General features: G+C 65.5%; 419 protein-coding genes, 4 tRNA genes, 1 other RNA gene and 11 pseudogenes (2 of these 435 only partly in view). 204 read left to right on the forward strand and 231 right to left on the reverse strand.

Annotated elements, in window-relative coordinates:
• From trbE to ACV959_RS13360, 14 genes are all read left to right on the forward strand, one after another.
• Positions 1–705, forward strand: partial view of a conjugal transfer protein TrbE gene (gene trbE, locus ACV959_RS13295; protein WP_475737060.1) — the final stretch only. 1,731 nt of this gene lie to the left of the window's left edge; 705 of the gene's 2,436 nt are visible here — the last part of the coding sequence; its start codon lies off the left edge, out of view; it ends in the stop codon at positions 703–705.
• Positions 702–1,436 carry a P-type conjugative transfer protein TrbJ gene (gene trbJ / locus ACV959_RS13300; RefSeq protein WP_475737061.1) on the forward strand — a complete coding sequence of 245 codons (735 nt, stop codon included), beginning with the start codon at positions 702–704 and terminating at the stop codon, positions 1,434–1,436. The genes trbE and trbJ overlap by 4 nt, the downstream gene beginning before the upstream one ends.
• A 14-nt stretch (positions 1,437–1,450) precedes the next feature.
• Positions 1,451–1,822, forward strand: coding sequence for a putative entry exclusion protein TrbK-alt (gene trbK-alt, locus ACV959_RS13305; RefSeq protein ID WP_475737062.1), 372 nt, complete (start codon positions 1,451–1,453; stop codon positions 1,820–1,822).
• 4 nt (positions 1,823–1,826) lie between these two features.
• Entirely contained in the window at positions 1,827–3,080 is a 1,254-nt protein-coding gene (trbL, locus tag ACV959_RS13310) for a P-type conjugative transfer protein TrbL (RefSeq protein WP_475737063.1), read from the forward strand.
• Positions 3,080–3,763 (forward strand): conjugal transfer protein TrbF, encoded by a 684-nt coding sequence (trbF, locus tag ACV959_RS13315; RefSeq protein ID WP_475737064.1) that lies wholly within the window; start codon positions 3,080–3,082, stop codon positions 3,761–3,763. Before trbL ends, trbF begins: the two co-directional genes overlap by 1 nt.
• Positions 3,760–4,755, forward strand: coding sequence for a P-type conjugative transfer protein TrbG (gene trbG, locus ACV959_RS13320; RefSeq protein WP_475737065.1), 996 nt, complete (start codon positions 3,760–3,762; stop codon positions 4,753–4,755). Before trbF ends, trbG begins: the two co-directional genes overlap by 4 nt.
• Entirely contained in the window at positions 4,752–5,951 is a 1,200-nt protein-coding gene (locus ACV959_RS13325; RefSeq protein ID WP_475737066.1) for a TraB/TrbI/VirB10 family type IV secretion system protein, read from the forward strand. Before trbG ends, ACV959_RS13325 begins: the two co-directional genes overlap by 4 nt.
• Positions 5,948–6,160 (forward strand): DUF2274 domain-containing protein, encoded by a 213-nt coding sequence (locus tag ACV959_RS13330; RefSeq protein WP_475737067.1) that lies wholly within the window; start codon positions 5,948–5,950, stop codon positions 6,158–6,160. The genes ACV959_RS13325 and ACV959_RS13330 overlap by 4 nt, the downstream gene beginning before the upstream one ends.
• Positions 6,161–6,302: 142 nt before the next feature.
• Entirely contained in the window at positions 6,303–7,697 is a 1,395-nt protein-coding gene (locus ACV959_RS13335; RefSeq protein ID WP_475737068.1) for a hypothetical protein, read from the forward strand.
• A 625-nt stretch (positions 7,698–8,322) separates the two neighbouring features.
• Positions 8,323–8,664, forward strand: coding sequence for a hypothetical protein (locus ACV959_RS13340; protein ID WP_475737069.1), 342 nt, complete (start codon positions 8,323–8,325; stop codon positions 8,662–8,664).
• A gap of 30 nt (positions 8,665–8,694) precedes the next feature.
• The gene (locus ACV959_RS13345) at positions 8,695–11,304 is read left to right on the forward strand and encodes a DUF3604 domain-containing protein (RefSeq protein ID WP_475737070.1); all 2,610 of its coding nucleotides are present in this window, start codon (positions 8,695–8,697) and stop codon (positions 11,302–11,304) included.
• A 125-nt stretch (positions 11,305–11,429) separates the two neighbouring features.
• Positions 11,430–12,446 carry a hypothetical protein gene (locus ACV959_RS13350; RefSeq protein ID WP_475737071.1) on the forward strand — a complete coding sequence of 339 codons (1,017 nt, stop codon included), beginning with the start codon at positions 11,430–11,432 and terminating at the stop codon, positions 12,444–12,446.
• Entirely contained in the window at positions 12,443–13,393 is a 951-nt protein-coding gene (locus ACV959_RS13355; protein ID WP_475737072.1) for a peptidyl-prolyl cis-trans isomerase, read from the forward strand. The genes ACV959_RS13350 and ACV959_RS13355 overlap by 4 nt, the downstream gene beginning before the upstream one ends.
• Positions 13,394–13,446: 53 nt before the next feature.
• Entirely contained in the window at positions 13,447–14,418 is a 972-nt protein-coding gene (locus tag ACV959_RS13360) for a HupE/UreJ family protein (protein ID WP_475737073.1), read from the forward strand.
• A 247-nt stretch (positions 14,419–14,665) separates the two neighbouring features.
• Here ACV959_RS13360 and ACV959_RS13365 read toward each other — a convergent pair.
• Positions 14,666–14,742, reverse strand: a tRNA-Arg gene (locus tag ACV959_RS13365).
• A gap of 414 nt (positions 14,743–15,156) precedes the next feature.
• On the opposite strand from ACV959_RS13365, the gene ACV959_RS13370 reads away from it, so the two are divergent.
• Positions 15,157–16,278 (forward strand): methyltransferase, encoded by a 1,122-nt coding sequence (locus tag ACV959_RS13370; RefSeq protein ID WP_475737074.1) that lies wholly within the window; start codon positions 15,157–15,159, stop codon positions 16,276–16,278.
• A 19-nt stretch (positions 16,279–16,297) separates the two neighbouring features.
• Here the strand turns inward: ACV959_RS13370 and ACV959_RS13375 are convergent, their stop codons facing one another.
• The gene (locus ACV959_RS13375; RefSeq protein ID WP_475737075.1) at positions 16,298–17,095 is read right to left on the reverse strand and encodes a sulfite exporter TauE/SafE family protein; all 798 of its coding nucleotides are present in this window, start codon (positions 17,093–17,095) and stop codon (positions 16,298–16,300) included.
• Between the two features lie 27 nt (positions 17,096–17,122).
• Complete coding sequence (gene pgi, locus ACV959_RS13380; protein ID WP_475737076.1) at positions 17,123–18,760, reverse strand: glucose-6-phosphate isomerase; 1,638 nt, start codon at positions 18,758–18,760, stop codon at positions 17,123–17,125.
• A 176-nt stretch (positions 18,761–18,936) separates the two neighbouring features.
• On the opposite strand from pgi, the gene ACV959_RS13385 reads away from it, so the two are divergent.
• On the forward strand, positions 18,937–19,980 hold the full coding sequence (locus ACV959_RS13385) for a hypothetical protein (RefSeq protein ID WP_475737077.1): 1,044 nt from the start codon (positions 18,937–18,939) through the stop codon (positions 19,978–19,980).
• Here ACV959_RS13385 and ACV959_RS13390 read toward each other — a convergent pair.
• Complete coding sequence (locus ACV959_RS13390) at positions 19,977–20,942, reverse strand: L-threonylcarbamoyladenylate synthase (protein ID WP_475737078.1); 966 nt, start codon at positions 20,940–20,942, stop codon at positions 19,977–19,979. The genes ACV959_RS13385 and ACV959_RS13390 overlap by 4 nt on opposite strands.
• Positions 20,939–21,691 carry a proteasome-type protease gene (locus ACV959_RS13395; protein WP_475737079.1) on the reverse strand — a complete coding sequence of 251 codons (753 nt, stop codon included), beginning with the start codon at positions 21,689–21,691 and terminating at the stop codon, positions 20,939–20,941. The genes ACV959_RS13390 and ACV959_RS13395 overlap by 4 nt, the downstream gene beginning before the upstream one ends.
• Positions 21,692–21,802: 111 nt before the next feature.
• Between ACV959_RS13395 and mtnA the strand changes: the two genes are divergently transcribed.
• Positions 21,803–22,897, forward strand: coding sequence for an S-methyl-5-thioribose-1-phosphate isomerase (mtnA, locus tag ACV959_RS13400; protein ID WP_475737080.1), 1,095 nt, complete (start codon positions 21,803–21,805; stop codon positions 22,895–22,897).
• 105 nt (positions 22,898–23,002) lie between these two features.
• On the opposite strand, the gene ACV959_RS13405 is transcribed toward mtnA, so the two are convergent.
• Positions 23,003–23,653 carry a class II aldolase/adducin family protein gene (locus ACV959_RS13405; RefSeq protein ID WP_475737081.1) on the reverse strand — a complete coding sequence of 217 codons (651 nt, stop codon included), beginning with the start codon at positions 23,651–23,653 and terminating at the stop codon, positions 23,003–23,005.
• 75 nt (positions 23,654–23,728) lie between these two features.
• Here ACV959_RS13405 and ACV959_RS13410 point away from each other — a divergent pair.
• Positions 23,729–23,804: transfer RNA gene (locus ACV959_RS13410), tRNA-Ile, on the forward strand.
• 142 nt (positions 23,805–23,946) lie between these two features.
• Here the strand turns inward: ACV959_RS13410 and ACV959_RS13415 are convergent.
• The 4 genes from ACV959_RS13415 to ACV959_RS13430 all read right to left on the reverse strand — a co-directional run bounded on the left by ACV959_RS13415 (position 23,947) and on the right by ACV959_RS13430 (position 26,197).
• Positions 23,947–24,471 carry a restriction endonuclease gene (locus ACV959_RS13415; RefSeq protein WP_475737082.1) on the reverse strand — a complete coding sequence of 175 codons (525 nt, stop codon included), beginning with the start codon at positions 24,469–24,471 and terminating at the stop codon, positions 23,947–23,949.
• 114 nt (positions 24,472–24,585) lie between these two features.
• On the reverse strand, positions 24,586–24,867 hold the full coding sequence (locus ACV959_RS13420; protein ID WP_475737083.1) for a DUF1488 family protein: 282 nt from the start codon (positions 24,865–24,867) through the stop codon (positions 24,586–24,588).
• A gap of 69 nt (positions 24,868–24,936) precedes the next feature.
• Complete coding sequence (locus ACV959_RS13425) at positions 24,937–25,335, reverse strand: ArsC/Spx/MgsR family protein (RefSeq protein ID WP_475737084.1); 399 nt, start codon at positions 25,333–25,335, stop codon at positions 24,937–24,939.
• A gap of 151 nt (positions 25,336–25,486) precedes the next feature.
• Positions 25,487–26,197: an SIMPL domain-containing protein gene (locus ACV959_RS13430; protein WP_475737085.1), complete on the reverse strand. Its 711-nt coding sequence runs from the start codon at positions 26,195–26,197 to the stop codon at positions 25,487–25,489.
• A 116-nt stretch (positions 26,198–26,313) separates the two neighbouring features.
• On the opposite strand from ACV959_RS13430, the gene ACV959_RS13435 reads away from it, so the two are divergent.
• The 5 genes from ACV959_RS13435 (at position 26,314) to ACV959_RS13455 (ending at position 31,060) form a co-directional block, all read left to right on the forward strand.
• Complete coding sequence (locus ACV959_RS13435) at positions 26,314–26,994, forward strand: glutathione S-transferase family protein (protein ID WP_475737086.1); 681 nt, start codon at positions 26,314–26,316, stop codon at positions 26,992–26,994.
• Positions 26,995–27,071: 77 nt separating this feature from the next.
• Positions 27,072–27,521 carry a hypothetical protein gene (locus ACV959_RS13440; RefSeq protein ID WP_475737087.1) on the forward strand — a complete coding sequence of 150 codons (450 nt, stop codon included), beginning with the start codon at positions 27,072–27,074 and terminating at the stop codon, positions 27,519–27,521.
• 63 nt (positions 27,522–27,584) lie between these two features.
• On the forward strand, positions 27,585–28,709 hold the full coding sequence (gene queG, locus ACV959_RS13445; protein WP_475737088.1) for a tRNA epoxyqueuosine(34) reductase QueG: 1,125 nt from the start codon (positions 27,585–27,587) through the stop codon (positions 28,707–28,709).
• Positions 28,710–28,807: 98 nt separating this feature from the next.
• On the forward strand, positions 28,808–30,040 hold the full coding sequence (locus ACV959_RS13450; RefSeq protein ID WP_475737089.1) for a hypothetical protein: 1,233 nt from the start codon (positions 28,808–28,810) through the stop codon (positions 30,038–30,040).
• Positions 30,041–30,052: 12 nt separating this feature from the next.
• Positions 30,053–31,060 carry a WD40 repeat domain-containing protein gene (locus ACV959_RS13455; protein ID WP_475737090.1) on the forward strand — a complete coding sequence of 336 codons (1,008 nt, stop codon included), beginning with the start codon at positions 30,053–30,055 and terminating at the stop codon, positions 31,058–31,060.
• A 34-nt stretch (positions 31,061–31,094) separates the two neighbouring features.
• Here the strand turns inward: ACV959_RS13455 and ACV959_RS13460 are convergent, their stop codons facing one another.
• From ACV959_RS13460 to ACV959_RS13470, 3 genes are all read right to left on the reverse strand, one after another.
• Positions 31,095–31,286: a hypothetical protein gene (locus tag ACV959_RS13460; protein WP_475737091.1), complete on the reverse strand. Its 192-nt coding sequence runs from the start codon at positions 31,284–31,286 to the stop codon at positions 31,095–31,097.
• A gap of 296 nt (positions 31,287–31,582) precedes the next feature.
• Positions 31,583–31,900, reverse strand: a complete 318-nt coding sequence (locus tag ACV959_RS13465) for a hypothetical protein (protein WP_475737092.1) — start codon at positions 31,898–31,900, stop codon at positions 31,583–31,585.
• A 221-nt stretch (positions 31,901–32,121) separates the two neighbouring features.
• Positions 32,122–33,009 carry an alpha/beta fold hydrolase gene (locus ACV959_RS13470; protein ID WP_475737093.1) on the reverse strand — a complete coding sequence of 296 codons (888 nt, stop codon included), beginning with the start codon at positions 33,007–33,009 and terminating at the stop codon, positions 32,122–32,124.
• A 171-nt stretch (positions 33,010–33,180) separates the two neighbouring features.
• On the opposite strand from ACV959_RS13470, the gene thiD reads away from it, so the two are divergent.
• Both thiD and ACV959_RS13480 read left to right on the forward strand, forming a co-directional pair.
• Positions 33,181–34,017, forward strand: a complete 837-nt coding sequence (thiD, locus tag ACV959_RS13475; RefSeq protein ID WP_475737094.1) for a bifunctional hydroxymethylpyrimidine kinase/phosphomethylpyrimidine kinase — start codon at positions 33,181–33,183, stop codon at positions 34,015–34,017.
• Between the two features lie 62 nt (positions 34,018–34,079).
• The gene (locus tag ACV959_RS13480; RefSeq protein ID WP_475737095.1) at positions 34,080–34,802 is read left to right on the forward strand and encodes a hypothetical protein; all 723 of its coding nucleotides are present in this window, start codon (positions 34,080–34,082) and stop codon (positions 34,800–34,802) included.
• Positions 34,803–34,814: 12 nt separating this feature from the next.
• On the opposite strand, the gene ACV959_RS13485 is transcribed toward ACV959_RS13480, so the two are convergent.
• Positions 34,815–35,264, reverse strand: a complete 450-nt coding sequence (locus ACV959_RS13485) for a GatB/YqeY domain-containing protein (protein ID WP_475739668.1) — start codon at positions 35,262–35,264, stop codon at positions 34,815–34,817.
• A gap of 184 nt (positions 35,265–35,448) precedes the next feature.
• Here ACV959_RS13485 and carA point away from each other — a divergent pair, with 184 nt between their 5' ends.
• Entirely contained in the window at positions 35,449–36,633 is a 1,185-nt protein-coding gene (gene carA / locus ACV959_RS13490; protein ID WP_475737096.1) for a glutamine-hydrolyzing carbamoyl-phosphate synthase small subunit, read from the forward strand.
• A 118-nt stretch (positions 36,634–36,751) separates the two neighbouring features.
• Here carA and ACV959_RS13495 read toward each other — a convergent pair whose 3' ends face one another.
• Complete coding sequence (locus tag ACV959_RS13495) at positions 36,752–37,360, reverse strand: hypothetical protein (protein WP_475737097.1); 609 nt, start codon at positions 37,358–37,360, stop codon at positions 36,752–36,754.
• Between the two features lie 91 nt (positions 37,361–37,451).
• Here ACV959_RS13495 and ACV959_RS13500 point away from each other — a divergent pair, with 91 nt between their 5' ends.
• The 3 genes from ACV959_RS13500 to ACV959_RS13510 are packed head-to-tail and all read left to right on the forward strand — an operon-like array spanning position 37,452 to position 39,162.
• Positions 37,452–38,033: a DUF2975 domain-containing protein gene (locus ACV959_RS13500; RefSeq protein WP_475737098.1), complete on the forward strand. Its 582-nt coding sequence runs from the start codon at positions 37,452–37,454 to the stop codon at positions 38,031–38,033.
• The gene (locus ACV959_RS13505) at positions 38,033–38,251 is read left to right on the forward strand and encodes a helix-turn-helix domain-containing protein (protein ID WP_475737099.1); all 219 of its coding nucleotides are present in this window, start codon (positions 38,033–38,035) and stop codon (positions 38,249–38,251) included. The genes ACV959_RS13500 and ACV959_RS13505 overlap by 1 nt, the downstream gene beginning before the upstream one ends.
• A 41-nt stretch (positions 38,252–38,292) precedes the next feature.
• Entirely contained in the window at positions 38,293–39,162 is an 870-nt protein-coding gene (locus ACV959_RS13510) for a hypothetical protein (RefSeq protein ID WP_475737100.1), read from the forward strand.
• Here the strand turns inward: ACV959_RS13510 and ACV959_RS13515 are convergent.
• The 3 genes from ACV959_RS13515 to ACV959_RS13525 all read right to left on the reverse strand — a co-directional run bounded on the left by ACV959_RS13515 (position 39,147) and on the right by ACV959_RS13525 (position 41,927).
• Entirely contained in the window at positions 39,147–40,775 is a 1,629-nt protein-coding gene (locus ACV959_RS13515; RefSeq protein ID WP_475737101.1) for a copper resistance D family protein, read from the reverse strand. The two genes, ACV959_RS13510 and ACV959_RS13515, sit on opposite strands and share 16 nt — an antisense overlap.
• Before the next feature lie 2 nt (positions 40,776–40,777).
• On the reverse strand, positions 40,778–41,134 hold the full coding sequence (locus ACV959_RS13520) for a copper resistance CopC family protein (protein WP_475737102.1): 357 nt from the start codon (positions 41,132–41,134) through the stop codon (positions 40,778–40,780).
• Between the two features lie 109 nt (positions 41,135–41,243).
• The gene (locus ACV959_RS13525) at positions 41,244–41,927 is read right to left on the reverse strand and encodes a GyrI-like domain-containing protein (protein WP_475737103.1); all 684 of its coding nucleotides are present in this window, start codon (positions 41,925–41,927) and stop codon (positions 41,244–41,246) included.
• A gap of 148 nt (positions 41,928–42,075) precedes the next feature.
• Here ACV959_RS13525 and dapF point away from each other — a divergent pair, with 148 nt between their 5' ends.
• On the forward strand, positions 42,076–42,936 hold the full coding sequence (dapF, locus tag ACV959_RS13530; protein WP_475739669.1) for a diaminopimelate epimerase: 861 nt from the start codon (positions 42,076–42,078) through the stop codon (positions 42,934–42,936).
• Positions 42,933–44,129: a MiaB/RimO family radical SAM methylthiotransferase gene (locus ACV959_RS13535; RefSeq protein ID WP_475737104.1), complete on the forward strand. Its 1,197-nt coding sequence runs from the start codon at positions 42,933–42,935 to the stop codon at positions 44,127–44,129. The genes dapF and ACV959_RS13535 overlap by 4 nt, the downstream gene beginning before the upstream one ends.
• Here the strand turns inward: ACV959_RS13535 and ACV959_RS13540 are convergent.
• Positions 44,096–44,611 carry a phospholipase D-like domain-containing protein gene (locus ACV959_RS13540; protein ID WP_475737105.1) on the reverse strand — a complete coding sequence of 172 codons (516 nt, stop codon included), beginning with the start codon at positions 44,609–44,611 and terminating at the stop codon, positions 44,096–44,098. The two genes, ACV959_RS13535 and ACV959_RS13540, sit on opposite strands and share 34 nt — an antisense overlap.
• Entirely contained in the window at positions 44,608–45,735 is a 1,128-nt protein-coding gene (locus tag ACV959_RS13545) for a PQQ-dependent sugar dehydrogenase (protein ID WP_475739670.1), read from the reverse strand. The genes ACV959_RS13540 and ACV959_RS13545 overlap by 4 nt, the downstream gene beginning before the upstream one ends.
• 324 nt (positions 45,736–46,059) lie before the next feature.
• On the opposite strand from ACV959_RS13545, the gene ACV959_RS13550 reads away from it, so the two are divergent.
• The gene (locus tag ACV959_RS13550; protein ID WP_475737106.1) at positions 46,060–46,767 is read left to right on the forward strand and encodes a TerC family protein; all 708 of its coding nucleotides are present in this window, start codon (positions 46,060–46,062) and stop codon (positions 46,765–46,767) included.
• 32 nt (positions 46,768–46,799) lie between these two features.
• Here ACV959_RS13550 and ACV959_RS13555 read toward each other — a convergent pair whose 3' ends face one another.
• Positions 46,800–47,669: a tetratricopeptide repeat protein gene (locus tag ACV959_RS13555; RefSeq protein WP_475737107.1), complete on the reverse strand. Its 870-nt coding sequence runs from the start codon at positions 47,667–47,669 to the stop codon at positions 46,800–46,802.
• Positions 47,670–47,789: 120 nt separating this feature from the next.
• A pseudogene (rpsU, locus tag ACV959_RS13560) lies at positions 47,790–48,008 on the reverse strand (30S ribosomal protein S21); the annotation flags it as partial.
• Positions 48,009–48,235: 227 nt separating this feature from the next.
• Between rpsU and ACV959_RS13565 the strand changes: the two are divergent.
• From ACV959_RS13565 to ACV959_RS13585, 5 genes are read left to right on the forward strand one after another with little or no spacing between them, the layout of a single operon-like run.
• The gene (locus ACV959_RS13565) at positions 48,236–48,439 is read left to right on the forward strand and encodes a hypothetical protein (RefSeq protein ID WP_475737108.1); all 204 of its coding nucleotides are present in this window, start codon (positions 48,236–48,238) and stop codon (positions 48,437–48,439) included.
• Positions 48,436–49,218 carry a metal ABC transporter ATP-binding protein gene (locus tag ACV959_RS13570; RefSeq protein WP_475737109.1) on the forward strand — a complete coding sequence of 261 codons (783 nt, stop codon included), beginning with the start codon at positions 48,436–48,438 and terminating at the stop codon, positions 49,216–49,218. Before ACV959_RS13565 ends, ACV959_RS13570 begins: the two co-directional genes overlap by 4 nt.
• Entirely contained in the window at positions 49,208–50,077 is an 870-nt protein-coding gene (locus ACV959_RS13575; RefSeq protein WP_475737110.1) for a metal ABC transporter permease, read from the forward strand. The genes ACV959_RS13570 and ACV959_RS13575 overlap by 11 nt, the downstream gene beginning before the upstream one ends.
• A 5-nt stretch (positions 50,078–50,082) precedes the next feature.
• Positions 50,083–50,958, forward strand: coding sequence for a metal ABC transporter substrate-binding protein (locus tag ACV959_RS13580; protein WP_475737111.1), 876 nt, complete (start codon positions 50,083–50,085; stop codon positions 50,956–50,958).
• 19 nt (positions 50,959–50,977) lie between these two features.
• Positions 50,978–52,120, forward strand: a complete 1,143-nt coding sequence (locus ACV959_RS13585; protein WP_475737112.1) for a CobW family GTP-binding protein — start codon at positions 50,978–50,980, stop codon at positions 52,118–52,120.
• Positions 52,121–52,156: 36 nt separating this feature from the next.
• Here the strand turns inward: ACV959_RS13585 and ACV959_RS13590 are convergent, their stop codons facing one another.
• Positions 52,157–52,672, reverse strand: a complete 516-nt coding sequence (locus ACV959_RS13590; protein WP_475737113.1) for a DUF6101 family protein — start codon at positions 52,670–52,672, stop codon at positions 52,157–52,159.
• Between the two features lie 220 nt (positions 52,673–52,892).
• Here ACV959_RS13590 and ACV959_RS13595 point away from each other — a divergent pair, with 220 nt between their 5' ends.
• The 4 genes from ACV959_RS13595 (at position 52,893) to lpxK (ending at position 56,384) form a co-directional block, all read left to right on the forward strand.
• Positions 52,893–53,717 (forward strand): inositol monophosphatase family protein, encoded by an 825-nt coding sequence (locus tag ACV959_RS13595; protein WP_475737114.1) that lies wholly within the window; start codon positions 52,893–52,895, stop codon positions 53,715–53,717.
• Positions 53,714–53,968: a DUF4170 domain-containing protein gene (locus ACV959_RS13600; RefSeq protein WP_475737115.1), complete on the forward strand. Its 255-nt coding sequence runs from the start codon at positions 53,714–53,716 to the stop codon at positions 53,966–53,968. Before ACV959_RS13595 ends, ACV959_RS13600 begins: the two co-directional genes overlap by 4 nt.
• A 136-nt stretch (positions 53,969–54,104) precedes the next feature.
• A complete protein-coding gene (locus tag ACV959_RS13605; protein WP_475737116.1) occupies positions 54,105–55,382 on the forward strand; it encodes a 3-deoxy-D-manno-octulosonic acid transferase in 1,278 nt (425 codons plus the stop codon).
• Between the two features lie 3 nt (positions 55,383–55,385).
• The gene (gene lpxK, locus ACV959_RS13610; protein ID WP_475737117.1) at positions 55,386–56,384 is read left to right on the forward strand and encodes a tetraacyldisaccharide 4'-kinase; all 999 of its coding nucleotides are present in this window, start codon (positions 55,386–55,388) and stop codon (positions 56,382–56,384) included.
• Here lpxK and ACV959_RS13615 read toward each other — a convergent pair.
• Positions 56,368–56,589 carry a DUF2093 domain-containing protein gene (locus ACV959_RS13615; RefSeq protein WP_475737118.1) on the reverse strand — a complete coding sequence of 74 codons (222 nt, stop codon included), beginning with the start codon at positions 56,587–56,589 and terminating at the stop codon, positions 56,368–56,370. The genes lpxK and ACV959_RS13615 overlap by 17 nt on opposite strands.
• Before the next feature lie 281 nt (positions 56,590–56,870).
• On the opposite strand from ACV959_RS13615, the gene ACV959_RS13620 reads away from it, so the two are divergent.
• Positions 56,871–57,944, forward strand: coding sequence for a DGQHR domain-containing protein (locus tag ACV959_RS13620; RefSeq protein WP_475737119.1), 1,074 nt, complete (start codon positions 56,871–56,873; stop codon positions 57,942–57,944).
• On the opposite strand, the gene ACV959_RS13625 is transcribed toward ACV959_RS13620, so the two are convergent.
• On the reverse strand, positions 57,903–59,885 hold the full coding sequence (locus ACV959_RS13625; protein WP_475737120.1) for a glycosyltransferase: 1,983 nt from the start codon (positions 59,883–59,885) through the stop codon (positions 57,903–57,905). The genes ACV959_RS13620 and ACV959_RS13625 overlap by 42 nt on opposite strands.
• 107 nt (positions 59,886–59,992) lie before the next feature.
• On the opposite strand from ACV959_RS13625, the gene ACV959_RS13630 reads away from it, so the two are divergent.
• Positions 59,993–60,847 carry a transporter substrate-binding domain-containing protein gene (locus ACV959_RS13630; protein ID WP_475737121.1) on the forward strand — a complete coding sequence of 285 codons (855 nt, stop codon included), beginning with the start codon at positions 59,993–59,995 and terminating at the stop codon, positions 60,845–60,847.
• A 49-nt stretch (positions 60,848–60,896) separates the two neighbouring features.
• Here ACV959_RS13630 and ACV959_RS13635 read toward each other — a convergent pair whose 3' ends face one another.
• On the reverse strand, positions 60,897–61,298 hold the full coding sequence (locus tag ACV959_RS13635; RefSeq protein WP_475737122.1) for an Hpt domain-containing protein: 402 nt from the start codon (positions 61,296–61,298) through the stop codon (positions 60,897–60,899).
• Positions 61,299–61,574: 276 nt separating this feature from the next.
• Between ACV959_RS13635 and ACV959_RS13640 the strand changes: the two genes are divergently transcribed.
• Entirely contained in the window at positions 61,575–69,698 is an 8,124-nt protein-coding gene (locus ACV959_RS13640) for an apolipoprotein A-IV repeat region-like domain-containing protein (RefSeq protein ID WP_475737123.1), read from the forward strand.
• Between the two features lie 19 nt (positions 69,699–69,717).
• Here ACV959_RS13640 and ACV959_RS13645 read toward each other — a convergent pair whose 3' ends face one another.
• On the reverse strand, positions 69,718–71,244 hold the full coding sequence (locus ACV959_RS13645) for an FAD-dependent oxidoreductase (RefSeq protein WP_475737124.1): 1,527 nt from the start codon (positions 71,242–71,244) through the stop codon (positions 69,718–69,720).
• A gap of 337 nt (positions 71,245–71,581) precedes the next feature.
• Here ACV959_RS13645 and ACV959_RS13650 point away from each other — a divergent pair, with 337 nt between their 5' ends.
• Positions 71,582–73,066, forward strand: coding sequence for an outer membrane beta-barrel protein (locus tag ACV959_RS13650; RefSeq protein ID WP_475737125.1), 1,485 nt, complete (start codon positions 71,582–71,584; stop codon positions 73,064–73,066).
• 75 nt (positions 73,067–73,141) lie between these two features.
• On the opposite strand, the gene ACV959_RS13655 is transcribed toward ACV959_RS13650, so the two are convergent.
• The 3 genes from ACV959_RS13655 to ACV959_RS13665 form a co-directional block, all read right to left on the reverse strand.
• Positions 73,142–73,390, reverse strand: a complete 249-nt coding sequence (locus ACV959_RS13655; RefSeq protein ID WP_475737126.1) for a hypothetical protein — start codon at positions 73,388–73,390, stop codon at positions 73,142–73,144.
• Positions 73,391–73,638: 248 nt separating this feature from the next.
• Positions 73,639–74,649 carry a hypothetical protein gene (locus ACV959_RS13660; protein ID WP_475737127.1) on the reverse strand — a complete coding sequence of 337 codons (1,011 nt, stop codon included), beginning with the start codon at positions 74,647–74,649 and terminating at the stop codon, positions 73,639–73,641.
• A gap of 39 nt (positions 74,650–74,688) precedes the next feature.
• On the reverse strand, positions 74,689–75,372 hold the full coding sequence (locus tag ACV959_RS13665) for an aldolase/citrate lyase family protein (protein WP_475737128.1): 684 nt from the start codon (positions 75,370–75,372) through the stop codon (positions 74,689–74,691).
• On the opposite strand from ACV959_RS13665, the gene ACV959_RS13670 reads away from it, so the two are divergent.
• The gene (locus tag ACV959_RS13670) at positions 75,330–76,772 is read left to right on the forward strand and encodes a DUF2336 domain-containing protein (protein WP_475737129.1); all 1,443 of its coding nucleotides are present in this window, start codon (positions 75,330–75,332) and stop codon (positions 76,770–76,772) included. The two genes, ACV959_RS13665 and ACV959_RS13670, sit on opposite strands and share 43 nt — an antisense overlap.
• A gap of 51 nt (positions 76,773–76,823) precedes the next feature.
• Here the strand turns inward: ACV959_RS13670 and ACV959_RS13675 are convergent, their stop codons facing one another.
• Both ACV959_RS13675 and ACV959_RS13680 read right to left on the reverse strand, forming a co-directional pair.
• Positions 76,824–77,117 carry a (2Fe-2S) ferredoxin domain-containing protein gene (locus tag ACV959_RS13675; RefSeq protein ID WP_475737130.1) on the reverse strand — a complete coding sequence of 98 codons (294 nt, stop codon included), beginning with the start codon at positions 77,115–77,117 and terminating at the stop codon, positions 76,824–76,826.
• A 14-nt stretch (positions 77,118–77,131) separates the two neighbouring features.
• On the reverse strand, positions 77,132–77,923 hold the full coding sequence (locus ACV959_RS13680) for an NAD kinase (protein ID WP_475737131.1): 792 nt from the start codon (positions 77,921–77,923) through the stop codon (positions 77,132–77,134).
• Positions 77,924–77,931: 8 nt separating this feature from the next.
• Here ACV959_RS13680 and ACV959_RS13685 point away from each other — a divergent pair, with 8 nt between their 5' ends.
• Complete coding sequence (locus ACV959_RS13685) at positions 77,932–78,294, forward strand: hypothetical protein (protein WP_475737132.1); 363 nt, start codon at positions 77,932–77,934, stop codon at positions 78,292–78,294.
• Here ACV959_RS13685 and ACV959_RS13690 read toward each other — a convergent pair.
• From ACV959_RS13690 to ispH, 5 genes are all read right to left on the reverse strand, one after another.
• Positions 78,291–79,208: an ROK family protein gene (locus ACV959_RS13690; RefSeq protein WP_475737133.1), complete on the reverse strand. Its 918-nt coding sequence runs from the start codon at positions 79,206–79,208 to the stop codon at positions 78,291–78,293. The genes ACV959_RS13685 and ACV959_RS13690 overlap by 4 nt on opposite strands.
• A complete protein-coding gene (locus tag ACV959_RS13695; protein WP_475737134.1) occupies positions 79,205–79,981 on the reverse strand; it encodes a pentapeptide repeat-containing protein in 777 nt (258 codons plus the stop codon). The genes ACV959_RS13690 and ACV959_RS13695 overlap by 4 nt, the downstream gene beginning before the upstream one ends.
• A 302-nt stretch (positions 79,982–80,283) precedes the next feature.
• Positions 80,284–80,757 (reverse strand): ribonuclease HI, encoded by a 474-nt coding sequence (gene rnhA, locus ACV959_RS13700; protein WP_475737135.1) that lies wholly within the window; start codon positions 80,755–80,757, stop codon positions 80,284–80,286.
• Entirely contained in the window at positions 80,754–81,719 is a 966-nt protein-coding gene (gene thrB, locus ACV959_RS13705) for a homoserine kinase (protein ID WP_475737136.1), read from the reverse strand. The genes rnhA and thrB overlap by 4 nt, the downstream gene beginning before the upstream one ends.
• Before the next feature lie 110 nt (positions 81,720–81,829).
• Positions 81,830–82,798 carry a 4-hydroxy-3-methylbut-2-enyl diphosphate reductase gene (ispH, locus tag ACV959_RS13710; protein WP_475737137.1) on the reverse strand — a complete coding sequence of 323 codons (969 nt, stop codon included), beginning with the start codon at positions 82,796–82,798 and terminating at the stop codon, positions 81,830–81,832.
• 256 nt (positions 82,799–83,054) lie between these two features.
• Between ispH and ACV959_RS13715 the strand changes: the two genes are divergently transcribed.
• Complete coding sequence (locus tag ACV959_RS13715) at positions 83,055–83,897, forward strand: DUF937 domain-containing protein (RefSeq protein ID WP_475737138.1); 843 nt, start codon at positions 83,055–83,057, stop codon at positions 83,895–83,897.
• Positions 83,898–83,904: 7 nt separating this feature from the next.
• On the opposite strand, the gene ACV959_RS13720 is transcribed toward ACV959_RS13715, so the two are convergent.
• Positions 83,905–84,069, reverse strand: coding sequence for a Flp family type IVb pilin (locus ACV959_RS13720; protein WP_475737139.1), 165 nt, complete (start codon positions 84,067–84,069; stop codon positions 83,905–83,907).
• A gap of 281 nt (positions 84,070–84,350) precedes the next feature.
• Here ACV959_RS13720 and ACV959_RS13725 point away from each other — a divergent pair, with 281 nt between their 5' ends.
• Positions 84,351–85,739 carry a glutamate--cysteine ligase gene (locus ACV959_RS13725; RefSeq protein ID WP_475737140.1) on the forward strand — a complete coding sequence of 463 codons (1,389 nt, stop codon included), beginning with the start codon at positions 84,351–84,353 and terminating at the stop codon, positions 85,737–85,739.
• Between the two features lie 53 nt (positions 85,740–85,792).
• Here ACV959_RS13725 and ACV959_RS13730 read toward each other — a convergent pair whose 3' ends face one another.
• Both ACV959_RS13730 and ACV959_RS13735 read right to left on the reverse strand, forming a co-directional pair.
• Entirely contained in the window at positions 85,793–86,098 is a 306-nt protein-coding gene (locus ACV959_RS13730; protein ID WP_475737141.1) for a hypothetical protein, read from the reverse strand.
• A gap of 243 nt (positions 86,099–86,341) precedes the next feature.
• Positions 86,342–87,094, reverse strand: a complete 753-nt coding sequence (locus ACV959_RS13735) for a 16S rRNA (uracil(1498)-N(3))-methyltransferase (RefSeq protein ID WP_475737142.1) — start codon at positions 87,092–87,094, stop codon at positions 86,342–86,344.
• Between the two features lie 150 nt (positions 87,095–87,244).
• Between ACV959_RS13735 and ACV959_RS13740 the strand changes: the two genes are divergently transcribed.
• On the forward strand, positions 87,245–87,700 hold the full coding sequence (locus tag ACV959_RS13740; RefSeq protein ID WP_475737143.1) for a hypothetical protein: 456 nt from the start codon (positions 87,245–87,247) through the stop codon (positions 87,698–87,700).
• Positions 87,697–88,647 (forward strand): 4-hydroxybenzoate octaprenyltransferase, encoded by a 951-nt coding sequence (ubiA, locus tag ACV959_RS13745; protein WP_475737144.1) that lies wholly within the window; start codon positions 87,697–87,699, stop codon positions 88,645–88,647. Before ACV959_RS13740 ends, ubiA begins: the two co-directional genes overlap by 4 nt.
• A gap of 27 nt (positions 88,648–88,674) precedes the next feature.
• Here the strand turns inward: ubiA and ACV959_RS13750 are convergent, their stop codons facing one another.
• The 7 genes and pseudogenes from ACV959_RS13750 to ACV959_RS13780 form a co-directional block, all read right to left on the reverse strand.
• Positions 88,675–89,202, reverse strand: a complete 528-nt coding sequence (locus ACV959_RS13750; protein WP_475737145.1) for a hypothetical protein — start codon at positions 89,200–89,202, stop codon at positions 88,675–88,677.
• Complete coding sequence (locus ACV959_RS13755; RefSeq protein WP_475737146.1) at positions 89,199–89,678, reverse strand: hypothetical protein; 480 nt, start codon at positions 89,676–89,678, stop codon at positions 89,199–89,201. Before ACV959_RS13755 ends, ACV959_RS13750 begins: the two co-directional genes overlap by 4 nt.
• A gap of 77 nt (positions 89,679–89,755) precedes the next feature.
• Positions 89,756–90,193, reverse strand: coding sequence for a hypothetical protein (locus ACV959_RS13760; protein WP_475737147.1), 438 nt, complete (start codon positions 90,191–90,193; stop codon positions 89,756–89,758).
• A 19-nt stretch (positions 90,194–90,212) separates the two neighbouring features.
• On the reverse strand, positions 90,213–90,422 hold the full coding sequence (locus tag ACV959_RS13765; protein ID WP_475737148.1) for a hypothetical protein: 210 nt from the start codon (positions 90,420–90,422) through the stop codon (positions 90,213–90,215).
• A 52-nt stretch (positions 90,423–90,474) separates the two neighbouring features.
• Positions 90,475–91,575, reverse strand: coding sequence for an ABC transporter permease (locus tag ACV959_RS13770; protein ID WP_475739671.1), 1,101 nt, complete (start codon positions 91,573–91,575; stop codon positions 90,475–90,477).
• A 74-nt stretch (positions 91,576–91,649) separates the two neighbouring features.
• Positions 91,650–92,584 (reverse strand): annotated as a pseudogene (locus ACV959_RS13775) (ABC transporter ATP-binding protein).
• A gap of 94 nt (positions 92,585–92,678) precedes the next feature.
• Complete coding sequence (locus tag ACV959_RS13780) at positions 92,679–93,668, reverse strand: HlyD family secretion protein (protein WP_475737149.1); 990 nt, start codon at positions 93,666–93,668, stop codon at positions 92,679–92,681.
• Positions 93,669–93,799: 131 nt separating this feature from the next.
• Here ACV959_RS13780 and ACV959_RS13785 point away from each other — a divergent pair, with 131 nt between their 5' ends.
• The gene (locus ACV959_RS13785) at positions 93,800–95,479 is read left to right on the forward strand and encodes an electron transfer flavoprotein-ubiquinone oxidoreductase (RefSeq protein ID WP_475737150.1); all 1,680 of its coding nucleotides are present in this window, start codon (positions 93,800–93,802) and stop codon (positions 95,477–95,479) included.
• Between the two features lie 96 nt (positions 95,480–95,575).
• Positions 95,576–96,370 (forward strand): YdcF family protein, encoded by a 795-nt coding sequence (locus tag ACV959_RS13790; RefSeq protein WP_475737151.1) that lies wholly within the window; start codon positions 95,576–95,578, stop codon positions 96,368–96,370.
• Between the two features lie 26 nt (positions 96,371–96,396).
• On the opposite strand, the gene ACV959_RS13795 is transcribed toward ACV959_RS13790, so the two are convergent.
• Together ACV959_RS13795 and ACV959_RS13800 are read right to left on the reverse strand one after the other, a co-directional pair.
• Positions 96,397–96,672 (reverse strand): hypothetical protein, encoded by a 276-nt coding sequence (locus tag ACV959_RS13795; protein ID WP_475737152.1) that lies wholly within the window; start codon positions 96,670–96,672, stop codon positions 96,397–96,399.
• An 88-nt stretch (positions 96,673–96,760) separates the two neighbouring features.
• Positions 96,761–97,576 carry a LuxR C-terminal-related transcriptional regulator gene (locus ACV959_RS13800; protein WP_475737153.1) on the reverse strand — a complete coding sequence of 272 codons (816 nt, stop codon included), beginning with the start codon at positions 97,574–97,576 and terminating at the stop codon, positions 96,761–96,763.
• A 793-nt stretch (positions 97,577–98,369) separates the two neighbouring features.
• Here ACV959_RS13800 and ACV959_RS13805 point away from each other — a divergent pair.
• Positions 98,370–98,768, forward strand: a complete 399-nt coding sequence (locus tag ACV959_RS13805) for a DUF1190 domain-containing protein (RefSeq protein ID WP_475737154.1) — start codon at positions 98,370–98,372, stop codon at positions 98,766–98,768.
• A 42-nt stretch (positions 98,769–98,810) separates the two neighbouring features.
• Here the strand turns inward: ACV959_RS13805 and ACV959_RS13810 are convergent, their stop codons facing one another.
• Both ACV959_RS13810 and ACV959_RS13815 read right to left on the reverse strand, forming a co-directional pair.
• The gene (locus tag ACV959_RS13810) at positions 98,811–99,701 is read right to left on the reverse strand and encodes a DUF3108 domain-containing protein (RefSeq protein ID WP_475737155.1); all 891 of its coding nucleotides are present in this window, start codon (positions 99,699–99,701) and stop codon (positions 98,811–98,813) included.
• Positions 99,698–100,114 carry a hypothetical protein gene (locus tag ACV959_RS13815; protein WP_475737156.1) on the reverse strand — a complete coding sequence of 139 codons (417 nt, stop codon included), beginning with the start codon at positions 100,112–100,114 and terminating at the stop codon, positions 99,698–99,700. Before ACV959_RS13815 ends, ACV959_RS13810 begins: the two co-directional genes overlap by 4 nt.
• 96 nt (positions 100,115–100,210) lie before the next feature.
• Here ACV959_RS13815 and sseA point away from each other — a divergent pair, with 96 nt between their 5' ends.
• The 3 genes from sseA to glnA all read left to right on the forward strand — a co-directional run bounded on the left by sseA (position 100,211) and on the right by glnA (position 103,103).
• Positions 100,211–101,065, forward strand: a complete 855-nt coding sequence (sseA, locus tag ACV959_RS13820) for a 3-mercaptopyruvate sulfurtransferase (RefSeq protein ID WP_475737157.1) — start codon at positions 100,211–100,213, stop codon at positions 101,063–101,065.
• Positions 101,066–101,253: 188 nt separating this feature from the next.
• Positions 101,254–101,592 (forward strand): P-II family nitrogen regulator, encoded by a 339-nt coding sequence (locus tag ACV959_RS13825; protein WP_016921979.1) that lies wholly within the window; start codon positions 101,254–101,256, stop codon positions 101,590–101,592.
• 101 nt (positions 101,593–101,693) lie between these two features.
• Positions 101,694–103,103, forward strand: coding sequence for a type I glutamate--ammonia ligase (gene glnA, locus ACV959_RS13830; RefSeq protein WP_475737158.1), 1,410 nt, complete (start codon positions 101,694–101,696; stop codon positions 103,101–103,103).
• 129 nt (positions 103,104–103,232) lie between these two features.
• Here glnA and ACV959_RS13835 read toward each other — a convergent pair whose 3' ends face one another.
• From ACV959_RS13835 to ACV959_RS13845, 3 genes and pseudogenes are all read right to left on the reverse strand, one after another.
• Positions 103,233–104,144, reverse strand: a complete 912-nt coding sequence (locus ACV959_RS13835; protein WP_475737159.1) for an outer membrane protein — start codon at positions 104,142–104,144, stop codon at positions 103,233–103,235.
• A gap of 250 nt (positions 104,145–104,394) precedes the next feature.
• Complete coding sequence (locus ACV959_RS13840) at positions 104,395–104,958, reverse strand: IS5 family transposase (RefSeq protein ID WP_475739598.1); 564 nt, start codon at positions 104,956–104,958, stop codon at positions 104,395–104,397.
• A 26-nt stretch (positions 104,959–104,984) separates the two neighbouring features.
• Positions 104,985–105,158 (reverse strand): annotated as a pseudogene (locus tag ACV959_RS13845) (transposase); the annotation flags it as partial.
• A gap of 171 nt (positions 105,159–105,329) precedes the next feature.
• Between ACV959_RS13845 and ACV959_RS13850 the strand changes: the two are divergent.
• From ACV959_RS13850 to ACV959_RS13865, 4 genes are all read left to right on the forward strand, one after another.
• Positions 105,330–106,187, forward strand: coding sequence for a hypothetical protein (locus tag ACV959_RS13850; protein ID WP_475737160.1), 858 nt, complete (start codon positions 105,330–105,332; stop codon positions 106,185–106,187).
• Positions 106,188–106,335: 148 nt separating this feature from the next.
• A complete protein-coding gene (locus tag ACV959_RS13855; protein ID WP_475737161.1) occupies positions 106,336–106,713 on the forward strand; it encodes a hypothetical protein in 378 nt (125 codons plus the stop codon).
• 88 nt (positions 106,714–106,801) lie between these two features.
• A complete protein-coding gene (gene gspG / locus ACV959_RS13860) occupies positions 106,802–107,302 on the forward strand; it encodes a type II secretion system major pseudopilin GspG (protein WP_475737162.1) in 501 nt (166 codons plus the stop codon).
• Between the two features lie 62 nt (positions 107,303–107,364).
• Positions 107,365–108,270 carry a type II secretion system protein GspK gene (locus ACV959_RS13865; RefSeq protein ID WP_475737163.1) on the forward strand — a complete coding sequence of 302 codons (906 nt, stop codon included), beginning with the start codon at positions 107,365–107,367 and terminating at the stop codon, positions 108,268–108,270.
• Between the two features lie 4 nt (positions 108,271–108,274).
• Here the strand turns inward: ACV959_RS13865 and gspD are convergent, their stop codons facing one another.
• On the reverse strand, positions 108,275–110,719 hold the full coding sequence (gene gspD, locus ACV959_RS13870; RefSeq protein WP_475737164.1) for a type II secretion system secretin GspD: 2,445 nt from the start codon (positions 110,717–110,719) through the stop codon (positions 108,275–108,277).
• A gap of 282 nt (positions 110,720–111,001) precedes the next feature.
• Here gspD and ACV959_RS13875 point away from each other — a divergent pair, with 282 nt between their 5' ends.
• Positions 111,002–111,676 carry a prepilin peptidase gene (locus ACV959_RS13875; RefSeq protein ID WP_475737165.1) on the forward strand — a complete coding sequence of 225 codons (675 nt, stop codon included), beginning with the start codon at positions 111,002–111,004 and terminating at the stop codon, positions 111,674–111,676.
• Between the two features lie 9 nt (positions 111,677–111,685).
• On the opposite strand, the gene ACV959_RS13880 is transcribed toward ACV959_RS13875, so the two are convergent.
• Genes ACV959_RS13880 through ACV959_RS13900 form a run of 5 tightly spaced genes read right to left on the reverse strand, consistent with a single transcriptional unit; the run spans position 111,686 to position 116,178 of the window.
• Entirely contained in the window at positions 111,686–112,339 is a 654-nt protein-coding gene (locus ACV959_RS13880) for a prepilin-type N-terminal cleavage/methylation domain-containing protein (protein ID WP_475737166.1), read from the reverse strand.
• Complete coding sequence (locus ACV959_RS13885) at positions 112,336–112,752, reverse strand: type II secretion system protein (protein WP_475737167.1); 417 nt, start codon at positions 112,750–112,752, stop codon at positions 112,336–112,338. Before ACV959_RS13885 ends, ACV959_RS13880 begins: the two co-directional genes overlap by 4 nt.
• Complete coding sequence (locus ACV959_RS13890; protein WP_475737168.1) at positions 112,737–113,201, reverse strand: GspH/FimT family pseudopilin; 465 nt, start codon at positions 113,199–113,201, stop codon at positions 112,737–112,739. Before ACV959_RS13890 ends, ACV959_RS13885 begins: the two co-directional genes overlap by 16 nt.
• Complete coding sequence (locus tag ACV959_RS13895; protein WP_475737169.1) at positions 113,198–114,418, reverse strand: type II secretion system F family protein; 1,221 nt, start codon at positions 114,416–114,418, stop codon at positions 113,198–113,200. Before ACV959_RS13895 ends, ACV959_RS13890 begins: the two co-directional genes overlap by 4 nt.
• A 5-nt stretch (positions 114,419–114,423) precedes the next feature.
• Positions 114,424–116,178 carry a GspE/PulE family protein gene (locus ACV959_RS13900; RefSeq protein WP_475737170.1) on the reverse strand — a complete coding sequence of 585 codons (1,755 nt, stop codon included), beginning with the start codon at positions 116,176–116,178 and terminating at the stop codon, positions 114,424–114,426.
• Between the two features lie 139 nt (positions 116,179–116,317).
• On the opposite strand from ACV959_RS13900, the gene ACV959_RS13905 reads away from it, so the two are divergent.
• The 5 genes from ACV959_RS13905 (at position 116,318) to ACV959_RS13925 (ending at position 119,961) form a co-directional block, all read left to right on the forward strand.
• The gene (locus ACV959_RS13905) at positions 116,318–117,007 is read left to right on the forward strand and encodes a DUF1190 domain-containing protein (protein WP_475737171.1); all 690 of its coding nucleotides are present in this window, start codon (positions 116,318–116,320) and stop codon (positions 117,005–117,007) included.
• 111 nt (positions 117,008–117,118) lie between these two features.
• Positions 117,119–118,249: a PilN domain-containing protein gene (locus ACV959_RS13910; protein ID WP_475737172.1), complete on the forward strand. Its 1,131-nt coding sequence runs from the start codon at positions 117,119–117,121 to the stop codon at positions 118,247–118,249.
• Positions 118,246–118,833 (forward strand): type II secretion system protein GspM, encoded by a 588-nt coding sequence (gene gspM / locus ACV959_RS13915; RefSeq protein WP_475737173.1) that lies wholly within the window; start codon positions 118,246–118,248, stop codon positions 118,831–118,833. The genes ACV959_RS13910 and gspM overlap by 4 nt, the downstream gene beginning before the upstream one ends.
• A complete protein-coding gene (locus ACV959_RS13920; protein ID WP_475737174.1) occupies positions 118,830–119,507 on the forward strand; it encodes a hypothetical protein in 678 nt (225 codons plus the stop codon). The genes gspM and ACV959_RS13920 overlap by 4 nt, the downstream gene beginning before the upstream one ends.
• Before the next feature lie 130 nt (positions 119,508–119,637).
• Complete coding sequence (locus ACV959_RS13925) at positions 119,638–119,961, forward strand: polyhydroxyalkanoic acid system family protein (RefSeq protein ID WP_475737175.1); 324 nt, start codon at positions 119,638–119,640, stop codon at positions 119,959–119,961.
• Between the two features lie 66 nt (positions 119,962–120,027).
• Here the strand turns inward: ACV959_RS13925 and ACV959_RS13930 are convergent, their stop codons facing one another.
• The 4 genes from ACV959_RS13930 to ACV959_RS13945 form a co-directional block, all read right to left on the reverse strand.
• Positions 120,028–120,642 (reverse strand): response regulator transcription factor, encoded by a 615-nt coding sequence (locus ACV959_RS13930; protein WP_475737176.1) that lies wholly within the window; start codon positions 120,640–120,642, stop codon positions 120,028–120,030.
• Between the two features lie 156 nt (positions 120,643–120,798).
• A complete protein-coding gene (locus tag ACV959_RS13935) occupies positions 120,799–121,710 on the reverse strand; it encodes a prephenate/arogenate dehydrogenase family protein (protein ID WP_475737177.1) in 912 nt (303 codons plus the stop codon).
• Positions 121,703–122,815: a histidinol-phosphate transaminase gene (hisC, locus tag ACV959_RS13940; RefSeq protein ID WP_475737178.1), complete on the reverse strand. Its 1,113-nt coding sequence runs from the start codon at positions 122,813–122,815 to the stop codon at positions 121,703–121,705. The genes ACV959_RS13935 and hisC overlap by 8 nt, the downstream gene beginning before the upstream one ends.
• 3 nt (positions 122,816–122,818) lie before the next feature.
• Entirely contained in the window at positions 122,819–123,697 is an 879-nt protein-coding gene (locus tag ACV959_RS13945) for a chorismate mutase (RefSeq protein ID WP_475737179.1), read from the reverse strand.
• A gap of 113 nt (positions 123,698–123,810) precedes the next feature.
• Between ACV959_RS13945 and ACV959_RS13950 the strand changes: the two genes are divergently transcribed.
• On the forward strand, positions 123,811–124,059 hold the full coding sequence (locus ACV959_RS13950; protein ID WP_475737180.1) for a hypothetical protein: 249 nt from the start codon (positions 123,811–123,813) through the stop codon (positions 124,057–124,059).
• Here the strand turns inward: ACV959_RS13950 and recN are convergent.
• Positions 124,056–125,732, reverse strand: a complete 1,677-nt coding sequence (gene recN, locus ACV959_RS13955) for a DNA repair protein RecN (protein WP_475737181.1) — start codon at positions 125,730–125,732, stop codon at positions 124,056–124,058. The genes ACV959_RS13950 and recN overlap by 4 nt on opposite strands.
• 164 nt (positions 125,733–125,896) lie before the next feature.
• Between recN and ACV959_RS13960 the strand changes: the two genes are divergently transcribed.
• On the forward strand, positions 125,897–126,787 hold the full coding sequence (locus ACV959_RS13960) for an alpha/beta hydrolase (protein WP_475737182.1): 891 nt from the start codon (positions 125,897–125,899) through the stop codon (positions 126,785–126,787).
• A gap of 2 nt (positions 126,788–126,789) precedes the next feature.
• On the opposite strand, the gene ACV959_RS13965 is transcribed toward ACV959_RS13960, so the two are convergent.
• Positions 126,790–127,680 carry an outer membrane protein assembly factor BamD gene (locus ACV959_RS13965; protein WP_475737183.1) on the reverse strand — a complete coding sequence of 297 codons (891 nt, stop codon included), beginning with the start codon at positions 127,678–127,680 and terminating at the stop codon, positions 126,790–126,792.
• A 251-nt stretch (positions 127,681–127,931) separates the two neighbouring features.
• On the opposite strand from ACV959_RS13965, the gene ACV959_RS13970 reads away from it, so the two are divergent.
• Entirely contained in the window at positions 127,932–130,019 is a 2,088-nt protein-coding gene (locus ACV959_RS13970) for a hypothetical protein (protein WP_475737184.1), read from the forward strand.
• Between the two features lie 181 nt (positions 130,020–130,200).
• Here the strand turns inward: ACV959_RS13970 and lpxC are convergent, their stop codons facing one another.
• From lpxC to rnpB, 19 genes are all read right to left on the reverse strand, one after another.
• Positions 130,201–131,112 carry a UDP-3-O-acyl-N-acetylglucosamine deacetylase gene (gene lpxC, locus ACV959_RS13975; RefSeq protein ID WP_475739672.1) on the reverse strand — a complete coding sequence of 304 codons (912 nt, stop codon included), beginning with the start codon at positions 131,110–131,112 and terminating at the stop codon, positions 130,201–130,203.
• A 209-nt stretch (positions 131,113–131,321) separates the two neighbouring features.
• Complete coding sequence (ftsZ, locus tag ACV959_RS13980) at positions 131,322–133,043, reverse strand: cell division protein FtsZ (protein ID WP_475737185.1); 1,722 nt, start codon at positions 133,041–133,043, stop codon at positions 131,322–131,324.
• 156 nt (positions 133,044–133,199) lie between these two features.
• The gene (gene ftsA, locus ACV959_RS13985) at positions 133,200–134,513 is read right to left on the reverse strand and encodes a cell division protein FtsA (RefSeq protein WP_475737186.1); all 1,314 of its coding nucleotides are present in this window, start codon (positions 134,511–134,513) and stop codon (positions 133,200–133,202) included.
• 4 nt (positions 134,514–134,517) lie between these two features.
• Positions 134,518–135,516 carry a cell division protein FtsQ/DivIB gene (locus ACV959_RS13990; protein ID WP_475737187.1) on the reverse strand — a complete coding sequence of 333 codons (999 nt, stop codon included), beginning with the start codon at positions 135,514–135,516 and terminating at the stop codon, positions 134,518–134,520.
• A complete protein-coding gene (locus tag ACV959_RS13995; RefSeq protein ID WP_475737188.1) occupies positions 135,483–136,406 on the reverse strand; it encodes a D-alanine--D-alanine ligase in 924 nt (307 codons plus the stop codon). The genes ACV959_RS13990 and ACV959_RS13995 overlap by 34 nt, the downstream gene beginning before the upstream one ends.
• A 130-nt stretch (positions 136,407–136,536) precedes the next feature.
• Positions 136,537–138,093, reverse strand: a complete 1,557-nt coding sequence (locus ACV959_RS14000) for a hypothetical protein (RefSeq protein WP_475737189.1) — start codon at positions 138,091–138,093, stop codon at positions 136,537–136,539.
• Position 138,094: 1 nt separating this feature from the next.
• A complete protein-coding gene (gene murB, locus ACV959_RS14005) occupies positions 138,095–139,015 on the reverse strand; it encodes a UDP-N-acetylmuramate dehydrogenase (protein ID WP_475737190.1) in 921 nt (306 codons plus the stop codon).
• A complete protein-coding gene (locus tag ACV959_RS14010; protein ID WP_475737191.1) occupies positions 139,012–139,569 on the reverse strand; it encodes a hypothetical protein in 558 nt (185 codons plus the stop codon). Before ACV959_RS14010 ends, murB begins: the two co-directional genes overlap by 4 nt.
• A gap of 72 nt (positions 139,570–139,641) precedes the next feature.
• Complete coding sequence (gene murC, locus ACV959_RS14015; RefSeq protein ID WP_475737192.1) at positions 139,642–141,051, reverse strand: UDP-N-acetylmuramate--L-alanine ligase; 1,410 nt, start codon at positions 141,049–141,051, stop codon at positions 139,642–139,644.
• Positions 141,052–141,066: 15 nt separating this feature from the next.
• Positions 141,067–142,167 carry an undecaprenyldiphospho-muramoylpentapeptide beta-N-acetylglucosaminyltransferase gene (gene murG / locus ACV959_RS14020; protein WP_475737193.1) on the reverse strand — a complete coding sequence of 367 codons (1,101 nt, stop codon included), beginning with the start codon at positions 142,165–142,167 and terminating at the stop codon, positions 141,067–141,069.
• Between the two features lies 1 nt (position 142,168).
• On the reverse strand, positions 142,169–143,329 hold the full coding sequence (locus ACV959_RS14025) for an FtsW/RodA/SpoVE family cell cycle protein (protein ID WP_475737194.1): 1,161 nt from the start codon (positions 143,327–143,329) through the stop codon (positions 142,169–142,171).
• Complete coding sequence (gene murD / locus ACV959_RS14030; protein ID WP_475737195.1) at positions 143,326–144,753, reverse strand: UDP-N-acetylmuramoyl-L-alanine--D-glutamate ligase; 1,428 nt, start codon at positions 144,751–144,753, stop codon at positions 143,326–143,328. The genes ACV959_RS14025 and murD overlap by 4 nt, the downstream gene beginning before the upstream one ends.
• Before the next feature lie 2 nt (positions 144,754–144,755).
• Entirely contained in the window at positions 144,756–145,838 is a 1,083-nt protein-coding gene (gene mraY, locus ACV959_RS14035) for a phospho-N-acetylmuramoyl-pentapeptide-transferase (RefSeq protein ID WP_475737196.1), read from the reverse strand.
• Between the two features lie 10 nt (positions 145,839–145,848).
• Entirely contained in the window at positions 145,849–147,270 is a 1,422-nt protein-coding gene (locus ACV959_RS14040) for a UDP-N-acetylmuramoylalanyl-D-glutamyl-2,6-diaminopimelate--D-alanyl-D-alanine ligase (RefSeq protein ID WP_475737197.1), read from the reverse strand.
• Positions 147,267–148,721, reverse strand: a complete 1,455-nt coding sequence (locus ACV959_RS14045) for a UDP-N-acetylmuramoyl-L-alanyl-D-glutamate--2,6-diaminopimelate ligase (protein WP_475737198.1) — start codon at positions 148,719–148,721, stop codon at positions 147,267–147,269. The genes ACV959_RS14040 and ACV959_RS14045 overlap by 4 nt, the downstream gene beginning before the upstream one ends.
• Complete coding sequence (locus tag ACV959_RS14050) at positions 148,721–150,499, reverse strand: peptidoglycan D,D-transpeptidase FtsI family protein (protein ID WP_475739673.1); 1,779 nt, start codon at positions 150,497–150,499, stop codon at positions 148,721–148,723. The genes ACV959_RS14045 and ACV959_RS14050 overlap by 1 nt, the downstream gene beginning before the upstream one ends.
• Positions 150,500–150,513: 14 nt before the next feature.
• Positions 150,514–150,987, reverse strand: a complete 474-nt coding sequence (gene ftsL, locus ACV959_RS14055; RefSeq protein ID WP_475737199.1) for a cell division protein FtsL — start codon at positions 150,985–150,987, stop codon at positions 150,514–150,516.
• On the reverse strand, positions 150,987–152,027 hold the full coding sequence (gene rsmH, locus ACV959_RS14060; RefSeq protein WP_475737200.1) for a 16S rRNA (cytosine(1402)-N(4))-methyltransferase RsmH: 1,041 nt from the start codon (positions 152,025–152,027) through the stop codon (positions 150,987–150,989). Before rsmH ends, ftsL begins: the two co-directional genes overlap by 1 nt.
• A 253-nt stretch (positions 152,028–152,280) precedes the next feature.
• Positions 152,281–152,661, reverse strand: an RNA gene (rnpB, locus tag ACV959_RS14065) — RNase P RNA component class A.
• Between the two features lie 174 nt (positions 152,662–152,835).
• On the opposite strand from rnpB, the gene smbP (ACV959_RS14070) reads away from it, so the two are divergent.
• The 5 genes from smbP (ACV959_RS14070) (at position 152,836) to ACV959_RS14090 (ending at position 156,876) form a co-directional block, all read left to right on the forward strand.
• Positions 152,836–153,201, forward strand: a complete 366-nt coding sequence (gene smbP, locus ACV959_RS14070; protein ID WP_475737201.1) for a small metal-binding protein SmbP — start codon at positions 152,836–152,838, stop codon at positions 153,199–153,201.
• 73 nt (positions 153,202–153,274) lie between these two features.
• Positions 153,275–153,631: a small metal-binding protein SmbP gene (gene smbP, locus ACV959_RS14075; protein ID WP_475737202.1), complete on the forward strand. Its 357-nt coding sequence runs from the start codon at positions 153,275–153,277 to the stop codon at positions 153,629–153,631.
• An 85-nt stretch (positions 153,632–153,716) separates the two neighbouring features.
• The gene (locus ACV959_RS14080; protein ID WP_475737203.1) at positions 153,717–155,960 is read left to right on the forward strand and encodes a primosomal protein N'; all 2,244 of its coding nucleotides are present in this window, start codon (positions 153,717–153,719) and stop codon (positions 155,958–155,960) included.
• Positions 155,961–156,155: 195 nt separating this feature from the next.
• On the forward strand, positions 156,156–156,452 hold the full coding sequence (locus ACV959_RS14085) for a YARHG domain-containing protein (RefSeq protein WP_475737204.1): 297 nt from the start codon (positions 156,156–156,158) through the stop codon (positions 156,450–156,452).
• Positions 156,453–156,501: 49 nt separating this feature from the next.
• Positions 156,502–156,876 (forward strand): hypothetical protein, encoded by a 375-nt coding sequence (locus ACV959_RS14090; protein ID WP_475737205.1) that lies wholly within the window; start codon positions 156,502–156,504, stop codon positions 156,874–156,876.
• An 88-nt stretch (positions 156,877–156,964) separates the two neighbouring features.
• Here the strand turns inward: ACV959_RS14090 and hrcA are convergent, their stop codons facing one another.
• The 4 genes from hrcA to ACV959_RS14110 all read right to left on the reverse strand — a co-directional run bounded on the left by hrcA (position 156,965) and on the right by ACV959_RS14110 (position 161,604).
• Positions 156,965–158,050 carry a heat-inducible transcriptional repressor HrcA gene (gene hrcA / locus ACV959_RS14095; RefSeq protein WP_475737206.1) on the reverse strand — a complete coding sequence of 362 codons (1,086 nt, stop codon included), beginning with the start codon at positions 158,048–158,050 and terminating at the stop codon, positions 156,965–156,967.
• Between the two features lie 112 nt (positions 158,051–158,162).
• Positions 158,163–158,936, reverse strand: a complete 774-nt coding sequence (locus ACV959_RS14100; RefSeq protein ID WP_475737207.1) for an outer membrane protein — start codon at positions 158,934–158,936, stop codon at positions 158,163–158,165.
• Between the two features lie 176 nt (positions 158,937–159,112).
• Positions 159,113–160,339 (reverse strand): glycosyltransferase, encoded by a 1,227-nt coding sequence (locus tag ACV959_RS14105; protein ID WP_475737208.1) that lies wholly within the window; start codon positions 160,337–160,339, stop codon positions 159,113–159,115.
• The gene (locus tag ACV959_RS14110; RefSeq protein ID WP_475737209.1) at positions 160,336–161,604 is read right to left on the reverse strand and encodes a glycosyltransferase; all 1,269 of its coding nucleotides are present in this window, start codon (positions 161,602–161,604) and stop codon (positions 160,336–160,338) included. The genes ACV959_RS14105 and ACV959_RS14110 overlap by 4 nt, the downstream gene beginning before the upstream one ends.
• Before the next feature lie 48 nt (positions 161,605–161,652).
• Between ACV959_RS14110 and ACV959_RS14115 the strand changes: the two genes are divergently transcribed.
• On the forward strand, positions 161,653–162,546 hold the full coding sequence (locus tag ACV959_RS14115; protein WP_475737210.1) for a hypothetical protein: 894 nt from the start codon (positions 161,653–161,655) through the stop codon (positions 162,544–162,546).
• Positions 162,547–162,566: 20 nt separating this feature from the next.
• Positions 162,567–163,724, forward strand: coding sequence for an LptF/LptG family permease (locus tag ACV959_RS14120; protein ID WP_475737211.1), 1,158 nt, complete (start codon positions 162,567–162,569; stop codon positions 163,722–163,724).
• Here ACV959_RS14120 and ACV959_RS14125 read toward each other — a convergent pair.
• From ACV959_RS14125 to glmU, 4 genes are all read right to left on the reverse strand, one after another.
• Complete coding sequence (locus ACV959_RS14125; RefSeq protein ID WP_475737212.1) at positions 163,703–164,464, reverse strand: ABC transporter ATP-binding protein; 762 nt, start codon at positions 164,462–164,464, stop codon at positions 163,703–163,705. The genes ACV959_RS14120 and ACV959_RS14125 overlap by 22 nt on opposite strands.
• Entirely contained in the window at positions 164,454–165,278 is an 825-nt protein-coding gene (locus ACV959_RS14130; RefSeq protein WP_475737213.1) for an ABC transporter permease, read from the reverse strand. The genes ACV959_RS14125 and ACV959_RS14130 overlap by 11 nt, the downstream gene beginning before the upstream one ends.
• A gap of 89 nt (positions 165,279–165,367) precedes the next feature.
• Complete coding sequence (glmS, locus tag ACV959_RS14135) at positions 165,368–167,197, reverse strand: glutamine--fructose-6-phosphate transaminase (isomerizing) (RefSeq protein WP_475737214.1); 1,830 nt, start codon at positions 167,195–167,197, stop codon at positions 165,368–165,370.
• 122 nt (positions 167,198–167,319) lie between these two features.
• Positions 167,320–168,687 (reverse strand): bifunctional UDP-N-acetylglucosamine diphosphorylase/glucosamine-1-phosphate N-acetyltransferase GlmU, encoded by a 1,368-nt coding sequence (gene glmU, locus ACV959_RS14140; RefSeq protein ID WP_475737215.1) that lies wholly within the window; start codon positions 168,685–168,687, stop codon positions 167,320–167,322.
• Positions 168,688–168,910: 223 nt separating this feature from the next.
• On the opposite strand from glmU, the gene ACV959_RS14145 reads away from it, so the two are divergent.
• From ACV959_RS14145 to ACV959_RS14190, 10 genes and pseudogenes are all read left to right on the forward strand, one after another.
• A complete protein-coding gene (locus ACV959_RS14145; RefSeq protein WP_475737216.1) occupies positions 168,911–170,446 on the forward strand; it encodes an OpgD/OpgG family glucan biosynthesis protein in 1,536 nt (511 codons plus the stop codon).
• Entirely contained in the window at positions 170,434–172,641 is a 2,208-nt protein-coding gene (gene mdoH / locus ACV959_RS14150) for a glucans biosynthesis glucosyltransferase MdoH (protein ID WP_475737217.1), read from the forward strand. The genes ACV959_RS14145 and mdoH overlap by 13 nt, the downstream gene beginning before the upstream one ends.
• A gap of 112 nt (positions 172,642–172,753) precedes the next feature.
• Positions 172,754–173,095, forward strand: coding sequence for a DUF952 domain-containing protein (locus tag ACV959_RS14155; RefSeq protein WP_475737218.1), 342 nt, complete (start codon positions 172,754–172,756; stop codon positions 173,093–173,095).
• Positions 173,092–174,162, forward strand: coding sequence for a quinone-dependent dihydroorotate dehydrogenase (locus ACV959_RS14160; RefSeq protein ID WP_475737219.1), 1,071 nt, complete (start codon positions 173,092–173,094; stop codon positions 174,160–174,162). The genes ACV959_RS14155 and ACV959_RS14160 overlap by 4 nt, the downstream gene beginning before the upstream one ends.
• On the forward strand, positions 174,159–174,533 hold the full coding sequence (locus ACV959_RS14165; RefSeq protein WP_475737220.1) for a YybH family protein: 375 nt from the start codon (positions 174,159–174,161) through the stop codon (positions 174,531–174,533). Before ACV959_RS14160 ends, ACV959_RS14165 begins: the two co-directional genes overlap by 4 nt.
• Positions 174,534–174,568: 35 nt before the next feature.
• The gene (locus ACV959_RS14170; protein ID WP_475737221.1) at positions 174,569–174,949 is read left to right on the forward strand and encodes a hypothetical protein; all 381 of its coding nucleotides are present in this window, start codon (positions 174,569–174,571) and stop codon (positions 174,947–174,949) included.
• 82 nt (positions 174,950–175,031) lie between these two features.
• Positions 175,032–175,577: a formaldehyde-activating enzyme gene (fae, locus tag ACV959_RS14175; RefSeq protein WP_475737222.1), complete on the forward strand. Its 546-nt coding sequence runs from the start codon at positions 175,032–175,034 to the stop codon at positions 175,575–175,577.
• Between the two features lie 191 nt (positions 175,578–175,768).
• A pseudogene (locus tag ACV959_RS14180) lies at positions 175,769–176,754 on the forward strand (IS481 family transposase).
• Between the two features lie 22 nt (positions 176,755–176,776).
• Positions 176,777–176,932 (forward strand): hypothetical protein, encoded by a 156-nt coding sequence (locus ACV959_RS14185; RefSeq protein WP_475737223.1) that lies wholly within the window; start codon positions 176,777–176,779, stop codon positions 176,930–176,932.
• Between the two features lie 236 nt (positions 176,933–177,168).
• Positions 177,169–177,957, forward strand: a complete 789-nt coding sequence (locus ACV959_RS14190; RefSeq protein ID WP_475737224.1) for a metallophosphoesterase family protein — start codon at positions 177,169–177,171, stop codon at positions 177,955–177,957.
• Here ACV959_RS14190 and ACV959_RS14195 read toward each other — a convergent pair.
• From ACV959_RS14195 to ACV959_RS14205, 3 genes and pseudogenes are all read right to left on the reverse strand, one after another.
• Complete coding sequence (locus tag ACV959_RS14195; RefSeq protein ID WP_475737225.1) at positions 177,954–178,130, reverse strand: hypothetical protein; 177 nt, start codon at positions 178,128–178,130, stop codon at positions 177,954–177,956. The genes ACV959_RS14190 and ACV959_RS14195 overlap by 4 nt on opposite strands.
• Before the next feature lie 65 nt (positions 178,131–178,195).
• The gene (locus tag ACV959_RS14200; RefSeq protein WP_475739674.1) at positions 178,196–178,465 is read right to left on the reverse strand and encodes a DUF1190 domain-containing protein; all 270 of its coding nucleotides are present in this window, start codon (positions 178,463–178,465) and stop codon (positions 178,196–178,198) included.
• A 183-nt stretch (positions 178,466–178,648) separates the two neighbouring features.
• Positions 178,649–178,906: pseudogene (locus tag ACV959_RS14205) on the reverse strand (IS5/IS1182 family transposase); the annotation flags it as partial.
• Between the two features lie 124 nt (positions 178,907–179,030).
• Between ACV959_RS14205 and modA the strand changes: the two are divergent.
• Both modA and ACV959_RS14215 read left to right on the forward strand, forming a co-directional pair.
• Complete coding sequence (modA, locus tag ACV959_RS14210) at positions 179,031–179,342, forward strand: molybdate ABC transporter substrate-binding protein (protein ID WP_475737226.1); 312 nt, start codon at positions 179,031–179,033, stop codon at positions 179,340–179,342.
• Positions 179,343–179,531: 189 nt separating this feature from the next.
• Entirely contained in the window at positions 179,532–182,027 is a 2,496-nt protein-coding gene (locus ACV959_RS14215; RefSeq protein WP_475737227.1) for an alginate export family protein, read from the forward strand.
• A 174-nt stretch (positions 182,028–182,201) separates the two neighbouring features.
• Here ACV959_RS14215 and ACV959_RS14220 read toward each other — a convergent pair whose 3' ends face one another.
• Together ACV959_RS14220 and ACV959_RS14225 are read right to left on the reverse strand one after the other, a co-directional pair.
• Entirely contained in the window at positions 182,202–182,996 is a 795-nt protein-coding gene (locus ACV959_RS14220) for a TOBE domain-containing protein (protein ID WP_475737228.1), read from the reverse strand.
• Positions 182,997–184,208: 1,212 nt separating this feature from the next.
• On the reverse strand, positions 184,209–184,433 hold the full coding sequence (locus ACV959_RS14225; RefSeq protein WP_475737229.1) for a hypothetical protein: 225 nt from the start codon (positions 184,431–184,433) through the stop codon (positions 184,209–184,211).
• Positions 184,434–184,546: 113 nt separating this feature from the next.
• Between ACV959_RS14225 and ACV959_RS14230 the strand changes: the two genes are divergently transcribed.
• Positions 184,547–187,618 carry a cation-translocating P-type ATPase gene (locus ACV959_RS14230; RefSeq protein ID WP_475737230.1) on the forward strand — a complete coding sequence of 1,024 codons (3,072 nt, stop codon included), beginning with the start codon at positions 184,547–184,549 and terminating at the stop codon, positions 187,616–187,618.
• The gene (metK, locus tag ACV959_RS14235) at positions 187,608–188,783 is read left to right on the forward strand and encodes a methionine adenosyltransferase (RefSeq protein ID WP_475737231.1); all 1,176 of its coding nucleotides are present in this window, start codon (positions 187,608–187,610) and stop codon (positions 188,781–188,783) included. The genes ACV959_RS14230 and metK overlap by 11 nt, the downstream gene beginning before the upstream one ends.
• 5 nt (positions 188,784–188,788) lie before the next feature.
• On the opposite strand, the gene ACV959_RS14240 is transcribed toward metK, so the two are convergent.
• Together ACV959_RS14240 and ACV959_RS14245 are read right to left on the reverse strand one after the other, a co-directional pair.
• A complete protein-coding gene (locus tag ACV959_RS14240) occupies positions 188,789–189,226 on the reverse strand; it encodes a hypothetical protein (protein ID WP_475737232.1) in 438 nt (145 codons plus the stop codon).
• A 2-nt stretch (positions 189,227–189,228) separates the two neighbouring features.
• Entirely contained in the window at positions 189,229–189,540 is a 312-nt protein-coding gene (locus ACV959_RS14245) for a DUF5132 domain-containing protein (protein ID WP_475737233.1), read from the reverse strand.
• A 285-nt stretch (positions 189,541–189,825) separates the two neighbouring features.
• Between ACV959_RS14245 and ACV959_RS14250 the strand changes: the two genes are divergently transcribed.
• Positions 189,826–190,815, forward strand: a complete 990-nt coding sequence (locus ACV959_RS14250; protein ID WP_475737234.1) for a magnesium transporter — start codon at positions 189,826–189,828, stop codon at positions 190,813–190,815.
• Positions 190,816–190,859: 44 nt separating this feature from the next.
• On the opposite strand, the gene ACV959_RS14255 is transcribed toward ACV959_RS14250, so the two are convergent.
• The 7 genes and pseudogenes from ACV959_RS14255 to ACV959_RS14285 all read right to left on the reverse strand — a co-directional run.
• Complete coding sequence (locus ACV959_RS14255; RefSeq protein WP_475737235.1) at positions 190,860–191,234, reverse strand: hypothetical protein; 375 nt, start codon at positions 191,232–191,234, stop codon at positions 190,860–190,862.
• A gap of 921 nt (positions 191,235–192,155) precedes the next feature.
• A complete protein-coding gene (locus tag ACV959_RS14260) occupies positions 192,156–192,806 on the reverse strand; it encodes a DUF992 domain-containing protein (RefSeq protein WP_475737236.1) in 651 nt (216 codons plus the stop codon).
• A 135-nt stretch (positions 192,807–192,941) separates the two neighbouring features.
• Positions 192,942–194,267, reverse strand: coding sequence for a nucleotide sugar dehydrogenase (locus ACV959_RS14265; RefSeq protein WP_475737237.1), 1,326 nt, complete (start codon positions 194,265–194,267; stop codon positions 192,942–192,944).
• A 568-nt stretch (positions 194,268–194,835) separates the two neighbouring features.
• Positions 194,836–195,674 (reverse strand): annotated as a pseudogene (gene istB / locus ACV959_RS14270) (IS21-like element helper ATPase IstB).
• Positions 195,671–197,170 (reverse strand): IS21 family transposase, encoded by a 1,500-nt coding sequence (istA, locus tag ACV959_RS14275; RefSeq protein WP_475737238.1) that lies wholly within the window; start codon positions 197,168–197,170, stop codon positions 195,671–195,673. The pseudogene istB and the gene istA overlap by 4 nt, the downstream one beginning before the upstream one ends.
• 291 nt (positions 197,171–197,461) lie before the next feature.
• On the reverse strand, positions 197,462–198,025 hold the full coding sequence (locus tag ACV959_RS14280) for an IS5 family transposase (RefSeq protein ID WP_475739598.1): 564 nt from the start codon (positions 198,023–198,025) through the stop codon (positions 197,462–197,464).
• Positions 198,026–198,051: 26 nt separating this feature from the next.
• A pseudogene (locus ACV959_RS14285) lies at positions 198,052–198,225 on the reverse strand (transposase); the annotation flags it as partial.
• Between the two features lie 72 nt (positions 198,226–198,297).
• Between ACV959_RS14285 and ACV959_RS14290 the strand changes: the two are divergent.
• The 10 genes and pseudogenes from ACV959_RS14290 to ACV959_RS14335 all read left to right on the forward strand — a co-directional run.
• Positions 198,298–198,426: a hypothetical protein gene (locus ACV959_RS14290; protein WP_475737239.1), complete on the forward strand. Its 129-nt coding sequence runs from the start codon at positions 198,298–198,300 to the stop codon at positions 198,424–198,426.
• 27 nt (positions 198,427–198,453) lie between these two features.
• Entirely contained in the window at positions 198,454–198,618 is a 165-nt protein-coding gene (locus ACV959_RS14295; protein WP_475737240.1) for a recombinase family protein, read from the forward strand.
• On the forward strand, positions 198,605–198,877 hold the full coding sequence (locus ACV959_RS14300; protein WP_475737241.1) for a hypothetical protein: 273 nt from the start codon (positions 198,605–198,607) through the stop codon (positions 198,875–198,877). The genes ACV959_RS14295 and ACV959_RS14300 overlap by 14 nt, the downstream gene beginning before the upstream one ends.
• A complete protein-coding gene (locus ACV959_RS14305) occupies positions 198,799–199,098 on the forward strand; it encodes a recombinase family protein (RefSeq protein WP_475737242.1) in 300 nt (99 codons plus the stop codon). Before ACV959_RS14300 ends, ACV959_RS14305 begins: the two co-directional genes overlap by 79 nt.
• A 108-nt stretch (positions 199,099–199,206) precedes the next feature.
• A complete protein-coding gene (locus ACV959_RS14310) occupies positions 199,207–200,037 on the forward strand; it encodes a hypothetical protein (RefSeq protein ID WP_475737243.1) in 831 nt (276 codons plus the stop codon).
• A 352-nt stretch (positions 200,038–200,389) separates the two neighbouring features.
• A pseudogene (locus tag ACV959_RS14315) lies at positions 200,390–201,730 on the forward strand (DNA modification methylase); the annotation flags it as partial.
• 197 nt (positions 201,731–201,927) lie between these two features.
• Positions 201,928–202,323, forward strand: coding sequence for a DUF5681 domain-containing protein (locus ACV959_RS14320; RefSeq protein WP_475737244.1), 396 nt, complete (start codon positions 201,928–201,930; stop codon positions 202,321–202,323).
• Positions 202,324–202,325: 2 nt separating this feature from the next.
• Positions 202,326–203,777: a phage terminase large subunit gene (gene terL / locus ACV959_RS14325; RefSeq protein ID WP_475737245.1), complete on the forward strand. Its 1,452-nt coding sequence runs from the start codon at positions 202,326–202,328 to the stop codon at positions 203,775–203,777.
• Positions 203,778–204,054: 277 nt separating this feature from the next.
• Entirely contained in the window at positions 204,055–204,312 is a 258-nt protein-coding gene (locus ACV959_RS14330) for a type II toxin-antitoxin system Phd/YefM family antitoxin (RefSeq protein WP_475737246.1), read from the forward strand.
• A gap of 193 nt (positions 204,313–204,505) precedes the next feature.
• A pseudogene (locus tag ACV959_RS14335) lies at positions 204,506–205,162 on the forward strand (IS256 family transposase); the annotation flags it as partial.
• A 970-nt stretch (positions 205,163–206,132) separates the two neighbouring features.
• Here ACV959_RS14335 and ACV959_RS14340 read toward each other — a convergent pair.
• A tRNA-Gln gene (locus tag ACV959_RS14340) sits at positions 206,133–206,206 on the reverse strand.
• A 287-nt stretch (positions 206,207–206,493) separates the two neighbouring features.
• On the opposite strand from ACV959_RS14340, the gene ACV959_RS14345 reads away from it, so the two are divergent.
• The 4 genes and pseudogenes from ACV959_RS14345 to ACV959_RS14360 all read left to right on the forward strand — a co-directional run bounded on the left by ACV959_RS14345 (position 206,494) and on the right by ACV959_RS14360 (position 210,686).
• Positions 206,494–207,531: a Ppx/GppA phosphatase family protein gene (locus tag ACV959_RS14345; RefSeq protein WP_475739676.1), complete on the forward strand. Its 1,038-nt coding sequence runs from the start codon at positions 206,494–206,496 to the stop codon at positions 207,529–207,531.
• A gap of 95 nt (positions 207,532–207,626) precedes the next feature.
• A complete protein-coding gene (locus tag ACV959_RS14350) occupies positions 207,627–208,853 on the forward strand; it encodes a divergent polysaccharide deacetylase family protein (protein ID WP_475737247.1) in 1,227 nt (408 codons plus the stop codon).
• Positions 208,850–209,356 carry an RNA pyrophosphohydrolase gene (locus ACV959_RS14355; protein ID WP_475737248.1) on the forward strand — a complete coding sequence of 169 codons (507 nt, stop codon included), beginning with the start codon at positions 208,850–208,852 and terminating at the stop codon, positions 209,354–209,356. The genes ACV959_RS14350 and ACV959_RS14355 overlap by 4 nt, the downstream gene beginning before the upstream one ends.
• Before the next feature lie 61 nt (positions 209,357–209,417).
• A pseudogene (locus ACV959_RS14360) lies at positions 209,418–210,686 on the forward strand (IS701 family transposase).
• Positions 210,687–211,035: 349 nt separating this feature from the next.
• Here ACV959_RS14360 and ACV959_RS14365 read toward each other — a convergent pair.
• Both ACV959_RS14365 and ACV959_RS14370 read right to left on the reverse strand, forming a co-directional pair.
• Positions 211,036–213,603, reverse strand: coding sequence for a YbcC family protein (locus ACV959_RS14365; RefSeq protein WP_475737249.1), 2,568 nt, complete (start codon positions 213,601–213,603; stop codon positions 211,036–211,038).
• A 19-nt stretch (positions 213,604–213,622) separates the two neighbouring features.
• On the reverse strand, positions 213,623–215,215 hold the full coding sequence (locus ACV959_RS14370) for an NADH-quinone oxidoreductase subunit L (protein ID WP_475737250.1): 1,593 nt from the start codon (positions 215,213–215,215) through the stop codon (positions 213,623–213,625).
• Positions 215,216–215,316: 101 nt separating this feature from the next.
• On the opposite strand from ACV959_RS14370, the gene ACV959_RS14375 reads away from it, so the two are divergent.
• A complete protein-coding gene (locus ACV959_RS14375) occupies positions 215,317–216,201 on the forward strand; it encodes a LysR family transcriptional regulator (RefSeq protein ID WP_475737251.1) in 885 nt (294 codons plus the stop codon).
• Between the two features lie 348 nt (positions 216,202–216,549).
• Here ACV959_RS14375 and ACV959_RS14380 read toward each other — a convergent pair whose 3' ends face one another.
• From ACV959_RS14380 to ACV959_RS14405, 6 genes are all read right to left on the reverse strand, one after another.
• Positions 216,550–217,644, reverse strand: a complete 1,095-nt coding sequence (locus tag ACV959_RS14380; protein ID WP_475737252.1) for a UDP-glucose--hexose-1-phosphate uridylyltransferase — start codon at positions 217,642–217,644, stop codon at positions 216,550–216,552.
• Positions 217,641–218,801, reverse strand: coding sequence for a galactokinase (locus ACV959_RS14385; RefSeq protein ID WP_475737253.1), 1,161 nt, complete (start codon positions 218,799–218,801; stop codon positions 217,641–217,643). The genes ACV959_RS14380 and ACV959_RS14385 overlap by 4 nt, the downstream gene beginning before the upstream one ends.
• Positions 218,798–220,786: a beta-galactosidase gene (locus tag ACV959_RS14390; RefSeq protein WP_475737254.1), complete on the reverse strand. Its 1,989-nt coding sequence runs from the start codon at positions 220,784–220,786 to the stop codon at positions 218,798–218,800. Before ACV959_RS14390 ends, ACV959_RS14385 begins: the two co-directional genes overlap by 4 nt.
• A 269-nt stretch (positions 220,787–221,055) precedes the next feature.
• Positions 221,056–221,271, reverse strand: coding sequence for a hypothetical protein (locus tag ACV959_RS14395; RefSeq protein WP_475737255.1), 216 nt, complete (start codon positions 221,269–221,271; stop codon positions 221,056–221,058).
• Positions 221,272–221,436: 165 nt separating this feature from the next.
• A complete protein-coding gene (locus ACV959_RS14400; RefSeq protein ID WP_475737235.1) occupies positions 221,437–221,811 on the reverse strand; it encodes a hypothetical protein in 375 nt (124 codons plus the stop codon).
• A gap of 60 nt (positions 221,812–221,871) precedes the next feature.
• Complete coding sequence (locus tag ACV959_RS14405) at positions 221,872–222,717, reverse strand: transposase family protein (RefSeq protein ID WP_475737257.1); 846 nt, start codon at positions 222,715–222,717, stop codon at positions 221,872–221,874.
• 222 nt (positions 222,718–222,939) lie between these two features.
• On the opposite strand from ACV959_RS14405, the gene ACV959_RS14410 reads away from it, so the two are divergent.
• Positions 222,940–224,562, forward strand: coding sequence for an ABC-F family ATP-binding cassette domain-containing protein (locus ACV959_RS14410; protein ID WP_475737258.1), 1,623 nt, complete (start codon positions 222,940–222,942; stop codon positions 224,560–224,562).
• A 34-nt stretch (positions 224,563–224,596) separates the two neighbouring features.
• On the opposite strand, the gene ACV959_RS14415 is transcribed toward ACV959_RS14410, so the two are convergent.
• The 3 genes from ACV959_RS14415 to ACV959_RS14425 form a co-directional block, all read right to left on the reverse strand.
• Positions 224,597–224,761, reverse strand: coding sequence for a hypothetical protein (locus tag ACV959_RS14415; RefSeq protein WP_475737259.1), 165 nt, complete (start codon positions 224,759–224,761; stop codon positions 224,597–224,599).
• Between the two features lie 47 nt (positions 224,762–224,808).
• Positions 224,809–225,033: a hypothetical protein gene (locus ACV959_RS14420; RefSeq protein WP_475737260.1), complete on the reverse strand. Its 225-nt coding sequence runs from the start codon at positions 225,031–225,033 to the stop codon at positions 224,809–224,811.
• 154 nt (positions 225,034–225,187) lie between these two features.
• Positions 225,188–225,526 carry a hypothetical protein gene (locus ACV959_RS14425; RefSeq protein ID WP_475737261.1) on the reverse strand — a complete coding sequence of 113 codons (339 nt, stop codon included), beginning with the start codon at positions 225,524–225,526 and terminating at the stop codon, positions 225,188–225,190.
• 234 nt (positions 225,527–225,760) lie between these two features.
• Between ACV959_RS14425 and ACV959_RS14430 the strand changes: the two genes are divergently transcribed.
• Together ACV959_RS14430 and ACV959_RS14435 are read left to right on the forward strand one after the other, a co-directional pair.
• Positions 225,761–226,069 carry a hypothetical protein gene (locus ACV959_RS14430; RefSeq protein WP_475737262.1) on the forward strand — a complete coding sequence of 103 codons (309 nt, stop codon included), beginning with the start codon at positions 225,761–225,763 and terminating at the stop codon, positions 226,067–226,069.
• 190 nt (positions 226,070–226,259) lie between these two features.
• Positions 226,260–227,324 (forward strand): calcium:cation antiporter, encoded by a 1,065-nt coding sequence (locus ACV959_RS14435; protein ID WP_475737263.1) that lies wholly within the window; start codon positions 226,260–226,262, stop codon positions 227,322–227,324.
• Between the two features lie 10 nt (positions 227,325–227,334).
• Here ACV959_RS14435 and ACV959_RS14440 read toward each other — a convergent pair whose 3' ends face one another.
• Positions 227,335–227,589 carry a hypothetical protein gene (locus tag ACV959_RS14440; protein WP_475737264.1) on the reverse strand — a complete coding sequence of 85 codons (255 nt, stop codon included), beginning with the start codon at positions 227,587–227,589 and terminating at the stop codon, positions 227,335–227,337.
• A 210-nt stretch (positions 227,590–227,799) separates the two neighbouring features.
• Here ACV959_RS14440 and ACV959_RS14445 point away from each other — a divergent pair, with 210 nt between their 5' ends.
• From ACV959_RS14445 to ACV959_RS14465, 5 genes are all read left to right on the forward strand, one after another.
• Positions 227,800–228,270 carry a peroxiredoxin family protein gene (locus tag ACV959_RS14445; RefSeq protein WP_475737265.1) on the forward strand — a complete coding sequence of 157 codons (471 nt, stop codon included), beginning with the start codon at positions 227,800–227,802 and terminating at the stop codon, positions 228,268–228,270.
• The gene (locus ACV959_RS14450) at positions 228,267–228,968 is read left to right on the forward strand and encodes an MOSC domain-containing protein (RefSeq protein WP_475737266.1); all 702 of its coding nucleotides are present in this window, start codon (positions 228,267–228,269) and stop codon (positions 228,966–228,968) included. Before ACV959_RS14445 ends, ACV959_RS14450 begins: the two co-directional genes overlap by 4 nt.
• Before the next feature lie 56 nt (positions 228,969–229,024).
• The gene (locus ACV959_RS14455; RefSeq protein ID WP_475737267.1) at positions 229,025–229,756 is read left to right on the forward strand and encodes a class I SAM-dependent methyltransferase; all 732 of its coding nucleotides are present in this window, start codon (positions 229,025–229,027) and stop codon (positions 229,754–229,756) included.
• A gap of 34 nt (positions 229,757–229,790) precedes the next feature.
• On the forward strand, positions 229,791–230,693 hold the full coding sequence (locus ACV959_RS14460) for a DMT family transporter (RefSeq protein ID WP_475737268.1): 903 nt from the start codon (positions 229,791–229,793) through the stop codon (positions 230,691–230,693).
• 353 nt (positions 230,694–231,046) lie between these two features.
• Positions 231,047–231,991: an IS630 family transposase gene (locus tag ACV959_RS14465; RefSeq protein ID WP_475737269.1), complete on the forward strand. Its 945-nt coding sequence runs from the start codon at positions 231,047–231,049 to the stop codon at positions 231,989–231,991.
• A gap of 138 nt (positions 231,992–232,129) precedes the next feature.
• Here ACV959_RS14465 and ACV959_RS14470 read toward each other — a convergent pair whose 3' ends face one another.
• Positions 232,130–233,503 carry an RsmB/NOP family class I SAM-dependent RNA methyltransferase gene (locus tag ACV959_RS14470; protein WP_475737270.1) on the reverse strand — a complete coding sequence of 458 codons (1,374 nt, stop codon included), beginning with the start codon at positions 233,501–233,503 and terminating at the stop codon, positions 232,130–232,132.
• A 130-nt stretch (positions 233,504–233,633) separates the two neighbouring features.
• Here ACV959_RS14470 and ACV959_RS14475 point away from each other — a divergent pair, with 130 nt between their 5' ends.
• Positions 233,634–233,846: a DUF1674 domain-containing protein gene (locus ACV959_RS14475; protein WP_475737271.1), complete on the forward strand. Its 213-nt coding sequence runs from the start codon at positions 233,634–233,636 to the stop codon at positions 233,844–233,846.
• On the opposite strand, the gene ACV959_RS14480 is transcribed toward ACV959_RS14475, so the two are convergent.
• On the reverse strand, positions 233,843–234,637 hold the full coding sequence (locus tag ACV959_RS14480) for a dienelactone hydrolase family protein (protein WP_475737272.1): 795 nt from the start codon (positions 234,635–234,637) through the stop codon (positions 233,843–233,845). The genes ACV959_RS14475 and ACV959_RS14480 overlap by 4 nt on opposite strands.
• A gap of 265 nt (positions 234,638–234,902) precedes the next feature.
• Between ACV959_RS14480 and ACV959_RS14485 the strand changes: the two genes are divergently transcribed.
• The 9 genes from ACV959_RS14485 (at position 234,903) to ACV959_RS14525 (ending at position 244,616) form a co-directional block, all read left to right on the forward strand.
• Complete coding sequence (locus tag ACV959_RS14485; RefSeq protein ID WP_475737273.1) at positions 234,903–236,822, forward strand: potassium transporter Kup; 1,920 nt, start codon at positions 234,903–234,905, stop codon at positions 236,820–236,822.
• Between the two features lie 190 nt (positions 236,823–237,012).
• Entirely contained in the window at positions 237,013–237,891 is an 879-nt protein-coding gene (gene trpA, locus ACV959_RS14490) for a tryptophan synthase subunit alpha (RefSeq protein ID WP_475737274.1), read from the forward strand.
• Positions 237,888–238,751 (forward strand): acetyl-CoA carboxylase, carboxyltransferase subunit beta, encoded by an 864-nt coding sequence (gene accD / locus ACV959_RS14495; protein WP_475737275.1) that lies wholly within the window; start codon positions 237,888–237,890, stop codon positions 238,749–238,751. Before trpA ends, accD begins: the two co-directional genes overlap by 4 nt.
• Positions 238,752–238,772: 21 nt before the next feature.
• Positions 238,773–240,092, forward strand: a complete 1,320-nt coding sequence (locus ACV959_RS14500; RefSeq protein ID WP_475737276.1) for a bifunctional folylpolyglutamate synthase/dihydrofolate synthase — start codon at positions 238,773–238,775, stop codon at positions 240,090–240,092.
• A gap of 159 nt (positions 240,093–240,251) precedes the next feature.
• Positions 240,252–241,370: a (5-formylfuran-3-yl)methyl phosphate synthase gene (locus ACV959_RS14505; protein WP_475737277.1), complete on the forward strand. Its 1,119-nt coding sequence runs from the start codon at positions 240,252–240,254 to the stop codon at positions 241,368–241,370.
• A 4-nt stretch (positions 241,371–241,374) separates the two neighbouring features.
• Positions 241,375–242,004 (forward strand): amino acid kinase family protein, encoded by a 630-nt coding sequence (locus ACV959_RS14510; RefSeq protein ID WP_475737278.1) that lies wholly within the window; start codon positions 241,375–241,377, stop codon positions 242,002–242,004.
• Positions 242,001–242,558 carry a flavoprotein gene (locus ACV959_RS14515; RefSeq protein ID WP_475737279.1) on the forward strand — a complete coding sequence of 186 codons (558 nt, stop codon included), beginning with the start codon at positions 242,001–242,003 and terminating at the stop codon, positions 242,556–242,558. Before ACV959_RS14510 ends, ACV959_RS14515 begins: the two co-directional genes overlap by 4 nt.
• Before the next feature lie 86 nt (positions 242,559–242,644).
• Positions 242,645–244,063: a DUF6513 domain-containing protein gene (locus ACV959_RS14520; RefSeq protein WP_475737280.1), complete on the forward strand. Its 1,419-nt coding sequence runs from the start codon at positions 242,645–242,647 to the stop codon at positions 244,061–244,063.
• Positions 244,047–244,616: a DUF447 domain-containing protein gene (locus ACV959_RS14525; protein WP_475737281.1), complete on the forward strand. Its 570-nt coding sequence runs from the start codon at positions 244,047–244,049 to the stop codon at positions 244,614–244,616. Before ACV959_RS14520 ends, ACV959_RS14525 begins: the two co-directional genes overlap by 17 nt.
• A gap of 4 nt (positions 244,617–244,620) precedes the next feature.
• On the opposite strand, the gene ACV959_RS14530 is transcribed toward ACV959_RS14525, so the two are convergent.
• Positions 244,621–245,388, reverse strand: coding sequence for a M15 family metallopeptidase (locus ACV959_RS14530; protein WP_475737282.1), 768 nt, complete (start codon positions 245,386–245,388; stop codon positions 244,621–244,623).
• Positions 245,389–245,557: 169 nt separating this feature from the next.
• Here ACV959_RS14530 and ACV959_RS14535 point away from each other — a divergent pair, with 169 nt between their 5' ends.
• Entirely contained in the window at positions 245,558–246,043 is a 486-nt protein-coding gene (locus ACV959_RS14535; protein ID WP_475737283.1) for a hypothetical protein, read from the forward strand.
• Between the two features lie 3 nt (positions 246,044–246,046).
• Here ACV959_RS14535 and ACV959_RS14540 read toward each other — a convergent pair whose 3' ends face one another.
• The 4 genes from ACV959_RS14540 to ACV959_RS14555 all read right to left on the reverse strand — a co-directional run bounded on the left by ACV959_RS14540 (position 246,047) and on the right by ACV959_RS14555 (position 250,330).
• The gene (locus ACV959_RS14540) at positions 246,047–247,597 is read right to left on the reverse strand and encodes a hypothetical protein (protein WP_475737284.1); all 1,551 of its coding nucleotides are present in this window, start codon (positions 247,595–247,597) and stop codon (positions 246,047–246,049) included.
• A gap of 56 nt (positions 247,598–247,653) precedes the next feature.
• Positions 247,654–248,685: a hydantoinase/oxoprolinase family protein gene (locus tag ACV959_RS14545; protein WP_475737285.1), complete on the reverse strand. Its 1,032-nt coding sequence runs from the start codon at positions 248,683–248,685 to the stop codon at positions 247,654–247,656.
• 70 nt (positions 248,686–248,755) lie between these two features.
• Positions 248,756–249,265, reverse strand: coding sequence for a formaldehyde-activating enzyme (fae, locus tag ACV959_RS14550; RefSeq protein ID WP_475737286.1), 510 nt, complete (start codon positions 249,263–249,265; stop codon positions 248,756–248,758).
• A 174-nt stretch (positions 249,266–249,439) separates the two neighbouring features.
• The gene (locus ACV959_RS14555; RefSeq protein WP_475737287.1) at positions 249,440–250,330 is read right to left on the reverse strand and encodes an NAD(P)-dependent methylenetetrahydromethanopterin dehydrogenase; all 891 of its coding nucleotides are present in this window, start codon (positions 250,328–250,330) and stop codon (positions 249,440–249,442) included.
• Positions 250,331–250,747: 417 nt separating this feature from the next.
• Between ACV959_RS14555 and rpmB the strand changes: the two genes are divergently transcribed.
• A complete protein-coding gene (gene rpmB / locus ACV959_RS14560) occupies positions 250,748–251,041 on the forward strand; it encodes a 50S ribosomal protein L28 (protein WP_475737288.1) in 294 nt (97 codons plus the stop codon).
• Between the two features lie 84 nt (positions 251,042–251,125).
• Here rpmB and thrS read toward each other — a convergent pair whose 3' ends face one another.
• The 18 genes and pseudogenes from thrS to ACV959_RS14650 form a co-directional block, all read right to left on the reverse strand.
• The gene (gene thrS, locus ACV959_RS14565; RefSeq protein ID WP_475737289.1) at positions 251,126–253,057 is read right to left on the reverse strand and encodes a threonine--tRNA ligase; all 1,932 of its coding nucleotides are present in this window, start codon (positions 253,055–253,057) and stop codon (positions 251,126–251,128) included.
• Between the two features lie 151 nt (positions 253,058–253,208).
• A complete protein-coding gene (locus ACV959_RS14570; RefSeq protein ID WP_475737290.1) occupies positions 253,209–253,412 on the reverse strand; it encodes a hypothetical protein in 204 nt (67 codons plus the stop codon).
• A 111-nt stretch (positions 253,413–253,523) separates the two neighbouring features.
• Positions 253,524–253,898, reverse strand: a complete 375-nt coding sequence (locus ACV959_RS14575) for a hypothetical protein (protein ID WP_475737291.1) — start codon at positions 253,896–253,898, stop codon at positions 253,524–253,526.
• Between the two features lie 1,071 nt (positions 253,899–254,969).
• Positions 254,970–255,182 (reverse strand): annotated as a pseudogene (locus ACV959_RS14580) (transposase); the annotation flags it as partial.
• 87 nt (positions 255,183–255,269) lie between these two features.
• Entirely contained in the window at positions 255,270–256,376 is a 1,107-nt protein-coding gene (locus ACV959_RS14585; protein WP_475737292.1) for a hypothetical protein, read from the reverse strand.
• Positions 256,373–256,930 carry a hypothetical protein gene (locus ACV959_RS14590; RefSeq protein ID WP_475737293.1) on the reverse strand — a complete coding sequence of 186 codons (558 nt, stop codon included), beginning with the start codon at positions 256,928–256,930 and terminating at the stop codon, positions 256,373–256,375. The genes ACV959_RS14585 and ACV959_RS14590 overlap by 4 nt, the downstream gene beginning before the upstream one ends.
• On the reverse strand, positions 256,923–257,318 hold the full coding sequence (locus ACV959_RS14595) for a hypothetical protein (RefSeq protein WP_475737294.1): 396 nt from the start codon (positions 257,316–257,318) through the stop codon (positions 256,923–256,925). The genes ACV959_RS14590 and ACV959_RS14595 overlap by 8 nt, the downstream gene beginning before the upstream one ends.
• 135 nt (positions 257,319–257,453) lie before the next feature.
• Entirely contained in the window at positions 257,454–258,986 is a 1,533-nt protein-coding gene (gene tnpC / locus ACV959_RS14600) for an IS66 family transposase (RefSeq protein WP_475736307.1), read from the reverse strand.
• Positions 258,987–259,055: 69 nt separating this feature from the next.
• Positions 259,056–259,412, reverse strand: coding sequence for an IS66 family insertion sequence element accessory protein TnpB (gene tnpB / locus ACV959_RS14605; RefSeq protein ID WP_475736306.1), 357 nt, complete (start codon positions 259,410–259,412; stop codon positions 259,056–259,058).
• Positions 259,409–259,861: an IS66-like element accessory protein TnpA gene (gene tnpA, locus ACV959_RS14610; RefSeq protein ID WP_475736305.1), complete on the reverse strand. Its 453-nt coding sequence runs from the start codon at positions 259,859–259,861 to the stop codon at positions 259,409–259,411. Before tnpA (ACV959_RS14610) ends, tnpB begins: the two co-directional genes overlap by 4 nt.
• Before the next feature lie 282 nt (positions 259,862–260,143).
• A complete protein-coding gene (locus tag ACV959_RS14615) occupies positions 260,144–263,461 on the reverse strand; it encodes a DUF499 domain-containing protein (RefSeq protein WP_475737295.1) in 3,318 nt (1,105 codons plus the stop codon).
• Positions 263,446–263,940, reverse strand: coding sequence for a hypothetical protein (locus ACV959_RS14620; RefSeq protein ID WP_475737296.1), 495 nt, complete (start codon positions 263,938–263,940; stop codon positions 263,446–263,448). The genes ACV959_RS14615 and ACV959_RS14620 overlap by 16 nt, the downstream gene beginning before the upstream one ends.
• Before the next feature lie 3 nt (positions 263,941–263,943).
• The gene (locus tag ACV959_RS14625; RefSeq protein WP_475737297.1) at positions 263,944–264,411 is read right to left on the reverse strand and encodes an AAA family ATPase; all 468 of its coding nucleotides are present in this window, start codon (positions 264,409–264,411) and stop codon (positions 263,944–263,946) included.
• A gap of 368 nt (positions 264,412–264,779) precedes the next feature.
• Positions 264,780–265,310 carry a hypothetical protein gene (locus ACV959_RS14630; protein ID WP_475737298.1) on the reverse strand — a complete coding sequence of 177 codons (531 nt, stop codon included), beginning with the start codon at positions 265,308–265,310 and terminating at the stop codon, positions 264,780–264,782.
• 9 nt (positions 265,311–265,319) lie between these two features.
• Positions 265,320–268,211 carry a DUF1156 domain-containing protein gene (locus ACV959_RS14635; protein ID WP_475739677.1) on the reverse strand — a complete coding sequence of 964 codons (2,892 nt, stop codon included), beginning with the start codon at positions 268,209–268,211 and terminating at the stop codon, positions 265,320–265,322.
• On the reverse strand, positions 268,211–268,792 hold the full coding sequence (locus ACV959_RS14640; RefSeq protein ID WP_475737299.1) for a hypothetical protein: 582 nt from the start codon (positions 268,790–268,792) through the stop codon (positions 268,211–268,213). Before ACV959_RS14640 ends, ACV959_RS14635 begins: the two co-directional genes overlap by 1 nt.
• A gap of 13 nt (positions 268,793–268,805) precedes the next feature.
• The gene (locus ACV959_RS14645) at positions 268,806–272,309 is read right to left on the reverse strand and encodes a protein NO VEIN domain-containing protein (protein WP_475737300.1); all 3,504 of its coding nucleotides are present in this window, start codon (positions 272,307–272,309) and stop codon (positions 268,806–268,808) included.
• Positions 272,310–272,464: 155 nt separating this feature from the next.
• Positions 272,465–273,277: a hypothetical protein gene (locus ACV959_RS14650; protein ID WP_475737301.1), complete on the reverse strand. Its 813-nt coding sequence runs from the start codon at positions 273,275–273,277 to the stop codon at positions 272,465–272,467.
• 321 nt (positions 273,278–273,598) lie between these two features.
• Here ACV959_RS14650 and ACV959_RS14655 point away from each other — a divergent pair, with 321 nt between their 5' ends.
• From ACV959_RS14655 to ACV959_RS14685, 7 genes are all read left to right on the forward strand, one after another.
• Positions 273,599–274,915, forward strand: coding sequence for an RNA-dependent RNA polymerase family protein (locus ACV959_RS14655; protein ID WP_475737302.1), 1,317 nt, complete (start codon positions 273,599–273,601; stop codon positions 274,913–274,915).
• A gap of 180 nt (positions 274,916–275,095) precedes the next feature.
• Positions 275,096–275,629 (forward strand): hypothetical protein, encoded by a 534-nt coding sequence (locus tag ACV959_RS14660; RefSeq protein WP_475737303.1) that lies wholly within the window; start codon positions 275,096–275,098, stop codon positions 275,627–275,629.
• Between the two features lie 134 nt (positions 275,630–275,763).
• Positions 275,764–275,967, forward strand: coding sequence for a helix-turn-helix domain-containing protein (locus ACV959_RS14665; RefSeq protein WP_475737304.1), 204 nt, complete (start codon positions 275,764–275,766; stop codon positions 275,965–275,967).
• Positions 275,968–276,125: 158 nt separating this feature from the next.
• On the forward strand, positions 276,126–277,865 hold the full coding sequence (locus tag ACV959_RS14670; RefSeq protein ID WP_475737305.1) for a tyrosine-type recombinase/integrase: 1,740 nt from the start codon (positions 276,126–276,128) through the stop codon (positions 277,863–277,865).
• Positions 277,866–277,969: 104 nt separating this feature from the next.
• Positions 277,970–278,932 (forward strand): hypothetical protein, encoded by a 963-nt coding sequence (locus ACV959_RS14675; RefSeq protein ID WP_475737306.1) that lies wholly within the window; start codon positions 277,970–277,972, stop codon positions 278,930–278,932.
• Positions 278,933–279,397: 465 nt separating this feature from the next.
• Complete coding sequence (locus ACV959_RS14680) at positions 279,398–279,949, forward strand: hypothetical protein (RefSeq protein WP_475737307.1); 552 nt, start codon at positions 279,398–279,400, stop codon at positions 279,947–279,949.
• Between the two features lie 2 nt (positions 279,950–279,951).
• A complete protein-coding gene (locus tag ACV959_RS14685) occupies positions 279,952–281,553 on the forward strand; it encodes a recombinase family protein (RefSeq protein WP_475737308.1) in 1,602 nt (533 codons plus the stop codon).
• On the opposite strand, the gene ACV959_RS14690 is transcribed toward ACV959_RS14685, so the two are convergent.
• Positions 281,524–281,600 (reverse strand) — tRNA-Arg (locus ACV959_RS14690). The two genes, ACV959_RS14685 and ACV959_RS14690, sit on opposite strands and share 30 nt — an antisense overlap.
• A gap of 166 nt (positions 281,601–281,766) precedes the next feature.
• Here ACV959_RS14690 and ACV959_RS14695 point away from each other — a divergent pair.
• From ACV959_RS14695 to ACV959_RS14705, 3 genes are read left to right on the forward strand one after another with little or no spacing between them, the layout of a single operon-like run.
• Positions 281,767–282,534, forward strand: coding sequence for an alpha/beta fold hydrolase (locus tag ACV959_RS14695; protein ID WP_475737309.1), 768 nt, complete (start codon positions 281,767–281,769; stop codon positions 282,532–282,534).
• 50 nt (positions 282,535–282,584) lie between these two features.
• Positions 282,585–283,421, forward strand: a complete 837-nt coding sequence (cysE, locus tag ACV959_RS14700; protein ID WP_475737310.1) for a serine O-acetyltransferase — start codon at positions 282,585–282,587, stop codon at positions 283,419–283,421.
• A gap of 1 nt (position 283,422) precedes the next feature.
• Positions 283,423–284,016: a hypothetical protein gene (locus ACV959_RS14705; RefSeq protein WP_475737311.1), complete on the forward strand. Its 594-nt coding sequence runs from the start codon at positions 283,423–283,425 to the stop codon at positions 284,014–284,016.
• 57 nt (positions 284,017–284,073) lie between these two features.
• Here ACV959_RS14705 and parC read toward each other — a convergent pair whose 3' ends face one another.
• On the reverse strand, positions 284,074–286,335 hold the full coding sequence (gene parC / locus ACV959_RS14710) for a DNA topoisomerase IV subunit A (protein WP_475737312.1): 2,262 nt from the start codon (positions 286,333–286,335) through the stop codon (positions 284,074–284,076).
• Positions 286,336–286,580: 245 nt separating this feature from the next.
• Between parC and ACV959_RS14715 the strand changes: the two genes are divergently transcribed.
• A complete protein-coding gene (locus ACV959_RS14715) occupies positions 286,581–286,838 on the forward strand; it encodes a hypothetical protein (RefSeq protein WP_475737313.1) in 258 nt (85 codons plus the stop codon).
• Here the strand turns inward: ACV959_RS14715 and recO are convergent.
• From recO to ACV959_RS14750, 7 genes are all read right to left on the reverse strand, one after another.
• The gene (gene recO / locus ACV959_RS14720; protein WP_475737314.1) at positions 286,802–287,563 is read right to left on the reverse strand and encodes a DNA repair protein RecO; all 762 of its coding nucleotides are present in this window, start codon (positions 287,561–287,563) and stop codon (positions 286,802–286,804) included. The two genes, ACV959_RS14715 and recO, sit on opposite strands and share 37 nt — an antisense overlap.
• Before the next feature lie 55 nt (positions 287,564–287,618).
• Positions 287,619–287,846: a DUF1737 domain-containing protein gene (locus ACV959_RS14725; protein ID WP_475737315.1), complete on the reverse strand. Its 228-nt coding sequence runs from the start codon at positions 287,844–287,846 to the stop codon at positions 287,619–287,621.
• 30 nt (positions 287,847–287,876) lie between these two features.
• On the reverse strand, positions 287,877–288,800 hold the full coding sequence (gene era / locus ACV959_RS14730; protein WP_475737316.1) for a GTPase Era: 924 nt from the start codon (positions 288,798–288,800) through the stop codon (positions 287,877–287,879).
• Between the two features lie 55 nt (positions 288,801–288,855).
• Positions 288,856–289,545, reverse strand: a complete 690-nt coding sequence (gene rnc, locus ACV959_RS14735; protein ID WP_475737317.1) for a ribonuclease III — start codon at positions 289,543–289,545, stop codon at positions 288,856–288,858.
• A gap of 7 nt (positions 289,546–289,552) precedes the next feature.
• Positions 289,553–290,323: a signal peptidase I gene (gene lepB / locus ACV959_RS14740; RefSeq protein WP_475739678.1), complete on the reverse strand. Its 771-nt coding sequence runs from the start codon at positions 290,321–290,323 to the stop codon at positions 289,553–289,555.
• Between the two features lie 69 nt (positions 290,324–290,392).
• Positions 290,393–290,791, reverse strand: coding sequence for a holo-ACP synthase (gene acpS, locus ACV959_RS14745; RefSeq protein WP_475737318.1), 399 nt, complete (start codon positions 290,789–290,791; stop codon positions 290,393–290,395).
• On the reverse strand, positions 290,788–291,543 hold the full coding sequence (locus ACV959_RS14750; RefSeq protein WP_475737319.1) for a pyridoxine 5'-phosphate synthase: 756 nt from the start codon (positions 291,541–291,543) through the stop codon (positions 290,788–290,790). Before ACV959_RS14750 ends, acpS begins: the two co-directional genes overlap by 4 nt.
• A gap of 149 nt (positions 291,544–291,692) precedes the next feature.
• Between ACV959_RS14750 and ACV959_RS14755 the strand changes: the two genes are divergently transcribed.
• Complete coding sequence (locus ACV959_RS14755; protein WP_475737320.1) at positions 291,693–291,818, forward strand: hypothetical protein; 126 nt, start codon at positions 291,693–291,695, stop codon at positions 291,816–291,818.
• A 36-nt stretch (positions 291,819–291,854) separates the two neighbouring features.
• On the opposite strand, the gene ACV959_RS14760 is transcribed toward ACV959_RS14755, so the two are convergent.
• Both ACV959_RS14760 and rpoZ read right to left on the reverse strand, forming a co-directional pair.
• Positions 291,855–294,065, reverse strand: a complete 2,211-nt coding sequence (locus tag ACV959_RS14760; RefSeq protein ID WP_475737321.1) for a RelA/SpoT family protein — start codon at positions 294,063–294,065, stop codon at positions 291,855–291,857.
• A 143-nt stretch (positions 294,066–294,208) separates the two neighbouring features.
• A complete protein-coding gene (gene rpoZ, locus ACV959_RS14765) occupies positions 294,209–294,592 on the reverse strand; it encodes a DNA-directed RNA polymerase subunit omega (RefSeq protein WP_475737322.1) in 384 nt (127 codons plus the stop codon).
• 470 nt (positions 294,593–295,062) lie between these two features.
• Between rpoZ and ACV959_RS14770 the strand changes: the two genes are divergently transcribed.
• Positions 295,063–295,683 carry a LabA-like NYN domain-containing protein gene (locus ACV959_RS14770; protein WP_475737323.1) on the forward strand — a complete coding sequence of 207 codons (621 nt, stop codon included), beginning with the start codon at positions 295,063–295,065 and terminating at the stop codon, positions 295,681–295,683.
• A gap of 205 nt (positions 295,684–295,888) precedes the next feature.
• Here the strand turns inward: ACV959_RS14770 and ACV959_RS14775 are convergent, their stop codons facing one another.
• The gene (locus tag ACV959_RS14775; protein WP_475737324.1) at positions 295,889–296,290 is read right to left on the reverse strand and encodes a DUF3775 domain-containing protein; all 402 of its coding nucleotides are present in this window, start codon (positions 296,288–296,290) and stop codon (positions 295,889–295,891) included.
• A gap of 286 nt (positions 296,291–296,576) precedes the next feature.
• Between ACV959_RS14775 and ACV959_RS14780 the strand changes: the two genes are divergently transcribed.
• The gene (locus ACV959_RS14780) at positions 296,577–296,777 is read left to right on the forward strand and encodes a hypothetical protein (RefSeq protein ID WP_475737325.1); all 201 of its coding nucleotides are present in this window, start codon (positions 296,577–296,579) and stop codon (positions 296,775–296,777) included.
• Positions 296,778–296,870: 93 nt separating this feature from the next.
• On the opposite strand, the gene ACV959_RS14785 is transcribed toward ACV959_RS14780, so the two are convergent.
• Positions 296,871–297,767, reverse strand: a complete 897-nt coding sequence (locus ACV959_RS14785) for a radical SAM protein (protein ID WP_475737326.1) — start codon at positions 297,765–297,767, stop codon at positions 296,871–296,873.
• Between the two features lie 225 nt (positions 297,768–297,992).
• On the opposite strand from ACV959_RS14785, the gene ACV959_RS14790 reads away from it, so the two are divergent.
• Both ACV959_RS14790 and ACV959_RS14795 read left to right on the forward strand, forming a co-directional pair.
• A complete protein-coding gene (locus ACV959_RS14790) occupies positions 297,993–299,156 on the forward strand; it encodes a tetratricopeptide repeat protein (protein ID WP_475737327.1) in 1,164 nt (387 codons plus the stop codon).
• A gap of 84 nt (positions 299,157–299,240) precedes the next feature.
• Complete coding sequence (locus ACV959_RS14795; RefSeq protein ID WP_475737328.1) at positions 299,241–301,271, forward strand: hypothetical protein; 2,031 nt, start codon at positions 299,241–299,243, stop codon at positions 301,269–301,271.
• Positions 301,272–301,352: 81 nt separating this feature from the next.
• Here the strand turns inward: ACV959_RS14795 and ACV959_RS14800 are convergent.
• The 3 genes from ACV959_RS14800 to dapA all read right to left on the reverse strand — a co-directional run bounded on the left by ACV959_RS14800 (position 301,353) and on the right by dapA (position 304,186).
• Positions 301,353–302,371, reverse strand: a protein-coding gene (locus tag ACV959_RS14800; protein WP_475739679.1) for an IS630 family transposase whose coding sequence is annotated in 2 segments (ribosomal slippage) — positions 301,353–301,936 and positions 301,936–302,371 — 1,020 coding nt in all. Because the reading frame shifts where the segments join, the coding sequence is not laid out codon by codon here.
• A 435-nt stretch (positions 302,372–302,806) separates the two neighbouring features.
• Positions 302,807–303,283 carry an SsrA-binding protein SmpB gene (smpB, locus tag ACV959_RS14805; RefSeq protein WP_475737329.1) on the reverse strand — a complete coding sequence of 159 codons (477 nt, stop codon included), beginning with the start codon at positions 303,281–303,283 and terminating at the stop codon, positions 302,807–302,809.
• A 9-nt stretch (positions 303,284–303,292) separates the two neighbouring features.
• On the reverse strand, positions 303,293–304,186 hold the full coding sequence (dapA, locus tag ACV959_RS14810) for a 4-hydroxy-tetrahydrodipicolinate synthase (RefSeq protein ID WP_475737330.1): 894 nt from the start codon (positions 304,184–304,186) through the stop codon (positions 303,293–303,295).
• 209 nt (positions 304,187–304,395) lie between these two features.
• Here dapA and ACV959_RS14815 point away from each other — a divergent pair, with 209 nt between their 5' ends.
• The gene (locus ACV959_RS14815) at positions 304,396–306,666 is read left to right on the forward strand and encodes a lytic transglycosylase domain-containing protein (RefSeq protein WP_475737331.1); all 2,271 of its coding nucleotides are present in this window, start codon (positions 304,396–304,398) and stop codon (positions 306,664–306,666) included.
• Between the two features lie 3 nt (positions 306,667–306,669).
• On the opposite strand, the gene ACV959_RS14820 is transcribed toward ACV959_RS14815, so the two are convergent.
• The 10 genes from ACV959_RS14820 to ACV959_RS14865 form a co-directional block, all read right to left on the reverse strand.
• Positions 306,670–307,749, reverse strand: coding sequence for a hypothetical protein (locus tag ACV959_RS14820; protein WP_475737332.1), 1,080 nt, complete (start codon positions 307,747–307,749; stop codon positions 306,670–306,672).
• Positions 307,746–307,901, reverse strand: a complete 156-nt coding sequence (gene ccoS / locus ACV959_RS14825) for a cbb3-type cytochrome oxidase assembly protein CcoS (RefSeq protein WP_475737333.1) — start codon at positions 307,899–307,901, stop codon at positions 307,746–307,748. The genes ACV959_RS14820 and ccoS overlap by 4 nt, the downstream gene beginning before the upstream one ends.
• Entirely contained in the window at positions 307,898–310,135 is a 2,238-nt protein-coding gene (locus ACV959_RS14830; RefSeq protein WP_475737334.1) for a heavy metal translocating P-type ATPase, read from the reverse strand. The genes ccoS and ACV959_RS14830 overlap by 4 nt, the downstream gene beginning before the upstream one ends.
• An 18-nt stretch (positions 310,136–310,153) precedes the next feature.
• Complete coding sequence (locus ACV959_RS14835) at positions 310,154–310,711, reverse strand: FixH family protein (protein ID WP_475737335.1); 558 nt, start codon at positions 310,709–310,711, stop codon at positions 310,154–310,156.
• A gap of 9 nt (positions 310,712–310,720) precedes the next feature.
• Complete coding sequence (gene ccoG / locus ACV959_RS14840) at positions 310,721–312,169, reverse strand: cytochrome c oxidase accessory protein CcoG (RefSeq protein ID WP_475737336.1); 1,449 nt, start codon at positions 312,167–312,169, stop codon at positions 310,721–310,723.
• A gap of 60 nt (positions 312,170–312,229) precedes the next feature.
• Positions 312,230–313,120, reverse strand: coding sequence for a cytochrome-c oxidase, cbb3-type subunit III (ccoP, locus tag ACV959_RS14845; RefSeq protein WP_475737337.1), 891 nt, complete (start codon positions 313,118–313,120; stop codon positions 312,230–312,232).
• Positions 313,113–313,301 (reverse strand): cbb3-type cytochrome c oxidase subunit 3, encoded by a 189-nt coding sequence (locus ACV959_RS14850; RefSeq protein WP_475737338.1) that lies wholly within the window; start codon positions 313,299–313,301, stop codon positions 313,113–313,115. The genes ccoP and ACV959_RS14850 overlap by 8 nt, the downstream gene beginning before the upstream one ends.
• Before the next feature lie 4 nt (positions 313,302–313,305).
• On the reverse strand, positions 313,306–314,058 hold the full coding sequence (gene ccoO / locus ACV959_RS14855; protein WP_475737339.1) for a cytochrome-c oxidase, cbb3-type subunit II: 753 nt from the start codon (positions 314,056–314,058) through the stop codon (positions 313,306–313,308).
• Between the two features lie 10 nt (positions 314,059–314,068).
• Complete coding sequence (ccoN, locus tag ACV959_RS14860) at positions 314,069–315,724, reverse strand: cytochrome-c oxidase, cbb3-type subunit I (protein ID WP_475737340.1); 1,656 nt, start codon at positions 315,722–315,724, stop codon at positions 314,069–314,071.
• Positions 315,725–316,061: 337 nt separating this feature from the next.
• Complete coding sequence (locus ACV959_RS14865; RefSeq protein WP_475737341.1) at positions 316,062–316,463, reverse strand: SH3 domain-containing protein; 402 nt, start codon at positions 316,461–316,463, stop codon at positions 316,062–316,064.
• A gap of 220 nt (positions 316,464–316,683) precedes the next feature.
• Here ACV959_RS14865 and ACV959_RS14870 point away from each other — a divergent pair, with 220 nt between their 5' ends.
• The 3 genes from ACV959_RS14870 to ACV959_RS14880 are packed head-to-tail and all read left to right on the forward strand — an operon-like array spanning position 316,684 to position 329,863.
• A complete protein-coding gene (locus ACV959_RS14870; RefSeq protein ID WP_475737342.1) occupies positions 316,684–321,798 on the forward strand; it encodes a hypothetical protein in 5,115 nt (1,704 codons plus the stop codon).
• Positions 321,799–321,800: 2 nt separating this feature from the next.
• The gene (locus tag ACV959_RS14875) at positions 321,801–327,647 is read left to right on the forward strand and encodes an alpha-2-macroglobulin family protein (RefSeq protein ID WP_475737343.1); all 5,847 of its coding nucleotides are present in this window, start codon (positions 321,801–321,803) and stop codon (positions 327,645–327,647) included.
• Positions 327,644–329,863, forward strand: a complete 2,220-nt coding sequence (locus ACV959_RS14880; RefSeq protein ID WP_475737344.1) for a transglycosylase domain-containing protein — start codon at positions 327,644–327,646, stop codon at positions 329,861–329,863. Before ACV959_RS14875 ends, ACV959_RS14880 begins: the two co-directional genes overlap by 4 nt.
• Positions 329,864–329,887: 24 nt before the next feature.
• Here the strand turns inward: ACV959_RS14880 and dapE are convergent, their stop codons facing one another.
• From dapE to ACV959_RS14925, 9 genes are all read right to left on the reverse strand, one after another.
• Positions 329,888–331,048, reverse strand: coding sequence for a succinyl-diaminopimelate desuccinylase (gene dapE / locus ACV959_RS14885; RefSeq protein WP_475737345.1), 1,161 nt, complete (start codon positions 331,046–331,048; stop codon positions 329,888–329,890).
• Positions 331,041–331,517 (reverse strand): hypothetical protein, encoded by a 477-nt coding sequence (locus ACV959_RS14890; protein ID WP_475737346.1) that lies wholly within the window; start codon positions 331,515–331,517, stop codon positions 331,041–331,043. The genes dapE and ACV959_RS14890 overlap by 8 nt, the downstream gene beginning before the upstream one ends.
• Complete coding sequence (dapD, locus tag ACV959_RS14895) at positions 331,517–332,371, reverse strand: 2,3,4,5-tetrahydropyridine-2,6-dicarboxylate N-succinyltransferase (RefSeq protein WP_475737347.1); 855 nt, start codon at positions 332,369–332,371, stop codon at positions 331,517–331,519. Before dapD ends, ACV959_RS14890 begins: the two co-directional genes overlap by 1 nt.
• A 107-nt stretch (positions 332,372–332,478) precedes the next feature.
• Positions 332,479–333,597, reverse strand: a complete 1,119-nt coding sequence (locus ACV959_RS14900) for a right-handed parallel beta-helix repeat-containing protein (protein WP_475737348.1) — start codon at positions 333,595–333,597, stop codon at positions 332,479–332,481.
• Between the two features lie 128 nt (positions 333,598–333,725).
• Entirely contained in the window at positions 333,726–334,157 is a 432-nt protein-coding gene (gene tnpA / locus ACV959_RS14905; RefSeq protein ID WP_475737349.1) for an IS200/IS605 family transposase, read from the reverse strand.
• A 118-nt stretch (positions 334,158–334,275) separates the two neighbouring features.
• Complete coding sequence (locus ACV959_RS14910; RefSeq protein ID WP_475737350.1) at positions 334,276–334,470, reverse strand: hypothetical protein; 195 nt, start codon at positions 334,468–334,470, stop codon at positions 334,276–334,278.
• Between the two features lie 494 nt (positions 334,471–334,964).
• Positions 334,965–335,507, reverse strand: coding sequence for a xanthine phosphoribosyltransferase (gene gpt, locus ACV959_RS14915; protein ID WP_475737351.1), 543 nt, complete (start codon positions 335,505–335,507; stop codon positions 334,965–334,967).
• On the reverse strand, positions 335,504–336,259 hold the full coding sequence (locus tag ACV959_RS14920) for a competence/damage-inducible protein A (protein ID WP_475737353.1): 756 nt from the start codon (positions 336,257–336,259) through the stop codon (positions 335,504–335,506). Before ACV959_RS14920 ends, gpt begins: the two co-directional genes overlap by 4 nt.
• Before the next feature lie 92 nt (positions 336,260–336,351).
• Complete coding sequence (locus ACV959_RS14925) at positions 336,352–337,467, reverse strand: OpgC family protein (RefSeq protein WP_475737354.1); 1,116 nt, start codon at positions 337,465–337,467, stop codon at positions 336,352–336,354.
• Between the two features lie 184 nt (positions 337,468–337,651).
• Between ACV959_RS14925 and map the strand changes: the two genes are divergently transcribed.
• The 4 genes from map to ACV959_RS14945 all read left to right on the forward strand — a co-directional run bounded on the left by map (position 337,652) and on the right by ACV959_RS14945 (position 341,771).
• The gene (map, locus tag ACV959_RS14930; RefSeq protein WP_475737355.1) at positions 337,652–338,491 is read left to right on the forward strand and encodes a type I methionyl aminopeptidase; all 840 of its coding nucleotides are present in this window, start codon (positions 337,652–337,654) and stop codon (positions 338,489–338,491) included.
• Complete coding sequence (gene radC / locus ACV959_RS14935) at positions 338,488–339,228, forward strand: RadC family protein (protein WP_475737356.1); 741 nt, start codon at positions 338,488–338,490, stop codon at positions 339,226–339,228. The genes map and radC overlap by 4 nt, the downstream gene beginning before the upstream one ends.
• Positions 339,229–339,259: 31 nt before the next feature.
• Positions 339,260–340,663, forward strand: a complete 1,404-nt coding sequence (locus tag ACV959_RS14940; RefSeq protein WP_475737357.1) for an MDR family MFS transporter — start codon at positions 339,260–339,262, stop codon at positions 340,661–340,663.
• A 79-nt stretch (positions 340,664–340,742) separates the two neighbouring features.
• The gene (locus ACV959_RS14945) at positions 340,743–341,771 is read left to right on the forward strand and encodes an adenosine deaminase (RefSeq protein ID WP_475737358.1); all 1,029 of its coding nucleotides are present in this window, start codon (positions 340,743–340,745) and stop codon (positions 341,769–341,771) included.
• Positions 341,772–341,780: 9 nt separating this feature from the next.
• On the opposite strand, the gene ACV959_RS14950 is transcribed toward ACV959_RS14945, so the two are convergent.
• The 7 genes from ACV959_RS14950 to ACV959_RS14980 form a co-directional block, all read right to left on the reverse strand.
• Positions 341,781–342,482, reverse strand: coding sequence for an RlmE family RNA methyltransferase (locus ACV959_RS14950; protein WP_475737359.1), 702 nt, complete (start codon positions 342,480–342,482; stop codon positions 341,781–341,783).
• On the reverse strand, positions 342,479–344,578 hold the full coding sequence (locus ACV959_RS14955; protein WP_475737360.1) for an ABC transporter ATP-binding protein/permease: 2,100 nt from the start codon (positions 344,576–344,578) through the stop codon (positions 342,479–342,481). The genes ACV959_RS14950 and ACV959_RS14955 overlap by 4 nt, the downstream gene beginning before the upstream one ends.
• Before the next feature lie 88 nt (positions 344,579–344,666).
• Entirely contained in the window at positions 344,667–345,002 is a 336-nt protein-coding gene (locus tag ACV959_RS14960) for an integration host factor subunit alpha (RefSeq protein ID WP_475739680.1), read from the reverse strand.
• A gap of 212 nt (positions 345,003–345,214) precedes the next feature.
• Positions 345,215–346,039 carry a carbon-nitrogen hydrolase family protein gene (locus ACV959_RS14965; protein WP_475737361.1) on the reverse strand — a complete coding sequence of 275 codons (825 nt, stop codon included), beginning with the start codon at positions 346,037–346,039 and terminating at the stop codon, positions 345,215–345,217.
• A gap of 108 nt (positions 346,040–346,147) precedes the next feature.
• Positions 346,148–346,762 (reverse strand): TetR/AcrR family transcriptional regulator, encoded by a 615-nt coding sequence (locus ACV959_RS14970; protein ID WP_475737362.1) that lies wholly within the window; start codon positions 346,760–346,762, stop codon positions 346,148–346,150.
• A complete protein-coding gene (locus ACV959_RS14975; RefSeq protein ID WP_475739681.1) occupies positions 346,759–349,884 on the reverse strand; it encodes an efflux RND transporter permease subunit in 3,126 nt (1,041 codons plus the stop codon). The genes ACV959_RS14970 and ACV959_RS14975 overlap by 4 nt, the downstream gene beginning before the upstream one ends.
• 10 nt (positions 349,885–349,894) lie before the next feature.
• Complete coding sequence (locus tag ACV959_RS14980; protein ID WP_475737364.1) at positions 349,895–350,989, reverse strand: efflux RND transporter periplasmic adaptor subunit; 1,095 nt, start codon at positions 350,987–350,989, stop codon at positions 349,895–349,897.
• A 318-nt stretch (positions 350,990–351,307) separates the two neighbouring features.
• Here ACV959_RS14980 and dnaK point away from each other — a divergent pair, with 318 nt between their 5' ends.
• The 16 genes from dnaK (at position 351,308) to ACV959_RS15060 (ending at position 365,315) form a co-directional block, all read left to right on the forward strand.
• On the forward strand, positions 351,308–353,203 hold the full coding sequence (gene dnaK / locus ACV959_RS14985; protein ID WP_475737365.1) for a molecular chaperone DnaK: 1,896 nt from the start codon (positions 351,308–351,310) through the stop codon (positions 353,201–353,203).
• Positions 353,204–353,310: 107 nt separating this feature from the next.
• Positions 353,311–353,601 carry a nucleotidyltransferase family protein gene (locus tag ACV959_RS14990; RefSeq protein WP_475737366.1) on the forward strand — a complete coding sequence of 97 codons (291 nt, stop codon included), beginning with the start codon at positions 353,311–353,313 and terminating at the stop codon, positions 353,599–353,601.
• Positions 353,598–353,960: a HepT-like ribonuclease domain-containing protein gene (locus ACV959_RS14995; protein ID WP_475737367.1), complete on the forward strand. Its 363-nt coding sequence runs from the start codon at positions 353,598–353,600 to the stop codon at positions 353,958–353,960. The genes ACV959_RS14990 and ACV959_RS14995 overlap by 4 nt, the downstream gene beginning before the upstream one ends.
• Before the next feature lie 12 nt (positions 353,961–353,972).
• Positions 353,973–355,094 (forward strand): molecular chaperone DnaJ, encoded by a 1,122-nt coding sequence (gene dnaJ, locus ACV959_RS15000; protein ID WP_475737368.1) that lies wholly within the window; start codon positions 353,973–353,975, stop codon positions 355,092–355,094.
• 25 nt (positions 355,095–355,119) lie between these two features.
• On the forward strand, positions 355,120–355,386 hold the full coding sequence (locus ACV959_RS15005; RefSeq protein WP_475737369.1) for an HNH endonuclease: 267 nt from the start codon (positions 355,120–355,122) through the stop codon (positions 355,384–355,386).
• 114 nt (positions 355,387–355,500) lie between these two features.
• Positions 355,501–356,112 (forward strand): class I SAM-dependent methyltransferase, encoded by a 612-nt coding sequence (locus ACV959_RS15010; protein ID WP_475737370.1) that lies wholly within the window; start codon positions 355,501–355,503, stop codon positions 356,110–356,112.
• On the forward strand, positions 356,109–356,801 hold the full coding sequence (pyrF, locus tag ACV959_RS15015) for an orotidine-5'-phosphate decarboxylase (protein ID WP_475737371.1): 693 nt from the start codon (positions 356,109–356,111) through the stop codon (positions 356,799–356,801). The genes ACV959_RS15010 and pyrF overlap by 4 nt, the downstream gene beginning before the upstream one ends.
• 5 nt (positions 356,802–356,806) lie before the next feature.
• Entirely contained in the window at positions 356,807–357,022 is a 216-nt protein-coding gene (locus tag ACV959_RS15020) for a ChaB family protein (protein WP_475737372.1), read from the forward strand.
• Positions 357,023–357,113: 91 nt separating this feature from the next.
• A complete protein-coding gene (locus tag ACV959_RS15025; protein WP_475737373.1) occupies positions 357,114–358,271 on the forward strand; it encodes a glycosyltransferase in 1,158 nt (385 codons plus the stop codon).
• An 83-nt stretch (positions 358,272–358,354) separates the two neighbouring features.
• Entirely contained in the window at positions 358,355–359,233 is an 879-nt protein-coding gene (hpnC, locus tag ACV959_RS15030) for a squalene synthase HpnC (protein WP_475737374.1), read from the forward strand.
• On the forward strand, positions 359,230–360,096 hold the full coding sequence (gene hpnD / locus ACV959_RS15035) for a presqualene diphosphate synthase HpnD (RefSeq protein WP_475737375.1): 867 nt from the start codon (positions 359,230–359,232) through the stop codon (positions 360,094–360,096). Before hpnC ends, hpnD begins: the two co-directional genes overlap by 4 nt.
• Complete coding sequence (gene hpnE / locus ACV959_RS15040; protein ID WP_475737376.1) at positions 360,093–361,334, forward strand: hydroxysqualene dehydroxylase HpnE; 1,242 nt, start codon at positions 360,093–360,095, stop codon at positions 361,332–361,334. Before hpnD ends, hpnE begins: the two co-directional genes overlap by 4 nt.
• Before the next feature lie 36 nt (positions 361,335–361,370).
• Positions 361,371–362,132: an alpha/beta fold hydrolase gene (locus ACV959_RS15045; protein WP_475737377.1), complete on the forward strand. Its 762-nt coding sequence runs from the start codon at positions 361,371–361,373 to the stop codon at positions 362,130–362,132.
• A gap of 136 nt (positions 362,133–362,268) precedes the next feature.
• Positions 362,269–362,577, forward strand: a complete 309-nt coding sequence (locus ACV959_RS15050) for a helix-turn-helix domain-containing protein (protein WP_475737378.1) — start codon at positions 362,269–362,271, stop codon at positions 362,575–362,577.
• Positions 362,578–362,594: 17 nt separating this feature from the next.
• Positions 362,595–364,568, forward strand: a complete 1,974-nt coding sequence (gene shc / locus ACV959_RS15055; protein WP_475737379.1) for a squalene--hopene cyclase — start codon at positions 362,595–362,597, stop codon at positions 364,566–364,568.
• Between the two features lie 15 nt (positions 364,569–364,583).
• Positions 364,584–365,315 carry a phosphorylase gene (locus ACV959_RS15060; protein ID WP_475737380.1) on the forward strand — a complete coding sequence of 244 codons (732 nt, stop codon included), beginning with the start codon at positions 364,584–364,586 and terminating at the stop codon, positions 365,313–365,315.
• Here the strand turns inward: ACV959_RS15060 and hpnH are convergent.
• Positions 365,256–366,407 (reverse strand): adenosyl-hopene transferase HpnH, encoded by a 1,152-nt coding sequence (gene hpnH / locus ACV959_RS15065; RefSeq protein ID WP_475737381.1) that lies wholly within the window; start codon positions 366,405–366,407, stop codon positions 365,256–365,258. The two genes, ACV959_RS15060 and hpnH, sit on opposite strands and share 60 nt — an antisense overlap.
• Before the next feature lie 271 nt (positions 366,408–366,678).
• On the opposite strand from hpnH, the gene ACV959_RS15070 reads away from it, so the two are divergent.
• Positions 366,679–368,877 carry a hypothetical protein gene (locus tag ACV959_RS15070; protein WP_475737382.1) on the forward strand — a complete coding sequence of 733 codons (2,199 nt, stop codon included), beginning with the start codon at positions 366,679–366,681 and terminating at the stop codon, positions 368,875–368,877.
• Positions 368,878–368,880: 3 nt separating this feature from the next.
• On the opposite strand, the gene ACV959_RS15075 is transcribed toward ACV959_RS15070, so the two are convergent.
• Together ACV959_RS15075 and ACV959_RS15080 are read right to left on the reverse strand one after the other, a co-directional pair.
• Positions 368,881–369,654, reverse strand: a complete 774-nt coding sequence (locus ACV959_RS15075) for a hypothetical protein (RefSeq protein WP_475737383.1) — start codon at positions 369,652–369,654, stop codon at positions 368,881–368,883.
• Between the two features lie 53 nt (positions 369,655–369,707).
• On the reverse strand, positions 369,708–370,697 hold the full coding sequence (locus tag ACV959_RS15080; RefSeq protein ID WP_475737384.1) for a hypothetical protein: 990 nt from the start codon (positions 370,695–370,697) through the stop codon (positions 369,708–369,710).
• Between the two features lie 95 nt (positions 370,698–370,792).
• Here ACV959_RS15080 and ACV959_RS15085 point away from each other — a divergent pair, with 95 nt between their 5' ends.
• The gene (locus tag ACV959_RS15085; RefSeq protein ID WP_475737385.1) at positions 370,793–371,692 is read left to right on the forward strand and encodes a 50S ribosomal protein L11 methyltransferase; all 900 of its coding nucleotides are present in this window, start codon (positions 370,793–370,795) and stop codon (positions 371,690–371,692) included.
• Positions 371,693–371,694: 2 nt separating this feature from the next.
• Here the strand turns inward: ACV959_RS15085 and ACV959_RS15090 are convergent, their stop codons facing one another.
• Positions 371,695–372,381 (reverse strand): tRNA1(Val) (adenine(37)-N6)-methyltransferase, encoded by a 687-nt coding sequence (locus ACV959_RS15090; RefSeq protein ID WP_475737386.1) that lies wholly within the window; start codon positions 372,379–372,381, stop codon positions 371,695–371,697.
• A gap of 250 nt (positions 372,382–372,631) precedes the next feature.
• On the opposite strand from ACV959_RS15090, the gene ACV959_RS15095 reads away from it, so the two are divergent.
• Together ACV959_RS15095 and ACV959_RS15100 are read left to right on the forward strand one after the other, a co-directional pair.
• Positions 372,632–372,877: a hypothetical protein gene (locus ACV959_RS15095; protein WP_475737387.1), complete on the forward strand. Its 246-nt coding sequence runs from the start codon at positions 372,632–372,634 to the stop codon at positions 372,875–372,877.
• 145 nt (positions 372,878–373,022) lie between these two features.
• Positions 373,023–374,033 (forward strand): polyprenyl synthetase family protein, encoded by a 1,011-nt coding sequence (locus tag ACV959_RS15100; protein WP_475737388.1) that lies wholly within the window; start codon positions 373,023–373,025, stop codon positions 374,031–374,033.
• 66 nt (positions 374,034–374,099) lie between these two features.
• On the opposite strand, the gene ACV959_RS15105 is transcribed toward ACV959_RS15100, so the two are convergent.
• Positions 374,100–374,378 carry a PsiF family protein gene (locus ACV959_RS15105; protein WP_475737389.1) on the reverse strand — a complete coding sequence of 93 codons (279 nt, stop codon included), beginning with the start codon at positions 374,376–374,378 and terminating at the stop codon, positions 374,100–374,102.
• A gap of 153 nt (positions 374,379–374,531) precedes the next feature.
• On the reverse strand, positions 374,532–374,708 hold the full coding sequence (locus ACV959_RS15110; protein WP_475737390.1) for a hypothetical protein: 177 nt from the start codon (positions 374,706–374,708) through the stop codon (positions 374,532–374,534).
• Positions 374,709–374,842: 134 nt separating this feature from the next.
• Here ACV959_RS15110 and ACV959_RS15115 point away from each other — a divergent pair, with 134 nt between their 5' ends.
• A complete protein-coding gene (locus ACV959_RS15115; RefSeq protein WP_475737391.1) occupies positions 374,843–376,981 on the forward strand; it encodes a S9 family peptidase in 2,139 nt (712 codons plus the stop codon).
• Positions 376,982–377,027: 46 nt separating this feature from the next.
• Positions 377,028–378,326 (forward strand): O-acetylhomoserine aminocarboxypropyltransferase/cysteine synthase family protein, encoded by a 1,299-nt coding sequence (locus ACV959_RS15120; protein WP_475737392.1) that lies wholly within the window; start codon positions 377,028–377,030, stop codon positions 378,324–378,326.
• A 97-nt stretch (positions 378,327–378,423) separates the two neighbouring features.
• Here the strand turns inward: ACV959_RS15120 and cobU are convergent, their stop codons facing one another.
• Both cobU and ACV959_RS15130 read right to left on the reverse strand, forming a co-directional pair.
• On the reverse strand, positions 378,424–378,939 hold the full coding sequence (cobU, locus tag ACV959_RS15125; RefSeq protein WP_475737393.1) for a bifunctional adenosylcobinamide kinase/adenosylcobinamide-phosphate guanylyltransferase: 516 nt from the start codon (positions 378,937–378,939) through the stop codon (positions 378,424–378,426).
• Complete coding sequence (locus tag ACV959_RS15130; protein WP_475737394.1) at positions 378,936–380,045, reverse strand: cobalt-precorrin-5B (C(1))-methyltransferase; 1,110 nt, start codon at positions 380,043–380,045, stop codon at positions 378,936–378,938. The genes cobU and ACV959_RS15130 overlap by 4 nt, the downstream gene beginning before the upstream one ends.
• 90 nt (positions 380,046–380,135) lie before the next feature.
• On the opposite strand from ACV959_RS15130, the gene ACV959_RS15135 reads away from it, so the two are divergent.
• From ACV959_RS15135 to ACV959_RS15150, 4 genes are all read left to right on the forward strand, one after another.
• Positions 380,136–380,693 carry a YbhB/YbcL family Raf kinase inhibitor-like protein gene (locus tag ACV959_RS15135; RefSeq protein ID WP_475737395.1) on the forward strand — a complete coding sequence of 186 codons (558 nt, stop codon included), beginning with the start codon at positions 380,136–380,138 and terminating at the stop codon, positions 380,691–380,693.
• Positions 380,690–381,649 carry an adenosylcobinamide-phosphate synthase CbiB gene (gene cbiB, locus ACV959_RS15140; RefSeq protein ID WP_475737396.1) on the forward strand — a complete coding sequence of 320 codons (960 nt, stop codon included), beginning with the start codon at positions 380,690–380,692 and terminating at the stop codon, positions 381,647–381,649. The genes ACV959_RS15135 and cbiB overlap by 4 nt, the downstream gene beginning before the upstream one ends.
• Before the next feature lie 167 nt (positions 381,650–381,816).
• Positions 381,817–383,073 carry a polyhydroxyalkanoate depolymerase gene (locus tag ACV959_RS15145; RefSeq protein WP_475739682.1) on the forward strand — a complete coding sequence of 419 codons (1,257 nt, stop codon included), beginning with the start codon at positions 381,817–381,819 and terminating at the stop codon, positions 383,071–383,073.
• Between the two features lie 210 nt (positions 383,074–383,283).
• Complete coding sequence (locus tag ACV959_RS15150; protein WP_475737397.1) at positions 383,284–384,144, forward strand: class I SAM-dependent methyltransferase; 861 nt, start codon at positions 383,284–383,286, stop codon at positions 384,142–384,144.
• 10 nt (positions 384,145–384,154) lie between these two features.
• Here ACV959_RS15150 and ACV959_RS15155 read toward each other — a convergent pair whose 3' ends face one another.
• Positions 384,155–385,231, reverse strand: a complete 1,077-nt coding sequence (locus ACV959_RS15155) for a WcbI family polysaccharide biosynthesis putative acetyltransferase (protein ID WP_475737398.1) — start codon at positions 385,229–385,231, stop codon at positions 384,155–384,157.
• A gap of 141 nt (positions 385,232–385,372) precedes the next feature.
• Between ACV959_RS15155 and ACV959_RS15160 the strand changes: the two genes are divergently transcribed.
• From ACV959_RS15160 to ACV959_RS15180, 5 genes are all read left to right on the forward strand, one after another.
• Positions 385,373–386,437 (forward strand): GSCFA domain-containing protein, encoded by a 1,065-nt coding sequence (locus tag ACV959_RS15160; RefSeq protein ID WP_475737399.1) that lies wholly within the window; start codon positions 385,373–385,375, stop codon positions 386,435–386,437.
• A 28-nt stretch (positions 386,438–386,465) separates the two neighbouring features.
• Positions 386,466–386,894 carry an anthrone oxygenase family protein gene (locus ACV959_RS15165; RefSeq protein ID WP_475737400.1) on the forward strand — a complete coding sequence of 143 codons (429 nt, stop codon included), beginning with the start codon at positions 386,466–386,468 and terminating at the stop codon, positions 386,892–386,894.
• A 32-nt stretch (positions 386,895–386,926) separates the two neighbouring features.
• Positions 386,927–388,339 (forward strand): dihydrolipoyl dehydrogenase, encoded by a 1,413-nt coding sequence (gene lpdA, locus ACV959_RS15170; protein ID WP_475737401.1) that lies wholly within the window; start codon positions 386,927–386,929, stop codon positions 388,337–388,339.
• 88 nt (positions 388,340–388,427) lie between these two features.
• Positions 388,428–388,829: an META domain-containing protein gene (locus ACV959_RS15175; protein WP_475737402.1), complete on the forward strand. Its 402-nt coding sequence runs from the start codon at positions 388,428–388,430 to the stop codon at positions 388,827–388,829.
• Between the two features lie 27 nt (positions 388,830–388,856).
• Positions 388,857–389,465 (forward strand): hypothetical protein, encoded by a 609-nt coding sequence (locus ACV959_RS15180; protein ID WP_475737403.1) that lies wholly within the window; start codon positions 388,857–388,859, stop codon positions 389,463–389,465.
• Positions 389,466–389,467: 2 nt separating this feature from the next.
• On the opposite strand, the gene ACV959_RS15185 is transcribed toward ACV959_RS15180, so the two are convergent.
• The 3 genes from ACV959_RS15185 to ACV959_RS15195 form a co-directional block, all read right to left on the reverse strand.
• Positions 389,468–389,596, reverse strand: a complete 129-nt coding sequence (locus ACV959_RS15185; protein WP_475737404.1) for a hypothetical protein — start codon at positions 389,594–389,596, stop codon at positions 389,468–389,470.
• A gap of 166 nt (positions 389,597–389,762) precedes the next feature.
• Positions 389,763–389,906 carry a hypothetical protein gene (locus tag ACV959_RS15190; protein ID WP_475737405.1) on the reverse strand — a complete coding sequence of 48 codons (144 nt, stop codon included), beginning with the start codon at positions 389,904–389,906 and terminating at the stop codon, positions 389,763–389,765.
• A 158-nt stretch (positions 389,907–390,064) separates the two neighbouring features.
• Positions 390,065–390,670 carry a L,D-transpeptidase gene (locus ACV959_RS15195; protein ID WP_475737406.1) on the reverse strand — a complete coding sequence of 202 codons (606 nt, stop codon included), beginning with the start codon at positions 390,668–390,670 and terminating at the stop codon, positions 390,065–390,067.
• Between the two features lie 304 nt (positions 390,671–390,974).
• Between ACV959_RS15195 and ACV959_RS15200 the strand changes: the two genes are divergently transcribed.
• Positions 390,975–391,859, forward strand: coding sequence for a histone deacetylase family protein (locus ACV959_RS15200; protein WP_475739683.1), 885 nt, complete (start codon positions 390,975–390,977; stop codon positions 391,857–391,859).
• A 115-nt stretch (positions 391,860–391,974) separates the two neighbouring features.
• Here the strand turns inward: ACV959_RS15200 and ACV959_RS15205 are convergent, their stop codons facing one another.
• The 5 genes from ACV959_RS15205 to ACV959_RS15225 form a co-directional block, all read right to left on the reverse strand.
• A complete protein-coding gene (locus tag ACV959_RS15205; RefSeq protein WP_475737407.1) occupies positions 391,975–393,492 on the reverse strand; it encodes a hypothetical protein in 1,518 nt (505 codons plus the stop codon).
• A 274-nt stretch (positions 393,493–393,766) separates the two neighbouring features.
• On the reverse strand, positions 393,767–393,892 hold the full coding sequence (gene ykgO / locus ACV959_RS15210; protein WP_281800499.1) for a type B 50S ribosomal protein L36: 126 nt from the start codon (positions 393,890–393,892) through the stop codon (positions 393,767–393,769).
• A 104-nt stretch (positions 393,893–393,996) separates the two neighbouring features.
• Positions 393,997–396,240 carry a TonB-dependent receptor gene (locus ACV959_RS15215; RefSeq protein WP_475737408.1) on the reverse strand — a complete coding sequence of 748 codons (2,244 nt, stop codon included), beginning with the start codon at positions 396,238–396,240 and terminating at the stop codon, positions 393,997–393,999.
• A 173-nt stretch (positions 396,241–396,413) separates the two neighbouring features.
• Positions 396,414–397,142 (reverse strand): 7-cyano-7-deazaguanine synthase QueC, encoded by a 729-nt coding sequence (gene queC, locus ACV959_RS15220; RefSeq protein ID WP_475739684.1) that lies wholly within the window; start codon positions 397,140–397,142, stop codon positions 396,414–396,416.
• Between the two features lie 58 nt (positions 397,143–397,200).
• Positions 397,201–398,742 carry a sensor histidine kinase gene (locus ACV959_RS15225; protein WP_475737409.1) on the reverse strand — a complete coding sequence of 514 codons (1,542 nt, stop codon included), beginning with the start codon at positions 398,740–398,742 and terminating at the stop codon, positions 397,201–397,203.
• 142 nt (positions 398,743–398,884) lie between these two features.
• Between ACV959_RS15225 and ACV959_RS15230 the strand changes: the two genes are divergently transcribed.
• From ACV959_RS15230 to kdsA, 3 genes are read left to right on the forward strand one after another with little or no spacing between them, the layout of a single operon-like run.
• On the forward strand, positions 398,885–399,496 hold the full coding sequence (locus tag ACV959_RS15230; RefSeq protein ID WP_475737410.1) for a glutathione S-transferase family protein: 612 nt from the start codon (positions 398,885–398,887) through the stop codon (positions 399,494–399,496).
• Positions 399,496–400,128, forward strand: a complete 633-nt coding sequence (locus ACV959_RS15235) for a uracil-DNA glycosylase family protein (RefSeq protein ID WP_475737412.1) — start codon at positions 399,496–399,498, stop codon at positions 400,126–400,128. The genes ACV959_RS15230 and ACV959_RS15235 overlap by 1 nt, the downstream gene beginning before the upstream one ends.
• A gap of 14 nt (positions 400,129–400,142) precedes the next feature.
• Positions 400,143–400,985 (forward strand): 3-deoxy-8-phosphooctulonate synthase, encoded by an 843-nt coding sequence (gene kdsA, locus ACV959_RS15240; RefSeq protein WP_475737413.1) that lies wholly within the window; start codon positions 400,143–400,145, stop codon positions 400,983–400,985.
• 59 nt (positions 400,986–401,044) lie between these two features.
• On the opposite strand, the gene ACV959_RS15245 is transcribed toward kdsA, so the two are convergent.
• The 3 genes from ACV959_RS15245 to ACV959_RS15255 form a co-directional block, all read right to left on the reverse strand.
• Positions 401,045–402,874 carry a patatin-like phospholipase family protein gene (locus tag ACV959_RS15245; protein WP_475737414.1) on the reverse strand — a complete coding sequence of 610 codons (1,830 nt, stop codon included), beginning with the start codon at positions 402,872–402,874 and terminating at the stop codon, positions 401,045–401,047.
• 97 nt (positions 402,875–402,971) lie between these two features.
• The gene (gene queF / locus ACV959_RS15250; protein WP_475737415.1) at positions 402,972–403,433 is read right to left on the reverse strand and encodes a preQ(1) synthase; all 462 of its coding nucleotides are present in this window, start codon (positions 403,431–403,433) and stop codon (positions 402,972–402,974) included.
• A gap of 44 nt (positions 403,434–403,477) precedes the next feature.
• Positions 403,478–404,242: a hypothetical protein gene (locus ACV959_RS15255; RefSeq protein ID WP_475737416.1), complete on the reverse strand. Its 765-nt coding sequence runs from the start codon at positions 404,240–404,242 to the stop codon at positions 403,478–403,480.
• 301 nt (positions 404,243–404,543) lie between these two features.
• Here ACV959_RS15255 and eno point away from each other — a divergent pair, with 301 nt between their 5' ends.
• Entirely contained in the window at positions 404,544–405,827 is a 1,284-nt protein-coding gene (gene eno, locus ACV959_RS15260; RefSeq protein ID WP_475737417.1) for a phosphopyruvate hydratase, read from the forward strand.
• Between the two features lie 80 nt (positions 405,828–405,907).
• A complete protein-coding gene (locus ACV959_RS15265) occupies positions 405,908–408,619 on the forward strand; it encodes a valine--tRNA ligase (protein WP_475739685.1) in 2,712 nt (903 codons plus the stop codon).
• A gap of 42 nt (positions 408,620–408,661) precedes the next feature.
• Here the strand turns inward: ACV959_RS15265 and ACV959_RS15270 are convergent, their stop codons facing one another.
• Positions 408,662–409,225: a hypothetical protein gene (locus ACV959_RS15270; RefSeq protein WP_475737418.1), complete on the reverse strand. Its 564-nt coding sequence runs from the start codon at positions 409,223–409,225 to the stop codon at positions 408,662–408,664.
• Positions 409,226–409,425: 200 nt separating this feature from the next.
• On the opposite strand from ACV959_RS15270, the gene polA reads away from it, so the two are divergent.
• Positions 409,426–412,428: a DNA polymerase I gene (gene polA / locus ACV959_RS15275; RefSeq protein ID WP_475737419.1), complete on the forward strand. Its 3,003-nt coding sequence runs from the start codon at positions 409,426–409,428 to the stop codon at positions 412,426–412,428.
• Between the two features lie 37 nt (positions 412,429–412,465).
• Here the strand turns inward: polA and cysN are convergent, their stop codons facing one another.
• From cysN to ACV959_RS15310, 7 genes are read right to left on the reverse strand one after another with little or no spacing between them, the layout of a single operon-like run.
• Positions 412,466–414,094, reverse strand: coding sequence for a sulfate adenylyltransferase subunit CysN (gene cysN, locus ACV959_RS15280; RefSeq protein WP_475737420.1), 1,629 nt, complete (start codon positions 414,092–414,094; stop codon positions 412,466–412,468).
• Between the two features lies 1 nt (position 414,095).
• Positions 414,096–415,013: a sulfate adenylyltransferase subunit CysD gene (gene cysD, locus ACV959_RS15285; protein WP_475737421.1), complete on the reverse strand. Its 918-nt coding sequence runs from the start codon at positions 415,011–415,013 to the stop codon at positions 414,096–414,098.
• Positions 415,010–415,771, reverse strand: coding sequence for a phosphoadenylyl-sulfate reductase (locus tag ACV959_RS15290; RefSeq protein ID WP_475737422.1), 762 nt, complete (start codon positions 415,769–415,771; stop codon positions 415,010–415,012). Before ACV959_RS15290 ends, cysD begins: the two co-directional genes overlap by 4 nt.
• Positions 415,768–416,274, reverse strand: coding sequence for a DUF934 domain-containing protein (locus ACV959_RS15295; RefSeq protein ID WP_475737423.1), 507 nt, complete (start codon positions 416,272–416,274; stop codon positions 415,768–415,770). The genes ACV959_RS15290 and ACV959_RS15295 overlap by 4 nt, the downstream gene beginning before the upstream one ends.
• Positions 416,258–417,979 carry a nitrite/sulfite reductase gene (locus tag ACV959_RS15300; protein WP_475737424.1) on the reverse strand — a complete coding sequence of 574 codons (1,722 nt, stop codon included), beginning with the start codon at positions 417,977–417,979 and terminating at the stop codon, positions 416,258–416,260. Before ACV959_RS15300 ends, ACV959_RS15295 begins: the two co-directional genes overlap by 17 nt.
• Complete coding sequence (locus tag ACV959_RS15305; protein WP_475737425.1) at positions 417,980–418,294, reverse strand: DUF2849 domain-containing protein; 315 nt, start codon at positions 418,292–418,294, stop codon at positions 417,980–417,982.
• Complete coding sequence (locus ACV959_RS15310) at positions 418,294–418,665, reverse strand: 2Fe-2S iron-sulfur cluster-binding protein (protein WP_475737426.1); 372 nt, start codon at positions 418,663–418,665, stop codon at positions 418,294–418,296. Before ACV959_RS15310 ends, ACV959_RS15305 begins: the two co-directional genes overlap by 1 nt.
• Positions 418,666–418,930: 265 nt before the next feature.
• On the opposite strand from ACV959_RS15310, the gene ACV959_RS15315 reads away from it, so the two are divergent.
• The 3 genes from ACV959_RS15315 to ACV959_RS15325 are packed head-to-tail and all read left to right on the forward strand — an operon-like array spanning position 418,931 to position 421,594.
• Positions 418,931–419,782 (forward strand): P-loop NTPase family protein, encoded by an 852-nt coding sequence (locus tag ACV959_RS15315; RefSeq protein ID WP_475737427.1) that lies wholly within the window; start codon positions 418,931–418,933, stop codon positions 419,780–419,782.
• 36 nt (positions 419,783–419,818) lie between these two features.
• Entirely contained in the window at positions 419,819–420,532 is a 714-nt protein-coding gene (locus ACV959_RS15320) for a hypothetical protein (RefSeq protein WP_475737428.1), read from the forward strand.
• A gap of 12 nt (positions 420,533–420,544) precedes the next feature.
• On the forward strand, positions 420,545–421,594 hold the full coding sequence (locus ACV959_RS15325) for an NADP(H)-dependent aldo-keto reductase (RefSeq protein ID WP_475737429.1): 1,050 nt from the start codon (positions 420,545–420,547) through the stop codon (positions 421,592–421,594).
• Positions 421,595–421,604: 10 nt separating this feature from the next.
• Here ACV959_RS15325 and ACV959_RS15330 read toward each other — a convergent pair whose 3' ends face one another.
• Positions 421,605–422,237: a YqgE/AlgH family protein gene (locus ACV959_RS15330; protein WP_475737430.1), complete on the reverse strand. Its 633-nt coding sequence runs from the start codon at positions 422,235–422,237 to the stop codon at positions 421,605–421,607.
• A 95-nt stretch (positions 422,238–422,332) separates the two neighbouring features.
• Here ACV959_RS15330 and ACV959_RS15335 point away from each other — a divergent pair, with 95 nt between their 5' ends.
• Positions 422,333–423,148, forward strand: coding sequence for a protein-disulfide reductase DsbD domain-containing protein (locus tag ACV959_RS15335; RefSeq protein WP_475737431.1), 816 nt, complete (start codon positions 422,333–422,335; stop codon positions 423,146–423,148).
• 24 nt (positions 423,149–423,172) lie between these two features.
• A complete protein-coding gene (locus ACV959_RS15340) occupies positions 423,173–423,988 on the forward strand; it encodes a sugar phosphate isomerase/epimerase family protein (RefSeq protein WP_475737432.1) in 816 nt (271 codons plus the stop codon).
• Positions 423,989–424,010: 22 nt separating this feature from the next.
• On the opposite strand, the gene ACV959_RS15345 is transcribed toward ACV959_RS15340, so the two are convergent.
• From ACV959_RS15345 to ACV959_RS15375, 7 genes are read right to left on the reverse strand one after another with little or no spacing between them, the layout of a single operon-like run.
• Positions 424,011–425,315: a glycosyltransferase family 2 protein gene (locus ACV959_RS15345; RefSeq protein WP_475739687.1), complete on the reverse strand. Its 1,305-nt coding sequence runs from the start codon at positions 425,313–425,315 to the stop codon at positions 424,011–424,013.
• A 7-nt stretch (positions 425,316–425,322) separates the two neighbouring features.
• A complete protein-coding gene (locus ACV959_RS15350; RefSeq protein WP_475737433.1) occupies positions 425,323–426,483 on the reverse strand; it encodes a glycosyltransferase in 1,161 nt (386 codons plus the stop codon).
• Positions 426,480–427,271 carry an SDR family NAD(P)-dependent oxidoreductase gene (locus ACV959_RS15355; RefSeq protein ID WP_475737434.1) on the reverse strand — a complete coding sequence of 264 codons (792 nt, stop codon included), beginning with the start codon at positions 427,269–427,271 and terminating at the stop codon, positions 426,480–426,482. The genes ACV959_RS15350 and ACV959_RS15355 overlap by 4 nt, the downstream gene beginning before the upstream one ends.
• Positions 427,268–427,669 (reverse strand): MaoC family dehydratase, encoded by a 402-nt coding sequence (locus tag ACV959_RS15360; protein ID WP_475737435.1) that lies wholly within the window; start codon positions 427,667–427,669, stop codon positions 427,268–427,270. Before ACV959_RS15360 ends, ACV959_RS15355 begins: the two co-directional genes overlap by 4 nt.
• Entirely contained in the window at positions 427,666–428,061 is a 396-nt protein-coding gene (locus tag ACV959_RS15365) for a hypothetical protein (protein ID WP_475737436.1), read from the reverse strand. Before ACV959_RS15365 ends, ACV959_RS15360 begins: the two co-directional genes overlap by 4 nt.
• On the reverse strand, positions 428,051–429,286 hold the full coding sequence (locus ACV959_RS15370; protein WP_475737437.1) for a beta-ketoacyl-[acyl-carrier-protein] synthase family protein: 1,236 nt from the start codon (positions 429,284–429,286) through the stop codon (positions 428,051–428,053). The genes ACV959_RS15365 and ACV959_RS15370 overlap by 11 nt, the downstream gene beginning before the upstream one ends.
• Entirely contained in the window at positions 429,287–429,562 is a 276-nt protein-coding gene (locus ACV959_RS15375) for an acyl carrier protein (protein WP_475737438.1), read from the reverse strand. It lies immediately after the preceding gene.
• Between the two features lie 233 nt (positions 429,563–429,795).
• On the opposite strand from ACV959_RS15375, the gene ACV959_RS15380 reads away from it, so the two are divergent.
• Together ACV959_RS15380 and ACV959_RS15385 are read left to right on the forward strand one after the other, a co-directional pair.
• Positions 429,796–431,661, forward strand: coding sequence for a methylmalonyl-CoA mutase family protein (locus ACV959_RS15380; RefSeq protein ID WP_475737439.1), 1,866 nt, complete (start codon positions 429,796–429,798; stop codon positions 431,659–431,661).
• Entirely contained in the window at positions 431,658–432,074 is a 417-nt protein-coding gene (locus ACV959_RS15385; RefSeq protein ID WP_475737440.1) for a hypothetical protein, read from the forward strand. Before ACV959_RS15380 ends, ACV959_RS15385 begins: the two co-directional genes overlap by 4 nt.
• Positions 432,075–432,107: 33 nt before the next feature.
• On the opposite strand, the gene ACV959_RS15390 is transcribed toward ACV959_RS15385, so the two are convergent.
• The 4 genes from ACV959_RS15390 to ACV959_RS15405 form a co-directional block, all read right to left on the reverse strand.
• Positions 432,108–433,424, reverse strand: coding sequence for a L,D-transpeptidase family protein (locus ACV959_RS15390; protein ID WP_475737441.1), 1,317 nt, complete (start codon positions 433,422–433,424; stop codon positions 432,108–432,110).
• A 161-nt stretch (positions 433,425–433,585) separates the two neighbouring features.
• Complete coding sequence (locus ACV959_RS15395; protein WP_475737442.1) at positions 433,586–434,164, reverse strand: LemA family protein; 579 nt, start codon at positions 434,162–434,164, stop codon at positions 433,586–433,588.
• Positions 434,165–434,260: 96 nt separating this feature from the next.
• Entirely contained in the window at positions 434,261–434,998 is a 738-nt protein-coding gene (locus ACV959_RS15400; protein ID WP_475737443.1) for an arginyltransferase, read from the reverse strand.
• 66 nt (positions 434,999–435,064) lie between these two features.
• Positions 435,065–435,529 (reverse strand): RDD family protein, encoded by a 465-nt coding sequence (locus tag ACV959_RS15405; RefSeq protein WP_475737444.1) that lies wholly within the window; start codon positions 435,527–435,529, stop codon positions 435,065–435,067.
• A 161-nt stretch (positions 435,530–435,690) separates the two neighbouring features.
• Between ACV959_RS15405 and ACV959_RS15410 the strand changes: the two genes are divergently transcribed.
• The 4 genes from ACV959_RS15410 to ACV959_RS15425 all read left to right on the forward strand — a co-directional run bounded on the left by ACV959_RS15410 (position 435,691) and on the right by ACV959_RS15425 (position 441,822).
• Complete coding sequence (locus ACV959_RS15410; protein ID WP_475737445.1) at positions 435,691–438,225, forward strand: DUF2235 domain-containing protein; 2,535 nt, start codon at positions 435,691–435,693, stop codon at positions 438,223–438,225.
• A gap of 101 nt (positions 438,226–438,326) precedes the next feature.
• Entirely contained in the window at positions 438,327–438,569 is a 243-nt protein-coding gene (locus tag ACV959_RS15415) for a DUF2312 domain-containing protein (RefSeq protein WP_475737446.1), read from the forward strand.
• Between the two features lie 96 nt (positions 438,570–438,665).
• Positions 438,666–440,348, forward strand: a complete 1,683-nt coding sequence (locus ACV959_RS15420; RefSeq protein ID WP_475737447.1) for an outer membrane beta-barrel protein — start codon at positions 438,666–438,668, stop codon at positions 440,346–440,348.
• Between the two features lie 37 nt (positions 440,349–440,385).
• Positions 440,386–441,822 (forward strand): lipopolysaccharide biosynthesis protein, encoded by a 1,437-nt coding sequence (locus tag ACV959_RS15425; RefSeq protein WP_475737448.1) that lies wholly within the window; start codon positions 440,386–440,388, stop codon positions 441,820–441,822.
• A gap of 3 nt (positions 441,823–441,825) precedes the next feature.
• Here ACV959_RS15425 and ACV959_RS15430 read toward each other — a convergent pair whose 3' ends face one another.
• Both ACV959_RS15430 and ACV959_RS15435 read right to left on the reverse strand, forming a co-directional pair.
• The gene (locus ACV959_RS15430) at positions 441,826–442,692 is read right to left on the reverse strand and encodes a glycosyltransferase family 2 protein (protein ID WP_475737449.1); all 867 of its coding nucleotides are present in this window, start codon (positions 442,690–442,692) and stop codon (positions 441,826–441,828) included.
• Positions 442,689–443,960 carry a glycosyltransferase family 4 protein gene (locus tag ACV959_RS15435; protein WP_475737450.1) on the reverse strand — a complete coding sequence of 424 codons (1,272 nt, stop codon included), beginning with the start codon at positions 443,958–443,960 and terminating at the stop codon, positions 442,689–442,691. The genes ACV959_RS15430 and ACV959_RS15435 overlap by 4 nt, the downstream gene beginning before the upstream one ends.
• 178 nt (positions 443,961–444,138) lie before the next feature.
• Here ACV959_RS15435 and mgtA point away from each other — a divergent pair, with 178 nt between their 5' ends.
• Complete coding sequence (mgtA, locus tag ACV959_RS15440) at positions 444,139–446,748, forward strand: magnesium-translocating P-type ATPase (RefSeq protein WP_475737451.1); 2,610 nt, start codon at positions 444,139–444,141, stop codon at positions 446,746–446,748.
• Positions 446,745–448,247, forward strand: coding sequence for a bifunctional aminoglycoside phosphotransferase/ATP-binding protein (locus tag ACV959_RS15445; RefSeq protein WP_475737452.1), 1,503 nt, complete (start codon positions 446,745–446,747; stop codon positions 448,245–448,247). Before mgtA ends, ACV959_RS15445 begins: the two co-directional genes overlap by 4 nt.
• A 5-nt stretch (positions 448,248–448,252) precedes the next feature.
• Here ACV959_RS15445 and ACV959_RS15450 read toward each other — a convergent pair whose 3' ends face one another.
• On the reverse strand, positions 448,253–449,236 hold the full coding sequence (locus tag ACV959_RS15450; protein ID WP_475739688.1) for a zinc-dependent alcohol dehydrogenase family protein: 984 nt from the start codon (positions 449,234–449,236) through the stop codon (positions 448,253–448,255).
• The gene (locus tag ACV959_RS15455) at positions 449,236–449,673 is read right to left on the reverse strand and encodes a GNAT family N-acetyltransferase (RefSeq protein ID WP_475737453.1); all 438 of its coding nucleotides are present in this window, start codon (positions 449,671–449,673) and stop codon (positions 449,236–449,238) included. The genes ACV959_RS15450 and ACV959_RS15455 overlap by 1 nt, the downstream gene beginning before the upstream one ends.
• 91 nt (positions 449,674–449,764) lie before the next feature.
• On the opposite strand from ACV959_RS15455, the gene ACV959_RS15460 reads away from it, so the two are divergent.
• Together ACV959_RS15460 and secA are read left to right on the forward strand one after the other, a co-directional pair.
• Positions 449,765–450,649 (forward strand): polysaccharide deacetylase family protein, encoded by an 885-nt coding sequence (locus tag ACV959_RS15460; RefSeq protein ID WP_475737454.1) that lies wholly within the window; start codon positions 449,765–449,767, stop codon positions 450,647–450,649.
• 221 nt (positions 450,650–450,870) lie between these two features.
• A protein-coding gene (gene secA / locus ACV959_RS15465) for a preprotein translocase subunit SecA (RefSeq protein ID WP_475737455.1) crosses the window boundary here: on the forward strand, positions 450,871–452,620 show its 5' portion. The gene runs 1,070 nt beyond the window's last position; only the first 1,750 of its 2,820 coding nucleotides appear in the window; the start codon lies at positions 450,871–450,873; its stop codon lies off the right edge, out of view.

A 452,620-nucleotide genomic window follows, 5' to 3' on the forward strand; every position in this document is an offset into this window, starting at 1 on the left:
CGCGCGCTCAAGTCGTTTTGCCTGGGCGGGCCGCACGGGCGGCTGCTCGATTCCGACGCGGAGGTTTTGGGCGCCGCGGACGTCCAGTGTTTCGAGACGGAGGGGCTGATCGGCTCCGCCGCCGCGCCCGCCGTCCTCTCCTATCTTTTCCATCGCATCGAAGGCCGGCTCGACGGCGCACCCGCGCTCCTCGTCATCGACGAAGGCTGGCTCGCCCTCGACGATCCCGGCTTCGCCGCCCAATTGCGCGAATGGCTCAAGACGCTACGCAAAAAGAACGCCTCCGTTGTCTTCGCCACCCAGTCGCTCGCCGATATCGAGACGAGCCCAATCGCGCCCGCGATCGTCGAGAGCTGCCCGACGCGGATTTTTCTCCCCAACGAGCGCGCGATCGAACCGCAGATCCTGTCGATCTATCGCCGCTTCGGTCTCAACGACCGACAGATCGAGATCATCGCCCGGGCGACGCCCAAGCGCGACTATTACTGCCAGTCCCGGCGCGGCAACCGCCTCTTCGAATTGGGCCTCGGTCCCGTAGCGCTGGCCGTTTGCGCCGCGTCTTCGAAGACCGACCAAAAACTCATCGCCGAGATTTCAGCGGGAGCCGGGCGCGATGGGTTCGCGCGCGCCTGGCTGTCCGGGCGCGGCCTCGCCTGGGCCGCCGAACTTCTGCCTACCCCAACCGATCTGGAGACATCGTCATGACCCGCATTCGTCGCCTCGCAGCCGCGAGCGCCTTCGCTCTGTCGCTGGCTTTCCTCAGCGATCCTGTCTCGGCGCAATTCGTTGTGTTCGATCCGACCAATTACGCCCAGAACGTCCTGACCGCGGCGAACACGCTGCAGCAGATCAACAATCAGGTCACGAGCCTCCAGAACGAGGCGCGGATATTGATTAATCAGGGAAGGAACCTTGCGAACCTTCCCTACTCCTCGCTGCAGACGATCCAGCAGTCGATCTCACAAACGCAACAGCTGCTCCGCGAGGCCCAGCGCATCGCCTATGACGTGCAGCAGATCGATCAGGCCTTCTCGACGCAATATGGACCCATCAACGCGTCAGTGAGTTCCGCGGGCCTTGTCGACGGCGCGCGGCAGCGCTGGCAAAACTCCTTGTCAGCTTTGCAAGACGCCATGCGCGTTCAGGCCGGCATCGTTCAATCGATCGACACCGCCCGTTCCGAAGCCGGCGCGCTCATCTCGTCGAGCCAGTCCGCGCTCGGCGCGCTTCAGGCGTCACAGGCGGGCAATCAACTCTTGGCGCTCCAAAGCAAACAGCTCGCGGATGTGACGGCGCTCCTCGCCTCGCAAGGGCGCGCCCAGTCGCTCGAACTCGCACGCAACGCCGAAGCCCAGGAACAGGCGCGCGAGCAGATGCGTCGCTTCGTGACGCCCGGGCAAAACTATCAGCCCGGCAATGTCGCCATGTTCCATTGAGCGGGGGCGGCGTCATGAACTGGAGAGAATGGCTCGCGCCCGAGAATGTTGGCTTTGTCGCCGTTGGGATCGTCATCGGCGCGATCGCGCTCATCGGCGTCGAATCCGCCTGCGACGCCGATGCCGCGGCGCGAACGAAACCGGCGTCGCTCTTGCCGAGCGGCGCGCCATCGAGAGAACCTGCCATCGATCCCGAGATTTTGCGCTGCGCCCAGCTTCCCATTGAAGAGGCGGACGATCCCGCCTGCAAGGTTCTCTGGGCGAAGGAGCGAAAGCGGTTTCTTGGGAATGGGGAGTCGGCGCAACCCGCCGAGCATCTCATAGATATGTTCCCGTCACATCGCTCGCCCGCCGACGGCGCCTCGCCAAAGCCGAAGAGCGAGTAGCGCCATGGGCGGAACCGGCGTCATCGATCGCTTCCTCGAGACCTTCACCCGCTACATCGACTCCGGCTTCGGCCTGCTCGGCGGCGAGGTGGGGTTTGTGGCGACGACGCTTGTCGTCATCGACGTCACCCTCGCGGCGCTCTTCTGGAGCATGGGCGAGGGCGAAGACATCATCGCCCGCTTGGTGAAGAAGACCCTGTTCGTCGGCGTCTTCGCTTACCTCATCGGCAATTGGAACAATCTCGCCCGCATCGTCTTCGAGAGCTTCTCGGGCCTCGGCCTCAAGGCCGCCGGCGCGGGGCTCTCAGCCGCCGACTTCCTGCGGCCCGGCCGCGTCGCCCAGGTCGGGATCGACGCCGGCCGACCGCTGCTCGATTCCCTCTCGCAGCTTCTCGGCTATGTCTCCTTCTTCGAGAACGTCATCCAGATCGCCATTCTCCTAATCGCCTGGCTCATCGTTCTCCTGAGCTTCTTCATTCTGGCGATCCAGCTCTTCGTCACGCTGATCGAATTCAAGCTGACGACGCTTGTCGGCTTCGTCCTCATTCCCTTCGGACTCTTCGGCAAGACCGCCTTTCTCGCCGAACGCGTGCTCGGCAATGTCGTCTCGTCCGGTGTGAAGGTCCTGGTCCTCGCCGTCATTGTCGGCATCGGCTCGACGCTTTTCGCGCAATTCACGCAAGGGTTCTCGGGTCAGCCGACCGTCGACGACGCCATGGCGCTCGTCCTCGCCGCCCTCTCGCTTCTCGGTCTCGGAATCTTTGGCCCCGGCATCGCCAATGGGATCGTCTCCGGCGGGCCGCAGCTTGGCGTGGGCGCGGTCGTCGGAACCGGGCTCGTCGCGGGCGGCGCGGCGGTCGCCGGCTATGGCGCCCTGCGTCTGGCGGGCGGGACGGTCTCGGGCCTCGCCGGAAGGAGCGAGACGCAGGCCGCGGCGACATTGCCGCCCTCGCGCGGACCGCAACCGCCCGGCGGCGGCGCGCCCCCTTCTGCGCCCCCCGGCGGTCCTGGCGGCGGCTCTGCGGGTTCGACTGCGCGGCCATTCGCTTCGGCCGGCGCCGCGTCGGCCCCTCCGGCTGATGGCGGCGTCTCTTCAGGCCCCGGAGCCTCTCAAGTCGCCTCCGGCGAACCCGCCTGGGCGAAGCGCCTCAAGCGCTCCCAATCCGTCTCGCACGGCGTCTCGATCGCCGCCCATGCCCTTCGCTCCGGCGACGCCCATGGCGGCGGCGCCTCCGTCAATCTGTCCGAGGCCCGATAATGTTCAAACGAAGCTCCGTCCGCTACGGGCGCACGCCCGAACCCGAAACGCCCTACCAGAAAGCCGCGCAGGTCTGGGACGAGCGCATTGGCTCGGCCCGCGTGCAGGCCAAGAACTGGCGGCTCATCGCCTTTGGCAATCTCTTCCTCGCGGGCGGTCTCGCCAGCGCCCTCGTCTGGCAGAATGCGCGCGGTTCGGTCGTGCCCTGGGTCGTGCAGATCGACAAATTCGGCGAGGCGCAGGCCGTCGCGCCCGCCGTCGCCGATTCTCGGCCGACCGATCCGCAAATCGCATGGCATCTCGCGCGCTTCGTGGAGCACGTCCGTTCGATCCCGGCCGATCCGATCGTCGTGCGCCAGAACTGGCTCAAGGCCTACGACTTCGTGACCGACAAGGGCGCGCTGGCGCTGAACGACTATGCCCGGGCGAACGACCCCTTCGCCAAGATCGGACAGGTCCAGATTGCAATCGACGTCGCGAGCGTCATTCGCGCTTCGGACGATTCCTTCCGCGTCGCCTGGACCGAGCGCCGCTACGAGAACGCCAGCCTCTCTTCCACCGAACGCTGGACCGCCATTCTCACCATCATCGTTCAGCCGCCCCGCGACGCCGAGCGCCTGCGCAAGAATCCGCTCGGTCTTTTCATTCACGCCATCAACTGGTCGAAGGAGCTTGGCCAATGACGCCATTTTCGCTTCGGGCTTTCATGAGCCTGCTTTTCTCGTCTTCCCTGCTCACCGCCTGCTCGACCTTCAAGCCGCCCGAGATCGCCTATGACGATCTGCCCGTCCCGGCGAGCCTGCAGAGCGATCCGCCCGGCCCGGTCAGGATCGTCGAAGTCCCGAAAATCCTGCCGCTCCCCGGCCAGCTCAAATCCCTCGCACGCGGCAAGGGAGAGCGCCCCGAGCCCTTTGATCCAAAGGCGCGCATCGAACAGGCCAACGCCGCCGCGCGCATGGAGCCGCGCCGCGCCGGCTATATCAACGCCGTCCAGATCTATCCCTTCACCGAAGGCGCGCTCTATCAGGTCTATGCCGCTCCCGGCGAGATCACCGACATCGCGCTTCAAGACGGCGAGCAGCTCGTCGGCTCCGGCCCCGTCGCCGCCGGCGACACGGTGCGTTGGATCATCGGCGATACGGAGAGCGGCGCGGGCCCCGCCCGCAAGACGCACATCATGGTCAAGCCGACGCGCGCCGATCTGATGACCAATCTCGTCATCAACACCGACCGGCGCACCTACCATCTCGAGCTACGATCGACCGAAAAGACCTATATGGCCTCGGTTTCCTGGCAATATCCGCAGGACGAGCTCATCGCGCTGCGCCGCCAGAACGTCGCGGCCGAGGCCGCAGCGCCGGTCGATGTCGGCCTCGATCTCGCCCGGCTCAATTTCCGCTATGCGATCGAGGGCGACGCCGCGCCCTGGCGGCCGCTGCGCGCCTTCGACGACGGCCGCAAGGTCTATATCGAATTCCCGCGCGGCGTCTCCCAGGGCGAGATGCCGCCGCTCTTCGTCACCGGCGCCTCGGGCGACAGCCAGCTCGTCAACTACCGGGTGCGCGGCAATCACATGATCGTCGACCGGCTCTTCGCCGCCGCCGAACTGCGCTTTGGTTCCGACGACCAGAAAATTGTCCGCATCGTGCGCAGCGACGGAAGGTCCGCCATATGAGCGGGCCGGAGCACGAGAAGAAGCTGGCGGAGGAGCTGCGGCTGCGACCCGAGCGCCCGCCGGTGACGCGCCTGTCGCGCCGCGTGCTGATCGCGCTCGCAGGCGTCTCCTCCGCCGCGCTTCTCGGCTTGACCATCTGGGCGTTGCAGGGGCGCTCGCGCTCCGGCCCCGCGCCGGAGCTCATCAATACGGAAGCGAAGGCCACTCCCGACGGCCTTGCGTCCTTGCCGCGCGACTATTCGGGCCTGCCGAAGAATGTCCCCAAGCTCGGCCCGCCGCTCCCGGGCGATCTCGGCCGTCCGATCCTCGCGGCCCAGGGACAACTGCCGCCGACTGGTCCCGATCCCGAACAGCAGCGCATCGGCCAGGAGCGCGAGGCGGCGCGGACGGCGAAACTCTTTGCAACGACGAACATGCGCGAGCGGCCGTCGAATGCAGAGGGCGCTCAAAGATCGACGGTTGATTCGAGCGTCCACGCATCGGCGCCTCCAACCGAGCCGGCCCCGATCGATCCCGCCGACGTCCAGAACATGCAGGATCGCAAGCTCGCTTTCGTCAATGCGCCAGCCGATCGGCGCACGGTCAGCCCGGATCGTCTTACCGCGCCCGCGTCGCGCTATGTCCTGCAGGCGGGCGCCGTCATTCCTGCCGCGCTCCTCACCGGCATCCGCTCCGACCTTCCCGGCCAGATCACCGCGCAAGTCACCGAGAACGTCTATGACAGCGCTACCGGGCGCTTTCTGCTTATCCCACAGGGCGCCAAGCTCGTCGGCGTCTACGACTCTCAGATCGCCTTTGGGCAATCGCGCGTGCTCCTCGTCTGGAATCGTCTCATTCTCCCCGATGGGCGCTCAATCGTTCTCGAGCGCCAGCCCGGCGCTGACGCCGCCGGCTATTCCGGGCTTGAGGATGGCGTCGACCATCACTGGTTCCGCCTCGCCGGCGCCGCAGCGCTGTCAACCATTCTCGGCGTCGGGACGCAGCTTGGAACAACCGGGGAAGAAAACGCCCTCATTCAGGCGCTCCGTCGCGGCGGCGCGCAAAGCCTGAACCAAACCGGCCAGCAAGTCGTAGGACGGAATCTCAATATTCAGCCGACGCTCACCATTCGGCCGGGCTTTCCGGTGAGGGTGATCGTCACGCGCGACCTGCTGCTCGAACGCGCCGAACCGACGGCAATTCGGAGCAATCAATGACTAAGCTGAAGTTATCCAAAATTGAGGACGAAAAGCCGGTCAAGATCACTGTCACACTCTCGGCGACCCTCCACCGCAACCTCGTCGCTTACGCGGAAATCCTCGCCCGCGATTCCGGAAAAGCCGTTGAGCCCGCCATACTAATCCCTCCGATGCTCGAGCGATTTATTGCCAGCGACAGGGGTTTTGGAAAGGCGCGTCGCACGTAACGATCCAACACGGCGGCGAATTCCGCGCCGATTAGGGGAAAATCTGCCAATGGAACGAATTGCGGCCCGTTGAATTTTGGCTTTCAGGGACGACCGGCGAGTTGCCTCCGCCTCATTGCAAAATGCATTTCCGGAGACGAACATGTTCAAAACTATCCTGCTGCGGTTAGGCTTGGCCGTCACCCTTTTAGTTGCCGTCGGCAGCCTATGGCTGAAAAAGCAAAGCGACATCACGCGGCTTGAAGCTGAATGGAGGTCCCTGACGCGTATGACGCATCTGATCACGGAACGCCCCGTCCCGTATTCCTGGGCCATGGGCGTCTATGTCTCTAGCAAGGGCCTGAACCGATTCCTCACGGCGGCGAAGGATGTGCGCGTTTCCTTCGACCCCACGACGGTGCCCGACGAAGACACGATCCTCACAGTCAAGGCTCTCAACATTGAGGTGAAGCCGGGATTCGCTTCCGGGGCAATTCAAATTCAGGCTGTTTCTAAGAAAGGAAATCTCGTTGCCTTTCTGGACGGCGAAGCCGCGCTGATCTTCAAAGAATTCATTTTTGATTCAACCGGACGTCCCTTCGCCCGATTTGCAATCCAGCCGCTCAACCTACTGCCTCGGTTGCTATGGAAAACCTTCAACGTCAGCGCCGGCAAATATGCCAGTGAAGTGCTCGCCTCCGGCGTCTCCACGACATTGTCCAACGCCATGATCTTCGACATCCCCCTGCCCGATAAGCCTACCGTCGAACTTTCCATACCAAACAAGAGATTCCGAATCCCGGTGCGCGCGCCTGAAAATGAAAACTGGGTTGACCTTGTCGCCAATTTCGACTCCGGCAAGCTGTCCGAGGAACTTTCTTTCGCCCATCCCATCTTCATCGATGGTGGCATGTGGATTGTCGCTGGAGAGCGGCCCCAAGGCCAGCAGCCGAGCGAGACCATCGATCACGGCGATAGGAACGAGACACGAATGGAGCAAGAAATCGCCACCATGCGGGCGGTTGTCGCAAACATCCAACCACCTGCCGCCGGGGCTGGAGATGTCGCGATCTGGCTGCAGGGACCACAACTCGCCGGACTCATCAATAAGTTGGGCACCCTTCCGCCCGAGCGCCGGCGGATCACGATCGATTCCGACGGCTACGGCGGGCGACTCGCCGAGGACAAATGGAACGACCGAATCCTCGGCGATGGCGGTGCTTATGTCGCGCTCAACAAGCCCCATGCGGTTACGGCGTCCGTTGCGATCAGTAATATCGGCGCTCAGTGGCGGCCGTCCGAAGGATTGGCGCTTGCTTCGCAAATCGCCGCACATTCTGAGACGGATATTATGTGCTTCGATGCCGGCATCGAGAAAAAGGCCGCCCCGGTTCTCCAGCGGAAGCGCACCGCCGAAGGCTTTCGGGCAGCCTACTGTTTTGGCAGTTGGGGGGCGCTCGCCACTTGCGATTTCCATCCGGAGCCTTCCTCGAAGGCATGTCCGAGAAAGCCAAAAAAGTCAGATGGATACATGCAGCAGCAACGCTCTCGCAGATGACGATTCAGTATTATTGCGAATGAGGAGTCAGGCTTATTGCGAAAACGAGTCAACGGTAGTTCGAATCGACAACCGCCGAAGAGAATGGCGCACCAAAGCAGATAAAAGAGAGAACTTTTCGCGGTGGACAGTCTTTCTACAAAGACCTTTTAAATCAGTCGTATAGAAAAATCGAACTATCTCGACCGCGCGATTATTTTCGGCCGCGGCGGTAACTGGTTCCCATGAAACGGATTGTGCCTCGGAAAATCCTGGTCCGCTTTAACCGCGTAAGCAGCCGTCAACCGCTTCGGATGGGACTTCCCCTTTGCACCGATATTGTTGAAAAACTCCGGAAAATGGCACCCGTCAAAATTGAGGCAAAACACGTTTCAGTCGAGTGTCGCCGCTCAGTGCCATTATCAAGAACCAGCGGTAGCCCGTAGTCAAGTTGACGCCATGTCAGGTAGGCCCCCGGCTCCTTTTCCGATAGGTGCGCCAGCGGCTTCGAAAAATTTCGACCAGCCTCCCGAAAAGACTTTTTCAACAGTATCCGCCATGAGCCGCCATTGGCAAAGGTCTGCTTATGCGGTTTGGTAGGTGAAATTCGCAATGTCTGAAACTGCTAAGACTTGGGCAGCCTACGATGAGAACTGTTTTGATATTTGCTGCCCTCGGCGAATTTGCCACTGGCGTCGCCCTATTAATCGCGCCCTCGATTATCGTGCAATTGCTTCTCGGTCAGAATCTGATCGGCGTAGCGATCCAAATTGCGCGCGTAGCGGGAATCGCCCTGGTTGCGCTGGCGATCGCCTGCTGGCCCGGTCCCGCGCAGGCGGGGATGTTGGCTTACAGCGCCGGCGTGACAGTATTCCTCGGTTACGCAGGTTACACATCCGGCACAACGGGGGTATTGCTGTGGCCCGCAGTCTGCCTGCATGGCGCACTGACCGCGGCTCTTATATGGTCCTTGGCCAAAGGACTCTGAAATAGCAATTTGTTGCGCTGGGAGCGGACAATGAAACGAGCATCGGCCCGGTATTGTGTAGCGGCGATCGTCTCGGCCGGATGCGGCTTCTACTTTAGCGCACCGCCGGCCTTCGCCGAGGGAAGCCCTGAGCGCAACGCCTATTTCGGCGAGACGCATATTCACACAAGCTGGTCGGTCGACGCGTGGGTCATGGGCAACCGTATCACCGGCCCCAACGAGGCGCTGAAATACGCCCAAGGCCAGCCCATCAAGCACCCGATGGGCTATGACATAAAGATTGATACGCCGCTGGATTTCATGGGCGTGACAGACCACTCTGAATATGTCGGCGTTACCAAGGAGGCCAACACCCCTGGATCGTATGTAAGCAAGCTGCCGCAGGCGCAGCCTATGATCATGAAAGATCCGAATAGCTCGGCCGAGCAAAACCAGGTCTTCTCTTACCTGCTTAAGCTTGCTTCGAGCCCGCCCGTGAAGGCGTTCATGGATCCAAAGGTTACTTCCACAGTGTGGAAGGACAACGTCAGGATCGCCGACGAAAATAATCAGCCCGGCAAATTTACCGCGTTCTGCTCCTATGAGTGGACGTCGATGCCAGGGCAGCGCAATCTACACCGTAATGTCTTCTTCCGGGCCTGCGACAAGGTGCCGGACTATCCGTTCAGCGCGCTCGATTCCAAACGCCCGACGGACCTATGGGAGTGGATGGACGCGCAGCGCAAGGCAGGCAACGAGCTGCTCGCAATCTCCCACAACGCCAATGTGAGCGACGGCTGGATGTATCCGGTCGACGTCGATAATACCACGGGAAGGCCGATCGACGCCGCGTGGGCCGCGGCGCGCGACCGCAACGAACGCCTAGTCGAGATAAAGCAAGGCAAGGGACAGTCGGAGACGCATCCCCTGCTATCCCCCAATGACGAGTTCGCCAGCTATGAGCTGTATCAGACCCTCCTCGGCCAACCTGCCGACATGGGGCGCATCGACCATATTACCGGCAGCTTCGCACGTCAGGCGTTGAAGGACGGCATCGCGATGCAGGATGTGCGCGGCTACAACCCTTACAAGTTTGGCATGGCTGGCGGGTCCGACTCGCACAATACCGGCAGCCCCTACCGCCAGGACAACTTCTTCGGGCTTCACGCCGACGCCGATGGTTCCGTCGAGCGGCGACTTGCTGGCGTCCTTATCGGCGGTACCATGGACGTTCGCCTGGAAAATCCCGGCGGCCTGACGGGCGTATGGGCGGAGGAGAACACGCGCGCCTCCATTTGGGACGCGATGTACCGCAAGGAGACCTTCGGCGTCAGCGGCCCGCACATCAAGGTACGCTTTTTCGGCGGGTGGGGCTTCGACAAGGACCTCGTGAACGCCAGCGACTGGGTGAAGCAATCCTACAAAGGTGGCGTGCCTATGGGCTCGGACCTGACGCCCATGCCGCCTAATGGAAAGGGGACGGCCCCGAACTTCGTCGTGTCGGCGGTGAAGGACCCAACCTCGGCCAATATCGATCGAATTCAGATCATCAAGGGCTGGACGCAGAACGGTCAGAGCTTCGAGAGGATTTACGACGTCGCCTGGTCCGGCGACCGCGAGCGCGACAAGTGGACAGGCCGCGTGCCGGCGATCCAAAGCACCGTGGACATCGAGAAGGCGACCTACACGAATAGTGTGGGCTCGACTGAACTGAAGACAGTGTGGAGCGATCCGGAATTCGATGCGAGCCTGCACGCGTTCTACTATGCGCGAGTACTGGAGATCCCCACGCCGCGCTGGACATTGATCCAGGCCGTGAAATCTGGTCTGCCTCCGCCGGACGTCGTGCCCCTCACTGGCCAGGAGCGCGCCTGGACCTCGCCTATTTGGTATACGCCGTCGGCGGAGGCCCGCAAGGATGCTCAGGCGGGCACGACCGTCGCCGATCTCAAGAAAAAGGGTGCGTCGGCGCTCAATGGCGCGCAGCTGAAAGCGCTCATTACAGGCAAAGCGCACTGGCTACGGAACAACGTGACCGGCGAGCAATTCTGGCAAAGCTTCACGGCCGAGGGCCAGACCACGGTTTTCCGCGTCGGAAACGACGCCACGATGCCGAGCGGCTATGGCAATGTGGCGCGCGATGGCTATCAAGGCACGACGAGCCCCTATAAGATCGAGGGCGGCCAGCTCATCACTTTCGTCTCGCAAGACCCGTACGCGTTCACCTTCTATAAGCTGGGCGACACTTACTACGCCGCGCGCAGCAATGAGTTTGGCTATGCCAACTATGAGATCGTTCCTGATCCGAAGTTCGCGCTCAATCCCCTCGACGAGGTGATCAATCACATTGCGACCACGCTTGGGCTAACTGAGCAGCAACGGCAGCAAGCTCTCCCCATCCTCAAGCAGCAACTCATGGAGCTGGCGGCGCTAAAGAAGGATGCCTCACTCAGCCCTGTGCAAAAAGCCGAACGTCTGCGCGACGCCGCCAACGCCATTGAAGAAAAGTTGAAGCCTTTGCTCAATTCGGAGCAGCAGGAGAAGTTTCAGACGCTCCGCGAGCAGCTTCGTAGACGGCTGATAGAAAAAGTGGCGGACAAGGCGGCTGAGGATGTCGAAGCTGACGTCAAGGCCTGGTTCACCGGGAAAAGCGCCAAATAGTGGCCCAGTCGCGGGAAAGAAACATGAAGCGGGCGATAAGACGATGGCTTATCGCCCTACTGCTCTTATGCACGTCCCCAGCGGCGACAGCCTGTCAGCTTTGCCTTGGGGCTTTTCGATCCTCGGTGGCGCAGCAGCTCGTCGAAGTCCAGAACGTGTTGCTGGCGCAGCCGACCGGGAACGGCCGCGACTACAAGGTCCTCGCGATCATCAAGGGGGAATGGCCGACGGATGGGATCATCCCCGCCGACGCCATTCAGCTCGATTTTGTCGCCGCCCCGACTGAGACGCTGCTGCTTGCTCGAGACGAAACATGGTCGACGTGGCTCGGCGTGGGCGCCGCCGCTGTAGAAAATGCAAATTGGCTCCGAGAAATCGCGGGCGGGAAGCGCCCGTCAGCCATGGACGCGGGCGATTGGCAAGGCCGCGTCGCTCTGATGCTTCCCTACCTTGAGCACCGCGAGCCGCTGGTCGCGAAGATAGCCTACGGCGAAGTTGCCGCCGCGCCTTATGCCGCCCTCCTGGGGGCGCAACCGCGCCTCTCTGCGCCTGCAATTCGACGTTGGCTTGCCGATCCGGCGCTTGCGGCAAGGCGGCCTCTTTACCTGTTGTTGCTCGGTATCGCCGGCGACGCGCAGGACACCGCCGCACTCGAACAACAACTAGAAGCCTCGTGGACGACGAGCGATGCGACAAATCTGGGCTCTATGATCGCCGCGAATCTGCAACTACGTGGGCCGTCCCGTATGGCCTGGGTCGACGCGAAATATATGAGCGACCGCGCGCGCTCCACGCGGGAACTGGAAGGGGCGCTATTGGCCCTCAGCGTGCTCGGAAACGCCAATGACGCCATTCCGCGCGAGCGCATCATCCAGTCTTATCTCTTGTTCATTCGCGAGCATCAGGAGCTTGCCGGTTTCGTGGCGTGGGATTTGGCGGCTTGGCGATATTGGGGCGCAGAGCCGCTCTATCGCGCGATCGTCCAATCGCATGTTCGACAGAATTTTGCCTCCGGCGTCGCCATCTCGAAATATCTGGCGCAAAGCCCGGCGGCGAACACGACCGATTCAGATGCATCGAAGGCGAGCGCTCCGGCTCAGACGAGCGTGGAGCAGTCTGTCTCTCCAGTGGCGCGCCAATGACAGTCAGCAAGCATCCGCTCATTTCTCTTATGCAACGCCTGTCGTGCGAACCGCTTATCCATTTCCTATTGCTGGGCGCAATTCTCTTTGGGGCCTATGGCGTTCTGCAGCGAAAGCATGACGACTCGGAACGGCCAAAGCAGATTGAGTTGACCGTTGGCGATCTCTCCCAACTGGTTCAGCTGTTCCGCTCGCAGTGGCGGCGCGATCCCACTCCGGAGGAATTACGTCTGCTCGTTGAAGAGAAAGCGCGTGAAGAGATCCTCTATCGAGAAGCCCTCGCGCTCGGCCTCGACAAGGAGGACACAATCGTCAAGCGCCGCATGGCGCAAAAGATGCAGTTTCTCGCCGAGGACGTCGCCGCCGCCCGCGAGCCGACAGTTGAGGAGCTCAAGACATGGTACGAGGCCAACCATGGCGAGTTCGCCTTTCCGCCGCGCGTGAGCTTTCGACATCTCTACTTTTCACCTGATCGGCGCGGGGCTCGCGCGCATGACGATGCAGCGGCCGCATTGACGAAACTGGCTGGGCAAGCCGAGGATTCAAAGGTCGCGGCGACGCTCGCCGATGCGTTCATGTTCCAGGACTACTACCGCGACCGCACCCCCGAGTTCCTGGGGAAAGAGTTCGGCCCGAATTTCGCACTGAATGTCGCGAAGTTGACGCCGGGTTCCTGGCAAGGACCCGTCGAGTCTGGCTTTGGATGGCATCTGGTATTCGTTGACACGCTGATCCCTGGGCGAGTCCCTGCGTTCGAGGAGATTGAGGCCGAGGTGAAGAAAGCGTGGCTCGCCGAGCAAAAGGTGCAGGCCTGGCAGAAAGCCTATCGGGACATTCGTGAAAAATACACCGTACTACTACCCGCGCCGCCTGATGAAGCGCCAACAAGCGGCGACGCCGCAAAAGGCAAGCAGTCTTCCGCCACGCCGCGCGAGGGTGGCTCGTGACGCTAGGGCGACACACTGTCGGGCGGCCCCGACTCTTAAGCCTGCTCGTCGCCTTGCTGTTCTTGCCGCTTGCCGCGTCAGCGCATGAGTCGCGCCCGGCCTATCTCGCCATCACTGAGACGGCGCCCGGACAATTCGGCGTCTTGTGGCGCACGCCGATGCTCGCCGGCATGCGCCTGCCGGTAGCCCTCAAGCTTCCGGACAGGGCGAGGAACCTGCGGGACATCATCGTCAGCGAACTCGCTGACTCGCTTATCGAACGTCGCTGGATCGACGCGGGACCGAGCGGATTGGCCGGCGAGCGCATCGAGTTCCCCGGCCTGCAACTGACGATTACCGACGTGCTTGTGAGGGTGGAGACTCTCGACGGCGCGGCCTCGACCACAATGGTGCGGCCGAACCGCCCGTGGATTGAGATCGCAAGCGCGGTCGGATGGACGGCGGTGGCAAGCGCCTACGTCATGCACGGAATCGGGCACATCCTTTTTGGATATGATCATCTGCTGTTCGTGCTGGCGCTCATCCTGATCGTGCGCGACCGTCAGGCGTTGTTGTTGACCATTACCGCCTTCACGCTCGCGCATTCGATAACGCTTAGCTTGGCGACGCTCGGAATGGCCAGTGTGCCCGGTCCGCCGGTCGAGGCCATGATCGCGCTCAGCATCTTGCTGCTGGCCTGCGAGGTCGTTCGCTTGCAGCATGGCCATGTGAGCATGACCGCGCAGAAGCCATGGCTCGTGGCGTTCGTTTTTGGGCTCCTGCACGGATTTGGGTTTGCCGGCGCGCTGACAGAGATCGGCCTGCCTCGAAGCGACATCCCTCTTGCGCTGCTCACGTTCAACTTCGGCGTTGAGATCGGACAGCTCATCTTTATCGCCGTCATTTTTGGTTTGTTGGAAGCCGCAAGACAATTCAGGCCCCCGCCGATTCTTGCACGCCGTGCGCATTTTGCTATGACCTATGCGATAGGAGCCTTGGCCGCCTTCTGGTTCATTGAAAGGTTGGCGGGGTTCGCGACCTCATGACGAGTGGGGATATCCCGACGTTCGACACGTCGCGCGGTTTCACGTTTCCACGGTCTCATGTCTGCTTTGGGTCAAATGAGCCGTTCGCCCAGAGGCCGCTTCGGGTTAAAGTCGGGCCCGCGGCCCTACAGCCCGAAGGTCCGCTATATCCACGAAAGTGACCGGCGAAGGCAACCGAGAAAAAGTTCTCTCTTTTGTTCAGCGTGCTGAATAGAGAAAACAAATAAAATCAGTTCATTGAGACATTTGGCGCGCCCGACACGATTCGAACGTGTGGCCTCCACCTTCGGAGGGTGGCGCTCTATCCAGCTGAGCTACGGGCGCATCGATATGAAGATAGTTTCCGAGATCGAACACGGTCAATCCCGAATTCAACGATCGAATAGGCGCAAACGACCCAAGCCCTTAGCCGTGCCGATCATCGCCACTCGTACGCTACAACCTCCTTTCAGCTTGCTTCCGTGATGCTTCCGCGACCTCGGGAGCGGATTTCCTGCCTCCTTCGAGCTTCGCCAAGCATGTGTTTACACTCGATTTTTTACACACCTAAATTCAGCAAAAAGGCCTTGCCTCTGCCTTCGGAGGGCAACACTCTATCCAGCTGAGCTACGGGCGCGTGTCTTGGAGAGTCGCCTTCTTTCTACCTCATGGCGCGGATGCGCGCAACGGCGGGGCGCTTCGCGGGCGCGCGGGCGCGTGCTATCGGGGCGAAAACGACAAAAAAAGGGGGGGATCGACATGGCGGCGTTCTATGAAGCTTGGCTCGATCGTCTGCGCGCGCGGCGGGACCGGCTTATCGCCGATCCCCGTTTCCAGCGCTGGTCGCTCGCCAATCCCCTCACCCGGCCCATCGCCCGCCGGCGGGCGCGGGCGGCGCTCGATCTCACGGCGGGCTTCGTCTACTCCCAGGTGCTTTTCGCCTGCGCGCGGCTGAAATTGTTCGATATTCTCTTGGGCGGACCGATGACGGCCGCCGAGCTTGCCGCGCGCCTGTCCCTCTCCGAGGACGCGGCGCGGCGCCTTCTCGACGCCGCCGCCTCCCTCGACCTCGCGGAGCGGCGCGGCGGCGGGCGCTACGGGCTCGGCCAGCTTGGCGCGGCCTTCGCCGGCAACCGCGCGGCGCTCTCGCTCGTCGAGCACCAGACGATGCTCTACGCCGATCTTGCGGACCCGGTGGCGCTGCTGCGCGGCGAAAAGCGGGCCGCGCTCGCGGACTATTGGCCCTATTCCGACCTCGAACGGCCCAAGGCGCTACAGCCCGAGCAGGTCGCGCCCTACAGCGCGCTGATGGCGGCGTCGCAGCCCATGGTGGCGCAGGAGGCGCTCGACGCCTATGACGTCTCGCGGCACAAGAGGCTGATGGACGTCGGCGGCGGCGAAGGCGTTTTTCTCTGCGCGGCGGCGGAACGCGCGCCCGATCTGCAACTGACGCTCGTCGATCTTCCCGCCGTGGCGGCGCTCGCCCGCGCGCGTTTCGACGCCGCCGGGATCATGTCGCGCGCGCTGATCCACGGCGGCGACTTCCTGCGCGAGGATCTGCCGAAAGGCGCCGACCTCGTCACCCTCATCCGCATCGTGCACGATCAGGACGACGAGCGGGCGCTCGCGCTGCTGCAAAACATCCGACGCGCGGTTGAGCCGGGCGCGACGCTGCTCGTCATCGAAGCCATGTCGGGCGTCAAGGGCGCCGAGCCGCTCGACGCCTATTACGGTTTCTACACGCTCGCCATGGGCCGCGGCGAACCGCGCCGCGTCGAGGAGATCGAGGCGCTGCTGCGGCGGGCGGGCTTCGGCGAATTCAGGCTCCTCGCCAATGCGCTGCCGACGCTGACGAGCGTGCTGGCGGCGAAGGCGGCGTGACGGGCGCGCTTCAGGCGGCTCAAGAGCTCGCCTGACCGTGCCGCCACACCTTCGCAGCGGAAACGACGAGAAGCCCCGCCAATAACGGCGGCAAAATATTGCTCGGGACGACAGTGAGCAGCTGGCCGCCCAAGAACGTTCCGGCGACGGAGCCAAGCGCCATGAAGAGAACGAAGCCGCGGCTTTGCCCCAGCACAGCAAAGCTGCGGTCGCGGCTGTAGCGGGCGAAGCCTGCGATCATCGTCGGCAGGCTGACAGCAAGAGAGAGACTGCCCGCGAGTTTGATCTCCACGCCGAACAGCAGAACAAGGGTTGGAATCAGTAGTTCGCCGCCCGCGACGCCGAGAAGCGACGCGACGACCCCAATAATGAAACCCGCCGTCGCTCCAGCCAAGATCTGGAACCAGCCGCTCGCCAGGACGGCGCCGCCTGCGCGCCAGCCGTGACCGAACAGCAATACGGCGGCGACGCCGACAAGCAGCGCCGCGATCACACGATACAGCGTCGCTGATCTGAGACCTGTCGCCCAACCCGCCCCGAGCCACGCGCCGAAGAGACTGCCGGCCAGGATGTTGAGAATAATCGGCCAATGGGAGACGACCTCGCTCAGGGGAACCGCCGCCGCCCGAAAAGGCAAGGCCGACGCGACAACGACAAGACTTGTCGCCTTGTTGACAATGACGGCTTCCAGGGCGGGAAACCGGAAAGCGCCAATCAAGAGCGGCAAACGAAATTCAGCGCCGCCCAGACCTATGAGGCCCCCGAGCGTTCCGATTACAGCTCCGCCGCCGAACGCCGCCGCTCGATTATGCCGCACGCCCGCTCCTGTTCCTGGCCGCGGCGATCACCCCCGGCCCCTCCGCCACGCGATCAACCCCGCCGTCGAGCCATCGAGCCCCGCCGTCGAGGCGTCCGCGTCTTCGACGATCGGTCCGAGCCTGTTTGCAAGCTCCTTGCCGAGCTCCACGCCCCATTGGTCGAAGGGATTGATGTCCCAGATCACGGACTGCACGAAAACCTTGTGCTCGTAGAGCGCAACGAGACGCCCGAGCGTGCGCGGATCGAGACGCCGGTAGAGGAACACGCTCGACGGCCGGTCGCCCGGGAAAACCTTGTGCGGCGCGAGCGTCTCCACCTCTTCCGCGCTCATGCCGGACGCGCGCAATTGCGCCCTGGCCTCCTCCAGCGTGCGCCCGCGCATGAAAGCCTCGGCCTGCGCGAGACAGTTTGAAAACAGCAGCGTGTGATGATGCGCATCCGCCGCCGTCGGCTCGGCGGCGACGAGGAAGTCGATGGGCGTGACGTCGGTTCCCTGATGCAGCAACTGGAAGAAAGCGTGCTGTCCATTGGTGCCGGGTTCGCCAAAGATGACCGGGCCGGTTTCATAGGCGACATGGCCGCCGTCGCGCGTCACGGACTTGCCGTTCGACTCCATGTCCAGCTGCTGGAGATAGGCGGGAAAACGCGCGAGGCGCTGATCGTAGGGGATCACCGCATGAGCGCGGCGATCGAGAATATTGCGGTGCCAGACGCCAAGGAGGCCCATCAGCGCGGGAATATTCTTGTCGAGCGGCGCAGAACGGAAATGCGAGTCGATGTCGTTTCCGCCCTGCAGGAAATCGGTGAAATTCTCGGGCCCCACGGAAATCGCGAGCGCAAGGCCGATCGACGACCACAGCGAATAACGCCCGCCGACCCAGTCCCAGAAACCGAAAACGCGCGCCGCGTCGACGCCGAAGGCCGCAACCTTGTCCAGCTTTGTCGAAACGGCCGCGAAATGACTGGCCACCGCGTCCTCTCCGAGCGCCGCGACGACGCGGGCGCGCGCGCTCGCTGCGTTGGCCATCGTCTCCTGCGTCGTAAAGGTCTTCGACGACACGATGAAGAGCGTGCGCGACAGATCAAGCGTCGCGAGCGTGTCAGCAAGATCGGCGCCGTCGACGTTGGAGACGAAATGCGCGCGCGGTCCCTCGCCTGCATAGGGCGACAGCGCGCGCGCCGCCATGGCGGGGCCGAGGTCGGAGCCGCCGATGCCGATGTTGACGACGTCCGTGAACGCAAGCCCGGTCGCGCCTTTCGCGTCGCCGCTGCGAATGGCGCGCGCGAAGGCGAAAACCTTTTCGCGTTCCCCCTCGATCTTTTCGCGCACGTCTTCGCCGCCGACCAAAAGGGGGCGGGAGGAGAGATCGCGCAGGGCCATGTGCATGGCGGCGCGTTTCTCCGTGTTGTTCACCGTCTCGCCCGAAAACAGCGCGTCGCGCCGCTCCTCGAGTCGACGGACCTTCGCGAGCGCCAGCAGCAGGTCGAGGGTCTCACGCGTGATCTTGTGCTTGGAGTAATCGAATAGGAAATCGTCGAGACGCACGCTGAACGTCGCGAAACGCGAGGCGTCCTGCTCGAAGAGCGCGAGCGTTCGCACGTCCGTGAGCGTCTGAGCGTGGGACTTCAGGGCAAGAAAGGCGGCGGCGACGGCGTGCGACATTCTGCGTGTCTCGCGTTTGAGGCGGACGAATCGATCCGCCGAATAACGGGTTTGCTTAGCGTAAACAGGCGACGGTTGCAGCGCCGCCGCCGAATGACGAAAAATTTGCTGTATTGTGACAGAGGGATGTGAAACCCATATCGGTTCAATGACGGTTTTCTGACGGAAGGACGACGATGAACCCGATCCCTCTCCTCGACGTGCGCGACGGCGGACCCGTGGCCCATGCGCGGGCGCGGATCGACGCCGCAGCCGCCCTGCGCGACGCCTGCCTTGGCGCGGTCGCGCCCCTGAGCCGTTTCTGCCTCTCCCCGATCGACCGCATGGCGTCGAACTGGCTTCGAAAATCGGCCTCCGCCTATCGGGCCGAACTTGAACACGTTGTCTCGATTCTCGGCTTTCCCGGCGCGATGACGCTCAATATGTCCTATCTCTTCGCCTGCACCACGCAGGCCTACGAGGGGCCGGACGGGCTTCCGCACATCCGCCGCACGCTCGACTGGCCGTTCAAGGGCCTGGGCGCGGCTGTGGAAATGGCCTGGCAGTCGGGACCGGCCGGCGACTATTACAACGCCACTTGGCCGGGCGCCGTTGGCGTGCTCAGCGCCATGGCGCCGGGGCGGTTCTGCGCCGTCATCAATCAGGCGCCCATGCGGCGGCGCACGACGGGCGCTTTGGGCTTCCCCTACGACGCGGCGGTCAATCTGCGCAATGCGCTCGCCAGCGAAGGCGGCTGGCCGCCGGATCATCTGCTGCGCTACGCCTTCGAGACCTGCGAGACATTCGGCGAGGCGGTGGCGCTCATCGCCCGCGAACCTCTCGCGCGACCGACGCTTTTCACGCTCGCGGGCGCAAAGCGCGGGGAGATGGCGCTGATCGAGCGTACGGAGCGCGAGGCGCGCGTCTATCGCGGTCCCGTGATCGTCGCCAATGACTGGCAGGAGCCACAGCCTGGCTGGCAGGCGCGCATGAGCGTCGCGAACAACGAGACGCGCAAGGCCGCCATGCGCGCGGTCGCGCCTGACGCGCCGCGCTTCTCATGGGTCACGCCGCCCGTGCTGAACCGCCTGACGCGCCTCGCCGTCGAAATGTCCGCCGCCGGCGCCGGCGACTTCGTGGCGCGGGGCTATGAGTGCGCCTCGCTCATCGCGGGCGACCCGCGCCCGGCGACGCAGGATTTTCACTTGCGGGCCGCGACGCCGACGGCGCTCGCGGCCTAACTGAGCTTCGGCGCGGCGGCGCGGCGCAGCCGATCGTTGATCGCCTCGCCGAGGCCGCGCTCGGGAAGATGCGCCACCGCAACCTTCTCGACGCCGCGCGCGTCGAGTTCGCGCAAGCAGGCAAAAAGATTGGCCGCCGCCTCGACGAGGTCGCCCTTGGGCGAGAGATCGAGAACGACCGTTCCCGGCGCCGCGCGCCCCGCGAGCCGCCCGCCGAAATCGAGCGCTCCCTCCCCCGCCAGAATTTCATGCGCCTCGAGCCGCAGCCTGGCTTTCGGAGCGTAATGCGAGGCGGTCATGCCGGGCGCCGTCACCTCCGCCCGCGCGGGGGCCGCGAGCCGAGCGCCGAGCGCCTTCTCGATCCTCTCGCGCGGCACGGCGCCCGGCCGCAACAGCGTGGGCGCGGCGTCGCAAAAGGAGACGATGGCGGACTCGAGCCCTGCCTTCGTGCGCCCGCCGTCGAGGATCATATCCACGCGGCCAGAGAGATCCTCCGCCACATGCGCCGCCGTCACCGGGCTGACGTGGCCGGAGCGATTGGCCGAGGGCGCGGCGACCGGGCGGCCGAGCGCCTTGATCAGCGCCCGCGCGACCGGATGATCGGGAACGCGCAAGGCGACGCTGGGCAAGCCCGCCCGCGCAAGCTCGCAGACCGAACCGCCCGGCGCGGCGGGCGCGACGATGGTGAGCGGCCCGGGCCAGAAGGCCTCCGCGAGCCGGATCGCCGCCTCCGGCAGCACGGCCTCGCGCCGCGCGGCGGCGAGATCGGCGACGTGGGCGATCAGCGGGTTGAATGAAGGCCGCCCCTTGGCGTCGTAGATGCGCGCAACGGCCCAGGCGCTGGCGGCGTCGGCTCCGAGCCCGTAGACCGTCTCGGTGGGAAAAGCGACGAGCCCGCCCTCGCTTAAGATTTCCGACGCGCGGGCGATGGACGCCGCGTCGGCGGGCGCGAGAATGGTCACGGCTCGCGGCCGCGATAGGGCGGCGCGGGGATCGCCATATGCGCCGCGCGCAGGGCCTTCGACCAGCGCTCGCGCAGGTCGCGGAAATATTCGTCGTTCACGTCGATGCGCGTGGAGACTTCGAGTTGCAGCGCGTCCCGGCGCAGAAGCGCGATGTCGATCGGCAACCCGACCGAAAGATTGGACTTGATCGTCGAATCCATCGAAATCAATCCGATTTTCAGCGCCTCGTAGAGATCGCTGTCGTAATTGATCGCGCGGTCGAGTATCGGCTTGCCGTATTTGTGCTCGCCGATCTGAAGATAGTTCGTATCCGGCGTGCATTCGATGCTGTTGCCGGCCGTATAGATCATGAACAGGCGCGGCGCGCCGCCCTTGATCTGCCCGCCGAGCAGCAGCGACACGTCGAAGCTCACGCCGTTCGATTGCTCGACGGAATTATACGCCTCCATGCGCGACCGGCGCACCGCGCGGCCGACGAGTTGCGCGGCCTGCAACATCGTGCCCGCCGTCATCGCGCTCTCGACCTCGCCCGTCTCCGGATTCTCGAAACCTTCCGCGAGGAAGTTCACCACGCCCTGCGTCACGGAGAGATTGCCCGCCGTGGCGAGCATCAGCACGCGGTCGCCGGGCTTCTCGAAAATATGCAGCTTGCGGAAGGTGGCGATGTTGTCGAGACCGGCGTTGGTGCGCGTGTCTGCGATGAGCACGATCCCGTCGCGCACCAGAATGCCGCAGCAATAGGTCATGGAAGCTCCCCGGCGCGGCGCCCTTCTCTCCGCCGGAGCGCCCGCTCCCCGTTTACAAGTTCCGGGCCAGAGGGCACAAGGTCCGAAAGATGCCTCGCAGGCGGGCCGATCATGCGGATAAACGGGCGCGATTTCAGAACGATCTGGCTCGACGGCGACGGAAGGACCGTTCGCGTCATCGATCAGACCCGCCTGCCCCATCGATTTGAGGCGCGCGCGTTGACGAGCGGCGACGCGGCCGCCCGCGCCATCAGCGACATGATCGTGCGCGGGGCGCCGCTGATCGGCGTGACGGGCGCCTACGGGCTCGCCCTCGCGGCGACGGAAGACCCAAGCGACTCGGGGCTCGCAGCCGCCCATGCGAAACTCCTCGCCACGCGTCCCACCGCGATCAATCTGCGTTGGGCGCTCGACCGCGTGAGCCTCCTGCTGCGCGATGTCCCGCCGCCGGCGCGCGCGGCGCGCGCTTTCGCAGAGGCGGCGAAGATCGCCGATGAGGACGTCGCCTGCTGCGCGGCGATCGGCGATCATGGCGCGGCGCTCATTCGCGCGGCCGCCGAGCGGAACCCCGGCCGCCCCGTCAACATTCTCACGCATTGCAACGCCGGCTGGCTCGCCACCGTCGATTGGGGGACGGCGCTGGCGCCGATCTACAAGGCGGCGCGGGCGGGCGTCGATCTCCATGTGTGGGTCGACGAGACTCGCCCGCGCAATCAGGGCGCGAGCCTCACTGCGTTCGAACTGCTCTCGGAAGGCCTGCCGCATACGGTCATCGCCGACAACGCCGGCGGGCATCTGATGCAGCACGGGATGGTCGATCTCTGCATCGTCGGCACGGACCGCACGACGCGCACGGGCGACGTGTGCAACAAGATCGGCACCTACCTCAAGGCGCTCGCCGCCCATGACAATGGCGTGCCCTTCTATGTCGCCCTGCCCAGCTCGACCATCGACTGGCGCATCAGTGACGGCGTCGCGAATATCCCGATCGAGGAGCGCGACGCGCGCGAGGTGACGCATATTTCGGGGCGCGCGCCCGACGGCGGCGTGACGGAAGTGCTGCTGACGCCCGAAGGCTCGCCCGCCCGCAACTGGGCCTTCGACGTGACGCCCGCGAGATTTGTGACGGGGCTGATTACCGAGCGCGGGGTTTGCGATGCATCGGAGGCGGGGTTGCAGGGTTTGTTTCCCGACGCGCTCGCGTGAGCAACCCTTTCACGGGGAAGCATCGGACGGATCACCCAAGATCGCCCTTGGCTGAACGCCAGGCGTCGCGCCGCCGATCCGTCTCGCGAGATCGCCGCTGGCCGGTTAAGCCCGTCGCGGCCCGTAATTCCTGAACCGCTCCACCGTCCGCCAGATTTCCTCGTTCGGCAGGACGACCGGCTCGCCCGCCATCGCGCCCAGATAATAAACTTGCGCCAGCGCCTCCAGCTCCACCGCGCGCCACAGCGCCTTGCGCATGTCCTCTCCGGTGACGATGGCGCCGTGATTGGCGAGCAGCGCGGCGTCGCGGTCCTTCAGCCCCTCGACAACGAGCGCCGACAGTTCAGGCGTGCCGTAGGACGCGTAGCCGACGCAGGGCACGGTGGGGCCGCCGAAGGCCGCGATCATGTAATGCACGGCGGGGATCTCTCGCCGCAGCGTCGCGAGCGTCGTGGCGTAGGTCGAATGCATGTGCGCGACCGCGTTCACGTCCGGCCGCGCGCGATAGATGTCCAGATGGAAGCGCCATTCGCTCGACGGCGGCAGCGGCCCCTCATAGGCGCCCTCCGCGCCGGCGAGCGGCATGCGCGCGATCATCCCCGGCGCCAGCTCCCGCGCGGGAACGCCGCTCGGCGTGACGAGAATCGCGCCGCCGTCGCGCAGCGAAAGATTGCCGGCCGAGCCGTGGTTGAGCCCGAGCCGCTCGAGCTCCAGCGCTCCGTTCACGATCGCCGCCCGTTTTTCTGCGTCCGCCATCCCCGACCGTCCTTTCGCGCAATATTGCCCGGCGGGCCATTTGCTGTATAGGACTGGGCGTCCCCGCGGCGACAGGGGCCGGTAGCTCAATGGTTAGAGCCGACCGCTCATAACGGTCTGGTTGGGGGTTCGAGTCCCTCCCGGCCTACCAAGTTGAAAACATTGGCGCTTCTTGGCGATTTTGGGCCCGAAAATCAGTCCCGTTTTTTGGGCCGCGCCCCAGTAATTCCCCCCAGAAACAGCGGGCGGCGGCGGCGCCGTCACGACGGCGTCGCTGATCCGGCGCGGCGCCGTCAGCGGCGCAGAAGCCTGTCTATGCGCCGCAATTCCGAGTGATGAAGCAGTAAAACATCGTTCGAGGCGGCGAGCCTTTCCGCCGCGCGCGTGTAATCGCTGGTCGTGACGACGACGCCGCGTTGCGCGCCCTCGTGCGCGATCGCCGCGACAATCTCCTGAACCGCGCGATTGCCGACGGGTTTGGCGTATTTTTTGCATTGCACCACGATGCGCGCGCCGCGTTTGTCGGCGACGATGTCGACGCCCTGGTCGCCGCTCGCCCGCGTCACCCGGGCGTCCCACTTCGCTTCGCGCAGAACGGCTGCGCAGTAATGCTCGAATTCTTCCGGCGTCATATCGTCGCGAAACCGCGCGCTCGCAAGTTCATCGTAAACGAGCACCGAGAGATGCAGAACGCCGAAAAAGGCGAAGGCCATGAAAGCGACGCCCGCGCCGCGCGGCCAGAAAAAACCGGCGAGCGCAGTGAAGACGGCGATCCAGACCAACCATTTCCCAATGCCGGCGCTCTCGCCGCGTCCCATGCCCTTCCTTCGCGCGCTCGTCGCTGACGCCGGCGTCCCGCCGCTTTCGCAATAATGTCCCGCGAAGATGAAAAAAGCGCTTTCCCCGCGCCCCGAACGCGGACCGCGACCACCCTATTCGATGAATTTCATCACGTCCGAAAGCGTTATCGCCACGACGCCATCGGCGGCGACGCGGCCCTGGCGATATTTTTCGCTGGCGACGGCTTCCAGCGCGTCGCGATCCTGGTCGAATTGCGCGCGCAACTCTTCCTCGCCGGGATTTGGCGCGTCTGGTTCGAGCGCGTCGTCGGAAACGAAGACGCGCACGGTTTGCTGCGACCCGGCGACGCGCATGAGGAAGGAAAAGCCCTGCGCCTCGCGCAGGACGTCGGAATCGATTTTCTCCAGCGGCATGAGCGCGCCTTATGGTTTCGCCCCCGAGCGAACAACTCCGCGAAACGCTGTCATGTTCCGCGCCGCAAATCAGGCCGCGTCCATGGCGCAGAGGTCCGAGACCTCCTCGGTCTGCGGCGTCAGTCCGATCCAGCGGTCAATCGCGGCCGCGTCGAAACCGCATTCGCAATGGTCGCCGACGCGCATGAGGGGGCGCCGGATGAGGCCGGGGTCGAGGATCATCATCACGATCGCCTGCTGCGGATTGAGCGCGTCGGGATCGACCTCACCGGATTTCACGCGCGGGGACGCCATGTTGAACCATTCGCGAACCGGCTTCTCCGCAAAATAGGGGCGCAGGCTCGAAACGCTCCAGGGCTCGCGCAGGAGGTCGCGGGCGTCCACCTGATGGCCCGAGGAGAGAAGCAGCGCCTTCTGCGTCGCGTTGCTGGCGCAGCCGGGCTTTTCGTAAAAGATGACCTTCGCCATGGGCGGCCTCTTCGCGTGCAAGGGCGATGGATGGATTCTATCGCCTCATTGCATTTTACAACGGAATTGTGCAATGCAGCGCCCGAATCGCGTGCATTGGGGGAGGCGTTCCGCTGGAATTTCTTGCAGATTGCCCCCGCACGGTCAGCCGCTAGCGAGACAGCGCCCAAGTGATCGAGACTCGCTCCGATAGGCGCTCCAGCCCCGGCCGCAGCGGGACAGAGCCGACGTTGGGCGCCGCCGCGGCGCGCGCCTCGAAAGCGACAGGGACCGGCCCCGGGGCGTCGAGCGGCCGGATCTCGATGACGCGGGCGAGGCGCAACCCCGCCGCTTCGGCGTAAATCCGCGCGCGCCGCTCCGCATCCTTCACCGCCGCAGCGCGCAGGGCGTCGCGTTTCTCGGTCAGGTTCGAGTGGTCGTAGTCGACGCCGTCGAGGCTGTTGGCGCCCTTGTCGATCACCCGCCCGACGACGTCGCTGGCCTTCTCCACAGGCTTCACACGAACGGCGAGACTATTGCTCGCGCGGTAGAGCTGCTGCGCGCCCTTCGCCCTGCCCTTGGCGTCGCGGTCCTCGGCCGTGAAGGGCGCGAGCGTCACCGCCTGGGTCTGAATGTCCGCGTCCACGACGCCAAGCGCCTTGAGCTCGGCGAAGATGGCCTCGACCGCGCGCGCATTCTCCGCCGCCGCGGCGGCGGCCGTCGGGCGCTCCGTCACCACCCCGAAACGCAGGGTCGCGCGGTCGGGCGCCACATCCTCAAAGGCCTCGCCGACGACCGAAATATGCGACAGCGAGTCAATGAGCGATTCGGCGCGCGCAGAGCCGGCGAAAAAGAGGGAGAGTGCGAGAAAAAGACGAATCATGGCATATCCTTGGGCGAATGGCCGCGCGAGCCGCAAAAGCGCCGGCTTGCGGCATTAGTCGAGTTCGATCATACAGGAACCCCGCGCGGCCGTCCCGCGCCCCGCGACAAGGCATCATGCCCGCTCTTTACCATTACCCGCTCTGCCCTCATTCGCGCTTCGTCCGGCTCATTCTCGCGGAATATGGAATCGCCGCCGAGCTTATCGAGGAACGCGCCGCGGACCGGCGCCCGGATTTTCTCGCGCTCGATCCGGCCGGGCGGACGCCGGTCTTGATCGACGACGACGGCACAGTGGTCCAGAGCGCGGCGATCGCGGAATATATCGACGAAGTCTATGGTCCCTCGCGCAGCGTTCAGCGGCTGATGCCCGCCGAGAAGCGTCCGCGGGTCGAAACCCGCCGTCTCGTCGACTGGTTCAACGTCAAATTCTTCGAGGAGGTGACGAACTGGCTCGTCACCGAGAAAGTCTACAAGCGCTTTTCCCCGCAGGGCGGCGCGCCCGACATGGACGTTGTCCGCGTCGCGCGCGCCAACATCCGCCATCACATGCGGTACATCGGCTATCTGACCGCGACGCGGAACTGGCTCGCGGGCGACCGTCTCACCTACGCCGACTTCGCCGCGGCGGCGCATCTCTCCTGCGCGGACTATCTGGGCGACGTTCCCTGGGACGAGGACGAAGCCGCGAAACACTGGTATCAGCGCATCAAATCGCGCCCGGCCTTCCGCCCCCTGCTCGCAGACCGCGCGCCGGGCATGACGCCCGGCCCCTACTACGCCCAGCTCGATTTCTGAGCGCCCGCGAACAAGTTACCGGACTTTAACCTTGAATCGGCACGCTGTAAGCGCGTCTCCAATCGGCGAGGGCCGTCATGAAGCGTCTTGCAGGGTTCTGGACCGGGCGGATCGCGCCGATCGCGTCGCGAGTCGCCGACGCCGCGGCGGACTATGCGACGTCCCGGGCGGCGCTCACGGCGCTGGCTCTGCTCCTTCTCGCTTTCTCCGGGATCGGCCGGATGGAGACAGCCTACAAACAGTCCGTCGTCAAGGAGGGCCGCTATAGCCTCGCCGAGACGCCGCTGCGCCCCTGGCGCGCGCCGGATTTGCGGGTGGGCTGGAAGAAAAAGGACGCTTACGTCGCGACGGCGGATCATATCGTTCTGGCGACGCTGTCGGTCGCCCGCTTCTCCTCCCTCCTCTGCCTGTTGCTGACGCCGGCCGCATGGCTGGCGGGCCAGTGGCGGCGCCAGTCGACGCGCGGCGGCGCGCCCGCCTTCAGCGCGCGGCCCGCCGCGCCGCCGTCGCCCATGGCCGAAGCCTGATCCGGATTTTCTTCTTCCGCGCCACGTCCGGGGGCGCTGACGCCGCTATATGATGCGCGTCGAATGACTCTCGAGAACGCCATCCGCGCAAAGGCGCTTTCCCTCGGTTTCGACGCCTGCCGCTTCGCCGCCGCAACGGTACAGCCGCAGCTCGCCGGGCGGCTTCGGGAGTGGCTGGACGCCGGCGCCCATGGCGACATGATCTGGATGGCGGAAACGGCGGAGCGGCGCGCGTCTCCCCAGGCGCTCTGGCCGTCGGCAAGGAGCGTCGTCATGCTCGGCATGAACTACGGGCCGTCCGCCGACCCGCTCGCCGGGCTTGAGCGCCGCAGCGCTGGAACCATCTCCGTCTACGCGAGAAACCGCGACTACCACGACATCGTCAAGGGGAAGCTCAAGCAGCTCGCGGCCTTCGCGCTGAAGCGCGCCGGCGGCGGCGCGGTCAAGGTCTTCGTCGACACCGCGCCGGTGATGGAGAAGCCGCTCGCTCAGGCGGCGGGGCTCGGCTGGCAGGGCAAACACACAAATCTCGTCTCGCGGGAGTTCGGATCGTGGCTGTTTCTCGGCGCGATCTTCACCGATCTCGCGCTTGCGCCGGACGAGGCCGAACGCGACCATTGCGGCTCCTGCCGCAACTGCCTCGACGCCTGTCCGACGCAGGCTTTTGCCGCCCCCTACCGCCTCGACGCGCGGCGTTGCGTCTCCTACCTCACCATCGAGCACAAGGGGCCGATTCCCCGCCCCTTCCGGGAAGCGATCGGCAATCGCATCTACGGTTGCGACGATTGTCTCGCCGTCTGCCCCTGGAACAAATTCGCCCGGATCACGCGAGAGGCGAAACTCGCAGCGCGCGGGGATCTCGAAAGCCCGGCGCTCGCCGAACTCGCGCAACTGGACGACGCGGGCTTTCGCGCCCTTTTTTCCGGCTCGCCGATCAAGCGAATCGGCCGCGCGCGGTTCCTGCGCAACGTTCTCGTCGCGATCGGCAACAGCGGCGCGCCGGAACTCGCGGCGGAAGCGGAACGGCTGCTCTCCGACGATGATTCGCTCGTGCGCGGCGCCGCCGTCTGGGCTGTGGCGCGGCTCGATCCGCAACGCCTCGTTGCGCTGCGCCATCTGGCCCTCTCGGAAAGCGACCCGGCGGTACGGGAGGAGTGGGCAAAAGAGACACACTCGGCGAAAAAATAATGTCAACTCGCGATAAGTGCGCCGCAGCACGCTTGCCCTTCCGCATTTCGATCTAATGTGACGGGAAGAAACGCTTTCTCCTTCTGGCGCCGCTGGCGATGATCACCTTTTCGAGACGCCCTGCCGACGATCCCGCGGAGGAGGCCGCACGCCTCCTGCTGAGGCTCGGCGTCTTTCTGCTCTTCGTGATTTCGTTGCTCGCGCCCATCCTTGCGCGGCAGACGGTCTATATCCTGCTGCCGGTCGGCGCGGCGCTGCTGCTCCTTTCCGCGAGTCTGTCTCCGCATCCGCGCGCAGGCGGATCGCTGCGGGCGCTGCTCGCCTCGCCGCCGGTCTGGGCCGCGCTGCTCCTTGGCGGCTGGGCCGGCGTCTCGCTGCTGTGGACGCCCTTCGAGGGGCCGGCCGAGCGCTTCGCCAAGGTGGCCGCGACCATGGCGCTGGTCGCCGCCGCGACGGGCTTTCTGCCTCTGCGCACCAAGACCTCCAACCTCAACCTTCTCCCGATCGGCGTAGGCGTCGCGACCGTCGCGCTCGCCGCGATCACGGTGCTGATGGCGCCGAAATATACGATCGAGGACATTCTCGACGTCGGTCCGCTCGGACGCGCCGGCCTCGGCCTTGCGCTTCTGGTCTGGCCGGCGATGGGCGCGCTCGCGGTGCGCGGCCGCTGGATCATGGCGGCGGCGCTCGGCGGCGCGACGCTGATCGCCTGCCAACTCGCGGCGGCGCCCAACGCCGTGCCGGCGCTCATCGGCGGAGCCCTCGTCTTCGCGGCGGCGTTCGGCCGGCCCCGCGCAGCCTCCGTGGCGCTCGCAGGCGCGATGGCGGCGATCGTGCTCCTCGCGCCCCTCGCCGCCTTCCTCACGCATCTGGTCTGGCCGGAGCATCCGCCCGCCTTTTTCAAACATCTCGCCTTTTGGGGCCAGATGATCTCGAACGACGGGATGCGCACGCTCCTCGGCCATGGCTTCGGCGCGGCGACCTGGGGCGTTTTGGGCGGCTATCTCACGCCCGCGACGCCGCGCAGCCTGATTTTCCAGATCTGGTTCGATCTCGGGGCGGTGGGCGCGGGCGCGCTCGCGCTGGCGCTCGCCCGCGCGAGCCTCGAGGTCGGGCAGGCGCGCCCCGCCCTCGCGCCTTTCCTGCTCGGCGGGATCTGGGCCGGCTTCATGATCTGCCTCCTCGGACCCGCCGCCGAACAATTGTGGTGGCTGACGCTCGCCGGGCTCGACGCCATCGCCTTCACTCTGGTAATGCGCGGCCAGTTCCGCAAGCGCCGCCCCGTGCTGCCGATCCGTCTCGGCCCGGTCCCAGCGGACGAAACCGCCTGACGTGAGATTTCCTTGGCTGATCCTCAGACGCTGACCTCCTCCGTGGAGCCGCGCGCCTTCGGCGAAGCGGTCGTCTCCGGCGCCTTCCTCGGCGATGCGCCCGCTTTCGCGCTCGCGGACGGCGCGGTCGTTCTCGGCGACGCCAAGGACGCCCGCCGCGTCGCGGCCCATCCCGACGCCGCCATTCTCGTCGCCGCGAGCGACGGGAGGCGACTCGCCACCGGCGGAGACGACGGCCGCGTCGTCGCGACTGGCGCCGACGGCGCGATGGAAACCATCGCCGACGAAAAAGGCAAATGGATCGACGCGCTGGCGCTGCACGAGGGCGCAATCGCCTGGTCGGCCGGCCGCAACGCGCGCGTGCGTTCCGCCAAGGGCGAGACCAAGTCCCTCGACCTGCCCTCGACGTGCCGCGGCCTCGCCTTCTTCCCCAAGGGCTACCGGCTCGCCGCCGCGCACTACAACGGCGCGACCCTGTGGTTCCCCAACGCCGGCAAGCCAGAGCCGTTGAGCTGGAACGGCTCGCATCTCGACGCCACGGTCTCGCCGGACGGCCGTTTCCTCGTCACCTCGATGCAGGAGAATACGCTGCATGGCTGGCGCATCGCCGACGCCAGGCACATGCGCATGTCCGGCTATCCCGGCAAGACGCGAAGCCTTTCCTGGTCGCGCGACGGCAAATGGCTCGCGACCTCGGGCTCTGACGCCTGCATCATCTGGCCCTTTTCCGGCAAGGACGGCCCGATGGGCCAGCCGCCGCGCGAATGCGGCGTGCGCGTGAACGTGCCGGTGACGCGGGTCGCCTTTCATCCCGGCGCGCCGGTCGTCGCCATCGGTTACGACGACGGACTTGTGATGCTCGCGCGAATCTCCGACGGGTCGGAAATCCTCGTGCGCCGTCCCGCCGAGGATCCGAAGAACGCCCGCATCTCCGCGCTTGCCTGGGACGCGAGAGGCGCGCGGCTGCTGTTTGGCGCGGAAAGCGGCGAGGCGGGGCTGCTGACGCTGCCCAGGGGCTGAGAATCAACCGCCTCGCAAGCTGAAAGCGGCCCCCTCAGAAGACGTCTTCGTCCGGGTCATAGTCCCGGGCGACGCCCTTGAAGCGCCGGCTGCGCGCCATCGCGAATATGGCGAAGGCGAGCAAGCCGACCGCGCCGCCGCGCGTGCAGGCGACGACGTCGAACGCCTCGAAAGCTTCGGCGCCGATGCGGCGTCTGTAGATGTCCTCCACCGCGCCCGTCGGCATGCGATCGATCCCGGGGATCTCTCTTGCAAGGGCCGCGTCGAACGGGCCATGACACAGGACGGCAAGTAAAGCTGCACGGAGAAGCAGCGGCGATAAAGCTTTTTGGGGATGCGTTACGGTAAACATCTAAAGCTCTATCTGTGTTCTGGTCTAAGTCTGACGCAGAGACTGGAGACCATCAGTTAAAAAATACTTAACAAATTTGTCTTTCGAAGAAAATGTCGTGACGAACCATATGGTTGTCGCCGGCGCGCCGTCGCGCGGCGGCTATGTCTCCCAGGATCGCCGGCGCCTCTTCAAACATCCTCGGTCGGACTGAAGGGGCCGATTCGCTCCAGATCCCTCAGCAATCCGCAAAGCAAGCGCACGGCCGCCGCGTTGCCGGCCAGTTCAGATTCGAAGGCGATTCGGACCGCGCGCGCCTTCAGGCCCAGCGCGTTCGGCGAAGAGGCCGGCAGGTCGACCATCTGGAGGATCAACGCCCACAATCGCTCTTGCGCGTCGTCCTCCGCGTCGTCGTCTTCCGCAGCTATGGCCGCGGCGCGTTGCGAGAGAATTTCGTCGAAAGCCTCGGCGGCAACACACCATTCGAAGCGTCGCTCGATGTCGGGCACGACTCCTCCAAATACATTTGGAAAACCCATGGCGGCGGTCTTGGCGATCGACCGCCCTCGCGCAACGATATTGATGTAGAATTTTATAAATTGCGAGCTTGGCAGTTTTTATGAAAGCTAAGACTGGAGTTATCATTTTCAACTTGGCGCAAAACAAGTAATTCTCTCGCCATCTGCGTCGTCGATTACTGCCAAGAGGAAGACTGGTCGCCTGCGCCGCCTCAAAGCGCATTCGCCGGATTGGGATGTAGATAGCCGCTGACGCAGCGCAGGGCCGCATTGTCGATCAGCGATTGTTGCCAGGACGTGAGACCTGCGAACATGTGCCCGCCGTTATAAGGGAAAAACTGGAACGGCGCCGCCAGTTGAAACAGCCGCGTGATCAGCAGTTGCGACTGTGTGAGGGGAACGGTGACATCCGTCGTCCCGTGAACGACGCAGGTCGGCGCCGTGCGGGCGTTCAGATAAAAAATCGGAGAGGCGTTTCGATAGAGGCTTGGCGCCTGCGCATAGGAACGCGCGCCGAACAAGGCGAGCGGAGCGATTTGCGGAGACATGTCCGGGCGCGTGAGATCGACTGGACCGAACATGTCGACGACAGCCGACGCCTTCGGCGATTGCAACGGGAGATAAGGGGAGCGATCGCCGGCGACGTTCGTCGCGAGCGAGCCGAGAAACAAGGCGAGATGGGCGCCCGCCGAACTGCCGACGACGCCGATGCGGGTCGGATCGATCCGCAAAATGCCCGCATATTGGCGCAGCCAGCGCATCGCGAGCTGAACGTCCTGCAATTGCGCGTTCCACTGCGTCGTGCGATCGGCGTAGCTAGCGAGCCGATAGTTGATCGATACGACATGGAAGCCCGCCATTGCGTAAAGGCGCGCATAGTAGCCGTCAAAATAGGATTTGTCTCCGGCCTGCCAGCCGCCGCCGTGGATCATGACGACGGCCGGATTGACGCCCTTGTTAAGGAGGTACAAATCGGCCTTCTCCTGAGCGGTGAGGCCGTATTGCACATCGCGGAACACCGTCCAGTTCGGCGCCGCCCGCGCCGCGCCGCTGAGGAAAACCAAACATAAGACGACGCCTAGAAGACGAATAATTCGCACGGCTCCCTCCGTCGGGGTTCGCGCCGAGCAAACCACTCGAAGGAGACTAAAATTGAATTAAGCGACGTCCTTCCGAAATCGCGGTTAACGAATGCTTGCGACGACGGCGGAACAGGTAAGATCCTCCACAGACGCCGGTTGATGCGTTGCAGCGGCAAAGGAGCGGAAAGAATGCCGAGAATCCCCCGGCTGCTCGCCATCGCCGGCTCCGACCCCTCCGGCGGCGCTGGCGCGCAGGCCGACCTGAAGACTTTCTCCGCCTTTGGCTGCTACGGCATGGCGGCGATTACCGCGCTCACCGCGCAGAACACGTGCGGCGTCGCCGCGGTCTGGCCTGTCGCGCCGGACGTCGTCGCGGCGCAGGTGGCGGCGGTCGTCTCCGACATCCCGCCGGACGCCGTCAAGATCGGCATGGTCGCGACGCCCGTCGCCGCGCAGGCTATCGCCGGCGCGCTGGGGCCTGAGCCGCGCAATGTCGTGCTCGACCCCGTGCTCGTTCCAACGCAGGGCGTGAGCCTCGCCTCGGCGGGGCTCGAGCGCGCGCTGATCGCGACGCTCCTTCCTTTGGCGCGCCTCGCGACGCCCAACGTCTTCGAGGCGGCGGCGCTCACGGAAACCGAGCCCGCGCGCTCGGTCGACGACTTGGCCGCGCAGGGCCGGATGCTGATCGAGGCGGGCGCCCGCGCCGTGCTGGTGAAGGGCGGCGATCTTTCAGGCGAACCGGTCGACGTCCTTCTCGCCGAGGGCGAGACCCGGCTGTTTCGCGGGCGGCGAATCGAGACCCGCCACACCCATGGCACGGGCTGCGCGCTCTCCTCCGCAATCGCCGCCGGCCTCGCCAAAGGCGATTCGCTCATTGACGCTGTCGCAACGGCGAAAGCTTGGCTGGAAGGGGCGCTCGAAGCGGGGAACGCGCTGGCGCTCGGCGAGGGCCGCGGCCCGCCCGACCATCTCTACGCCCTGCGCGGAGGAGCCGCCGCAGTCCAGGCGCCGCAGAAGCTGGCATGAGCAAAATTCATGTTATTCTATATATACTTACGCTCATGTTTTCACAGCCGGAAAGACCCACGATGACATTGGCAAGATCGATGCCCGCCCTCCTGACCCCGAACCGCGACGGGCTCTTTTACGCTGCGATGGCCGTGGCGATGGCCGCGACGGTTTTCGTCGGCTTCGCGCCGACCTTCTTCCTCAAGGTCTTTTCGGACGCGCCGCCGCTAGACCCGCTGCTGCATCTGCATGGCGCGGCTTTCGCGGGCTGGTATGCGCTGTTTTTCACTCAGGCCGCGCTGATCGCGAACGGGCGGCCCGACCTCCATCGCAGGCTGGGCCTCGCGGGGTTTTCCCTTGCGGCCGTCATGGTTCCGCTCGGCGTGGCGGCGGCGATTCACGCCATTCGCACGAACCACACGCCGCCGGGCCTCGATCCGCGGTCCTTTCTCGTCCTGCCCTTCTTCGGCATCGCCGTCTTCGCGACGCTTGCGGTCGCGGGCTTTCTCATGCGCAGCCGTCCCGAGACGCACAAGCGGCTCATGCTGCTCGCAAGCGTCGCAATGCTCGACGCGCCGATCGCCCGCATCCCCGGCGTCTTTGCGCTGGGCGGGCCGCTGGCCTCCTTCGGTCTTCAGGATCTGTTCGTGATCGCCGGCGTCGCCTACGACTTTGCGTCGCGCCGGCGCATTCATCCCGCCTATCTCGTCGGCGGCTTTTTCATTCTGGCGATGCAGCCTCTGCGCATCGTGGTCTCGACGACGTCCTGGTGGCTCGCCTTCGGGGATTGGCTGAAGGGCTGACGCCCTTCGGTCTCATCCGTTCAGCGCCGCCTTCACCACGGCGCTCGCCTTCGCGAAATCCATGCGCCCCGCGTATTTCGCCTTCAACGCGGCGACGACCTTGCCCATGTCCTTGATCGAGGCGGCGCCGACCTCGGAGATGGCGGCTGTCACGGCTTGCGCCACCTCGGCCTCAGAGAGCTGTTGCGGCAGATAGGCGGAAATCACGGCTATTTCGCCCTTCTCCTTCTCGGCGAGGTCGGCGCGGCCGGCCTTCTCATAGATGTCGAGCGACTCCTGGCGGCTCTTGATCATCTTCTGGAGCAAAGCGAGAATATCTTCCTCGGTCAGAGTCTTGCCCGCGCCGCGCGCCTCGATGTCCTTGTCCTTCAGGGCGGCGTTGATCATGCGCAGGGCGTCCACTTTCGCGCTGTCGCGGGCCTTCATGGCGTCCTTGAGGTCCTGATTGATCTTATCGCGCATGTGACTTGGGGTTTCCATTTTGGGGACGAATGGATTACATCCGTCCTTCAGAGTTTCTCGCGCCATGGCCGGGCTGGTCCCGGCAAGCGAGCCGACGCCGTCCCCGACGGCTCGGCGCGGTTATGACGCGCGGCGAGGCGCCTGTCATAACGGCTTGCCCCGCCCGAACGCAAATGGACGGTCGATGACCCAAGACAATGGCTGGACGAAGCCGGCGCACACCGGCGTGCTGGTGCTCGCGAGCGGCGAAGTGATCGAGGGCTATGGCCTCGGCGCGGTCGGCGAGGCGGCGGGCGAAGTCTGCTTCAACACCGCCATGACGGGCTATCAGGAAATCCTGACCGACCCCTCCTACGCCGCGCAGATCGTCACCTTCACTTTCCCGCATATCGGCAATGTGGGCGTGAACGAGGACGACGTCGAGACGGTCGACCTCGCGACGAGCGCGGGGGCGGTCGGCGCCATCTTCGGCCAGCCGGTGACCGACCCCTCTAATTTCCGCGCCGAATCGACCTTGACCGACTGGCTCGCGAGGCGCGGGATCGTCGCCCTGTGCGGGATCGACACGCGCGCGCTGACGGTCCTCATCCGCGAGCGCGGCATGCCGAACGCAGTCGTCGCTCATTCGCCCGACGGCAAGTTCGACATCGCGGCGCTGAAGGCCAGGGCGGCGGCGTGGCCTGGGATCGACGGCATGGACCTCGTGCCAAGCGTCGGCGCCAAGGCGCGCTACGACTGGAAGGAAACCACCTGGCGGCTCGGCGTCGGCTATGGTGAGCGTGTCGCGCAACCAAAGTTCCGCGTCGTGGCCATCGATTACGGCGTCAAGCGCAACATTCTGCGTCTCCTCGCCGATCAGGGCTGCGAGGTCATTGTCGCCCCCGCCACGGCGACGAGCGCCGAGATTCTGGCGCTCAAGCCCGATGGCGTGTTCCTATCCAATGGCCCCGGCGATCCGGCCGAGACCGCCAAATACGCCGCGCCCGTGATCCGCGACCTGCTCGAAAAGAAGGTGCCGACCTTCGGCATTTGCCTCGGCCATCAGATGATGGCGCTCGCCGTCGGCGCGAAGACCCGAAAGATGCCGCAGGGACATCACGGCGCGAACCATCCGGTGAAGGACTTTACCACCGGCAAGGTCGAGATCGTGTCGATGAATCATGGCTTCGCGGTCGACCGCGACAGCCTGCCGGGGAACGCCGTCGAAACACATCGTTCGCTCTTCGACGGCTCCAATTGCGGGATCGCGCTCACCGACCGACCGGCGTTCTCGGTGCAGCATCACCCGGAAGCCTCCCCCGGCCCTCAGGACAGCCATTATCTCTTCCGGCGCTTCGTCGAAATGATGGAGAAGGCGAAGGCGGCGTAACGGATACGCCGCCTGGGTCGTCGCCAACCGATGGCCAGGATGCGCGAAGCGACGGCGACGAGGCGATTCTGAGCCCTGGCGTGACCGGAGGTCAATGCGCTGCGCGCGATGAGCGGCTTTATCTCGCGGACTCCGCGCGATTCGTGAATTTCTCGCAAGGCGGCACGAGCGCGTCGAGCGGCTTTTCCGCCGTGACCGCCGCGCGCAGATCGACGTCCCTCAGCAGCGTGAGATAGGCGCCGCCCTGTTGCGTGCGCAGGTAAGAGGTCGTCAGCAACGGCCCGTCCGGAAACGCGCCGCGCCGGCAGGCGTCGGCGGCCACGCCGAATGAGCCGCGCGTCGCGCCCGGATTGCGCGCCTTCTCTTCCAGAAAAGCCTTCTGACGGGCGCGAATTTCCGCATAATCCGCCGGGTCGACCCGGTAGACGTAAAGGCGCGTCCCGGCGTTCTTCTCATGGGTCAGCGGCGCGACGTCCTCCGGGGCCGCCGTCTCCTTCAAAACGATTTTCGCCTCATGGGGCTCCTCCCCTTCCCGCCGCCAGCCGACGGTGAGCGTCACGCCGCCCGGCCGCGGTTCGAACGCGTCGGGAAGCCGCACCGCCGCGCGCAGCGCGGCTGGGTCAACGGCGGCGGCGTCGAAATTGCGCAGCGCCCACATCGTGGAAACCGGCACATGGCTGCACGCGCCGAGCGCGGACAGGAGCAGGATCAAAAACCGATGAAACATGACGTTCCTCATGAATAGGACTTATTTTTTAATGTTTGACATTAATTTTTTTATGTGTCAATCGTAACTCATCGAACACAGGAGGATCGGCATGACGATGAACTCGCTTTCCACCTCGCCAGTCGCGGAAGACGTGCAATTGGCGACGCTTCGCGCCCGCATCGGCTGGCTCTGCCAGGCGTTGCGGGCGTCGGCGGCGGCCTATTGCGTCTGGATGCTCTACGCCATCGCCGCTTTCTGGAGCGACGAGGCGCGCGTGGCCTCGCGCTTCGGCGCTGGGCTCGGCGTCGACGTCAGCGAGGCGACGGGAATGCAGCGGCTTGGGGCCTTCGGCGTCAGCTTCGCGATCTGGCTCCTGTTGGCCGCGGCCTCCTACAGCGCCTGGCGGCTGTTTTCCGGCTATCTGGACGGGCGCATTTTTGCGTCGGACGCAGCGACCTGGCTGCGCCGTCTCGCGCTATTCGGCCTCATGGCCGCCCTCGTCGACATTGCGGCGCGGCCGCTCATGTCGCTCATCCTCACGGCGCACAAGGGCGCGGGCGGGCATATCGTGTCCGTCTATTTCCGTCCCGAGGATCTCTCCACCGTGCTTCTGCTCGCGACTTTGCTCGCGCTCGCCCATATCCAGAAAACGGCGACCGACATCGCGGACGAAAACGCGCAGTTCGTCTGATGCCCATCGTCGTCAACCTCGACGTGATGCTCGCGCGGCGCAAGATGCGCTCGCGCGACCTCGCCCAGCTGATCGGGATCGCCGAGCAGAACGTGAGCCTTCTGAAATCGGGTAAGGTTAAGGGCGTGCGTTTCGACACACTGGAAAAAATCTGCGAGGCGCTGGATTGCCAGCCCGGCGATATATTGGAATATCGCCGGGAAGAACCGACGAAATAACAAACGCCAGTTCGGCTTTACAATAGGCGGGAGGAGTTCGGATGGCCGCGACGCGCATTGCGAAATTCGTCGCGCTGCTCGCGCTTGCGCTCGCCCTCGCGCTCGGCGTTTCCTTCACCATCCGGCCGCAGTTGCGCGCCGCGCTGCTTGCCGAACTCAACGACCCCGTCGCCCTGCCCGCGCTGGAAACCGATGGACGCATCCATTTCGAGACAAGGGCGCGCGCCTGCGCCGACGCCGTGGCGGCGGTTCTCCCCGCGGCCATCGCCAAAGTCGAGGCCGAACACGGCCGGCCCTTTTCGAAAGCGCCCATCGTCGGCGTCTATGACAATTTCAACGCCTACGCCCGCGCCAACGGGCTCGGCGACGGCGCGGTCGCCGGCGTTTCGCGCGCAGGCCGGGCGATGCTCTCGCCCACGCTCTGCAAGGAAGAAAACGATCGCCTGACCGGCGTGCTGACGCATGAACTGTCCCACGTCCATCTGTTCGGCTGGCGTCCGCGCAGGGCGCCGCGCCCGCCGCAATGGTTCACGGAGGGCCTCGCCGTCATGGCGTCGGACGGCGGTGCGGCGGAGAGCGTTTCGGACGCGCAGGCGGAACAGGCCATCCGCGACGGCTATGGCGTCATTCTGGACGCGACGCCCTGGTCGAACTTCATGGCGATCCCTTTCGCCGCCGAACCGCCCTGCGACGCCGGTTGCGATCCCCGCTCCTTTCGACAGCGCCTTGCTTACCGGCAGGCGGCCGTCTTCGTCGCCTGGCTGCGCAAGCGGGACGCCGCGGGGTTCTCCCGGCTGATGCGAAGCCTCGAAGCCGGCGAGAAGTTCGACGACGCCTTTCGCGCGGCCTTCGGCGGCGCGCCCTGGGAGCTCTGGAAAGATTTCGCGGAAAGCCTTCAGGCCTCCCGGTAAAAAACCAGCATCAATCCCGCGAGAATGAAGGCGACGGGCCACACGAAACCCGCGATCCTCTTCGCCCCGCCGTCGAGGCGCAACTCCAGCCAGCGCGACCAGCCCGCCGCGACGCCGACGAGGGCCAGCGGCGTGTGGGTGATCTCGATCAGCGTCTCTTCCTTGAGATTGGCGAGCGCGTGGGAATGAGTGAGAAGAAAGGCCGCCGCCGTCGCTGTGCTGATCGGGAAGACGTAGGGCGCCCACCACGCCTTGACGCGCCCAAGCCGCACCCGCCACTCGAAGAGGCCGAAGGCGACGATAAGTAGGGTCAGCAGCCTGTGCTGCGCGATCTCGGGATCTCTCAAGCTCTCGATCAGCCCGAGGCGGCCTAGCGGCCAGACCATTTCATCGGCGCGCAAAAACAGGAAGCCCGCGAGCCCCAGGAACGCCAGCGGCCAGTGGCGCATGTAAGGCGCAAGACGGCGGTTCGCGCGCTCGAGCAGCGCCATCACGCCCATGGCGGCGACGAAAAGGCCCGCCCAATGATGATTATATTCCGACCAGGCGATGTCGGCGGGCGAGCGCGGCGGCTGGGCGCCGGGCGGGAGGTATTTCAGCGCCTCCGGCGGCAGCGCCGCCGAGACCGTCGCAAAATCCGGGCTGTCGAGCCGCACGGGGAGGCGCGGTTCGAGGCGGTCGACGATTTCGGTCAGACTCGCCCGGTCGTTCGGCAAGTCGCGCGCCGGCGGAAGCGAGGCGAGCGAGGCCGCGCAAAACAATACGGTGAGGCCGATTCCTATTTCCGCCTCGGCGAAGCGCCGGGTGCGCAGGAGCGGTCCAGCCGGCTCCTCCCTCATCTGGCGAACGGCGAGGAAATTCATCGCGCCGAGGAACAGAAGCCCCAGCAGCAAGACGATCTTGGCGCTGAGCATGACGCCATAGGAAGTCCCGTAAAACGCCGACGGCGTTCCGACGTAATAGACCGCCATGAGCGCGCCGCCCGCGAGAAGCGAGGCGACGGCGCCGACAGACATCGTCGAGAATCGCCGAGCCGCCGCGGCACGGGCCGCTGGTTCGGCCAGCTCCGTCAGCGCCATGAGGAAAAAGGGAATGCCCCCAATCCAGACGGCGGCGCCGAGCATATGCAGGAATTCCGAGGCGGACAGCGCAACGGCCCCCTCGAACTGGCTGACGGCGTGCGTCGACCCCGCCTGAACGCCCAGAAGCAGCGCCGACAGAATGGGCGCGGCCGCGCGGATGGCCCGGCCGCCGGATTGCGCCCGGCGCGCCGCAACCGCAATCGCCGCGGCGATGGCCGCCGCCATCAGATCGACCGCGACCGCGCGCGCGCCCGCCGCCTCGCGGACCGGAATTTCCAGCGTGCCCACCAGCATCGCGGTCAGCGAAGCGGCCGCGAGCGTTTCCGCGGCCGCAAGCGCGATGGCGGCGGAGGCGATCAGGCGCAGCGCGCGGCGGGCGAGCGTCTCTCCCGCCGCGCCCAGCGCGTCGCCGAGCGGCCAGACGAGCGCCAGCAGGAAGGCGAGCCCGCCGATTGCGACCGATTGCGCCGCGAGGATGAAACCGCGCAGCACGACGCTCAGAAATCCGTATATGTCGACAAAAAGCTGCATGGTCAGCGGACCACGACGAAGGGGATGTCGCCCTGCGTGATATGGCCGTCGGGGCTCAGCGTCTGCCAATGCAGACGATATCGCCCCGGCGTCAGGCCGCGTGCGGTCGCTTTCAGCGTATCAGGAGAGGACGCATCGGTCATCGGCAGCGTCGCGGCATCCCCGTCGATCTTGAACAGCCTGAGATGAGAGCGTCCCGCGTCGATCCGACTGTTGAAGCGGATTTCGATGGCGAGTTCCTCGCCCGTCACGGTTTGATCCGGACGCGGCGAGGACGCGATCACGATGGCGTGCGCCTCCGCCGCGCCGCTGAAAAGGACCAGCCAGACGAAAGCCGGCGCAAGTCGAATAAGCTTCATGTCGGACGCCCCCGAGGACGGACGCCTTTTCAGGCGTAGAACGCGCCCGAATATCCGATTTCGACGCGATGAAGCAATGTCGCCGCGGCGCCGCGCGCGTTTGCTGCGATCACTTGAGAAAAACGTAGATGTCCACCTCCACCTCAGCATCCTCGCCTTTGAAATCGGTGAGATACTCCTCGATGATCAGGTCTTTCGTGTCGAGCCCCTTCTCGTCGAGATAGGCGGCGATCGCCTCATAGGTGGCGTCGATTTCGTCATAAGCGCCACGATGCTGGAATTTCAGCGCCCTGCCGGCGGGCGACGCGCCGATCTCGACGCCGTCGGAGAGCTTGGGCTTGCCTTCCGGCGCGGCGGCGAGCGGCGCCATGGCCTCGAAGGAGAAGCCCGCGTCGTCGGTCTTGGTGAAGACGGCGATCGGCCGGCCGTTCACCGCCAGCCCGGCTCTGGCGACCGCGCCGTTGAGCTTCTTCAGCGCCTCGGAGACGGTCTTCGAGGCGTCCTCCCACTTGCCCTGCCCTTTCAGAACGGCGGCGGGGCGCGCGTCGACGGTCACCGTCTCGCTCATGACGGCGGCGGCCGGGCTTTCCGGCGCGGCGGGCTTCGCTTCCGTCTTCTCGTCTGGTTTGGCGGCCTGCGGGACGGCGGGCGCGCTCGCGGCGGGCCGGGACGGCGCCTCGTCGTCGATCTCGGCGGGCCGGAACATCCAGCGTTCGGCGAGGATCGCCGCCGTCGCGACGAGCAGCGTGAAAATCGCCAGCGCCCGCCAGTGCGTTCGCAGGGTGTCGATCAAGCCCGGTTCCTCGTCCATGCGTCGATGCGTCCTCTATCCGCGAATCGCCGCCCTCTTTTGCGCCGCAATTGCGACAGGCGTCGGGCGGCGCAAAAGTAGCGCTCAGGCGGCGGCGTCTCTATATACGAGCGCGTCAATGGAAAGACACATGGCCCATCCGCTCGCGAACCGTCCGATCCTGCGCATGAACGGCGCCGGCAATGAAATCCTGGTCCTCGATTTGCGCGGCCTCGATCACGTCGTCGCGCCGCAGGAGGCCCGCGCCATCGCCCGGGCGCCGGGGCTGCGCTTTGACCAGCTCATGGCCGTGCACGACCCGCGCGCGCCGGGCGACGACGCCTATCTGCGCATCTACAACGTCGACGGCTCGCGCTCCGGCGCCTGCGGCAACGGCACGCGCTGCGTCGCCTTTGCGCTCGCACGCGAGGGCAAGGCGCGCCTCTCCCTCGAAAGCGACGCCGGCCGGCTCGAAACCGTCCGCGAGGCGGAAACCCGCTTCACCGTGGACATGGGCCGCCCGAAGCTCGACTGGCGCGACATTCCGCTCGCGCGCGCGGCCGAAACGCGCGCCGTGGCGCTGGAGCCCGCCGTCGACGGGGCGCCCGCGCAGTTTTCGGCGGTGAGCATGGGCAATCCGCACGCCGTCTTTTTCGTCGCCGACGCCATGGCCGTTCCTCTCGAAACGCTGGGGCCGAAAATCGAAAGCCATCCGCTGTTTCCCGAGCGCGTCAACGTCTCCTTCGCGCAGGCGATCGCGCGGGACGATTTTCTTCTGCGCGTGTGGGAACGCGGCGCGGGCGCGACGAAAGCCTGCGGCTCCGCCGCCTGCGCAACCCTTGTCGCGGCGACGCGCGCGGGTTTCTCCGACCGGCGCGCGCGCCTGCGCCTGCCGGGCGGCGACCTGCATATCGCCTGGCGCGACGACGATCATGTGATGATGACGGGACCGGTCGAGTTCGAATTCGAAACGCGGCTCGCGCCCGAGCTTTTTGAAAGCGCCGAGGCGTGAACGCCGGGGAAAAGGTCGAGGTCGTCACCTTCGGCTGCCGGCTGAACCTGGTCGACAGCGAAGAGTTGGCGCGTAAAAACCACGGCGGCGGCGGCGAGACGATCATCGTAAACACCTGCGCCGTGACAGGCGAGGCGACGCGGCAGGCGCGGCAGGCCATCCGCCGTCTGCATCGCGAGCGGCCCGAAGCGCGCATTGTCGTCGCCGGCTGCGCGGCGCGCATCGACCCGCAAGGCTTCGCCGCCATGGACGGCGTGACGCAGGTTGTTTCGGAACAGCCGTCGAATCGCGCCCGCGCGGCGGAGGAAGGGACACGCGCCTTCCTCGCGGTGCAGAACGGCTGCGATCACGATTGCACCTTCTGCGTCATCCCCGCCGGCCGCGGCGCCTCGCGCTCGGTTGCGCCTCATGATGTCGTCTCGCAGGCGCGCCTTCTCGTTGCGCGCGGCAAGCAGGAGATCGTGCTCACCGGCGTCGATCTGACGAGCTACGACGCCGACGGACTGAAACTCGGCGGCCTCGTCCGGCTGTTGCTCCGGGAGCTTCCCGAGCTGGCGCGCCTGCGCCTCTCGTCCATCGACTGCGTCGAGGCCGACGACGATCTGCTGATCGCTTTCGCGGAGGAGGAACGCCTCTGTCCGCATCTGCATCTGTCCCTGCAGGCGGGCGACGATCTGATCCTCAAGCGCATGAAGCGGCGGCATTTGCGGGCCGACGCCATTCGCATCTGCGCGGCGTTGCGCGCGGCGCGGCCCGAGATCGTCTTCGGCGCCGACGTCATCGCGGGCTTTCCGACGGAGACGGAAGAGATGTTCGCGCGCACGCTGGCGCTCGTCGACGACTGCGGCCTCACCCATCTTCACGTCTTCCCCTTTTCGCCGCGGCCGGGAACGCCCGCCGCGCGTATGCCGCAGGTTCCGCGCGACATCGCCAGGGATCGCGCCGCGCGTCTGCGCGCGGCGGGAGAAGCGGCGCTCGCGCGGCACCTCGACGCACAGATGGGCAAGACGCTGCGCCTGCTGACCGAACGCGGGGGCTCCGCGCGCGCGATGGACTTCACGCTCGCGCGTGCGCCGGGCCTCGACGCCGGACAAATCATCGAGGCGCGCGTGACGGGACACGACGGACGCGCGCTGGAAGTCGCCTTGCGTCCGGCGCCTCAGCGCGCCCACATGGCGTCGAACGCCTCCTGAAATCGGGCGACGGCGGCGGCGCATCTCAGAGCGACGAGAGAATTGTCCTGCTTGCGCAAGCCCGAATGGGTGAAGTTGCCGGCGCCCTCGCGAACCAGTTCGCCATCGACCGCATAGGCCTTGAGATGCATGAACGGCTGCGGATCGCCCTTGTAGCGGATTTCGACATTCGGCTGCGCGGCAAGGCGATCATAGGCTTCCGCCAGACGCCGCGGCATGCGCGCGTCGCGTCCGTCGCGATAGAGACGAATCTTCACGCCGCGCTGCGCCGCCACGCTCAGCGCCTCGACGATGGGAACGCTCGTGAGCACATAGGCCGCCATGTCGATCGTGCGCGTCGCGCGGCCGATCAGTTCGACGTCGATTGCTTCGAGATCGACTCGCGGCGCGTAGGCGTGGCGCTCGATGACGCAAGGCTCCGCGCCCGCCGCCGGCGCAAGCGCGACGAATGCGAGAGCGAACGCCAGACGTTTTCGCGTCACTTGCCGCGATAGGCGATGCGATAGACCGCGCCGTTCTGGTCGTCCGTCACGAGCAGCGACCCGTCGGCGAGTTCCGCAACGCCTGCAGGCCGTCCCGCATAACCGCCGTCACCGAGGTTCCATCCTTCAGCGAATGGCGTCGACACGCCCCCTTCGCCGCCGGGGCCGAGCTTCGTGAACATCACGCGGGCGCCGACAGGAACCGTCCGGTTCCAGGAGCCGTGCTGCGCCGAGAAGATCCCGCCGCGAAATTCCTCGGGAAACATCTTGCCGCGGTAGAAGGTCATGCCGAGATCGGCGGCGTGGGCGACCTCCTCCACCTGGGGGAAGACGACGTCTTCCGGCGGCGTGCGCGCGGCGTATTCATGCGTGCGCACATGGCCGCCGCCATACCAGGGAAAACCGAAGTTGAGCCCGGGCCGGTCGGCGCGGTTGATCTCGCCGGGCGGAATGTCGTCGCCCATGTTGTCGACCTGATTGTCGGTGAACCACAAGCGGCCCTGATCGTCGAAATCCATGCCGACCGAATTGCGAATGCCTGTCGCGAAGACTTCACGGCCTGTGCCGTCTGGATTCATGCGAATGACGCCGCCGATCCCAGTCTCGGCGTAGAGCGTCGCCTTTTCCTTCGGCGCGACATTGTGCGGCTGGCCGAGCGAAATATAGAGCTTGCCGTCCGGCCCCACGATGCAAACGCGCGTCGTGTGGTTGCTGCTTTCCTCGGCGCGCGGAATGAGATCGCCCGCCTTGACGACGACCTGCGCCTTGGAGGCAGCGTCGCGCCACGTATTCTCAGCGTCGTCGAAACGCGTTACGCGGTTGCGTTCGACGAGAAACAGCGCGCCGTCCTTCGAGAGGCACACGCCGTGGGGCACGCTGAAGCCCATCGTCGGCGCGAAGGGCTCGACGGCGGCGGCCTCGTCGCCGCCCGGAATGATCACGGAAGGCCGCTGATCGCCCGCGCCGACGAAAATCGCCTTGCCCTGCGCGCCCACTGCGAGCGTGCGCGCGCCCGGGACCATTGCGTAGAGAGAAATCGTGAAGCCTTCCGGCAGTTTGATGCGCGAGAGAGTCGCCTCGATCTCCGCCTTGTCCGGCTGGCGGGCGGGCCGTGAGCGAACCATGTCGACGACGCCGAAGCCGGCCGCGAGAGCGGCGGCGAGAATGATGACGAGCCGAAAAAACTTGACGTTACGCATGAGCGAACCTGGGAAGGACGACGTTCCATTTAATATAGTTCGCGGCGGCGCAGCGGCAAACGCGGCCCTTTCCGCCGCGCGTCTCCCGCGCCGAAAAACTCGGGTCCGCGCGTTCGGGTCACGACGGTGCGCAGCCTTTTTCATGGCGAAAGAAAAGTCCGCGCCGGCGAGCGGGTCAGCTTCCGCCCACCCCGAAAACAGGCTATTCAGCGCGTCGTCCGCCGTCGGCGGCAATCGGGAACGGGTCATATGGGCTTTGAACTCACCGACGGCTGGGAAGTTCTCGAAATTATCTGGATCAACATCCTGCTTTCCGGCGACAACGCCATTCTGATCGCGCTCGCCTGCCGTCAACTTCCCGTCAAGCAAAGGCGCTGGGGCGTGTTTCTCGGCGCGCTGGGCGGCGTCGTCCTGCGCGTTCTGTTCACCCTGCTCATCGTGCAAATGATGGGCATCCCCTATCTCAAGGCGTTCGGGTCGCTCCTTCTCCTCATCGTCGCCGTCAAGCTGTTGATCGACGAGACCGAACCTTCCGACGTCAAGGCGCGACCCAATCTGATGGGCGCCGTGATGTCGATCATCATGGCGGACGCCGTGATGTCGCTCGACAATGTGCTGGCCATCGCGGCGGCGGCGCACGGCTCGACCGCGCTGATCGTTTTCGGACTCGCGCTCTCCGTCCCCATCGTCATGTTCGGAGCCGGTTTTCTGCTGCAGGTTCTGGAGCGGTTCCCTGTGCTGGTCTGGGCGGGCGCCGGGCTCCTCGGCTGGGTTGCGGGCGACATGGCGGCCGCCGACCCTGCAGTGCCGGAGCGCATTCACGGCGTCGACCACGGGTCGCTCGAGCGGACGCTGTCGATCGCGGGCGCGGCGATCGTGCTCGCCGTGGCCTTCGCGGTGCAGGTCTATCGCCAGTGGCGGGAAGACAAACGCGATCGAGAAAAGCGTGGAGAATAGCGACCGATCCAGCACCCCTTCGGCGTCGGTCGTCAGCCCCTCATCCCCTGCTTGGCGATCGGCTGCTGCGGATCGAGTTGCAGCGCGCGTTGGTAGGATTCCTGCGCCTTGGTCCGGTTGCCGTTCTTATCATAAGCAAGGCCCAGCCAGGCCCAGGCGATCGCGCTCTTGCTGTCGACGTTGAGGGCGGCGTTGAAGTCCTCAATCGCCTTGTCGTATTTGCCGAGCGCGACGAGGCTCTCGCCGCGCGCCTGATAGGGCGCCGCCGCGAAGGGATCGCGGTCGATGGCGTTGTCGAAGTCCGTCACGGCGCGGGCGTCGTCGCCGCGCTTCTGGTGAATGAGGCCGCGCGCGTGGAACGCCTGCGCGTTTTCGGGATTGAGCCGGATCGCCGTATCGAGATCGGAGAGCGCCTGATCGAGATGGCCTTGCGCCCGCAGCAGATTGGCGCGGCCGATGTAAGCCGGGGCGTGATTGGGGCTGACTTGGATGGCGCGATCGAAATCCGCGCGGGCGGCGTCGTTCTGTCCCGCCTGCCGATTCGCCAGGGCGCGATTGGTGTAAGCGGCGGCGTTGTTGGGATCGAGTTTGACCGCCTGCGAAAAATCGGCGATCGCTTCCTGGAAGCGGCCGATCCGCGCATAGGCCACGCCGCGGGTGTTGTAGGCTTCTGCGCTCGCGGGATTGCGGCGGATGACTTCCGACAGCGAATCGATATTGGCCGAGGCGGCCTTGGGGTCGGTGTCCGCAATCTCAGCAATGCCGCGCCCCGGCGGGCGTATGCCGCTCGCCGTCTCACAGCCCGCGAGGACCAACGCGACGAGCGCCGCGCCGCCCAGAAGAGGGATCCGCGAGGGGATGATAGACAAGCGCCGCGACGTCGCCAAAAGGCGGAAGCTCATGCCTGGCGTTCCTCTCGACCGACTCTTCTCGAAATAAAAGCTGGTTTTATGCCGAGGGGCTGGTCAGAACGCCCCTCGAAGAGCAGGAATACAGCAGGACGAAACTCAGCGGCCCGTCGACTTGGCCTTGACCGGGAGCAAGCCTTCGCGCTGCAGTTTCTTGCGCGCGAGTTTGCGGGCGCGGCGAACGGCTTCCGCCTTCTCGCGGGCGCGTTTCTCGGACGGCTTCTCGTAATGACCGCGCAGCTTCATTTCGCGGAAAATGCCCTCACGCTGCATCTTCTTCTTCAGCGCCTTCAGAGCCTGATCGACATTGTTGTCGCGAACGAGAACTTGCACGAAACCATCCTGCTTTCTGGCGGGCGGCTCGAAGGATCGTCGATCCGCCGAACCTGTCCGAATAGGGAATAGGTCGCCGGGCGCTGACGGAGCGCCTGACCCGCGAGCCGGGGAGATAGCAGAGTCGCGCGGCCCTGTCCATGCCTCCCGACGCCCGAAATCTCGCCAAACCGCGAAAGCGGACTCCGGCGCTTGTTCTTCCATCGAGTTATATTATAACGTGACTTATGAGCGACGCGACTTCCCGCTGCCATCGCCACGATCACGCCGGCGACGAGTCGCACGGCCATTTTCACGGCGGCGCCGCGCTCGTCCCGCCGTCCGCCGGCGACCGCCCGTCGCTGATTGAGACCTCCGCCGGTGCCCGGCTTCTGGCCGTTTCGATTTTGCTCGCCGCGCTCTGGGCCGGCGTCTACTGGGCGGTCCATTGAAACTGGAAGCTGCGCGCCACGCCGAGCCGCCGAGGCCGATCCGGCTCGTCAATCTGACGCTTGGCTACGACCGGCGCCCAGCCGTCCACCATCTGGAAGGCGAAATCGCGCCTGGCGACGCTTTGGCCGTCTGCGGACCCAATGGGGCCGGGAAATCGACGCTTCTCAAGGCGCTGGCGGGGCTCCTGCGGCCACTTGGCGGGCGCATCGAGGGCGCCGGCGCGCGGGACGTCGCCTATCTGCCGCAACTCGTCGAGGTCGACCGCAGTTTTCCCATCAACGTCCGCGACTTCGTCGCCATGGGCGCGATGTCGCGCGTCGGCCTTTTCGGACGCCTCGACGCCTCGGAGCGCCGGCGCGCATCGGCCGCGATCGCGCGCGTCGGACTCGCGGGGATGGAAGACCGCGCCATCGACACGCTCTCCGGCGGACAGATGCAGCGCGTACTCTTCGCGCGGCTCATCGTGCAGGACCGGCGCGTCATCCTGCTGGACGAACCCTTCGGCGCCATCGACGAAGCGACGACGGCCGATCTGCTGTCGCTCATTGCGCAATGGCGGGCGGAGGGCCGCACAGTGGTCGCGGTTCTGCACGAACTCGATCTCGCCCGGAAAGCCTTTCCGCGGACGCTGCTGCTCGCGCGCGAATGCATCGCCTGGGGGCCGACCGGCGACGCGCTCAGCGCCGAAAACCTCTCCCGCGCGCGCGCCATGTCCGAGGCCTACGACCGCGAGGCGCGCGAATGCCTGCGGGACGAAGAAACCGAACATGCTCGCTGACGTCTTCATCTCGCCTTTCGTCGACTATGAATTCATGCGCCGCGCCCTCGTGGGTTCCGTCGCGCTCGCGCTGTCGGGAGCGCCGCTCGGCGTCTTTCTCATCCTGCGGCGCATGTCGCTCGCGGGCGACGCGCTCTCCCATGCGGTGTTGCCGGGCGCGGCGATCGGCTATCTGGTCGCCGGACTGTCACTGCCGGCCATGACCTTCGGAGGCCTCGTCGCCGGACTCGTCGTCGCCGTCGCGACGAGCGCCGCGTCGCGCTTCACCACGCTGCGGGAAGACGCCTCGCTGGCCGCCTTCTATCTCGTTTCGCTCGCGCTCGGCGTCACGCTCGTGTCGCTGCGCGGCTCCAGCGTCGACCTGCTGCATGTGCTGTTCGGCTCCGTTTTCGGGTTGGACGACGCGGCGCTTTACATGCTCGCGGGGGTTTCAACGCTCACCCTCGCCGTCCTCGCCGTGTTTTACCGCGCGCTGGCGATGGACACGCTCGATCCCCTCTTCCTGCGCCAGACCAGCGCGCTCGGCGAGGCGATTCCCTACCTTTTTCTGTGCCTCGTCGTGCTCAATCTCGTCGCCGGATTCCAGGCGCTCGGCACGCTGATGGCCGTGGGGCTCATCATGCTGCCCGCCGCCGCCGCGCGGCTCTGGACGCATGATCTCGGCGCCGCCCTGCCGCTCTCGGCGGGCGTCGCCATCGTCTGCGCCTATGTCGGTCTTGTTTTCTCGAACGAAACCGGGGCGCCGACGGGGCCGGCGATCATTCTGGCCGCCGGGCTCGTGTATTTCGCCTCCCTCATATTCGGCCGCGCCGGCGGCGTTCTGCGCCTAAAACGGCCGCGCCGTCATCTCGAAGGGTGAGTTTCATGCCGACACGCAGACATTTTCTGGCGTTTCTCGGGGCCGCGCTCGCCGCGCCCGCCGCTGCGCAGAACGGGAAGCTTCCCGTCGTCGCAAGCTTTTCCATAATCGGCGATTTTGTTCAGGAAGTCGGCGCCGACCGCGTCGCTTTGTCGACCATCGTGGGGCCGGACGGGGATGCGCATGTCTATCAGCCGACGCCCGCCGACGGCCGGAGTATTGCGCAGGCGAAGCTCATTTTCGTCAACGGCCTCGGCTTCGAGGGCTGGCTCGAGCGCCTCGTCCGGGCGTCGAAGAGCAAGGGAACCGTCGTCACGCTGGGCAAGGGCGTCGCGGCGCGCGCGGGCGAGGAAGGCTCGGACCCGCACGCCTGGCAGGACGTCGCCAACGCCAAGATTTACGTCAAGGAAATCCGGGACGCGCTGATCGCCGCGGACCCTCTGGGCTCGGAAAGCTACAACGCCCGCGCCAACGCCTATCTCGCGAGGCTCGACGAGCTCGACGCGGAGATCGTCAAGACCCTCGGCGCGATCCCCAAAGAACGCCGCCGCGTCGTCTCCACCCATGACGCCTTCGGCTATTTCTCGGCCCGCTACGGCGTGGAGTTCATCGCCCCGCAGGGCGTCTCAACCGAGGCCGAAGCGAGCGCCCGGGACATCGCCCGCATCATCGATTCCGTGAAACAGCACAAGGTCGCCGCGGTGTTTCTGGAAAATATCTCCGATCCGCGCCTCGCCACGCGCATTGCGGCCGAGACGGGCGCGCGCGTCGGCGGGACGCTGTTTTCCGACGCCCTGTCGTCGCCCGGCGAAGGCGGCGCGAATTATATCGACATGATGCGCCACAATGTTGGAGAATTGGCCAAAGCTCTGGCGCCGTGAGCGCTATCGGAGAGAGATTGTGACCGACAAAATTCCCGTGACCATCATCACCGGCTATCTCGGCGCCGGAAAGACGACGCTCCTCAACCGCATCCTGACCGAACAGCACGGCCGCCGCTACGCCGTGATCGTGAATGAATTCGGCGAGATCGGCATCGACAACGACCTCGTCGTGGGTGCGGACGAGGAAGTTTTCGAGATGAACAACGGCTGCATCTGCTGCACCGTGCGCGGCGATCTCATCCGCATTATCGAAGGGCTGATGCGCCGGCGCGGCAAGTTCGACGCCATCATCGTCGAGACGACGGGCCTCGCCGATCCGGCGCCCGTCGCGCAAACCTTCTTCGTCGACGCGGACGTGAAGGACGCGGCGACGCTCGACGCCATCGTGACCGTCGCCGACGCCAAATGGCTGAGCGACCGCCTGAAGGACGCGCCGGAGGCCAAGACCCAGATCGCCTTCGCAGACGTGGTCATCCTCAACAAAACCGATCTGGCGACGCCGGACGAACTCGAGGAAGTCGAAGCGCGCATTCGCGGCATCAACCCCTACGCCACGCTGCATCGCGCCGTGAAGGCGAATGTGCCGCTCGACGCCGTGCTGGCGCGCAACGCCTTCGATCTGGACCGCATTCTCGAGATGGAGCCGGATTTCCTGACGGTCGAGGAACATGATCACGACCATCATGGCCATGCGCATCAAGACCATGACCACGACTGCGGCCCCGGCTGCGACAATCCGGAGCATCGCCATCACGAACATGCGCATGATCATCATGAATGCGGACCGGAATGCGGGCACGATCATCACCACCATGATCGCCACGACCATGACGGCCACGGCCATCTCAAGGCCATCCACGATGCGGAGATGCAGTCGATCTCGCTGCGTCATCCGGGCGAAGTAGACCCTGAGCGTTTCGTGCCCTGGCTGAACGAGCTCGTTCAGAAGGAAGGACCGGACATTCTGCGCTGCAAGGGCATCGTCGCCTTCAAGAACGAGCCGCGCCGCTTCGTCTTCCAGGGCGTTCACATGATTCTGGACGGCGATCTCCAGCGGGAGTGGAAAGAGGGCGAGAAGCGCGAATCCCGTCTCGTCTTCATCGGCCGCAAGCTGAAAGAGGACATGATCCGCCAAGGCTTCGATCAGGTCGTCAGCTGAGGCGGCCCGCTCGCAGCAGCGATCCGCGAGGCGCGCTCACTCGTAGCAGACGATTTCCCGCTCGCCGGCGAAGACGTCCGCCATGCGGCGCCCGTCGCCGGTCTTTCGGCGCGCGAGGAACTGGGGGCGGCGCTGGCGCACGGCGGCGTTGCCGCGGCGCGGCGCGGCGGCCTCGCCGGCGCCGGCCCGAACGAGCTGGCCGTCCGTCACCGTCAGGCGGGGCAGACCGAACCACGATGCCCAGAATTTCCAGTCGGCGAGCGCCTCGGCGCTGTCCTGCGTCCGGCCGAGGACCACTTCGAGATCGCGGTCGCGGTGGTCGAGCGACAGGCGATAGAGCGGCGCGCCGTCGGCGCCCTCGCGCACGTCGAGCACGACGCCGCGATAGGCGGAGACCGGAACCGCGATCGTCATCTCCATGCCGCCGAAGCGGCGCATGATGACGATCTTGCCGGGCGTGACGCGCACGCGGCGCGCGCCGCCGTCGGCGCGCCAGTCGCGCTGAACGAGAAGGGCTTCCTCGGTCTTGCGCGCATTGCCGGCTTCGAACATGGGCCCCTCCAGGGTTGAACTCTCTTGCTGGCGCGACTCTGCGCGAGGGGCGACGCCCATGTCGCTAACAAGGGTGGTAAATACGACATAAACCATTGCTTTAAAGGTCAAAAACGCCTTCCACGGTGAAGCCGGGCAAAACAGGATTGTTCAAATTGTCGGCAATTCGCTTTTTCGACCGTCTTGCGGGCGGGCGACGCCTCCCCTACTGGTTTCCGTGATGCCCCTCAGCCTGTCCGAACGATCCGATTTCCTCTCGCGCCTCGAAGCCGTCGCGCGCGAGGCAGGTGAAATCGCCCTCTCCTACTTCCGTCCCGGCCAGTGCACGGCCGCAGCCGTCTCCTACAAGGGCGGGGGCTCGCCCGTGACCGAGGCGGACTTCGCCGTGGACCGCTTCGTCTTCGAGGAAATGCGGCGGCTCGCGCCCGCCGCCGGCTGGCTCTCGGAGGAGACCGCCGACACGGACGACCGCCTCTCGCGCGACGCCCTCGTCGTCGTCGACCCGATCGACGGCACCCACGCCTTCACCCGCGGCGACGACCGCTGGGCCGTGTCGATCGCGCTGGTCGAGAGCGGGCGGCCGACCGTCGGCGTCATTCACGCGCCGGCGCGCGACGAAACCTTCACCGGCGCGCTCGGACAGGGCGCCTTTCTCAACGGCCAGCGCCTCGAGGCCCACGCCCGCTCCGGCATTGCGGGCGCCATGGTGGTCGCGCCGCGCCCGCTCCACGCCCACATCGGCCAGTTGCCGCAAAATCTGGTGCTCGCGCCCCGCATGCCGTCGCTCGCGCTGCGCCTCGTCGACATCGCCGCCGGGCGTTACGACCTCGTGATCTCCTCGCCCAACGCCCGCGACTGGGACATCGCCGCGGCCGACGTCATTCTGGATGAATCCGGGGCCGCGCTCGCCGAGGTGGACGACGGGCCGCTGGTCTATAATCGCACCTCTTCCAGGCGCGGCATGCTCGTCGCCGCGCCGAAAGCGCTTCTCGACGAGACAATTGAAATAGCCCGCACCGTTTCGAAAGGAATCAGCTGGTCATGACGAAGCAGGCGACGCCCGCAAGGAAGGAAAAGCAGCTCCTCCACCTCGTTTTCGGCGGCGAACTCGAGTCGCTCGACGGGGTGACCTTCCGCGACCCGACGAAGCTCGACATCGTGGGCATTTATCCCGACAACGACAGCGCCCTCGCCGCCTGGAAAGCGAAGGCTCAGGCGACGGTGGACAATGCGCACATGCGCTATTTCGTCGTGCACCTCCATCGCCTCCTCGACCCCGACCACGACGCCTTGTGAGTCCTGGCGCTTTCCAAAAATCGCCGGGTTTCGGAAGAATAAGCATGTATTGCTGCGGGCGCGGCGGGAGCGCGTTCGCCGGGTGTGGCGCCGCCTTGGGGCAGAAGAGCGGCTGCGTTCAAAAGATCAAGGAAACATGCCGCTTTTGAAGCTCTACCGGCTGGCGACGACCGTCGCGACCCCCTTCGCGGGCGCCATGCTGAACTGGCGTGCGTCGCAGGGCAAGGAAGACCTGTCACGACTGGACGAGAGACTGGGGATCGCCTCGCGCGCGCGCCCCGAGGGACGGCTCGTCTGGCTCCATGGCGCAAGCCTCGGAGAAAGCGTCTCGCTGCTGCCGCTGATCGAGCGATTCATCCGCCGCGGCGCCGAGGTGCTGGTGACGAGCGGGACGGTCTCCTCTGCGCGCGTGCTGGCGCCGCGCCTGCCGGCGGGGTCGTTCCATCAATATGCGCCGCTCGACGCGCCGAAATTCGTCGAGCGATTTCTCGATCACTGGCGGCCGGACATCGCGATCTTCGCGGAATCCGAGCTGTGGCCCAATATGGTCGCCGCCGTGCGCGCGCGCGGCATGCCGCTCGTGCTCGCCAATGCGCGGATTTCGCGAAAGTCCGCGGAGCGCTGGGGCAGCCTGCCCGGCGCGGCGCGGACGGTCTTTGGCGCCATCGACCTCTGCCTCGCGCAGGACTCGGACAACGCCGCCCGCTTTCTGGCGCTCGGCGCGCCCTGCGTGCGCGTCGCCGGCAATCTGAAATATGACGTGCCGCCGCCGCCGGTCGACGCCGCGCGGCTCGCGGAATTCAACGGCGCGGTCGGCGCGCGGCCGATCTGGGCCGCCGTCTCGACGCACGCGGGCGAGGAAGAGATCGTGCTCGACGCGCACGCCGAACTCGCCAAACAGATCCCCGGCCTTCTCACCATCATTGCGCCGCGTCATCGCGAGCGCGGCGCGGACATCGCCGAGCTGGCCCGCGCCCGCGGCTTTTCCGCGGCGCTGCGCACGCGCGATGGCGAGCCCGGACGGGATGCGGAAATCTACGTCGCCGACACCATCGGCGAACTGGGACTTTTTTTCCGCGGCTCCGGCATCGTCTTCATGGGCAAGTCGCTCATCCCCGGCGGCGGGCAAAATCCCATCGAACCCGCCAAACTGGGCTGCGCCGTCCTCTACGGCCCCCATATCGACAATTTCAATGAGGTTTACAACGAGCTCGCGGCGGCCAAAGCGGCCGCCCGCGTGACGGACGCCGCATCGCTGGCGCGGGCCGTGCGCTACCTTCTGTCCGAGCCTGCGCGCATGCGGCGCATGGGGCGCGCTGGCGCCGAAGCCGTCGACAGGCTTGGCGGCGCCTCGCGCGGCATCATGACGGCGGTGGAGCCCTTTCTGGCGCAAATCGCCATTGCGGAGCGTTAAGGATTGCCGCGCGCGCCCGCGTTCTGGCGCGCGGACGGCGTTGCGTCCCGGCTGCTGGCGCCGCTCGGCGCGCTTTATGGCGCGTTCGCGCGACAAAGGCTGTCGGCGCAGGGCCTGCGCGCCGACCTTCCGACGATCGTCGTCGGCGGCCTGACGGCGGGCGGCGACGGCAAGACGCCGCTCGTTATCTCGCTTGCCGGCATGCTGACCGCGCGCGGCGAGCGCCCCGCCCTGCTGACCCGCGGCTTTGGGAAACGCGGCGGCCGCGCCGCGCCCTTTGTATTCGACCCCATGCGCGACGACGCGGCGACCGCCGGCGACGAGGCCGTTCTGCTCGCGCGCCACGGGCTCACGGTCGTCGGCGCCGACCGCGCTGCCGGCGCGGCGCTGGCGCGGGACGAGGGCGCAAGCCTCCTCATTCTCGATGACGGTTTTCACAGCCGGCGCCTCGCGGGCGATCTGGCGTTTCTCGTCGTCGACTCGGATTTCGGGGCCGGCGCCGGCCGCTGCCTTCCGGCGGGTCCGTTGCGCGCGCCGCTCGACGCCCAGTTCGCGGCCGCCGACGCGCTGATCGTCGTTGGCGACGGCGCGCCGGGCAAGGCCCTCGCGCTGCGGGCGGGCAAGCCCGTCTTCGAGGCGCGGCTCGCGCCGGACGCCGACGCGGCCCGCGCCTTGGCGGGCGCACGCGTCGTCGCCTTCGCCGGGATCGGCCGGCCGGACAAGTTCTTCCGCACGTTACGCGACATCGGCGCCGACGCCGTCGCGACGAAGAGCTTTCCGGATCATCATCGCTTCGGCGCGCGCGACATTGCGGAGTTGACGGCGCTTGGCCGCCGCTACGGCGCGCGACTCGTCACGACCGAGAAGGACGCCGCGCGCTTGAGCGCGAGCGGCCTCGACGCGACGGCCGTGCCGGTCGCCCTCCAATTCCGCGACCGCGACGGCGTCGCGGCGACGCTGGCCGCCACGCTGGCGCGGGCTCGGCTCAGTCGGGCTTCTTGAGGCCGAGCTTCATCAGCTTGGCGTGCGGCCCGCTGTAGGGCTCCTGCAAATCGACGTTCCAGTAGCGCAGGTCTTCGAGCGGGATCGGCTCGCCGGTCACCGCGCAACGGACATACGCGCCGGGTTTGCGAACGCGATATTCGCCGTCGAGATATTCAATCTCGGCCTCTCCGGCCGGCTGCGGAGTGCGTTCGTAGCGGTTCATGCGAAATCTTCTGTTGAAGCGCCGCGTGAGCGGCTGTCCGGTAAGACGCCGAAACGTCGCAATGATTGACCTCATGGGCGATGCGCCTCCGGCCCCGCGGACCGTTTCGTAACCTTCATACAACTCCCCGGCCGTCGACGGAAGGCCATTGCGCGCGGGAAACGGCCCCGTCTTGTTCTCGTCGCCATTCCCGCTTAACATTTGATTCGAGTGCCGATTTTGATTCGTCGAGTCAGCGATCGCGAACGCTGTCAAGTTCGCGCTTTCGAGGGATCACAGACATGGATCGGGACACGATAGGCGAACTCGCCGACTCCGCCCCCCTCCCGGGCGACGCCGCCGAACTGACCAGCTCTCCGCCCGAAGCCGCCAAAACCACAACGATCTGCGAAAAAGCGCTCGTCGTCACGCAGGGCAAACACCGCTTCTACTCGCTCGTCCTTCCGAGCACGCTGCTCGGCGAAACCTGCATGGTCGAGCCCCGCGTCGAAAATCCGATCGACGGCTTTCAGCGCCTGCTCGACGAGCGCCGGGCGAAATCCATCGCCCGCTATGTCGACGCGGGTTTCGGCACGGTGCCGGGGGCCGTGGTGCTCTCCGCGCAGGCGCGGGCGCATCTGCACTTCGACAAGGAGGCGGGCGCCGTCAGCTTTCGCAAGGATCCGAAAGCCTTCCTGATCATCGACGGCCAGCATCGCGTCTACGGCTTCAAGCTCGCGAAAACTTCGGTGAACGTGCCGGTCGTCATTTACAACAAATTGACCCGCGCGCAGGAATGCCGCCTCTTCATGGACATCAACACCAAGCAGCGGCCCGTGCCGAACGAACTGCTCCTCGACATCCGCCGCCTCTCCGAAGTGGAGACGGAAGCGGAGGCGTTGATGCACGACGTGTTCGACCTCTTCACGACGCGCGAGGACAGCGCGCTCGCGGGCTTCCTGAGCCCCGCCGAACGCAAGAAGGGCATGATCTCGCGCGTCACCTTCAACGCGGCGCTGCGCGCCATCCGGGGCGCTTTCGCCGGCGCGCCCGCAGAGGAGGTTTACAGCGTCCTCAACGCCTATCTGCGCGCCTGCCGCCATGGGCTCGGGCTGCACGCGATCGACGAGAACATCGCCAATCCGGTGCTGTTCAAAGCGCTGATGCTGCTCTTCACCAATGTCGCGGAACGCGTTGCGGACCGGCATGGCGGAAAATATACGGTCGGCAATTTCGAGGATGTGCTGATCCCCTTCTTCCGGCGTCTGAAGAAAACCGATCTGCCGCGCGCCGGCATGACCCACATCGTCCTGCACGAGCACTACAGCAAGGCGCTAAGCGCCGGCTTCCTGCTCAAACAATGGCTCTTCGCCTGAGGCGCGAGACGCGGACATTTCCGGATGGCCGCGCAGGGTCAGACCATGCTCGGTCTTGTCCCAATGGAACGGCCGTCGCCACAGTTCGAAAAAGGCCCGCCAGCAGGCGATGCTGAGCATCAGCAGCCACGCCGGCAGATAAAGCAGCGCGTATCGGTGAACGAAGAGCCTGCGCCGGTAGAGGCCGACGACAAGCGGGGCGAACAGCGCGGCGGTCCCCGACAGGGCGAGAAAGCACCAGAGCGTGCTGCAGGCGATTTCGAAAACCGTCTGCGGCGTCAGCAGCGCGCCGAAGAGCGCGTCATAGAACAGCCGGCTCATCAGCAGCGGCCCCGTCAGAGGCCCGAGAACGCCGCCTGCGAACATGGCGAGCGTCGCCAGCGCGCGCCGCCAGCCGAGATCGGCGACGAGCCGCGCAGGATGGCGGCAATGCACCAAAGCTGTCTGCATCCACCCCTTGAACCACCGCGTGCGCTGTTTCACGAGCGCGCGAAAAACGGCGGGCGCTTCCTCAAAGGTTTCGGAGTCGAAGGTCCGCACGCCATAGCCCGCGCGCGCGAGGCGCAGGCCGAGATCGGCGTCCTCGGTGACGTTGTAGGCGTCCCAGAATCCGATTTCGCGGAGCGCCTCAAGGCGGAAATGGTTCGACGTGCCGCCGAGGAAGATCGGCAGCGCCATCGCCGAGAGCCCCTTGTTGTAGACGTCGAAGAGCGCCGCATATTCCAGCGCGAACATGCCCGTCATCCAGTTGAGGCCGCCATTGTCGATGACGAGACTCGCCTGCAGGCAGGCGACGTCTTGCGGCAGCCGCGCGAAACGCGCCGCCGCGCGCCGCAGCTGCCGCGGGTCCGGCAAATCCTCCGCGTCGAAGACGGCGACGAGCGCGCCGCGGGCGAGCGGCATGGCGATGTTGAGCGCGCGCGGCTTCGTGCGCGGAGCGCCTTCGGGCGCCACGACGATCTCGTGCGGCGCGCGGGGCGGATGCGCGCGCAGCGCCGCCGCCGTCGCCTCGTCGTCGCGCTCGACGACGAATTTGATGTCGAGCTTGGCGCGGGGATAGTCCAAGCGGTCGATAGCCCGGGAAAGTTGCCGCGCCACCGCAGCCTCCTTGTAGAGCGCGACGACGACCGTATAGACGGGCAGCCGCACGTCCTCGAGCCAGCCGCCGCGGGCCTGCGGCTCGAAACTCGCGGCGCAGGCGAAGAGCCGCAGGAAGACGCTCGCGAGAAAGGCGACGGCGAGAAGAAAGGCGGCGGCGAACGCAGGCGCCTGAAGCGGCGCGAAGAGGCTCCCCACAAGGGACGCGAAGACGAGCGTCGCAATCGCGAGCGGCCGCCGCCGCAGAGAGCCGCGCACGCAGAGGTCGCGATCGGCGCGCTCGGCGGAAAAACGCGCGGCGCGGGCGGCGGCGAGCGGATTGGCGCGGCGCAGCGCCGCGACGAAAGTCGATCGCGTCGCGACGGCGAAAAGCGGACGGCCCTTCGCATTGCGCGCGGCGCTCATCAATTGGCGGATTTCCGCGCCTGCGGGCGCGAACAGCCAGCGGACGCCGGCTCCCTCCTCGCGCAGCCGCGCATAGCCGCGCCCCGCCGAGGCCAGCGCTTGGGGGGCAAGTTCGAAGCCGCCGTCGAGAAAGGCGACGCGCAAATGATCGGCGAGCGCGCGGTAGAAGACGTCTTCGGCGACGATCCCTTCGGCGAGAAGCGCGGCGTCGGCCGAAACCCCCTGCCGCCGCGCCAGAGTGGCCGCGTAACGCAGCGCCTCCATCGGCACGCCGTACTCCTCAAGGAACCCGATTTCGACCGGGATCGCCCGCGCCTCGGCGCCTTGTGTCCGGGAATGACGGCGCGTCTCCGGCGGCCGACGACGGGGGGCGCGGCCATGGTCCGGCCCAGAAGGGACGGAAGCGACGGAAAAACTGTCGACCGGCGCCGTGCTCATGAACTAAAACTCGAAACATGAAAACTGGCTTGACCTCGACTATGCGCCCCGGTCCCGGCCGTTTGCAACAATTTTATCGGTTTTTTCAACCGCCGATCGGAGGGCGCATGCGCCGACTGCGCCCGAGCGTGCTAACCGCGATGGCCGCGGCGTTTCTTTCAGCCGCCGCGGCAAGCGCCGCGCCCACTGCGCCGCAACCTGTCTCTCCGCCCTCCTTCTTCGATCCCCATCGCCCTCTGCAAAAGCCGGATCTCTCGGGAATCAAGCAAATCCGTTTCCTGACGGAGGACGACTTTCCGCCGTTCAACTTCCTTCTCGGAGACGGGCAGCTCGCCGGTTTCAACGTCGACCTCGCGCGCGCGATCTGCGCCGAGCTCGATCTCCCCTGTACGATCCAGCGACGCAGCTGGGATCTGCTCATCCCCGCACTCGACGACAACAGCGGCGACGCCGTCATCGCGTCGCTCGCGATCAATGACGAAACCCGTAAACGGGTCGATTTCAGCGCGCCCTATTTCCTCACGCCCGGCCGCTTCGCCATGCTCGTGGACACGACGCTCAAATCCTCGTCGCCGGAGACGATCGGCGACCGCAAGATCGCCGTCGTCGCGGGCTCGCGGCACGAGGCCTTTCTGAAAGCGCTTTATCCGCAGGCCGCGCTCGTTCCCTACGAGACGCCGGCGCTAGCCCGCAACGCGCTGAAAAACGGCAAGGTCGCCGCCCATTTCGGAGACGCGATCAGCCTTTCCTTCTGGCTCAACGGCTCGGAGGCCGGGGGCTGTTGCGCCTTCAAGGATGGACCTTACACAGACCCGCGCTTTTTCGGGGAGGGCGTCGGCGTGGCCGTGAAGAAGGGCAACAATGCGCTGCGCCGCGCCCTCGATTACGCCCTCGCGCGCCTCGACCGCCGCGGCGTCTTCGGGGAAATCTACCTCAAATATTTCCCCGTCGGCCCTTTTTAGCAGGCTGACGCGCGCCGCCACGCTTCGGCAACCCGCGCGCCGTTTCCCTTCACGCTTTTTCGAAGAGTTCGGCTATCGCGCCGCGGACCCGCTCGATTTCCGCAATCAGTCGCGCGCATAGCGCGTCGGCCGCGGGATCGCCCGCGCGTACCGCCGCCTCATAGGCCTCGGCGGCTGCGCCGGTCGCGAAGGCCCCGACGGCGCGGGACGAGCCCTTGAGGGTGTGGGCGAGGTCGACGCGCGAGGCCTCGTCGCCGCGCGCCCTGGGCTCGGCCAAACGGGCGGCGAACTGCGCGGCCTGCCGCGCGAACATCGTCAGAAGCTCGGTCTCGAGCGAGTGATCCCCGAAGGTCTGGCGCGAAAGATGCACCAGATCGAGGACAGGCGCAGGCGCGCGCTGCTCCAGTTCGAGACAGGCGCCGTTATGGTTAATCTCGGCGGGTATGGCCATGATCGTCGCTCCAAACCTCCGCGCCCGGCGTTTCCCGCTTCAAAAACGCCACGCTTACAAAGCTATGTGGCGTGTCCGCGGCCGCCTTCCAAGGGCGCTTGGAGCAAGCCTCGCGCCCACTCCTGAAGTCCGCGTTAACGAAGTTTCGGATTACGGCCCGACCCCATGTTTCAATTACATGTGATGGGCTGTAATGTTTGGTTAATCTTTTGAGCGCCCGTCCCGCGGTGCGCAGTGTGGAGCGGCGCGCCTCGCCGCCGCTCGGAGAGTCTGGCGATGTCGAAATCGGGAAAGATTCAGGACGCGGCGTCGGCCGCTCTGTCGGCGATCGAGGAGGCGCTCGATCTCGGCGCTCCTCCGGCGGCGGAGGCCGGGAGTCCCAAAGAGGGACAGGCGACGGCCCAGGCTGAGCCCGCCGCGCCGGATCCGGTCTCGCCCGAGGATCGCACGAGCGGCTCGCCCGCCGCGCGAAAGAGCGAAACGCCCAAGCCTTCGCCGCTCGTCGGCCCGCCGCTCGCGCCGGCCAACGACGACCGCCGCACCGTGGGCGAATTGCGGGCGGCCCTCCAAATCCAGCCGAACCGCTCGATCATGGCGATGACTTTCGCCTCCATCGCGCTCTGGGCCGTGTGCTGGACTCTGTACGTCTATTTCCACCAGGGCGACATCCTCGAAGCCGATGGCGCGCTCCTCGCGCCCAAGCCCCTGCTGACCATCGCGGCGCTCGTCGGACCGACGATCTTTCTCTTCATCACCGGCCTGATGGCGCGCCGCGCCCATGAAATGCGGCTCATCGCCAATTCGATGACCGAAGTCGCGATCCGTCTGATCGAACCCGAGACCATTGCGACGGAACAGGTCGTGTCGCTCTCGCAGGCCATCCGCCGCGAGGCCGCCTCCATGGGCGACGGCATCGAGCGGGCGCTGGCGCGCGCCGGCGAACTCGAAGTGATCGTGCGCACCGAGGTCGCGAATCTCGAGCGCTCCTATTCCGAGAACGAACGCCGCATCCGGCTGCTGATCGACGAACTCACGCGCGAACGCGAGGCGATCGTCGTCAATGCGGACAACGCCCGCACCGCCCTGTTCGGCGCGCGCGACGCGCTCTCGCAGGAACTCGCGGCGACCTCCGCCCATCTCGCGGAAGCGGTGAGCGATGCGGGTTCGCGCGTCACCTCCTCGCTCGGCTCCAAGGGCGAGGAGATCAGGCTGGCGCTCGAGAAGGCCGGCGACAGCTTCGAGACGACGCTCGCCTCGCACGGCGACAAGGTGATCGGCGTGCTGACCCAGACCGGAGACGCCGTCGCTCAGAAGATCGCCGTCGCGAGCGAGGACGTGAGCCGCCGCTTCACCGACGGCGTCGAGGAAGTCGGCCAGAAGCTGCAAACCGCGAGCGAGGCGCTCGCGGTCGAGTTCGGCGTGCGCGGCGCGACCATTCTGAACCGTTTCGAGGAACTGGGATCTAATTTCACCCAGTCGATCGGCGAACAGGGCGATCGTATCGTCGTCCGTCTCGCCGAGACCGGAGGCGTCATTCACGAAACCATCGCGACCCATGGCGGCGCGCTCGACAAATCCCTCGCCGAAACGACCGAACGTTTGGCGACGCGCGTCGGCGAGCAGGTCGAAAACGCCCGCGCCGCTTTCGAGTCGGCGGAGGCGCGCATTCTCGGCCTGATGGAAAACGCGACCCGCAAATCGCACGAGGAATTCGAGCAGCGCGGCAAGGCGATGCACGAAACGCTCGCGCGCAGTCTGAGCGAAAGCGCGGCGTCCCTCGTCGAGCAGGCGGATTCGCTGCAACAGCGTTTCGCCGCCGCCGCGGGCGACGCGGTCACCGCCATCGGCGCGCATGGCGACCGCGTCAACGAGACGCTCGCCGACCGTCTGCAAAATTTCGAGACCATGGTGCTCAAACGCGGCGAGGAAATCGCCGAGCGGGTCGCCGAACGCGGCGGGCAGATCGAGGCGACGCTGAGCGAGCGTCTCGCCGCCTTCGAGGACGCCGTGGTGCGCAACAGCGCCGACGCGGCGCTGCGCGTGGCGGAGCATGGCGACCGCGTCAGTGCGGCGTTGAGCGACGGGCTCGCGGCCTTCGAGGAGACCTTCACGCGCCAGGGCGAGGAAATGACCGCCCGCGTTTCCCAGCACGCCGAGCGCGCGTCCTCGACGCTGTCCGAGCGCCTCGCCGCCTTCGAGGACGTCTTCGCCACGCGCGGCGAGGAACTGGCCGCGCGCGTCACGGAGCACGGCTACCGTGCGACGAATACGCTGACCTCGCGTCTCTCGGAATTCCAGGACGCGATGGCCCGCAGCGCCGCAGACGCGGCGTCCCGCGTCTCGGAACACAGCGATCGCGCGACGGCCGCCCTGACCGGACACATCGCCGTCCTCACCGACACGATCGCGCAGCGCAGCGACGAGCTCGGCGCCCGCGTCTCGGAGCACAGCGGCCGCGCGACGACGACGCTCACGGAAAGGCTCGCCGCTTTCCAAAGCGCGCTCGAAACGCAAACCGAGCTGGTCGCGGCGCGCGTGTCGGAGAACGGCAGTCGCGCCGTCAGCGAGATTTCGCGTCAGGTCGCCTCTTTCGAGGCGGCCGTCGCGCATCATGGCGAGGAGATCGCCGCCCGCGTTTCCGAACACGGCGAACGGGCGACGTCCATTCTTTCCGAGCAGCTCGCCAGTTTCGAACAGACCGTCGCCCAGCGCGGCGAAGAACTGACCGCGCGCGTCGTGGAGCATAGCGACCGCACGGCGGAAACCCTCACGGAGCAGCTCGCCGCCTTCCAGAACGCGATCGTTTCGCAGACCGACGACGTCGCAGCCCGCGTGGCGGAGACCGGCGCCCGCGCGACGGACGAGCTGACGCGGCATGTTGCGGCTTTCGAAACCGCCGTGGCCGCGCGCGGCGAGGAAATCGCGACGCGCGTCACCGAACATGGCGACCGCGCGCTCGCTAATCTCTCGGTTGGTCTCGCCACGCTCGAAGACGCGATCTTGCGTCAGAGCGAAACGGTCACGAGCCGCGTCGCGGAATATGGCGAACGCGCGAATTCGGAAGTTTCGCGCCGGCTCGAAGCCTTCGAAGGCGCCGTTGCGCGCCAAGGCGCCGATCTCGCCGCGCGCGTCGCCGAACACGGGGAACGCGCGACCGCCGTTCTCGCGGATCGTCTCGCAGCCTTCCAGGAAGGTCTGACGAAAAGCGGGGCCGACGCCGCCGCGCGCGTCGCGACCGAAAGTGAACGCGCCGCGGCGCTCGTGGCTGACCGCCTCGCCGCCTTCGAGCAAACCGTCGCGACGCAGGGCGAGGAATTGTCGACCCGCGTCGTCGAACATGGCGAGCGCGCGACCGCCCTGCTCACGGAACGCCTCGCGGCCTTCGAGGAAACGCTCACGAAGAACAGCGCGGGCGCCGCCGCGCGCGTCACGACCGAGAGCGCGCGCGCCGCCGCGCTGGTGACGCAGCAGCTTGCCGCCTTCGAGCAAACCGTCGCGACGCAGGGCGCTGAGCTCTCGACCCGCGTCGCCGAACATGGCGAACGCGCGACATCGGTTCTGACCGAAGGCCTCGCCGCCTTCGAGGAGCGCGTTTCGCAGCAGGGCGCGGAAGTCGCCGCGCGTCTTGTCTCCGAGAGCGAACGCGCCGCAGCCCTCGTGGCCGACCGGCTCGCCGCCTTCGAGGAAACCGTCGCGTCGCACAGCGATGAGCTTGCCGCCCGCGTCGCCGAGCATGGCGAGCGCGCGACGGAGACTCTCACGCAACGGCTTGCGGCCTTCGAGGAAAATCTGACGAAGAACAGCGCCGACGCCGCCGCGCGCGTTGCGACGGAAGGCGAGCGCGCCGCCGCGCTGGTGACGCAGCAGCTCGCCGCCTTCGAGCAAACCGTCGCGTCGCATGGCGAGGAGCTGACCGCCCGCGTCTCGGAACATGGCGAGCGCGCCCGGTCGACGCTGACCGAACGGCTCGCAGCCTTCGAGGAGACCGTCGCCCGCAGCAGCGAAGATGTCGCCGCCCTCGTCGCGTCGCATGGCGAACGCGCCACGTCGGAGCTGACGCGCCAGATTTCGTCCTTCGAGGAAGCGGTCGCGCGCCAGAGCGAGGAAGTCGCATCGCGCGTCTCTGAACACGGAGACCGCGCCCTCTCCAATCTCGCCACGGGTCTCGCCTCTCTCGAGGACGCCATTCTTCGGCAAAGCGAGACCGTCGTGGCCCGCGTCGCCGAACACGGCGAAAAGGCGACAAGCGCCGTCACACAAGGGCTTGCGGCTTTCGCAGACGCCGTCGCGCGGCACAGCGGCGACGCCGCCGCGCGGGTCGCCGCCAAGAGCGAGGAAGTCAGCGCCGCCTTCGCGCAGGGTCTCGCCGCCTTCGAGGATACGTTCCTGCGCCAGGGCGACGAAGTCGCGCAGCGCGTCATTGACCACACTTCGACCACCGGCGACGAACTGCTCGCGCGCCTGCAAGCATTCGAGACCGCCGTACGGCAGGCGAACGCGGAAACCCAGAAGCGCATTGCGCAGGAAACCAACCGCATCGCCGGCACGCTGACGAATGGCGTCGGGGCCTTTGAGTCCTCGGTGAAGCGTCACAGCGAGAACGTCGCGTCGATCGTCGCCGATCATGCGCGGCGCGTCGACGAATTGCTCGGCGAGCGGATGACGGCGCTCGAGAATGCCGGCATGCTCGTCGCCCAGACCATGGAGACGACGCGCGAACGCGCCTTGCAGGAATTCGAGGCCCATGGCGCCGCGTTGCGCGAAAACCTTCAGCGCAGCGTGGAGGATGCGACCTCGGCCCTCGCCCAGAACGCCGAGACCATGCACGAGCGTTTCGCGACGACGGCGAGCGACGCGGTCGTCGCCATCGCCACGCAGGGCGAGCGGCTCAACGAACTGCTCGCGGAGCGCCTCGTGGCCTTCGAGACCTCCGTGCTCTCTCAGGGTAAGGAAGTCGTGTCGTCGCTCGCCGATCACGGCGAACGCATCGCCTCGACGCTCGGCCAGCAGCTCGGTCAATTCGAAAGCGCGCTGCTGCGAGATGGCGGCGCAATCGCGGATCGCGTGGCGCAACACGCCGCGCGGCTGACAACCGACGTCGCCCAGCGGCTCGACGTCATCGAACAAGTCATCGGCCGCCGCGGCGGCGAGCTGGTCCAGCATCTCGCCGAGCAGACCGAAAACGCCGATGCGCGGATCGGCGCGCAAGCGGAACGTTTCGTCGCGAGCATCGACGACCGCATCAACGCCATCGACCACTCCATCGCGGCGCAGGGCGGCGCCCTCGTCGAGCGCATCGCCGCGCAGGCCGATCATTTCGCCGCGCGCATCGGCGACAATTCGCGCCACTTCGCGGACGAAATCGACGCGCGGCTCAGCGCGCTCGATGACGCCGTGACGATGCGCGGCGGCGCGCTCGTCGACCGCCTCGCGGCGAAAGTCGACGACCACGCCGCGCGACTGGGCGACGCCGCGAGACTGCTGAACCAGGAGATCGACGCCAAGCTCGCGACGATCGACGAAACCATGAAGGCCGAGGGTGGCGCGCTCGTCCAAAGCCTCGCGGCGCAGGCCGACGACATCGCGTCCCGCATCGCCGGCGCCTCAACCCAGCTTTCGTCGGAAATCGAGGCGAAGCTCGCGGCGCTCGACCAAACCGTGACCGCGCAGGGCGGCGCGCTCGTCAACAGGCTCGCGGCGCAGACCAACCAGATCGCGGCGCGCATCAGCCAGAATACGAAACAGCTTTCCGAAGAGATCGACGCCAAGCTCGGCGCCATCGACCAGACGATGGCCGCGCAAGGCGGCGCCTTTGTGGAAAAACTCGCCGAACAGGTCGATCAGTTCGCCGCGCGCATCGGAGACAATTCGCGCCACTTCGCGCATGAGATTGACACGCGTCTTGAATCCATCGACGAAGCCATTTCGGTGCGCGGCGGCAAGCTCGTCAGCGAACTCGACGCCACGGCCGTCTCGGCCTTCTCGCGGCTCGGCGAGCAGGTGACCAAGCTCGCGACGGACGTGAACGAAAAGCTCGCCTCCATCGACGACGCCATCGGGACGAAGGGAGAAGCGCTGGTCGAGAAGCTCGGCGCCCGGGCGCAGGACCTCGCCGCCGTCATGTCGAACAAGATCGAGGCGTTCGAGAGCGTCAGCGACGCGCGCACGAGGGAAGCCGCCGAACGCATCGACGCGCTCATCAAATCCATGGACGCGGGGCTCGGCGCCGGCGGCCAGAAACTCCAGGAGTCGCTCGCCAAACATGCGCTCGAGATCGCGCGCGTGATGGGCGACGGCGGCCGCGAGGTCGTCGAGAAGCTCGACGAAAAGCTAAAGGACGTCGACTCGGTGCTGCTCACGCGCTCCACCGAACTTGCGCAGACGCTCGCCTCCAAGGCGACGGAGATCAACCACACGCTCGGCGGGCGCGCCAAGGAGCTCGCCGACACGCTCGACGGGCGCATCGACCTGTTCGAGAAGAATGTCGTGGAGCGTCTCGGGGCCGTGTCGTCCGAGATCGACGCCCGCGGCCGCGGGGTCGTCGACACGATCAGCGCGCGCCTCGAGGACATCAACCAGACGCTGGCGACCGCGCGCCGCGAACTCGACACGACGCTTCATGCGCGCACCGGCGATCTCGGCCAGGCGCTCACCGAGCGCGTGGCGGAGATCAGCGGCGCGCTGGACGAGCGTCTCACGCAGATCCAGACCGCGCTCGACGGACGGCTGGCGCAAATCCAGACGACGCTGGGCGATCGCGGCGGGGAGGTGACGAAGGAGCTGACGAGCGTCGGCGAGCTCATCGCCAAGACGATCGAGACGCGCGGCGCAGCGATCGTGCGCCATCTCGGCGACAAGCGCGAGGAGCTGGCGCAGGCGATCGACGAGTCGACAGCCTCGCTCGCGGAAGCGCTCGAAGCCGGCGCGCAATCGTCGATCGGCGCGCTCGTCGCGATGAACGAGAAGATCCGCGCCGAGCTGCCGACGCTGCTCGACAAGCTCGGCCAGACGAACACGTCGCTGCACGCCATCATCGACAAGACGGGCGGAAATCTCGTCAATCTCGAACGCGAACTGGGCACGCGCCTCACCGAGTTCCAGGACGCGATCCGCGACGTTTCGGGACAGGTCCGGCAGATCAGCGACGTCGCCGGCGGCACGGTCAGCAATGCGCAAGCCATCGTAGACGCGCTCGGCGAGCGGCAGCAGGCGCTCGCGCAGAGCGCGGAAAAGCTGGCGCAGAGCCAGCAGGCGCTCGACACGGCCTTCGACGCGCGCCGCCGCACGCTCGAAAATCTCGTTTCGCTCGTCGAGAACAAACGTTCGGAGGTCGAGGAGGTTCTCGAGAGCTTCGCGCGGAAGATGGCGGATACGTTTGACGCCATCGAGACGCGCTCGCAACAGATCGGCGGCGCGCTCTCGGAAACCACGGAAGCGACGGCCAAGCTCGTCGAGGCGCGCTTCTCGCACATCCGCTCCGCGGCCGAAGGTCAGCGCGCGGAGACGGAGGAGGCGCTGCGCGCCGCCTTCGTGCAGGCGAACGAGGAAATCGGCCGCCTCTTCTCCGAGGCGACGGCGCGCTTCCAGTCGACGGCGGAGCAAATCCGCGGGCTCTCCCGAGAAATTCACCGAGAACTGGAGGAAACCCGCGAGGAAGTTCGCCGCGGAGCCACTGAATTGCCGCGCGAGACGGCGGAACAGGCGGCAGCGCTGCGTCGCGTCGTCGGCGATCAGGTGAAGGCGCTCAACGAGCTCACCGACATCGTCGCGCGTTCAGGACGCGTCTATGACGTCGCCGAGCAGGCGCCGCCCGTCGCGCGCCGCGCTTTCGAGCCTGCGCCGCGCGCCGAGCCGGCGAAGCCGCGCATGGCGCCGCCGCTGCAGCCGGCGCCCCCGCCCGCGCCGCGCGTCGCCGAACCGCCGCGCGAAACGCAGCAAGGCGGCTGGCTGAGCGATCTCCTCGCCCGCGCCTCGCTGGACGAGACGCCGGCGCCGCGGCCCGGTCCGGGACCGCAACCCGCTCCGCAGGCGCCGCCGCGCAACGCGCGCGCGGCCAACGCCGGCGGGCTAGACAGCCTGACGCTGGACATCGCCCGCATGGTGGACAACGCCGCGGTCGCGGAACTCTGGCGGCGCTACCAGCGCGGCGAGAAGGGCGGACTCTTCGGGCGGCGCCTTTACACGGCGCAGGGTCACCAGACCTTCGAGGAAATCCGTCGCCGCTATCGCGTCGATCAGGAATTCCGCGCGACGGTCGACCACTATGTCCGCCACTTCGAGGAATTGCTGGTGGAGACGAGCCGCGGAGACCGCGACGGCTCCAAGTCGCTGGACCTGCTCACCGGCGACGCCGGCAAGGTTTACACCATGCTCGGCCACGCGGCGGGACGCTTCGACTGAAGCGCCCCGCCCTGAGGGCTCAGGGAAGCGCGCCGATCGCCTTTTCGAAGGCGGCTTCGGCGCGCAGGCTGTCAAGATCGCGCCCGAGCGTCGCGACCGCGAGTTTGCGGTCGCCCTTGAAGTAGGTCACCGCGCAATCGCCCGACGCCGGATCGCCCGAGACGTCCGCACGGTCCCATGACGGCGCGTGGCCAACATACGAGATCGTCTGGTCGTAGTGCTGGCTCCAGAAAAAGGGCGCCGCGTCGAAGCGCTCGTTCCGGCCCAGCATGTTGCGCGCGGCGGTCTGCCCCTGCCGTTCCGCGACCGCCCAATGTTCGACGCGGATCAGTTCGCCCGTGATGCGGTCGGGCCAGCGGGCGATGTCGCCCGCCGCGAAGACCTCCGGCGCGCTGGTCCGCAAATATTCATCGACCACCACGCCCTTGTCGACGGCAAGGCCCGCCGACTCCGCGAGCGAAAGATTGGGCCGTACGCCGACCCCGATCACGACAATATCCGCGGCGACGGTTCCCCCGCTTTTCAGGGCGAGGGCGCCCTCCCCGATCTCGGCCGCCATATCTTCGAGATGGAAGACGACGCCATGCGCCTCATGCAGCTTGCGGACATGCGCGCCGAGTTGGGGACCGAGTATGCGCGCCATGGGAATCGCCTCGGGGGCGATAACGTGAACGTCGAGGCCGCGGGCGCGCAACGCCGCCGCGACCTCGAGCCCGATGAAACTCGCCCCGATGACGGCCGCGCGTTTCACGCCGGCCGCGGCCGCCGCAATGCGGTCCGCGTCCGCGAGACTGCGCAGATAAAACACATTCGGCCGGTCCGCGCCGGGGATCGGAAGACGGACGGGATCCGCGCCCGTCGCGAGAAGGAGGGTCTCGAACGAAACGGCGGCCCCGTCGTCGAGCGTCAGACGCTTCGCGCCCACGTCGAGCGACTCGACCTTGCAGCCCAGGCGCAACAAAACGCCATGGTCGCGATACCAGGAGGGATCCCGGAGCGGCAGCCATTCGGGCTGGGCGGTTCCGGCGAGATAATCCTTCGATAGATTGGGGCGGTCGTAGGGCTCGGCGGCGTCGGCGCCGATCATCTCGATCACGCCCTCGTAGCCCTCGGCGCGCAGCGTATGGGCCGCCGCGAAACCCGCGGCGCCCGCGCCGACGATCAGCACGCGGGAGGGCTGGGAAATCGGCGTTCTGGAAGCGGCCTCCCGGATACGCTCGCGCGCGTAGATTTTTCCGTCCGCCGTCTCGACGCGCCAGTGCGGCAGGCCGTCGAAGGCCGGCGCCCGCAGCGCCGAGCCGTCGCGCAGGCTGAAACAGGCGTGATGCCAGGGACAACGTATGGTTTCGCCGACGACGAGCCCCTCCGCCAGCGGCGCGTGATAATGCGAGCAATAGGCGCCGACGACGAAAACCTCGTCTCCCTTGCGAACCATGATCGCGGCCTTTCCGCCGACATGACCGGCAAGGGGGCTACCCTCGGCGACGTCGGCCGCCGCAATTCCCAGCGCGAAATCTGGTCCGCTGGATGTCTGTTCCCCGGACATGGGCCTCTCCCCTCCGGCGGCCGTCTGTCGTGCAGCCGCTTGAAAGGAAGGTGGGACGGCGGCGCGCCTCGGCAAGGCGAATCATTTGGGAACCGAGCGTCGCGCTCCAGCGCCGCTCGAAATCGGCCTTTGGAGCTGGAAGGTTAACAGATCGTGAAATTCAACTGTTTCGGCGACGGCCAAATTGTGACATTCCGGCCACATTCAGAAACACAAATCTTCGACAAAGGCGATTTTGCCTAGGCAATAGGCATTTGCGCGGCACTTAAGCTTGAAGCTCTGCGTGGCTCGCGTTGATATCGGACCAGGTTTCGTCTCCCAGACCGGAGTTCCTGGCATGAAGTGGTACTACCTCCCTGTCGTGACCGCAGCGTCGCTCGCCGCCGGCATGGCCTATGCGGCCGATCTCGGCAAGAAGAAAGCGCCCGCCGTGCCGCCTCCGCCTCCGGCCTGGCTCGATACGCTGAGCGTCGACGGCTACGTCGAGGGCGGCGTTGCGGTGAACTTCAATCAGCCCTTCAACAAGCTGAACTGGGGACACCTCTACACCGACCGCGCGAACTGGCCGACCTTCAACGGCGCTGTCCTGACCGTTCAGCGCCCGCTCGACCCGGAAGCAAAGGGATACGACTTCGGCTTCAAGGTCCAGGCGCAGATCGGCGAGGATATGCGCTATAATCATATCATCGGAACGTCCGAATACTGGATCCATGACCGCACCCAGTTCGGCTTCCTTGAAGCCAATGCGCAGGCGCACCTGCCCTGGCAAAGCTATATCTCCGAAGGCGGCGTCGACGTGAAGGTGGGCATGTTCCCGACCTACAACGGCGCCGAGGTGATGTATTCCAAGGACAATCTGTTCTACTCGCACTCCTACATCTTCAACTTCGGGCCCTTCCTTCACACCGGCGCGATGGTCGCGACCCACGTTCGCGATTGGCTCGACATTTATACGGGCGTCACGACCGGCGTGAACACCTTCATCGGCTGGCCGGGCGACAACAACGCCTCGGCGTCCTTCCACGGCGGCTTCGGCCTCAACCTGCTCGACGGCAACCTCACCACCATGGCGATCGTCCACCATGGCCCCGAAAACCCTATGCAGCGAGGCAATCCGTTCCTGCCGTTCTCACCCTTCCCGGCCGACCCGAACTGGCCGGCGCTCACCTGGCCGAACACCAATCTGGCCTGCGCCTGTAACGCGAACACGGCGAACCGGACCTACATCAACCTGACGACCACGTGGAAGGCCACGGAAAATCTCACGTTCATCACGGATATGGCGTACAATCGCGAAAGCGGCTGGAACCCGATCTCCACGACCGGCCTCGACGCGAACACGATCGCGGCGCTCGATGGAACGTTCGGCACCAATTTCGCCGGCGCGCCGCTGAAGCCGCAGGGCGCGGACTCCTACGCCATCGCGCAATACGCCTCGTACAAGATCAACGACCTCTTCAAGGTTAACGGCCGTATCGAATATTACCGCGACAACAAGAACTTCTTCGTCGCCGGCTTCCCGGGCTACTTCGATCTGGCGAACCTGATCCACGGCTTCCCGTGCTACTCCTGCCAGTTCGCGCCCAACGCTCCCGGTGTGATCGGCCTGTCGGGCACGAGCTATCTGGCGCTGACCGCCGGCGTGACGATCACCCCGGAAATCCCGAAGCTGCCGGTCATTTCGGGCCTGATCTTGCGTCCGGAGTTCCGCTGGGACACGACCGTCAATGGCGCGAACGCCTTCTTCGACCGGAGCGGCAACCGCGTGAATTCGCAGGGCATGTTCAATATGGATGTGATCATCCCCTTCTCCCTGCTCTGAGCGGCCTCGGGACGATCATCCAACAGAAAGGCCGGCGACCGCGCGTCGCCGGCTTTTTTGCGTCCGCGACCCCGATCAGCAGCGGCCGCTCCAATGGCGGATGCCGCGGGTCGCCTCCGTCGGGCTGTTCGTCGTGAAGCAGCTGTGGCTTTCGACGGCGGGCGCCTCCTCCGCGGCTGACGGAGCGACGGCATAGAAGTCGCGCGCCTGATGATGCGCGCCGCCCTGCCTGAGGCCGTTGTCGCGCGCTTCAGCCGCGCCGAGCGCCGCAAAGGAAAAGAGGGCGGCCAGAAAGATGCGAGCGCGGAATCGCAATGACGACATGAGAAGCTCCCCTGAGAAATCTGATGATTGAGGAGCCCTTCGGCTCTCAAGTTAGGCAGTGATTGCCTATACGGCAATCACTATGCCGTTTTTATAGACAGATTTGTGCCACAGAGAAAGAACCAGCCAAGACCACAAATTCAAACCACGCTGGATCCAAAGATTCTCGCCGCGATGAGGCCAGAAATATTCCAGAAACGCTTCAGAAACAATGCGACAGAAGCAAATCAATTTAAAAACAATAGGTTTTATTGAGGCGGCTCTTCCGGGGGGCTTTCGTCCCTCACGATTATTTCTACGTCGGCGTCCTTCGTCGACTGGACTCGAAATGTGTTCTGGTACGTTTTTCCGTCATGCCGCGCGATGGCGACATATTCGCCCTCGGCCAAGACGAGCGAGGGAAAGGCGCCGATCAATTCGCGGATCACGTCGCCGCCCGGAGTCAGAACGGAAAAGCTGGTGTTAGCCAGCGCCTCCCCGCCCGGCGCCTTCACGAGCTTAAGGGTAATGGTGGCGGCGTGGTGCTTCAGCGTCGCCTCAATCAGCTTGCCCGCAGGCACCTTGAGATCCGCCGTGACGACCGAGTTGGTGGCGTTGTTGCCGCCCTGAGCGCCCTGCGTCGTGTCGAGCAGGGTCGAAACGACGTGATACAAGCCCTCGGGCAGACAGATCGCCTCGTCGGCCTTGGCGTTGGCCAATATCAGCTTCGCCTCCGAATTCCCGCGCTCCGGCACATAGATGGAGATCGACAGGCGCTGTGGCGGGATTTTCGCCTCCCCGAGCATGTCGACGAGCTTCAGCCCTCCGGCGTTGAGGGGCACGCGCTCGGAAACGCTGCGGCCTTCGACGACCACGCGGCGCGTGACGCCTGCAAGGCCGTAGGCGGCATGAACGACATAAACGCCGTCAGGCAGCGGCAGCGTCGGCGTCGCCTCCTCCGATTGCGCGACAAGCTTGTGCGAGCCGTCGGGCTGGGCGGCCTCTTCGAAGATTCGCCAGACGATGCCGGAACGGACGGGCTGCATGTCGCCGGCGGCAAGCGTCGCGCTGAGCCGCAGCGTCGACATGCCGTCGGCATTGGCTGGCGGCGGAGCGGGCGCTGCAGGGGCGGTTTGGGCCGGGGGCGGCGCGGCGGGGCGCTCGCCGCTGCTGGACGGCGGATGGTGGCCCCGGCGCGCCTGAGCGGGCGCGAGCGCGCTCGCGAGCGCGACCGCGACGAAGAAGAGGCGGCTGGCGCCGCGAGGGAATTTCTGCGTCATGTCGCCCGTTCTATGGCGCCGAAGTTGGCCTTTTGTCGATCAAGACGCGCGGAAGATCGCCTCGATGGGGCCGATCTCTTCCGGGCGCCGGGTCAGCATGCCCGCAAAACCCTCGCGCCGCGCCGCGGCGCAGGCGGCGTCGATCCCCGCCTCGCTGCGCCGCGGCGCGGACTCGAGGGCGGGAACCCCCGCCGCGGCTGCGCCGAGAAGAAGCAGCGCGCGCGCAAGCGCCCCAGCCTGCGGGCCGCCCGGCAATGGCGTCGCGTCGAGCGCCAGGGCCGCGAGCCGCGGCGACGCCCCCGCATAGCCGCCAAGCGCGAAAACGCCCGCCGGCGTCTGCGCCGCGAGCGCGACAATGCGTGTCGCGCCCTCGGGAACGCCCGCCAGCGCTTCCCGCGCCGCCAGCTTGACCGACAGGCGCTGTACGTCGGCGCGACCTTCGCAGGCTTCGAGAAAGACGCCCGTCGGCAGGTCGTCCGTCAGAGCGTCCAGATCCGCCTCGACAGCCGCGCTTCCCGCCGACGCGATTTGCACGAAGAGCGCCGGGCCGCCGGGACAGCGCGTTGCGGCCCCGAGGAGGGCGCGCGCCTGCGCCCGGGCCGCTTGCCGGGCCGGGCCCTCCTCAGCCGCGCCGAGGTGAAGGAGCAGCGCGGACGCGCCGCTCGCGAGGGCGGCGGAAAATGCAGCGGGCGCGCCGGCGTCGACGATCAGGACGCCGCGCATGTCACAAATTCAGTTACGCGCATCGCCCCCTCTTTAAGCAGGCATTTACCATAAATCGCCATCATACCTTCACTGTAATTCGCGGCGTGACGAAGAGGGTCAGGCGTCCAATGATCGTGCGGAATTTCCTGTCATGGGCGCAAACGGCCAATGCGGCGCAACGCGCGGAGGGCGCCGGCGCGCTGGCGCGCGCCTATCTCTACTCCGATCTCGAGCCTCAGGCGCGCCGCGAAACCGAAATCGCCCTCATGTCGTTGCTCGACGACCCGTCGCCGCTGGTGCGTCGCGCCCTCGCCGACAATTTCGCCTCCGCCGCCGACGCGCCGCACGCCATCGTCTCGGCGCTCGCGAGCGACCAGTCCGACATCGCCGCGCCGGTGCTGTCGCGCTCGCCGCTGCTCACCGATGCCGAACTCATCGACTGCGCCGCCATCGGCGACGCCTTCGCGCAGAGCGCCAACGCGCTGCGCGCCCGCGTGCCGGCCGGCGTCTGCGCCGCGCTCGCGGAGGTCGGCGCGCGGGAAGCCGCGATCTCGCTCGCTGTCAATCCGGGCGCCGATCTGCCGGAATTTTCCATGCGCCGCATGATCGAGCGCTTCGGCGACGATGGCGAAATGCGCGAGGCGCTATTGTCGCGTCCCTGGCTGCCAGCGACTGTGAAGAACGAACTGGTGACCGCCGCCGCCGCCGCGCTCGGCGCCTTCGTCGTCGACTGCGGATGGCTGTCGAGCGAACGCGTGGACCGGCTTGCGCGCGAGGAGCGCGACAAGGCCAATGTCATCATCGTGGCGGAGACCGTCGAACGCGATGGCCGGCACGGCGTGCGCGACCTCGTCGCGCATCTGCGCGCCTCGCAGCAGTTGACGGCGAGTCTCGTGCTGCGGGCCCTGCTTTCCGGCAATCGCGACCTGTTTGAGGCCGCGCTCGTCGAACTGTCCGGCCTGCGCGAGGACAAGGTGGCCGGGTTCTTGCGCGATTTCCGCGGCGCCGGCTTCGCCGCGCTGTACGCGCGCGCCGGACTCCCCGAGAAATTCCTGCCCGCGTTCCGGGCCGCGCTGGAGGCCCAGCGCGAATATGGCTCTGCGCATGGCGGAGAGGCGCGGCTCTCGCTCGTGATGATCGAGCGGGTGCTCACCGCCTGCGAAGAGATCAACCGCGGCGAACTCGACAGGCTGATGGCGCTCCTGCGCCGTTTCGAGATGGAGGCGGCGCTCGAGGAGGCGCGCGTCGAGGCCGCCCGACTCGCGGCGGAAGCAGAGGCCGCCCGCATCCTCGAAAGCACGCCCGCGCCGGACATCGTCGCACCCGCCGCCTTCAACGACGACGCGGCTGATCTCGCCCCGCCGGTCGAAATCGACGTCGCAGCCCTCGAGGCGGAGTTGATGCCGGAAGCGGCCTGAAAGCGGCGGGAAACCGGGCGGCGCGCCTTGTCTTCTCCGTCTCGCCGCAGGTCATTCCCGCGAACCGGCCGTCTCCAACACGAAGCGCTCCAGCTCTTCCGGCGAGCGATAGCGGATCCATTTCCCTGTCGGATAGGCGACGGCGACCGGCCCATGCTGGCATTGGCCGAGGCAGCCGGACTGCGACAGGCGAACCCCCGCGCGCTGCGGCGCCGGAAGCGCGTTCACGGCCGCCTTGGCGCGCGCGAGCGCGTCCTTCGCGCCGTGGTCCTCGCAGGCGGGCCGGCCGTCGCGCTTGTTCGTGCAGACGAAAACATGAAGCCGAAAAGGTTCGATCTCGGACAAGGCCTCGAGGCTCCTCAATAGCCGAACTGCTCGCGCAAAATCCGCTCCTCCAGCGAGTGGCCGGGGTCGTGCAGCAGCACGAGATTGGCGCTGTGGTCCATCTCGATGTCGACGAAAGCGAGGTCGCGGAACTCGTCATGGTCGGCGACGACGGAAACCGGCCGCTTCGCCGATTCCAGCACCTCAATCCTGACCTTCGCCGCATCGGGCAACAGGGCGCCGCGCCAGCGGCGGGGACGGAAGGCGGAAATCGGCGTGAGCGCCATCAGCGGCGCGTCTAGCGGCAGAATCGGACCGTTCGCCGACAGATTATAGGCCGTGGAGCCCGCCGGCGTGGACACCAGCACGCCGTCGGTGATGAGTTCGGGAAGCCGCTCCTGCCCGTTGACGAGAATGCGAAGCTTGGCGATCTGCGAGGTCTGGCGCAGCAGCGACACCTCGTTGATGGCGTGTGCGGAAAATTCGTCGCCATGCACATTGGTGGCGTGCATCAGCAGCGGATGAATGATCGACGGCTTGGCGTCGGCGATGCGCTTGCGCAGTCCCGTCTCGCGATACTGGTTCATCAAAAAGCCGACGGATCCGCGGTTCATGCCATAGATCGGCTTGCCGGAATCCATGTAGCGGTGAAGCGTGCGCAGCATCAGCCCGTCGCCGCCGAGCGCGACGATGCAATCGGCCTCCTCCGGCGGGACGTCGCCATATTTTTCCGCCAGCCGGCGGCGCGACTCCTCCGCCTCTGGCGTGCCGGAGGAAAGAAAGGCGAGCTTCTTGACCGTATTGGCGGCGTCACCGGATGCGCCCATCGCGACGGATGTCCCTGCTGCGCCGGCGCGACGAAGGGCGCGGCTTCGAGCGACTCGCATACACCGCCGCGCCGCCGTCGAAAACGGGGCGGCGAAAAAAACGCCAAATGAACGCAATTTTAATTGAATTGGAAAATCTTGTTAAATTCAGTCGATTTATCACTGCGGATGATCAATCCGAGGAGGGGTCCGGAGCCCTGGTCGGCATGTCGAAAATCGCCTTCATCGCGAGTTTTCTCGCGGCCTTCATCACGATGGACGAACAGTTTTTCAACGGAGACACAACCCGGGCCGCCTGGCGCGGGATCAATTACACGGCCCAGGCCGCGCAAACGCAGATTGAGCGCTGGGTGCGACCCATCCGGCGCTAGCTCTCGTCGCGCCAAAGCCAGGCGGCGCCGCGCACGCCGCTCGAATCCCCGTGAACATTGCGCAGAATCAGAGTGTCCAGCGCGTCCGAGAAGGCATGGCGGGCGACATGCTCCGTCAGCCCTTCGTAAATATAGTCGACGTTCGACACGCCCCCGCCCAGAACGATGACATCCGGATCGAGAATATCGACCGCCATGGCGAGCGCCCGCGCCAGCCGGTCCCGATAGGCATCGAGCGAGGCGCGCGCGGCCGCCTCCCCCGCTTGCGCGCGGGCGGCGATATCCCGGCCTGTCGCGACGGCGCCGACGCGGGCGCGGTAATCATGCGCCAGCCCCGGCCCGGATAGAAAGGTCTCGATGCAGCCGTCGTGGCCGCAAAAGCAGCGGCGGCCGGGATATTCGTCGCGCGTCATCCATGGCAGCGGCGCATGCCCCCACTCGCCGCCGATATGATTGCGGCCCGAGAGGATTTTTCCGTCGACGACGATCCCGCCCCCGACGCCGGTGCCGAGGATGACGCCGAAAACCACGCGGGCGCCCTGTCCCGCGCCGTCGACGGCTTCCGAGAGCGCGAAGCAATTGGCGTCGTTCTCGACGCGGACGGGCCGGCCCAGCGCCCGCGCGAGATCCCGATCGAGCGGCTTCCCGTTGACGACCTGCGTGTTGGAGCCTTTCGCCAGACCCGTATGGGTCGAGATCGAGCCCGGCGCGCCAACCCCCACCATGCCGCGCCGGTCGGTCTCCATCTCGATGTCGCGCACGAGTGCGGCGATGGCGCGCACGATTTCCGAATAATCCTCCGCTGGCGTCGCAACGCGGCGGCGGGCGAGAACCTCGCCGCACGGGTCCAGCGCGATCGCCTCGATTTTCGTGCCCCCGAGGTCGACGCCGATGCGGATGGACTCGAAGCTCATTTGCGTCGCGCGCGGTCGAGATGCTGCGCTTGTCGCAGGGCGTCCTCGGCCGCGCCGTCGATCTGGGCGGAATCGACATCGAAATCCTTCGTCGCCGCTCCGGCGAGAAGGACGCCGGAGAGATCGGCGCCCGAGGCGTCCGCATTCACGAGATTAGCGCCGGTGAAATCAGCGCCGGCGGCGTGCGCGAAACGCAGATCGGCGCTCATGAGATTGGCCTTGCGCAATTGCGCGCCCTCGAGAATCGCGGACCGCAGCACCGCGCGCATCAAGCCCATCGACTGATTCTTCATATCCGCCGACAGATCCGCGCCGTTGAATTTCGCGCCGCGCAGGGAGGCGCCCGTGAGGTCGCCCGCGACCCGCGCGCCGGAAAAATCGGCGCCGTCGCCGCGCACGCGCTGCATTTGGGACGCGAACGCATGGGCGCCCTGGAGCGACGCGCCGGTCAGATCGGCTTCGAGCAGCCAGGCCTGATCGAGGATCGCGCCGTCGAGCTTGGCGCCCGAAAGGCGCGCCTTGTTGAGCCGCGCCGCGCGGAAGTTCGCGCGGGAGAGATCGAGCCCCGAAAGATCGAGGCCGTTCAGGCTCTTGCCGGAAAAGTCGGTCTTGCCGGCCTTCACCGCCGCCTCGACCTCCGCACGGGTCATTTCCGACTGGGAATAGGCGGCCTGCGACAGGTCGACGCCCTGAAGCATGTCCTGTGCGCGAAGGGGCGCGGGAGAAAGAAGGAGCGCCGCCAGAGCGGCCCGCGCAAAGACCCGCATGTTCATGCCTCTCGCGTTGCGGCGCCGGCCGGCGCCCTTGCTTGTTGAATCCATTTTTTTCCGCTCGACGCGGCGGGGCGCACGATTTCTCGTCGCGTCGCCGACGTTGCGCGTTTCGTTTCGATCATAATGGAAGACGCCGGGCGCGTGCAGTTTTTCCTGGCGCCGGCGGCCGCACCTCGAAACGGACCGGATCCTCCGGCCTTGCGCGCGTCGGCGGACGCAAAATGGGGCGCGGCGAAAACCGCGCCCCTAGGGATAGAGAAGAGAGTCCTGGGTCTGATCAAAGACATAGGCGCCCGCCCGCCTTAAACAAGGGGCGCCCCCGCCGCCTTTCCGCGGCGCGCCTGAAACGGCGCCATGCCCGCGCGCGCCAAAGCGTCCGCGCGCTCGTTCATCTCGTCGCCGGAATGGCCCCTGACCCAGTGCCACGTCACATCGTGGCGTTCCTCGGCCGCCTCCAGCCGCCGCCACAGCTCGACGTTCTTCACCGGCTTGCGGTCGGCGGTCTTCCAGCCGCGCGCTTTCCAGCCCTTGAGCCACGAGGTCACGCCGCCGCGCACATATTGCGAGTCGGTGTAGAGGTCGACCGCGCAGGGCCGCGTCAGCGCTTCGAGCGCCATGATCGCGGCCGTCAACTCCATGCGGTTGTTTGTGGTGAGCGCTTCGCCGCCGGAGAGTTCCTTCTCGCGGTCGCCGAAGCGCAGGATCGCGCCCCAGCCGCCGGGGCCGGGATTTCCCGAACAAGCCCCGTCCGTCCAGATCGACACGCGTTTCGTCACAGGCTCAGGCCATAGGCGCGCGCATCGGCGACCCCGCGGTGGAAGCGCAGTTTGGCGAGATATTCGCGCGGGTCCTTCGGGCGCACTAGCGCGCCCTTCGGCACGTTCAGCCAGTCCACGTATCGGGTGAGCAGAAAGCGGATCGCAGCGCCGCGCGCGAGCAGCGGAAAGGCCTCGATCTCGGCGCGCGAGAGCGGGCGCAAGCCGCGATAGGCGTCGAGCAACGCCATGCCTTTCTCCGGCTGGTAGCAATGGCTGTCGTCGAAACACCAGGCGTTGAGGCAGATCGCAAGATCATAGGCGAAGGCGTCGGTGCAGGCGAAGTAGAAGTCGATCAGCCCCGAGATCCGGTCGCCAATGAAAAAGACGTTGTCGGGAAAGAGATCCGCATGGATCACGCCGCCGGGCAGCTCGTCCGGCCAGTTGCGCTCCAGGTGCGCGAGTTCCGATTCGACCGTTTCGCCCAGTCCCTCGGCGACGTCGTCGGCGCGCGCGGCGGCCGGCGCGAAGAGGGGACGCCAGCCAGAGACCGACAGCGCATTGGCGCGGCGCATCGGAAAGCCCGCACCCGCGAGATGAAGCTGCGCCAGCGCCGCGCCGAGCGCCGCGCAATGGACCGGCTCGGGGTGATGGACCGAATAGCCCTCGAGAAAGGTGACGATCACCGCGGGACGGCCCGCGAGCCGGCCCAGCGCCTGCCCCGCCCGGTTCTTCACCGGTTGGGGGCATGTGACGCCCTGCCGCGAGAGATGCTCCATCAGCCCCAGAAAAAAGGGAAGATCGGCCTCCGCGACGCGCTTTTCGTAAAGCGTGAGGATGAAGCTCCCCGCGCCCGTGTGGAGAAAATAATTGGAATTCTCGACGCCCTCGGCGATGCCCTTGCAGGACAGGAGTTCGCCGAGGTCATAGGTCGCGAGGAAGGCGATCAGCTCGGCGTCGTCGACCTGCGTGTATACGGCCATTGCTCAGTGACATCCCTGCGAGACGACCGCATCGGACGAAAGGGGTGGATCGGGCGCCTATAGCATCCGACGCGGCGGCTGGCGAGGCGCGGCCCGAGGCGGCCGCGTCCTCACGCCATCGCCCGCAATTCCTTGGGCAGCGGGAAGGAGACGCTCTCGTCCGCGGTGGAAACGGTCTCGACCGTCACCTCATAGCGTTCGGCGAAAGCGTCCATGATTTCCTCCACAAGCACCTCCGGGGCCGAGGCGCCCGCCGTAATGCCAAGCGAAGAAATATTGCCGAAGATCGTCCAGTCGATCTCGCCCTTCCCCTGCACGAGCTGGGCGGGCGCGCCGGCGCGCTCCGCGACTTCGCGCAGGCGCTGCGAATTGGAGGAATTTGGCGAACCCACGACGATCACCGCGTCGACATGCGGAGCGACTTCCTTCACCGCCGCCTGACGATTCGTCGTCGCGTAGCAGATGTCTTCCTTGTGCGGGCCGACGATGGCCGGGAAGCGCTTCGTCAGCGCGGCGACGATCTCCTGCGAATCGTCGAGCGAGAGCGTCGTCTGCGTAACATAGGCGAGATTGGCCTCGTCGTCGAAGCTCAGATCTCTGATGTCGTCGATGGATTCGACGAGGATCACTGCGCCCTCCGGCAGCTGGCCCATGGTGCCGACGACCTCGGGATGCCCGGAATGCCCCACGAGCAGCACGCGGCGGCCGCGCTTCCAGTGGATTTCGGCCTCGCGGTGCACCTTTGTCACGAGCGGACAGGTCGCGTCGATCGCAAGCAGATTGCGCTCCTGCGCATCGGCCGAGACGGATTTGGCGACGCCATGCGCAGAGAAGATCACCGGCGCGTCCGTGTTCGGGATTTCGTCCAGCTCCTCGACGAAGACCGCGCCCTTGGCTTTTAGGGATTCGACAACGTAGCGGTTGTGCACGATCTCGTGGCGCACATAGACCGGCGGGCCATATTTCGCGATGGCGCGCTCCACAGCATCGATGGCGCGAACCACGCCGGCGCAGAAACCGCGCGGAGAACACAGGAGAATCTTGAGCGGCGGCTTGATGCGGCCAGGCTGAGCGTTCATTTGGGCGCCTTCGGCAAAGGGGCGGCGCGAGCGCGCCGGCGACTGCTGGGCGATCCGCCGGGCGCACGACCGTCGAGGGCGTCCGCCGTTATCTGGCGTCGGTTGGCGGAAGTGATGTCGCGGCCGCCGGAGTCTGTCAAGCCGCCGGCGGCCGCGCGACGGACGGGCTATCGGTTCCGACGACATTCGGTTAGCATGGTTCCCTAAAGAGGCGGGAGACGAACGCCCCTCGAAAACTGGTCCCGGGAGGAAGCGCATGTCGGATATGGACTCTATCCTATCGTCGGCTCTGGGCGGGCAGCTCGTCGCCACTCTGGCGCAGCGCTTCGGCCTTTCGGAGGAGCAGATCGAAAGCGCGATCAAGGCGCTCGCCCCGGCGCTCGCCATCGGCCTCAACCGCGCGGCGGAGGAGCCGGAGGCGTTCCAGAAGACCCTGGGCGCGCTCGCGCAGACCGAACGTTACGCCTTCTTCGACGAGCCGGACGCCGCGCATGGCGACGAGGCGATGGAATTGGGGCGCGACCTGCTTTCCGATCTTTTCGGTTCGCCGGCGGCGACGGGTCAGGTGCTTCAGGCCGCCGCGCGCGAATCCGGCGTGCGCCCCGACATTCTCGCCCAGCTCCTGCCCGTTCTCGCCTCGATCCTGCTCAGCGGCCTCACCAAATCGATCAATGAGAAGGGGCTCGGCGGCATCTTGGGCCAGCTCGCGAACTCCGGCGCGCTCGGCGACATTCTCGGACAGGTGCTCGGCGGCGGCGGAGCCCCCGCGCCGCAGCCGGCGCCCGCGCCCCGCGGGGGCGCGGCGGGCGGCGGACTGGGCGGCCTTCTCGGCGGACTCCTCGGCTCGCTGCTCGGCGGGCGCCGCGCGCCTCCGGGCGGCGGCCCTTCCGAACGCGGCGGACCGCTCGACGCGGACGCGGGACTGGGCGGCGGCGCCCCGTCCTCCCTGCCCTCTGGAATGGATCAGGCCTCGATTCAGGCGGCGATAGAAGAGATCAAGAAGACGCTGCAGGTCGGGCAGAATGCCGCAAATCGCCCGGCCGGTCAGGCGCCGAGCGATCTCGAAAGCATTCTCGGGCAAATACTCGGCAAGCGCTGACGAAGCGTTAGAAGTTTCCGACGAGCTTTCCGAAGTAGAGGGTGGACAGCTTGGTCCCGATGGCGGTCGAACCTGCGATGATGACGATCGACACCATGATGGCGATCGTCGCATATTCGAGGGCCGTTGCGCCTCTCTCGTCCCGGAAGAATTTGCGCATCGACCTGAGCATCGGCCCTCCATGGCTGGAAATGTAAGCCGCAAACCTGTCAAAAGTTTTAATAGCCGCGCCTGCGTTCGAGGGATCTGGAAGGGGGGTCGCCGCGGCGATGGCGCGGCGGGCGCCCGCCGCACTTGCGCCGGCGCCGCTTTTCCGGCAATCCATCGGCGCTGAACGCAGGAAACCCAGCGCTCTCTCGCGCTCCGGCTCGTGACGCGCCGCCGTCTCTTTCCCCGCTCGCTGCGGCCGCCCTGGCCGCGTCGATCGCTTCTTATGGAAAATTCTGTCTAAACATGGCTCGCGACGTAACTGACTCGACGCCGATCGCGTCCCGGGACGCGCTCGTGGAGACGCTGGCGACGGGTTGCAAGACCTCCGGCGCGCCGCTGCGGATTGGCACGGAACATGAAAAAATCGCCTTTTACGCAGACGCCCATGCGCCGGTCCCTTACCATTGCGTCGGCGACCGCTGCGGCGTCGGCGCGCTGCTGGAGGGCCTGCGCGAGGCGACCGGCTGGGAGCCGATTCTGGATCGCGACGCGCTCATCGGCCTCGCCCAGACCGATGGCGGCGCGGCCATTTCGATCGAGCCTGGCGGGCAATTCGAACTCTCCGGCGCGCCGCTTCCCGACATTCACGCCACGGCGGCGGAGCTCGACGCGCATCTCTCCGCGGTAGGCGCCGTCGCCCGTCCGCTCGGCGTGGCGTTTCTCGATCTCGGCTGCAGCCCGAAGTGGTCGCGCGCCGAGACGCCGATCATGCCCAAGCAGCGCTACAAAATTATGGCCGCCTATATGCCGAAGGTCGGATCGCGCGGCCTCGACATGATGTTTCGCACGGCGACGATCCAGGCCAATCTCGATTTCGTCAGCGAAGCGGACATGGTCGAAAAGCTTCGCGTCGGCCTCGCCCTGCAGCCGGTCGTCACCGCCCTTTTCGCCAACTCGCCCTTCCTCGACGGCGCGCCGACGGGGCGGCTGTCGCAGCGCTCCTACATCTGGCTCGACACGGACCCGGATCGCACCGGCATGTTGCCGTTCGTCTTCGAGGACGGGTTCGGCTTCGAGCGTTATGTCGACTATGCGCTCGACGTGCCGATGTATTTCGTCAAGCGCGGCGACGTCTATCACGACGTGGCGGGGGCGAGTTTCCGCGACCTCCTGGACGGACGCCTCCCGCAAATGCCCGGAGAACGCGCCACGATGTCGGATTGGGCGAACCACCTCTCGACGATCTTCCCCGAGGTGCGCCTCAAGAGCTATCTCGAAATGCGCGGCGCCGACGGCGGACCGCGCGCGCATATGACGGCGCTGCCGGCGCTTTTCGCGGGCCTTTTCTATGATGGAGCCGCGCTGGACCAGGCTCGCCAGCTCACGAAGAGCTGGTCGGCCGACGCGCGCCAGAAGCTGCGGGAAGACGTGCCGGCGCGCGCGCTCGACGCCATGATCGACGGCCGCAGGGTTCGCGACGTGGCGCGCGACGTTCTCGATCTCGCGATCGGCGGCCTGAAGCGGCGCGCGCAGAAGAACGCGCGGGGCGAAGACGAGACCATCTATCTCGCGCCGCTCGAACAGATCGTCGAGGAAGGCCGCACCCTCGCCCAGCGGCGCCTCGACCTTTACGAAGGCCCCTGGGGCCGCTCGGTCGAGGGCGCCTTCACGGATTGCGTCATCCCGCTCTGAACAAAAAAATCCCGCCGAAACCGGCGGGATTTTTTCATCGCCCTGCGCCGCGCTCAGCGCGGGAACAGCTCGTTCAGGCCAAAAGGCGCCATCGGCTGGAGGTGCGACGTGCGCTGCACCCCGTCCGCCGTCGGGGCGTAGCCCATCGGCGCGACGGGCGCGCGCGTCAGATCCACGCGAACGTGGCGGCCGATCTTCACGCAACCGGTCGACCCCGCGACAGCGACGTAATCCGCGCCGTAACGGGCGCACTGATTCGAGGTCTCCGCCGACGCGGGGCTTGCCGAGAGCGACGCAGCGAGCGCCATGGCGGCCGGCAGGCCGAGAGGCGCAAAGGGGCGGAAATCGGCAAACTTCATGTGGCGGTCAGCCTCTGTTCCGATCGCGACGCCCGTCGCGGACGCCGCAATCTCAGCCCAATTCTGGAAGGCAGCGGACGCTTCGACGCCGCAAACTCAGCGGCGCGTCCCTCCCTGCCGACACTAGAGCCAAACATCGTGGCAGCATCGTGTCGCGACCGTCGGATCAGCCGGCCGCGAAACCATGAAACGACAGGACAATTTATTTTTAGTGAACGCAGAAAGGTTTGGTTAAGCCGGAGTTCACAAGGAGTTACCGCCCCAGTCGCCGATGGTCGCCTGGACGATGGCGAGCGCCGCCACGGCGGCCGTGTCCGCGCGCAGCACGCGGGGTCCAAGCGATATTCTGACGACGTTCGGGAGCCGCCCGATCGCGGCGCGCTCCTCGTCGTCGAAGCCGCCCTCCGGGCCGACCAGCACGCTCGTCCCCGCTCCCGATCGGCCCCGCAGCGCCGCGATGGGATCGGCGATTGGCGCATCCTCGTCGCAGAACACGAGGAGACGCTCCGCCGGAAAGGACGAGAGAAATTCCGGCAGATCCACCGCCTCGGGCGCCTCCGGCACGGCGAGAACGCCGCATTGCTCCGCGGCCTCGACGACGTTGGCGCGCAGTCGCGCCGAATTGACGCGGCGCACCTGCGTGCGGCGGGTGATGACGGGAACGAGTCGGCCTGCGCCCATTTCCGTCGCCTTCTGCGCCATATAATCGAGGCGCGCCTGCTTGAGCGGCGCGAAACAGTAATCAAGGTCTGCGCGCGGCGTTTGGTCGCGCAACCGCCGCTCGACGCTAAGCCGCGCGAATCGCCGCGTCGTTTCCGTGAGGTGGGCGAGAAATTCGCCGTCACGCCCGTTGAAGACGATGATTGCGTCGCCCTCGCGCAGACGCAGGACGTTCAGAAGATAATTCACTGCCTCCGGCGGCGGCGCCAGGAGGGCGCCGGGAGCGAGCGCGTCCTCCACGAAGAGACGTTGCGCGGAAAAATCGTAATGTGACAAGAGGGCGACCCGTGTGGCGCGGCGAAGCCCCGCCGCCTTCCGGCCGCCATGAAGCAGCCGCTTTGTTCGCAGACAGGTTGGCCAAAACTTGCGTGGGGGGCAAGCCTGCTGCTAACACGAAGATCCTTTCGAGAGCGGATCGTAAGAGTCATGAAGATCAGCGCCGTCTCCTCCTCGCGCATCGTCGCGGGCCTTGCGCTGCTGGCGTTCGTCGCTGGCGCAGGCGCGGCGCGCGCCCAGTCGTGCCAGGAGGATTTCCAGAAGCTGACCCAGCGGCGCATGGCGCAAATCCAGGTTCTCAATAGCCTCGGCAAGGCCGGCAAGGGCAAGATGGACCCGAACGCCGCCTGCCCGGCCGCGAAAAAGCTCGTCGGCATCGAGAACGAGATGCTGGGCTACATGACCAAGAACAAGGACTGGTGCAACATTCCGGACAATGTCGTCGACAGCTTCAAACAGGCTGGCGCAAAGACGAAGGCGTTCGCCAATCAGGCTTGCACGGTCGCGGCGAAGATGAAGCAGATGATGCAGCAACAGCGCGAACAGGCCGCCAATGGCGGGGGGATGGGCGCGCCGCCGCCCAAGCTGCCCTCTGGCCCGCTGTGAGCCTCTTGCGCGGCGGCGGCGAGGACGCCGCTCTACCGGACGCCGTAACGAGCCATCCGCTGTGGCGATACGCGCCATCGGGCGTGCGGCCGTATATTCAGCTTGCACGGCTCGACCGGCCAGTTGGCTGGTGGCTTCTGTTGCTTCCTTGCTGGGAATCGAGCGCGCTCGCCTCCGCCGCGCTGCACCGCGGACCGAACTTCTGGCATCTGACGCTCTTCTTCGTCGGCGCCGTCGTGATGCGCGGCGCGGGCTCGACCTACAACGACTATGTCGACCGCGAGATCGACGCCAAGGTGGCGCGCACGCGCGGCCGTCCCCTTGCGAGCGGCCGCGTTTCCCCGCGCGCTGCGCTTTGGTTCATCGTGGCGCAATGTCTCGTCGGCCTCGCCGTGCTGCTCTCCTTCAACGGCTACACGATCGCGCTCGGCTTTCTCTCGCCCCTGATCGTGCTCGTCTATCCTTTCGCAAAACGCTTCACCTCCTGGCCGCAGGCGATCCTCGGCTTCGCCTTCGCCTATGGCGCGATGCTCGGCTGGACGGCGCAGACGGGCGCGCTCGATCCGCCCGCCATGCTGCTCTACGCCAGCTGCATTCTCTGGACGATTGGCTTCGACACGATCTACGCGCTGCAGGACGTTCGCGACGACGCCATCGCCGGCGTCCGCTCGACCGCGCGGTTGTTCGGCGCGCGGGTCAAACAGGCGGTGGGCGGTCTTTACGCGGGGTCTTTCCTCTTCGCGGCGCTCGCAGCCTACGCCATCGGCGGCGGCGCCTTTTCCTGGCTCGGCGTCGTGGCCTATGGCGTCCATCTCGCCTGGCAGACGATCCTGACGGCGGAGAATGCCCCGCCGGGAACGGCGCTGATGCTGTTCCGCTCGAATCGCGACGCGGGACTGCTGCTTTTCAGCGGATTCTTCCTGCAGAGCTTACTAACTCAGATGTAACCAAGTATACCTGTATCTGCCCCGGAATTATTCGGCTTCTCTGCGCCTATTCACGACCGCAATAACCCTCGCCAACACACTCGCTTTGTTCCATTCAGTCATAAGCGCAAATACAGAGGGCGCCATGGCTATTTTAGCTTCCAATGGGATAATGGAATCAATTCTATCTGCTATAAAATCTAATCTCCGAGCAAGTTCCTCGTAGAGAAGTTTTATAGTTACGTATCGATTAAACAGGTATAGTTCTGCATAAGGATAGTAATCCTGTCTCTCGATTGATAAAAAATCAAGTTCTGAAGGAGAAAGCCTTTCAACCGGCTGCGCATCGGTCTCAAGCGCTATATTTCTGTACCTTTTCGCAGCACTTCGAAATGCTGAAGCAGTTTTCTTGAGGCGTTCGATTTCGTTGACACGCGCCCCCCCTTCCGACGACCCCTCTATATCTGCCAATACGCCAAAGAGGTCCGACGCAGCCTTCAGCGACTGCTTACCCACCTCACTCGTCGCCACTTCAAGATTGGGAAACGCGATCCCAGAATTAGCAAAGAAGGTCATAGCCTGAACCCCTTTATCGAATCAACATAATTTACAAAATCTGCGGAGTGCAAATGCGCAACACTATCCCAATGCTTCCGAAACGGCTCTTGACGCATCACTTCTCGCAAATCTTCATCTAGCATCTTGACGACTGACTGCGGTAGAGCGAGCACGCTCCGTAATGCAAAGCACGCTGAATAGTAACTTATTAGCGATCCCATGTAAATCTTTTTGCGACTTTCTTTATCCTCATCGGTGTCCCCTACAAAATATATGTCCATGAACTTATATTGCAGATCTCGACCTTGAATCACCATCTGATTAAATAACTGAGCCTGTGCATTAGCCGTTGAGAGCTTGAGACTATCCGACGCTGTTTTAAGACTTGCAGCCGCAATCATTATGCTCTTATAAGTAAAAAAGAAACCAACAATAACAACACCTATCTGTGCTATTGAAATAATATTTGAAGTAGAGATCGGCTCAAGAGCCATAGAATTACCTCCGCTGTGTCTGATTTTGCTTGAACGCTATACAATTTTTTTCCATGATCGATTGACGACAGCAACTGCTAAAACCGCCGCCCCGGCGGCGCCGGATGGCAGGCCAGCACGGCGATCTCGTCGCCATTGTCATATTTCATTTCGCCGCGATTGACGTCGAGCGTGTTGCGCACGTGCTGCTCAGAGCACTTCTTTGCGCCATCCTCCATGCAGAGCCGATCCGTGCCGAAGGTGATGAGGTTCTTGTCGACCTTCACGAGATAGACGACCTTTTCCTTGCGGCCGTATTTGTCGGGTCCGGAGATGTAGGAGTCGCCCTCCTTGTATTCCTCCGCGACGCCCTCGCTCCACATGATCTGAAGAAACTGTCGGTCGGTGTCGACGTCGACCATCGCCGTCTGGTTCGAGCGCTCGCAATCGAGGTGAATCTCCGAGGCGACGGCAGGCGCGCCAAATGGCGAGGCGGCAAGAACGCCAATGGCGGCGAGGGCGAGCGTTCTGGCCATGACCATGTTCTTCCGTCCCTTATTTGCCGTCGAGCTCTCTCTTGACGTCGAGACAGGAGTCGAGCTGGCTCCTGTTCATCTCCCAATAGGAGGCGTTGCACAAAGCCTGATAGCGGCTGCTGTTGAAAAAGGACCACAGATTGTAGCTCCCGAGCAGCAGCGCGAGGATGGCCGCCACCTTGAGGATATTGTTGAAGCGCGTCACCGGATCGGCGTCGGGCTCGGACATGACTGCCTCCATTTGCCTCAATGTTAGGCGCGTGGCGCGCCGCGTCAACGATTCAGTCCAGAGTCTGACGGAAACGCATAACCGCAATGCTCATGGCGACAAGCGCAAACAGCGCCAAAGCGCCGGCGTCGGCCGCCAGATCGCCGAAACCCGACCCTTTCAGCATCACCGCGCGCACGATGCGCAAGAAATGGGTGAGCGGCAGCCCCTCGCCGAGATATTGCGCCCAGACCGGCATGCCGTAAAAGGGAAAGAGAAATCCCGACAGAAGCATGCTCGGCAGGAAGAAGAAAAAGGTCATCTGGAGCGCCTGAAGCTGGTTCACGGCGATCGTCGACAGCGTGTAACCCATCGACAGATTGGCGACGATGAAGAGCAGCGTCAGCGGGCCGAGCACGATCAGCGAGCCGGCGATCGGCACGTGAAAGAGCAGCGAGGCGACGATCAGGATGGTCGCCATCTGCACCGCTCCCACGACGACATAGGGCGCGATCTTGCCGAGCATGATCTCGACGGGCTTCACCGGCATGGCGAGCAGCGCCTCCATCGTGCCGCGCTCGACTTCGCGCGTGACGGAAAGCGCCGTGTACATCAACATCGTCATCGTGAGAATGGTGCCGATCAGTCCCGGCACGATATTGCGCCGCGTCTCGCCCGCCGGATTGTAGCGGCGCTGGATCTGAAGATCGAAGGGCGGCGCGTTCTGCGCGCGCGCGGCGAGCGGCCCTGCAAGGTCGCGAGCCAGGGCCTGCGCCGCCGCGCCGAGAGCCGCCGCAACGGCGCCGGCGGTCGCGGTCGGATCGGTGGCGTCCGCCACGATGAGCGCCGAGGGCCGCTCGCCCCGCACCAGACGGCGCGAAAAGTCCGGCGGAATCTGAATGACGAACTGCGCCCTGTTGGAGAGGATCAGGCGGTCCGCGTCCTCTTCGCCTCGCGCGGCATATTTGATGTCGAAATAATCCGTGGCGCGTAACGCGCCGACGAGGGCGCGGGCGAGCGGCCCGTCGTCGGAGACGAGCACGGCGGTCGGCAGATGCTTGGGATCGGTGTTGATAGCGTAGCCGAAGAGCAGGAGCTGGATCAGCGGAATGCCGATGATCATCGCGAAGGTCGCCCGGTCGCGCCACAGCTGAATGAATTCCTTCACGAACATGGCGACGAGACGCTGCCATGACTGGGCCAGCGGGCCGCGCCGGCGGGGCTTGTGCGGGTCTGCGCGCCCTGCGCTCACGGCGCGCTCCGACGGTTGCGGGTCATCAGGTCGATGAAAACGTCCTCGAGAGTGGCTTCATCGCGCCGCCAGCGATGCGCGCCATTCGCGAAGCGTCGCGCGACCGCCTCCATCTCCGCCGCGTCGCGGCCGCCGACGTGCAGCGCCGCGCCGAAACGCGCGACCATGTCGACGCCGGGCGCGTGCTTCAGTTCGGCCGACAGCGCGTCGAGCCCCTCGCCCGTCACCACCCAGGTGGAGAGATTCGCATTCGCGACGATGGTGTCGATCGCGCCCGAAACCAGCAGCCTTCCGTCGAGAATATAAGCGATCTCATGGCAGCGCTCGGCCTCGTCCATGTAATGCGTCGAGACGAGGACGGTGAGGCCTTCCGTCGCAAGCTGATGGATCTCGTCCCAGAAATCGCGCCGCGCCTTCGGATCGACGCCGGCGGTCGGCTCGTCGAGCAGCAGCAGCGACGGGCCAGGGAGGATGCAGGCGCCGAGCGCGAGCCGCTGTTTCCAGCCGCCGGACAATTCCCCGGCGAGTTGGTCCGCGCACGCGGCCAGTCCGAGCCGGTCCAGCGCCGCCCGCGCGACGTCCTCGGGCGCCTCAAGCCCGTAGATGCGGGCGACGAATTCGAGATTCTCCCGAATGGTGAGGTCGCGATAGAGCGAAAAGCCCTGCGTCATATAACCGACATGGCGCTTGATCTCCGCCTGTTGCCTGCGGATGTCGTAGCCGAGGCAGCGGCCTTCGCCGGAGTCGGGCGTGAGCAGGCCGCAGAGCATGCGGATCGTCGTCGTCTTGCCGCTGCCGTTGGGTCCGAGAAAGCCCTGGATATGTCCGCGCGCGACGGTGAGGGTGAAATCGTCGACGACCTTCTTGCCGCCGAAGGACTTGTGAGGCCTTTGACGTCGATCGCGATGTCGGGCGCGGCTTGGTCGGACATGAAACGCGCGCCGCTCACCCGTCGCGGCCGGGCGCGAGCGCCCGTCTCGACAAGGACGCGCGCAGGCGCGGCGAACAAGCGTCGAGCGGGCGGGTCACTTCGCCGCCCCCGCTTCCGGAAGCAGCTTCACCGAAACCGGCAGTCCGAGCGGCAATTCCCGCGCCTTTCCCTCGAGCCGCGCCTCCGCCTTGAAGACGAGCTTCGCGCGCTCGGCGTCGCTGAAGATTACCGGCGGCGTATATTCCTCGCGGCTCGCCACGTAGGAAATGCGGCCGTAGAGATCGTCGGCGCAGCCGTCGCAGTTCACCTTCACCTCCCTTCCCAGCTTCACGAGCGTCATTTTCGGTTCCGACGCATAGAAGCGCACCTTGCGGTTCTCGGGCGGCAGCAGCGCGACCACCGGTTGGCCGGCGTTGACCATTTCGCCGGGGCGAAAATAGATGTCCTGCACGACGCCCGACGCCGGCGCCCGGACGCTTTGCCGCGCGATCCGCACATCGAGCAGGGCGAGTTGCGCCCGCGCCTGCTTCAACGCCGCCTCGGCGGCCTCGATCTCCTGGGTGCGGCTCGGCATCCGGGCCGCAGCGACCTGCTTTTCGGCCTCGTCGAGCGACGCCCTGTCCCGCGAGAGCGTCATCGCGGCGCGATCGAGGGTCGCCTTCGACGCGTCGCCCTTGGCGTAGAGGGCCTTCTGGCGTTTGTAGTCCCCCTCGGCGTAGACAAGGGACGCGCGGGCGCGCTCCACCGCGGCTTCGAGGACGGCGATCTGCTGGGGCCTGTTCATCGCCGCGCGGGCGTTGGCGAGTTGCGCCTCCATCTGCGCGATGCGCGCGGCGCCCTCCTCGCGTTGCCGGTCCAAGAGCGGGGTCGCCATGACGAAGATGAGGTCGCCCTTCTCGACGACGCTTCCGGACTCAACGGCGAGCCTCTCGACCCGCTCGCCTTCCGTCGGGCCGATGTAGAGCGTCTCGCCCTCCACATAGCCAAGGAAGCTCGCAGACGCCCCATTGTCGCGCGTCATCCGCCAGACGGCGACGCCGCCGACGAGGACAAGGACCGCCGCGATCGCGAATGCGCGTCTCATCGTCCGCCGCTGCCTCCTGCTCGCGCGCCAGCGTCTCCGCCCCGCGCGCCAATCTCCTTTTGGCGCGCCGCCCACAAAAAGGCTACAGTGGATTGACGCAGTCGCGAAAAGGACGCGAAAAGGGATCGGAAATGTCTGAAGAGATTACGGAATTGCCCGAGCGCGAAGGCATGGACTACGACGTGGTGATCGTGGGCGCCGGCCCCGCCGGCCTCGCCGCCGCGATTCGCCTCAAACAGGTTGCGCCCGATCTTTCCGTCGTCGTCATCGAAAAAGGCTCCGAGCCCGGCGCGCATATTCTCTCCGGCGCGGTCATCGACCCGATCGGCCTCGACCGGCTGCTGCCCGACTGGCGCAACCGCGACGACGCGCCGCTGAAGACGCAGGTGCACGACGACCGCTTCCTCGTGCTCTCCGAGACGGGCGGCTTCCGCCTCCCCAACGCCCTGATGCCGAAACTGATGAACAATCACGGCAATTTCATCGGCTCGCTGGGCAATGTCGTGCGTTTCCTCGCTGCGGAGGCCGAGGGCCTCGGCGTCGAGATTTATCCGGGCTTCGCAGGCGCCGAAATTCTCTACGGCGACAAGGGAGAAGTGCTCGGCATCGCAACGGGCGACATGGGCGTCGGCCGCGACGGTCAACCCAAGGACAGCTTCACCCGCGGCATGGAGTTGCGCGGCAAATACACGCTCTTCGCCGAAGGCGCGCGCGGCTCGCTGACCAAGGAGCTCATCGTCAAATACGATCTCGCGAAGAACAGCGACGTGCAGAAGTTCGGCATCGGCTTCAAGGAGCTGTGGCGCATCCCCAAGGAAAAGCACAAGCCCGGCCTCGTGCAGCATTCCTTCGGCTGGCCGCTGCAATCGGACACCGGCGGCGGCTCCTTCCTCTATCACTTCGAGGACGGGCTCGTGTCGATCGGCTTCGTGGTGCATCTCAACTACCCGAATCCGACGCTCTCGCCCTTCGACGAGTTCCAGCGCTTCAAATGTCATCCGATGATCGCGCCGACGCTGGAAGGCGGGGAGCGGATCGCCTATGGCGCCCGCGCGCTCACCGAGGGCGGCTGGCAGAGCGTGCCGAAGCTCGTTTTCCCCGGCGGCGCGCTGGTCGGCTGCGCGGCGGGCTTCATGAACGTGCCGCGCATCAAGGGTTCGCACAACGCGATCCTCTCCGGCATTCTCGCCGCCGACCATGTCGCCGCGGCGCTTGGCGAGGGCCGCGCCTATGACGAGGTGACGGCCTATGACGGCGCCTGGCGCACGTCCGAGATTGGCCGCGACCTGAAGCCGGTTCGCAACGTCAAGCCGCTCTGGTCGAAATACGGCACCTATCTCGGCGCGGCGCTCGGCGGGCTCGACATGTGGACGAATTCGCTTTTCGGCTTCTCCTTCTTCGGCACGCAGTCGCATGGCAAGCCGGACTACGCCTGTCTGAAGCCGCTCTCGGAAGTGACGCCGATCGTCTATCCGAAGCTCACGCAGAAGCCGGCTTTCGACAAGCTCTCCTCGGTCTTCGTCTCGAACACGAACCACGAGGAAGACCAGCCGGTGCATCTGCGCCTGACCGACCCGTCGATCCCGATCGAGAGGAACCTGCCGATCTATGGCGAACCCGCGCGGCTCTATTGCCCGGCGGGCGTCTATGAGGTCGTCTATGGCGACGAGGAGACGAAGAGCGATCCCCGCTTCGTGATCAACGCGCAGAACTGCGTGCACTGCAAGACCTGCGACATCAAAGACCCCGCCCAGAACATCACCTGGGTTCCGCCGGAAGGCGGCGGCGGGCCGAACTATCCGAACATGTGACGTCTCGGCGCGCGGCGGACGGACGACGACAAGCGATCCGGGAGAAGCTCATCCCGGACCGCTCGCGCCAATGCGCGCCTTTGACGGAGGCCCGACATGTTTTTCATTCTGTCCAAGATTTTTGAAACCGTCGCAATGCCCACGCATTTCGCGCTTTTTGCGGGCGCGCTGGGCGTGGCGCTCTGCTTCACGCGTTTCAGGCGGACGGGGCGCATCCTCGCCAACGGCGCCGTCGTCCTGCTGCTGCTGATGGGTTTCGGGCCCTTTGCGCATCTGCTCGCGGCGCCGCTCGAGTCGCGCTTCCCCCTCCCTCCCGACGACGGGCCGGCGCCGGACGGCATCATCGTGCTCGGCGGCTCGGTCGACGAGAACATGAGCGGGCTGCGCAATCGCGTGGCGATCGCGGACGCCGCCGAACGGCTGACGGCGCCGATCATGCTCCGGCGGCAATATCCGAACGCCCGCATCGTCTTCACGGGGGGCACAGCGTCATTGCGCGGCTCGGCCTATACGGAAGCCGGGGCTGTGCGGCGGTTCTGGCGCGAGGTCGGCCTGGATCATGGCGACGTGCTCTATGAGGACAAGTCGCGCAACACCTACGAAAACGCAGTTTTCACCCGGGAACTGGCGCAGCCGAAGCCCGGGGAGCGCTGGCTGCTCGTCACTTCGGCGATGCACATGCCGCGCTCGGTCGGAATTTTCCGCAAGGCGGGATTTCCCGTCGTCGCCTATCCGGTGGATTTCCGCACGACAGGCGATCTCTGGAGCTGGGGCGTCCCGCGACGCGCCTCTAAAAGTTTCGCTCTCATGGAACTGGCGACGCATGAATGGGTCGGTCTCGCAGCCTATTGGCTGACCGGCAAGACCGACGCCTTATTCCCGGCGCCGTGAGCGCCGGACAGGCGTCCCGCCCCGAGTCAGAGGCGATCCCTGAACAGCGCGCAGCTCGCCGCCAGGCGCGGCGCGAGCATGGACGCGAAGACGAGCGGAACGCAAGCCAACAGGATGAGCAGGCGCGTCTTCATTGTGCAGGGAGCCAGAATTATGCCGGCGACGCCCGGCGCGCTGACGAGACATCCATAGACCTTCAGCCCCCAGCGCGGGGTCCAGCCATACGGCGCCGGCGCGAGACAAAGCGTCAAAACGAACGGCGCCGCGATCGCGATCATGACGCTGGCCCGAACGCCGCCCATCGGTCCTGTCCCTGCGAGTTTGCGGGGATCCCTTCCCCGAGACGGCTCCGCGCCGCGCGGGCGGCGCGCGATCGAAGGCGTTTGCCGCTTACTCGATCCGGCGGCGTCCGCGGGTCGTGGTCGTCGGCTCGATGTTTCGGCCCCCGCCCGAACCAGCCGGCCAGGTTCCGTGCTTCATTTCGAGAAACAGGGCGATGGCCTGCGCGCGGTTGCGCACCTCGAGCTTCTCGAAAAGATTTCGCAGATGGAATTTGATCGTGTTGATCGAGACGCCGAAATCCTTGGCGAGTTGGCTGTTGGTGTGCCCCGAGCCCAACGCGGACAACAGGCTTCTCTCGCGCAGCGTCAGGTTTTCCAGCGGATCGCTGCGCATCTTGCGGATGTCGACGAAGGGAAAAACCATGTCTCCCGCCGCCACGGCGGCCAGCACGTCGAGGAGGCGTTCCGGCGGGGCGCGCTTGGAAACGAAGCCGGCGCCGCCGAGTTGTAGCGTCTCCGCCGGCGCGGCGGGATCGTTGGTGCCGCTGTAAACGACGATCTTGGGCGCCGAAACCTGACGCGACAGGGCGCGCAGGACGTCGCGGGCGTGAAGCGTCGGCAATTGCCAGCCAATCACCGCGATCGCGAATTTCTGCTGGCGCGCGGCCTCGAGAAACTCTTCGCCATCCGTGACCTTCAGAACCAGATTGAAGCGCTTGTCGTCAGATAGAAGCTTTTCGAGTCCGGCGAGGATCAGCGGGCTCTTGTCAGCGATCGCGACGTCGATGTGCTCGCCGCCCGCCGTCTGTTCGGCGCGTTCGTCGCCGTCGCCGCGCGGACGCCCCCGGCCCGGCTCAGCGGCGGCGCTCGCTCGGATACGCTCCCCGCGATCATCTTCAAGCCCCATCAATGAGGTAGGCGCCATTATCCCCTCCAGGCCGTCACGGAAAAACGCAAGGGCCGAAAATCTTTACAGCGCCGCTCTCAGCGTCTTCTGAAAGGACGCATTCGATCGAGGCGGCGCATGTTATCCACCTGCCCATTGGGGGTGGGAGTCGGAGACAGAATACTCGCGGCATGCGGCGACGCAAGCCCTGCACGGCGCACTGGCGGTGGACAAGGCGACCGACAAAAATTAAGGCGCGCCCCGCTGGCTACTGGCCAGCGCGGCGCGCCTGGAAAGCTGCTAAATTCGCTGGATTAGTCGGTGAAGACCCAACGCGCAGCAAAATAGGCGACGGCGCCGATCACGATGATCGCGATCATGCCCATCGGCGTCGCGGCGTAGCTGGTCAGTTCGAGAATAGCGCCCATAGTCTCCTCCTTCTATCACACTTTTACTGTCGGTTAACCGTTTAGCCGACAAGCTGCCATGAGGTCCGTCGACAGAGACGGAATTCAGTCACGTTTCGTTTTTGGATCGCATCCGCCGACATGTTCCCATCGCGTGTCACGCGAACCTCGAAAGGGAGGGCGCACGTCTGCCTCGTCAGTTCGGCCCTGTCCGCTCCGGTGAGCCATATTGCTCCGCAGCTTTACGTCTGCGGTTTCCGATATGCAGAGTACGAGTTATTGTAGTCGCTGACCCTTGTCAAGCGAAAGGCCTCCCCTAGGCGGCGACGAGATGTCGCGTTGACGACGGGCTCTGGCGGAGATGGGGCTTGCCCGGCTGCGACCGCCGCGCCTATTGTCCGCGTCATTCAACGAAGCGAGCGGTCATGGCCAACTTCCCATTGAAAACAGTCATCGCCATCGTTGCGCTGGCCGCCGCCGGCTCCGCGATTTTCTTCTGGAAACGAACGGTTCCGGCCTGCGCCGGAGACGGAAAATACATGGCCACGCTGAGCGATTGCCAAGCCTGGGGCGTCGACGCGAGCGTCTGCAAGGCCGCGGTGGAAAAGGCGCGCGCCGTCGCCGCGCGCGCGGCTCCCAAGACCGAGACCATGTTCCAGTGCGAGCTTCGTTTCACCGATTGCTTCGAAAATCCGGCGGGCGGGTTCTCGCCGCGGCCGTCCTTCTGCCTGCGCAAGGACGGCGAGCCGACGGAAGTGCGTTATCTTGAATATGAGGCCGATCGCCGAAACCGAAAGAAAACGAAGGAAGTGCGGATCGATTAGCCGGCTTGTCGCGCGCATGGCTTTCTGCGGGCGACGAGCCCGCTAGCGCCCGGACGCCGCATGTCTCGAGGCGATCTGGAATTCCGACGCGTCGACGACGAGTTGTCCGGCGCCGGTGCGAATGTCGATGTGGATGGGAACGACGACATGCGCATCCGGCAGCGGCGCGAGCCAGACGTTGATGTCGCGATTTTCCGCCATGTAGCGGGTCGACTTGCTGTCCGGACGATGTCCCGCGATCGGCGTGTAGCGCGCCGAGCAGACGGCGACGGGACCTTCGTAGCCTTTCGTCTGAGCCGTATGCGCGCCCGCGTAGGCGAGCGCCACGTCGAAGCGCGTGACGCCGTCGAAAACCGAAATGGTGCGGTTGCACGCCGCAGGCCCGGTGAGATCCTGCCCCGGCGGCACGCTCATGATCAGCGCGCTGACGGGATCGACGATCCGCTTCTTGTTGCCTTCGGTCACCGGGACGCGCGCATCGGCGTCCCAGGGCTCGGGCTTCACTTCCACGGCGCGCACCGCGTTGCTCGCAAGCGACATGCGGACGGTGCGCGTCTCGTCGGCGTTCGTCGTGGTGTTGGCGTAAGCCGTCGGCGACGGCCCGACGGGCGTGAGGCCGCCGCTCGCCGTGGCCGCGCCCCTCGTCGTATTGACGAGATTGGCGAGGCCTGTCGTTTTCATCGAAATGTCGACGCGATAATTCTGCGGCTCCACCACGCCGGACGCAAAGGCGCTGCCGATCGACAGCCCCATGAGGCTCAGGGAGTAATGCGCCCGCAAGGTCTCCGCCCGGACCTCTCCGGCGGCGAGACAGGACAGCGCGAGAAGGAGCCGCGCGGCCCGGTTCGTCCAATGCGGTCTGTCAAAGATCGGGTTCATCTTCCCCGTTTCTCGATTCTGCAGAACGCCGCGCGTCGAGGAAGCGTCGGTCACGCGGATTCCTGCCAGTGTCCGTCGGCGTAGATGCGCCAGGCGCGCAGCCCCGCCTTGGCGACGACCATCCGGCCGGCTTTCGCTTCGGCGACAAGGTGTCTGAAGACGAGCGGGTTACGCCATGAAAACGGCTTTTCCGGGTCGCAGACCGCATGGTACTCGTCGCTGTCGGGATCGTCCATGAGCAGCGTTCCGACGCGATCCGGACGCATGGTGGCGGGAAGGCCGCGATCTTCCTTCCATTGGCAGTGATAGTCGCGACAGACCTGCGGCCGGGTCTGGTAAATCCCGCAACCGCCGGCGCCGGCGCAATGCGCGCACAGCGTTCCGGCCTTTTTCGTCGTCTCCTCGATTTCAAGCACCTTGCAGCAGAAGTGGCAGGGGCCGCAGGCTTTGCCGGGGATGTCGAGCATGAGGTCGGAGCCGCGAGACAGTGAGAATCGAATCGGCGTATTGTGACCGCCGCCGCGCCGGATGCAAGCAGCGGCGACCGTATCACGAGTCAGGCCATGCCGCGTAAAATCGACCCCTCGACCCTTTTCGTCTCCACTCAGTGGCTCGCGGAGAATCTCGCCTCGCCGGACGTTCTCGCCTTCGACGCGTCCTGGCACATGCCGGCGGCGAACCGCGATCCGCGCGCCGAATATCTCGCCGGGCACATCCCCGGCGCCGTATTTTTCGACATCGACGGGGTCGCCGACCATTCGACCGATCTGCCGCATATGCTGCCCTCCTCCGAGGTCTTCGCCGCGGAGATGCGCCGGCTCGGCTTCGGCGACGGAATGCATGCCGTCGTGTACGACAGCGTGGGTCTTTTCTCGGCGCCCCGCCTGTGGTGGACGCTCACCGTCTTCGGCGTCGAAAAGGTCTCCATTCTCTCCGGCGGCTTGCCGGCGTGGAAGGCCGAGGGCCGCCCGCTCGAGACAGCCGAGCCTGCGCGCGCGGCCCGCGACTTCACGCCCCGTTTCGACCCCGAACTCGTCGCCGGCGCGGCGCGGGTGAAGGCGGCGCTGGAGAGCGGCGCGGTTCAGGTGATCGACGCGCGCTCCGCCGAGCGCTTCCAGGGCCGCGCGCCGGAGCCCCGGCCCGGTCTGCGCTCGGGCCACATGCCAGGCGCGCGCAACCTGCCCTTCCCGTCCGTCGTTCAGGACGGACGCATGAAGGACAGGGCGGGGATCGAGGCCGCCTTCGCGGCGGCGGGGGTCGACCCCGGCAAGCCGACGATCGCGAGTTGCGGGTCCGGCATGACAGCCTGCATCCTGAGCCTCGCCTTCGCCGCCGCAGGCCGCGGAGCCGCGCCAGTTTATGACGGTTCCTGGTCGGAATGGGGCGGACGCGCCGATCTGCCCGTCGTCGTCGACTGACGGGGACGCTCAGCCCTTAGGCAATCGCTGCACAAAAAATTTGCATATGGCGCTGTTTGCGGGCGTTAGGCCGGGATCCGGCGCCAAAACAATGGCCATGGCGCCAAAATCGCTCAGATGGTAGAAGCTCGCCGGCGCTTCGCGAGGCAAGGCGTCGGCGGGCCGAGGCGCAGCGCGGGGAAAATGCGATGAAAAAGGTCGAGGCGATCATCAAGCCCTTCAAACTCGATGAAGTGAAGGAAGCGCTGCAGGCGGCGGGGCTGCAGGGCATCACCGTCACCGAGGCGAAGGGCTTCGGCCGCCAGAAAGGGCACACCGAACTCTATCGGGGCGCCGAGTATGTCGTTGATTTCCTGCCGAAAGTGAAGATCGAGATCGTTCTCGCGGACGAGGCCGTGGATCGTGCGGTCGAGGCGATCCGCACGGCCGCCCAGACGGGCCGGATCGGCGATGGCAAGATTTTTGTTTCCAACATCGAAGGCGCGATCCGAATCCGCACGGGGGAAACCGGCGCGGACGCGATTTAGCCATTCGAGCCCCGCCCATGAGCTTTCTCGAAAGACTGTTTCGCCGCTCCGCAGCGCCGCCAACGCACACAACCAATGACCAAGCAAAGGCAAAGACCGATATGACAACGGCCAAGGACGTAATCAAGCAGATCAAGGACAACGACGTTAAATTCGTCGACTTCCGATTCACCGATCCGCGCGGCAAGTGGCAGCACGTCACTTTCGACGTCGCCATCGTCGACGAGGATGCGCTTACGGAAGGCATCGCTTTCGACGGCTCCTCGATCGCCGGCTGGAAGGCAATCAACGAGTCCGACATGACGCTGATTCCGGACCTCGAGACCGTCACGATGGATCCATTCTTCGCCGCCGCGACGATGGTCATCGTCTGCGACGTCGTGGAGCCCACCACCGGCCAGCCCTATCCCCGCGACCCCCGCTCGATCGCCAAGAAGGCGATGGCCCACATCAAGACCCTCGGCATCGGCGACGTCGCCTATTTCGGCCCCGAGGCCGAATTCTTCGTCTTCGACGACGTGCGCTTCTCGGCCGACCCCTACAACACCGGTTTCCAGCTCGACTCGTCCGAGCTGCCGTCGAACTCGGACACCGCCTATGAAGGCGGCAACCTCGGCCACCGCGTGCGCACCAAGGGCGGCTATTTCCCTGTTCCGCCGGTCGACTCGGCCCAGGACATGCGCTCGGAGATGCTCTCCGCCATGGCGGCCATGGGCGTCAAGACCGAGAAACATCACCACGAGGTCGCTTCAGCCCAGCACGAGCTCGGCCTCAAGTTCGACACGCTGGTTCGCGTCGCCGACCATCTGCAGGCCTACAAATACTGCATCCATCAGGTCGCGCATTCCTACGGCAAGACGGCGACCTTCATGCCCAAGCCGGTCTTCGGCGACAACGGCTCGGGCATGCATGTTCACCAGTCGATCTGGAACGAGGGCAAGCCGGTCTTCGCGGGCGACAAATACGCCGGCCTCTCGCAGGAATGCCTGTGGTACATCGGCGGCATCATCAAGCACGCCAAGTCGCTGAACGCCTTCACCAACCCCTCGACCAACTCCTACAAGCGCCTGGTTCCGGGCTATGAGGCGCCGGTGCTGCTCGCCTATTCGTCGCGCAACCGCTCGGCCTCCTGCCGCATCCCCTTCGTGAACAGCCCGAAGGCGAAGCGCATCGAGGTCCGCTTCCCCGATCCGACGGCGAACCCCTATCTGGCCTTCGCCGCCATGCTGATGGCCGGCCTCGACGGCATCAAGAACAAGATCGATCCGGGCGCGCCGGCGGACAAGGATCTCTACGACCTCCCGCCCGAAGAGCTGAAGGCGATCCCGACGGTCTGCGGCTCGCTGCGCGAGGCGCTCGACTCGTTGAAGGCCGATCACGCTTATCTGCTGGACGGCGGCGTGTTCACCGAGGACTTCATCCAGTCGTGGATCGACCTCAAATATTCGGAGCTGATGCGTTACGAGATGACGCCTCATCCGGTCGAGTTCGATCTCTATTATTCGTATTGATCCGACGGATCGAAAAGACGGAGGGCGGCCCGCGCGGCCGCCCTTCTCTTTTGCCGCCTCGCGCGGCGAACAAAAAAGCCCGGCCATGCGGCCGGGCTTCGACGCGGCGTCGGGCGAGAACCGAACGCGTCAGTATTTCGCGAGGATCGGCGCGGAGCCGCCCCAATTGAAGTGGTAGTTCACGCCCGCGCGGACGATGTGGCCGGTCACGCGGCTGGAGCCGTTCGTCACATTCGCATAGCCGACCGAGCCCGGGACGGCGAAGACGGTGAAGTTGAGACCTGACACTGGCCCGACATTCGCGGAGATCGTGCCGATATCGTAATAGAGATATTCCGCCTTGGCGCTCCAATTGGGCATGAACATCCATTCCAGACCGCCGCCGGCCGTCCAGCCTGTCGAGGTCGTGCTGGTCGATCCCGCGCCGAAGCCGGTTCCGAAGAAGCCGAAGTCGTCGTAGGAGACCTGCGAAATCGTCAGCGACGTCCCGCCGTAAGCGAAGCCGCCCGTTCCGTACAGCAGCAGCGTCGGCGTGAACAGCCAGCCGAGGCGGCCGCGCGCCGTGCCAACGTAATCCAGGCGGCTGTTGATCCGCGTCGCCGTGGCGGCGGCGCTGCCCGTGAACGGATTGAAGACCGCGCCGAAGGCCTGCGCCTGACCGCCGCCGCCCGCGACGCCCTGAATATCGGCCTCGACGCCGACGAGGAACGAAGATCCGAACTGAAAATTATAGCCGATCTGTCCGCCGCCGATGAAGCCGCCGCCCGTATTGGTCGAAACGGCGCCCGTCGCGCTGGCGGCGAAAGGAGCGGCCGGGAACCACAACGGATCGTCGACCAGTCCGGCGGCGCCGAAGCGCGCGACATGGCTTTCGCCCCAGGTTCCGCCCGCATTCACGCCCGCATAGACGCCCGTCCAGGAAAACACCGGCGGCGGAACATAAGCCGGCGGCGCCTTCATCGACGGAAGATCGGCGGCGAAGCTCGATGCGGTTGTACTGACAAATATAGCAACCGATGCAGCGCACTTCCTGACGTGCATTTGGAAACTCCTTCTGGCATTTGTTAAATACTTTAAAACGGCTAAGACTTGGAAGGACGCTCGCCGAACCGGCTGCATTTTTGCCATGAAACGCCCATCCGGAAAATAGACAACTATGTCTATGCCTTAGAAAAATCCATCATGTGACAAAATTACAACGAAACGCCTGGCTTGGGCGTTGCCCGGAAACAACACTTCATCGACAAATAAAGTCTAAGCTCTGTAAATAATGAATATCTAGGCTCAGGACTCATTGATTGAGGAAGAAAGTGACGGCTGCTGCGATGCAGATCGCGGAGAAGAAGGTGTGGGCGCAACGGTCGTAGCGGGTTGCGATGCGCCGCCAGTCCTTGAGTTTGGCGAACAGGTTCTCGACTTTGTGGCGCTGACGATAGAGCGCCTTGTCGTAGTCGAGCGGCGTTTTGCGATTGCGCCGTGGCGGAATGCAGGGTTCGGTTCCGCGCGCTTTGAGCGCGTCGCGGAAGGCGTCGCTGTCATAGCCCTTGTCGGCGATCAGCGTTTTGGCCTTCGGTAGGGCGTCGCACATCAGCCGGGCGCCTTTGTGATCGCTCATCTGGCCTTCAGTCAGCATCATGACGAGTGGTTTGCCGGCGCCGTCGCAGACGACATGGAGTTTGGAGTTCAGCCCGCCCTTCGTGCGCCCGATACAGCGGGAAAGAACCCCTTTTTTAACAGGCTTGCCGCCGTGCGATGCGCTTTCAGATGCGTCGAGTCGATCATGATGCGTTCGGGGCTTGGGCTTTCGCCGGCAAGCGCGGCGAAGATGCGATCGAAGACGCCGAGCCGGCTCCAGCGGATGAAGCGGTTATAAAGCGTCTTGTGCGGCCCGTAGCCTTTGGGCGCGTCCTTCCACTGCAGGCCGTGCTTGATCACGTAGACAATGCCGCTGACGACGCGCCGGTCGTCGACGCGCGGAACCCCATGCGCCAGAGGAAAGAATGGCGAAATCCGCGCCATCTGGCGCTGGCTCAGTAAAAACAGATCGCTCATCATCAAGGCCTCCGAATCGGAACCCCTTGTGAATCACAACTCAATCAAATTTAATAGGTCCTGAGCCTAGTTGCAGACGCAAAATTTCTTTGATAGACATCCTCGCCGCCTCGACAATTAATTTCAGCTTTGCCGTTTGACCAGTTGGGGCGCAATACTCCTTGAGGAGGGGCAATGATCCGCAAAATGTTATTCGCAGGCGCCGCCGCCTGCCTGTTCTCGACGGGCGCGCACGCCGCCAACGCCGCCTGCCCGGCTGTTACCCTCACCCAGCTTCAGAACGCGCTCAAGCTCGCCATTCAGCAAACGGGCAATGGCGGCGGCCTCGCGCTCGGCCTCAACATGTGGGCGACGGTTGTCGCGCCGGACGGCCGCGTCTGCCTCGTCGCCAATTCCAGCGGCGACGCGATCCAGGGCCAGTGGCTCGCGAGCCGCGTCATCTCCGCGCAGAAGGCGTTCACGGCCGCGACGCTGAGCCTCGGCCCGACGCCGAATTCGGGTTCGGGCACGGGCCTCGCCACGGGCAAGCTCGCGCTTTCGACCGCAAATCTCTACTCGGCTGTGCAGCCGGGCGGCAGCCTCTATGGCCTGCAGCACAGCAATCCCGTCGCCGCGGCCGGCGCTTATGGCGACAGAATCAGCGCCGGCGGCGTCTTTAGCGGCCCGATCGACACGGGACTTTACGGCACGGCCTCCGACCCGATGATCGGCCAGGTGATCGGCGGCGTCAACGTGTTCGGCGGCGGCCTCGGCCTCTATACGGCCGGCGGCAACAAGGTCGGCGGCGTGGGCGTTTCCGGCGACACCTCCTGCGCGGACCATCTCATCGGCTGGCGCCTGCGCAAGAATCTCGGCCTCGACCATCTGAAAACGGTCGGCGGCGTCGGCGCGCCGCCGAACCGCCCCGACAACATCGTCTTCGACATTTCCGGCGGCGGGAGCGCCAGCGGCTGGGGCCATGCTTCTTGCCTCGGCGTGAGCAATGCGGCGGCGCAGGCGGTTGCGAACGCCCTGCCGCCCGTGACGCCGTAAGGATCGCCAGACGACACGAAGTCGGGCCGGGCCGCCTTTCGGGCGTCCCGGCCCTTTTTTTCATTCTATCGCCCCATTTGCGTCGCCAGAAAAACAGCCGTACACACATGCGGGAGGGGCGCGTCGCCGCGATCTCCGGGAGTTGTCGATGGCGCAGGTCGAACGTGTCTTGTCCCACATGCTGCTGAGCGCTGCGCTCGCGGCGGCCGGGCCGCCGGCGCGCGCCGACATTAGCGTGAATCCCGAGGCGCTGATGCATTATTCCCATTGCGTCAGCCACGCGAAGGACCGCGCCAAGGTCTTCCTGCTCGATCGGGGCACGATGTATCGCTGCGGCGACGAAATCGCCGTCGCCTACTTCAATTACCTCGGCCGGCGGAAGGCTCCGGAGAAACGCGTCGTCGAGGCGGAGGGCGTGTTCATTTACCGGATGATCTCCGGCGTCGGGAAATGCTGGAATCAGATCGAGGATCCCGTCGGCAATCCGACGTCGATCTACGGCTGCGACATCTACGTCGAATTGTGAGCGCCGGTTGCGGCCGGAAAAACCGTCGCGTAAACTTGTTTTTCATCAGGGCATTCCGCCTGAAGAGGCGGCAAAACAGGGAATTAGGATGCGCCAGGACACTGCTCGAAACGCCCGTGACCTTCTCGACGCGACCCCGACTCCCGGCGGACGCCGCAAACGCCTTGCGCGCGCGTTGCGCAAGCGCGCGGGCTTCACGCTCGTCGAAATGCTCGTCGTGCTCGCGATCATCGGCTCCATCGTCGGTCTCGTCGGACCGCGCGTCCTGAACTACCTGTCCGAGTCGAAGGTAAAGACGGCGCAAATCCAGATGGAAAATCTGGCGAGCGCGCTCGACCTCTTCTATCTCGACGCCGGGCGCTATCCCTCCACCGAAGAGGGCCTCAACGCGCTGGTCGTGCGGCCGGCGGGGGTCACCTCCTGGAACGGCCCTTACCTCAAGACCTCCTCCGTTCCGAAAGACCCTTGGGGCCACGCCTATCTCTATCGCTCGCCCGGCCAGAACGCCCCTTATGACGTCGGCTCGCTCGGGCCGGAGGGCCGCGAGGGCGGATCGGCGTCGCTGACCCGCAGCCCGCAGCAGAAGTGATCGCGAGGCGGAGCGACGCGAGGCCGGCGCGACGCTCGAAGCGGCGCGCCGGTTTTGCTTTATTGGCCGTCATCTGGGGAACCGGGATCATTTCCCTTCTCGTCGTCTCCTTCATGACGACGGGGCGTCTGCGGCTCCAAACGGCGCACAACATCGCCAGCGCGACGGAAGCGGCCTTCAAGGCCGATGGCGTCGTCAGCCTCGTGACCATGACGCTTCTCGCTGAACGCGACGCCTCGGCGGCGCGGCCGGAGAACGCGGCCGTCTATGACGGCGCGCCCCGCTTCTGCGTCTTCGACGGCGCGGCGGTCGCCTTCGGCGTCGAGGAGGAAGGCGGCAAGGTCGACCTTAACGCGGCGCCGCCGGAGCTGATTCAGCAAATGCTCGTTGGCCTCGGCGCCGATCCGCGCGTCGCGGAGACGGTCACGAAAGCAATCGTCGCCTATCGCTCCCCTCCCGCCGAAATGGGGCAAATCGCCATGGCGCCTGTCTCCGACAAGCCGTTCCAGCCGAAACAGGCGCCGTTCGAGACCGTTCTCGAACTCGATCAGGTGAGCGGGGTCGACCCCGCGCTGTTCCGCGCGCTTCTTCCCTTCGTCACGGTGCATTCGCGCAGCCCGACCGTGGACGCGCGCTCGACCCCGCCGGGGCTCTTCGCGGCGCTCGCCCAATTTCCGATCGAGGAAGTGCGGGCGCTGACCGCCGCCCCCTTCCCCAATCGGATCAACCGCAACGATCCGCGCTTTCCCGCGACCCTGCGGCAGATGGGCGAGCGCGGCGCCTTCCTGATCCATGTCGAAGCGCTGCTCGCGACCGGACAAATGGCGTCGAAGGATGTCATCATCGACTTCCAGGGCGCCGGCGACCAGCCGTTCAAAGTGAAGGAAATCCGGCGTGGACAGTCGCGCTATGTCGACGATTTGCGCGCGATGATCGCCTCCAACGGCGCCGGCGTCGCCGACTGCTGAGGCGTCAACGGGTTTCGCGATCCGCGCGCCAGGGGCTCTTGGACCAGGGATCGAACACCGTGCGCCGCGTGGACTGCTCGATGTCGTGCGGCCGGCCGACGGCGCGCGTCGAAATGTCGAGCAGCTTGCGCTTGTATTCCTCGGTGATCTCCCGGCCTTCGCTGAGCGAGCGCACGACATGCGGCGTGATCATGATCACGAGCTCCGTCTTCTCGATCTGGTCGCCCTTTTCCTTGAAGAGATTGCCGAACACCGGCACGTCGCCGGCGACGGGGATCTGATTGGCGCCTAGGCCGCGTTGATCCTTCACGAGGCCGCCGAGCATGAGCGACTCGCTGTCGTTGACGACGACCTGCGTCTTCACGCGGCGCTGCTGGATCGTCGGCGTCGTGCTGCCGGGCGGCGTGTTGGGGTCGACGTTGGAGACTTCCTGTTCGAGCTCGAGCATTACGCGGCCGCTCTCGCTGATATGCGGCGTGATTTTCAGAATGACGCCGGTATTGGTGTAATTGACCGAGTTGAAGGTGTTGCCGATCGCCGAGACGCTTGTCAGCGTCTGCACCGGGATCTGGTCGCCGACCTGGAGCATGGCCTCGCGGTTGTCGAGCACGGTCAGCGACGGCGTCGAAATGACGTTCACTTCCGAGACCTGGTTCAGCGCGCTCAGCGTCACCTGCTGGTTCAGCGACCGGAAGGCGTAGGCGAAGCCGGGGAACGCCGCGCCGACGCTAGCGCCGAGGAGGTTCGCGCCGAGCAGATTGTTGGGCGCGGGCGTCTGTCCCGGCAGCGCGCTGAAGCCGAACAGGTTGGAATGGTTCTGCATGAACCAGCGCACGCCGAAGCGCAGCGTGTCGTTGAGCTTCACCTCCGCGATCGTCGCCTCCAGGAACACCTGGTTCGGAAGAACGTCCAGCCCTTCGATGACCTGGCGCAGGCGGCGATAATCGTCGGGCGTCGCCATGACGACGAGCGCATTCTTGGCAGGATCGACGCCGATCCGGTAGCGGTCGTTGTCCATGCTCACGGCGGGCGTCGGTCCCGCGCCCTGCCCCTGCTGCTGGCCGCCCGGAACGCTGAAGCCGCTGGGCGAACTTGGCGTGCCGGAACCGAGCGGGCCGCCGCTCCCGCCGCCCATGCCCCCGCCCATGCCGCCGCCGAGGCCCCCGCCCGCGCCGCCGCTGAGGCCGCTTCCCATGCCGCCGCTCATGCCGCCGCCGCCCATGCCCCCGCCGCCGAGACCGCCGCCGCCCGTCGGGCCAGACGCCGAGAGCGCGCCGAGCGGGCTCGACGCCCCGCCGCCGCTCATCAGGCCGCCGCTCGACGACATCGACGACTGACCGAACCGCGGCGAAACGCCAGAGTCGGCGGCTCCGCCCTTGGCGCCGAAGATCGAGCCGAGCACGATCATCAGTTCCTGGGCCGGCCGGTTCTGCACCCGGTAGGTGAAGAACTGTTTCTCGCTATGCTCGGCGCGCGCGTCGAGTTTCTGGATCCAGGCCCGCGCGCGAGTGAGATATTGCGGCTGCGAGGTGATGACGAGGATCGACGACAGGCGCTTGTTGCCAATGAAGCGGACCATGCCGCTCATCGGTCCTTCCTTGTCGGAGCCGAAAATGTTCTTCAGATCGTCGGCGAGCATGTCGGCGTCGCCGCTGCGCACCGGCACGAGCGCGAAGGACATGCCGCGCATCGTGTCGATGTCGAACATGTTGATCGCGTCCTGGAGCGTCGCGAGATCCTGCGGCGTGCCGCTCAGCGTCAGCGTGTTGCGCCCGTCGTCCGCGCGCACGATCGTTCCGCGCGCCGCGATCGGCTCCAGCACGCGCTTCATCTCGGAGGCGGAGACATAGCGCAATTGCACGACCCGCGCGCCTTCCCCAAGCGGGCTGGACTCGGGCGATACGGGGTCGGCCGAGATCATCTCCCCGGAGGTCGCCGCCTGATCCGACGGCACGATCTTGTAGATGCCGCCGGACTTCACCACGGAGGCGCCCGATACGCGAAGGGCGGATTGAAACAGATCGAGCGCCGCGGACTTGCGCACGGGGTTCGCCGTGTGCACGGTCACCTTGCCGTCGAGTTTTGGATCGACGACGAAATCGGCCCCGAGGATGTCGCCGATGACGATCTTGGCGGCTTGCGAGATCGGAAGATTGACGAGATTGAGCGTGACGCCATCCTCGCCCGCGGGCGCAGTCGAGGAGGAACGCGCGCGGCCCGAGCCGATCAGCTTGCCGGTTCCGGTCGCGACAAGCGTCTTGCCAGGAGCGGCGCGCGACAGCGAGACGCCGTCGGAGCGGCCTCCGCTCCCGTCGCCGCGCGACGGCCGGCTCATCGGCTCTATGTTCCATTCGGCGATCGGCGGGCCGCTCGAAAGCGTCGAGGATTCGCATGCCGCGAGGCCGGCGACGGCGGCGGTCAGCGCAAACTCTCGAAGGATACGACGCAAGTCGGCTCAACCTATAGGTTCAGTCGTGGCCCAGAAGAAAGCTCACGCCGGATTTAACACGATCAAGGAGGCTTCGCCACGTAATGACTATGCGCTCGAATATCCTGCCTTTGGAGTAGTTTGATTCACTTCGTTAAGCAAGAAAGCGGCGGCGATTGGGCGAGCGCCGACGGCCAAACATGCGTAAGCATGGTTAATAGGAGCCCGGAAACAGGGCGACATGAGGGCGGAAGCGCGCTCGAAAAAGCTGTGCGCTTCCCGGGTTGTGCGGAATAATGCGACATGGTGCGGACCGAGGGAGGAACGGATGGCGGCCTCGCGATGATCCTTCGGGCGGCGCGCCCCTTGGCGGCCTGCGCGCGGCGGCGGCGGGCGCTCGCGCCGCTCGCGCGGGACATCCTCGCCGGCCGCGGAGACGGCCGCGCGCTCGCCCCTGCCGCCTGGGCCGCGATCTTCGCCCTTGCGCGGCTTCTGCTCCAGGGCGCGGACGCTGGACCCGTTCTCGTCCCGAGCCTCGCCCTCTTCGCGGGTCTTTGCCTCATCGCGGTCTTCGACGCCCGTTATTTCGTCATCCCCGACGGTCCAATCGCCTTTCTGGCGGCGACGGGGCTCGCAACCGTCGTCTTGACGGCGCCGCAGGAGGCCGCCTCCCGTCTCGCGGCGGGCGCGATCGCCTTCGCCGCGCTGCGCGCGGTCGCCTTCGCCTATGAAACGCTGCGCGGCGCGGCCGGCGTCGGCGAGGGAGACGCTAAGCTCTATGGCGTCGCCGGGCTGTGGATCGGCCTCTCGGGGCTGCCAGGCTGCCTGCTCTACGCCGTGCTGTCCGCGCTCCTCTCCGCCGCGCTGGCGATGCGTCAGGGCGCCCTCTCCCACGCGCGCGAGCCGATCCCTTTCGGGCCGCATCTCGCGCTCGGCCTTTGGCTGGTCTGGTCGATCGGCCCGCTGGAGTTCGGCTGACGCCGCGTCTTACTGCTGCCGGATCGCCACCGTCGCCTGCGCCTCGATCACGCGCCCCAGACGGTTCGCCCCGATCCGGATCGACACGAGCGAGGGAAGCGCCGTCGCGTTCTTCCAGATCGGGCTCCAGACAGCGGGCTTGCCCTGCTCCTGCACGCCGAAAAACGACAGCTCGATGGATGCGAGGCCTTCCAGAACCACCGTCCTTTTCATTTCCGCGCGCGTCGGCGCGAAGCCTTCCTTGGGGCGAAACACGCGCGTCCAAACGGCGAGCGCCGCCGTCCCGTCGGTCCCGGGGTCGGCGCCGATTTCCGTGAGGATCAGGCCGCCCCATTGCGCGCCGCCCTCGCTTAAGGAGACGAAACGGCAGGCGTCCGGCGCGCCCTGAAAGACCAGCCGCTGCTGTTGTTGCTGACCCTCGAGAGCGTTCTGCGGCGTGAAATTCTGCTGGTCGAGCGAAAACAGGTAGCCGCGCGCGACGAGCCCCGACACGCCGCGCACGGCGCTTTCCACCTCGTCGAGCGCCTCGCTCGCACGGGTCGTCTCCCACGCCCGCCGGCCGAGGGTGACGCCGCCCATGATTGACCCCGTGATCAGCGAAATCAGGCTGATCGCCAGCAGCATTTCGAGCAGGGTAAAGCCGTCGGGCGCGCGTCGCTTCATTGTCCCTGCTGCTGTTGCTGGTCGATCGCCTTGATCTTGACGGTGGAGAGAATGAACCGTTCGCCGTAGCCGGTGGGCCGGAGGACTTCGAGCCGCGCGTGATAGCTCATGGCGATGGGGATATTGTTGGGGCCCGTGACGCTCTTTCCCGCCGAGACGGAAAGCTTCCAATAGAGTCCATCGGGATAGCGTCCGCTCGTCTCGCCGAAGGGAATGGGACCGTCGACGCCCAGCGAGTCGAGATGCGAGGCGCCCTGCCGCGTGGCGCGCAGCAGAAAATCCGCCCGCGCTTCGTTGCGCGCCCCTCCGCTCACGCCGTTGAGCAACTGCGCGAGCGCCATGGTGAGAATAGCGAAGGCCGCGAGCGCCTCGATCAGGGAAAAGCCGCGTTTCGACGTCAGCCCAACCGACATTTGGCCTCGCCTGTCAGCCAGTTGACGCCGATCGCGGCGCGCGCCTCGGGAACCGCCAGCGTCAGGTCGCCGCCCGTCGATGTGCCGTCGGGAAAAAAGGCGATGGCTCCCCTGCGATCGGACAGGCGTTGCGTGCTCGCGATGTCCATCGAAATCAGCGCGTCGGCCGGCAGCGCGCCGTCGGCGCCTACGGGCGAGGAGAAGCTCTTGCGGTCGAGGTCGATGACGACGGACTGCTCGGAATTGGTGGCGATGGCGCGGGAGCGCGTGGCGCGCAATGTCGCGCAGAGCGCGCGCGTCGCGCTCTCGACCCGCAGCTTGCCGGACGGCGGCCGCAGCAACTGGCCCGACATGCCGACGACCATGGCGACGAGCGCGAGCACGACGAGCGACTCGAGCATGGTGAAGCCGGCCCGGCGTCGCAGCCGGCGCGGAAAACGCCGCATCATTTCCCCGCGAGATCGTTGATGCCGAGCACGGCGTCCATCACCGTCATGATGAGTCCGCCGACGACGCCGGCGATGGCGATGGTCAGCACGGGCGTGAGCAGGCCCATGGCCCGCTCGATCGAGCGCTGCGTCTGCCGCTCGAACATGGAGGCGATGCGCAGCAGCATATCGTCGAGCTGGCCCGTCTCCTCTCCGATCGAAATCATTTGCGGCGCGACCGGCGGGATAAAGGGCACGGCGCCGAGCGCGCCGCTCAGATGCGAGCCGCCGCGAACGGATTCGATCACGGCTTCAAGTTCGTGATTGAAGAAGGCGTTGACGACGGCCGCGCGCGCGCTCTCCAGCCCCTGCAAGAGCGGCACGCCCGCTTTCAGCATCGCGCCGAGCGTGCGCGCGAAGCGCGCAGTGGCGAATTGCGCGAGCAGCGGCCCGACCACCGGCAGCCGCAGGTAAAAACGCGCGATGGCGATTTTCCACGTCGGCCGCGTCTGCGCCATCCGCCGCACGAGAAACAGGCCAGCGACGAGGGCGCCGACGACGACGCCAATGGTTCCCGAATTCGCCTCGACGTCGAGAATGAACTGGAGGCCCGAGGGCATGGCCTTGCCGTTGTCGGCGAATATCGGCGCGATGCTGGGCACGAGCGTGCCGAGCACGACGCCCGTCGAAATGATCGCTAGCGTGATGAGCAACGCGGGATAGATGAGCGCGCTCTGGATGCGCGCGCGCAATTCGAGCTGCCGCTCCAGCATGTCGGCGAGATCGTTCATCGCGGGACCGACCTTGCCGACGGTTTCGCCTTCGCGCACGACATTGACGTATTCCGGACTGAAGACGTCCGGCCGCCGCGACATGGCGTCGGAGAGGGAGGAGCCGTCGACGATATGCGCCAGCAGCTCCTGCGCGATCGACTGAAGCGCGGGACTCGCGCTTTGCGCTGCAAGGATGCGCAGACTCTGATCAAGCGGCACATTCGCTTGTTCGAGCGTCGCGAATTCGCGCGTGAAGGAAGCGATCTGCGCGGCGTTGGGGCCGCGCTTGCCGAAGGAAAGCTGTTTGAACAGACCGCTCGAAGCGGCGCCCGCCGCGCGCGTTTCAAACGGCGTGAGGCCGCGGCGGAACAGCGCCTCTTCCGCCTCGCCGCTGTCGCGCGCCTCGATTTCGCCTTCCAGCAGGTCGCCGGCGCCGCTGTAGGCGCGATATTTGAATGTCGGCATCGTCCTCAATCCATTCGCGTGACGCGCGCGACTTCCTCGATCGACGTCTCGCCGCGCCAGGCCTTGCCCATGCCGCAGTGATACATGGTCGTCATTCCGTTCTCGCGCGCGGCGGCCTCGAGCGTCGCGTCGGGCGCGTTCTCGCAGACGAGCCGCTGCATGCGCTCGTTCATGATGAGCAGCTCGGCGATCGTCGAGCGCCCCGAATAACCGAGATTGCGGCACTGGGGGCAGCCTCTCGGAGAGGATAGCCGGTCCGGCCCCTGCGCGAAGGATTCGGCGGAAAATTGCGCGCGCACCTGCTCGCGCGTCTCGAGCGGCCCCGCACAATGCGGGCACAGGCGGCGCACGAGGCGCTGGGCGAGCACCGCCTTCACCGTAGAGGCGATGAGATAGCTTTCGACGCCCATGTCAATGAGACGGGTGATCGACGCGGCGGCGCTGTTCGTGTGCAGCGTCGAGAAGACGAGATGGCCCGTCAGCGACGCCTGAATGGCGATCTTCGCCGTCTCCGCGTCGCGAATTTCGCCGATCATGATGACGTCGGGATCCTGACGCAAAATGGCGCGCAGCGTATTGGGGAAGTCGAGGCCGATCGCGGGCTGCACCTGCACCTGATTGACGCCGGGAAGCTGATATTCGATGGGGTCCTCGACCGTGAACACTTTTACGTCGGGCGTCGTCAGCTCCTTGAGCGCGGTATAGAGCGTCGTCGTCTTGCCGCTGCCGGTCGGGCCGGTGACGAGCACGATGCCATTCGGATTTTTCATCACCTTGCGCAGTTGCGCAGTCGTGTCCGGCTCGAAACCCAGACGATCGAAGTCGAGCGCGATCTGGCTGCGGTCGAGAATGCGCAGCACGATGCTTTCGCCATGCGCCGTCGGCAGGGTCGACACGCGGAAATCGATGTCAACGCCGCGGATCGCGAGCTTGATGCGGCCGTCCTGCGGCAGCCGGCGCTCGGCGATGTCGAGCTTCGCCATGATCTTGATGCGCGAGGCGATCGCCGCCTTCAGGCCAGGCGGCAGGGTTTCCGCCGTGCGCAGCGCGCCGTCGATGCGGTAGCGCACCTGCACCGCTTCGAGCGAGGGCTCGATGTGAATGTCCGACGCGCGCGCCTCGATCGCGTCGGCGACGATCTGATTCACGCGGCGCACCACCGGCGCCTCGTTGGCGATGTCGCGCAGGCGTTGCAGATCGAATTCGCTTGCCTCGCTCGCGCGAATGTCGTTGTCGACGAGCGAAATCCCGTCTTGCTTGGCGCCATAGAGCGACGACCACAACTTTTCGAACTGCGCCGGCGTCGCGAGCCGCAGTTCGATCTCGAGGCCCGTGGAATAGGCGAGCGCCTCCACCGGTTCGAGGTCGAGCGGATCGGTGACCGCGAGAAGCAGGCGTCCGTCCTCCGCGCGCAGGGGCAAGAGGCCGTTGGCGCGGATGAATTTTTCCGGAACGACGTCGCGCAGCGGCGCCTCCAGCGGCGTCTCGTTCGATTCAAGTTGGGGAATCCTCAGGAATTTGCCGAGATGCGCGCAGAGATCGGCCTCCGAGACGAGGCCGAGCTTGGTCAGCACGTGATCGAAACGCTCGCCGCTTTGACGGGCGGCGCGCTGCGAACGCTGGAGCGCAAGCTCGTCGATCGCTTTCTCGCCGAGCAGGAAGGCGCCGAAGGCCTCGGCGAAGGCCGCGCTGTGGGCGTCGACGCGCCGGGGCGCGCCTGCGTGCGCGGCCGGTTCAAGGTAATGGGCCGGGGCCTCCATATTCCGCCTTTCGCTCTGCGCCGCGCCGGCCGGACAGGGGCGCGCGGGATTAACTTACCATGAAAGGCGACTTGGACTCTGGAATGACATATTTCAAGGCAAATAGAATGATTGTCCCGAGCGGGAGTCGAGCGCCTCGATGTCGAACGCACAAGTCTCCGCCGCCGCCACCGCCCGCGCGAGCGGCCTCGCCCTGACGATCGCCCTGCAATTCCTCGGTTTGGCCGGGGACGCCGCCGCGGCGACGCCGGGCAAGATCTATTTCTTCGCAACCCGCGAGGCATGCGCCGCATCCGGCGCCTTCACGCGCCAGGAATGCGTCGCCGCCTTCCTGAACGCTTCGGCGGAGCTTCAGGATCGCGCGCCGCGCTTCGCCTCCAGCGGGGAGTGCCGGGCGCGGTTTCAGCTTTGCGAGATCCGCCGCCTCGATCCGCAGGACGGCGAGGCGATGGCCTACGCCGAGACCCAGGCCGTCGCCTATATCCCCCTGGCGCTCGGCGTCGAGATGATTCTGACCGGCCGGGGAGTCGAGGCGGCCCCGACCCTCGCGGTGGAGACGTCCGCAAATATGTTTCCCAAATTCCCGGTGTCCGAGCGTTACGCGGCGCGCCCGTCGCCGCGGGAGGAAACGACGGCGATGGCAGGCCAGAGCGCAATCCTCCCGGCGGATCGTTTCCAGCCCTTCCCCAAGAGCGCGCCCATCGACGTCCGGGCGACTTTCGCGCCCTTCGCGCTCGGCGCTCTCGACGACGCCGCCAGCAGCGAGGCTGCTCGGGAATCCCCGGCGGAGCGGCGCGCGCGGCTCAAGAGCGCGCCTTTCGTCGAGTAGCCGAGCCGTCATTGCCAGCGCCGGGGCGCGGGGCTAGTCTGTCTTCGCCTTTAGGCGGTCGCAGTCGCGCATTATCGCGCCGACATCGCTAAACCTTCTCATCGAGGTCTCTTGTCCTTCTCCAGCGAGTTTTGGACGCGGGATGTGCTCGGCGGATCGCTCAAGACGGCGGCCGAGCGCTTTTTCGCGTGGTACCGCAAGGAGTTCTTCGCGGTGATCCCGCCGCAGACCGCCGCGTGGCTCACCGACCGCGGCGACCGTGAGCTGATCCTGCGCGCCGGCGAGCGCGACTTGTGGCTCGTCGACAACCGCGGGGCGCCGGCCTGGGCGCTGTCGGCGGACGAAATCGCGTCATCGTCGCTCGAAGAAGCTCTGGCGAACCATGGCGTTGCGCGCAAGACGGCAAAGATCGGGCTCGAAATCGACGGCTCGGCGTTTTTTGTCCGCCGGTTCGACATTCCGAGCGTCGCCGCATCAAATCTGGGCCGGCTTCTCATCGCGGACGTCGAACGCAAGACCCCTTTCCGCCTCTCGGACATCGTCTACGGCCACACAGTCGCGAAGCACGCCTCCGCGCCCGACAAATTGACCGTCAGCCTGTGGATCCTGCGCCGCGACCTCATTGCGCGCGCCATCGAGAATTCCGCCCTGTCGGAGGACGATCTCGCCTTCGTGCGCCCCTGCGGGCTGAGCGCCGCGGCGGGACCCGCCCCGGTCATCGCGCTCTCGGAGAAGAGCGAGACCTCTCATCTCTTCCGCAATGTCGCGATCGGCCTGTGCGTCGCGACCGCCGTTCTCGCGACGATCGGCGTCGGCGCGACGCTCTGGCGCCAGTCGGCGGTCAGCGAGGAGCTCGACGCCAAGATACAGGAGATGTCCGCCCGCGCCGCGAAGGTGCGGCAGATCGCCGATCGCGCGGCGGCGGAGAGCCGGCTGCTGTCGGTCTTGCGCAACGCGCGGCGGACCGGCCCGCTCTTCGCCGACATCTGGGAAGAGACGGCGAAAATTCTGCCCGACGGCGCCTTCGTCACCGATCTGCGCCTCTCGGAGCCGAAGGCGAATGAACGCGTGATCGAAATCGTCGGATTCGCCGACTCCGCTGTGGGCCTGCCTGCGCTTTTCGAGAAATCGCCGCTTTTCGCCAACGCTGGGCTATCGGCGGCGATCACGCCGGACCCGAGGGAGAAACGCGAGGGATTCTCCCTGCAGGCGAAGATCGAGGAACCGGCGGCGAAAAAATGACCTGGGACGAAATCCGACATCACCCCATGGGCCGGCGCGCGATTTTCATCGGCGTCCACCTGATCTTTGCGTTGCTGTTTTTCCTCGTCGTCGTGGAGCCGATCCGCGCGGTCGTCGCCGATGGGGCGGCGGCGATCGCCGAGCGCCGGCAGACTCTCGCGCGGTATCAGGCGGTCGCCGCGCATGAAGAGCAGATCACCGAATATGCGCGACAGGTCGCCGACATCAACGCGCGCGGCGAGCTTTTCGACGGCGACGGGGAAGGCATTGTCAACGCCAACATTCAGGCGCGGCTGAAAGCGCTCGCCGAACAGTCCAAGGTCACCGTCCGCTCGATCCAGATCCTTCCCGAGAAAGTCTTTCATGGCGTGACCCTCGTCGGGGCGCGCATCGATGTCGCCGGCAGTTACAACGACCTGCTGTCGCTGGCGCGCGCGCTCGAGGGAGAACCGCCGCTGCTCATCATCACAGCCGCGACGCTGCGCGGCCAGTCGATGCTTTGGGGCGTTCAGGCCGAGGGCGATCAGGAACTCGAAGCGCAGTTCGACGTTTTTGGCGGGGCGCCGAAAAAGGGCCGCCAATGAGGCTCCTCGACGATCTGAAGACCCGGCTCCAGCTCTCCGCCTTTGCGGCGCAGGCCCGTTTGTCGCCGCTCATGGCGATGATTCTGGGCGCGCTGGCGACAGCGACGGCGATCGCCGGCCTCTTCGCCGCCTATGCGCTGATCGCCCCGCAGGGAGAGGGCCCCGAAACAGGAGTTCCGGACTGGAAAGCGCCCACGCTGAACATCGTCGAACTCGACCCGCCGAAGCCGGACAGCGCCTATGAGCAGGCGTTGTCGCGCCCGATCTTCGCCAAAAATCGGAAGCCGACCGTGAAGACCGCGTCGCACGCGACGGACGCCGATAAAGTCGACGCCGGCCCGCCGTCGGGCCTCACCGTCGGCGCGATCGTCCGCAACAAGGGCGTCACCCAGGCCTTCATCGTCTCCCCCGACTCGCCCGAGGGCGACTGGAAGAAGGTCGGGGACATGGTCGACTCCTGGACGATCAGTTCGATCGCGCCCACCGAACTCGTTCTGACGAGCGGAGAACGGGCGGCGAAGGTGAAACTCTTCGAGCAGCCCCAGCCGGATCAGCCGCCCGCCCCGGCGCAGCCGGTCGGCTCGGCCCCGCCGCCTCCTGGGGGGCCGCCGCCTGGCGCGTCGCTGCCGGCCGACAACGCCCCGCCTCCGCCGGGCGGCGCCGGGCCTCCCTAGCGCCGCCCCCGTCCGGCCGCAGTGGAGAAAGGCCGCGGCTATCGCGCCTTGCGCGGCGCACTTGTGCAACCTCATGGTATCCTTGCGCAGGATTAGCCCCTAGGTCAGAGGTCGCCAGCGGAGGAACGCAATGTCCAGTAGGATCACCGTCACGGTTCCGCACAATCTCGGCGTCGAAACGGCCAGAACACGTCTCGCCGAACGTCTGGAGAAGCTGCGGCGCGACTATGTCGACAAGGTCGCCCATTCCGAAGTGCAATGGGCGGGCGACGTGGCGTCGATCCGCGTCGCCGCGCTCGGTCAGGTCGCGACGGCGCAGCTCACCGTTCTGAGCGACATGGTGAGGGTCGAGGTGCAATTGCCCTGGCTGCTCGCGACCCTCTCCGGCAAAGTGCAGGAAGCTATCTCGCGCAATGCCAACGACGTCCTGCGCATCGAGGCGAAAAAACCTTAGGCGCGCATCGCCATGTTAGAGTCTGCCCCACCCCGCCGGCGAGGGTGAACGCAGGCCGCGCGCGTGTCAGGACGTCGTCGCGCCGTCGCGATCGACCCAGATCCGGACCAGGCCGGCGAGCGTGCGCACCCCGAGTTTCGTCATCGCATTCGACCGGTGCGTCTCCACGGTGCGCGGACTAATGCCGAGCAGCGCGGCGACCTTCTTGTTTTGGGCGCCTTTCAGAATGGCGTCCACAACCTGGATTTCACGCGAACTCAGCGTCTCGAACTTCCTGCGCAGTTCGTCGGCTCTGGCGTTGCGCTCCGACATCGTGCGGTCGGCGTCGCCCGCGCCGCGCAGGGCCGCGACGAGAGCGCCCCTGTCGACCGGCTTCACGAGGAAATCGGCGGCGCCGGCCTTCATGGCGCGCACGGCGACGCCGACATCCGCCAAAGCGGAGACGACAATCGTCGGCAAGGGTTTTTCGCCCGCTCTGATCCGCCGAACAGTATCGATGGCGCAGGGACGCTGCAAATCGACGATGACGCAGCCGGTCCTGGGCTCGCCCGTCTCGTTCAGAAAAGCCGACGCATCGGGGTGGCTCCTGACGTCGAAGCCCTCGCTGGACAACATCGCCGTCAGCGACCCAGGCTCCGCGCCGTCCTCGGCGATCAGGTGAACAATCGGCTCGAATGGCATTGAGCGACCTAGAGCGATGCAGTGAATGACAACTGATTTAGCACACTTGAGCGCGTCAGTTGAAGCTCAAATTATCCAGCAAGTTAAAGCGTTGTTGCCGCAAAGTTTCAGGAACAGCGACATCTTCCGCCAAGCTATTAGAAAGTCAAATGAATATTATCGGCGGCCGAAGTCCGGCCGAGCTGTGTCTTGGCCTTGTTCGATGATCGATTTCCGAATGGCTCGGGTGCGGGTGAAGAAATCGAAGAGACCCTGGCCGTCGCCGCGGCGGATCATGCGCTGCAATGCGCTCAGGTCCTCGTTGAAACGGCCGAGCATTTCGAGAACGGCTTCCCGGTTGTTCAGAAAGATGTCGCGCCACATGGTCGGATCGGACGCCGCGATGCGCGTGAAATCGCGAAAGCCGGAGGCGGAGAATTTGATGACCTCGGACCGCGTCTGCTCGCCGAAATCGTCCGCCGTGCCGACGATGTTGTAGGCGATGAGATGCGGCAGGTGGCTCGTGAGCGCGAGCACCTTGTCGTGATGTTCGGCGCTCATCGTCTCGACCCTGGCGCCGATGCGCGCCCAGAACGCCGCGAGTCTGGCCACCGCCCCCGCGTCCGCCCCTTCCGGCGGCGTGAGAATGCACCAGCGGTTCTGGAAGAGCGTCGCAAAGCCTGCGTCCGGACCCGAAAATTCCGTTCCGGCGATGGGATGCGCCGGAATGAAATGCGCGCCTTCCGGCACATGCGGGGCGACCTGCGCGACAACGGCGCCCTTGACCGAACCCACGTCCGACAAAATGGCGCCCGGCGCGAGATGCGGCGCGATCCGCTCCGCGACGGCGCCGCAAACGCCGACCGGCGTGCAGATGACGACGAGACCGGCGCCATCGAGCGCCAGCGCCGGATCGCCGGTCGCCTCATCGGCGATGCCGAGTTCGCGCACGCGCGCCATGACCGGGGCCGAGGCGTCGAGGATCGCGATCTCGCGCGCGGCTCCGAACTCGCGGGCGGCGCGGGCGATCGACGAGCCGATGAGGCCCGCGCCGATCAGCGCGACGCGACCGAAAACCGGCTCAGCCATTCGCCGCCGCTTTCGCGTCCTGCATGAAATCAGCGAGCGCGGCGACGACGCGTTCGTTGGCGTCCTGCGTTCCGACGGTCAGGCGCAGGAATTCGCCCATCCCATACGCGCCGATGGCGCGCAGCACGAGGCCGCGGGAGGTGAGGAAACGATCGGCGTCGGCGGCGGTGCGGCCCGGCGCGTCGGGAAAGCGGATCGCGACGAAATTCGCGACGCTCGGCAGAACCTCGAGACCGAGCGCGGAAATCTCGCGGGTGAGCCAAGGCAGCCATCGGGCGTTGTGCGCAACCGCAGCCTCGATGTGCGCAACGTCCCCCACCGCCGCGATCCCGGCGGCCGAAGCGGCGCTCGACACGTTGAAGGGCGAGCGGATGCGGTTGAGCGCGTCGATGACATGCGCGGCGCCGTAGCCCCAGCCCAGACGCAGGCCCGCGAGGCCGTATATCTTCGAGAAGGTGCGCGTCATCACGACATTCTCATGTGCGTCGACGAGCGCGACGCCCGCCTCGTAATCGGCGTTCGTCACATATTCCGCATAGGCCGCGTCGAGCACGAGCAGCGTTTGCGTCGGCAGGCTCTTCGCAAGTCGCGCGACCTCGGAGGCCGGCAGATAGCTGCCCGTCGGGTTATTCGGGTTTGCGAGAAAGACGATCTTCGTCTTGTCCGTCACGCGGTCGAGCATCGCGTCGACGCTCGCCGTGTAATTCGTCTCCGGCGCCACGACGGGAACGCCGCCCGCGGCGAGCGTGACGATCCTATATTCGAGAAAGCCGTATTGGCTGTAGAGGCCCTCGTCCCCCGGACCAATATAGGCGAGCGCCAGCAGCTCCAGAATATTGTCGGAGCCCGCGCCCATGACGATGCGCGCCGGATCGAGTCCATAGCGCGCGCCGACGGCTTCGCGCAGCGCGCGCGAGGAGCCGTCTGGATAAATCGCGATCTCATGCGCCATGTCCCGAAGCGCCTCGACGGCGGCGGGCGAAGGCCCGAGCGGATTTTCATTCGCCGACAGCTTGAACACGCGGCCGGCGCCCGGCGCGGCGCTCTTGCCGGGAACATAGGCGTCGATGTCCAGCACGCCGGGGCGGGGAACGGGGCGCGTCATCGATCAGCTCCTTGGCGCAAACACGCCGCTGCGCGCTTCGTTGAGTTCATATCGGCTCGCGTGGCTGCCGATCGGCTCGACCGCCGCGCCGTCCGCGCCGGCCGAGGCCAGCTCCTGCGCGAAGCGCGCGGCTTCGATCCGGCCGGGCGCGGCGACCAACAGGGACAGGCCGCCGGCGTGCGGGGCGCTCGCGAGAATTTCGCCCTCCAGCGCCGAGACGACCGCCGGAATGGCGTGCGACCACCGCGGCAGGCCGATGGCGTAAAGCATGATGTCGCGCGACGCCGCGTCCGCCGCGGGCCGCGCCACGATGAACACGGGCAGGCCGGCCGGGTGATCCGGCCGCTCGACGAAGGGCAGGCGCGCGATGATCTTGGGCGCCGTCTCGCCCACGAGCCGCACCCACCAGGCGCCGTCAGCCAACGCGCCGGCCGCGCGCAACATGCCGAGATCGCCGCTGGAGGCGGCGACCGCCTCGATGACGGCCCCTGCCCCGTGATGCGGCACGTAAGGCACAGTGAATCCGAAATGGAAGCGCGCGCTGTCGCGCATCTGCGCGTCGCCGCCAGAATCGTCGGCGTGCACGGAATAATTCGCCTGGACGTAGGTGAAGGTCGAAACGATCACGCGCCAGACGCCCTCGACCGCGTCGACGGGCAGGAGACCGCGATGCCGCTCGACGAGCGCGCGCATCATCTGCGCCTCGCGGTCGGGCCGAAAGGCGCATCCTCCGCCCTGCGCGCGCTTGACCGCGATCAGGCGGTCGATGATCTCGCCGCGCGCCATCAATAATTTGTGCATTTCGAGATCGATGCGGTCGATCTCGCCGCGAAGTTCGGCAAGCTGGTCGGCGGCGGGAGTCAGCGCGGAGATTTCTTGCATGGCGTTTCTCTTAGGCCAGCGGGCGGCGAGAGTGAAGGGGGCGCGCGGCGCCTCGCTTCCCCCCGTCCGAGCCCGGAAAACGCAATTTTCAGGGTTCGGTCCAGGGCTTTCCAATGCGCGTTTCCAAAGCCTATCGCCCGCCGCCCCCGGATTTGCAGCGTCTCCGGCGGTGGTTTCCCGTTCCGGCGGCGAACGCGTCCGCCAATCCGAAGACGCAAATGCCGAAACCCGGCCCGCCGCCAGAGCCGACGCGCGGGAACGGCCGCATCATGTTCCTGCTGCAAAATCTGACGATCGTCACACGCCCCGACGGCGGGAAGAAACGCGACTGGCCTTACGGGTTCTTGCTGCGGCGGGATTAACCCGCCGCCTCCAGCAGCCGCGCGGCGGCCGCGCGCGCCTCGTCGGTGACGGCGGCGCCGGAGAGCATCCGGGCGATCTCCTCGCGCCGCTCGGCGTCCGCGAGCACGGCGACGCTGGTCGCGACGCGCCTGTCCTTGCCCCGCGCCGTCGCGCCCTTGCTGATGCGCAGGTGACGGCCCGCGCGCGCGGCGACCTGCGGCGCATGCGTGACGGCCAGAACCTGCGCGCGTTTCGCGAGCCGCGCCAGACGCTGGCCGATCGCGTCCGCGACGGCGCCGCCGACGCCGGTGTCGATCTCGTCGAAAACCAGCGTCGGGGCCGAGCCGCGGTCCGCGAGCACGACTTTCAGCGCGAGCATGAAACGCGCGAGTTCGCCGCCCGAAGCGACCTTGGTGAGCGGACCAGGCCGCGAGCCCGGATTGGTCTGAACCCAGAATTCGACGCGGTCGATCCCTTCCGGCCCGCCGTTTTCAGGGTCGCTCGTCACCTGCGTGGAGAAATGCGCGCCTTCGAGCTTCAGGGGCTTCAATTCTGCGTCGACGAGGGCGTCGAGCCTCTTCGCCGCCTTCTTGCGCGCCTCGGAGAGCGCGCGGGCGGCCCCGTCATAGGCGGCCTTCGCGGCGTCCAGTTCCCGCCCCAGAGTCACGAGCCGCGCTTCCGAGGCGTCGAGCGCGGCGATGTCGCCGGCGAATTTTTCTGCGAGCCTCGGCAGGTCTGGCACGGTCACGTGATATTTGCGCGCCGCGCCGCGCAGCGCGAACAGCCGCTCCTCGACGCGCTCCAGTTCGGCCGGGTCGAAGCGCGTTTCGGCGAGCGCCTGCTCCAGCGCCTGTTCGGCGAGCGAGAGCGCGTCCACGGCCTGGGCGAGCGCCCTTGCCGGCGGCTCCAGAATCTGCGGGGCTTGCGTCAATCGCCGTTCCAGCCGCCGCGCGGCCTGAGCGATTTCCGCCGCCGGCGCCCGCTCGTCCGCGAAGGCGGCGAGCGCGTCGCGGATATCGCCCGCGACCTTCTCCGCCCGCTGCATGAAGAGGCGGCTCTCGGCGAGCGCCTCCTCCTCGCCCGGCTCCGGCGCGAGCTTCGTCAGCTCCTCATGCGCATGGCGCAGATAATCGGCGTCGGCGCGCGCTTTCGCGATTCGCGCTTCCTCCTCCGCCAGCGCGCGGCGCGCGCCCTGCCAGGCCGCGTGTTTCGCGCGCACGTCGATCGTCTGCGCGAGCAGGGCGCCATGCGCGTCGACCAGCGCGCGATGGGCGCCCGGATCGACCAGCGCGCGGTCGTCGTGCTGGCAATGGATTTCCACGAGTTCGCGGCCGATGGCGCGCAAGGCCTGCGCGGTCGCCGGCTGATCGTTGACGAAGGCGCGCGTGCGGCCGTCCGCCGCCTGCACGCGGCGCAACACCATTTCGTCCTCGCTCGACAGACCAAATTCGCGCGCGGCGAGATGGGCCGGATGATCCGCCGGCAGATCGAAAACCGCCGTCACCTGCCCCTGCTCGCAGCCGGCCCGCACCAGCGCGGCGTCGCCGCGCCCGCCGAGCGCGAGCACGAAAGCGTCGAGGAGAATCGACTTGCCGGCGCCCGTCTCGCCGGTGAGCGTGGTGAGCCCTCGCCCGAAGTCGAGATCGAGCGCGTCGATCAGCACGATGTCGCGAATGGACAGACGAACCAGCATACGCGTTACTTTACCGCTCCGGCGCGCGCGCCGCATGCAACGCCGCCGCGGCGGCGCCGTTATCCTGTGGACGGAAACGCGCGGCGAAAATGCGCGTGGCGGGTTTTCGCAAGGCGCGCGCCCCGAGCTTCGAAGCGGCGATTCGCCGCAATGGGGAGGTTGGCATGGCCGATGACGAAATCAATGAGATTCGCGCGCTTCTCGGCGCAAAGCCGCGCCCCGTGGGCTGGAGCGAGCGCCGCGCGCGCATCGAAGAAGTGGGCGCTGTCTGGCCGGCCGCGGCCGACATTGCGCTGACCCCGGCCGACATCGGCGGACTCGCCGCGGAATGGTCGCTCGCGCCGGGCTCCGATCCGCCGCGAGTCGTCCTGTTCTTCCACGGCGGCGGCTATTGCTCCGGCTCGATCGTCAGTCATCGGCGCATGGTCACGGAGGCCGGGCGGGCCGCCGGCGCGCGAACGCTCGCGGTCGCCTTCCGGCTGGCGCCCGAGCACCCCTTCCCCGCCGCCTATGACGACGCGCTCGCGGCCTGGCGCTTTCTGCGGGCGCAGGGAATCGGCGCCGAGAATATCGCTGTCGGGGGCGACAGCGCCGGCGGCGGCCTCTCGCTCGCGCTGGCGATGCGATTGCGGGACACGGGCGAAACGCCGCCCGGCTGCCTGCGGCTTTGTTCGCCCTGGACCGATCTGACCATGTCGGGCGAAACCCTCGCCACGAAGGACGCCGTCGATCCGCTGATCCATGAGCCCTATCTGGACGAACTGGCGCGCGCCTATGTTCCGCTGGGCGTCGATCGGAAGGATCCGCGCGTTTCGCCGCTTTTCGCAGATTTGCGCGGCCTGCCGCCGACGCTCGTGCAGGTCGGCTCGGCGGAAACGCTGCTCGCGGACTCGACGCGGTTGGCCGCCGCCGCCGGCGCCGCGGACGTTCCCGTCACGCTGGAAATATGGCCACAGATGATCCACGCTTGGATGATGTGGAATGCGCGGCTCGCCGACGGCCGCCGCGCGCTGGCGCTGGCCGGCCGGTTCATCCGCGCCCACACGGGCGGCTGACGTCAGATCGCGTGCAGGGTTTTGCCGATCTTGGAGAGCCAGGAGTCGGTGTATTCGTGCGGCTCCAGTCCGCCCGTCTTCAGCAGGGCGTGCGCATCCTTGTACCACTGCGAGTCGGGGAAGTTGTGGCCAAGGATCGCCGCCGCCGTCTGCGCCTCGTTGGCGACGCCCATCGCCATATAGGCTTCGGTGAGGCGGTAGAGCGCTTCCTCGGTGTGGCGGGTTGTCTGATATTTGCCGAGCACGTCGTGGAAGCGGTTGATCGCGGCCGGGTAATTCTTGCGCGTGAGATAGAAGCGGCCGACCGTCATCTCCTTCGCCGCGAGTTGATCGCGCGCAACGCTCATCTTGTAGCGCGCGTCCGCGACATATTCCGACTTGGGATATTTCTGGACGAGTTGTGAGAAAATCTCGAGCGCCTTCTCGGCCGACGTCTGGTCGCGCATCACGTCCGGCACCTGATTGTAGTAGGACATGCCCGCGAGATAGTACACGTAAGGCGTATCCGCCGAATTGGGATAAAGCCCGATGTAACGCTGCGCCGACTGTATGGCGTCGTCGTAGGCGGGCTTCTCATATTGGGAGAAGACTGTCATCAACAGGCCCTTACGCGACCATTCCGACGACGGATAATTCTTTTCCAGCTCGCCGAACTTTTTGGCGGCTCCCTCATAGTCTTTCGTGTTCAGGCGCGCGAGGCCTTGATTGTAAAGATCCTCCGCCGGAATGTCGGGGGTAATCTCCGTCTTGTATTTTTCCCCGCCGCCGAAGAGGCCGAAACCGCTCGTGATCGAGTCCATGATGTCGGCCCGCGCGGGCGCGGCCGAGAGGACGAGCGCGGCGGCAACGGCGAGCGCGGCCGGAGAACGAAACGAAACGGCAAAAACCAACATATTGAAGCGCCCCTTGCGGCATCGAGCGACAGCCCCGCCGCGCTCGCAAGCCTCTTAGCCTAAACCGCCAAGCTGCGCCACCATCGGGCGCGACCGCATCGCGGCGCTGGCGGCGCGCGGCGACGGATTTTGGGGACAGAGGAAATGACCTTCTTCTGGCGAGATTATGGCGAGGCGGGCGGGCGAGAGCTTTACGGCTCGGAGAACTCATGAGAGTGTTGCGGAGTTAACTGACGAATTTGAGCTTGACGATGACTTGGACGGTTTGGGCGGCCATTGGCTTCGTAATCGGTTGTTTGTTCCAGCTGGTCTTCCAGAAAAAGACAGTGGACGATAAAAAATTGAAACGTCCATGGCTAGAGATGCTTTGGAAACCGCGAACCGCTCCGGCTCAAAACCAACCGAGCGCGCGCGTCAAAACGACTGCGGCCAAGGCTGCTCTCGTTGTCGTGACGGTTATCCTCGCGGTCATTGCTCTAAACCACGATGCAATGTTCGCGAGCCTTCCCGGATGGAACCGGCCCTGCTGCCCGCTACCGGAGCCAGATCGCTTCCTTGACTTTGAGGAATGGCTTGTCAAATCCCGATTCGTTTGGGCCTTGTTATGGGCGATTGCAGGATGGCTGGCGGCGGAACATCGCGCAAAAATTTCGCACCGCCTGGATCAACTCTACACGGCTTTTCTGGGAGGGGACCATCCTTCGCCATGGGCGCTTCAGAGCGGCTTGGCGGTGCTCGCGCTTTTTGGCGTTGTCCTGGCGTTTCGTCCCGCTTTACTTGAAAAAATCCAATCGGTTCGTGCTGGCGATCTGGAGGCGAAATTTGATTCCGCGTCTTCCAAACTGAAGGAATTCCCAAAAATCAAATTGAATTTATATTTCATGAAAGAGACTTTGACGATTTGGGACAAATTCGGTTTTTTTCCCGCTGATCCAAACAGCGGGGGATCTGATCTGGGCAGCGTTGGCGATTGCGCCTCTAAAACTAAAGAAAATGCCCGTAAATTTTGTCGCATCGGCAACAAAACCAAATGGGCGGACGAAGATGCGACATCTTTTGATGCACGTTTATCTATCTATTATGTAAATAATTATTGCTTTAATAAAATTTTAATTACAGAAATTTTGATGCGCAAGTACATAAGACCATTGATAAGCAGCCTCACGGAACTAAAAAAGCTAGACGAACCAGCTTTTGAGCGCATGCGTTATGATCAAGACGTGAAGCGGGCCGTCGCGGCGGCGACATCGGCCGTAAATGCCAACGGCATCGACTGCGTCAGCGCCCGCAACACTCTCAGGGCGATCAAAGATATTCAGAACAGCGTCGATAACAGAATAAAAGTTATAAAAAATTATTCTCAGGAACTGCCTGCCTGCAATAAATGTGAATCTACAGAAGAAAAGCCAGGCGTTAAATGCGATCCTCAAAAAACAACAGCCTCTGACCCACTAGAGGAAGATGTCAAATTATTAGTTGATGAAGACAGAAAAGCAAAAAAATGCTGTAATGAAAAAGAAAAATATTACCCATGGGAAGCTTATATTGTCGCATTGGTCAGCGATCTCGTCGCCTTCGCCGGAAATCAAGCGGATAAGGCGCACTTTCTCGACCGGATAAAGGACAGGTATCCACTCAACCAAAATTGCGCTTCTTACAATCAGAGCACGCCACTACCGGGATCCATAAATTTTCATGGATATTTGGTCGACGCAATGCTGCATAGCGAGGATTATGCTTTTTCGGTCGAGCGCATTCAGAACGAGTTGGATCAGGTCGATGCCGCGATCCACTGTCTGATCGAGTCGGATTGGCTAAAGGATCTCGACAAGACCAAGCACAGGTGGAACGAGATCGAGCGCATCTACCGCCGCAATCTCATTGTCGATCTTCCATTATACATGGAACTATATGTTTCCGCCGTAGTATCTGGGCGAAAACTTTCCGCGCCGCAAATCGAAAAATGGAAACTAATTTATGCCCGGTCGAGGAAATTCGTTCGCTTTTTCAATGGCTACGGAGAGGACATGAAGGGGGAAGGCGCGAACGCGGAAGTGAAATGGCTCGAGGCGAAAACGGAAATCGAAAAGGAGCCTTATCTTTTGCAGGAAACCGCCATGTGGGCCGCCTTGAGCGCAATATTTATTTCCGCATATGCTGGCGAGTCGGTCGGAGCCGCCCAATGTTCGGAAGCCAGGACCTTGATCGCGCTGGCTAAATCCGAAAGCCGTTTCAAGGCGATTAAAGACTCCGGAGACAAGTCGGATTACGACGTGCAGAGAATGAAAGCCTTGAATGAGCAAGCTGAGGCCGCCATCGAGCAAATGTGCGGCCCCTGAGGCCGCACATTGTCATCTCGGCGTGCTCATCGCCCAGACGAGCGCTGACTGCAGCGTCGCCGCCGAGGCAACGGCCAAGCCGATCAAATATCGAACAGCCAGACGGAGCATCTTTTTTCTCCCAGCGATGCATCACCGCCTTTTAGGGTAGGGCATCCTTCCCGATCTGACAATGCCCAGATCACAGCGCGGCGGATCTGACCGTAGCGCGGGGAACCGTCTCCAATCCGCCGCGCTCCAAAGCCCCTGCCCGCATCGCCTCCGTCACGAGCGCCACGTTGAGCGCGTGGCCGCCCCTGTAGGACCGGAAGGCGCCAACGATCGGGGCGCCGGCGAGGGCGAGGTCGCCCACGACGTCGAGCATCTTGTGCCGGACGAATTCATCCGGGAAGCGCAGGCCGAGCGGATTGAGCACCGTCGCGCCGTCGAGCACCACCGTATTGTCGAGCGTAGCCCCGAGCGCGAGGCCCGCGCGCCACAGCCGCTCCGCGTCGCGCAGGAAGCCGAAGCTGCGGGCCGGCGCCAGTTCGCGGCGGAAAGACTCCGGGGTGACGTCCAGCGCGAGACGCTGGCGGCCGATCAGGCCCTCGTAGGAAATCTCGACGTCTAGGGCGAGGCCGGATCGAGCGGGCGTCAGCTCCGCCCAGCTTGCGCCATCGGCGACGCGCACCGGCGCGACGACGCGCAGACAGGCGCGCGGCGCGCCGAGTTCGACGATGCCCGCCTCGTCGATCGCCGCGACGAAGGCGCGGGACGAACCGTCCATGGCGGGGATTTCCGCGCCATCCACCTCGATCAGGACGTTGTCGACGCAAAGACCCGCAAGCGCCGCCAACAGATGTTCGACGGTCGACACGCTCGCCCCCGCGCCCGAGAGGCGCGTGCGCAGCTGCGTCGCGTCGACGCCGCGCCAGTCCGCGCGAAGGTCGGCGCCGCCGAGGTTGAAAACGATCCCCGCATCCGCCGCGGCGGGCAAAAGCGTCAAGCGCGCTGGCAAATCGCTATGGGCGCCGCGGCCCGAAACCGTGACGGGGCGCGCGATGGTCGTCTGCGCGGCGCGGGAAGCCTCGGGGGCGCGGGACTTCGGGCGAATGAGGAACTCCTCCCGACAAGTGACGGCGTGCGCGGCCGGAGCCGACCGGCGGCGGGATTAACGGATGCTAGCCCAAAAGGCCGGCGTCGCTCCAGTAACGGATTCTTACAGAATGTTACAACCGGCAAAATTTCTCTGCAGGCCAGCAACTTGGCGAAAAAACGAAGGCCCGCGCGGGGCGGGCCTTCGGAGGACGCGGACAAGAGCGGTCAGTGATTGGACTGACGCCGCAGGAAAGCCGGGATTTCCAGATGGTCCTCTTCGGCCGGACGCGGCGCGGGGGCGCGACGACCGTGCGGATCGAGCGGCGCATGGGCCGGCGCCTGCGGGGCCGGCGCCGTCGGACGCTTGGCGTATTCCGCATGCGAAGGCGTCGGCTGCGGCGCGGCCGGCGCGCGGGGCGGCATGGGCGCCGGCTGCGCGTGAGGCGCCGGCGCGGTCGGCGCATGCATCGCGTCTTCCTGACGGCTCGCGCCGAAGGAGGCGAGTCGTTCGAAAATCGACTTCCGGCGCGGATCGTGGGCCGCCTCGTTGCGCTGCTGGCGAATCTGGTCCTGGATCGGCCGCGGGAAGTCCTCGATGCTCGGCATGCGCGGGGCGCGCGGCAGTTCGGGAGCCGGCGGCACGTAGGGCGCTGGCGCCGGTTCGGCCACTCTGCGCGGCGCGGGCTCGGGCGCCGGCTCGGCGTAGGTCGGACGCGAGGCGACCGGTTCGAGGTAAACGCCATGGGTCGCCACCGGCGCGGGCGCGACGGGCGCAGGCTCGGGGTAGTAGGGCGCCGGCGCCGGCTCCCGCATTTCGGGCTGGTAGGGCGCGGGGGCGGGACGCTCCGGCATGGCGAAGGTCGGCGCCTGCGTCTCCACGACCGGCGCGGGCTGGGGCTTCGACTGCTGCATCTGGAGACGCATGCGCTCGGCGGCCTCGGCCATGCGCGACTGGCTGGTCGGGTCGTCGGCGGTGATCGCCGCGAGGTCGATGCCCGTCGCCACGACCGACACGCGGATGACGCCCTCGAGCGACGAGTCGAAGGTCGCGCCGAGGATGATGTTGGCGTCCTCGTCCACCTCCTGACGAATGCGGCTCGCCGCCTCGTCGACTTCATAGAGCGTGAGGTCGTGACCGCCGGTGATGGAAATCAGCAGGCCGCGCGCGCCCTTCATCGACACTTCGTCGAGCAGCGGATTGGCGATCGCGGCTTCCGCCGCCAGATTGGCGCGGCGCTCGCCGGTCGCCTCGCCCGTGCCCATCATTGCCTTGCCCATGCCGCGCATGATCGAGCGCACGTCCGCGAAGTCGAGGTTGATGAGCCCTTCCTTCACCATCAGGTCGGTGATGGACGCGACGCCCGAGTAGAGCACCTGATCCGCCATGGCGAAGGCGTCGGCGAAGGTTGTCTTCTCCGTGGCGATGCGGAAGAGGTTCTGGTTGGGAATGACGATCAGCGTGTCGACGCATTTCTGGAGTTCGGAAATTCCGGACTCCGCGATGCGCAGGCGGCGCTGGCCCTCGAAATGGAACGGCTTGGTGACGACGCCGACGGTCAGAATGCCCATCTCGCGCGCGATCTGCGCGATGACCGGCGCAGCGCCGGTGCCGGTGCCGCCGCCCATGCCGGCGGTGACGAAGCACATATGCGCGCCCTGGAGAATCTCACGAATGTCGTCGCGCGCCTCCTCGGCCGCGGCGCGGCCGACTTCCGGCTGCGCGCCGGCGCCGAGGCCCTGCGTCACTTCGAGGCCCATCTGGATGCGGCGCTCCGCGGGCGAGGAGGCCAGCGCCTGAGCGTCGGTGTTCGCAACGAGGAAATCGACTCCGGAGAGTCCCGACGAGATCATGTTGTTGACGGCGTTGCAGCCGCCGCCGCCGACGCCGCAGACCATGATCCGGGGCTTCAATTCCCGCAGTTCGGGAGCTTTCAGGTTGATCGTCATTTGCCAGGCCTCTCGAAATTTACACTGCTCATCGGCGTCGGTTGTCCCAATCCTTGGACGCCCCGTCGCCGACCGCGTCGTCCTCGGTTATTTCTTCAAGAGGCCCGCCTCTCCAGGCCGGATCGCCTCAGTTGAGAGAATCACTTGCTCCCGATTCTAGAAGCTTTCCTTTAACCATCTACCTACTCGCGTCATGTAGCCGTCGGTTCCCGTCGCCGCCCGCTCGCCGCGATGGGGCTCGAAATATTCGCGGCCCGCGACCTGCGGATAGACGAGCAGACCGGCCGCCGCCGCGAAAGCGGGGCTGCGCGCGGGATCGGGAAGGCCTTCGACGCCGATGGGGCGCCCGACGCGCACCTGGCCGCCGAGAATGCGACGCGCGCATTCGGCCGCGCCGGTGAGCTGGCTGGCGCCGCCCGTGAGAACGATGCGGCGGCTCGGGCTCGCCGGATAACCGGCGCGCGCCATGCGGTCGCGCAGGAATTCGAACGTCTCCTCGATGCGGGGGCGGATGATCCGCACAAGATGCGACTTCGGCGCATGGGCCTTGTGGGGGCCGCGTTCGCCGACGTGATCGAAGGAAACGGTTTCGCGCTCGTCCGACGACGATGCGATGGCGGAGCCGTGGAAGGTCTTCAGACGCTCGGCGTCGGCGAGGCGCGCGTCGAGGCCGCGGGCGATGTCCATGGTGACGTGATTGCCGCCCAGCGTCACCGCATCGAGATGAACCATCTCGCCACGCGCGAAAACCGCGAGCGAGGTCGAGCCGGCGCCCATGTCGACGACGATGACGCCCATCTCCGCTTCGTCGGGCTCGAGCACGGAGAGGCCCGCCGCGTAAGGGGCCGCCGCCATGCCTTCGACGCCCAGATGGCCGCGTTCCGCCGCGAGGATGAGATTGCGCGCCGCCGCCTGATCGCAGGTCGCGACATGCAGATCGACGCCGAGTTCGTCGCCGATCATGTCCTTGGGTTCGCGAATGCCGCTGACGCCGTCGAGCGAGAAGCCCGTGGGCAGCGAATGAATCGCGACGCGGCCGCGATGCAGATGATGAGCGGCGGAGGCCTCTAGCACGCGATGGATGTCGGCCGGGGCCACCTCGCGGCCGCCGATCGCGCGCTTCGCCGCGAAATGCTCCGACGCCATGCGTCCGCCGGACGCCGTGACGATGACGCGATCGACCTGCATGCCCGCCATGCGTTCGGCGGCGTCGACCGTGTGGCGGATGGCGCGCTCGGCCTCGTCCATGTCGACGACGAGCCCGTGCTTGACGCCCATCGAACGCTGGTGGCCGATGCCGACAACGCGGATGCGATGCGTGCGCCAGTCTCCCGGCGCCGCGCCGCCCGCAGGGCTGAGGCGCGCGATGAGGCAGGCGATCTTGGACGTGCCGACGTCGAGTGCGGCGAGCGTCGCTGAACGGCGCGGCGACAGCGGTTTCAGACGCGGCGGAACAAGCTGGGCCTTCATGACTCTAACCACCACTCTTCTTGGTCTTGCGCGATTGCGCCGCTTCGCGCGCGGCGGCGGCTTCTTCGGTGAGGCGCACGGTCACGCGATCCCGCGCGCGCATGTCGATCGTCATCACGTCCTTGTCGAGGATGCGAGACTCTCGCTGCAATCGGGCGAGCGCCTCCATCGCGCGGGCGGGTTCTTCCTCGGGGAGCTTCACCGTGACGCCATTGGTCATCTCGATGTCCCAGCGCCGGCCGGCGACGAGGACGCCCGCCTTGATGCGCTGGGCGAGGTCGCCAGCGAGTTGTAGCAGGACCAGATATTCGGGCAGACGCTTCTGCGCGCCCTCGCCGACGACGAACGGCAAGCCGAGATAGCGCTCGTCGCGCAATTCGTCGATGGCGACGCCGTCTTCGGAGATCACCGAGACGCGGCCGTCGCGCTGCCACAGCGCATGAGGCGCGCGCTCCTCGATCGCGATGACGAGCCGGTTGGGGTAGAGCTTCATCACCCGCGCCGACTTCACCAGCGGCACGGCCATGAGCCTCTCGCGAACGGCGCTGGCGTCGAGAAAGGGGAGCGAATTTCTGGGACCGACCCCCGACGCCTCCAGGAGCTCCTTCTCGGTCAGCCGGGACTGGCCGGCGATCGTCACGGCGGAAATGTCGAAGCCGATGGCGCGGGCGGCGATGTCCAACGGCTGGCCCTCGCGCGCGACGATTTCGTCGTAGCCGCCGTTCTCGAGGAGCCCGGCGAGGCCGACGCCGCCGAAAAGCAGCAGCACCGCGACGAAGCCGACGCCAGGCCGCGCCAGAAAGGCGTAGCGGTCAAGAGCCGAAACTTCTGCGGCCCGGCGGCGCGGCGCGGGTCGGGAAGCATTAGGGTTAACCGCCGCGGCGTTCGAGAAAGGCGCGCCGGCGACGGCGGGACGCGGATGCGCTAGTGAAAAATGAACAAGCGGAAGGGAAGCCGTCGCCGACTCCTTCAACGATCGCAGGATGCGTCCTCCACCATCCATTTGACTAGCTCGCCGAACGAAAAACCTGCGTAAGCCGCCATTTCTGGCACGAGCGAGGTCTCCGTCATTCCCGGCTGCGTGTTGACTTCCAGGACGACGAGCTCGCCCGTGCCACCGGGCCGATCGTCGAATCGGAAGTCGGCGCGGCTTACGCCGCGACAGCCGAGCGCTCTGTGAGCCTCGATGGCTAAATGTTGAACCTCTTGGTAAATATTCTCTTTAAGATTCGCCGGAAGAACGTGGGTCGAGCCGCCTTTCGCGTATTTTGCGTGATAGTCGTACCAGCCGCCGTCCGCGGCGAGGATTTCGATCACGTCGAGCGCCCTGTCGCCCATGACCGCGCAGGTGAGCTCCCGGCCAGCGATGAACTGCTCGGCCAGCATCGCTTCTCCATGCGCCCAGTCCGGAGCGGCGAGCGCAGCGGGGGGCGGCGCGTCGGCGTTGGTGACGATGAAGACGCCGAAGGAGGAGCCCTCCGAGACCGGCTTCAGGACATAGGGAACGGGGAGGACGTGCGCCCTCGCCGCCTCCAGCCGATGCACCACGCGCCCCTTGGGCACGGGAACGCCCGCGGCCGCCATGACGACCTTGGCGACGTCCTTCTTCATGGCGACGGACGAGGCGAGCACGCCCGAATGGGTGTAGGGAATGCGCAGAAGCTCCAGCACCCCCTGAATGCAGCCGTCCTCCCCGAACTTGCCATGCAGCGCGTTGAAGGCGACGTCCGGCCGCAGCGCGGCGAGCACGCTGGCGGCGTCATGGCCCACATCCACGGGAGTGACGCGATAGCCCTGCTCCTCCAGCGCCCTGGCGCAGGCCCGGCCCGAGCGCAAGGAAATTTCGCGTTCGGCGGAAAGCCCGCCCATGAGCACGGCGACGTGTCTGGTCATGACAATCTCTTAATCTGCGGACGGGGCCGGCAGCCCCAAGAGGCGCCGGGAACGCGGCGGCACGCCGGACCGCGGAAAGCGAATCTCCGGAGCCCCACGCTAAGTTGCAGCCGGCGCCCGCGCAACGGCGTCACCGGGACTTCCTGGTCCAGATTTCGATCTCCTGCGCCTGGCCAGCCTTCTCGTAGCCGTCGAGCGCGTCCGCGGACTCGGGCTGTTTCAGAACCCATTCGCGCGTTTCCCGATCTTCGACCACGATGACGTCCGGCCGGCCGGCGCGCACGTCCTCCACGAAGCCCGCGAGGTCGCGGCGGCGGTAATCCTCGAGGCGCGGGCGCCACGACAGATCCGTCGCGTCGCGCAGCAGCCACGCGGCGAGGCTCGCCGTCCACAGCGCATTGGGCCGGCCGACCCAGACGCCGCCGAGCTGGCGGGTGACCGGATGGCCATAGTCGAGCTGGCGCGCCATGGCGATTAGACGCGGATGCGGCGGCGCCACGCGGGCGATTTCCGCGCGAAGTCCGGGATGCTCCTCCACGTCGCCAAGCACTTTGACCGCCCCGAACAGCGCGGGCGCCGCGATAAATGCCGGCAGGAAGACATATTTGAACAAGGCCCCTTCCCGCGCGGCGCGCGCCCGCGGATGACCGTCGAGCGCGAAAAGCCACCAGGCGAGCAGCGCCAGAACGAGCCCGGGATAGGCGTGATTGCTCCAGCCCTTTCCCTGAATGAAGAAGCCGGCGAGAAAGCCGATCGACGCGAAGGCGCACACGCGCGCGGCCGAGGGGGCGACGAACCCCGGCGCGACCGGCGGATGCGCGAAGCCGCGCGCTGACGCGATCGCCAGCGCCGCGAGCAGCGCGACATGAAACGGCGCGAGCGAAAAGAAGGCGAGATGTTCGAATGTGTCCCGCGCCGGCTGATAGACGTCGGCGATCACGGGCAGCGCATAGCGCGCGTAGGCCGGAAAGAACAGCAGGGTCGCGGCGCCATAGACGGCGCAGGCGCCCGCCGCCACGGCCATTTCGGCGGTCAGTAGCAAACGCGGGGAACGCTCGCGAAACGCCAGCGCCAGCGCCGGCAGGGCGACGGCGAGCGCGAAAAACGGCTTGAAGCAGAAAGCCGCGCCAGCGCCGATGCCGGCGAGGACGCGCAGCCGCAACGGAACGCGCCCGCCTTCGGCCGCGGCCGCGAGCGCCGCCAGCATGGGCGCGAGGGCGAGGAGCGCCAAATGTTCCCGCTCCGCGAAGACCATCTCCGGCGCGACGAGCAACAGGAAAACGGCGGCGTTGAGCAGCAGCCCATAGTCCTCGCGCGAGCGCCGCGCCCCGAAGCGGAAGATCGCCGCGCTCGCCGCGAGCGAACAGAGCGCGGCGGCGAAGGTCAGCCCCGCAACAACGGACTCAGGCGTCAAATGATGCGCCCGCGCCAACGCAACGGCGGGCGCCAGCGCAAGAAAGGCGGCCGGCGGGTTGGGATCGGTGACGTCGACATAGGGAACCGCGCCGTCCAGATATTTCCCGGCGAAGGTGATGAACCAGGACACGTCGCAATCGAGATGTCCCGCCGCCTGTTGCGCGACCGCAAGGAGGACGAGCGCGAGCGTCGTCCAGGAACTTGCGAGCGAGGCGGAAAGCCGCGCGGACGGACGATCGATCGAAGCGCTTCGCGATGCGATGGAGCTCATGTCAGGGGACGCCGATCCGTTTGATTTCCCATTGCAGCTCGACGCCGCTCGTTTCCTTGACGCGGCGGCGCACCTCCTCCCCAAGCCCCTCGATGTCGGCGGCGGTCGCGCGACCGCGGTTGATGAGGAAATTGCAGTGCATCTCGCTCACCTGCGCGTCGCCCATCGCGAGCCCGCGGCAGCCCGCCGCGTCGATCAGCCGCCACGCCTTGTGGCCCTCGGGATTCTTGAACGTGGAGCCGCCGGTCTTTTCCTTGATCGGCTGCGAGGCTTCGCGCGCCTGCGTGATGCGATCCATTTCGGCGAGGATTGCTTTCGGATCGCCCGGACGCCCCTGAAACAGGCCCTGTGTGAAGATCACGTCGCCCGGCGCCGAGCAGTGGCGGTAGCTGTAGCCCATGTCCGAATTGGAGTAGACGTGGATATTGCCGGCGCGGTCGACGCCGCGCGCCTCGATCAGCGTGTCTTTGGTTTCGCCGCCATGCGCGCCGGCGTTCATCCGCAGCGCCCCGCCGATGCAGCCGGGAATGCCGCGGAAGAAAGCGAGGCCGTCGATGCCGGTGTCGGCCGCCGCCCGCGCCGCCTTGACGTCCGGCGCGGCTGCGCCGATGCGCAACCGGCTGCCCGCCTCGATGAAAATATCGCCGAACCCTTTGGCGGAAAGACGAATGACGACGCCGGCGACGCCGCCGTCGCGCACGATCAGGTTCGAGCCCAGTCCGATGACCGTCACCGGAATCTCACGCGGCAGCCGCGACAGGAAGTAGGCCAGATCCGCTTCGTCGGCCGGCATGAAGAACGCCTGCGCGGGCCCGCCGACGCGAAACCAAGTATAGGGAGCGAGCGGCTCGTTCGCCGTGAGACGTCCGCGCAGGTCGGGCGCCCGCACGCGCAGGGAGGGCGTCAAATCAGGAAAGGTCATAGGCGCCTGTATATTTCACGATCCGCGTAGATTTCGATCGGGGCCTCGGGAATCTCGTCGAACGACATGCGATAGGCGACGCGCGGCGCATTCGATCCCCGCGCCGGCGGCTCGAGACGCTCGGGGCCGCTCCTGCGGCTCCAGATTTCCCGCATCAGCGCCACGCTTCTGGGCTGAAGGGAGACGTGGGTCGCGCCCTGCTTCGCCCGGCTCGTGTAGCCGATATCGTCGGCGTGCTCGAAATGGTTCATCTCGAAAAGCTTGCGCAAGCCCATCAGAAAACCCGGATCGGAGTAAACGACGCCGTCCTTTTCGGCGTCCCACGCCTGGGCGGCCAAGACGCATCGTATCTCCATCCGATCAGGATCCGCTCTCTCGTTGTCCTCGATGTAGGCGTCGACGTCGGAGATGACCTCGACCTCGCCCCTCGAATTGGTCTCGAACGCCATTACCTCAAAAGCGATGTAATCGATTTCGACCGATTTGGAGACCTTCGTCCACCAGCCGTTGCCGCTGGTGCAGATCCGGATAGGCGACGGAGGAGAACAGCTCATGCCGGCGGCGCCTCGCTCGACTCCGGAAACGTGTCGCGCGCCGACGAAACAACGAGTCCCGCGCGAAACGTTTCACGACTGACCGCCCGCTGCCAATTGTTCGGGCAATGCATACGCCCATTGTGTGATATTGCCGGCCCCAAGGCAAACTACGAAATCGCCGGGACTCACAATTTCCCGCACCATTGCGGGCAATACTTCGGGCGACGGAAGGCTTACCGCGCGACGGTGGCCGTGCGCGCGGATGGCGGAAACGAGCGCATCCCGGTCCACGCCCGCAATCGGCTGCTCGCCCGCCGCGTAAACGTCCGCGACGATAACCACGTCCGCATCGTTGAAGCAGGTCGCGAAAGCGTCGAAGAGCGATTGCAGGCGCGAGAAGCGATGCGGCTGCATGACCGCGACGACCTTGCCTTTCGTCGAGGCGCGGGCCGCGCGCAGCACCGCGCCGATCTCCACCGGATGATGTCCGTAGTCATCGAAAACCTGCACGCCGTTCCATTCGCCCGTGCGTGTGAAACGCCGTTTGACGCCGCCGAAGCCGGCGAGGGCCTTGCGGATCTGGTCTGGCGACAATCCGAGTTGATAGGCCACGGCAATGGCCGCCGTGGCGTTCAGCGCGTTGTGATGGCCCGGCATCGGGAGCACGAGATTGTCCAGATAGGTCGCCTGAGCCGTCTTGCGGTCGCGCAACAGGACGTTGAAGCGGCAAATTCCGCCTTCGAGATTCACGTCCAGCAGGCGCACATCCGCCTGTGGATTCTCGCCGTAAGTGATGACGCGGCGATCCTCGATCCTGCCGACCAGCTCCTGCACGGTCGGATGGTCGAGACACATCACCGCGAAGCCGTAAAACGGAAGATTTTCGATGAAATTTCGAAAAGCCTCCTTGATCGCGTCGAAGGTGTGGAAATGATCGAGATGTTCGGGATCGATATTGGTGACGATCGCGACGTCCGCCGGAAGCTTCAGGAAAGTGCCGTCGCTCTCGTCCGCCTCCACCACCATCCATTCGCCGGCGCCGAGGCGGGCGTTGGTGCCATAGGCGTTGATGATGCCGCCGTTGATGACCGTCGGATCGAGACCGCCGGCGTCGAGCAGCGTCGCGACGAGAGACGTCGTCGTGGTCTTGCCATGCGTGCCCGCGATGGCGACGCATTGCTTGAGGCGCATCAGTTCCGCGAGCATTTCCGCGCGGCGCACGACCGGCAGACGTTTCTCGCGCGCGGCGACGAGTTCCGGATTGTCGCGCTTGATCGCCGTCGAGACGACGACGACGGCGGCCTCGCCCAGATTTTTGGCGTCATGGCCGACGTGGACCGTCGCGCCTTTTTCCGAGAGGCGCTTGACGTTCGCGTTCTCCGTGGCGTCGGACCCCTGCACCTTGTAGCCGAGATTGAGCAGCACCTCGGCGATGCCCGACATGCCGATGCCGCCGATGCCGACGAAGTGGATGGGGCCGAGATCGCGCGGCAGTTTCATTCCAATGTGTCTCCGTTAGGACGCGCGGCCTTGCGCCACGCTCAGTATCAGATCGGCGAGCCGTTCGGCCGCGTCCGCGACGCCGACGCGCCTTCCGGCTTCGGCCCGCTGCGCCAGCTGCTGCGGCGCCTCGATGAGCTGCGCGAGACGCGCGGCGAGGAAAGCGGGCGTGAACGCGCTCTGCCTCACCGACTCGGCCGCCCCCGCCCTTTCGATGAAGGCCGCGTTCGCCGCCTGATCGCCGTCGAGCGATTGCGGCAGCGGCACGAGAAGCGCGGGCCGCCCGACGACGGCAAGCTCGGAAACCGTCGACGCGCCCGACCGCGAGATCACGAAATGCGCCTGCGCGATGCGCAACGGAAGATCCTTGAAGAAAGGCGCGATCTCGACGTCGACGCCCGCGTTCCGGTAAATCGCCTCGACGCGCGAAATGTCTTCCGCGCGCGTCTGTTGCGTCAGGCGAAGGCGCGAACGCAGATGCTCGGGCAGCGCGGCGATCGCCTCCGGCACGATGTCCGCCATCACGCGCGCGCCCTGAGAGCCGCCCGTCACAAGCAGGCGAAAGACGCCGTCCGAGAAGTCGGGATAGGGAATCTTCGCCGCATCGAGGACGGCGGGCCGCACCGGATTGCCCGTGACGACGACCTTCCCGCGCAGCGGCGGCGGCGCATCGAGATCGGGCAGACCCGCGGCGATCTTGTCGACATGGCCGGAGAGGAAGCGGTTCGCCTTCCCCATGATGGCGTTCGACTCGTGCAGCACGCTCGGAATTTTCAGAAAGGCTGCGGCGAGCAGCGGCGGCACGGTGGGATAGCCGCCGAAGCCGATGATCGCGCGCGGCCGGATCGCGCGCAACAAGGCCGCCGCCTGCGCCGCGCCATAGGCCAGCTGCGCCACCGCCTGCGCCTTGGCGATGAATGAGCCGCCGCGCGGGGTGGCGGAGGGAATGCAATGCATGGCGCGCGCCGGAAAACTTCCGCCATAGGCCAGCGCGCGCTCGTCGGTGACGAGTTCGACCGGAACGCCGTGCGCCGTCAGCGCATGGGCGAGCGCTTCGGCCGGGAAGAGATGGCCGCCGGTGCCGCCGGCGGCGAGAAGAATTGGCTGATCGCTCATGTCACGCGGCCGCCGGAAGGGGTTCGCCGCTCGCGGCGACCTGGGTGAGAACGCGCGTGCGCGGCCGCTTGCGCGTGACCGCGAGCAGGAACCCCATGCCGAGCGAGAGCGAGATGAGCGACGAGCCGCCGTAGGAGACGAACGGCAGCGTCATGCCCTTCGCGGGCATGAGATGGACGTTCACCGCCATATTGATACAGCTTTGAAGCCCGAACAGCATGACGAGACCCGCCGTCGCGAAGCGGCAGAAAGGATCCTCGTTGCGCGCGGCGGAGAAGAGACCGCGCACGACGATGAAGGCGAAGACGCTCGCGAGCGCGATGCAGACGATCACGCCGAATTCCTCGCCGATCACCGCGAAAATGAAGTCCGTATGCGAGTCCGGCAGAATGCGTTTCACAGTGCCTTCGCCGGGCCCCTTGCCGAACCACGAACCGGCGATGAAACTTTCGAGCGCCGTCTCCGACTGGAAGTTGGAGGGCACGCCCGCGACCGGCGGCGGCGGCTCGAGAAAAGCCTCGATGCGCGCATGGACGTGCGGCACGAACTTATAAGCGAGCAGCGCCGAAAACACCGCGACGCCGCCGAGGCCGATCACCCAGACCACATGCAGGCCCGCCATGAAGAACAGCGCGCCCCAGACGATCGAGATGAGCATGGTCTGGCCGAAGTCCGGCTGCAACACCAGCGGACCGACGGCAAGCGGAAAGAGCAGCAGCGCGATCCAGTTGCCCGGCACGTCCTTGCGCCGCGCGCCCTCCGAAAAAGCCCAGGCGACGACGACGACGAAGGCCGGCTTGAGAAATTCCGACGGCTGAATGCCGAAGATCCACCGCTTGGCGCCCTTCACTTCCTGCCCGAAGAACAGGGTCGCGACGACGAGCGCGAGCGAGACAAGAAAGACGACGAGCGCCATGCGGCGCACATGACGCGGGGAGAGGAAGGAGGTTCCGATCATCACCGCCAGCGCCGGCAGGAGATAGGCGACCTGGCGGTTGACGAAGTGGAACGTGGGCAGATGCAGGCGCTCGGCCACGGGCGGACTGCCCGCCATGGCGAAGACGAGTCCGGCGACGATCAGCAGACCGATGGCGGCGAGGAGCCAGCGATCGACGGTCCAGGCCCAATCGGAGAGCGGGGTTCGCTCGGCGCGCGAAATCATGTGCGTCCTCCTCTGCGGGAAGCGATTATGGCGGGCAGCCCGGCCACGAGCCCGCGGAAAGCGTCGCCGCGCGCCTCGAAATTCGCGAACTGGTCGTAAGACGCGCAGACCGGCGACAGCAGCACGACCGGCTCGCGCGCGCCGCCGTCGAGCGCGTCGAGCGCGGCTCTGGCCGTCGCGACATCGAGAGTCTCGCAACGCTCATAGGGCAACGCGCCCTCCAGCGTGCGCGCGAATTCGTCGCTCGCGTGGCCGATGAGATAGGCCTTGCGGATGCGCGGAAAATAGCCCCGCAGCGGCTCGATCCCGCCCTCCTTCGCCTTGCCGCCGACGATCCAGTAGATGTCGGCGAAGCTTGCGAGCGCCTTCTCGGCCGCATCGGCGTTCGTCGCCTTGGAGTCGTTGACGAAGAGCGCGCGCTCGATCCGGCCGACCTCCTCCATGCGGTGCGGAAGGCCCGGATAGCTCAGGAGTCCCCTGGCGATTTCCTCGTTCTCGAGTCCGCACTCCCACGCCGCCGCCGCAGCGAAAGCGGCGTTTTGCGCATTATGCGCGCCCCGCAGCGCCCGCGCGCCCTTCACCGATCCGAGAAATTCGACCTCCTCCGGCCCGTGTCCCCGCTCCCGGAAATAGACGTCGCCGCTCTCGACATAGAATCCCCAATCGAGCGCCCGCGCGCCGGAGACGGGCGCGACGCGCTGGCCATCGCGCGCATTGGCGGAAAGCCGCGCGCCGATCGCATGCGTGTAAGCGTCGTCGACGCCCACCAGCGCAACCTCGGCGCCGGCGACGAGCCGCTCTTTCACCGCCGCGTAATTCTCCATCGTGCCGTGACGGTCGATATGGTCCGGTGTGAGATTGATGAGCGCGCCAACCGTGGGATTGATCGACGGCGTCAGGTCGATCTGGAAGGACGAACATTCGATGACATGAATGCGATCCTCCGCCGGAGGCTCGAGGTCGAGGATCGGCACGCCGATATTGCCGCCGAGCTGCACGTCGCGGCCGGCCTCGCGCAGAATATGCGCGATCAGCGCCGTCGTCGTCGACTTGCCGTTGGTGCCGGTGATGGCGACGAAGGGCGAACCGCCCGTACGCGCGGCGCGCTCGCGGCAGAACAATTCAATGTCGCCGATGATTTCGACGCCCGCCGCGCGCGCGAGCGGGACGGTCCAGTGCGGCGCGGGATGCGTGAGCGGCACGCCCGGCGTGAGCACGAGCGCCGCGAAGCGCGACCAGTCGGCATGATGCAAATCTTCGAGCGGCACGCCCTGCGCGACCGCCTTCAGCCGTCCAGCTTCGCCGTCGTCCCAGGCGTGCACCTGCGCACCGCCGGCGATCAGCGCCCCCGCCGTGGAGAGGCCGGAGCCGCCTAGCCCAAACAGCGCGACGCGTTTGTCCTTGAAAGTCGTTACGGGCGTCATCGTCACCTCAACTTGAGGGTCGAAAGACCTGTGAGCGCCAGAACGAAGGCGATGATCCAGAAGCGGATGACGATCTGCGGCTCCTTCCAGCCCTTTTGCTCGAAGTGATGATGGATGGGCGCCATCAGGAAAATGCGCTTGCCGGTAAGTTTGTAATAGGCGACCTGAATGATGACCGAGGAGCCTTCGAGGACGAAGAGGCCGCCGACGATCGCGAGAACGAATTCCTGCTTGACGGCCACGGCGACGGTGCCCAGCAATCCGCCGAGCGCGAGCGAGCCCGTGTCGCCCATGAAAATCTGCGCCGGCGGCGCATTGAACCACAGGAACCCGAGTCCCGCGCCGATGAAAGCCGAGCAGACGATGGTGAGTTCGCCGACGCCGGCGACATAATTCACGCCGAGATAATTCGAAAAGATCGAATTGCCGACGAGATAGGCGAAAATCGCGAATGTTCCCACCGCGATCATCGAGGGCACGATCGCGAGCCCGTCGAGTCCGTCCGTGAGGTTCACGCAATTGCCGGCGGCGACGATGACAAAGGCGCCGAAGACGATGAAGAACGCGCCCAAAGAGCCTACATAACCCTTGACCATGGGAATAGCGAGCTTCGACATATTGTCGCCGCCGACCTTCATCAGCAGCCAGCAGGCGACGCCGGCGATGAGAAACTCCAGGGCAAGACGCGCCTTGCCGGAAAAGCCCGCGTGCGACTGCTTCGTGACCTTGAGATAGTCGTCGTAAAAGCCGATCGCGCCGAACGAGGCCGTGACGAACAGAACGATCCACACATAATAGTTGCGCAGATTGGCCCACAGGAGCGTCGCGGCGATGAGGCCCGAAAGGATCATGAGCCCGCCCATCGTCGGCGTGCCCTTCTTGGTCACGAGATGGGACGCCGGGCCGTCTTCGCGGATCGGCTGGCCCTTGCCCTGCTTGATGCGCAGCGCCGCGATGATGCCGGGGCCGAAGAAAAAGACGAAGAACAGCGCCGTCGCGGCCGCACAGGCGGCGCGGAAGGTGATGTAGCGGAAGATATTGAGCGGACTGTAGAGGTAGGACAGGTCCGCGAGCAGCGTCAGCATAGCGCCTTCCTTAGCTGGCCTTTTCGGGCAACGCGAATTTGGCTTTCGCGGCCGCGACGATGCGCGACATTTTCGATCCGTTCGAGCCTTTGACCATGAGCACGTCGCCGGGCCGGATCGCGGCGAGGATCGCCTCTTCCAGCTCGAGCGACGTCGCTCGATGCGCGCCGCGCATCCCGTCTGGCGCGGCGTAGTAGAGGCGCGACATCAACGGGCCGGCCGTGAAAAGAAGGTCGACCTTCGCGCGAGAGAGATCGTCCGCCAGGCCCGCGTGCAGCTCGGCGCCCTGCGGCCCCAACTCCAGCATGTCGCCGAGCGCCGCGATCCGACGCCCGCCCGCGCCAGGCGCCGTCGCGGCGAGCAGATCGAAGGCCGCGCGCATCGAGGTCGGATTGGCGTTGTAGCTCTCGTCGATCAGGGTGAACTCGCCCGAGCCGACCACGAGACGTTCCCGCTGACCGCGCCCCGAGGGCGGCGCGAACTCGGCCAAGGTCGCGGCGGCCTTCGCCACGTCGAGATCGAAGACGAGTGCGATCAAGAGAGCGGCCAGCGAGTTGAGCGCGATGTGCTTGCCGGGCGCCCCGATGCGATAGGTCAGACGCTTGTCGAGGATCTGCGCCTCGACTTCACAGCCGTCGTCTATCTGCCTGTAGGACAGAAGCTGCGCCTGCGCGTCCTGCGATTCGCCGAAAGTAAATATGTGCGCCGCCGTTTGCGCGGCCGCCGCAGCAAGCCGCTCGTAATGATCGTCGTCCCGGCTGACGATGGCGACGCCGCCGTCGAGTCCGGAGAAAATCTCCGCCTTGGCGTCGGCGATTCCCTCGACGGACTGGAAATGCTCCAGATGCACCGCAGCGACTTTCGTGACGACGGCGACGTGAGGCCGGACCTGCGCGACCAGACCGGCGATTTCGCCCGCGTGGTTCATGCCGAGTTCGAACACGCCGAAACGCGACGACGCCGGCATGCGCGCGAGCGTGAGCGGCACGCCCCATTGATTGTTGTAGGATGCGACGGAGGCGTGCGCGTCGCCGAATTTCGACAGCATCAGCCGCGTCATGTCCTTCGTCGACGTTTTGCCGACCGAGCCGGTGATCGCCGCGATGAAGGCGCTGCTGCGGTCGCGCGCGCGCATGCCGAGAAGCTCCAGCGATCGCTGCACATCCTTTACGACGAAGAGCGGCCCGGCTCCGGCGAGTTCCGCCGCATGGGCTTCGTCGATCACCGCCGCTGCGGCGCCCTTCTCGAAAGCTGCGCGCACGAATTCATGGCCGTCGCGCGCCTCGCCCTTGATGGCGACGAAGAGATCGCCCGCCTCGAGCGTGCGCGTGTCGATCGAGACGCCCGTGACCTCGCGCGCCAGCGGGCCGCTGACGCGGGCCTGCAAGGCGCCGACGAGCGCCAGTCCCGACCAGAGAGGCTCCTGCTTCATGAACCGTGCTCCTGCAAAGCTTTCGCCACCGCTTCGTGATCGGAAAAGGGCAATATGCGATCCCCGACGATCTGGCCAGTTTCATGACCCTTGCCGGCGACGACGAGCGCGTCGCCGTCGCGAAGATCCGCGACGGCCTTCGAAATGGCTTCGCCGCGATCCGCGATTTCGATGACCCGCGCGGCCTCCGCCCGACCCGCGCCCGCGATGACGGCGGCGCGGATCGCGGCCGCGTCCTCGCTGCGCGGATTGTCGTCTGTGACGATCACGACGTCGGCCATGCGCGCGGCGATCTCTCCCATGAGCGGGCGCTTGCCTTTGTCGCGGTCGCCGCCGCAACCGAAGACGACGATGAGGCGCGATTTCGTGAGCGGACGCAACGTCGCGAGAACCTTTTCCAGCGCGTCAGGCTTGTGCGCGTAATCGACGAAGACCGGCGCGCCGCCGCGCGCGCCGACGAGTTCGAGTCGCCCCGGCGCGCCCTGGAGATTGCCGAGCGCGGCGAACACCCGGGCCGGATCGTCGCCCGCCGCGATGGCGAGGCCGGCCGCGACAAGCGCATTGGAAGCCTGAAACGCGCCGGCCAGCGGCAAGTCCACCTCGTAGCGAACGCCTGCATGTTCGATCGCGAGACGCGTCGCAAGCGCATGTGCGCGCATTTCTTTCAGCGTGATCGCCTCGCCTTTCGCGCCGACGCCGAAGAGCGTGAGCCCACGAGCCGCGCAGCCTTGCGCCACGCGCGCGGCGACGTTGCTGTCGGCGTCAATCACCGCGGTTTGTCCGGGCTGAAGCAGCGTGTCGAAGAGACGCATCTTCGCCGCGAAATATTCCTCCATGTCGCGATGGTGGTCGAGATGATCGCGCGAGAAATTGGTGAAGGCGGCGGCCGCGAGGCGCACGCCGTCGAGACGGCGCTGATCGATGCCGAGAGACGACGCCTCCATCGCGAGATGCGTCACGCCGCGCGCCGCGAGTTCGTCGAGCGACTTGTGCAGTTCGACCGGGCCCGGCGTCGTGAGCGCGCCGTAATGGGCGCCTTTTGAGTCGACAACGCCAACGGTTCCCAGCGACGCGGCCTCATGACCCAGCGCCGCCCAGATCTGGCGCAGGAAGGCGACGACGGAGGTCTTGCCGCTCGTGCCCGTGACGGCGACGATCGTTTTCGGCTGGCGCGGATAGAAGCGCGCGGCGGCCCGCGCGAGCGCGGCGCGCACATCGTCGACGACGACGAGCGGCAACGGACACTCGGCCTCGCGTTGCGCGACGACGACGCTCGCGCCGCGCGCCTTCGCGTCATTCACGAAAGACAGTCCATCGCCCGCATGGCCGGGAATAGCGAAAAAGACGAAGCCCGGGCCAACCGCGCGGCTGTCGGCGGAAAGTCCCGCGACGTCGAGCGTCGCGAGCGCTGGATCGAGATCGTTTGTCGCGAGAAGCTCGACGAGACGCATCAGTGTCCATGGCCTCCGGCTGCCGGAACATTAGCCATGCCATATCCGAGTTTCGCAAGCAGCGGGAAGGGCAGATGCGGCGGCTCGAAACGCGGCGCGAGGCCGAGGATCGGACCGACGCGCTCGATGATCTCGCCCGTTACATAGCCGGAATTGTAGGCCGCCGTCGCGTAGCCGCCGGTTTCCGGAAGCCCCTGCGGCTCGTCCATGATGGTGAGGAAAAGATACTTCGGCTTGTCAGACGGCGCGACGGCCATGAAGGTCGTGAACAGTCGGTTCTTAGAGTAATGGCCGCCGATCACCTTTTCGGCCGTGCCGGTCTTGCCGCCGACGAAATAGCCGGCGATGTCGACCTTTTTCGCGGTGCCGATCTCAGCGTTGAGGCGCATCAGATAGCGCATCGCTTCGCTCGTCTCGGGCTTGATCACCTGCACGGCGTCTTTCATCGCCTCTTCCGGGCTGCGCTTCAGGAAGGTCGGCGTCATGAGATAGCCGCCGTTCATCAGCGCGCCGACCGCCATCATCGCCTGCAACGGCGCCACGGCGAGACCGTGGCCGAAGGCGATCGTCATGGTGTTCAGCTCGCTCCAGTTCTTTGGGTAGAGCGGCTCGGCGCTTTCAGGCAATTCCGTGCGCATGCGCGTCAGCTGGCCCATCTTGCGCAGAAAGGCCTTGTGCTTCTCGACGCCCTGCCCCATCGCCATGCGCGCCGTGCCGACGTTCGACGAATAAGTGAAGACTTCCGGCACGGTCAGCGCGCGGTTCTGCGCATGGTAGTCGTGAATCTTGAAGCGGCCGAAGGAGAGCGCGCCGCGCGCGTCGAGGCGCGAGTTGAGATTCACCTTGCCCGAGTCGAGCGCCATGGCGATGGTCAGCGCCTTGAAAGTCGAGCCCATCTCATAGACGCCGACGTTCATGCGGTTAATGTGCAGCGGGTCGAGCGCGTCGGTCGGCTTGTTCGGATCGTAGTCGGGCAGAGACGCCATGGCGATGATTTCGCCCGTATTGACGTCCATGATCGCCGCCGCGCCGGCCTTGGCCTTGAAGTGTTCGACGCCCTTCGCGAGTTCGTCGCGCAGCGCATGCGTCGCGCGAATGTCGAGCGAGAGCGTCACCGGCTGCAGATCGTCGGGCGTCGCGCCGAAGCCGAGATTGTGGAGATCCGCGAGGCCCTGCCCGTCGATGTATTTCTCGATGCCGGCGATGCCCTGGTTGTCGATGTTCGCATAGCCGAGCACATGCGCGCCGATCGGGCCGTTGGGATAGACGCGCTTGTTCTCCGCGATGAGGCCGACGCCGGGAAGTCCCAGATGAAACACCTCGTCGCGCTGGTGCGGCGTGACTTCGCGCTTCACCCAGACGAAGCCTTTTTTGGAGCCGAGGCGTTCGCGCAACTCCTTTGAGTCGACGTCCGGCAGAACGGCCGTGAGCAGTTCGGTCGCTTCGTCCTTGTCGATGAGACGGCGCGGCTCGGCGAAAACGGACATCACTTTCACGTCGCTTGCGAGCACTTCGCCGTTGCGGTCGAGAATATCGGGGCGCGAGGCGGCGACGGCCTCCGCGGCGGCGCGACGAATCGTCGCCGGCTCGGGCCTGAAGCCGAGATAGACGAGCTTGGCGCAAATGACGCCGTAAAGCGCGAGGAAACCCAACGCCGCGAGTCGCATGCGCGGCGCGCTGGAGGCGAGGCTCGTCGTGAAGGCGGCGCGGACCATGCCCGCATATTTCGACGGCCTCTTCGTCGGACGGGCCGGCGGCGTTTCGAGCATGTCCGGCATGTGCTGACGCTCTGTCATGGCTTCTTCTGCTCGCGGCTCGGGCTCTGCTGGCTGGCGCTCGGCGCCTTGGTCGTCACGACCTTGGGGGTTGCGGTTCTCGTTTTCGGCGCGTCCGCTTTCGGCGTTGTGGGCGTCGCTGGCGCCGCCGCCGGGGTCGCCGGCAGGCTCAGGCCGATTTCGGTGAGCTTGGCGCCGATGGAGTCGCTGCGCGCCTTCTGCGGCAGCGCCGTTGCGGGCACGAGTTGCGTCACCTGAAGCGGCTTCAAGTCGGGCAAATATTTGTCGGCGAGCGGCTGAAGACGCTCGGGCCGGGTCATATAGGCCCATTCCGCCCGCAATACGGCGATGGCGTCGCGCTCCTGCTTGATCTCGATTTTCGTCTTGGCGATCTGCTCGTAGCGATAGGCCGTCTGATATTTGATCGAATAGGCGTAAACCGCCGAGCCGACAAGCGCCAGAATCGCGACGATGTTGAGAAGCCGGAGCATTACGGTTTTCCTTTGTCGCGGACGGGCAGACGCGCGAGACGCGCGAGGCGCTCGCCCGGCGGCAGCGCCGGCGCGGCGGTGCGCGTAGCGTGACGAAGCTTGGCGGAGCGCGCGCGCGGATTTGCCGCCGTCTCCTCGCGCGAGGGCGCGATCGGCTGGCGCCCCTCGCAGACGAAGCTCGAAGGCGGCGGCGCGGCTTCGCCCGGCAGGCGGCGCGAACCGGTTTCGCCGCGCCCCGAGCGCTCCGCGAGAAACTGCTTCACGATGCGGTCTTCGAGCGAATGGAAGGTGACGACCGCAAGTCGCCCGCCTTCCGCGAGCACGCGCTCGGCCGCCGCGAGGCCGTCGAGCAATTCGCCCAATTCGTCGTTCACGGCGATGCGCAGCGCCTGGAAGCTCTTGGTCGCGGGATGAATGTCGCCCGGCCGCCCCGGCGCGACGCGCGCGATCATTTCCGCGAGCGGCTTGGTCGAGGTGAAAGGCGCGAGCTTGCGGTCGTGAACGATGGCGCGCGCGATGCGGCGCGCCGCGCGTTCCTCGCCGTAAAAATAGAGGATGTCGGCGAGCGTCTCCTCGTCCGCCTCATTGACGATGTCGGCGGCGGAAAGGCCCCTGCCCTCCATGCGCATGTCGAGCGGGCCGTCGCCGCGAAAGGAGAAGCCGCGTTCGATCTCGTCGAATTGCATGGACGAGACGCCGATGTCGAGGACGACGCCGTCGAGCGGCGCAAAGCCCTGCGCGCGCGCCGCGTCTTCGAGCTGCGAGAAGCGCGCTTCGACGAGCGTCAGCCGTCCGCGCGCCTGCGAGACCAGGTCGGCCCCCGCGGCGATCGCCATCGGGTCGCGGTCGAGCGCCAGAACCCTTGTGTCGGCGGCGGCGAGCAGGGCGCGCGTATAGCCGCCCGCCCCGAACGTGCCGTCGAGATAGCGGCCGCCGTTGCGCGGCCGCAGCGCCTCGACGGCCTCGCGCAGCAGAACGGGCACATGCCGGACCGGACCGCCATCCGCCGGGATTTGATCCGCGCCGCGGTCCTTCCCCATCACGCTCGCCCTCGCATTCGCCGCCGCCGTTCGTCCCCTCCGCCGGACGCGGCCCGCCGGGCCGGCGAACAACCGGCTCGCGGTCTCGAAGCGTCGCGGCGAAATCTCTGGGCGGGCCATCGTTTCTTCAGGGCGTCGGCGAAGCGGCGGCGGGCCGCAGCGCCTCCTCCGGCGCCAAACAGCATTAAGCTTTGTTAGTGTTAAGGGAGGGTTTACGCCGCACGCCCCGGCGTCCCGATTCGGGCCAAAAAACGGCGCCAGCCGGCCTGTAAGCCGGGTTCTGTATGGCCGCGCCGGTTGCCCGACGCGACGTGACGGCCATTCCTCTGGGACGGTCGTCGCCGACCGCCTCGAGCAACCAACCCGGGCGACGTCCCGGAGACGGGTTGAAGACTTTCGCCTTCGGTCGCCCCTATTCGGTTTTGCTCCCGGCGGGGCTTGCCATGCCCTCGGCGTTGCCGTCGAGGCGGTGCGCTCTTACCGCACCCTTTCACCCTTGCCGGGCGCAAAGCCCGGCGGTTTGCTTTCTGTGGCGCTTTCCCTGGGGTCGCCCCCGCCGGACGTTATCCGGCGCCGTGTCTCCGTGGAGCCCGGACTTTCCTCTGCGTGACGCAGCGGCCGTCCGGCCGACTGGCTCTCAAAGGGATAGGGAGCGCGCGGCGGAAGGTCAAGGCGCGGCGTTTTGCTGCATTTCGGCGGGAGCTCCGACACTGGGAAAACGCCTGACGCGATCCATCTACTTTCTTGCGCGGCGGCTCCTGTCGCCCGGCGCAGAAAACGACACGACAATAATACGGGGGAGAAAAATATGATCGACCGAAGAACCGGCCTGGCGGCGCTGGGACTAGGACTCACCCTGCTCGCCGCGCCGCGCGCGGCGATGGCCGAACACCGCCATGTCGATGCGGCGGTCCGGGAGACGAGGGAGGCGATCCACGAGGGGCGGCAGCATATGTTCTCGTCCTTCGTCGAGCACACCCATAATGCGCTCGATCACGCTCGGGAGGCGGTCGCCGCCGGTTTCGATCCCCGCGGCCATGTGAGCATGGCGGTCAAGCACCTGCGCGACGCCATCAAGGTCGCCAAGCGGACGCATCACGTCCATCGGCTCGAGGCGGGCATACGGCACGCGGAACGCGCGCTCATCCATCTCAAGGTCGCGGCCAATCACTAAGGTCGCGGCCAATCACTGAAGCCGTCGCGCCGTCCAATCGTTTTTAATCAACGGAGCTATAGGGAGTCAGGATATGATGTCACGTAGAGCCCTCGCCGCCGCTTTCGCTCTGGCTTTCGCTTTCGCCGCGGTCCCGCGGGCGTCCTTCGCCGCGAGCGAACACGTCCAGCAGGCGATCGAGGAGACGGAGGAGGCGATTCGGGAGGGCAAGCAATACAACGCCTCTTCCTTCGCCGAACATGCGCACAACGCCCTCGACCATGCGCAGGCGGAAGCCGGAGACGCGAAGCCGACCGGCGACCTCAAGGAGGCGATCAAACATTTGCGCCAGGGCATCAAGACCGCCAAGCGCACGCACCTCCACAGCCGCATCGATCGCGGCGTCCGCCATGCCGAGCAGGCGCTAAGCCATCTCAAGGCCATTCCCTGATCCATCGGGGCCGGGCGGGGTTGCAGAGCCCCGCCTGCGCCGCATGCGCCCTTCCGGCGCGGCGGCGGATGCGATAAGGCGGGGCATGACCGCGCCCCCCGGAGAGTCGAAGCAAACGCAGGTCGTCGACGTCCTCGCGCCGGTCGCCGTCGATACGACATATTCCTATCTCGCGCCGTCCGCGCTCGGACTTGCGCCCGGCGACAGCGTCAAGATTCCGCTGGGAACGCGGGAGGCCTATGGCGTCGTCTGGTCGGTCGACGAAAGCCCCGCGCCGCGCGGCAATCTCAAGGCCGTTATCTCGCGGCTGGACCGGCCGCCGCTGTCGCAAAAATTGCGCGACTTCCTGGACTGGCTCGCTCGCTACACGCTGACGCCGCGCGGCATGGCGCTGCGCCTCGCGACTCGGGCGGCGGAAGAAGCGGCGGCGGAGTCGCCGCGCACGGTTTACCGCGCCACGGGCGCCAGGCCCGAACGGCTCACCCCGACGCGGGCGCGCGTTCTGGAGGCGGCCGAAGGCGGCATGGCCTTCTCGAAAAAAGCGCTCGCCGAAGCGGCCGCCTGTTCCCCGGGCGTCATAGACGCGCTCGTCGACGACGGCGCGCTCGAAGCCCTCGCCGCGCCGCCCGAACCCGTCGCGCGCGCCCTTGATCCCGACTTCGCGGCGCCCGCCCTCGAACCCGCGCAGCGCGAGGCCGCGGAGGCGCTGACGAAAGCCGTGCAGACGCATGTCTACAAGCCCTTTCTGCTCGAGGGCGTCACGGGTTCGGGAAAAACGGAAGTCTATTTCGAAGCCGTCGCCGCCGCACTGAAGGAAGGCGGACAGGCGCTCGTCATGATGCCGGAGATCGCGCTTACCGCGCAGTTTCTCGAACGCTTCGCCGCGCGTTTCGGCGAAAGGCCGGCGGAATGGCATTCGGGCGTTTCGCCCCGCAAGCGGGCGCGCATCTGGTGCGCCGCCGCGACCGGCGAACTCGACGTCGTCGCCGGGGCGCGTTCGGCGCTTTTCCTCCCATTTCGCGACCTGCGCCTCATCGTCGTCGACGAAGAACACGAAGGCGCCTACAAGCAGGACGACGGCGCCCTCTATCACGCGCGCGACATGGCCGTCGTCCGCGCGCGCTTCGAGAACGCGACGATCGTCCTCGCCTCCGCGACGCCGTCGATCGAAACGCGCGTCAACGCCGAGCGTGGTCGCTACAGCCATTTGCGGCTCCACGCGCGCGCGGGAGCGCGGCCAATGCCTGTGCTCGATGCGATCGACATGCGCGTAGAAGGGCCGCAGCGCGGACGCTGGATCGCGCCGCGCCTCGCGCTCGCCATCGGCGAAACCATCGCGCGCGGCGAACAGGCGCTGTTGTTTCTCAACCGTCGCGGCTATGCGCCGCTAACCCTGTGCCGCGTCTGCGGCCATCGCTTCCGATGCGAGAATTGCGACGCGTGGCTGGTGGAGCACCGCTTTCGACGCGCCCTCGTGTGCCATCATTGCGGCCACACCGAGCGGCGCCCCGACACATGTCCGGAATGCGGCGCCGAGGACGCGCTCGCGGCCTGCGGGCCGGGCGTGGAGCGTCTGGCGGAAGAAGCCGCGTCGCTGTTTCCCGACGCGCGCATTCTCGTGCTCTCGTCGGATTTTCCGGGCGGGGCCGAGCGCCTGCGGCGCGAACTCGAGGAGATCGCCAGAGGCGCCTTCGACATCGTCATCGGCACGCAGCTCGTCGCCAAGGGACACAATTTTCCGCATCTCACGCTGGTCGGCGTGATCGACGCCGACCTCGGGCTCGGAAGCGGCGACCCCCGCGCCGCGGAGCGAACTTTTCAACTGCTCAATCAGGTGACGGGACGCGCGGGACGCGCCGACAAGCCGGGACGCGCGCTGATCCAGACCTTCCAGCCGGAACATCCCGTGATCGCCGCCCTGCTCTCGGGCGACGCGGAACGATTCTACGCGCAGGAAATCGCCGTGCGCGAGCGCGCCGGCCTTCCGCCTTTCGGCCGCCTCGCGGCCTTGATTGTCTCCGGCAAGGACGCGGCGGCCGCCGAAACCCACGCCCGCGCCCTGGCGCGCGTCGCGCATGAATTGCCGCCCTCGCCGCGCTATCGCGTCGCCGCGCTCGGCGGATTGCCGGAGCCCGACGAGATCCTGACGCTCGGTCCCGCCGAAGCGCCCATCGCGCTCATTCGCGGGCGTTATCGTTACCGCCTGCTCGTGAAGGCGCCGCGCGGCGCCGACGTGCAGAGCTTCCTGCGCGATCTCATGGCGACCGCGCCGAAAGCGCGCGGCGGCGTGCGCGTGCAGATCGACGTTGATCCGCAAAATTTCATGTGACCTGCGCGACGGCGCCTCCTTTTGTACACAACGCGGCGAACCTTCGCGCCCTTTCGGCTCTTCCGAAAAACGCTCGAATTGCAACGCGGCTTTTCACCGCATTCACATCTGTCGCGTGCGACACAGCTAATGTGCGTGAGACGAAGCATCGTTTACACTTTTCTTTCATTTCGCGCATGAAAAAAGGGAGCGAAAATGAAAAGACTTTGGTTCTCTTGCGCGCGCGCAAGTCTTGCTGCGGTTGTCTCGGGAACGGCCCTCGTCGCGGCGATAGCGCCGGCAAAAGCGCAACATCCTTCAGAAATGTCGTGTGACGAGCTTTGGTACGAGCGCAACAAGATCTATGCGCGCAACGGCTATTGCTTCAAGACGCCCCGCGCCCGCGCTGAGTTCGGGCCCGGCTGCTTCCCGCCCTACGGCGAGTTGCGCGGGTGGGAGCGCCGCCGCGTGAATGAAATCCAGATGTGGGAAAGCCGCAACGGTTGCAACTGAGCCGCCGGGACACATCTGCTTTTTCAACGCCGAAACGGAAAGGATCGACATGAACGCTTCCGCAAAAACAATGATCGCCTCGCTGGTCGCGGCCGCGGCGCTCGCCGGCAATCCGCTGACCGCCTCGGCCATGCCGGCCGCCCCGAAAGACGCCGTCGCGCAATCGAATGACGCGGCCGGACTGGAGCAGGCCCACGCCGTGTGGGTCTGCCGTCACGGCAGATGCTGGTGGAGCCATTCCGGGCATCGTCACGGCGGCTACGGGTGGGGCGGCGGTTACGGTTGGGGCCATCACGGCGGCTGGGGACATGGCGGCTGGGGTCATGGCGGCTGGGGTCATGGCGGCTGGGGTCATGGCGGACACCATGGCTGGGGCTGGCACGGCGGCGGGCATCACGGCGGCCATTGGGGCGGCCACTGGTAATCACGTCGAGGTTCCGTTAATTGGCGGATCGAGGCTGCGGCCTCGACCCGTCTTTTTTTTGCCGGGTTTGCAGCCTGACCCGTCCGTCTCACGCGCCGCCGACGACGCGCGCGACGACTTTCGCCGTGTAGTCCACCATGGGCACGATGCGCGCATAATTGATGCGCGTGGGGCCGATCACGCCGAGCGCGCCGATGATGCGCCGCTCGCTGTCGCGCAGCGGCGCGGCGATCATCGACGAGCCGGAGAGCGAGAACAGCCTGTTCTCCGAGCCGATGAAGATGCGCACGCCTTCGCCCTGTTCGGCGCGCTCAAGCAGATCGATCACTTCCGTCTTGGTTTCGAGATCGGCGAAGAGAAGACGCACGCGTTCGAGATCGGCGGCGGCGGTGAGGTCCTCGAGAAGATGCGCCTGTCCGCGCACGATGAGCTGACGATTTTCGCTCGGCGCGCCCGCCCAGCTCGCGAGCCCCGCTTGGACGAGCCGCGCCGTCAATTCGTCGAGCTCCATCTGCGCGGCGCGGCGCGACGCCTCTATGCCCTCCCGCGCCTCCGCCAGCGTGCGCCCCGTGATGCGGGCGTTGAGATAGTTCGCCGCCTCCACCAGCGCGGAGGCCGGCAAATCGCGCGAGACGGGAATGACGCGATTCTCGACCGTCCCGTCGTCGGCGACGAGAATGGCGAGCGCCCGCTCGGGCTCGAGCCGGACGAAATCGATCTGCTTGAGCCGCACGTTTTCCTTGGTCGCCACCACCACGCCCGCGACGCGCGTCAGGCCCGACAGCAGGCTCGTCGCCTCGGCCAGCACGCCTTCGAGGTCGTGCTCTTTCGACGCGGCCTCGACCTCGGCGGCGATGCGGGCGCGCTCAGCCTCCTCGAGGTCGCCGATCTGCAGCATCGAATCGACGAAGAACCGCAGGCCCAGCTCCGTGGGCAGGCGCCCGGCGCTCGTATGCGGCGCATAGATGAGGCCAAGCTCCTCCAGATCCTGCATGACGTTGCGAACAGACGCCGGCGAGAGCGTCATCGGCAGGAGCCGCGACAGTTGCCGCGACCCGACCGGTTCGCCGGAGGCCAGATAGCTGTCGACGAGTTGTCGGAAAATTTCCCGGGACCGGTCGGTCAGCTGCGAAAGGCTCGAAGCAGGCGGGATGATCGGCGAGGGTCGGATCATGCGCGCGAGAATAGCGCATCCGCGCGGCGCGTCGAGACCATGCGGCGGAAATGAAAAAGCCCGGCCGCCAGGGCCGGGCTCGCGAGATTCTGTGAACCGCTGGCGGACTGCCTCAAATCCCCAGTTCCGGCCAGCCGATCAGCGCGCCGAAATTCTTGATCTGGTAGTTGATGCCAACGCGCGCGATATGGGTGTCTAAGCCACGGCCCTCGAACACGCGATAGACGCCGGGGAATCCGATGCCGGAGCCGCGCGGGCCGTTCAGGCGCGAGTAAAGGTATTCGGCCTTGATGGAGAGATTGTTCCACAGGGCGTATTCCACGCCCGCGCCGACAGTCCAGCCGGCCTGCCAGGTGGAGGCGGACGTCGGGAAGACGAATGCGCCCAGAGTCTCATTGCCGTTGGCGCGCACCTGGCCATAGGCGAGGCCGCCGGTGACGTATGGCAGGACGCGGCCGAAAGCGTAGCCCAACCGGGCGCGCTCCGCGCCGAACCAGTTAAGACGGCTTCTCATCGGGCCGCCCCAGGCGCTGGCATTATTGCTGCTCACGTCGGCGTAGTTGAATTCCGACTCATAGCCCAGCACGACATTATTTGCGAACTGCCACGTGTAGCCGCTCTGGACGCCGACCAGAAAGCCGCTCGTGCCGCTCGACGACGCGACATTGTTCCAGCCGCCCGGGAAGCCGACCGTCCAGATCGACGAGGCATAGGCCGCGGAGCCGCCGCCATAGGATCCGCTAACGCCCACGTGCCAGCCGCTCCAGTCCCAAACCGGGGCGGGCGGCGGCGGCGGAGCCTTGTAGCTCGGGAGGTCGGCGGCGTTTGCGGCGCCGATCGCCAGAACCGACGCGACAGCGCCAATCACCGAAGCCTTGAAAGTCATAACATGGGTCTCCAACGGCGAGGCCGCCCGGTCACCGGCGCAGCAACTTCATGCCGGAAAGTAACATTTGGGAATATACGAAGAAATTATCGCCACGCGCGGAACGGCTAATTTATCGGCAGCGTTGCGGATGCGTCACACTGGGTCGCAACCATCTGTTTTTCAATAAGAATATCTTAACCATGGCGATCAAGGAGCGGGGCCGCGAGATTTTCCAGATGGCGTCGATAGGCGCAGAGCGAAAAGCGCGATTCATAGAAGGCCCGCGTCGCGCTCGCCGCCCGTTCCGATTCGCTTCTCGGCGGCCGCGCGGCCGCTTCGGCGAGAGCCCGGGCGAAGTCCCCGGCGGTCTCGGCGATCGTGACGCCTTCGAGACGAAAAGCCGATTCGTCCATCCCCCTAAGCGCCTGCGGCGTGGCGACGAGAGGAAGGCCGCTCGACATGGCTTCGACCGTCTTGATGGACAGACCCGTGCCCCCGATGGTCGGCAGCAGGACGAGCTTCGCGCCGGCGTAGATCGCGCCGGGATCGTCGACCCGGCCCAGAAACCATTCCCTGTAGGCGGCGTATTCCGCGGGCGCGCGGGCGCGCACGCCCGAGTCGACATTGCCCGCGATCGTCACCGCGACGCCCGGCGCCTTCGGGGCGACCTCGCGCAGAAACCAGATGACGCTCTCGACATTGGCCGTGTTGTTGCTGGACACGATCACGATGTCGCCGCCGCCCGGCCCCCTCGGCGCGGCGGGCGTCGCAGGATAGAGCAGCGCGTGGGTCTTCTCCGGAAGGAGCGCGCGGAAATCCTCCGCCTCCTGCGCATTGAGATGCAGCAGCAGGTCAGCCCCCCGCATGGCCTCGAGTTCCTGCGCCAGCATCGCGTCATAACTCACGCGCGGCGGCAGCCAGGGCATGCGGGCGTTGATGAGGACGAACTGGCGGGCCTGGAGATCGTGCGTGTCGAGCATGATCGGCGCCCGCCCCCGCGCGAGCCGCCGTGCGACCGGCATCAGGAAGAAATGATTGCAGTGGACGAGGTCAAAATCCCGCCGGGCGAGATCGGGCGAGAGAACCGCGCGCTCGGCCATGCCGAGGCGGATCGCGGCCTGGTCCCCGTGGACGTATGGCCAGAGCGTTCCAACCAGAAACCGCGGGTCCAGCATCGCGTGAAACGGCGCGCCGCCAAAAAAGCGCGGTCCCCCGTCCAGTTCCGGGGTCGCTTCGGAGAAAGACTTCCAGATCCAGTCGCGTCCCGGAACGAAACCGGGATCGGAGCTGATCGCGAGCGGGAAAACCTCCGCGCCGAGCGCGCGATAGGCCTCGATCTGGCCCAGCACCACCCGATAGGTGCCGCAGGAATGCCAGGCTGGATGCACGAGCGCGACCCGACGCCCCGCGAGCGCGCTCATGCGGGCGCCAGAAGCGAGACGGCCGCCGCGCCGAGCGTGCGCGCATAGGCCTGCGGGCTGAAGGCCTCTTCATAAAGGCGCCGGGTGTCGCTCCCTGGCGGCGGCGTGTCGCCCCTGTCGCAGCGCGCCTGCCCCGCCCGCCAGAACTGGGCGAATTGCGCGGCGTCCTGCGCCAGCGCGACGTTCGAGAGCGCGCGCGGATCGACCTGCATGCCCCGGAAGGCGAGCGGCATGGCGACCAGAGGCGCGCCGCAGGCGAGCGCCTCCACCGCCTTTATCGAGAGGCCGTGGCCTTCGATGGTGGGCAGCAGCACCAGTCCGGCCCGCTCGTAGACGGCGCCGATATTGTCGACGCGGCCCCGGAACAGGTCGCGATGCGCCTCGTAGAGAGCGGCGTCGCGGCGTTTCACGCCCGCGTCGATATTGCCGTAGATGGCGACCCTGGCCCCGCCGGCGCGCGGGCGAACCTCTTCCAGAAACCAGCGAAGGCTCTTGTAATTCGCGTAATTGTCGCTTGCGACGATGACGACCTCGAAGCCCCTCGCCCGCGGAACGTCCGGCACGGCCGGATAGATGAGGGTGTGGCGGGCCTCCGGCAGCAGCTCCCGGAAATCCCGATATTCCTCTTCGTTGAGATGCGAGCAGAGGTCGGCGCGCCGCATCCAGTCGAGCTCGACTTTCAGCATGTCGTCGTAGGTCGCGTATGGGGGGATGAAGAAGCCGCCCTGATTGCGCAGCGCGAACTGGCGCGCCTGAATGTCCTGAGTCTCCAGAATGACCGGAACGCGCCGGCCGCGGGCGAGCGTCTCCACGAAGGGCATGGCGAAGAAATGATTTGCGTGGACGAAGTCGATCCTTTCCCGCTCGAAGCCGTCCGGCAAGGGCGCGCGCTTCGCCAATTCGATCAGCCAGGAGGCCTGATCGGCATGGATCAGGCGCCAGTAGCCGTTGGCGAGGAACGCCGGCGAGAGCAGCGCCGAGGTCGGCGGACCGGAGAAATAGCGCGCGTCCGCGCGCAGATCCCGCGTCGCGTCGAGATAGGCCTCCCAGCGCGGCCCCGACGGCGCGGCCGGCCCGAGCGCGTCCATCATCGCGACCGAGACGGCCCTGGCGCCGAGCGCGCGATAGGCGGCGATCTGGCTGACGTTGACCTGATAGCTGCCGCAGCTGTGCCAGGCGGCGTGAACGACGGCGACCGTCTTGCCGGCGAGCGGCTTGGCCGCGGGAGCCGTGGAGCCCGCCGGGGCCTCGGAAAGCTCCTCCAACGGACCGCCCCCTTGCTTTTGCCCAAACTTTACAAGTACACCCCCTATATGAGCCTTCGTCTCCTGAATCCACCCCTTCGCGCGCCGGACGCCGAAGCGGGCGCCGCCGCCGAGAGCAAACGCTACGGCATCGCCATTGTCGGAAACGACAAGATCATCGACTGGCTGCTGCCTTTCCTCGAGAGCTACCGCGACACCAATTCGTCGCTGCCGATCTATCTCATTCCTTACGACGACAATGTCGGGATGACGCGCCGCGCGGCCGACCTCTACGGCGCGACCTATGTGGCGGAGGAGCCGGTCGAGATCGACAGGCTCTCGCAAGATCTTTACCCCGGCATTTTTAACAGCAATCGCCGGCGGCTGCGTAAATTGCAGGCGCTCGCCCTGCCCCTCGACGAAGTCGCCTATGTCGATGTCGACGTCATTCTTTTCCGGGATTTCACGCCGGTTTTCGGCAAGCTCGAGGCGGGGAAGACCGAATTCATCGTCGCCTCGCCAAGTTTCGAATATGTCTACAACGACCGGCGCGACCGCTATCCCTTCCTGAAGGACGCGCTGCTCTTCAACGACGGCTTCTGGGTCACTTCGAACAAATATCTGAAGCTCTCGGACTTCATCGACACCATGAAGTCCGACTCCGCGATCTTCCACGACGTGCGCAAGCGCGGCCAGCTCTTCGCCCAGCCGCTGGTGAATTTCGTCACGCACCGGCGGGGATTGAAGATTTCGCTGCTGCCGAACGTGGTGGAAAACGCCTCGCATGAAAGTTTCTACAAGGCGAACGGGGTGACGTTCAAAGACGGCAAGCCGCTCGATTACGAAGGCAAGGAAATCTATTTCGCCCATTGGGCCGGCGCGACCATGCTGCCGTCGCGCGGCGTCTTCGACCCCGCATGGACGGAATATTCGCGCGCCGCCTGGGCGCGCTTCAAGAAGTGACGCGGCGCGACCGATAAGCCATGCCGCGCCTGCTGTTCTCCTATCTTTTCAAACGCGTGGGCTTCAATGTCCTCGTCGTGCAGTTCGCGCTGTCGGTTCCGGTCGTTCTCTCCTATCTGCTCTATCAGCTGCCGCCCGCCGCCGTGCGCGGCGGCCTCGTGCTGCCCGCGCTGGTTGGCGTGACGCCGACCGTCGCCTATGTCACGCTGCCCATGGCCGTCGGCGTGGCGACCGCGCTCGAATTCTCGCGCATGGCGAGCGAGGGCATGATCGCCGTCCTTTATGCGTTGCGGCTTTCCGCATGGTCTATTTGCCGGCCGGCGCTGTCGCTCGCGGCCGGCGTCGTCATTCTCGGCTACGTCCTCGCGAATTTCATCGCGCCGCATTATTCGAGCAACATGCAGGACGTGCTCAACGTCGTGCGCAATTCGCTCAACCACCGCATGCTCGACGCGGCGCATTTCTACACATTCTCCAACGGCGTGAAGACGCTCTACATCGAGCGCTGGGTCACGCCCGACATCGCCGCAAATCTGTTCGTGCGGCAGATCTCCATCGAGAAGATGCAGGAAGAAACGATCACCGCCGCACGCGCGGAGTTCCGCCGCAACGAATCCGGCGTGATCGTCGCGCTATCGAACGGCAGCATTCAGACGCGCTCGCTCACGAGCAATGAGGTGCGCATCGCCAATTTCGACGAATACGCTATGGCGTTGCCGATGCAGGGCAGCGGCTCCCTGCCTGATCGCGGCTGGAGGGGCGTTTACGAGCTTTCCGCCGGCGAGTTCCTGGCCAATCGCGAGACCGCGAAAGCCGATCCGCGTCAGCTCGGGGAATGGACGGCCGAGGCGGCCAAGCGCTTTGGCGTGCCGTTGCTTGCGATCGCGCACACACTGCTCGCCATGGCGCTCGTCCTGACCTTCGGCAACATCACCGGCCGTCGCGGCGCCGCCGGCGGGCTGACCATCATCGCCATCCCCGCCGCGCATATCGCTTTTCTAGTGGCGCTCGAATCGCTCCTGCGATTCAATCCGTGGTTTTCGCTGCTGCTCGCGGCGCTGGCCGCCGCGGAGATCGGCGTCTCGATGAGGCTGATCGCGCGCCTCAACTACAGCCCGAAGCCGGTCCCCTTCGCGCCCGCCGCCGACCCGCAGGCTTACGCCGCGCCGGTGGCCTGAGGGATTTCGGCCCTCATGGCCTCCCGATAATCCGCGATGATTTTCGCGGGATCGCCGATCTCGCGCACCACGCCGTCCTCGAGCCACAACACGCGATCGCAGAGGTTCTCGAGAAAATCGAGATCGTGAGAAACCATCAGAATTGTGCCCTTGCGGCTGAAGTCCGCGATATATTTCTCGCATTTGCGTTGGAAGATCTCGTCGCCGACGGAAAGCGCCTCGTCGACGATGAGCACGTCCGCGTCGGCGTGCGCGCAGATGGCGAAAGCTACGCGCGCGATCATGCCCATGGAGTAGGTGCGCATCGGCTGTTCGAAGAAGGGGCCGATCTCGGCGAAGGCGGCGATATCCTCGATGCGCTCGTCCACTTCCTTGCGCGTCAGACCCAGAATGGCCGCGCCGATGCGCGCATTCTCGCGCCCCGTGAGCAGGCCGTCGAAGCCCGAACCCAGCGCCAGGATCGGCGCGATGCGCCCGGCGACATGGAACTCGCCCTTGGTTGGATAGGTGATGCCGCAGAGAATTTGCAGCAGCGTCGTCTTGCCCGCGCCATTGCGCCCGACGATGCCGACGCGTTCTCCCTTCTCGACGGTGAAGTTCACGTCGCGCAGAACCCATTTCTCCTTGTAGAATTTCCTCCACAAGCCGAAAAGCACCTGCTTCAGCTGGTCGTTCTGATGCGCATAGAGCTGAAACGCCTTGCCGACGCCTGTGCAGCGGATGGAGGGCTCAGATGACATCGACGATGACCGCCTTGTAGCGCATGAAGAACCTGTAACCGCCGAGGAACGCCGCATAGGAGACGGCGACGACGACGAGATAGCCGAAAACGTTGGGGATGCGCCCGTCGAGGGCGATATCGCGCAGCATCTCGATGTAATCCCCGACGATATTCAGGCGCAGCGCGATCGCCACCGTGGGCGACATCTGGGCAATCTGGTCGAGCCGGTAGAAGATCGGCGTCGCGAACATCAGCACGGGCACGATCGAGGCCATGATATGGGCGACGTCGCGCGTAAAGGCGCCAAGCGCCATCAGGAACCAGACGACGCCGAGCATGAAGAGAAAGAAGGGCGCGACAAGCAGCGGCGCCAGGACGATGGTGAGCGGAATCGTTCCAGCCGTCAGCAGGCGGAAGACGACATAGACGCCGAAGGCCACGCCCGCATAGGTGAATCCCCGGATGGTCGCCGTCCAGGCGATCGTCTCGCTCGGGAAGATGGAGCGCTTGACGAAATTCACGTGCTCATGGAGCAGCACGGGCGCGCGATAGGCGAGTTCGCTGAACAGGTTGAAGATGATCAGCCCGATGAAGATGCCGCTCGCATAATCCGTCACGGTCATGCCGGCGGAAAGCTGCGGCACGGTGATCGAGAACAGCGCCGTATAGGTCAGCAGCATGACGAGCGGCGACAGCACGGCCCAGGCGGGACCGAGCAGCGAGCCGCGAAAGCGGGAGATGAACTCGCGCCGCACCACGGCGCGAATGAGCTCCCGATGCCGCCACGCCCGTTCGAAGGGGGCGACATAGGCGGGGGGAATCGATGCGGGCAACAGGCGGGCGGTCCTCTCAGCAAAAACTGCGCCGTGGCGGCGATCGTCCTCGCATAGACCAGTTCGGCCCGCCTGCTGTCAATGGAGCGCTACTCCACCGTCACGCTCTTGGCGAGATTTCGCGGCTGGTCGACGTCTTTGCCCATGAAGGTCGCGACGTGATAGGCCAGAAGCTGGATCGCGACCGCATAGACGATGGCTGCGAAGGGTCCGGCGATCGCCTCGGGCATTTCGACATAGCCGGCGAGTTCCGCCGCGGCTTCCTTTTGCGCCCGGGGCGAACCGATCAGGATCAGATGTCCGCCGCGCGCCGCAACCTCCTGCAAATTCGAGACGGTCTTCTCGAGACTCGCGTCGGGCGGCGCGAGCACGATGACCGGCATGGCGTAGTCGATGAGCGCGATCGGGCCGTGCTTCAATTCGCCCGCGGCATAGCCTTCCGCGTGAATGTAGGACAGCTCCTTGAGCTTAAGCGCGCCTTCCATCGCCAGCGGGAAAATGGGGCCGCGGCCGAGATAAAGCACGCTCGACGCGCGGGCGACGTCGCGCGCAACCGGTTCGATCAGCGCCTCGCGGTTCAGCACGTCCGCCATCTGGCCCGGCGTGGCGATGAGCTCCGCGACGAGTTCGCGCTCGCGCTCGCGCGTCAGAACGCCGCGCGCCCGGCCCAGCGCCAGCGCCAGACAGGCGAAAACCGCGAGCTGGCAGGTGAAGGCCTTGGTGGAGGCGACGCCGATCTCCGGCCCGGCGAGGGTCTTGGCGACGATGTCGCTTTCGCGGGCGATGGTCGAGGTCTCGACGTTGACGATGGAGAGAATGTGCTGGCCGCGCTCGCGCGCGTAACGGAGGGCCGCGAGCGTGTCCGCCGTCTCGCCCGATTGCGAGACGACGATCATCAGACCGTCGTCGGGCAGCGGCGGGTCGCGATAGCGAAACTCGGACGCGATGTCGATTTCGACCGAGAGCTTGGCGAAGCGCTCCAGCCAGTAGCGCGCGACGAGGCCCGAATAATAGGCCGTGCCGCAGGCCGAGATGGTGACGCGCGACAGCGATTTGGGGTCGAAGGTCAACTCGAAGGGCAGGCGCACGACGCCTTCGGCGAGGTCGAGATAATGCGCGAGCGTTCGGCCCACGACCTCCGGCTGCTCATGAATTTCCTTCGCCATGAAGTGGCGGTAATTGCCCTTGTCGACGAGGAAGCTCCCCGTCTGCAACGGCTGCCGGCGGCGCTCGACGACGCGGTCCTCCGCGTTGTGGAACACGGTCGCGTCCCGACGCAGAACGACCCAGTCGCCTTCGTCGAGATAGGCGATGGAATGCGCGAAGGGCGCAAGCGCCAGCGCGTCCGAACCGAGAAAGACGCCGTCGTCGCCCCAGCCTACCGCCAGCGGCGAGCCGCGGCGCGCGCCGATGAGAAGATCGGGCCGTCCCTCGAAGAGAAAAGCCAAAGCGAAGGCGCCCTTGAGGCGCTTGAGCGCCCCGGCGACCGCGTCCTCCGGAGTCGCGCCGCTCTTCAGCGCCTCCGCGACGAGATGCGCGACGACTTCCGAATCGGTCTCGGAGGCGAAGACATGTCCTTTGGCGGAGAGTTCCTCGCGCAGTTCGCGGAAGTTCTCGATGATGCCGTTATGGACGACGGCGACCTGGTCGCTCGCATGCGGATGGGCGTTGGTCTCGTTGGGCTTGCCATGGGTCGCCCAGCGCGTGTGGCCGATGCCGATCGCGCCCCGCAAGGGCGCGCCCGCGAGTTTTTCCTCGAGATTTCTGAGCTTGCCGCTCGCGCGCTGACGGGTGAGTTTCCCGTCCTCGAGCGTCGCGACGCCGGCGGAGTCATAACCGCGATATTCGAGACGCTTGAGCGCGTCGACGAGCTTGCCCGCCACCGGGCCGTCGCCAAGAATTCCCACAATGCCGCACATGTCGACCTCCCGATGCCACAATAGCAAGAGCGCCGCCAGGAACGGCTTGGCGCCGCGGACAGAAGAGGATCAAGGTTAAGTGGCAAGAAAGATTGCTGGAGCGTCGCAAGGGGGCCGCGACGCTATTTCTTTTCCTTCTTCGCAGCCTGCGCCGCACGGAAGGCCGCCGCCCAGCCGGGCTTTTCAGCCTGCCGGCCGCGCGCGACGGCGAGCGCGTCCGGCGCGACGTCCCCGGTCACGACCGAACCCGACCCCACGTAGGCGCCCGCGCCGATCCTGACCGGCGCGACCAGCGCCGAGTTCGAGCCGATGAAGGCGTTTTCGCCGATCTCTGTGCGGTATTTGAAGAAACCGTCGTAATTGCAGGTGATCGTGCCCGCGCCGATATTGGCGTTGGCCCCGATTTCGGCGTCGCCGATATAGGTGAGGTGGTTGACCTTCGCGCCTCTGGCGACATTGGCGTTTTTGATCTCGACGAAATTGCCGACCTTGGCCTTTTCCGCGAGCCGCGCCCCCGGCCGCAGACGCGCGAAGGGGCCGATGGCCGCGCCAGCGCCCACCGAGGCGCCTTCGAGATGCGAGAAGGCGTGGATCACCGCCCCGTCGCCCACCGAAACGCCCGGCCCGAAGACAACGTTGGGCTCGATCAGCACGTCGCGTCCGAAAGCCGTGTCCGCACAGAGGAACACGGTTTCCGGCGCGATCATGGTCACGCCCGAGGCCATGGCGGCGCGGCGCAGGCGCGTTTGCGCCACCGCCTCCGCCTGCGCAAGCTGAACGCGGTCGTTGACGCCGAGCACCTCGCTCTCGTCCGCCACCACGACCCGCGCCTCGCCCAAGTCGGCGCGGGCGAGTTCAACGACGTCGGTCAGATAATATTCGCCCTTGGCGTTGGCGTTGCCGATCCGCTCCAGCAGCGCGAGCGCCCGACGGCCGTCGATCGCCATCAGCCCGGCGTTGCAAAGCTTGACCGCGCGCTCGGCCTCAGTCGCGTCTTTCTCTTCCCGGATCGAAACGAGACGCCCTGCCCCATCCTGAAGCAGACGCCCGTAGCCGAACGGATCGGCGGCGACGAATCCAAGCGCCGCGACGGCCGCGCCCTCGGCGAGAGCGGCGCGCAGGCCCAGCACGGTTGCGCCCGTGACGAGCGGCGTGTCGGCGAAGAGCACGAGAAGATCGTCGCAGCCAACGGCGATGGCCTCCCGCGCGGCGAGCACGGCGTGGGCGGTGCCGAGGCGCTCCGCCTGCACGAAGACCCGGGCGTGCGGCGTGAGCCGCAGCGCCTCGGCGCGCACGTCGTCGCGCCCCGGTCCGATCACCACGGCGACGTTCTCGACCCCCGCGGCGGCGACGCTCGCGAGGACATGCGCGAGCATGGAGCGCCCCGCGACCTGATGCAGAACCTTGGGCACATCGGATTTCATCCGCGTGCCCTCCCCGGCGGCGAGAACGACAGCAAGGGCGGAACGTGTCACAGACGGATTATTCATCAATAGAATCAGTCTTTTTCGTTCGACGTCAGGACGCGGGCGGAAGCCCGCGCCGCGCAGCCGGAGGCCCGGCTGTTTCGGCGAATAGGTAACTTGGACGCGGTTGCGAGGCAAACTTGGCGGGCAAGACGCGCTGGAAGAATCCCGTTCCGAGCGTCCCCTTTCTTGTGTAGATAGGCTTTGTGACGCGCACGGCGCGCTTCGCCCTTGCCTTTGGAACCTTATGTTTGAACGTAGAGACGTCTTGAAAGCGGCCCTCGGCGCCATTGTCGCGGGCGTCGCGCCGGCCGATGCGCGCGCCCAGGGCCCCCAGCCGCCAGCGCCGCCGCCGGCTCCTTTCACAGGAGATATGATCGTCGAATTGGCGAAGGCCCTCGCGGCCAAGCCCTATGTCGCGCCGCCCGCCGATTTGCGCGAGCCCTTCGCGAGCCTGACCTACGAGCAATTCGTCGGGATCAAGACGAAGCCGGGCGCGGCGCTCTGGGCCGGCGAAAACAAGGGATTCTCGATCGAGCCCCTGCATCGCGGCAACATCTTCACCGCGGCGGTCGATCTCTTCATCGTCGAAAACGGCGTCGCCGCGCGGGTCGCCTACGACCAGAACCGCTTCGACTATGGCGGACTGAAAATTCCGGAAAAACTCCCCGACATAGGCTATTCCGGCTTTCGCGTGCTCCACGCCCACCCGGGCGGCGGCGAGGCGGAGCTCGCGATTTTTCAGGGCGCGAGCTTCTATCGCGCGGTCGCCGCGGGACAGAATCCGGGCGTCGCCGCCCGCGGCCTGTCGATTCGCACCGCCGATCCCCGCGGCGAGGAGTTTCCGGCCTTCCGCAGCTTCTGGATCGAGAAGCCGCAGCTTGGCTCGAACGCCCTCGTGATCCACGCGCTGCTCGATTCGCCCAGCGTCGCCGGCGTCTATCATTTCACGCTGCATCCGGGCGAAGCCACCATCATCGACACCGAACTGACGCTGTTCCCGCGCACCGGCGTCGATCATTACGGCCTCGCCGGCTTCGCGGCGGCCTCCCTCTACACGCCGCTCGACACGAAGCGCCGGGCGGAGGATCTGCGGCCCGCGGTCACCGCGATCAACGGGATCCAGATGCTGACTGGCGCCGGCGAATGGCTCTGGCGGCCTGTCTCCAATCGCGAAGAGCTGCAGTTCTCCTCCTTCGTCGACGTCAATCCCAAGGGCTTCGGCGCGCTGGTGCGCGACCGGGACATCGACAGCTATCAGGACGACGTCCAGCATTGGGAGCGGCGCCCTTCGCTCTGGATCGAGCCGCTCGGCGACTGGGGCGAGGGCGCCCTGCAACTCGTCGAGATACCGTCCGAGTCCGAGAATAACGAAAACATCGTCGCTTATTGGCGCCCGAAGGCGGCGCTGTTCGGCGGCGCCCAGGCGACTTTCGCCTACCGGCAATTCTGGTGCTGGGATCCGCCGAGCCGGCCGCCGCTGGCGATCGCCTCTCAGTCGCGCTCGGGCCGCGCGCCCGGCTCGAAACTTCGCCGTTTTGTGGTCGTTTTTTCCGGCGACGTTCTGGCCGATCAAGAAAAGGCGGCGCGTCTTTCCGCCGCCTTGACCACCTCTCCGGGATCGGCCACGAACATCCGCACGCTCCCCAATCCGCTGGCGAAGACGTGCCGCGTCGTGTTCGACGTCGATCCCGCCGGAGAGAACTTCTGCGAATTGCGACTTGTCCTGCGCGCGGACGAGCAGCCGATCAGCGAAACCTGGCTCTACCGATGGACCCCCTGAAAATTGCGCCGATCGAACCGTCCGAGCCGGCGACAATCCTGAAAGATCCCGCCGCCGCGCCGCCGACGCCGGTCGAGAGCCGCCTCTCGATGCCGGCGCAAAATCTCTTCAAGTTCGATTCGCGCCAGATCCGCAAACGCATGGCGCCCGACCTGTGGCGCACGCCATGGCTCGCCCGCCTCGTCACTTTTGGCGGCGGCCTGGCGCTGACGGTCTACGGCGGCTACCAGATGTATCGGGTTATCGACGTCGGCGGCGTCACGACCCTCAAATGGGCGCTGCTCGCGCTTTTCATTCTCAACTTCTCGTGGATCGCGTTAAGCTTTGCGAGCGCCGTGGTGGGCTTCGCCGCCCTGCTCTCCAATCGCCCATCGCCGCCGTTGCCGGCGACGCTGCGCGAAAAGACCGCGGTCGTCATGCCGATCTACAACGAGGCCCCGAGCAGGGTCTTCGCTGCGCTACAGGCGATCTACGAGGACGTGCAGGCGACGGGCCTCGGCGAGCATTTCGACTGGTTTTTCCTCTCCGACACGACGAATCCCGACATCTGGATCGCGGAGGAGCGCGCCTTCATCGCGATCCGGCGCCGCCTTGGCCCCAGCGCGCGCATTTTCTATCGTCGCAGAGAGAAAAACGTCGGGCGCAAGGCCGGCAACATCGAGGACTTCGTCTCGCGCTGGGGCGGCTCTTACGCGCATATGGTCGTGCTCGACGCGGACAGTCTGATGACCGGCCCGACCATCGCAAAACTCGCGGCCGCCATGGAGGCCGATCCGGACTCCGGCATCATCCAGACGCTGCCGCTTATCATCAACCGCAATACGCTCTTCGCTCGCGTCCAGCAATTCGCGGCGCGCATCTACGGCCCCGTCATCGCCGTGGGCCTGTCCTGCTGGATGGGCCGCGACGGCAATTACTGGGGCCACAACGCCATCATCCGCACGGAAGCCTTCGCGCGCCATTGCGGCCTTCCGGACCTGCGTGGCCGTCCGCCTTTCGGCGGACATATCCTGTCGCACGACTTCGTCGAGGCGGCGCTGATCCGACGCGCCGGCTATGCGGTCTACATGATGCCGACGATCGGCGGCTCCTACGAGGAAAGCCCGCCCTCGCTCATCGATCTGTCGATACGCGACCGGCGCTGGTGCCAGGGCAACCTCCAGCATTCGCGCGTGCTGTTCGCGCGCGGCCTGAGCTGGGCGTCGCGCCAGCACTTCCTTACCGGCATCTTCGGCTATCTCACCTCGCCGCTGTGGCTGCTGCAACTGCTCGTCGGCATCGTGATCGTCTTCCAGGCGAGCTACTTCAAGCCGGAATATTTCACGAGCGACTTCGCGCTGTTCCCCACCTTCCCGCGGTTCGACGCCGAGCGCTCGCTCGATCTCTTCGCGCTCACCATGGGAATTCTCCTCGCGCCCAAGCTCTTCGGCCTTCTCGTCGCGATTTACGAGCCCGAGACGCGCAAAGGCTCCGGCGGCGCCGTCATGCTGCTGATCTCGACGCTCTTCGAGGTCGTGCTTTCCGCGCTTCTCGCGCCGATCATGATGCTGATCCAGACCGGCCATGTGCTCAATATCATCTTCGGCTTCGACACCGGCTGGGATCCGCAGCGGCGCGACGACGGCTCGGTGCCCTTCATCGACATCGTGAAGCGGCATCGCTCGCATGTCGCGCTCGGCGCGCTCTCGCTCGTCGCGGGCCTCATGATCTCGCCCTCGCTGGTCGCCTGGATGTCGCCGACGATCGCCGGCCTCATCCTCGCCATTCCGATTTCCTGGCTCACCAGCCAGCGCTGGCTCGGGCTCGTCTTCCGCCGCGCGGGCGTGCTGGTGACGCCGGAGGAAACGACGACGCCCCCGATCGCCAAACGGGGCAAGGCGCTTTCCAAGGCGCTCGCCCGCGGGGACGAGGACGAGATCAACGGACTGTCTGCGATCCACGCCGATCCCGAGCTGCGCGCGCTGCACGAGGCCTGGCTGCCGGCCCGCAAGCCCCGTCAGCGCGGGGTCGTCACCGCCGACCGCGCCGTCGCCGAAGCCAAGATCGCCGACGCCGAGACGATCGAAGACATCGTGCAATGGCTCAACCGCGGCGAACGTCTCGTGGCGCTCTCCGACCGCGCGTTGATCGGCATGATCGCGAGATTGCCGCGGAAGGCGGACAAGAAGGCCGAAAGCGCGCGGGCGGCGGAGTAACCGCTTTTCGTACCCGCGCAAAGACCGATCTCGCTATTCGCCGCGCCGGAGACGGGCGGCGTCTGATCCGAGCGGCGCGACGTGGGGAAAGGTTGCAAGGGAGCGACAATCCTTGACCACCATCTACAAAATCATCTCCGCCGCAGAATGGCGCGCGGCGGAAGCGGAAGGCGTCTTTCGCGGCGCGGCCGTCGATCTCGCGGACGGCTACATTCATTTCTCGTCCGCTGATCAGGTTGCGGAGACGGCGGCCAAACATTTCGCCGGACAGGGCGGCCTGCTGCTCGTCTCGATCGACGCGGACAGACTTGGCGATGCGCTGAAATGGGAGGTCTCGCGCGGCGGCGCGCTGTTCCCGCATCTCTATGCGACGCTCGATCCTTCCGCCGTCGCGCGCGTGTCGCCCTTGCCGCTCGGCCCCGGCGGCCGGCATGATTTCACGGGCCTTGTATGATTGACTCCTTTGGCCTCGCGCTTCCCTTCCTGCGCCTTCTCGACGCGGAAAGCGCCCATCGCGCGACGATTACGGCGCTGAAGGCTCTGCCGCCGCGCGCGCCTCGAGAAAGCGACCCGCGCCTCGCCGTCTCCGCCTTCGGCCTCGATTTCCCCAATCCGATCGGCCTCGCGGCGGGTTTCGACAAGAACGCCGAGGTTCCCGACGCCATGCTCGGCCTCGGCTTCGGCTTCGTCGAAGTCGGCACGCTGACGCCCCGCGCGCAGCCAGGCAATCCGCGCCCGCGGGCCTTCCGGCTCGTCGAGGATCGCGCCGTCGTCAATCGCTACGGCTTCAACAACGAGGGCCATGCGCCGGCGCTGGCGCGGCTGGCGCGCCGCGCGCAACGGGGAATCGTCGGCGTCAATGTCGGCGCCAACAAGGACGCCGCCGACCGCGTCGCCGATTACGTCGCGGGCGTCAAAACATTCGCCGGCGTCGCGAGCTATTTCACGATCAACGTCAGTTCGCCCAATACCCCCGGCCTGCGGGATTTGCAGGAGCCCGAGGCGCTCTCCGAGCTACTCGCCCGCGTGATCGAGGCGCGCGACGCGGCGTCCGCGCGCTGCCCCGTGCTGCTGAAAATCGCCCCTGACCTTACGCTCGGTCAGCTCGACGCCATCGTGCGCGTCGCGCGGGAGCGGCGCGTGGACGGCATGATCGTCTCCAACACCACGGTCTCTCGCCCTGCGACGCTGCGCTCGCCGCTCGCCAATGAAACCGGCGGCCTGTCCGGCGCGCCGCTCTTTACGCTCTCGACCGACATGCTCGCGCAGACTTTCCTGCGCGCGGAGGGCCAGTTCCCGCTCGTCGGCGTCGGCGGGATCGACGGCCCGGAGACGGCGCTGAGAAAAATCGAAGCGGGGGCGACGCTGGTTCAGCTCTATTCCGCGCTCGTTTACGAAGGGCCGGCGCTCGCGACGCGCATCGCGCGCGGGATCGTCGATGCGCTGGAAAAAGGCAAACTGCCACTTTCCGCCCTCGTCGGACGGGAAGCCGCAAACATCGCGAGAGAGCACGGAGCATGAACGAAGACGAACGCGCCATCCGCCAATTTGTCGAGGACTGGTTCGCGGCGAGCCGGAATGGCGACGTCGACGCGATCCTGAGGCTTCTGGACGAAGACGCCGTCTTCATGTCGCCGGGCGCCGAGCCTTTCGGCGCGCAGGCCTTCCGGGCGGCCGCCGCGCAGATGAGAAACATGCAGCTCGACATGCAGAGCGACATTCAGGAAATCAAAATCCTGGGCGACTGGGCCTTTTTTCGCGGCCGCCTGCAAGTGACAGTCACGCCGCCGGGCGGCAAGGCGATCCGCCGCGCCGGCCATGCGCTGACGATCCTGCGCAAAACCGCGGACGGCCGGTGGGTTCTCGCGCGAGACGCGAATATGCTCGCGTGACCGCCCGCCTCGCGGCGCGCTTTCGGGAGGGGACCATGAATATGCGCCCGACGACACTGGCCGCCTTCGTCCTCGCCTGCGTCGCCGCCGCGCCGGCGCGCGCTGGCGTTTCCTGCTCGCCGCAGGCCTCGGGCGTCGCCGGCGTCATCGCGAACCAGAACGACGTCATCGCGGCCGTCAACTGCCTCGGCCGGCAGATCGCCGATCTGCGAAACGGCGCAGGAGCGGGCGATCGCGCGCAGGCCGCCCGCATCGACGAACTGGCGCGGCAGATCACGATGCTGCAATTCGCCATCGACGGCCTCGCGCGCCGGATTTCCCTGCTCGAAGCCGCCGCCATCGACATTCGCCGCACGGTCTACCCATTCGAGCATTCCATCTATCCGCCGCCGAATCCGCCCACGCCGCGGCAGTGACGGCGCGAATTTCGGCGCCGCGGCTTCCTTGTGCGGGCGCGCAATGCTATCCCGCGCACATTCAACGCCAAGAGGAAACATCATGAGCGAACATATCTGGCTGCGCACCGGCGAAGCGACGGTTCTGGCGGCCGACGGCCAATATACGGACGCGATGCCGGAAGTGCTGATCGGCAATGTGAAGGGGCCGGTCGGCCACGCCTTCGCCGCCATGACGGGACAGGTCGCCGGCCATCCGCGCATGTTCGTCATCCGCGACCTCAACCAGCAGGTTCGTCCGGCGACGATGATGACGACCAAGATGACGGTGAAGTCGGAGGACTATGTCGAGCTGCTGGGCGGCGTTGTTCAGGCGGCCACGGCCGACGCCATCGTCGACTGCGTCGCGGAAGGAATCATTCCGAAGGATCAGGTCGACGACTTGTGCATGATCATCATGGTCTGGCTCGATCCGCGCTGCGCCAAGCATCTCAAGAAGCTCGACAAGAAAGACCTCTATCGCACCAATTACGAGGCGACGAAGCTCGCCATTTCGCGCGCGATGAAGGGCGAGCCGACGATCGACGAGCTGATCGCCAACCGCAAGACGATCTCCCATTACGCGCTCGAAGGCGTGTTCGACGAATAACGAAGAAAGCGGCGGCGCAACGCGCCGCCGCCCGTCACGAGTGAAACAAGCGCGCGCAGCCCGCCAACGAGGCCGCGCCCTGCGTTCGACTGTCGGAGCAACTACGGCTTTTTCTCCGACGGGACACATCGGCGATGTTTGATCCGGGGATTTGATGGCGCAATCTTTTCCAGCGACTGGAGGGATGCGCTATGGGCCAGGTTCTCCACGGGAGCGCCCGCAGGCGGTGCGTCGAGCGATACAACATAGTCAAGAAAGCCTGAGAGCGCTCGCCAAGCGGTATGGCGTCAACCAGAAGACGATCGCCAAATGGAAGAAGCGGTCGTCGGTTTCCGACGCGCGCACGGGGCCGAAAGAGCCCAGATCCACGGTCCTGACGGTCGAAGAGGAGGCGATCATCGTCGCCTTCCGCCGTCACACGCTGCTGCCTCTGGACGACTGCCTCTATGCCCTTCAGGCGACGATCCTTAGCCTGACGCACTCGTCGCTGCATCGCTGCCTTCAGCGCCACGGCGTCTCAAAGTTGCCGAACGTCAAAGGCGAGGTCTCCGCCAAGCGGAAATTCAAGGCCTATCCGATTGGTTATTTTCATATCGACATCGCCGAAGTCCGCACGGCCGAGGGCAAGCTCTACATGTTCGTGGCGATCGACCGCACGTCGAAATTCGCCTTCGTCGAGCTGCATGAGAGAGCAACGATGCGGATCGCCGCCGACTTTCTGTTCGCGCCGATCAAAGCCGTTCCCTACAGAATCGACACCGTGCTCACCGATAATGGAACGCGCTTCACCGACCCCGGCGGCGAGACCTGGACTCCTACGGAGATCAAGCAGATGTTGGCGGAGGGACGGCCTTTCCGAGCCCATGCGTTCGAGTTCGCCTGCGCCCGCGCCGATATCGACCATCGCCTGACCAAGCCCAAACATCCTTGGACGAATGGTCAGGTCGAGCGCATGAACCGCACGATCAAGGACGCGACCGTCAAGCGCTACTTCTATGAAACGCACGCAGAGTGGCGAACGCATCTCGCCGACTTCGTCGCCGCATACAATTTCGCGCGCCGTTTGAAGACGCTCAAAGGCCTCACGCCTTACGAATTCATCTGCAAACTCTGGACGACGGAGCCAGAGAGATTCATACTCGACCCCCTCCACCAAATGCCGGGACTAAACATCTAGGTCACGGATCATCCAGAAGCCGTTGCCCTCGGACGATCCGAAGCAGCGCAAGCCTGACATTTCCAAGGCGCGGGAGACGCTCGGCTGGGAGCCCGCCTGCGCGCTGCGCGACGGTCTCGTGAAGACGATTGTCTATTTCGACCAGCTTCTGCGCATGAACGAGCGGCTCGAGGCATAGATGGCGTTGCGCAACGCCCGCCGCCAAAACCGGCGGCGGACGGGACGGAGGAACTGAGGCGGGCGCGTCAGGGCGAGAGAGCGGCGGGATTCATCATGAATGCGCCCGGCTGGGGGGGGGATCCTCCGATCGCCCTCGTCCACGCTGATCGTATGCCCTAAATTGCGAGTTCGGATTTTGGGCGCGCGAGGCCGTCGGTCGGGGCGCGCGCCCTGAACAAGCCAGGCGGCGGTGCGATGTCTTTCCCTTTTTGGGGCGCGTTTCGAAAGAACTCTGGTCGACCGCGGGCCGCGCCGGCGCCGGCCGCCGGAACGCGGATCTATGCGATCGGCGACATACATGGTCGCCTCGATCTCCTCGACGTCATCCTGCGCCGGCTGGAGGACGATTTGCGGGAGAAGCCTCCCGAGGGCGAGGCCGTGATTGTCTTTCTGGGCGATTATGTCGACCGCGGGCTCCAGTCGGCCGGAGTCGTCGAACGCCTGACCAGCGGCGCCTTCCCCGCGCGCGTCGTCGCGCTGCGGGGCAATCATGAAGCGACCCTGCTCGATTTCCTTGAGAATCCGGACGTTCTGGACGACTGGCGCCGCTATGGCGGGCTGGAAACTCTCGTTTCCTACAGGGTCGACGTCAAGGAAGCGATGCGCGGCCGCGACTTCGCGCGGGCGCGCGACGCCTTCGCCGAGGCGCTTCCCGCGCGTCATCGCGCGTTTCTGGAAAAGACGCAGCTCTCCTGGGAGTCGGGCGACTATTTCTTCTGCCACGCGGGCGCGCGGCCACATGTGCCGCTGGCCGAGCAGAGCGAGCGCGATCTGCTCTGGATACGCGAGGAATTCAATTCCTTTCAGGGATCCTTCGAAAAGCTGATCGTCCACGGCCACACGCCGGCGCCCAAGGCGGAAGTCCTGCCCAACAGGATCAACATCGACACCGGCGCCTATGCGACGGGCGTCCTCACCTGCCTCGTGCTGGAGGGATCTGAGCGACGCTTCATATCGACGGGCGCCATGGGCGCGAAGAGTTAACGGCGGCGGGCGGGGATAGGATAACAGCCCGTCGAGGCGTCGCCGTTGGCGCCGGGATCGAGCGCGGCGGCGCAGTCGAAATTGGGATCGACCGGCGGCGGGGGCGGAACGGGCCCTCCCGCAGGGGGCGTATCGACGCCGAAACGGGCGCCCTCCGGTCCGGCGGCCGTCATTGGCCGGGCCCGCCATTCGTCCCGCGCACGGCGCGCGATTTCGGGGTTAATCTGGGCGTTTCTTTTCAGGATGGAGCGCGGACGAAAACCGACGCCGCCCCGGGCGATCGCGTCGGAAAGACCGTCATGTCGCGGTCGCCGCCGACGACGATCTGGAAGCCGTCCTGGCGCGGGCTGAAGTGAAAGCCCGATTTTTTGCCGGCCCATCCGTCGGCCCCGGAAGAGCCGAGGCTGCAGCGTCCGGTCCCGAAGGCTTTCTCGCAGGCCTCCCGTGCCGGAAACCGCGGGGCCTTCTCGTAGAATTCCGCTTGCGCATGGCCGCCGCATTCGCGCAGAGCTCAGGGAGGAATTTACCCGCGGAAACGCAGGCGGTTTCCGCGCCATAGACATATTGCCCGCGTCCCGGCTCCGCGCGCGCCGCGCCGAGACAGAAGATCGCGAGCACGGCGGAGAGAGGCGGAGCCGAGCGCTCAGCCGGTCGCCTTCGGGCGTCAGGAGTCGCCCCTGAAGAACGCGGCTCACTCGGGGCTTGTTTGATTTTCTGACTTTTCCGGCTGGGCGAAGGCGCGGAGGAGGAAGGCGCACAAAAGCGCGAGCCATTTGAGCAGGCGCCGGAAGTTGTAACCGGCTGCGGCGAGGACGGCGCTGGCGGCGTCGCCGGTCGTATGGGCGAGGAAGTTGCGGCCCATTCTGTGGTCGGCTTTGAAATGTCCGATGACCGGTTCGACGGCGGAGCGTCGCCGCAAACCGCGCTTGACGGCCGCGAGCGTGATCCGCCCTGGCCGGTCGGCGCGCAGCTCGATCTTATGCAAAGCGGCGACGCGTTCGGCGAGGCGGTCGGCTTTCGTCGGGCAGGCGTCGACGAACAGCGCGTTGCGGTTCTCCATCGGCGCATGGCCGATGCTTTTTCAACAGCCTGTTAGGGCGGCCCTCGAAAAGCTCGGACTTTGGTCCGTTGTCGCTCCCAATCTCGCCTTCACGGCCAATGTGAGCGCGGCCCTGATGTTCGTCGCAAGGGGAGAGGCGCCGCTCGGCATCGTCTATCTCAGCGATGCGAAGGCCGAACCCAACGTGAAAATCGTTGCGGCCTTTCCGCCGAGTTGTCGCCCGCCGATCGTTTATCCCGTCGCTTTGACGGCAGCGAGCCAAGCCACGGCGCCTGCTCCAGTTCGCGCACGGTTTTCGCCTGCATCTGGTCAAGTCAAACGATAATATCGCTATTTTCTATTGACTAAGTGGACTAAATCAAGTTTTATCCCTCCTCGAAATCCAATCCAGTCCTATAATGGAATCCTGTCCTATAATGGAAGGCCATCCGAAACAGATCAGGATTCTTCTTAAAATCATTTACTTGCGAACACGGAGCTTGGGTGTGCGCGTCGGCGGCAAGAAGGGAAAGTCATGAAATCCTTGGTTGCAAAGGCTTGGATGGGACCTGCGACGGCCGCCCTGTTGCTAGGAACGCCACAGCTGGCGACGGCCGACGACCATATGGTCGGGGCTGCGTCCTCGGCGTCCAGCGGGGTTGGGGCGGCGAGGGGGAAGGCCCGGGTTTCGGGGGGCGGGGCTGCGGGGTCGGGGGAAGGGGAGGAGAAGAAGAGCTATTACGTTCCGACGCGGGGCTATCGTCTGGAGCCTCAGTCCGACATTCCGCCCTATGTGCGCAATCTCGGCAAGACCTACAAACAGTTCGAGGGGATCGACTGGCTCAACGTCGGCCTTGATTCGCGTTTGCGCTTCGAATATCGCCAGAACGACTATCGTCCCTGGACCGACGCCTCGTCGGGGTCGCCGGTCTCACAGCGCAAATATTTCCCCAATTCGCTCTGGCTGTCGCGCACGCGCGTCTATCTCGGCGTGCAGGATATTCTCGATCCGTTTCGCGCCGTCGTCGAGTTCCAGGACTCGCGCGCCTTCAACAGCATCTACGAATATCAGGGGCAGGAGATCAACGAGGCCGATCTGATCTCCGCCTATGGCGAACTCTATTTCAAGGACGCCTTCGGCAAGGATCCGCGCGGCAACGACCGCCCGCTGACGCTGCGCGCCGGCCGCTTCCATCTCGAGCTGCTCGACCGCCGCCTGATCGCCGAAAACGAATTCCGCAACACCACGAACAATTTCGACGGCTTCCGCATCAAGATCGGCAAAAAGGATAACGACTGGGACATCGACAGCTTCCTGATGCGGCCGGTGATCCGCTACCCTTATCAGTTCGACCGGCCGGACTGGCAGAACTGGATTTACGGCAGCGTGTTCAGCATCCGCCGCTGGTCGGAATACGCCACGGCGCAGCCCTATTTCCTCGGCCGCACGGCCTATGGCGATCCCTATAATCCCTCCGCTTCGGCCAGGCTGCATCGCGAGACCTACGCGCCCGGCCTGCGCGTCTACGGCGCACTCGGCAATTTCGACTATGATCTCGACGTCAACAAGCAGTTCGGCCAGACGGGCGAATTCCGCGCGCTGGGCAATGCGCAGAACGCCGTGCAGACGACGACGGCGCTCGACGCCATCGCCTATGGAATCGAGGCGGGCTACACCTTCTCGGATCATCCCTGGAAGCCGCGCGTCAGCGCCGTCTATACTTACGGCTCGGGCAACAAGAGCCCCTTCGACAGCGTCAGCCAGAACTTCGACATCTTCTACGGCTTCAACCAGCCGTTCTCGCGCAACGACTATATGGCGTGGAACAACATGAAAGCGCCCAAGGCGCGCCTCGAATTCACGCCGGCGAAAGATCTGCGCATCGATGCGGCCTTCAGCGCCTATTGGCTGGCGAGCGCGGCGAACGCCTGGGAACGCGCCAATCTCTATGCGCCGCTCGGCAATCGCGGGACGTTCATGGGCGCGGAGTTCGACATTCGCGCCCGCTACAAGCTCAGCCAGTTCATCAATCTGACGGCGAGCTACGCACGCTTCTGGCCGGGCTCCTTCACCTCGAGCTTCGCGCCGCCGGTCGCGCTGCAGCCCTATTTCCCGCAGTCTTTCCCCGGCCAGACGGGAACGACCAACGGCCTCACCGCGAAGCCGTCGGACTTCTTCTATCTCGAAGCGAGCGTGAACGCCTTCGGCGACGGCAAGCCGATTGCGAAGGATCCGGCCGCGCAGCTCTGGGAGGCGGCGGGACCGGAGGCGAAGCCGGCCAAGGCGCCGGGCTGGCGCGACGTCTATGTGGGCCTCAACGGCGGCGGCGCGTGGTCGAGCCCGGCCGCGAGCGTCTCCGCCTATCCGACGAGCCTCGCCGCCGCGAGCGCGCCGATCGCCGCCGCGGCGGCGCAGGTCGAGCCGGGCGCGCGTCTCGCCGGCTTCGTCGGCGGCTTCCAGCTCGGGACGAACTGGAAGTTCGACAACGCCATCGTCGCCGGCCTCGAGACCGATCTCCATGCGGTCTCCGGCAACACCGACGCGAAGTGGCAGGCGACGCTGGTTCCGGCCGGCGGCGCTGTCTTCGCGACCTATGCGCAGCGCACGGCGACGCTGAACTATCTCGGCACGCTGCGCGGGCGGCTGGGCTGGTTGGCGACGCCGACCATCCAAATCTACGGCACGGGCGGCATGGCCTATGGCGGCGCGCTCTCCAGCGCGGCGTCGTTCGCCCGCCGCGCCGGCGGAGCCAGCATCACCAACGCCACCGCCACCTTCGCCGACTCGCTCATCGGCTGGACCGCGGGCGGCGGCGTCGAATGGGCCGTCACGCCCAACTGGTCGGTCAAGGCGGAATATCTCCACTACGACCTCGGCGCCGTCGCCGCCAACGCCGTCGCCGTCCAGCCCAACGGCTTCTACCAATACGCAATCTCCACAAAGACCGCCTTCAACGGAAATCTCCTCCACGCCGGAATCAACCGACATTTCGACATGTTCGCCGAAGACCCCGCGACAAGGCAGGATTGAGACGGCGCCCGCAAATGCGGCCGACCGCAGACGCCCAACCGAGCGATCTCCTGCGAATTTAGAAGACGCCTGCGAGCCCGGCGCGTTGGAGACGTCAGGCGTCTTGCCGTGAAAAATTTCTGGATTGGAGAAGAGAGAAAGGCGGCGAAGGCTTCTTGATCGGACGCGCCGGATTCAGTCGGCCGCGAGAATCACATTCTGCGGATCGAAGCTCGCCGCGACGTCGCTTCCCTCGATAATTCCTATCGTCTCGACGTCCGTCCGGGGCACGACCGCCGTCATCGTTTTGCCAAGGCCGATATCGATCAGCAACTCGCAATTGCGCTCGGCGTCGGTGCGGCGCGTGACGACTCCGACGAATTGATTCTTGACCTTGCTTCGTCCGCGCGGCGGCGGGCTCACCTCGACGAAAGAGGACTTGACCAGAGCGATGGCTTTGCGGCCGGGCGAAAGATCGAGCTCGTCGGCGGCTTCGTTCGTGATGACAGCGTGGAGGCTGTGTTCGCCAGAGATGTGCAGCATGACGTCGACGTCCACCGGCCATTTTTTGATCGCGGCGACTTCCGCCCGAAACACGTTGCGCGCTGAAATTTTGATCGCGACGCCCCACAGGAGAACGTCCTCCTGCCCGTCGAGCCCCTCCTCCGCAATCATTGAAGAAAAGCTGGACAGTCGATCCTCGAGCTTGTGAAAGGTGGCGATTAGCTTCCGGCCTTCGGGCGTGACTTCGGCGCCGCCGCCGCTTTTTCCGCCGGCCTTGGTCACGAAGGCCGGACTTGGGAGCAGATTGTTGATCGCGTTCACGGCGTCCCACGCCGCCTTGTAGCTGAAGCCAACCGCTTTCGCCGCCTTCGAGATGCTTCCATATTCGGCGACCGCTTCCAGCACCTTTATGCGATCGCGACCGACGAGGAGTTTCCCGTCGCTGCGCAGGGCGAGAAGGGCGTCGATCTTTCTGGCCGTCGTCATCGGTTTCTGGGCCCGTTCCGGCGGTTCCGCGCAAGGCGTTTTCGGGTCTATTCGCCCTTGCGCAAACTCCGAAGGTCCGCACCACCACGCCCCCGATCGTGCGACCACAGGGAGCCAAAGGGAGTCCGACCAAACAGAACAATCCGTTGGTCGCTTATAGTCGCTTGCCGCCCCCCGCACAACACGAGCCTGCGGCCTTGTCTGTAAGGCGACGTCGAGGATCCGCGTCGCAGCGTCTGAAGCCCGCGATCGCGCCCCGGATTTGCCGGAGGCCCCAACCCTTGAGAGGATGGGGTCATGGAAGCGAAGAAGAAGAAATCCAACAGATTTTCACGTGAAGTTCGCCGACCGGGGGTCCGGAGAGCGCGGCAGCGCGAGCAACAGGCCGAAAACGGCGCCGAGGGGTCCGGTCACAGATAAGGCGAGCAGCGCGATCCGCGCTCCCTTTTTGCGCCAAGGGCCGGGAAAAGATCGAAGGACCCCGCGCCAAGTCCCGCGCCTTCGAGATATCCCGTGATCAGTCCGATGATCATCGTGAACAGCCTTGGCGCCGCAGCGTCTCCGGTAGCTGTGCGGACGCCCGGACAGAGATAGCCGATCGCGTAGAGGCAGGCATCTCGACAATCATTGCGCGACGGTTCTCGGTCGGATTTGGCCCTGCGCTACGGTCCGCTACGATTGCGTCGCACGGCCGCCAACAGCGCTCCAACTATGACAACGACTGCTTCCAACGAACGCATGCGACTGCCGCCAAGAAGGAACACGGATTCTCTCGGGGCGAGCAGGCGTCGCGCGGCGGCCAGCGCGTCGGAGGGGGAGTTGAGTGCGCCGATCAGCGGTCGAGCGGCGCGTCTCCCCCCTTGGTCCGGTCAAGCGCGAAAACGCTCTCGCGGCGCGCACGCTTGAGCCCGTGAGGGGAGATCGCGCACGTCGGGGGAAACGCGCATCGCCTGCCTCCCGCTCTCCGGCGCGCTCGACCCTTCGACGGCGACAAACGATCCGATTGTCGCGTTTTCAAAGTTGTCGGCCGTCGAACCTCGTCCGACGAGAAAATCGAGATACCCAACAAAGAGCAGGTCCAACATCTGGCGGCTCCAAAATCTCTAACGCCCAATCATTGAAATAGGCGCGCGATGCGTCCGAGGAAGCGATCGCGCCGCCAATATTTATCGAGGGTAAACGATTGTAGAACGCAAGGTCGCCGCGACGTCGTCACATGTCGTCGCGCCAGTCATCGTTCGATCCGGCCGATGACTTTTCCTTCAATAGGCGCTGGGCTGTCGCAGCCACGCCAAGCCAGATGTCATACCCTTCGCTGTCACCGTGTCGCTTCCGCTGGGAGGCGTAGTCGCGGGCGTTCGCCGGCGCTTCGTCCCGATGCCTGCGCACGAGCGCCCGCGCATGAATTTCGATGGCTTCTTCGAGGGATATTTTCATGTACACATCATATCCATCCGCGCAGGCGGGCGCTAGCCGCCCGCGACGGGAAGAAAGCGCGGATCGCGCGCATCGGCGCCGTCCTGTCATGAAAGCATAATAGAATTTTCGGAGTGAACCCCGCGAACCCCGCCGGCCATAGGTCGCCGACCGATCTCGATGACGCGCCCGAGGCGCAAGATTTCGCGCGCGCGACGGCCCGCGCGCGAATTGTCCACGACGTTGTCCCAGGCCGGGTGCGGCTGCGGCACCAAGGTCTCGTGGCGGACAGCGTGGCGGCGGCCCGGGCCGAAAAGGCGTTGCTTCGCCTGCCGGGCGTCGACCGCGTGAAGACGAGTGTGCTGACCGGGTCGGCGCTGATTGGTTTTCAACCGCCGGCGACGGCGCAAAACCTGGCCGCGGCTCTCGACGCCGCCTTGGCGGGCTTGGAGGCGTGCGCGCCGGCGCCCGAGACGTCGACGCCCGCCTTGGCGGACGGTCCCGGCGCCGACGTCGTTCCGCACGCCGCGCCGATCGACATTGTGGCAGCGCAACTGAGAACGCGGCTGGTCGACGGATTGACGGCGCGGGAAGCGGCGGCGAGGCTTGCCAAATGGGGCAGGAACGAATTGCGGCGCGCCGAGCCGCGCTCCGCAATGGCGATTTTTGCCGAGCAGATGACGAGCCTGCCGATCGCTCTCCTCGCGGCTTCGGCGGCGATGTCCCTTGCAACGGGCGGCCTGGCCGACGCCGTCATGATCGCGGCTGTCGTGCTGGTCAACGCCGGCATCGCGACCGCGACCGAGCGCGACGCCGATCGCGTCATCATGGACCTGATGGTCGAGGCGCCGCCGCCGGCGACCGTCGTTCGAGACGGCGCGCGCAAATTGATCGATGGCGCGGAATTGACGGTGGGCGACATTCTCCTGATCGAGCGAGGCGCCCTGATTCCGGCTGACGCGCGCCTGATCGAGAGCGACGAGCTGAGCGTCAACGAGTCGCCGCTCACCGGCGAGGCGCATCCGGCGGCGAAGGACGCGCGCGCGGTTTTGCCCGCGGAAACGGTCGTTTCCGACCGCCGCAACATGGTCTTCCGGGGCACGGCGGTCACCGGAGGCTCCGGCGCGGCGGTGGTCACGGCCGTTGGGCCGCGCACCGAGATCGGCCGCGTTCAGGAACTGCTCGGCGCCGTGCGTCCGCCGGAAACGCCGATCCAGCGCGAACTTGGCGAGGTCGGGCGCGAACTCGTGATCGTCAACGGGCTCATCTGCGCGAGCGTCTTCGCGCTTGGCCTGCTGCGCGGCCACCCGCTCATTCAGACGCTTCGCGGCGCCATCTCGCTCGCCGTCGCCGCCATTCCCGAGGGTCTCCCCGCGGTCGCCACGACGACTCTCGCGATCGGCGTTCAGGATATGCGCAAGCGCAAAGTGCTGGTGCGCAAGATCGACGCGGTCGAAACGCTCGGGGCGGTCGAGGTCGTCGGCCTCGACAAGACAGGAACGCTCACCGAGAATCGCATGGCTGCGGTCGCCGTTCACGTGGATGGCGCGACGTTTGGCTTGCGTGACGGGCGGCTATGGCGCGACGGCGCCGAGGCAGACGGCGCGAAGCGCGATCAGGCGCGCCGTCTCTTCGAGATCGCGGCGTTGTGCAGCGATGCGGTCGCGACGCGCGGCGACGGCGGATTCGCGATCGACGGCACGCCGACCGAGACCGCGCTGCTTGCGGCCGCCATATCGCTCGGCGTCGATCCGGTCGAGCTGCGGCTTTCGGCGCGCGTCTTGGCGAGCGCGGCCCGCGGCGACGGGCGCAAGCGCATGAGCGCGTTGCGCGAGACGGCCGATGGCGCGCGCCTCCTGTGCGTGAAGGGCGATCCCGTCGAAGTGCTGGCGCGCTGCGGGCGGCGCTGGACGTCCGAAGGCGCGGCGCCGCTCAACGACGACGCGCGGTCGCGCATTCTGAGAGCCAACGAGCGCATGGCGGGCGACGCGCTGCGTGTGCTGGGCGTTGCGTTTCGCGAAGGCGGCGGCGATCCGCGAGACGAGCGCGATCTCGTCTGGCTTGGGCTCGCCGGCATGGCGAATCCGATCCGCGCCAGCGTGCGGCCCGCGTTGAAGCAACTGCACCGGGCGGGCGTACGTACGGTAATGATCACGGGAGATCAGAGCGCGACCGCCTTTGCGATCGCGCGCAGTCTCGACCTCGCTGACGGCGGAGAACTGCGCGTGCTCGAGGCGGGGCAGATCGCCGACATGTCCCCCGAACTGCTCGAGGCGCTGGCGGCGCAGCCGCATGTCTTCGCCCGCGTCAGCCCGGTCGACAAGCTGAACATCGTCAAGGCGCTTCAGGCCAAGGGCCGCATCGTCGCCATGACCGGCGACGGCGTCAACGACGGGCCGGCGCTGCGCGCCGCGGACGTCGGCGTCGCGATGGGCGGCGAGGGCGCTGACGTCGCGCGTCACGCAGCCGACATCGTGCTCGCGAGCGACGATATGGACGGCGTCGTGGAGGCGATCCGTCTCGGCCGGGCGACCTATGCGAATATACGCAGGGTTCTGCGCTATCTTGTCTCAACCAACGCCTCGGAGACCTTTGTCATGCTCGGCGCCGCCCTGTTCGACGCCAGCGAACCGCTGACGCCGATGCAGTTACTCTGGCTCAATCTGGCCACAGACGCGCTGCCCGCGCTCGCGCTCGGACTCGAGCCGCCGGAGTCCGACGTTCTGGACCACCCCCCGCATGATCCGTCGGCCCCCATCATGGGCGCGCGCGATTTCCGCCGCGTCCTGCGCGAAGGCGCCGTCATGGGGAGCGCGGCGCTCGCCGGCTATTATGCCGCCGGCGGTCCCGCCGGGGGCGCGCGCGCCGGCGCGGTCGCCTTTCACGGCCTGACGGTCAGCCAATTGCTGCACAGCATCGCCTGCCGGTCCGAGACCCGGGGCGTTCTCGCCGAACTCGGCCGCCCCCCAAATGCGCGCCTCTATGGCGGGCTGGCCATGTCGCTGTTGTTCCAGGGCGCGGCTCAGGCGCTGCGGCCTGCGCGGCGCCTTTTGGGCCTGGCCCCGCTTGGCCCCGGCGATTTGCTGCGTATCGGCGGCGTCGCCGTCGGCAGTTTGCTCGCCAACGATTTCCTCGGTTACCTTCTCGACCGCCGCGCGGCCCGCGCTCGCGAGGCGCGCCGCAATGGAGCGCCCCATGTCGCCTGACATGATTTTCACTTCCGAGTCGACGACGTCGGGCCATCCCGACAAGCTCTGTGACCAGATCAGCGACGCGGCGATCGACGCCCTGCTGCGCGAGGACGAAAGCGCGAGAGCGGTCGTGGAATGCGCGCTTGCGACAGGCGTCGTGTTTCTCGCAGCGAGATGCGCCGCCGACGCCCGGGTTGATTTGCCCTCGCTCGCCCGGAAAGTCATCCAGGAAGCCGGCTACGCCTCGGAGGGCTTCGACGCACGCAGTTGCTCGATCCTCACGAGCCTCGCCGAGCTGCCGCTCCACGAGCGGGAGGCGGAGCCCGCTCCGGGCGACGAGGAGGCGATTTCGCGTCGGGCCGCGCGCGAGCAAGCGAATGTTTTCGGATACGCGTGCCGGGACACGGCGGCGCTCATGCCGGCCCCAATCATGTCCGCGCACAGAATCGCCAAATCGCTCGACGCCGAGCGGCGCAACGGATTTACCGCCCTCTCCCCCGACGCCAAGACGCAAGTGTCGGTCGAATATCGAGACGGACGTCCCGTCCGCGTGCACAGCCTCTCGCTCACTGTTGCGCTCGACAGCTCCGCAGAAGCGGACGCGCCGGAGCGGCTGCGCGCGCTCGCCCTTGGAGCGCTCGATCGAGGCGACGTCCGTCCGGACGAACGCACGCGCGTCGTCATCAACGCGGGGGGAGCCTTCGAAATTGGAGGACCGGCGCGCCACGCGGGCCTAACGGGACGCAAGACAGGCATCGACTCCTATGGCGAATTCTCGCGCATGAGCGGGTCTGCGCTCTCCGGCAAGGATCCCTCGCGCATCGACCGCGCTGGCGCCTACGCCGCGCGTTACGCCGCCAAGAATATCGTCGCCGCCGGCCTCGCTGACCGATGCGAGGTGCATGTCGCCTATGCGATCGGCCAGGCGGAGCCGCTCAGTCTTTCCGTCGAGACCTTCGGCTCCGGCAGGTTTGGCGACGACGTCATCGCCAAACGGCTTGCGGCCGCTTTCGACTTTCGGCCAGCCGCGATCGTCGCCCGTTTTCGCCTGCGGACGCGCCCGCGGGCGGCCGGGCCGGCTGGTTTTTATCTGCCGCTCGCAACTTACGGCCATTTCGGCCGCGACGATCTCGATCTCCCGTGGGAGGCGACGGACCTCGTCGAAGCGTTGCGCGGCTAACCCAGCTATTCGCCTTCGTCCATCCCGCTCTCGCCCCAGAAACCGCCAAGCTGGCTCGCATACCAGAGAAGCGTCAAGGCGGGAGGGAGGACTTTTTCTCGCGACATCTGCCAGAGCGCGGCGCCCGCTAGCGCGAGGACGACGAGCAGCCTGGGATCGACGGCGGCAGTCGACGCCCGCGCGGGTTGGGGCGCCGGATCGCGGAGAATGAACAAGCCCGCGTTTTGCGCGGCGGCGCTCACTTTTTCAAGCGGGCCGCCGTGCCGGATGAGGATGCTGCCCGTCAGCGGCGTAGTCTCCACCTGCAAGACGCCAGGCAGCGACGACAATCCGCTTGCGACGGAAGAGAAGAAAGCCGCGTCGCCGCGGCGCCCGGGAACGCGCAGGCGCGCCCGGCCAGGGATCGCGTGCGCGACTTCGGCCTCGGGAAGCTTCGCGACCATCGTCAGGCCGTTTCGCCGTCGGGCGGCGGCGGGGCGGCCGCGGCTTTCGCCTCCGGCTCGGCGGACTTCGCGGCGGCGGCCGCCTCCGCATCCTTTTTGGCCTGCGCCATGGCCGCGGCGAAAATATCGGCGACCGCCTCCGCCTTGGCTTCCGCAAACAGGTCCTCCGCCGCCTCCGCGAGTTCGGCCCCGTGCGTCCGCGCCTGGTGATAGGCGAGGATCGCGGCTTTGAGCGCCGCCTTCGCCGCGGGCCGCGCCCGCTTCCCCTCGCGCGTCAGCAGCAAAGCCGCGGCGGCGCCGGTGAGAGCGCCCAATGCAAATCCCCAAGGCTTCATGGATCATTTTCCCGGTCGGAAGGGTCGGCGGCGCGGTCTGACGGCCGCCGGCGCCGAGGTCGGCGAACTCTGGAGCCTGACCGCTCCGGGCGCCGCCCGACGCCGAAAGACGCCGCACCGTCCGATGCGATTGCGAAGCTTATATGACAATAGCCGCAATCCGAAGCGCGACAATTCGACCGCCCGGAGCGTCATAATTCTGTTGGACGAGCCCTGGTTTCTGCAACGGGCGAGCAAGACGAGACCGCATGACGGCGAGACAACATGAACGACCCAATTCCGGCCCATGAACCAAGATCGCAGACGGTCGCGGACTACCTCGTATCGTCCGTGCCCGTCGCCGCCGACTGGGAGACGGCGGGACGGTTTCGCGCGCGCTTCATTGGCCAACGCTACGAGGACGCCTCGCATGTCTTTCTGCTCGCCCCCGATTGTCGACTCGTCGGGATCGTGGCGATACGCGACCTTCTGGCGACGGACGAAGCAACGCCGTTGACAGCGATCGCGCGGGCCCCCGAACTCTATCGCGTATCGCTCGACATCGACCGGGAAGCGGCGGCGAGCCAGGCGATCCACGCCGGACTTTCCATCCTCGCCGTCTGCGATGACAAGGGCCGTCTGCTTGGCGCTGTCCCGGCCCGGGCGCTGATGACCATCCTGCGCGACGAGCATATCGAGGATCTTCATCACATGGCGGGCATTCTCCACAAATCGGAAGCCGCTCAGGACGCGCTCACCGCACCGCCGCACCGGCGCGCGCTCTATCGATTGCCATGGCTCCTTGTCGGCATGGCGGGGATGGCTCTTTCGACGGCGCTGATCTCGCGTTTCGAGGCTGCTCTCAGCGCCCACATCGCGGTGGCCTTCTTTATCCCGGCGATCGTGTATCTCGCCGACTCGGTCGGCACGCAGTCGGAAGTCGTCGTGGTGCGAGGCCTGTCTCTCACCGATTCCGCTTTGCTCCCGCTGTTTTTCGGCGAACTCGGCACCGGCGCTCTGCTTGGTTCGATGCTTGGATGCTTGGCTTTTCCGTTCGTCTGGTTCGCCTTTTCGAATCTCGGCCTCGCCGCCACGGTGGCGGTCGCCCTCGCCGTCGCGAGCACCATCGCCACGGCCTTCGGCTTCATGATGCCCTGGCTCTTCGCACGTCTGGGCTACGACGCCGCCCTCGGCTCCGGACCCGTCGCCACCGTCGTGCAGGACAGTTTTTCATTGCTGACCTATTTCGTGGCGGCGTCGCTGCTCGTCTTTTGAACGTCGCGTCTTCAGGGAGGATAACGAGGCGCCTGCCGGCGCCGTCACGAACTCTCGCCGACGGCTATTTCCGCAAGGCGCGCGCGCAAGGAATCCAGTTTTTGCAGGTTTATGCCGAGCGCGCCGCGAAGAACATCGCCCCTCAGGCCTTCGATCAGCGCGGAAATCAGGGCGCCGAGAGCCGATTTTTCCTTCGCCGGCAAGCGATCGATCGTCGCGCGGAGGCGTTCCCGCGCGGCCGGAAGCGCATAGGCGTCCTCCAGCACGGAGGCGTCGCCATTCAACCAGTCCCCGAGTTTCTCCTTGAGCCTGACGTAGGCGATTGTCGTGCGTTCGCCGAGAATGCCTCTGCGTCCGACCTCCGCAACCATGCTGACCGCCGTGACCGCCAGAGCGCCGATCGTCGCTGCTCCGCTCATTTCGCCTCCCCCAGGCCGCAAACATCGTCGTCCGGGCCACGATTCGTTGTCACAGGAATTTAATCGGCCACGAATTTCAAATCGGAATGACAAAACCTGACGATGGAGAGAAACAGCGAGACCAGCGCCATTCGCGGCCGATTGCGACACGCGAGGTCATCTTACGAAATCGCGCGGCATTCCGCCTGGATTACGATCGAAAAACGTCCGCAGCGGCGGATCGTCTGCTCCAGTTCACCCGACAGGAAATTTGTCAGCGCGCCGGCTTACGGAAGGGAGAACCATTGCCGTCCGCCCGACAAACGATCAAAATCCAGATAATCATCGACTGCGGATTTCACTTTTTTGTCGATTTGACGACAACCGAGGCCCCAGAGCGGCAGGCCGCCTCGATATTTTCAATGCCTGATTACGCAAAGCGTCCATCTCGAAAAGCTCTCTCCGTCATCCGCTCCGGCGCGCCAATAACACCAAAGCTGTCGGTTAACACGAACGCTAACGTCCTCCGGGCGCCAGTCCACGACTGGCGCAACGCCTTCTCAGGCCCCATCACCCATTTCCTGCCCAGGCTCCGGTCGCGGCCTTCGAATCCTTATGGTCGGCGCGTCAGGTCTGGCGATTAAGCCGCGCGCCGCATTCTCGAAATCGTCGCGATCGCGGAAATTCAGACTTTCCCAGCGCGCGGCGGTTCGCCGCGTGCGTCGCTCCCGTAACGGGATTCGCCGCGGTCTACGACAGAGAGGGATGTATCCCCGATAAACTCGCGTTGGCCGAGCCAAAGAGCAGGATCGCGCACTTCCGTCACGAGCGCATATGCTTCATGGATTGCTCCCACGCTTTGTGAAAGCACGCGTAGTCGCCGCTCAAACCGCCACCGCGCCCGCGCCTTGAACTTTGCCATTTTGACGCAGGCCGCGGACGTTATGGCCCAACGTAGGTGAGTCGAAGTCCGGCGACGCCGGCGGCGACATTCAGGCCGGTCTGCGCTTGCACGCTCAGAGGCTGCAGTACGATCGTATTTCGAGAGCCGCCGACGAGCGCGTTGGCGCCGGCTCCGACGCCGACCGACGCATTTGCTCCGACGCCGCCGAAATTGCCTTGCAACGCGCCCGGAGCAAGTCCATCCGTGGGGCCGAGCACGGTCCAGACCATCTGGCTTCGACCCTTAATCCCCAGATCCAGCCCGAGGCGGGTTATTCTGCCCGAATAGCGCTGCCGCGGCGCGTTCCCCACGGGGTCGAAGACGCAAGACAAGCTTTGGCGCGATCCCACGATGAGGCCTATGTTGCCTCGACCCGCGCAAGTGAGCGTGCCCGCGACAATTCCATTTTCCTGGGCTCGCACAGTGGGCGCATGCGTGAGGCCGACTGAGCACGTCAAAAACAAAAAAGTCGCAGAAGTCGCTGCTTTCCGCATAACCGCCCCCGATTTCATCTCTTTTCCAACTCCGCTAGCGTAAGCATGAAACACTTGGCCGAACAATCGGAAAAAAGATCGGTTCGGCCAGCTTCCGTTTTCCGGCGACCAAGGGAGCCGCCTATGGCGCGAGTGCTGCAAAAGGGCGGGCATCATCGCAACGCCGCCTCCCCTTCCACGGCGTCTTCGCCATAGCCTCCACAGCCGCCGACACGATTGTCGGCTGGCCGTCCAAGCGCACGAACGCCATCGAGCCTGGCGTTCATGAACTAGATTCCACGACGCATCCTTTTACGCTTTAACAACCCGTTCGCTCCTGAAGCCGAGCCTTTCCATCACATTTCGGGTGTCCACGACGAGTTGAGCGGAATTCCGGATCGCCTGGTAATCGATATTGTCGTGATCTGTGCAAATCAGCACGGCGTTATAGCGCGCGTAAACGCTTTCGCTTTCGACGACGCTGCGACGGCCTGCCAACTCGGCATGTTCACGTGTGTTCGGAATTTCGGGAACGTAAGGATCGTAGAAATCGACAACCACGCCTCTGCTTTCGAGCAGCTCGATCAGCTTGAGCGCCGGGCTTTCACGAATATCCGAGATATTCTTTTTGTAGGCGAGGCCCACGATCAAAACCTTTGACGATCCCAACGAGACTGACTGATGGCGGTCTAGCGCCTTCTCGAGCTTGCTGATGACAAATCGAGGCATCGAGACATTGATCTCGCCAGCTAGCTCGATGAATCTCGTCGACAAGTCATATTCGCGAGCTTTCCAGGTGAGATAGAAAGGGTCGATCGGGATGCAATGACCGCCCAGCCCCGGGCCAGGGTAAAACGGCATGAAGCCGAAGGGTTTGGTTTTTGCAGCCTCTATCACTTCCCAGATATCTATTCCCATTGCATCGTAAACGACCTTCAGTTCGTTGACCAATGCAATGTTTACGGCGCGGAAGATGTTTTCGGTAAGTTTCACCGCTTCAGCGGTGGCGGGCGAAGAGACGACGACCGTTTTGTTCACCACCGCAGAATAGAGATCGCGCACAAGGAGACTCGCCGCTTCGCCATCGCCGGCAACGACCTTTGGCGTCGTCGTCGTCGTGAAGTCGGCGTTGCCGGGATCTTCGCGCTCCGGCGAGAAGCCAAGATAAAAATCCGAACCCGATTTCAAACCGCCAGACTCGAGAATGGGCTTGACCACCTCCTCGGTCGTTCCCGGCCATGTGGTCGACTCCAGTACGACGATTTGGCCACGACGCAGGCGCTTCGAAATTTCGCGGGCCGAGTTTTCTACGAAACATAGATCGGGTTCTCTATGCCGAGTGAGCGGCGTGGGCACGCAAATGGCGATTGCGTCACACCCCGCCAACTTCGAGAAATCGGTTGTCGCCGACAGCTTTCCGTCCCGAACGAGTTGGCCGAGCTCGTCGCTTCTTACGGCGCCGATGTAGGACTTGCCCGCGTGGACGGCGAATTTCTTTTCTTCGTCCACGTCGAAACCGATCGTGTTGAAGCCGCCTCGAGCGAAGGCAGCTGCGAGCGGCAGCCCGACGTAGCCAAGCCCGATCACTCCGACAATCGCTGAGCGGTCTCTAATACGCTGAGCAAGGGTTGCATGCATGACTATTACGTTCCTCAGAGGCAAGTTTTGAGCTAGGGAAAGTCAGCCGGTCAGTTTGCTGCTTGGAGAAAAGGCAAGACCATTCGACCCGGAGCCATTGCGGTCCTTGTATTGCACGAGGGCCATTCTCCTGTTCCAAAATCAATCACAAGAGTCGAGAAACGCGCGACGCACGAATCCAGATCACGATTTCCGAACGCTCGAACCAATCGCAATGTTCCAAAGCTCAAGGTATAGCTTGGAGCCTTCAAGCGATCATTGTCTTGGACGATGAGACCCTCTGCCTGTGGCAATCGAATCGAGTTTTCGAATGTCTTCGCAGTTGATCGACAGCCATATAAGTTCGAGAAATTTGGCGGCCGCTGGCAGTCGCTGTGCTCTTCTTTGCACCCGCATTTCATGCACGTTATTGGAATTGAAAGATAAAACGCTTTTGCCTGTCAACGGCGGCGCGATTTCCGGCCGTCGGGGCGGGGTAAAACCAGGCCAGTTGGGGCGAGATCGCCGGCATGCAAAGGGGCCCGATCGGGCTCCTTTGCATGCCGGCGGCGAAAATTTATTCGTGGGGCTATGCCGGGGAGATTTCGCCAGTCTCGGGGCGACGACCGGCTCCTCGGATGAGGCGGCTTCTTTGCGCCGCCGCACTTTTGATTGCTTGAGCCGATAGCTCTCGCCGTTCATCTCCAGAATATGGACATGATGCGTCAGGCGGCCGAGCGGCGCGCCGGCGAGACGCTGATTGCCGAACACGCTGGTCCATTCGTCGAAAGGCAGATTGGAGGCGACGATCGTCGATCCGCGTTCGTGGCGGCGGCTGAAGACCTCGAATAGCAGCTCGGCGCCGGTCTGCGACAGCGGGACATAGCCGAGTTCATCGACAATCAGCAGCTTTGCGGCGTCAAGCTGCGCCTGGAGCCTCAGGAGGCGTTTCTCGTCGCGCGCCTCCATGAGCTGATGGACAAGCGCCGCCGCCGTTGTGAAGACGACGGAGAAGCCTCTCTGGCAGGCGGCGAGCCCCAGCGCCAGAGCGACATGCGTCTTGCCCGCGCCGCTGTTGCCCAAGGCGATGATATTGTCGCGCGCGATGACATATTCGCAGCGGGCGAGTTCGAGCGTGAGCGGCTTGTTGAGCGAAGGAATGGCCGCAAAGTCGAATGTGTCGAAGCTCTTCACCGCCGGAAAGCGCGCGGCGCGAATGCGCCGCTCGACCGTCCGCCGCTCGCGATCGATGAGTTGGAGTTCGACGAGGCGCAGCAAATAGCGGATGCGATCCTGCCCGTCGCGCGCCGCCTCAGCTGCGACCTTATCATATTCCCGCAAGACCGTCGGCAGTTTGAGTTGACGCAGATGATGCGTGAGCAGCACCCGTGGCGGCGCAGGCGTCTCGGCGGAAGCTGTCGTGGTCATGCCGCCTCCTTAGAGAGGAGCGCGAGATAATCGGCGGGCTGCGTCGTCGCGACAGTCGTCGCGGGCAAATAGGGATAGGCCGAAAGATCGAGACGCGCCGGCCTGTTCTCAGTACGTGCGATGGCGAGTTGCTTGACGGCGTCGAAGCGGATGGCGCCGAGCCGGATCGCCTCCAGCGCCGCGGCGACGACGACGGTCTCGGCGAAAACCTCGGTCAGCCGCAGAACCTGGATGAACTCGCGTTTGCCGCGCTTGCCCATGCGCGCCTCCAGGAGCTGGCGCAGTCGAGAAAGCGCCTCCGGCATAATCCAGCCCTGCAAGGGCGCCGCCTGATCCAGGGCGCCGGGCTTCTGCTCGAGCAAAGCGAGGTAATGGCGCGGCTCGAAAACAAAGTCGCCGTAGCCGTAGCTGCGTTCATGGCGGGCGATCTCAACGCGTTCGCAGAAAATGACAACTTCGTTGACGAAGCCCTTCACCAGAACGTCGCGATAGCCGTAGCGCGTCGGAACCGAATAATCATTCGTGCGATAGCGCACCAGCGCCTGCGACGAGACCCTTGTCGCGACCTTGTGACAGGCTTCAAACGGCGTCGCCGGAAGCTCCCGGAGAACCGCCTTGTCGGCGGCGAGCCGCTCCAAGATCGTCCGCTCATGGCGTCCCGCGCGCTCCATCTGGCGAGCGAGACACCGCTCGGCCAGCCGCGCGTTCAGCGTATCGATGGAAGGCGCATGCGGGATCGGCGTCAGGTAATTGAGCCGCATGAACTTCACCAAGCCCTCGACCTTCCCCTTGTCGTTGCCCTTGCCGGGACGCCCGAAGCGATCATCGAACAGCAAATGACTGACGAATTCGGTGAAAGCCTGCGTGCGTTTGCGCGCGCCATCGCCGAGAATCTTCGCCACGGCGAGCTTGAGATTATCGTAGAGAATCGACAGCGGAACGCCCCCGAAAAAGGCGAAGGCCGACACATGCCCATCGAGAAAGGCCTCCGTCGTCTCCGCCGCATAGGCCTTGAGGAAGCAGGCGTCCGAGTGCGGCAGGTCGAAGCAGAACACATGCAGCTTCATCTGCACGCCGCCGATGACGGCGACGCATTCGCCGAAATCGACTTGCGCGTGGCCAGGCGGATGCGCCAGCGGAATGAAGACTTCCCGCGATCGTGAGCGCGCCAGCCGCACATAATCCTTCACGACCGTGTAGCCGCCCAAAAAGCCGTGCTCGTCTCGCAGGCGCTCGAAAATGCGCTTGGCCGTATGCCTCTGCTTTGGTGGCGCCGACCTGTCCGCCTCCAGGATCGTGTCGATCATCGGGACAAGCGGCCCGAGCTTTGGCCGCTCCGGTGGCTTTGTGCGGACATAGCCCGGCGGCGCCGAATAGCGGCGCATCTTCGCCACCGTATCGCGGCTCAAGCCGAAAACCCGCGCCGCTTCGCGCCGACTGTTCCCCTCTGTGAAAACAAACTTCCAAACCGCTGCGTAGAGCTCCACAGCAAACATCCCCGCCGCCCCTTCCGAATCGAAATCGGAAGAAGGTTCAGCTCAAAACTGGCCGGGTTTTACGCCGCCACGCGGCAGCGCCATGCGCCGCTCAATGGCCGATTATTGCGCCGCCGCGTACAACACGGAGCCATTCCGCGAGCCATCCCGCGATCACCATCGTCGGCGCCAAAAAAACGTTGTTTGACAATTTCCTACGTGACGATGCCACGCCACTACCGCGTCGCCCGAAAGCCATCTCCAACCGTCGCTTGCGATCCAAGTATATTTAGATTGAACTAGGCTCAGGACTCATTGATTGAGGAAGAAAGTGACGGCTGCTGCGATGCAGATCGCGGAGAAGAAGGTGTGGGCGCAACGGTCGTAGCGGGTTGCGATGCGCCGCCAGTCCTTGAGTTTGGCGAACAGGTTCTCGACTTTGTGGCGCTGACGATAGAGCGCCTTGTCGTAGTCGAGCGGCGTTTTGCGATTGCGCCGTGGCGGAATGCAGGGTTCGGTTCCGCGCGCTTTGAGCGCGTCGCGGAAGGCGTCGCTGTCATAGCCCTTGTCGGCGATCAGCGTTTTGGCCTTCGGTAGGGCGTCGCACATCAGCCGGGCGCCTTTGTGATCGCTCATCTGGCCTTCAGTCAGCATCATGACGAGTGGTTTGCCGGCGCCGTCGCAGACGACATGGAGTTTGGAGTTCAGCCCGCCCTTCGTGCGCCCGATACAGCGGGAAAGAACCCCTTTTTTAACAGGCTTGCCGCCGTGCGATGCGCTTTCAGATGCGTCGAGTCGATCATGATGCGTTCGGGGCTTGGGCTTTCGCCGGCAAGCGCGGCGAAGATGCGATCGAAGACGCCGAGCCGGCTCCAGCGGATGAAGCGGTTATAAAGCGTCTTGTGCGGCCCGTAGCCTTTGGGCGCGTCCTTCCACTGCAGGCCGTGCTTGATCACGTAGACAATGCCGCTGACGACGCGCCGGTCGTCGACGCGCGGAACCCCATGCGCCAGAGGAAAGAATGGCGAAATCCGCGCCATCTGGCGCTGGCTCAGTAAAAACAGATCGCTCATCATCAAGGCCTCCGAATCGGAACCCCTTGTGAATCACAACTCAATCAAATTTAATAGGTCCTGAGCCTAAACACTATGAAGAAGGCACCGAAGCCCGCCACCGCCGATCCTGCCCGCCGCCAGGCGGTGATCTATGCTCGGGTCTCCTCCAAGGAGCAGGAGAAGGAAATCTTCTCGATCCCGGCCCAGTTGAAACGGCTCTAGGAAAATGCCGCCGCCAACGGCTTCACGGTGGCGCAGGAATATGTGGACGTGGAAACGGCCAAGCAGACCGGCCGCGCCGCCTTCGGCGAGATGGTCGCCTATCTCAAGGCGCATCCTTCGGTGCGCGTGATGCTGGTCGAGAAGACCGACCGGCTCTACTGCAACCTCAAGGATTGGGGTGACGGTCGATGAACTCGACGCGGAACTGCACTTCCCGAAAGAGGGTGCGGTGCTGTCGCGCGAGTCGCGTTCCTCGGAAAAGTTCATGCACGGCATCAAGGTGCTGATGGCGAAGAACTACATCGACAACCTGTCCGAGGAAGCGCGCAAGGGCATGCAGGAGAAGGCCGAACAGGGCATCTGGCCGACCAAGTGCCCGCCGGCTATCGCAACATTACCGGCCCGGAAGGCAAGAAAATCATCGCCACCGATCCGGCGATCGCGCCGCTGATCGTCAAGCTGTTCGATTGGTACGCGCGCGGCGACATTTCGCTGAAGGAAGCGGCGCGCAAAGCGCACGCGGCGGGCCTCGTATACCCTAAGAGCGGCGGAAAGGTGCCGGTGAGCACCATCCACACCATCCTGCGCAATCGCCTTTACACCGGCTGGTTCGAATGGAACGGCAAGTTGATAAAGGGCCGGCACGAGGCGCTGATCCCCGTCGAGCTATAGGAGCGGGTGCAGGGCGTGCTCGATGGCCGCTTCGCCAAGAAGGCCAAGCGCGGCAAGCACGTCTTCGCCTTCTCGGGCCTGATCGCGTGCGCATAATACGGCTGCGCGGTGGTCGGTGAGATCAAGAAGCAGCGCTACGTCTATTGCCATTGCACCGGCTATGCAGATAAGTGCGCTGGCAACCCGGCCTCGTGCCGGCGCAAGCATGTGCGCGAGGAGGCGATCGAAGCGCAGTTCACCGAACTGCTCGGACGGTTGGGGTTCGACGACGAGGTGCTCGAATGGGTGCGCGAGGCGCTGCACGCCATTCACGCCGACGAACGCCGCGAGCACAAGGAGGCGATCCGGCGCCATCAGGCCGAATTCAGGCGGCTCGATGAGCGCATTCATGCAATGTACGTGGACAAGCTCGATGGCCTCGTCGATGCGGCGTTCTTCGAGCGCATGTCGAACCAATGGCGCGAGGAGCAGAACCGCTGCCTGCGGGAGATTGAGCGGCTGCAAGCGGCCGACCGCTCCTATATTGGCGAGGGCGTGCAGCTTCTCGAACTCGCCCGAAACGCGCAAAGGCTTTTCGCAAAGCAGGAACCGCGCGAAAAACGCCGCCTGCTCAATTTCTTGCTATCGAACTGCGCCTGGGAGGACGGCGAAGTGGTCGCGACCTTCCGCCAACCATTTGACCTGTTGGCGGAAACGGCCGTGTTCGCGTCGCGCGCTGCGGCTGGTGAGACGGCCAAACGGCCAAAACTGAGATTTGGCTGTGGACGCAGTCTCCTGCGAACCCGTCTCCGCCTGATTTCCCTGGAAACAGGCAATTTATCAGGGAAAATCCCTGTCCGCCGCCGCAGCTGCATGGCCTGGCGCGGCGAAAAACCCGCAAATCCGGCCGCTTCAGGCGGGTCAGGAAGAAAATTCCCTAAGCGCCGGAACAAGGAATAACAGGGAATCTTGCGACGACCGATGAGACCGCTCCGCCAGCAGAGCGCGAGTCATATTGGCGTCCCTGCAAGTACAAGCGCCCTGGCAAGACGACGGCGCGCAAGAGCCTGTCAATAAAAACGCTGGACAAGCCTCTGGAAAAAGAATAGCTTACCGAGTGTTCGCCGCTTCCTTTTCGGAGGAGCGGTCGTTCTACTGCAGGCATTCGACCAGGAGGGTCGGACCGAGCGTGTGGCTGACATCGGGGTCTGAGGACCGCGATGTAAGGCAGGCGCGCCAGGTCCGGGCCTCGTGGCGACCGCCTCTTCCGAAACCGGATGCAACGTCTCCGGTTCGACGAAGAGGTGGTCCCATGCCTGACGAAAACCTCCCCCGCCACACGAAGGTGGCGCCGCCCGAGGGGGTGACGCCGCAGCTGAAGACGAAGTCCCGCCAGCGCCGCGAGCGCCAGCGGCGGTTGAGCACGGCCGAGCTGCATGCGCCGGTCGCCCGCAACGACCTGCTGCCGAAGCTCGAAATCATCCACGCCCCGATCGAAAAGGTCCGGCCGGCGACCCGACGCGTCCGCAAGAAGGACGCCGCCCAGACGGCGCGGGTGCTCTCAAGCATCCGGAAGTTTGGCGTGGTGGCGCCGATCCTGGTCGACGAGTCCTTTCACATCGTCCACGGCCACGCCGTTTACGACGCCGTGCGCGAGGCGGGCCTTTCCGAAATCCCGGTCGTCTGCATCACGCATCTTTCCCGGGCCGAGACGCGCCTCCTGTCGATGGCGCTCAACCGGCTGGCGGAGACCGGCCGCTGGGACGAGGACAATCTGCAGCTCGAAATCGAGGAGCTGATCGAGCTTGGCGAAGATGTGGTGGTCGCCGGCTTCGAGCCGGCCGAGATCGACGCCTTGCTGTTGGCCGACGACGATGAAGCGGCCGCGGATGACGACGCCGACGCCTGCGCGCCGGGTTCCGTCGCGGTCTCGCAACCGGGCGACCTGTGGCTCCTCGGCCGCCACCGTCTCCTGCAGGGCGACGCGCGCCCTCCCGAAAGCTACGCGCGGCTGACGCCGCCGGGCGAACTGGCGCGGATCGTCCTGACGGACGTACCGTTCAACGTCCCGATCGCCGGCCATGTGACCTCGCAGGCGCAGCATCGTGAGTTTGCGATGGCCGCCGGCGAGATGAGCCGCGAGGCGTTCGAGGCCTTCAACCGCGGCTGGATGAAGGCGTCGGCGGCGCATGTCGTCGACGGCGGCCTGATCGCCACCTTCATCGACTGGCGCTCTGTCGAGATCATTCTGGCCTGCGGTCGCGAACTGAAGCTCGATCTGCTGAATGTGGTCGTCTGTGCGAAAACGAACGGCGGCCAGGGCAGTTTCTGGCGTTCCCAGCATGAGCTGCTGCCCGTCTTCAAGAAGGGGACGGCGGCGCATGTCAACAATGTCGAGCTCGGCCGGTTCGGCCGCTGGCGCTCCAACCTGTGGACCTGTCCCGGCGCCTCGTCGCTCGGCTCGCAGGCGCGCGATGGCCTGGCGGCGCACCCCACTGTCAAGCCGCGCGCGCTGCTCGAAGACGCGCTGCTCGACGTCAGCAACCGCGACGAGATCGTGCTCGACCCCTTCGCCGGCTCGGGTTCGACGCTGCTCGCCGCCGAGAGCGTCGGACGCATCTGCCGGGCGATCGAAATCGACGGCCTCTATTGCGACGTCGCGATCCGCCGCTGGCAGGCGATGACCGGCGAGGAGGCGCTGCTGGCCGAGACCGGCGAGCCGTTCGACGCGGTCGCGGCGCGTCGCCCGGAAGAGGCGGAAGGGGCCGGCGCCACGCCTGGCGCGCGACGATGCGGGCGTGGCTTCCAACGCGCAAGAGCGCGCAAGCGCGAATGGACAGGAGGCGTGCGATGGCCGCCGGTAAGCCCAGTAAAAAGCCGACCGGCGACTACCCGGTCGGCTACGCCAGGCCGCCGAAAGCGACCCGGTTCCAGCCGGGGCAGTCCGGCAACCCCTCGGGGCGTCCGCGCGGCCGCCCGTCGCACGACGAGATCGTGCTTCAGGAAGCGGCGCGCATCGTCAAAATGAAGGTTGGCGACAAGGTCACGCACATCGACCGCGACCGCGCCCTGGTGCGCAAACTGTTCGAACGCGGCTTTGCGGGCGACATGCGGGCGATACAGCTTCTCATCATGCTCCTTGCCCGCGCGCAGACCAGGGTCGACGTCGAGGGCGGACCGGAGGGGCCGCTGACCGAGGAGGAGCTTGCCCTCCTCGAGATGATGTCGAAAAGGTCGGGCGGCTAGCAATGCTCAGCCCCGACGACTTCCAACGCAGCCAGCGCGAGATCCTGCGCGCCCATGCGCGAGGGCATTTCTTCGGCTTCTACCGCTTGATGTTTCCGAGGCTGGCGCCGGAGGCGGAATTCTCCCGCGCCCTCCACTTCCGGGCGCTCGCTTGCACGCTCGAGCGGGTGGCGAATGGCGAGATCCGGCGGCTGCTGATCGCCATCCCGCCCCGGCACGGCAAGAGCCTGCTGGCCTCCGTCGCCCTCCCCGCCTGGATCCTCGGCCGCGACCCGACCCGCAAGATCATCTGCGCCTCCTATGGCGATCAGCTGTCGCGCGACTTCTCGAATCGCTTCCGCGACCTCATGTGGTCGCCGGCCTACCAGGCGGTGTTCCCACAGGCCGTTATTGCGGCCAATGGCGCCTCCCTGTCAGAAGTGCGGACGACGCAGAAGGGCTACTGGCTCGCCACGACGGTGCAGGGGCCGGTCACCGGCAAGGGCGCGCATGTCATCGTCGTCGACGACCCGTTCAAGGCGGCCGAGGCCGCCTCCGAAGCGACACGCAACGCCGTCTACGACTGGTTCAAGGGCTCGCTGATGACGCGCTTCGACAAACCGGCCGAGGGGGCGATGGTCGTGGTGATGCGGAGGCTTCATCAGGACGATCTCATCGGCCAGCTGCTGGACGAAGGCGGATGGGACTATCTGGCGATGCCCGGCGAATGCCTGGAGCGCGCCGTCTTTGATCTCGGCGGCGGCGAGGCCTGGACGCTGAACCCCGGCGACCTTCTCTATCCCGAACGCTTCGATCGCGCCGCGCTCGACCAGCTCCTCCTCGATCTGCGCGAAGTTCAATACAACGCCCAGATCCTGCAACGGCCGTCGCCGCCTGGCGGCATGCTGTTCAAGCTGAAGCATTTTCAGCGCTACCAGACCCTGCCCGGCTATTTCGAGACCATCGTCCAGAGCTGGGACCCGGCGGTCGTCGATACGGAGACCGCGGCGTTCTCGGTGTGCACGACCTGGGGCGTCTACGGGCGCAAGCTCTACCTCATCGACGTGCTGCGCAAGCGCCTCGACTTCCACAAGATCGAGCCCGCCATCCTGCACATGCGGGAGAAATACAAGGCGCGCTGCGTCATCCTGGAAACGGCCGGCGTCGGCGCAGCGATCGGCACCTCGCTGCTGAAGCGCGAAGGCGCCCGGCAATGGCTATGCCCCCATGCGCCCAAGCTCGGCAAGGTCGAGCGCGCCCTCGCCCAGACGCCCAAAGTCGAGCGCAAGCGGGTCTATCTGCCTGTCGCGGCGCCGTGGCTCGAAACCTTCGAGGCCGAGGTCGCCGGCTTCCCGGCCTCCAAATACTGCGACCAGGTCGACTCCATGGTGCAGTTTCTGCACCTGCTCGATCACCGCAATCGCTGGACCATCGATCTGACGGCGATGAACGAACATCGGGAGCAGCCGTTTTGAGCCGCGCGCGCCTGTCTCGCGCGCATGGCGTGGCGCCGCGGAGGCTTGCGGCCTTCTGTGGCGCCGGCGGCGTCCCTGTGCCGCCTCGTCTGGCCGTGGGGTGGAGCGTCGTCGCGCTCGGTCTTGCCCAAGTCACGGCGTCGCCGGGAACCGGCGAGACCGCCGCCTCGCCCCACAAGCCCTTGTCGCGGGCGCCGCCGCGAATCGGGCGGCCGTCCCAATCCAGAACCCACCCAAGTCTAAACCTCGAAGACAAATCCGGCCTCGGAGAAGAGAGATGAAAACCCTGAAGATCCTCGGCATCCTGCAAGCAAAAGCCCATCTGTCGGAACTCGTGCGCAACGCCGCCCAGGGCGCATGCAGCATCGTCACGGACAACCGCAAACCGGTCGCGATGATCGGACCGCTGCCGAAGACGCCGCTCGAGTCCGAGAATTCGCCGCAGCCGAGCGCCAAATCGAGGCCGCTCTCCGACGCCGCTGCGTTCCGCCGCGCCCTGCTCGCCGCGCGGCGCCCCATCGATCTCGACTTCTGACGAAACAGAGGAGAAACAGCATGACCAGCTGGGTTGGGGTCGTGTCCCCGGTGATGGTGTAGCTGGATGGGAGCAAGCGGCCCGCGACGCGCGCTTTTCATAGCGCCGTAGCGAGCGGGCGGCTTGCGGTGGTCATCGACAATTCGCCGATAGGATCGGGTTGCGACACTCAAACGCAACCGAGGAACCGCCGATGACCGATGAGATGATGAACCTGCGCGCGCTCGTGGAGAAGGCCCCCGACGCGGATATTTTGCGCGAGATGATTGGTTTTGCCGCCGAGCGGCTGATGGAGATCGAGATCGGCGCCCTGACCGGGGCCGGCTATGGCGAGAAGAACCCCGAGCGGCTCGCTCAGCGCAACGGCTATCGCGAGCGGACCTGGGAGACGCGCGCCGGCGCCGTGGGGCTGCGCATCCCCAAGCTATGCAAGGGCAGCTATTTTCCCGGCTTTCTGGAGCCGCGGCGGATGGCCGAAAAGGCGCTGACCGCTGTCATCCAGGAGGCCTATATCCAGGGCGTTTCAACGCGCTCGGTCGATGATCTCGTCAAGGCCATGGGCATGAGCGGCGTCTCCAAGAGCCAGGTCTCGCGCCTGTGCGAGGAGATCGACGAGCGCGTCAAAGCCTTCCTCGAGCGGCCGATCGAAGGCGACTGGCCCTATCTTTGGATCGACGCGACCTATGTGAAGGCGCGGCAGAATGGCCGCATCGTCTCTCTGGCGGCGATCATCGCCGTGGGCGTCGACGCCGACGGCCGGCGCGAAGCGCTCGGCATGGACATCGGTCCCTCGGAGGCCGAGACATTCTGGACCGAGTTCCTGCGCAAGCTGCGTCGCCGGGGGCTGCGCGCCGGTCACGCTGGCGGCGCCCAGACGGGCGCCGTTGAAGCGCCTCTCGCGCCATCGCCGGGCCGCAATCTGTGACGCCATCGCCGATTTGATGCGCGGCGCGGAGCCGACGCCCTTTGCTATTGAGGGTCCAGCGCGGGCAGGCGTTCGCGCGCGGCTTTGTCTGGACGGCTGGCCATGGGGGCAGGCGGATGCGGCGGCGGCCGACGTTGTGCAAGCCGCGCTGAACGAAGTCGGCGCGGAGCGTCCGACCTGGCAGCAAGGGCAACCGGAATGGACGCAAGCAGCCGTCTTGCCGGTCCAGCGCGAGCGCTGCGCGCGCTGCGGGAAGTCGCTTCCAGACGATGCGCACGGATCGAGGAAATATTGTTCGGCGGTCTGCGCGGCGGCGGCGAAGGTCGAAAGGCGAACGGAATTTGAGAGAGCGCACGAATATGCAAGGCAAAAGCATGGCTCGCGGCTTGGTCTGAAAAGCAGTCGTCCCGTGAATGCGCGGGATGCGACCGCGCTTTTCGGCCAAAATATCAAGACGCAAAATATTGCTCGCGCAAATGCTTCTACGATGTTCAACGATTTGATGGACGAAAGATGCGCATTTTGTGCGAATCCGTTCGAGACGACGCGGACGGATAAGAAATATTGCAGCGTTGCTTGCCGCCGGCGCGCCAATTACGAGGAACGGGAGGGCTGGCGCGCGCTGCGACGCAGCGATCTGAAATGCGTCGATTGCGGGGCGCCGATCGCCGGAGCGAAGCGACTGGGAACGACGCTCTGCGCCACATGCCGGCGCGCCCATCGGCTGGCGAATTGCAAGGCCAATCGTGAGCGCACGAAGGCGGGCACGAACGGCCGGCGGGGGCGGAATCAATTCAGCCGGCCGCGCGAAGGATAGGGCGTCCCCAAACGGTGACACGATCGTGACAGCCTGCCGAGAGGCCTGTGACATTAACTAGTAACTAATTGATTTTATTGGCTGGGGGACCTGGATTCGAACCAAGATTAACGGAGTCAGAGTCCGCTGTTCTACCGTTGAACTATCCCCCAACGGGCGGCGAACGCGCCGTTTCGGGTCGTCATCTAGAGACAGCCGCGCGCGCTGTCAACATCCCCGAGAGAGCTGAAGCGCAGCATGGCTCCCGCGCGGGACGGAACGAGAAACGCCTTGCGGGCGGGCTGGCAATCCTGCATTTAAGGCGATTACGCGAGTGGGGTCGCTTGGGCGGCGTAAGCGCGACTGAACCGATTTTCGCGGGAGCATAACCTTGGCAGGGACCGATCGGCCCGCGCATACAGGGCCGGGTCTGGAGGCGACGGACGCGGCAATCCGCGCCTTGCGCGCCCAAACCGGCGCGCCGGCGGCGGAGGCGCAGTGGGCGCGTCACACCTATGCCGCGCTCGATCTCGGCACAAATAATTGCCGCCTGCTGATCGCGCGGCCGGAGCGCCGTCCGCGGCGGCGCAATGCGGATTTTCTCCGCGTGGTCGACGCCTTCTCGCGCATCGTGCGTCTCGGCGAGGGCCTGGGCCGCGCCGGCCGCATCAGCGAGGCGGCCATCGAACGCACAATCGCGGCGCTGGAAATCTGCCGGGACAAAATGGAGGCGCGCGGCGTCACCCGCGCGCGGCTCGTCGCGACGCAGGCCTGCCGCGGCGCCGCCAATGGCGACGAATTCGTGGCGCGCGTGCGGGAGCGCACCGGCTTGCAGCTCGACATCATCGACCGCGAAACCGAGGCCCGTTTCGCCGCCCGCGGCTGCGGGTCGCTCGCCGACCCGCACGCCGAGAGCGTGCTGCTGTTCGACATCGGCGGCGGCTCGACCGAGCTGGTCTGGCTGACCCGCTCGCCCGAGTCCAGCGAGGCGCGGGAGCTGCACAGCTGGACGTCGCTCGAACTCGGCGTCGTGACCCTCGCCGAACATTTCGGCGGACGCGTGGTGGACGCGGCGACCTTCGCTGCGATGAAGAATTACGCCCGCGAGGCGCTGGCCCATTTCGTCGAGGAAACGGCGGAGGTGCGCCGCTGCGCGCGTTTCCATCTGCTCGGCACCTCCGGCACCGTGACGACCCTCGCGGGGGTGCATCTGGGGCTCGAACGCTACGACCGCTGGCGCGTCGACGGACTGTGGATGACCGACTCGGAGGCGACGCGCGCGATCGAACGCCTGCGCAGCATGGATTTCGAGCAGCGCGTGGCGAATGGCTGCATCGGTCCGCAGCGCGCCGATCTGGTGCTGGCCGGCTGCGCGATTTTCGAGGCGATTCGCGAGATGTTTCCCGCGACGCGAACCCGCATCGCCGACCGCGGGCTGCGCGAGGGCATGCTGCTCGAGCTGATGGAGGCCGACGGCCTTCTGGGGCGCGCCGGCTAGCCTGGTTTCGGCTCGACGCGCCGGCCCTCTGCCGTCACAATGTCGCGACTGTGATTCGCGACGTTTTTCGCGCCCCACCGCCAGCGGCTGACTCCATGACAGACGACTTGAACGCCCCCCTCGGACGCGACAGACCGCCGCCGGCCGGCCCGACCGCCGCCGCGCCGCTCCGTCTGCCGGTCCTCGCGGCGGCCGGCGCTGTCGCGGCGGGAACCGTCGCGCTTTACCTCGCGCCGCGTGATCCCTTCGGCGGCGAGCCTTACGCCGTGGCCCGGATCGAGCCCGTGAAGCCGCCGGAGCCGGCGCCCGCCCCGCCGCCGCAGACGGTCGCGAGCGCCGAACAGGGCGCCTCAGCCGCGCAGACGCCGGACGCAGCCGCGGAGCTGGAACAACTCTCGGGCGTGAAGGTCACGCGCCACGGCGGCGAGGGCGGAACCGCTCGCATCATCCGCATCGAGCCGCCCTCTGGCGTCAAGTTGACCCCGGCTCCCGACCGGCGTGTGGTCGAGAAAGGCCGCTACGGCCTTCTCCCCAGAATCGGGCAGGACGGTGCGCGGCCGATGGACGTCTATGCGCGGCCCTTCGTCACCTCGACGGCGCTGCCCCCCGGCGCGCCGCGCATCGCCCTCGTCGTCGGCGGCGTGGGACTCAATGCGCAATATTCCGGCGCGGCGATCGACCAGCTGCCCGAGGGCGTGACGCTCGCCTTCGCGCCCTACGGCGCGGACCTCGACCGGCTCGCGGCGCAGGCCCGCGCCCGCGGACACGAGGCGTTGTTGCAGGCTCCGATGGAGCCCTTCGACTATCCGCAGAACAATCCCGGGCCGCATACGCTCGTCACCGGCGCGCAGGATGGCGGAATCGACGATCTGCACTGGCTGATGAGCCGTTTCACGGGCTACGCCGGGGTCATGAACCATCTCGGCGGACGCTTCATGGCGGACGAATCGGCGCTTTACGGCGCGCTGGGAGAGATCGCCCAGCGCGGGCTTTTCTTCCTCGACGACGGCGCCTCGCCGCAGTCGCTGACCTCGACCATCGCGCCAAAGCTCTCGCTGCCCTATGCGAAGATCGACGTCGTCATCGACCAGCGCGGCACGCCGCAATCCATGGACGCGGCGCTGGCGCAACTCGAGACTCTCGCCCGCGACAGGGGCTCCGCCATCGGCTTCGCCAACGCCACGCCGGCCGCGATCACGCGCCTCGCCCGCTTCGCGCGCGATCTGGAGCGGCGCGGGATCGCGCTGGCGCCCGCGTCCGCGGTCCTCGCGCCGCACGGCGCGTCGAGCAGCGCGGCCATGGACGCGGAGCGCGCCCGATGACCCCGCCCGACAGCCGTTACCGCCCCTGTGTGGGCATCGCGCTCATCAACCGCCAAGGCCTCGTCTTTATCGGCCGCCGCAAGGGCAAGGGCGTCTTCGATCAGGTCGCGGAGCCGTACCTCTGGCAGATGCCGCAAGGGGGGATCGACGAGGGCGAGACGCCTTTTCAGGCGGCGCTGCGCGAACTTTACGAAGAGACGAACGTGACAAGCGTCGAATTTGTCGCCGAGGCGCCGCTCTGGCTCTCCTACGATCTGCCGCCCGGCGCCAACAAGCGCTGGAGCGGCAAATATATCGGCCAGACGCAGCGCTGGTTCGCCCTGCGGTTCCTGGGCCGCGACAGCGAGATCGACATTTATTCGCCCGGAGGCGGCGGGCACAAGCCGGAATTCGACGACTGGCGCTGGGAAAAGCTCGCGCGCCTGCCCGATCTGATCGTGCCATTCAAGCGGCGGGTTTATCTGGACGTGGCGGAGGCGTTCAGGGAGTTTGCGGCGGAGTGAGCGGATTGCGACCTAGCATTACAGTTGCATTATATTTGGAGTTCTGACTCGATGGGACGCCATGATTCGGCAAGGGGATCATGGGATGTCGGGAGCTTCGATCGAAACGACGCTGGAGTTGTGGGCGTCGTCTCTGCGTGACGTGAAGCGTCGGATGCGGCCTCTGTTCACGCAGGAGCGCGTGGCGCGATTGGCGGAGCGCTTTCTGGACGGGTTGCTGGGCGAAGAGCGGCGCAAGACGGGCTGGATGCGCGCCGAAGCGGCGGGCGATCCGGGACCGTGGCGGCGGCAGGCAATTCTGGGTCGCGCGCGCTGGAGCGCGGATGGGCTGCGCGACATTGTGCGCGATTATGCGCTCGAAGCCTTGGCGGACGAAGATGCGGTTCTCCTTGTCGACGAGACGGGGTTTCTGAAGCAGGGTAAGGCCTCCTGCGGCGTCGCACGGCAATATACAGGCTCAGCGGGGAAGATCGCGAATTGCCAGATCGGCGTTTTCGCGTGCTGCGCCACAGAGCGCGGCCATGCGTTCATCGACCGCGAGCTTTATCCGCCCAAGAGCTGGACCGAGGATAAAGCGCGCATGGCCAAGGCGCATATTCCGCAGGAGATCGTCGACAGCGCGTCTGGCGGCTTTGCGACCAAGCCGGCGCTGGCGCTCGCTATGATCGAAAGAGCGATCAAAGCGAAGGTCCCATTCTCCTTCGTAGCGGCCGACACAGTCTAGGGCGTCGGCGATATCGAAATGGCCTTGCGGCGCGCTGGCAAAGGCTACGTGCTGGGCGTCAAATCCAACGAGCCGTTCCACTCCTGGGGCAAGTCGAAATTGATTTCGGGCGCAGCCAAAGAAATTGCGGACGGCTTGCCGGCCTCCGCCTGGCGCCGGCTCTCGACGGGCGCGGGGACGAAGGGCGAGCGCCTGCGCGACTGGGCCTATCTCGAACTCGCCGACCTCGACGCGGGCGATTACAACGATGCGCTTGCGGGCGTTTCCTGGACGCGGGGACTTCTGATCCGTCGCAAAATCGCCGACGGCGATCTTGCCTTTTTCACGACATGGGCCCCGAGCGGAACCTCAATCGAAAGGTTGACGAAAATCGAAGGCCGTCGTTGGGCGATCGAAGATAGCTTTGAAACCGCCAAGAACGAACTCGGCCTCGACCACAACGAGACGCGCTCCTGGCGCGGATGGCGCCGTCATGTTTCGCTCGTCATGCTGGCCTTCGCCATGATGGCTGCGATCCGCGCTCACGCCAATGCCGTTGCGCCGCCCCCAAAAACAATCCGCCGCACAAAGACAAGCGCGCGTCGCTTGTCGTCGAAGATTCCCTGATCCATTGGTCGATGCAGGAAATCCGCCGCTTGGCGACGCCCTTGGCGAGAAAACGCATTCGACCCGAGTTTATCATTGCTTGGTCGCTCTGGAGACGAGCCCATCAGGCCCAAGCAAGACGCTCCCACATCAAAATCCAACTGTAATGCTAGGGAGCGCTAATAAAATCACTTTGGCGCAGGCCTATAACGCCCCCGATCGGGCTGCGCAGCCAACTTTTGCGCAATAAGCGCGGACGAAAATGGGCGGCGCCGTTCGTTCGAGTAACGGCCCGATTGCCCTCTTCTCGCCGTGCATTGTCGCGATCGCGGCGCGACGGCCGTTTAAGGTGTGCGGGCGCGCCACCGGGTCAAACCGCCACGGTTGAGACGCTCGGTCGCGCCTCGACCCAAGCGCCCGGCCCGCGGCGGAGGAGGATCTTCCCCTCCGCGCGCAAGGCATGGAGATGCAGCCAACCATTCTCGACGAGGGCGCGCACATTGGCGTTTTTCTCAAGGACGCCGTCCATCGCCGCCTCGGGCGCTTCGATGAACACATTTAGCCGCAGCGGCTCATGCACGAAGCGTTTCCCGTCGTGGACCGACTGCAAGGGAAGGCCCGTGCGCAAATCGCCGCCATTGCCTTCCAGGACGCCGATCTGGCCGACAACATTGTGCAACGTCTTGTTGCCGGCGCCGAAGACCCTGTTGTTCGTCGTCGAACCAAAATATTGCAGGTTGATCCAGCTCGCAACGACCATGGGCGCCGTCATGATCAGCTCCAGCGCCTTGCCGTCGACGTCCTTTTCATAGTCGTAGCTGTGCAGGAAGGCGCGGCCGCCGAGATCGACCCCGGCCGTGCGGGCGCGGCGCGCAGCGATGAAGGCCGCGTTGCCCGCAAGCCCCCACTCGGGACGCACCTGCGACCAGTCTCGGCTGCGCGCCAGAACCTTCCGGCGCGTCGCCGAGCCCTTCTCGACGCCGAGCAGCGCCGCACGTTCGAGGCGCGCCATTTCGCCCGCAGCGGCGAGGCGCTCTTTCAGGGCCGCGATCTCGGCGCGATGTGATGATGGCGCTGCGCCCTCGTCGAAGATCTTCACGTCGTCCGTGGTCGTGTCGTGCAAGGCGCCAAGGAACCACGTGTCATCCGGGATGACGATGCTCTTCGCCCGTAAACCGCTGCGCACGCCCGCGTCGTTCAGCACGGCGGCGGCCACGCGCGCATTGGCCTCCCCGGTGTGGCCGCCGCAGGCGCCGCAGTCGAGCCCCGAGCCATGCGGATTGTTGACGGTCGTCGAGCCATGGCCGGCGAGGAGAACGAGTCGCGCGAAGCCCTCCGTCATCGACATCGCCTTCAACACGGCCTCCGCCATGGCCAGACGCTGGTCGGGAGAAAGTCCCGTGGCGCGGTCGCCGATCATGAGCGGCTCCAGCCTCGGCCCGATGCGGGGGAGCACGTCCGGGTCGAGCCCGTCGAGATTCGGATCCGGCGCCGGCCGCGTCAGCCCGAAGGAGTCGGAGAGGAGCTTAACCGCGAAGCTTAGTCCCACCGTTTCCACATAGGCGAAAGACGAGACTGCGGAGAGCTTGAACGCTTTCCAGGCTTTCGCGGCCCGTCGGCGCAGCAGCCGCAATTCGAGGATCCGCGCCTCTTCCGCTGACGAAATATCGTCGACCGCCTCGCAGATGGTGAAGGCAGGCCGAAGCAGAACGGGGCATTGCGCGCCGCCGCGCCTATGACCGATTGGGACATATTCAATCGGGAAGCCGAAGAAGCCCGCGAAGCCAAACGTCTCCGCCTCCGGCCAAACAGTCTCAAGGGCGCGGCGAAAGATCTCCGAACGCACATCGATGCAAAAGGCCGCCTGGAGCGCCGGGCGCGACGCGCCGTCGCGCTGCGGGAGAACCCCGATATGCGACGACAGACGCGCATAAAGCTTCTTCTGGAAGGCGAGTTCATAGGCTTCGTGAAGGATCAGATCAACGGCGAGATCCGGATCGTCGTTGAGACGATGGTCGAGCGGCGTCGACGCGGCTTCCGTAATCGCCCTGGACCAGGCGCTGTGGAAGGCGATGTCGGTTCGCGCACGAAATAGCCCGTATCCATAGGCGACGCGAATCGCGAGCAGTTCGACGAGGGTTTCGTTCCTTTCGCCGTTGAGTTCGGAGTTCCACACGAGATAGCGCGCATAGGCCGCCCAGCCGCCAATGTCGAGCAGCGTGCGATACAGATAGTCCTCGATGGCGCGCGAAGGAATCCACAACTTCTCGACAACGGTCTCGATGGTTTCAATCGGGTCGTCCGGCAGCGAACGGATCGTTTCGCGGAAATTCGCAACGCCCATGGCTTCGGCGTTGAGGTCATAGCGCGCCGTACGACGCCATGCGGCGTAGGGAGGAAGATCGCGCTGCGGCATGCGCCAACTGGCCTGCCCTTCGTCAAAATAGGCCGCGCACCATTTCGAAATTTCCTCGATCATGAAGCCGACGAGCGAGGACTGGCGATCGCCGTCAGATAGCGCGTCGAGAACTTCAGCGACGGTCGAGACGACGGCGGGCGGGCGCGACCTCGCCGTCGCGTCCTTCATGGCGGCGCGCCTGAGCGCATCGACGCTCGCTGGGCGGTCGACGTACTGCGGCGCGCGGGCGAGCGCCGCCGCGAGTGCGTCGTCGTCGATGTCGCCGGCGGCGATGGCGTCGCGATAGAAGCCGCGCGGCATCAGCATGTCGACCTTTGCGACGCGCTTCAAGGTCGCGGCGGTCGCGCCGAAAGGCTGACCGGCGAAGCCGAGGAAAGGATTGACGGCGACGAAATGCTTGAGAGGCCACAGCGGCGCGATCTTCCCGCAAGCCGCTGCGATGGCGGCTTCGATCTCACGCCTTCTCTCCTGCGCCGAGCCGGCGGCGTGTTCGGATGGAATTCTGACGGGCGCGTTCATTCCTAAAATCCTTTCTTGATCAGTGGGAGGGAGCCGCCGCGCGGCGGGGCCAGGCTTTAAGCATCGCGCGGTTGGCCAGCGTGTTGAGGTAAAGTCCTTGCGAGAGATGAACGTAGACGGCCTGCCAGAAGGGCGAGGTCGCATGGCGGGACATGACGCTCTGGAAGAGGGTCACCGCGCCGAACGAGACGATGACAACGAGGACGAGGCCGAGGTCTTCTGGCCCGCGCAAAGGCGCGACGCTGGGCAGGCTCCCCTCGAAGAGCCGCTCGACGCCGGCATGCAGCGAGAAGAAGGAAACGGCGACGACAGCCGACATGCCGATCGCCCTGCCCAGCACGTAGGGCTTCGTTCTCTCGTCGAGCGCATTGGCGATGAGATGCGCGAGGCTCATGAGAAGGATCGTCGCGAGCGTCGCGGCGCCGGGATTGTCGATGATTCCCGCGTTGAACATGCCGCCGACGGCGAAAGCGACAGGCAGCGATGCGGCGAGCGCCAGCGCGAAGCGCGCCGGATGCGGCTGGCCCCCGGGGCTTGGCGCCCAGGAGGCGCGCGCAAGATCGATCACGCTGCCCGAACTGAGGAAAGCGTGGGCCTTATAGAGCGAATGTGCGAGGATATGCAGTAGCGCAGCGGCAAAGGCGCCGAGCCCGCATTCGAGCATCATGAATCCCATTTGCGCGATCGTCGAATAGGCGAGCGCGACCTTCACCGAGGTCTGGGTGAGCATGACGATGGAGCCGAAAAGCGCCGTCGCGCCGCCCACGAGCGAGAGCATGTGAAGCGCGCTTTCGGACGGCGCGACAATTTCGGCTAGTCGCAACACCAGAAAACCGCCGGCGTTAATGACGCCCGCGTGCAGAAGCGCGGAGACAGGGGTCGGCGTCTCCATCACTTCCACGAGCCAGCCGTGGGAGGGAAGCTGCGCCGATTTCAGCAAGGCCGCGCAGACGATCAGGAGCGCCGGAAGCGCCAACGACCCCGACGCGCCCGCGGAGGCGGCGGCCTTGGCGGCGGCGAATAGCTCAGGGAAGGCGAGCGTCCCAAAGCGCCCCCACAGGCTCAGCGCGGCAAGGATCAGACAGAGGTCGCCGAGCCGGCTGGCGACGAACTTCTTTTTCGCGGCAAGTTGCGCGGCCGGACGCTCCGGGTAGAAGAGCAGCAGCGTATTCAGGCCGACACTGGTCGCGATCCAGGCGACGATCAAAAGGGCGAGGTTTCCTGCCGAAATGAGGGTCAGCACGGCGGCGAGAGTGAAGGCGAGCCTTCTGAAGAACGTTCCCTGCTTACGGTCGCCATCGAGATAGTTGCGGCTGTAGAGCAGGACGACGACGCCGACGAAGGCGACGAGCGTCGACATGGCTGCGGACAGCGCATCGAAGTAGACGCCAACGCCAACGCCTGCAACGCCCAGGGAACCGGTCCATACCGGGCCGTAAAGCATCACGGCGACATCGACAGTCGCCGCAACGGCGAAAGCGAAGGCGCCGGCGGCGAGGCCGGCGGCGGCCATCCTCCGAGGATAGGCGTCGGCAATATGGTTTGGCGTCAGGCTCACCGCAACGAGCGCGCCGGGCGCGAGAAGGGACCACCAGGCTAGAGGGTGCATCATTGCATGTCTCCAGTTCTCGATGGAGGCGAAGGCTAGAGCGGCTTCATAAGTTTGAAAAATTCAAATATTGAAACTTTTCATTCTATATAACAGAATGATCCATGGCCTTTTTGAACTATCACCACCTGCGCTATTTTTGGGCGATCGCCAATGAGGGTAGCCTCACGCGCGCGGCGCGGCGCCTGAACGTATCGCCGTCATCCCTGTCGGTGCAGCTCAAAGCCCTGGAGGAGCAGCTCGGTCAACTCTTGTTCGAGCGTCATGGGCGGTCACTGCAACTCACCGAGGCGGGGCAGATCGCGCTCGGCTACGCCAACGCCCTATTTAAAATGGGCGACGAATTTCTCAGCACGCTGGAAGGGCTCGGACCCGCGGCGCGTCAGACGCTACGCGTTGGCGCCGTTTCCACCCTTTCCCGCAACTTCCAGATTGAACTGTTGCGGCCTTTGCTCGGGCGCAACGATGCGGAAGTCGTCATCCAGTCGGGCGCCTTTCTCGACCTTCTCTCTCGGCTTCGTGATCACAGGCTGGATATAGTTCTCTCCAATCAGCCTGCGATGCACGATCAGGACGAGGATTGGCAGAGCACGCTCATCGCCGAACAGTCCGTGAGCCTGATCGGAGCCCCGAACTTGATGAAGCGGAAATTTCGCTTCCCAAAGGACCTCGCCAAGATAGCGGTCGCCACGCCGGAACGCGGCAGCGGAATCCGAAACGCCTTTGACAAACTGCTGGAGGCGGAAGACGTCCGGCCAAATTTCGTTGCTGAAGTCGACGACATGGCGATGCTGCGGCTCATTGCACGAGAGGGCTTTTGCCTCGTTCTCGTCCCGCCGGTGGTCGTGCTCGACGAACTCGCCAAGGGATCCCTCGTCGAGCACTGCACTTTTCCCCAGATCAAAGAGGCATTTTACGCAATCACGCGCCGGCGGCAATTCCCAAGCCCGCTTCTGAAGAAGCTCAATCTGCATAGGCGAGAACTTTGACGGCGAGAGTTGTGCGCGATCAGCCAACGGATTCCTGAAGGGATCGGCATGTTCCAAAGATCGTATCCCATGACGTGGCGTAGCTGAGCGCAGTCATCACGGTCGCCGCGATGGGCGGCGCAATCTGCACGATACGATTGGCGGGCCTGAATTCCGCAAGTTCTCTGGCGCCTCCCGCGCAAAGCATCCGTCGCAGTCATTTTGGGTTCCCTGGCCTCTCGCTGGTCACGACGACGACGTCAAAACGGATTGGCTTCAGGCGCAACAGCGCCGTTTTTGTCGCGCGGACGCGCAATCCGAGAAAACCGCCCATAGCGGCTGCAGCCAGGGGCGAAGACAATTTCGCTATCAAACTCTGGGATCGGACGCCTGGAAACCGGGATGCGATCCTTTTGCGTCCGCGCGGAATTCCGAGAGGCTCTCAGGACTCGCCCTCAACTGCGCGGCTGCGGACTCCGGCGTGATGTCTCGTTGCGGGGACGCCAGCATTTCATATCCGACCATGAATTTGCGGATCGTCGCCGATCTGAGTAACGGCGGATAGAAATGCGCATGGAAATGCCAATGGGGATAGGCGCGCCCGTCGATCGGGGACGGATGCAGCCCCATCGTATAGGGAAAAGGCGCGTCGAAAAGCCGGTCGTAACGCGTCGTCAGACGCTTGAGTATGTCGGCGAGCGCGTTTGCTTCTCCGCGCGTGATTTCATCGAGGCGGCCGAAATGGCGCCGTGCGATCACCATTGTCTCGAAGGGCCAGACCGCCCAGAAAGGCGTCACCGCGGCAAAGCAGTCGTTCTCGCAGACGAGACGCAAACCTGCGGCGCGCTCATGGCCCAGGTAGTCGCACAACAGGCAAGACCCATGCTCCGCCATATAGGCCTCTTGCGCAAGGTCCTCCTTCGCCGGCATGTCCGGGATGGAGGAACTCGCCCAAATTTGACAATGCGGATGCGGGTTGCTCGCGCCCATCATGGCGCCGCGGTTTTCGAATATCTGAACATAGCTGACGTCATCGCGCGCGCAAAACGCGGCATATTCGTCACGCCAGACCGCGATGACGCGCGCAATGTCCTCGGTCCCCATGCGCGAGAGGGAAAGATCGTGCCGAGGCGAAAAGCAAAGGACGCGGCAAAAACCGGTTTCGGGGCGGGCCACGAACAGTCCGTCATCGTCGATCTGGCCTCCGCTCCCGTTGGAGCGAAGCGCCGCGAAATCATTGTCGAAAACGAAAACGTTTTCGTAGGCGGGGTTTCGTTCCCCATTCGCCCTCGTCTCTCCCGGACACAAATAGCATCCGGCCTCGTGCGCCGGCGGCGCCTCGGCTGGCGCGCATTCGATCTGCCCCCGCCAGGGACGTTGCGTGCGATTAGGCGATACAAGCACCCATTCGCCAGTCAGCGGATTGAGGCGACGGTGCGGCGCGTCGGACAGAAAGCTCCTCATGCCAGGGGAACCAAATCGACGCCGTCAGACGGCGTGCAGCAAAAGACCTGCGGCGTCAGCCCGGTCTCTTGCCGATACGCCGCGACGATGAAGTCAATGAACTCGTCGATCGCCGGGCGGGCGACGAGATTGACCGTGCAACCGCCAAAGCCCCCGCCAGTCATTCTCGCCCCGAAAACGCCCGCGCGGGATTGTGCGAGCGCGGTCATGACGTCAGCTTCGGGACAGCTAACTTCATAATCGTCCCGAAGGCTTGCGTGCGAGTCGTTCATCAGCTTGCCGACGCGCGCCAGATCGCCCGCTTTGAGCGCCTCCGCTGCGGCGATCGTGCGCGCGTTTTCGGTGACGACGTGACGCGCGCGGCGTAAAATGTCGTCCGGTAGCTCCGCGGCGTGACGGCTCAGCATTTCGGGCCCGACATCGCGCAGCGCGGATACGCCGGCGAGCCGCTCCGAGAGGATTTCGACAGCGCGCTCGCATTCCTCTCGGCGACGATTATAGGCGCTGGTCGCCAATGCGTGACTGACCATCGTGTTGCAGATCACGATACCTGCCTCAGGCGGGATCGAGACGGGGCGCATGGCGAGCGTACGGCAGTCGATGAGCAGCGCGTGACCGGCGACTCCGCAGCATGAAATGAGCTGATCCATGACGCCGCAGCGCGCGCCAACGAAATTGTTCTCCGCGAACTGACATAGCCGCGCGAGATCCGTCCGCTCGATCGCGCTTGCCGCGAGACGGCACAGCGCGAAGCCGATGACGACTTCGAGCGCCGCGGAGGCAGAGAGTCCGGCGCCCATCGGCAGATCGCCCTGCACCAGAACATTCGCGCCATCCAGAGTCCGGCCGGACGCGCGCAAGGCGAGAGCGACGCCCTGGACATAGTCGGTCCAGGCGCGCCGGGGCGAGGCGCCAAGATCGTCGATGTCGAATTCGTATGTTTCATCCAATGCGAGGGAGTGCAGCACGACGCGTTTGTCGCGTCGTTTGCCGCAGGCGGCATAGGTCGCGAGATCTATCGCAGCGGGAAGCACGAAGCCGTCATTGTAGTCCGTGTGTTCGCCAATCAGATTGACGCGCCCCGGCGCGCGGAAAATCTGTGGAGCGCCGCCAAACCGATCCGTAAATTGCGCCATAAGCTCGGCGGTATCGATCATGGCAGATCGCGCATCGTGGCGCACAGGCGACGGTCGACGAGGGCGACGCCGCATGGCGGAAGGCGGCGTTCGCCCAAAAGCAGCGGGGCGCCGCGAATAATCATCGAGATATCGACTGTCTCGGCGCCATAGTTGAACACGTATCGCATCGCGCCATTGTCGCGCATCCGTACGTCTTCCGGCAAATCGATTATTTCAAGCCCGGCTTCGAGGGCGAGATGACGCAACGCTTGCCCGAGGAGCGTCTCATTCGGCAAGCCGGCGAGATAATAGAACCTGTCGCGTCGCGTGAGCGCGGGCCCGCCGTCGGCGGCGTCCACGATCGTTTCCGCGCGATCGCCGGGCGCCAGGATTTCCCGCCAGCGATGAAAGCAGCCGTCGAACGGAGGATCGACGGCGATCGACGCGCCGGGCTGGAGCGTTTCGACGCGCCGCACCGTGACGTCGACGAGAGATCCGAACGGGCCGGGCGGAAGCTCTGCGGGAATTTGGAAGTCCGGGGTCTTCGAGCCGGTGCGCGGGCCGAACAGGACGATCGCGCCGCTCGCCGCCAGCCCCGCTGCAAATGCGTCGTTCCCCGAGAACAGCGCCGGCGCGACGATCAGTTTTCTGTGGCGCACGGCCTCAAGCGTCGGCGGGACGACGTCGATATTCAGGCCGAGACGGCGAAGGCTGGCGTAAAAGTCCATCACGACGTCGAAGTAGGAAAAATCCCGCCCTTGCGGCTGGATTTTCCAGGCGAAGGCGCTTTCGTAATCGAAGATCAGCGCAACGTCGGCCCGCGCTGTTTCGACCTTCGCATCGATCTGCGCCAGTTCGCCGGCGACCGCGGCCGCGACGTGAAACGCCTCGTTCGGCTCCGAGTTGGGCAAGAGCAGACCCTCGTGCATCTGCTCCTGCGCGAAGGGCGCCTGCCGCCAGCGAAAATAGCTGACGACTTCAGCGCCTGCGGCGAAGGCCTCGAACGTCCAGAGACGGACGGCGCCCTTTGCCGGGAGCGGATTCCACGGCGCCCAGTTCACCGCGCCGGGCTGCTGCTCCATCACCCACCAGCGGCCGCGTCCGCAAGCGCGGTAAAGGTCGTGATGGAACGCCTGAAAATCCGGATCGCCAACCCGCATGTAGCGGCGCTTGTAAACGTCATCATGCGCGCTGCGCAGGAGAAAACCTAAGGGATAGCTGTCCCAGGCGACGATATCGAGATCACGACCGAGCGCGTAGTGATCGAAGGCCGTGAAGGCGCCCATGCAATTGTGCAGAATGTCGCGTCCGGGCGAATGGCGCCGGATGATCTCCGTCTGCCGCCTGTTGAACGACACGAGCCGATCCGACGAGAATCGCTGGAAATCCAGCAAATGGGACGGATTGGCTTCCGTGACCGTCAGGTTCGGAAGCTCGACCTCCTCGAACCGCGCAAGCTCCATCGACCAAAAGACATTACCCCATGCGCGATTGAGGGCGGCGATGTCGCCATATTTCTTCTCGCACCAGCGCCGGAAGGAGTCGCGGGCGGCGGGCGAGTAGCTCTCGACCGTATCGTGACAGCCATATTCATTGTCGGTCTGCCAAGCGGCAACCCCCGGATGTTCGCCGAAAGCGCGGGCGAGAACGCCGACGATGCGCTCGCATGCCTCGATGTAGGGCTCGTAGCTGAAACAATAGTGGCGCCGCGAGCCGAACCGGCGGGGACGCCCCAGGCTGTCGAGCGCGAGCATGTCGGGCATTTTGTCGACGAGCCATTTCGGCGGCGTCGCCGTTGGCGTGCCGAGAACGATTCTCAACCCGGCGCCGTGCAATGTGTCGATCGCGCGTTTGAGCCAGTCGAGATCGTATCGGCCCTCGGCAGGCTCGAGCCGCGACCAGGCGAATTCGCCGATGCGCACATAGGCGAGGCCAATTTCCCGCATTCGGCGTGCGTCTTCCGCCCAGACGGTCTCCGGCCAATGCTCTGGATAGTAGCAAACTCCGAGTCTTTGCTGCGTCACCGGGCGATTCCTGAAAGATGCGCGCAGGCGCAGCGCAAGACGGGACGTTGCGGCGCCGGCCGGCTCCCGCTGCGCAGGTTCACCGCCGCCGCCATCATACGCGCCTTAGCGCCCCTCGGGTCTTGACCGTCGCCAGGATCGCGAGACCGCCCAGAAGCAGCAGCGCCTGACCGGACCCGCCCGCGGCCTCGCCGCGCGCCAAGCCATGTATCAGAAGCGCGATTCCAATCATGTAAATGAACACCGCAGCGCTTCCCGCATCAGCGTCTTCAGGTCGCAGACCGGGAGTCCGGCGAGCGCGGCAGGGCGAGGAGCAGGCCAAAAAGGGCGCCGAGGGGGCCGGTCACGGCTAATGCGAGGAGCGCGATCCGCGCGTCCTTTTCCGCGCCAAGGGCCGGGAAAAGATCGAAGGACGCGGCGCCAAGCCCCGCGCCGTCAAGATAGCCCATGATCAGGCCGATGATCATCGTGAACAGCCTTGGCATCGCAGCGTCTCCGGGAGCTGTGCGGACGCACGGATAGAGACTTCCGGTCGCAGACAGTCGTGCAACTTGACGACAGTTGCGTGACGGTTCTCGATCGGGTTTGGTCGCTTGCATCGGTTCGTTGCGATTGCCCCGCGCGGGCCCAAACGGCGCCTGCCGGCGCCGTCACGAACTCTCTCCGACGGCTATTTCCGCAAGGCGCGCGCGCAAGGAATCCAGTTTTTGCAGGTTTATGCCGAGCGCGCCGCGAAGAACATCGCCCCTCAGGCCTTCGATCAGCGCGGAAATCAGGGCGCCGAGAGCCGATTTTTCCTTCGCCGGCAAGCGATCGATCGTCGCGCGGAGGCGTTCCCGCGCGGCCGGAAGCGCATAGGCGTCCTCCAGCACGGAGGCGTCGCCATTCAACCAGTCCCCGAGTTTCTCCTTGAGCCTGACGTAGGCGATTGTCGTGCGTTCGCCGAGAATGCCTCTGCGTCCGACCTCCGCAACCATGCTGACCGCCGTGACCGCCAGAGCGCCGATCGTCGCCGCTCCGCTCATTTCGCCTCCCCCCGGGCCGCAAACATCGTCGTCCAGGCCACGATTCGTTGTCACAGGGATTTAGGTGTGTAGTCCCGGAGTGAGCTGGGTGGGTTCATTTCTGAACCGCTCCGGCTCGTCCGCCCATATTTTGCAGACGTATTCATGCGGCGTGAGGCCGCGAAGCGCCTTCAGCCGCTTGGCGAAGTTGTCGGCTGCGACGAAGGCGGAGAGGCGCTCGATCCCGTTTTCCCGGCAGCGCAGGCCGAACATATGCGTCGGGTAGCGGGCTGTCGGTCCATTTCGGTTCTTGGGCGGATAAGCGAACTGGACGCCAGTGTCGGTCAGAACCGTGTGGATCTTATAGGGGATCGCCTCGATCAACGCGTTCAGAAAGGCGGTCGCCGTCAGCCGATTGGCGTCTCGTCCGAGCTTGGCGAAAGCAATTTTCGCTGTGCGATCGATCGCCACAAAAAGATAGAGTTTTCCCTCTTCGGTTCTCACTTCGGCAATGTCGATGTGGAAGAAGCCGATCGGATAGGCCTTGAATTTCTTCCGGTCGGGCTTGTCGCCTTCGACGTCGGACAACCGGCTGATCCCATGCCTTTGCAAACAGCGGCGCAGCGACGAGCGCGTCAGATGCGGGATCGTCGCCTGTAACTCGTAAAGGCAATCGTCCAACGGCAAAAGAGCGTGTTTGCGGAAGGCGACGATGATCGCCTCCTCCTCCAGCGTCAGCGCCTTCGAGCCCGAAGCTTTCGGCCCCATCGGGGCGCCGGCTGGCGTGGCGCGCTTCTTCCACTTCGCAACCGTCTTCGGGTTAACGCCATCGCGGCTCGCGAGCGCCCTTATGCTCTCTTGACGATGTTGTATCGCTCGACGCACCGCCTCTGTCGCGCCGGCGCTCCCGTGACGTATCTGGCCCATAAAAAATCCCGGTCGACAGCCGCAATCTGCGCCATCATATCCCGGGACTAAACGCCCTCGCCCGTCGCCTATGCGTCGCTCCTGAATGGTTGCCGCCGTAAAGCGTCTGGCCACGGAACGCAGCGCCGCCCTTGACGGATGATAATTCTCCCGCGCGCCCCTTCCGCTCGCCAGTCGTATGGCTTAAGCCCGCGGCAACCGCACTTCCAGCCCGCCACGGACATGATTCGTCTCGAAAGCATCAGCAAGCAGAATGGCTCACAGATTCTCTTCATCGAGGCCTCGGCGGCTCTCCTGAAAGGTGAGAAGGCCGGCCTCGTCGGGCCGAACGGCGCGGGCAAGACGACGCTGTTTCGGATGATCACGGGTCAGGAAGCGCCCGACGAAGGCCAAATCTCCGTCGATCGCGGCGTCACCATCGGCTACTTCAGCCAGGATGTCGGCGAGATGACAGGCCGCAGCGCCGTCGCCGAGGTCATGGACGGCGCGGGACCGGTTAGCGAGGTGGCGGCCGAAATGCGGGAACTCGAAGCCGCCATGGCGGACCCCGGCCGATCCGACGACATGGACGAGATCATCGCGCGCTACGGCGAGGCGCAGGGACGTTTCGAGGAACTCGACGGTTATGCGCTGGAAGGGCGCGCGCGCGAAGTGCTCGCGGGCCTGAACTTCACCCCGGAGATGATGGACGGCGACGTCGGCGCGCTTTCCGGCGGCTGGAAAATGCGCGTGGCGCTCGCCCGCATTCTCCTCATGCGCCCCGACGCGATGCTGCTCGACGAGCCGAGCAACCATCTCGACATCGAAAGCCTCATCTGGCTCGAAGCCTTTTTGAAGAGTTACGACGGCGCGCTTCTCATGACCTCGCACGACCGCGAGTTCATGAACCGAGTCGTGTCGAAAGTGATCGAGATCGACGGCGGCGCGTTGTCGACCTATTCCGGAGATTACGAGTTCTACGAAGAGCAGCGCGCCCTCAACGAGAAGCAGCAACAGGCGCAGTTCGAGCGCCAGCAGGCGATGCTCGCCAAGGAGATCAAGTTCATCGAGCGCTTCAAGGCGCGCGCGTCGCACGCCGCGCAGGTTCAGAGCCGCGTGAAGAAGCTTGAAAAGATCGAGAAGGTCGAGCCTCCCAGGCGACGCCAGACAATTCTTTTCGACTTTCCGCCCGCCCCGCGCTCCGGCGACGACGTGGCGTCGCTCAGGGACGTTCACAAGAGCTACGGAAGCCGGCGCATCTACGAAGGTCTGGATTTCGCGGTGCGCCGCAGGGAACGCTGGTGCGTCATGGGCGTGAACGGCGCGGGCAAATCCACGCTGCTGAAGCTCGTCGCCGGCGCCGCGCAGCCGGACGACGGTTCCGTGACAATCGGCGCCAGCGTGAAAATGGGCTATTTCGCGCAACACGCCATGGAGCTGCTCGACGGCGATCAGACCGTTTTCGAGTCGCTCGAAGCCGCATTTCCGCGGGCGGGACAGGGCTCGCTGCGAACGCTCGCCGGATGCTTCGGTTTCTCCGGCGACGACGTTGAAAAGAAATGCCGCTTTCTCTCGGGCGGCGAAAAGGCGCGGCTCGTGATGGCGCAGATGCTTTACGACCCGCCGAACTTTCTCGTGCTGGACGAGCCGACCAACCATCTCGATCTCGCGACGAAGGAAATGCTCATCGCGGCGCTCGCGAATTACGAAGGCGCGATGCTTTTCGTGTCCCACGACCGGCGCTTTCTCGCGGCGCTGTCCAATCGCGTTCTGGAGCTGACGCCCGAGGGCGTCCGCCGCTATGAAGGCGGTTATGCGGAATATGTCGCCCGCACGGGCCATGAGGCGCCCGGCCTGCACGGCTGAACGGGGCGTGCGACGCCCGGCGCGCGCGCGGGGCTCACTCGCGCGCATATTCCTCGCATTGCGTTTTCGAAAAGGCGCCGACGCTCATACAAGCGTCGAACCGGCTTTGGCCGAATTCCGCGACCGCGAGAACGGCCAGGATCAAGGCGGCGGCGCCATAAAGGGCGATCAGGATCAGATTCTTTCGTCCGACTCGCATCTCGAAAACCCGGGCTAAGAGAGACGACAGGTTCGACGCGGATGCGATTACAGCCCCGGTTTTGTTTTTTCGTATCGCTTCTTGTCGGCTTCCATCACCCGCGCGAGCGCGCCGCAGGCCGAGGGCTCGTCAGCATGCTGTGACGCGCAAAGCTGATAGGCGGCCAACGATTGCTCATAGGAATCGACCGCATATTCTTCGTTCGCAGCCTGTTTCGAACCGGGAACGCTGTTGCAGCCCGCCGCAGCGCCGAGGAGAATCAGAAGAAGCATGTAACGCATCGTTTGCCCCGAAGACCCGCGTCTTTGTCGTCAATTTAACCCAACCGGCCAGGACAGGTAACGACCTTCGGGGCGAACGCCAAACCGGGCGCGCGGGGACGCGCGCCCCTCTTTCGCTATCGGAGTTGCGTTTATCGAACCCGACTCACGAGCCCCGCCCGCAAGCGCCCGCACCGCGCCTGTCGCAAGGCGTGTGGCCGACTTCGTTCTCCGGCACGCCCTCGCCGCGCAGAGCGGCGCGCTTGATGGGGCAGCCGGCGCAGGAGCAATTGGAAATCGACGCGAGAGCCGTGGCGACGCCGGCGCGGACGACGGCCTGGCCGCTCTGATCCCGCACGCGGATGAAGGTTCCCGCCTGCGCCTTCGTGCGCAAGGCCAGGGCTTCCACATGACGCCAGATCAGACTCTCGTCCGGCACGTCGATCGTCTCGACGGCGCGCGGCGCTTCGCCCGTTCGCAGGATTTCGAAGGTGAACGCAGCCATGGTTCCGAAGCGCCTCTCCATCGCGAATTCGATTTTTAGAACGCCTTTACCCGCGGAAGTCGACAAAATTGTTTCCGGCGGCGCAACATAACTTGGCCTTTTGCAGGCGGCTTCATTCGAATTGATGACGAAACGGCGCCCGCTGCCGGAGCGCGCGAAATTCAGCCGCAGTTCAGGCGACGTCTCGGATCATGATAAGATTATCGCTACGCACCGACGAAGGAGTCCCTGACCGTGAGAAACCTTTTCATAGCTTTAACCTTCGCGTCAGCGATCGCATTGGCCGGCGCGAGCGCGCAGGCGCAAGCGCCATCCGACGCGCAAGGCGAAGCGGCGACGCCTCCCCCCGCCCCCGATTGCGCCGCCAGGGCGGCCGAGAAAAAACTCGCGGGCGCGGCGCTGAACAGCTTCATGAAAAAATGCGCGCGCGACGCCGCGGCGAAAAGCTGCGACGTCGCCGCCGCGGAGAAGAAGCTCACCGGCGCGGCGAAGACGAGCTTCGTCAGAAAATGCGTGAAGGACGCGGCATCCGCAGCGCAGTAAACCTTTCGCGGCGCTCCGGTCGTCCCGCGTCCGGGGCTCTGCGGCGCGCAGGCGGCCGAAGGGGAAGACCGCGGGAGAAATTGCCGACGCGCGGCTGAACGCCGGCGCGGGGCGAATGGGTTGATCGGCGCGGGCTGAGCCGTCACAGATAAAAGCGCAAGTGATTCGCTCCCGCAAAAGGACCAGCGCTTTGGCCGCAATCGATCGTCAGGAAATCATTGGTTTCGCAATCTCGGCGAGTCTCGTCGGATTCGCCGGCGGCGTCCATTTCGCGCACGCCGGCCCCATTCTTGGCTTCCTCTCGGCGGCGATCGCGCTCGCCGCCGTCGCGCATACGATCGGCGAGGCGACGGATCAGCTCGGCAATCACCTGAGCCCCTCGGCGACCGGACTCGTGCAGTCGGCGGTCGGGAGTCTGCCGGAGCTTTTCGTCTGCATTTTCTCCCTTCAGGCGGGGCTCGTGGCGGTCGTGCAGGCGTCGCTGATCGGATCGATTCTCGCAAATGTGCTGCTGGTGCTCGGCCTGGCTTTCATGGTCGGCGGCTGGCGGCACGGGGTTCTGCATTTCGAGAACCAGACTGCGCGGATGATCGCGACGCTGCTTCTTCTCGCCGTCTCGGCGCTCGTGCTGCCGACGCTCGCCAACGAACTGCATCTGCCGGCCGGCGCGCATGAGCAGCCGCTCGCGGTCGTCTGCGCGGTCGTGCTTCTCTTCGTATTCGCCGTGCTCACCAAGGCCATGCTCTCGCAAGGGCAAAGGACGGTGCCGGCGGAGGCGCACGCCCGCGCGCGCGCCTGGTCGCTTTCCGCCGCGGTCGCCGTCCTTGTCGCCTGCGCCGGCGCCGCCGTGCTCGTGTCCGAATGGTTCGTCGAGGCGCTGGAGCCGGCGATCGACGCCGCGGGGATCAGCCAGACCTTTGCCGGCCTCGTGATCGTCGCGATTGCAGGCAACGCCATCGAGAATATTGTGGGGATCCGGCTCGCGGCCGAGGGCAAATCCGATCTCGCGATCAGCGTGGTGCTCACCAGCGCGCTTCAGGTGGCGGTAGTGATCGTGCCGGCCCTGATTCTCATCAGCTTCGGCATGGGCGGCGCGCCCTTCACGCTCGCCATTCCGCCGATCCTCGCCGCCGCGCTCTTCCTGTCGGTGCTCGTCGTGACGGTGGTGACGGTCGACGGGCGCGCCGACATGGTCGACGGCTCGGCGCTCGTCGGTCTTTATGTCATGGTCGCGACGATTTTCTGGTGGGGATGACGCACGGCGCTCACCAATAGCGCCAATAGGGACCCCACCCGGGCCGGCCATAGAGCAGCAGATCGTCGCGCCGGGCGCGGCGATCGGCCGAGCGGTCGAGATCGACGTCGAGCAGGCATTTGGCGAAAGCGTCCGTGCCGCGCCGGAACCCATAGGAGCGGCAGCGTGCTTCGTCTGCGGCGCGTTGTTGTGCAGGCGACGTTGTCTCGCAGGCGCCCAGCATCAGGCCCAGCGCCGTCACGGCGCACGTAGTCGCAATCCGCATCTCGCGATCCTCTCCATCGGACGAAGGCGATGTTGCGACATTCGAGCAAAAAAATGTTTACTTCGCGGCGGCGCGTCCATCGACGCCCGGCCCCTTTGGCGGTGGCTCCTTCCGTCGCCGTCGGCGCGACTCCGCTGGTCCTTTCTTGCCGCGCGGCGCCTCTGCATACATCTAACCAGACTTCCAGCTCGCAAGGGAGGGAACGCCGCCATGACGCCGCCGCTCGCGCCGGAACTGTCTGTTTCGCGCTGGTTCAACACGCCCGCGCCGATTACGCTTGAAAGCCTCCGGGGGCGCGTGGTGCTGCTTCACGCCTTCCAGATGCTCTGCCCCGGCTGCGTGGCCCATGGCACGCCCCAGGCGCAGCGCGCGCATGGTCTGTTCCGCAACACGGATCTCGTCGTCATTGGCCTGCACACTGTCTTCGAGCATCACGCCGCCATGACGCCCGTCTCGCTGGAGGCCTTCATCCACGAATATCGGCTGAGCTTCCCCATCGGCGTCGACGAGGCGTCCGAGGACGGGCCGATCCCGAAGACGATGCGCCGCTATGAAATGCGCGGCACGCCGACGAGCGTCGTCATCGGCCGCGACGGAACGATCCGGCATCACGGCTTCGGACAGGAGGAGGATATGGCGATCGGCGCCATCCTCGGCACGCTGCTGGCGGAACGGCCGTGACGCCGCCGGCGGCGATCCCGCACGTTCTCGCCGGCGGACTCGCGCCGCTGGGAGAGGGCGGCCGAATGAGCGGCATCGACAAGCGCCTCTTTCCCGGTCCGTGGCGCATCGGCAGGGAGGGACTGGCGGGCGACGCGCAGGCGGACCGGAAGCATCACGGCGGGCCGGAGAAGGCGCTGCATCACTACGCCCTGGACCATTACCGCCTGTGGCGCGCGGAAATCGGCGACGCCCCGGCGCTGGCGGCGCCCGGCGCCTTCGGCGAGAACCTCTCGACGCTCGGCTGGACCGAGGAAAACGTCTGCCTCGGCGACGTCGTTCGCTTCGGCTCGGCGCTGCTTCAGGTGAGCCAGGGCCGCCAGCCCTGCTTCAAGCTGGCGCTCCGGTTCGGGGTTCGGGACATGGCCGTTCGCGTGCAAAGGAGCGGCCGCACCGGCTGGTATTATCGCGTGCTGGAGGAAGGCGCGGCGCGGGAGGGCGACGCGCTGGCGCTGATCGACCGCCCCTGCCCCGACTGGCCGCTCGCGCGCCTCGGCCGCCTCCTCTACCGCGACACGCGCGATCGCGGCGGTCTCGCCGCCATGACCGCGCTGCCGCATCTGACCGACAGCTGGCGAACGCTCGCGCGGCGGCGGCTCGAAAGCGGCAAGGTCGAGAACTGGAGCGCGCGGCTATACGGGCGTCTGCCGCGGGCGTAATTGCCTCGCGACGGCGAGCCCCATAACCTGTGGCGCGAAACGATCCGGGAAACGCCATGTCCGCAAGATGCGAAAACCTGCAAGACAATCTTTTCACGGGCAAGATCGGCGCAGAATACGAGTTCCTGCGTCTCATGTGCCCGAACCACGCGCTGCTCGCCAAACGCCTCGGCGAGACGATAGCCGCCTTCCGCCCGGGCGAACCGCTCAAGGGTTTCGAGATCGGCTGCGGTACGGGGATCAGCACGCTGGCGCTTCTCGCCGCGCGCGACGATCTCTCGCTCACGGCGATCGACGCCGCCCCCGCCATGCTGGATCAGGCGCGCGAACATCTGGCCGATCTTGTGAAGGCCGGCCGCGTGACATTCCGGGAGGCCGATGCGATCGAGGCGCTGGAGGCTCTGCCGGACGCAAGCCTCGACGTCGTCGCCTCCAATTACGCGATTCACAATTTTCTTGACGGCTACCGCGACCGCGCGCTCGCCGAAATCCATCGCGCGCTGAAGCCCGGCGGGCTCTTCGTCAACGGCGACCGCTACGCCATGGACGACCGCGCCGCCCATCTCGCCGAGACGCAGGAGACAGTGCGCCGCTGGTTCAAGCTGTTCCGCGAGATCGACCGTCTCGATCTGCTCGAGGACTGGGTCGTGCATTTCTACAGCGACGAGTCGCCCGACCACATCATGTATTTCACGCCGTCGATGAAGAAACTCGAAGCGCTCGGCTTTGCCGTCGCGGTCGACTATCGAGACGGCGTCGATACGCTGGTGAGGGCCGTGAAAGCCTGATTGCAAAGTCGCGCGGGCGGGTTATAGCGCAGCGATGGATCTCGCGCTTCTCGCTCTCTTCGCCGCGCTGCTGACCGCCGTCTGCCAGTCCGTCACCGATCTCGGCACCAAGGCGGCGACGCGCCATGCGGACGACCGCGCCATTCTCGCTGCGCAATGGGGCGCGGGGGCGCTGATGCTGACGCTCGCCTGTCTCGTGGCTTACCCCGACCTCGCCCGCGCGCCGGTCGACACGCTCGCCGGGCTGACGAAGCCGGGCTTCTGGAGCCTTCTCGCCTGGTCCGGCGCGCTCAATGTCGTCGCCTATTTCTTTTACATCCGCGGCTTCCGCCTCTCGGACGCCTCGCTCGTGGCGCCGCTCGTGTTGCTGACGCCGGTGCTGATGCTCGTCACCTCGCCGATCATGACCGGCGAGCAGGCGCCGCCGATGGGCATGCTCGGCGTGACGCTGACCGTGCTCGGCGTCGGCCTGCTCGACGCCAGCCAGGAGGCCGGCAGGCGCTTCAATTTCGCGGTCTTCGCGAAAGACGCCGGCGCGCGCTACATGCTCGCCACGGCGGCGATCTGGAGCATTACCGCCAATCTCGACAAGCTCGGCGTGCGGGCCTCGACGCCGCTCGTCTGGATCGCGGCGGTGACGATCGTCATCGCGCTCTGCGCCGCCGTCTATTGGGCCGCCGGCCCGCGCGCCGAGACGAGCGTCAAATCGCTGCGCTACGCGCTCGGCGCCGGCGCCGCCATGGCCTTCGGCAACACGGCGCAGATGTGGGCGCTTACGATCTTGTTCACGCCCTATGTCATCGCGATCAAGAGATTGTCGGCGCTCTTCACCGTGCTCGCGAGTTCGCATGTGCTGAAGGAAGAGACCGGCGGGCGATTGCTCGGCGCGGCGGTGATGCTGGCCGGCGCGGCGATGATCGTGCTGGCGCGGGGGTAACCGGTTCCCTATTTTAGCGTTGCGCGCAAGTTCGGAGAATAAGTGGCTATTGGAGTATCCGCCGATTCGGATTCATCGAGAGCTCTTCGCACCTGACTAGAAATTTCGGCCCGGTACGCCTCTAACTTGGGAACAAGCGTGTAAATGTCAGTGGTATCTATTAGAATCGTGCGCATCTGATTTATGTCGAAAGGAATGCGATCAGAGGACCGCGCAATTTGTACAATTGGCAGTCGCATCATATGCCGCAAAGCTAGAGCATTCCCCGAGTGATCTGAATCGTTTTGTTTTTTGGGATTCCCATCGGGCTTTGAATGCGGGAGTGTGTGTGGCTCTGATTTGGGAGGCGCAGGATGTCTCGCGGCTATTCCTTTGATCTGCGTGAGCGTGCGATTGCGTTGGTCGAGGGCGGGATGTCGCGACGGGCGGCGGCCCGGCAATTGATGATTTCGCCTTCGTCCTCGATCAAGTGGTTTCAGCGGTTTTCGGCAACCGGCAGTTTTGCGGAAAAGCCGGGCAAGAAGGCGCGCCCCTCGCCGCTGGACGACCATGCGGACTGGTTGTTGGCTTTGGTCGCCGGCGAACCGGACCTGACGCTGGCCGGGATCGAGGCTCGGCTTCTGGAAGAGCGCCAGTTCAAGACGACGGACAGCTCGATTTCGCGATTTTTCCAACGCCATGGCGTGACCTATAAAAAAACGCTTCATGCCAGCGAGCAGCATCGGGAAGACGTCGTCAAGGCGCGCGACGACTGGAAAAAGATGCAGCCGACGCTTGATCAAAAGCGGCTGGTTTTTGTCGATGAGACCGGGACGAACACGCAGATGACGCGGTTGCGCGGCCGCTGTGCGAAAGGCAAGCGGCTTGTCGATTATGCGCCCCATGGCCACTGGAAAACGACGACCTTCGTGGCCGGCCTGCGCAGCGACGCCATCACGGCGCCGCTCGTCGTCGATCGCCCGATGAATGGCGCGATCTTTCTGGCGTGGCTGGAGCAGCAGCTCTCGCCGACACTGGCCGAGGGCGATGTCGTCATCATGGATAATCTGCCGGCCCACAAGGTTGCAGGCGTGCGGCCCATCATCGAAAAGGCCGGAGCCAGATTGCTTTATCTGCCGCCATATTCGCCCGATCTCAACCCGATCGAAATGATGTTCGCCAAGCTCAAAGCCTTGTTACGAAAGGCCAAGGAGAGAACTATCGACAAATTATGGGACCGCATCGGCGCCGTTCTCGACGAGTTCTCCTCAAGAAAATGCGCAAATTACTTCGCCCATGACGGATATGCGTCATGTTAAACGGGGAATGCTCCAAAAGCGAGAATCGGGTTTTTGCGCTCATGAAGAACCAACACAGGACGCGGACACGATCCCTGATCGCCTGAAATGCAGTGACTTTGCTTCACTCTCGGCGCTTCCACTAAAGCGTCGAGACGCCTACGCCCCCCGCACCAGCCGCGCGGCAAAAAACCCGTCGATCCCCGCAAGGCGCAGGTCTTCGTTCGGCCAGAAACAGGGCAGCGTTCTCAGGTCGCCGTCGCGGTTGATGAATTCGGCCGGGATCCCCTCCTCCGACCGGATCGGCTCGCGTCGGAAGTCGGGGTTGCGGCGCAGGAAGGCGGCGATCTGCTGCTCGCCCTCCTCCGGCTCCAGCGAGCAGGTGCAATAGACGATGCGGCCGCCCGCTTTCGTCAGCAGCGCGGCGCGGGCGAGCATTTTGGCCTGAAGCGCGGCGAGCGTTTCGATGTCGCCGGGCTTCTTCGTCCAGGGCACGTCCGGGTGGCGGCGCGCGGTGCCGGTGGCGGAACAGGGCGCGTCGATGAGAATCGCGTCGAAAGGTTGCGCCTGATAGCCGGTCGCGTCCGCCACCGCGATGCTCGCGCGCAGATCGAGGCGGGAGAGATTGGCCGACAAAAGCTTCAGCCGCTCGGCGGAGCGGTCCAGCGCCACGACATTGGCGCGCGCGAGCGCGAGCTGCGCGGTCTTGCCGCCGGGCGCCGCGCACATGTCGAGCACGCGCTCCTCGGGCTTCGCGGCCAAAAGCCGCGCGGGCAGCGCGGCGGCGGCGTCCTGCACCCACCATTCGCCCTCGCGATAGCCGGGCAGCTCCGTCACCGGCGCGCGGGTCCTGAGCCGCACCGAGCCCGTGGGCAGCACGACGCCGTCGAGCTTCTCCGCCCAATCCTCCGGGTCCGACTTCACCGAAAGGTCGAGCGGCGGCTCCAGCATGTGCATGGCGCCGATGGCGCGCCCGGTTTCCTCGCCATAGGCCTTGCGCCAGCGCTGCGCGAGCCAGGGCGGCGCGTCGTAGTCGCCGCTCGCGGCGATCTCCAGAAATTCGTCGCGCCGGCGAAGAAGGTTGCGCAAAACGCCGTTCACCATGCCGGAATAGGGTGCGGTCTTGGCCTCGAGCTTGGTCGCGCGAACGGCGAGGTCGATCGCGGCGTGATCGGCCGCGTCGAGAAAAAGGAGCTGCGCTGCGGCCGCGATCAACGTGTATTCGAGCCGCCCGGCCTGTCGCGGCAGGCCTTTTTCGAGCAATTCGGCGAGCGCATGGCGGATGACGCCGAGCCGGCGCAGCGACGCCGTGGCGATGGAGCGCGCGAGCGCCACATCGCGCGGATCGAGCCCCGTGAGGCGGTTGGGCACCGCCTGCGGAGAAAAGCATTCGTCGAGCCGATGGCCGCCCTGAACGACGTCGCAGATGACGGCGGCGGCGGCGAGACGCGACGGGAGCCCCGGCGTCTTCGCGGCCTCGGCCTCCCGCGCCGCCTCGGCGGGCACGAAGCCTTGCCGGGCAGCCTGGCGCACTGGTTTCGACCGTCCGGGGGATGATTTACTATCGCTCGTCACGAAACGGCCGTCTCCACTGCCCGGGCTTGCCGCGAATCATAGCACATGCGCGCCGCCGGCGGGCGAGGAAAGCTGAGGAAACATCGCCATGACGAAGTCGCAGACCGCGGCAGACGAAACCAACTCCGCGAATGGGAACGACAATCTGCCGCCGGCCGCCCGGCGCGCGCTCGCGGAGGCCCAGGCGCGCCGGGAAGCCGCCAAAGCCAGCGCCCGGCCGGAGGAAATCGGCGGGTGCGGCGGCCTTGACCCCGCGCGCTACGGCGACTGGGAGGTGAAGGGACTCGCCAGCGATTTCTAGCCCACGCCCTGCGCGCGCAGGAAGGCGACCATGCGTCCCCAGGCGTCGTGCGCCTCCTTCTCGCGATAGCTCGGCCGGTAATCCGCGAAGAAGCCGTGCGGCGCGCGGTCGTAGAGGATGACGTCCGCCGGCGCCTCCGCTTTTTCGAGCTTCTCTTTCATTTGCAGAATCAGGTCATAGGGAATGCTCGGGTCGTCGCCGCCATAGAGGCCGAGCGTCTGGACCTTGATCTCGCCCGCAACGTCGATCGGCCAGCGCGGCTGTTCGGCCGTGCGGGGTCCGTCGAGCCGGCCGTACCAGGGAACGCAGGCGGCGAGCCGCGGATTGTGCGCGGCGTAGAGCCAGGCGATGCGGCCGCCCCAGCAGAAGCCCGTGATCGCCGCGTGCGAGGCGTCGCCGCCCTGCCCTTCGGCATAGGCCAGCGCCTCGTCGAAGACGCCCATGGTCTCGACGTCGGGAACGCGCGCCACGATGGCGCGGATCGAGTCGATGTCCGGCGCGGTCAGCGGATCCCCGTAACGGGCGAGATAGTCCGGCGCGATGGCGTAAAGTCCGAGCTTGGCGAGGCGGCGGGCAATGTCCCGGATGTGTTCATGCAAGCCGAAGATTTCCTCGGCGATCAGGATGACCGGCAAATCCCGGCCGTGTCGGGGCTTGGCGAAATAGGCGGGGGCGCCGCAGGGCAGCGTGACGAATCCCGTGTCCAGTCCCTCCTCGTCGGTCCTGACCGTGTGAATGGAGATTTCCCCGGCGGCGGCGGCGTATCCTTTTCTGCCCGTATCTTGCGTCATCGGCGATCCCTCCGGAGGCGACTCGACGAAAGCGAAGCCTGCGCGCGCCGCGCCGCGTCCGCAAGCATAAACAGCGCATTGTTGCGTCGCAAAACCTGGCCTTCTCATTCAGGAGAAAAGGGCGTATATCGCCGCTCCGTTTGCGAAAGGAGACTTTCGCTCCGGGAGGGCTCTGACCCGTGTCCGCGCAGAACGCCGTCGTAGATCCGCCCCCCGCCCTTGCGCCGATCCGCGCGCAACATAGCTTTTCCAAAAGGAACGCCGCATGACGCAGCAGACGGGCCCGGCCCCGGAGGGCGCCGCTTCGACCACCGAGCATCACGGGCACGGAAAGGGCGGGTTCATTGGGCTCGTCGTCGGCTCGATCGGCGTCGTCTATGGCGACATCGGCACGAGCCCGCTCTATGCGCTGCGGGAATCGCTCGCGCATCAGGTGCAGGCCGACGCATTGACCGAAGAGTCGGTGATCGGCTCGATTTCGCTGCTGATCTTCGCGCTGATCTTCACCGTCACGATCAAATACATTTTCTTCGTGATGCGCGCCGACAACCGCGGGGAGGGGGGCATTCTCTCCTTGATGGCGCTCGCCCAGATCGCCATGGGGCATCAGGCGAAAGTCGCCTTCATACTCGGCGTGGGCGGCGCGGCGCTTTTCGCCGGCGAAGCGATGATCACGCCGGCGATTTCGGTGATGTCTGCGATCGAGGGCCTCGAACTCGTCACCCATCGCTTCAGCGAATTCGTGATGCCGATCACGATTTTCATTCTCGTCACGCTCTTCTGGGTGCAAAGCCACGGAACGGCGCGGGTCGCGGCCTTCTTCGGCCCGATCATGATCGCCTTTTTCCTCACGATAGGCGTGCTGGGGGCCTCGCACATCGCCGACGCGCCGGAGGTGCTCGAGGCCTTCGACCCGCGCCGTGGCGTCGTTTTCCTGCTGACCCACGGTTGGCTGGGCTTCTCGGTTCTCGGCTCCGTCTTCCTGGCGGTCACGGGCGTCGAGGCGCTTTACGCGGACATGGGCCATTTCGGCCGTTTTCCGATCCAGGTCGCCTGGCTCGGCTTCGTGCTGCCGGCGCTGCTGCTCAACTATCTCGGCCAGGGCGCGCTGGTGCTCTCTCACCCGGAAGCCGTCGGCAACCCCTTCTTCCTGATGGCGCCCGACTGGGCGCTGTTTCCGCTCGTCATTCTCTCGACCATGGCGACGACGATCGCCGCGCAGGCGGTCATCACCGGCGCGTTCTCCCTGTCGCGGCAGGCGATCCAGCTCGGCCTGCTGCCGCGCCTTGAGATCACGCACACCTCGGCCATGCTGGAGGGTCAAATCTACATTGGCCGCATCAACCGGCTCCTGCTCGTCGGCGTGTTGCTGCTCGTCATCGCCTTCAAGAGCTCGTCGGCGCTCGCTTCCGCCTACGGCATCGCGGTCACGGGCACGATGGTGCTGTCAACGTCGCTGCTGTTCATCGTCGCCTGGCGCAAATGGGGCTGGCCGCTGTGGCTGGCGATCCTCTTCGCCGCCTCATTCCTCGTCGTCGAATTCACCTTCCTCGCCGCCAATCTGCTCAAGATCGTCGAGGGCGGCTGGGTGCCGCTGGTGCTCGGCGGCTGCGTGATGATCGTGATGTGGACCTGGGTGCGCGGCACGCGGCTTCTCACGGAGAAGACTCACCGCGACTCGATCCCGATCATGGATCTGATCGCCATGCTCCAGAAGTCGAAGCCGACGCGGGTGCCGGGCACGGCGATCTTCCTGACCAACGATCCCAACGTCGCGCCCACCGCGCTCATGCACAATCTCAAGCACAACAAGGTGTTGCACGAGCGCGTGCTGATCATTTGCGTGCGCACCGAAAACCGCCCGCGCGTCGCGGCGGAAAACCGCTTCGAGATCGTGCAGCTCTCCGAGGATTTTTCCAGCGCCATTCTGCATTATGGCTTCATGGAGAGCCCGCGCATCCCCGCCGCCCTCGCCCTTATGCGCAAGGCCGGGCTCAAATACGACATCATGACCACGAGCTTCTTCCTCGGCCGCCGCACGGTTAAGGAGAGTCCCGCGTCCGAAATGCCGCCCTGGCAGGACAAGCTCTATGTGGCGCTCACCAAGCAGGCGGCGAACGCGACAGACTTCTTCTCGATTCCATCGGATCGCGTGGTGGAACTCGGCGCCCAGGTCACGATCTGACAGGCGCCGCGCATTCCCCGCCCCGAAGCCCGCGCCCCTTCCGCCCGCATTTCGGCCGCTCGCCCGAGATTGGCAGGGAAGCGACGATCGAAGGCGCCGGAAGGGGGTGGACGGAAGGCGGGTCAGGGACTAAGCCTGCGGGCGAAAAAGGGGCGGGAAAACCGCCAAACCGGAAAGACCGCGAATTCTTATGTCCACCCGTATCGACGCCCGCTTCGCCACCCTCGCCGCCGAGGGGCGCGCCGCTCTCGTGACCTTCGTAATGGCCGGCGACCCGGACCCGGAGACTTCGCTCGAGATCGTCAAGGCGCTGCCCGCGGCGGGCGCCGACGTCATCGAGGTCGGCATGCCCTTCACCGATCCCATGGCCGACGGCCCGGCCATTCAGGCGGCGGGCCTCAGGGCGCTCAAGGCGGGGATGACGCTGAAGAAGACGCTGAAGCTCGTCGCCGACTTCCGCGCCGGCGACAACGACACTCCCATCGTGCTGATGGGCTATTACAACCCGATCTACGTCTACGGCGTCGACCGTTTCCTGGCCGACGCGAAATCCGCCGGGGTGGACGGTCTGATCGTCGTCGATCTGCCGCCGGAGGAAGACCAGGAGCTTTGCATCCCCGCCCGGGACGCCGGGCTGAACTTCATCCGCCTCGCGACGCCGACGACCAACGACAAGCGGCTTCCGAAGGTTCTCGAAAACACCTCCGGCTTCGTCTATTATGTCTCGCTGACGGGCATCACCGGCGCGGCGCTCGCCGATTACGCAGGCGTAAGCCAGGCGGTTAAGCGCATCAAGGGCCATACGACTTTGCCGATCGCCGTCGGGTTCGGCGTGAAGAACGCGGACAACGCCGCCGAAATCGCCCGAAACGCCGATGGGGTGGTGGTCGGATCGGCTCTGGTCGACGCGCTGAGGGCGTCGCTTGGCTCCGGCGACAGGGCCAGCGAAACGAGCGTCGCGGCGGTGGCGTCGCTCGTCGCGAGCATCTCCGCAGGCGTGCGCGGCGCGCGCAGCCAGCCGCCCGCCAGGACCGGCGCCTTCTCCTGGCTCACGAGGCTTTGGGCATGAACTGGTATTCGAACGTCGTCCCGCCGAAGATCAAAGCCCTCATCAAGCGCGAGGCGCCGGAAAATCTCTGGGTGAAGTGCCCGGAAAGCGGCCAGCTCGTGTTCCACAAGGACATAGAGGCCAATCTCTTCGTCGTGCCGGGCTCCGGCTATCACATGCGCTGCCCGGTCGACGTGCGGCTCACCAATCTCTTCGACAACGGCGAGCTCGAGCTGTTGCCCACGCCCGAGACGCCGCTCGATCCGCTGAAGTTTCGCGACATCAAGCGCTATGTCGACAAGCTGAAGGAATATCGCGCCAAGACCGGCGCGCAGGATGCGGTCACGCTCGCGACGGGCAAGCTCGACGGCGCGCAGGTCACGGTCGCGGTGCAGGACTTCGAGTTTCTCGGCGGCTCGCTCGGCATGGCGGCGGGCGAGGCGATCGTGGCGGGCGCGGACCATGCGCTCTCCAAGCGCACTCCTTTCATCATCTTCACCGCCTCCGGCGGCGCCCGCATGCAGGAAGGCATGTTCTCGCTCATGCAAATGCCGCGCACGACCATCGCCGTGCAGCGCCTGCGCGACGCGCGCCTGCCCTATATCGTCGTGCTCACCAATCCGACGACGGGCGGCGTCACGGCGTCCTACGCCATGCTGGGCGACGTGCAGATCGCCGAGCCCGGAGCCATCATCGGCTTCGCCGGCGCCCGCGTGATCGAGCAGACCATTCGCGAAAAGCTCCCCGAGGGCTTCCAGCGCGCGGAATATTTGCGCGACCATGGCATGGTCGACATGGTCGTGCCGCGTCAGGAGATGCGCGAGACGCTCGCGCGCCTGTGCGGCCTCTTGACCAAGTCGCCGCCGCGCCGCGCCGCCTGACCGACGAGAGGCGCGGCCGCCATGGATCAGCACGACGCGATCCTGTCGCGACTGCTCACGCTCCACCCCAAGAAGATCGACCTGTCGCTCGGACGCACCGAACGGCTGCTTGAGGCGCTCGGCCGCCCGGACCTGCGCCTGCCGCCGACGATCCATGTCGCCGGCACCAATGGCAAGGGATCGACCATCGCCTTTCTGCGCGCCATGCTCGAGGCGGCCGGCAAAAAGGTTCACGTCTACACCTCGCCGCATCTCATTCGCTTCAACGAGCGCATTCGCCTCGCCGCGGAGGGCGGCGGCAGGCTCGTCGACGACGAGCGGCTCAACGCCGTTCTGGAGCGCTGCGAGGAAGCCAATGGCGGACAGCCCATCACTTTTTTCGAAGTGACGACAGCGGCGGCCTTCTCGCTCTTCGCCGATACGCCGGCCGACTGGCTGCTGCTCGAAACGGGACTGGGCGGGCGCTACGACGCGACCAACGTCATCAAGAATCCCAAGGCGACGATCATCACCTCCATCTCTCTCGACCATATGGAGTTTCTTGGCGATACGGTCGAGAAGATCGCCTATGAAAAGGCCGGCATCTTCAAGCGCGGCGCGCAGGCGATCGTCGGCTTCCAGTCCGAGGCGGCGGAGAAGGTGCTGGAGCGCGAGGCCCGCCGCGCGGGCGCGCCGCTCATCGTCGCGGGGCGCGATTTCCACGTTCGGGAAGAAAATGGGCGGCTCGTCTTCGAGGACGAGCGCGGACTCCTCGACCTGCCCCTGCCCCGCCTCGCGGGGCGCCACCAGCATGAGAACGCCGCCGGCGCCATCGCCGCGCTGCGCGCCGTCGCCCCGGACATTCCGACCGGCGCGATCGAGGCCGGGCTGACGCGCGCCGAGTGGCCCGCCCGGCTCCAGCGGCTGGCGCGCGGCCGGATCGTCGAGATCGCTCCCGCAGGCGCCGAGATCTGGCTCGACGGCGGCCACAATGAAGACGGCGGCCGGGTGCTCGCCGAGGCCATGGCCGAGTTCCATGACCGTTCGCCGCGCCCGCTGGCGCTTGTTTGCGGCGCGCAGGTCACCAAGGACGTGCGCGCCCTGTTGCGCCATTTCGCCGGCCTCGCCCGCGAGGTCGTCGCCGTTCCGGTCGAGGGCGAGCACAAGAGCTGGCCGCCGGAGGAGGTCGCGGCGCTGGCGCAGGCGGAGGGCATTCCCTCGTCCGCCGCCGCCGGCAATGTCGAGGAGGCGCTGCGCATCCTATCGTCCCGCCGCTTCGACCAGCCGCCGCGCGTGCTGATCGCCGGTTCTCTCTATCTCGCAGCGACCGTGCTTTCCGCGAACGGATCGCAGATCGAGTAGCGCTTCAAAGCGCGTGAAATCGTGTATAGGGGGCCGACATCCGCGCCGCCTGGAGGGGAGTGACGCCACGCCCCTGCCTCGGGAGGCCCACGCCGCCCTGAAGCGCTGCGCGCTTCGGCCCTCCCCCTCGAAGGGAGGCGAGTTTTGGAGCCCGGTTAAATGACTCTGATGTTGGCCAGCGTATTGTCGAGCGAGGAAGCCGAGATCGCCCTCGCCCATGGCGCCGACATCGTCGACTGCAAGGACCCGGCCCGGGGCGCGCTCGGCGCGCTGCCGCTCGCCAAGGTCGCGGAGATCGTCGCCGCCGTGAACGGCCGCCGGCCGGTGAGCGCCGTGGTCGACCTGCCCCATGACGTGGCCCAGGCCCGCCGCGCCTTCGAGGAGGCGATCAAGACCGGCGTCGAATATGTCAAATTCGCCCTGCCGCTGACGCCGGACGGCGACGAAATCGTCGCAGCCCTCGCGCCGCTCGCCGAGCGCGTCAAGCTCGTCGCCGTATTCTTCGCCGATCTGCGGCCCGACTTCTCGCGCCTGCCCGCTCTGGCGAAGGCCGGCTTTCACGCCGCCATGCTGGACACGGCGCACAAGGAAAACGGCCGCCTCATCGACATCATGACCGTTGGCGCGCTGTCGGAATTCACCGAGCGCTGCCGCGACCTGCGCCTCGCCGCGGGGCTCGCCGGCGCGCTGGAGCCGCCGGACGTGCCGCGCCTGCTCGTCACCGGCGCCGACGTGATCGGTTTCCGCGGCGCACTTTGCGCCCATGGCGACCGCAAGGGCGCCCTCTCGGCGCCCGCCGTGGCGCTCATCCGCGACCTCATCCCGACCCGGCGCGACGTCGTGGAGGAGATGGCCGCGGAATGGTCTCTCATTGCGCGCGGCTTCATCGAACCGCCCGGCGCCAATGACGCCGACTGCGTCTTTCTGCACGATTACGTCGCGCCGATGGAAGTCGGCGCCTACGCCCATGAATATGGCCATACGCAGCGCGTGCGCTTCAACGTCGACGCGGAGGTCAGCCGCATCGAGGTCTCTGACGACATGCGCGCGGTCTTCTCCTACGACGTCATCATGGACGCGATTAAAATGATCCTCTCATCGGGCCATATCGCCATGGTCGAAACGATCGCGGAACGGCTCGCCGAGAGCGTGCTGCTGCATGAGCGCGTGCGTTCCGTGACGGTGCAGGTCGAAAAGCTCGACGTCGCGCCCGGCGCGGTCGGCGTAAAGATCCGCCGCGAGCGCCATGCAGACTCCCGCCGTTCCAAACCGAGTTGATCCTGTGCCGCGCGCGCTCCTCGTCGCCAAGATCGGCGGTTCGCTCCACGACTCGCCCAATCTCGCGCGCTGGATCGAGGCGCTGAAGCGCTGGCCGCATCGCCTGACGCTGGTCGGCGGCGGCGGCCCCTTCGCCGACGCCGTGCGCGCGGCGCAGCCGAAACTGCGCTACTCGGACGAAACAGCGCACGCCATGGCCGTGCTCGCCATGGAGCAATATGCGCTGGCGCTGTCCGAGCTTTACAAACTCGACCTCGCGGAGACGCGCGAAGAGATCGACGCCATCCACGCGGCGGGCCGCATCGCCTTGTGGCGCGCATCCAAGATGGTCGGCGCCGCACGCGACATCGCTCCCGGCTGGGACGTGACATCCGACAGCCTCGCCGCCTGGCTCGCCCGCGAGACCGGCGCGGATGCGCTTCTCATGATCAAGAGCGTGGACATCGGCGCCGACTCTGCTTCGGCAAGCCTCGCCGCGGCGGGCATTGTCGATCCGGCCTTTCCTGCTTATGTCGGCGAAACGCCCGTCTACGTCGCCGGTCCGCGCGCGCTTCCCGATGCGGGCGCGCGTCTCGCCGGCGGCGCCCTGCCCGGCGCGCCTGTCGCCTCCGCAACACAGAAGATCGCTTCATGACAAAAAAACACGTCGTCACGCCGCGCTGGGGATGGGCGCTCACCGGTTCGGGGCATTTCTTCACCGAATGTCTGGAGATGATCCGCTCGCTCGACCATTGCGACCTCTTCGTCAGCAAGGCGGCGGCGGAAGTCGTGCGCATGTACAAGCACGATCTAGAACTGCCGGACACGATCCGCATCTTCAAGGACACGACGGCGAGCGCCGCGCCGGTCGGCGGCTTCTATTACAACGTCTATCACACGCTGGTCGTGGCGCCGGCGACTTCCAACACCGTGGCCAAGGCCGTCGTCGGCATTTCCGACAATCTCGCCACCAACGTCTTCGCGCAGGCCGGCAAGTGCCGCGTGCCCACCATCGTCTTCGCCTGCGACACGGCGCCGGAGCTGGAAACGCGCGCGCCCAAAGGCATGGTGATGGTCTATCCGCGCCGCATCGACCTCGAAAACACCGACAAGCTCAAATCCTTCGAGGCGACGCAGGTGGTGGAAAGCCTCGCCGCCCTGGTCGAGGCGGTGGAGCGCCGCAAGCGCGAGCTGGCGGAGCACGTGTGATTTGACGCCGCTTCGCGCCCGCCCCTAGACGGGGAGGGTGAAGCGCCAGGGTGGGGCGACAAGACGCCCGCGAGAGAGCAACAGGCATGACCGAGCGCCTCCTCTTCCTGACAGGCCATCTGGCCTATCCGCGTCTGGAGCGGATGGTTGCGGGCTTCGGGGAGGCGGCGCGCGGCTGGCGCATCCACGACATCGGCGTGAAGGTTGCGGCTCTGATGACGCAGGAGATCATCCTGCGCCGCCTGCCGCGCCCGCTCGAGGCCGACCGCGTTATCCTGCCCGGCCGCTGCCGCGCCGATCTCGACGCGCTGACCAAGGATTTTGGCGTGCCCTTCGAACGCGGCCCGGAGGAAATCGCCGATCTCCCCGCCTATCTCGGACGCGGCGGCGCGAAGCCCGACCTCTCGCGCCACGACATGCGCATCTTCGCCGAAATCGTCGACGCCTCGAAGATGAGCGTCGCGGCGGTCGTCGAGAAAGCGCGGGCGCTTGCGGCCGCCGGCGCCGACGTCATCGACCTCGGCTGCCTGCCGGACACGCCCTTCGACCATATGGAGGAAACGATCGCGGCGCTGAAGGCGCAGGGGCTGAAGGTATCCGTCGACTCCGCGAACGTCACGGAACTCTCGCGCGCGGCCAAAGCGGGCGCCGACCATCTTCTGAGCCTCGACGAGGAAACGCTCGCGATCCTCCCCGATAACTCGTCGCTCGTCCCCATTCTCGTGCCGCGCCCGCATGGCGATCTCGACTCGCTCCAGCGCGCGGCGGCGATCGCCCGCAGACGCGGCGTCGACTTCATCCTCGACCCCATTCTCGATCCGATCCATTTCGGATTCGCGGCTTCCATCGCCCGCTATGTCGAGCTGCGCGCGCGCGAACCAGAGGCCGAAATCATGATGGGCACGGGCAATCTCACGGAGCTCACCGACGCGGATTCCGGCGGGGTGACGGCGGCGATGCTCGGCGTCTGCTCGGAGCTCCATATCCGGCATCTGCTCACCGTGCAGGTAAGCCCTCATACGCGCCGCACGCTGCAGGAGCACGACGCCGCGCGGCGGCTGATGTTCGCCGCCCGCGCCGACCGCGCGCTTCCCAAGGGCTACAGCGACGCGCTGCTGCAACTGCACGACCGGCGCCCCTACGCCGCGACGCCGGAGGAGATCGCCGAACTCGCGCGCGACCTGCGGGACTCGAACTTCCGCATCGACGTCACCCGCGAGGGCGTTCACGTCTTCGCGAAGCGTTTCCACCATGTCGCGCGCGACGCCATGTCGCTCTTTCCCTATCTCGGCGTCGAGCACGACGGCGCGCACGCCTTTTATCTCGGGACGGAGTTGCTGAAGGCGGAACTCGCCTTCAAACTCGGCAAGCGCTACCGCCAGGACGAGCCGCTCGATTTCGGCGCCGCCATGGACGTCGACGAGGAGGACGCGACCCGCTTCAAAGAAATGGGACACACCATGCGCAAGGCGGCCGAGGGACAAGGAAATGCCTCTGATTCATGAATGCGTCCTCACGACGCTCTCGCCAGAAGGGCGCCCCCACGTCGCGCCGCTCGGCCTCATCGAAGACGGCGCCCACTGGATCGCCGCGCCATTCCGTCCCTCGAAGACGCTTTTCAATCTCGAGCACAGCCCGAAGCTCACGGCGAGCTTCACCGACGACGCGCGGGTTTTCGCCGGCCTCGTCGTCGGCGATCGCAGCTTTCCGCTCACCGACGTGGAAGGCTGGCCGGCGCCGCGCCTGTCCTGCGCCCTCGCCCATGCCGAGCTCGAGGTCGTTCGCGTCGCGGAAGACGCGTTGCGTCCGCGCTTCTTTTGCCGTGTGCGACACACGGAATCGCACCGCCCCTTCCTCGGCATGAACCGCGCCCGCGCCGCCGTGCTGGAGGCGGCGATCCTCGCCACGCGGCTCGGCATGTTGCCGCGTGAAAAGATCGACAGCGAAATCGCCTATCTGAAGATCGCGATCGACAAGACGGCCGGCGCCGCCGAGCGCGAGGCCTGGGACATGGTGATGGCAAAGATCGCCGCGCATTTGGGGCCGCGCGGCGGATGACGCCTCACGGGGCCTTGTCTTTCTGAACGAAGAACTCCGGCCGGTATTCGAAATGCATCGTGTCGAAATGGCCCCACTTGCCGCCCCAGATGAATCCGCGTCGCTCGAAAATTTCGACGAGTTCATAAGGAATGCGGTTGCGATAGGCGCCTTTGCGCCATAGCCAGTAATCCGACTGCGCCACGGCGACGTCCACCGCCGCGCCATAGGCGTGCATGCTGCGCACGCCTGTGTCCTTCACCACGCGGCAATTGAACGCGCCGGCGCTGGGAAAGGCGTAGCGTCTGATCTGCGGCGGCAACCGCTCGATCTCCGCCTTGATCTCCCGCAGCTTGTCCGCGACGCCATTCACGGTTGTCACGCGAATCGTTCCGCCGCCGACCCAGGGAATGTCGACGAGGCGTTTTTGCGTTTCGCCCTTGTCGCAGTTTCCGTACATCTTGTCGAAGAAGGCGATGTTGCGGAAACGCCCCGGATCGTCCTGCGGGCCGGGCGGTTTCGAGAGCGGTCCCTGCGGATAGGGCAGGCTGAGCTGATCGAGAAGCGACGCGCGCCGCAGTTTCTCGTCGAAACTCTTGCCCGGCTCGCCATCCGACAAGGGCTGACTCGTTCCGTCGCGCCAGCGCAGCGACGTCGCGTCCACGGCTTCGATCTGCTCCGGATAGGCGCGCGACAGCGCCTCCGGAGGGAGCCCCTGCCCCCGCGCGGCCGACGCCGCGGCGATAACCAACGCCATCGGCAGGATGCGCGCAAGTTTTTGCAATTTGGTCACGCGGCCGCCTCGCGTCTCGTGGTCCGAAGGAAGTATGACGCCGTTTCGGCTCCTGCCGCACTGCGTTCAAGTGTCGCGCTTCCGCCGCGACGCCGGTTGCGCACATCATGCGACGGGCGCCGCCGCGCGGCGGCCTGTCCGCTCCATCAACTCGCTAGGGGAATTGACCATGTTGCGCGTTCCGGCCATCGCAACCGCGTTCGCTTTCTTTGTCGTCTCCGGCGTCGCCGCGCAGGCGAAGGAAGTCTGGGAGAGGGCGCGGCCGGAGTTGCGGCGGCGCGGCGTCGATGTCGTGGTGTGCAAGGACAATCCCGAGCAGATCGTCTGCCTCGGCGTGCACTGCTCCGGCGACGCGGCCGAACTCGTCAGCATCCGCAGCGCGTCGGGCGCCTTTACGGGAAGCGTTCGCCTCTCGGCGGGCGGCAGGGAGTTCCAGATCGAGTTCTCGGATTATGACCCAAAGCTTTCCGAGGAGGTCGGCGCCTCCGGCTCGCGCGCGCCGGCAGCGCCGGAACTGCTCGATGCGCTCGCCCGCGGCGGCCGGATCACGATCTTCGACGCCAAGCAGGACAATTTCTCCGAAAGCTATTCGACCAAGGGCCTGAAGAAGCTTCTCGAGAAGGCCGGCGGCGCCTGCGTCGCGCCCGTGCGCTAGCCGCTACTTTTGCGCCGCCGGCCCGGCCAGGTCTTCCGGCCGCGGCGGCCTGAGCCAGATGCGGTTCTTCGGATCGAGCCAGTTGAAGAGCTTCTCGCCATAGGGGCGGTCGGGCCAGCACAGGCGCGGCGCATCCGTCAGCGGCGCGGCGTCCGCCGCGCCCTTCTTCATCCACTCGGGCAAGGCGGACAGCCGCGCGAGATAGGTGGAGAGATAATTCTTCGGATGCAGCTTCTTGTGCACGGTCATCAGATTGCAGTCGCTCGCCGCGAAAGCGGGCGTCGCGATGGCGTCGTAAACTTCCAGCGCCGGCGTAACTGCGCCCAGGAGCGCGATCGCGCAGGCGCCGATGAAGGCGAGGGCCGGCCCCGAGGTCGCGAGATCGATCACGAGCGCGTTGAAACCGAAAGCCAGCAACGCGCGCGGGACGATCGGCCCGCGCTGCGAGAAATCATTCATATAGCCGACGCTATAGGCCGGAATGACAAGGAGCAGCGCGATCGAAAAGAAAAGCGCGCCGCGAAACCACGGTTCGACGCGCTCGCGAAAGAAGGCGAGGAAAAAGACCTGCGTCAGCGCGAAGAGAATGAACAGGAAGTAATTATCGAAGAAACTCGGCTTCAAAACGAGCCACTCGCGCGGCACGTCGCCTGCGTCCGCCGCGAGATAGGCGAGGACGGGCAGGAAGGCCGCGCCCGTCGCGCAGGCCGCCCCGAAGCGGGGCGTCAGCAAGTCGCGCGGCGCGCGCAAGGCGAGGAAAGCAAATAGCGCCACGGCGCCGACAAGCGTCAGCGGAGACCAGAGCGCGAGCGGGACGCTCGCCGCCGCGAGCGCGGCGAGGTCGATCTCGCGCTTCAGATGCAAGACGGCGAGCGACGCGAAAAACCAGCCCGGCAGCGTATGGTTCGGGCTCCACACGAGCTGGGTGAAATTGCTCGAATATTGCCAATCGTCCGCCCAGAAGGAGAGATTGACGAGGAGCGAGGCGCCGCCGGTCTTCAGCAACACTGGAACAACATCGAGTCCGCTGAACGCGACGAAGAGCGCGGTGAAAAGAAGACGCCGGCGCGGCCAGACGAGCGTCGCGAGATAGAGCGTCGCGGCGAGAATGACGCCATTCTGCAAAAGTTGCGCGAGATGCGCAGCGCGAAGGCCGAGGACATGTCCGATTCCGCCCGGGAAAAGATACATCCCCAGCGGCGCGCGCAGCAGCCAGTTCTCGGCGCCGTCGGCATAGATCACGGGAAGCCAGCGCGCGACGAGATCGGCGAGAACTGCATCGCGATAGAGCCAGTCGTCCTTCGCGAAGATGAAATGGCCCTGCCCGCCGACGACGCACCAGAGGAGCGCGATGAGCAGACATTGCAGCAGCCACGGCCATTCGACGCGCCGCTCCAGCAAGGGACCCACGGGCGTTCCCGCGACGAGAAGCATGACGCCCAAAAAGGACGCCGCGACGAGGCCGGCGGCCGGCCACGCGAAACCGCTCGCCATGAGCGCCGCGCTCACAGCGAAAAGCAGAGTCGCGAGCGCGACGACATGACGATTGCGCAAGGGAAATGTCCTGTGCCCGAGAATCACTCGAAGCCTAGCACAGGCGCGATCCGACGCTATTCCGACAGGGCGAGCAGCGCCAGCGCCGCAGCCGGGGCGCAATCGGCGGCGGCGGCGCGCAGCGCGTCCGGCGCGGGGATGAAATCCGCAAAATCGATGTAATCGCGGGCCTGCGCGCGCGCGAGCCGGGCGGCGACGACCCGGCCGACCCCGGCGCCGACATAGGGTGCGGCGGGCGCGACGGCGGCGCGCGAAACAAGCAGCGCTATCTGATCCTCAATGGCGCGCATCTGGGCGCGGGCGAGATGATCCGCGAGCGCGTGGGCCTGCGCGTCGTCGAGATTGTCGCGGCCGAGGAGACGCGCGAGGCGCGCGCGGGAGGCGGCGACGGTCTTGGGCCGGCCGTCCGCGGTCGGCGAGAGATCGGCGCCGCACTCGCCCTCGGGAAGATCGCCGAGCGCGCGGCGCACATCCGCCATGGAGGCGAAAGCTTCGTTGACGAGCGGCGTCCATCGACCGTCGATCGGGGCGCGGGCGACGTAGGCTTGCGGCGCGCCGCGCGAAAAGCCGGCGTAGGCAAGCTCCCCGCAGGCGAGCCGCTCGGCGTCGGTCGCGCCCTGCGCGCAGACGCGACCCGCGCGGATTGGAACGAGATCCGTCGTCGTCGAACCGATGTCGATGAAGAGCGCGTCGCCGCAGCGCGGCGCAACGAGTTCGGCGCTTGCGCGCCAATTGGCGGAGGCGACCGCCGCCGCGAGGCGCTGAAGCGCCGCCCGTTCAACGAAGCCATCGGCGCCGGCGTAGAAAACCACATCCGCGGCCCCGATTTCCCGCGCCGCGATCGCCGCGACCGAGATCACGCCGCGCGCGCGATCCTCGAACGCATCGGATAGCTCCGCCGTCATCGTGATGCGGTGCCGCGCGGCGGGGCCGAGCGCCGCGAGCGTCTCCCGAATCGCGCGCTCGAGGGTCGCGAGGCCGGCATGCGGGGCGCAGGCGCGTTGCGTCACAGCGAGGAGCCGCCCATTTTCCGCACGCGCCGCCTTCACATGCGCGCCGCCGATGTCCCAGCCGATGACGCTCGACATTCACCCGCCCTGAAAGAAGAAAAAGGGGAGCCTCGCGGCCCCCCTTCGATTTTGCGCTTCGGATCCGAACTCAGTTCGGCGCGAAGGGGTGCTTGGCGTCGTTGCGCTTGGCGACGACTTCCGCAGCCTTCGGCTCGCCGGCCACGGCGCGGGCGATGGCTTCCTTCGTGGCCTGATAGTTGTAGTCCTGGATCTTTTTGTCGTCGTTGGCGTCCCAGTGGATGAACACGCCGACCGAGATGAACAGGTCGTCAGCCTCGTCGACCGGGATCACGCCCTCGGCGACCGAGTCGGCGACGGCCTTGGCGACGCCGTGCTGCGCCGGGCCGAACATCTGGACGGCCTGCTTGGCGCCCTTGATGGTGACCTTGTTGAACAGGATGGTGTTCGGCTTGCAGAGCAGGTTCGGCGCGACGACCGCGAGAAGAGTCGTGAAGCCGTCCTTGTTGTTGACGAGCGCGTTCGCGAAAGCGAGCTCGGCGGCCGAGCCGCGCGGACCCATGATCAGGTCGATGTGGGCGACTTCGTTGCCTTCGCCGACCAGCGACTCGCCGACCAGCATCTTGTTGATCTTCGCCATATGCGTTTCCTTTCGAAGAAACATAGCACCTGCCGCGATGGCAGGCGTTTTGGAAAGAACCGGGCGCGAAACGCGCCGGCCTCGAGAGGCGCTGCGGGTCGTCCCCGCTGCGCCGACTCAACCTGCTTTGCGCGACGCCGCCACGACAGGCGGGAAAACGGCGCGCAGAAACCCTCAGACGAGCTGACGCGCGAGCGCGAAAGCGTGACGGAAATCGAGGCAGAGCGGCTTGTCCGAGGTGACCATCTGCTTGAACAGCCCCGACTCAGCGCCATACTTGACATTGCCGATGGCGAGCGCGCCAATGCCCAGCGCGCCGTGCTCGGAAATCGCCACGCCATTGTCGTGCAGGCCGCAGCCCTCGACGCCGAGCGGCGGCACGGCGTTGACGTCCGCCGCGATGAGCAGATTTTTGGCGGCGGCGAGATCGTCCTTCGAGAGCACCTGCACGCCCGCACGCGCGGCGCAGAGCGCGATCTCGTGCTCGACGAGCAGGGAGCGAACCATCTCCGGCGAGCTGCCGTCGGCGGGCTTCACCTTGATGTCGAAGCGTTTGCACATCTCGTCGGCCTGCTTGGCGACGCGATCGAGGCCGCTGTAGCCGACGATCGTCACCTCAGCGCCTTCGAGCGCCGCGATTACGGCCGAGGAGTAGCCGACGACGCCGGTCGCGCCGTAGATTACGATCTTCGAGCCCTTGAGCTCACGCTGCTTCTTGTCGCGCAGAATCTTTTCGACGCAGGCGACCATCGCGCCCGCGGTCGTGAAGGAGCCGTAGGGGTCGGCGAAAAGCGACACCTCGAACGGCTTGAGCAGCGCCTTCTTGGCGGCGTCGAGCATGTCGAGCGCCAGCACGGCGTCGCGGCCGGCGAAGAAAATGCCGGTCTTGAGCGCGGCGGACGGCGCGCGGGAGAACATCGCGTCCTGAACCAGCGCCGTGACTTCGTCGAGCGTAACATTGGTGTAGGGAATCGCCGCGTCATAGCCGGCGTCCAGGGCCATGTTCACGTCGAAGGGGCTCATATGCTTCAGGGTGCTGAGCATATGCAGAATTGCTTTGGCCATTGGAAATTCCCCAACCTTTGTCGATCTGGCCCGTCGCCCCTTCCAAATATGGGCGCGGCGGGCGGACAGGCTCCGGCGCTGTCGATTTTCGATGAGTCCGGGCGTAAACGACGGCGCGGGCGCGCCCGGCCCCGCCCGGAGCGACGATGAGGCTTAGAGCCCAGAACGCCGTCAATGTCCAGAGGCGAATGCGCCGCATCGGGGGGCTTTTCCCCGTTCGCGGGCCGTGGCGGCGCAAATCCGGACAGGGCGGCCCGGTTGACGCTCGTGGGGCTTTGCACTTATAAGGCCAGCGATCAGGGCTCGACGCTCCGCCGCGGCGAGCCTTTGTTGTCGTTTTTACCCATTCGTCGGCGGTTTGCGGGCCTTTGGCCCCTCGCGGCGCATGGAAGCTAGATCGGATCGAAAGGAAGTTCCATGTCCCGGCGTTGCGAGCTGACCGGCAAGGGCGTGCAGACGGGTAACCTCGTCAGCCACTCCAATCGCAAGACGCGCACGCGTTTCCTGCCCAACCTCGTGAATGTGACGCTCGCCTCCGAGGCGCTCGCCCGCTCCGTGCGCCTGCGCATTTCGGCGGCGGCCCTGCGCTCGGTCGAGCATCGCGGCGGGCTCGACGGATTCCTGCTCAAGGCGCGCGACGAGGAATTATCGCAGAACGCCCGCGCGCTGAAGCGCGAGATCGAGAAGAAGCAGGCCGGCGCTTCGGCGTAAGCCTTCGTTTTTCGCAAAATCAAAAAGCCCCGCCGCGCAATGAGCGGCGGGGCTTTTGTCGTTCTCCGTTACGGAGGCGGGGCGTCATCCCCGCACGTCGGGCGGCGTGGCTTCGTCGGCGAGCAGCTTCAGCGCCTCGTCGATCGGAAGCTGGGTCTGCTGCTGAGAGCCGAGCCGACGCATGGAGATGGTGCGTTCCGCCGCCTCCTTCTTGCCGGCGACGAGCAGCACGGGAACCTTGGCGTGCGAATGCTCGCGCACCTTGTAGGTGATCTTCTCGTTGCGCGAATCGACGTCGACGTTGAGTCCGAGTTTTCGCGCCGCCGCGGCCACCTCATAGGCGTAGTCGTCGGCCTCCTGCGTGATCGTGCAGACGACGATCTGCAAGGGCGATAGCCACAGCGGCAGATGGCCGGCGAAATGCTCGATCAGAATGCCGGTGAACCGTTCGAGCGAGCCGAACATGGCGCGGTGGATCATCACCGGCGTCTTCTTCTCGCTGTCGGGGCCGATGTAGAAGGCGCCGAAACGCACCGGCAGATTGAAGTCCACCTGCGTCGTGCCGCATTGCCATTCGCGGCCGATGGCGTCGCGCAGCGTATATTCGAGCTTCGGCCCGTAGAAAGCGCCCTCGCCTTCCTGAACGCTCGTCTTGAGCCCGCGCTTGGCGAGTTCGTCGAGCACGCGGCCGAGCGCGGCTTCCGCCTTGTCCCAAGCTTCGTCCGAGCCCACACGTTTTTCGGGGCGCGTCGAGAGCTTCACGACGACGTCGTCGAAGCCGAAGTCGCGATAGATCGTCAGGATGAGGTCGTTGATCTTCAGCGCCTCTTCCATGATCTGGTCTTCGGAGCAGAAGATATGCGCGTCGTCCTGCGTGAAGGCGCGCACGCGCATCATGCCGTGCAATGCGCCCGAGGGCTCGTAGCGATGCACGACGCCGAATTCGGCGATCTTCACGGGCAGGTCGCGATAGGACTTCAAGCCGTTCTTGAAAATCTGCACATGGCCGGGGCAGTTCATCGGCTTGATGGCGAAGACGCGCTCGTCCTCCGTCTTGGTGACGAACATGTTCTCGCGGTACGTCTGCCAATGGCCCGACGTTTCCCACAGCGCGCGATCGAGCACCTGCGGCGTGTTCACTTCCGTATAGCCGGCGGCCTTCTGCTTGCGACGCATGTAGGAGACGAGCGTCTGGAAGAGCGTCCAGCCCTTTGGATGCCAGAAGATCGCGCCGGGGCCTTCCTCCTGAAAGTGGAAGAGGTCCATCTCGCGCCCGAGGCGCCGATGGTCGCGGCGCTCGGCTTCCTCCAGGCGGTGCAGATAGGCGTCGAGTTCTTCCTGCGTCGCCCAGGCCGTGCCGTAGATGCGCGAGAGCATGGGCTTCGTCGAATCGCCGCGCCAATAGGCGCCCGCGACCTTCATCAGCTTGAATGCCGTGCCGATCTTGCCGACAGACGGCATATGCGGGCCGCGGCAGAGGTCGAGCCACTGCCCCTGACGATAGATACTGAGCGGCTCGTCGGACTTGATGCTGTCGATGAGCTCGCCCTTGAAGATCTCGCCCTTGGCGATGAAGTGAGCCTTGGCCTCCTCGCGGCTCCAGACTTCGCGCGTGATCTTCGCGTCGCGCGCGACGATCTCCTTCATCTTTTTCTCGATGACCGGCAGGTCTTCGAGCGTGAAGGGCTCGGAGCGATAGAAATCGTAATAGAAGCCGTTTTCGATGACGGGGCCGATCGTCACCTGCGTGCCGGGAAAGAGCTCCTGCACGGCCTCGGCCAGCACATGGGCGGCGTCGTGGCGGATAAGCTCCAGCGCGCGCGGATCCTCGCGCGGGACGAATTCGATCTTGGCGTCGCGCGCGACCGGCGTCAGCAGATCGACGAGTTCGCCGTCGAGCGTCATGGCGACGCTGCGCTTGGCGAGAGAGGGGGAGATGCTCTTTGCGACGTCGAAACCCGTGACTCCGGGCTCGAACTGACGGGACGCCCCGTCGGGGAAGGTAACGGCGATCATGTGACGCTCCTGTCGCGCTCAATCGCCGACACGGATCGGCGTAAGTCGCTCGGGCTCGAGGAAGGAGCGCGTTTTAGCGCCGCGCGAGGCGCGGCGCAATCTGGGCGGACGAACGGCGGTCCGGCTTCTCAGGAACGCCGGCGGCGGCGCGTCACCGCTCCGACGACCCATGCTCGAGATGGATGCCGTGATGGTGGTGCGCGCCCCAGTGGCGGCATTCCTTCTTGTGCTTGGCGCGATACTGCTTATTCGAGCACTTGGTGTGCTCGCCGGCGCCGTAATGCTCGGCCGTCGCGGGAGCCGAAACGGCGAAGGCCGTGGCGGTGGCGACACAGGCGATCAGAAATTTACGCATCCTTACCTCCGATGAGCTTAAACGGCGCGAGCTTGAGCGCCTTCCCGGCAGATGTAAGGGCTGCGGCCGCCCTGTCCAGATCCGGGCGGAATTATGACAAATATATGAAATTTATGGGTTAAAAAAATCGTCAACCGCCTTGGGGCCTGTGCTTCCGACGCAGTCGCGCCACTCCGCGTCATCGCCCCCGCGGCCATCGCGCCGCTCGTCGCGGGACTTGGATTCGATATCGAAGAGACCGAGGAAGGCGCCTTTGTTTTCCCTGAGCTTGCTCAAATGGACCCTGGCGAGGCGCTCGAGACGGCTGTTGCCGAGCGCCGTCATGACGATGAGCGAGCGGCGGCTATCCGAGGAGTCGGTCTTGCGCCGGACGAGCTTGGCCTGGACGAGGCGAGACGCGAGCTCCGCCGCGATCTCGCTGAAGGCCAGAAACTTCTGCAAGGTATAGCGAAAAGCGGCGAGGGCCTCGAACTCGCGCCTGCTCACTGGACCCTCCTCGTGAGGATCCGGCTGCGAGACGCGCTCTCGCGTCAGGGTCGCCACTTGCCCTCCCGCCGCCGCGCCCGTCCCAAGAACGGGCGGGCATCTTTTTTTATTCATGCGACGTCCCTTCGTCCCGGTCAATCGGACGTTCTGCCGCTTCCGGCGCGCCGGCGCCCGGAGCCGCGCCCCGCCGCAGACATGATCGCTCCACGATTTATTTTTTATCGTTACACGATTGAACCGCGCATCGCGCCGCGCGACGTAATGTGGCCGCAGAGAGGGAAAGGCCGACAAAATGACCCAAAAAGCCGAAAGGCATCTTTATCCTGGACTACTCGCCCTGAGCGTCGGATCGGCCGCCATGGCTAGCGAATACGCAGCCGGATCATTGAAGATCGAGAGCCCCTGGGTTCGCCGCCGGCAACGACGGCAAAGACGCTTTGCTTTTCATGACGGTCCAGAATGAGGGAGACGCGCCCGACAAGCTCGTCGCAGCCCGTGCGGTTCATTGCGGCGAGGCCGTTATCCACGCCGATCCCGCGCGAATCATCGTCCCGCACGGCGTCATGATTCCCGCTCACACACCGTGGCGATGGGGCCGGGGCGTCCTTACGTCGCGCTGGGCGATCCGACGCAACCGGGCGGCCCTCGCTCGTCGTTTATGACGGGGGCAAGTTCGCGCACGCTGTGATGCGCCGCGAGGCGCACGGATCGCCGTGAGCGGTACCGACGTCCTGGCTCGCAACGGCTGAAAAGCGGAGGCTGGCGCGCCGGAGCGGATAAAAGAGAGAACTTTTCGCGGTGGACAGTATTCCTGCAAAGAGCTTTGAAATCAGTCATATAGAACTTCGGCTGTCTCGACCACGCGATCGTTCGCGGTCGGTGGTTCCTATGAAACGGACTATTCCTCGCAAAATCCGAGGTCTGCTTCAACCGCGTAAGCGGCTGTCGACTACAGGGCACGGGAGTTCCCCTCTGCGCCGCCGGAAGCGTCCCTTCGGGAAAAGTTGCTCGGACCATGGTCCGGCTTCGGCCGGTCGCCTGCTATCTTGCCCGGCGGCGGCGAACGCAATGCGCCGCCCAGCGGACGTAGCGGTTATAGAGCGTCTTACTCGGCCCGTATTCCGGCGGCGCGGCGATCCAGCGCCCGCCGGATTTCAGCACATGCAAGATGCCGCTGATGACGCGCCAGTCGTCGACCCGCGCCTTGCCGCGCGGGTAGGTCGGAAGACGCGGCGCGATCTTCGCAAACTGGGAGTCCGTCAATAAAAAACGGTCAAGATTCATGCGCGCTTCCTTTCGGAAGCCCGTGAAGCACGACTACGACCTCACGCCAACAACTTTATGGGTCCTATAGCCCTAAAATTGCTTTCATTACTTCTTTAATTCCTTCAGTGAGGTCTTTGGATTATAGTTCTCAATATGTGCAATTCCGTCACAATTAGGATCATCCAGGCACCAACCCCCTCGGGATTTTTTGAAAGCTTTACAAGCATTAGTGTCCCATGGCCCAATATCGATAATACGGACCTTTGGATTAGTTGATGATCCAACAAATGGATTTTTAGTTTCTTTGTAGTTGCTATCGAGACTTCCATAGCAACACGGAAATTCTTTATCCTTCGGAGAGTTCAACCAATATTCCATCTCGTCAGTTTTAAGCAATTGATCAAAGCCGAAGGCCTTCCTTTTCTTATTATAGCAAGCCCATATTACATCCTTGAGCTTCGTTGATCTCCTTTTGAGGCCGACGACATTGATCTCCCAGGCAACTGCTTTTTCTACAGAATCAACAAATTCATACTTATCCTTTGGAGTAAGAAGCATTCGGGCCACCAGGGATGCAGGCCAAGCACCCTCTCGAATTCCAAGTAGATCGCTCACTAATTTGTTCGCTTGCCCAACAACACTTTCCATAAGGGTGGAAACCTGTTTCAATGAAAATTTTACACTGTCCACGTCTTCTTGTGTTCCGACTACGAAGCTTTGGTCGAAATACGGTGCGTGAAAGCCGAGATTCGCATCGGTGCTCATGATTCGTAAAGGTGCGCCGACATCTTCGTAAGGCTTTCTATACCCTGCCATAAACACCCAAGCGCAAGCTGAGAGACAACTGGTGTCAGGCCCCACATACGTGGCAATCCCATGATCCGTCACAACTTTTGCCAGCTCCAGTGCTTCTGAAGGAGAGCCGCCCTTACTGTTCAATACGAGCAGCGGTTGCCTATGGTCGTAATAAAGACCAGTTGCGATGCTGTTTGCTTCCAGTAAACGTATTAGCGCTTTGGCGTCACCTTGTTCGATTTCTCCAGTCAGTCGAACAACGTGAATATCGTCATTCGAATACATAAAGAGCAACTGCGCAGCTTCGAAGTTATCTGCGGTCTCGTTCTTAATGCGCTCATAGCTGAATTCGGCCGCATGCAAAACTCGTATCAAAAAAAACAATTGCACTAGCAACAAGAAGAGATACCTTGTCATTTCAAGGCCTCACACGTATCAACATACTGATTAAATGTAACGCCAAACCCGTCCCACCCAAAATGTTTGCGCAATTCCGAAATGAATCGGGAGGCAACCGAATTAAACCCCGTTATCCGAGAGCAAAAGAAGCTATTTATCGTGTTTTTGTCGCACGCACCAGATTTCTGACATATGTATATGTCTTCAAAATAGCTAGTTGTTCGAAGAAAGCCTAGCAGCATTGCAGCGGATGTATCGTTGGCCCCAAACATGACGCTCTCAAAAATCTTTTGAAAATCTCTTTCTGGCAAGCTATTTTTGTCATTTAGTTTATAAAACTTCTGGTAAGGGGCCAGCCGCAAACCGAACTTCAAGATAAATTCTGATGCATCTGCCTTCAGATACTGTGAATTATATTCCTGCGCTTTTGCAATAGCAGCTCGCTCGACGGCCGCTCTTTGATCGGAAAAATACTGCCAAACCGTAAATGCTAAGACTAGAAAGGCAATAGTCTTTCCTGCTATCTCAATTATATCTTTCGGCGTGAGTTTCGATTCAGTTGAATCAGTCACAACCATACCCCACAATTATAATACGATTACCCCGGTCTGCTTCGAGACGTTTTTTTACGTTCGTTAGAAAACACTCTATTTCGTTGTGGCGCAGCAGAATGACCGCCTTATGGCCCTCTACAACTTCCGAGGCGCGAAGGAGTTTCGAAAAATCGATTTTTTCAAACTCGATCTCTGGGCAGGCCTCCGGTACTAGCGGGAAAGGGTCGAGAGTTACCTTACTATACCTTTTTGCGTTTTCGATTATGCATTTTGCCGATGCTTGTGTTAACGAGACGGTGCGTTCTTGCTGCTCGGCACCACCTGATGATACGGAAGCTAACATCATCGAAATAATGAATGTTCTCAGGAAAATTGCCTGCCCGCGAGAATCAATATTCTTGATCATTAGAGCATCACTGTGATCTTGCGTGGGCGATGGAATAGTCCCAATCCCTCGATATTAGTTTGACGATGAGGACAGTCAAGTGCTGCGCTCATTCGCAAAGAGGTCAATGAGGTCCATCAAGGGTAACCGCTGTTATCAGGCCACGTCTTCGAGAGCGACCGGCTGCGCGTAGGCCCAGGGCATGAGCTCGTCGAGTTTGCTCGCGAGATGGCCATTGATGATCTTCACGAGAACGTCGGCCAAATAGGCCTGCGGATCGACGCCATTGAGCTTGCAGGTCTCGATGAGCGAGGCGACGATCGCCCAATTCTCTGCGCCGCCGTCTGAGCCCGCGAAAAGCGCGTTCTTGCGATTGAGGGCAATGGGGCGGATGGCGCGCTCGACGATGTTGGAGTCGATCTCGATGCGCCCGTCGTCGATGAAGCGCGCCAGGCCGTCCCAACGCGAGAGCGCGTAGCGGATCGCCTCGGCGAGCCTGGTCTTCTGGCTGATCAGCGCGAGCTTTTCACGCAGCCATGGCTCGAGGGCGTCGAGGATCGGGCGGGATTTCTCCTGTCGCGCCGCGCGCCGGTCATCCGGGTTCTGCGCGCGGACGTCGCTCTCGATGGCGTAGAGCGCGCCGATGCGTTCGAGCGCCTCGCTGGCGATCGGCGCAGGACCTGCCGCGGCGAGTTCGTAAAAGCGCCGGCGGACATGGGACCAGCAGAAGGCCAGCGCCACGCTGTTCTTGTGCGCCAGCGCGCGATAGCCAGCGTAACCGTCGACCTGCACGACGCCCGTGAAGCCAGCGAGATGCGCGAGCGGCTGCTCGGACTTTCGGTTTTGCGCATAGACATAGACGGCGATCGGCGGATCGGCGCCGCCCCATGGCCGGTCGTCGCGGGCATAGGCCCAAAGTTGGCCGGTTTTCGTGCGGCCCCGCCCGGGGTCGAGCACCGGCGCCGTCGTCTCGTCGGCGAAGATTTTCGTCGACGACCGGATGTGTTCCAGAAGCCGCTCATGAACGGGCCGCAAATGCCAGGCGGCGCGGCCAACCCAGTCGGCGAGCGTCGAACGGTCGAGGGCGATCCCCTGTCGGGCGTAGATCTGCGCCTGGCGATAAAGCGGCAAGTGATCGGCATATTTGGAGACGAGCACATGGGCGATTGCCGCCTCGGTCGGCAGTCCACCCTCGATCAGCCGCGGCGGGGCCGGCGCCTGCACGATTGCGCCCTCGCAGGCGCGGCAGGCGTATTTGGGACGCCGCGTCACCAGCACCCGGAACTGCGCCGGGACGATGTCGAGCCGCTCGGAGACGTCTTCGCCGATCTTGTGCAGCAGTCCCTTGCAGCAGGGGCAGGCGTAGTCCTCGACATCGACGACGGTCTCGATGCGCGGCAGATGCGCCGGCAGCGCGCCTCGGTTCGTGCGGCGCTTTCTGGACGCCTTCTCGCGTTCGGCGGCGGACTTGGCTTCCCCCTCCGCCGCTGCGCCGGCTTCCGTCTGCTCGACCTCTTCGAGCGCCAGCAGCATCTGGTCATCGGGAAGCGTCTCTGCGCGCCGTCCGAAGCGATGACGCTGCATCTCCTTGATGATCTGAACGAGGCGCTCGTTGCGCGCCCGCTCGGCGAGGAGCATCGCCTTCAGTTCATTCGGATCGTCGGGAAGCGTCTCGACCGCCTGCGCCATAGACACAGAAGACCATATTTTCTGCGGTCTTTCGACGCTCTTCGACGCCCTGATTCATTGTGTCGCAGATCATCCCGCCAAGGCCGGCGCCGGCGTCTCCTTCACGCTGTGGACGCGCCGCCAGTCCAGCCCCTCCAGCAGCGCCGAAAATTGCGCCGCCGACAACCGCATCACCCCGTCTTCGATCTTCGGCCAGCGGAACTCGCCATCCTCCAGCCGCTTGGCGAAGAGGCACACGCCCGTGCCGTCCCAGAAGACCAGCTTGATGCGGTCCGTCCGTTTCGCGCGAAAGACGTAGATCGCGCCGTCGAAGGGATCGCACTGCATCGTCTCGCGCACCAGCGCCGCGAGACCCTCTGCGCCCTTGCGGAAGTCGACAGGCTTCGTCGCCACCATCACGCGCACCGCGCCCGTCGGGCCGATCATTTGGCGACTTTCAACGCCCGGATCACCGCAGCGATGGTCTTCGCTTGCGCGCCGCGTCCGACCCGAACCGTAACGCCGTCAATTTCAAGTTCGATCGTCGGCGTCGAACCAATTTCCTGGTCGACGGCGCGGCGTTTGCGCTTCGCCGGCGGCGCGGGCGCAGGCCCTTGCATGATTGCCGGAACAAACAATGGCGGCGCGCCTGCGTCCGCGCGAGCCTCGGTCTCTTTGCGCGCCTGACGACGCCACGTAAAAAGCTGCTGCGCCGTCAGACCGTGCCGCCGCGCCACTTCACAAACGCTCGCGTCCTCCGCAAAGCTCTCAGCGACGATCGCCGCCTTCTGATCGGAGCCCCACGTTCTCCGGCGTCCCGCGCCCGTGAAAACCTCGATCCGCCGCATCGGAGCTGCTTCAGGCTCCGACATATGCTTACGCTCTGAAATCGACATGTGTCGGAGCCCCTTTCGCTCCGATTATCGTCGCCCCAACTCATTCAAAACAGGTGCGAGCAGAACAGCGCTTACCATCAAGGCATAGCTCCGGGATTAAACACTTCGCAAGCCAACCCCCTGTATCAAATCATCCAACAACGGGCATTTTGGGACAAGGGTAATCACTCTACTCTAGTTGGCCGGCGTAAATGACGTCCATCTCCATCAATCGGAGGAAACAATAGGTTAAGCTTTGGCGACGGATGATTGGCAGACGAGTTTAGTTCAAGGCCATCTTAGTTATCCCTCGAACCCCGTGGACTCTGCCTTGAACTTCAATTGTTTGGCGTTGTCCCGAACGACACTGACTTCGCTGTCATCGAAGCCGTCAGGGGCTTCCGCCTCGATCTCTATCGTTAGCTTGACCTTTGCTCCGTTCGTCCGTTGAAGCTCCATGACGACCGCGTTCAGGATCGCATCGAAAGCCTTGACCGGGCGAACCATGTCGATCTCCACAGACCCATAAAACCGTCTGGGCTTTCGCGGAGTGGTCCCGCCCTGAGGTGGCGCACCCTCTGGCGGTCGATCAACATCGCCACCCGAGGACGGGGTAGGCGCAGGTCCAGGCGTGGCGTCGCTAGTCAGCTGTTGTTGAGCTTCCGCTGCACGCACTAGCAGTGAGGTGGGCGCAAGAAACTCCGGTGGCGCTTTGGCCCAGATCAGCTTGACATACTTCTGCGCCGCCGTGTCGTAGCTGTCGGCAAAGCCAAACTGAGGGTCGAGTTTCCCCACCGCATCCCTGATAGCGGTTTCAAGGACGACACGATCGCGGAGCTTGGGTAGATAGACATAGGCGGCGAACCAGTCGACTATCTCCGGGACTGGCAGGTGGGGCCGATCGTCAGGCCACAAGGGCTTCAGCGCCAACCAGAGACGCTCCGCGCCCAGTTTTTCGAGTGCGATGCCGTCAGCCTTCACCTTCTCATAGACGACCGATGGAATTGCCGCGCGCTCACGTGCTGAGATGAGGCTGTGCTCGAGTTCAAAGGGCTTGCCCGCTGTCTCGCTCTTTATCGGGTAGAGGATGTGGCTCCATGCGGCGCGCACTGCTTTTCGCGCAGCCTCTTGGTTTGTCCTCGCCTTCTCCTGCGCATCCTTAGTTTGAGCCGTTGTCATCGTCTCTTTGAGGCGCTCGTCCTTGTCGATCGAGGCCCAGGCCATGGCCTTACGCATGACCTCTCTCGCCGTGGAGAGGTTGGCTTCATCTGCGGCGATGAAAATGAGAGTGTTGCGCAAGCGGCGCTGTGAGGCCCCGCGTCTCATCAGAGTGTCGGCGGCTGCGTCAGTCGCTGGGGTCTTGCCGACGCCTTTTCCAGCATGAGGGAGCGTTGATCCCAGGATCACCAGCGACAGCGCGCTTGCTTCTTCAATCGCGACAGGGTCATCAGGGGCTGCAAAAACCCGGTCAAAGCCGCCTTTTGTCCCTGCGTCTGCTCGCAGGATGTCCGCGATCGCGGCGTCGACTTCATGGTCGGGAAAAGCCTTGGCGCGGTCCTCCGCGAGACGGTTGAGCGTCGGCTGCGTCGAGAACCAGTAGCGGCCAGCCTCCTCGTAGAGATAGGTCGCGCGCTCGGTGAGTTCGCGCAGCGCTTCGCCGAAGATCGCGAGCTGATCGCCCGGCTCGGCGCAGGCGAGCCGTAGCCCTTGCCCGGTGAGGCCGGCGTTGGGCTGACCGACCAGCGGCGCCGAGCACAGGAAGACCGCGCGCGCCGCACGCGTCGCAGCTCGCGCCTGAGAAATCCGCCGCGAGGGATTGGCTTCCATGCGACTCGGCAAGGACCCCTCGCCATCGACCTCTTTGTCGACCACGGAACTAAAGTGAGGATCGAGCGGATATAGCACGCTGGCGCGGACGCGCTCGTGCGCGACCGGCACGCGCGCCGGCGTTATCAGCGGATCATTCGCCCGTTCATGCCACAGCACGCCCACCACATTGGCCATGAAGCGCAGCACGCCGCGCGTTCGCTGGAACTTTTCGAGGCTGGCCCAGTCTTTCGCCAAGCGATCGAACAGCTCGGGGTGGATCGGGTAGGAAAGCCGAAGCAATTCGAGGCAACGCGCTTCCTTGGCCTCCGGGGGGAACTCGGCAGGGTTCTTTTTGTAGAGGTCGTGGAAGGCCTTGACCGTCTCATCTCGCGCCTTTTCCCCTTCTGCGTCGAGCGGCTGAAATAACCGGCGGCGGATGATCTCATAGGTTTCGTCGCCGGACGCGGGCAGCCAGGCCGACTGCACGCGGCCAAAAATCTTTTCGAGCCGCAGCAGCGCCGCGGCGCCGCGCGGACCGCCAGCCTCGGCGTCGCTCTCGGGGAGCGAGCCGACGATAAGGACGCCGGGGACCATCTTCGCCGCTTCCGTTAGCGACTGGATGAAGGACAGGAAAGCCTCGAAGCGGTCGTCGTCGAGCTGGCGGGCGAACATGGTCAGCTCGTCGAGCAGGATCACGCTCGGGCCCGCCAGCTTGAAGACCTCGACCATCAGTTCCGAGCCGGGACTGGTGCGCGCCGCCTCCGCCTCGGCGATGAGCTTCAACCCCGCCTCACCGGCGATCCGCCAGGCGATATAGCCCCACAGCGTATGAACGCGCGGCCCGTCCTTGAGGTTCAGCGAGACGTCGGCGCCCTTGGACGAGCCGACAAAGACCGTGACTTGCGGCTTGGGTAATTTCGTGACGCCCGCGCGGTCGAGAATTTCCGCGAGGCCAGCCAAAGCGCGCGGATCACCGCCTTCCCGCAGATGTTTCACGAGGTGGAAGATCGCAAGCATTGTATGCGTCTTGCCGCCGCCGAAAGCGGTTTGCAGGCCGATCACCGGATCACCGCCCGCTCGCGCGAGACGTTGCACGGCGGAGGTCAGCACGCGCTTCAGGCCCTCCGTCAGGAAGGTCATGGCAAAGAAGGCGGCCGGCGTCGCATAGCCTTCGCCGGCATGGCCCGCATCGACGGCGAAGAGGTCGGCCGCGAACTCCGCCTCCTTGAAGCGGTTGGCGATCACGTCGGGGTGGGGGAGCGCCACCTCGATCCACGGCTTCAACGCCTTTGTCGCCCCCTCGGCGCCCGACAAATCCAGTTGGGGCGGGGGCTGGGGAGCGGGCGTCGGCTCCGGCGTGCGGGCAACGCCGGATTGGCGTTGCTCGTCATAGAGCTTCTTCAGCTCAGCGATCTCGCTCTCGGGAGCCTTAACGAGCTTCAGGAGCTGGTGCATGGCGTCGAGATAGCGCAGCGCCTCGTCGTCTTGCAGGCCGATGGCGAGATGCGCGGTGGCGTTGCGAGCCTCAAGGCACATGGAGGCGAAGCTCCTCGCCTTGTGTTTTTCGCTGCGACCAAAGGCGTCGTCGAAGGCCTCACGCCAGTTGTCGAGCATGGTCTTGACCAGAGCATAGGCGTCGAGTGGGCCGTTCGGCGGCGAGCCCTGCGCGCGGCTGGCGTAATGACGCCAGTTCGCGCCGTGGATGTTCTTCGTCCGCGCTTCGACGAAGGGCGCGAGGCCTTTTTGCAGGTGGAAAAGCCCGCCCTGAACTCGTTGCAGCGTTTCTTTTTCCGTGCTCATGTCTCGAACCATTTGGTCATGTCGCAACCACACAGGTTTTCAACGCTTATTCCACAAGCTGTGAGGGTTTCTGCGCTATGAATCCAGTCGCTGTCGGTCGCGTTCGCCACTGGCGTATTAGTTTTCTTGGCCAGTGCAGCAAACTTGCGGTCACTCGGGTCGAAGCCCGAGTCAATTAACGGGTGCGGCAAGTCTGCATATTCGCTCTCCTCGAAAGGGAGCTCGACCCGTTCGACTCTGTCGGGCGAACTGTTGATAATAGCAAGATAGAAACGATCACCGACCCCCGGCTGGCCCCTTGGGCTCAGGTACCTGCGGTATTCGTCCTGCACAGCGCCCTCCAAATCCAGCACGATTTTTCCATTGTCCAGCAGTTCTATTAAGAAGGCGACCGCCTTGCTGCGACATTCGATTGTGGGCGGCCTCTCCTCCGGGCTTTCGCTTGAACCGTTGGCTACGATTGCGACGTTTGTATCCACGATAAACCGCATCGCTTATTTCCGACTCATGCGCTTCAAACGAGCAAGTTCGGCCTGGGCTGTTTCGTTGAATGCGTCGCCCATGAATTTGTCTGGCCAATTGCGAATGTTACCGAGAATATCGACTTCAAGCGGAGTCAGAGAAGATTCTCCCTCCGGCGCGTCACAGAAATACAGTTTGACGTCGCCAGAAGAGATCGCTTCCTCGGCGATACGGCGCTGTAAGCGCAGCAGAAGATGTTCGGAATGACTCTCCAGAAACACCTGGACCCGTCGTTGAGTAGCGGCCTGAATGATAACGTCCGCAAGAGCTGCCTGAGCCAAAGGGTGCAAGTGAATTTCCGGCTGTTCCAAAATGACGGTAGAGCCTTCCGGCACATACTGGAGCAAAGGATGACTGGCAGTACTTGAGAAATGCCAAAACCGACATCTGTTAGGAGCACTTCGCTTGCGCCAGCGCGAGTCTGAACGAGAGCTTGCCACCGGCTAGAACCCTCCCTGATTTCCTCCACCCGGAAGCTTTCAATAAGCCCCATTTCCCGTAGCCAGTAAGCAATCATCTCCTGAAATGGGACAAAGCGGCGGGAGTTGGCTTTAAGCTTGCGTTTTTCGCCTGCCGAAGTCGCCGCAAGGATTGCATCAATGGCCTTTTCGCCACGTCGACCAACGTCAGTGGGCCTCGACCGCGCCCAAAGATAATCGCGTTGTGGAAACTCACGAAGCGGCCCTAAATAATAAAGGCGGTCAAGTTGTGCTTCGTACGCGACCTCTAGGTCTGCGAGGAAACCAGCGTTTTGATAGTACGTTCTTGCTTGGTCCGGGAATGCATAAGACTTCACAGGACCCGGCAATTACCAGGCTCGTCCTGGGTTGCGAATGAACTTGAATGTAGCTCGGCCCTCGTCGGAACTCTTCGCTTTTAGCTCGAACTTCTGCGCCGCGTCTTTTTTCGCCGAGAGTGTGAAATTCATGCATCCAATCTTGTAAGTTAGGCTCAAAGCTCTTGGCGCTTGCTTGTCTATGATGATTGAGGCGGAAAGACTTAAGCATGACCCGGTCGCAATCTCAGATTTCCGTTTGCCCGAAGCGTCGCTGAGAGACAGCGGCTCGTCCAGATCAAAAGAAACGGTCCACTCAATCATGTTATCAAGCGAATGCCGATGAATTATGTCGGTGATCGTTCCAAGTTGAACAAGGTCTCCGTTAAGCTCCAATGCCGTAGCGCGATCAGTTGCGTCCTTTGTTTGTTTCAGCATAAGCAAGAACTGAATGACACTCGTCTTGCCCGACGAGTTTGCACCGAAAACCCCTCTTATTCTGGCGCATGGCATGTCGAGTCGACACCACGACTTGAAGTTTTTGAAACCGACCCTGGCCAACATGACCCGCCCTCAGAACAGTTCCGCCTGCGTGGCCCTGATGGGCGCGCGCGTTTCAATGTCAGACGCCATGTCTTCGAGTTTCGGCCATTCCTGCGCGAGTTCGTTGTAGACCAGCGCCTCGGCGGCCCAGCCTTTCTGCGTCGCGATCTCGAACAGGCGATAGGCGAGCGCGCGGGCGTCGGCGCTCTTGGAGCCCATCTCTGCGACGAGGCGGCCCGCCGCCGCGCCGCCGCCTTCCTCAGCATTAAGCACGCGAGCTGTGTGCTGCACGCATTCCCAGACGGTCAGCGTCTTGTCGGTCGCCGGCGTCCACTCCTCGGGCAGCTTTTCGCGAGGCGTCAAGGCCGCCTTGCCGCGCAAGTCCTCGAACACGCCGGACGCGAAGAGAGCGTCGACGGGTATGTTCTTGGCGTTGGCCAGGGTGATGAGTTCGCCGGAGGGCTTGGCGTCGAAGCCATAGGTCGCGAACCAGGCGAGAGCCACTTGCGTTTCGGCGTCGAAGGCGGCGTCGAGTTCCTGGTCGATCTCCTCCCAAACACGGTTGATCAGCGCCAGCGCGGTTTTTACGCTCATGGCGCTGTCGTCGTCTTCCAGAACTTTGGCGTGACGCGAGAAGACGCCCATGCCGGGGCCGATGACGGATTGCTGCATGTCCACTGGTCCAACGCCCGCCTTACGGATGTCGTCAATGGCTTCGGGAAGCTCCTTGCGAAGGGTGCGGATAAAGTCCGCTCGAGTGATGGTTGAGGCAGAAAAGGCGCGCTTTCGGCAGACGAGGACGATGGAGGATGCAAGGACGTTGGTGCCCTGGCCAACCATGCGAGTTGCCATTTCGGTACGTAGTGGCCAAGTGCCGTCAATGACCAGCCCGGCATCCACCATTGCTTGCAGGAAACTTGCCCAGCCGGCGGAGGTTATACCATCCGCAGCCGCTTCGGCTTGCTTGAATGCATAGTAGATAGCCAGCGGCTCGCCATCAGTGGCCGCCTTACGCATCGCAGTCAGCGCCTGTTCCATGCCTTCCATAAAGAAGGCCTCGGCTTGATCCCTGCCGCCATGACGATAAGGGGTGGCGACCAGTTCCTGTTCCTTCGGCGTCGTCAACCGTCGGAACAATTCCGGCCACGTCCGCACAAGTGATCTGCGTAGCCAGACGTAGAAAAAATCCGACAAATCTGCGTAACCAACGTTGTCGTAGTAGGGCGGGTCAGTTGAAATAAGGATGGGTTCAGAAGAATACGAATTTTTCGTTGCGTCAGTCGAACGAATTACGGCTAATGTTTTGTTTGCAAATGCGAGAGCGTTCACAGCCATCTCATAACCAGAGTCAAGGCTGCCAGTGGCCTCCCCTAGGAGATTCGTCTCAGCGTAATCCCACACCATTGGCAATGCTTGCCGACCGAACGCATGCTGCGCTTTCGGACCAACAGGATTCCAGCGTGTAAGCGAATTGCCTCCCATTGCGGAGCGGTCCACAGCCAGACCCAAATAGGTTGCCACTGCATCCGCATACGCTAAAGCACCGGTACCGTCTGCGTTGAGAGGAACGGCGTCATCGGCAAGGCCGGCCGCGCGGGCGTCGGCAAACGCCTTTTCGCGTGCTTCCGAGACCAGATCGGAAAAGGTCGTCAGCGCGACGAGCTGGCGGGGGGTGAAGAGCGAGGCGAAGGTGCTCAACCCATACTGGACTGTCCAAAAGTTTCTCGGATCGTTCGGCAACTCGCCTTCCGGCTCCCAGGCAGGTTTGGCAGTCCCTGCGAGTGCCTCTTGATCTGGGGTCGGGCTTAAGTAGACGCGGGATCGGTTCCCCTCGGCGACGACTGCCATGAGGCGAGCCCCCATGCGTCCGGCCATTCCCTCCGCTTTTACGTGCCCCCCGTTGATCGCCGCGCCGCTGAGAATGCAGGCGAAGTTGGAGCCCCGCCCGGTCTTCGTCCCCTTCTTGAGCCGCTCCTCGTCGGTCTTCGTGAGCGCCCCCGTCCTCACCTCGAAGCGCCAGCCGTCCGGCGCTTTCGCGTCGATCATCGGCTCGACCCAGGCCTTCTTGCCCTCCTTGGTGGAGAGCATGAAGGAGGAGACGAGCGGGACCATCGCGCCCTTCGCCGCCGGATCGGGCGATCGCACCGTGCGCGCCCAGAGCCAGGCGATGACGGTCGCCGCCGACCCATCCGGCAGCATCGCCTTGGGATAAAGATGTCCGATGCGCTTCTCGGCCTCGTCGCGCATCCATTGGCCGTAATAGCGCACATCCTCGGCGAGGCCCTGGGCGCCCTTGCCGTTCCACTTGCCACCATGCGCGAGTTCGGCCCGCGACTTCGGGTTCACCGGCGGCAGGCCGGCGAATTTGGGCGGGATTTCAACCAACGCCTTGCCGATCAGCACAGCGACAGGGTTGAGGTCCGAGCCATAGGCGCGCAAACCGAGCCGCTGCGCCTCCAGCGGGATCGATCCTCCGCCCGAGAAGGGGTCATAGACCGGCGGCGCCTTGGTCTGGAGATAATCGAGGATGGCCTTGCCATCGTCCTTCGGCGGCGGCTCCTCGCCAAGCCCCCAAGCCACCGACCGCGCGATCTCCCACCGCGCGGCGTTTAGAATACGCTCGTCGTTCGAGGCTTCCCAGGGGACCATCTCCTCGATGATCTTGTGCAGCCGCCGGCGCTCATGGTCCTGCGCCTCCTCGGTGGGAAAGCGATCCGGCCAGGCTGAGGGGTCGTCCACCAGTTGCGCAAAAAGCACCGCCCGGCACGCGGCGAGCGGTCGCCGCGCCCACCACAGATGCAGGGTGGAGGGATGGCCATGCCGGATCGATTTCTCCCGCGCCGAAGCGGCATTGATGGCTTCGAGCGGGAGGGAAATTTCGATGAGTTTTTTTCGAGACGGTTTTTCGTTCTGCAAGTTCATCAAGGCCAGTTCCGTATCATATGCGCCAACACGCCGTTTAAGATCGTGGCAGCCTCTTTGTCATATTGATCTATCAGTTGGCGGAGATTGACCCGCTGGTGCTGAACATCTGGGAACGTCCCGCTCGCGTTCGAGCCTGTCTGATACTGCTCATAGGTTACTTGTTCCAAATTACCGAACGCGCGACCTAGAAAGGTTCGCTTCGGCCTCGTCGGCGACCCCTGCGCTGCCGGATGGCCTGCAAGCTCATTGCGCAGGCTACGGATTTGTTGCCATGCCGAGCTATTGAGCCGTTTCGGCAATTGCTGAGCAGTTATCGCCTGATACAGTTCGCTTACCGCGTCCTGCTGGATGATCAACGCCTGCAACGTCCCCCAAAATTCTATGTATGCCTGCATCGGGTCTCTTGAAAAGCCTCGCCCGCAAAGCGCAAAGACTGCCTCCGCAGTATCTTGGATAAGATATTTTGATGTATAGAACGCCGCGTATCGGTCACCCAACTTAATGAAGGCATTTAAAAAGTTGGAATGCTGACTTGCATGCTGCTCAATTGCATCTCTTGCGAGTAACGTCTGTTGCATTCTTGCTCTCTACTCAGTGCGGGGGCTGACCGACTGAAAGCAAATCAGTCATGCTAAAGACCACGGCCGTCTCGGCGAAGCCTAAGTCTCTGTTGAAGAACCGCCGCACATAGACGGGCTCATGCGCGAAACCCGATTCGGCCCGGACGATGGCGAGGATGAAAGCCTCCGGCGCGTTCAAGGAAGCTAGGATTTCGTTTTTCGTCAGGATTAACTCTCGCCCCTCGGCATGACGCCCCTTCACCTCTATGAAGCGCAAATGCCCGGATTGGCCGTCTCGGCTTTCAATGTCCCAGCCTTTCTTCTCGGCCGAAACATCGCGTGGCTCGTGTCCCAGCGCGCGCTCGGCGGCGATGACCGCCTCCATGGCGAGGCGCTCGATCTCCGCCCGGGCGATTGGGTCCTCGGCAAAACCATCGGGCTTGGCTTCCTGGGGCGCAATCCGCGCGCGCAGGAGACCGGCCGGGATCACGAGCGCCGCCCCTTTGAGCACCGGCGGCAGCGCCGAAATCTGCCGCTCGCGATCCAATTCCGCCTGGCGTCTATGGAGCCGCTCGACCAGCCGGGCCGCTGTCGCCTCCGCATTCTGTGCATTGATTCGCTGCTCCTTGCCAGCGCGTTCTTCCTCTCGTAGCCGGGCAGCGCGGGCATCCCAATAGTTGATCTCGCGCGTTAAACGTGCGCGGACCTCTCGCTCGACCTTGTCGATCTCCGCGATGCGGCGCGTTCGCACCTCGTTGAGATGTTCGGGCACGAGGGCGCGGATGGCGTAGCCGAGCGCCTGCCGCTCGACATTTCCGGCAAGCCAGGACGCCGTGATCGCGTCCTCGACGGCGATTCGCTCCTGCGGCGTGATGGGGCGGCAATCGAGATAAGGAGCCGGCCCGCCGTCTGTCGCGGACCCATCCTCCTTCAGGAAGATAAATTGAAGCCGCTGAGACACGGCGCGCGCCTCGCCCGAGCGGCTGGCGCGCCCGTCCCGGATCGCATGTTCGAGGTAGACCAATAGACGCGGCTCGACGCCCTCATCGGCGTCGTCGACGAGCACTGCGCCTTGGGACAGCAATGGCTGAAAGCGTTCGAGGACGACATCGACCAGGGCTTCGAGAAGGGGATGGCCGGGCGCGACCACTTCGGCCTGCGGCTGACCGGCAATGAGAGATTTCTCGAAGGTGATCCGCGCGTAGCGATCGAGCACGGGGTCAGAGCGGCCGATTAAACGGTCCCGTTCCTTGAGGATCGAGGGGGCGCGTAAAATCTCGTATCGACCCTTCTCCCGCTCAGAAATCCGTCCGCCGAGCATGGTGAAAGCCTCTCGGAAAAAGGCTCCGATGAAATGTGGCTGAAGCCGCCGCGCGGCTGCGCGCTCCATCTGCTCCCGGATTTCTGCCACGGCACCCGGGTTCATACCCTCGGAGGTGAGCTTGCGCTCCTCGACGAGCTTTTCGATCGCCCCGACATCGACCGCGCCGTCGACCTTGCGGAAGAGTTCGGCCTTCACCTCCGGCCGGTCCCCGTAGCGGATGGCGTCGACAAGGAGGTCGCGGAGCGCATGTCCCTCGAAGAGTTCCCCGAGGACGTCATAGACCTTGCCGCCCAACGCGGCGCGCGCCTCTTCGAGCTTCTCCAGCAAGCGCCGATAAACTTCGCCCTCGCGCGTGTTCGCCGCGCAGAGGTTCCACAGATGGCAGACTTCGGTCTGGCCGATACGATGAATGCGGCCGAAGCGCTGTTCGAGGCGGTTGGGGTTCCACGGCAGGTCGTAATTGACCATGAGATGCGCGCCGCGCTGCAAGTTGACGCCCTCGCCAGCCGCGTCGTTGGCGATCATGATGCGCACCAAGGGGTCCGAGTTGAACGCAGCGATCGCCGCTCGGCGGGCCTCTCTCGCAACTCCTCCGTGGATAACGACGACGGCGCTCGGGTCACCGACACGAGAAGCGATTTTTTGTTGTAGATATTCGAGCGTGTCCTTTGGCTCGGTGAAGATCAGCACCTTACGCCGCAGCCCCGTGGCTCGATCGAGCATCATGGGCTCGTCGAGAATGGATTCAAGCTGGTGCCATTTCGTATCGTGGCCCGACAGCTTTAACCGAAGGGCGCGATCTTCGAGGTCCTTCAAGATCGTGATCTCGGCTTCAAGCTCAGCGAGCGTCGCGGCGGCCGTGGCCCGATCGACAAGCGCCTCTTCGGTGGCCTCCGTCTCGGCCCCCGTCGCCTCTTCAATATCGTCTGGGTCGTAAGATGGCAGCCCCTCGACGCCTCCCAGAGGCGCAGAACCACCACCTCGCATCAGGCGCTCTTCCCGCAGCCGCTCTTCAAGCCGCTTGCGGCGGCGTTCGAGGGAACGATGAATGGCGGCCGGCGAAGAAGCAAGGCGACGCTGGAGGATTTGCAGGGCAAAGCCGACATTCGAGCGTCTCTTGTCGTCCCCGGTTCGATCGGCGCGGTTCATTTCCTCCCGGACATAGGTCGTGACCGCCTGATAGAGGTCCGCCTCGTCCGGCGAAAGCGCGTAACTGGCGGTATAGGCGCATCGTTCTGGAAAGAGCGGCGTTCCGTCGAAGCGATAAAGTTCTTCCTTGGTTAGCCTCCGCATCATGTCCGATACGTCGGCCTTGTGGACCCCCTCACGGAAACGCCCCTCGAAGCGATCAGCGTCCAACAGCCCCATGAAGAGCTGAAAATCCGCCTCCTTGCCGTTGTGCGGCGTGGCCGACATCAGAAGGAAGTTTCGCGTCCGGCCCCCCAAGAGCTTGCCGAGCTTGTGCCGCTGGGTTTCCTTGATCTCGCCACCGAAATAGGAGGCGGCCATACGGTGGGCCTCGTCACAGATGATGAGGTCCCAGTCGCCGGCGGCGTCGAGCTTCGCCTTGATCTCGTCCGACCGCGCCGCCATGTCGAGACGCATGATCAGGCGATTTTTTTCTATAAAGGGATTGCCCGTGACCGACGCCTCGATCTGATCTCTTGTCAAGACATCGAAGTGTAGGCCGAATTTTTCGGCCATCTCGTCCTGCCACTGCTCTACAAGCCCGCCCGGAGCGACGATCAGACAGCGCTCCAGGTCGCCGCGAATCAGCAACTCCTTGATCAGGAGGCCGGCCATCACGGTCTTGCCGGCGCCTGGGTCGTCCGCGAGCAGGAAGCGCAAGGGCTGGCGCGGCAGCATCTCGCCATAAACGGCGGTTATCTGATGCGGCAGGGCCTCGATTTGGGACGACGTGACAGCCAGATAGGGGTCGAACAGATAGGCAAGTCGAATGCGATAGGCCTCTGACGCCAAACGAAGAAGCCCGGCGTCGGCGTCAAAGGCATAGGCGTGGCCTGCCTCTATAAACTCGAAACCCGCCTCTTCGCCCCGGTAGACCAAGCGCTCGGACACCTTGCCTCCGGCGCGGAAGACGAGATTGAGCGCATCGGCCCCAAACCGGGAGACGGAAACGATCTCGGCAATCCCAGAGGGGTCAAGGCCTCGGATACGGGCCCCAGGCTTTATCTGATCGAACTCGCTCATAGAGCGAGGTATAACGGATCGTCCTCCGCTCGGTCGAGAACCGAAATCCCGACCGAGGGAGAGGCCCCAGAGCGCTGGCCCCGGGATCAAAGGCCCGTTTGCCCGGGGCAGGCTCTCTGAGCAATCTCTTGCCCAGAGAGGCGGTCATCCGTGGATCAAGAAAGTGCCGGAGCGACCGCTTCCTCATTGAGGTCGGCATCGTCGGTAGCAAACGCCTCGATAATCTCGGAGCACACGGTAGGCCCCAGCCTCTTGACCGCGAGCTGGACAATTTTTTTGAGCGCATCGTCGGAACCGGCCTTGACCCGCTCGACAAGGCTCACGCCTCCACAGAAATCCAGGCAGATCAGCTCAAGAGCAATGGCGTCGACCTCGACATTCTGCTCCTTCTTTACCTTTTCGAGCGCCGTCTCGATGACCTCGACCTGCTCGTCGTGGAACTTGAAAACTTTCGTATGCGTGGCCTGCGAGACGGTGGGCGTCTTGTTGCCCGATTTGGCGACCTCGGCCTGCACGAGCTTTTCCAGTTCGCCCTTGCTGCTCTTGCGCGCTAAATCCGTCCAATGCTCGACATTGTCCTCGGTTAGGACACGAACCAAAGCCCGCATCTTTGTCCAGCCAATGCCGCTGAACGTTTCCTCGTTTAAGGAGAGGTCGCGCAGCTTTTCATAGATCGAGATGAGATAGCGGGCTCTCCGGCGGTCCATGCCGAATTCGCACTCCACAAAGTCGTCCAAACTTTTGTGCGGCTCAAACCAGTGCTTGGCCTTCACCTTGGACAGCATCGCACCTAGGACAAAATACGACTGGTGCAACTGATCTTGCGCAGCGCCGATCCGATCGATCGTCTTCTCCCTCGACAGTAATTCGATCTCGTCGAAGAGAGAGACAAGCTGATTGCCGTCACAAGGAATCTGAGCCACGCAATGTGCGGGCTTGGAGGGCTTCTTTGAGATATTGATAGCCATACCGCATTTCCCATCCAGCGAGTTTCTCAAGCTGTCGGGTGGTCCGCTGCTGGAGGGCGGACCGACAGCGTAAACTGTCAGGTGCCATCATCGCCCTCCTTGGCTCAGGCACGCCGAACTTCTACAGTTCGACACGGGGATATAAGTGGCTTTTCGTTCGCTATGTCAAGGGAAACAAAGCCGCTATTGACTCTGCCAGACAACTAGGGTCATAAAATTTTAGCCTGCTATCACGGAGTTGATCGACCGCAGACGCGCGGAGAGGCACCCTTGGGTGCGCATCTCCGTCCAGAGCGCACCCCATACCAGGGAGTTGTGCTCGTGAGCGTGGTCTGGATTGATCAGGTGCCCTTCAAACACAGTATGAGCCCGTCCGAGCTGTCGGACGCATTGGCGCTGATCAGGCATTGCCGGGAAACGACCAACGCGTGGTTAAGAAGCCTCCACGAGGCAATCGCGGCGCACGACCTCGGCAAACAAGCCGAACTCCACGCGGTGCTGATAGAGAGCCCCGAGGCGATCATCGCCTCCGCAATCGCGGCCAACCGCGAGTTAAAGGCCCGGCGTCGCGGCACGCTTGAGCAGTGCCTGAAGCTGGCCACGACCCTCAACTTCTCGATGCCCATCCCCGAGATCGTGGAGGTCTGGCCTCAGCCCAAGAAGAAGGGCGACTACCGCATGATCTGCGAGTTCGGCCTCATGCACCGGACCGCGCAGGACATCGTCGTCCGCATCATGAACGCGCACTTCGTCCCGCGCCCTTTCCAATACAGCCATCTCGGCGTCCACGCCGCGATCCGCGATGCGAAGGGGCTCATCAACGATGGCTACATCTTCGCGGCGCATCTCGACATCGTCGACTATTTTTGCAGCTTCGTTCCCGACAAGCTGCAAACGGAACTACCACTCCCCGAGGGTGTGGTAGAGCACGCCGTCACAGGACGGCATATGGAAGTGGGGCTTAAACCGGGACTGAAGAAGGCTCACCCTTTCTCTACTCCCTCCCCATCTATTCTACTGAAGAAGGCCCGCTTGGGAGTTCCCCAGGGTGCCGCCAGTTCGTCGATCATCAGCGCGTACTGCATGTCACGCCTTCAATGGTCTCCCATCGAGGGCCTGGCGCTGCTGAATGTCGCTGACGACTTCTTGCTGCTCGCGACCAACGACAAGGCGCGCGGCAAGGGAGTCGATGCGCTCGTGGCTTCCGTCGGGAACATCCCAAGCGGGATATTCGACATCAAGGTCAAAAGTATGCGCACGGCTAACCAGGGCATCCGTTTCCTTGGTCACGAGATGCAAATGAAAGCAGGCGCTCTTCGGACATGGCCCTCAGCGGGGAGCTATGACGAGCTATTTGAAAAGCTCCTCCGGATCGAGAGGAAGCTCGCCAAGCTGTTATACCTTATTGGCCATCCCTTCGGAGACGCCGAGAAGGCGGCGGCCATCGAGGCGCTCGCGTGCTATCTGGCGACCATCAATGGCTGGCGTGCCGCCTTTAGCGAGTGCGATGAGCTCGACCCGCTCTTGGCGGATGCTTACGATGGCTGGCATAGTTGGCGTGGTGAGGTCGGCGTTTCTGTCGAGAAGGTGAAAGCCGCCATCACTCCGGACATGCATTACCGGCCGAGCGGCTACTGAGGAGACATGCTTCTCGATGGCCCCGGGTGCAGCGACCACCCACGGATCGAGACCCAAAGCGATGACGTCCCGCTGATAACCATAAACAAGCTAACGCTCGTAAGATATTGTTTTTATGAGTTTTTAATAGCCTTTATCGGCTAGTCTGATGTCCTCCCAAACATCTGGCTGGAGAACACAATGACTGAGAACGCTTCTAACATCATCGCAACCGTCGTTTCGCTGCTCGATGACTTTGACAACTGCTTCATCGAGCTGGGAAAGCTCCTTCGGCAGGCGCAAGACGAGGATCGTGCGCTGTTCAAGAAGCTGATCGCCTTGCCTAAGCTCGGACGGCGAAAGGGGTACTACCTGGTCCAAGTCCATCGCGCCTTCGATGGGTATCCGATCGATCCCTCGGTTCTGGTTGGCGTCGGCTGGACCAAGCTCTCGATCATCGCGCCCTATGTCAGCGCAACGTCGATCTTCGAACTGCTCGATCTCGCCCAGACCTACAACGCCCATCAGCTGGCTGCGATCATGAAGGGGCAGAACCCGGTCGAGAACGCCAGGGTCGTGCAGCTGTATCTCAGTCCCGAGCAATACAAAGCCTACGCCGATGCGCTCATCCAATATGGCGGAGCCAAGAGAAAGGGCAGCGGATTGGCAGGAGCGGAGCAGGCGCTGATGGTCATCGTCGACATGGTACGAAAGGCGGAGTGGGTGATCGAATAGACCGCCGCATTCCGGTGGACTCACATTGAGTCCGCCCAAGGCATTTTCTCTTTACTGTCGACGTGAATGGGTCATCTGTAGTTGTCGAACCGGATGCAGGTTCTTCCTAGTATCGGCAACTACGGACAGCGCTGATGACCCATTCTAACGGCCTCAGGAAGCCCCAGGAGTTCTACACCATCGCGGAGATCGCGGATCGCTGGCGCGTGTCTGTTCGACATGTGCGGCGGCAGATCGAGTGCGAAAAACTCAAGGTCACACGCTTCGGTAAGGCCGTGCGCGTGTCGGCCGCGAACCTCGCGCTCTATGAAGCAACGCAGGGGTTGTCAGTCACGTGACGACCCCTGTTGTCACCCTATTATTCGAGCGCTTTCAGAAGTAGTGATAAGGCGAGCATAAATAACCGACCAAAATTTATAGTGTATATTTCACAATAAAGGACGCCAGGCGCACATAGTCATCACCAGTCTCTTCTGGCCCTTCGGAGCGTTACACAATGACCCGTTTTCACGAGAAGATCATGACCCTTGCGCATGTTCAGGAGGCCCTCAAGGCGGACGCATCGCTCGATCCGCATGTTCGCAGCGAGCTGTTATCGGCGATAAATCGCTTCTGCCGGATATGCGGCGTCGATCCGACACAAGTAGTCGCCGACCCAACCGCTATACGGACGTTGCGAAAGTCGGCGTCATGGCAGATCGCCGGGTTGAAGGAGCGAAGCTGGGCGAACATCGTAACACGGCTGACGCGCGCCATGAGCCTCACGGGCGTCGACGTTGACCGTCGGCGTCGGAACACGCGGCTGCTCACGGTCTGGGAAGATTTGCTCGCAGGCCTTTCGCAAGATCATTGGAAGCGCCTACGGCGGCTCGCGGGCTGGTGCTCCGCGCGGCAGATCGCACCGTCCGAGGTGACGGAGGCGACTTTCTGGGCGTTCTACCAGTTCCTCCAGACGCAGAGCGTCCAGACCAATTTGCGCGAACGCTGGCACGAAGCGCGGCGCACATGGAACAAGGCGGTCGTGATCCCGGGGGGCATTTATCCGACGATCCCGAACCTCGCCCCGCTGCGCTGGCGCAGCATGTCATGGGCGGAGTTCCCCGAGACGCTGCAGAACGAACTTGCGGCATGGCGGCATTACCTCGCCAGTCCCACCGTCTTCGACGAGCGCGAGGCCCTGCGGTCCGTGACCATCCGCAACTACGATCTGGCGCTGCGGCGCTACGCCTCCCGGCTCGTGGAGACGGGCGTTCAACCGAGCGAAATCGCGTCGCTACCCGATTTGCTTGACCTCGAACGAATAAAGCAGGGCCTTCAGCCGATCAAAGGCGAAGACAACTCCGATCAGGCGCGCGGGCGGCTTCATGTCGTTCTCCAAGCGCTCCTGAGCATCGCGCGGTTCGCCCAACTCGCCCCGACCGATCCCGGGTTCGAGGACCAGCAGCGGCAGTTCACCTTCCTCAGGAAGCTCGCTGCGAAAGCCCGCGTTCAGCAATTCGGCATGGTCCGAAAGAACCGTGACCGGCTCGCAAGACTGAGCGACGCGACCGCTGCACGGCGGTTTCGCAATCTGCATGCGGTCGTCGCGTCGCGCTACGAGGGCATCAAGAAGCCGACCATCGCGCAGGCCCACGAGATGCAGATGGCGGCGATCCTTGTCCTGCTCCTCGACCTCCCGCTCAGGATCAAGAACGTGGCGGCCCTCGATCTCGAACGGCATATCTCTCGGCCGCCGGGGGGGCAGGATGGGCCGTGGCGGATCGCCTTCGCGGGCGAGGAGATGAAGAACGGCCAGCCTTTCGAGGCCCAACTCGGGGAGGAGGCCAGCGCCTTCCTGTCGGATTATGTCGCCCGGTTCCGCCCGGCGCTCCTGAAGGGTCCATCGTCGACCCTCTTCGTCAGCCGGACGGGGCTCGCCAAGAAGCCGACGACGCTCTCGACACAATTCTCGGCCTTCATCCGTCGCGAGTTGGGCCTGGAAGTCAATCCGCACCTCCTGCGCCATCACGCCGGCATGCTGTGGCTGAACAACATGCCCGGCGAATATCATGCCCTCAGCAAATTGCTGGGCCACGCTTCGTCGAAGACGACGGAGCGCTCCTACACGGGCGCGGAGACCAAGACCGCGCAGGATCGCTATCACAGCCTGCTGGACGCGCTCCGCGCTCAAGATCGGGTGTCGGCGGTCGGAAGCGACGTAGAGTTCCGCCGGCGGAGGCAAGGAGCCACCGCATGAGCAAAGGGTCCTTTTCCTCGCTGAAGCGCACAGACTGGCCGAAGCGCGATCGCGAGCTTTGGCTCACCGCCCGCGCGCCCGGTGACTTTTTCGAGGATGCCGGGTTGGCCGCCGGATGGCGGCCCGCGACGGTCGCCAATGTCGAGTATCACTACGGAACGTTCCTGTGGTGGCTCCAGAGCGCCGGACGCCTCGATGCCGGCGCTCAACCCCTCGACCGCGCGAGCGCCGTCAACATCCAGGACTTTATCGACGCCTATACGGTCGACCATGCCGCTTCGTCGGCGGCGGCGATCATCCATGTGATTGCTGACATGGTGCGGGTGACGAGCCCCGAGGCCGAGGTTCCTTGGATCATGCGGCTCGCGCAGCGCATGAAGGGCAAGGCCAAGCCTCTCAAACCCACGTCCCAGCGCCGCATCCCTATCATTTATTTGATCCGTGCTGGCGATGAGCTGATCGAACGTGGCCGCAGCACTTTGAGGGACGATCCGGCAGCCGGCGCGCTGCTGTTCCGGGACGGGCTGTTGATCTCGATGCAGATCGCGCTGCCGCTCAGGCGCAAAAACCTTGCTTCGCTCCGGCTCGGCGTGTCGCTGACCAGGGACGAGACGCATTACGGGGTCCGGTTCCATGGCGACGACATGAAGAATGGACAGGATTTTCACGGCAGCTATCCGGAGAGCCTGACCGAGGCGATCGACTTCTACGTCGACACGGCCCGCCTAATACTGCGCGCCGGCGTCTTGGGTCCCGATGACGGATCGTTCTGGTTGGGCCGCAGGGGCGCGCCGATGAAGGGCTTGAGCATCTCGTTCCGCCTTAGCGAGCTGACCGAGAGGCACGTCGGTATCCCGTTCGCCGCTCACTCCTTTCGACACAGCGCGGCGACAGACATTGCGTTGCTCGACCCTCGGCATGTCGGGATCATCAAGAGCGTTCTCGGTCACGCGAGCCCACTTTCGGCGGAGCATTACAATCTCGCCTCCGGCTTCGAAGCGCAGAGTCGCTATCAGGAGCTTTTGGCGGACCTCAGACGACGCGACAGGGAAGCGCCGACGGAATAGCGCAGCCCCGAGCACAGGAGGCGGGTGATTAAGCTTAACACGCAATTAATTGCAATTACTTAGCATCGCTCACTGCCGATCCGTCAGAGCGAATCGCCCGTGCTCGGAAATTTGGGGGTGGACGCAATTTGAGCCCACCCTTTTACATGTCCCTTTTTGCCTTCTTCGATTGCTCGTAAAGACTGGAGGGTGAAACGACGCCCCGACGCACAGGAGCAGCCGCGTTCCCCAGAGGACACCTCGAAAGAGGCTCCTCCTAGACGGCGCGCCTCGCAAAAAGTACGGCGCCGCGTCGATCACGTTCGTCGCTCAAACCGCCTCACCGCGCTCGCGGCCGAGAACGAACTCACCGTCAAAGTCGAACTGCCAGCTCCTCTGCCTCCAATAAAATCGGAGATCGCTTTGTGGCGCGCGTTCCTGGCTGACGAAATTGAGGCCATCCTAAAATGTAAGGAGAATTAGGAAATGAAGACCGCCAAGGCGCTTCCACAGCTTGATCGAAGGACGAGCATGATAAGACCCGACAGGGTCAGCTATTACGCATACGCCATCCACGTGCAAGCATACCGTCAACTTGCCCAGGGCGTCCGTGCGCTGTTCAAAGGTAGAGACGTCATTTACCACGGAACGCGCTACCCGACCGCGATCCTTGCCAGTGGAACCCTCGCTCATTCTCCTATTGTCCCTAAAGTCGCATTCACGCGCTCGCCAGAGGAAGCGGCCTACTGGGCGACACTCTGGAGAGACGAAGATGAGGGCCGTGGCGCTGTGCTTGTCTTTGACCGACGCCAACTTCGCGCGCGTTATCATCTCGAATGCGTTGTCGACCCTGGTTCCTCCGCAGATGAGCAAGAGGAGTTCGTCTGGCGCCGTAATATTGCTCTCTGCCATGGCCTGATTGCTTTCGTGAGCGAGCCCTATCTCGGCAGAAGCCACAAAGAGCGTTTGACGGCACGCACGATCGCAGAAAAGATAAGGATACCTAAGCGCAGGAAGTCGCCAACCCGAGTTCGCTAAACATGGCTCAAGCCGCCATCTACATCCGCGTCTCGACCTCTCGTCAGGCCGAGCGCGACCTCTCTCTCCCTGATCAGGTCGCTCAATGCCGCGCCTACTGCGAGAAGCAGGGTTGGGATGTGGCAGAGATTTTCTCTGAACCCGGCGCTTCCGCGTTGGATGACGATCGTCCGATCTTTCAAGAGATGATCTACAAGGCGACGCGACCAGATCGTCCCTTCGATTATGTCGTTGTTCATTCGCTGAGCCGCTTCAGCAGAGACTCACTCCATTCGGAACTCTACGTCCGCAAGCTGCGCAAGGCCGGCGTCGAACTCGTCTCGATCACGCAGGCGGTCAGCTCCGACGCAACAGGCGAGATGTTCCGCAAGCTCCTGAACGTCTTCGACGAGCATCAGTCGCGCGAGAACGCAAAGCACGTCCACCGCGCCATGTGCGAGAACGCCCGTCAGGGCTTCTGGAATGGTTCGCACGCGCCCTATGGCTACGGCGTCAAGGTGGCCGAACGGCGAGGCAACAAGGACAAGAAGGTCCTCGTGATCGACGAGGACGAGGCACGCACTGTCCGTCACATCTTCGGCATGGCGACCGGCGCAGTCGGCCATCCGGTCGGCGTCAAGGCGATCGCGACACACCTGAACGAGCGCGGCATTCTGAGGCGCGGTCGCAGGTTCTCGACCGGCAGCATCCACAACATCCTGACAGCTACCACTTATCATGGTCGCAGTTACTTCAATCGCACCGATAGCCGGAACGGGACGCCACGTCCGCCGTCCCAGTGGGTGCCCTTCGACGTCCCCGCGATCATCGACGAAGAAACCTTCAATACCGCGCAGGCCCTGCTGAGGAGCCGCAACCCCAAGCGGATGCCGCCCCGCGTGGCCAACGGGCCGACCTTCCTCGCCGGGCTCGCGCGCTGCGGTCACTGCGGCGCGGCCTTGATCCAGAACACCGGCAAGGGTGGAGCTTATCGATATTATACCTGCTCTCGGAAGCTGAAGGAGGGACCTACGGCTTGCCGAGGTCTCCGCATCCGCATGGACAAGCTCGACGGCATCGTCGTCGGCGAGGTCGCAAGGCGGGTCCTTGAACCTCAGCGCCTCACGGAGATGCTCCAGTCCTATGTGAAAGCCTCGGCGGAGAGGGAGACATCCGACCGCGACCGGCTGGCCAAGCTGCGGCGCGAGTTGACTGAGGCAGAGGCCGGGATCGAGCGCCTGCTCGATCTTGTGGAAAAGGGCCTGATGCATGTCGAGGACCTGCGCGACCGCCTGACTGCCCTCAAGCTGCGCCGGGAGGAGGCCGCCAAGGAAATCTCGGCCCTGAGGGACAGGATGGCGTCGGGTGAACCCCGGATCACTCCCGAGAAGGTCGCCCGCCTCGCGGTCCTGCTCAAGGAAAAACTCCAAGGAGGACCGCCGGAGCTGCGCCAAGCTTACGCCCGGCTCCTCATGGACGAGGTCACGGTCGACCACGACGAAATCCGCATCACGGGCTCAAAAACCGTGCTGGCGCGGGCCGCCACGCAGGAGGCGGACATGCCGCCGTCTGCGGTTCTCTCTTTTGTTCGGGAGTGGCGCGCCCGAAAGGATTCGAACCTCTGACCCCCAGATTCGTAGTCTGGTGCTCTATCCAGCTGAGCTACGGGCGCCCGCGACGCGATTGCGTATTCGCCCGTCTAGGGCGTTTCGCGCGTCGACATGCGCTCGTTTAGCGGCAAGCGAGACGATTGGCAATAGCCGCCGTCATTTTTGGCGCAAGGACGCTTGCGCGCCGGGAGCTAACCTTTAATTAGAAACCGTCACCCAGGATTTGCGATGGAAACTTTCGTCTCGAACGGCGTCGAGATTGCCTATTCGGATTTCGAGCCGTTCTCCCAGGACAAGCACGAGCCGATCGTGCTCATACATGGCTTCGCCTCCACCCACGCCGTCAACTGGCTGTTCACCCAATGGGTCAAGACGCTGACGGAGGACGGACGGCGCGTGATCGCATTGGACAACCGCGGCCACGGCCGGTCGCAGAAACTCTACGATCCCGCGCAATACGCCCTCGACCTGATGGCGGACGACGTCGCGAATCTGATGGACCATCTCTCCATCGCGCGGGCCGACGTCATGGGCTATTCGCTCGGCGCGCGAATCGGCACGTTCCTGACCGCCGCTCGGCCCGACCGCGTCCGGTCGCTGATTCTCGGCGGCATCGGACGCTATCTAGTCGAGGAAGCAGGTCTGCCCGGCGGACTGGCCGAGGCGATGGAGGCCGAGCGGATCGAAGACGTCGAAAGCCCCATGCTCAAGATTTTCCGCGGCTTCGCCGAATCGACGCGCAGCGATCTCGCGGCGCTCGCCGCCTGCGTGCGGGGCGCGCGCAAAACCGTCGACCCGGCGCTGCTCGCGAAAATCGCCTGCCCCGTCCTGATTTGCGTCGGCACCCGCGACGACGTCGCCGGCGATCCCTCGCCCCTCCAGCCCCTGTTCCGGGACGTGCGCATCGTCGACATTCCCGGGCGCGACCACAACCGCGCGGTCGGCGACCGCATCTACAAGCAGGCCGTGCTGGAATTTCTGGCGGCGCGCCCGTGATGCGCGGGCGCCGCAGAGGCGCTATATAGCCGCCGCAGGAGGAGCGCCACATGGCCGCCGACGCCGCGACCGTCATCGACTTCGACCCGCTTCTGGCCCGTCTGCGGCTGGAAGCTGAGGATATTCTGCGCCGAGAGCCGGAACTCGGCGGCTTCATCCACCCCGCCGTGCTGGCGCAGGAGTCCGTCGCGGGCGTGGTCGCCCATCGCGTCGCCCAGCGCCTCGACCGGCCGGAAGTCTCCTATGCAGCGATCCGTCAGGCCTATGACGCCTGCATGGCGCACGACCCCGCGATTGTCGACGCCATTCGCGCCGATCTCCTCGCGGTCGTCGAGCGCGACCCCGCCTGCAACCGGCTCATCGAACCGGCGCTCTATTTCAAGGGCTTCCACGCCCTGCAGACGCATCGTCTGGCGCACTGGCTGTGGAAGAACGGCCGCAGCGACCTGGCGCTGACGCTGCAAAGCCTTTCTTCGCAGATTTTCCAGACCGACATTCACCCGGCGGCGCAAATCGGCAAGGGCGTCTTCATCGACCACGCCACCGGCGTCGTCATCGGCGCGACGAGCGTGATCGAGGACGACGTCTCCATGCTTCACGGCGTGACGCTCGGCGGCACGGGCAAGTCGCGCGGCGACCGGCACCCGAAGGTGCGGCGCGGCGTTTTGATCGGCGCCGGCGCAAAGGTTCTGGGCAATATCGAGATAGGCCGCTGCGCCATGATCGCGGCGGGCTCGGTGGTGCTGGACTCCGTGCCGGCGAACAAGACCGTGGCGGGCGTGCCGGCGCGAATCGTGGGCGATTCGAAATGCGCCGAACCGGCGCTCGCCATGGACCAGATGCTGGCGGTTCTGGATGCGGGAATGGACTCGAGGGCGGGGTTGTAACGTGAAAAAGATTTTGTTTGGCGCGGCGTTCTCCATTCTGGCCGCTGCGGGCGTCGCATCGCAGGCGCAGGGCGCCGGCTGGCATTACTACGATCCGGAGTGTCCGATCGCGCTCGGCGAGAAGACGATGAAATTCGTCGCGATGCAGCCCAAGAAAAGCATTGACCGCGAATGCGTGGCGCTCCCCGACGCCGGCGCCTCCGTCATCGTGCTCGACGCCGCCGACAATGAGCTGCGCGACATGAACTGGGACATTCGCGTGCTAAAGGCCAAGGGGCCGGACGCCCAGCCGGATCCGGACGCCGACGCAGTCTCGCGCCTGCCCGTGCAGAAATTCCGCAACGGCATGGTCAATTTCGATCAGAATTTCAAGGAGCCCGGCTATTACGTGCTCTATGCGAAACTCGTGAGCGACGACGGCGCCAAAAGCTACGAGGGCCGGCATCCCTTTTCGGTCGGCGTGATGACCGACGAGGAGTTTTATCTCTATGTCGGCTTTGGCGTCTTCGCGGCCGTCGCCGGCGCCGTCGCCTTCACGCTGTGGCGGCAGGGGAAGCTGTTCTTCAAAATCCCGGATTTTTCGAAGCCGGCGTGAGGCGTCTCAACCGGGCCGCAGGAAATCTGCCGGCGGCGGAGAGAATGAGCCTCCGCTTCACCCGAACCGGTTGTTCTTCGGGAATCCGCGCGGCGGCAGCCGGCCCGCTTCCGCGCGATGGCCCATCCACTCGCCCAGTTCGGCCGCCGCGACGTTGAAGACGCGGCCCGCCGCGTCCGTCCAGCTCAGCCCCTCCGCGAGGGCGAAAACCCTCGCGTCGGAGACGCCGCCGTCCTTGTAGCGCTGCATCCGCACGCCCTTGCCGCGCGCCATGCGCGGCGCCTCCGAGAGCGGGAAGACGAGGAGCTTGCGGTTCTCGCCGATGATGGCGACATGATCGCCTTCGGCTTCCGTCACGATCTTCAGTTTCGCGGGCGGCTCCACCGTCAGCACCGCGCGGCCTTTCTTGGTCGAGGACAGAAGGTCGTCCTGCGCCACGACGAAGCCGCGCGCGTCGTCGCCGATGAGCAGCAGCCACGCGCCCGCCGTATGCGGCAGCACGCGCGCGACGCCGGCGCCCTCGTCGATGTCGGCGTAAAGCCGGATCGGCTCGCCGTGCCCACGCCCGCCGGGGAGCTTAGAGGCGTCGAGCGTGAAGGCTTTGCCGTTGGTCGCGAGCACGAGGATCTTCGTCGTCGTCTGCGCGAAGAAAGACGTGTCGAGTTCGTCGTCGCCCTTGAACTGGAGCGACGACAAATCCTGCACATGGCCCTTGAGCGCGCGAATCCAGCCCTTCTTCGAGACGACTACCGTGACCGGCTCGCGCTCGATCATCGCCTCCGCAAGATCGAGATCGACCGCCGCAGGCGCGTCCTCGAATGTGGTGCGGCGCTTGCCGATCGGCGTCTGCGGCCCGTAAAGTTTTTTCAGATCGCGCACCTGGCCTGCGATCGACCGCCACTGTTTGCCTTCGTCGGCCAGCAAGCCTTCGAGTTCGGCGCGCTCTTTCGTGAGATCGTCGAGTTCGCGGCGCAACTCCATCTCCTCGAGCCTGCGCAGCGACCGCAGGCGCGTGTCTAGGATATAGTCGACCTGAAGATCGGTCAGCTTGAAGGCTTTCTTCAGCTCGCCCTTGGCGTCGTCTTCCTCGCGGATGATGCGGATCACTTCGTCGAGATTGAGGAAGACGATGATCATCCCTTCCAATTGCTCAATGCGCCGCAGGATCGCCGCGAGGCGGTGGCGCGAGCGGCGCTGGAGCACGGCGCGGCGATGATCGAGCCATTGGCGCAGCGCCTCGTCGAGCGAAACGACGCGCGGCGTCACGCCATCGACCAGCACGTTCATATTCATGCTGAAGCGCGTCTCGAGCTCGGAGAGCTTGAAGAGCGTCTCCATCATCAGCGCGGGATCGACGTTGCGCGCGCGCGGCTCGAAGACGATGCGCACATCTTCCGCCGATTCGTCGCGCACGTCCGCCACCAGAGGCAGCTTGCGCTCGGAGATGAGCTCCGCGAGTTTCTCGATGAGGCGCGATTTCTGCACGCCATAAGGAATCTCGGTGACCACCGCCACCCAGCCGCCGCGCGGCAATTCTTCCTTCGTCCAGCGCGCGCGCACGCGGAAGGAGCCGCGCCCGGCGCGATAGGTCTCGACGATCTCCTCGCGCTTGTCGACGATGACGCCGCCCGTCGGAAAATCCGGCCCCTGCACGAAGGTGAGCAATTGCTCGCTCGTCGCAGAGCGATGCGAAATGAGATAGAGCGCGGCGTCACACAGCTCGGCGAGATTATGCGGCGGGATCGAGGTCGCCATGCCCACAGCAATGCCCTGCGCGCCATTGGCGAGCAAGTTGGGCAGCGCGGAGGGGAGGACGATCGGCTCCTGCTCTTCGCCTGAATAGTTCGGCTTGAAGTCGATCGCGTCCTCGTCGATCCCTTCCAGCAGCGCGCGCGCGACAGCCGTCATGCGGGCTTCAGTGTAGCGATAGGCGGCGGCCGAGTCGCCGTCGATATTGCCGAAATTGCCCTGCCCGTCGACGAGCGGATAGCGCGACGAGAAATCCTGCGCGAGCCGTACCAGCGCGTCGTAGATCGCCTGGTCTCCGTGCGGATGGTAGGAGCCCATCACGTCGCCGACGATCTTCGCACATTTCTTGAACGGCGCGCCTGGATCCAGCCGAAGCACATGCATGCCATAGAGAATGCGCCGGTGCACGGGTTTCAGACCGTCGCGCGCGTCGGGCAGCGCGCGGTCCGTGATGGTCGAGAGCGCATAGCGCAGATAGCGCTCCTCGAGCGCCTCGCGCAGGTCGACAGGCGTCACGACGCTCTCGCCGCCGCCCTTGCCCTTGCCCGCCGATCCGCCTTTCTGAGCCATGCGATCCGTTCCCGTTCGTTCGTCTGACGCCCGTCCTACGGGCGCCGCGCCGCCCGCGCAAGCGCGCCGGAATCCGCGCGAGAAGCGCTAAACCAAGCCCTCAACGGGATTTTCATTTTTTGAGCGATAGTGTCGCGAATTAGAGCTTGCGACGCTTTGACGCCCTCCCTAAAAAGGAGTCGACAGCGTCGTCGACGCTCATCTTTCCGGGGCGCTTTCCTCTTACATCTCCGCGGCTTCCATACATGACGTCGACCCCCAGATTCGTTGGTTTTTTCGGCATGGCGCTCATGCTCGCGGGCGCGGCGCAAGCGCTCGAAGGCGCTCAGCTCGTCGCAGGCGATTCGGCGCGCGCCCAGCGCCGCCATGCCGAGTCCATGACTGAAGAAGCCCGCAACGACAGCGCCATGCAGGCCGTCTGCCGGGAAATTCTCGTCGATACGGACGAGGGATACGGCGTGACGAATCACGAATCGCGCGTCATCTGCGACGAATTGCGCTGACCGCACGGCTCCGGCGCGAGCGCATCGACATAGAGCGCGCGCGACGCCGGCATGGCCGCGCCGCGCGGCGCCAGCACGTCTCGAATCAGGAAGTGGCCGGTCAGCCGGAAGGCCGCCACAATGTCTGCAACAGACGTCGGCGCCTCCTCTTCCTGCAGGAATCGCGGATAGGGCAGAAGTCGCTCCTTCCAAGGCCCGGCGGCTGCGCGGTTCACCGCGCGGCCGGACTTCGGCGAAACGAATGCGAGGTCGTCGCGCGTTCCGGTGAGCGCGCAAGCGTCGAGATCCAGGCCAAAGCCCAACGCGGCGAGAAGCGCCAGTTCGAATCGCGCCATCAGAGGCGCGGCGGCGTCGGGCGAACCGAGCCGGGCGGCGATGGCGTCGGCCATGACGAATAAGTCTTCATGCGGATCGCGTTCCGGCAGGAGGCGCAGCAGCGCGGAAAGCGCCGCGACGCCATGCAACGCCGCGCTACGGTCGAGATAGCGCGCGGCGCGCGCCGCGAGCGGCTCGACGGCGAAGACGCCAAGATGGTCCTCGAGCCGCGCGCGCCATGTCGCGAAGACGCGATTCCCCGGCTGCAGGACCGGCCTCATGGCCCTCGACCGGCCGCCGCGCACAACGCCGAGGCAGCGGCCACGAGCGCGAGTCATCAGCTCGAGAATAACCGAGGTCTCGCCATGCGTTCTGGCGCCGATGACGAGGCCTTCGTCCTGCCATTCCATTTCAGCACCGACGCCCCTGCGCGAAGGGAGAGGATAGCGGGCGGGCGGCCCGCCCTCACTGTTCCGAGAGCTTCATCTCGGGATTGTAGTCCACGCCCTCGATCTCCTTGACGACCGCCTGTCCGCAGATCACGCGGCCTTGCGCCGAATCGAAGGTCAGCGTCGGGCCGCCGTGAAGCATCCAGCCCTTGCTCAGGGCCTCTGTGACGCGATGACAGAAGGTCGCGTCGTCCGGGCCGGTGAGATAACGGTAGACGGTGAGCGTTTTCGACTTGTTCGACATGGCAACCTCGCGAACGCGTTTCGCGCGATATTAATCGCCCTTCGGATAATCGAGCCGCATCTCGCGATAGCGCTCGGGATCCTCGGCCCAGTTTTCGCGCACCTTCACGAAAAGGAAGAGATGCACGGGCTGCTCGGCGGCCTCGGCGATCTCGCGCCGCGCCGCCGCGCCGATCGCCTTGATCGTGCGGCCGCCCTCGCCGATCACGATCTTTTTCTGACCTTCGCGCGCGACATAGATCGTCTGTTCGATTCGCGCGGAGCCGTCCTTCTGATTTGTCCAGCTCTCGGTCTCGACGGTCGACTGATAGGGCAGTTCGTCGTGCAGCCGCTCGTAGATCTGCTCGCGGGTGATTTCGGCCGCGAGCAGCCGCAGCGGGGCGTCCGAGAGCTGGTCTTCCGGATAGAGCCAGGGTCCGGGCTTCATGCGTTTCGCCAGCGCGTGGAGAAGATCCGGCACGCCGTCGCCCGTGAGGGCCGAGATCATAAAGGTCTCCTCGAATTTCTCCCGCGCATTGAGCTTCGCCGTCAGCGACAGCAGCTTCTCGCGCGCAACGATGTCGACCTTGTTCAGGACGAGGATCTTCGGCGCTCTGGTCTCGGCCAGTTGCGTCAGGATCGCCTCGACCTCCTCGTCGAGCCCCCGGCGCGCGTCGACGAGCAGGACGACGACGTCGGCGTCGGCGGCGCCCGAGAGCGCGCTCGCGACCATGGCGCGGTCGAGTTTGCGCTTTGGCTTGAAAATGCCGGGCGTATCGACGAGCACGATCTGCGCCGGCCCGTCGATCGCGATGCCGCGCACCAGCGCCCGCGTGGTCTGCGCCTTGCGCGAGACGATCGACACCTTGGCGCCGACCAGCTGATTGAGCAGCGTCGACTTTCCGGCGTTGGGCGCGCCGACGAGCGCCGCAAAGCCGCAGCGGGTTTCCTGTTCGAGATCGTGTGTGTCGCTCAACAACTGCTTCCCATTCCCGCGCCGCCCGCTGCCTCTTTCCCGCTTCGCGGAGAGGTTACTCGCTTACGCCCTCGCGCGCCATGAAGGACGCCGCCGCAGCCTGTTCGGCGGCGCGCTTGGAGCTCCCCGCCCCGACCGCCGGCTCGAAACCCTCGATCTCCACCGCCAGCTCGAAAGACGGCGCATGGTCCGGGCCGCTGCGCGCCACCATGCGATAACGCGGCGGCGAGAGGCGGCGGGCCTGCGCCCACTCCTGCAGAGCCGTCTTGGAGTCGCGCAGATTGCGCCCGGCCTCTCGCATCTTGGGGCCGAAGGCGGCGCGCACGACGCGCTCGGCGGCCTCGACGCCGCCATCGAGGAAGGCCGCGCCGATGATCGCCTCGCAAACGTCGCCGAGGATCGCCCGCTTCTTGCGTCCGCCCGTCTGCGCCTCGCCCTCGCCCAGGCGCAAATGCGGGCCGACGCCCCAGGCTTCCGCGACTTCCGCGCAGGTCTCCTTGCGCACCAGCGCGGCGAGTCGGCGCGAGAGTTCGCCCTCGCTCTCCTCGGGGAAGCTTTCATAGATCATATGCGCGACCGCGAGGCCGAGCACGCGGTCGCCGAGAAACTCCAGCCGCTCATAGGAGTCGGGCCGCTTCGCAGCGGCGCTGACATGGGTCAGCGCCCAGCGCAGCAGCTCCTTGTCGGCGAAGGCGTGACCGACTCGCGATTCGAGCGCGGAAAGATCGGGCTTCGCCCGCGCCATGGCGCGCTCAGTGGGCCGGATTGAACAGGCGGCTCCAGCGCACCGACCACGGCCAGCGCCAGAAGGCGAGCGCCGATTCATCCTTTTTCACGGAGAAGAAGATGATCTCGGCGCGGCCGACGAGATTGACGAAGGGCACGAAGCCGACGCCGCCGAGGTCCGGCGAGATGCGCGAATCGGTGGAGTTGTCGCGATTGTCGCCCATCATGAAATAATGGTCCGGCGGCACGACGAAGAGTTCGGTGTTGTCGTTGATGCCGTGATCGCCCTCGATCTCGATGATCGTGTGCTCCACGGCGGGATGCTCGCCGTCGCCCGGCAAGGTCTCCTTGTAGGTCGCGACCGGAACCTCGCGGCCCTCCCGATTTTCCGTCTGCGCCTTCTCGATCGGCTCGCGCGGCACCACCACGCCGTTGATGTAGAGGCGGCCGTCGATCATCTGGATGCGGTCTCCCGGCAGGCCGATCACACGCTTGATGTAATCGGTCTCGTTGTCGCGCGGCAGCTTGAACACGATGACGTCCCCGCGCTTGGGCGGCGAGGCCAGGATGCGGCCCTGGAAGACGTTCGGCCCGAAAGGCATCGAGTAGTTCGAATAGCCGTAGGCGTATTTCGAGACGAAGACGTAATCGCCTATGAGCAGCGTCGGGATCATCGAGCCCGAGGGAATGTTGAACGGCTGAAAAAGCAGCGTGCGAATGACGAGCGCAATGGCCAGGGCCTGGACAATGACCTTGATGGTCTCCAGAATCCCGCCCTCTTCCTGTTTCTGGGCCACCGGGACGTTCCTGCTCAAGCCGAGTGCTCCTTCGCTGGGCGGGCCGTCAGCCGATCCCGCCCGCTCCGCTTAGCACGGCCTCGCCTCGATGAGAACCAGCGCCTGGGCGAGAGGATATTCGTCGGTGAGCGTCAAATGGATGACGGCCGTCATTCCCGGCGGCGTGATTTCCGCGAGCCGCCCGGCCGCGCCGCCGGTGAGCGCGAACGTCGGCCGCCCCGAGGGCAGATTGACCACGCCCATGTCGCGCCAGAAGACGCCGCGCCGGAACCCCGTGCCGAGCGCCTTGGCGCAGGCCTCCTTGGCGGCGAAGCGCTTTGCGTAGGTTCCGGCGCGCGCCGCGCGACGGTCGGCCTTGGCCCGCTCGAGGTCTGTGAAGCAGCGGCGCGTGAAACGATCCCCGAAACGGGCGAGCGTTTTCTCGATTCGGCGGATGTCGCACAGATCGGCGCCAAACCCAATGATCATGCCGCGCGCGCCCGTCCTTCGTCCATCGCCCGGCGCATTTGGCGAATCGCCTCCGCGAGCCCGACGAAGACCGCTTCGCCAATCAGAAAATGGCCGATGTTGAGCTCGACCACCTGCGGCAGGGCGGAGACCTGGCGCGCGGTGTCGAAATCAAGCCCGTGGCCAGCGTGGACCTCGAGCCCGCGCGCCGAGGCGTAGGCCGCCGCGGACTTGACCCGCTCAAACTCCCGCTCGGCGCGGTCGCGGTCGCCGACTTCGACCGCGTGGCACCAGGCGCCCGTATGCAATTCGACCACCGGCGCCTTGATGGACGCGGCCGCGTCGATCGCCTCGGCGGAAGGCTCAATGAACAACGAGACGCGAATCCCCGCGCGCGCGAGCTGGTCGACGTAGGGCGCGAGGTAATCGCGGCCGCCCAGAACGTCGAGACCGCCCTCGGTCGTGCGCTCGGTGCGCTTTTCCGGCACGAGGCAAACGGCGTGCGGCGCGGTGGCGAGCGCGATGTCGAGCATCTGGCCCGTCGCCGCCATTTCGAAATTCAGCGGCTTCGAGATCGACGCCTTCAGCCGCGCCATGTCGGCGTCGGCGATGTGGCGGCGATCCTCGCGCAGATGCGCCGTGATCCCGTCGGCGCCAGCCTCGATGGCGAGGAGAGCGGCGCGCAGGGGATCGGGCCGCGGCCCGCCGCGCGCGTTTCGGATGGTGGCGACGTGATCGACGTTGACGCCAAGACGGAGGGGAACAGTGGACATGCGGCCTACTTATCTCACAATCAGACGGTTCGCCATGGCCGAGACGGCCGGCCGCCGGCGCGGCGGGGGGACGTCGAGAGACATAGTCACGGACACGGCCGCGCTCCCCTGTTTGAAGGACGGGAATGCGCCTCAGGGAGGAAAACGCCATGAATTATAAAATCGCCATCATTGTCCTCGGCGTCGCCTTGTTCGTCGCCGCGATGATTCCTTATGCTTACAAGCCGCGCTGCCAGCTGGGCGACCCTGACTGCCGCCCCGAGCGGCCCTATTGATCGGCCGGCGGCGGGCGCGCTGAAAGCCCGCATCGCTCAGCCGATCACCCGCTCCACCTTGCTGACGAGCGGGCTCGCGCGCAGACGCGCCAGCACGTCAGTCAGGTGCTTCAGGTCGGCGACTTCGAGATCGAAGGTCATTTCCCGGAAATCCGGGGAATGCGCCTTGAAAGTGATGTTGTCGATGTTGGCGCCCGTCTCGCCGATCAGGGAGGCCAGCGCGCCGAGCGAGCCCGGTTCGTTGAGCGCGGTCGCGACGATGCGCGCCGGAAACAGCGCGCGGCTGTCGGGGTCGATGTCCCAGCGCACGTCGAGCCAGCGCTCCGGCTGATCGTCGAAGGCGGTGAGCGCGGGCGACTGAATGGGATAGATGGTGATTCCCTGGCCCGGCGTGAAAATGCCGACGATGCGGTCGCCGGGCACGGCGCCGCCTTCGGGCGCGAAGCGCACGGGCGCATCTCCGCGCAGCCCGCGGATCGGAATGGCCCCCCCGTCCCCCTCAGCGCCCGGCGCCTTGAAGACGACGTTGGCGTTGGCCTTGACGCCGAACCAGCCGGGCTCTCCGGGGGCCACGGCGGCCTGCGGCGCCTTCCGCTCCTCGGTGAAGTCCGGATAGACGGCCTTCACGACGTCGCCCGAATAAATCTCCCCGCGCCCGACCGCCGCCAGCACGTCGTCGATCGAATGACGCGCGAGCCGGGTCAGGGCGGCTTTCAGCTTGTCGTCGGAGTAAGGCCGGCCTGCGCGCTCGAAGGCGCGCTCGACGATCTGTCGCCCGAGCCCGGCGTATTGCTGGCGCACCGCTTCGCGCGTCGCGCGACGGATGGCGGCGCGAGCCTTGCCGGTCGCGACCGCCGCCTCCCAGGCCGGCGGCGGCACATGGCCGTCGGCGCGGATGATCTCCACCTCGTCGCCGTTCTGAAGCTGCGAGAGCACCGGCGCAACGCGGCCATTGATCTTGGCGCCGACCGCGGAGTCGCCCAGTTTGGTGTGGACGGCGTAGGCGAAATCGATGGGCGTCGCGCCCCTCGGCAGCGCGATGAGCCCGCCCTTCGGGGTGAAGCAGAAGACCTGATCCTGGAAAAGCTCGAGCCGCGTGTGCTCAAGAAATTCCTCAGGGTGGCTGTCGCCATGCGCGAGCAGGTCCAGCGTCTCCTGAAGCCAGCGGAAGGCGCGGCTTTCCTTCGCGAGCTCCTCGCGCCCCTCCTCGCCCGTCGCATCCTTATAGAGCGCGTGGGCGGCGATGCCGAAGCGGGCGATCTCGTGCATCTCGGCGGTGCGAATCTGTAGTTCGACGCGCTGGTGGCCGGGGCCGATCACCGTGGTGTGGATCGAGCGGTAGTCGTTCTGCTTGGGGGTCGAAATATAGTCCTTGAAGCGGCCGGGCACGTTCGGCCATTTCGTATGGACGACGCCGAGCGCCCGGTAGCAGTCCTCCAGCGTTCCCACGATGATGCGGAAGCCGAAGATGTCGGAAAGCTGCTCGAAGGAGACCGACTTGCGCTCCATTTTGCGCCAGACCGAATAAGCGGTCTTCTGACGGCCGGTGACCGCGGCCTCTATCCCCCTTTCGGAGAATTCGCGGGTCAGCTCCTCCTCGATGCGCTTGATGATGCGGCCGTTCTTGGCGCGCAGATCATGCAGCCGCTCCTCGATCGTGCGATGCGCCTCGGGCATGAGGTGGCGGAACGCCAACCCCTCCAGCTCCTCGCGCAGGCGCTGCATGCCCATGCGGCCGGCGAGCGGCGCGTAGATGTCGAGCGTTTCCTGGGAGATGCGGGCGCGTTTCTCCGGCGGCACGAAATGCAGCGTGCGCATGTTGTGCAGACGGTCCGCGAGCTTGACGAGCAGCACGCGCACGTCGTCAGCGACGGCGAGAAGGAGTTTGCGGAAATTCTCGCCCTGGCGCGCCTGCTTCGAGACGAGATCGAGCTTCTCGATCTTGGTCAGCCCGTCGACGAGCTTGCCGATCTGCGGGCCGAAGAGACGGTCGATTTCCTCGCGCGTGGTTTCCGTGTCCTCGATCGTGTCGTGCAGCACGGCGGCCACGATGGTCGCGTCGTCGAGCTTCAGATCCGTGAGGATCGCCGCGACTTCGAGCGGGTGGGAGAAGTAGGGATCGCCGGAGGCGCGGGTTTGCTGGCCATGCGCCTTCATGGCGTAGACATAGGCGCGGTTCAGCAAATCCTCGTCGACGTTCGGATTATATTTCCGAACCCGTTCGACGAGCTCATATTGACGCATCATGCGCGAAAGCCACGGCAAGGCGGCGCGGGCGGCGCCGCCGCGCCTCGCGCGCGGAGCTGACGACTCCGGACCGCTGGAGTTTGCGCGAATGTAGCGCAGCTTCGCCGCCGCATCCAAGAGAAACAGCGGCGGCGGGAAAGCTTTTACTCGCCGTCCTCTTCGACCTCGGCCGGCGGCACGAGGCCTTCGAGACCGCGCAGGAGATCTTCTTCCGTCATGCGGTCGAACTGCGCATCGCCATCAATGTCGCCGCCCACGGGGGTGAGAGCGGGCGCCGCCTCGGCCTCCGGTTCGTCGACCTCGACGTGACGCTGGAGGGAGTGGATGAAGTCTTCCGTCAAGTCTTCCGGCGAGAGCGCGCTTTCCGCGATCTCACGCAGGGCGACCACGGGGTTCTTGTCGCGGTCGCGGTCGACGAGGATCGGCTGGCCCGACGATATCAGCCTCGCGCGATGCGCCGCGAGCAATACCAGATCGAATCTGTTTTCGATCTTGTCGATGCAGTCTTCGACGGTGACGCGCGCCATCTTGTTCCGGCTCCTGAAGATATTCGAAAACGAGGCTCGTACAGCAAAAGGAACCTCAGATCAACGGGGCTCGGCGCGCCTCGCGGCACCGCGCGCGCGGGGCCGCCCAAAATGAGCGCAAATTTGGGGCAAGACTCTCAGTTTTCGGGATTTTTTGCAATGTTTTGTGGATGAGGGAGCAGTTACGCTCTTGACCTTGCGTCACTAAGGGGCAAATTAGCAACCATGAATGTTGGGCTCGATGAGTTTCGACAGGGTCTCGATTTTCCCGAAATGTCACGGCGTCGAGAGCGTCGATTTCAGGCGCCATTTTCAAAATCGAAAGAGATTGAAAAAGGTCAGAGCCGAACAGGAAGCAAGGAAGTTTCCGCAACAACACGATCACAGCAGGCGCCGCCTCCGCGGGTTGACGGCGAGTTCAAGTGATCGGAGAGATACGTCAATACTTACAACCCGGACACGAGAAAAAAATGGCTGATATCGAGAGAATTGCGTTGTTCATTGACGGCGCAAACCTGTATGCGACAGCGAAATCGCTGGGTTTCGATATTGACTACAAACGCCTGCTCCGAGAATTTCAGGGCAAAGGCCGTCTGATACGCGCTTTTTACTACACGGCGCTGATCGAGGATCAGGAATATTCTTCCATCCGTCCGCTGATCGACTGGCTGGACTACAACGGCTACGCCGTCGTCACCAAGCCGACGAAGGAGTTCGTGGACTCCCTCGGCCGCCGCAAGGTCAAGGGCAACATGGACATCGAGCTCGCGGTCGACGCGATGGAGATGGCCGAGCACATCGATCACATGGTGCTCTTCTCCGGCGACGGAGACTTCCGCTCGCTGGTCGAGGCCGTCCAGCGCAAGGGCGTGCGCGTGTCGGTCATTTCGACAATCACCACCCAGCCGCCGATGATCGCAGACGAATTGCGCCGTCAGGCGGATGAATTCATCGATCTCATCCATCTCGTCGGCAAGATCGGCCGCGATCCGAGCGAGCGCGCCGAACGCATGCAGCGCTACGAGCGTCCCCGGCCCCCGATGCCGGCTCCGGCCCCCGCCGGGCACGCGGACGAGGACGAAGAGGACTGAGCGAGGGTTCCCGACGCCCACCACTCAGGATAAGCCCGGCCTCCGCGCCGGGCTCCTACTGATGACAAATCTCCAGTCATTTTGGGCGGGGCTTTGTCAGCCGGTTGATTTTTGGCTTCTTGTCGACCGACGAGCTGACGCCGGCGCCGATCGCGTCGCTCATGGCAAATTCCGGACGCTCATGCCGACGCTCCGTGAAATTGGTCTATTGTCGGTCCGCCGCGTAGCCTTCGCAACTCTCGCCGAATTCGCTCAGGCCACTCTCTAAAAATGACGCGAGCAGCGGGATGCCGAGAAGATATTCCGACGTCGGCCCCTTGCGCCGCTCACGCGCCTGAGCGAGCGCTTCAGTCCATTCGTCGGCGCTGAAGTCGCCCCGCCCGACCCAGGCCAAGGCGACCAGTTCGATCTGCTCGTCCTCGTCCATTGCGTCGATAAAGGCTGCAATTTCAGAGCGGACGGCGCCGTACGCCTCTTCCGTCATCACGCTCACGAATTTATCGTCCGAAGGATTGGAAGCGTCCGCTTCGATCCCTTCGTCTTCACATTCGAGTTCGCGCGCCTTCACGATCAGGAAACAGACTTTCTCCGTGTTGATGTCCGGCACGTTATATCTCCCTCAGCGGCGAAGCGAGATGACTCTCTGCCGAGCTCAAGACCGCGACGCCTGGACGCGCGGCCTTTTCGAAGGCTTAAAATATAGCTATTTCGTCGACGGGCGACACACGCCAATCTGCGCGAAATAGTCGCGGCCAATGCAGCTTGGCGGTCGGCCCATCGCCCGTCGCAGGCCGGAAACGAGGACGCCAATTTCCCAGGGCGCAGGCGTAACCTTGATAGCGTGGGGCCCGGCAGCTTAAGCGCTGTAAAGAATGCGACATGAAAGGACGAACATGGCCGCCGACGCTGAAAAACGCTCCAACGCCCCGAAGCAGCCGCCGCGGCGCAACGCATATTCCGAAGGCGAGAATGAGTCGCCAAAGCTGATCGAAACCGAGCCGACCGATGTCGAGCGCGAGGCGCCGGAAACGGAAAACGAACCCGTCGAGCGCGACGAACCGAGAGAAACCGACCCGCCGATTTTCGAGGAATGACCACGCGGGGGCGCCAGAGACGCTTCCCCGCAATGAACGGCGGCTTTCGCAGTCTCTCAGCTCCGGAACGAGGCGAGCCGGTTTTCCGCCGCCTTACAGGCCGCGCGCCCAGGCGGGTCTCAGCGGGGCCGCCTCCGGCGCCGCGATGGCCGCCCGCAATTCCTGCAACAGGCGCGGCTTGTCGGCGCCGAGCGTTCCTTTCAGAACGAGCCAGTTTGAGGCATGGTCGCTGCGGAAGATCGTCCGTTTCAGTTCGAGGGCTGAAATGAAGAGTTCCATCTCACGCATCAAGCCGAGCACGTCGAGCGGCTTCCAGTCGGGAAATTTCTCGCGCAGCCGCGCATCGCCGAAGGGGAAGCTCACGACGAGAGTCGCGACAAATTCGGGTTGAGCGGCGTTCATCAGCGCCGCCGAGTTCATCGCATGTTGTCGCGACAACGCCTGTCCGCCCAGACCGTTGAGGATCATCACCGACCGCCTGATCCCCGCCTCCCCGAGTTTTTCGAGCGCCACCCGCGTCGTCTCGAACGTCTCGCCCTTGTCGACCCGCGCCAGAACTTCGTCGTCGCCGGATTCCGCGCCGACATAGACGAGCGACAGACCCAGCTCGCGCAGTTCTCCAAGCTCTGCGGACGTCTTCTTGCGCACATTGCGCGGCAGGCAATAGCTTGACACACGCCGCACGCCGGGCAGGTGACGGCGGATCGCCTCCAGCACGGTGACGAGACGGCGCGTGGATAGGGTCATCGCGTCGCCATCGGCCAGAAAGACGCGTTTGACGGCCTCGCCGAACGTTTCGCCACAGCGCCGGATGCTTTCCAGCACCTCCGGCTCGTCCCGCGGCCGAAAGCGTTTTTGGGGAGCCGTATACATGTCGCAGAACGTGCACCGGTTCCATGAACAGCCATTGGTCACCGGCAGGATCAACGACTCCGCTTCGCTCGGCGGACGATAGACGGGTTCGACGTACCGGACAGGAACGATGGTCATGCGTAGACAGCCGGATTTTTGGACGTTGATTTGGCGAGACCGCAGTTTAGCGCATGGGATCCGTCAATCGGAAGTTTTTACCGATCCCAAAGACACGGCGGGCCGGCGGGGAGGCGGCTTTTGGAGCAAAATGACGCATGGTCTGCGAGACGCGATCATTGCAAGACTTTCCAGAATCGTATGGCGAGCGAGGTCGACCAAAGAATGCCAAAATCGGCTTTTCGCATGCGCGACGCAGCGAGATTCCATAGAAGCGATCTCGGTTTTCTCGCGCTCGCGGTCGCCACGCTCGGCGGCGGCGCAACTGCCGCGGCGCAGGATGGCTGGCGCGAATGGGACGCCGGCGGCGTGACTCTTCTCGCGCCGCCAAGGTTGCGTGCGCCGGGCGTCGACAGCCAAACGCCCTCGCGCGTCGATCCGCGCGCGCCCGAATGGACATTCACCCTCACGGATTCTCCCGGCAGACCCGATCGCGGCGTGACGCTGACTTTCATGTGGTCGCGCGACGTGACCGAGGCGCCGACGGGCGACGATGTAATGTCGGACAGGGCGCTGCGCCTGGGCGGGCGCGACGCCCGAAAATTCTCGTGGCGCACGCCTTCCATGGGCTGGCGCGGCTTCGACGTTATTATCGGCGGCGTCGCGGAAAGCGGCGAACGGTTCAGGTTCACCTGCCATGCCCCGGAATTTCGTTGGCGCGAGGCGCGGAGCTTGTGCGATCGCGTCGCAGAAACCATCCGCTTTCCGAGTGGACCTGCTCCAATCGCCGCGCCATCCGAACCGGGCGCCGCGCAAGGCGACCTGGAAATCGCGCGCGAGCGGCTTTCGCTGTTCATGAAGAACCAGTCGATCGCCGACTGGCGGGCGGGCTACGAGGCCGCGAAAAAATCGGTCGCGGTCGCGCCGCGGGGCGCCGAGAACTGGCGAGTTTTCGGCTACGCGAATTCGCTCGCGCCGCAGGATCGGGAAAGATATTTGCCGCAGGCTGAGTTGGCCTATCGTAAAGCGATCGAGCTCGACTCGCGCAACGCGAGCGCGCGACTGCTGCTTGCGAGTCTTTTGATCTCGAACGCTCAGCTTGCGCCCGCGATCGAACAGATCGAGGCCGCGCTCGATGCGAAGCCAGGACTCGCGACAAGCAAGGTGATCGGCGATCTGACGCGGCTTTATCAAAGAGCCGGCGACAAGGAGCGCGGCGTCGCCTTTTACGCGGGATTTTCGGCCCGCCATCCCGGCGCGAGCGCCGTGTTGCTGGGACAGGCGACCTTGCTGAAGGAGAGCGGCAGGACGCCGGAGGCTCTGCTCCTGCTGCAAAAGCTCGCGACCGACGCGACGACGGCGCCGCAGGACGCGGAGCAGGCGCGGGCGCTTCTGAATGCATGGTTATGACGAGGTAAATTCATGAAGGCTCGAGGAACTTCCGCTCATGTACGGGCTGCCCGAGCCGGCCTGACGGGCGCGTTGGCGATAGCCGTGCTGGCAGGCGCGACGATCGTCTCGCAGTCGCCGGCGCAGGCCCAGATGTCCACCTTCAAAGGCGTCTACAACTGGTTCACGGGGAAAGGCGGCGCCACCCAGCGCAACGCCGACAACAGGGAGCGCATTCTGAGCGTGCTCGCGCATCAGCGCGTCGTCAGCGTTCGCGACGGACGCATCGAAATCAACAACGAGCGGGCGCTCAAAGAATATTACATGGTGCTGCGTGAAAGCGGCAAACTCAGGAATATGCCGGGCTATGCGGACGACGCCTACAACGAAAAGGCCGGACAGTTCTGGCGCAATTTTTTCGACGGCAAGGACCATACGCAGCCTGATCTCCCGACGGCGGTCGACCCCTTCGCAAATCCGAACGCCGAGTTGGCGACCAAAATTCACATCGAACTTCAGAGCGCGGCGAATGTGGGCGGCCTCGATTATGCGAGCACCGCCGCGGAGCTGAAATCCCGCGGCATCGACGTGATGGGGCAGGAATTGCGCAACAACGTCGCGACCGGCGCGAATGTGATGATTCAGGCGCTCAACGCGATGACCGGAGGAACGTCCGGGCAGGCGGTGAAATGGGTCGAAGCCGCGGCCGAAGCGGGCCAAAAGGCGAGCGAGAATCCCACGGCCGCCGTTCAGAACGCCATCAAGTCGAAAGTCGACGGGGCCGTGAGCGAACTCGTCGACGACAAGGTCAAAGCGATCCTCGGCGAAGACGCCTACGACAAGATCATGAAGGGGTATGAAAAATACGGCGACAAGCAACAACGCCTGAAAGCCTTCATGGACGACATGTACGAGAAGACGGGAGATGCGCGCTTCCAGACTGCGTCGACGCTTCTCGACAAGGCCTCCACGGACGAAATCACAAAAAAGCTCACGGAGCAGTCAAAAGAGCTGATCGCGTCCGCCAAAGGGAAGCTGCCCGGCGCCGACGCGTCCAAGGAGGGAAAGGCGGACAAAGACAAAGAGGGGAAGGACGGCAAGGAGGCCAAGGAGAACGGCAAGGAAGGGCCGACCGACACTGGCAAGAAGCCGGCCGATGCGAAAACGGCCGGCGAAACAGGCAAGACCGGCCAGGAGGGCGAGAAAAAGCCGGAAAGCGGAAAGGCGCCGGAAGCGGGCAAAAAGCCCTGGGCGCAGATGACGAGTGAGGAAAAGCGCAATGCGCTGAAGGCGAACGACCCGGACGCCTGGACGGCTTTCGGAAAGCTCGTCGCCGCCGATCCGTCGCAGGCGGTCGCAATCCTCGACACGAAAAAGCCGGGCGAGGGAACTCCCTCTGCGAGCGGCGAAGACACGGATGCGGGCAATATCGGCGAGGCGATCGCCGACGCCGGAGCGGCCGACATTCACAAGCCCTCCAAGCCCGCCGCCGACGGCCAACACGACGCCGCAGGCTCGACGCCGCATGACGGGACGAGCGACGCTCCGGCGCAGACGCCCCAGCCGGTTTCTCCCCCGGCGGAAGCCCCGCCCCCGCAAAGTTCAACTGCGCCGCCGGCGGCCGGGACGACCGAGGTCGAGGGCGGCTGGCTTCAGGACAAGAATGGCAAGACGAAAGTCGTCTATATCCTCGACGCAAAAGGCGTCCGCATCGGCGGCTATTACGTTCACTATGACAAGGACGGCCGCGAAATCGGCCGCGACACGTTCAAGGAAAGCGGCGAGACGCAGCAGCTGCCGAGCGCGACGCTGGATGGGCTCTATCAGGGGCGCATCACCGGAAAATCTTCCGGCGCGATCACGCTCACCGTCTCGGGATCGACGGTGTCCGGCACGATAAATGGAGTCTACTCGGGCGATTCCTTCAACGCTCGTTTCTCGGGCGCCCTCAATTCCAACGGCTCCTTCGACGCGCCTGCGCAGGGCGTCCTTTACGGAAACTGGGGCAAGGAGGTCATTCCTTATCGGGTCAGCGGCCGCGTGAGCGGGCGGGTCGATGGCCGTAAAGGGGCGGGCTCCTGGTCCGGCAAGAACCAGTGGGGCAGCGACCAGGGCAAATGGCAAGCGTCGAAATGAGCTTCGTCAAGTTTATCCTGACGGCATCGACCCCCGTGAAGAACGCGGCTCACGCGGGGCTTGTTTGATTTATACCAACGGTCATGACTCCTGACCGATATGGGCCCAGTCACGCATGCCGATTGAGGCGATGGTCTCTGGCTTGTCGATCAGCCTTCGGCATGCATCGCAGGCGGCGTCGATGATGGCGTCGTAGTTTTCGAAGACGCGGTTGGAGAGCCAGTTTTGGCGGAGACGCCGCCAGTCGTTCTCGACCGGGTTCAGCTCCGGGGCCCGCGACGGCAGCAGGATCGGCGTGACGTTCTTCGGCATGGCGAGCTTCGTCGTCGTACGCCATCCGGCGCGATCGAGCAGCGCGGCGTGCGCGTCTTTGGCGACATGGCGTGAGATGTCGTCGAGATGCAATTGCATCATCTGCGTGTCGACATGAGGGAGCGCGAGCGCCGCGCTCTTGCCTCTGGCCGGACAGATCGCGCCAAAGAGATAGGCGTTTTCATAGCGCTGATCGGCGGGTTGACGCGGGCGCGCTCCACGACGAGCCCATTGACGCAGGAGACCGTTCTCCTGGCCGATGCGGGCTTCGTCCTGGAACCAGATCTCGACGGGCGTTCGCGGCGGCGGATGAGCCAGATGCGCCTTCAGCGTCGCGGCGAAGTTTTTTTTTAGGCCTCGACGATCTCGCCGTCCTGGGCGGGATGGCGCGGCCTTGCGCTGATGCGGGAGAAGCCGAGCCTCTTGAGCAGCGTTCCCACATAGCGCTCGTGAAACTCGACGCCGAAGCGCCCGGCGATGACGCGCCTGAGGTCCACCCGTCGCCAGCGCACGACGCCATCGCGCGCGCGATCCGGTCCGGCCTCGACGAGTTTCGCGAACGCGGCCAATTGCGCCGCCGACAGACGCGGTTTCGGACCCTCCGTCCAATGATCGAACAGGCCTTCCGGTCCGGCGGCGTTGAAGCGATGCGCCCAATCGCGCAGGGTCTGCGGATCCATGCCGCCGATCCGCGCGGCCTCGCCCCGGTCCTTGCCCTCGCGGACCGCCGCCAGCGACAACAGCCGTCGGCTCTGATTGACGTTCTTCGAGCGCCGGGCCAAAGCCAGAAGCTCCTAAGCCGAGAAATCCTCCCCAAGTTTCACCGCTGCGGGCATGGCGCGAAGTTCCTTCACGCCAAATGAGTCAGAAAACCCCCGCAAGGGGAATCCCCCAGTGAGTCAGGCAGCAGAGCCGTTGGTATAATTGCCATTTCACGCAACGCGTCATGCGCGGCCCCCCAGACATAGGCAAGGTTCACCGGCGCAAGGATCGGCCGGGATGCGCTCTCCGCCAAGGCCACGTAATTGATGGCCGAGGAAACGAAACCTTCGTGCAGCTCTGGCGGACATGGGTCCGGCAGGTTCTGATCCACGCCGCGGCCGATCATGACGTCGCGACACAGGAAAAGGCTTGCGTCAGACGGCTGACAAACCCCCGGCCAAAGCCAGGGGTTTGTCAGCAGTCCGACGCACGGCCTCCGCGCCGGGCTTTCTTTTGCGCGGTCAGCCCTTCTCGCGCATCAGCCGGCCCTTTTCGCGGCTCCAGTCGCGTTTCTTCTCGACCTCGCGCTTGTCGTGAATTTTCTTGCCCCGCCCGAGGGCGATCTGAAGCTTGGCGCGGCCCTTTTCATTGAAATACAGCTTCAACGGAACGATGGTCATGCCCTCCCGCTCGACGGCCTGGGCGAGTTTGGCGAGTTCGCGGGCTTTCAACAAGAGTTTGCGCGGGCGCTTGGGCTCGTGGTTGAAACGATTGCCCGCCAGATATTCCGGAATATTGGCGTTCACGAGCCAGGCTTCGCCATGCCGGTCGACATGGGCGTAGCTCTCGGCGATCGTCGCCTTGCCGGTGCGCAGCGACTTCACCTCCGTGCCAGTCAACACGAGCCCGGCCTCGAAGGTTTCGCCGATCTCGTAATTGAAGCGCGCCTTGCGGTTGTCGGCGACGACCTTGAGATTGGGCTCCTGCTTCGAGGCCACGGAATTTCCTTAGGCCGGAAGCACGCCGGCGTGAACCATGGCCGAGCGAATGCGGTCCTTCGTCGCCTGCGTCGACGGAACGAGAGGGAGGCGCACTTCCTCTTTCGCCTTGCCGAGCAGCGAGAGCCCGTATTTCGCGCCGGTCACCCCCGCCTCCAGGAAGGTCGCGACATGAAGGGGCACGAGCTTGTCTTGGATCTCGAGCGCCTTCGCGAAATCCCCCGCAAGGCAGGCGTTCTGGAGATCGGCGCACAGGCGCGGCGCAATATTGGATACGACAGAAATGCAGCCATGGGCGCCGGCCGCCATGCAGGCGAGCGCGGTGAGGTCGTCGCCCGACAGCTGGATGAAGTCCGGGCCCATGGCCTCGCGCTGGAGCGAAATGCGCCCGATGTTGCCGGTGGCGTCCTTCACGCCGACGATGTTCTTGAGATCGGCGAGACGCTTCATGGTTTCCACGCTCATGTCGATCACCGAGCGCGGCGGGATATTGTAGATGACGATCGGGATCGACACGGCGTCGTTGATCGCCTTGAAGTGCAGATAAAGCCCTTCCTGATTTGGCTTGTTATAGTACGGCGTCACGATGAGAAGGCCGTCGGCCCCCGCGCGCTCCGCATGCCCAGCGAGCGCGATCGCCTCGCGCGTGTTGTTGGAGCCGGCGCCGGCGATCACCGGCACGCGGCCGCGGGCGGCGCGGATCGTCTCCGTAATCACCCGGCCGTGTTCTTCGTGGCTCAGCGTGGGGCTTTCGCCCGTCGTTCCGACGGGAACGAGCCCATGCGTGCCGTTCTCGATCTGCCAGTCGATGAGGGCGCGCAGCGCGTCGAAATCGACCTCGCCATTGGCGAAGGGCGTGACAATGGCGGTGATCGACCCATGAAAAATCGGCTTTTTGCTCATAGAATCAGGAACTTCCCCGCGCCTCACAGCCGCCGCATTCGCGTCCGCATCATAGAAGCGTCTTTCATAGCCGCTGGGCGCTGACGAGAAAAGCCCCAGCGACGCGCCCCGGAGCCTTTGCAGGACGCGTTGCAGGCGTCGCGGCCCTTGGTTGACGATTCGTAAACGAATAAAGAGCAGCCTTTGCGCAACAACGGAAGCCGAGACTGATGATGTTGCCCTCTCGAATTTCGACGCGCCTCAAACTCCTTGCCGGAGCGACGGCGCTTGCGCTCGTCACGCCGGCCTTTACGGGCTTCGGCACGGTCGGAGACGGGGAAGCCAGGCGCGACGTCGCGCGCTGGGCGCCTCACATTCCATTCAGCATCGGCGCCTGGCGCACGCGCGTCGGCAATCTGGAAGAGGCGGTGCGCGGATTTGTCACCGGCGAGCCCGCTCATACGGAGGCCGCCCATCCGCTTCAACCGGCGCTCTTCGGCTCTGAAGATCCCGCGATCACCCCCCTCGCGGCCTATGCCCCGCCCGACGGGTGGCTGCGCGGCGCGACGGCCCCGGCCGTTGATCCCGCGCAACTGCTGGGCGACGACGCGCAGGCGTTCTATCAGGCCCTCGCCGCCTACAAGAGCGGCGACTTTGCGGCCGCCGACGCGGCGGCGGGAGCGCTGCAATCGACAGTGGCCGACGCCGCGGCCCGCTGGGCGGGTCTGAAGCTGCATCCGCGCGAGGCGGGCTTCAAGCGAATCGCCGCCTTTCTGGAAGCGCATCCGGACTGGCCCGCGGCCGACTGGCTCCGCAAGCGGGCGGAGGAGGCGCTCGTCAGCGAACATCAGCCGGATAAGGTCGTGAAAGCCTGGTTTGCGCAAACGCCGCCAGCGACGGCCTACGGCAAATATGTCCTCGCGCGGGCGCTGGCGCGCGACGGCGACTTCGACACGGCCGCGCTCTACGCCCGCGACGCGTGGCGCGAGGACGACCTTGGACAAACCTTCGACGCCGTTTTCTACAAGGAGCTCGGCGACCTCCTCGCGCCCGAGGACCACAAATATCGCGCCGACCGCCTGCTCTACAGCGGAAAGAACACGCTCGCCCTCCGCGCGGCCGAACTTGCGGGCAAAGACGTCGCGGCGCTCGCCCGCGCCCGCGCGGCGGCCAACAACGGCGCCGGCGGCGACCGCCTCTTCGCCAGCGTGCCGCCTGCGCTGCAGAACGACCCCGGCCTGCTGTTCTCGCGCATCCGCCTGCTGAACAATGCGAAAAAATTCGCGGAGGCCGGCGCGCTGCTGCGCAAGGCGCCGACCGACCCCGCGAAGGTGATCGACGGCGACGCCTGGTGGGAGGAACGGCGCCAGACGTCGCGCAAGCTGCTCGACATGGGCGACGCCGAAACCGCCTATCTCGTCGCCGCCCAGCACAATGCGCGCACGACGAGCAAGAAGGTGGAGGCGGAATTCCAGGCCGGCTGGATCGCGCTGCGCTTCCTCGACGATCCGGCGCGCGCCGCGCGCCACTTCGCGCAACTCGACCGTTTCGCCGAGACGCCGTTGCAAAAATCGCGCGCGCTCTACTGGCGCGGCCGCGCGGCGGAGGCCTATCGCACGCCGGACGACGACGCCAAGGCCCGGGACTTCTACCGGCAGGCCGCCGCCCATTCGACGACCTTCTACGGCCAGCTCGCGAGCGCCAAGCTCGGCGCGGAGGACCGGCCGCTGCGCCCGGCGCCGGACCCCGCGCGGGGCGAGGCGCGGAATGCGGCCGTTCGCGCCGTGGAGCTATTGCTCGCGACCGGCGACAAGGAAATCGCCGCGCCTCTCGCGCTCGACGCCGCGAAGAACTTGGACGACGCGAAACAGGTCGCGGCGCTCGGCGAGGTGATCGCGCGCCGGCAGGACGCGAAGCTGTCTCTTCTCTTCGGCAAGAGCGCCTCCTATCGAGGCGTGCCGCTCGACGACGTCGCCTTCCCCTCCTACGGCATTCCGAATTTCGACGCGCTGCCGAATTCCGCGCCGCGCTCCGTCGTCTACGCCATCGCGCGGCAGGAAAGCGCCTTCGACCCCAAGGCCATCTCCTCCGCGGGCGCGATGGGCCTGATGCAGATGATCGCCTCCACCGCGCGTCACACGGCCTATCAGCACGGCGTCGCCTTCGATCTCTCCCGCATGATCAGCGAACCCGCCTTCAACGCCAAGCTCGGCGCGGCGCATCTCGGCATTCTGCTCGGCGAATACAAGGGCGCGTATCTGCTGACCTTCGCGGCCTACAACGCCGGCGGCGGGCGCGTGAAGCAGTGGATCGACGCCTATGGCGATCCACGCAAGCCGGGCGTCGATCCGGTCGACTGGGTCGAGCGCATCCCGATTGCCGAGACGCGCAATTACGTGCAGCGCGTAATGGAGAATTTCGTCGTCTACCGCGCCAAATTCGGCGACACGGAGACGCGGCCGCCGCAGGTGGAGCTAGCGCGCGCGGGCGAGGGACTCTGAGACTCAGAAAAGCAGCGCGCCCGCAGCCGCCGCGGCGAGCAGGCACAAGTCATGGAACGCCAGCGCCGCGCGCGGCGGACGCGCGCCCTCGTGCAAAAGGCGCAGCGTCGCGATGTTGACCGCGCCCCAGCCGGCGCCGATGCCGACGAGGCCCGCCGCGACGCCCGCAACCGACGCCCCTGCATAGACCGACGCCGCGCCGCCGAGCATGACGGCAAGGCCGGAAAGAATCGTCGGCAGCGGCGGAAAGAGCCGCGGCCAGCGTGCGGCGAGCGCGGCGGGTCCATACATCGAGAAGAGATGCCAGCCCATTGCGCCGCCGATGAAAGCCGGCGCCGCGGAGCAGACGGCGAGCGTCAGCGGCCCCTGCAGCATCCCCGCGGACATGACGAACCAAGCGAGCGCGCCAGCCGCCGTCGCGGCGACGAAGCCCCGAGAGAGGCGCCATCCGGCCGTCGCGGACTGCGCGGCGGAAACCGCATGCGGCATACGCACCGAGAGGGCGAGCGCCGCGATATGCAGCCCGGCGGCGGCGGCGAGCGTCGCTCCGGCGCTTTGCGTCAGGGAGACGACGAGGGGCGCCGCGAGCGCCGCCGCCGCCCCGCCGGCGAAGACGAAGAGCCCGTTGCGCGCCGCGCCCTGCGCCGCGATGTGCCGGTAGAATAGCGCGAAACCCTGCGCGAGGCCGAGCCAGAAAGCGCCGACGCACAGGCCGAAGAAATTTCCCCTGGCGAGCGCGAAGGCGCCGAGCGCCGCCCCCGCCGCGCCGAGCGATGCGCCGAGGCCGAAGGCCGCGCGCCGGCCGAAGGAATCGACCAGCATCGCCGCCGGAAAGCTCGCCAAAGCCGCGCCCACGAGAAGCAGCGCGAAGGGCCAGCCGACGCGCTCCGGCGTCGGCGCGATCAGCCGGCTCTGCTCCGGCAGCACGGTCAGCACGAGCGCCTGCGCCAGCACTGCAAGGCCGAAGCCCGCCGCGAGCGTTCCTCGATTATCGGTAATCGAGGCGCGCTCCAGCGAGGCGGGACAGGCGCAGCCGATCTGACCCAGTCGCAGACCGCCGTCGCCGGTTTCACCAAGACTCATTTCTCTTCCTCTATGTCGTCGTCCATCAGCACGCGATGCGCCGCCCCGTCGAGATCGTCGAACTGGCCGTTCTTGAGCGACCACAGAAAGGCGGCGAGCGCGCCGAGCCCGAGCAGCAGGGCGAGCGGGATTAGGAATAGAAGGACCGTCATTCCGCGGCCTCCGGGATCATCTCAGGCGCCGCATTCCGTGGGAGATCGGCGGCCGCGTCTTTCGAGGCGCCGCCGCCCGCCCGCAGCGCGTTGAGCGTGACGAGGAGGGAGGAGCCGGACATGGCCGCGGCGGCGATCAGCGGCGTGAGCCACCCCGCCATGGCGAGCGGCACCGCGAAGACATTGTAAACGACCGAGAGCGCGAGGTTCTGGCGCATGAGCGCCCGCGCCTTGCGCGCAAGATCGAGCGTCACGACGACAGGCGCGAGACGCTCGCCGAGGAAGACGGCGTCCGCCGCGGCCTGCGTGATCTGCGTCGCGTCGATGGGCGAGACGGAAACGTGCGCCGAAGCAAGCGCGGGCGCATCGTTCAATCCGTCGCCAACCATCAGAACCTTGCGGCCCTGCGCGCGCAAGACGTCGAGCCGCGCCACCTTGTCGGCGGGCTTCAGCGCGCCGGACCAGTCGGCGACCCGAAGCGCCGTCGCGATCTTCTCCACCGCCTCGACGCGGTCGCCGGAGAGGATCTCGATCGCGAAGCCGCGCGCCGTCAAAGCGGCGATCGTCTCGATCGCGTCGCTGCGCAAGGTCTGCCGAATCTGGAACAGGGCGGCGGCCGCGCCATGCCGGAAAGCGACGAGCGACACGTCGGGGTCTAGCGCGCCCAGCCGCGCGGCCTCTTCCTCCAGCCCGCAGAAACGCGGCGAGCCGAGCCGCGCCTCGACGCCCTCGACGGTCGCCCGGACGCCGAGCCCGTGTTCCTCCCGCGCATCCAGCGCAATCGCCTTCGGGCGCTCCTGCGCCACCGCGCGCGCCAACGGGTGATTGCTCGCGCGCGCGAGCCGCGCGGCGATGTCCATCAAACCGGGCGCAAATTCCGCCGCGTTCGCGACGCGCGGCTCGGGCGCCGTCAACGTGCCGGTCTTGTCGAAAACAACCGTGTCGGCTTCCGCCAGACGCTCGATCGCGTCGGCGCTGTTGAGCAGAATCCCCGCGCGAAACAGCGCCCCGCCCGCCACGACCTGCACCGCCGGAACGGCGAGCGCCAGCGCGCAGGGACAGGTGACGATGAGCACGCAGATCGCGGTGACGAGCGCGTCGTGGAAACTCGCGCCGCGCCACATCCAGAAGAGCGCAGTCGAGAGCGCCGCGAGATGCACCATCGGCGCATAGAGGCGCGAGACGCGATCGGCGAGACGCACGTAACGCGAGCGGGCGCTGGTCGCCTTTTCGAGCAGCCGCTCGATGTCGTCGAGAAGCGTCGCGCCGCTTGCCGCCTCGACGCGCACGGCGAGCGCGCCGTCGTAATTCATGCTGCCGGCGTAGACCAGATCTCCCTGGGCGACCGCGCGGCGGTTCGTTTCGCCGGTGACGAGGCTTTCGTCGAGTTGCGACGCGCCCGCGGCGACGACGCCGTCGACGGGAACGCGCTCGCCGGGACGCACGCGCACCATGTCGCCGGGAAGGATCTTCGCGAGCGGCGTGAGCGTTTCGGAGCCGTCCGCCGAGAGCCGGCGGGCGATCGGCGCGCGCAGGGCCGCGAGATTGGCCGCGACGGCGCGGGTCTTGCGGCGCATGGCGTGATCGAGAAAGCGGCCGAGCAGCAGAAAGGCGAGCAGCATCGTCGCGCTGTCGAAATAGGCGTGCTCGGCGTGCGTCAGCGTCTCATGGACGGACATGGCGAGCGCGAGCAGCACGCCCAGCGAAATCGGCACGTCCATATTGAGCCGCCCTGCGCGCAGGGCGGCGAAGGCGCTTCTGAAGAAAGGCTGCCCGGCGAAAGCCGCCGCAGGCAGCGCGATGAGCGCCGAAACGCCATGGAAGAGATCGCGCGTCGCGGGGTCGATGTCCATGCCGACCCAGACAGGGACCGAAAGCAGCATGATGTTCATCGCCGCAAATCCGGCGATGGCGAGGCAGCGCAGCAGCCAGCGCGAGGTCTCGATCTCCGCCCGCTCGCTCTCGGCAAGCTCGAAGGGGCGCAGCGTGTAGCCCATGAGTCGCAGACGCTCGAAGGCGCTTGCGAGATCGAACGCCTCGTCGCGCCACTCGAGCGAGAGGCGCCGATTAGCGTAGTTCACCCGCGCCTTTTCGAGGCCTGGGAGGTCGCGCAGGGCGCTCTCGATGTCTCCGATGCAGGCGGCGCAGGTCATGCCGTCGACCGCCGCCTCGAACCGCCGGGCGCCGTCCTCGGCGCGCGTGACGAGACCTTCGTAATCGAAAGTTGCGGTCATGTGCGAGCCCTCTCGGGACTATTCCACGTCGATCCGGTTCTGCGAACGAAACACTTCTTCGCCCGCGCGCACGGCCGTCAGCACGAGATCGCGCTGGCCCGCGGGGAGCGCCGTCCTGCCAAGGTAATGGCCCGGCGCCGTCTCGTCGAGCTTGACCCGGACATCCTTCGCGAGATCGGCCGGGGCGGCGAAAACGGCGACCATCTCGACGTCCGAAACCTCCGCGCCCGACGCGTCGCGGGCCGTCACGCGAATTTCCGTCGCGCCGGCGTCGCGCGAAAGGCGCACGTCCACCTTCCAGTCGCGCGCCGCCTGTTCCCGCGCCCGCGCGATATCGCGATTGTAGGCGAGACCGCGCTCGTAAGGGTGCGCGACCACCTCGCCCGAAAAAGTCTGCACCGCCTTGTAGATCATGAAGCCGTTCACGGCGCCGACGAAAAGGAAGAACCCGGCGAAGATTGCGAACGCCTTCCGGGCGTCGAGCGGGCGTCCGCCGGCTTCATAGTCGGAGATGCGCTCGCCGTCGGGCGGATCTTTACGCGGATTGCTCATGAGAACGCCTAATCCTTCGCTCATGCCTCATCCTCACGGCCAGATGAAGACGTCCTTCACGCCGACGGCGGCGCCGGTCTCGGCGTCCGTCACGTTGAAGACGACGGGAGTCTGCCCCTTGGAGGCGCCGCCGCGCGCCGACAGCAAGACGCGCGTCTCGCGCGTTTGATCCGGCCCCACCTCGATCATGACCTGACCCTTGTCGTCCGGCGCGACGCCGACGACTTCGGTCTGCGCGCCGGCGAGGCCGGCGACGGCGACGACGAAGCGCCGCGCCTCGGGTTTCTTGTTGGCGAAGCGCACGGTGTAGCCGTTGCGCACGCCGCCGTCCTTCAGCCGGACCGTCAGCGGATTGCGGTCGTGCAGCACGCTCACGTGCATGTCGCCGCGCATCGCGAGCGTCACGGACATGAACCCGCCGATGGCCAGAATGAGCGCGGCGTAGAAGATCGTGCGCACGCGGAAGGGCTTGTAAATGGCGTTCTGGCCGCACTCGCGCCGTTTGACGTTCATCTCCGTATCGTAGCCGATGAGGCGGGGCGGACGATGAACCTTCTCCATGACGGCGTCGCAGGCGTCGATGCACAGGCCGCACTGAATACAGCCGAGTTGCGATCCCTTGCGGATGTCGACGCCCGTCGGACACACGGCGACGCACTGGCCGCAATCGACGCAGTCGCCCGAGGGCAAGCCGGCCGCGCGCGCGGCCGCCGCCTCTTTCAGCGACATGCGCGGTTCGCCGCGATCGTAGCGATAGGTGACGTTCAGCGCATATTCGTCGGTGAGCGCGGCCTGGATCCGCGGCCAGGGACAGGCGTGCAGGCACAGCTTCTCGCGCATCCAACCCGCGAAGACGTAGGTCGTGAAGGTGAGAATGCCGATCCAGAGATAGGCCTCGCCGACGCCCGGCTGGAAGGTCGCAAGATTATAGACGAGCGTCGGCGCATCCGCGAAGTAGAGCACCCAGGCGCCGCCGGTCCACCAGGCGATGAGCAGCCAAACAAAGTGTTTGGCGATTTTCTTTCGAATTTTTTCGGCCGTCCACGGCCCGTTGTCGAGCTTCATGCGGTCGCGGGCGTCGCCCTCGATCCAGCGCTCGGTCGTCATGTAGAAATCGGTCCAGACCGTCTGCGGACACATGTAGCCGCACCAGATGCGGCCCGCGACGGCGTTCATCAGAAAGAGCGTGAGCGCCGCGAGGATGAGCAGCCCCGTGATGTAATAGACTTCCTGGGGCCAGATCTCGATGAAGAAGAAATAGAAGCGCCGGTGCGGAAAGTCGACGAGCACAGCCTGGCTCGGCGCGTCGGGGCCGCGGTTCCAGCGCACGAAGGGCAGGAAGTAATAGATCGCGAGCGTGGCGAACTGGATGCCCCATTTGATGCGGCGGAAGTGGCCGTCGACCTTCTTGGGATAAATCCTGCGCGCTTCTTCGACGAGGGGTTCGTCCCAAAGCGTCTGCTCAGTGTCTACGCTGGACATTGTCGAACTCGTTTTCCTGCTGGACGGCCCTCTCCAGCGGTCGGGAGAGGGCCTCGTCGCTTACTGCCCGCCGCCGAGCGAATGCACGTAGACGGTCAAAGCCTTGATCGTCGTGTCGTCGAGCCTGTCCTTCCAGGCCGGCATCACGCCGCCGCCGCCGTTCACGATGCGGGCGACGATCGTCGGCTTGTCGGAGCCGTAGAGCCACACCTGGTCGTAGAGCGCGGGCGCGCCGACCTCGGGATTGCCCTTGCCGTCGACGCCGTGACAGCTCGCGCAATTCTCGGCGTAGAGCTTTTCGCCCTCCGCCGTGGGGGCGTCGGAATCGGGCAGTTCCGCGTAGGTGCGCACGTGATCGGCGACGACAGAAATCTGTTCGGGCGTCAGAATGCCGTCGCGGCCGAAAGCCGGCATCGCGGAGGAGTGCGTCGCCTTGTCGCCTTCCCAGCGCGCGCCGTGCTCGATCGTCTGCTTGATGTCGGCGAGCTTGCCGCCCCAGATCCAGTCGTCGTCGTTGAGATTGGCGTAGCCCTTCGCGCCCTGCCCGCCGGCGCCGTGACAGGCGGCGCAATTGGTCGCGAAGGCCACCTTGCCGACCATGCGCGCCGCGGCGAGAAGCTCGGGATCGGACTCGATCTTGTCAAGCGGCGCGTCCTTGATCTTCTCGAGGATCGGGCCGCGCGTCGTTTGCAGGTCGGCGAGGTCGTTCGCGACCTGCGTGCGGGAGTTCCAGGCGAAGAGACCCTGCGTGCCGCCGGAAGGCGTGGGCCAGGCCGGATAGACGATCGTGTAGGCGATCCCCCAGACGACCGTGATGGCGAAGGTCCACACCCACCAGCGCGGCAGCGGCGTATTCAATTCCTCGATCCCGTCCCACTCGTGGCCGGTCGTCGGCATGCCGCTGACGTCGTCAATTCTGACTTTGCCTTTGTCAAACGTGTCCTCAGACATCGTCGTCGTCCTCTCGGAAGGGAATTTGGGCGTCCTGCTCGAACTGCTTCTTGCGCGCCGGCCAGAAGACATAGGCGACGACGCCCAGGAAAATCAGGCCGAAGAAGATCAATCCAGCCGTTCCCGCTAGAGCGCGCCAGCTTTCATAGGCGGACTGCGCTTCGATCGATCCTTGGTTCATGGGATCACCTGACGTTGGCCCTGTCGTCGTAGAGCTTGAAGTCCACGGAAACGCCAAGGTGCTGGAGATAGGCGACGAGCGCGTCTTCTTCCGTCACGCCGGTCTTGGACGGCGAGTCGGCCGACACGGCGTTGGGATAACGCTTCGCCACCTCGGCGGCGCCCGGCGCATCCGGCGCGGACTGCGCGACGAGATCGGCTTGGGCGTTCTCGATCTGCTCGTCCGTGTAGGGCACGCCGACGACGCGCAGCGTCCGCATCTGCTCGGCGATATGCTCGGCGTCGAGCGGGGTCTGCGACAGGAAGGGATAGCCCGGCATGATCGAACTCGGCACGACGGCGCGCGGATTGCGCAGATGGTCGCGCTGCCAGTCGTTCGAATATTTGCCGCCGACGCGCGCGAGATCGGGCCCCGTGCGCTTCGAGCCCCATTGGAAAGGATGGTCGTACATGCTCTCCGCCGCGAGAGAGTAATGACCATAGCGCTCAACCTCGTCGCGCAACGGGCGGATCATCTGCGAATGACAGGTATAGCAGCCCTCGCGGATATAGACGTTGTAGCCCGCGAGCTCCAGCGGCGAATAGGGGCGTATCCCCTCGACCTTCTCGATCGTGTTCTTCAGATAAAAGAGCGGCACGATCTCGACGATGCCGCCGATCGACACCACGACCAGCATGGCGACGACGAAGAGGATCGAGTTGGTCTCCAGCAGCTTGTGGAAGCCGCCGGGAGAGGCGTGTTCGGTCGATTGAGTCATCTGCTTGTCCTCACTCGGCGGGCATGGGCGACACGGCGACGTCAGGCGCGGCTTCGAACGCGGGCGACGCCAGAGTCCGCCAGATGTTGTAGACCATGATCAACGCGCCGATGACGAAGAGCCCGCCGCCAATCGCGCGGATGACATATTCGGGATGCAGCGCCTCGGTGGTCTCCACGAAGGAATATTCGAGGAAGCCTTGCGGCGTGTAGGCGCGCCACATGAGGCCTTGCATGATGCCGGCGACCCACATCGAGGTGATGTAGAAGACGATGCCGATCGTCGAGATCCAGAAGTGCCAGTTCACCAGCTTCAACGAGTAGAGCTTGCGATTGAAGACCCACGGGATCAGGCAGTAGAGCGCGCCGAAGGTGACGAAGGCGACCCAGCCGAGGCCGCCGGAATGCACGTGGCCGATGCCCCAATCGGTGTAATGCGACAGCGAGTTCACCGCCTTCACCGACATCAGCGGACCCTCGAAGGTCGACATGCCGTAGAAGGCGACCGACACGACGAGCATGCGCAGGACAGGATCGGTGCGCAGCTTGTCCCAAGCGCCGGAGAGCGTCATCAGGCCGTTGATCATGCCGCCCCATGAGGGCATCCACAGCACGACCGAGAACACCATGCCGAGCGTCTGCGCCCAGTCGGGCAGCGCCGTGTAGTGCAGGTGATGCGGGCCAGCCCAGATGTAGAGAAAGATCAGCGACCAGAAGTGCACAATGGACAGCCGATAGGAATAGATCGGCCGGCCGGTCCGCTTCGGGATGAAGTAATACATGATGCCGAGGAAGCCGGTGGTGAGGAAGAAGCCCACCGCGTTGTGGCCGTACCACCACTGGATCATGGCGTCCTGCACGCCCGCCCAGACGATCACCGACTTCGGCGAGAAGATGGAGATCGGAATCTCGGCGTTGTTGCCGAGCACCAGCACGGCGATCGTTACGATGAACGACAGGTAGAACCAGTTCGCCACATAGATGTGCGGCTCGGTGCGGCGCGCGAGCGTCAGAAGATAGACCAGAAGATAGGTCACCCACACGACGACGAGCCACAAAATCGCGTACCATTCCGGCTCCGCATATTCATGCGAGCGCGTGATGCCAAACAAATAGCCCGTTCCGGCGATGAGAATGAAAAAGTTGTAGCCCAGCACCACGAACCAGGGCGCAAGATCGCCCGCGATGCGCGCGCGGCTCGTACGCTGCATGACGTAGAAGGACGTCGCGAGCAAAGCATTGCCGCCGAAAGCGAAAATCACCGCCGATGTGTGCAGCGGACGCAATCGGCCGAAATTGATCCAGGGCAGATCGAAATTCAGGACCGGGAAAGCCAGTTCGAGCGCTATGTAGAGTCCCACGATGAATCCCGCGACGCCCCAGAAGAGCGAGGCGATCGCCGCGAATTTGACAGGCCCGTAATTGTAATTGGGCCGCCCGTCGATGGTCAGCGGGGGCAGCGTCGCGCCCCGCGCGCGATAACGGATCAAAATCGCCGCAACGGCCCCAATCGAGCCGAGGGCGAACAGCGCCGCGTGAAACGCATAAGGGGCAGTATAGGCGTTTTTGGCGATATAGGCGGTCGCGACTGCCAGCGCGGCGAAGATCGCGCTGAGCGATATTTCGCCGAAGGTCATGTGTTTCGCGATGAGAGGTGGCCGCTCCATGATGTTCATCCTCTGGAGGTTTCGCGCGGAAATTTCGTGCGCCTGCGAGAACCCTGCCAACGCCCCGGAAAGCGTGACAAAGTCTCTCAGCGATCATCCTTGAGTCACGGCGACATTGTACAGCGCAACAGGCGCCGGAATTTGACAGGCGTCAAAGAAATGCTGGCGCGAGCCTCTCTGCGCGCAATTGTCACAGATCAAATAACGGCGCCCCCACCCGCTTCAGGCGGCGCCGGGGGTTGCGCTCGGTTGCGTCAAAACGACGACCAGCTCGCGACTGGCTGAAACGCCGCTTCGCGCCTTTATGTCGCAGCGCCCGAACGCGAAGCCGTCCCGCTCAGCAGGGATAGAACCGATGATAGCCGAAAAGAAACCCGAGCGGCTCGCCATGGCGAGCGCGGGCCAGCGGGCGCGCGAAGAATTGGCCGCTGCCGGAATAGGGATAGCCATAGTCGCAGCTCGGATCGGGACCGGGCGCGTCGCTCGGCGCCGTCTCGGCGAGCCGGACAGCGGGCGCGTAGAAACGCCGACCCTCGAAAACGACGGTCGTCCATTCCCGGCCTTCGCGGATCACCGAGACCTCCGCGCCGGCCGGAGCCGTCGCGACGACGGGACGATTCGCTCCCGGCTTCGCGCGCAGCTCAACGGGCTCATTCAGCGTCAGAACCCCGGCGAAAGCCGCTCCGGCGCCGGCGAGAAGGCCGAGCGCAGGGACGAAAGGGCGAAAAAGCCAATGCATTCGGCCTCCCATAAAAGAAAAGACGCGCGCGCCTGTGCGCCAGCGCAACGCGTGTACTCGGACGGCATTGTAGAAGAAATGCGCCATGTCTCAAATTCACCATAGGCGCGGGCGCCAGGAGGTCAGATCAAAGAGAGCGGAAGCGCTCGACTCCTGCGCAAGACGCGCCCTATGTTCGAGAGGCGGCCGGCGCGCCGCGCTCGCGTTTTACGGTGGCCTCATGCGGCGCATTGCCTTTTCCCTTCTTGCCGCCTTCGCGGCCTATCTCGCATCGCCGGTTCTCTCCTTCTCACTCGCGCGCGATCAGATCGTCGAGACGAAGCCAAAAGCCTCGGCGGCGCTTTTCGCGCCGAAGGAGCTGCCGCTCGAGCGCGACGGCGCGAGCCTCATCACGATCCCCGCGCCGGGCCGCTACGCCATTCGCGCCAAAACCCCGTCCGGCGCGCGCATCGAACTCGTCGACATGGTCGCGGGACCGCTCGACTCCTCGGGCGGGGCGGGCCTGCGGGACGGTCGCATCGACGCGCTGCTGGACAAGGGCGTCTATAAGCTGCGCCTTGGCGCGGTGAAGGACGCGAAGGGCAAGGCGACGTTTACGGCGGAGCCTTTCGTCGAGGTGGAGACCGCCCGTCCCGCGCTCGTCGCCGGCGGCGTCCAGAGCGGCGAGCTGGGCGATCTCCAGCAGCGCTCATATGCGCTCGACGTCGCCGCGGAGGGCGACGTCCATCTCGAAGCGGTCGGACGCGCCTTGCAGGATCTGCGCGTCTGGCAGGCGGACGGCGCTCTGGTCGATCTCGCATTCGAGCGGACGACGGTCGAGACCAGGCCCGGCCGCTTCATGAACCGGCTGCGGCTCGACGGCCGCCTGCCGCCCGGCCGCTATACGGTCACGGCCTATGGCGGCGAAAAACTCGTCTGGTCGGACGGCGCGGCGTCGCAGCCGTTCCTGCTGCGGCTCGCCGATCCTGTTCTGCTTGCGGCGGGCGTCGCCGAGGGCGTCATCGGCCCCTTCGGCGCCGCGCGTTTCGACGCGCCGGCGAGCTACGATTCCTTCCGGCTCGAATTGCCGAAACAGGCGCCCGCGCGGCTCGACGCGCGCCGGGGCGGCGCGCGCGACGCCGCGACGATCGGCAAGACGAGCCGGGCGCCGGTTGCGACGCTGCGCCTCCCGGGCGACGGCGCAGCGCGGCTCGACGTGACGGGCTACGAGGGCCAGAGTTTCACGCTGCGGGCCCTGCGCCAGTCGAACCGCGAGACTTTCGAGGCCGCGGGTCCGCATCTCGTGTCGATCGACGTCGCTGGCGAGGGCGGCGATGAAGTTCCCGCCACGGCCCTGCTCGCGCGGGCGGAGCGCGACGGCAGGACGCGCGTCATCGCCTCCGACGCGCCGCGCATCGGCGCGGGCAAGGCGTGGCGCGGCAAATTCAACTTGTTCGGACCGACGTCGCTGCTTTTCGAGTCGACGCGCGATGGCCCTGTCGCGATCGACGCGAAGGGCGTGAAGCTTCGCGCGACGATCGAACCCGCGCTCGGCGCGCTGGCGCCGCGCGCCGACGGGCGCGACGCGACGCGCTACGACCTGCCGGCCGGCTTTTATTTCCTCGTGCTGGAGCCGCTGAACGGCGCCGGGGGCGTGGTCGACGTCACGCTCGGGCCGCCCGGCCTCTCCGTCGCCGCCCCCGTCGCGACGCCCTCCCGCGCCTCGATTTCCTTCGGAGAACAACGGCTCGAAAGCAACGGCTCCTATCTGATCCTCGCCAATGTCGGCCCGGAGCTGTCGACAGGGCCGCGCGTCGTCGCCCTGCCCGCCGCGCTCGACAAGGCGCCGCTCGCGCTGCGTCAGGCGGCGGGCGCAGAACTCTCGCTGCCCATACGCACGCCGAAAGCGGGCCGGGTCGTCGCGCGAGACGCCCGCGGCGCGGATATCGCACTATCGCTCGCTGACGAAAAAATCGAAAAGGACGAGCGTTTCGCGATCGTGAAGATCGCGCCCGTCGAAACGGCGCGCGCGATCGGTCTCGTCTTCGTCCCCGACGCGCCCGCGCCGGAACATGCCGAGGCCGGGAGGCCAGAGGCCATTTCCAGGACTCGCGCCGCAGTCGGCAAGCCGGCTTTTTTCGACATCGCCAAGGATGAAACGAAAATCCTGCAGTTCGACGCGCCCGACGGCGGGCTTTACCGCATCGAGACGCTCGGCCGCCTGAAAACCGCCTTGCGCGTCGGCGCAACGGTTTCGCCGCGCCTTGGCGAAGGCGAGGCGAACGGGCCAGGCGCCAACGGGCTGGTCACGACGTTCCTGCGCGCCGGCGCCTACCGCGCCGCCGTTACCGCGAAGGAATCCGCCGGTCATCTCGGCCTCTCGGTTTCGCCCGCGACCCTGACGCCGACGGCGAAGATCTCAGGAGCCGGGGAAGCGCGCGCGACGCTCGCGCCGGGCAAGGGCGCCGTCGTTCCCCTCGAGATCTCCCGCGCCGGCGACTATCGCATCGAACTCGCAAGCCTCGGCCGCAAATTTCGCGCGCGTCTTGAAGACGCGGACGGCTGGCCGATCACGCAGCCTGGACCCTTCAAACGGCGCGCGCAGCATTTCGAACCCGGCGCCTATCGGCTTGTCGTCAGCCCCGAGGACGTCGAGGCGCGCATGGTCGCGCGGCTCGCGCCGATCATGGCCGAGCCGGTCCTCGACGGCCACGGTCCGCATCCCCTGCCCTTCGAGAAGACGCAGACGCTGCAATGGCGCGAGCCGCAGGCGAAGGACGCGCCGCGCGCGCCGGATGTCTGGCGCTTTACGCTTCACGGCGACTCGGACGTCGAACTCTCGATTGGCGAGGGGATGATCGGCGACATTATAAGGGACGACGGCGAAACGGCCGGAAAGGTCGTCGGCGGACGGCCCTTCAAGAGCCGGCTCGCGGCGGGGGTTTACCGGGTCGAGGCGCGCAGCCTCGCGCATGACGACCGTCTCGACTATGAAATCGCTCTTACGTCGAAACAGTTCCAGCCCGACGCGGCGCGGCGCGTCGATCTTCCCGCGGCGCTGGACTTCGCGCTGGCGCAGGAGAGCGTCGTCGATCTGTCAACCTTCGGCGGCAAGGAGACGATCGGCGTTCTGAAGACCGCGTCGGGCGAGACCATCGAACGCCTCGATCCCCGCGCCAACGACTGGAACGTCGGGTTGTCGCGCCGATTGCCCGCGGGCGCCTATCGACTCGAACTGGAAGAACTCGGCGCGACGCGCAATCCGCTTCCCGAAGCGACCGCGCCGTCGGCCGCGGAGGAAAGCGAGGAAGAGGCGTCGGCGGATGAGAGCGATTCCGCCGCAGGCGACGAGGAAACAATTGAGAGCGGCGTCGAGGTTCGTTTCGCGCTCCTTCCCGAGAAGGACGCAGGCGCGCTGGCGGCGAGCGGCGAAACGGTTCTCGGCGGCGGCGGCGCGCAGCGTCTGCTGATCCCGGCGGCGCCGGCGGGCGCGCTGGCGATCGTCGCCGCGCATTCGGCCGCCGAAGCCGCGATCTCCATCGAGCGGCGCGGGCCGGAAGGGGCGTGGCAAACCGTGGGCGTCGCGCGCGGCTCCGCGCCCGTCGCCGCCTGGCCCGCCGCCGAAGACAAGAGCGCGTGGCGCGCGACGGTCTGGCCGGTCGGCGGCGGCGGCGAGCCAATCACGGTCGCTGCGCGCCTCGTGGAGCGTCGCTCCGGCGGCGCGGGGGATGTTTCCTTCGACGCGCTGAGCGACATGCAGCCCAAGCTCTGCGTCGCGAAGGTCGCAACGCCCGATTTCGCCCTCGTCGACGTCGCGGCGCCCGACGGCGCGCTGGCAGGTTCGACGCCAGGCCGGCTTCTGCGCCCCGCGCGCTCCGGCGCCCTCGCGCCGCAGGCTGAGGCGCTCTGGCTCATTGCCCGCGACTGCAAGGCGAAGGCGCGCGTCACGGCGTTCGACTGGCTCGGGGAAGAGGTTGCGCTCGACATCGGCGAGGGCGAACGCGCCTTCCTGCCGCCGCTCGGCGCGCCGCGCGGCAAGACGCGGTTGTGGCTGGCGCGCTCGACCTTCGCCCAGCCGGCGATCGACGGCGGACGCGGCATGGGCGTGGCTGACGGCGCCGCGCTGACGCTCTCGGGCGAGGCCGCGCCGCAACTCTGGAACGCCGAGAGCCCCGCCGCCATGCGCGCGGCGCTGACGGCCATCGACGTTTCGACGCTGCCCCTGACGCGCACGGGCGCCGTCTTCGCCGGCGTCGTCCCGCCGATGAGCGCGCAGCCGGTGGAGATGGACGCGGCGGAGGCCCCGCTCGCCGCCGATCTCGCGCCGGGCCTCGCCGCCTTCATCGGCGACCGCGCGGTTTTCGGCGACGGCGCCGCCGTCTCGCGCGTTATCCACGCCGCAAAGGGCTCCGCGCTGCTCGTAAACACGACCGACGCGCCGCTGCCGGCGCGGCTCTCGCGCACGGGCGATCCGGCGATGGTTCTCGGCGCGAAGACCGCGCTCAAGCGCTTCTTCGGCGCCGCCGGCCAGCTGTCGCTGCCCCTCGATGCGCAGAGAGGCGACCGGCTCGTCGTCATCGGCGCCGACGCGACGATCGTTCTGCGCAGCGGACGCATCCTGCGCGGGCGCGACCTTGCCCTCGACGGGCCGGGCGAAGCCGTCCTCGACTACAAGCCCGGACTCGTCGCCGCCTGGATCGAGCGGGCGGGCGCGGCGCCCTGGCCGCAGGCCGAGGCGAAAGCGGCGCGGCTTCCGCAGCGCGTCCCGCTTTCCGGCGCGGCCATGCGCTTTGCGATCTCGCGCGACGCGCCCGTCATGCTGGCCGCCTCGAGCGGCGCGCCGGCGCTCCTCGCCTTCACGCAAAACGGCAAGCGCGAGACCTTCGCCTTCCCCGCCGGCGTCGAATTCCGGCATTACATGGGGGCGGGCGAGGCGACGCTCGACCTCTACGCGCCGCATGACGGCGCGCTGACGGGAACGCTCGATCTGTCGGCGCAGCCGGTGATCGAGGCGCATGAGGGCGTCAACGACCCCATCGCCGTCCCGCCCGGCGCGAGCGCGCTCTTCTCCTTCGAGACGAAACGCGAGAGCGAGATCGGCATGGGCTTGCGGGCCGAACCCGACCGCGTCGGCGCGCGCCTTCTCGATGCGAGCGGCAAGACGCTCGGCGAAGGGCTGGCTCAAATGAAAAAGCTCGCCGCCGGCCGTTATTTCCTCGAGGCGCGCGTTCCCGCCGACGCGAGCGCCACGACCATTCGCGCGGCGATCGTCGGCCTGTCGCCGCCCCCCGCCTCGCCGCCCGAGGAGGCCGTCGCGGACCTTCTCGAAAAAGCCGGCATGAAAAAGAGCAAATGATCATGAGCCCGAGAGTCGCGGCGATGAAGATGAAGAAGACCCTGCTCCTCGCTTTCAGTGCGGCGATGTGCTGCGCGCAGCCGCTGCGCGCCGAAGCGCCGCCGCAATTCGACCGTGCGCAGCGCGCCGACGGCGCCCGCATCGCGCCGGACAGATTCCTGCGCAGCTATGATCCGCTCACCGTCTTTTTCCCTGGCGACGCCGGACCGAGGGCGGGCGGTCCCGAGGATATGCCGGCGAAATATGTCGCGCTCGATCCGCCGGTCGCGGGCGAATGGCGCTGGCTGGGCGCGCGCGCCTTGCAATTTCGTCCCGCCGAACCGTGGAAACCGCTGGCGCGCGTGCGCGTGACAAGCGGCGGCGCCGAGCAAAAGCTCGTCACGCTCCTGCCGACGCCGAGCTCCACGAACCCGCTGAACGGCGCTGAGCCCGCGACGGAGCTCACGCAGATCGCGCTGACCTTTGCGCAACCCGTCGACATCGCCGCGCTGAAACGGCTGATAACGGTGGAGCTGCGTCTCGCGCCCGGCGTATCGCCGCAAGGCGGGCAAATATTGAGCGCCGCCGCCTATGATCTGCGCGCGCTGGAGCGCAGCGAACGCAACGCCGAACAGACTTATGTGCTGCGTTTCCACGACGCGATCGCCGACGGTCGGGTCGCCATCGTGCGGCTGAAGCTTTCCGACGAGCCGGGCCTCGACGACGAAACCTATGAGCTGCGCGTCCAGACCGCTGCGCCTTTCGCGGCGACGGAGGCGACTTGCGGCCGCGGCTGGAACGACGAGCCGACGGGCGGCGTGCTGCGTTGCGCCGCCAATGGCGACGTCCCCGCGCCGGAAAGCGGCGACGAGGAAGGCGGCGACGCGGCGGCGACCTATATTCCGGGCGCGAAGCGGCGGCTGACGCTCAGCTTCAACGCCGAACCGGAGGCGCTCGATATTTTGCGGGCGCGCGAGGCGCTGCGCATTACGCCCGCCGTAGACGATCTCGCCGTCGAGACCGACCGCCGCCGCCTCAAAGTCACCGGCAAATTCCTCGCCGACAAGGTCTATGAGCTGTCAATCGCGCCCGGCGCGATGAAGGACGCGCGCGGTCGCGCGCTCGCGAGCGCCTTCACGCAACGCTTCGCTTTCACGCGCGACCTCCCGTCGCTGCAATGGGACGCGGGCTACGGCGTCGTCGAGCGCCTCGGGCCGCAAGTGCTGCCGCTTCGCGGGCGCGGCTACGACCGCGCCGACATCCGCATTCACGCCATCGATCCGCTCGCGCGCGACTTCTGGCCCTTCCCGGAACATGGCGTCGAGACCGCCGACGCCGACGCTCCGCCCTTGCCCGGCAACGAGCCGAAGCGCTGGAGCGAGGGGAACAATATCGAATCGGATGCGATCAAGGAACGCATCAAGACGCTAGGGTCGCCCGCCGTATCGCGCCTCGTCGATCTGCCGATCAGGCGCAACGGCGTCGACGCAAAGTTCGGCATCGACCTGAAGGACGATTTCGCGCGCATCGCGGGTCGCGAACAGCCAGGCGCCTATCTCATCGGACTGCGCGCGGTGGACGGCGACAAGCGCAAATGGCTGCGCGTGCAAGTCACGGATCTGTCTCTCTCGGCGATCGAGGAGCCGACCCGCGTGCGCTTCGCCGTGACGTCGCTCGCCAGCGCGCAGCCGGTGAGCGGCGCGCAAATTCGCGTCGAGGGCGTTAAAGACGACAAATTCGTCACGCTCGCCAATGGCGCGACAGATTCGAGCGGCTTCTTCTCCTGGACCCCGGACAAGCGCGGCGCGGGCGATCTGCGTCGCATCGTGGTGACAAAGGGTCTCGATACGCTCGTCATCGACCCCGACAGCGCGCCCTCTGAATATGCGAAGGAGCTGTGGTCAAAGCCCGAGGCGCAATGGCTGTCTTGGACGGGCGAGTCCGGCCAGCCGCGCGCCGAAAGGCCGCGCACGCTCTGCCACATCTTTTCCGAGCGGCCGATCTACCGGCCGGAAGAACCCGCGCATATCAAGGGCTATGTGCGCAGCTACAACGGCGGCGCGCTGAGCCTGACGAAAGCCGGCGGCGCGCTCGTCGTCACGGCGCCGAATAATCAGGAATGGCGCATTCCCGTGATGCTCGACGCGAGCGGCGGCTTCTACCACAAATTCGATGCGCAGACGCCAGCGACGGGCGATTATTCGGTAAAGTTCGAACCCGATGCGCCGAAGAAGGCGAAGCCCGCCGACGGCGGCGAAGGCGAGGAGAGCGCGGAAGGCGAGGCCGCGCAGGACATTTCCTGCGGACAGTTCACGTTCAAGAAGGAAGCCTATCGCCTCCCGACGTTCGAAGTCGTGCTCAACGCGCCGCAAACCGTCGCGCTCGACGGAACCTTCGACGTCGACCTCCTCGCGCGCTATTTCGCCGGCGGTCTCGCGGCGGAGCGCCCCGTCAAATGGCGCGCCGCGCAATTCCCGCATGTCTTCGCGCCGCCGAACCGCGAGGGCTTCCTCTTCTCGACAGACGCCCGCTTCTCCGGCGACGGCAAGTTCAAGTCCACCGCCGTTCTGGAGCGAGACGCGCGCACCGACGCGGGCGGCGGGGCGCGCGTGACGTTTGACACGACGATCGAACCGACAGCGCAGCCGCGCCGCTATTCGATCGAAGCGACTGTGACGGGCGACGACGGCGTCGAGGTGCGCAACGTGCAGAACGTCATCGCTCTGCCGCCCTTCGTGCTGGGCGTGAGGACCCCGCGCTATGTCGAGCGGCCCGGCGCCGTGACGCCCGAGATCGTCGCGGTCGACGGCAAGGGCGACGCGATCGAGGGCCTCGACATGACGCTGCGGCTCGTCAAGCGCAACTGGATTTCGACGCTGCAGGCGAGCGACTTCGCGCAAGGCGCCGCGAAATACGTCACGCAGGTTCAGGACGAAACCCTCCTCGAACGCAGGGTCACGAGCGCGAAGGAAGCGCAGAAGATCGCGCTGGAGACCAAGGACGCCGGCGTCTATGTCGTGCAGCTCGAAGCCAATGACCGGCTGAAGCGCCGCCAGCAGGTCAGCGTCGACTTTTTCGTGGGCGGCGACACGCCCGTCACTTTCGCCCGCCCGCCCGCCGCCTCCGCGACAGTGACGGCCGACAAGGAAAAATACGCGCCGGGTGAAACGGCGACGCTCGTTATCCAGTCGCCTTTCCAGACCGCGCGCGCGCTCGCCATCGTCGAGCAGCCCAACGGCGTCTACGACTACAGTTTCGTCGACATCGCCAACGGCTTCGGACGCTTCCAACTCGTCGCGCGCAAAGAGCAGACGCCGAGGCTCGCCGTGCATTTCCTCATGATGCGCGGACGCCTGAAGGACGGCGCGCCGCAACCCTCCGCCAATTTCGATCAGGGCAAGCCGGTCACCATCGCGGCGACGAAATGGATCGAGGTGACGCCCGTCAAGAACATCGTCAACGTGAAACTGGAGGCGCCCGCCAAGGCGCGGCCCGGGCAGGATGTCGAGGTGACGCTGAAGCTCACGGACGACATGGGCAAGCCGCTCGCAGGCGAGGCGACGTTCTGGATGGTCGATCAGGCCGTGCTGTCGCTCGCGAAGGAGCGCCCGCTCGACCCGCTGCCGGATTTCATCGTGGCGCGCGAAACGAAAATGACGGCGCGCGACACGCGCAACATGGCTTTCGGCGTCATTCCGCTGGAGGAAATCGCCGGCGGCGACGGCGATCTTCAGGAATGGGGCGCCGAGAACAACATCTCCGTGCGCAAGAATTTCACGCCCGTGCCGATCTATCTGCCGAGCGTGAAAGTCGGCGCCGACGGAATTGCGAAGATCAAGGTCGCGTTGCCGGATACGCTCACCGTCTTCAAGTTGCGCGCAAAGGCCGTGAGTGGACCCGACCGCTTCGGCGCCGCGGGCAGCGAGATATTCGTTCGCCAGGAGCTCGTCGCACAGCCCGCCTTGCCACGCTTCATCCGCCCCGGCGACGCCTTCGACATCGGGCTCGTCGCCCGCGTCGTGGAAGGGCCCGGCGGCGCCGGCAAGGCGGCGATCGCGGCCCCGGCGCTGAAGTTCTCCGGCGAGACGAGCCGCAAGATCGACTGGACGCAGAACAAGCCCGTGCGCGTCGATCTGCGCGCTGACGCGCCGGACGCGCTGCAGGAGAGCGTGAAGCTCGGATTCCGCATCGAGCGCGACGCGGACCGCGCGAAAGACGCCGTCGAAATCGACCTGCCCGTGAAACCCGATCGCGAGCCGACCCGCCGCTACGAGATCGTCGAGATCGCGCCCGGCGAAACGAGGACCTTCGCCGCCAGCGGCGAAGCGGCGCGCGCGAAAACCTTCTCGCGCGAGGTCATCGTGGCGGCCGATCCTGCGCTCGTGAAGGTCGTCGCGGGACTCAATGCGCTGTTCGATTACCCCTATGGTTGCACGGAGCAACGCCTCGCGACGGCGCGGGCCACGCTGGCCCTCAAGGCATTCTCGCCAATTCTCGCTTCCGCCGGCCTGCAGGATCGCGTCTCGTCGAGCGTCAGAAGCGCCGCACAGCAGATCGACCAGTCGATCGACGGCGATGGGCTCGTGGCCTTCTGGCCGCGCGCGCGCGGCAATGTGCTGCTCACGGCCTGGGCCTATGAGTTTCTCGTCGCCGCGGCGCGCGTCGGCGAACCCGTCGACGCGACGCTCACGGAGCGCCTCGCGTCTATTCTAAAGCAATCGCTGCGCTCCGACTATCCGCGTCTGCTCGGCGGCGAGGAGATGCGCGAACGCGCCGCCGCGCTCGCCGCGCTCGCGGAGGGCGGCAAGCTCGACGACTCCTATGTTGCGGAACTCGCGCGCCGCGCGGATTTCCTGCCCAACGAAAGCGTCGCGGAAACGGCCGCCGCCGCCGCGCGCCTGCCTGGTCTCGACCAGCGCATACTCGCCGCTCTGATGGAGACGATGTGGAGCCGCGTGAAATTTGCGAGCCGCGGCGGCGCCCAGGTCTATGCGGGCCAGGCGGGAGAAAGCGCCTCCGACGCCGTCCTGCCTTCAGAAGCGCGCAACATCGCCGAAATGCTGCGCGCGGCCGCGCTCGCCGCGCCCGCCGATCCGCGCGCGCCCGTGTTGCGAGACGCCCTGCTGCGTCTGGGCGAGGGCGACGGCTGGGGCGCGACCAACGCCAACGCCAGCGCGATCGAAGCGCTCGCGGAAAGCTGGCGACGGCCGATTGCGCCGCTCGGCGTTTCCTTCGCGCAGGCCGGCGGCGCGGCGCAGCGCGCCGTCATCGACGCCAACAATCCCGTCGCGCGTTACGTGAGCGATCAGGATGCGCCGCTCACGATCGCCAATACGTCGAACGCCCCGCTCGTGGCGTTGATCGAGACACGCTACATGCCCGCCGAACCCGGCGCCAAAGCGCAAGCCGCGAGTGAAGGCTTTGCGATCACGCGGCAGAGCTGGCGCGTGAAGAGCGGCCAGGCGCCGGAGAAGCTCGACGCTGCGGACGGCGTACTGCGCGTCGATCAGGGCGACGTCATCGAGGAGACGGCGGACGTCGTGAATTCGGAAGACCGCGCTTATGTCGCGATCTCGCTGCCGCTCGCGGCGGGCTACGAGCCACTCAACCCCAATATCGCCACCGCGCCCGCGGAAGCGCAGGCCTCCACCGCGCCTACGCTCGCGCCGACATGGGTTTCCTACGGAGATGACCGCATTCTTTACGCCTATGACGCGCTGCCCAAGGGCAATTACCGCTTCGCCTTCCGCCTGAAGGCGCAGACGGCGGGCTCCTACACGCAGCCGCCGGCCCTGGCGGAAACCATGTACAAGAAAGGCGTTCGCGGCGCGAGCGCGGGGGCGCGCGTGGAGATTATCAAGCAGCCATGAGACGCGCCGCGCTTCTCGCCGCACTCGCGGTCGTCGCAACGACGCTGCGCGGCGGCGCGATCGTCATGGAGAAAGCGGCGCGCGGCGCGGAACTCGTTTCGCCCCCCGCCAGTCATATCGTCTACGATCGCAATGGCGCCTTTCTCACGCAGATCGGCCATGCAATGCGCGACGCGACAGGCGCGAAGCGCGTCGACTATGGCTATTGGCCGCTCGAACGAATCCCCGAGCGCGTCGCGCGCGCGACGCTCGCGCTCGAAGACCGGCGCTTTTATTCCCACGCCGGCGTGGATCTGCGCGCCGTCTTTCGCGCGAGCTGGAAAAATCTCACGGAGCGCGGACGCGCGGAAGGCGCTTCGACCATCGCGATGCAGGTCGCGCGCATGCAGGCGCCCGGGCCGCGCAGCTACGCCAACAAATTCTGGGAGGCGGCGACGGCTCTCGCGATCGTCGCGCGCAACGGGCGCGACGCGACGCTGGCGCATTACCTGCGGCTCGCGCCCTATGGCAATGGCAGCCACGGCGTCGCCCACGCCGCGCGTTTCTATTTCGACAGGCCCATCGACGATCTTTCCTGGGCGCAGGTCGCGCTGCTCGCCGCCATTCCGCAATCGCCAGGGCGCATGAACATCACGCGCGCAAGCGGCCTGCGGCTGGCCGTGGACCGCGCGCGCTACGCCATCGCGCGGCTTGAAGCGGAAGGCGCGCTCGACGCAGCGCAGGCGGAGATGGCGCGGCGGGAACTCGCCGCCATGCGGCCGCTCGACGCCAAGCGCCGGCCAGAGGCGCTGCATCTCGCGCTTCGCTACGAGCGACTGGCGCGCGAGGGGCGCGTGCGCGCGGCCTCTCCTTTCGATCCGCGCATCCAAGCGACGATCGATCTTGCCGTCGAACGCGAGGCCGCGCAACTCGCGCGCCGCTATCTCGCGGTCTTCAGGAACGCAGGCGCGCGGCAGGTGGCGATCATGGTCGCAGAACGCGGATCCAACGCCGTCGTCGCCGACGTCGGCTCGGCGGGCTACGACGATCCGCGCGCGGGAGCCTTCGATTTCACGCGCGTCGCGCGCTCGCCGGGTTCGACGTTGAAGCCTTTCGTCTATGCGTTGGCCCTGGAGCGCGGCGCGATCAGAGCCGCCGATCTTCTCGACGATCTTCCCGAGGGCGCCTCGGGCGTGGCCAACGCCGACGGACTTTATCTCGGGGCGATGACGCCGCGCCAGGCGCTCGCCAATTCGCGCAACGTGCCCGCGACAAATCTTTTGCGCCGGGTGGGATTGCAAGCGAATTTCGATTTTCTGCACGAACTCGGGCTGCACGATCTCGACGCGCCGCCCGAGAGCTTCGGGATTTCCATGGCGATCGGCGCGCTGCCGACGCGGCTCGAGGATTTGATGCGAGCCTATGCGGCGCTCGCCGACGACGGCGTGATGCGCAATCTCTCCTTCGCGCGCGACGAGCGGAATAATCCGCCGCGCCGCGTGATGTCGCTCGACACGGCGCGGCTCGTCACATCCTTCCTCGCCGATCCGCAGGCGCGGCTGCCGTCCTTTCCACGCTACGGACCGCTCGAATATCCCTTCGCCGTCGCCGTGAAGACCGGCACCTCACAGAACTACCGCGACGCCTGGACTCTCGCTTTTTCGCACAAATATATTGTGGGCGTCTGGCTCGGACGCGGCGACGCGGGCGGCATGCGCGGCCTTGCCGGCGCCAATTCCGCCGCGCGTCTCGCCCATGCGCTCATGACGAAACTGCATGGCGTAAAGCCGGGCGAGATCGCGCCCGAAACTTTCGCGCCGCCGCCGGAGCGCGTTGCGATCGATCTGTGCCGCGCGGATGCGGGGCCGTCTTGTCCGCAGACGCTGCGCGAATGGGTCAAGCCGTCCGAGATCGCAATGGCGCCCGCCGCCGCGCCGGCGCCTGTCGGGGACGCGCGCGCGCCCGAGTCGAACGCGCTCGTCATCGCCACGCCCGAGCACAATATGCATGTATGGCGGAACCCGGAGCAGCCCGAACGCCTCAACAAGCTCGCGCTGAAACTCGCGAATGGCGGAAAGGACGCGCAAATCGTCTGGATCGTCGACGGCGCGCCCTTCACGGTCGCACAGGCCGATGAGACGGTTTTCTGGCCGATGACGCCGGGCGCGCATCGCATTCAGGCGCGCCTCGCCCTGGCGCCAGGCGCGTCGCGGCCGGTGCGGGTGATCGTGGAATGAGGGCCGTTTCGCCTGCGGTGAAGGCTACGCCGCGAAGTATAACTCCAGAATCTTCAGATACACCGCCGCTAGCGCGTCAATGTCGGCGACGCGGGCGTTCTCGTCGATGGCGTGGATCGTCTCATTCGTGAGGCCAAACTCCACCACCGGACAATCGCGCGTGATGAAACGCGCGTCCGACGTGCCGCCGCTCGTGGAGAGTTCGGGCGTCAGTCCCGTCACTTCCTTCACGGCGCGCGAAACGAGTTCGGTGAAGGCGCCGGGTTCGGTAAGAAACGAGACGGCGTTGCTCAGCAGAAATTCGAGCTCGACCGTCGCCTCGCCCGCGGCCTCCTTCACCACGGCCGCAATCTTCTCGCGCAGCGTCTCCAGCGTCCAGGCGTCGTTGAAGCGCACATTGAACTGCGCGCGCGCCTCGGCGGGAATGACATTCACCGCCGGATTGCCGACGTCGATCGACGTAACTTCCAGATTGGTGCGATCGAAGTGCGCCGTGCCGCGGTCGAATTCAAAGGAAGAGAGCGCCGCGACGATTTTCGCAATCACCGGCGCGGGATTCGCCGCGCGCTGCGGATAGGCGACATGACCCTGTTTGCCGATGACGCGAATCTTGCCGTTGAGAGAACCGCGCCGCCCGATCTTGATCGTATCGCCGAGCGCATCGACATTCGTCGGCTCGCCGACGATGGCGTGATCGAATTTCACGCCCCGGGCGCGCGCCCAGTCAAGCATCTTCACCGTGCCGTTGATCGAGGGGCCTTCCTCGTCGCCGGTAATGAGGAAAGAGAGCGTCCCCTTCGGCGGTCCGTGGCGCTCGATGTAGGAAAGGGCCGCATCCATGAAGGCGGCGATGGCGCCCTTCATGTCGCTCGCGCCGCGGCCATAGATGCGGCCGTCGGCGAATTCGGGCTCGAAGGGATCGCAGCGCCAGCGCGAGAGATCCCCCGCGGGCACGACGTCCGTGTGGCCCGCGAAGACGAGATGCGGCGCGCCGCCGCCGATAGTCGCGAAGAGATTGTCGACGTCCGGCGTGCCGGGCGCCGTGAACGGCAGCCGCTTCGTCTCGAAACCGGCCGATTTCAGCGTGCATTCGACGACGTCGAGCGCTCCCGCGTCGACGGGCGTGACGGAGGGGCGGCGGATGAGGTCGCGGGCAAGGGAGACGGCGCGGGAGAGATCAGCCATTATAGTCCCGAAAGCCCAGTTCATAGGCCGTCCAGCCGATCACCGCGACCAGAACGGCGTCCGCGCCCCAGACCCAATAGACCGGCATCACTTCCGCCACGCGCGGCTGCAGCCAATGCGCGGCGCCGGCGATGAGCGCCATGAGCGGCGCAAGCCCCGCGAGCCCCACCGGCCATTCGCGGCCGAGGTCGCGGAAGCGCTTGGCCGACAGGTTCACATAGCTCACCGCGACGAGCAGGATCACGAAGGCGTAAACGATCACGAAGGCGTAGGCGACCGCGGTCATCGGAACGAAGAACGGATCCTTCGCGAGATCATGCGCCGTGTATGGCGAGAGAAAGAACCAGACGAGCGCGAAGGGCGCGATGACGAGAGCGAGCGCAGCCGCGCCCCTAGCCCAGGTTGCGCGGTCGATGCGTCCCTGCTCGGTGCGGTAGAGGAAGCGGATGCGCTCGGCGTCGAAAGCCATCAATCCCTCAGCAGTTCGTTGATGCCCGTCTTGGAGCGCGTCTGCGCATCGACCGTCTTCACGATCACGGCGCAATAGAGCGAGGGACCCGGCGTTCCGTCGGGCAGCGGCTTGCCGGGCAGGCTACCCGAAACGACCACGGAGTAAGGCGGCACATAGCCTGTGTGAATCTTGCCCGTGGCGCGGTCGACGATCTTGGTCGAGGCGCCGATGAAGACGCCCATGGAGAGCACCGAGCCCTTGCCGACGACGACGCCCTCGACGACCTCCGAACGCGCGCCGATGAAGCAGTCGTCCTCGATGATCGTCGGATTGGCCTGCAACGGCTCCAGCACGCCGCCGACGCCGACGCCGCCGGAGAGATGCACGTTCTTGCCGATCTGCGCGCAGGAGCCGACCGTCACCCAGGTGTCGACCATGGTTCCCGTATCCACATAGGCGCCGAGATTGACGAAGGAGGGCATCAGGATCGCGCCCGGCGCCACATAGGCCGAGTGGCGGACGATCGCGCCCGGCACGGAGCGGAAGCCCGCCGCGCTATGCTCGCCCGCGCCCCAGCCGACGAATTTGGACGGAACCTTGTCCCACCAGGTGGCGCCGCCGGGGCCGCCTGCGATCACGGACATGTCGTTGAGTCGGAAGGAGAGCAGCACGGCCTTTTTCAGCCACTGATTGACCCGCCAGGATTCCGGCCCCTCCTGCCCTTCGATCTTCTCGGCGACGCGCAGTTTGCCGGAATCGAGCAGCCGCAGCGCGCTGTCGACGGCGCGGCGGATGTCGCCCTGCGTCTCGGCGTTGATATTGGCGCGATCCTCGAAGGCGGCGGTGATGAGGGTTTCCAGTCCCGTATGCATGAAGATCCCGTGGATGTGAAAGCTGCGCCGGGTTGTAGGGGTCTGGCGGGGGGAGTCAACCGCCCTCCCCGCGGCGTTTGGAAGCCCGGCGCCGGCGACCCCGCGCCTCAGGTGCAATTATGCCCGATATTTACATAAATGACGCTGGGATCGAAGGGCGCCGGAGGCGTGATGAAGGGCGCCAGCGCGTCATTATTCGAGGAAGCGCATTGCAGATCCGTGACGATATTCTGCAATTGCAGCCGCCTTACATTCGGCTCCGCGACGAATTGCTGAACGACGCTGTCGCTGATCTGAATGTTGCGCACGAACTGTCCCCGATTCAGACCCGTGACCCTGATCCCTCCATCGCCCGAGCCGCCGGGACCGCCAAGCGAGACGATGGAGGTCAAGCGGACATTGGCGGAGTCAATGATGGCGACATCCTGCGTGTTCGCCTCGAAATGAACGCCCGTGATATTTGACGAAAGAAAGGTGCGGTCCAGCGTGAGCGCAGCGCCGCCCCTCACGCCCTCGATCGTTCCCCCGACAATGGTGACGCCGCCCTCGCCGCCGCGCAAACATCCCGTGCAGCCTGCGCGCGGCTGGTCCCGCACATAGACGCCATTCATGCCGCCTTCGAGCGCAGGAGCGATGAATGTATTGGCGTTCGCGGCGTAAGGATCGCGCCGTTCCGCGAAGACCCAATAATGATTTCCTTCCGAAACGGGGGCGAAAAAGCCTCTGATGTTCACCCCGCTACGCAAGCCGTTGAAGGTGTTGAGCAGCGCTCCGGCGAGATGGACGCCGTAATAGCCGCCAAGCATTGTGACGCCGGAAATCTCGTTGTGATGGCTCCTGTCCAGCTCAATGAGGCTGACGCCTGGCGCAGAGGACGCCGACCCGAGATAAAGATCTCGAATAATGACCCCCTTGACCTCGTTCAGCAGGAAGAGCGTCTTGTCGTTGTGTCCGTAAATCTGGCTTCCCAGACCGGCGCCCTCGATCTTGATAGGTTTAGAGATCACGATCGTGTCGCTGAGGACGCAGCGGCCCGCGGGAACGGTCAGCAAGCCGCCGGAATTGGCGGCGACAGCGCGGACGAAAGCCTCCGTGTCGTCGTGCACGCCGTTGCAGAGCGCGCCGAATTGGCGGACGCTCGTCCGGCCCACCGCATCCTGAGCGAACGCCGGCGCGGATGACGCAGCAAGAAGACCCAGCAGAACAGTTGAACGAAACAAATTCATCTCTCACCACTCCAAGTAAGTATCCCCCGGCAAAGCCGGGGGCTTTATGATGTGAGCCGCTCATAGCGGCTGCGGGGTCGCTGACGCGGCCCCGATTTCTTTTGCCGCCTACAGGCGGCTGCTTAACGTCAACGCCACAGGTTCAACCGCTCCAATCGGGCGTCTTCGAGTTCCTGGTTGCGGATATATTCCCGGATCCCCTGTTCGTCCCGACCCACGGTCGAGACGAAATATCCCCGCGCCCAAAAATGCTGACCCACGAAATTGCGCCGACGTTCCGCATAAACCCGCGCCATATGGATCGCGCTCTTGCCCTTGATGTATCCCACCACCTGGGACACCGCGAATTTCGGAGGGATCGAGATCATCATGTGAACATGGTCGGGCATCAAATGCCCCTCCTCGATCCGGCTCTCCTTCTGCGCGGCCAGTTTCTTGAACACTTCCCCGAGGTGACGCCGAAGTTCGCCATACAGCGCTTTCCTGCGACATTTGGGAATGAACACAACGTGGTATTTGCAGTCCCATCGCGTGTGACTTAAGCTCTCATAATCGTCCATCGTCGGATTTCCCTATCGTGTGCTTGGCGGCTCACGACTGGAAATGTCGACGGTGGACTGCTGAAAACGTCAAACTTCCACTGCCACCCCGGCTAAGCCGGGGGATCTCCGTTACGGTTTAGCGCATGACGCAGCGCACGCGCGCATATTCCCCCTCTTTCACGCCCGCCTCGCCGGTGAGGAGGGTCATATACTGGCTCGGCACGCCACACATGACGCTCTCGACATGCTGTTTGACCACGGCGCGGGCTGACTGTTCGTTGCAGGCGTCTCGTGCGATGGAGTTTGCGCAGATGTAGATGACGATGAGCATGGACCTTCCCCGATCCCGGTCGCGAAAGGCGCAGCGACGCGCGGATGAGAAAGAGTTAACGGGCCGCCGCAGCCGGGCAATGCGAAACGGCGCCAAAGGCCGCCCGGAATCCCGCCACGGAAACACTGGAAACAAAAATTGGTGCGGGCGGCCGGAATCGAACCGGCACAGGCCTTTCGGCCCTACGGATTTTCTTACCCGCTACGGCTTTCGCCGCCCCGCGCGCGGCGGGTTTGGGGTCTGGACTATCCCTTCGCCCTAGCGCTTGCGCGCCTTAGGCGCCGCCCGTCTAGTCTCTACACCTTCCCGCCGGAAAGGCAGGCTTGGCTCGGGATCGCCACTTTCGAGGTTTCCCCGACTTTGAGCGGTTCTACTCCCGCGGTTTCCCGCCCGGAGCACTCAAATTGCTTCAAGTCCGTTGCGTCTACCAGTTTCGCCACGCCCGCGAACGATTTCGTTATAGGGCGCGCGCGGCGAGGCCGACAAGCGGGATTTTATCCCCGCCGGGACGGCTTGCCCTGCCCCTTGCGGATCGGCGCCTGGAAGCTCAGCCCCGTGTCCCACGGGAAATAGATCCAGGTGTCCTGCGAGACCTCGGTGACGAAAGTATCGACCATCGGAAGCCCCTGCGGCTTGGCGTAGACGGTGGCAAAATGCGCTTTCGGCAACATGTCGCGCACGGCCTTGGCCGTCGCGCCAGTGTCGACGAGATCGTCGATGATCAGCACCTCGGCGCTCGGCCTTGCGAGGATCGTGTCGGTGAGCGGCTTCAGCACCTCGATCGCATCGCGCTCGGTCTCCTCGTGATAGCTCGCGACGCAGACCGTCTCGATGACGCGAATGCCGAGCTCCCGCGCGACGATCCCGGCCGGCACCAGCCCGCCGCGGGTGACGGCGACGATCGCGGAGAAACCGCCGATGGAGGCGAGCCGCCAGGCGAGCGCGCGGGCGTCGCGATGGAACATGTCCCAGGACACGGGAAAAGTCTTGTCGGGGCCGACGTGCATCTGCGCCTCCCTGCCCGATCGGTGGTTCATGGATTCGACGCCAGCCCGGCGAGCAGCGCGCGCACCTTCTGCGCCGCCGCCGCGAGCCCCTCGGCGTCCCGGCTGCGCAGCACGATCTGGTTGCGCACGCCCGCCCCTGAAAAATGGGGATAGGAGCCGATGCTGACGCTCCCGTGCGCGCGGGCGATCTCCTCGAGCCCGAGTGCGTAGCTTCCCTCCGGGATCGCGCCCGCCTCGATGGACTCGACCAGGATGCGCGCGCCGGATCGCAGCCGCGGCCCGACCGTATCCATCATGGACTGCATGATGACGGGCACGCCCGCCATGACGATGACGTTGCCGATCCAGAATCCCGGCGCCTTGGAGGCGCCGTTGCGCACCAGTTCCGCCCCTTTCGGGATTCGCGCCATGCGGCGGCGCGCGGGGTTGAGCTCCTCTTCCGTGAAACGTTCGCGCAGCATGGCGATCGCGCGCGGATCTTCGTCGATCTCGACGCCGAAGGCCCTCGCCACCGCGTCGGCGGTGATGTCGTCATGGGTCGGGCCGATGCCGCCCGTGGTGAAGACGTAAGTGTATCGCGCGCGCAGGGCGTTGAGCGCCGCGACGATCTCCTCTTCCTTGTCCGGCACGACCCGCGCCTCACGCAAATCGACGCCGATCTGCGCGAGGTAGTTGGCGATGTAATGCGTGTTCGAGTCCTGCGTGCGTCCCGACAGAATCTCGTCGCCAATGACGAGAATCGCCGCTGTCGCCGGCGCGTCGCCCTTTTCGGGTTCTTTCATCGTGCCCGCCTCCCTGAAGACCTTGATTATGGCGATCGCGGGCGGAGTCGCCAAGCCTGCTCGCGCGCCGCGAACCGGATCAAGCGTCCCGATCAAGCGTCCACGCGCGCCGCGATGCGGGCGGCGGCCCGGCTCCTGACAAAGGCCGGTTCGGATCGGTCGACGAGGCTCGCGAGACGGCGCAACAGCAGAAGCGACAGGCCGACATAGAGCAAGTCGAGGAGCGGAGAGGCCAAGGCCGAGCCGACGAGGATCTGGCCGATCGCGCTCATCAGACTGCCTGCACAAAAAATGGGCAACGCGTTCCGGCCCAGCAGGGCAAAGAAATCGAAAGCCGGGGTCTCTCGAAGCCGGGCGGTCACCCGGGAATAATGGATGACATAAGCGAGTGTGACGAAATCGACGATCCGCGCCACGCCGAGGGCGCTTTTGTCCCAATCGAGATAGAGTCCCGCCGCGTCGACGAGGCCGGGCGCGAGACCGAAGGCGTTGGAGACCACGATCGCCGAACCGATCGTAAAGGCCTGCGAAAAGCGTAGCGCGACAGGGTGATAGGGAACGTCTTCCGTCCGCGAGGCGCTCCCGCAGAAGACCCCGAGCGCGAACATGAACTGCCAGGCGAAGGGGTTGAAATACCAGCCGCCGGGCTCCGGCCAGGACGGCAGATTGAGCCCGGTGACCCGCGCGCCGGCGTAAACGGCGGCCGAAGCCGCCAGCATGGCGAAACGCCCGCGCAGGGCGAGAGCGAGAAACAGCGGCGCCGCCGCCATAAGCACGATGTAGAGCGGAAGAATGTTGAAATAGGCGATCTGATGACTGAGCGCGAGAATGCCCAGGACGCCGCGCAGGGGATCGAGAAAAGGCGTCGCGCGGCCATATTCGCGCGACAGCAGATCGTCGGCCGTGAAATCATTGGCGGTCCAGAAGAGCGCGAGCGCCGCCGCCGTCAGAGCCAGATGAGCGCCGTAAAGCTTCGCCGTGCGCCGGGCGAACGAGACGAGAACAGCCGAATTCCGACTGAATTTTTCGCCATAGGCGAGATAGACCGAAACGCCGGAGAGAAAGACGAACACCTCCGCCGAATCCGAAAAGCCGAAATTCCGGGGCGTCAGCGCCCCCAGCACGTTGCCCGGAATGTGGTTGATGAGGATGGCGACCAGCGCGAAGCCGCGCCAAAAGTCGATCGATTCGATGCGCTTCTGTTGCAAGAGGGTTTTTCTTCGTTACGACGAGCGCTCGACTCAAGGCCCGCAGGTTCTGCGCAGATCATTATACAAGAGCGGCGCCGGGCTGTAACGCGACGGATGATCCCGCAAGGCGTCCTTGCTTTGGGCCGCCAAATGACTACGTTAACGGAGTTCCCCGAAGCCCACATAAGACGCACGAGCCCGCATGACCTTCATCGAGTCCCATCTCGCCCCCGCCAGCCGGAAGAGCGGGCAAATCAAGCTGCATGGGCCGGAGGATTTTGAGGGGATGCGCAAGGCCGGACGACTGACGGCCGAGGCGCTGGACATGCTCGTTCCACACGTAAAGCCGGGCGTCACCACCCAGCAGCTCGACGATCTCGTCTTCGATTTCGCTTTGGCCCATGGAGCGTATCCCGCGCCGCTGGATTACCGGGGCTACCGCAAATCGATCTGCACCTCGATCAACCACGTCGTCTGCCATGGCGTTCCCGATGGCAAGGCGCTTCGAGAAGGCGACATCGTCAACATCGACGTGACCTTCATCGTCGACGGCTGGCATGGGGACGCGAGCCGTATGTTCGCCGTGGGCGAAATCCCGCGCAAGGCGCAACGGCTCATCGACGTTACCTACGAATCCCTTCTGCGCGGCATCGCGGCGGTGAAGCCCGGCGCGACCACCGGCGACATCGGGGCCGCGATCCAGCAATACGCCGAAAGCGAGCGCTGCTCCGTGGTGCGCGATTTCTGCGGCCACGGGCTGGGGCGCGTCTTCCACGATGAACCCAACATTCTGCACTATGGCGTCAGGGGTCAGGGGGTGGAACTGCGCCCCGGCATGTTCTTCACCATCGAGCCGATGATCAATCTCGGCCGGCCTCAGGTGAAAATTCTTTCAGACGGCTGGACGGCGGTGACGCGCGACCGCTCGCTCTCGGCCCAATTCGAGCATTCGATTGGCGTCACCGAAACGGGAGCGGAGATTTTCACGCTCTCTCCCATGGGTCTCGACAATCCGGCAGCCGCGCTCCGCGCCGTGTCATGAAGCCGCCGCGCCGCGACGCGAAGCCTTTGACTCGCGCGGCGGCGGCGCCCGGGCTCGAGGACGCCGCGCCGCACTATCATGGCCATCGCCAGCGGCTGCGCGATCGCTTTATGGAGGCGGGAGACGCCGCCCTCGCCGACTACGAACTGATGGAGCTGCTGCTCTTCCGCGCCATTCCCCGGCGCGACGTGAAGCCGCTCGCCAAGGCGTTGATCGAACGGTTCGGTTCTTTCGCGGAAGCGCTCGCCGCGCGCCCCGAACGGCTGCGCGAGATCGAGGGACTGGCCGAAGGCGCAATTGTCGAGCTCAAGGTCACCGAGGCGGCGGCGAGGCGTCTCGCGCGCGGCGCGCTGGAGAAGCGTACGGTTCTGTCCTCCTTCTCTGCCGTGGTAGATTATTGCCGCACTGTCATGGCCTACGCCGAGCGCGAGGAATTTCGCATTCTCTTCCTCGACAAACGCAACGCGCTCATCGCCGATGAGGTGCAGGGCGTCGGCACGGTCGATCACACGCCGGTCTATCCGCGTGAAGTCGTGCGGCGGGCGCTCGAACTCGGCGCGAGCGCGCTCATCCTCGCGCATAACCATCCCTCCGGCGACCCGACGCCATCGGCCGCCGACATCAGAATGACCAAGGAGATCGTCGCCAGTGCGCAGCCTTTCGGCATCGCGGTGCACGATCATCTCATCGTCGGGCGCAACGGACAGACGAGCTTCAGGGGATTGAAGCTGATCTGACGGGCGCCGGCCGGACTCCGAGACGACCTGTTTGCCATCTTTCATCGTCACGCCGCTGATCGTCGCGACGGCTCTCTTCATGGAGAACCTCGACGGCGCGGCGCTCGCCACCGCCCTGCCCGCAATGGCCGCCGACCTTCACGAAGATCCGGTGGCGCTGAAACTCGCGCTCACCTCCTATCTGCTGTCTCTCGCGGTGTTCATTCCGCTGTCCGGCTGGGCGGCCGACAGATTTGGCGCGCGGCGCGTGTTTCGGAGCGCGATCGGCGTCTTCACTTTCGGCTCCATCCTCTGCGGCTTCTCCCATTCGCTCGCCGCCATCGTCGCCGCCCGCGTGGTTCAGGGACTGGGCGGGGCGATGATGGCGCCGGTGGGACGCCTCGTTCTGCTGCGCACGGCGCCGCGCCACGAACTCGTGCGCGCCATGGCCTGGCTCACCATTCCCGCGCTCATCGGACCCTTGATCGGCCCGCCGCTCGGAGGCTTTTTCGCCACCTATTTCGACTGGCGCTACATCTTCTGGATCAATGTGCCGATCGGCCTGCTCGGAATTGCGCTCACGACGCGATTCATTCCAGATCTCTACGAAGAGAACGCGCCGCCGCTCGACGTGAGAGGCGCGATGCTCTCCGGCGCTGGTCTGTCCCTCATCGTCTTCGGCTTCACCATCGCCGGCCGCGGCTTCGCGCCCGCGCCGGTCGTCGCGCTCGTCACCGCCGCCGGCGCGGCGGCGATCCTCGCCTATCTCGCCCATGCGCGACGCGCGGAATATCCCATCATCGACCTCCGGCTGCTGCGGATCCCGACGTTCAGCGCGGCGATCTATGGCGGGTTCCTATTCCGGATCGGCCTCGGCGCCGTGCCCTTCCTGCTGCCGCTGCTCCTGCAGGTCGGATTCAACCTCAGCGCCTATGAATCAGGGACGCTCACCTTCGTCGCAGCGGCCGGCGCCATGGTCATGAAGACGACGGCGCAACCCATCCTGAAGCGGTTCGGCTTCAAGCGCGTACTGATCGCCAATGCGCTGATCTCCTCCGCCTTTCTCGTCGCCAACGCCTTCTTCACGGCCGCGACCCCGCATTGGCTCATCATGCTGGCGCTGCTCGTGGGCGGCTTCTACCGTTCGCTGCAATTCACCGCGCTCAACGCGATCTGCTACGCGGACGTGGCGAACGAATCGATGAGCAACGCCACGAGCTTCGCCGCCATGGCGCAGCAATTGTCGCTCTCAACAGGCGTCGCCATCGGCGCGGCGTCGATCGAGGCGGCGCGAGCTTTTCACGGCGGCGCTCTCCACGCCGAGGATTTCGGCCCTGCCTTCTATGTCGTCGCCGTCATTTCCGCGCTGTCGATCCTGACCTTCCTGCGGCTTGCGCCGAATGCAGGGGACGAATTGACCGGACGCGGCATTAACCACGGGCGCGCGGCGCCCTAAATTTTCCCTTGCGGATTGACGCGGCGGAAACGCCTTTTCGGCCATGCTTCCTGTCCGTTCAGCCGACACGGAGGCGTAAATGTCGCGCGAGATGCAGGACTTCATCGCGGCCCTTCCCAAGGCGGAGTTGCACCTGCACATCGAGGGAACGCTGGAGCCCGAGATGGTCTTCCTGCTCGCGGACCGCAATCGGATCAGGTTGACCTTCGCATCCGTGGAAGCGCTGCGGCGGGCCTACGCCTTCGGAAATTTGCGGGACTTTCTCGATCTCTACTACCAGTCCACGCAGGTTCTCAGGTCGGCGCGCGACTTCTATGATCTCGCCGCCGCCTATCTCTCGCGGGCGCGGCGCGAAAATGTCCGCCACGCGGAAATCTTTTTCGATCCGCAAGCCCATTTGCGGCGCGGCGTTCCCCTCGGCGCGGTGATCGACGGACTCGGCGCCGCGATCGACGACGCGGCGCGCGGCGGCGGCCCCTCCGCGCGGCTCATCATGAGCTTCCTGCGCGATCTCGACGCCGCCGACGCGATGGCGACGCTCAACGCCGCCCGTCCCTTCCTCGACCGCATCGCGGCCGTGGGGCTCGACTCCGCGGAGGCCGGCAATCCGCCCGGCAAGTTCGAGGAGGTTTTCGGCCTCGCGCGCCTGCTCGGCCTCCAGGCCGTCGCTCACGCGGGCGAGGAAGGGCCGGCGGCCTATGTCGCGGAGGCGCTCGACAGATTGAAGGTTCGGCGCATCGACCATGGCGTTCGCGCCATCGACGATGCGGCGCTCGTCGCGCGGCTCGCGCGCGACAAGATTCCGCTGACCGTCTGCCCGCTTTCCAACATCCGGCTGCACGTCTACCACGACATTCGGAAACATCCGGTCCGCCGGCTGATGGACGCGGGCGTCATGGTCACGATCAATTCGGACGATCCCGCCTATTTCGGCGGCTATGTGAACGCCAATTACCGCGCGGTGCAGGAAGTGTTCGCGCTCACGAAAGAGGATCTGAAACAGCTCGCGAAAAACTCTTTCGCCGCCTCCTTCCTGCCGGAAGACGAGAAACAGGCGCGTATCGCCGAAGTCGACGCCAGCGCCGCCGCGCATTCGCTTGCGGCTTAAGGCGGCGGCCTATTCGCGCTTTCCGCGAAAGCCCGTCGCGAGCACGTAAAGCTCCGCTGAATCCGCGCGGCTCGCAGCGGGCTTCACATGTCGCACCGTCGCGAAATCGCGCTTGAGGCGCGTGAGCAGCCGCCCCTCCGTGCCGCCCTGCAGAACCTTGGCGACGAAGAAGCCGCCCGGCGCGAGAACGTCCATCGCAAATTCCGCGGCGAGTTCGGCGAGCGCGACGATGCGCAAGTGATCGGTCTGCTTGTGGCCAGTGGCGTTCGCGGCCATGTCGGACATCACGCCGTCGGCCTCGCCGCCCAGCATGTCCTTGACGACGTCGGGCGCGTCCGCGTCGTTGAAGTCCTTCACGGCGAATTTCACGCCAGGGATCGGCTCCATGTCGAGCAGATCGACGCCGACGACCTTGCCCCTGCCGTCCTTCGCCTTCACGCGGTCGGCGGCGACCTGCGACCAGCCGCCGGGCGCCGCGCCGAGATCGACGATGCGCCCGCCCGGTTTGAAGAGGTGAAAACGGTCGTCCATCTCGATGAGCTTATAGGCGGCGCGCGAGCGATAGCCCTCGCGTTTCGCGCGCGCGACATAGGGATCGTTGAGCTGGCGCTCGAGCCAGAGGGTCGAGGAGAGCGAGCGCTTGCGCGCGGTCTTCACCCGCGTCTTCAGCGACCGCCCGCCCTCGCGGCCCGATCCCTTGCCCTCGCTCATGCGCGCGCCTTGTCTCGCGGCGCGTAAAGCCCATCCCCGCCGGCTTCCATCTCGATATGGCGATCATGATAGTCGGCGAGCGTGGAGCGATGGCCGATGGAGACGATCGTCGTCTCCGGCAGGCGCTCGCGCAGCACGGCGTAAATCTCTCCTTCGAGCTTCTCGTCGAGCGCGGAGGTCGACTCGTCGAGGAACAGCCAATCGGGCCTGGCGAGAAGCGCGCGGGCGATGGCGACGCGTTGCTGCTCGCCGCCGGAGAGCCGCTGGCCCCAGTTGTTGTCTTCGTCGAGCCGCTCCAGGAACGGCGCGAGGCGAGCGGCGCGCAACGCCTCCTCGATGTCGGCGCGGGAATAGTCATCGACATTGCCGGGATAGACGATCGCCTCGGCGAGCGAACCCATGGGAATATAGGGACGCTGCGGCGCAAGCATGACGCGCGCGCCCTGCGGCAGAACGATCTCGCCCGCCGCGTGGGGCCAGATGCCGGAAATCGCGCGGAACAACGTGGACTTGCCGGAGCCAGAGGGGCCCGTCAGCAGCGTGGCCTGGCGCGGCGCGAGGGCGAGCGCCTCGACATGGACGATGCGGCGTCCGTCAGGCAGCGACAAGGTGAGGTCGCGCAGCGCGAGCGCCTCGGCGGGGGCGCGCGACACGATCCGCGTGCGCGCCGCCTGCGCCTGCGCCGCGTCGATGGCGCGATCGAAAGAGCTGAGGCGGTCGAGCACGGCTTTGAAGCTCGCGAGGAACGTGTAATAATTGATGAAAAAGGTCAGCGCGCCCTCGACGCGGCCAAACGCGCTCGCCGTCTGCGTCATGACGCCGAGCTGGATCCTGCCGGCGAAATAGAACGGCGCCGTGATCAAATAGGGAATGATCGGCGAAAGCTGCCCATAGGCCGCGGTGAAGGCCATCAGTTCCTTGCGCTTTCGGACGATCGCGAGATAGTTGGCGAAGACCCGCGCGAAACGACGCAGCAGCGACCCCTGCTCGACGCCCTCGCCGGAGAGAAGTGCGATCTGCTCGCTATATTCGCGCAGGCGCGCTAGCGAAAATCGGAAATCGGCCTCCCGGCGCTGCTGCTCGAAGAACAGGCGCGTCAGCGACCGGCCGATGAGATGCGTCACGATTGTGCCGAGCGAGGCGTAGATCAGCGCGACCCAGAAGAGGAAACCGGGAACGTGGATGTCCGTTCCGGGCAGCGGATAATTGCCGGAAAGCTCCCACAGCACGAAAGAGAAAGATACGAGCGAACTCACCGTCGAGATCAGCAGGATCGAATAGGAATAGATCCCATAGCCTTCCTCGCCGCCGTCGATGAAACGGTTGACGTCCTCCGCGATGCGCTGATCCGGGTTGTCGGCGTCGCCGCCGGCGAGCGTCATGCCGTAATGCGTGTGCGCGCCGAGCCAGCGTTGAACGTAATGCTCGGTGAGCCAGCGGCGCCAGCGAATGGTGAGCATGGACTTGAGCACATATTCGATCACCGCGCTCGCGACATACAGGAACGCCCAGGGCGTGAAGACATAGAGCAGCTGGCGCCAGAACTCCGCGGCGTTCTTTTCCTGAATCGCGTTGAACCAGTCGCGGTTGAAGAAGGAGAGGCGCACGGAGATGCCAACCTGCCCCTGATTGATGAGCACGAGCACGACGATCATGGCGATCGCGATGGCGCTCTCGCGCGCGGAGAAGCGCGGAAAGGGCCAGACGCGTCCCTCGCCGCGGTCGGTTGAGTCGAAATAAAGATCGGCGATGCGGGTCATCTCCCGAATGACCGGAATGCGCGACACCGCGTAGACGACGATGGAGAAGACGGCCACCGTGACCGACATGCTCTCCGGCGGGGCGAAGCCCTGGAGCGCCGCGGGCCACAACACCTCCGCTTGCATGACCCGCGCGAGTCCGAAGACGATCGTCTCGGTCGAGAAGATCGCCGCGAAGATTTTCATGAAGCGCGACATCTCCGCGCCGCGCCAGGTTGCGATAGCGCAAAGCGCGGCGGCGACCGCGAGCACGAAGAGGTCGGTGTCGGCCGTATGCGCGCCGACCAGCGCCGCAAGAACGGCGAAGGCGGCGACGGCCACGCTCAATTTTCGCATCTTTGATCCTTTGAGAACAGGCGGCGACGACCTTCTGGCCGCGGCGCGAAATCTCGCCGCCAAGCTTTGCGCCCTTCGCAGCTATTTCTCAATCGTCTTCGGCGGGGATGACGGCGTCGCCGTTGACATGCGCAACCAGAACGGGAGACGCCTTGAAGGTGAGAACCCGGCGCGGCGTGATCGTCGCCTCGACCCCGGTCTTGGGGTTCCGACCGATGCGTTCGCGTTTCGACCTCACGTTGAAAGTGCCGAAGGACCGCAGCTTGACCGACTCGCCGCGCAGCAGCGCCTCGGTGATTTCCTCGAAGGTCGCGTCGAGAATCTTGCGCGCCTCGGCGCGGGACAATGTCGGGCAGCAGCCGTAAACCGCTTCCCGCAACGCGGCGCGCGTCAACGTATTTCCGGGCGCGTTTCTTCTTACCATGCGGGATGGACACAGACTGACAGGGATGTCGCGTTGCGGACGATCGGCGTGGGCACGCATTCCCCCCAAACTCTCGAGCGAACGCGACAAAACGGATGAAAAGTTGCAAGCAGACAGGCTTACAGCCACATAGTATCCATAAATCATAGAGATGCAAGGCCATGACGACGCCGCTTTACGCGCGCGTGGCCGCGGCGCCGCAAAAACAAGGCCTAAATCGCGAGCCTGACTTTGTGTTGCGCGACCGGGATCATCGCCCGCACCTTGCGAATGCGCTCGATATCCACATAGGACGACACGAGTCCCGGGCCTTCGGACGCCTTGGCGACGACATGTCCCCACGGGTCGGCGATCAGGGAATTGCCGTAGGTGAAGCGCGTCTCGTGTCCCGCCTTGTGCGCGCCGGTCTGCGCCGGCGCGCAGAGATAGGCCTGCATCTCGATCGCACGGGCGCGGCACAGCACTTCCCAATGGTCCTTGCCGGTGACAAGCGTGAAGGCCGCGGGGAGCGCGACAATGTCCGCCCCTTTGTCGGCGAGCGCCTGAAAGAGATACGAGAAACGCAGGTCGTAGCAGATCGCGCAGCCGACTGTGACGCCCTCGCAGTCGTAGGTCACGACATCCTCGCCGGGTTTGAAGGCCGCGCTCTCGTGATATTTCGCGCCGTCGGGCGCCGTGATGTCGAACATGTGGATCTTGCGGTAGCGCGCCACTTCCTTGCCGTCGCGGTTGAAGGCGACGCTCGTATTGTGAAGGCGCTCTTCGCCGGGGACCTTCTCGAGAATCGACCCCGCGTGGATGAAAACCTTGTGCTCGCGCGCGAGGGCGCTGCACATCTCGTAGGCGGGCCCGCCGGGCAACTCTTCGGCCGCCGCCATTTTTTCGGCGCGCGAGCCGCCAATGAAATCGAAGACCTCGGGCAAGCAAATCCAGTCGGGCTTCTCCTGGGAGACGGCCCGTTCGATGAGGGCCCGGGCGTTCGCGAGATTGACGGCCTTGTCGCCAATCGAATTCATCTGAACCAGTGTGACCTTCATAACCGCTCTGCTGTTTCCCTGAGGCGCGCGCCGGCGCCGGACTTCTCTAGTCCACATTCTACACAGGCGCGGCGGGCGGCGTATAGCCCAAACGTCGCGGCAAAACCGTCAGCCCCGCGCGCCCGCGCGGAGCGCCGCGAGGCAGAAGTCGACCATCTGCTCGCCTGTCGGCTCGGGCCGGTCGGCGCATTCCACCATGAGACGCGGATGGCAGAAGCGGATGCAGGCCACGTGAACGAGTTTCGCGGCGCGGCGCGCGTCGCCCCGGGCGAATTCGCCGCTCTCCATCCCCGACCCGATGATGCTTTCATAGATCGCGTCGAGCCGGTCGATATGGTCGTCGATCACGGGCCAATGCTCGACAAGCGCAGCCTCGACCATATCGTGCAGCTTGCGATCGGCCACATAACGTTCCGCGTTCATCGCCTCGAGGCCGAGAATGAGCCTGCGCAGCCGCTCGGCGGCGGAGCCCGGCCCGCGCGCAATCTTCTCGGCCGCCGCCTCCACTTCGCCCATCAGCTGCCGGGCGACCGCCACATGGATCTCGGCTTTCGATCCAAAAAACCGGTAGACGTTGGCGGGCGACATGCCCAGCGCGCGCGCGATGTCCGCGACCGTCGTTTTCTGGAAGCCGATCTCACGGAAAAGGCGTTCGGCCGTCGCCACGATCATGGCGCGCCGCTCGCCGTCGCGAGCGTTGGGGACATCGGCGACGGCGGTCATTCAGCCGCCTCGCCGGCGAGGCCGTCGTCGAGCGCGAGCGCCGGAGCGGCGGGCGCCGGCAGGCTTTCGTTGAGATGACGGCGGAACCAGGCCGCATAGAGCGCGGGAAGGAAGAGGACCGTCAGAAAGGTCGCGACGAAGAGGCCGCCCATGATGGTGAGCGCCATCGGCCCCCAAAAAGTGGATCTCGAGAGCGGGATCATCGCAAGAATCGCGGCGAGCGCGGTGAGCGCGACCGGCCGCACGCGCCGCACGGTCGCGCCGATGATGGCCTCCCGATAGCTCGCGCCGCTTTCGAGATCCTGCCGCACCTGATCCACGAGAATGATGGAGTTGCGCATGTCCATCCCCGAAAGCGCGATGAGGCCCAGAAGCGCGACGAAGCCGAAGGGCGCATGCGCGACATTGAGTGCAAGAGAGGCGCCGATGAGGCCCAAAGGCGCGCTCATCATGACCAGCGCGACTCGGGCGAAGTCCTGAAGCTGGAACATGACGATCGTCAGCATCGCGAGCGCGACGATCGGGAAGACGGCGAAAATCGAATTGTTGCCCTTGGCCGACTCCTCGATCGCGCCGCCCATCTCGATGCGGTAGCCCTGCGGCAAGCGTTCGCGGATCTCGGCGAGTTTCGGCCACAGCCGCGTCGAGACGTCCGGCGCCTGCACGCCGTCCTTCACGCCGGAGCGCACCGTGATGGTCATGTTGCGGTTGCGCCGCCAGAAGATCGGCTCTTCGTAATCATAGACGATCTTGGCGACCTGCGAGACGGTGACGGGCTTGCCGTCGCGCGAATAGACGACGATGTCGCCGAGACGGCCAAGATCGCCGCGCTCGCCGGGAACGGCGCGCGCCACCACGTCGATCTGGTCGATGCCGTCGCGCAACGTCGTGACAGTGACGCCCGAGACGACCATGCGCAGACGGTTCGACACGTCCTGCGGCGTCACGCCGAGAAGCCGCGCGCGATCCTGGTCGATGACGAGACGGACGCTCGGCGTTTCCTCGTTCCAGGACAGATGCGGATCGTCGACGCCCTCGTCGGCGGCCATGACGTCGCGCACCTGATAGGCGATCGCGCGGACTTTTTGCGGATCTTGTCCGACGACCCGGAACTGCACGGCGTAGCCGACCGGCGGACCGTAGGTGAAACGGTCGACGCGCGCCCGCGCCTGCGGGATGGCGCCCTTGGCGATCGCGTCCTCGAGTTTCTTCTTCAGCCGCTCGCGCGCGGCAATGTCCTTCGCCACGATGACAATCTCGGAATAGGACTCGTTGGGCAGTTGCGGATTGAGGCCCAGCCAGAAGCGCGGCGGCCCCTGACCGACATAGGTCGTATAAAAAGCGGCGTCCGGATCGTTCTTGAGGAGCGCTTCGGCCTTTTTCGCGGCGTTGAGCGACGCAGTGATCGACGAGCCCTCGGGCAGCTTCAACTGGAAGAAAAGCTCCAGTCGCTCCGCATATGGAAAGAACTGCTTCTGCACCACCGCCATGCCGAGCACGGCGAGGACGAAGACGCCGGCCGTCGAGGCGATCACCCGCAGCCGGTTGTCGACCGCCCATGTGATGACGGCGCGCAGCTTTTCGTAGAAAGGCGTGCGATAAATGTCGTCCGGATCGCGATGCGGATGCAATTTGCCGAAATCGGGCAGGAGCTTCACGCCCAGAAAAGGCGTGAAAATCACCGCCACGAACCACGAGGCGAGAAGGGCGACGAGCAGCACCCAGAACATCGAGCCCGTATATTCTCCCACCGCCGAATTGGCGAAACCCACCGGCAGGAAGCCAGCCGCGGTGATCAGCGTGCCGGTGAGCATGGGGAAGGCCGTCGACTCCCAGGCGTAAGTCGCCGCCTTGATGCGATCGTAGCCCTGCTCCATCTTCACCATCATCATCTCCACCGCGATGATGGCGTCGTCGACCAACAGGCCCAGCGCGATGATGAGGGCGCCGAGCGAGATGCGCTGGAGGTCGATGCCCATCAGCCGCATGAAGATGAACACGAAGGCGAGCACCATCGGCACGGAGAGCGCAACGACGACGCCGGTGCGGAATCCGAGCGACAGAAAGCTGACGCCGAGCACGATGACAAGCGCCTCGATGAAAGAGCGCGTGAATTCGCCAACCGCCGCCTCGACGACCTTGGGCTGGTCTGCGATCTGGTCGATCTCGATCCCTATGGGGGTTTTGGCGCGGATCTCGTCGACGGCCGCGCCGACCGACTCGCCGAAACTAAAAACGTTTCCGCCCTTCACCATCACGGCGCCGACGACGATCGCGGGCCTGCCCTTGTAACGCGCGAGGAAAGTGGGCGGATCCTCGAAGCCTTCATAAACGTTCGCGATGTCGCCGAGCCGGATGACCTTGCCGTTCGCCGGCACCGGAATGGCGGCGATGGCGGCGGGGCCCTTGAGCTCCTCCGTGACCTGGATGCGAATGCGATGCGAGGACGTCTCGAAAACCCCCGCGTCGTCGACGGCGTTCTGCTTGGCGAGCGAGTCGAAAATCGCCTGCGGCTCGATCCCGAGATTGGCGAGCTTCGCCTCGCTGAATTCGACGTAGATGCGCCGCCCCTGCTCGCCATAGACGTCGACCTTCATGACCTCGGGCGACTCGACGAGCCGCTGGCGCAGCGCTTCGACGACCTTGTCGAGCATCCTGTAGTCGGCCCCGTCGCCGGTGACCGCATACATCACCGAATCGACGTCGCCATATTCGTCATTGATCTGCGGCCCCCTCACGCCCGCCGGCAGATCGCCCCTGATGTCGTTGAGCTTTTTGCGCAGCTGATAAAAGAGCGGCGGAATCTCGCGGGGCGGCGTATTGTCCTTGAAGGTGACCTGCATCGCCAGGAAGCCCGGCTTGGTGTAGGTCTCGATTTTGTCGAGATAGGCGAGCGTCTGGAGCTTTTTCTCTAGGAAATCTGCGACCTGGTCGCGCATTTCGCTCGCCGTCGCGCCGGGCCAGGCGGCCGTGATGTTCGCCACCTTGATCGTGAAGGACGGATCTTCGGCGCGCCCCAGCCGCAAAAAGGAATAGGCGCCGGCGACGCCGATCGCGAACATGAGAAACAACATCAGCGCCGGCCGCGTCACCGCCCATCTGGAGAGATTGAACCGCATCAGCCGCCAGCTCCTACAGCGACTCGCGCGTCATCACGCGCACCTTGCGGCCGGCCTCCAGCTGGTGGACGCCGAGAATGACGATCTGGTCGTTCGCCGAAACGCCGCCCGACACCAGCGCCGAGTCCGAATCGAAGCGCAGGAGCTTGACGGGCGTCAGCTGGAGCTTTCCGTCCGCGCCGACCTTCCAAACCGACGGCCCCTTGCCCTCGTTGAAGACGGCGGAGAGAGGAACGCTCATGAGCTGCCGGGCGTCGGCCGCCGCGATGGCGAGCGTCGCGCTCATGCCGAGCGCGACGGCCGCGTCGGGATCGAGGATCGAATAGCGGGCGGCGAAAGTGCGCGTCGCCGGGTCGGCGGAGGGGCTCAATTCCCGCAATTTCGCCTGATAGGTTTTGGCCTTGTTCGACCAGAGCGTGAGCGTCGCCTTGCCTTTGCCGGCCTGCGGCGCGAAATCCTCAGGCAGCGCCACCGCCGCCTCGACCTCGCCGGAGTGCGCCAGACGGATCGCCGTCTGGCCCGCCGCCACGACCTGCCCGGGCTCGACCAGCGTCTGCGTCACGACGCCGTCGCCGTCGGCCCGCAGCGTCGCGTAATCGAGAGAGTTGCGCGCCATCTCGAGCGCGCGTTCGGCCCGCTGCTGGCGCCCGCGCGCCTCCTGCGCGGCGGCGCGAATGCGGTCGAGCGTCGCGTCCGTCGTCCAGCCGTTCTTGCGCAGCGCGAGCGCCCGCCTTTCGTCGCCCTGCGCCTGCGCAAGCGCCATCTTGGCCGCCGAGAACTCGGCTTCCGCCTGCTCCTTCTGGAGCTTCAGGTCGTTTTCGTCGAGCGCCGCGAGCGGCGCGCCGGCCTTGACCGTCTGGCCCGTCTGGACGAAACGCTGAACCACCTTTCCCGCCACGCGGAAGCCCAGATCGGACTCGACCCGGGGCCGGATCGTCGCCACGAATTCCCGCGCCTGCGACTGAGACGCCACCTTCGGCCGGGCGACGAGCACCGGGCGGTCGTATTGCGCGTCTTCCGGCTGATCGGGCTGTTTCTCGCAACCGGCGAGACCAGCGAGGAAAAACGCCGCGGCCGCGCGAACGACGAGTGAAAAACCCTGCGCCATGGACCGCCGCCGCCTTTCGCCCCGGTCATGATGGATGACGAAATTCAATATTTATCACTCGTCACTCGCGGTCAAGGCCTCGCCCCTATCGCGGCGGCAAGATCGTTAACGCAAGAGCTCCACGAAAGTCTTACGCCGCTTGTCGCAAATGATTCCTTCTTCTATATGCGGCCAGCCCTTGCGGCAGGCTGGGGCAGGCACAATCTTGGGGAACAGCAAGCGTCTTAGGATCGCGCGGCGGGCTCATGGCGAGCCGCCGTCCTCAGGCGTCCAAGGGACCGCTTCGGGGTCCGACTTCGCGAGCGAAAGGAAAGAAATATGGCCAAAATCATCGGCATCGACCTGGGCACGACCAATTCCTGCGTGGCCGTTATGGAAGGGTCGAGCCCCAAAGTCATCGAGAACGCCGAAGGCGCGCGCACGACGCCCTCGATCGTCGCCTTCACTGACGACGGCGAGCGCCTCGTCGGCCAGCCGGCGAAGCGTCAGGCGGTGACGAACCCCGACAAGACCTTCTTCGCCATCAAGCGCCTCATCGGCCGCACCTTCGAAGATCCGATGACCAAGAAGGACATCGGCCTCGTTCCCTACAAGATCGTGAAGGCGAACAACGGCGACGCCTGGGTGGAGGCCGCCGGCAAACAATATTCGCCCTCCCAGATTTCGGCCTTCATTCTCCAGAAGATGAAGGAGACGGCGGAGGCCTATCTCGGCCAGACCGTGACGCAGGCCGTCATCACCGTCCCCGCCTATTTCAACGACGCCCAGCGACAGGCGACCAAGGACGCCGGCAAGATTGCGGGCCTCGAGGTTCTGCGCATCATCAACGAGCCGACGGCCGCGGCGCTCGCCTATGGCCTCGACAAGAAGCAGTCCGGCACCATCGCGGTCTATGACCTCGGCGGCGGCACCTTCGACGTCTCGATCCTTGAGATCGGCGACGGCGTTTTCGAGGTGAAGTCGACGAACGGCGACACCTTCCTGGGCGGCGAGGACTTCGACAACCGGATCGTCGAATATCTGGCGGCCGAGTTCAAGAAGGAGCAGGGCATCGACCTGACCAAGGACAAGCTCGCCCTGCAGCGCCTGAAGGAAGCGGCCGAGAAGGCGAAGATCGAGCTGTCGTCCGCGACGCAGACCGAGATCAACCTGCCTTACATCACCGCCGACGCCACGGGTCCGAAGCATCTGACCCTGAAGCTGACGCGCGCCAAGTTCGAGGCTCTGGTCGACGATCTGATCCAGCGCACCGTCGAGCCCTGCAAGAAGGCCCTCAAGGACGCCGGTCTCACCGCGGCCGAAATCGGCGAGGTGGTGCTCGTCGGCGGCATGACCCGCATGCCGAAGGTTCAGGAGGTCGTGAAACAGTTCTTCGGCAAGGAGCCCCACAAGGGCGTCAACCCGGACGAGGTCGTCGCCATCGGCGCCGCGGTCCAGGCGGGCGTTCTGCAGGGCGACGTGAAGGACGTGCTGCTGCTCGACGTGACCCCTCTGTCGCTTGGCATCGAGACGCTCGGCGGCGTGTTCACGCGCCTCATCGACCGCAACACCACGATCCCGACCAAGAAGAGCCAGATCTTCTCGACCGCAGAGGACAACCAGCAGGCCGTGACCATCCGCGTCTTCCAGGGCGAGCGCGAAATGGCGGCGGACAACAAGCTGCTTGGCCAGTTCGATCTGATGGGCATTCCGCCGGCCCCGCGCGGCATGCCGCAGATCGAGGTGACCTTCGACATCGACGCCAACGGCATCGTCAACGTCACGGCGAAGGACAAGGCCACCAACAAGGAGCAGCAGATCCGCATTCAGGCCTCGGGCGGCCTCTCGGACGCCGACATCGAGAGGATGGTCAAGGACGCCGAGCTGCACGCGGCCGAAGACAAGGCGCGCCGCGAGCTCGTCGACGCCAGGAACCATGGCGAAGCCGCCATCCACACGGCCGAGAAGGCGGTTGCGGATTACGGCGACAAGGTCTCGGGCGCCGACAAGAGCGCGATCGAAGCGGCGATCGCGTCGCTCAAGACCGCCCTCGAGGGCGACAATGTCGAGACGATCAAGGCCAAGACCAACGAGCTGGCCCAAGCCTCGATGAAGCTCGGCGAGGCGATGTACAAGGCCCAGCAGGCCGAGGCCTCCGGCGCCGGCGCGAGCGAGGCGCCGAAGGACGACGTCATCGACGCCGAGTTCAAGGACGTCGGCGACGACAAGAAGTAAGCGCACGGGACTGGCCATGCGCGGCCCGATGCGCTAGCGAACGGAAGCCCGGCGTGAAAACGCCGGGTTTCGTTGCATTCGGGCGGTGCGGAGACGACCGACAAGCCATGAAACCTTCGGTTGCGCTGGAGATGAATCGCGAAGCGATCCGGGCGGCGGTGGGCCGCTACCGGACCGCCAATCCGCGTGTCTTCGGCTCCGTGCTGCGAGGCGAGGATCACGAGGACAGCGACATCGACATACTGGTCGATGCGCTGCCGGGTCTTACACTGTTCCAGCTCGGCGGCTTGCAGGTCGAACTTGAAGAGCTGCTCGGCGTGAAGGTTGACCTTTTGACCCCCAAGGAGCTCCCGCAGCGCATTCGAGCGCGCGTTCTCGCGGAGGCGACTGCAATATGAAGGAGGAGCGTATCCAAACGCTTCTCGATCAGGTCGAAAAGGCTTTGTGCTTGTGCGCGTCTTACCTCGATGGCCTGAGCAGGGACGATTTTCTGAAGGATAGCCGGACACAGCAAGCCGTCGCGATGAACTTGATCATCCTCGGAGAGGCGGTTTCCCGATTGGAGACCCGTTTCCCAGAATTTCTGGCGCGGTTTCCGGGTATGCCATGGCAAAGCATGAGAGGCATGCGCAATCGCATCGCGCATGGCTATTTCGAACTCGATATGGAGATTGTCTTCGACACGGCGCGGATCGACCTGCCTGAGCTTCAAAAAAGCCTTTCAGCGCTACGCGCCGCCGTGGACGAGAGCAACTAAAAACGGCCGACCATGTCCAAGCGCGATTACTACGAAATCCTCGGCGTCTCCCGAACCGCGACCGAGGTCGAGATGAAGGCCGCCTTCCGCAAGGCGGCGATGCAATGCCATCCCGACCGCCACCCCGGCGACAAGGAGGCGGAGGCGCGCTTCAAGGAGCTGAACGAGGCCTATCAATGCCTTTGCGACCCGCAAAAGCGCTCGGCTTATGACCGTTTCGGCCACGCCGCCTTCGAACAGGGCGGCGGGATGGGCGGCTTCGGGTCGTCGGAGGGATTCGGCGCCTCCATGGCCGATATTTTCGAAGACCTCTTCGGCGACGTGATGGGCCGGCGCAGCCGCTCCGGCGGGCGCGAGCGCGGCTCGGACCTGCGCTACAACATGGAGATCACGCTTGAGGAGGCCTACAACGGCAAGGCCGCCGCGCTGAAGATCCCTACCTCGGCGACCTGCGAGGCCTGCGCCGGCACGGGCGCCAAGAAGGGCTCCAAGCCCAAGACCTGCACGACCTGCGCGGGCCATGGCCGCGTGCGCGCGCAGCAGGGGTTCTTCGCCATCGAACGCACCTGCCCCGCCTGCCACGGGCGCGGCGAGACCATCGACAACCCCTGCCCCTCCTGCTCCGGCTCGGGCCGCAAGACCGTGGAGCGCTCCCTCTCCGTCAACATCCCGCCGGGCGTCGAGGACGGCACGCGCATCCGGCTCGCGGGCGAGGGAGAGGCGGGCGTACGCGGCGGGCCGCCCGGCGATCTCTACATCTTCCTGTCCGTGAAGCCGCATCCCTTCTTCCAGCGCGACGGGGCGGACCTCTATTGCCGCGTGCCCATTTCCATGGTCCGCGCCGCGTTAGGGGGCGAGGTGACGGTCCACGGCATCGACGGCTCGGAGATCAAGTTGAAGGTGCCCGAGGGCGCGCAATCCGGCAAGCAACTGAAAGCCAAGGGCAAGGGCATGCCCGTCCTGCGCGGCCGCGACTATGGCGACCTGCACGTGCAGCTCTCCGTCGAGACGCCGCAGAAGCTCACCAAGCGGCAGAAAGAGCTGCTCGCGGAGTTCGAGAAGGAATCCTCGCACGAGACCCACCCCGAGGAGCATGGATTCTTCGCGCGGATGAAGGATTTGTTCGGGGGCTGACGCCGGAGTGCGGGAAACCTGCCCGTTGTGCGACCGTGCGCTCGGCGACGTCCGCGTCACCGAGCATCATCTGATCCCGCGCCGTTACAAGGGCAAGGACGCGCGGATGATGCATGCGATCTGCCACCGAAAGATCCACGCGACCTTCACCGACCAGGAGTTGCGCGACCATTATCACACCTTCGAGCGGCTGCTCGAGCACGAGGATATCCGCGTCTTCGTCGACTGGGTGCGCAAAAAGCCGCCGGCGTTCTACGCCGCCACGAAGACGAGCGGGCGGCGGCGGAAGTAGCGGCGTCCCCGCGTTGTCTTTATCACGCGCCTCCCCTATTCTCGCGACCACGGCCCCGGCAGCGGGGCCGTTCGCATAGAAAGCCGACGGAAGCCGCATTCAGGGAAGCCGCCCTTGCAGAACGCCAAAAGCTCGCTCGCCGACAGCGCCCGCTTCATCAAGCAATGGATCGAGAACCCGCGGCTCATCGGCGCCGTGCAGCCCTCCGGCCCGGCGCTCGCCAAGACGATGGCCAGCTTCGTCGACCTCGGTCGCGATGGCCAAATCGTCGAGCTTGGTCCCGGCACCGGCCCCGTCACCAAGGCGCTGCTCGCCCGCGGCATCCCGGCCGAACGCCTCGTGCTCGTCGAATATGAAACCCGCTTCTGCCACATGCTCGCCGATCGTTATCCCGGCGTGAAAATCGTGCAGGGCGACGCCTACGGGTTGAAGAAGACGCTCGACGGCAAGATCGGCGGAAGCGTGGCCGCGGTCGTCTCGAGCCTGCCTCTTCTCGTGCGCCCCGAGCGGGACCGCGTCGAATTGCTGCATCAGGCCTTCGAGCTGATGGGCGACGACGGGCTCTTCATCCAGTTCACCTACGGCCTGACCAAATCGCCGATGCCGCTCCACGCCCATGGCGTCAGCGGCGCCTATGTCGGCAAGGGGTCCGCGCCCATCCTCATGAACATCCCGCCCGCCCGCGTGTGGCGCTACCGCAAGGCGGGCCACGGCGGGAAGCCGTGAGCGCGCAAGCCCGCGACCGGCTCATCGTCGCTCTCGACGTCGACAGCGTCGAGGCGGCGCAGGCGCTTGTCGCCCAACTGGGCGACGCCGTCTCCTTCTACAAGATCGGGATGGAGCTGGCCTATGGCGGCGGGCTGACGCTGGCCCGAGAGCTGAAGGACTCCGGCAAGCGCGTCTTCATCGACCTGAAGCTCCACGACATCGGCGCGACGGTCGAGCGCGCCACTCGGCAGATCGCCCGGATGGGCATGGATTTTCTCACCGTCCACGCCTATCCGCAGACCATGGCGGCGGCCCGCGCCGGCGCGGGGAGCCTGAAGCTCCTCGCCGTGACGGTGATGACCTCCTATGACGACGCCGATCTGAAGGAGGCGGGCTACGCCTATGGGGTCGCCGATCTCGTCGCGCGCCGCGCCGCGCAGGCGAAGGCGGCCGGGATCGACGGGCTGATCCTCTCGCCCCTCGAACTCGCGACCATCCGCCCCGTCGTCGGCACGGGCATGCTGCTGGTCACGCCCGGCGTGCGTCCCGCCGGCGCGGACGCCGGCGACCAGAAGCGAATCATGACCCCAGCGCAGGCGATTGCGGCGAGCGCGGATCACATCGTCGTCGGACGCCCGATCACCCGCGCCGCCGACCCGCGCGCCGCCGCCAAGGCAATTATAGTCGATATTTCCGGCGCCGCCTGACGCCCGTGCCTTACGAGACCAACGCCGACCTCCCCGAAAACCTTCAGCGTCTCCTTCCCGCGCACGCCCAGGACATTTACAGGTCCGCCTTCAACCACGCCTATTTCGCCCATGAGGGCGACCCCCGGCAGGAGGAGGCGGCGCACCGGATCGCCTGGGCCGCGGTGAAGCGCAGCTATGTGAAGACGCCTCTGGGCTGGCGGCGGCGAGACGAGGATTGACCGCCGGCGGCGGCGCGCTGGCCTCGCCGGGCCGCGAGTGCTAAAAACCGCGCGCTTCGCACAATCGTCCCAGCGCCCCACGACACACGTCATGACGCTCACGCTCATCGCTCTCGCCGCCCTCGCCGCCTGGCTCTATCTTTTGGCCTTCAACTCGGGATTCTGGCGGCTCACCGAACACGATCGCCGCTTCGCCCCCGAAGGCGCGACGGTTCCGGAAGGAGCGCATGTGATCGCCATCGTGCCGGCGCGCGACGAGGCGGAGGTCATCGCGACGAGCGTCGCCTCCCTGCTTGCGCAGGAGTTCCCTGGCCGTCTCGAGATCGCGCTCGTGGACGACGACAGCGCGGACGGGACGGCGGAGATCGCGCGCGCGAAGGCGGTTGAACTCGGCGCGTCCGACCGGCTGACGATCCTGAAATCGGGGGGGCCCGCGGACGGCTGGACCGGCAAGATCGCCGCCATGCATCGCGGCTTCACGCATGTGCGCGGCCTGCCAAAACAGCCTGACTTCGTGCTTTTCTGCGACGCCGACATCGCCTTCGAACCGCATGTGCTCGCGCGGCTCGTCGCCGGCGCCGCGGCGCGCGGGACGGTGCTCTCCTCGCTGATGGTGAAGCTGCGCTGCGAGAGCCGGGCCGAGAAATGGTTCATCCCTGCCTTCATCTTCTTCTTCCAGAAGCTCTACCCCTTCCGGGCCGTGAACGACCCGAACAGCAGGATCGCGGGCGCCGCGGGCGGGGTGATGCTGGTGCGGCCCGAGGCGCTGGCGCGGGCCGGCGGCCTTCCTGCGATCCGCGACGCGCTGATCGACGACTGCGCGCTCGGGAAGCTGATGAAAAAACAGGGGCCGATCTGGCTCGGCCTCACCGACGACGTCTACAGCCTGCGCCCCTATCCGAAGCTCGCCGACATCGAGCGCATGGTCAGCCGCTCCGCCTACGCCCAGCTCGACTATTCGCCCGTCAAGCTCGCGGGGGCGGTGCTCGGCATGGGGATCGTCTATCTTGCGCCGCCTTTCGTCGTCATTCTGGGCGAGTCGGCCGCCCGCGACGTCGCGCTCGTCGCCTGGCTCATCGGCGCGCAGGCCTATATGCCGAGCCTGCGCTTCTATGGCCTCTCGCGGATGCGGGCCTTTGCGTTGCCGGCGGTCGCGGCGTGCTATACGTGGTTTACCGCCGTATCCGCCTGGCGGCATGTGCGCGGCCGGGGCGGCGAGTGGAAAGGCCGATATCAGGCGCCCGCCTGACGACACATTGGGCGCGGACAATCTAGGCGTCGACGGAGAGCGCGCTGGCGTCGTCGCCGCCGGACCGGGGCATTGGCTGCTATATGATCGACATTGCCGACACGGGCTCTGGCAAGACGCATCGCGACGAGAATTTTCCCGTCGCATCGGTGCTCATCGCGCCGCGCCATCGCGCGCCGATCATGGCCTTCTACGACTTCGTCCGCGCGGCGGACGACATCTCGGACCATCCGACCCTCGCGCCGCAGGAGAAGCTCGACCTTCTCGACCGGCTCGACGCCGCGCTGACCGGCGAGGGCCCCGACGAGCCCGTCGCTGCGAGGCTGCGCGAGGAATGCCGCGCGCGGCGGCTCGATCCCCAGCATGCGCGCGATTTGCTCGCCGCCTTCCAGCGCGACGTGACCTATCTGCGTTATCGCGACTGGGACGATCTCATTTCCTATTGCCGCTATTCCGCCATGCCCGTCGGCCGCTTCGTCTGCGACGTGCACGGCGAAGATCCCGCCCGCGTCTGGGCGGCGAACGACGCTTTATGCGCCGCCCTGCAGGTGATCAACCACCTGCAGGACTGCGGCAAGGATTATCGCGATCTCAACCGCGTCTATGTCGCCGCCGATGCGCTCGCGGCCCATGGCGCTACGGCGGAGATGCTGGGAGAGGCCCGCGCGCCCGCGCCGCTCCTCGCCGCCATCCGCGATCTCAACGAAAAAACCGCGGCGCTGCTCGATCAGTCGCGCGGCTTCGCCGATCTGATCGAGGACGCGCGGCTCGCGATGGAAGTAGGCGCCATTCAGGCGCTCGCCGAAAGTCTCGTCGCGCGGCTCCGCGTCGCCGATCCGCTGTCGGAAAAGGCGCACGCCGGCAAACTCGCCTTCGCTTTCATCGGCGCGCGCGGCGCACTTGGCGCGCTGCTGCGCCGCCTTTCCCGCCCGCGCCGCGACGTCGCGGACGCTGCAAGATGACCATGGAATCATACACCGACATAGCGCCGCCGAAGACGCAGGCCATCGCGCACAAGAGCTCCTTCTATCTCGCGATGCGCATCCTCGAACCGCCGCGGCGGGAGGCGATGTTCGCCATCTACACCTTCTGCCGCGCCGTCGACGACATCGCCGACGATGAGGGCGACCGCGCCATGCGCCGCGCCGCGCTCGACCAGTGGCGTTTCGATCTCGACGAGCTTTACGCCGGGCGCATTCGGCCCCGCGTCGGTTTTCTCGCCGCGCCGGTGCGCCGGTTCCGGCTCGACCGCGCCGACTTCGAAGCCGTGATCGCCGGGATGGCGATGGACGTCGAACAGGACATTCGCGCCCCCGACTGGGAAACGCTGGAACTCTATTGCGACAGGGTCGCGAGCGCCGTCGGGCGCCTCTCCGTGCGCGCCTTTGGGCTCGTCGAAGAAGACCAGGCCGAACTGCCGACCGCGCCCAAGCTCCTCGCCTATCACCTCGGCCGCGCGCTCCAGCTCACCAATATTCTGCGCGATCTCGACGAGGACGCCGCGCGCGGCCGGCTCTACCTCCCGCGCGAGGCGCTGGAGGAAGCGGGCGTCGGAAATTTCGCGCCGCACGCCGCGCTCGCGAGCCCTGCGCTCGATCAGGTCTGCGCGCCGGTGATGAGCCGCGCGCGCGAACATTTCGAGCAGGCCGATCTCGTCATGGCCGGCCTGCCGAAATCGACCGTGAAGGCGCCCTATCTGATGGCCGCGGGCTATCGCTCGATCCTCGACGGGCTCACGACGCGCGGCTTCGCGCCGCCGCGCACGCCGGTTCGCATGTCGCGCATGAAGCTCATCGGCGCCCTGTTGCGGCACGCATTCCTGTGAGCGGAACGACCCACGTCGTCGGCGCCGGGCTTGCCGGCCTTTCCTGCGCCGTGCGCCTCGCAGACGACGGCGGGCGCGTCTCCCTTTACGAAGCCGCGCGCATGGCCGGCGGCCGCTGCCGATCCTATGTCGACGCGACGCTCGGCCTCACCATCGACAACGGCAATCATCTGCTTCTGTCCGGCAATGCGGCCGCGCGCGACTATGGCGCGCGGATCGGCGCGAGCGATGCGCTCATCGGCCCCGAGGAATGCGAATTCGACTTCCTCGATTACGCCTCCGGTCGCCGCTGGAAGCTGCGTCCCAACGCATCGCGACTCCCCTGGTGGGTCTTTTTCGCCGGCCGCCGCGTGCCGGGCACGGGGCCGCTCGACTATCTCGACGCCGGCAGGCTGCTCTTCGCGCGGCAAGGCGCGACAATCGGCGAAACCATGCGCTGCGAGGGCCCGCTCTGGGAAAAGCTCTGGCGTCCCGTGATGCTCTCGGCGCTCAACATCGAGCCGCGCGAGGCCGCCGCGACGCTCGCGGGCGCCGTATTGCGCGAGACGCTCGCGGCGGGCGGCGCCGCCTGCCGGCCGCTGGTCGCGAAGGGCGGGCTCGGCCATGCCTTCATCGAGCCCGCCTTGCGCAAGCTGCAATCTCAGGGGATCGCGCCGCGCTTTGGAGCCCGGCTGAAGGAGATCGTCTTCGACGGCGATCGGGTTTCCGCCCTGCGCTTCGGCGAAGAGGAGATCGCGATCGGCGCGGAGGATCGCGTCGTCCTCGCCGTCCCCGCCTGGATCGCGCAGGAGCTGATCCCCGGCCTCGTGACGCCGGACGATCATCGCGCCATTCTCAACGTCCATTTCAGGATCGCGCCGCCGCCGGGCCAGCCCTTGCTGCTCGGCATGATCGGCTCGCTGTCGGAATGGCTTTTCGCTTTCGACGACCGCCTGTCGGTGACGATCTCCGGCGCCGACCATCTGATGGACGAACCGCGCGAGGCGCTCGCCGAAAAAATCTGGGCGGAAGTCGCGGTCGCAACGGGACTGGCCGGCGATATGCCGCCCTGGCGGATCGTGAAGGAAAAACGCGCCACTTTCGCCGCGACCCCCGCCCAGGAAGCGCGCCGGCCGGATGCCCGGACGCAATGGCGCAATCTGCTCCTCGCGGGCGACTGGACCGCGACGGGTCTGCCGGCGACCATTGAAGGGTCAATTAGGTCCGGATATCGCGCGGCCGAACTCGCACGCGCCTGACGGGCGCCGCACAGGATGACGCGCGAGGCCTCTCCGATGTTTCCGTCGCTGCCCGCCCTGATGTTGTTTCTCATGGCGACGGCGACGTTCGCGGACGACAGGATCGTGACTGTCGAGGGGCAGAATTATCGTCTCGAAACGCGCGGCCGTCGCGGCCCCGCGGTCGTCTTCGAAGCCGGGCTCGGCAACGACATCTCGACCTGGCGCCGCGTCGCCGGCCCGATCTCGAAATTCGCCCGTGTCGCGCTCTACGAACGGCCCGGCCTTGGAAAGAGTGTCCCGATGACCGGCCATTCGCCGGTCCTTGCGGCGCAAGTGGCGGAGCGCCTCCACAAATTGCTCGCCGCCGCCGATATCCGTCCACCCTATGTTCTGGTCGGACACTCTCTCGGCGGCCTCTATGCGCAGATGTTCGCGAAGAAATATCCCGGTGACGCCTCGGGCGTCGTTCTGCTCGACTCGTCCAGTCCCGACGCGCCGGGCGAACTGAAAACGCGCGCGCGTCTCGAGCCGGGCTCCGCCGCCTTTCTGGAGCAGGAGGGGATCGCCGAGAGCAATGCGCAGGTCAAAGGGGCCGGCCCCTTTCCAGACATTCCGCTCATCGTCATTGCGGCGACGGACCACGGGCCTTTCTTCAGGCAGTGGGAGCCGATGCTGATGCGCCTTCAGGAACAGCTCGCCACCCTCTCTCCCAAAGCCTCGCTCGTCGTGGCGCAAGGGAGCGGCCACGACATTCAGATCGACCGGCCGAAAATTGTCATCGATGCGGTCAAGCGGCTGGTCGAGAACCGCAAATAAAGCGCCCGCCATTTTGGGCGCGGCGGCCTTTCGAGCCGCTCGTCCCGCGCGCGCCGGAAGCGGGCTTGACCATATGGGTAAATCACTATAGCTGAAGCGCCGTTCGGCCATCCGAGCCGAAAACCCGCAAAAGGCGATGAACGAAGAGCTTTCATCCCCGCGAGCGCAAAGCGCCGAGGACCATCTCCTCAAGGCGCAGCTCGTTCAGAAAATCGACGCGCTGTTGAAGGAGCGCGGCCTCAAGCAGGTGGAGGCCGCGCAACTCTTCGGCGTGAAGCAACCCGACGTCTCGAAGATGCTGCATGGCGACTTCCGCCAGTTTTCGGTCGAGCGGCTCCTGCGTTTCCTTGTCGCGCTGGGACAGGACGTGGAGATCGTCGTGACGCCGCGTCGCCCCGACGCCGCGGAAGCCGCGACGCTTCGCATCGCTTGGGACAGGATTTGAGAAAAAAGGATCTCCGGATGACCGCAGCCGCGCGCATTGAGGCCAATTACGCTCCCGTCGGCGCCGAGGCGCTCGACGCCAGCATCCAGAACGCCAAGAAGGCGCTGCTGAACCTCGAAAAGGGCGACGGCCACTGGTGCTTCGAACTTGAGGCGGATACGACGATCCCGGCCGAATATGTGCTCATGCGCCATTTCCGCGCCGAGCCGGTGGACGCCGAACTCGAGCGCAAGATCGGCGTCTATCTGCGCCGCACGCAAGGCGATCACGGCGGCTGGCCGCTCTTTCAGGACGGCGCCTTCAACATCAGCGCCAGCGTGAAGGCCTATTTCGCGCTCAAGATGATCGGCGACGACGCCAACGCGCCGCATATGGTTCGCGCCCGCGAGGCGATTCTCGCCCATGGCGGCGCGGCGGCCTCCAACGTCTTCACGCGCTCGCTGCTGGCGCTCTATGGCGAAATCCCGTGGCGCGGCGTGCCGGTGATGCCGGTGGAAATCATGCTCTTGCCGCGCTGGTTCCCCTTCCACCTCGACAAGATCTCCTATTGGGGCCGCACCGTGCTCGTGCCGCTGCTGGTGCTCATGACCTACAAGCCACGCGCGAAGAACCCCAAGGGCGTGCGCATCCAGGAACTCTTCACGACGCCGCCGGAAGACGTGAAAATCTGGCCGAAGGGCGAACATCAGACCTGGCCCTGGGCGCATCTCTTCGGCGAACTCGACAAGCTGCTGCGGTTGATCGAACCCCATATGCCGAAACGCATCCGCGAGCGCTCGATCCGGCTCGCCGAGCGCTGGACCACCGAGCGCCTCAACGGCGTCGATGGCCTCGGCGCCATCTTCCCGGCCATGGTCAACAGCCTGCTGATGTATGACGTGCTGGGCGTCCCCGAGACCGATCAGCGCGTGAAGGACGCGCGCGAATCGATCGAGCGCCTGCTGGTCGTCAACGAGACCGAAGCCTATTGCCAGCCCTGCGTCTCGCCGGTCTGGGACACGTCGCTCGTCGCCCATGCGCTGCTCGAGACCGGCGACGAGGATGCGCGCGAACGCGCCCGCGCCGCCTGCGACTGGCTCGCTCCGCGGCAGGTGCTCGACGTGAAGGGCGACTGGGCGGCGCAGCGGCCCGACCTGCGCCCCGGCGGCTGGGCCTTCCAATACGCCAACGCCCATTATCCGGACGTGGACGACACGGCCGTCGTCGCGACTGCGATGGACCGTCTCACCAGCGCCGAAGAGAAGAAACCCTATGCCGAGCGCATCGCGCGGGCGAAGGAGTGGATCGTCGGCATGCAGTCCAAGAATGGCGGCTGGGGCGCCTTCGACGCCGACAATGAATATCACTATCTCAATCACATCCCCTTCGCGGACCATGGCGCGCTGCTCGATCCGCCGACGGTCGACGTCTCCGCGCGCTGCGTCTCCATGCTCGCGCAGCTCGGCGACACGATCGAGACGAGCGAATGCCTCAAGCGCGGCGTCGATTATCTCCTGAAGGAACAGGAGAAGGACGGCTCCTGGTTTGGCCGCTGGGGCGCCAACTACATCTACGGCGCCTGGTCGGCGCTTTGCGCCCTCAACGCCGCCGGCCTGCCGCATGATCATGGGGCCTATCGCCGCGCGGTGAACTGGCTCGTCTCGATTCAGAACCCGGACGGCGGCTGGGGCGAGGATCTCTCCAGCTACAAGCTGGACTACAAGGGCTACGAGCCCGCGCCCTCCACCTCGTCGCAAACCGCCTGGGCGCTGCTCGCCCTGATGGCGGCGGGAGAGACGGAACATCCCGCCGTGGCGCGCGGCGTCGCCTGGCTTCAGGCGACGCAGGCCGAAAACGGTCTGTGGAACGAGCCGCGCTTCACAGCGACGGGCTTCCCCCGCGTCTTCTACCTGCGCTATCACGGCTATTCGAAATTCTTCCCGCTGTGGGCGCTCGCGCGCTATCGCAATCTGACGCGCGCCAACAGCAAGCGCGTGCAAGTGGGGCTCTGACGCCCCGGAGGGGCAATGACCCGCCTGTTCAGCCGCAAGAGGGAAACGGCGCCGGACCCGTCGGCGCCGATCCTCGTCGTCACGGGTATGAAGCAAGAGGCCGCCTGCGCCGCGGGCGACGGCGTCGTCACAATCTGCAGCGGCGCCGACGTCGCGCGGCTGCGCGCGGAATTGTCGAAACTGAGGAACGCCAGATTCTCCGCCATAGTGAGCTTCGGGCTCGCCGGCGCGCTCGATTACGCGCTGCGGCCGGGCGATCTTCTGGTGGCGGACGCCGTGATCGCGAACGACGCCCGCCGCGCCGCGCACGGGCGCCTTTCCGACGCGCTGAGGGAAGGCGCGGCGGCGAAGGGCTGCAAGATCATCCATGGCGAGGTCGCCGGCGTCGATGCGCCCGCGATGGACACGGACGCCAAGACGAAACTGCGCGAATCGACGGGCGCCGCCGCCGTCGACATGGAGTCGCATGTCGCGGCGGCCTTCGCCGAAGCGCGAAAGCTTCCCTTCGCCGTCGTGCGCGCGATCAGCGACCCCGCCGCCCGCGCCCTGCCGCCGCTCGCCGCGCAGGCGCTGACGCCGGAGGGCGACGTCGACGCGAAAAAAGTGGCGCGCGAACTGCTTCGCGCGCCATCTCAAATCGGCGGATTGATTCTTGCGGGTCTCGATTCCCGCGCGGCCTTCGGCGCCTTAGGCCGCTGTGGGCCGCTTCTCGGACCGCTCTCTCGCCTCGTGCTCGCGAATCTCTGAGAGCCGCGCGACGTTCTCGTCATAGACATATTCGGCCGGACGCTGGTTCGCGAGCGAGACGTCGGGCGCCATCGGGCCTTCCGTGCGCACGCCGAAGAGCGCCACCCAGGCGGCCTTCCAGGGACGCCGCACGGCGTCCTTCACGGCGCTGGCCTCGAAGCCGGAATGCACCATGCAGTCGGCGCATTTTTCGTAATTGCCGACCCCATAGGCGTCCCAGTTCGTCTCTTCCATCAACTGCTTGAAGGTCGGCACATAGCCTTCGCCGAGCAGGTAGCAGGGGCGCTGCCAGCCGAAGACCGTGCGCAGCGGATTGCCCCAGGGCGTGCAGAGATAGCTCTCGTTGCCCGCAAGGAAATTCATGAACAGGCCGGACTGCTGAAACTGCCAAGCCTTGCCGCCGCGGCCGCGGCGCAGGATGGCGCGGAACAGTTCTTTCGTTCTCTGCCGGTTGAGGAAATGCGTCTGGTCCGGCGCGCGCTCGTAGGCGTAGCCCGGCGACACCGTCATCCCGTCGACGCCGAGCGCCGTCGTCTCATCGAGAAATTTCGCGACGCGCGCCGGATCGGCGTCGGAGAAGAAGGTGCTGTTCGTCGTGACGCGGAAGCCCTTTTCCTTCGCAAGCTTGATCGCCTCCACGGCGCGCTCGTAGACGCCCTCCTGACAGACGGCGTGATCGTGCATCTCCTTGTCGCCGTCGAGATGGATCGACCAGGTGAAATAGGGCGAGGGCTTGTACTGGTCGATCTTCTTGGCCATCAGCAGCGCGTTGGTGCAGACGATGGCGAATTTGCCGCGCTTGACGATGCCCTCGACGATCTGCGGCAAATCCTTGTGCAGCAAGGGCTCGCCGCCGGCGATGACCACGACGGGCGCGCCGCATTCGTCGACGGAGGAGAGACACTCCTCGACCGAAAGACGCCTGTTGAGGATATGATCCGGGTAATCGATCTTGCCGCAGCCGGCGCAGGCGAGGTTACAGCGGAACAGTGGCTCCAGCATCAAAACGAGGGGGTAGCGCTTTCTGCCCAGAAGATGCTGTTTGACGATATAGGCGCCGATTTTCGCAACGTAACGAAAGGGTATGGACACGGCTTGTTCCTGCTGTGGTGCGCGAGCCTTCAAGGGGCCGCGAGACAAGAGCGCAGGCGCGCGTCATGCCGCGGACGTCGCGCCGGCTTGGCCGTCTAGCACGAAAGGGCGGCAAGGAAAACCCGGCGCGCCCGCTCTTGCCAACGGGCAAAAAACGGACTCAATTCCGTCGCATCAAGCGAAAGACTGTCGGCGGGGGATTGATCGAGGGGTCGCATTTCATGACGAAAGTCGCCTTTCTGTGCGCCGCCGCCGACCGGAAGGGCGCGCAATGAGCGCCGTCGCCCCGCCCCCCGCCTCTGAGTCGCGGCCCCCGCGCCGCCTGCCCTCGCTTCACGCGCTCGCCGCCCCGCTCGCGCGCTTCTGGGCCGGGGAAATCGACCTCGGCCGGGTCGGCATGGCGGTGACGCTGCCGGTGCTCGCCTGGGTTTTCTATACGACCTCTTCCGGCATGATCGACATCATGCAGAAGGAGCCGGACGACGTCGTCGGCCTCGCCGGCGCCTTCGTGGCGACCTCCGCCGTGCTCGTCATGCTCGCGACGACCTCCTGGTCGCTCGGCGCGGATCTCGCGGCCCTCATCGCCCGCCGTCGCATGGCGCGCGAGCGCATGGTGATGAAGACGCTGGTCACAGCGGCCGTTTTCGTCTTCGTCTTCTCGATCTCGGCCTTCTTTTCCTTCACTTATTATTACAACAACATCTTCAAGCTCTCCTCGCGCAAGATCGTCGCCGAGCTGCAGCCCATGGAGCTCGCCGCGGAAGTCGTCCTGCCGGCGGCGAAGGAGATCGGCGCGGCCTATGAGGCGGCCTCCGCAAAGATCGTCGCAAGCCCATCCTTCAAGGCCTATCTCGACTCGCTCGACGGGCTGATCGACACGGCCCGCACGGCCGGCCCGGCGCTGCGCGAGGCGATCCGGAAAAGCCAGGAGGCGCAGCAGGCGGTTCTGGCCCGGGCGGCGCAGCAGGCGGCCGCGGAAATCGAGAGCGCCAATGCGGCGCGCCGGCAATATGACGACGCCCGCGCCGAGATCGCGACGCTCGAGAAGAGCGTGGAAAACCTCGACGCCATCATCAAGGCGAAACAGGAGGAAATCGCCGCCCTCGGCGCGACCGCGCGTCAGGAGGAACAGCTCGCGATCGACGCCGAACATGGGCTCGACAACAAGGGCGCGGTCTGCGGCCCGAACTGCCGCGGCCATCGCGTAAAGGCGGAGGAAGCGAACCGACGCGCTGCAACCATTCGCCAGACCCTCGCGGCGCCCATGAACGAGCGCGCCGCCGCCCTGAGAAAGCGCGACGCCCTCGCGGCGCAATCGATCGCCCTGAAACAAAAAGCGGAAGCCGCCGCAACGGCTGCGGCGCGCCCCATGCCGAAAGTGGAGGCGACGGTCGATCTCGACGCGACGCTGCGCGATCTTGCCGCGTTGCGCGACCAGCTGCGCGTCGAACCCGACTGGGCGAAGGCCCGAGCGGCGAAGCCGCTCTGCGAGCCCATTCTCGCCGCCGCGCGCCAGTCCAACGCCCTGCCCGCCGCCGTCCCGCGCGACTTCGCCTGCGAGCCGCAGGGCGAGGCGCGCGATCTACTGTCGGCGCGCGACGAGGTCATCGCCGCCCGCGCGGCTTTCGCCGCGAAGTGCGGCCTCGAAACCGGCCTGCGCGAAGAATTGAACGTCATCGTCGCGAAAATCCGCTCGGCTCCCGCAGCCGACAAGGCCGCCCTGGCCAACGGCTTCAACGAGGCGAAAGGCCTCGTCGACGCCTGCGTCGTCGCGGGCAAGGCGGCGGGAATTCCGGAAGCCGGGGTGCGGGAGCTGTTGAAAAAGAGCGACGCGTTCCTGCGCGCCCACTCCAGCGAGCGCAATAAGTTCGAGCTCGCGCGCGAGGCCTTCTGGAGCTTCACGCCCGACTCCACCATGGCGCTCGGCGTCGCCATGGCGCAGGACGCCTTTCTCTTCATCATGAAATTCCTCTCGGAGATCTTCAAACGCGGCTTCGAGGCGCGCGAGCGCCGCCAGTTCGCGACGCCCATGGATCTCACCGACGACGAGGAGGAGCCGGTCGAAATTCGCGCGATGAAGGCTATGCTCCGCATGGCGAAGCCCGTGCGCGGCGACATGAGCGAGATCGACCCGCGCGACCCCGCCCTGCAACTGCTCGCGCATAATGTGCGCGACAATCTCGTCGCCCTTCTCAACCGGCTGGTGCGCGACGAGATCGCCCATGTCGACCGCAAGGGCGCCTATGTCGTGGACAATGTCACGATCGCGCAGGCGGAGGCCCGGCTTTTCGCGGCAATGAAGCCGCGCGCGTTGCGGGCTGCCCGATATGCGCTGGAGGGCGCCGCCGCCGGCGGCGGGTCACGCGCCTATTACGCCGACCCCGTCCTCGCCCAGTCGCGGCGGCGCAGGCCGACGGCGCTGGAGCGCTATCTCCCGCCGGCGCAGGAAGGCGCCCGGGCGGCGGAATAGAATTCAGGCCGCCGCCCGCGCACGCCCCCAGGAGGGCACGTAGCGCAGGCACAGGCCCGGCAGCGGATGGGTGAGGCCCGAGGCGACGCAGACGTCCCGCCAGCGCGGAAAGGCGGACGGCAGAACCTGAAGCGCGACGCCGACGGCGGCGAGGAAATCGGCTTCCGTGGGAAAATCATGGGCGCCGAAATCGAGGAAGGCGTCCGCGCCCGTCTCGGCGCCGTCCAGCAGCAGCTCGAGAATCGCTTGCGCCCAGGCGGTCCGCTCGATCAGCGGCCGCAGGCGCGCGGAATCGGGCCGGGCGACGCGCCAGCTCAGCGGCGCGTCATTCAATCGCGCGCGCTCGTCTTCCTGCGCGAGATCGGGAATCGCCCGCAGCTCCGATTCGGCCACGGTCAGACAGACATAAGGATCGCGCCGCCAGGTCTCGAAGTCGCCGATCCAGATCGCGGACTGATGATGGAGGCGCCCAAAGCCGCCCTCTCCGTCCTCCGGACGAAAGCGCGCCCGCATGAAAACCATGGCGCCGCCGATGGGGCGCGCGACGAAGCAGCCGTCGGCGCGCGCGTCAATGTCGATGGCGTCGGGCTCGAACCGGCGCAGCGCCGTGAGACGGGGCGGCGACAGATGTGCGTCCCAGGCGGGATCGAGGCCCCGCGAGCGGCGCGTGACGGCGTAGCCCGCCGACGCCGGCACGCGGCGTTCGTCGCCCACGCCGAGCTTGCCGTAATGCAAACGATGGAAGGAAATGACGCTCGTCTCGTCGCCCGTCGCCATTCGCGGCGCCCTCACTCTACTCTACGCGTATCGGTAGAAATAGGCGGGCCGGATTAAGCAAGAATTGACGATGTCGAAAATTCCTCAATCCGCGCGTCGAGTTGCGCGTGGGAGAAGGTGAAGGCGCTGTCGAGCCCGAGCGCGGCGTAGAGGATCGGCTCCGCGGTGAGAAACGGGCGCCAATATTCGGCATAGGCGCGCCGGCCCTCGATCCCCGCGCGGCGGAAGCGGCGCTCGCCGGGCTGATGGGGATCCATGTTCGGATTCTGGAATCGCTTCGTGAAGCCATAGGCCGAGCAGACGGTGTAGCGCACGGAGACGCCCGCGGGCTCCAGCGCGCGCAGCCGGTCGAGCCATTGCGCCGCGCGCAGCGACTTGCGCACCGCATGCAGGGCGACGGCGGGGTCGCAGGCGTAGGTGAAGGCGCTTGGGCCGAGCCGCACGAACAGCCGCTCATATTGCGAGAAGGCGACCACGACGCGCCTGAGCTTTTTCTCGCGTGCGAGCGCCAGACGGTCGATGAGCCGCGCGAGCGTCCCGGTCCAGGCGGAGTCCTCCAGACGGACGAGCGGCAGCACCATGACGATCGCATCCGAATCGAGCATCTGACGCGCGAGCTTCGCCTTGACGTCATTGAGGATCGCGACCTCGGCCCCATCCGGCGGCACGGCGATTTCGCCCGCCGAGTCGACGATCTCCAGCAGCCAGGGGCCGCGCGTGACGACCTCGGGCGGCGCCTCGCCGTTCACCGAGAGGCGGAAGAAATATTCATAGGTGTCGAGCGTGTCGGTCGCGACGCCGCCCTCGGCGAAATCGCGCTTGAGACGTTCATAATCGCCCTGCTCGACAGACAGCAGTTCGGACCTGCGCGGATCGAGGGATTCGAGGCCGAATTCGGCGCGCGTGATCGGCTGGAGCGCGGGACGCAGGCGCGGCGAATAGCCGAAGGCGCTCTGCGCGACGCAATCGGCGAGCGAGGCGAGAAGCGAGGATTTGCCGCCCTTCTTCGGCCCGACGAGACAGATGGCGACTTTTTCCGTCATGCGATTCCCTTGACGCGCGCGACAATACAGGCCGAAAGCGGCGCGCGAAAGGTAACGCGGTGGCGTAGACGCGCCCGCCGTGCTAAGCGCGCGCCATGCTCGAAGGCCTTCCCCCCAATGGCGCCAGCCATGTGCTGCGCCTCTCCACGGACGAGCGGCGCGCCCGCGCCGTCGCCGACATCATCGTCGAGACGTTCGACCCGACGGAAACCGCCGCCGGCGCCTTCGAGGTCGACGATGGCCCCGTCTGGTCCGTCGAAGTCTATTTCGCGGAGGCGCCCGACGAGGAGGAGATTCGCGGGCTGATCGAGGCGGCAAGCGACGCGGAGACCGCCGCGCGGGCGGAATTCGCGGAGATCGCCAGGGAAGACTGGGTCCAGAAATCGCTCGCCGGGCTCGAGCCGGTGCGCGCGGGCCGCGTGCTGGTGCACGGCTCCCACGACCGCGGCCGCCTGCGCGTGAACGACGTGGGCGTGGAGATCGAGGCCGCGCTCGCCTTTGGCACGGGGCATCACGGCACGACGCTGGGCTGCCTTCGGGCGCTCGACCGCATTCTGAAACGCCGCCGGCCGCGCCGCGTGCTCGACGTCGGCACGGGCACGGGCGTGCTCGCCATCGCGGCGGCGAAACTGCTGCGCCAGCCCGTCGCCAGTGGCGACATCGACCCGGTCGCAGTCGAGACGGCGCGCGCCAACGCCCGCGCCAATGGCGCGGGGATCTGGGTTCGGCCCGTCGTCGCGACAGGGCTGCGCCACGGCGCCATGGCGGGCAAATATGATCTCATCTTCGCCAACATCCTCGCAAAGCCCCTCCGCCTTCTCGCGCCCGCAGTCGCCCGGGCCGCCGGACCGCGCGCGGACCTCGTGCTCTCGGGCCTTCTCGCCCGCGACGTCGCTGGCGTGCTCTCGGCCTATCGGGCGCAGGGCTTCTCGCTCGCGGAGCGCCGCGACATCGACGGCTGGGCGACCATCGTGCTGCGCCGGGGCGGGGCGTAATCTCACGTCCCTCGGTTCAAAACGATCGGCGGCGCCAGAGAAAGCGGCCCCCGCGATCCCTTGATCCCCTTCAGCAAGATCCGCGTCGCCGGCGCGTCGGGGCGCGTGTAGACCGGCTGGATCGAGAGGGCGCCGAGCCGCCCCTCCACCGCCGCGAGGCAGGCGGAGAGCGCGTCGGCGCGGTGGATCATCGCGAAAGTTCCGCCCGGCGCCAGAAGCGCCAGCGCGCCGCGCGTCCATTCGGCGAGCGGCGCCGTCGCGACATGGGCGCGGGCCTTGGCGGCGTCGGGGCTCGTTCGCACCCGCGCGGGATCGTAGAAAGGCGGATTGGTCAGAACGAGCGCGGCCGACTCGTCGGCAAGGCCCGCCGCACGGCGCGATTTCGCCGAGGTGGCGTCCGCCTGGTGGACGCGGGCGCGCTCTGCGAGCCCGTTGCGTGCGATATTCTCCCGGGCGAGGTCGCAGCTTTCCGGGTCGATTTCCACAAGTCCGACCCGCGCCCGCGGCGCATGGACGGCCGCCATGAGCCCCACGGCCCCGGCCCCCGCCCCGACGTCGAGAATGAGCCCCGCCTGCTCCGGGGGCGCCATCGCGGCGAGCAGCACGGCGTCGTGGCCGGCGCGGTGGCCCCCGCCCTGCCGCAGGCGCAGCCGCCCGTCCAGAAATCCGTCCGCGTCCTCGCCGCTCATCCTCTCCCCTGCTCCGCCGCGCGCGACAGTCTCACAGCCGGCGCCCCTCTCCAAGCGCGCGAAAAAATTTCGCGCCGCAGGATTTTTGCTCCAAGGCGTTGACCCGGCGACGACTCCGGCTGAAGCCAAACCGGATTTATCCATTGTTTTAAAACGAATTTTAACTGTCCGATTCAGCCTGCGCTCGATGTCCCACGGCAAGACGAGGCCGGTAGAGGGGTTCTGATGCGAGAGAAAAGCGGCAATCCCCATGTCCATTTGCATCTACAGCACAGCTAAAGGCGAAGCCTCTTCCGCCGGCGTCTTGGATTTCGGCAGCCGGCTGGATCAGCTGGCCATGTGCGCCCGCGGCCTGGAAGTCGCGGTGGACGCCTTCTGCGCCGGCCGGGACGACGAGGCGGCGCGCAGGCTCGCGCGGCTCGCGGCGGGCGTCGCCGAACAGAGCGAGCGGCTGGCCAAGGCGGCGCGCGAGGTTTCCATCGAGCCGCTTAGCTAGCGCCCGCGCTTCCCGGAGAAACGGCCCGCTGCGATATTGCGTCGCATAATTATCGTCTTGGGACAAAGGCTTGGCGGCGACTTGCCGGGCAGGGCGCAAGGACGTAAATTCGCGGCCTTCAGATCGATAGGCCGTAGGGGGGTCCGTGGGTATCGTTATTCCGCTCGAAGAGAAGAAAGCCGCGGGCCTCGAGAACCTTCTCGAACTCATTCGCCCCGACCTCGAGCGCACCAATCAGCTCATCATCCAGCGCACCGGCTCGGACGTGACCACCATTCCCGAGGTCGCGAATCATTTGATTTCGGCCGGCGGCAAGCGCCTGCGCCCGATGCTGGTGCTCGCGACCGCGGGCATGTGCGGCTACAAGGGCGACGGCCACCTGAAATTCGCCGCGGGCATCGAGTTCATGCACACGGCGACCCTGCTCCACGACGACGTCGTGGACGAGTCGAACATGCGCCGCGGCAAGATCGCCGCACGGATGCTCTGGGGCAACCAGACCTGCGTGCTCGTCGGCGACTTCCTTCTGGGCCACGCGTTCAAGATGATGGTCGAGCCAGGCATGATCCCGCCGCTCACGGTCGTCTCGCAGGCGGCGGCGGTGATCGCGGAAGGCGAGATCCTTCAGCTCAACGCCGCCAAGGACACGACGACGACGGAGGACGCCTATATGGCCGTCATCCGCCGCAAGACCGCCGAACTGTTCGCGGCCGCCGCGGAAGTGGGCGTGATGCTGGCCGGCAAGCCCAAGGCGGACGAAGCCGCCGCGCGCAGTTACGGCATGAATCTCGGCATCGCCTTCCAGCTCATCGACGACGCGCTGGACTACGGCGGCTCCTCGGCAAAGCTGGGAAAAAACGTCGGCGACGATTTCCGCGAGGGCAAGATCACCCTGCCCGTGGTGCTCGCCTTCCGCCGCGGCAGCGAGAAAGAGCGCGAGTTCTGGCGGCGCACGCTGGAAAAGGGCGAGATCAACGACGGCGACGTAGAAACCGCCTGCGGCCTGATGAAGAAGCACAAGGCGCTCGACGACACCATCGAGCGGGCGGCCCATTACGGCGCGATCGCGCGCGACGCGATGGAGATTTTCCCGGCGTCGCCGTGGAAGGACGCGCTGCTCGAAGTCGTCGATTTCTGCATCGAGCGCGTCTACTGACCGACGCGACGACACGCGATGGACTAAACGCCGGCCGAGGCGACGCTTCGGCCGGCGTTTTCCTTGTCAGGACTTCAGGCACTCGGCCTTGAACTGGCGCTTCGCCTTGCCCTTGAGGCCCTTGGCCGCGGCCTGCTCGTTGCAGATCTTTTCCTTTTCGGCCCTAGAGACCGGCGCGGCGACGGGAGCGTTTTCCGCGCCCGACGCGGCGGCGCCCGCCTCTCCACCGGCCTTGGGGGCGATCTCCGCCGGCGGCTTCCACACGGTTTCGGCGCGGGCCAGGCCGCCGGCGAGCAGCGCCGCGCAGGCGCCGGCGGCGAAAATCGTCTTCACGCTGTAGTACATGACGTCTCTTTTTATGTTTCGGAAGCCGGTTCGAGCGGCTCCGCGACTCTCCCTCGACCGCACGCTAAGCGAAAGCGGCCGCGCAGAGATTATGACAATTTCAAGAAAATGTCTTGAGACGCGTTTTTTCGCGGAGAAAGCGGAGTCTGCGCGTCAGGGACGCCCGCCGTGCTTCCAGAAATGGACGGCGAGCATTGCGGCGAGCGCCGACAGGAAAAGCCGCAGGAAGATGCGTTTCGGCATCAGCCCCGGCGCCGGAAAGGCTTGCGCGCGGCGCGAGGACGGGCCGTTCGAACGCACACTGGCGAAACGCGTGCTGACGAAATTCATGTGGCGCCCCCTTCCCTGTGTCGACGGAACATGCGGTAAGGCTAACGCGCAAGAGGTTGCCGTTTGCTTGCGCCAATGTCCCAGTCGCGCGCCCGCCGGCGCGCTAAACGGGCGCCCGGAGACTTAAAAAAATTATGGCTGACGCGAAGAAAATCGAAAAAGCGGATTTCGACCTGACCGCCGCGCCGCCAAGGGCGGAACCCCGTCCTTCGCAAATCGTCGCGCACGGGCGCGTGATCGAAGACCCATACGCCTGGCTCGCGGCGGAGAACTGGCGCGAAGTGCTGCGCGACCCGCGGACGCTGCCCGACGATATCGCCGCTGTCGTGAAAGCGGAGAACGCCTATTGCGCGAAGGTCGTCGCGCCGCTGAGGGCGCTGCGCAAGCAACTCGCGAGGGAACTGCGCGGCCGCATCAAGGAGGACGACGCGGACGTTCCCGACAATGACGGTCCCTACGCCTATTACGGCCGTTTCGACGACGGCGCCGAACATCCCCTCTATTGCCGCCGTCCGCGCGACGGCGGACCCGAGAGCGTGCTGCTCGACGGCGAGGCGCTCGCGGCGGGCCGCGACTTTTTCGACATCGGCGAAACCGCGCATGCGCCCGACCATGCGCAACTCGCCTGGAGCGTGGACGACACGGGCTCCGAGCTTTACGCCATCCGCACCCGGGCTTTGAGCGATGGGCTGGACCGCGGCGACGTCGTGACCGACACGGACGGCTCCATCGTCTGGAGCGCCGATTCCCGCGCCTTCTATTACGTCCGAGTCGATGAAAACCACCGCACCGCGCAGGTCTTCCGCCACGAGATCGGCGCGGATCCGGCGAGCGACCGGCTGATCGTCGAGGAGCCCGACGGCGCCTGGTTCGTCGGACTCTCGGAAAGTCGCTGCCGACGTTTCGCGATCGTCTCGATCCGCGGCCATGACGCCTCGGAATGCTGGCTGATCGACCTGCGCGACGCACGCCTCCCGCCGCGTCTCGTGGCGAAGCGCGAGCCGAAGCTGCGCTACGACGTCGAGCCGCACGGCGATTTCGTCTACATCCTCAACAACGCCGACGGCGCGGACGATTTCCGCATCTCGGTCGCGCCGCTCGCCGCGCCCGAACGGGCCAACTGGCGGGACGTCGCGCCTCATCGCGCGGGCGCGATGATCGTCGCCTTCACCGTCTACCAAAACCATCTCGTCTGGATGCTGCGCGAAAACTCTCTGCCGCGCATCGTCATCCGCAATCTCGCGACGGGCGAAGATCACGCGATCGCCTTCGCGGAAGAAGCCTATGCGCTCGAAATCGATCCCGGCCTAGAGTTCGACGCGAACACGCTGCGGTTCGTTTATTCCTCGATGACGACGCCCGAGGAAACCTACGACTACGACATGGACGCCCGCACGCGCACGCTGCGCAAGCGGCAGGAAATTCCCTCGGGCCACGATCCGAAGCGCTACGTCACGCGCCGTCTCTTCGCTCCCGCGCCCGACGGCGAAAGCGTGCCCGTCACTTTACTCCATTGCGCCGATTTCACGCCCGGCGGGGACGGCGCGCCTCTGCTGCTTTACGGCTACGGAGCCTATGGCCATTCGCTCTCGGCGGATTTCGACGAGGACGCGCTGTCGCTCGTCGATCGCGGCTTCGTCTATGCGCTCGCCCATGTTCGCGGCGGAACCGACAAGGGCTGGGCGTGGTACGAGAACGGAAAGCTCGACAGGAAGACGAACACCTTTTCCGACTTCATCGCCTGCGCGCGTCATCTGATTTGGGCAGGCTACACGCGCGAAGGCGCCATCGTGGCGCAGGGCGCTTCCGCGGGCGGCATGCTGATGGGGGCCGTCGCCAACGCGGCGCCCGAGCTCTTCGCCGGCGTCATCGCCGGCGTGCCTTTCGTCGACGTTCTCAACACCATGCTGCGCGACGACCTGCCGCTCACGCCGCCGGAGTGGCTCGAATGGGGCAATCCCATCGCCGATCCGCAAGCCTTCGACCGCATCGCGTCCTATTCGCCTTACGACAACGTGCGCGCGCAGAACTATCCGCCGATTCTCTCCATCGCCGGCGTCACGGATCCGCGCGTCACCTATTGGGAGCCGCTGAAGTGGGCTGCGAAACTGCGCACGGCCATGACGGGCGGCGGCCCCGTTCTGCTGCATCTGCATATGAGCGGGCACGCCGGCGCTTCGGGGCGTTTCGAGGCGCTGGAGGACACCGCGCTGGAATACGCCTTCGCCATCGCCTGCGCGGCGCGCTCGACTGCCGCGGCGGGGACAGGCTAATCTCGCGCGACGCTCGCCGTTACACGAAAAATCAGGGGAACGCTCGATGGCTATCGACTCGAAACATCCCGAAACGCTCTCGTTGCACGCCGGCTGGCGCGCCGATCCAGCGACCGGCGCCGTCGCGGTCCCCATTTATCAGACGACCTCCTTCCAGTTCCGCGACACGGAACACGCCGCCAATCTCTTCGCCCTGAAAGAGCTCGGGCCGATCTATACGCGCATCGGCAATCCGACGACGGACGTGCTGGAACAGCGGCTCGCCGCGCTCGAGGGCGGCGTCTCGGCGCTGGCGCTGTCGTCCGGCCAGGCGGCTTCGGCCTTCGCGCTTCAAAATCTGGCGAAGGTCGGCGACAATGTCGTCTCCTCGACGGATCTCTACGGCGGCACCTGGAATCTCTTCGCCAACACGTTGAAGGACCAGGGAATCGAGGTTCGCTTCGTCGATCCCGCGGACCCCGAGAATTTCCGCCGCGCCACGGACGACCGCACGCGCGCCTATTATGCGGAGACGCTGCCCAATCCGAAGCTCACCGTGTTTCCGATCGCGGAAGTCGCGGCGATCGGGCGCGACTATGGCGTTCCGCTGATCGTCGACAATACGGCGGCGCCGATCATCGCGCGCCCGCTCGACCATGGCGCGGCCGTCGTCGTCTATTCGACGACGAAATATCTCGGCGGCCACGGAACGTCGATCGGCGGCGCCATCATCGACGGCGGCAATTTCGACTGGGAGAAATTCCCCGCGCGCCAGCCCGCGCTGACGACGCCCGATCCAAGCTATCACGGCGCCGTGTGGGTCGAGGCGGTGAAGCCGCTCGGCCCCATCGCCTACATCATCAAGGCGCGCACGACGCTGCTGCGCGATCTCGGCGCCGCGCCCTCGCCCTTCAACGCCTTCCTCACGCTGCAGGGGATCGAGACCGTCGCGCTGCGCATGGAGCGCCATGTCGCCAACGCGCGGAAGGTGGCGGATTTCCTCGCGAGCCGGGGCGAAGTGGCGAAAGTCATCTATCCCTCGCATCAGACCGGCGAAGCCAAGGCGCGCGCCGACAAATATCTGAAGGGCGGCTATGGCGCGCTCGTCGGCTTCGAGCTGAAGGGCGGCGCGGAGGCGGGACGCCGCTTTATCGACGCGCTGCAAATGTTCTATCACGTCGCCAATATCGGCGACGCGCGCAGCCTCGCGATTCACCCCGCGACGACGACGCATTCGCAGCTCGGCGAGGAAGCGCAGTTCACGGCCGGCGTGACGCCCGGCTATGTGCGTCTCTCGATCGGCCTCGAACATATCGACGACATCGTCGCCGATCTCGAGCGGGGGCTGAAAGCGGCGGGGGCGTAGAGCGAGCCGCTCTCCGGCGCCGTCGCCACCCGCGCGCTCCCATCTCGCCTCTTCAGGGGAAGAGATGGGAGCGAAGCCGTCCGTCTTCCGCCATTTCTCACTTCACCTTCACCGGATAGCCGGCGACCACCAGCGCTACATGCGCGGAGATCTTCGCGACCTCCTGATGCAGGAGACCCGCCGCGTCGCGAAAGACGCGGGCGAGCGCGTTTTCGGGGACGATCGACAGGCCCACTTCCGGCGAGACCGCGACGGTCGGCGCGTCGCGCTTCGTGAGCGCAGAGACGAGCGCCGCGCGATCCGCGACGAGATCGGCCTCGACGAACATTCTGTTCGAGAGCCATATGCCCAGACAGTCGATCAGCAGAGGCGCGTCCGTCGGCGCGGCGAGAATCGCCTCGGGCAAGTCCTGCGGCGCCTCGACCGTGCGCCAGCCGCCGCCGCGGCGCGACCGATGGAGCGCGATCCGCGCGCGCATTTCGTCGTCGAACGCCTGCGCCGTGGCGATGTAAATCCACGGGGAAGGATGCGCCATGACGAGCCGTTCGGCATAGGCGCTCTTGCCGGAGCGCGCGCCGCCGAGGACAAAGGCAAGATGCGGGTTTTCGGTCATGGGCCCACGCTTCTGAACGGCGCGCGCGCGAGCAGGCCGCCCTCGCGGTCGAAGACGATGACTTCCAGCGCCATGGCGCAAGGCCCCAGCGCGCGCGCCGCGGTCTCCCATGCGCCCAGCGCGATCGGCGCCGCGAGATCGACGCCCGCCGCCCGCGCGATGAGCAGCGCGTCGAGCGCGCTGTTGGCGTGTGCGACGCGCGCCGCCGTTCGATCGTCCGCGCCGGCGCCGCGGGCCGTTTCGGCAAGCCGCGAAAAATCGACGCTCGACCGGCCGGAATGCAAATCGAGCTGGCCCTGCGCCAGCTTGACCATCTTGGCGAAGCCGCCGCCGATGGTGAGGCGGGCGACCGGATGCGTCCGCAGATATTTCAGCAGGCCGCCGGCGAAATCGCCCATTTCGACGAGCGCGGCCTCGGGCAGATCGTAGAGGCGCCGCACCGCCGCTTCCGACGTCGAGCCGGTGGTTCCGGCGATATGGCTGATTCCGCTCGCGCGCGCGACGTCGACGCCGCGATGAATGCTGTCGATCCAGGCGGCGCAGGAAAAGGGCGTGACAATTCCCGTCGTGCCGAGGACCGACAAACCGCCCACAATTCCGAGTCGGCCGTTGAGCGTGTGTTTCGCCATCTCCTCCCCGCCGGGAATGGAAATCTCGATCTCCGCGTCGGGCGCCGCGCCGAGCGATTGCGCCGCCTCCTCGATCGTCTGGCGCATCATCCGGCGCGGCGTGGGATTGATGGCGGGCTCTCCCGGCGGCAGCGGCAGGCCGGGCCGCGTGACCGTGCCGACGCCCTCCCCCGCGCGGAAGGAGACGCCCCCTCCCGGCGGCGCGCGCCACACGGTCGCCCGCACGAGCGCGCCATGGGTGACGTCCGGATCGTCGCCCGCATCCTTCACGACGCCCGCGCGCGCGAAATCCCCGCCGCGAGAGAATTCGGCGAGCGCGAAGGCGACGCGCGTTCCCGCGGGCAGCGCGATCTCCACCGGGTCCGGCGGCGCGCCGCCCGTAACGAGCGCCTCGAAAGCCGCGCGCGCGGCGGCTGTCGCGCAGGCCCCCGTGGTCCAGCCGCGGCGAAGCTCACGATGTTTGGGCGCGTCGGTCATGCAACTTATTTAACGCCAAGCCGCGGCGCGCGACACCGGCCGCGCGATCCGCTAAAAGGAGCGCCGGAAAGAATTGCAAGGAGCCTGGCAATGATGCGCAGCCTTTCGTCCTTCTTCGCCCTTGCGGCGCTCGCCGCCGCCGACGCCTCCGGCGCGCAGGCTTTCGAACTGAAGAGCCCCGACATCGCCGAAGGCAAGAAGATCGACATGAAGCATGTCTATGATTCGTTCGGCTGCACGGGCGGCAATGTGTCGCCGGAGCTGAGCTGGAATGATCCGCCGCCCGGCACGAAAAGCTTCGCCGTGCTCGCGCATGATCCAGACGCGCCGACGGGCGGCGCCGGCTTCTGGCACTGGCTCGTCGTCGACATCCCCGCTGACGCCCGCGGGCTGAAACAGGGCGCGGGCGACGCCTCGGGCAAGAACCTGCCGCCGGGCGCCCGTCATCTCGAAAACGACTTCGGCGAGAAATCCTACGGCGGCCCCTGCCCGCCGCCGGGCAAGCCGCATCGCTACGTCTTCACCGTCTATGCGCTGAAGATCGACAAGCTCGGCGACGCCGGCAACGGCCGCACCGCCATCGCCGGCTTCACGATCAACGCCAATGCGCTGGCGAAGGCGTCCATCACGGGCCTTTTCGGGCGGTGAGTTTTGGCGTCGCCCTTCTGGCGCTCGCGATCGACGCGGGCGCCGGCTATCCGGACCGGCTCTACAGGCGCATCGGCCATCCCGTCACATGGGTCGGCGCGCTGATCGCCATTCTCGACAGGCGCCTCAATATCGAGTCGGACCCCGAGTCGGCGCGCCGCATCCAGGGCGGCGCGGCGCTCGTCATTGTTTGTGTCATCGCCATTCTCGTCGGCATTCTGATTCAGGACGCGGCGATGGCCGCGCCGGGCGGATGGCTCCTCGTTTCCGTCATTGCGTCGAGCCTCCTCGCCCAGAAAAGCCTTTACGCCCATGTCTCGGCCGTCGCGCGGGCGCTCCCGGTCTCTCTGGAGGACGGACGGCGGGAGGTCGCGAAGATCGTCGGCCGCGACGTCGCCGCGCTCGACGAAGCGGGCGTCGCGCGCGCGGCGATCGAAAGCCTTGCGGAAAATTTCTCGGACGGCGTGGTGGCCCCCGCGCTTTTCCTCGCTCTGTTCGGCCTGCCCGGCGCGCTCCTCTACAAGGCCGTCAACACCGCAGACAGCATGATCGGCTACAGATCCGAGCGCTATCTGGCCTTCGGCTGGGCGGCGGCGCGTTGCGACGACCTTCTCAACCTCGCGCCCGCGCGCATCGCCGCAGGGCTCATCGCCATCGCCGCCTCGGCGACGCCCGACGCCTCCGGGCGCGCGGCGCTGACGACAGCGCTGCGCGACGCCGGAAAACATGTCTCGCCCAACGCCGGCTGGCCCGAAGCGGCCATGGCGGGCGCGCTCGGCCTCGCCCTCGGCGGCCCCCGGACCTACGGCGGCGCGGAAATTGCTGGCGCAACCTTGGGCTCGGGACGTTCCAGAGCCACGCCACAGGATATTTTTCGCGCCCTAACCATTTACAGAACGGCGGCGGCCGTGCTTTGGCTAATGACGCTCGCCGGCGCGGCTGCGAGCTTCGTTTAGTTGTTTTTCAAGCCTTTCGGGAGGCGGCGTTCACCATCGGCGGCGTCGGCGCTTGCGCTTTCTTTTTTTCGGATTTCAAATCTTTTTAGAAGAATTGTGCGGCGCAACATGACAAGATGGGACTCATGGCGGCGGGAGAAGCGCAGGGTGTCGGGAGAGGCGTGAATATGGACCGGATGCAGTACCACGTTTACGAAATGTTGCATTTGGCCTTCGCGCCTGCGCGCGCGGCGACCGACGCCTTGCTTCACGCCCTCAGGCACCCCCTCAATCCGCTGTACCACACCTCGCTCGGGCGCAGCATCGCGGCTTCCGCCGAGCTCTTCGAGCGCATGACCCGCCGTTACGGCAAGCCCATGTTCGGTCTTAACGCGACGAAGGTGGACGGCGTCGAGGTCGAGGTCATGGAGGAGCATGTCTGGTCGCGGCCGTTTTGCAGCCTTCTCCACTTCAGGCGGCAGTTCGAGGGCGAAGCGCCGAAACAATCCAAGCTCCTGATCGTCGCTCCCATGTCCGGCCACTACGCCACGCTGCTGCGCGGCACGGTCGAGGCCTTTTTGCCGAGCCACGACGTCTACATCACCGACTGGGTCGACGCGCGCACCGTGCCAGTGCTCGAGGGGTCGTTCGACCTCGACGACTACATCGACTATCTCCAGGAGATGATGCGCCGCCTCGCGCAGGATGGCGGCCCCGTGCACACTCTGGGCGTCTGCCAGGCCTCCGTGCCGCTGATCTGCGCCATCGCCGCGATGGAGGCTGCGAACGATCCGGCGACTCCCGAGTCGATGATCCTGATGGGCGGGCCGATCGACACGCGCGTCAATCCCACCGCCGTGAACAAGCTCGCCGAGAAGCGCGGGATCGACTGGTTCCGCCGGCACTGCATTCACACCGTGCCCTTCCCCCACGCCGGCATGGGCCGCGACGTCTACCCGGGCTTTCTGCAATTGTCCGGCTTCATGGCGATGAACATCGAGCGCCACGTCACCGCGCATCTCGAGATGTTCAACCATCTCATCGAGGGCGACGGCGATTCGGCGGAAAAGCATCGCGACTTCTACGACGAATACCTCGCTGTGATGGATCTCACCGCAGAATTCTACCTCCAGACGGTGGAGCGCGTGTTCATTCGGCACGAGGTGCCGCTCGGACTTCTGCGCCACCGCGGCGAACTGATCGACCTCAAGGCGATTCGGCGCACCGCGCTGCTGACCGTCGAGGGCGAGAAGGACGACATTTCCGGCGTCGGCCAGACCTATGCCGCGCAGGATCTCTGCAGCGGCATTCCGGCTGCGCGCAAGGCGCATCATCTGCAGGACGGCGTCGGCCATTACGGCGTGTTCAACGGTTCGCGTTTCCGCAGAGAGATCGCGCCGCGCATTTGCGCCTTCACGCACGAGATGGAGAGCGTGCGCGCCTAGCGCGCCGCCCGCTCGCGCCGGCGGCGGGAATTCTCGCAAAATCAGAAAATTGGGGCGCGTTGCGATTGTAAGGCGTCATCGCCCTTTGCGAAATGCGCTCTGATCGTCGGCTGCAGTTGCGCTAACTCGCCGAGGAAGGCAATGTTCGCCGGTCAATTTGGGCCGGACAGGGTCGATCGCGCTCGCGCCAGGACGCTCGACGGAAAATTCATGGGGACAGGAAACGAACGCATGGACGCGCAAGGCGAAGCCTCCCGCAAGGCGCTACAGGAAGAGATCGACGCGATTGTCTGGTATCACGAGTTCGATTTCGGCAACGGATTGCGCGCCGTCAGCACGTCGCAAGCCGAAGATCACCGCCGCATCTGGCGCTTCATCGAGAGCGAGCTCGAGAAGATCGACTTCACGGGCAAGAGCGTGCTCGAAATCGGCTGCTGGGACGGCTATTGGAGTTTCTACGCCGAGCGGCGCGGGGCGCGGCGTGTGCTTGCGACCGACGACGTTTCCCAGAACTGGGCGAGCGGCGCGGGTCTGCGTCTCGCAAGAAAGCTTCTCGACTCCAAGGTCGAAATCAATCAGGACGTCTCGATATACGAAGCCTCGAAGCTCGGCGAGAAATTCGACATCGTCATCTGCTTCGGCGTCTACTATCACCTCGTCGATCCCTTCGCGGGCTTCGTCCAGGTCCGCCATCTGATGCACGACGACTCGATCGCCATTTTCGAAGGCGACGCCACGCTCGAGCTGCGGCCGGACACCTTTTACTGGGACATGTCCGACTCGTCGAAATCCTGCTTCGTGCCCACGCAGTGGGGCCTCAACCACATGCTGAAGACTGCCTATCTCGACGTCGTCTCGCAGAGCTGGATGCGGCCCCCGCCGGGCTTGACGGTCAACGTCGACCCCGCGCATCTCTTCGGAAATCTGGGCAATCTCGACCCGGCCGGCTTCGCGCCGCTCAAGCATAGGGACCGCATTCTCACCGTGACGAAGCCGTTCAAGGGGCGCAACCCGCTGCACCCCTACAAGCCGCCCTTCAACCTTGCGCGTTACGACGAACGCTGGAAATAGCGCCGCATTCTCACAGCGTCGGCGTCAGGCCCGCGCGCAGATTCTCGCGCGCCATTCCGATGAGCAGATTTTTCGTCCTCTCGTCGGCGAGCCAGGCGTCGACGCGCGCATTGCCGAGGCGCGCGGCGCCGGCTTTTTCATAGGTCTTGAAGCAGGCCGCGAGATATTGCGGCAGCGTCAGGAAGTCGCCGACGTTGTTGGCGAGATGATGGTTCTGCAATTTGAAAAGATAGCCGCCCTGCGCGCCATAGACGCGCGCGATCGGCGGATAAATCGGGAATATCTCCGCCCGCGCGAGGTCATGGATGTTATAATAGCCGAAATCGCCCTGCGGCGCCTGGAGGCCGGCCTTCTCCCACATGCGCTTGGCGATGTCGAACAGCACGAAGCTCATTGGATGCACGGTGCTGTACATGAAGACTCCGCGTCGCGACCAGTTCACAAAATCGGTCGACAGGTCGACGTCATAGCGCAGCTTGCTGCCCTCGATCAGCTCTTTCGCCGCCTCGTTCCAGATGTCGAGATAGCCGAGCGCGGCGAAGACATTCTCGTTGAACAACGCCCGCGCCTCGTCGAGCGAGAGGCCGGCGCGATAGGCGAAGACGCCGATGGCGGAATGATAGGGGCCGAGCGGCCCGAAGATGAAGCCGTGCAGCGGCTCGGAAGCGTCCTGAATATAGACGAGGTCGGGATGAAAGCCCGCGAAAGTGATGTGCGGCATCGGCACGACCTTCGGCAACCGGCGCCGCAGCTCGGCCGAGTCGCCGCCCTTTACATGGCCGTCGAGAAAGTCGTGCGAGAAAACGTAGTCATAGGTGTCGAGCGTCTTGACCAAGAGATCGATCGTCGCACGCGACCGGCCGATGGCGGCGAAGTGATCGACCGTCGCGGTCGGATCCATCACCTTCATCGCATAGGCGACGCCGAAAGCCTGACAATTGCCGACGACTGCGAAACGCGGCCCGGTGTTGCGCAGCGTTCTGCCGGTCAGCCGCGCCAGTCGCGGCTCGATCGCATACTGGCGCCACGACTTCAGAATCTGCTTGTCGATCTGGGAAAACATGTCGATCTTCACCGGATGCGCCACGTTGGCGCAGTTGCACCCGGCCGCCGGCTGGTGACAATCGGCGGCGCCCCGTCTATGGTCTGCCTGTGAGCGACGCCGCGCGACGCGCGCGGCGATGGGCCGTGTTGCGAAAAATCCATCGAATCGACGAGGAGTTTGCCTTTGGCGGACAACCCCTACAGCTCCCTACCCGACCATCGCTTCTGGCGCAAGGCTGTGACCGGGCTGCCGCCTTTCGCCATCGACCCGCTCGTTACGACGCCCTTCAAGATCGCGCCGCACGACCGGGTGGCGACGGCGGGGAGCTGCTTCGCGCAGGAAATCGCCCATCGTCTCCAGAAGAGCGGCTATACCTATTTCCTGGCCGAGCAGCCGCCGCAGGGCATGTCCCCCGCAGAGGCCCTGCGCCGCAATTATTCGATGTATTCTTGCCGCTACGGCAACATCTACACCACGGCCCAGCTGCGCCAGCTGGTCGAACGCGCCTATGGGCGCTTCACGCCGGCGCTGGATTGCTGGACGCGCCCCGAGGACGGCCGCTTCGTCGACCCCTTCCGTCCACGAATCGAGCCGGACGGTTATGCGACCGCCGAAGAGATGCGCGCCGACCGCGAGCGCCATCTCGCCGCCGTGCGCGAGATGATCGAGACGATGGACGTTTTCGTCTTCACGCTCGGCCACACTGAAACCTGGCGCCACAAGCCGGACGGCGCGATTCTCCAGCTCGCGCCGGGCGTCGCCGGCGGCGTGTGGGACGACGGCGTCTATGAATTCTACAATATGACGGTGACCGAGGTCGTGCGCGACTGTCTCGCGGCGATCGACGCCATTCGCGCGCTCAATCCGCGCGTGCGCATCATCGTGAGCGTTTCCCCGGTCAATATCATCGCGACCTATGAGGACCGGCACGTCATCGAATCGAATTCGGCCATCAAGTCGATCCTGCGCGCCGCCGCCGACGAGGTGGCCCGGGCGCGCCCTATGATCGCCTATCTGCCGTCCTACGACCTCGTCACAGTCGCGCCGAACGCCGGCCGCTTTTATCGGGACGACATGCGCCGCATCAATCCGCACGGCATCGATCGCGTCATGAAGATGTTCTTCGACCACTTCACGGACCGCGCCCGCGAGCGGGAAGCGATCCGGGCGCTGAAATTCGACGTAGCGGCCGAAGCCGAGGCGAACGCCCGCGTCGTCTGCGACGAGGAAGCGATCGAGTCCGCCTGACGCCGCCACTTCAAGCAGGGATAAAGACATGATCATCGGTTCGCTTGCGCTCGCCGCCGCGGGCGCTTTCACGGGCGCTTCTCTCTATGTCAACTACGTCGAACAACCCGCGCGCCTGGCGCTGAGCGACGACGCGCTCATCAAGGAATGGGAGCCCTCGGACCATCGCGGCTTCATCCTGCTCGCAGGATTGGCGGCGGCTGCCGCGCTTTTCGGCTTCATCGCCTATCGGGAGCTCGACGACGTCCGCTGGGCGCTCGGCGCGCTCGTCGCTTTGGCGTCTTGGCCTTATACTTACTGGGCGATCGTGCCGCTCAACAACCGCATCCTCGCCCTGATCGGCGCCGACGCCGCCCATGAGGCGCGCAAGGTGATCGACCTGTGGGGCAAGCTGGAGCTCGGTCAGACGGCGATCGGCCTGCTGTCGATCGCGATCTTTCTCTGGGCCGCCGGCTGACGCTCCGGCGCCATTCTTGAAGAGCGCGTGACATGACTTACGATCTCGTCGTGATCGGAACGGGGCCGGGCGGCTATGTCTGCGCGATCCGCGCCGCACAGTTGGGCCTGAAGACCGCCGTCGTCGAAAAAGACCCGACCTATGGCGGAACCTGCCTCAACGTCGGCTGCATCCCCTCCAAGGCCCTGCTGCACGCCTCGCACATGTTCGACGAGGCCGCGCACGGGTTGGCGCCGCTTGGCGTGATCGTCGATCCGCCGCGCCTCGATCTCGGGGCGATGATGAAGCACAAGGCCGACACGGTGGGGGCCAATGTCAACGGCGTCGCCTTCCTGTTCAAGAAGAACAAGATCGACGCCTTTCGCGGGGTCGGCCGCCTCGCCGGTCCCGGAAAGGTCGAGGCGACGGGCGCCGACGGCGCGCGCCAGACGATCGAGACGAAGAATATCGTCATCGCCACCGGTTCCGCCGTCGCGCCGCTGCGCGACGCTTCGGGCGCGGAAATTCCGATCGACGAAAAGGTCGTCCTCTCCTCGACCGGCGCGCTGGCTCTGGAAAAGGTTCCCCAGAAGCTCGTCGTCATCGGCGCGGGGGTCATCGGACTCGAACTCGGCTCGGTGTGGCGCCGCCTCGGCGCGCAGGTGACGGCGATTGAATATCTGGACCGCGTGTTGCCGGGTTTCGACCTCGAAGTGGCGACCCGTTTCCAGAAGATCCTCGAAAAGCAGGGCTTCGCTTTCAGGCTGTCGTCGAAGGTCACGGGCGTCTCGCGCGAGGGCGCGGGCGCGGTCGTCTCGTTCTCGTCGGTCGACGGCGCGTCATCGGAAACGATCGCCGCCGACGCCGTCCTGATCGCCACGGGCCGCATCCCCTACACGGCCGGCCTCGGACTGGAGGAGGCGGGGGTCGCGATGGAGCGCGGCCGCGTCGTCGTCGACGACCATTTCGCGACGAATGTCGCCGGCGTCTACGCCATCGGCGACGTTGTGCGCGGGCCGATGCTCGCGCACAAGGCGGAGGACGAGGGCGTCGCGGTCGCGGAAATCCTCGCCGGGCAGGCGGGGCATGTAAATTACAACGTCATCCCCGGCGTCGTTTACACGAGTCCCGAAGTCGCTTCCGTCGGCATGACCGAAGAAGAGGCGAAAGCGACGGGCGCCGCCGTCGCCATCGGGAAATTTCCCTTCTCCGCGAACGGACGCGCGCGCGCCATGCGCGAGACCGACGGCTTCGTGAAGATCATCGCCGATGCGGCGACGGATCGCGTGCTCGGCGTTCATATTCTTGGCGCCGGCGCCGGCGAATTGATCGCGGAGGCGGCGGTGCTGATGGAATTCTCCGGATCGTCGGAGGACCTCGCGCGCACCTGCCATGCGCACCCCACCATGTCGGAAGCGATGAAAGAAGCCGCGCTCGCCGTCGCGAAGCGGCCGATCCACGTCTGAAGCGCGATGAACCCGCCGGGTCCGGCCTTGGCGCCGGGCCCGGAGCGCTTACATGACCGTCGAGTGCCGCCGGGCCATGGAGACAGTCATGCCTCGCTTCCCCGTCTCGAGCCTCCTGTCTCTCGCCCTCCTGCTCATGGCGGAAAAAATGGCGTTCGGCGCGGAAGAGATCGCGGGGAAGTGGCGGGCGGTGTCGCTGAACGGCGCAGCGCTGGCGCGGGGGTCGTTCGTAACGCTGGAGTTTCGTGACGGCCGGCTGTCCGGCAACGCCTCCTGCAACAGCTTCGGAGCCAGTTACCGCATCGACGGAGCGACCCTGTCCATTTCTCAGGCGATGTCGACCCAGATGGCCTGCGCCCCGGCGCTCATGGCGCAGGAGCGCCTTGTCTTTTCCATTCTCGCCGGCGAGACGCAATGGACGATCGGCAACGGAGAATTGACGATCGTCGGCGCTAATGGGGCGAGCTTGCGCGCGCAGCGGATTCCCTAGCCGCGCCCAGCCGAACGGGATGACGTCATGACCTCCTCGAACCCACCCGCTGATCCGGCCATGACGCTTGTCGCAAAACTGAAGCGGCGGCTGTCGCGCGCCCTCTGGTTCGCGCTCGCCCTGATTTTTCTTTTGGAAAGCTGGCTCTGGGACAACGTCAAGGACTGGCTGCGCGCGCTGGAGCGGCGTCTGGGCCTCGACCGGCTGGAAGTCTGGCTCGCGGAATTCGTCTCGCGGCTCTCGCCGCCGATGACGCTCGCGCTCTTCGCGGTCCCCGCCGTCGCCGTCTTCCCGTTCAAGATCGTCGCGCTATGGCTTTTCGCGGGCGGACATTTCTTCTCCGGCCTTGCGGCGATCTTCCTCGTGAAGACGCTGACGCTCGGCGTCGAGGCGTTTTTGTTCGACATCTGCCGCGACAAGCTGCTCGAAATGGCCTGGTTCGGGCGCTTCTACTCCATGGTGCTCGACGTGCGCGCCTGGGCGACGATCTTGGTCAGGCCCTACAAGGAAAAACTCGTCCAGCTCGCCGCGCGGTTCAAACGCCGCGCCCTGGCCCTGCTGGGCGATGGCGGCGGGGATTTTTCGCGGCGCATCGCACGGCTGCGGGAACGCGCGAAAAGCAAGTTCTCCGCCTGAAGCTATTGGCAGATCGCGTAGCCGAAGCAGAAGTCGTCGTCGGACGGCGTCGCGCCGAAGAGCGTCGCGGCGCTGGCGAAGCTGACGGCGAAAGTCAGCAAGACAAATGCGGAAATCGCAGCCTTCTCCATTGCTTTTCTCCTGCCCCCGCGCCGAGAATATTTTTTTGCGTCGCAATAAAGTCAGGAAAGATTCCGCGAAAAAGCGGCTCTTCCGAAACGCGCCTTGTTAACGCGGGAAGAGTCGTCTCGGTTCCCGCGCCCTGGGCGAGGCCGAATGATCATTCGTGGATTTTTGTCAGCGGCAGATCGCGTAGCCGTAACAGAAGTCGCCGGGATCGGCGTGCGCGCGCGACACGAGATAGGCGCCTGCGCCGACCGCCTCAAGAAACAATACGATGAAAACCAGCGCCGCCGCGCCAAACCCCGCCGTCGTCCGCATTGTCGCCCCCACTTTCTACAGTCGCCAGCCGATGCGGCGAACATAGAAAGACTAGCGGCGGGACGCCGTGCGCGGACGCACGCAATGTCGCCGAAAAAGGAAAAAGCCCTCTCCCCGCCCGCGGGGAAAGGGCTTCTCGACAAGAGATCCGTCGCCGGTCAGATGACGACGACTTTGGTGCCGACTTTCACGCGGTTGTAGAGATCGATCGCGTCGATGTCGCGCATACGAATGCAGCCGGACGAGACGCCCTGGCCGATTTTCTCCGGCTCATTGGTGCCATGGATGCGGTAGAGCGTGTCCTTGCCGTCCTGGTAGAGGTAGAGCGCGCGCGAGCCGAGCGGATTGTCCGGGCCGCCCGGCAAGCCGCCGGCGTCCGCCGTCGGCTGCAAATGCGGCCAGCGCTCAAGCATGTCCTTCGGCGGGATCCAGCGCGGCCATTCCTGCATCGCGCCGACATAGGCGCGGCCGGTCCAGCCCATCGCATCCTGTCCCGTGGCGACGCCGTAGCGCACGGCCTTGCCGCCCGGCATCACGTAATAGAGAAAATGCGCCTTCGAATCGACGACGATGGTGCCCACAGGCTCGTTCGTCTTGTAATCCACGAGATAGCGGTCGAACTCCGGGCTGATCTCCGCCTTGGGCGCGAGGGCCATGAATTCCGCGTCGCGGCCGGAGAGCTTGGGGTCGGGCAGCCGCGTGCCATAGCATCCCGCCAGCGCGAGCGCCGAAAGCGTTGTCATAAACAATAAACGGGGCTTCATGGGGCCGCTCCTTTCCGCCGCGGGACAGGGATAATTGACAGAGCCTTACCACGAACACGCCCGCGACAATCCGCCTCTGGGCCGCCCGAAAGCCAATATTCCGCCTCTGTTGCGCAGGCGCCACGGCGGGGCTGCGTAAATTTCCTTTCCCGCGCGCGAAAGGCGCAGCGGCGTCTTCCATTTTTCATGGACATGCGCCAATGAACGGTCGAGAGTGAATCACGCCCGACGTCCAGCGGGCGCGCACGGCGGCGTTGCGGTGAAAACCCTTCTCTTCACGCATTCCAGCGGTCTCGACCACGAAATGGGCCCGGGTCATCCCGAACGGCCGGATCGGCTGCGCGCGATCGAGCGCGGCCTCGAGGCCGAAGGCTTCCGGAAGCTCGAACGCCGCGAGGCTCCGGCGGCGGCGCGCGAGGCGATTCTTCGCGTTCACCCCGAGTCCTATCTCTCGGCGCTCGAGGAGGCCCAGCCGCGCGAGGGCTACACGCCGCTCGACAGCGACACGCTGATGTGTTCGAGGACGATGGCGGCGGTCTGGCGCGCCGCCGGCGGCGCTCTCGCGGCGGTGGACGAGGTGATGAGCGGCGCAGCCGACTCGGCCTTCGTGGCGGCGCGGCCGCCCGGGCACCACGCCGGGGTCCACAACCCCATGGGCTTCTGCTTCCTCAACAATGTCGCGATCGCCGCGCGTCACGCGCGCGCCGCGCATGGCGCCGAGCGGGTCGCCATCGTCGATTTCGACGTGCATCACGGAAACGGCACGCAGGAGATTTTCTGGTCGGACGACTCGGTGATGTTCTGCTCGACCCATCAGGCGCCCTTCTATCCGGGAACAGGCGGATGGAACGAGACCGGCGAACACGGCACGATCGTCAATGCGCCGCTTATCGCCGGCTCGACCGGCGACGTCTTCCAGGAGGCGCTGATCGAGCGCATTCTGCCGCGCCTGCGGGACTTCGGCCCCGATCTCATCCTGATATCGGCGGGCTTCGACGCGCATGAACGCGACCCGCTCGGGGGCTTGCGCCTCTCCGAGCGGGATTTCAGCGAGGCGACCAAGCGCCTGATGGACGTGGCCGACAAAAAGTGCGGCGGGCGCGTCGTCTCGCTGCTGGAGGGCGGTTACGATCTCGAAGGCCTCCGCCTCAGCGTTTCCGCCCATGTGCAGGCGCTGATGGGCGCCTGACCCGGAGCGCATCCCGCTAAGGTCGACGGACCTTGCGATGAAAATGCGCTCCGTTTTTCCGCTCCGGGGCGATTTCTTTCCGCCCGCATCAATCAAACTGCGGACGGAAAGCGCGTTAGGCGTGAACCTCGACGCGGGGCGCGGCTTCCGGCGTCCGAGGGGCGTCCTCGAGGCGGACGGGAGACTCAGCGGCCTTCGGCGGCTCCACGGCCTTGAACTCCTCGCGCGGCTGCTGACGCTGCTGACGGGCGGCCTCGAGCGCCGCGACCGTGACGCGATTGGCGACGCGCTCCTTCTCCAGTTGCTCGACGAGATCGCGGACCGTCTGCTCGAACTGCGCCTTCTGGGAGTCGAAGCGGCTCGTCTCTGCGCTCAGCCGGTCGCCGGAGAGCTTCGCCTTCTGTTCGGCCTTTTCCAGATTGGCGGAAAGATCGCGCATGGCGCGGATGAGGCTGCGGGCCCGTTTGCCGAGGCGAGCATGGGCGCGCTCGCGCTCCTCCAGTCTGTCCTTGACCTGGCTGGCCTCGGCCGCAGCCGTCTCGGACTGCTCCGTCAACCGCTGCAGCCGCTGCTCCAGCTCCTGCGCCTGCCGCTCGGCGGCGCGGCACTGGTCGAATTTCGCCTGAAGCTCGGCGCGCACGTCCGCAAGGAGGCCGTCAGCGGCCTGAGCGCGCGTAGAGAGCTCGTGCGCCTTTGCCTCCAGCTCGGAGAAGAGCCGGCGCTCCTCCTCTTTCTCCGCCCGCCAGACGGTCTGCGCCTTCTGATATTCCGCCTGATTGGCGGCGAGCAGCTCCTCGAGCTTGGCGAGCTGGCGGCGCTCCGAATCGAGCGCGATTTCCATCTCGCGGATTTTCTCGGAGAGACCGCTGGCGCGCATCTGGGTCTCGGAAAGCTCGCTTTGCAGCTTGCCGACCTGGGTCTGGCTTTCCGTCAGATTGGTCTGGAGCATCTCGCCATGCTGGCGGGTGAACACGACTTCGTCCCTGGCTGCGGCGAGGTCGAGCTGCAGTTGCGAAATCATCGCGTCGTTGGTTTCGACGACGAGCTGGAGATCGTCCACCTCGCCCTTGAGATGAACGCCGCGGGCGCGTTCGGCGTCGAGATCCTGCCGCAGCTGGGCGCTCGCCTCATTGGCCTCGCGCAGCTCATTCTCCAGCGCCTCGATGCGCGCCTCCTGGCCGCGCGTCGTCGTCCTGAGCCGCTCGTTCTCGGCCGTCAGGAGGCTGTTTTCGGCGAGCGCCGCTTCCTTCGCCTCGTAAAGATCTCGATTTTCGGTCTTCAGATCGGCGAGCGCGCCTTCGGCGAGCGCCATCATCATGCCGCGCTCGACGAGCGCGGACTGAGTCTTTTCGCGCGCTTCGAGAATGCCGCCGATCCAGCCGGAGATTTCGACGAAATGATCCTTCAGCGCGGTCAACTCGTCGATCTTGCGAACAATGTCGATGCAGCGGTTCTTGATTTCTTCGTTTTCGGCGCCGATCTGATCGAGCGTCCATTCTGCGAAAGCCGTCTCGGGCGCTGTGGGCGTCTCGAGCGCCCAGTCGCTCTGGGCCCCCCATGCGGCCGCATGGTCCGTTGCGGCCTCGATCTCGTGCGAATGCGCCTGCTCGGGCGAACCCAGAACCTCTGTCATAGCGAAAACCCTGCCCCTTGTCGGTCGCGCCCACAGGTTGAGGAGGGAACAACCGCACTATTGTCCAGATAAAGATCAGGATAGGCAGGAAGCTAAGGACAGCGTAATCTAACCTTTCGTCTATCATCCGATTTTGCAGATAGACCTATGGCTAGGCTACAAATCCGTTAAATTGAATTTATCTTGCGCCGCGAAAAAACAAAAGCCGCGCAGCGGTCGCTGGCGGCTTTTTCTGTGGATTGTTGTGGATGGCGGGATTATTCCCGGCGCAGCCTCAGCCCTGACGCGCCTTGTAGCGCTTCTGGACCTTGTTGATGACATAGACGCGGCCCTTGCGGCGCACAATCTGGTTGTCGCGATGGCGCGAACGCAGGGACTTCAGGGAGTTGCGAACTTTCATGATTCTATCCTCGGCAATACGACAATGGCCGGGATAACGCCCAGCGCTTCGTTAGCCGCGCGTATGCCAAATTTCGCGCCGCCGATCAAGTCGAAAGAGCCCGCTCAAAACACGACCTTGACGAAGGCGCGCAGATTCGCGCCCGGCAGCAGCGCTTCGTTCTTGCGGAAGGAGACGCTGTTGCGAATGTCCGCGTTCAAGAGATTGTCGCCGACAAGCCCCACGGTCATCTCGCGGCTCCACGGATTGTTCGGCTCGAATTTCATCCTGTAGCTCGCTTCCGCGCGCAGCAGATTATAGCCTCCGGTGGGCGTTTCGCCGGTCTCGGCGACATTGTTCTTCGCGAAGGCGTGCAGGAGATTGGCCCGCGCCAGCCAATTGGCGTCGCGCCAGTAGAGCCCCCCGCCGAGCCGGACGGGCGGGATGCGCGGGACATTGCCCCCGTTCGTGAAGCTCGCGCGCACGACGTCGAACTGGTTCTCGACGCCGACCGTCCCGCCCATGAACGGCGCGACGTCGAGCTGGCTCTGAAACTCGGCTCCCCGAAACACGGCGTTGCGCTGGGAATAGACCGCAAGGCGCAGATCGCCCTCGCCGCCGATGGCGCAGCTCGCGAAATCCGCCTCGCAGACCGGGCCGGTCAAATTGCGGAAGATGAAGCCGTCGAACCGCGTCACATAGAGAGCCGCCTCGAAGCGAAGCGGCCCCGTCGCCCGGCGCAAGCCGAGTTCGAGCGTCCTCGCCTTCTCGATCCGCAAATTCGGGTTGCCCACGTCGAAGGTGCCGGTCGATTCGTGAATGCCGCGGGAGAGAAGCTCCGGCGCGCGGGGCGCGCGTTCGACATATTGCGCCGACAGACTCGCGACCAGGCCGTAAGGCAATTGATAGAGCGCGCCGAAGGCGCCGCTGGCGGGAGCGTAATTCAGGTTGCGGGCGATCGGCGTCGCGGGATCGAACGCAAGATTGGCCAGCGCGCCCGTCACTTGCGCATGTTCGATGCGCCCGGCAAGCTGCATTTTCAGAGTGTCCGTCAGCTTCAACTCGTTGAAGAGGTAGCCGGCGATCGTCCTGGTGCGGTTGGGATCGTAAAGGCCGCCTTCCAGCCCCGGGGAGGTGAGGAACTGATGGCCGCCTTGAAGGCCAAAGGCGCTGGTCAGCACGCCAAAGGGAAGTTGCAGCGGCTGCGTCTGCGCCTCGACGCGCACCTCCAGCTCCTTGTTTGTAAAAGTCTGCTGCACGCCGTCGAAGCCGCCCTCACTGGCGAGTTCGTGATGTTTGTAGTCGGCGTGGCCTGCCCAGAAGCGGATGGCGTCGACATAGGCCGAGCCGACGCGAAGCTCGCCTTTCCCCGTGACGCGCGTCTGGCGCATGTCGATGCGCGTGTTCGTTTCCGTCGGCTCCAGGCCCGGAATGCGATAGCGGCTGTCGTATTGCGTCACCGCAAAGCCGACAAAACCGCCGGTCGGGATGAGATAGCTCGCGCCGAGCGAGGCGCCGCCGGAGCGGTTCGACGAATTGGGCTGGCGACCATCGACGACCGGCGGCGGATCTGGCGGAAAGAGATAGGGATAGCCGGGGATGCGGTAGTCGCTCGCGCGACGGCCGTGAACGTCGGCGTGGACGAGGACATTGCCCCGCCCCGCGTCGAGCAGCGTGGCGTTTTCGAGCAGATTGTCGACGGTCGCGACCGCAGCGCGCGTCTCGACCCGCGCGCATCCGGTTTCGCGGAACGCCGCGTCGAGGGCGCAGGGCGGCGTCTCGGGGATGCGATTGTTGGCGACGTTCACCACGCCGCCAATCGCTTGCGACCCCCAGCGGAGCGTGGCGGGTCCGCGCACCACCTCCATCTGGCTCGCGCCCAGCGGGTCGAGCGGGACGCCGTGATCCTCGCCCATCTCCGAGACGCCGCTCGCGCCGACGCCGTTCTCCTGTATCCGCACGCGGTAATTGTCGAGGCCGCGCACGATCGGACGGCTCGCGGCGCCCGGCGCGAAGCTCGAACTGGTGACGCCGGGCCGGGAGAAGAGCACGTCGCCCAGCGTCGCTCCGGTCGTGGCGCGCAATTCCTCGTCCGTCACCACCGTCACGACGGCGAACTGATCCGGCGCGATCGCCAGAACGCCGCGCAGGGCGCCCTCGTCGGCTGGAGCCGGGGGCGGCTGTTCGGCCGGCGAGGCTGCTGTGGGTCGAGCTGGCGTCGGGGCGCGCGCCGGCTCGACCCGCTGGGCGGCCCGCCGCTTGATGGGGCTCGCCGCCCCGACCTCGATGGTGGGGAGAGATTGCTGCGCGAAGGCGGCCCCCTTCAGTCCCAGGAACCCGCCGAAGCATAACGCTGGCCCGATTTTCAATGCAGAGGCCCCGAGAGAACCCGTCAAAGACGCCCCCCGATGTAATAATGTAACACAAGGACGTTATAACATTACATACTCCGTTGCGGTCAAGTCCATCCGACCCAACGGCCAAGCCTCACGGCGCTGCGCCAGATCCACGATCTCCGTTTTGGAAGAAACGTCCCCGCGCTTCAGGGCGCGGCGGATTTGTATTTTTCCCAGCCGGCCGCGCGCAGCTTGCAGGCGGGGCATTCGCCGCAGCCATAGCCCCAGTCGAAACGCGCGCCGCGCTCGCCGAGATAGCAGGTATGGGTCTCCTCGACGATCAAGCGCACGAGCGGGGCGCCGCCGAGGTCCTCCGCGAGGCGCCAGGTCGCGGCCTTGTCGATCCACATCAAGGGCGTGTGAATCTCGAAATCCTCCGCCATGCCAAGGCTTAGCGCCTGCGTCATCGCCCGGATCGTCTCGTGCCGGCAGTCCGGATAGCCGGAATAATCGGTCTCGCACATGCCGCCGACAAGGTCGGCGATCGAGCGGCGATAGGCCAGGGCCGCGGCGAAGGCGAGAAACAGCAGATTGCGGCCGGGCACGAAGGTGTTCGGCAGGCCGTCCTCCCGGAACGCGATCTCCGCCTCGCGGGTCAAGGCCGTTTCGGAAATCGCGCCAAGCGCCTCGATCGAAACCGTGTGATCCTCGCCGAGCCGCTCGCGCCACAGGGGCGAGAACGCGGCGAGACCCTCCCGCAAGGCGGCGCGCTGGCCGAGTTCAATACGGTGACGCTGGCCGTAATCGAAGCCGACGGTCTCCACCCGGGGAAAATGCGAGAGCGCCCAGGCGAGGCAGGTCGTCGAATCCTGCCCGCCCGAAAACAGCACGAGCGCGGCGGAGCCTCTCGGCGCGGCGGTCTTTTCTGTCGTCATCCCCACGAAAACTAGCGCGCTTTTCGCGCGCAGGGAATTGGCGCGCGCGAAAGACGGTTCACGCCGCCGGGCGACGCGCTTTCTGGCTCGCGGGCGTTTCGAATTTCGGCAATGCGTTCATGACCCGTTGCGGCGGGAAAATGACAATCGCCTCGGTGCCCTCGCGCACTTTCGACTTGAGCATGAACTGGCCGCCATGAAGGTCGACCAGCCCCTTCACGATCGGCAGGCCGAGGCCCGTTCCCTCGTCGGCGTTCTTCTGCGCGAGCGTGCCGCGTCCGAAGGACGACATGACGACGGCGATTTCCTCCTCGGGAATGCCGGGGCCGGTGTCCTTGATCGCGATATATTGCCCGCCGGCGCTGGTCCAGCCGACCTTCAGAGTCACCTGTCCGCCTTGCGGCGTGAATTTGATCGCGTTGGTCAGGAGGTTCAGCACCACCTGCCGCACCGCGCGTTCATCGGCCCAGATGCGCGGGAGGCTCGGCTCGACCGCCTCGATCAACTTGATGTCGCGCTTCTGCGCGCGGATCGTCAACAGATGGCGGCATTCCTGCGCGACGCCGACGAGCGAGACGCTCTCCTCCTTCAGTTCGTAGCGCCCCGCCTCAACGCGCGAGAGGTCGAGAATCTCGTTGATGAGCATCAGGAGATGCTGGCCGCTGGAGTGAATGTCGTTCGAATAGTCGCGATAGGCCGGATTGGCGTGGGGGCCGAAAAGCTCGCCCTTGAGCACTTCTGAAAAGCCGAGAATGGCGTTGAGCGGCGTGCGCAATTCGTGGCTCATGGTCGCGAGGAATCGCGACTTGGCGAGATTGGCTTCTTCCGCGCGTCGTCGCGCTTCGTCCGAATTGGCCTTGGCCTGCTCCAGCTCTGTGATCAGTTCGTTCTTCTCGGCCCGGAAAAACAGGCTCTCCGACGCGAGTTGATGGAAGCGCTTGGCCAAAACGTAGAAAAAGACCTGCGTCGCCGCGACGATGGCGAGAAGCGCGACGAACGTCTCGCCCGCGCCCCGGTTGACATATGCGATAAAGCCGATCGCCGTGAAGGAGATCGGAATGATCGCCGCATAGACCGCGGCCGGCACGGTCGCCGTCACCATCGTGTTGAACGCCGACGACAGGAGCAGCATCACGACGACGAGGGTTCGCGCGTTCGGATCCTTGACGCCGAGCAGCATCGCCGCGACGCCGGCCCAGACGATCCCGTGCACGAGTTCGGTGGCGACGAATTTTGTGCGCCATTGCTTCACGGTGATTTTGGCGTCGTCGTAGGACTGGAGGCTTTTCGCCATCCCGTAGCACAGGATGAGGCTCGAGAAGGCGAGAACGGCCCAGACGATCACCCGCTGCGGCGGCAGCCAGTAGAGCGCGAGGATCGACATCATCAGGATGAGCGCGATCGCCGAGACCGCCGAATTGGTTCGCGTCTCCGCATAGGCGCGCAGCAGTTCCAGATCAGTGCCGCGATGACCGGTGTCGGAAGTTGTCAGGCGCTCGCGGGCCTGCCGCACCCGCGCGCCCAGGCGGCGCTTCTGCGTCGCGGTCTGCGGATCGACGCCGCGGCCGCGTTCGATCATTTCGGCGGTGACTTCACTCATTCTTCACACGCACGCGGAACGAAACTCGGAAAGAAACGGACAGTGGCGATAATTCCCCGGAAACATTAACAGGCCCCTCACAAATCGCCATGTTTTCGACCATATTGGCGCCACGCTCCGACGCCGGAGGAAAGGGGAACCGATGCTTCTCTATGACACGCCGCACGCGCCGAATCCCAAGCGCTTGCGCATGTTCATGGCCGAAAAGGGGATCTCGCTGCCCACGCGCGCGATCGATCTGATGGCGCTCGAACACAAGCGCGACGATTATAAACGCATTAACCCTCTGAGCGGCGTGCCCGCGCTCGAGCTGGACGACGGGACGGTTTTGACGGAGTCGGTCGCGATCTGCCGCTATCTGGAGCATCTTCACCCGGAGCCCGCGCTGTTCGGCCGCGGCGGCCGCGAGCAGGCCGTCGTGGAGATGTGGCAGCGGCGGATGGAGTTCCAGCTCCTGGCCCCCGTGGCGCATGTCTTTCGCCACACGCACCCGCGGCTCGCCGTGCTGGAGCAGCCGCAACTGCCGGAATTCGCCGCCGCGCAGCGCCCCCGCGCCGTGGCGGCGATGCGCTTCCTCGACGCCGAACTCGCCGGACGGCCCTTCGTCGCGGGCGGCGACTTCACCATCGCCGACATCACCGCTTTCGTCGCCATGGAGCTGACCAAGCTCGCGCGCATCGAGGTTCCCCGCGATCTTCCGAACCTCGCCCGCTGGCGGCGGGAGGTCGGGGCGCGGCCGAGCGCGGCGGCGTGATGGCGCAGTGTTCGTCCGGGCGTCTGGAGGAGATCGCGGCGCGGATTCGCGCCTGCCGCGCCTGCGCCGAGGGGCCTTCCCCCCTGCCGCATGCGCCACGGCCAGTGCTCCGCGTCTCGGCCACGGCGCGGTTGCTCGTCGCGAGCCAGGCTCCGGGCAACCTCGTCAATCTCACGGGCGTTCCCTTCAACGACCCCTCCGGCGAGCGGCTGCGCGACTGGATGGGGATCGGCCGCGAGACCTTCTACGACGAGGCCCGGATCGCCATCGCGCCCATGGGCTTCTGCTTTCCCGGCAATGACGCGGCGGGCGGGGACCTGCCGCCGCGCCCCGAATGCCGGCGGCTCTGGCACGACGCGCTTTTCGCCGAACTGCCTCAGATCGAAACGGTGCTCGCCATCGGCCGCTATGCGCAGGACTATCACTTCGCCCGGCTGGGCCACGCGCTGCCGAAAGGCGCGAACGTCTCCCGAACCGTGGCGCGCTGGCGGGAGTTTCAGGCGACGAAGCCGCGCGTCTTTCCTCTGCCCCACCCCTCGTGGCGCAATACGGGCTGGCTGAAAAGGAACCCCTGGTTCGAGGCGGAGGTTCTGCCGGCGCTGCGCGCGGAAGTCGCGCGGCTGACCCAATGACGGGAGGGGAGACCATGAACATTGTCGAAATCGGCGCCGGCGCCCGCTGCGCCGCCTTTGGAAACGACCTCCCGCTGACGCTGATCGCCGGCCCCTGCGCGCTGGAAAGCCGCGAGACGGCGCTCGCGACGGCGCAGGCGCTCGCCCGCCTCGCCGACAGGCTCTCGATCGGAGTCGTTTTCAAGGCCTCGTTCGACAAGGCGAACCGCACGAGCGGCGACGCGCCGCGCGGCGTCGGGCTGGACGCCGCCTTGCCGATCTTCGCGGAGATCCGGGAAACGACCGGCTTGCCGATCACGACGGACGTGCATGAGAGCTGGCAATGCGCGCGCGTCGCGGAGGCCGTGGACCTGTTGCAAATCCCGGCCTTTCTCTGCCGGCAGACCGATCTCATCGTCGCGGCGGCGCGGACGGGGCGGCCGGTCAACATCAAGAAAGGCCAGTTCCTCGCGCCCTGGGACATGATCCACGCCGTCGAGAAAGCGCGCGCGGCCGGGGCTTCGGGCGTCATCGTCACCGAGCGGGGCGCGAGCTTCGGCTACAATACGCTCGTCTCGGACATGCGGGCTCTGCCGATCCTCGCCGAGACAGGCGCGCCTGTGATTTTCGACGCCGCCCACTCGGCGCAGCATCCGGGCGGACGCGGGGCGTCCTCGGGCGGCGAGCGGCGCTTCGTCGCGACGCTGGCCCGCGCGGCCGTGGCGGTGGGGGTGGCGGGCCTGTTCCTCGAGACGCATCCGGACCCGGACGCCGCGGTCTCGGACAGGGAGACGCAGGCGCCGTTGCGGGAGCTGGAGGGGATGATCGAGGCGCTCGTCGAGATCGACCGATTGACCAAGAAACGCCGGGAGCCCTGACGCCGCCGTCCCGGATTTCGCGCCGGCGGTCCGCCAATCCGCTCTCCCCTTTCAGCGCCTCAGGGCGACCGGGACAGGCGCTCCATTGCGGTCAAAACGGAGTCGCCCTGGCTTCGCAGCCGCTCGATGCGCTCACGCGCCCATTTATGCGCGGCGTCGATCGCCTCGCCGTGACGATCCCAGTTCAACACGCTCGCGCCCGGCAGCGGGGGCGGATGAAGCACGAGATCCTGCGCGCCCGCGGGGGTCGGTTCGTCACGGATGTTGCCGAACAGGCTTTGCTGGATGACGCTCGCCGGACTTGGGCAGCGCGGCAGCTTCCGCCAGGACAGCGGATTGAGAATGCGCGCGAGAAGCTCCCACCTGCCGGGGATCGACGGATAGGCGCAATCGTAATTCGGCCGGCCGAGCGGCGCCAAATCCACCACCACGTTCGGCCCGGATTTGAGCGCGTTCATGATTCGCGTGGGCACGTTGTCGACGACCCCGCCATCGACCAGCATGTGCCCGTCGCGGTCGAAAAAAGGCGGCAGAACGCCGGGAATGGCGCAAGAGGCGCGGATCGCCTCCCAGATGGGACCGGTGCGAATGACGCGCGTGACGAAGGTCGAAAGGTCCGTCGCCACGGCGAAGAAGGGCCTCCAGAGGTCTTCGATCCCGGCTGCGCCATAGACCTGCCGGAGGGCTCGGTCCAAGACGGTGTGATCGAGCAAGCCATACAGCGGGAGCGCCAGCCGCCGCATCGCCCCGCGCCGCACGAAAATCTCATGTACGCCGGCCTCGATGTCCTCCGGCGTCGAGAGCTTGGAGAATGCGGCGGCCATTGCGGCGCCGACGCTGCTCCCGCCGTGAATGTCGAAGGCGATCCCCGCCTCGCTGAAGGCCCGATACAGGCCGATATGCGAAAGACCGAAAGCGCCGCCGCCGCCGCCAACGAAGCCGATCGCACGCCCGCCGAGGAAGCGCAGCAGGCTGTTGAAGTCCGCGTCATCCTCTTGCGACAGGTGGTGCACCATGAAGACGTCCCGACGCCGCAGCCAGGGCGCCGTCGGTTCGACGAGCCCTGTCCGCCGCGTGTGCAGCCGGACCAGTCGTCTACGGGCCGGCGGGAAAATCTCGAAAGCATAGGCTTCGACGCCGTTGAGTTCACTCGGAGGACCGGAGACGACAAGAAGCGCCTGATCGGCCGAATGAAGCGCGATTCTCGTCCAGTCGGTCAGCGACTCGTCCGCGACGCAGACGACGAGATCGTGATTTCGCTCGATGTCCGCAAGCCAGTTCGCGACGACGTGGCGGTCGATCGGCCCGCGTCCGAAACGGCCTTCGGCGTCGGAAGGATCGATGAAACAGGCGCGCTCGCAGGCGACTGTCGTCCGGCGCAACGTTCGGACGAAGGACTCCGGCAGCCCCCCTGAGCCGGCGCCGACGACGGCGACAACCCGGCTCGGCCGCGCCTGACGCGACGCCGCGCCCTTGCGCAGGATTTCCGCGAGCCGCGCGAGACGTCTCGCGAGCGCCCGCGCAATCGCCCGCTGCACCTCCGGCACCCGCGCCGAGAGCGCGTCGAAAGCCGACCGGTCGATTTCGAGCACCGCCGAGTCGCGTAGCGCCACAACCGAGGCGTTGCGCGGCTCGCCGGAAAAAAATCCCATCTCGCCAATCAGCTGATCTTTCCCGATCTCGGCGAGCGCCTGGCCGTTTGCGGCGTTCCGCACTTCGAACAGTCCGAAATCGACAATATACAGGGTCAGCGACGGCGCCCCCTGCTCGATCAGCGTCTCGCCGCGGAAGACCCGCCGCAGGCGCATGGCGTTTCTTATCTCGGACCGCGCCTTTTCCCCGAGATCGCGCCAGACGCTCTGGTCGTCGAATGGGTGTGGCGTGCTCACAGCGACTCTGCCTCCCGACGTCGACGCTGCGCTCGCGCGGCTCCCCAGTCAATCCGGGAAAACCCTGCCAACTCCGAAAATATCTTGCTTTTGCGCCTCAGCCCCGTCCCCGGTACGGCGGCACGCCCTGATCGGGCAGCCACAGCCCCTCCGGCGCCGGGCCGGTCTGCCAGAAGACGTCGATCGGAATGCCGCCCCGCGGATACCAGTAGCCGGCGATACGCAGCCATTTCGGCTTCATGGCGCCGACGAGGTCGCGGCCGATGCGCACCGTGCAGTCCTCATGGAAGGCGCCGTGATTCCGGTAGCTCCCGAGATAGAGTTTCAGGGACTTCGACTCGACAAGCTTTTCGTCGGGCGCATAGTCGATGACGATATGGGCGAAATCCGGCTGGCCCGTCACAGGACAGAGCGAGGTGAACTCGGGCGCGGTGAAGCGCACGAGGTAGGTCGCGTCCCTGTGCGGATTGGGGACGAGGTCGAGTTCGGCCTCATCGGGGGAAGCGGGCAGCGGAGCCTTCTCGCCAAGGAGAAGCGCGCCTTGATGGATCTTGGTCATGCGCCCCTAAAGATAACGCCGCGCCGCCAGCGTCAAGCGACCGGCTACGGATCGCGGTCGTCCGCGCATTCTCCCGTCCGCAGGGTGATCGGATGCGCGGTCATCCAGCCCGAGAGGAAGCGGTTGCCGTCCGTCTTCAGCGCCGCCAGCATCTCGGCGCGGATGACCTCGAGCCATTTCTGCCGCCGGTCCGGCGTGTTCATCTCGGCCGGCACGCCGATGTCGATCGCCTTCACCGCGAACTGGAACGGCATTGTGTGCCAGAAGGCGACCGCCCCGCCGCCCTGCATGGCCTCCACGCCCGACTCGGGGATCCGGGCGAGCTTTTCCTGGTCTGCGACCGGCACGGCGTCCGTCTTGCCGTTTTGCGGCGCGGCGATGACGACGCCGTTGCGGTAGAACATGTTCGTCACCGCGCCCTTTCGTTCGGCCGCGAGATTGCCGCCGATGACGAAAGTGGCGCTCGACTTCTCGACCGCGCATTTCAGCATACGATCGAAGCAGGCGGCGACGCCGGACATGTGCGCGTTGCAGCCGGTCTCGATCCATTTGGCCATGGCTTCGGGCTTGACGTCGAGCACATAAGCGACGCCCTGCGGATATTCGCAGCGCTGCACGAGCGCCGCCGGCCAGCCCATGAAATCTTCAGACACGGGCGCGCAGCTTCCCGCGCGCACGGGCGACTTGTCGAAGACCGCCTTGACGGCCGCCGTATGCTCGGCCGTCTGCGCAAAAGCGCCCGTCGACAGGCAGAGCGCCGCGGCGGCGATTTTCGCCGCCGCGCGCGTGACATAATTTCCGGACGCCATCGTTCGTCTCCCCGCGGAATTGTCTGTTTCGCGCAGTCGATCCTGGTCTTCCGGCGCCTCGCCTGACGGAAAGTCGGGAAAATAGGCCGACCCGCATTTTGTCTTTGATATAGCTCAAGGGTAGCGGCCGGGCCGCGCCAGTCAATCGCTTTCGGGGGCGTCAATTTCCCGCGCCGCACAAGCTTTATGCGCAAAACCGGCTGAACCGCCGGGCGCAATCGTCGCGTCGAGGCTTTTCCGCGCCGCCTAATAGGGCTAAAAGGCGGCGCTGCTCCGCGCCGCGACAAAAAGAGGCTGATATATGACCGAGATCATCGACATCCACGCCCGTGAAATTCTCGACTCGCGCGGAAATCCGACCGTCGAGGTCGATGTGACGCTGGAGGATGGCTCCTCGGGCCGCGCCGCGGTGCCTTCCGGCGCCTCGACGGGCGCCCACGAGGCTGTGGAAAAGCGCGATGGCGACAAGGGCCGCTATCTCGGCAAGGGCGTGCTGCAGGCCGTCGACAACGTCAACGACGAGATTGCCGGCGCCCTGCTCGGCCTCGACGCCGAGGATCAGGTCGGCGTCGACCAGGCGATGATCAAGCTCGACGGCACGCCGAACAAGAGCCGGCTCGGCGCCAACGCCATTCTCGGCGTCTCGCTCGCGGTCGCCAAGGCTGCGGCGGAAGCCTCGGCGCTGCCTCTCTACCGCTATGTCGGCGGCGTGCAGGCGCGCGTTCTGCCCACGCCGATGATGAACATCGTCAACGGCGGCGTCCATGCGGACAACCCCATCGACTTTCAGGAATTCATGATCATGCCGACAGGCGCCGAGAGCGTGCGCGACGGCATCCGCTGGGGCGCGGAGATTTTCCACACGCTGAAGAGCGCCCTCAAAAAGGCGGGCCTGGCCACGTCGGTGGGCGACGAAGGCGGCTTCGCGCCGAACCTGCCCTCCGCCGAGGCGGCGCTCGACTTCATCATGAAGGCGATTCAAGACGCGGGCTTCAAGCCCGGCGTCGACGTGCATCTCGCCGCCGACTGCGCGGCGAGCGAATTCTTCAAGGACGGCAAATATGTCTATGAGGGCGAGGGGGTGACGCGCTCGATCGACGAGCAGGTGGCTTATCTCGCCAAGCTCGCCGGCGCCTATCCGATCATTTCGATTGAGGACGGCATGTCCGAGGACGACCTCGCAGGATGGCAGGCGCTCACCCGCGAACTCGGCAAGAAGATTCAGCTCGTCGGCGACGACAATTTCGTCACCAACGTCGCCCGCCTGTCCGACGGAATCAAGAATGGCGTCGCCAATTCGCTGCTCGTGAAGGTCAACCAGATCGGCTCGCTCACCGAGACGATTTCGGCCGTCGATATGGCGCATCGCGCCGGCTACACGAGCGTGATGTCGCATCGCTCCGGCGAGACGGAAGACTCGACGATCGCCGATCTCGCGGTTGCGCTGAACTGCGGCCAGATCAAGACCGGCTCGCTCGCCCGCTCCGACCGGATCGCCAAATACAACCAGCTCATCCGCATCGAGGAAGAGCTGGGCGAGGCGGCGATCTACGCCGGCAAGAGCGCAATCAAGCAGCTCGCGTAAAGAGCCGCAATCTGCGGGCTTCCCGTCCCTCCCCTTTACGGGGAGGGATTTTTTACAAACGCCCGGCTTACCAGATGACCATGGAAAAGACCTTCGACCCCCGCTCCATCGAGAGCCGCATCCGCGAGACCTGGGAAGAGGCGCAAGCCTTCCGCGCCGGGCGTCCCGAGCGCGCGGGCGCCGCGCCCTACTCCATCGTCATCCCGCCGCCCAACGTCACCGGCAGCCTGCATATGGGCCATGCGCTCAACAATACGCTGCAGGACATTCTCGTGCGCTATCACCGCATGAAGGGCGAGGACGTGCTGTGGCAGCCGGGCACGGATCACGCCGGCATCGCGACGCAGATGGTCGTCGAGCGCCAGCTCATGGAGCGCAAGGAGCCTGGCCGCCGCGAGATGGGCCGCGAAAAATTCCTCGAACGCGTCTGGTCGTGGAAGGCCGAGTCCGGCGGCAAGATCGTCGAGCAGTTGAAGCGCCTCGGCGCCTCCTGCGACTGGTCGCGCGAGCGTTTCACGCTGGATGAAGGCCTGTCGCGCGCGGTGGCGAAAGTCTTCGTGCAGCTCTATCGCGACGGGCTGCTTTACAAGGACAAGCGCCTCGTCAATTGGGATCCCGTGCTGCACACGGCGATCTCCGATCTCGAAGTGCAGCAGATCGAGGTCAAGGGCCATCTCTGGCGTTTCAAATATCCGGTTGTCGACGACGCGGGCAAGGAGACGGGCGAATTCATCGTCGTCGCCACGACGCGGCCCGAGACCATGCTCGGCGACACGGCCGTGGCCGTGCATCCCGAGGACGAGCGCTACAAGGCGCTTGTCGGCAGGAAGCTGCGCCTGCCGCTCGTCGGGCGTTTGATCCCCGTTGTGGCGGACGACTATTCCGATCCGGAAAAAGGCACGGGCGCGGTGAAGATCACCCCCGCGCACGACTTCAACGACTTCGACGTCGGCAAGCGCCACGGACTGCGCCTCATCAATGTGCTCGACGCGCAGGCGCGCATGGCGCTCGGCGCCAACGCCGAATTCCACGAGGGCGTGGAGCCCTCCGCAGAACTCGCCGCAACCGTCGCCGCGTTCGACGGCCATGACCGCTTCGCCGCGCGCAAGCTCGTCGTCGAGATGATGGAGGCGCAGGGCCTCCTCGACGGCGTCGACGACCACAAACACATGGTCCCGCACGGCGACCGTTCGCAGGCCGTGCTGGAGCCGCGACTGACCGACCAGTGGTATGTCGACGCCAAGACGCTCGCCCAGCCGGCGCTCGCCGCCGTGCGCGAGGGGCGTACGGCCTTCGTGCCGAAGAACTGGGAAAAGACTTATTTCGACTGGCTCGTGAACATCCAGCCCTGGTGCGTGTCGCGCCAGCTCTGGTGGGGCCATCGCATTCCCGCCTGGTACGACGAAGACGGCAATGTCTATGTCGAGGAGACGGAGGAAGCCGCCCATGTCGCCGCACGCTCGCGCACCGGCGCGGACGTGACGCTCACGCGCGACGAGGACGTGCTCGACACCTGGTTCTCCTCGGCGCTGTGGCCCTTCTCGACGCTGGGCTGGCCTGACGAGACGCCGGAACTCGCCCGCTTCTATCCGACGAATGTGCTCGTCACGGGCTTTGACATCATCTTCTTCTGGGTCGCCCGCATGATGATGATGGGCCTGCACTTCAAGAAGGAAATCCCCTTCCGCGACGTTTATATCCACGCGCTCGTCCGCGACGAAAAGGGCGCGAAGATGTCGAAGTCGAAGGGCAATGTCATCGACCCGCTGCATCTCATCGACGAATATGGCGCGGATGCGCTGCGCTTCACGCTCGCGGCGATGGCGGCGCAGGGGCGCGACATCAAGCTCTCGACGCAGCGCGTGGAAGGCTATCGGAACTTCGCGACGAAGCTCTGGAACGCCTCGCGCTTCGCTGAGATGAACGGCTGCGCGCGCGTCGCCGGCTATGACCCGCGCGCCAACAAGATCACGCTCAATCGCTGGATCGTCACTGAGGCGGCGCGCACGGTGCGCGAGGTGAGCGCGGCGATCGACGCCTATCGCTTCAACGAGGCGGCGGGCGCCGCCTATCGCTTCGTCTGGAACGTCTTCTGCGACTGGTATGTGGAGCTGACCAAGCCTCTCCTCACCGGCGCCGACGGCGCGGAGAAGGACGAGACGCGAGCGACGACCGCCTTCGTGCTCGACCAGATCTATGCGCTGCTCCATCCCTTCATGCCCTTCATCACCGAGGAGCTGTGGGCGATCAAGGGCGCAGAGGGGCCCGAGCGCGAAAGCCTGCTGGCTCTGGCGCAATGGCCGTCTCTGGAAGGTCTCGAGGACGCCGAGGCCGAGAGCGAGATCGGCTGGGTCGTGGACCTCATTTCGGAAATTCGCTCGCTGCGCGCCGAGATGAATCTCGCCGTCGAGACCGAGTTGCTGCTCATCGGCGCCGATGCGGCCCTTCGGGTGCGCGCCGCGCGCTGGGAGGAGACGATCCGCAAGCTCGCGCGCCAATCGAAAATCGGCTTCGCGGAGGCTGCGCCGAAATCCTCCGCCCAGATCATCGTGCGCGGCGGCGTCGCCGCCATTCCGCTCGAAGGCGTCATCGACCTTGCCGCCGAGAAGGCGCGCCTCTCCAAGGAGATCGGCAAACTCGATGGCGAGGCGAAAAAGCTCGACGCCAAGCTCGGCAATCCCGGCTTCCTCGCCAAGGCCGGCGAGGAGGTGATCGAGGAGCACAAGGAGCGCCTCGACGAAACAAGGGCGCGCATCGAGAAACTGACGGCGGCGCTGGGGCGTCTCGCCTGAGCCCGGCAAACGGGGAGGGGAGCGCCCTCCCCCCCTTTATCGCTACAGGGTAATGTTCGCGGTCGCGGCGATGGCGCCGCCGGCGGGCGGCGCGGCGATTTGCACGACCTGTTTGGTCTTTCCGCCCGGATGGCCGGGAAAGACCAAGGCGCCGCTCACGATGGCGCCGGGATCCGTCACCGTAGCGGAATAGACGACCGCGATATTCTGAAGGCTCGCATTGGGGTTGCTGAAGGTATAGGGCACCGTCACCACGCATTTCGCGGCAGTCACGGTCCCTGCCGACGTGGGCGTTGGCGGCGTTCCGGCGATCGTCGAACCGGTCGTCTTGTAAGCATGGCTCGCGACCGCATTGCTCGATTGGGTCGCCGCTCTCGTCATCCACGAAAAGGGCAGCGTCGCCGACAGGTTGACGGTCGCGCCCGTCGGGGGAACGAGGTAGGCGTGCGCCGAGCAATTGACCATCGTGTAGCCCTTCCCGGGCACGCGCAGCGTGACATTGATCGTCATCGTCAGCGTTCCGGAAAGCGTCGCCGCGTCCGCGGGCTCTGAAACCCATGGCGCCGCCAGCGAGGCCGCGAGCAAAAGACGAGCCGTTCGATTCATTACATACCTCCATAAAATTCGGCCCAAAAAACTTAATGCGGGAATACTATTCAGTTCTCGCCAAAAATCAAACGTCTTTTCGCCATCATTGCGCCATAATCGTCTCTCTGGAAATGGCGGGTTTCCCCATTTCGGGCTTGACGCGCCGTCGCCCTTCTCTGACGCAAGACGGAGACGGCCGGGACGGCTAAGATGCGCCCATGACCCTCACGCACAAACCCGTCGGCCCCGGCAGCCACGTCTTCCTCGTCGACGGCTCCTCCTTCGTCTTCCGCGCCTATTTCCAGTCGATCCGGCAGGATGCAAAATACAATTATCGCTCGGACCGGCTGCCGACCGGCGCCGTCCGCCTTTTCTGCACGAAGCTCCTGCAATTCGTGCGCGAGGGCGCCGCAGGCGTGAAGCCCACCCATCTCGCCATCGTCTTCGACAAGAGCGAGAACAGTTTCCGCAAGGAGATCTACCCCGACTACAAGGCCAACCGCGCCGAGCCGCCGGAGGATCTCGTTCCGCAATTTCCGCTGATGCGCGCGGCCGTGCGCGCCTTCGGTCTCACGCCGATCGAGCAGGACCGTTACGAGGCGGATGATCTCATAGCGACCTACGCCAGGCAGGCGCGCGAGAAAGGCGCCGACGTCCTCATCGTTTCGGCCGACAAGGACCTCATGCAGCTCGTCGGTCCGGGCGTGACCATGTACGATCCGGCGTCGGGCGCCGCGGGGGCCAAGGGCGCGCGCGAGGAGCGGTTGATCACGGAAGCGGAAGTGGTCGATTATTTCGGCGTGACGCCCGACAAGGTGGCCGACGTACAGGCGCTCGCCGGCGATTCGACTGACAATGTGCCAGGGGCCAAGGGCATCGGCGTCAAGACCGCCGCGCAGCTCATCAATGAATACGGCGACCTCGAAACGCTGCTGGCGAAAGCGCCAGGCATCAAGCAGCCCAAGCGGCGCGAGGCGCTGACCGATCCCGAGGCCGTCAGGCTCATCCGCTTGTCGAAGAAGCTCGTCGAACTCGTGCGCGACGTCCCGGTGGAGACGAAACTGGAGGATCTCGGCCTGCACGAGCCCGATGCGAAAGCGCTCGTTTCCTTTTTGCAGGCGATGGAGTTCACGACCATCACGCGGCGCGTCGCAGAGCTTTACGGGGTCGATGCGGGAGAGATCGCGCCTGACCCACATTTCGTTGGCCCAGCGGGCTGGCGCGCGCGCAATGGCGAAGTCGATCATGCGGCGGCGCCCTCGCAAAAGCGCGCGCCGCCTGCGCCCGCCGCCGACGATGCCGCGCGCGCCGCGCATTCGCCCGCGTCGCTCGCCGCCGCGCGCAAGGCCGAAGCGCTCGCGACGAAGATCGATCGCTCGGCCTATGAAACCGTCCTGTCGGTCGATCGGCTGGCCAAATGGGTCGCCGACGCCTTCGAGGCGGGGTTCGTCGCTCTCGACACGGAGACGACCTCCCTCGATCCGATGAGCTGCGAACTCGTCGGCGTTTCTCTGGCGCTCGGGCCGGGTTGCGCCTGCTACATCCCGCTCCAGCATCGCGACTCCGGCGACGGCGGCCTCTTCGGCGGCGCGGCGCTCGTCGCGGGACAGATTCCGCTCGACGCGGCGATCGAGACGCTGAAGCCGCTTCTCGAGGACGATGCGGTTCTCAAGATCGCGCACAACATGAAATACGACATGCTCGTGCTCTCGCGCTACGGGATCGACGTCGCGCCGATCGAGGACACGATGCTGATTTCCTATGCGCTCGACACGGGCCGCAACAATCACGGGCTCGACGAACTGGCGCAGAAACATCTCGGCCACGAGAATATTTCCTTTGCCTCCGTTGCGGGCTCGGGCCGCAATTTCATCGGCTTCGCGCGCGTGGCGCTCGACAGGGCGACGGAATACGCCGCCGAAGACGCGGATGTCGCGCTACGCCTGTGGCGCGCGTTGCGACCGCGACTCGCGGCCGAACAAAAGACCGCCGTTTATGAGACGCTCGAGCGGCCCATGGTCGCGACGCTCGCGCGCATGGAGCGGCGCGGGGTCGCCATCGACCGGCAGATGCTGTCGCGACTCTCCGGCGAATTCGCGCAGGACATGGCGCGGCTCGAGGCGGAGATTTTCGAACTTGCCGGCGAGAGCTTCAATCTCGGCTCGCCCAAGCAATTGGGCGACATTCTCTTCGGCAAGATGGGCCTGCCCGGCGCGAAGAAAACCGCGACCGGCGCTTGGTCGACCTCGGCAAGCGTGCTCGAGGACCTCGCGACGGAAGGCAACGCCTTCGCCCGCCGCATTCTCGACTGGCGCCAGCTCTCGAAACTGAAGAGCACCTACGCCGACGCCCTGCCCGGCTTCGTGAACAAGGAGACGGGCCGCGTGCACACGAGCTATTCGCTCGCGGCGACCACGACGGGGCGTCTCTCGTCGTCCGAGCCCAATCTCCAGAATATCCCCGCGCGCAACGAGGCGGGGCGCAAGATCCGCAAGGCTTTCGTCGCCGCGCCCGGCCATGTGCTCATCAGCGCGGATTACTCGCAGATCGAGCTTCGCCTGCTGGCGCATATCGCAGACATTCCGCAGCTGAAGAAGGCCTTCGCGGATGGGGTCGACATTCACGCGATGACGGCGTCAGAAATGTTCGGCGCGCCGGTGAAGGACATGCCGCCCGAAGTGCGCCGCCGCGCCAAGGCGATCAATTTCGGCATCATCTACGGCATTTCGGCCTTCGGCCTCGCCAATCAGCTCTCCATCCCGCGCGAGGAGGCGGCGGCCTACATCAAGCGCTATTTCGAGCGCTTCCCCGGCATCCGCGACTATATGGAGGCGACCAAGAAAGCCGTGCGCGAGAAGATGTGCGTCACGACCATCTTCGGCCGCACCTGCCATTTCCCGCGCATCGCGTCTGCGAATCCGTCAGACCGCGCCTTTTACGAGCGCGCGGCGATCAATGCGCCAATTCAGGGCGCGGCCGCCGACATAATCCGCCGCGCCATGGCGCGCATGGACGACGCGCTCACAGAGGCGGGCCTCTCGGCGCAAATGCTGTTGCAGGTCCATGACGAACTTGTCTTCGAGGCGCCAGAGGCGGAAGCCGAAGCGACGATCGCGGTCGCGCGCCGCATCATGGAGCAGGCGCCGCTCCCCGCCGTGCACATGAGCGTGCCGCTGCATGTCGACGCGCGCGCGGCGAAGAATTGGGACGAAGCGCACTGAAAAGAGAAGGCGCTCCGAAGAGCGCCTTTCAGGGTCGTCACAGGCCCGGATCGCCGCCGGTTCGCTTCCCGCTCGCGAGCCCGTAGGCGTATCGCGTCCAGAAGCGCTCGTGGAAATAATACAGCGCGAGGATCGCGACCATCTCGACGCCGGTGATCTCCCCCGCAAGCCGCGCATCCTGAAGGAAGGCGTAGAGGATCGCGAAAGTCGAAAGGCTAGCCGGAACGAGCCAGGAGAAAGCCTTGGCGAGGCTGCGCCGCCGCGTCGGGCGGAAAGCCTCGCGCTCCACGGCGACGCCCTCCATCGAGGCGTAGCTGATGTCGGTCAGGGGCGCGTCCAGGCGGCGCTCGGCTGCGGCGACCGTCTTCACCATGCCGACCGCGACCGTCTCATTGGTGATGCGGTCAATGAGAATGAATCCGCCCGTTTCTCGATTTTCGACATAAGGGTCGCAGGCGACAACGGTTTCGAGCGAGAGTTTCGCCTCGCCGATTTCGTTGAAGGCGAGCGTCTCGCCCTCGGGCAGGGGCGCGGCGAGGCCGGACTCGATCTCGATGCGCGCGTCGACCGCGCTGACTTTCGCGGGCGTCGTCTTCGCGCCGATCTTCAAGAGATAGCTCTTGCCCAGGACCAGCGGATCGCGCACGAGCCAGAGCAGCTTCGCCTCCAGCCGGTCGCCGACTTTCGCCGGAGAGACCGGCGAGCAGAGGAGATCGCCGCGCGAGCAGTCGATTTCCTCGGCGAGCGTGATCGTCACGGACTGCCCGGAAACCGCGCTGTCGAGATCGCCGTCATAGGTGACGATGCGGGAGACGCGGGTGTCGCGGCCCGACGGCAAGATGCGCACGATATCGCCGGGACGGACATTGCCGCCGCTGATAAAGCCGGAGAACCCGCGGAAATCGAGATTCGGACGGTTCACCCATTGGACCGGCATGCGGAAGGGCGCGAAGCGCATCACATCCTCGATGGCGACGCCTTCGAGATAGCTGAGCAGCGGCGGCCCGTCGTGCCACGGCATGTTGGCGGCGCCGTCGCGCACGAGATTGTCGCCGTCCTTGGCGACGAGCGGCAGGACATAGACGGAGGCGAAGCGCAGGTTCTTGGCGAATTCCCGGAAATCCGCCTCGATCTTGCGGAAGACGTCCTCGCCGTAGCCGACGAGGTCCATCTTGTTGACGGCGACGACGACATGGCGCACGCCGAACATGGAGGTGATGACGCTGTGGCGGCGCGTCTGCGGCAGAATGCCCTTGCGGGCGTCGACAAGCAGAATGGCGAGGTCAGCCGTCGAGGCGCCGACCGCCATGTTGCGGGTGTATTGCTCGTGGCCGGGCGTGTCGGCGACGATGAACTTGCGCTTGTCGGTCGCGAAGTAACGGTAGGCGACATCGATGGTGATGCCCTGCTCGCGCTCGGCGGCGAGACCGTCGACGAGCAGCGCGAAATCGAGATCGTCTCCTTGCGTGCCGTGCTTGCGCGAATCGGCCTCGAGCGCCGCGATGAGATCGTCGGGCGCGAGATCGGCGTCATAGAGCAGACGGCCGATCAACGTCGACTTGCCGTCGTCCACCGAGCCGCAGGTGATGAAGCGCAGGAGCGGCTTGTCGGCCGCGACGCGCGCGGCGGCATGGACGGGGGCTTCCGTGACCTCGGCGCCATGCATGTCAGAAATATCCTTCCTGCTTCTTCTGCTCCATGGAGCTGGAGCCGTCATGGTCGATCAGGCGTCCCTGCCGTTCGGAGGACCGGCTCTCGCGCATCTCGGCGATGATCTCTTCGAGATTGGTCGCCTCGCTCTCGATGCCGCCCGTGAGCGGATAACAGCCGAGGGTGCGGAAGCGCACCATCTTGCGCTCGATGACCTCGCCTGGTTCGAGCTTCATGCGGTCGTCGTCGACCATGATCAGCGTGCCGCTGCGGCGCACCACGGGCCGCTCCTTGGCGAAATAGAGCGGCACGACGGGGATGTTCTCGCGCGCGATGTAGTCCCAGATGTCGGCTTCGGTCCAATTGGACATTGGGAAGATGCGCAAGCTTTCGCCCGGCGCCTTGCGCGTGTTGTAGAGCCGCCAGAATTCGGGCCGCTGGTTCTTCGGATCCCAGCGATGCTGCGCGGTGCGGAACGAGAGCACGCGCTCCTTGGCCCGGGATTTCTCCTCGTCGCGCCGGGCGCCGCCGAAGGCCGCATCGAACTTGTATTTGTCGAGCGCCTGCTTCAGCGCCTCGGTCTTCATGATCTCGGTGTGCAGCTTCGAGCCGTGCGAGAAGGGGCCGACGCCCATCTCGATCCCTTTGGGATTGATGTATTCGATAAGCTCAAGCCCCCACTGTTTCGCGATGTTGTCGCGAAACTCGATCATCTCCCGAAACTTCCAGGTCGTGTTGATGTGCATCAACGGGAATGGCGGCTTCGAGGGAAAGAAAGCCTTCATGGCGACATGCAGCATCGCCATGGAGTCCTTGCCGATCGAAAAGAGCATGACTGGCCGCTCGCATTCGGCGACGGCCTCGCGCATGATGTGAATGCTCTCCGCCTCAAGCCTGTCGAGATGGCCGAGCGAACGGTTCGGCAGCGCGCTCATTGAAATGCCTCCGGCGACGTTTGCGGCGCGGGCCCGCGGCGCAGCACGCCGTCTTCGCCCACGTGCAGGCCGCATTCCTTCTTGTCGTCCTGCTCCCACCACCAGCGGCCGGCGCGTTCGTCCTCGCCCGGCTGGACGGCGCGCGTGCAGGGCGCGCAGCCGATGGAGAGGAACCCCCTGCCGTGCAATTCGTTGACCGGCACGGAAAATTCCTGCGTGGCGGCGACGATGTCGTCTCGCGAATAATCGACGACCGGATTGATCTTGAGCAGCCTGCGCGCGGCGTCGAAAGCGATCAGCGGCGCATCCGCGCGCGTCTCCGACTGATCGGCGCGCAGACCGGTGATCCAGCCGGAAACGCCGGCGAGGATGCGCCCGAGCGGCTCGACCTTGCGCACATGGCAGCAGGCCTTGCGCGCCTCTAGGGATTTATAGAAGCCGTTCACGCCCTGCTCCGAAACGAGCGCCTCGAGCGGCGCCGCCTGCGGATAGACGGCGCGAATGCGGCGCGCATAACGCGCCTCGGTCTCTTCCCAAAGGGCGTAGGTTTCAGGAAAGAGCCGGCCGGTGTCGATCGTCACGACGTCGATGTCGAGCCCCTGGGTGAAGATCGAATGTGTGATGAACTGATCCTCGACGCCGAAGCTCGTCGTGAAGACGATGCGGCCGGGAATGATTTCGCGCACGAGCCGGAGGCGATGGTCGAGATCGAGCGGCGCGAGGCGCGGTTCGAGAATTTCAGCGATCGAGGCCGTCATTGCGCCGCCGCCTTTCGACGCGCGTCGAGGATGGAGCCGCGCGCGGCGTAGCCGCGCTGGTAGGCGCGCTCATGGGCGTCGCGCGCCGCCCGCCACTGCGCCTCCGGCTGACGTTCGGCGAGGTCGTCGGGAACCTCGACCGTGTCGAAGCCGCAACCGAGCGCATGGGCGTATTGGTCGGCGAGCAGACGCCCGCTTGCGCGCAGTTCGCCCGTGAAGCCCGCGCGGCGGATGAGGCGCGCGAGCGAAAAGCCGCGTCCGTCCGTGAAGGCCGGGAAGGCGATCTCGACGAGTTCGAGACGCGGCAGCGCGGCGGCGAGCGCGGCGGGCTCGGTCGTATTCGGGACGTTCACGCCCAGAGCGACGCCCACGGGAAGATGAGAGAGGGCATGGTCGAGTCGCGCGAGCGAAACGACGACCTTGCCGCTTTTCGGCAGCGCCTCTTCGTCAGCGAGCCGGCGCCAGCCGTCCTCGACGAAGCGGCCGTCAGATATCAGCGCCATCTTCGCCCTCCCGACGCAGCGCGTCCTTGAAGCGGGCGTGGCCGACGCGCCGCCATGTTTCGATGAAGCTTTCGCCCTCGCGGCGCTCCGCCATGTAGAAATCCACGATGTGCTCGATGACGTCCGGCGCCTGTTCGGCCGTCACGCCGGGGCCGAGAATTTCCCCGATCGACGCCGAAAAGCCCGGGTCGCCGCCGAGCGTGATCTGATAGGATTCCTGACCCTTTTTCTCCAGCCCGAGAATGCCGATCGCGCCGACGTGATGATGACCGCAGGCGTTGATGCAGCCTGAAATCTTGATGCCCAGCTTGCCGATGCGGCGCTGGCGCGACAGGTCCGAGAAACGTTTCGAAATCGCCTGCGCGATCGGGATCGAGCGCGCCGTGGCGAGCGAGCAATAGTCGAGTCCCGGACATGAGATGATGTCGGAGATCAATCCCGCATTCGCCGTTGCGAGACCCGCGTCGTCGAGGAGCTTCCAGAGTTCGAAGAGGTCGTCCTGTTTCACATGCGGCAGGATGACGTTCTGCTCGTGGCTGATGCGCAGCTCCCCGAAGCCGAAGCGTTCGCTGGCGTCCGCGAGAACCCGCATCTGCTGCGACGTCGCGTCGCCGGGAATGCCGCCGATGGGCTTCAGCGACACGGTGACGATGGCGTAGCCCGGAACCTTGTGCGGCGCGACGTTCGCCTCGACGAAATTCCCGAAGGCCGGATGCGCGACGCGCTGTCCGCGCAAGGCCGCGGACTCCGCGGGCAGCGTCTCATAGGGCGGCGGGGCGAAATAGGCGGCGATGCGCTCGAACTCGGCCGGGTCGTAGGAGAAGACCGAACGATCCATGGCGGCGAACTCCGCCTCGACCGCCTCGCGCACCGCGTCGATCCCCTTCTCGTGCACGAGAATCTTGATGCGCGCCTTGTATTTGTTGTCGCGGCGGCCGAAGCGGTTGTAAACGCGCATGATCGCTTCGAGATAGGCGAGCAGATCGGCGCGCGGCGCGAAATCGCGAATGATCTTGCCGACGAAGGGCGACCGGCCCAGGCCGCCGCCCACGACGACCCGATAGCCGATCTCGCCGGCGCCGTTCCTGACGATGGCGAGCCCGATGTCGTGCACCATCACGGCCGCGCGGTCATGCGCCGCGCCCGTCACCGCGATCTTGAACTTGCGCGGCAAGAAGGAAAACTCCGGATGCGCGCTCGACCACTGGCGAAGGAATTCCGCCGTCGGACGCGGATCCTCGATTTCGTCCGGAGCGACGCCGGCGAAATGGTCGGCGGTGACGTTGCGAATGCAATTGCCAGAGGTCTGGATGGCGTGCATCTCGACCTCGGCCAAGGCCTCGAGAATGTCGGGCGCGTCGACGAGCTTCGGCCAGTTGTACTGGAGATTCTGGCGCGTCGTGAAATGGCCGTAGCCGCGATCGTATTTGTCGGCGATGTCGGCGAGTCGGCGCATCTGCCGCGCCGTCAGCGTGCCATAGGGAATGGCGACGCGCAGCATATAGGCGTGAAGCTGGAGATAGAGGCCGTTCATCAGGCGGAACGGGCGGAACTCGTCTTCCGTCAGCGAGCCATCGAGACGGCGGCGCACCTGTTCGCGGAATTCCGCGACGCGCTCGCGAACGAAGGCGGCGTCGAATTCGTCGTAGCGATAGGTCGTGGTCGGCGCGTTGCGCCGCGCGAGGCCAGGGTCATGAGCGGTCATTCAAGCGCCTCCTCTCGCCTGCTTGCCGAGATCGAGACGGACGCTCGGCCCCTTGATGCGCATTTTTTCGCGATAATGGAGCGGCGTCGGAACGCCGTCGGCGCCAACCTCCACATCCGCGAGATAAACGTCGACGACGCGGTTCGCGGCGATTTCCGCCGCGCCGAAGGCTTCGAGCGCCGCCGCCTCCGCCTTGTCGCGCGCGATGCGCGCCTTGGCGTGGTCGCGCTCCCAGCCGGATGCGCCGAGGAACATCACCTCGCCGTCGGCGAGACTGGAGGCGAGCAGGATTTGCGGATGCTTGAGCGCGGACATTACGTCTCCTGCGCCAGTTTGAGCGTGAGGCCGGACATCTCGTCCGACCAGATGATCTGGCAGGAGAGGCGCGAGTTTTCGTAGAGCATCGGCAGTTCGTCGAGCTTCTCCAGTTCGTCCTCGCGCGGCGGCGGGACGCGCGCGGCCGACGCCGCGTCGAGCACCACATGGCACTCTGCGCAGGCCAGGGCGCCTCCGCAGGCGTTCTCCATGCCGAGCCCATAATCCCGCAGGATTTCCATCAGGCGCCAGCCTTCGACGGCCGCGAGTTCGTGGACGACGCCGCTGCGGTCCTCGACGCGCAGGAAGGGCGTCTCGGGCTCCAGAGGCGAGGCGGGCGGATCGGCGGCGATGTCCAAAGCTATGCTCATGCGCTCGTTTCGGGCTCGGGGGCGAAAGCGGCGGCGCCGGGGCCGGCGGCGTTCTGTATTTCGAACGGTTAGATACTCTAAATCGCACGGAAGTCAATTCACTTCCCGGAATAGACAATAAAAATATTATACATAAAAAAATCGTTTAATGCGCCCGAAGGCGCGGGAATCCACAGCTGGGACATGACAAGCGCCCGCAATGTATGATTGGTAAGAATCAGGCAACCAATCGGAGCGGCGGACGCGTCGCGCCATAGGAGACCGCATGGTAAAGAAGCCGATTAAACCCATCAAAGACATGCCGCCTCCGAAACGGGAGCCGGAACAGCGTCGCGACCTCCGCGACATCACCGCGCCGCAACAAGCTTCAGGAGCAGTTATGAAACCAACGGTCATTGTCGTAGGCGCCGACAAGGGGGGCGTCGGCAAGACGACAATCGCGCGCGCCGTCATCGACTATCTGTCGCTCAACAACATTCGCGCGCGCGCATTTGACACCGAGACGCCCCGCGGCACGCTGCATCGTTTCCATCCCGATCAGACCGCCATCGTCGATCTGACGGAGCCGGCGGATCAGATGAAGATCATCGACACGCTCAACTCCGCCGATGCGCGCGTGAACGTCATCGACGTGCGCGCCGGCGGGCTGAGCCCTGCGCTCGAGGCGCTCGACGAGATCGGGTTTTTCGACGCCGTGAAGATCGGCGAGTTCCAGTTCATTCTGCTGCATGTCATCGGGCCCTCGATCGCGTCGCTGGACGAGATCGCCGAGATCGCGCCCTATGTGGCGGACGCGGATTATTTCATCGTCAAGAACCATGTGAACGACACTACGTTCTTCGAATGGGATCCCCAGACGCACGCCAAATATTTCGAGGACGTTCGCACGGCGGGCGAAATCACCATTCCGAAGCTCGGCGAACTGGCCTATGAACAGGTCGAACTCGCCGGAACGCCCTTCTCGACCTTCATCGAGAACAGGAACGCGGCGGGCGAGCCGGCCGAGCACTCCTTCGTTCTCCGCGGCTATGTCCGCAGCTGGCTCGCGCGGGTCGCGGACGAATTCGAGCGGGTTGGCCTGCTCGACCTCATCAACGGCGCGGGCAAGGGGCGATAAGACAGAGGCGGCGTCGCCCTCTTCCGCGAGGTCCAAATGAGACGCCGCACCCTTGTCTACTTCGTCTGCTCGCCGCATTCGCGAACCGGCGTCACGACCGCCGCGCGGCTTCTGACGGACTACTATCTGTCGCGCGGCGTTTCCGTCGAGGGCTTCGACACCGATTCCCGGGAGCCCCGTTACGCGCTATTTTTTCCAGGTCTGTCCCGGGTCGTCGACGTCGACGACATCAAGGGACAGATCTCGCTGTTCGATCGCCTGCTGGTTCCCGACGAAACGCCGAAGGTCGTCGACGTCTGGAGCCGTTCCTTCGATCGGCTCTTTTCCACAATCGCGGAAATCGGCTTTCTCGAGGAGGCGCGGCGCGCGGCCATCGAGCCCGTCGTATTCTTTCAGTCCGACGCCTCGCGAAGGGCGGCGAGCGACGCGCGTCTCCTCGCCGCGACCTGGCCGGACCTCTGGATGACCGTCCTCCACAACGAGGGCGCGGCGCCCCTAGGGCCCGAGGCCATGGACATCCTCGCCGCCTATCCGGCGCGCGGCAAACTGGTCATTCCCCGGCTCGAAAGCCCGATCGCAAGAGCGCTCGACGAGGTCGACCTCTCCCTCTCGGCCTTTCTGCAAGCGCCCCCGCCCGCCATGTCGATCGTCGTCCGCGCGGCGCTAAAAGCCTGGCTCATCCCGATCTTCACGCAGCTTCAAAGCTTCGAACTGCGGCTCGACTTGCAATCGAGTCAATTCCTGCGTTAGGCGGCCTTCGTCATGGAATACAGAAAACTCGGACGCACCGATCTCTCCGTCTCCGCCATCTGCCTCGGCTCCATGACCTGGGGCCAGCAGAACACGGAGGCCGAGGGACACGAGCAGCTCGACTACGCGCTCGCGCGCGGCGTGAATTTCATCGACACGGCCGAAATCTATTCGATCCCCCCGCGCCCGGAGACGCAGGGCTCGACCGAGCGCATCATCGGCTCATGGCTCGCGGCCCGGAAAAACCGAAACAAGGTGATCATCGCGACGAAAGTCGCGGGGCGCGGCGACGCCAAATGGCTGCGCGGCGGCGAGTCCGGGACGGTCCTCGACCGCAAGAACATTCATTATGCGATCGACGGCTCGCTGAAGCGGCTGCAAACCGATTATGTCGACATCTATCAGCTGCATTGGCCGGACCGTTCTCTGCCGCTGTGGGGCGCGGGCGGAACCACCTATCGCCGCCCGAGCCGGCGCGACGAAGTTGCGATCGAAGAAACGCTGGAGGCGATGGCCGAACTCGTGAAGGCCGGCAAGGTCCGGCATGTGGGCCTTTCCAACGAAACGCCCTGGGGCGTCGCGCGCTTCCTGCGCGCGGCCGAGCTCGGCCATGGTCCGCGCGTCGTCTCAATCCAGAACGCCTATAATCTCATCAACCGCACCTTCGAGATGGGACTCGCGGAATTTGCCGAACGCGACGGCGTCGGCCTGCTTGCCTATTCCCCGCTCGCCCAGGGCTATCTCACCGGCAAATATCAGGGCGGCGCCCGCCCGCCCGGCGCCCGCACCACGCTTTTCGAGCGCGCCCAGCGCTACGAGAAGCCCGGCGTCGAGGCGGCGATCGACGCCTATCTGCGGCTCGCAAAAGAACTCGGCGTCGATTTGGCGCAGCTCGCCATCGCCTATGTCACGTCGCGACCCTTCGTGACGTCGAACATCATCGGCGCGACGACGATGGCGCAACTGAAGACCGACCTCGATTCCGTCAAACTGACGATCACGCCGGAGATGGAGGCGCGGATCGACGAGATCCACCAGGTCCACAGCAATCCGGCGCCTTGAGAGCGCGCGCCTAAGCGTGGCCCGCGCTGGACGAGAGCCGCTCGAGGTCGACGCCCATGGAACGCAGCGCGCGCGTGTATTTGCCGCCCAGATCCCGGTCGAACAGCAGCGCCGGATCGGCCGGGCAATGCAGCCAGCCGTTGCGCTGGATTTCGTCCTCGAGCTGGCCGGCGTCCCACCCCGCATAGCCGAGGGCCAGCAGCGCGTGATGCGGCCCCTCGCCCGCCGCGATGGCGCGCAGAATGTCGACCGTCGCGGTGAGGGACACGCCGTCGTCGATGGGCAGAGTCGAATTGTCAAGGAAGAAATCCGGCGAATGCAGCACGAAGCCCCGGTCGGTCTGCACCGGCCCGCCGGACAGCACCTGAATCTCCGACGCCTCGCGCGGCAGGCTGATGCGCTCCTGGGGTGCGATGATCTGCAACTGCACGAGCAGATCGGGGAAGTTCTTCAGACCCGCCGGCTGGTTGACGACGATGCCCATGGCGCCGTCGTCCGAATGGGCGCAAAGATAAATCACAGACCGCGCGAAACGCTGGTCCATCATTCCCGGCATGGCCACGAGCAATTGCCCGTCGAGATAGCGTTTGTCGCCATGACGAAAATCCCGGCCGAGGGGACGATCCGAACCTTGCTTCCTCATCTGCGCGCTCATAGGTTCATGCTACCCCCGCGGCGGTCCCTTCACAAGCAGCGCCGACCGCCCGGCCGCGCCAACCCACCCGGAAAACAACGTCGATGACAACGCCAGGCCCCAAGACTCGCGCGCACCGCGCCCCGACCGTCGCCGTTCTCGCCGCCCTGCTGGCGAGCGGAAACGGACAGGCCGCCGACGCCGATTTCGCGACGGCTCCGGCCAAGGGCGACGTCTCCGCCGTCCGGCTGCTCGCGGCGGGGCCGATGCAGGGCGGCGTCTATCGCGCCGGCGTCGAGATCGATCTGAACCCCAAGACCATCACCTATTGGCGCCAGCCGGGGGAAGCAGGCTCCGCGCCGGTCTTCGATTTTTCGAAATCGGCCAATGTGGCGAGGGTCGAGACGTCTTTCCCCGCGCCCAAGCGCATCGACGAGGCGGGAACCGTCGTCGCGGGTTATGACGAGAAGGTGATCTTCCCGCTGAAGATCACCCCGAAGGATCCCAAGGCGCCCGTGACTCTGGCGATGAAGCTCGATTACGCCGCCTGCGGCAAGATTTGTCTGCCGGCGAAAGCCGAGCTTTCTCTCGCCCTTCCCCAGTCGGGCGTCTCGCCTTTCGCGGCGGCCATTGCGGCGGCCGAAAGCCGGGTGCCCGCGAAGATCGACGCCGCCGAAGCCCGGACGCGGTTGACGCTCAAAAAGGATGGCGAGGGCTGGCGCCTGACCGTCGCAGGACCCGGAAAGGCGCAGGACGTCTTCGCCGAAGTCGCGGAGCCGCTGTTCATCGAGACGAAGCGCGACGGGGCGGATTTCACGCTGACGCTTTTCTCGACTGGCCCCAAGCCCAAGAGCGCCAACGCGACTTTGACTGTCGTCACCGACAAGGGCGCCTATGAGGCGCCGATGCGCCTCGAATAGCGGCGCTGGTTCCAGAAGGGCTTCATGCGGATCGCTCTCTCCACGCTGGCCTGGGATGCGGCGGACGACGGGGCGGTCGCCGCGCTCATGAAGCGGCATGAGGTCGACGCCATCGAGATCGCTTTCGGCAAGCATTTTCCTCAGCCGTCCGAAGTCGCGGCGGACTGCGTCCGGGCCTTCCGGGAGAGATGGGCCTGCAGGGGGGCGCAAATCGTCGCCGCCCAATCGCTCCTCTACGGCGCGCCGCCGCTCAATATTTTCGGTTCCGAGAGCGACCGGCGGGAGCTGCTGGCGCGTCTCTCCCATGTCTGCCGGATTTCTTCCGGGCTTGGCGCGACGCGGCTCGTTTTCGGATCGTTCAGGAACCGGGACCGGGGCGATCGGTCCGAAACGGAGGCCGCGGCGATCGCCGTCTCCTTCTTTCGCGCCCTAGGCCGGCTCGCCGACTCTCACGGCCTCGTCGTCTGCCTCGAGGCCGTTCCGGCGCGCTATGGCGCGAATTTCATCACCTCGACGCCAGAGGCGGCGGCGCTGGTCGCGGCCGTCGGCCACGCGGCGATCCGGCTGCATCTCGATACGGGAACGATGGCGGTCAACGGCGAGGATGCCGCCTGGATCATCACGGCTTACGCGAGCCTGATCGGCCATGTCCACGCCAGCGAACCGGACCTCGCCGTCCTGGGCGAGGGCGGGGCGGATCACGCCGGGATCGCTCGCCTTCTGTCGCAGCGGCTACCCGAGCAGATCGTCTCGATCGAGATGCTGCTTCAAGACGGAACGCCCCGTCTCCCCTCGATCGACACGGCGTTGACGCGCGCGATTCATCATTATCGCGGCTGACGCCCGAAGGCGCCCGAGCCCCTTATTCCGCCTCGACATCCATCGGCGTAGCCTCGCTCGTCACGGCGGTTTCCTGCTTGGGCGTGCGCTTGAAGGTCGATTTGCGGCCGCGCAGCGTCTGCAGGATCTTCGCGCCATTGGCGAAGGCGAGATAGATGAACAGCGGCGGCACGGAGGCGACGGTCTTGGCGTAATCGACCAAAGTTCCGCGCTTGAGCGCGAGATAGGGCGGAAGGGTCATTCCCAGCGCCACGATCAGCGTCATGCCGGCGACGAGCGTCAGCAGCCCGTAATAGGGCGCGAGCGAACCGTGCAGCAGCGCGCCGATGGCGAAAGCGATGAGGCCGATGGCCGCTGCGGGAAAGAAGATCTGATGCGCAACGAGAGAAATCGCCATTACGCGCTTCATGGGCGGCCAGGGCGCCTCCCAGATCGGCAGAATCGTCTTCTGCGCCACCTGCACGAAGCCGTTGGACCAGCGCCGCTGCTGGCGGCGGAAGTCGCGAATGCCGTCGGGAACCTGACCGGGGATCGGCGGCTCCGACACAAAAAGCCCGTGCCAGCCCTTGAGTTCTGCGCGCACCGTGAGGTCGAGATCTTCGCATAGCGAATAGTCGGACCAGCCGCCGGCGTCCTCTATCGTGGCGCGGCGCCAGATTCCGCCCGTGCCGTTGAATTGGAAAAGCCACCCCGCGAGGGCGCGCGAGCGCTGCTCGACCATGTAATGCCCGTCCTGCACGAGCCCCTGGGCGCGGGTCAGCCAGTTCGTCTCGTAATTCTGGAACTCGCAGCGCGACTGCACGAAGCCGGCGCGGGCGTCGGTGAGGAACAGCGGCACGGTGCGCCTGAGCCAGTTCGCGGGCGGGCGGAAATCCGCGTCGAGCATGGCGATGAAGGGTTCGTTCGTCAGCGTCAGCCCATGCGCGCAGGCGCCCGCCTTGAAGCCCGAGCGGTCCGTGCGGCGGACATGGTCGATGACGGCGCCCTGCGCGCGCAGTTCCTCCGCGACGCGGGCGGCGCGCGCGCTCGTCTCGTCGGTCGAGTCGTCGAGCAACTGGATGCGCAGCTTGTCCTTCGGCCAATCGAGCTGGGCGACGCAGCGCAGCGACTGTTCCGTGACGAGCGGCTCGTTGAACACCGGAATCTGCAGCAGCACATGCGGTAGATCGGCGTCGGGGGCGGCGGGCGCCGCCGGGTCGCGCGCGCCGCGCGCGAGATCGTAGAGGAACCGGCCGATCACCACGAGATAGCCGAGCCCGATCGCCACGAGGATCGCCACGCTGAGATAAGCGACGGCGTCGGCGAGAAACTGGAGGAGTCCGAGCAGCAAAAGGCTATCCTTCTTCAGGCGCGGGAGGCGCAGGGGGCGCCGTGACGCGCGCGTGAACCTTGTCCTTCGCCCAGACCACCCGGTCGGTCATCCAGGCGTTCACCCAGACCGCGAGCATAACCGCCTCGCGGACAATGAAAACCGCGGGCGCCGCGTAGGATAACTGCCATCCTTTCGCGATGGAAAGCAACGTCTCCAGCGCAAACCAGAGCGCGAAGGTCGCGGAAAAGCCCCAGAAAGGCGTCGCGCCGACGAGCGGCGCGGCGACGGCGCCAGCCACAAACGCCGGAAAGGCTTGGCAAATCGGCTCCGCGAGGAAGGAGATCAACTCATCGTTGCGGCGGATGACGCTCCAGCGCAGCTGCCGCTGGTAGACGTCCCGAAAATCCCGCGCGCCAAGCTCCTGACGCACCGGCCGGTGCGAAAAGACAGGACGCTTCCCGATTCGCCGCATGGCCTTGGCGAGGGCGTTGTCCTCGCCGACCGTGTGCGAAATGGCGTCGAAGCCCCCCGCCCGCTCGAAATCCGAGCGCCGGAACAGCATGATCTTTCCCACTCCGTGCCCCTGCCCCAAGCAGGAGGCGAGAAACAGCATGCGCGCATGCGGGCCGTTGATGATCGCCGCCTCCACATGCGCGGCGAAATTGTCAAGCTTGGCGCAATAGGGGATCGCGCAGACGAGGCCGACGTCGTCCGTGAGCTGGCGCATGTGCTCCGAGAGCGCGTCCGGCTCGAGAAGGACGTTGGCGTCCTTCATGAAGATCACGTCGTTCCTCGCGTGCGTGAAGGGCGCGTAGAGATTGTCGACCTTCGGGCTCGCGGCGAAGCGCGCCGTGGACGCCAGAATGCGCGCGGGAATCTCGGGGCGGCGCGAGAAGAGTTCGCGCATTTTCCCGGCCGCCGGCGAGCGGAGGTCGACCGCAGAGGCCGTGACGTCGAACTGCGGGTAATCCTGCGCCAGGGCGGATTCCTGGGTGCGTTCGAAATTGTCTTCGAGGAGCTTCACCGGCAGGACCACGGAGACCGGCGGCTTGTCGCGCCGCCGCGCGCGCCGCCCGGCGATCCGCGGCTGCAGGACGGTGGCGATGACGGAGACGACGAGCAGCGCTATGGCCACGACCCAATAGAACGCGGCGGCCCAGGTCAGAACGGAGTCGAAATTCACGACGTCTCGCGCTCGCTGGTTTCCGGCACGTCGACATGGAAGCGCCGCATAACGCCGTCGACCAGGCCCGCCGGCAGAAAGGTGAAGAAGCGCATCGCATAATACATATAGCGCGGGAAGGCGATGACTGGCTTTCCGCGCTCGAGACCGCGCTTGATGATCTGCGCCGCCTTCTCGTCCGACATCGCGCCGGGCTGCCAGGACTTGGTGCGCGCCGACATGGGCGTCTCGACGAACCCAGGAACGACGAGGCTCACCCGCACGCCATGGGGCGCGAGCCGTCCGCGCAGACAGTCTGCCCACATGTGGACGCTCGCCTTGGCCGCGCAATAGGCCGGCGAATAGGGCAGGCTGCGCACGCCCGCCATGGAGCCGACGATGACGATCTGCCCCTGCCCGCGGTCGCACATCGCCGGAATGGCCGGCTCCACCGTGTTGAAGACGCCCGAAACATTGATCGCCATCATGGCGCGCACCGCCTCCGGCGTTTCCAGAACCTGGCCTGGCGACAGACCCGTGGCGACGCCAGCGTTGGCGACGAGCACGTCGATTGGTCGCGCCGCATGGGCGGCGTCGAACAGGCGGGCCATCGCCTCGCGGTCGCGCACGTCGGCGATGCGCGTCTCGACTTCGGCCGCCCCCGCCGCGCGGCAGGCCTCGGCCGTCGCCTCGAGCCGCGCCCGGTCGCGGCCGAGAAGATAAAGGCTCGCGCCGTCGCGGGCGTAGGCGAGCGCGAGAGCGCGGCCAATGCCGGAGGACGCGCCGGTGATGAGCAGACGTTTCGTCATGGCTTCGTCGGCCGCAACGTCGCCTCGCCAATGATCCCCGGCGTGCGGGCGGCGCCATGCGCGAAGAGGCGCACGAAGATTTCCGCGTCGGAGGCCCGGAGCACCCGGCCCGAAAGGGTCACCGTCTCGCCGCGCAGGATCGGCTGAATGAATTTCGCCGCGAGACCCACGAGCGTCAGATCGGGCCGCCAGCTTTTCAGCATCGGCTCGAAGGCGGCGAGCAGCTTCATGCCATGCACAGGCGGCGCGGCGAGGCCGATTTTCGCCGCGAGCGCGTCGTCGAGATGCAGCGGATTGTCGTCGCCGGACACTTCCGCGTAACGCGCCAGCGCGGCCGCGTCGAAGGGGCCCACGATCGTCTCGGGCAGCTTGTCGCCTACCTTGATCGGATCGCTCATGGCGCGCCTCCGAGGCCCGCGCGCGGCACGAGGCGCAGCATGGTCTCGCTCGTCGCGATCGCTTCGCCATCCAGCGCGGCGATCGTCGCGTCGATGACGAGACGCGGCGGGTTCGTCTCTCGCCGCATGGCGACGCTCACATCGTAGCTCTCGCCCGAAACGAGCGGCGTCTCGTAGGAAAAACTCTGCGCTTCGTGCACCGGCACCACGTCCAGCGCATCGCATAGCTTGCGCACCGGATCAAACAGCGCCGGATCCGTCAGCCAGACGGCCGGAAAGGAAAGCGGGACGCCCGCGCCGTCGCCGCCCGTTTCGCGAGAATAGGCTTGGGCGCGCGCCGGATCGACGCGCAGACGAAACGGGCCGAGGGTTTGGGGCGCGTCAAGCGGCATGGCGGACGATCAGCACGGCGTTGATGCCGCCGAATGCGAAGGAGTTGGACATGGCGGCGTCGATCCTCTGCTTGCGCGCGACGTTGGGAACGGCGTCGATCGGGCAGCGCGGATCGCGCTCGAGGAAGTTGATCGTCGGCGGCGCGATTTGCTCGCGCAGCGCTTCGATCGTGATGACGAGTTCGAGCCCGCCGCTCGCGCCAAGCGCGTGGCCGTGGATGGGCTTGGTCGAGGACACCGGCACCTCGCGGCCGTAGTCGCCGAAAACGCGCAGTATAGCCTCGGACTCTGTGATGTCGTTGGCGTGCGTCGCCGTGCCGTGGGCGTTGACGTAGCCGATGTCCCTAGGCGAAAGCCCCGCGTCCGCCAGCGCCATCGCGATGCAGCTCGAGGCCCCGTCGAGATCAGGCCGCACGGGGTCCTTGGCGTCGCTGGTCGTGCCGTAGCCCGCGATTTCGCACAAGGGTTCGTGGCCGCGTTCGCGCGCCGACTCGAGCGTCTCCAGAACGAAGACCGCCGCGCCCTCGCCGAGCGACATGCCGTTGCGGCCCATGGAAAAGGGGCGGCACAGCGTGGGCGTCATGACCCGCAGCCCCTCCCAGGCGCGGATGGTGGCGTTGATGACGCAGGCTTCGGCGCCGCCGACGATGGCCTTGTCCACCAGGCCGGAGCGGATCATCTGCATGCCGAGCCCGATCGATTGGCTCGCCGAGGAGCAAGCGCTGCCGATTGCGAAGGTCGGCCCCAGCGCCTTGACGCGCCCGCCAATCGTGGTCGGCATGGCGCTCGGGATGAGCTTGGGCACGCTCAGCGTTTCGGGCCGCGTGCGCTCGACATAATACTTGTAGATGCCGTCCTCGATCGTCGTCATGCCGCCGATCCCGGTTCCGAGAATCACGGCGGTGCGCGGCCCCGCGAGATCCAGGCGGCCGAACCCAGCCTGCGCCACGGCCTCGTCGGCGGCGACGACGGCGAACTGGGTGAAGGGATCGCAGAAGGGAAGAACGTTCGGCTCGATGTGGGCGGCGGGATCGAAATCCGGCACCTGGGCCGCGATCTTGATGCGCCCATCATAGGGGCGCTCGGTCTTCAGTTCGCGGATTTGGGCGACGCCGTCGCGCGCGGCCTCCCACAGCTTGCGCGCCCCGACGCCCGAGGCGCAGACCGCCCCCATGCCGGAGACGACGACGCGGCGCCCTCCGTCTCCCCGTCGCGACTCCGCCATCTACTGGTTCTCGCGCTCTTTCTGGATGTGCTGGGCGATGGCGTCGATCAGGCTCTCGACGGTCTTCGCCTCCTGAAGCGAGCCGTCCATGGGGATGTAGACGTTGAACTTTTCCTCGAGGGCGGTGAGAATCATGACGATGTCGACCGACTTCAGGTCGAGGCTTTCGATCGTCGCGTCGGGCGTGACCTTGGTGCGGTCGACCATGCCCTCCGAGGCGATCACCTCGATGATTTCCTCTTTGAGCTTGGCAATGTCCTGCGGATTGTCTGTCACGAAATCCCTCCGTTAGGGGCGCCGAGGCGATGATGCTGCGGCGCGCGGCGCATTGACGCAGAGCGCGTCCGGCGCGGCGGGCGGCGCGGACGGCGAAGCGGCCGGCCCGAACTTGGTTACGGGTTTTACGCGCGAAAATAAAGCCCGGCGGCGGGAGCCGCTCCCGGCGCCCGCTTCCCCCCGGCGGCGCTTCGTGGCAAAAGGCCCCGCAAAACACGAGGGGTCAGGACCAAATGAGCGCCACCGAGACAGCCATCGCCGGAGTTTTTCCACAGCCGACCGAAGAGCAGTGGCGCAAACTCGTCGACAAGGCGCTGAAAGGCGCGTCTTTCGAAACGCTCGTCTCCAAGACCTATGACGGCGTCGCCATCGCGCCGCTTTACCCCCGCGCGGCCGCGGAAGCCCCCCGCGCCCTGCGCCGCACGCCCGGCCGCTGGTCGATTCTCGGCCGCGTCGACCTCGCCGACCCCGACGCCGCCAACAAGCTCGCTCTTGAGGATCTCGAAGGCGGCGCGGACGGCCTGCACATCGTCTTCGCGGGTTCGCAGGGCGCTTATGGCGCGGGCCTCACGAGCGACAGCGACGAAACGATTGGGCATCTTCTGGAAGGAATCCGGCTCGATTACGGCATCCCCGTTCTGGTCGAGGCCTCTCCGCGCGCGCCCAACGCCGCAGCGGCGATCATGCGCTATGTCGACAGCCATCACATCGAGCCCTCGATCACCCGCATTTCGCTGGGCCTCGACCCGCTCGGACTTCAGGCGCTGCACGGCTTCGCGCCCGCGCCCTGGGCGCAGGCCCAAAAGACCTTCGCCGAGTCCGCCAAAACGGTCGCCAGGGCGGGCTTCGCCAAGGGCGCCGTCGTCGCCGACGCGCGCGTAATCCACGCGGCCGGCGGCTCCGAAACCCAGGAGCTCTCCTTCGCGCTCTCGGCGGCCGTCGCCTATCTGCGCGCGCTGACCGACAATGGCGTAGACATCGAGACGGCGCGCTCGCTCGTCGCGCTGCGTTTCGCCGCCGACGCCGACGAATTCATGGGCGTCGCCAAATTCCGCGCGGCCCGCCGCCTATGGGCGCGCGTTGAGGAGGCCTGCGGCCTTGCGCCGAAGCCGGCGCTGATCTTCGCCGAGACCGCCTGGCGCATGATGTCGCGCCGCGACCCATGGAACAACATTTTGCGTGGGACGCTTGCGGCCTTCTCGGCGGCAATCGGCGGCGCGGATGCGATCGCCGTCCTGCCCTTCACCCAGGCGCTCGGCGCGGCGGACGGTTTCGCCCGGCGCCTCGCCCGCGACACCCAGCTCGTGCTGCAGGACGAGTCGCATATCGACGTGGTGGACGATCCGGCGAGCGGCGCCGGCGGCTTTGAGGCGCTGACGCAAGAGCTGTGCGAACGCGCCTGGGCGGCCTTCCAGCAGATCGAGGCCGAGGGCGGCCTGCCGGCGGCGCTGGAGAAGGGAACGTTCCAGGCCCGCGTGGCGGAGACCGCGGGCGAGCGGGCGAAAAGGGTCGCGCGCGCCCGGGAGAAGATCATCGGCGCCAATGAATTCCCGGACATTCACGAGAAGATGCTCGATGTCGTCGCGCCCTTCGACGCGGCCCGCCAGACCGCCGAGGCCCCCGCGGGGGCGCTGAAGACTCCGGCCCTCGCGCCCCGGCGCCTCTCTGAGCCCTTCGAACGCCTGCGCGACGAGTCGGACGCCTATGCCCAAAAGACAGGCAAGCGCCCGAGGGTGTTTCTCGCCAATCTCGGATCGGTCGCGGCCTTCACCGCCCGCGCCAATTTCGCCAAGAACTTTTTCGAAGCCGGCGGCGTAGAGGCGGTTTTCGGCCCGGAGACGGAGTCGACCTCGGAGATCGTCGCGGCCTTCCGCGAATCTGGCGCGAAACTCGCTTGCCTGTGTTCGTCCGACCGGATCTACGCCGACGCCGCGGCGCCGGCCGCGATCGCGCTCAAGGGCGCGGGCGCGCGGCTCTATTCCGCCGGACGGCCGGGCGAACTCGAGCAAGCGCTGCGCGGCGCGGGCGTTTCCGAGTTCATCTTTGCCGGCTGCGACATGTTCGACGTTTTGCAGCGGGCTTTGGGGGAAGCCAAATGAGGTTTTGGGCAATCGCGCTAGCGGCGTCGCTCACGACGGGCGGCGCGCTGGCGAAAGATCACAAGGAGCGCTCGCATCATCGCAAGGAAGCGGCGGACGAGCCCGCGGCGACGGCCTCGCAACGCGACCCGAACGGATCCTGGCGCGTGGAGGCGGTCACGAGCGTCGGAAATTGCCCCGCGCTCATCCCATCCAAACTCCAGATCGCGGACAACAAGCTCGCCGCCGCCGAGGGCGCCGCCGTTTCGTCCTGGGGCTATGTGGACGAGGACGGCAACATCGTCGCGCGCTTCACCGCGGAAGGCGACCATGTCGCCCGTTTCCACGGCGCGCTGAAGGGCGGCAAGGGAACAGGCGCATGGTCGTCGTCGACGGATATGTGCGGCGGCACCTGGAAGGCGGCGCAGGAGTAGCCGCCCACCCTATCCTCGGGACTCGCGCGTCGGTCAATTCTCGTCGTCGCGCGGCAGCAGCGGCTCGCTGCGCAGCGGTCGCGGCGCGGCGGCCTGGGCCACGGGCGGCGGCTGCGGCGTCGGGGACTGCGAATAATCCGGCGTCTCGGTCGCGCGCGCGGCGTTCAGCCCGTCACGCTGGTAAATGTCCTCGCGGAACTGGGTGATCCCGTCCGGCGTGCCCCAAGCTGTGACGTAAACCCAATAGACCGGCACGGGCGGCGTGATCTTCACGTCGAGGCGCTCGCCCGAGGCGATGGCGCGGTCGATCGCGTCGCGATCCCAGCCCGGCGTCTCGCGCAGCAGGAAGGCGACATAGTCGCGCACGTTCTGCAAACGTATGCAGCCCGAGGAGACGAAACGATAGTCGTCGCCGAACACGCCCTTGGCGGGCGTGTCGTGCATGTAGACGCCGTAGGGATTGGCGATGTCGATGCGCACCACGCCGAGCGAGTTGAAGTCGCCGCCGATGTCCTGCCGGAACTTGTAATTGAGCGCGTCGAGCGACCGCCAGTTGATCTGCTCGGGCTGCAGCTCCTGACCTTCCTTGTTGTAGACGCGGATGTGGTTGTCGCGCAGATAGTTCGGGTCCGCCTGCATTTTCGGAATCAGATCCTTGCGGATGACCGAGGCGGGCACAGTCCAGAACGGATTGAAATTGACCTGATAGGCCTTGGTCTGCATCACCGGCGACTGGCGGTCGATCTTGCCGACGCCCGCAATGTGGTGCGTGACGACCTGACCGTTTTCCACCGTCTCCACCTGCGCGGCGGGGATGTTGGCGGTCACGTAGCGATTGCCGAGGTCGCGCGAGAAGCTGCGCAGGCGCACGAGATTGGTTTCGAGCTGGCGCAGGCGCGTCTCGGCCGAAACGTTCAGCGCCGTGAGCGTCTGCTGGTTGACGACGCCCGTCTCGATGATGCCGTGGCGCGCCTGAAAGCGGCGCACGGCGGCTTCGACGTACGAGTCGAAGACCGGGCTCGTGCCCGTCTCGTGGCCGATGTCGCCCGAGACGATGAGACGGCGGCGCAGCGCCGACACGGCGGGGCTGTTCGACCCGAGCCGCATTTGCTGGTTCGGCACCGTCGGCCAGCCGCCGTTGGCGACGATTTCACGATAATGCTCAATCGCGGCTTCCGTCGCCGCGACGGTCTGCTCGGAGAGAATCGGCGTCGTCGAGCGCGACACGGTGAGGCGCGCGTCGGCGTCGTAGCGCTGCGCCCATTCGGCCTGCCCGGTCTCGGCGACGGCCGGAAGGCCCGCGCCGAAGGCAAGGCCAAGAGAAAACGGGAGAATCGCTATTTTTCGCACCAGTCGCTCCAGTCGCAGTCGGTTCCGCGGCTGCGGAGGGGAACAAACGACGCGGCCGGCGCCGCCCAAGGCTACGCCGTCCGACAAATTACATGATGAGCAGCTCAAGGGTTAACAAGGCGCGAACAGGCGGCGATTTTATGGCCGCCGCCCGCGCCGCGTCAGGCCCGCGCCGCCGCTCCCTCGAACAGGCGCTCCGCCGCGATGTCGTAGAAAGCGCGGGGGGCCAGCCGCAGGCGCTCGGCGAAGAGGCGGGACGGGAAACGGCGCAGCGCGGCGTTGAATGCGTCGACGGCCGCGGCCTGATCGCGGCGGGCGGCCGCGAGACGGCGCTCCGTCTCGTCGAACGCCTCCTGCAATTCGTGAAACTCCGGCAGGCTCCGCAACTGTTCCGACAGTTGCGCACGCGCCAGAAGCGCGCGCACGCTGTCGCCCAGCCGCGTCTCCGCGAAGAGCCGCGCCTGCGGGCTCGTCGCGCGCTGAACCGCGCCATGCGCCTTGACGAGAGCGTCGAGGGCGTCGCGATCATGCGCCTCGAAGGCGCGCACGACGCCGACGAGAGCGGGCAAGAGCGCGCGGCGCTTGCCGAATTCAGCCTCGATATCGGCCGCGGCGGCCTCGCAGCGCGCGTCGAGCTCAAGGAGACGGCGATAGGCGCGCATCACCGAAACGCCGGCGGCGCCGAGGCAAACCAAAGCGACGAAGAACAGCGGCATGACGAACCCCTCTTCCGCCACCATGGCCCGGCCGGTTTTGAAAGAGCGTTACTTGCCGATGCGCCGTAGGAACGTGGTTAGCGCAATGTAAACGCCGCTCTCCGGCGGCGCCGGCGAGGGTCAGCCCACGCGCATCCATCCCTCGGGCCCCAATCGCTCTTGCGGCAGGAAGCGGGCCTTGTAGGCCATCTTGCGCGAGCCCTCGACCCAATAACCGAGATAAAGATGCGCGAGCCCCGCAGCCTCGGCCCGCCGCATGTGATCGAGAATCATGTAGGCGCCGAGAGAACGCGATTCGAAATCCGGCTCGTAAAAGGAATAGACCATCGACAGGCCGTCCGCGAGACGGTCGGTGAGGCAGCCGGCGACGAGGCGATCCGCGTCGCCGCCCGGCGCATCCGCCGGAAGGCGATATTCGATCAGCCGCGTGTCCACGTGGCTGTCCTCGATCATCATCTGATAGTCGACCATGCTCATGTCGGCCATGCCGCCATCCGCGTGGCGGGCGCCGACATAGCGCCGAAAAAGCGCATATTGCTCGGGCGTCGCGCGCGCGGGACGCGCCTCGCCGACGATGTCCGCATTGCGGCGCAGGACGCGGCGCAGCCCCCGCGAGGCCGAGAAATCCGCGATTTTCACCCGCACCGACACGCAGGCGCGGCATTGCTCGCAGGCGGGACGATAGGCGATCGTCTGCGAGCGGCGGAAACCGGATTGCGTCAGCGTGTCGTTGAGCGCTGGCGCGCGCAGACCGATCAGATGGGTGAACACCTTGCGCTCCGCGCGGCCCGGCAGATAGGGGCATGGCGCCGGCGAGGTGAGGTAGAACTGTGGCGCGTCGCGAGGTTCTTTGGTCACGCTCGTTTCGGTCCCTGGCTCACGACCGAGAATAGGGCGGGAAGCCGCGCCGCGCCAATCACGAAATCAGGCGGAGCGGCGCAAAACGATAACGTCCGCGAGAATATCGTGAAGGCAACGCTTGTCGCTCGTCACGAGGGAAACCAGCAGCAGCGGCGGCAGCAGCCATGTGACGTAGAACAGCACGGCGTGGACCGCCGCCTGAAGGAAAGGCACGGGCTCTCCCTGCATGGTGCGCACTTCGAGATCCATGAACGCCATGCCGGGCGTCGCCATGCGCCAGCCGGAAACCGTCAGGCCGTTGTAGAAAAACGCGATGAGCGGGAAGAGCGGCGGCAGGACGAGCGCCGACATTCCGAAGCTGAGAACGAACAGGCCGACGAACAGCGCGACCGAGAGACCCGTCACCAGAAACAAATCCAGCGCCACGGCCATGACCCGGCGCGTCCGCACGCCCTCAAGGGCCTGCGGCGGGATATAGGACGCCCGCGCATCGGGGTAATCCCTGCGGAATTCTCCGTCGCCGCTCATGTCTTGTTCGCTCCATGCGCGGCCGTCCGCGCCTCCGCAATGTCGGACGCGAGAGCCGCTCTTTCAAGATGGGCGGCGGGCGAAGGCGGGCTTGCGTTCCGCGGCCGCGCATGTTGCTCTATCGGCCATTACTGAAGACGGATTTTTTCGCGGAGGCGCATATGTTCAAGACAATTGTTCTTTTTTCAGACGGCACGGGCAACAGTTCGGCCTCGCCGTTCAAGACCAACGTCTTTCGTCTCTACGACGCGCTCGACATGACGCCGGAGAAGGGACAGATCGCCTATTACGACGACGGCGTGGGTTCGTCGCAGCACCGCTGGCTCGCCGCCGTCACGGGCGCCTTCGGCATCGGCATGAAGCGCAACGTTCTGGACCTCTACAAATTCCTAACGCGCCATTACGCCCACGCCATCGCCAAGCTGAGAGACCCGGAGACAGGGAAAATCCCCGAAGCGCGCAAGGACGAGGTTCCGAGGATCGCCTGTTTCGGGTTCAGCCGCGGCGCCTTCACCATGCGCGTGCTGGTCGGCCTCGTCGACTCGCAGGGGCTCCCTGTCGATGCGGACTCCGAAGAGGAATTGGACCGGCTCGCTCGCTGCGCCTACCGCAAGATGCGCGCGGATCACTTCAAAACCCTCCTGCGCCTCGAAAACCTCTGGCGCTGGCCGCGCGACCATATCGTCACGCCGCTGCTCGACGGCTGGCTGAAACGGCGCCCCTATGATCGCGAGAGAAATATCAAAGTCGAAAAAATCGACTTTCTCGGCCTGTGGGACACGGTCGGCGCCTATGGGATGCCGGTCGAGGAATTGCGGGTGGTCATCGACAAATTCATCTTCCCGCTCACCTTCAGCAGCTATGATCTTCCCGACTATGTGACGGTCGCGCGCCATGCGCTCTCGATCGACGACGAGCGCGACGCTTTCACGCCCATTCCCTTCGACGACGCGCTGGCCCGCAGGCAGGCGAAAGAGCAGCGCGCGGCGCGCGCCGCGGCACTGATGGCGGCCGGGCGAACGCCGGAAGAGGCGGCGGCGAAGGCTTTCGAGGAGGTCTGCGAGCGCAGCCGCCAGGTGTGGTTCGCGGGGGTGCACGCCAATGTCGGCGGCGGCTACCCGGACGACAGCCAGGCGTTCCTGCCATTGCGCTGGATCATGCGCGAGGCGATGAAACAGGGCGTCGCCTTTCGCGACGCCGTCGTTACGGACGTTTCAGCGAAAGCGACCGCTTTCGGACAACTCTACGATTCCCGCAGCGGGCTCAATGCCCTCTACCGCTACAAGCCGCGCGACGTCGCGGGCGTGCTTGAGAGCGCGCGCCGGCTGACGCAGAGGGTCCAGAAAGACACGCCGGCGGCCGATGCGGCCGGCGAGGGGCCGGCCACGCCGCTCATTCACGAGAGCGTCATCCACCGCATGGCGCTGCGCTTCGACGGCTATGCGCCAATCGCCTTGCCCGCCCGGATGAACGTCGTCGACGACGACGGGCGCACGCTTTACGAGGTCGCGCCGGGAAAGAGCGGCGCCTTTCTCGCGCCTGCGCAGGCGCGCCCCGCGACGCCGCTCGAAGTGGGACTGAACGACGCGATCGCGACCTTGCGCGCGCCGGACGGCAAGCTGGCGAAGCTCGTCGAGGCGGCGGTCTTCTGGCGGCGCGTCATGTATCAGGTCACGCTCTGGTCGCTGATCCTGCTGCTGCTGACGCCGCTTCTCGACAAGGACTCCAGCGCCGCGGACAATCCGCTCGCCTATGCTTTTTCGAGCGTCGCCGGCTTTGCGTCGGGCTATCTGCCGGGCTTCCTCTCCCCCTGGCTGGAGTCTTTCGTCCAGCACCCGCTCGTCGCGGGAACGCTGATCGCCATTTTCCTGGTCTCTTTCTGGTGGGGCGGCCATTTGCGGAAGGTCATCGCCGACCGGTCGCGCATGTCCTGGGGCATGGCGGAGCCCAGGGAAAGAAATTGGCTGGAGCGCTTCTGGAACGGGGTCGCCTGGATTCTGACCAGCTCCGAGACCGCCTGCGCGGGATGGCGTTTCGTCTCCAACCGCCTCCTGCCCGCGACGCTTCTCGTTCTCGCCGCCGCCGTCGCCGTCTTCGGCGCCGACCGCCTCGCGTTCCACCTGCGCGCCTTTCAGGGCGACGTCTGCCGATCGTCGGGCGCGCGCGTTCCCGAGGGCGCGACGCGACTGACCTTCGAGACGAACAACCCCTGTTTCGCGACGGGTCTGGCGCTCGAAAAAGGCCGCAGCTATCTCGCGACCTTCACGATCGGGCAAGACTGGCGCGACGCGTCGCTGGCCGCCAATCTCGGCGGCCTCAAGCGCAACGAACTGTCCTTCCCGGAAAAAGCCGCCATGTTTCTGGTCGGCCTCGCGGCGCGGCGCATCATCGACGAGCCCTGGTTCAAGCCTATGCTCCAGATCGGAACGGACGGCTTCGCCGTCATTCCCGCAAACCCTGATCCGCCATTCCCCTCGGGCTCCGACAAGCGGAAAATGACGGTGCGCTTCAAGGCGCCCAAGGCGGGCGAACTGTTCATTTACGTCAACGACGCCTATTCCGGCTTCGTTCCGACCGCGCTGCTCGCAGGCCAGAGCCCGTTCAACGCCGACGGCTCCTGGCTGCACTTCTACGGCAATAACGCAGGAACGGCCGAGATCACGCTCGAAGCCCTTCCTGCGGAATATGGGGATTGAGCCCCCGGACGCCTTGACGAGGTCATGAAGCTGTCGCAACCCTCGACTGAAACAGTCGGCGAACAAGGGTCGCGCCGGCGCAACTCTCGCGGGAAATCGCCATGGACACCAACGCCGTCGACGGCGGACATCTACGCGCCTTCATCGAGCGAATCGAAAAACTCGAGGAGGAGAAGCGGGCGATCGCCGACGACATCAAGGACGTCTACGCCGAAGCCAAGGGGACAGGATTTGATCCCAAGATCATCCGCAAGGTCGTCTCGCTGCGCCGGCAAGACAAACATAAGCGTCAGGAAGAAGAAGAGATTCTAGACCTTTATCTTTCTGCGCTCGGCATGGAATAGCCAAGCTGATAAGGCCCCGTTAACCATATTTCCCTATCGCTAGGCGAGCGCCCCGCGCTCGCGTAGCGGCCGCCGGCGCGTTGGAAGAGGGAAATCGTGCCGTCGGAAAGCCTGGGGAGCCGCGTCGCTCTGGCCGCGCTCTGCGCCGCATTCACGGCGCTCGCGGCGACGCCGGCCGGCGGCCAGTCGGCGCCGCCCCAATCGCGCCTGCCGCTCCGCAAGACGAACGCGCCGGCGCCGCCTCAGCCATTGATCCGTCCGGCGCAGACGCCGAGCGCCCTCGAACTCGAAATTCCGCCCCAGCCCGCCCCGCTGATGCGCGGCGTCGCGCCCGAGAAGGAGCCGCCCGTCTCCGCCGCGGCCAATTACGGCCCGCCGGTTAAAAAGGAAAAGCTGCCAAGGCCCTATCCGCCCCGCCGCCTTCCCTATCCGCCGCCCTTCTCGCCGAGGAATCCCCTGCCGGCGCTGGAGCCTTACAAGACGTCCTATCAGGCCAGGCAGGCGCTCAGGCTGCGCCCCACGACCGCGCCGAACGCCGCGCCGCTTCCCGCCCTGCCGCCGCCGCCGACCGTGGCCGTCGAGCCCACAATCAAGACCAAGCCGAAGCCCAAGGTCGAGCTGAATCCCTACGACCCGATCGGCGTCGCCGCCGGTTCGACGCTGATTTTTCCTTATGTCGAGGCGACCGGCGGCTACGACGACAACCCCAACCGCCTCTCGCCCAATCTCAATCCGCGCCCCTCGGCGGTGTTTCGCGGCGAGGGCGGCGTCAAGGTCAAATCGGATTGGGCGCGCCACAGCCTGGAGGGAGAGCTGCGCGGCGGCTATTCGGAATATTTCGATTTTCCGCTCGCGAGCCGGCCGGACGCTTCGGGCGCGATGACGGCGCGCTACGACCTGACCCGCGACGCCGCCCTCGACTTGCGCGGGCGCCTTTCCCTCGACACGATTCGTCCCGGCGCGCCAGCGATCTTTTCGGGCGTTCAGACGGTGCAGGTTCTAAACCGCCCGATCGTGCTCGGCGTCGGCGTTCAGCCGGGCGTCACGCAGAAATTCAACCGCATCGAACTATCGCTGCGCGGAACCTACGATCGCGTGTGGTATCAGAACGCCCTCTATTCGGACGGCACTTTCCTCGACCTTGCGCGCACGAGTTACAATGGCTTCGGCGGCCTCGGCCGTCTCTCCTACGAAGTGAACCCGGATCTGAAGCCCTTCGTCGAGGGGACGATGGACCGGCGCGTGCACGACCTGCCGACCGACTTCAACGGCTTCTACCGCGACAGCACTGGTTTCATCGTGCGCGGCGGCGCGGCGTTCAACGTCACCGAACTGGTCAAGGGCGAGGTTTCCGGCGGCTACGGCCAGCGCAATTACGACGATCCGCGATTGCCGCCGCTGCGCGGACCCGTCGTCGACGCCGCGCTGATCTACACGCCCTCGGCTCTGACGACCATGACGCTGCGCGGCTCCACGACGCTCAACGAGACGACGCTCGCCAACGCAGCGGGCGTATTGACGCAATCCTTCACCGCGCAACTGTCGCACGACTTCATGCGCAATCTGAACGTCACCGTCACGGGCAGTTACTTTACGAACAATTACCAGGGCGCCGACGTTATCGAACGCGGCGGCAGCCTCGGCGTTAAGCTCGATTACAAAATCACCCGGACAATCTCGCTGCGCGGCAGCTATATGCATGAGCTGCTCGACAGCTCTTTCCCCAACGCCGACTATACGGCGAACGTCTATCTGGTGGGCCTGAGGTTCCAGCTTTGAGGACGCCGCCGCCCCCTCGCAAGGAGACCGCGGCGCCATGTGGATGATGGTTCCCTTCATCCTCAACAGCCTGCTCAATTTCGTCGTCGGCCTGCTCGTCGCCAAGTTTCTGGGGCCTGCGGAATACGGGCGCTTCGTGCTGGCGCTGTCGGTCGCCGTCGTGCTGCAAACGCTCGTCTTCGACTGGCTGCGCCTCGCCGCGACGCGCTTCTACTCCGAACGCGATCGCCGCGAGCGTCCGCAAATACGCGCCACGCTGGACGCCTCCTTCGCCGCGCTGGCGGCGCTCGCCGCCGCCGCCGCCGGCGCGCTGTGGATGTTGCGCCTCGATCTGCCGCTCAGCCGCGACCTCGCGGCGCTCGCGGTCGGCGTCTCGATCTCGAACGGCCTGTTCGACTTCGCCAGCGCGCTGGTGCGCGCCCGTTTCCACGACCGGGCCTATGGCGCGCTGGTGATCGCCAAGAACGTGCTGGCCTTCGCGCTCACGGCCGGCGGCGCCTTCCTGTTTCATTCGGCCAATGTCGCGCTCCTCGGCATGATCGTCTCGGTCATGGGATCTCTCGTCTTCGGCCGCGGCGCGCTCACGGATCCGGGCGCGGGATTTCACGCGGCGGAGCGCAAGCTCGCAGCGCGTTTCCTCGCTTATGGCCTGCCGATCGTTCTCGCCAATGTCCTTTATCAGACCGTGCCGTTGATCAATCGCACGCTCGCCTCGCAAATGTATGGCTTCGCGGAGGTAGGCCAGATTTCGCTCGCCTTCGAAACCGGCGTCCGCATTGTCGGCGCCATCGGTTCGGCGGTCGACGTGATCCTGTTCCAGATCGCCGTGCATGCCGAAAAGACCGACGGCGCAGACGCTGCGCGCGCCCAGATTTCACGCAATCTTGGCGTCGTCTTCGCGGTCGTCGCGCCCTCGGTCGCGGGATGCTGGCTCATTTTGCCGAGTTTCGAAGCGCTGTTCGTGCCGGAAAATTTCCGCGGGCCTTTCGCGCATTATTTCGCGCTGATGACGCCCGCGCTCTTTGCTTTCGCGATGATGAACTACGGCGTCAACACGGCGTTTCAGATTTCGCACAAGCTCTCGCCGCTCATCATCGCCGCGCTCGTCGCGTCTCTCGCCAATTCGCTCGCCGTCATCTTTCTTCCCGTGACGCCCGACGCGACGCGCTTCGCCAACGCCCAGTCGATTTCCACGATGAGCGGGCTCGCGGCGCTCGTCATGATGCTCTTCCTGCTCGAGCCGATGTGGCCGCGCGCGCGCGACATTTTCGGCGCCGCCGCCGCGACCGCCGCCATGGTCGCCGCCGGCGCGCCGATCCGCGGCCTTCCGCCCGGCGTCGTCACGCTCGCGAGCCAGGTCGCCGCCGGCGTCGCCGTTTACGGCGCAATCGCTTACGCCTTCGACGTCGCGGGTCTGCGCAGCCTCATTGGTCCGAAGATCGCCGCGCGGCTGCGGCGGCCTCAGTTTCAGTAAGCGTTACAAATCGAGCACGCGGCGCGGATCGGCGCGGCCGCGCAGCGCGTCGAAAAGCGCGAGAAGATTGCCGCGCAGACGGCCGCGGCGATCGACCCAGGGCTCGGGTCGCAGCGATTTGACCAGATTGGCGGCCAGGTTTCGCGCGACGAGCTGCAGCGCGAAACGCGGCGCCGCCGTGCCCTTGCGCACGAGATAAAGCGGATTGGCGATTTGCGAATAGCCCAGACGCAGGCCGGAAGTGCGTCCCGATTTCACGCCAAGATGAACGCCGGCGAAATAGTTTGTGCGCACGACGCGCCCCGCGCGCGCATATTGCGCGGAGAAATCCGTATCCTCGAGCCAGGCGTAGAGCGGGAGATTCTCGTCGAAGCGCACATGCGGCGCGGCGGCGCGGCGATAGGCCATGTTGCAGCCATAGGTTCCCGTGGCGTCGCGGAGCCAGAACCCGTCCGGCGCGGGCGCATGATAGGCCGCGACGAGCGCATCCGCTTCCGCGAAGCCGAGGCCCGACGAATGAATGCCGTCGGCGATCAGATGTCCCGAAGCCGCGACGACTTCCGGATGCGCCGAGAACAGCCGCTCCACGCCGTCGAGAAAACCGGGCGCGGGTATAAAATCGTCGTCGACAAAAACAACTATATCCACCTCGTCGCCGAGGAGATCCAGCGCGTGATTGCGCTGTGCGCCGGAGCCCTTCACCGGCGCGACGACGAAACGCGCGGCGCCGGGGTCGCGCGGCGCATCTTCCGCCGAGGCCCCAACGACCAGCGAGACGTCGGCCAAGCGCCCGTCTCTTGCAAGACGCGCCAGCGACTCCCCGACAACCTCTGGGCGTCCCGTCGTAGCGACGACAACGGCGATCTTCACCAACATTCTCCGGAATGAACCTGCCGCCTGAGGGCGCGCGGCGCCGTCTCGCGCAGATTCGCCCGCACTTTCTCGTAGACCGTCTCGACTGCGTCGAGGTGGCGGTCGAGCGTCAGCGGATCAGCCCAATACGCCGCGTGGGCGGCCCGCGCCATGCGCCGCGCCGTCTCGTCGTCGGAAAGGCGCATGATCGCGGTCGCGAGCGAGTCGGCGTCCGCGCTGCGAAACCAGAAACCCGTCTCGCCATCCCGCACCGCCTCCCGCCCCGCGCAGAGATCGCTGACGATGACCGGCGTGCCGAGCGCGAGCGACTCGAGGACCGTGAGCGGCTGTCCTTCGTACCAGACGGAAGGGAATACGAGCGCGCGCGCGCCGCGCAGCGCCTCGCGCACTTCCGCAGGACTGCGCCAGCCGAGGAATTTCGCCTCAGGGAACTCCCTTTCGAGCGCCTCGCGTTCCGGCCCGTCGCCGGCGAAGACCGGCGCGACGCCGGCGAGCCGCGCCGCCTCCGCGAAGTAACGCGGGCCCTTTTCGGCGGAGAGGCGGCCGACGAAAAGGAAATCGCCCGCGCCGCCGTCGGGCTTGGGGCCGAGGTCCGCGACGTCGATCGGATTCGCCACATCGTAGAAGGTCGCGTCGCGCGGCAGATAGGGCGCGATGACATCCCGCTGGAGCCTGGAAATCGTGATGACGTGGCGCGCCGTATCGTAAAGGCCGCTCACATGGCGCATCAGCGCGTGGCGGCCGACGCGCATCAACTTGCGCGGATAGCTGCGCGAGTCGCAATTGTGAGCGACACAGCCCGGCGACATGGCGAGGAAACCGCAGTTGCGCGCGGAGCCGTAGTCGTAAAAGCCGCCATTGGGACAGGCGAGATAATATTCGTGCAAAGTGTGCACGACCGGCAGCGCGCCGCCTCGCAGCGCCCTGCCGATCGAGGGCGAGAGCGCCTTGGACCAGCCATGCACATGCACGATCGTCTCCGCCGGGTTGCAGGCGGCGAGGAGGCGCGTCAGGCCGCGTTCCGCTTTCGCATTCCACAGCCATTGCGCGCCGAACCGCGCGAGCGAGGCGGTCGAAGCGACGTCGGGCTGATCAAGCAGCGTAACCGCGACCCCCGCCTCGGCCAGGCCGGGATCTGCGGGTCCGACGGCTGAGAAATAATCGACCCTCAGTCCGCGCCGCGCAAAGCCTTTGGCGCTGTCGATCGCAACCTTTGCAAGTCCGCCGTTGATATGCGCATGATCGCTGACGATGACGATGCGCATTGTCATATGACCATGGGAAAGTGCCGCCCGGCGTCCTGCGACGCGCGCTCCAAGAAACGCAGAAAGGGACGTCCGCCGGACTTCCGTGTCTGCAACGCTGCGTTATCCTACTTAGCGGGAGTTACACGATGGTGAATCGCTTTCTAGACGCGCCGTCCGTCCGTCGGGAGGCCGCCGCGTGACAACGATCGGCGCTGCAGGGGACGCTTCGCTCCGCGAGAGACTGGAAAGCGCGTCGCGTCGCGACATCGACTCTCTTTTGGCCAGCCTCGACGCCACGACGGACGGGCTCTCCGAGGGCGAAGCCGCCCGCCGGCGCGAACGCTACGGTCCGAACGGCATTGCCCGGGAAGCCCGAGCTGGCCTCTTCCGCGAACTCGCGCGCCATGTCTTCAATCCGCTCAACGGCCTTCTCCTCGCACTCGCCGGTGCCTCCTGGGCGCTCGCGGACCCGGGCGCGGCGATCGTGATTTCCGCGATCGTCGTGCTGAGCGTGCTGCTTGCTTTCGCGCAGGAGCGCCGCTCCAGCGCAGCCGCCGACAAGCTCCGCGCAATGGTGCGCACGCACGCCTCCGTACGGCGGCCGGAGCTTGAGGGAAACGGACGGGATCCTTTCGCGGAAATCTACCTGGAGGACCTCGTCCCCGGCGACGTCGTGCGCCTTTCGGCCGGCGACATGATCCCCGCCGATCTCCGGCTGATCGAAACGAAGGATTTGTTCGTCAACCAATCGTCTCTTACCGGCGAAGCGATGCCAGTGGAAAAATTCGCTCGCGCGCCCTCCGGGCCGATTGACGCTCCGCTCGAGGCGGGAAATCTCGTCTTCATGGGCTCGAACGTTGTGAGCGGCTACGGCATGGGCGTCGTCGTCGCGACCGGCGGCCGAACTTTTTTCGGGGCGATCGCCGACAGGATCGTCGCGGCCTCGGAACCCACCGCCTTCGATCAAAGCATGAAGAAATTCACTTGGCTCATGATCGGCTTCATGGCGGCGATGGCGCCGGCCGTAATACTCATTAACGGCTGGTTCAAGGGAGACTGGGCCGGCGCATTCCTCTTCGGCGTTTCCGTCGCCGTGGGTCTGACGCCTGAAATGCTGCCGATGATCGTCACGGTGAACCTCGCGAAAGGCGCGATCGAGATGTCGCGCAGAAAGGCCATCGTCAAGCGGCTTCCATCGATTCAGAACTTCGGCGCGATGGACGTGCTGTGCACCGACAAGACCGGGACGCTGACCCAGGACAGAATTGTCCTGAAGCGCTGTCTGGACATCTTTGGTCGGGAATCCCACCGCGTTCTCGAATTCGCCTATCTCAACAGCCGATTCCAGTCAGGCCTGAGAAACCTTCTCGACGTCGCCGTGCTCGATCACGCCGAACTTGAGCAGCGCCTGAACCCGCGCCACAGCTTCGTCAAGATCGACGAAATCCCATTTGATTTCGAAAGACGCCGCCTATCCGTCGTCGTCGATCGCGACGACGGACAAAGATTGCTGATTTGCAAGGGAGCGGTCGAAGAGATTTTCGCCGTCTCCACCCGCTTCGAAACCGTCGAGGCCTGCGGAGAGCTTGATCCGTCGCATATCGAAGCGGCGAGGCGCCAAACGGACGACCTCAATGCCGAAGGTTTTCGCGTCATCGCCGTCGCCTACAAGAACGCGCCTCCAGGCCAGAGCGTCTTCTCTCCGGCGGACGAAACGGGACTGACTCTGCTCGGATACATCGCCTTTCTGGATCCGCCCAAGGAAAGCGCCGCGCAGGCTATCGCCGACCTCCGGTCATATGGAATCGCGGTCAAGATTCTGACCGGCGACAACGACATCGTCACGCGCAAGATATGCCGGGACGTCGGGCTCGAGATCGACCGCCTCGCGCTCGGCGCCGAGATCGACGGCATGGACGAAAAATCACTTGAGGAATTCGCGTCGTCGACGACCGTCTTCGCGAAGCTTTCGCCGCCGCAGAAGGCGCGCGTGGTTGCGGCGCTGCGGCGCAAGGGCCACGTGGTCGGCTATCTCGGCGACGGCATCAACGACGGACCGGCGCTCAGAGCCGCCGATGTGGGCATTTCAGTCGACACCGCCGTTGATATCGCGCGCGAGTCCGCCGATATCATCTTGCTCGAAAAAAGCCTTGGCGTGCTCAAGGACGGCGTAATCTCGGGACGCAAGGTCTTCGCCAATATACTGAAGTATGTGCGAATGGGCGCGAGCTCCAATTTCGGCAACATGTTCAGCGTCCTCGGCGCGAGCGTCTTTCTGCCCTTTCTGCCAATGACTCCGGTGCAGATTCTGACCAACAATCTGCTTTACGACCTCTCGCAGACAGCCATCCCGGCGGACAACGTCGACGAAGAACTGATCGCCCGCCCGCGCAAGTGGGACATCGGCGGCATCGCCACATTCATGCTCTTCCTTGGGCCGGTCAGTTCGATCTTCGATTATGCGACATTTATTCTAATGGGCGTCGCATTCGACGCCTGGAACAGACCGCCGCTCTTTCAGACCGGCTGGTTCGTCGAGTCGCTTTTCACGCAGACGCTCATCATTCACATCATTCGTACCAACCGCATTCCTTTCATCGAGAGCCGGGCGAGCGGCGCGCTTCTTTTCATGACTTTCATTGTCTGCTTGATCGGCGCGATGCTGCCATATTCGCCGCTCGCGCCGGTTTTCGGCTTCACCCCGCTGCCCGGCTCCTATTGGCCAGCGATCGGAATTTTCCTTCTCTGCTATGCATGTCTCGCGCATATCGCCAAGACGCTCTTCGTCGAACGGTTCGAAAAATGACCTGCGCGCAGGACGAAACCGTGGCTTTCCTCGCCGCGCGCCTTCGCGCGACCGAGACTGTCGTGACGCACATTTCCGTTGTGATTCTGGGGCGCGATCGCGTCTACAAGCTCAAGCGCGCCGTGCGCCTGCCCTATCTCGATTTCTCGACCCCGGCGCTCCGACTCGACATGTGCGAACGCGAAGTAGCGCTCAACCGGCGCTTTTCGCCGCAGCTTTATCTCGGCGTGCGGCGCGTCACGCGCGAAACGGACGGAAGGCTGGCGCTCGACGGTGCCGGCGCCGTCGTCGACGCCGTCGTGGAGATGCGTCGCTTTCCCGACGATGCGCTGCTCGCCCGGATGGCGCGCGACGGCCGGCTCACGAGAGACATGATCGAACGCCTCGCGCGCAAGACCGCGGCCGCCCACGACACGGCGGCGCCGGACAGGGCGCGCGGCGGCGCGGCGGCGATGGCGACAATCATCGACGGCATGGCCGCGAGCCTGCGCCAGGCGGCCCCCGCGCCGATGAACGAGATCGATGCGCATCTCGCGACGCTACGCGAGACACTGGGAAGGAACGCCGCGCGCATCGAGGCGCGCCGCGCGCAAGGCAAGGTGAGGCCGTGTCACGGCGATCTCAACCTGCGCAATGTCTGTCTGTTCGAAGGAGAGCCGACGCCCTTCGACTGCCTCGAATTTTCCGACGACCTATCGACAATCGACGTTCTCTACGATCTCGCTTTCCTGTTGATGGATCTCTGGCGCGTCGGCCACGCCGATTTCGCGAATGTCGCGCTCAACCGCTACCTCGACGCGCGTGACGAAAACGAAGACGACGGACTTCCGTTGCTGCCTTTTTTCATGTCGCTGCGCGCGACGATCCGCGCGCATGTGGAAGCTTCTCAGAGCCACGCAGAAATTTCGCGCGCTTATTTCGATCTTTCACGCGCCCTGCTCTTACCCGCGCGCGCCGGCGTCGTGGCGATCGGCGGCTTCAGCGGCTCCGGCAAGTCGAGCGTCGCGGCGGCGCTCGCGCCGCGCCTCGCCCCCGCGCCGGGCGCACGCGTCTTCAACAGCGACCGCCTCCGCAAGCGCCTCTTCGGCGTCGAGGCGACGGACCGCCTGCCGCCTGAAGCCTATCGCAGCGACGTCTCCGAAAAAGTGTATCTCGCGCTGTTCGACTCCGCCGCCCATGTCGCAGCCGCAGGCTGGCCTGTCATCGCCGACGCAGTGTTCGACCGCCCGCAGGATCGCGCGGCGATCGAGGACGTCGCGAAAGAAGCGGGCGCGCCATTCCTCGGCGTTTGGCTCGACGTCGATCTCGCGCAGCGGATGGCGCGCGTGGAGGCGCGCGTCAACGACGTATCGGACGCGACGCGCACAGTGCTCGAGGCGCAGATGGCGAAGGACGCCGGCGAGATCGCCTGGCGTCGGGTGGATGCAAAGCGCGACCTTCGCGCCATCGCCGACGAGATTGCCGCGATCCTGCCGCCGCCGTTGCGCCGCGCCCCATGACGGGGTCAGGGAACGAGCACCGCCGCGCCCTGCAACCGCCCCTCGCGCAGATCGGCCAGCGCCGCATTCGCCTCGGCGAGCGGATAGGGCGTCGCGTGCATTTTCAGCGGCAGAGTCGGCGCGAGCGCGAGAAATTCGCGGGCGTCGTCGCGCGTGAGATTGGCGACTGATACGAGCCGGCGCTCCTCCCACAGCAGCGCATAGGGAAAGCTCGGGATGTCGCTCATATGGATCCCGCCGCAAACGACGGCCCCGCCCTTTTTCACCGCCGCGAGCGCTTGCGGGACGAGCGCCCCGACGGGCGCGAAGATCAGCGCGGCGTCGAGCCGCTCGGGCGCAGGGGCGGTCGACTCCTGCGCGCTCGCCGCGCCGAGCGCGCGGGCGAAGTCCGCCGCCGCCGTGTCGCCGGGCCGAACGAAAGCGTGCACGCGCGCGCCCTGCAAAATCGCGACCTGCGCGATGATATGCGCGGCGGCGCCGAAACCGTAGATCCCGATGGTCTGCGCTGGCCCCGCCATCTTCAGCGTGCGCCAGCCGATGAGGCCCGCGCAAAGCAGCGGCGCGAGCGTCGCGGCGTCGCCGGTCTCCGGCAGCGGGAAACTGAAAGCGGCGTCGGCGACGGCGTGGGTGGCGTAGCCGCCGTCGCGCGTATAGCCCGTAAAGAGCGGATCGTCGCACAGATTTTCGCGCGCGCTGGCGCAGTAGGGACAATGGCCGCAGGCGTGGCCAAGCCACGGAACGCCAACGCGCTGGCCGATCGCGAGGCCGGAAACGCCGGGCCCCAGCGCCTCGACGCGGCCGACGATCTCATGGCCCGGCACGATGGGGAGCTTCGGCCGCGTCAGTTCGCCATCGACGACATGGAGATCCGTGCGGCAGACGCCGCAGGCCTCGACGCGCAGCCGCACCTCCCCGGCCCCCGGCGCGGGAAGCGGGCGCTCATCCATTTCGAGCGGCGCATGGGGGCGCCGCAGGACCATGGCTCTCATCATGGGCGAAGCCGCTTGCTTAGATAAATCCGCCGCCCGCCGGGCGGAAAATCGGCGATCTCGCCAGCCCGCTCGAAGCCCAGACGCGCGTAGAACGCCGCCACCCGCGGATCGAACGTATCGATATAGGCGCCGATGGCGCCGCGGGCGAGCGCCGCGCGTTCCGCCGATTGCATGAGCCGCAGGGCGAGGCCGCGCCCGCGCTGCGATTCCGCGACCCACAAATGCCTTATATAAAGCCAGCGCCAATGGGTGACGCCATTCAGCCCCCCGATCAGCGCCCCCGCGCCGTCGCGGACGGTGACGGACAGGGGAGCCTCCTCGCGCGGGCCGAACTGGGCGGCGATCTCCGCGCCGAGACGCGCCGCGACCTCGGCCGATTCGGTCGTCTCGACGTCGAGACTCGGCTGTTCAGGAAGAAACTTTCTGCTAAACATCGCGCGCGTGAAACCCGCCCTCTTTCGACTTCTAATTTGCGCGAGCCTCGTCGCGCCCGCAACCGCCCGGAGCGCGCAGGCGTGCGGCCCCGTGTCGATCGCGCCGGAGCCGGGCGCGACGGGCGCGCGGGTGCGCGACTACGCGGCGGTCTTTGAACGCTGCGAGAAGGACGGCGAGGCGCGCCTCGCCACCCGCCGGATGAGCGTCGACGGGGAGAAGCTGCTGCTTGCGGTCCATCCGCAGACGCTCGAAACCTCGCTCGAACGCGCGGCCTGCTGGCGCTGCGCGCCCACGACCGACGACGAGGAAGCCGAAACGCGCTTCATTCAGGCCGTGCGCCCGCCCGCCGATCCGGACCGGCCGCCGGCGCTCGTCAACGCCGGGCTCGTCCACGGCAAGGGCGGCGGCGTCTTCGTGACCGGCGACCTCTGCCCGAGCCACAAGCCGCTCGACCGCCCCTTCATCGAGGAGGTAGCGGCGCAGGGGCCGGGGACGCCGCTGACGCTCGCGGCGTCGGGCGCCTGGATTGCGCATCACGGCGCGGATTTCGCCTGGCTGCAGGAGAAGGCGCGGTCCGGCGCGCTGGACATCACATGGGCGGATCACTCCTATTCGCACCCCTATGTCGTCGGGCTCAAGGACTCACAAAATTACCTGCTGCGCCCCGGCGTCGATCTCGACCGCGAGATTTTCGAGACCGAGAAAATCCTCATCGCCCACGGCGAGACGCCCTCCGTTTTCTTCCGGTTTCCGGGGCTCGTCTCGGACGCGGCGCTGCTGGAGAAACTAAAGGCGCGCCATCTCGTGGCGCTCGGCGCGGATTCATGGCTGGCGCTGGGGCCGCCGCCTCGGGCGGGGTCGATCGTGCTGGTGCATCCCAACGGCAACGAGCCGGGGGGATTGGCGATCTTCTCGCGGTTGCTGAAGAGCGGGCGGATGCCGAAGCCGTTCAGGAAGATTACGGAGGCGCCGTGAGGGCCGCCGCTGGCGCGGTAAAGTCCTCGGTTTCCCTTACATTGACAAGGCTTCCTCGCCCTCTTATCTCTCCGGCGGAAATGCCGCGTCGGCCCTGACGCCCGGATTCCCGGTCGCCGTCGCAAGCGGTTGCTTTTCCAAAACATTGCGACGCTCCGCCCCGCCCGCCGACTCTGCGCGCGCTCCGGAGGCGGCGCGCCATCGTTAGAAAGGTTTGCGGGATGCTCGGCGCCATCGCCAAGAAGATTTTCGGCACGGCCAACGACCGCCGCCTCAAGACCTATGCGCCGAAGGTCAAGGCCATCAATGCGCTGGAGCCGCAGCTCGAAGCCCTCTCGGACGAGGCGCTGCGCAACCGCACAGTCGAATTCCGCGAGCAGCTGGCAAACGGCGCGACGCTCGACGACCTGCTCGTTCCCGCCTTCGCCACCGTCCGCGAGGCGGCCAAGCGCACGCTCGGCCAGCGCCATTTCGACGTCCAGCTCATCGGCGGCATGGTGCTGCACGAGGGGGCCATCGCCGAGATGCGCACGGGCGAGGGCAAGACGCTCGTCGCGACGCTCGCCGTCTATCTCAACGCGCTGGCCGGCAAGGGCGTGCATGTCGTCACGGTCAACGACTATCTGGCCAAGCGCGACAGCGACTGGATGGGCCAGATCTACCGATTCCTCGGCATGAGCGTCGGCTGCGTGGTGCACGACCTCGCCGACGAGGACCGCGCCGCCGCCTACGCCGCCGACATCACCTATGGCACCAACAACGAGTTCGGCTTCGACTATCTGCGCGACAATATGAAATACGAATTCGCGCAGATGGTGCAGCGTGGGCACAATTTCGCGATCGTCGACGAGGTGGATTCGATCCTCATCGACGAAGCGCGCACGCCGCTCATCATTTCCGGCGCCGTCGACAACAAGTCCGACCTCTACAACACCATCGACCGCCTCATTCCGAAGCTGAATTCGGACGATTACGAACTGGACGAGAAGCAGCGCACCATCCATCTCACCGACGCCGGCAACGAGCACATGGAGGAGTTGCTGGCCGAAGCGGGCGTGCTCACGGAGGGCGCGCTTTACGAAGCGCACAACGTCACCCTCGTCCATCACGTCAATCAGGCGCTTCGCGCCCACAAGCTTTTTCACAAGGACAAGGATTACATCGTCCGCAAGGGCGAGGTGGTCATCATCGACGAGTTCACCGGCCGCATGATGCCGGGCCGCCGCTATTCGGAGGGCCTGCATCAGGCGCTCGAGGCCAAGGAGCGCGTTCAGGTCCAGCCCGAGAACGTGACGCTCGCCTCGATCACCTTCCAGAACTATTTCCGCCTCTACGACAAGCTCGCCGGCATGACCGGCACGGCCGCGACGGAAGCGAACGAATTCGCCGAGATTTACAAGCTCGATGTCGTCGAAATCCCGACCAACCGCCCCGTGCAGCGCAAGGACGACGACGACGAGGTCTATCGCACCGCCAAGGAAAAGCTCAACGCGATCCTCGAGGAGATCAAGGAAGCCAGCTCGCGGATGCAGCCGCTCCTCGTCGGCACCACCTCGATCGAGAAGTCCGAGCAGCTCGCCGAGTTTCTTGTCCAGCAGGGCTACAAGATGATCGACTTCGCCGATCCGAAAGGATTGTCGAAGCTCTACGAGGCGGCGCGCTCGGGCAAGCCCTCCAAGATGTTCGCGGTGCTCAACGCCCGCTTCCACGAGCAGGAAGCCTATATCGTCGCGGAAGCGGGCGTTCCCGGCGCGATCACCATCGCCACCAACATGGCCGGCCGCGGCACCGACATTCAGCTCGGCGGCAACGTCGAAATGCGCGTCGCGCAGGAATGCGCCGGGCTCGAGGGCGCCGCGCGCGACGCGAAGGAAGCGGAAATCCGCGAGGAAGTCGCCCGCTTCAAGGAACAAGCGCTCGCCGCCGGCGGCCTTTACATCATCGGCACGGAGCGTCACGAGAGCCGCCGCA

It is taken from the genome of Methylocystis sp. Se48, from assembly GCF_056269425.1.

Excerpts from the sequence above, each read along its gene's own strand:
- trbJ (WP_475737061.1), top strand. The coding sequence starts at position 702 with ATGACCCGCATTCGTCGCCTCGCAGCCGCGAGCGCCTTCGCTCTGTCG.
- trbK-alt (WP_475737062.1), top strand. The coding sequence starts at position 1,451 with ATGAACTGGAGAGAATGGCTCGCGCCCGAGAATGTTGGCTTTGTCGCC.
- trbL (WP_475737063.1), top strand. The coding sequence starts at position 1,827 with ATGGGCGGAACCGGCGTCATCGATCGCTTCCTCGAGACCTTCACCCGC.
- trbF (WP_475737064.1), top strand. The coding sequence starts at position 3,080 with ATGTTCAAACGAAGCTCCGTCCGCTACGGGCGCACGCCCGAACCCGAA.
- trbG (WP_475737065.1), top strand. The coding sequence starts at position 3,760 with ATGACGCCATTTTCGCTTCGGGCTTTCATGAGCCTGCTTTTCTCGTCT.
- ACV959_RS13325 (WP_475737066.1), top strand. The coding sequence starts at position 4,752 with ATGAGCGGGCCGGAGCACGAGAAGAAGCTGGCGGAGGAGCTGCGGCTG.
- ACV959_RS13330 (WP_475737067.1), top strand. The coding sequence starts at position 5,948 with ATGACTAAGCTGAAGTTATCCAAAATTGAGGACGAAAAGCCGGTCAAG.
- ACV959_RS13335 (WP_475737068.1), top strand. The coding sequence starts at position 6,303 with ATGTTCAAAACTATCCTGCTGCGGTTAGGCTTGGCCGTCACCCTTTTA.
- ACV959_RS13340 (WP_475737069.1), top strand. The coding sequence starts at position 8,323 with ATGAGAACTGTTTTGATATTTGCTGCCCTCGGCGAATTTGCCACTGGC.
- ACV959_RS13345 (WP_475737070.1), top strand. The coding sequence starts at position 8,695 with ATGAAACGAGCATCGGCCCGGTATTGTGTAGCGGCGATCGTCTCGGCC.
- ACV959_RS13355 (WP_475737072.1), top strand. The coding sequence starts at position 12,443 with ATGACAGTCAGCAAGCATCCGCTCATTTCTCTTATGCAACGCCTGTCG.
- ACV959_RS13370 (WP_475737074.1), top strand. The coding sequence starts at position 15,157 with ATGGCGGCGTTCTATGAAGCTTGGCTCGATCGTCTGCGCGCGCGGCGG.
- pgi (WP_475737076.1), bottom strand. The coding sequence starts at position 18,760 with ATGTCGCACGCCGTCGCCGCCGCCTTTCTTGCCCTGAAGTCCCACGCT.
- ACV959_RS13385 (WP_475737077.1), top strand. The coding sequence starts at position 18,937 with ATGAACCCGATCCCTCTCCTCGACGTGCGCGACGGCGGACCCGTGGCC.
- ACV959_RS13395 (WP_475737079.1), bottom strand. The coding sequence starts at position 21,691 with ATGACCTATTGCTGCGGCATTCTGGTGCGCGACGGGATCGTGCTCATC.
- mtnA (WP_475737080.1), top strand. The coding sequence starts at position 21,803 with ATGCGGATAAACGGGCGCGATTTCAGAACGATCTGGCTCGACGGCGAC.
- ACV959_RS13405 (WP_475737081.1), bottom strand. The coding sequence starts at position 23,653 with ATGGCGGACGCAGAAAAACGGGCGGCGATCGTGAACGGAGCGCTGGAG.
- ACV959_RS13415 (WP_475737082.1), bottom strand. The coding sequence starts at position 24,471 with ATGGGACGCGGCGAGAGCGCCGGCATTGGGAAATGGTTGGTCTGGATC.
- ACV959_RS13420 (WP_475737083.1), bottom strand. The coding sequence starts at position 24,867 with ATGCCGCTGGAGAAAATCGATTCCGACGTCCTGCGCGAGGCGCAGGGC.
- ACV959_RS13425 (WP_475737084.1), bottom strand. The coding sequence starts at position 25,335 with ATGGCGAAGGTCATCTTTTACGAAAAGCCCGGCTGCGCCAGCAACGCG.
- ACV959_RS13430 (WP_475737085.1), bottom strand. The coding sequence starts at position 26,197 with ATGATTCGTCTTTTTCTCGCACTCTCCCTCTTTTTCGCCGGCTCTGCG.
- ACV959_RS13435 (WP_475737086.1), top strand. The coding sequence starts at position 26,314 with ATGCCCGCTCTTTACCATTACCCGCTCTGCCCTCATTCGCGCTTCGTC.
- ACV959_RS13440 (WP_475737087.1), top strand. The coding sequence starts at position 27,072 with ATGAAGCGTCTTGCAGGGTTCTGGACCGGGCGGATCGCGCCGATCGCG.
- queG (WP_475737088.1), top strand. The coding sequence starts at position 27,585 with ATGACTCTCGAGAACGCCATCCGCGCAAAGGCGCTTTCCCTCGGTTTC.
- ACV959_RS13450 (WP_475737089.1), top strand. The coding sequence starts at position 28,808 with ATGATCACCTTTTCGAGACGCCCTGCCGACGATCCCGCGGAGGAGGCC.
- ACV959_RS13460 (WP_475737091.1), bottom strand. The coding sequence starts at position 31,286 with ATGCCGACGGGCGCGGTGGAGGACATCTACAGACGCCGCATCGGCGCC.
- thiD (WP_475737094.1), top strand. The coding sequence starts at position 33,181 with ATGCCGAGAATCCCCCGGCTGCTCGCCATCGCCGGCTCCGACCCCTCC.
- ACV959_RS13480 (WP_475737095.1), top strand. The coding sequence starts at position 34,080 with ATGACATTGGCAAGATCGATGCCCGCCCTCCTGACCCCGAACCGCGAC.
- ACV959_RS13485 (WP_475739668.1), bottom strand. The coding sequence starts at position 35,264 with ATGCGCGATAAGATCAATCAGGACCTCAAGGACGCCATGAAGGCCCGC.
- carA (WP_475737096.1), top strand. The coding sequence starts at position 35,449 with ATGACCCAAGACAATGGCTGGACGAAGCCGGCGCACACCGGCGTGCTG.
- ACV959_RS13495 (WP_475737097.1), bottom strand. The coding sequence starts at position 37,360 with ATGTTTCATCGGTTTTTGATCCTGCTCCTGTCCGCGCTCGGCGCGTGC.
- ACV959_RS13500 (WP_475737098.1), top strand. The coding sequence starts at position 37,452 with ATGACGATGAACTCGCTTTCCACCTCGCCAGTCGCGGAAGACGTGCAA.
- ACV959_RS13505 (WP_475737099.1), top strand. The coding sequence starts at position 38,033 with ATGCCCATCGTCGTCAACCTCGACGTGATGCTCGCGCGGCGCAAGATG.
- ACV959_RS13510 (WP_475737100.1), top strand. The coding sequence starts at position 38,293 with ATGGCCGCGACGCGCATTGCGAAATTCGTCGCGCTGCTCGCGCTTGCG.
- ACV959_RS13515 (WP_475737101.1), bottom strand. The coding sequence starts at position 40,775 with ATGCAGCTTTTTGTCGACATATACGGATTTCTGAGCGTCGTGCTGCGC.
- ACV959_RS13520 (WP_475737102.1), bottom strand. The coding sequence starts at position 41,134 with ATGAAGCTTATTCGACTTGCGCCGGCTTTCGTCTGGCTGGTCCTTTTC.
- dapF (WP_475739669.1), top strand. The coding sequence starts at position 42,076 with ATGGCCCATCCGCTCGCGAACCGTCCGATCCTGCGCATGAACGGCGCC.
- ACV959_RS13545 (WP_475739670.1), bottom strand. The coding sequence starts at position 45,735 with ATGGTTCGCTCACGGCCCGCCCGCCAGCCGGACAAGGCGGAGATCGAG.
- ACV959_RS13550 (WP_475737106.1), top strand. The coding sequence starts at position 46,060 with ATGGGCTTTGAACTCACCGACGGCTGGGAAGTTCTCGAAATTATCTGG.
- ACV959_RS13555 (WP_475737107.1), bottom strand. The coding sequence starts at position 47,669 with ATGAGCTTCCGCCTTTTGGCGACGTCGCGGCGCTTGTCTATCATCCCC.
- ACV959_RS13565 (WP_475737108.1), top strand. The coding sequence starts at position 48,236 with ATGAGCGACGCGACTTCCCGCTGCCATCGCCACGATCACGCCGGCGAC.
- ACV959_RS13575 (WP_475737110.1), top strand. The coding sequence starts at position 49,208 with ATGCTCGCTGACGTCTTCATCTCGCCTTTCGTCGACTATGAATTCATG.
- ACV959_RS13580 (WP_475737111.1), top strand. The coding sequence starts at position 50,083 with ATGCCGACACGCAGACATTTTCTGGCGTTTCTCGGGGCCGCGCTCGCC.
- ACV959_RS13590 (WP_475737113.1), bottom strand. The coding sequence starts at position 52,672 with ATGTTCGAAGCCGGCAATGCGCGCAAGACCGAGGAAGCCCTTCTCGTT.
- ACV959_RS13595 (WP_475737114.1), top strand. The coding sequence starts at position 52,893 with ATGCCCCTCAGCCTGTCCGAACGATCCGATTTCCTCTCGCGCCTCGAA.
- ACV959_RS13600 (WP_475737115.1), top strand. The coding sequence starts at position 53,714 with ATGACGAAGCAGGCGACGCCCGCAAGGAAGGAAAAGCAGCTCCTCCAC.
- ACV959_RS13605 (WP_475737116.1), top strand. The coding sequence starts at position 54,105 with ATGCCGCTTTTGAAGCTCTACCGGCTGGCGACGACCGTCGCGACCCCC.
- ACV959_RS13615 (WP_475737118.1), bottom strand. The coding sequence starts at position 56,589 with ATGAACCGCTACGAACGCACTCCGCAGCCGGCCGGAGAGGCCGAGATT.
- ACV959_RS13620 (WP_475737119.1), top strand. The coding sequence starts at position 56,871 with ATGGATCGGGACACGATAGGCGAACTCGCCGACTCCGCCCCCCTCCCG.
- ACV959_RS13625 (WP_475737120.1), bottom strand. The coding sequence starts at position 59,885 with ATGAGCACGGCGCCGGTCGACAGTTTTTCCGTCGCTTCCGTCCCTTCT.
- ACV959_RS13630 (WP_475737121.1), top strand. The coding sequence starts at position 59,993 with ATGCGCCGACTGCGCCCGAGCGTGCTAACCGCGATGGCCGCGGCGTTT.
- ACV959_RS13635 (WP_475737122.1), bottom strand. The coding sequence starts at position 61,298 with ATGGCCATACCCGCCGAGATTAACCATAACGGCGCCTGTCTCGAACTG.
- ACV959_RS13640 (WP_475737123.1), top strand. The coding sequence starts at position 61,575 with ATGTCGAAATCGGGAAAGATTCAGGACGCGGCGTCGGCCGCTCTGTCG.
- ACV959_RS13645 (WP_475737124.1), bottom strand. The coding sequence starts at position 71,244 with ATGTCCGGGGAACAGACATCCAGCGGACCAGATTTCGCGCTGGGAATT.
- ACV959_RS13650 (WP_475737125.1), top strand. The coding sequence starts at position 71,582 with ATGAAGTGGTACTACCTCCCTGTCGTGACCGCAGCGTCGCTCGCCGCC.
- ACV959_RS13655 (WP_475737126.1), bottom strand. The coding sequence starts at position 73,390 with ATGTCGTCATTGCGATTCCGCGCTCGCATCTTTCTGGCCGCCCTCTTT.
- ACV959_RS13660 (WP_475737127.1), bottom strand. The coding sequence starts at position 74,649 with ATGACGCAGAAATTCCCTCGCGGCGCCAGCCGCCTCTTCTTCGTCGCG.
- ACV959_RS13670 (WP_475737129.1), top strand. The coding sequence starts at position 75,330 with ATGCAGCGGGCGCGCCGGCGTCGACGATCAGGACGCCGCGCATGTCAC.
- ACV959_RS13665 (WP_475737128.1), bottom strand. The coding sequence starts at position 75,372 with ATGCGCGGCGTCCTGATCGTCGACGCCGGCGCGCCCGCTGCATTTTCC.
- ACV959_RS13680 (WP_475737131.1), bottom strand. The coding sequence starts at position 77,923 with ATGGGCGCATCCGGTGACGCCGCCAATACGGTCAAGAAGCTCGCCTTT.
- ACV959_RS13685 (WP_475737132.1), top strand. The coding sequence starts at position 77,932 with ATGTCCCTGCTGCGCCGGCGCGACGAAGGGCGCGGCTTCGAGCGACTC.
- ACV959_RS13690 (WP_475737133.1), bottom strand. The coding sequence starts at position 79,208 with ATGAGCTTCGAGTCCATCCGCATCGGCGTCGACCTCGGGGGCACGAAA.
- ACV959_RS13695 (WP_475737134.1), bottom strand. The coding sequence starts at position 79,981 with ATGAACATGCGGGTCTTTGCGCGGGCCGCTCTGGCGGCGCTCCTTCTT.
- thrB (WP_475737136.1), bottom strand. The coding sequence starts at position 81,719 with ATGGCCGTATACACGCAGGTCGACGACGCCGAGCTGATCGCCTTCCTC.
- ispH (WP_475737137.1), bottom strand. The coding sequence starts at position 82,798 with ATGAACGCTCAGCCTGGCCGCATCAAGCCGCCGCTCAAGATTCTCCTG.
- ACV959_RS13715 (WP_475737138.1), top strand. The coding sequence starts at position 83,055 with ATGTCGGATATGGACTCTATCCTATCGTCGGCTCTGGGCGGGCAGCTC.
- ACV959_RS13720 (WP_475737139.1), bottom strand. The coding sequence starts at position 84,069 with ATGCTCAGGTCGATGCGCAAATTCTTCCGGGACGAGAGAGGCGCAACG.
- ACV959_RS13725 (WP_475737140.1), top strand. The coding sequence starts at position 84,351 with ATGGCTCGCGACGTAACTGACTCGACGCCGATCGCGTCCCGGGACGCG.
- ACV959_RS13730 (WP_475737141.1), bottom strand. The coding sequence starts at position 86,098 with ATGAAGTTTGCCGATTTCCGCCCCTTTGCGCCTCTCGGCCTGCCGGCC.
- ACV959_RS13740 (WP_475737143.1), top strand. The coding sequence starts at position 87,245 with ATGAAGATCAGCGCCGTCTCCTCCTCGCGCATCGTCGCGGGCCTTGCG.
- ACV959_RS13750 (WP_475737145.1), bottom strand. The coding sequence starts at position 89,202 with ATGACCTTCTTTGCTAATTCTGGGATCGCGTTTCCCAATCTTGAAGTG.
- ACV959_RS13755 (WP_475737146.1), bottom strand. The coding sequence starts at position 89,678 with ATGGCTCTTGAGCCGATCTCTACTTCAAATATTATTTCAATAGCACAG.
- ACV959_RS13760 (WP_475737147.1), bottom strand. The coding sequence starts at position 90,193 with ATGGCCAGAACGCTCGCCCTCGCCGCCATTGGCGTTCTTGCCGCCTCG.
- ACV959_RS13765 (WP_475737148.1), bottom strand. The coding sequence starts at position 90,422 with ATGTCCGAGCCCGACGCCGATCCGGTGACGCGCTTCAACAATATCCTC.
- ACV959_RS13770 (WP_475739671.1), bottom strand. The coding sequence starts at position 91,575 with ATGTTCGTGAAGGAATTCATTCAGCTGTGGCGCGACCGGGCGACCTTC.
- ACV959_RS13780 (WP_475737149.1), bottom strand. The coding sequence starts at position 93,668 with ATGAGACGCGCATTCGCGATCGCGGCGGTCCTTGTCCTCGTCGGCGGC.
- ACV959_RS13785 (WP_475737150.1), top strand. The coding sequence starts at position 93,800 with ATGTCTGAAGAGATTACGGAATTGCCCGAGCGCGAAGGCATGGACTAC.
- ACV959_RS13790 (WP_475737151.1), top strand. The coding sequence starts at position 95,576 with ATGTTTTTCATTCTGTCCAAGATTTTTGAAACCGTCGCAATGCCCACG.
- ACV959_RS13795 (WP_475737152.1), bottom strand. The coding sequence starts at position 96,672 with ATGGGCGGCGTTCGGGCCAGCGTCATGATCGCGATCGCGGCGCCGTTC.
- ACV959_RS13800 (WP_475737153.1), bottom strand. The coding sequence starts at position 97,576 with ATGGCGCCTACCTCATTGATGGGGCTTGAAGATGATCGCGGGGAGCGT.
- ACV959_RS13805 (WP_475737154.1), top strand. The coding sequence starts at position 98,370 with ATGGCCAACTTCCCATTGAAAACAGTCATCGCCATCGTTGCGCTGGCC.
- ACV959_RS13815 (WP_475737156.1), bottom strand. The coding sequence starts at position 100,114 with ATGCTCGACATCCCCGGCAAAGCCTGCGGCCCCTGCCACTTCTGCTGC.
- sseA (WP_475737157.1), top strand. The coding sequence starts at position 100,211 with ATGCCGCGTAAAATCGACCCCTCGACCCTTTTCGTCTCCACTCAGTGG.
- ACV959_RS13825 (WP_016921979.1), top strand. The coding sequence starts at position 101,254 with ATGAAAAAGGTCGAGGCGATCATCAAGCCCTTCAAACTCGATGAAGTG.
- glnA (WP_475737158.1), top strand. The coding sequence starts at position 101,694 with ATGACAACGGCCAAGGACGTAATCAAGCAGATCAAGGACAACGACGTT.
- ACV959_RS13835 (WP_475737159.1), bottom strand. The coding sequence starts at position 104,144 with ATGCACGTCAGGAAGTGCGCTGCATCGGTTGCTATATTTGTCAGTACA.
- ACV959_RS13850 (WP_475737160.1), top strand. The coding sequence starts at position 105,330 with ATGATCCGCAAAATGTTATTCGCAGGCGCCGCCGCCTGCCTGTTCTCG.
- ACV959_RS13855 (WP_475737161.1), top strand. The coding sequence starts at position 106,336 with ATGGCGCAGGTCGAACGTGTCTTGTCCCACATGCTGCTGAGCGCTGCG.
- gspG (WP_475737162.1), top strand. The coding sequence starts at position 106,802 with ATGCGCCAGGACACTGCTCGAAACGCCCGTGACCTTCTCGACGCGACC.
- ACV959_RS13875 (WP_475737165.1), top strand. The coding sequence starts at position 111,002 with ATGGTGCGGACCGAGGGAGGAACGGATGGCGGCCTCGCGATGATCCTT.
- ACV959_RS13880 (WP_475737166.1), bottom strand. The coding sequence starts at position 112,339 with ATGAAGCGACGCGCGCCCGACGGCTTTACCCTGCTCGAAATGCTGCTG.
- ACV959_RS13885 (WP_475737167.1), bottom strand. The coding sequence starts at position 112,752 with ATGTCGGTTGGGCTGACGTCGAAACGCGGCTTTTCCCTGATCGAGGCG.
- ACV959_RS13890 (WP_475737168.1), bottom strand. The coding sequence starts at position 113,201 with ATGATGCGGCGTTTTCCGCGCCGGCTGCGACGCCGGGCCGGCTTCACC.
- ACV959_RS13895 (WP_475737169.1), bottom strand. The coding sequence starts at position 114,418 with ATGCCGACATTCAAATATCGCGCCTACAGCGGCGCCGGCGACCTGCTG.
- ACV959_RS13900 (WP_475737170.1), bottom strand. The coding sequence starts at position 116,178 with ATGGAGGCCCCGGCCCATTACCTTGAACCGGCCGCGCACGCAGGCGCG.
- ACV959_RS13905 (WP_475737171.1), top strand. The coding sequence starts at position 116,318 with ATGTCGAACGCACAAGTCTCCGCCGCCGCCACCGCCCGCGCGAGCGGC.
- gspM (WP_475737173.1), top strand. The coding sequence starts at position 118,246 with ATGACCTGGGACGAAATCCGACATCACCCCATGGGCCGGCGCGCGATT.
- ACV959_RS13920 (WP_475737174.1), top strand. The coding sequence starts at position 118,830 with ATGAGGCTCCTCGACGATCTGAAGACCCGGCTCCAGCTCTCCGCCTTT.
- ACV959_RS13925 (WP_475737175.1), top strand. The coding sequence starts at position 119,638 with ATGTCCAGTAGGATCACCGTCACGGTTCCGCACAATCTCGGCGTCGAA.
- ACV959_RS13930 (WP_475737176.1), bottom strand. The coding sequence starts at position 120,642 with ATGCCATTCGAGCCGATTGTTCACCTGATCGCCGAGGACGGCGCGGAG.
- ACV959_RS13935 (WP_475737177.1), bottom strand. The coding sequence starts at position 121,710 with ATGGCTGAGCCGGTTTTCGGTCGCGTCGCGCTGATCGGCGCGGGCCTC.
- hisC (WP_475737178.1), bottom strand. The coding sequence starts at position 122,815 with ATGACGCGCCCCGTTCCCCGCCCCGGCGTGCTGGACATCGACGCCTAT.
- ACV959_RS13945 (WP_475737179.1), bottom strand. The coding sequence starts at position 123,697 with ATGCAAGAAATCTCCGCGCTGACTCCCGCCGCCGACCAGCTTGCCGAA.
- ACV959_RS13950 (WP_475737180.1), top strand. The coding sequence starts at position 123,811 with ATGCGCGTTTCCAAAGCCTATCGCCCGCCGCCCCCGGATTTGCAGCGT.
- recN (WP_475737181.1), bottom strand. The coding sequence starts at position 125,732 with ATGCTGGTTCGTCTGTCCATTCGCGACATCGTGCTGATCGACGCGCTC.
- ACV959_RS13960 (WP_475737182.1), top strand. The coding sequence starts at position 125,897 with ATGGCCGATGACGAAATCAATGAGATTCGCGCGCTTCTCGGCGCAAAG.
- ACV959_RS13965 (WP_475737183.1), bottom strand. The coding sequence starts at position 127,680 with ATGTTGGTTTTTGCCGTTTCGTTTCGTTCTCCGGCCGCGCTCGCCGTT.
- ACV959_RS13970 (WP_475737184.1), top strand. The coding sequence starts at position 127,932 with ATGACTTGGACGGTTTGGGCGGCCATTGGCTTCGTAATCGGTTGTTTG.
- ftsZ (WP_475737185.1), bottom strand. The coding sequence starts at position 133,043 with ATGACGATCAACCTGAAAGCTCCCGAACTGCGGGAATTGAAGCCCCGG.
- ftsA (WP_475737186.1), bottom strand. The coding sequence starts at position 134,513 with ATGAAGGCCCAGCTTGTTCCGCCGCGTCTGAAACCGCTGTCGCCGCGC.
- ACV959_RS13990 (WP_475737187.1), bottom strand. The coding sequence starts at position 135,516 with ATGGATGGTGGAGGACGCATCCTGCGATCGTTGAAGGAGTCGGCGACG.
- ACV959_RS13995 (WP_475737188.1), bottom strand. The coding sequence starts at position 136,406 with ATGACCAGACACGTCGCCGTGCTCATGGGCGGGCTTTCCGCCGAACGC.
- ACV959_RS14000 (WP_475737189.1), bottom strand. The coding sequence starts at position 138,093 with ATGAGCTCCATCGCATCGCGAAGCGCTTCGATCGATCGTCCGTCCGCG.
- murB (WP_475737190.1), bottom strand. The coding sequence starts at position 139,015 with ATGACCTTTCCTGATTTGACGCCCTCCCTGCGCGTGCGGGCGCCCGAC.
- ACV959_RS14010 (WP_475737191.1), bottom strand. The coding sequence starts at position 139,569 with ATGAGCTGTTCTCCTCCGTCGCCTATCCGGATCTGCACCAGCGGCAAC.
- murC (WP_475737192.1), bottom strand. The coding sequence starts at position 141,051 with ATGAAACTGCCGCGCGATCTCGGCCCCATCCACTTCGTCGGCATCGGC.
- murG (WP_475737193.1), bottom strand. The coding sequence starts at position 142,167 with ATGAGCGATCAGCCAATTCTTCTCGCCGCCGGCGGCACCGGCGGCCAT.
- ACV959_RS14025 (WP_475737194.1), bottom strand. The coding sequence starts at position 143,329 with ATGATTTCGCGCGCCGAGCGAACCCCGCTCTCCGATTGGGCCTGGACC.
- murD (WP_475737195.1), bottom strand. The coding sequence starts at position 144,753 with ATGACGCCCGTAACGACTTTCAAGGACAAACGCGTCGCGCTGTTTGGG.
- mraY (WP_475737196.1), bottom strand. The coding sequence starts at position 145,838 with ATGCTGACGCTGCTCGCGGACCTGTCCTACCTCTACAGTCCGCTCAAT.
- ACV959_RS14040 (WP_475737197.1), bottom strand. The coding sequence starts at position 147,270 with ATGAAGCAGGAGCCTCTCTGGTCGGGACTGGCGCTCGTCGGCGCCTTG.
- ACV959_RS14045 (WP_475737198.1), bottom strand. The coding sequence starts at position 148,721 with ATGCGTCTCGTCGAGCTTCTCGCGACAAACGATCTCGATCCAGCGCTC.
- ACV959_RS14050 (WP_475739673.1), bottom strand. The coding sequence starts at position 150,499 with ATGCCGGACATGCTCGAAACGCCGCCGGCCCGTCCGACGAAGAGGCCG.
- ftsL (WP_475737199.1), bottom strand. The coding sequence starts at position 150,987 with ATGCTCCGGCTTCTCAACATCGTCGCGATTCTGGCGCTTGTCGGCTCG.
- rsmH (WP_475737200.1), bottom strand. The coding sequence starts at position 152,027 with ATGGGGAAGGACCGCGGCGCGGATCAAATCCCGGCGGATGGCGGTCCG.
- smbP (WP_475737201.1), top strand. The coding sequence starts at position 152,836 with ATGATCGACCGAAGAACCGGCCTGGCGGCGCTGGGACTAGGACTCACC.
- smbP (WP_475737202.1), top strand. The coding sequence starts at position 153,275 with ATGATGTCACGTAGAGCCCTCGCCGCCGCTTTCGCTCTGGCTTTCGCT.
- ACV959_RS14080 (WP_475737203.1), top strand. The coding sequence starts at position 153,717 with ATGACCGCGCCCCCCGGAGAGTCGAAGCAAACGCAGGTCGTCGACGTC.
- ACV959_RS14085 (WP_475737204.1), top strand. The coding sequence starts at position 156,156 with ATGAAAAGACTTTGGTTCTCTTGCGCGCGCGCAAGTCTTGCTGCGGTT.
- ACV959_RS14090 (WP_475737205.1), top strand. The coding sequence starts at position 156,502 with ATGAACGCTTCCGCAAAAACAATGATCGCCTCGCTGGTCGCGGCCGCG.
- hrcA (WP_475737206.1), bottom strand. The coding sequence starts at position 158,050 with ATGATCCGACCCTCGCCGATCATCCCGCCTGCTTCGAGCCTTTCGCAG.
- ACV959_RS14100 (WP_475737207.1), bottom strand. The coding sequence starts at position 158,936 with ATGACTTTCAAGGCTTCGGTGATTGGCGCTGTCGCGTCGGTTCTGGCG.
- ACV959_RS14105 (WP_475737208.1), bottom strand. The coding sequence starts at position 160,339 with ATGAGCGCGCTCGCGGGGCGTCGGGTCGCGCTCGTGCATCCAGCCTGG.
- ACV959_RS14115 (WP_475737210.1), top strand. The coding sequence starts at position 161,653 with ATGAGCCTTCGTCTCCTGAATCCACCCCTTCGCGCGCCGGACGCCGAA.
- ACV959_RS14120 (WP_475737211.1), top strand. The coding sequence starts at position 162,567 with ATGCCGCGCCTGCTGTTCTCCTATCTTTTCAAACGCGTGGGCTTCAAT.
- ACV959_RS14125 (WP_475737212.1), bottom strand. The coding sequence starts at position 164,464 with ATGTCATCTGAGCCCTCCATCCGCTGCACAGGCGTCGGCAAGGCGTTT.
- glmS (WP_475737214.1), bottom strand. The coding sequence starts at position 167,197 with ATGTGCGGCATTGTGGGAATTCTTGGCGACGGCCCGGTGGCGGGCAAG.
- glmU (WP_475737215.1), bottom strand. The coding sequence starts at position 168,687 with ATGAATAATCCGTCTGTGACACGTTCCGCCCTTGCTGTCGTTCTCGCC.
- ACV959_RS14145 (WP_475737216.1), top strand. The coding sequence starts at position 168,911 with ATGTTTGAACGTAGAGACGTCTTGAAAGCGGCCCTCGGCGCCATTGTC.
- mdoH (WP_475737217.1), top strand. The coding sequence starts at position 170,434 with ATGGACCCCCTGAAAATTGCGCCGATCGAACCGTCCGAGCCGGCGACA.
- ACV959_RS14160 (WP_475737219.1), top strand. The coding sequence starts at position 173,092 with ATGATTGACTCCTTTGGCCTCGCGCTTCCCTTCCTGCGCCTTCTCGAC.
- ACV959_RS14165 (WP_475737220.1), top strand. The coding sequence starts at position 174,159 with ATGAACGAAGACGAACGCGCCATCCGCCAATTTGTCGAGGACTGGTTC.
- ACV959_RS14170 (WP_475737221.1), top strand. The coding sequence starts at position 174,569 with ATGAATATGCGCCCGACGACACTGGCCGCCTTCGTCCTCGCCTGCGTC.
- fae (WP_475737222.1), top strand. The coding sequence starts at position 175,032 with ATGAGCGAACATATCTGGCTGCGCACCGGCGAAGCGACGGTTCTGGCG.
- ACV959_RS14190 (WP_475737224.1), top strand. The coding sequence starts at position 177,169 with ATGTCTTTCCCTTTTTGGGGCGCGTTTCGAAAGAACTCTGGTCGACCG.
- ACV959_RS14195 (WP_475737225.1), bottom strand. The coding sequence starts at position 178,130 with ATGACGGCCGCCGGACCGGAGGGCGCCCGTTTCGGCGTCGATACGCCC.
- modA (WP_475737226.1), top strand. The coding sequence starts at position 179,031 with ATGCTTTTTCAACAGCCTGTTAGGGCGGCCCTCGAAAAGCTCGGACTT.
- ACV959_RS14215 (WP_475737227.1), top strand. The coding sequence starts at position 179,532 with ATGAAATCCTTGGTTGCAAAGGCTTGGATGGGACCTGCGACGGCCGCC.
- ACV959_RS14220 (WP_475737228.1), bottom strand. The coding sequence starts at position 182,996 with ATGACGACGGCCAGAAAGATCGACGCCCTTCTCGCCCTGCGCAGCGAC.
- ACV959_RS14225 (WP_475737229.1), bottom strand. The coding sequence starts at position 184,433 with ATGAAAATATCCCTCGAAGAAGCCATCGAAATTCATGCGCGGGCGCTC.
- metK (WP_475737231.1), top strand. The coding sequence starts at position 187,608 with ATGTCGCCTGACATGATTTTCACTTCCGAGTCGACGACGTCGGGCCAT.
- ACV959_RS14240 (WP_475737232.1), bottom strand. The coding sequence starts at position 189,226 with ATGGTCGCGAAGCTTCCCGAGGCCGAAGTCGCGCACGCGATCCCTGGC.
- ACV959_RS14250 (WP_475737234.1), top strand. The coding sequence starts at position 189,826 with ATGAACGACCCAATTCCGGCCCATGAACCAAGATCGCAGACGGTCGCG.
- ACV959_RS14255 (WP_475737235.1), bottom strand. The coding sequence starts at position 191,234 with ATGAGCGGAGCAGCGACGATCGGCGCTCTGGCGGTCACGGCGGTCAGC.
- ACV959_RS14260 (WP_475737236.1), bottom strand. The coding sequence starts at position 192,806 with ATGATGCCCGCCCTTTTGCAGCACTCGCGCCATAGGCGGCTCCCTTGG.
- ACV959_RS14265 (WP_475737237.1), bottom strand. The coding sequence starts at position 194,267 with ATGCATGCAACCCTTGCTCAGCGTATTAGAGACCGCTCAGCGATTGTC.
- istA (WP_475737238.1), bottom strand. The coding sequence starts at position 197,170 with ATGTTTGCTGTGGAGCTCTACGCAGCGGTTTGGAAGTTTGTTTTCACA.
- ACV959_RS14290 (WP_475737239.1), top strand. The coding sequence starts at position 198,298 with ATGAAGAAGGCACCGAAGCCCGCCACCGCCGATCCTGCCCGCCGCCAG.
- ACV959_RS14320 (WP_475737244.1), top strand. The coding sequence starts at position 201,928 with ATGGCCGCCGGTAAGCCCAGTAAAAAGCCGACCGGCGACTACCCGGTC.
- terL (WP_475737245.1), top strand. The coding sequence starts at position 202,326 with ATGCTCAGCCCCGACGACTTCCAACGCAGCCAGCGCGAGATCCTGCGC.
- ACV959_RS14330 (WP_475737246.1), top strand. The coding sequence starts at position 204,055 with ATGAAAACCCTGAAGATCCTCGGCATCCTGCAAGCAAAAGCCCATCTG.
- ACV959_RS14350 (WP_475737247.1), top strand. The coding sequence starts at position 207,627 with ATGACAGACGACTTGAACGCCCCCCTCGGACGCGACAGACCGCCGCCG.
- ACV959_RS14355 (WP_475737248.1), top strand. The coding sequence starts at position 208,850 with ATGACCCCGCCCGACAGCCGTTACCGCCCCTGTGTGGGCATCGCGCTC.
- ACV959_RS14365 (WP_475737249.1), bottom strand. The coding sequence starts at position 213,603 with ATGAACGCGCCCGTCAGAATTCCATCCGAACACGCCGCCGGCTCGGCG.
- ACV959_RS14370 (WP_475737250.1), bottom strand. The coding sequence starts at position 215,215 with ATGATGCACCCTCTAGCCTGGTGGTCCCTTCTCGCGCCCGGCGCGCTC.
- ACV959_RS14375 (WP_475737251.1), top strand. The coding sequence starts at position 215,317 with ATGGCCTTTTTGAACTATCACCACCTGCGCTATTTTTGGGCGATCGCC.
- ACV959_RS14380 (WP_475737252.1), bottom strand. The coding sequence starts at position 217,644 with ATGAGGAGCTTTCTGTCCGACGCGCCGCACCGTCGCCTCAATCCGCTG.
- ACV959_RS14385 (WP_475737253.1), bottom strand. The coding sequence starts at position 218,801 with ATGATCGATACCGCCGAGCTTATGGCGCAATTTACGGATCGGTTTGGC.
- ACV959_RS14395 (WP_475737255.1), bottom strand. The coding sequence starts at position 221,271 with ATGCCAAGGCTGTTCACGATGATCATCGGCCTGATCATGGGCTATCTT.
- ACV959_RS14400 (WP_475737235.1), bottom strand. The coding sequence starts at position 221,811 with ATGAGCGGAGCGGCGACGATCGGCGCTCTGGCGGTCACGGCGGTCAGC.
- ACV959_RS14405 (WP_475737257.1), bottom strand. The coding sequence starts at position 222,717 with ATGGGCCAGATACGTCACGGGAGCGCCGGCGCGACAGAGGCGGTGCGT.
- ACV959_RS14410 (WP_475737258.1), top strand. The coding sequence starts at position 222,940 with ATGATTCGTCTCGAAAGCATCAGCAAGCAGAATGGCTCACAGATTCTC.
- ACV959_RS14415 (WP_475737259.1), bottom strand. The coding sequence starts at position 224,761 with ATGCGAGTCGGACGAAAGAATCTGATCCTGATCGCCCTTTATGGCGCC.
- ACV959_RS14420 (WP_475737260.1), bottom strand. The coding sequence starts at position 225,033 with ATGCTTCTTCTGATTCTCCTCGGCGCTGCGGCGGGCTGCAACAGCGTT.
- ACV959_RS14425 (WP_475737261.1), bottom strand. The coding sequence starts at position 225,526 with ATGGCTGCGTTCACCTTCGAAATCCTGCGAACGGGCGAAGCGCCGCGC.
- ACV959_RS14440 (WP_475737264.1), bottom strand. The coding sequence starts at position 227,589 with ATGCGGATTGCGACTACGTGCGCCGTGACGGCGCTGGGCCTGATGCTG.
- ACV959_RS14445 (WP_475737265.1), top strand. The coding sequence starts at position 227,800 with ATGACGCCGCCGCTCGCGCCGGAACTGTCTGTTTCGCGCTGGTTCAAC.
- ACV959_RS14455 (WP_475737267.1), top strand. The coding sequence starts at position 229,025 with ATGTCCGCAAGATGCGAAAACCTGCAAGACAATCTTTTCACGGGCAAG.
- ACV959_RS14460 (WP_475737268.1), top strand. The coding sequence starts at position 229,791 with ATGGATCTCGCGCTTCTCGCTCTCTTCGCCGCGCTGCTGACCGCCGTC.
- ACV959_RS14465 (WP_475737269.1), top strand. The coding sequence starts at position 231,047 with ATGTCTCGCGGCTATTCCTTTGATCTGCGTGAGCGTGCGATTGCGTTG.
- ACV959_RS14475 (WP_475737271.1), top strand. The coding sequence starts at position 233,634 with ATGACGAAGTCGCAGACCGCGGCAGACGAAACCAACTCCGCGAATGGG.
- ACV959_RS14480 (WP_475737272.1), bottom strand. The coding sequence starts at position 234,637 with ATGACGCAAGATACGGGCAGAAAAGGATACGCCGCCGCCGCCGGGGAA.
- ACV959_RS14485 (WP_475737273.1), top strand. The coding sequence starts at position 234,903 with ATGACGCAGCAGACGGGCCCGGCCCCGGAGGGCGCCGCTTCGACCACC.
- trpA (WP_475737274.1), top strand. The coding sequence starts at position 237,013 with ATGTCCACCCGTATCGACGCCCGCTTCGCCACCCTCGCCGCCGAGGGG.
- accD (WP_475737275.1), top strand. The coding sequence starts at position 237,888 with ATGAACTGGTATTCGAACGTCGTCCCGCCGAAGATCAAAGCCCTCATC.
- ACV959_RS14500 (WP_475737276.1), top strand. The coding sequence starts at position 238,773 with ATGGATCAGCACGACGCGATCCTGTCGCGACTGCTCACGCTCCACCCC.
- ACV959_RS14505 (WP_475737277.1), top strand. The coding sequence starts at position 240,252 with ATGACTCTGATGTTGGCCAGCGTATTGTCGAGCGAGGAAGCCGAGATC.
- ACV959_RS14515 (WP_475737279.1), top strand. The coding sequence starts at position 242,001 with ATGACAAAAAAACACGTCGTCACGCCGCGCTGGGGATGGGCGCTCACC.
- ACV959_RS14520 (WP_475737280.1), top strand. The coding sequence starts at position 242,645 with ATGACCGAGCGCCTCCTCTTCCTGACAGGCCATCTGGCCTATCCGCGT.
- ACV959_RS14525 (WP_475737281.1), top strand. The coding sequence starts at position 244,047 with ATGCCTCTGATTCATGAATGCGTCCTCACGACGCTCTCGCCAGAAGGG.
- ACV959_RS14535 (WP_475737283.1), top strand. The coding sequence starts at position 245,558 with ATGTTGCGCGTTCCGGCCATCGCAACCGCGTTCGCTTTCTTTGTCGTC.
- ACV959_RS14545 (WP_475737285.1), bottom strand. The coding sequence starts at position 248,685 with ATGTCGAGCGTCATCGGCTGGGACATCGGCGGCGCGCATGTGAAGGCG.
- fae (WP_475737286.1), bottom strand. The coding sequence starts at position 249,265 with ATGGCGAAGATCAACAAGATGCTGGTCGGCGAGTCGCTGGTCGGCGAA.
- ACV959_RS14555 (WP_475737287.1), bottom strand. The coding sequence starts at position 250,330 with ATGGCCAAAGCAATTCTGCATATGCTCAGCACCCTGAAGCATATGAGC.
- rpmB (WP_475737288.1), top strand. The coding sequence starts at position 250,748 with ATGTCCCGGCGTTGCGAGCTGACCGGCAAGGGCGTGCAGACGGGTAAC.
- thrS (WP_475737289.1), bottom strand. The coding sequence starts at position 253,057 with ATGATCGCCGTTACCTTCCCCGACGGGGCGTCCCGTCAGTTCGAGCCC.
- ACV959_RS14570 (WP_475737290.1), bottom strand. The coding sequence starts at position 253,412 with ATGCGTAAATTTCTGATCGCCTGTGTCGCCACCGCCACGGCCTTCGCC.
- ACV959_RS14585 (WP_475737292.1), bottom strand. The coding sequence starts at position 256,376 with ATGACAAGGTATCTCTTCTTGTTGCTAGTGCAATTGTTTTTTTTGATA.
- ACV959_RS14595 (WP_475737294.1), bottom strand. The coding sequence starts at position 257,318 with ATGATCAAGAATATTGATTCTCGCGGGCAGGCAATTTTCCTGAGAACA.
- tnpC (WP_475736307.1), bottom strand. The coding sequence starts at position 258,986 with ATGGCGCAGGCGGTCGAGACGCTTCCCGACGATCCGAATGAACTGAAG.
- tnpB (WP_475736306.1), bottom strand. The coding sequence starts at position 259,412 with ATGATCGGCCCGACGGGCGCGGTGCGCGTGATGGTGGCGACGAAGCCT.
- tnpA (WP_475736305.1), bottom strand. The coding sequence starts at position 259,861 with ATGTCGATTTCAGAGCGTAAGCATATGTCGGAGCCTGAAGCAGCTCCG.
- ACV959_RS14615 (WP_475737295.1), bottom strand. The coding sequence starts at position 263,461 with ATGGTTCGAGACATGAGCACGGAAAAAGAAACGCTGCAACGAGTTCAG.
- ACV959_RS14620 (WP_475737296.1), bottom strand. The coding sequence starts at position 263,940 with ATGCGGTTTATCGTGGATACAAACGTCGCAATCGTAGCCAACGGTTCA.
- ACV959_RS14630 (WP_475737298.1), bottom strand. The coding sequence starts at position 265,310 with ATGTTGGCCAGGGTCGGTTTCAAAAACTTCAAGTCGTGGTGTCGACTC.
- ACV959_RS14635 (WP_475739677.1), bottom strand. The coding sequence starts at position 268,211 with ATGAACTTGCAGAACGAAAAACCGTCTCGAAAAAAACTCATCGAAATT.
- ACV959_RS14640 (WP_475737299.1), bottom strand. The coding sequence starts at position 268,792 with ATGCAACAGACGTTACTCGCAAGAGATGCAATTGAGCAGCATGCAAGT.
- ACV959_RS14645 (WP_475737300.1), bottom strand. The coding sequence starts at position 272,309 with ATGAGCGAGTTCGATCAGATAAAGCCTGGGGCCCGTATCCGAGGCCTT.
- ACV959_RS14650 (WP_475737301.1), bottom strand. The coding sequence starts at position 273,277 with ATGGCTATCAATATCTCAAAGAAGCCCTCCAAGCCCGCACATTGCGTG.
- ACV959_RS14660 (WP_475737303.1), top strand. The coding sequence starts at position 275,096 with ATGACTGAGAACGCTTCTAACATCATCGCAACCGTCGTTTCGCTGCTC.
- ACV959_RS14665 (WP_475737304.1), top strand. The coding sequence starts at position 275,764 with ATGACCCATTCTAACGGCCTCAGGAAGCCCCAGGAGTTCTACACCATC.
- ACV959_RS14670 (WP_475737305.1), top strand. The coding sequence starts at position 276,126 with ATGACCCGTTTTCACGAGAAGATCATGACCCTTGCGCATGTTCAGGAG.
- ACV959_RS14680 (WP_475737307.1), top strand. The coding sequence starts at position 279,398 with ATGAAGACCGCCAAGGCGCTTCCACAGCTTGATCGAAGGACGAGCATG.
- ACV959_RS14685 (WP_475737308.1), top strand. The coding sequence starts at position 279,952 with ATGGCTCAAGCCGCCATCTACATCCGCGTCTCGACCTCTCGTCAGGCC.
- ACV959_RS14695 (WP_475737309.1), top strand. The coding sequence starts at position 281,767 with ATGGAAACTTTCGTCTCGAACGGCGTCGAGATTGCCTATTCGGATTTC.
- cysE (WP_475737310.1), top strand. The coding sequence starts at position 282,585 with ATGGCCGCCGACGCCGCGACCGTCATCGACTTCGACCCGCTTCTGGCC.
- parC (WP_475737312.1), bottom strand. The coding sequence starts at position 286,335 with ATGGCTCAGAAAGGCGGATCGGCGGGCAAGGGCAAGGGCGGCGGCGAG.
- ACV959_RS14715 (WP_475737313.1), top strand. The coding sequence starts at position 286,581 with ATGACGTCGACCCCCAGATTCGTTGGTTTTTTCGGCATGGCGCTCATG.
- recO (WP_475737314.1), bottom strand. The coding sequence starts at position 287,563 with ATGGAATGGCAGGACGAAGGCCTCGTCATCGGCGCCAGAACGCATGGC.
- ACV959_RS14725 (WP_475737315.1), bottom strand. The coding sequence starts at position 287,846 with ATGTCGAACAAGTCGAAAACGCTCACCGTCTACCGTTATCTCACCGGC.
- rnc (WP_475737317.1), bottom strand. The coding sequence starts at position 289,545 with ATGGCGCGGGCGAAGCCCGATCTTTCCGCGCTCGAATCGCGAGTCGGT.
- acpS (WP_475737318.1), bottom strand. The coding sequence starts at position 290,791 with ATGATCATTGGGTTTGGCGCCGATCTGTGCGACATCCGCCGAATCGAG.
- ACV959_RS14750 (WP_475737319.1), bottom strand. The coding sequence starts at position 291,543 with ATGTCCACTGTTCCCCTCCGTCTTGGCGTCAACGTCGATCACGTCGCC.
- ACV959_RS14755 (WP_475737320.1), top strand. The coding sequence starts at position 291,693 with ATGAATTATAAAATCGCCATCATTGTCCTCGGCGTCGCCTTGTTCGTC.
- ACV959_RS14760 (WP_475737321.1), bottom strand. The coding sequence starts at position 294,065 with ATGATGCGTCAATATGAGCTCGTCGAACGGGTTCGGAAATATAATCCG.
- rpoZ (WP_475737322.1), bottom strand. The coding sequence starts at position 294,592 with ATGGCGCGCGTCACCGTCGAAGACTGCATCGACAAGATCGAAAACAGA.
- ACV959_RS14770 (WP_475737323.1), top strand. The coding sequence starts at position 295,063 with ATGGCTGATATCGAGAGAATTGCGTTGTTCATTGACGGCGCAAACCTG.
- ACV959_RS14780 (WP_475737325.1), top strand. The coding sequence starts at position 296,577 with ATGGCCGCCGACGCTGAAAAACGCTCCAACGCCCCGAAGCAGCCGCCG.
- ACV959_RS14785 (WP_475737326.1), bottom strand. The coding sequence starts at position 297,767 with ATGACCATCGTTCCTGTCCGGTACGTCGAACCCGTCTATCGTCCGCCG.
- ACV959_RS14790 (WP_475737327.1), top strand. The coding sequence starts at position 297,993 with ATGCGCGACGCAGCGAGATTCCATAGAAGCGATCTCGGTTTTCTCGCG.
- dapA (WP_475737330.1), bottom strand. The coding sequence starts at position 304,186 with ATGAGCAAAAAGCCGATTTTTCATGGGTCGATCACCGCCATTGTCACG.
- ACV959_RS14815 (WP_475737331.1), top strand. The coding sequence starts at position 304,396 with ATGATGTTGCCCTCTCGAATTTCGACGCGCCTCAAACTCCTTGCCGGA.
- ACV959_RS14820 (WP_475737332.1), bottom strand. The coding sequence starts at position 307,749 with ATGAGTCTTGGTGAAACCGGCGACGGCGGTCTGCGACTGGGTCAGATC.
- ccoS (WP_475737333.1), bottom strand. The coding sequence starts at position 307,901 with ATGACGGTCCTTCTATTCCTAATCCCGCTCGCCCTGCTGCTCGGGCTC.
- ACV959_RS14830 (WP_475737334.1), bottom strand. The coding sequence starts at position 310,135 with ATGACCGCAACTTTCGATTACGAAGGTCTCGTCACGCGCGCCGAGGAC.
- ACV959_RS14835 (WP_475737335.1), bottom strand. The coding sequence starts at position 310,711 with ATGAGCGAAGGATTAGGCGTTCTCATGAGCAATCCGCGTAAAGATCCG.
- ccoG (WP_475737336.1), bottom strand. The coding sequence starts at position 312,169 with ATGTCCAGCGTAGACACTGAGCAGACGCTTTGGGACGAACCCCTCGTC.
- ccoP (WP_475737337.1), bottom strand. The coding sequence starts at position 313,120 with ATGTCTGAGGACACGTTTGACAAAGGCAAAGTCAGAATTGACGACGTC.
- ACV959_RS14850 (WP_475737338.1), bottom strand. The coding sequence starts at position 313,301 with ATGAACCAAGGATCGATCGAAGCGCAGTCCGCCTATGAAAGCTGGCGC.
- ccoO (WP_475737339.1), bottom strand. The coding sequence starts at position 314,058 with ATGACTCAATCGACCGAACACGCCTCTCCCGGCGGCTTCCACAAGCTG.
- ccoN (WP_475737340.1), bottom strand. The coding sequence starts at position 315,724 with ATGGAGCGGCCACCTCTCATCGCGAAACACATGACCTTCGGCGAAATA.
- ACV959_RS14865 (WP_475737341.1), bottom strand. The coding sequence starts at position 316,463 with ATGCATTGGCTTTTTCGCCCTTTCGTCCCTGCGCTCGGCCTTCTCGCC.
- ACV959_RS14870 (WP_475737342.1), top strand. The coding sequence starts at position 316,684 with ATGCGGCGCATTGCCTTTTCCCTTCTTGCCGCCTTCGCGGCCTATCTC.
- ACV959_RS14875 (WP_475737343.1), top strand. The coding sequence starts at position 321,801 with ATGAGCCCGAGAGTCGCGGCGATGAAGATGAAGAAGACCCTGCTCCTC.
- ACV959_RS14880 (WP_475737344.1), top strand. The coding sequence starts at position 327,644 with ATGAGACGCGCCGCGCTTCTCGCCGCACTCGCGGTCGTCGCAACGACG.
- dapE (WP_475737345.1), bottom strand. The coding sequence starts at position 331,048 with ATGGCTGATCTCTCCCGCGCCGTCTCCCTTGCCCGCGACCTCATCCGC.
- ACV959_RS14890 (WP_475737346.1), bottom strand. The coding sequence starts at position 331,517 with ATGGCTTTCGACGCCGAGCGCATCCGCTTCCTCTACCGCACCGAGCAG.
- dapD (WP_475737347.1), bottom strand. The coding sequence starts at position 332,371 with ATGCATACGGGACTGGAAACCCTCATCACCGCCGCCTTCGAGGATCGC.
- ACV959_RS14900 (WP_475737348.1), bottom strand. The coding sequence starts at position 333,597 with ATGAATTTGTTTCGTTCAACTGTTCTGCTGGGTCTTCTTGCTGCGTCA.
- tnpA (WP_475737349.1), bottom strand. The coding sequence starts at position 334,157 with ATGGACGATTATGAGAGCTTAAGTCACACGCGATGGGACTGCAAATAC.
- ACV959_RS14910 (WP_475737350.1), bottom strand. The coding sequence starts at position 334,470 with ATGCTCATCGTCATCTACATCTGCGCAAACTCCATCGCACGAGACGCC.
- gpt (WP_475737351.1), bottom strand. The coding sequence starts at position 335,507 with ATGAACCACCGATCGGGCAGGGAGGCGCAGATGCACGTCGGCCCCGAC.
- ACV959_RS14920 (WP_475737353.1), bottom strand. The coding sequence starts at position 336,259 with ATGAAAGAACCCGAAAAGGGCGACGCGCCGGCGACAGCGGCGATTCTC.
- map (WP_475737355.1), top strand. The coding sequence starts at position 337,652 with ATGACCTTCATCGAGTCCCATCTCGCCCCCGCCAGCCGGAAGAGCGGG.
- radC (WP_475737356.1), top strand. The coding sequence starts at position 338,488 with ATGAAGCCGCCGCGCCGCGACGCGAAGCCTTTGACTCGCGCGGCGGCG.
- ACV959_RS14945 (WP_475737358.1), top strand. The coding sequence starts at position 340,743 with ATGTCGCGCGAGATGCAGGACTTCATCGCGGCCCTTCCCAAGGCGGAG.
- ACV959_RS14950 (WP_475737359.1), bottom strand. The coding sequence starts at position 342,482 with ATGAGCGAGGGCAAGGGATCGGGCCGCGAGGGCGGGCGGTCGCTGAAG.
- ACV959_RS14955 (WP_475737360.1), bottom strand. The coding sequence starts at position 344,578 with ATGCGAAAATTGAGCGTGGCCGTCGCCGCCTTCGCCGTTCTTGCGGCG.
- ACV959_RS14960 (WP_475739680.1), bottom strand. The coding sequence starts at position 345,002 with ATGGTAAGAAGAAACGCGCCCGGAAATACGTTGACGCGCGCCGCGTTG.
- ACV959_RS14965 (WP_475737361.1), bottom strand. The coding sequence starts at position 346,039 with ATGAAGGTCACACTGGTTCAGATGAATTCGATTGGCGACAAGGCCGTC.
- ACV959_RS14970 (WP_475737362.1), bottom strand. The coding sequence starts at position 346,762 with ATGACCGCCGTCGCCGATGTCCCCAACGCTCGCGACGGCGAGCGGCGC.
- ACV959_RS14980 (WP_475737364.1), bottom strand. The coding sequence starts at position 350,989 with ATGGCGCAGGGTTTTTCACTCGTCGTTCGCGCGGCCGCGGCGTTTTTC.
- dnaK (WP_475737365.1), top strand. The coding sequence starts at position 351,308 with ATGGCCAAAATCATCGGCATCGACCTGGGCACGACCAATTCCTGCGTG.
- ACV959_RS14990 (WP_475737366.1), top strand. The coding sequence starts at position 353,311 with ATGAAACCTTCGGTTGCGCTGGAGATGAATCGCGAAGCGATCCGGGCG.
- ACV959_RS14995 (WP_475737367.1), top strand. The coding sequence starts at position 353,598 with ATGAAGGAGGAGCGTATCCAAACGCTTCTCGATCAGGTCGAAAAGGCT.
- dnaJ (WP_475737368.1), top strand. The coding sequence starts at position 353,973 with ATGTCCAAGCGCGATTACTACGAAATCCTCGGCGTCTCCCGAACCGCG.
- ACV959_RS15025 (WP_475737373.1), top strand. The coding sequence starts at position 357,114 with ATGACGCTCACGCTCATCGCTCTCGCCGCCCTCGCCGCCTGGCTCTAT.
- hpnC (WP_475737374.1), top strand. The coding sequence starts at position 358,355 with ATGATCGACATTGCCGACACGGGCTCTGGCAAGACGCATCGCGACGAG.
- hpnD (WP_475737375.1), top strand. The coding sequence starts at position 359,230 with ATGACCATGGAATCATACACCGACATAGCGCCGCCGAAGACGCAGGCC.
- ACV959_RS15045 (WP_475737377.1), top strand. The coding sequence starts at position 361,371 with ATGTTTCCGTCGCTGCCCGCCCTGATGTTGTTTCTCATGGCGACGGCG.
- ACV959_RS15050 (WP_475737378.1), top strand. The coding sequence starts at position 362,269 with ATGAACGAAGAGCTTTCATCCCCGCGAGCGCAAAGCGCCGAGGACCAT.
- shc (WP_475737379.1), top strand. The coding sequence starts at position 362,595 with ATGACCGCAGCCGCGCGCATTGAGGCCAATTACGCTCCCGTCGGCGCC.
- ACV959_RS15060 (WP_475737380.1), top strand. The coding sequence starts at position 364,584 with ATGACCCGCCTGTTCAGCCGCAAGAGGGAAACGGCGCCGGACCCGTCG.
- ACV959_RS15070 (WP_475737382.1), top strand. The coding sequence starts at position 366,679 with ATGAGCGCCGTCGCCCCGCCCCCCGCCTCTGAGTCGCGGCCCCCGCGC.
- ACV959_RS15075 (WP_475737383.1), bottom strand. The coding sequence starts at position 369,654 with ATGGCGACGGGCGACGAGACGAGCGTCATTTCCTTCCATCGTTTGCAT.
- ACV959_RS15080 (WP_475737384.1), bottom strand. The coding sequence starts at position 370,697 with ATGACGGAAAAAGTCGCCATCTGTCTCGTCGGGCCGAAGAAGGGCGGC.
- ACV959_RS15085 (WP_475737385.1), top strand. The coding sequence starts at position 370,793 with ATGCTCGAAGGCCTTCCCCCCAATGGCGCCAGCCATGTGCTGCGCCTC.
- ACV959_RS15090 (WP_475737386.1), bottom strand. The coding sequence starts at position 372,381 with ATGAGCGGCGAGGACGCGGACGGATTTCTGGACGGGCGGCTGCGCCTG.
- ACV959_RS15095 (WP_475737387.1), top strand. The coding sequence starts at position 372,632 with ATGTCCATTTGCATCTACAGCACAGCTAAAGGCGAAGCCTCTTCCGCC.
- ACV959_RS15105 (WP_475737389.1), bottom strand. The coding sequence starts at position 374,378 with ATGTACTACAGCGTGAAGACGATTTTCGCCGCCGGCGCCTGCGCGGCG.
- ACV959_RS15110 (WP_475737390.1), bottom strand. The coding sequence starts at position 374,708 with ATGAATTTCGTCAGCACGCGTTTCGCCAGTGTGCGTTCGAACGGCCCG.
- ACV959_RS15115 (WP_475737391.1), top strand. The coding sequence starts at position 374,843 with ATGGCTGACGCGAAGAAAATCGAAAAAGCGGATTTCGACCTGACCGCC.
- ACV959_RS15120 (WP_475737392.1), top strand. The coding sequence starts at position 377,028 with ATGGCTATCGACTCGAAACATCCCGAAACGCTCTCGTTGCACGCCGGC.
- cobU (WP_475737393.1), bottom strand. The coding sequence starts at position 378,939 with ATGACCGAAAACCCGCATCTTGCCTTTGTCCTCGGCGGCGCGCGCTCC.
- ACV959_RS15130 (WP_475737394.1), bottom strand. The coding sequence starts at position 380,045 with ATGACCGACGCGCCCAAACATCGTGAGCTTCGCCGCGGCTGGACCACG.
- ACV959_RS15135 (WP_475737395.1), top strand. The coding sequence starts at position 380,136 with ATGATGCGCAGCCTTTCGTCCTTCTTCGCCCTTGCGGCGCTCGCCGCC.
- ACV959_RS15145 (WP_475739682.1), top strand. The coding sequence starts at position 381,817 with ATGGACCGGATGCAGTACCACGTTTACGAAATGTTGCATTTGGCCTTC.
- ACV959_RS15150 (WP_475737397.1), top strand. The coding sequence starts at position 383,284 with ATGGGGACAGGAAACGAACGCATGGACGCGCAAGGCGAAGCCTCCCGC.
- ACV959_RS15165 (WP_475737400.1), top strand. The coding sequence starts at position 386,466 with ATGATCATCGGTTCGCTTGCGCTCGCCGCCGCGGGCGCTTTCACGGGC.
- lpdA (WP_475737401.1), top strand. The coding sequence starts at position 386,927 with ATGACTTACGATCTCGTCGTGATCGGAACGGGGCCGGGCGGCTATGTC.
- ACV959_RS15175 (WP_475737402.1), top strand. The coding sequence starts at position 388,428 with ATGCCTCGCTTCCCCGTCTCGAGCCTCCTGTCTCTCGCCCTCCTGCTC.
- ACV959_RS15180 (WP_475737403.1), top strand. The coding sequence starts at position 388,857 with ATGACCTCCTCGAACCCACCCGCTGATCCGGCCATGACGCTTGTCGCA.
- ACV959_RS15185 (WP_475737404.1), bottom strand. The coding sequence starts at position 389,596 with ATGGAGAAGGCTGCGATTTCCGCATTTGTCTTGCTGACTTTCGCCGTC.
- ACV959_RS15190 (WP_475737405.1), bottom strand. The coding sequence starts at position 389,906 with ATGCGGACGACGGCGGGGTTTGGCGCGGCGGCGCTGGTTTTCATCGTA.
- ACV959_RS15195 (WP_475737406.1), bottom strand. The coding sequence starts at position 390,670 with ATGAAGCCCCGTTTATTGTTTATGACAACGCTTTCGGCGCTCGCGCTG.
- ACV959_RS15200 (WP_475739683.1), top strand. The coding sequence starts at position 390,975 with ATGGGCCCGGGTCATCCCGAACGGCCGGATCGGCTGCGCGCGATCGAG.
- ACV959_RS15205 (WP_475737407.1), bottom strand. The coding sequence starts at position 393,492 with ATGACAGAGGTTCTGGGTTCGCCCGAGCAGGCGCATTCGCACGAGATC.
- ykgO (WP_281800499.1), bottom strand. The coding sequence starts at position 393,892 with ATGAAAGTTCGCAACTCCCTGAAGTCCCTGCGTTCGCGCCATCGCGAC.
- queC (WP_475739684.1), bottom strand. The coding sequence starts at position 397,142 with ATGACGACAGAAAAGACCGCCGCGCCGAGAGGCTCCGCCGCGCTCGTG.
- ACV959_RS15225 (WP_475737409.1), bottom strand. The coding sequence starts at position 398,742 with ATGAGTGAAGTCACCGCCGAAATGATCGAACGCGGCCGCGGCGTCGAT.
- ACV959_RS15230 (WP_475737410.1), top strand. The coding sequence starts at position 398,885 with ATGCTTCTCTATGACACGCCGCACGCGCCGAATCCCAAGCGCTTGCGC.
- ACV959_RS15235 (WP_475737412.1), top strand. The coding sequence starts at position 399,496 with ATGGCGCAGTGTTCGTCCGGGCGTCTGGAGGAGATCGCGGCGCGGATT.
- kdsA (WP_475737413.1), top strand. The coding sequence starts at position 400,143 with ATGAACATTGTCGAAATCGGCGCCGGCGCCCGCTGCGCCGCCTTTGGA.
- queF (WP_475737415.1), bottom strand. The coding sequence starts at position 403,433 with ATGACCAAGATCCATCAAGGCGCGCTTCTCCTTGGCGAGAAGGCTCCG.
- ACV959_RS15255 (WP_475737416.1), bottom strand. The coding sequence starts at position 404,242 with ATGGCGTCCGGAAATTATGTCACGCGCGCGGCGGCGAAAATCGCCGCC.
- eno (WP_475737417.1), top strand. The coding sequence starts at position 404,544 with ATGACCGAGATCATCGACATCCACGCCCGTGAAATTCTCGACTCGCGC.
- ACV959_RS15265 (WP_475739685.1), top strand. The coding sequence starts at position 405,908 with ATGGAAAAGACCTTCGACCCCCGCTCCATCGAGAGCCGCATCCGCGAG.
- ACV959_RS15270 (WP_475737418.1), bottom strand. The coding sequence starts at position 409,225 with ATGAATCGAACGGCTCGTCTTTTGCTCGCGGCCTCGCTGGCGGCGCCA.
- polA (WP_475737419.1), top strand. The coding sequence starts at position 409,426 with ATGACCCTCACGCACAAACCCGTCGGCCCCGGCAGCCACGTCTTCCTC.
- cysN (WP_475737420.1), bottom strand. The coding sequence starts at position 414,094 with ATGCATGGCGCCGAGGTCACGGAAGCCCCCGTCCATGCCGCCGCGCGC.
- cysD (WP_475737421.1), bottom strand. The coding sequence starts at position 415,013 with ATGAGCGCGCTGCCGAACCGTTCGCTCGGCCATCTCGACAGGCTTGAG.
- ACV959_RS15290 (WP_475737422.1), bottom strand. The coding sequence starts at position 415,771 with ATGACGGCCTCGATCGCTGAAATTCTCGAACCGCGCCTCGCGCCGCTC.
- ACV959_RS15295 (WP_475737423.1), bottom strand. The coding sequence starts at position 416,274 with ATGGCGCTGATATCTGACGGCCGCTTCGTCGAGGACGGCTGGCGCCGG.
- ACV959_RS15300 (WP_475737424.1), bottom strand. The coding sequence starts at position 417,979 with ATGACCGCTCATGACCCTGGCCTCGCGCGGCGCAACGCGCCGACCACG.
- ACV959_RS15305 (WP_475737425.1), bottom strand. The coding sequence starts at position 418,294 with ATGTCCGCGCTCAAGCATCCGCAAATCCTGCTCGCCTCCAGTCTCGCC.
- ACV959_RS15310 (WP_475737426.1), bottom strand. The coding sequence starts at position 418,665 with ATGAGCATAGCTTTGGACATCGCCGCCGATCCGCCCGCCTCGCCTCTG.
- ACV959_RS15315 (WP_475737427.1), top strand. The coding sequence starts at position 418,931 with ATGGTAAAGAAGCCGATTAAACCCATCAAAGACATGCCGCCTCCGAAA.
- ACV959_RS15320 (WP_475737428.1), top strand. The coding sequence starts at position 419,819 with ATGAGACGCCGCACCCTTGTCTACTTCGTCTGCTCGCCGCATTCGCGA.
- ACV959_RS15325 (WP_475737429.1), top strand. The coding sequence starts at position 420,545 with ATGGAATACAGAAAACTCGGACGCACCGATCTCTCCGTCTCCGCCATC.
- ACV959_RS15330 (WP_475737430.1), bottom strand. The coding sequence starts at position 422,237 with ATGAGGAAGCAAGGTTCGGATCGTCCCCTCGGCCGGGATTTTCGTCAT.
- ACV959_RS15335 (WP_475737431.1), top strand. The coding sequence starts at position 422,333 with ATGACAACGCCAGGCCCCAAGACTCGCGCGCACCGCGCCCCGACCGTC.
- ACV959_RS15340 (WP_475737432.1), top strand. The coding sequence starts at position 423,173 with ATGCGGATCGCTCTCTCCACGCTGGCCTGGGATGCGGCGGACGACGGG.
- ACV959_RS15355 (WP_475737434.1), bottom strand. The coding sequence starts at position 427,271 with ATGACGAAACGTCTGCTCATCACCGGCGCGTCCTCCGGCATTGGCCGC.
- ACV959_RS15360 (WP_475737435.1), bottom strand. The coding sequence starts at position 427,669 with ATGAGCGATCCGATCAAGGTAGGCGACAAGCTGCCCGAGACGATCGTG.
- ACV959_RS15365 (WP_475737436.1), bottom strand. The coding sequence starts at position 428,061 with ATGCCGCTTGACGCGCCCCAAACCCTCGGCCCGTTTCGTCTGCGCGTC.
- ACV959_RS15370 (WP_475737437.1), bottom strand. The coding sequence starts at position 429,286 with ATGGCGGAGTCGCGACGGGGAGACGGAGGGCGCCGCGTCGTCGTCTCC.
- ACV959_RS15380 (WP_475737439.1), top strand. The coding sequence starts at position 429,796 with ATGAGCGCCACCGAGACAGCCATCGCCGGAGTTTTTCCACAGCCGACC.
- ACV959_RS15385 (WP_475737440.1), top strand. The coding sequence starts at position 431,658 with ATGAGGTTTTGGGCAATCGCGCTAGCGGCGTCGCTCACGACGGGCGGC.
- ACV959_RS15395 (WP_475737442.1), bottom strand. The coding sequence starts at position 434,164 with ATGGTGGCGGAAGAGGGGTTCGTCATGCCGCTGTTCTTCGTCGCTTTG.
- ACV959_RS15405 (WP_475737444.1), bottom strand. The coding sequence starts at position 435,529 with ATGAGCGGCGACGGAGAATTCCGCAGGGATTACCCCGATGCGCGGGCG.
- ACV959_RS15410 (WP_475737445.1), top strand. The coding sequence starts at position 435,691 with ATGTTCAAGACAATTGTTCTTTTTTCAGACGGCACGGGCAACAGTTCG.
- ACV959_RS15415 (WP_475737446.1), top strand. The coding sequence starts at position 438,327 with ATGGACACCAACGCCGTCGACGGCGGACATCTACGCGCCTTCATCGAG.
- ACV959_RS15425 (WP_475737448.1), top strand. The coding sequence starts at position 440,386 with ATGTGGATGATGGTTCCCTTCATCCTCAACAGCCTGCTCAATTTCGTC.
- ACV959_RS15435 (WP_475737450.1), bottom strand. The coding sequence starts at position 443,960 with ATGCGCATCGTCATCGTCAGCGATCATGCGCATATCAACGGCGGACTT.
- ACV959_RS15445 (WP_475737452.1), top strand. The coding sequence starts at position 446,745 with ATGACCTGCGCGCAGGACGAAACCGTGGCTTTCCTCGCCGCGCGCCTT.
- ACV959_RS15450 (WP_475739688.1), bottom strand. The coding sequence starts at position 449,236 with ATGAGAGCCATGGTCCTGCGGCGCCCCCATGCGCCGCTCGAAATGGAT.
- ACV959_RS15455 (WP_475737453.1), bottom strand. The coding sequence starts at position 449,673 with ATGTTTAGCAGAAAGTTTCTTCCTGAACAGCCGAGTCTCGACGTCGAG.